Annotated in this window: 404 protein-coding genes, 6 tRNA genes and 2 pseudogenes (2 of these 412 only partly in view); 170 read left to right on the forward strand and 242 right to left on the reverse strand. The window is 43.4% G+C overall.

Going from position 1 to position 461,373, the window contains the following annotated elements; all coding sequences use genetic code 11:
- The 5 genes from malQ to msrB form a co-directional block, all read left to right on the forward strand.
- Nucleotides 1-251, forward strand: partial view of a 4-alpha-glucanotransferase gene (gene malQ / locus ACXACS_RS10005; protein ID WP_474806220.1) — the final stretch only. Its footprint begins 1,948 nt before the window's first position; the window shows 251 of its 2,199 coding nt (coding positions 1,949-2,199); its start codon lies off the left edge, out of view; the stop codon is at nucleotides 249-251.
- Nucleotides 252-408: 157 nt separating this feature from the next.
- Nucleotides 409-2,583 (forward strand): 1,4-alpha-glucan branching protein GlgB, encoded by a 2,175-nt coding sequence (glgB, locus tag ACXACS_RS10010; protein ID WP_474806222.1) that lies wholly within the window; start codon nucleotides 409-411, stop codon nucleotides 2,581-2,583.
- 48 nt (nucleotides 2,584-2,631) lie between these two features.
- Nucleotides 2,632-4,731, forward strand: a complete 2,100-nt coding sequence (glgX, locus tag ACXACS_RS10015) for a glycogen debranching protein GlgX (RefSeq protein WP_474806224.1) — start codon at nucleotides 2,632-2,634, stop codon at nucleotides 4,729-4,731.
- Between the two features lie 465 nt (nucleotides 4,732-5,196).
- Complete coding sequence (gene gndA, locus ACXACS_RS10020; RefSeq protein WP_014976813.1) at nucleotides 5,197-6,750, forward strand: NADP-dependent phosphogluconate dehydrogenase; 1,554 nt, start codon at nucleotides 5,197-5,199, stop codon at nucleotides 6,748-6,750.
- Between the two features lie 99 nt (nucleotides 6,751-6,849).
- Nucleotides 6,850-7,278, forward strand: a complete 429-nt coding sequence (gene msrB, locus ACXACS_RS10025) for a peptide-methionine (R)-S-oxide reductase MsrB (RefSeq protein ID WP_039216559.1) — start codon at nucleotides 6,850-6,852, stop codon at nucleotides 7,276-7,278.
- Nucleotides 7,279-7,430: 152 nt separating this feature from the next.
- Here msrB and ACXACS_RS10030 read toward each other — a convergent pair whose 3' ends face one another.
- Entirely contained in the window at nucleotides 7,431-8,315 is an 885-nt protein-coding gene (locus ACXACS_RS10030) for a DUF2989 domain-containing protein (RefSeq protein WP_474806227.1), read from the reverse strand.
- 192 nt (nucleotides 8,316-8,507) lie between these two features.
- On the opposite strand from ACXACS_RS10030, the gene ACXACS_RS10035 reads away from it, so the two are divergent.
- The 7 genes from ACXACS_RS10035 to ACXACS_RS10065 all read left to right on the forward strand — a co-directional run bounded on the left by ACXACS_RS10035 (nucleotide 8,508) and on the right by ACXACS_RS10065 (nucleotide 17,080).
- Nucleotides 8,508-9,953, forward strand: coding sequence for a glyceraldehyde-3-phosphate dehydrogenase (locus ACXACS_RS10035; protein WP_014979588.1), 1,446 nt, complete (start codon nucleotides 8,508-8,510; stop codon nucleotides 9,951-9,953).
- A 168-nt stretch (nucleotides 9,954-10,121) separates the two neighbouring features.
- Complete coding sequence (locus tag ACXACS_RS10040; RefSeq protein ID WP_014949839.1) at nucleotides 10,122-11,261, forward strand: M14 family metallopeptidase; 1,140 nt, start codon at nucleotides 10,122-10,124, stop codon at nucleotides 11,259-11,261.
- A gap of 109 nt (nucleotides 11,262-11,370) precedes the next feature.
- Entirely contained in the window at nucleotides 11,371-13,029 is a 1,659-nt protein-coding gene (locus tag ACXACS_RS10045; RefSeq protein WP_014949838.1) for an alanine/glycine:cation symporter family protein, read from the forward strand.
- Between the two features lie 266 nt (nucleotides 13,030-13,295).
- On the forward strand, nucleotides 13,296-13,622 hold the full coding sequence (locus ACXACS_RS10050; protein WP_014949837.1) for a zinc ribbon domain-containing protein: 327 nt from the start codon (nucleotides 13,296-13,298) through the stop codon (nucleotides 13,620-13,622).
- Complete coding sequence (locus ACXACS_RS10055) at nucleotides 13,623-13,916, forward strand: YeaC family protein (RefSeq protein ID WP_014949836.1); 294 nt, start codon at nucleotides 13,623-13,625, stop codon at nucleotides 13,914-13,916.
- Nucleotides 13,906-16,848: a DUF349 domain-containing protein gene (locus ACXACS_RS10060; protein ID WP_474806231.1), complete on the forward strand. Its 2,943-nt coding sequence runs from the start codon at nucleotides 13,906-13,908 to the stop codon at nucleotides 16,846-16,848. The genes ACXACS_RS10055 and ACXACS_RS10060 overlap by 11 nt, the downstream gene beginning before the upstream one ends.
- A 13-nt stretch (nucleotides 16,849-16,861) precedes the next feature.
- Nucleotides 16,862-17,080, forward strand: a complete 219-nt coding sequence (locus ACXACS_RS10065; RefSeq protein WP_334060561.1) for a hypothetical protein — start codon at nucleotides 16,862-16,864, stop codon at nucleotides 17,078-17,080.
- Nucleotides 17,081-17,163: 83 nt separating this feature from the next.
- On the opposite strand, the gene ACXACS_RS10070 is transcribed toward ACXACS_RS10065, so the two are convergent.
- From ACXACS_RS10070 to ACXACS_RS10125, 12 genes are all read right to left on the reverse strand, one after another.
- Complete coding sequence (locus ACXACS_RS10070) at nucleotides 17,164-17,358, reverse strand: hypothetical protein (protein WP_014949833.1); 195 nt, start codon at nucleotides 17,356-17,358, stop codon at nucleotides 17,164-17,166.
- A 38-nt stretch (nucleotides 17,359-17,396) separates the two neighbouring features.
- Nucleotides 17,397-17,573: a DUF1328 domain-containing protein gene (locus ACXACS_RS10075; protein ID WP_014949832.1), complete on the reverse strand. Its 177-nt coding sequence runs from the start codon at nucleotides 17,571-17,573 to the stop codon at nucleotides 17,397-17,399.
- A gap of 307 nt (nucleotides 17,574-17,880) precedes the next feature.
- On the reverse strand, nucleotides 17,881-18,525 hold the full coding sequence (locus ACXACS_RS10080; protein WP_474806234.1) for a phosphoribosyl-AMP cyclohydrolase: 645 nt from the start codon (nucleotides 18,523-18,525) through the stop codon (nucleotides 17,881-17,883).
- Between the two features lie 541 nt (nucleotides 18,526-19,066).
- Nucleotides 19,067-19,645, reverse strand: coding sequence for a CC0125/CC1285 family lipoprotein (locus ACXACS_RS10085; protein WP_474806236.1), 579 nt, complete (start codon nucleotides 19,643-19,645; stop codon nucleotides 19,067-19,069).
- Between the two features lie 24 nt (nucleotides 19,646-19,669).
- Entirely contained in the window at nucleotides 19,670-19,927 is a 258-nt protein-coding gene (locus ACXACS_RS10090) for a hypothetical protein (protein WP_474806238.1), read from the reverse strand.
- 93 nt (nucleotides 19,928-20,020) lie between these two features.
- The gene (locus ACXACS_RS10095; RefSeq protein WP_474806240.1) at nucleotides 20,021-20,545 is read right to left on the reverse strand and encodes a hypothetical protein; all 525 of its coding nucleotides are present in this window, start codon (nucleotides 20,543-20,545) and stop codon (nucleotides 20,021-20,023) included.
- Between the two features lie 4 nt (nucleotides 20,546-20,549).
- Complete coding sequence (locus ACXACS_RS10100) at nucleotides 20,550-20,879, reverse strand: DUF883 domain-containing protein (protein ID WP_474806242.1); 330 nt, start codon at nucleotides 20,877-20,879, stop codon at nucleotides 20,550-20,552.
- A gap of 180 nt (nucleotides 20,880-21,059) precedes the next feature.
- Nucleotides 21,060-23,153, reverse strand: coding sequence for a response regulator (locus tag ACXACS_RS10105; protein ID WP_474806244.1), 2,094 nt, complete (start codon nucleotides 23,151-23,153; stop codon nucleotides 21,060-21,062).
- A 12-nt stretch (nucleotides 23,154-23,165) separates the two neighbouring features.
- On the reverse strand, nucleotides 23,166-23,618 hold the full coding sequence (locus ACXACS_RS10110; RefSeq protein WP_039216546.1) for a response regulator: 453 nt from the start codon (nucleotides 23,616-23,618) through the stop codon (nucleotides 23,166-23,168).
- Nucleotides 23,608-25,125, reverse strand: coding sequence for a sensor histidine kinase (locus ACXACS_RS10115; RefSeq protein WP_474806246.1), 1,518 nt, complete (start codon nucleotides 25,123-25,125; stop codon nucleotides 23,608-23,610). Before ACXACS_RS10115 ends, ACXACS_RS10110 begins: the two co-directional genes overlap by 11 nt.
- Nucleotides 25,126-25,129: 4 nt before the next feature.
- Nucleotides 25,130-25,354 carry a hypothetical protein gene (locus tag ACXACS_RS10120; protein ID WP_474806248.1) on the reverse strand — a complete coding sequence of 75 codons (225 nt, stop codon included), beginning with the start codon at nucleotides 25,352-25,354 and terminating at the stop codon, nucleotides 25,130-25,132.
- Between the two features lie 15 nt (nucleotides 25,355-25,369).
- Nucleotides 25,370-26,701, reverse strand: a complete 1,332-nt coding sequence (locus ACXACS_RS10125; protein ID WP_474806250.1) for a sigma-54-dependent transcriptional regulator — start codon at nucleotides 26,699-26,701, stop codon at nucleotides 25,370-25,372.
- 485 nt (nucleotides 26,702-27,186) lie between these two features.
- On the opposite strand from ACXACS_RS10125, the gene ACXACS_RS10130 reads away from it, so the two are divergent.
- Complete coding sequence (locus ACXACS_RS10130) at nucleotides 27,187-27,792, forward strand: exopolysaccharide biosynthesis protein (protein WP_474806252.1); 606 nt, start codon at nucleotides 27,187-27,189, stop codon at nucleotides 27,790-27,792.
- A 19-nt stretch (nucleotides 27,793-27,811) separates the two neighbouring features.
- Here ACXACS_RS10130 and ACXACS_RS10135 read toward each other — a convergent pair whose 3' ends face one another.
- Nucleotides 27,812-28,723, reverse strand: a complete 912-nt coding sequence (locus tag ACXACS_RS10135) for a LysR family transcriptional regulator (RefSeq protein ID WP_474806254.1) — start codon at nucleotides 28,721-28,723, stop codon at nucleotides 27,812-27,814.
- A gap of 55 nt (nucleotides 28,724-28,778) precedes the next feature.
- A complete protein-coding gene (locus tag ACXACS_RS10140) occupies nucleotides 28,779-29,129 on the reverse strand; it encodes a rhodanese-like domain-containing protein (protein ID WP_474806255.1) in 351 nt (116 codons plus the stop codon).
- A gap of 189 nt (nucleotides 29,130-29,318) precedes the next feature.
- Between ACXACS_RS10140 and ACXACS_RS10145 the strand changes: the two genes are divergently transcribed.
- Nucleotides 29,319-29,630 (forward strand): ArsR/SmtB family transcription factor, encoded by a 312-nt coding sequence (locus ACXACS_RS10145; RefSeq protein WP_474806257.1) that lies wholly within the window; start codon nucleotides 29,319-29,321, stop codon nucleotides 29,628-29,630.
- A 103-nt stretch (nucleotides 29,631-29,733) separates the two neighbouring features.
- Here ACXACS_RS10145 and ACXACS_RS10150 read toward each other — a convergent pair whose 3' ends face one another.
- Nucleotides 29,734-30,477, reverse strand: a complete 744-nt coding sequence (locus tag ACXACS_RS10150) for a PRC-barrel domain-containing protein (RefSeq protein WP_474806259.1) — start codon at nucleotides 30,475-30,477, stop codon at nucleotides 29,734-29,736.
- Nucleotides 30,478-30,679: 202 nt separating this feature from the next.
- On the reverse strand, nucleotides 30,680-31,036 hold the full coding sequence (locus ACXACS_RS10155) for a MaoP family protein (protein WP_474806261.1): 357 nt from the start codon (nucleotides 31,034-31,036) through the stop codon (nucleotides 30,680-30,682).
- A 398-nt stretch (nucleotides 31,037-31,434) separates the two neighbouring features.
- On the opposite strand from ACXACS_RS10155, the gene ACXACS_RS10160 reads away from it, so the two are divergent.
- The 7 genes from ACXACS_RS10160 (at nucleotide 31,435) to ACXACS_RS10190 (ending at nucleotide 41,154) form a co-directional block, all read left to right on the forward strand.
- Nucleotides 31,435-31,602 (forward strand): hypothetical protein, encoded by a 168-nt coding sequence (locus ACXACS_RS10160; protein WP_474806263.1) that lies wholly within the window; start codon nucleotides 31,435-31,437, stop codon nucleotides 31,600-31,602.
- A gap of 126 nt (nucleotides 31,603-31,728) precedes the next feature.
- Entirely contained in the window at nucleotides 31,729-32,559 is an 831-nt protein-coding gene (locus ACXACS_RS10165) for a LysR family transcriptional regulator (RefSeq protein WP_474806265.1), read from the forward strand.
- 72 nt (nucleotides 32,560-32,631) lie between these two features.
- Complete coding sequence (locus tag ACXACS_RS10170) at nucleotides 32,632-32,982, forward strand: DUF2750 domain-containing protein (protein ID WP_474806266.1); 351 nt, start codon at nucleotides 32,632-32,634, stop codon at nucleotides 32,980-32,982.
- A 165-nt stretch (nucleotides 32,983-33,147) separates the two neighbouring features.
- Nucleotides 33,148-33,381, forward strand: a complete 234-nt coding sequence (locus ACXACS_RS10175) for a DUF2789 domain-containing protein (protein ID WP_014949810.1) — start codon at nucleotides 33,148-33,150, stop codon at nucleotides 33,379-33,381.
- A 69-nt stretch (nucleotides 33,382-33,450) separates the two neighbouring features.
- On the forward strand, nucleotides 33,451-34,839 hold the full coding sequence (locus tag ACXACS_RS10180) for a ribonuclease J (protein WP_474806269.1): 1,389 nt from the start codon (nucleotides 33,451-33,453) through the stop codon (nucleotides 34,837-34,839).
- Nucleotides 34,840-35,084: 245 nt separating this feature from the next.
- Entirely contained in the window at nucleotides 35,085-39,257 is a 4,173-nt protein-coding gene (locus tag ACXACS_RS10185) for an EAL domain-containing protein (RefSeq protein WP_474806270.1), read from the forward strand.
- A gap of 217 nt (nucleotides 39,258-39,474) precedes the next feature.
- Nucleotides 39,475-41,154: an AMP-binding protein gene (locus tag ACXACS_RS10190; protein ID WP_474806271.1), complete on the forward strand. Its 1,680-nt coding sequence runs from the start codon at nucleotides 39,475-39,477 to the stop codon at nucleotides 41,152-41,154.
- Nucleotides 41,155-41,370: 216 nt separating this feature from the next.
- Here the strand turns inward: ACXACS_RS10190 and ACXACS_RS10195 are convergent, their stop codons facing one another.
- The gene (locus tag ACXACS_RS10195; protein ID WP_179983719.1) at nucleotides 41,371-42,024 is read right to left on the reverse strand and encodes a dUTP diphosphatase; all 654 of its coding nucleotides are present in this window, start codon (nucleotides 42,022-42,024) and stop codon (nucleotides 41,371-41,373) included.
- Nucleotides 42,025-42,662: 638 nt separating this feature from the next.
- Between ACXACS_RS10195 and recC the strand changes: the two genes are divergently transcribed.
- Genes recC through recD form a run of 3 tightly spaced genes read left to right on the forward strand, consistent with a single transcriptional unit; the run spans nucleotide 42,663 to nucleotide 52,364 of the window.
- Entirely contained in the window at nucleotides 42,663-46,289 is a 3,627-nt protein-coding gene (recC, locus tag ACXACS_RS10200) for an exodeoxyribonuclease V subunit gamma (protein ID WP_474806272.1), read from the forward strand.
- Entirely contained in the window at nucleotides 46,286-50,143 is a 3,858-nt protein-coding gene (gene recB, locus ACXACS_RS10205; RefSeq protein WP_474806274.1) for an exodeoxyribonuclease V subunit beta, read from the forward strand. Before recC ends, recB begins: the two co-directional genes overlap by 4 nt.
- 31 nt (nucleotides 50,144-50,174) lie before the next feature.
- A complete protein-coding gene (gene recD, locus ACXACS_RS10210) occupies nucleotides 50,175-52,364 on the forward strand; it encodes an exodeoxyribonuclease V subunit alpha (protein WP_474806276.1) in 2,190 nt (729 codons plus the stop codon).
- Between the two features lie 54 nt (nucleotides 52,365-52,418).
- Here recD and ACXACS_RS10215 read toward each other — a convergent pair whose 3' ends face one another.
- On the reverse strand, nucleotides 52,419-52,814 hold the full coding sequence (locus ACXACS_RS10215; protein ID WP_474806277.1) for a hypothetical protein: 396 nt from the start codon (nucleotides 52,812-52,814) through the stop codon (nucleotides 52,419-52,421).
- 284 nt (nucleotides 52,815-53,098) lie between these two features.
- On the opposite strand from ACXACS_RS10215, the gene ACXACS_RS10220 reads away from it, so the two are divergent.
- Both ACXACS_RS10220 and ACXACS_RS10225 read left to right on the forward strand, forming a co-directional pair.
- Nucleotides 53,099-53,479 (forward strand): VOC family protein, encoded by a 381-nt coding sequence (locus ACXACS_RS10220; RefSeq protein WP_474806279.1) that lies wholly within the window; start codon nucleotides 53,099-53,101, stop codon nucleotides 53,477-53,479.
- A gap of 29 nt (nucleotides 53,480-53,508) precedes the next feature.
- Entirely contained in the window at nucleotides 53,509-53,844 is a 336-nt protein-coding gene (locus ACXACS_RS10225) for a hypothetical protein (protein ID WP_474806280.1), read from the forward strand.
- 49 nt (nucleotides 53,845-53,893) lie between these two features.
- Here ACXACS_RS10225 and ACXACS_RS10230 read toward each other — a convergent pair whose 3' ends face one another.
- The 3 genes from ACXACS_RS10230 to ACXACS_RS10240 all read right to left on the reverse strand — a co-directional run bounded on the left by ACXACS_RS10230 (nucleotide 53,894) and on the right by ACXACS_RS10240 (nucleotide 55,812).
- Nucleotides 53,894-54,526 carry a DNA-3-methyladenine glycosylase gene (locus ACXACS_RS10230; RefSeq protein ID WP_474806282.1) on the reverse strand — a complete coding sequence of 211 codons (633 nt, stop codon included), beginning with the start codon at nucleotides 54,524-54,526 and terminating at the stop codon, nucleotides 53,894-53,896.
- A gap of 18 nt (nucleotides 54,527-54,544) precedes the next feature.
- Nucleotides 54,545-54,769 carry a hypervirulence associated TUDOR domain-containing protein gene (locus ACXACS_RS10235; protein ID WP_474806284.1) on the reverse strand — a complete coding sequence of 75 codons (225 nt, stop codon included), beginning with the start codon at nucleotides 54,767-54,769 and terminating at the stop codon, nucleotides 54,545-54,547.
- Nucleotides 54,770-54,927: 158 nt separating this feature from the next.
- Nucleotides 54,928-55,812: an EamA family transporter gene (locus ACXACS_RS10240; protein WP_474806285.1), complete on the reverse strand. Its 885-nt coding sequence runs from the start codon at nucleotides 55,810-55,812 to the stop codon at nucleotides 54,928-54,930.
- A gap of 276 nt (nucleotides 55,813-56,088) precedes the next feature.
- Here ACXACS_RS10240 and ACXACS_RS10245 point away from each other — a divergent pair, with 276 nt between their 5' ends.
- Nucleotides 56,089-56,538 (forward strand): GyrI-like domain-containing protein, encoded by a 450-nt coding sequence (locus tag ACXACS_RS10245; protein WP_474806287.1) that lies wholly within the window; start codon nucleotides 56,089-56,091, stop codon nucleotides 56,536-56,538.
- 198 nt (nucleotides 56,539-56,736) lie between these two features.
- A complete protein-coding gene (locus ACXACS_RS10250; RefSeq protein WP_474806289.1) occupies nucleotides 56,737-57,591 on the forward strand; it encodes a hypothetical protein in 855 nt (284 codons plus the stop codon).
- A gap of 37 nt (nucleotides 57,592-57,628) precedes the next feature.
- On the opposite strand, the gene ACXACS_RS10255 is transcribed toward ACXACS_RS10250, so the two are convergent.
- The 5 genes from ACXACS_RS10255 to ACXACS_RS10275 all read right to left on the reverse strand — a co-directional run bounded on the left by ACXACS_RS10255 (nucleotide 57,629) and on the right by ACXACS_RS10275 (nucleotide 66,022).
- The gene (locus ACXACS_RS10255) at nucleotides 57,629-60,469 is read right to left on the reverse strand and encodes a TonB-dependent receptor domain-containing protein (protein ID WP_474806291.1); all 2,841 of its coding nucleotides are present in this window, start codon (nucleotides 60,467-60,469) and stop codon (nucleotides 57,629-57,631) included.
- Between the two features lie 603 nt (nucleotides 60,470-61,072).
- Nucleotides 61,073-62,815 carry a GGDEF domain-containing protein gene (locus ACXACS_RS10260; protein ID WP_474806293.1) on the reverse strand — a complete coding sequence of 581 codons (1,743 nt, stop codon included), beginning with the start codon at nucleotides 62,813-62,815 and terminating at the stop codon, nucleotides 61,073-61,075.
- 300 nt (nucleotides 62,816-63,115) lie between these two features.
- Nucleotides 63,116-64,156: a methionine synthase gene (locus ACXACS_RS10265; protein WP_474806294.1), complete on the reverse strand. Its 1,041-nt coding sequence runs from the start codon at nucleotides 64,154-64,156 to the stop codon at nucleotides 63,116-63,118.
- A 145-nt stretch (nucleotides 64,157-64,301) separates the two neighbouring features.
- Nucleotides 64,302-65,291 (reverse strand): DUF1852 domain-containing protein, encoded by a 990-nt coding sequence (locus tag ACXACS_RS10270; RefSeq protein WP_474806296.1) that lies wholly within the window; start codon nucleotides 65,289-65,291, stop codon nucleotides 64,302-64,304.
- Nucleotides 65,292-65,443: 152 nt separating this feature from the next.
- The gene (locus ACXACS_RS10275) at nucleotides 65,444-66,022 is read right to left on the reverse strand and encodes a GrpB family protein (RefSeq protein WP_474806298.1); all 579 of its coding nucleotides are present in this window, start codon (nucleotides 66,020-66,022) and stop codon (nucleotides 65,444-65,446) included.
- 266 nt (nucleotides 66,023-66,288) lie between these two features.
- Between ACXACS_RS10275 and ACXACS_RS10280 the strand changes: the two genes are divergently transcribed.
- Complete coding sequence (locus ACXACS_RS10280; RefSeq protein ID WP_474806300.1) at nucleotides 66,289-66,831, forward strand: hypothetical protein; 543 nt, start codon at nucleotides 66,289-66,291, stop codon at nucleotides 66,829-66,831.
- Nucleotides 66,832-67,019: 188 nt separating this feature from the next.
- Here ACXACS_RS10280 and ACXACS_RS10285 read toward each other — a convergent pair whose 3' ends face one another.
- Complete coding sequence (locus ACXACS_RS10285; protein ID WP_474806302.1) at nucleotides 67,020-67,283, reverse strand: DUF7218 family protein; 264 nt, start codon at nucleotides 67,281-67,283, stop codon at nucleotides 67,020-67,022.
- 374 nt (nucleotides 67,284-67,657) lie between these two features.
- Between ACXACS_RS10285 and ACXACS_RS10290 the strand changes: the two genes are divergently transcribed.
- Complete coding sequence (locus tag ACXACS_RS10290) at nucleotides 67,658-68,839, forward strand: pyridoxal phosphate-dependent aminotransferase (RefSeq protein WP_474806304.1); 1,182 nt, start codon at nucleotides 67,658-67,660, stop codon at nucleotides 68,837-68,839.
- Between the two features lie 196 nt (nucleotides 68,840-69,035).
- Here ACXACS_RS10290 and ACXACS_RS10295 read toward each other — a convergent pair whose 3' ends face one another.
- Complete coding sequence (locus ACXACS_RS10295) at nucleotides 69,036-70,211, reverse strand: saccharopine dehydrogenase family protein (RefSeq protein WP_474806306.1); 1,176 nt, start codon at nucleotides 70,209-70,211, stop codon at nucleotides 69,036-69,038.
- Nucleotides 70,212-70,347: 136 nt separating this feature from the next.
- Entirely contained in the window at nucleotides 70,348-71,571 is a 1,224-nt protein-coding gene (locus ACXACS_RS10300; RefSeq protein WP_474806308.1) for an aminotransferase class I/II-fold pyridoxal phosphate-dependent enzyme, read from the reverse strand.
- Between the two features lie 160 nt (nucleotides 71,572-71,731).
- On the opposite strand from ACXACS_RS10300, the gene ACXACS_RS10305 reads away from it, so the two are divergent.
- Together ACXACS_RS10305 and ACXACS_RS10310 are read left to right on the forward strand one after the other, a co-directional pair.
- Nucleotides 71,732-71,959 (forward strand): type II toxin-antitoxin system CcdA family antitoxin, encoded by a 228-nt coding sequence (locus tag ACXACS_RS10305; protein WP_474806310.1) that lies wholly within the window; start codon nucleotides 71,732-71,734, stop codon nucleotides 71,957-71,959.
- 47 nt (nucleotides 71,960-72,006) lie between these two features.
- Complete coding sequence (locus ACXACS_RS10310) at nucleotides 72,007-72,252, forward strand: hypothetical protein (RefSeq protein ID WP_474806312.1); 246 nt, start codon at nucleotides 72,007-72,009, stop codon at nucleotides 72,250-72,252.
- Nucleotides 72,253-72,323: 71 nt separating this feature from the next.
- On the opposite strand, the gene ACXACS_RS10315 is transcribed toward ACXACS_RS10310, so the two are convergent.
- Nucleotides 72,324-72,566, reverse strand: a complete 243-nt coding sequence (locus ACXACS_RS10315) for an HP1242/YdcH family protein (protein WP_474806314.1) — start codon at nucleotides 72,564-72,566, stop codon at nucleotides 72,324-72,326.
- 222 nt (nucleotides 72,567-72,788) lie between these two features.
- On the opposite strand from ACXACS_RS10315, the gene ACXACS_RS10320 reads away from it, so the two are divergent.
- Complete coding sequence (locus ACXACS_RS10320) at nucleotides 72,789-75,236, forward strand: zinc-dependent metalloprotease (RefSeq protein ID WP_474806316.1); 2,448 nt, start codon at nucleotides 72,789-72,791, stop codon at nucleotides 75,234-75,236.
- Between the two features lie 15 nt (nucleotides 75,237-75,251).
- Complete coding sequence (locus ACXACS_RS10325; protein ID WP_474806318.1) at nucleotides 75,252-75,908, forward strand: hypothetical protein; 657 nt, start codon at nucleotides 75,252-75,254, stop codon at nucleotides 75,906-75,908.
- A gap of 118 nt (nucleotides 75,909-76,026) precedes the next feature.
- Here ACXACS_RS10325 and ACXACS_RS10330 read toward each other — a convergent pair whose 3' ends face one another.
- From ACXACS_RS10330 to ACXACS_RS10345, 4 genes are all read right to left on the reverse strand, one after another.
- The gene (locus ACXACS_RS10330) at nucleotides 76,027-76,323 is read right to left on the reverse strand and encodes a type II toxin-antitoxin system RelE/ParE family toxin (protein WP_474806320.1); all 297 of its coding nucleotides are present in this window, start codon (nucleotides 76,321-76,323) and stop codon (nucleotides 76,027-76,029) included.
- Nucleotides 76,320-76,550, reverse strand: a complete 231-nt coding sequence (locus tag ACXACS_RS10335) for a type II toxin-antitoxin system ParD family antitoxin (RefSeq protein WP_474806322.1) — start codon at nucleotides 76,548-76,550, stop codon at nucleotides 76,320-76,322. Before ACXACS_RS10335 ends, ACXACS_RS10330 begins: the two co-directional genes overlap by 4 nt.
- Before the next feature lie 349 nt (nucleotides 76,551-76,899).
- The gene (locus ACXACS_RS10340) at nucleotides 76,900-78,018 is read right to left on the reverse strand and encodes a M14 family metallopeptidase (protein WP_474806324.1); all 1,119 of its coding nucleotides are present in this window, start codon (nucleotides 78,016-78,018) and stop codon (nucleotides 76,900-76,902) included.
- A 511-nt stretch (nucleotides 78,019-78,529) separates the two neighbouring features.
- The gene (locus ACXACS_RS10345) at nucleotides 78,530-79,312 is read right to left on the reverse strand and encodes a HesA/MoeB/ThiF family protein (protein WP_474806326.1); all 783 of its coding nucleotides are present in this window, start codon (nucleotides 79,310-79,312) and stop codon (nucleotides 78,530-78,532) included.
- 124 nt (nucleotides 79,313-79,436) lie between these two features.
- On the opposite strand from ACXACS_RS10345, the gene moaB reads away from it, so the two are divergent.
- From moaB to ACXACS_RS10380, 7 genes and pseudogenes are all read left to right on the forward strand, one after another.
- Nucleotides 79,437-79,943: a molybdenum cofactor biosynthesis protein B gene (gene moaB / locus ACXACS_RS10350; RefSeq protein ID WP_105930145.1), complete on the forward strand. Its 507-nt coding sequence runs from the start codon at nucleotides 79,437-79,439 to the stop codon at nucleotides 79,941-79,943.
- Complete coding sequence (gene moaC / locus ACXACS_RS10355) at nucleotides 79,940-80,419, forward strand: cyclic pyranopterin monophosphate synthase MoaC (protein WP_474806328.1); 480 nt, start codon at nucleotides 79,940-79,942, stop codon at nucleotides 80,417-80,419. The genes moaB and moaC overlap by 4 nt, the downstream gene beginning before the upstream one ends.
- Nucleotides 80,420-80,572: 153 nt before the next feature.
- The gene (locus ACXACS_RS10360) at nucleotides 80,573-80,821 is read left to right on the forward strand and encodes a MoaD/ThiS family protein (RefSeq protein ID WP_474806330.1); all 249 of its coding nucleotides are present in this window, start codon (nucleotides 80,573-80,575) and stop codon (nucleotides 80,819-80,821) included.
- Between the two features lie 2 nt (nucleotides 80,822-80,823).
- Entirely contained in the window at nucleotides 80,824-81,297 is a 474-nt protein-coding gene (locus ACXACS_RS10365) for a molybdenum cofactor biosynthesis protein MoaE (protein WP_474806332.1), read from the forward strand.
- On the forward strand, nucleotides 81,279-82,505 hold the full coding sequence (gene modA, locus ACXACS_RS10370; protein ID WP_474806334.1) for a molybdate ABC transporter substrate-binding protein: 1,227 nt from the start codon (nucleotides 81,279-81,281) through the stop codon (nucleotides 82,503-82,505). Before ACXACS_RS10365 ends, modA begins: the two co-directional genes overlap by 19 nt.
- A gap of 2 nt (nucleotides 82,506-82,507) precedes the next feature.
- Nucleotides 82,508-83,203, forward strand: coding sequence for a molybdate ABC transporter permease subunit (modB, locus tag ACXACS_RS10375; protein WP_474806336.1), 696 nt, complete (start codon nucleotides 82,508-82,510; stop codon nucleotides 83,201-83,203).
- A gap of 1 nt (nucleotide 83,204) precedes the next feature.
- A pseudogene (locus ACXACS_RS10380) lies at nucleotides 83,205-84,444 on the forward strand (ATP-binding cassette domain-containing protein).
- A gap of 2 nt (nucleotides 84,445-84,446) precedes the next feature.
- Here the strand turns inward: ACXACS_RS10380 and hemN are convergent.
- A complete protein-coding gene (hemN, locus tag ACXACS_RS10385) occupies nucleotides 84,447-85,823 on the reverse strand; it encodes an oxygen-independent coproporphyrinogen III oxidase (RefSeq protein WP_474806338.1) in 1,377 nt (458 codons plus the stop codon).
- An 80-nt stretch (nucleotides 85,824-85,903) separates the two neighbouring features.
- Here hemN and ACXACS_RS10390 point away from each other — a divergent pair, with 80 nt between their 5' ends.
- The 3 genes from ACXACS_RS10390 to ACXACS_RS10400 all read left to right on the forward strand — a co-directional run bounded on the left by ACXACS_RS10390 (nucleotide 85,904) and on the right by ACXACS_RS10400 (nucleotide 88,488).
- Complete coding sequence (locus ACXACS_RS10390; RefSeq protein ID WP_474806340.1) at nucleotides 85,904-86,692, forward strand: SGNH/GDSL hydrolase family protein; 789 nt, start codon at nucleotides 85,904-85,906, stop codon at nucleotides 86,690-86,692.
- Nucleotides 86,693-86,799: 107 nt separating this feature from the next.
- Nucleotides 86,800-87,468, forward strand: coding sequence for a DsbA family oxidoreductase (locus ACXACS_RS10395; protein WP_474806342.1), 669 nt, complete (start codon nucleotides 86,800-86,802; stop codon nucleotides 87,466-87,468).
- A 27-nt stretch (nucleotides 87,469-87,495) separates the two neighbouring features.
- Nucleotides 87,496-88,488 (forward strand): XdhC family protein, encoded by a 993-nt coding sequence (locus tag ACXACS_RS10400; protein ID WP_474806343.1) that lies wholly within the window; start codon nucleotides 87,496-87,498, stop codon nucleotides 88,486-88,488.
- Here the strand turns inward: ACXACS_RS10400 and ACXACS_RS10405 are convergent.
- Nucleotides 88,485-91,097 carry a TonB-dependent receptor gene (locus tag ACXACS_RS10405; protein WP_474806345.1) on the reverse strand — a complete coding sequence of 871 codons (2,613 nt, stop codon included), beginning with the start codon at nucleotides 91,095-91,097 and terminating at the stop codon, nucleotides 88,485-88,487. The two genes, ACXACS_RS10400 and ACXACS_RS10405, sit on opposite strands and share 4 nt — an antisense overlap.
- Nucleotides 91,098-91,433: 336 nt before the next feature.
- On the opposite strand from ACXACS_RS10405, the gene ACXACS_RS10410 reads away from it, so the two are divergent.
- The 4 genes from ACXACS_RS10410 to ACXACS_RS10425 all read left to right on the forward strand — a co-directional run bounded on the left by ACXACS_RS10410 (nucleotide 91,434) and on the right by ACXACS_RS10425 (nucleotide 95,478).
- Complete coding sequence (locus ACXACS_RS10410) at nucleotides 91,434-92,120, forward strand: histidine phosphatase family protein (protein ID WP_474806347.1); 687 nt, start codon at nucleotides 91,434-91,436, stop codon at nucleotides 92,118-92,120.
- Nucleotides 92,121-92,131: 11 nt separating this feature from the next.
- A complete protein-coding gene (locus tag ACXACS_RS10415; RefSeq protein WP_474806349.1) occupies nucleotides 92,132-93,361 on the forward strand; it encodes an acyl-CoA dehydrogenase family protein in 1,230 nt (409 codons plus the stop codon).
- 9 nt (nucleotides 93,362-93,370) lie between these two features.
- Nucleotides 93,371-94,429, forward strand: a complete 1,059-nt coding sequence (locus tag ACXACS_RS10420) for a phosphotransferase family protein (RefSeq protein ID WP_474806351.1) — start codon at nucleotides 93,371-93,373, stop codon at nucleotides 94,427-94,429.
- A 74-nt stretch (nucleotides 94,430-94,503) separates the two neighbouring features.
- Nucleotides 94,504-95,478: an NADPH:quinone oxidoreductase family protein gene (locus ACXACS_RS10425; protein WP_474806354.1), complete on the forward strand. Its 975-nt coding sequence runs from the start codon at nucleotides 94,504-94,506 to the stop codon at nucleotides 95,476-95,478.
- Nucleotides 95,479-95,566: 88 nt separating this feature from the next.
- Here ACXACS_RS10425 and ACXACS_RS10430 read toward each other — a convergent pair whose 3' ends face one another.
- The 5 genes from ACXACS_RS10430 to ACXACS_RS10450 form a co-directional block, all read right to left on the reverse strand.
- Nucleotides 95,567-96,331, reverse strand: coding sequence for a DUF6174 domain-containing protein (locus ACXACS_RS10430; RefSeq protein ID WP_474806356.1), 765 nt, complete (start codon nucleotides 96,329-96,331; stop codon nucleotides 95,567-95,569).
- Nucleotides 96,332-96,692: 361 nt separating this feature from the next.
- Nucleotides 96,693-97,451: an SDR family oxidoreductase gene (locus ACXACS_RS10435; RefSeq protein WP_474806358.1), complete on the reverse strand. Its 759-nt coding sequence runs from the start codon at nucleotides 97,449-97,451 to the stop codon at nucleotides 96,693-96,695.
- A 138-nt stretch (nucleotides 97,452-97,589) separates the two neighbouring features.
- On the reverse strand, nucleotides 97,590-98,855 hold the full coding sequence (locus ACXACS_RS10440; RefSeq protein ID WP_474806360.1) for a GGDEF domain-containing protein: 1,266 nt from the start codon (nucleotides 98,853-98,855) through the stop codon (nucleotides 97,590-97,592).
- Between the two features lie 90 nt (nucleotides 98,856-98,945).
- Nucleotides 98,946-99,428, reverse strand: a complete 483-nt coding sequence (locus ACXACS_RS10445) for a YchJ family protein (protein WP_474806361.1) — start codon at nucleotides 99,426-99,428, stop codon at nucleotides 98,946-98,948.
- 295 nt (nucleotides 99,429-99,723) lie between these two features.
- Entirely contained in the window at nucleotides 99,724-100,134 is a 411-nt protein-coding gene (locus tag ACXACS_RS10450) for a hypothetical protein (RefSeq protein ID WP_014949757.1), read from the reverse strand.
- A 327-nt stretch (nucleotides 100,135-100,461) separates the two neighbouring features.
- Between ACXACS_RS10450 and ACXACS_RS10455 the strand changes: the two genes are divergently transcribed.
- The gene (locus ACXACS_RS10455) at nucleotides 100,462-100,860 is read left to right on the forward strand and encodes a YqaA family protein (protein ID WP_474809247.1); all 399 of its coding nucleotides are present in this window, start codon (nucleotides 100,462-100,464) and stop codon (nucleotides 100,858-100,860) included.
- Between the two features lie 21 nt (nucleotides 100,861-100,881).
- Here ACXACS_RS10455 and ACXACS_RS10460 read toward each other — a convergent pair whose 3' ends face one another.
- The 5 genes from ACXACS_RS10460 to ACXACS_RS10480 form a co-directional block, all read right to left on the reverse strand.
- Nucleotides 100,882-101,541: a protein-methionine-sulfoxide reductase heme-binding subunit MsrQ gene (locus ACXACS_RS10460; RefSeq protein WP_474806363.1), complete on the reverse strand. Its 660-nt coding sequence runs from the start codon at nucleotides 101,539-101,541 to the stop codon at nucleotides 100,882-100,884.
- 97 nt (nucleotides 101,542-101,638) lie between these two features.
- Nucleotides 101,639-102,646 carry a protein-methionine-sulfoxide reductase catalytic subunit MsrP gene (gene msrP, locus ACXACS_RS10465; protein WP_474806365.1) on the reverse strand — a complete coding sequence of 336 codons (1,008 nt, stop codon included), beginning with the start codon at nucleotides 102,644-102,646 and terminating at the stop codon, nucleotides 101,639-101,641.
- Between the two features lie 154 nt (nucleotides 102,647-102,800).
- Complete coding sequence (locus ACXACS_RS10470) at nucleotides 102,801-104,144, reverse strand: anti-phage deoxyguanosine triphosphatase (RefSeq protein WP_474806367.1); 1,344 nt, start codon at nucleotides 104,142-104,144, stop codon at nucleotides 102,801-102,803.
- 77 nt (nucleotides 104,145-104,221) lie between these two features.
- Nucleotides 104,222-104,821, reverse strand: coding sequence for a 5'-deoxynucleotidase (gene yfbR, locus ACXACS_RS10475; protein ID WP_012519109.1), 600 nt, complete (start codon nucleotides 104,819-104,821; stop codon nucleotides 104,222-104,224).
- A gap of 1 nt (nucleotide 104,822) precedes the next feature.
- Entirely contained in the window at nucleotides 104,823-106,043 is a 1,221-nt protein-coding gene (locus tag ACXACS_RS10480) for a pyridoxal phosphate-dependent aminotransferase (RefSeq protein WP_474806368.1), read from the reverse strand.
- A 272-nt stretch (nucleotides 106,044-106,315) separates the two neighbouring features.
- Between ACXACS_RS10480 and ACXACS_RS10485 the strand changes: the two genes are divergently transcribed.
- Together ACXACS_RS10485 and ACXACS_RS10490 are read left to right on the forward strand one after the other, a co-directional pair.
- Nucleotides 106,316-107,110, forward strand: a complete 795-nt coding sequence (locus tag ACXACS_RS10485) for a DUF2189 domain-containing protein (RefSeq protein WP_474806370.1) — start codon at nucleotides 106,316-106,318, stop codon at nucleotides 107,108-107,110.
- Between the two features lie 416 nt (nucleotides 107,111-107,526).
- Entirely contained in the window at nucleotides 107,527-107,856 is a 330-nt protein-coding gene (locus tag ACXACS_RS10490) for a hypothetical protein (protein WP_474806371.1), read from the forward strand.
- A gap of 125 nt (nucleotides 107,857-107,981) precedes the next feature.
- Here ACXACS_RS10490 and ACXACS_RS10495 read toward each other — a convergent pair whose 3' ends face one another.
- The 5 genes from ACXACS_RS10495 to ACXACS_RS10515 all read right to left on the reverse strand — a co-directional run bounded on the left by ACXACS_RS10495 (nucleotide 107,982) and on the right by ACXACS_RS10515 (nucleotide 117,277).
- Nucleotides 107,982-111,161 carry an efflux RND transporter permease subunit gene (locus ACXACS_RS10495; RefSeq protein ID WP_474806373.1) on the reverse strand — a complete coding sequence of 1,060 codons (3,180 nt, stop codon included), beginning with the start codon at nucleotides 111,159-111,161 and terminating at the stop codon, nucleotides 107,982-107,984.
- Nucleotides 111,158-114,541, reverse strand: coding sequence for an efflux RND transporter permease subunit (locus ACXACS_RS10500; RefSeq protein WP_474806375.1), 3,384 nt, complete (start codon nucleotides 114,539-114,541; stop codon nucleotides 111,158-111,160). The genes ACXACS_RS10495 and ACXACS_RS10500 overlap by 4 nt, the downstream gene beginning before the upstream one ends.
- Nucleotides 114,542-114,566: 25 nt before the next feature.
- The gene (locus ACXACS_RS10505) at nucleotides 114,567-115,700 is read right to left on the reverse strand and encodes an efflux RND transporter periplasmic adaptor subunit (RefSeq protein WP_474806376.1); all 1,134 of its coding nucleotides are present in this window, start codon (nucleotides 115,698-115,700) and stop codon (nucleotides 114,567-114,569) included.
- A gap of 214 nt (nucleotides 115,701-115,914) precedes the next feature.
- Nucleotides 115,915-116,307: an OsmC family protein gene (locus tag ACXACS_RS10510; RefSeq protein ID WP_474806377.1), complete on the reverse strand. Its 393-nt coding sequence runs from the start codon at nucleotides 116,305-116,307 to the stop codon at nucleotides 115,915-115,917.
- A gap of 85 nt (nucleotides 116,308-116,392) precedes the next feature.
- Nucleotides 116,393-117,277: a CvfB family protein gene (locus ACXACS_RS10515; protein WP_474806378.1), complete on the reverse strand. Its 885-nt coding sequence runs from the start codon at nucleotides 117,275-117,277 to the stop codon at nucleotides 116,393-116,395.
- Nucleotides 117,278-117,342: 65 nt separating this feature from the next.
- On the opposite strand from ACXACS_RS10515, the gene ACXACS_RS10520 reads away from it, so the two are divergent.
- The 4 genes from ACXACS_RS10520 (at nucleotide 117,343) to ACXACS_RS10535 (ending at nucleotide 120,755) form a co-directional block, all read left to right on the forward strand.
- Entirely contained in the window at nucleotides 117,343-118,080 is a 738-nt protein-coding gene (locus tag ACXACS_RS10520; protein WP_474806380.1) for a 5-oxoprolinase subunit PxpA, read from the forward strand.
- 127 nt (nucleotides 118,081-118,207) lie between these two features.
- Nucleotides 118,208-118,948, forward strand: a complete 741-nt coding sequence (locus ACXACS_RS10525) for a 5-oxoprolinase subunit B family protein (protein WP_474806383.1) — start codon at nucleotides 118,208-118,210, stop codon at nucleotides 118,946-118,948.
- Nucleotides 118,945-119,892, forward strand: a complete 948-nt coding sequence (locus ACXACS_RS10530) for a 5-oxoprolinase subunit C family protein (protein ID WP_474806385.1) — start codon at nucleotides 118,945-118,947, stop codon at nucleotides 119,890-119,892. Before ACXACS_RS10525 ends, ACXACS_RS10530 begins: the two co-directional genes overlap by 4 nt.
- Nucleotides 119,889-120,755, forward strand: coding sequence for a D-amino acid aminotransferase (locus ACXACS_RS10535; protein ID WP_474806386.1), 867 nt, complete (start codon nucleotides 119,889-119,891; stop codon nucleotides 120,753-120,755). The genes ACXACS_RS10530 and ACXACS_RS10535 overlap by 4 nt, the downstream gene beginning before the upstream one ends.
- A 51-nt stretch (nucleotides 120,756-120,806) precedes the next feature.
- Here the strand turns inward: ACXACS_RS10535 and fur are convergent, their stop codons facing one another.
- Nucleotides 120,807-121,235 (reverse strand): ferric iron uptake transcriptional regulator, encoded by a 429-nt coding sequence (gene fur / locus ACXACS_RS10540; RefSeq protein WP_179983643.1) that lies wholly within the window; start codon nucleotides 121,233-121,235, stop codon nucleotides 120,807-120,809.
- A gap of 312 nt (nucleotides 121,236-121,547) precedes the next feature.
- On the opposite strand from fur, the gene ACXACS_RS10545 reads away from it, so the two are divergent.
- The gene (locus ACXACS_RS10545) at nucleotides 121,548-123,554 is read left to right on the forward strand and encodes a methyl-accepting chemotaxis protein (RefSeq protein WP_474806388.1); all 2,007 of its coding nucleotides are present in this window, start codon (nucleotides 121,548-121,550) and stop codon (nucleotides 123,552-123,554) included.
- Nucleotides 123,555-123,700: 146 nt separating this feature from the next.
- Here the strand turns inward: ACXACS_RS10545 and fldA are convergent, their stop codons facing one another.
- The 5 genes from fldA to ACXACS_RS10570 form a co-directional block, all read right to left on the reverse strand.
- Nucleotides 123,701-124,225, reverse strand: coding sequence for a flavodoxin FldA (fldA, locus tag ACXACS_RS10550; RefSeq protein WP_014949739.1), 525 nt, complete (start codon nucleotides 124,223-124,225; stop codon nucleotides 123,701-123,703).
- Nucleotides 124,226-124,251: 26 nt separating this feature from the next.
- Nucleotides 124,252-124,470, reverse strand: coding sequence for a DUF2788 domain-containing protein (locus tag ACXACS_RS10555; protein WP_012519093.1), 219 nt, complete (start codon nucleotides 124,468-124,470; stop codon nucleotides 124,252-124,254).
- A 124-nt stretch (nucleotides 124,471-124,594) separates the two neighbouring features.
- Nucleotides 124,595-125,374, reverse strand: coding sequence for an alpha/beta fold hydrolase (locus tag ACXACS_RS10560; protein ID WP_474806389.1), 780 nt, complete (start codon nucleotides 125,372-125,374; stop codon nucleotides 124,595-124,597).
- Between the two features lie 103 nt (nucleotides 125,375-125,477).
- Entirely contained in the window at nucleotides 125,478-125,876 is a 399-nt protein-coding gene (locus ACXACS_RS10565; RefSeq protein WP_474806390.1) for an H-NS histone family protein, read from the reverse strand.
- Nucleotides 125,877-125,998: 122 nt separating this feature from the next.
- Entirely contained in the window at nucleotides 125,999-127,648 is a 1,650-nt protein-coding gene (locus tag ACXACS_RS10570; protein ID WP_474806392.1) for an electron transfer flavoprotein-ubiquinone oxidoreductase, read from the reverse strand.
- Between the two features lie 370 nt (nucleotides 127,649-128,018).
- Here ACXACS_RS10570 and ACXACS_RS10575 point away from each other — a divergent pair, with 370 nt between their 5' ends.
- Nucleotides 128,019-128,771, forward strand: coding sequence for an electron transfer flavoprotein subunit beta/FixA family protein (locus ACXACS_RS10575; protein WP_039216447.1), 753 nt, complete (start codon nucleotides 128,019-128,021; stop codon nucleotides 128,769-128,771).
- Complete coding sequence (locus ACXACS_RS10580; protein ID WP_474806394.1) at nucleotides 128,768-129,694, forward strand: electron transfer flavoprotein subunit alpha/FixB family protein; 927 nt, start codon at nucleotides 128,768-128,770, stop codon at nucleotides 129,692-129,694. The genes ACXACS_RS10575 and ACXACS_RS10580 overlap by 4 nt, the downstream gene beginning before the upstream one ends.
- A 103-nt stretch (nucleotides 129,695-129,797) precedes the next feature.
- Here the strand turns inward: ACXACS_RS10580 and ACXACS_RS10585 are convergent, their stop codons facing one another.
- Complete coding sequence (locus tag ACXACS_RS10585; RefSeq protein WP_474806396.1) at nucleotides 129,798-130,106, reverse strand: isoamylase early set domain-containing protein; 309 nt, start codon at nucleotides 130,104-130,106, stop codon at nucleotides 129,798-129,800.
- A gap of 381 nt (nucleotides 130,107-130,487) precedes the next feature.
- On the opposite strand from ACXACS_RS10585, the gene ACXACS_RS10590 reads away from it, so the two are divergent.
- From ACXACS_RS10590 to ACXACS_RS10605, 4 genes are all read left to right on the forward strand, one after another.
- Nucleotides 130,488-131,720: an efflux RND transporter periplasmic adaptor subunit gene (locus tag ACXACS_RS10590; RefSeq protein ID WP_474806398.1), complete on the forward strand. Its 1,233-nt coding sequence runs from the start codon at nucleotides 130,488-130,490 to the stop codon at nucleotides 131,718-131,720.
- Entirely contained in the window at nucleotides 131,720-134,854 is a 3,135-nt protein-coding gene (locus tag ACXACS_RS10595) for an efflux RND transporter permease subunit (RefSeq protein WP_474806399.1), read from the forward strand. The genes ACXACS_RS10590 and ACXACS_RS10595 overlap by 1 nt, the downstream gene beginning before the upstream one ends.
- Nucleotides 134,855-134,902: 48 nt before the next feature.
- Entirely contained in the window at nucleotides 134,903-137,065 is a 2,163-nt protein-coding gene (locus ACXACS_RS10600; protein ID WP_474806401.1) for a prolyl oligopeptidase family serine peptidase, read from the forward strand.
- A 153-nt stretch (nucleotides 137,066-137,218) separates the two neighbouring features.
- Nucleotides 137,219-137,575 carry a hypothetical protein gene (locus ACXACS_RS10605; protein ID WP_474806403.1) on the forward strand — a complete coding sequence of 119 codons (357 nt, stop codon included), beginning with the start codon at nucleotides 137,219-137,221 and terminating at the stop codon, nucleotides 137,573-137,575.
- A 90-nt stretch (nucleotides 137,576-137,665) separates the two neighbouring features.
- Here the strand turns inward: ACXACS_RS10605 and ACXACS_RS10610 are convergent, their stop codons facing one another.
- Together ACXACS_RS10610 and ACXACS_RS10615 are read right to left on the reverse strand one after the other, a co-directional pair.
- Complete coding sequence (locus ACXACS_RS10610) at nucleotides 137,666-139,960, reverse strand: TonB-dependent receptor (RefSeq protein WP_474806405.1); 2,295 nt, start codon at nucleotides 139,958-139,960, stop codon at nucleotides 137,666-137,668.
- Between the two features lie 260 nt (nucleotides 139,961-140,220).
- Nucleotides 140,221-141,210, reverse strand: coding sequence for a GlxA family transcriptional regulator (locus ACXACS_RS10615; protein WP_474806406.1), 990 nt, complete (start codon nucleotides 141,208-141,210; stop codon nucleotides 140,221-140,223).
- 142 nt (nucleotides 141,211-141,352) lie between these two features.
- On the opposite strand from ACXACS_RS10615, the gene ACXACS_RS10620 reads away from it, so the two are divergent.
- From ACXACS_RS10620 to ACXACS_RS10650, 7 genes are all read left to right on the forward strand, one after another.
- A complete protein-coding gene (locus ACXACS_RS10620; RefSeq protein WP_474806408.1) occupies nucleotides 141,353-143,155 on the forward strand; it encodes an acyl-CoA dehydrogenase in 1,803 nt (600 codons plus the stop codon).
- Nucleotides 143,156-143,230: 75 nt separating this feature from the next.
- A complete protein-coding gene (locus ACXACS_RS10625; RefSeq protein WP_474806410.1) occupies nucleotides 143,231-143,998 on the forward strand; it encodes an SDR family NAD(P)-dependent oxidoreductase in 768 nt (255 codons plus the stop codon).
- Between the two features lie 150 nt (nucleotides 143,999-144,148).
- Complete coding sequence (locus tag ACXACS_RS10630) at nucleotides 144,149-144,910, forward strand: SDR family oxidoreductase (protein ID WP_474806411.1); 762 nt, start codon at nucleotides 144,149-144,151, stop codon at nucleotides 144,908-144,910.
- Between the two features lie 25 nt (nucleotides 144,911-144,935).
- On the forward strand, nucleotides 144,936-145,394 hold the full coding sequence (locus tag ACXACS_RS10635; protein WP_118494392.1) for a YaiI/YqxD family protein: 459 nt from the start codon (nucleotides 144,936-144,938) through the stop codon (nucleotides 145,392-145,394).
- Between the two features lie 348 nt (nucleotides 145,395-145,742).
- Entirely contained in the window at nucleotides 145,743-147,620 is a 1,878-nt protein-coding gene (locus ACXACS_RS10640) for a hypothetical protein (RefSeq protein ID WP_474806413.1), read from the forward strand.
- Between the two features lie 23 nt (nucleotides 147,621-147,643).
- A complete protein-coding gene (locus ACXACS_RS10645; RefSeq protein WP_474806415.1) occupies nucleotides 147,644-148,225 on the forward strand; it encodes a cohesin domain-containing protein in 582 nt (193 codons plus the stop codon).
- A gap of 347 nt (nucleotides 148,226-148,572) precedes the next feature.
- Nucleotides 148,573-149,685: an IS4 family transposase gene (locus ACXACS_RS10650; RefSeq protein WP_474806416.1), complete on the forward strand. Its 1,113-nt coding sequence runs from the start codon at nucleotides 148,573-148,575 to the stop codon at nucleotides 149,683-149,685.
- Between the two features lie 132 nt (nucleotides 149,686-149,817).
- On the opposite strand, the gene ACXACS_RS10655 is transcribed toward ACXACS_RS10650, so the two are convergent.
- From ACXACS_RS10655 to ACXACS_RS10665, 3 genes and pseudogenes are all read right to left on the reverse strand, one after another.
- A complete protein-coding gene (locus ACXACS_RS10655; protein WP_474806418.1) occupies nucleotides 149,818-151,983 on the reverse strand; it encodes a S46 family peptidase in 2,166 nt (721 codons plus the stop codon).
- A 309-nt stretch (nucleotides 151,984-152,292) separates the two neighbouring features.
- On the reverse strand, nucleotides 152,293-153,483 hold the full coding sequence (locus ACXACS_RS10660; RefSeq protein ID WP_474806420.1) for an amino acid aminotransferase: 1,191 nt from the start codon (nucleotides 153,481-153,483) through the stop codon (nucleotides 152,293-152,295).
- Nucleotides 153,484-153,630: 147 nt separating this feature from the next.
- Nucleotides 153,631-154,412 (reverse strand): annotated as a pseudogene (locus ACXACS_RS10665) (NRDE family protein).
- A gap of 312 nt (nucleotides 154,413-154,724) precedes the next feature.
- Here ACXACS_RS10665 and ACXACS_RS10670 point away from each other — a divergent pair.
- Nucleotides 154,725-155,360, forward strand: a complete 636-nt coding sequence (locus ACXACS_RS10670; RefSeq protein ID WP_474806422.1) for a 1-acyl-sn-glycerol-3-phosphate acyltransferase — start codon at nucleotides 154,725-154,727, stop codon at nucleotides 155,358-155,360.
- Nucleotides 155,361-155,456: 96 nt separating this feature from the next.
- Nucleotides 155,457-156,698 carry a cystathionine gamma-synthase family protein gene (locus ACXACS_RS10675; protein ID WP_474806424.1) on the forward strand — a complete coding sequence of 414 codons (1,242 nt, stop codon included), beginning with the start codon at nucleotides 155,457-155,459 and terminating at the stop codon, nucleotides 156,696-156,698.
- Between the two features lie 107 nt (nucleotides 156,699-156,805).
- On the opposite strand, the gene ACXACS_RS10680 is transcribed toward ACXACS_RS10675, so the two are convergent.
- Complete coding sequence (locus ACXACS_RS10680) at nucleotides 156,806-159,271, reverse strand: CHRD domain-containing protein (RefSeq protein ID WP_474806426.1); 2,466 nt, start codon at nucleotides 159,269-159,271, stop codon at nucleotides 156,806-156,808.
- A 240-nt stretch (nucleotides 159,272-159,511) separates the two neighbouring features.
- Here ACXACS_RS10680 and ACXACS_RS10685 point away from each other — a divergent pair, with 240 nt between their 5' ends.
- A complete protein-coding gene (locus ACXACS_RS10685; RefSeq protein WP_474806428.1) occupies nucleotides 159,512-160,114 on the forward strand; it encodes an FMN-dependent NADH-azoreductase in 603 nt (200 codons plus the stop codon).
- A 167-nt stretch (nucleotides 160,115-160,281) separates the two neighbouring features.
- Here ACXACS_RS10685 and ACXACS_RS10690 read toward each other — a convergent pair whose 3' ends face one another.
- Nucleotides 160,282-160,836, reverse strand: a complete 555-nt coding sequence (locus ACXACS_RS10690) for a glutathione peroxidase (protein ID WP_474806430.1) — start codon at nucleotides 160,834-160,836, stop codon at nucleotides 160,282-160,284.
- A gap of 179 nt (nucleotides 160,837-161,015) precedes the next feature.
- Between ACXACS_RS10690 and ACXACS_RS10695 the strand changes: the two genes are divergently transcribed.
- A complete protein-coding gene (locus ACXACS_RS10695; protein ID WP_474806432.1) occupies nucleotides 161,016-163,511 on the forward strand; it encodes a S9 family peptidase in 2,496 nt (831 codons plus the stop codon).
- A gap of 208 nt (nucleotides 163,512-163,719) precedes the next feature.
- Here the strand turns inward: ACXACS_RS10695 and rrtA are convergent, their stop codons facing one another.
- Nucleotides 163,720-164,304, reverse strand: coding sequence for a rhombosortase (gene rrtA, locus ACXACS_RS10700; protein WP_474806433.1), 585 nt, complete (start codon nucleotides 164,302-164,304; stop codon nucleotides 163,720-163,722).
- A gap of 112 nt (nucleotides 164,305-164,416) precedes the next feature.
- Here rrtA and ACXACS_RS10705 point away from each other — a divergent pair, with 112 nt between their 5' ends.
- Nucleotides 164,417-165,181, forward strand: a complete 765-nt coding sequence (locus tag ACXACS_RS10705; protein ID WP_474806434.1) for an enoyl-CoA hydratase — start codon at nucleotides 164,417-164,419, stop codon at nucleotides 165,179-165,181.
- A 14-nt stretch (nucleotides 165,182-165,195) separates the two neighbouring features.
- Nucleotides 165,196-166,953, forward strand: coding sequence for a gamma-glutamyltransferase (gene ggt / locus ACXACS_RS10710; RefSeq protein ID WP_474806436.1), 1,758 nt, complete (start codon nucleotides 165,196-165,198; stop codon nucleotides 166,951-166,953).
- A 138-nt stretch (nucleotides 166,954-167,091) separates the two neighbouring features.
- On the opposite strand, the gene ACXACS_RS10715 is transcribed toward ggt, so the two are convergent.
- The 19 genes from ACXACS_RS10715 to ACXACS_RS10805 all read right to left on the reverse strand — a co-directional run bounded on the left by ACXACS_RS10715 (nucleotide 167,092) and on the right by ACXACS_RS10805 (nucleotide 176,731).
- Complete coding sequence (locus ACXACS_RS10715; RefSeq protein WP_136782720.1) at nucleotides 167,092-167,277, reverse strand: DUF4177 domain-containing protein; 186 nt, start codon at nucleotides 167,275-167,277, stop codon at nucleotides 167,092-167,094.
- Nucleotides 167,278-167,316: 39 nt separating this feature from the next.
- Nucleotides 167,317-168,108, reverse strand: a complete 792-nt coding sequence (locus ACXACS_RS10720; RefSeq protein ID WP_474806439.1) for a PhzF family phenazine biosynthesis protein — start codon at nucleotides 168,106-168,108, stop codon at nucleotides 167,317-167,319.
- Nucleotides 168,098-168,475 (reverse strand): DUF3703 domain-containing protein, encoded by a 378-nt coding sequence (locus ACXACS_RS10725; RefSeq protein ID WP_474806441.1) that lies wholly within the window; start codon nucleotides 168,473-168,475, stop codon nucleotides 168,098-168,100. The genes ACXACS_RS10720 and ACXACS_RS10725 overlap by 11 nt, the downstream gene beginning before the upstream one ends.
- A 14-nt stretch (nucleotides 168,476-168,489) precedes the next feature.
- Complete coding sequence (locus ACXACS_RS10730) at nucleotides 168,490-168,858, reverse strand: MmcQ/YjbR family DNA-binding protein (protein WP_474806443.1); 369 nt, start codon at nucleotides 168,856-168,858, stop codon at nucleotides 168,490-168,492.
- 444 nt (nucleotides 168,859-169,302) lie between these two features.
- Nucleotides 169,303-169,617 (reverse strand): hypothetical protein, encoded by a 315-nt coding sequence (locus ACXACS_RS10735; protein ID WP_474806445.1) that lies wholly within the window; start codon nucleotides 169,615-169,617, stop codon nucleotides 169,303-169,305.
- A 110-nt stretch (nucleotides 169,618-169,727) separates the two neighbouring features.
- On the reverse strand, nucleotides 169,728-170,042 hold the full coding sequence (locus ACXACS_RS10740; protein ID WP_474806447.1) for a hypothetical protein: 315 nt from the start codon (nucleotides 170,040-170,042) through the stop codon (nucleotides 169,728-169,730).
- 87 nt (nucleotides 170,043-170,129) lie between these two features.
- Complete coding sequence (locus ACXACS_RS10745) at nucleotides 170,130-170,360, reverse strand: hypothetical protein (RefSeq protein WP_474806449.1); 231 nt, start codon at nucleotides 170,358-170,360, stop codon at nucleotides 170,130-170,132.
- 235 nt (nucleotides 170,361-170,595) lie between these two features.
- A complete protein-coding gene (locus tag ACXACS_RS10750; protein ID WP_474806451.1) occupies nucleotides 170,596-170,892 on the reverse strand; it encodes a hypothetical protein in 297 nt (98 codons plus the stop codon).
- A 780-nt stretch (nucleotides 170,893-171,672) separates the two neighbouring features.
- Nucleotides 171,673-171,909, reverse strand: a complete 237-nt coding sequence (locus tag ACXACS_RS10755; protein ID WP_474806453.1) for a hypothetical protein — start codon at nucleotides 171,907-171,909, stop codon at nucleotides 171,673-171,675.
- 230 nt (nucleotides 171,910-172,139) lie between these two features.
- Nucleotides 172,140-172,589 (reverse strand): hypothetical protein, encoded by a 450-nt coding sequence (locus tag ACXACS_RS10760; protein WP_474806455.1) that lies wholly within the window; start codon nucleotides 172,587-172,589, stop codon nucleotides 172,140-172,142.
- 3 nt (nucleotides 172,590-172,592) lie between these two features.
- Nucleotides 172,593-173,009: a hypothetical protein gene (locus ACXACS_RS10765; protein WP_474806457.1), complete on the reverse strand. Its 417-nt coding sequence runs from the start codon at nucleotides 173,007-173,009 to the stop codon at nucleotides 172,593-172,595.
- Between the two features lie 27 nt (nucleotides 173,010-173,036).
- Nucleotides 173,037-173,390, reverse strand: coding sequence for a hypothetical protein (locus ACXACS_RS10770; protein WP_474806459.1), 354 nt, complete (start codon nucleotides 173,388-173,390; stop codon nucleotides 173,037-173,039).
- Between the two features lie 135 nt (nucleotides 173,391-173,525).
- Nucleotides 173,526-173,891 carry a DUF7674 family protein gene (locus ACXACS_RS10775; RefSeq protein ID WP_474806461.1) on the reverse strand — a complete coding sequence of 122 codons (366 nt, stop codon included), beginning with the start codon at nucleotides 173,889-173,891 and terminating at the stop codon, nucleotides 173,526-173,528.
- 110 nt (nucleotides 173,892-174,001) lie between these two features.
- The gene (locus ACXACS_RS10780; protein ID WP_474806463.1) at nucleotides 174,002-174,349 is read right to left on the reverse strand and encodes a DUF6404 family protein; all 348 of its coding nucleotides are present in this window, start codon (nucleotides 174,347-174,349) and stop codon (nucleotides 174,002-174,004) included.
- 127 nt (nucleotides 174,350-174,476) lie between these two features.
- A complete protein-coding gene (locus ACXACS_RS10785; protein ID WP_474806465.1) occupies nucleotides 174,477-174,833 on the reverse strand; it encodes a DUF2750 domain-containing protein in 357 nt (118 codons plus the stop codon).
- Between the two features lie 118 nt (nucleotides 174,834-174,951).
- Nucleotides 174,952-175,248: a type II toxin-antitoxin system RelE/ParE family toxin gene (locus ACXACS_RS10790; protein WP_474806467.1), complete on the reverse strand. Its 297-nt coding sequence runs from the start codon at nucleotides 175,246-175,248 to the stop codon at nucleotides 174,952-174,954.
- Nucleotides 175,249-175,251: 3 nt separating this feature from the next.
- Nucleotides 175,252-175,470 (reverse strand): addiction module protein, encoded by a 219-nt coding sequence (locus ACXACS_RS10795; protein WP_163111832.1) that lies wholly within the window; start codon nucleotides 175,468-175,470, stop codon nucleotides 175,252-175,254.
- Nucleotides 175,471-175,658: 188 nt separating this feature from the next.
- Nucleotides 175,659-176,297, reverse strand: coding sequence for a LysE family translocator (locus ACXACS_RS10800; protein ID WP_474806470.1), 639 nt, complete (start codon nucleotides 176,295-176,297; stop codon nucleotides 175,659-175,661).
- A 134-nt stretch (nucleotides 176,298-176,431) separates the two neighbouring features.
- Entirely contained in the window at nucleotides 176,432-176,731 is a 300-nt protein-coding gene (locus tag ACXACS_RS10805) for a hypothetical protein (protein WP_474806472.1), read from the reverse strand.
- A 357-nt stretch (nucleotides 176,732-177,088) separates the two neighbouring features.
- Here ACXACS_RS10805 and ACXACS_RS10810 point away from each other — a divergent pair, with 357 nt between their 5' ends.
- From ACXACS_RS10810 to ACXACS_RS10820, 3 genes are all read left to right on the forward strand, one after another.
- Nucleotides 177,089-178,039 carry an IS110 family RNA-guided transposase gene (locus ACXACS_RS10810; RefSeq protein ID WP_474806474.1) on the forward strand — a complete coding sequence of 317 codons (951 nt, stop codon included), beginning with the start codon at nucleotides 177,089-177,091 and terminating at the stop codon, nucleotides 178,037-178,039.
- 90 nt (nucleotides 178,040-178,129) lie between these two features.
- Nucleotides 178,130-178,414 carry a type II toxin-antitoxin system TacA family antitoxin gene (locus ACXACS_RS10815; protein ID WP_013783738.1) on the forward strand — a complete coding sequence of 95 codons (285 nt, stop codon included), beginning with the start codon at nucleotides 178,130-178,132 and terminating at the stop codon, nucleotides 178,412-178,414.
- Nucleotides 178,411-178,692 carry a type II toxin-antitoxin system RelE/ParE family toxin gene (locus ACXACS_RS10820; protein WP_474806477.1) on the forward strand — a complete coding sequence of 94 codons (282 nt, stop codon included), beginning with the start codon at nucleotides 178,411-178,413 and terminating at the stop codon, nucleotides 178,690-178,692. Before ACXACS_RS10815 ends, ACXACS_RS10820 begins: the two co-directional genes overlap by 4 nt.
- A 96-nt stretch (nucleotides 178,693-178,788) precedes the next feature.
- Here the strand turns inward: ACXACS_RS10820 and ACXACS_RS10825 are convergent, their stop codons facing one another.
- From ACXACS_RS10825 to ACXACS_RS10850, 6 genes are all read right to left on the reverse strand, one after another.
- Nucleotides 178,789-179,085 (reverse strand): hypothetical protein, encoded by a 297-nt coding sequence (locus ACXACS_RS10825; RefSeq protein WP_474806479.1) that lies wholly within the window; start codon nucleotides 179,083-179,085, stop codon nucleotides 178,789-178,791.
- Between the two features lie 139 nt (nucleotides 179,086-179,224).
- On the reverse strand, nucleotides 179,225-179,590 hold the full coding sequence (locus ACXACS_RS10830; RefSeq protein ID WP_474806481.1) for a hypothetical protein: 366 nt from the start codon (nucleotides 179,588-179,590) through the stop codon (nucleotides 179,225-179,227).
- Nucleotides 179,591-179,707: 117 nt separating this feature from the next.
- A complete protein-coding gene (locus ACXACS_RS10835) occupies nucleotides 179,708-180,139 on the reverse strand; it encodes a hypothetical protein (RefSeq protein ID WP_474806482.1) in 432 nt (143 codons plus the stop codon).
- Nucleotides 180,140-180,155: 16 nt separating this feature from the next.
- Nucleotides 180,156-180,404, reverse strand: coding sequence for a hypothetical protein (locus tag ACXACS_RS10840; protein ID WP_474806484.1), 249 nt, complete (start codon nucleotides 180,402-180,404; stop codon nucleotides 180,156-180,158).
- Nucleotides 180,405-181,086: 682 nt separating this feature from the next.
- The gene (locus ACXACS_RS10845) at nucleotides 181,087-182,073 is read right to left on the reverse strand and encodes a hypothetical protein (protein WP_474806486.1); all 987 of its coding nucleotides are present in this window, start codon (nucleotides 182,071-182,073) and stop codon (nucleotides 181,087-181,089) included.
- 106 nt (nucleotides 182,074-182,179) lie between these two features.
- The gene (locus ACXACS_RS10850; RefSeq protein WP_474806488.1) at nucleotides 182,180-182,488 is read right to left on the reverse strand and encodes a hypothetical protein; all 309 of its coding nucleotides are present in this window, start codon (nucleotides 182,486-182,488) and stop codon (nucleotides 182,180-182,182) included.
- A 427-nt stretch (nucleotides 182,489-182,915) separates the two neighbouring features.
- On the opposite strand from ACXACS_RS10850, the gene ACXACS_RS10855 reads away from it, so the two are divergent.
- Nucleotides 182,916-183,866: an IS110 family RNA-guided transposase gene (locus ACXACS_RS10855; RefSeq protein WP_474806474.1), complete on the forward strand. Its 951-nt coding sequence runs from the start codon at nucleotides 182,916-182,918 to the stop codon at nucleotides 183,864-183,866.
- Between the two features lie 27 nt (nucleotides 183,867-183,893).
- On the opposite strand, the gene ACXACS_RS10860 is transcribed toward ACXACS_RS10855, so the two are convergent.
- The 3 genes from ACXACS_RS10860 to ACXACS_RS10870 all read right to left on the reverse strand — a co-directional run bounded on the left by ACXACS_RS10860 (nucleotide 183,894) and on the right by ACXACS_RS10870 (nucleotide 185,681).
- Complete coding sequence (locus ACXACS_RS10860) at nucleotides 183,894-184,283, reverse strand: hypothetical protein (protein WP_474806489.1); 390 nt, start codon at nucleotides 184,281-184,283, stop codon at nucleotides 183,894-183,896.
- Between the two features lie 281 nt (nucleotides 184,284-184,564).
- Nucleotides 184,565-184,984 (reverse strand): hypothetical protein, encoded by a 420-nt coding sequence (locus tag ACXACS_RS10865; protein ID WP_474806491.1) that lies wholly within the window; start codon nucleotides 184,982-184,984, stop codon nucleotides 184,565-184,567.
- 325 nt (nucleotides 184,985-185,309) lie between these two features.
- On the reverse strand, nucleotides 185,310-185,681 hold the full coding sequence (locus tag ACXACS_RS10870) for a hypothetical protein (protein ID WP_474806493.1): 372 nt from the start codon (nucleotides 185,679-185,681) through the stop codon (nucleotides 185,310-185,312).
- 507 nt (nucleotides 185,682-186,188) lie between these two features.
- On the opposite strand from ACXACS_RS10870, the gene ACXACS_RS10875 reads away from it, so the two are divergent.
- Nucleotides 186,189-187,139 carry an IS110 family RNA-guided transposase gene (locus ACXACS_RS10875; protein ID WP_474806474.1) on the forward strand — a complete coding sequence of 317 codons (951 nt, stop codon included), beginning with the start codon at nucleotides 186,189-186,191 and terminating at the stop codon, nucleotides 187,137-187,139.
- A 27-nt stretch (nucleotides 187,140-187,166) separates the two neighbouring features.
- On the opposite strand, the gene ACXACS_RS10880 is transcribed toward ACXACS_RS10875, so the two are convergent.
- The 10 genes from ACXACS_RS10880 to ACXACS_RS10925 form a co-directional block, all read right to left on the reverse strand.
- Nucleotides 187,167-187,574, reverse strand: a complete 408-nt coding sequence (locus ACXACS_RS10880; protein WP_474806495.1) for a GNAT family N-acetyltransferase — start codon at nucleotides 187,572-187,574, stop codon at nucleotides 187,167-187,169.
- Between the two features lie 677 nt (nucleotides 187,575-188,251).
- The gene (locus tag ACXACS_RS10885) at nucleotides 188,252-188,680 is read right to left on the reverse strand and encodes a hypothetical protein (protein ID WP_474806497.1); all 429 of its coding nucleotides are present in this window, start codon (nucleotides 188,678-188,680) and stop codon (nucleotides 188,252-188,254) included.
- A 24-nt stretch (nucleotides 188,681-188,704) separates the two neighbouring features.
- A complete protein-coding gene (locus ACXACS_RS10890) occupies nucleotides 188,705-189,328 on the reverse strand; it encodes a hypothetical protein (RefSeq protein WP_474806498.1) in 624 nt (207 codons plus the stop codon).
- Nucleotides 189,329-189,469: 141 nt separating this feature from the next.
- Complete coding sequence (locus ACXACS_RS10895) at nucleotides 189,470-190,174, reverse strand: hypothetical protein (RefSeq protein ID WP_474806500.1); 705 nt, start codon at nucleotides 190,172-190,174, stop codon at nucleotides 189,470-189,472.
- A 151-nt stretch (nucleotides 190,175-190,325) separates the two neighbouring features.
- Nucleotides 190,326-190,610, reverse strand: a complete 285-nt coding sequence (locus tag ACXACS_RS10900) for a hypothetical protein (protein ID WP_474806502.1) — start codon at nucleotides 190,608-190,610, stop codon at nucleotides 190,326-190,328.
- A 952-nt stretch (nucleotides 190,611-191,562) separates the two neighbouring features.
- Entirely contained in the window at nucleotides 191,563-192,069 is a 507-nt protein-coding gene (locus ACXACS_RS10905) for a hypothetical protein (protein WP_474806503.1), read from the reverse strand.
- Between the two features lie 174 nt (nucleotides 192,070-192,243).
- Nucleotides 192,244-192,831: a hypothetical protein gene (locus tag ACXACS_RS10910; RefSeq protein ID WP_474806505.1), complete on the reverse strand. Its 588-nt coding sequence runs from the start codon at nucleotides 192,829-192,831 to the stop codon at nucleotides 192,244-192,246.
- A 304-nt stretch (nucleotides 192,832-193,135) separates the two neighbouring features.
- Nucleotides 193,136-193,615, reverse strand: a complete 480-nt coding sequence (locus ACXACS_RS10915; RefSeq protein ID WP_474806507.1) for a hypothetical protein — start codon at nucleotides 193,613-193,615, stop codon at nucleotides 193,136-193,138.
- 181 nt (nucleotides 193,616-193,796) lie between these two features.
- The gene (locus ACXACS_RS10920; RefSeq protein ID WP_474806508.1) at nucleotides 193,797-194,021 is read right to left on the reverse strand and encodes a hypothetical protein; all 225 of its coding nucleotides are present in this window, start codon (nucleotides 194,019-194,021) and stop codon (nucleotides 193,797-193,799) included.
- Between the two features lie 167 nt (nucleotides 194,022-194,188).
- Complete coding sequence (locus ACXACS_RS10925) at nucleotides 194,189-194,476, reverse strand: hypothetical protein (protein WP_334020815.1); 288 nt, start codon at nucleotides 194,474-194,476, stop codon at nucleotides 194,189-194,191.
- Nucleotides 194,477-195,233: 757 nt separating this feature from the next.
- Here ACXACS_RS10925 and ACXACS_RS10930 point away from each other — a divergent pair.
- Nucleotides 195,234-196,184: an IS110 family RNA-guided transposase gene (locus tag ACXACS_RS10930; RefSeq protein WP_474806474.1), complete on the forward strand. Its 951-nt coding sequence runs from the start codon at nucleotides 195,234-195,236 to the stop codon at nucleotides 196,182-196,184.
- Nucleotides 196,185-196,211: 27 nt separating this feature from the next.
- Here ACXACS_RS10930 and ACXACS_RS10935 read toward each other — a convergent pair whose 3' ends face one another.
- The 8 genes from ACXACS_RS10935 to cysK all read right to left on the reverse strand — a co-directional run bounded on the left by ACXACS_RS10935 (nucleotide 196,212) and on the right by cysK (nucleotide 202,801).
- Nucleotides 196,212-196,655, reverse strand: a complete 444-nt coding sequence (locus ACXACS_RS10935; protein WP_474806511.1) for a hypothetical protein — start codon at nucleotides 196,653-196,655, stop codon at nucleotides 196,212-196,214.
- Between the two features lie 907 nt (nucleotides 196,656-197,562).
- On the reverse strand, nucleotides 197,563-197,925 hold the full coding sequence (locus tag ACXACS_RS10940; protein WP_474806512.1) for a hypothetical protein: 363 nt from the start codon (nucleotides 197,923-197,925) through the stop codon (nucleotides 197,563-197,565).
- A gap of 638 nt (nucleotides 197,926-198,563) precedes the next feature.
- Entirely contained in the window at nucleotides 198,564-198,866 is a 303-nt protein-coding gene (locus tag ACXACS_RS10945) for a hypothetical protein (protein WP_034325342.1), read from the reverse strand.
- A 543-nt stretch (nucleotides 198,867-199,409) separates the two neighbouring features.
- Nucleotides 199,410-199,817 carry a hypothetical protein gene (locus tag ACXACS_RS10950; RefSeq protein WP_474806514.1) on the reverse strand — a complete coding sequence of 136 codons (408 nt, stop codon included), beginning with the start codon at nucleotides 199,815-199,817 and terminating at the stop codon, nucleotides 199,410-199,412.
- 167 nt (nucleotides 199,818-199,984) lie between these two features.
- Complete coding sequence (locus ACXACS_RS10955; protein ID WP_474806516.1) at nucleotides 199,985-200,446, reverse strand: hypothetical protein; 462 nt, start codon at nucleotides 200,444-200,446, stop codon at nucleotides 199,985-199,987.
- Nucleotides 200,447-200,559: 113 nt separating this feature from the next.
- A complete protein-coding gene (locus ACXACS_RS10960; RefSeq protein WP_474806518.1) occupies nucleotides 200,560-200,973 on the reverse strand; it encodes a hypothetical protein in 414 nt (137 codons plus the stop codon).
- 173 nt (nucleotides 200,974-201,146) lie between these two features.
- Nucleotides 201,147-201,605 (reverse strand): nuclear transport factor 2 family protein, encoded by a 459-nt coding sequence (locus ACXACS_RS10965; protein WP_474806519.1) that lies wholly within the window; start codon nucleotides 201,603-201,605, stop codon nucleotides 201,147-201,149.
- A 230-nt stretch (nucleotides 201,606-201,835) separates the two neighbouring features.
- On the reverse strand, nucleotides 201,836-202,801 hold the full coding sequence (gene cysK / locus ACXACS_RS10970; protein WP_014949690.1) for a cysteine synthase A: 966 nt from the start codon (nucleotides 202,799-202,801) through the stop codon (nucleotides 201,836-201,838).
- Between the two features lie 271 nt (nucleotides 202,802-203,072).
- Here cysK and ACXACS_RS10975 point away from each other — a divergent pair, with 271 nt between their 5' ends.
- The 3 genes from ACXACS_RS10975 to ACXACS_RS10985 all read left to right on the forward strand — a co-directional run bounded on the left by ACXACS_RS10975 (nucleotide 203,073) and on the right by ACXACS_RS10985 (nucleotide 206,006).
- Complete coding sequence (locus tag ACXACS_RS10975) at nucleotides 203,073-203,909, forward strand: AAA family ATPase (protein ID WP_474806521.1); 837 nt, start codon at nucleotides 203,073-203,075, stop codon at nucleotides 203,907-203,909.
- Nucleotides 203,909-205,090, forward strand: coding sequence for a vWA domain-containing protein (locus tag ACXACS_RS10980; RefSeq protein WP_474806523.1), 1,182 nt, complete (start codon nucleotides 203,909-203,911; stop codon nucleotides 205,088-205,090). The genes ACXACS_RS10975 and ACXACS_RS10980 overlap by 1 nt, the downstream gene beginning before the upstream one ends.
- A gap of 139 nt (nucleotides 205,091-205,229) precedes the next feature.
- A complete protein-coding gene (locus ACXACS_RS10985; RefSeq protein ID WP_474806525.1) occupies nucleotides 205,230-206,006 on the forward strand; it encodes a nucleotidyltransferase family protein in 777 nt (258 codons plus the stop codon).
- Nucleotides 206,007-206,051: 45 nt separating this feature from the next.
- On the opposite strand, the gene ACXACS_RS10990 is transcribed toward ACXACS_RS10985, so the two are convergent.
- The 9 genes from ACXACS_RS10990 to cmoA all read right to left on the reverse strand — a co-directional run bounded on the left by ACXACS_RS10990 (nucleotide 206,052) and on the right by cmoA (nucleotide 216,263).
- Complete coding sequence (locus ACXACS_RS10990) at nucleotides 206,052-207,425, reverse strand: MATE family efflux transporter (RefSeq protein WP_474806527.1); 1,374 nt, start codon at nucleotides 207,423-207,425, stop codon at nucleotides 206,052-206,054.
- Nucleotides 207,426-207,578: 153 nt separating this feature from the next.
- Nucleotides 207,579-208,793: a molybdopterin molybdotransferase MoeA gene (moeA, locus tag ACXACS_RS10995; protein WP_474806529.1), complete on the reverse strand. Its 1,215-nt coding sequence runs from the start codon at nucleotides 208,791-208,793 to the stop codon at nucleotides 207,579-207,581.
- Between the two features lie 148 nt (nucleotides 208,794-208,941).
- Nucleotides 208,942-209,613 (reverse strand): phosphoglycolate phosphatase, encoded by a 672-nt coding sequence (locus tag ACXACS_RS11000; RefSeq protein ID WP_474806531.1) that lies wholly within the window; start codon nucleotides 209,611-209,613, stop codon nucleotides 208,942-208,944.
- Between the two features lie 93 nt (nucleotides 209,614-209,706).
- On the reverse strand, nucleotides 209,707-211,461 hold the full coding sequence (locus ACXACS_RS11005; RefSeq protein WP_474806533.1) for a sugar phosphorylase: 1,755 nt from the start codon (nucleotides 211,459-211,461) through the stop codon (nucleotides 209,707-209,709).
- A gap of 5 nt (nucleotides 211,462-211,466) precedes the next feature.
- A complete protein-coding gene (locus ACXACS_RS11010) occupies nucleotides 211,467-212,690 on the reverse strand; it encodes a glycosyltransferase family protein (RefSeq protein ID WP_474806535.1) in 1,224 nt (407 codons plus the stop codon).
- A gap of 12 nt (nucleotides 212,691-212,702) precedes the next feature.
- The gene (locus ACXACS_RS11015; RefSeq protein ID WP_474806537.1) at nucleotides 212,703-213,512 is read right to left on the reverse strand and encodes an HAD-IIB family hydrolase; all 810 of its coding nucleotides are present in this window, start codon (nucleotides 213,510-213,512) and stop codon (nucleotides 212,703-212,705) included.
- Nucleotides 213,509-214,381, reverse strand: coding sequence for a kinase (locus ACXACS_RS11020; protein ID WP_474806539.1), 873 nt, complete (start codon nucleotides 214,379-214,381; stop codon nucleotides 213,509-213,511). Before ACXACS_RS11020 ends, ACXACS_RS11015 begins: the two co-directional genes overlap by 4 nt.
- A 94-nt stretch (nucleotides 214,382-214,475) precedes the next feature.
- Nucleotides 214,476-215,474: a tRNA 5-methoxyuridine(34)/uridine 5-oxyacetic acid(34) synthase CmoB gene (cmoB, locus tag ACXACS_RS11025; protein ID WP_474806541.1), complete on the reverse strand. Its 999-nt coding sequence runs from the start codon at nucleotides 215,472-215,474 to the stop codon at nucleotides 214,476-214,478.
- A 57-nt stretch (nucleotides 215,475-215,531) separates the two neighbouring features.
- Nucleotides 215,532-216,263, reverse strand: coding sequence for a carboxy-S-adenosyl-L-methionine synthase CmoA (cmoA, locus tag ACXACS_RS11030; RefSeq protein ID WP_474806543.1), 732 nt, complete (start codon nucleotides 216,261-216,263; stop codon nucleotides 215,532-215,534).
- A 174-nt stretch (nucleotides 216,264-216,437) separates the two neighbouring features.
- Here cmoA and ACXACS_RS11035 point away from each other — a divergent pair, with 174 nt between their 5' ends.
- Nucleotides 216,438-217,073: a response regulator transcription factor gene (locus tag ACXACS_RS11035; RefSeq protein WP_179983573.1), complete on the forward strand. Its 636-nt coding sequence runs from the start codon at nucleotides 216,438-216,440 to the stop codon at nucleotides 217,071-217,073.
- A gap of 49 nt (nucleotides 217,074-217,122) precedes the next feature.
- Here the strand turns inward: ACXACS_RS11035 and ACXACS_RS11040 are convergent, their stop codons facing one another.
- The 5 genes from ACXACS_RS11040 to purM all read right to left on the reverse strand — a co-directional run bounded on the left by ACXACS_RS11040 (nucleotide 217,123) and on the right by purM (nucleotide 223,051).
- A complete protein-coding gene (locus ACXACS_RS11040; protein WP_474806545.1) occupies nucleotides 217,123-217,821 on the reverse strand; it encodes a CAP domain-containing protein in 699 nt (232 codons plus the stop codon).
- Entirely contained in the window at nucleotides 217,805-220,267 is a 2,463-nt protein-coding gene (gene fadE / locus ACXACS_RS11045; protein ID WP_474806547.1) for an acyl-CoA dehydrogenase FadE, read from the reverse strand. Before fadE ends, ACXACS_RS11040 begins: the two co-directional genes overlap by 17 nt.
- A 384-nt stretch (nucleotides 220,268-220,651) precedes the next feature.
- On the reverse strand, nucleotides 220,652-221,404 hold the full coding sequence (locus ACXACS_RS11050; protein ID WP_474806549.1) for a DUF3108 domain-containing protein: 753 nt from the start codon (nucleotides 221,402-221,404) through the stop codon (nucleotides 220,652-220,654).
- Nucleotides 221,364-222,014: a phosphoribosylglycinamide formyltransferase gene (gene purN, locus ACXACS_RS11055; RefSeq protein ID WP_474806551.1), complete on the reverse strand. Its 651-nt coding sequence runs from the start codon at nucleotides 222,012-222,014 to the stop codon at nucleotides 221,364-221,366. Before purN ends, ACXACS_RS11050 begins: the two co-directional genes overlap by 41 nt.
- Nucleotides 222,011-223,051: a phosphoribosylformylglycinamidine cyclo-ligase gene (gene purM / locus ACXACS_RS11060; RefSeq protein WP_474806552.1), complete on the reverse strand. Its 1,041-nt coding sequence runs from the start codon at nucleotides 223,049-223,051 to the stop codon at nucleotides 222,011-222,013. The genes purN and purM overlap by 4 nt, the downstream gene beginning before the upstream one ends.
- Before the next feature lie 314 nt (nucleotides 223,052-223,365).
- Between purM and ACXACS_RS11065 the strand changes: the two genes are divergently transcribed.
- A complete protein-coding gene (locus ACXACS_RS11065; RefSeq protein ID WP_474806554.1) occupies nucleotides 223,366-224,763 on the forward strand; it encodes a DUF2066 domain-containing protein in 1,398 nt (465 codons plus the stop codon).
- Between the two features lie 6 nt (nucleotides 224,764-224,769).
- Nucleotides 224,770-225,507, forward strand: coding sequence for a DnaA regulatory inactivator Hda (gene hda / locus ACXACS_RS11070; protein WP_474806556.1), 738 nt, complete (start codon nucleotides 224,770-224,772; stop codon nucleotides 225,505-225,507).
- Nucleotides 225,508-225,645: 138 nt separating this feature from the next.
- Here the strand turns inward: hda and ACXACS_RS11075 are convergent, their stop codons facing one another.
- From ACXACS_RS11075 to arsC, 3 genes are all read right to left on the reverse strand, one after another.
- Entirely contained in the window at nucleotides 225,646-226,068 is a 423-nt protein-coding gene (locus ACXACS_RS11075) for a DUF2069 domain-containing protein (protein WP_474806558.1), read from the reverse strand.
- Between the two features lie 74 nt (nucleotides 226,069-226,142).
- A complete protein-coding gene (gene wrbA, locus ACXACS_RS11080) occupies nucleotides 226,143-226,751 on the reverse strand; it encodes an NAD(P)H:quinone oxidoreductase (RefSeq protein WP_474806559.1) in 609 nt (202 codons plus the stop codon).
- Nucleotides 226,751-227,104: an arsenate reductase (glutaredoxin) gene (arsC, locus tag ACXACS_RS11085; protein ID WP_474806561.1), complete on the reverse strand. Its 354-nt coding sequence runs from the start codon at nucleotides 227,102-227,104 to the stop codon at nucleotides 226,751-226,753. Before arsC ends, wrbA begins: the two co-directional genes overlap by 1 nt.
- A 215-nt stretch (nucleotides 227,105-227,319) precedes the next feature.
- On the opposite strand from arsC, the gene ACXACS_RS11090 reads away from it, so the two are divergent.
- The gene (locus ACXACS_RS11090; RefSeq protein ID WP_474806563.1) at nucleotides 227,320-227,835 is read left to right on the forward strand and encodes a TlpA family protein disulfide reductase; all 516 of its coding nucleotides are present in this window, start codon (nucleotides 227,320-227,322) and stop codon (nucleotides 227,833-227,835) included.
- Between the two features lie 53 nt (nucleotides 227,836-227,888).
- On the opposite strand, the gene bepA is transcribed toward ACXACS_RS11090, so the two are convergent.
- Nucleotides 227,889-229,352 (reverse strand): beta-barrel assembly-enhancing protease, encoded by a 1,464-nt coding sequence (bepA, locus tag ACXACS_RS11095; RefSeq protein WP_474806564.1) that lies wholly within the window; start codon nucleotides 229,350-229,352, stop codon nucleotides 227,889-227,891.
- A 412-nt stretch (nucleotides 229,353-229,764) separates the two neighbouring features.
- On the opposite strand from bepA, the gene ACXACS_RS11100 reads away from it, so the two are divergent.
- The gene (locus tag ACXACS_RS11100) at nucleotides 229,765-230,838 is read left to right on the forward strand and encodes an AI-2E family transporter (protein WP_474806566.1); all 1,074 of its coding nucleotides are present in this window, start codon (nucleotides 229,765-229,767) and stop codon (nucleotides 230,836-230,838) included.
- A 67-nt stretch (nucleotides 230,839-230,905) separates the two neighbouring features.
- Here the strand turns inward: ACXACS_RS11100 and bcp are convergent, their stop codons facing one another.
- On the reverse strand, nucleotides 230,906-231,370 hold the full coding sequence (gene bcp, locus ACXACS_RS11105; RefSeq protein ID WP_474806568.1) for a thioredoxin-dependent thiol peroxidase: 465 nt from the start codon (nucleotides 231,368-231,370) through the stop codon (nucleotides 230,906-230,908).
- Complete coding sequence (locus tag ACXACS_RS11110; protein ID WP_474806570.1) at nucleotides 231,348-231,911, reverse strand: glycine cleavage system transcriptional repressor; 564 nt, start codon at nucleotides 231,909-231,911, stop codon at nucleotides 231,348-231,350. The genes bcp and ACXACS_RS11110 overlap by 23 nt, the downstream gene beginning before the upstream one ends.
- Before the next feature lie 178 nt (nucleotides 231,912-232,089).
- Between ACXACS_RS11110 and dapA the strand changes: the two genes are divergently transcribed.
- The 5 genes from dapA to ACXACS_RS11135 all read left to right on the forward strand — a co-directional run bounded on the left by dapA (nucleotide 232,090) and on the right by ACXACS_RS11135 (nucleotide 238,471).
- Complete coding sequence (gene dapA / locus ACXACS_RS11115; RefSeq protein ID WP_269916984.1) at nucleotides 232,090-232,974, forward strand: 4-hydroxy-tetrahydrodipicolinate synthase; 885 nt, start codon at nucleotides 232,090-232,092, stop codon at nucleotides 232,972-232,974.
- 12 nt (nucleotides 232,975-232,986) lie between these two features.
- Nucleotides 232,987-234,090: an outer membrane protein assembly factor BamC gene (bamC, locus tag ACXACS_RS11120; RefSeq protein WP_474806572.1), complete on the forward strand. Its 1,104-nt coding sequence runs from the start codon at nucleotides 232,987-232,989 to the stop codon at nucleotides 234,088-234,090.
- Nucleotides 234,091-234,102: 12 nt separating this feature from the next.
- Nucleotides 234,103-234,816 carry a phosphoribosylaminoimidazolesuccinocarboxamide synthase gene (gene purC, locus ACXACS_RS11125; RefSeq protein WP_179983555.1) on the forward strand — a complete coding sequence of 238 codons (714 nt, stop codon included), beginning with the start codon at nucleotides 234,103-234,105 and terminating at the stop codon, nucleotides 234,814-234,816.
- Between the two features lie 179 nt (nucleotides 234,817-234,995).
- Nucleotides 234,996-235,862: a DMT family transporter gene (locus tag ACXACS_RS11130; RefSeq protein ID WP_474806574.1), complete on the forward strand. Its 867-nt coding sequence runs from the start codon at nucleotides 234,996-234,998 to the stop codon at nucleotides 235,860-235,862.
- 254 nt (nucleotides 235,863-236,116) lie between these two features.
- On the forward strand, nucleotides 236,117-238,471 hold the full coding sequence (locus tag ACXACS_RS11135) for a sensor domain-containing phosphodiesterase (RefSeq protein WP_474806576.1): 2,355 nt from the start codon (nucleotides 236,117-236,119) through the stop codon (nucleotides 238,469-238,471).
- Between the two features lie 22 nt (nucleotides 238,472-238,493).
- Here ACXACS_RS11135 and ACXACS_RS11140 read toward each other — a convergent pair whose 3' ends face one another.
- Nucleotides 238,494-239,591: an NADH:flavin oxidoreductase gene (locus ACXACS_RS11140; protein ID WP_474806578.1), complete on the reverse strand. Its 1,098-nt coding sequence runs from the start codon at nucleotides 239,589-239,591 to the stop codon at nucleotides 238,494-238,496.
- A gap of 388 nt (nucleotides 239,592-239,979) precedes the next feature.
- Between ACXACS_RS11140 and ACXACS_RS11145 the strand changes: the two genes are divergently transcribed.
- Nucleotides 239,980-240,222, forward strand: coding sequence for a DUF2164 domain-containing protein (locus ACXACS_RS11145; RefSeq protein WP_474806580.1), 243 nt, complete (start codon nucleotides 239,980-239,982; stop codon nucleotides 240,220-240,222).
- 92 nt (nucleotides 240,223-240,314) lie between these two features.
- Here the strand turns inward: ACXACS_RS11145 and ACXACS_RS11150 are convergent, their stop codons facing one another.
- From ACXACS_RS11150 to ubiG, 5 genes are all read right to left on the reverse strand, one after another.
- Nucleotides 240,315-241,052, reverse strand: coding sequence for an SDR family oxidoreductase (locus tag ACXACS_RS11150; protein ID WP_474806582.1), 738 nt, complete (start codon nucleotides 241,050-241,052; stop codon nucleotides 240,315-240,317).
- Nucleotides 241,053-241,166: 114 nt separating this feature from the next.
- Entirely contained in the window at nucleotides 241,167-241,439 is a 273-nt protein-coding gene (gene yfaE, locus ACXACS_RS11155; RefSeq protein WP_474806584.1) for a class I ribonucleotide reductase maintenance protein YfaE, read from the reverse strand.
- Nucleotides 241,440-241,451: 12 nt separating this feature from the next.
- Nucleotides 241,452-242,582 (reverse strand): class Ia ribonucleoside-diphosphate reductase subunit beta, encoded by a 1,131-nt coding sequence (gene nrdB / locus ACXACS_RS11160; RefSeq protein ID WP_269916991.1) that lies wholly within the window; start codon nucleotides 242,580-242,582, stop codon nucleotides 241,452-241,454.
- Between the two features lie 126 nt (nucleotides 242,583-242,708).
- A complete protein-coding gene (nrdA, locus tag ACXACS_RS11165; protein ID WP_474806586.1) occupies nucleotides 242,709-245,030 on the reverse strand; it encodes a class 1a ribonucleoside-diphosphate reductase subunit alpha in 2,322 nt (773 codons plus the stop codon).
- A 547-nt stretch (nucleotides 245,031-245,577) separates the two neighbouring features.
- On the reverse strand, nucleotides 245,578-246,282 hold the full coding sequence (gene ubiG, locus ACXACS_RS11170; protein ID WP_474806587.1) for a bifunctional 2-polyprenyl-6-hydroxyphenol methylase/3-demethylubiquinol 3-O-methyltransferase UbiG: 705 nt from the start codon (nucleotides 246,280-246,282) through the stop codon (nucleotides 245,578-245,580).
- Nucleotides 246,283-246,584: 302 nt separating this feature from the next.
- Here ubiG and gyrA point away from each other — a divergent pair, with 302 nt between their 5' ends.
- From gyrA to pyrF, 10 genes are all read left to right on the forward strand, one after another.
- Entirely contained in the window at nucleotides 246,585-249,299 is a 2,715-nt protein-coding gene (gyrA, locus tag ACXACS_RS11175; protein ID WP_474806589.1) for a DNA topoisomerase (ATP-hydrolyzing) subunit A, read from the forward strand.
- A gap of 144 nt (nucleotides 249,300-249,443) precedes the next feature.
- Nucleotides 249,444-250,529 carry a 3-phosphoserine/phosphohydroxythreonine transaminase gene (gene serC / locus ACXACS_RS11180; protein ID WP_474806591.1) on the forward strand — a complete coding sequence of 362 codons (1,086 nt, stop codon included), beginning with the start codon at nucleotides 249,444-249,446 and terminating at the stop codon, nucleotides 250,527-250,529.
- A gap of 1 nt (nucleotide 250,530) precedes the next feature.
- Nucleotides 250,531-251,814, forward strand: coding sequence for a 3-phosphoshikimate 1-carboxyvinyltransferase (aroA, locus tag ACXACS_RS11185; RefSeq protein ID WP_474809249.1), 1,284 nt, complete (start codon nucleotides 250,531-250,533; stop codon nucleotides 251,812-251,814).
- A gap of 184 nt (nucleotides 251,815-251,998) precedes the next feature.
- Complete coding sequence (gene cmk / locus ACXACS_RS11190) at nucleotides 251,999-252,670, forward strand: (d)CMP kinase (RefSeq protein WP_014976668.1); 672 nt, start codon at nucleotides 251,999-252,001, stop codon at nucleotides 252,668-252,670.
- Between the two features lie 118 nt (nucleotides 252,671-252,788).
- The gene (rpsA, locus tag ACXACS_RS11195; protein ID WP_474806593.1) at nucleotides 252,789-254,459 is read left to right on the forward strand and encodes a 30S ribosomal protein S1; all 1,671 of its coding nucleotides are present in this window, start codon (nucleotides 252,789-252,791) and stop codon (nucleotides 254,457-254,459) included.
- A 76-nt stretch (nucleotides 254,460-254,535) separates the two neighbouring features.
- The gene (gene ihfB, locus ACXACS_RS11200) at nucleotides 254,536-254,823 is read left to right on the forward strand and encodes an integration host factor subunit beta (protein ID WP_014949641.1); all 288 of its coding nucleotides are present in this window, start codon (nucleotides 254,536-254,538) and stop codon (nucleotides 254,821-254,823) included.
- A 354-nt stretch (nucleotides 254,824-255,177) separates the two neighbouring features.
- Nucleotides 255,178-257,367, forward strand: a complete 2,190-nt coding sequence (locus tag ACXACS_RS11205; RefSeq protein WP_474809250.1) for a PilZ domain-containing protein — start codon at nucleotides 255,178-255,180, stop codon at nucleotides 257,365-257,367.
- 162 nt (nucleotides 257,368-257,529) lie between these two features.
- Nucleotides 257,530-257,790 carry a LapA family protein gene (locus ACXACS_RS11210; RefSeq protein ID WP_474806596.1) on the forward strand — a complete coding sequence of 87 codons (261 nt, stop codon included), beginning with the start codon at nucleotides 257,530-257,532 and terminating at the stop codon, nucleotides 257,788-257,790.
- On the forward strand, nucleotides 257,790-258,959 hold the full coding sequence (gene lapB / locus ACXACS_RS11215; RefSeq protein ID WP_474806598.1) for a lipopolysaccharide assembly protein LapB: 1,170 nt from the start codon (nucleotides 257,790-257,792) through the stop codon (nucleotides 258,957-258,959). Before ACXACS_RS11210 ends, lapB begins: the two co-directional genes overlap by 1 nt.
- Nucleotides 258,960-258,965: 6 nt before the next feature.
- Nucleotides 258,966-259,664 carry an orotidine-5'-phosphate decarboxylase gene (gene pyrF, locus ACXACS_RS11220; RefSeq protein ID WP_474806600.1) on the forward strand — a complete coding sequence of 233 codons (699 nt, stop codon included), beginning with the start codon at nucleotides 258,966-258,968 and terminating at the stop codon, nucleotides 259,662-259,664.
- A gap of 123 nt (nucleotides 259,665-259,787) precedes the next feature.
- Here the strand turns inward: pyrF and ald are convergent, their stop codons facing one another.
- Complete coding sequence (gene ald, locus ACXACS_RS11225) at nucleotides 259,788-260,921, reverse strand: alanine dehydrogenase (RefSeq protein WP_474806602.1); 1,134 nt, start codon at nucleotides 260,919-260,921, stop codon at nucleotides 259,788-259,790.
- Nucleotides 260,922-261,106: 185 nt separating this feature from the next.
- Here ald and lrp point away from each other — a divergent pair, with 185 nt between their 5' ends.
- The 10 genes from lrp to ACXACS_RS11275 all read left to right on the forward strand — a co-directional run bounded on the left by lrp (nucleotide 261,107) and on the right by ACXACS_RS11275 (nucleotide 274,911).
- Nucleotides 261,107-261,592 (forward strand): leucine-responsive transcriptional regulator Lrp, encoded by a 486-nt coding sequence (gene lrp, locus ACXACS_RS11230; RefSeq protein ID WP_474806603.1) that lies wholly within the window; start codon nucleotides 261,107-261,109, stop codon nucleotides 261,590-261,592.
- Nucleotides 261,593-261,881: 289 nt separating this feature from the next.
- Nucleotides 261,882-264,692 (forward strand): DNA translocase FtsK, encoded by a 2,811-nt coding sequence (locus ACXACS_RS11235; protein ID WP_474806605.1) that lies wholly within the window; start codon nucleotides 261,882-261,884, stop codon nucleotides 264,690-264,692.
- 16 nt (nucleotides 264,693-264,708) lie between these two features.
- Nucleotides 264,709-265,548, forward strand: coding sequence for an outer membrane lipoprotein periplasmic chaperone LolA (lolA, locus tag ACXACS_RS11240; protein WP_474806607.1), 840 nt, complete (start codon nucleotides 264,709-264,711; stop codon nucleotides 265,546-265,548).
- Complete coding sequence (locus ACXACS_RS11245) at nucleotides 265,535-266,842, forward strand: replication-associated recombination protein A (RefSeq protein ID WP_474806609.1); 1,308 nt, start codon at nucleotides 265,535-265,537, stop codon at nucleotides 266,840-266,842. Before lolA ends, ACXACS_RS11245 begins: the two co-directional genes overlap by 14 nt.
- A gap of 73 nt (nucleotides 266,843-266,915) precedes the next feature.
- A complete protein-coding gene (crcB, locus tag ACXACS_RS11250; RefSeq protein WP_014949631.1) occupies nucleotides 266,916-267,299 on the forward strand; it encodes a fluoride efflux transporter CrcB in 384 nt (127 codons plus the stop codon).
- Nucleotides 267,300-267,309: 10 nt separating this feature from the next.
- Nucleotides 267,310-268,611: a serine--tRNA ligase gene (serS, locus tag ACXACS_RS11255; protein WP_474806611.1), complete on the forward strand. Its 1,302-nt coding sequence runs from the start codon at nucleotides 267,310-267,312 to the stop codon at nucleotides 268,609-268,611.
- Between the two features lie 499 nt (nucleotides 268,612-269,110).
- Nucleotides 269,111-272,044 carry a TonB-dependent receptor domain-containing protein gene (locus ACXACS_RS11260; RefSeq protein WP_474809251.1) on the forward strand — a complete coding sequence of 978 codons (2,934 nt, stop codon included), beginning with the start codon at nucleotides 269,111-269,113 and terminating at the stop codon, nucleotides 272,042-272,044.
- 64 nt (nucleotides 272,045-272,108) lie between these two features.
- Nucleotides 272,109-273,797: an alpha/beta hydrolase family protein gene (locus ACXACS_RS11265; RefSeq protein ID WP_474806613.1), complete on the forward strand. Its 1,689-nt coding sequence runs from the start codon at nucleotides 272,109-272,111 to the stop codon at nucleotides 273,795-273,797.
- A gap of 83 nt (nucleotides 273,798-273,880) precedes the next feature.
- Nucleotides 273,881-274,072 carry an alpha/beta hydrolase family protein gene (locus ACXACS_RS11270; protein WP_474809253.1) on the forward strand — a complete coding sequence of 64 codons (192 nt, stop codon included), beginning with the start codon at nucleotides 273,881-273,883 and terminating at the stop codon, nucleotides 274,070-274,072.
- A 134-nt stretch (nucleotides 274,073-274,206) separates the two neighbouring features.
- Complete coding sequence (locus tag ACXACS_RS11275; RefSeq protein ID WP_474806615.1) at nucleotides 274,207-274,911, forward strand: SOS response-associated peptidase family protein; 705 nt, start codon at nucleotides 274,207-274,209, stop codon at nucleotides 274,909-274,911.
- 87 nt (nucleotides 274,912-274,998) lie between these two features.
- Here ACXACS_RS11275 and ACXACS_RS11280 read toward each other — a convergent pair whose 3' ends face one another.
- Complete coding sequence (locus tag ACXACS_RS11280; protein ID WP_474806617.1) at nucleotides 274,999-275,436, reverse strand: host attachment protein; 438 nt, start codon at nucleotides 275,434-275,436, stop codon at nucleotides 274,999-275,001.
- A 364-nt stretch (nucleotides 275,437-275,800) separates the two neighbouring features.
- On the opposite strand from ACXACS_RS11280, the gene ACXACS_RS11285 reads away from it, so the two are divergent.
- A complete protein-coding gene (locus ACXACS_RS11285; RefSeq protein WP_474806619.1) occupies nucleotides 275,801-276,577 on the forward strand; it encodes a hypothetical protein in 777 nt (258 codons plus the stop codon).
- Between the two features lie 44 nt (nucleotides 276,578-276,621).
- On the opposite strand, the gene ACXACS_RS11290 is transcribed toward ACXACS_RS11285, so the two are convergent.
- From ACXACS_RS11290 to ACXACS_RS11310, 5 genes are read right to left on the reverse strand one after another with little or no spacing between them, the layout of a single operon-like run.
- Entirely contained in the window at nucleotides 276,622-276,969 is a 348-nt protein-coding gene (locus ACXACS_RS11290; RefSeq protein WP_370135783.1) for a TusE/DsrC/DsvC family sulfur relay protein, read from the reverse strand.
- Nucleotides 276,966-277,310, reverse strand: a complete 345-nt coding sequence (locus ACXACS_RS11295) for a hypothetical protein (RefSeq protein WP_474806621.1) — start codon at nucleotides 277,308-277,310, stop codon at nucleotides 276,966-276,968. Before ACXACS_RS11295 ends, ACXACS_RS11290 begins: the two co-directional genes overlap by 4 nt.
- Nucleotides 277,310-277,678: a DsrE family protein gene (locus ACXACS_RS11300; protein ID WP_474806623.1), complete on the reverse strand. Its 369-nt coding sequence runs from the start codon at nucleotides 277,676-277,678 to the stop codon at nucleotides 277,310-277,312. Before ACXACS_RS11300 ends, ACXACS_RS11295 begins: the two co-directional genes overlap by 1 nt.
- On the reverse strand, nucleotides 277,678-278,067 hold the full coding sequence (tusD, locus tag ACXACS_RS11305) for a sulfurtransferase complex subunit TusD (RefSeq protein ID WP_474806625.1): 390 nt from the start codon (nucleotides 278,065-278,067) through the stop codon (nucleotides 277,678-277,680). The genes ACXACS_RS11300 and tusD overlap by 1 nt, the downstream gene beginning before the upstream one ends.
- A gap of 56 nt (nucleotides 278,068-278,123) precedes the next feature.
- A complete protein-coding gene (locus ACXACS_RS11310; RefSeq protein ID WP_014949619.1) occupies nucleotides 278,124-278,789 on the reverse strand; it encodes a Bax inhibitor-1/YccA family protein in 666 nt (221 codons plus the stop codon).
- A 239-nt stretch (nucleotides 278,790-279,028) separates the two neighbouring features.
- Here ACXACS_RS11310 and ACXACS_RS11315 point away from each other — a divergent pair.
- Nucleotides 279,029-279,120: transfer RNA gene (locus ACXACS_RS11315), tRNA-Ser, on the forward strand.
- A 142-nt stretch (nucleotides 279,121-279,262) separates the two neighbouring features.
- On the forward strand, nucleotides 279,263-280,729 hold the full coding sequence (locus ACXACS_RS11320; RefSeq protein WP_474806627.1) for a DUF3360 family protein: 1,467 nt from the start codon (nucleotides 279,263-279,265) through the stop codon (nucleotides 280,727-280,729).
- Nucleotides 280,730-280,886: 157 nt separating this feature from the next.
- On the opposite strand, the gene ACXACS_RS11325 is transcribed toward ACXACS_RS11320, so the two are convergent.
- Complete coding sequence (locus ACXACS_RS11325; protein WP_474806629.1) at nucleotides 280,887-281,792, reverse strand: LysR family transcriptional regulator; 906 nt, start codon at nucleotides 281,790-281,792, stop codon at nucleotides 280,887-280,889.
- A 210-nt stretch (nucleotides 281,793-282,002) separates the two neighbouring features.
- Between ACXACS_RS11325 and ACXACS_RS11330 the strand changes: the two genes are divergently transcribed.
- The 21 genes from ACXACS_RS11330 to ACXACS_RS11430 all read left to right on the forward strand — a co-directional run bounded on the left by ACXACS_RS11330 (nucleotide 282,003) and on the right by ACXACS_RS11430 (nucleotide 299,213).
- Entirely contained in the window at nucleotides 282,003-282,452 is a 450-nt protein-coding gene (locus ACXACS_RS11330) for a DoxX family protein (protein ID WP_474806631.1), read from the forward strand.
- 90 nt (nucleotides 282,453-282,542) lie between these two features.
- Complete coding sequence (locus tag ACXACS_RS11335; RefSeq protein WP_474806633.1) at nucleotides 282,543-283,427, forward strand: DODA-type extradiol aromatic ring-opening family dioxygenase; 885 nt, start codon at nucleotides 282,543-282,545, stop codon at nucleotides 283,425-283,427.
- A gap of 181 nt (nucleotides 283,428-283,608) precedes the next feature.
- A tRNA-Ser gene (locus ACXACS_RS11340) sits at nucleotides 283,609-283,700 on the forward strand.
- 400 nt (nucleotides 283,701-284,100) lie between these two features.
- Nucleotides 284,101-284,192 (forward strand) — tRNA-Ser (locus ACXACS_RS11345).
- 249 nt (nucleotides 284,193-284,441) lie between these two features.
- Entirely contained in the window at nucleotides 284,442-286,556 is a 2,115-nt protein-coding gene (gene ovoA, locus ACXACS_RS11350) for a 5-histidylcysteine sulfoxide synthase (protein ID WP_474806635.1), read from the forward strand.
- 350 nt (nucleotides 286,557-286,906) lie between these two features.
- On the forward strand, nucleotides 286,907-288,316 hold the full coding sequence (locus tag ACXACS_RS11355; protein WP_474806637.1) for an aminotransferase class I/II-fold pyridoxal phosphate-dependent enzyme: 1,410 nt from the start codon (nucleotides 286,907-286,909) through the stop codon (nucleotides 288,314-288,316).
- Nucleotides 288,317-288,553: 237 nt separating this feature from the next.
- The gene (locus ACXACS_RS11360) at nucleotides 288,554-289,273 is read left to right on the forward strand and encodes a pirin family protein (protein WP_474806639.1); all 720 of its coding nucleotides are present in this window, start codon (nucleotides 288,554-288,556) and stop codon (nucleotides 289,271-289,273) included.
- A gap of 180 nt (nucleotides 289,274-289,453) precedes the next feature.
- Nucleotides 289,454-290,098: a UvrY/SirA/GacA family response regulator transcription factor gene (gene uvrY, locus ACXACS_RS11365; RefSeq protein WP_269917018.1), complete on the forward strand. Its 645-nt coding sequence runs from the start codon at nucleotides 289,454-289,456 to the stop codon at nucleotides 290,096-290,098.
- Nucleotides 290,099-290,129: 31 nt separating this feature from the next.
- A complete protein-coding gene (gene uvrC / locus ACXACS_RS11370) occupies nucleotides 290,130-291,947 on the forward strand; it encodes an excinuclease ABC subunit UvrC (protein ID WP_474806641.1) in 1,818 nt (605 codons plus the stop codon).
- A 122-nt stretch (nucleotides 291,948-292,069) separates the two neighbouring features.
- Entirely contained in the window at nucleotides 292,070-292,642 is a 573-nt protein-coding gene (pgsA, locus tag ACXACS_RS11375) for a CDP-diacylglycerol--glycerol-3-phosphate 3-phosphatidyltransferase (protein WP_014979382.1), read from the forward strand.
- A 169-nt stretch (nucleotides 292,643-292,811) separates the two neighbouring features.
- Nucleotides 292,812-292,887, forward strand: a tRNA-Gly gene (locus ACXACS_RS11380).
- Between the two features lie 41 nt (nucleotides 292,888-292,928).
- Nucleotides 292,929-293,002, forward strand: a tRNA-Cys gene (locus ACXACS_RS11385).
- A 59-nt stretch (nucleotides 293,003-293,061) separates the two neighbouring features.
- Nucleotides 293,062-293,147 (forward strand) — tRNA-Leu (locus tag ACXACS_RS11390).
- 117 nt (nucleotides 293,148-293,264) lie between these two features.
- Nucleotides 293,265-293,957, forward strand: coding sequence for a tRNA-uridine aminocarboxypropyltransferase (locus ACXACS_RS11395; RefSeq protein WP_474809255.1), 693 nt, complete (start codon nucleotides 293,265-293,267; stop codon nucleotides 293,955-293,957).
- A 74-nt stretch (nucleotides 293,958-294,031) separates the two neighbouring features.
- Nucleotides 294,032-294,529: a thiol peroxidase gene (gene tpx, locus ACXACS_RS11400; protein WP_474806643.1), complete on the forward strand. Its 498-nt coding sequence runs from the start codon at nucleotides 294,032-294,034 to the stop codon at nucleotides 294,527-294,529.
- 121 nt (nucleotides 294,530-294,650) lie between these two features.
- Nucleotides 294,651-295,481 (forward strand): sulfurtransferase, encoded by an 831-nt coding sequence (locus tag ACXACS_RS11405; RefSeq protein WP_474806644.1) that lies wholly within the window; start codon nucleotides 294,651-294,653, stop codon nucleotides 295,479-295,481.
- Between the two features lie 124 nt (nucleotides 295,482-295,605).
- Nucleotides 295,606-296,331 (forward strand): Sir2 family NAD+-dependent deacetylase, encoded by a 726-nt coding sequence (cobB, locus tag ACXACS_RS11410; protein WP_474806646.1) that lies wholly within the window; start codon nucleotides 295,606-295,608, stop codon nucleotides 296,329-296,331.
- 12 nt (nucleotides 296,332-296,343) lie between these two features.
- Complete coding sequence (locus ACXACS_RS11415; protein ID WP_474806648.1) at nucleotides 296,344-296,970, forward strand: LysE family translocator; 627 nt, start codon at nucleotides 296,344-296,346, stop codon at nucleotides 296,968-296,970.
- 83 nt (nucleotides 296,971-297,053) lie between these two features.
- Entirely contained in the window at nucleotides 297,054-297,785 is a 732-nt protein-coding gene (locus ACXACS_RS11420) for a YciC family protein (protein ID WP_474806650.1), read from the forward strand.
- Nucleotides 297,778-298,569 (forward strand): glucosaminidase domain-containing protein, encoded by a 792-nt coding sequence (locus ACXACS_RS11425; RefSeq protein ID WP_474806652.1) that lies wholly within the window; start codon nucleotides 297,778-297,780, stop codon nucleotides 298,567-298,569. The genes ACXACS_RS11420 and ACXACS_RS11425 overlap by 8 nt, the downstream gene beginning before the upstream one ends.
- Nucleotides 298,566-299,213 (forward strand): DUF2987 domain-containing protein, encoded by a 648-nt coding sequence (locus ACXACS_RS11430; protein ID WP_474806654.1) that lies wholly within the window; start codon nucleotides 298,566-298,568, stop codon nucleotides 299,211-299,213. Before ACXACS_RS11425 ends, ACXACS_RS11430 begins: the two co-directional genes overlap by 4 nt.
- Nucleotides 299,214-299,236: 23 nt before the next feature.
- On the opposite strand, the gene ACXACS_RS11435 is transcribed toward ACXACS_RS11430, so the two are convergent.
- From ACXACS_RS11435 to ccoN, 13 genes are all read right to left on the reverse strand, one after another.
- Complete coding sequence (locus tag ACXACS_RS11435; protein WP_474806656.1) at nucleotides 299,237-300,262, reverse strand: patatin-like phospholipase family protein; 1,026 nt, start codon at nucleotides 300,260-300,262, stop codon at nucleotides 299,237-299,239.
- Nucleotides 300,263-301,216 (reverse strand): tRNA 2-thiocytidine(32) synthetase TtcA, encoded by a 954-nt coding sequence (gene ttcA / locus ACXACS_RS11440; RefSeq protein WP_474806658.1) that lies wholly within the window; start codon nucleotides 301,214-301,216, stop codon nucleotides 300,263-300,265. It lies immediately after the preceding gene.
- 234 nt (nucleotides 301,217-301,450) lie between these two features.
- Nucleotides 301,451-302,374 (reverse strand): universal stress protein UspE, encoded by a 924-nt coding sequence (gene uspE / locus ACXACS_RS11445; protein WP_474806660.1) that lies wholly within the window; start codon nucleotides 302,372-302,374, stop codon nucleotides 301,451-301,453.
- 286 nt (nucleotides 302,375-302,660) lie between these two features.
- Complete coding sequence (fnr, locus tag ACXACS_RS11450; protein WP_474806662.1) at nucleotides 302,661-303,401, reverse strand: fumarate/nitrate reduction transcriptional regulator Fnr; 741 nt, start codon at nucleotides 303,399-303,401, stop codon at nucleotides 302,661-302,663.
- A gap of 45 nt (nucleotides 303,402-303,446) precedes the next feature.
- Complete coding sequence (locus tag ACXACS_RS11455) at nucleotides 303,447-304,106, reverse strand: sulfite exporter TauE/SafE family protein (RefSeq protein ID WP_474806664.1); 660 nt, start codon at nucleotides 304,104-304,106, stop codon at nucleotides 303,447-303,449.
- A complete protein-coding gene (gene ccoS / locus ACXACS_RS11460; RefSeq protein ID WP_474806666.1) occupies nucleotides 304,093-304,323 on the reverse strand; it encodes a cbb3-type cytochrome oxidase assembly protein CcoS in 231 nt (76 codons plus the stop codon). The genes ACXACS_RS11455 and ccoS overlap by 14 nt, the downstream gene beginning before the upstream one ends.
- 1 nt (nucleotide 304,324) lies before the next feature.
- The gene (locus ACXACS_RS11465; protein WP_474806668.1) at nucleotides 304,325-306,775 is read right to left on the reverse strand and encodes a heavy metal translocating P-type ATPase; all 2,451 of its coding nucleotides are present in this window, start codon (nucleotides 306,773-306,775) and stop codon (nucleotides 304,325-304,327) included.
- Nucleotides 306,775-307,254, reverse strand: coding sequence for a FixH family protein (locus tag ACXACS_RS11470; RefSeq protein WP_474806670.1), 480 nt, complete (start codon nucleotides 307,252-307,254; stop codon nucleotides 306,775-306,777). The genes ACXACS_RS11465 and ACXACS_RS11470 overlap by 1 nt, the downstream gene beginning before the upstream one ends.
- A gap of 18 nt (nucleotides 307,255-307,272) precedes the next feature.
- The gene (locus tag ACXACS_RS11475) at nucleotides 307,273-307,431 is read right to left on the reverse strand and encodes a hypothetical protein (protein ID WP_474806672.1); all 159 of its coding nucleotides are present in this window, start codon (nucleotides 307,429-307,431) and stop codon (nucleotides 307,273-307,275) included.
- A 53-nt stretch (nucleotides 307,432-307,484) separates the two neighbouring features.
- Nucleotides 307,485-308,438: a cytochrome-c oxidase, cbb3-type subunit III gene (gene ccoP / locus ACXACS_RS11480; protein WP_136781593.1), complete on the reverse strand. Its 954-nt coding sequence runs from the start codon at nucleotides 308,436-308,438 to the stop codon at nucleotides 307,485-307,487.
- A gap of 16 nt (nucleotides 308,439-308,454) precedes the next feature.
- Nucleotides 308,455-308,616 (reverse strand): cbb3-type cytochrome oxidase subunit 3, encoded by a 162-nt coding sequence (locus ACXACS_RS11485; RefSeq protein WP_012518547.1) that lies wholly within the window; start codon nucleotides 308,614-308,616, stop codon nucleotides 308,455-308,457.
- 1 nt (nucleotide 308,617) lies between these two features.
- Nucleotides 308,618-309,223 carry a cytochrome-c oxidase, cbb3-type subunit II gene (gene ccoO / locus ACXACS_RS11490; protein WP_071951601.1) on the reverse strand — a complete coding sequence of 202 codons (606 nt, stop codon included), beginning with the start codon at nucleotides 309,221-309,223 and terminating at the stop codon, nucleotides 308,618-308,620.
- Between the two features lie 15 nt (nucleotides 309,224-309,238).
- Nucleotides 309,239-310,672 (reverse strand): cytochrome-c oxidase, cbb3-type subunit I, encoded by a 1,434-nt coding sequence (gene ccoN / locus ACXACS_RS11495; protein WP_014949589.1) that lies wholly within the window; start codon nucleotides 310,670-310,672, stop codon nucleotides 309,239-309,241.
- Between the two features lie 229 nt (nucleotides 310,673-310,901).
- On the opposite strand from ccoN, the gene ACXACS_RS11500 reads away from it, so the two are divergent.
- Nucleotides 310,902-311,381, forward strand: a complete 480-nt coding sequence (locus ACXACS_RS11500) for a hypothetical protein (protein WP_474806676.1) — start codon at nucleotides 310,902-310,904, stop codon at nucleotides 311,379-311,381.
- A 157-nt stretch (nucleotides 311,382-311,538) separates the two neighbouring features.
- Here ACXACS_RS11500 and bfr (ACXACS_RS11505) read toward each other — a convergent pair whose 3' ends face one another.
- From bfr (ACXACS_RS11505) to ACXACS_RS11515, 3 genes are all read right to left on the reverse strand, one after another.
- On the reverse strand, nucleotides 311,539-312,006 hold the full coding sequence (gene bfr / locus ACXACS_RS11505) for a bacterioferritin (RefSeq protein WP_014979359.1): 468 nt from the start codon (nucleotides 312,004-312,006) through the stop codon (nucleotides 311,539-311,541).
- A complete protein-coding gene (bfr, locus tag ACXACS_RS11510; RefSeq protein WP_474806678.1) occupies nucleotides 312,006-312,482 on the reverse strand; it encodes a bacterioferritin in 477 nt (158 codons plus the stop codon). The genes bfr (ACXACS_RS11505) and bfr (ACXACS_RS11510) overlap by 1 nt, the downstream gene beginning before the upstream one ends.
- 134 nt (nucleotides 312,483-312,616) lie before the next feature.
- Nucleotides 312,617-314,188 (reverse strand): cation:proton antiporter domain-containing protein, encoded by a 1,572-nt coding sequence (locus tag ACXACS_RS11515; protein ID WP_474806680.1) that lies wholly within the window; start codon nucleotides 314,186-314,188, stop codon nucleotides 312,617-312,619.
- 331 nt (nucleotides 314,189-314,519) lie between these two features.
- Here ACXACS_RS11515 and ACXACS_RS11520 point away from each other — a divergent pair, with 331 nt between their 5' ends.
- Nucleotides 314,520-316,151 carry an FMN-binding glutamate synthase family protein gene (locus tag ACXACS_RS11520; protein ID WP_474806682.1) on the forward strand — a complete coding sequence of 544 codons (1,632 nt, stop codon included), beginning with the start codon at nucleotides 314,520-314,522 and terminating at the stop codon, nucleotides 316,149-316,151.
- 78 nt (nucleotides 316,152-316,229) lie between these two features.
- Here the strand turns inward: ACXACS_RS11520 and ACXACS_RS11525 are convergent, their stop codons facing one another.
- Nucleotides 316,230-316,706, reverse strand: coding sequence for a c-type cytochrome (locus tag ACXACS_RS11525; RefSeq protein ID WP_474806684.1), 477 nt, complete (start codon nucleotides 316,704-316,706; stop codon nucleotides 316,230-316,232).
- Between the two features lie 203 nt (nucleotides 316,707-316,909).
- Here ACXACS_RS11525 and ACXACS_RS11530 point away from each other — a divergent pair, with 203 nt between their 5' ends.
- Nucleotides 316,910-317,332: a universal stress protein gene (locus ACXACS_RS11530; protein WP_014949582.1), complete on the forward strand. Its 423-nt coding sequence runs from the start codon at nucleotides 316,910-316,912 to the stop codon at nucleotides 317,330-317,332.
- Nucleotides 317,333-317,457: 125 nt separating this feature from the next.
- Entirely contained in the window at nucleotides 317,458-317,814 is a 357-nt protein-coding gene (locus ACXACS_RS11535; RefSeq protein ID WP_474806686.1) for a diacylglycerol kinase, read from the forward strand.
- 38 nt (nucleotides 317,815-317,852) lie between these two features.
- Here ACXACS_RS11535 and ACXACS_RS11540 read toward each other — a convergent pair whose 3' ends face one another.
- The 6 genes from ACXACS_RS11540 to ACXACS_RS11565 form a co-directional block, all read right to left on the reverse strand.
- On the reverse strand, nucleotides 317,853-318,203 hold the full coding sequence (locus ACXACS_RS11540) for a hypothetical protein (protein WP_474806688.1): 351 nt from the start codon (nucleotides 318,201-318,203) through the stop codon (nucleotides 317,853-317,855).
- A gap of 204 nt (nucleotides 318,204-318,407) precedes the next feature.
- A complete protein-coding gene (locus ACXACS_RS11545; RefSeq protein ID WP_474806690.1) occupies nucleotides 318,408-319,622 on the reverse strand; it encodes a tyrosine-type recombinase/integrase in 1,215 nt (404 codons plus the stop codon).
- Between the two features lie 1,805 nt (nucleotides 319,623-321,427).
- Entirely contained in the window at nucleotides 321,428-322,783 is a 1,356-nt protein-coding gene (locus ACXACS_RS11550) for a DUF2254 domain-containing protein (protein ID WP_474806692.1), read from the reverse strand.
- Between the two features lie 437 nt (nucleotides 322,784-323,220).
- On the reverse strand, nucleotides 323,221-323,373 hold the full coding sequence (locus ACXACS_RS11555; RefSeq protein ID WP_474806695.1) for a DUF2256 domain-containing protein: 153 nt from the start codon (nucleotides 323,371-323,373) through the stop codon (nucleotides 323,221-323,223).
- Nucleotides 323,360-324,898 (reverse strand): cryptochrome/photolyase family protein, encoded by a 1,539-nt coding sequence (locus tag ACXACS_RS11560; RefSeq protein WP_474806696.1) that lies wholly within the window; start codon nucleotides 324,896-324,898, stop codon nucleotides 323,360-323,362. Before ACXACS_RS11560 ends, ACXACS_RS11555 begins: the two co-directional genes overlap by 14 nt.
- Before the next feature lie 3 nt (nucleotides 324,899-324,901).
- A complete protein-coding gene (locus ACXACS_RS11565) occupies nucleotides 324,902-326,326 on the reverse strand; it encodes a cryptochrome/photolyase family protein (RefSeq protein ID WP_474806698.1) in 1,425 nt (474 codons plus the stop codon).
- A 112-nt stretch (nucleotides 326,327-326,438) separates the two neighbouring features.
- On the opposite strand from ACXACS_RS11565, the gene ACXACS_RS11570 reads away from it, so the two are divergent.
- Together ACXACS_RS11570 and ACXACS_RS11575 are read left to right on the forward strand one after the other, a co-directional pair.
- Complete coding sequence (locus ACXACS_RS11570) at nucleotides 326,439-327,746, forward strand: DASH family cryptochrome (RefSeq protein ID WP_474806700.1); 1,308 nt, start codon at nucleotides 326,439-326,441, stop codon at nucleotides 327,744-327,746.
- Between the two features lie 12 nt (nucleotides 327,747-327,758).
- Nucleotides 327,759-329,432 carry a cryptochrome/deoxyribodipyrimidine photo-lyase family protein gene (locus tag ACXACS_RS11575; protein WP_474806702.1) on the forward strand — a complete coding sequence of 558 codons (1,674 nt, stop codon included), beginning with the start codon at nucleotides 327,759-327,761 and terminating at the stop codon, nucleotides 329,430-329,432.
- On the opposite strand, the gene ACXACS_RS11580 is transcribed toward ACXACS_RS11575, so the two are convergent.
- Entirely contained in the window at nucleotides 329,429-329,716 is a 288-nt protein-coding gene (locus ACXACS_RS11580) for a hypothetical protein (protein WP_474806703.1), read from the reverse strand. The two genes, ACXACS_RS11575 and ACXACS_RS11580, sit on opposite strands and share 4 nt — an antisense overlap.
- A 207-nt stretch (nucleotides 329,717-329,923) precedes the next feature.
- On the opposite strand from ACXACS_RS11580, the gene fabA reads away from it, so the two are divergent.
- Nucleotides 329,924-330,442, forward strand: coding sequence for a bifunctional 3-hydroxydecanoyl-ACP dehydratase/trans-2-decenoyl-ACP isomerase (fabA, locus tag ACXACS_RS11585; protein ID WP_025255307.1), 519 nt, complete (start codon nucleotides 329,924-329,926; stop codon nucleotides 330,440-330,442).
- A gap of 99 nt (nucleotides 330,443-330,541) precedes the next feature.
- On the opposite strand, the gene rmf is transcribed toward fabA, so the two are convergent.
- From rmf to ACXACS_RS11725, 28 genes are all read right to left on the reverse strand, one after another.
- Nucleotides 330,542-330,718 (reverse strand): ribosome modulation factor, encoded by a 177-nt coding sequence (rmf, locus tag ACXACS_RS11590; protein ID WP_039220169.1) that lies wholly within the window; start codon nucleotides 330,716-330,718, stop codon nucleotides 330,542-330,544.
- Between the two features lie 303 nt (nucleotides 330,719-331,021).
- Nucleotides 331,022-332,779, reverse strand: a complete 1,758-nt coding sequence (locus tag ACXACS_RS11595) for a DUF3466 family protein (RefSeq protein ID WP_474806706.1) — start codon at nucleotides 332,777-332,779, stop codon at nucleotides 331,022-331,024.
- Between the two features lie 12 nt (nucleotides 332,780-332,791).
- Nucleotides 332,792-334,732: an ATP-binding cassette ATPase Uup gene (gene uup / locus ACXACS_RS11600; RefSeq protein ID WP_474806708.1), complete on the reverse strand. Its 1,941-nt coding sequence runs from the start codon at nucleotides 334,730-334,732 to the stop codon at nucleotides 332,792-332,794.
- On the reverse strand, nucleotides 334,729-334,962 hold the full coding sequence (locus ACXACS_RS11605) for a glutaredoxin family protein (RefSeq protein ID WP_474806710.1): 234 nt from the start codon (nucleotides 334,960-334,962) through the stop codon (nucleotides 334,729-334,731). Before ACXACS_RS11605 ends, uup begins: the two co-directional genes overlap by 4 nt.
- Nucleotides 334,959-337,055 (reverse strand): bifunctional 23S rRNA (guanine(2069)-N(7))-methyltransferase RlmK/23S rRNA (guanine(2445)-N(2))-methyltransferase RlmL, encoded by a 2,097-nt coding sequence (gene rlmKL / locus ACXACS_RS11610; RefSeq protein ID WP_474806712.1) that lies wholly within the window; start codon nucleotides 337,053-337,055, stop codon nucleotides 334,959-334,961. The genes ACXACS_RS11605 and rlmKL overlap by 4 nt, the downstream gene beginning before the upstream one ends.
- An 84-nt stretch (nucleotides 337,056-337,139) precedes the next feature.
- A complete protein-coding gene (pyrD, locus tag ACXACS_RS11615) occupies nucleotides 337,140-338,147 on the reverse strand; it encodes a quinone-dependent dihydroorotate dehydrogenase (protein ID WP_474809257.1) in 1,008 nt (335 codons plus the stop codon).
- Nucleotides 338,148-338,311: 164 nt separating this feature from the next.
- Complete coding sequence (locus ACXACS_RS11620) at nucleotides 338,312-343,150, reverse strand: NAD-glutamate dehydrogenase (protein WP_474806714.1); 4,839 nt, start codon at nucleotides 343,148-343,150, stop codon at nucleotides 338,312-338,314.
- Nucleotides 343,151-343,346: 196 nt separating this feature from the next.
- Nucleotides 343,347-345,665, reverse strand: coding sequence for an efflux RND transporter permease subunit (locus tag ACXACS_RS11625; protein WP_474806716.1), 2,319 nt, complete (start codon nucleotides 345,663-345,665; stop codon nucleotides 343,347-343,349).
- Nucleotides 345,666-345,680: 15 nt separating this feature from the next.
- Nucleotides 345,681-346,727, reverse strand: a complete 1,047-nt coding sequence (locus ACXACS_RS11630) for a WD40/YVTN/BNR-like repeat-containing protein (protein ID WP_474806718.1) — start codon at nucleotides 346,725-346,727, stop codon at nucleotides 345,681-345,683.
- 79 nt (nucleotides 346,728-346,806) lie between these two features.
- Nucleotides 346,807-348,174, reverse strand: a complete 1,368-nt coding sequence (locus ACXACS_RS11635) for a DUF1329 domain-containing protein (protein WP_474806720.1) — start codon at nucleotides 348,172-348,174, stop codon at nucleotides 346,807-346,809.
- Nucleotides 348,175-348,185: 11 nt separating this feature from the next.
- Nucleotides 348,186-350,246, reverse strand: a complete 2,061-nt coding sequence (locus ACXACS_RS11640) for a DUF1302 domain-containing protein (protein ID WP_474806722.1) — start codon at nucleotides 350,244-350,246, stop codon at nucleotides 348,186-348,188.
- 342 nt (nucleotides 350,247-350,588) lie between these two features.
- Nucleotides 350,589-350,831 (reverse strand): DUF2835 family protein, encoded by a 243-nt coding sequence (locus ACXACS_RS11645; RefSeq protein ID WP_474806723.1) that lies wholly within the window; start codon nucleotides 350,829-350,831, stop codon nucleotides 350,589-350,591.
- Nucleotides 350,818-353,427, reverse strand: a complete 2,610-nt coding sequence (pepN, locus tag ACXACS_RS11650) for an aminopeptidase N (protein WP_474806725.1) — start codon at nucleotides 353,425-353,427, stop codon at nucleotides 350,818-350,820. Before pepN ends, ACXACS_RS11645 begins: the two co-directional genes overlap by 14 nt.
- Before the next feature lie 47 nt (nucleotides 353,428-353,474).
- The gene (gene nhaC / locus ACXACS_RS11655) at nucleotides 353,475-354,950 is read right to left on the reverse strand and encodes a Na+/H+ antiporter NhaC (protein WP_474806726.1); all 1,476 of its coding nucleotides are present in this window, start codon (nucleotides 354,948-354,950) and stop codon (nucleotides 353,475-353,477) included.
- 73 nt (nucleotides 354,951-355,023) lie between these two features.
- On the reverse strand, nucleotides 355,024-356,358 hold the full coding sequence (locus ACXACS_RS11660) for a sodium-dependent transporter (RefSeq protein WP_474806728.1): 1,335 nt from the start codon (nucleotides 356,356-356,358) through the stop codon (nucleotides 355,024-355,026).
- 86 nt (nucleotides 356,359-356,444) lie between these two features.
- Nucleotides 356,445-358,487: a carboxy terminal-processing peptidase gene (gene prc, locus ACXACS_RS11665; RefSeq protein ID WP_474806730.1), complete on the reverse strand. Its 2,043-nt coding sequence runs from the start codon at nucleotides 358,485-358,487 to the stop codon at nucleotides 356,445-356,447.
- A gap of 3 nt (nucleotides 358,488-358,490) precedes the next feature.
- Nucleotides 358,491-359,159 (reverse strand): RNA chaperone ProQ, encoded by a 669-nt coding sequence (gene proQ / locus ACXACS_RS11670; protein ID WP_474806732.1) that lies wholly within the window; start codon nucleotides 359,157-359,159, stop codon nucleotides 358,491-358,493.
- Nucleotides 359,160-359,175: 16 nt separating this feature from the next.
- On the reverse strand, nucleotides 359,176-359,466 hold the full coding sequence (locus tag ACXACS_RS11675) for a hypothetical protein (RefSeq protein ID WP_118494789.1): 291 nt from the start codon (nucleotides 359,464-359,466) through the stop codon (nucleotides 359,176-359,178).
- A 2-nt stretch (nucleotides 359,467-359,468) separates the two neighbouring features.
- Nucleotides 359,469-359,924, reverse strand: a complete 456-nt coding sequence (locus tag ACXACS_RS11680) for a GAF domain-containing protein (RefSeq protein ID WP_474806734.1) — start codon at nucleotides 359,922-359,924, stop codon at nucleotides 359,469-359,471.
- 12 nt (nucleotides 359,925-359,936) lie between these two features.
- The gene (locus ACXACS_RS11685) at nucleotides 359,937-360,653 is read right to left on the reverse strand and encodes an SIMPL domain-containing protein (protein ID WP_474806736.1); all 717 of its coding nucleotides are present in this window, start codon (nucleotides 360,651-360,653) and stop codon (nucleotides 359,937-359,939) included.
- 331 nt (nucleotides 360,654-360,984) lie between these two features.
- Nucleotides 360,985-362,106 carry a pyridoxal-phosphate-dependent aminotransferase family protein gene (locus ACXACS_RS11690; RefSeq protein ID WP_474806738.1) on the reverse strand — a complete coding sequence of 374 codons (1,122 nt, stop codon included), beginning with the start codon at nucleotides 362,104-362,106 and terminating at the stop codon, nucleotides 360,985-360,987.
- Between the two features lie 513 nt (nucleotides 362,107-362,619).
- Complete coding sequence (locus ACXACS_RS11695) at nucleotides 362,620-363,144, reverse strand: gamma carbonic anhydrase family protein (RefSeq protein WP_474806740.1); 525 nt, start codon at nucleotides 363,142-363,144, stop codon at nucleotides 362,620-362,622.
- Nucleotides 363,145-363,155: 11 nt separating this feature from the next.
- Nucleotides 363,156-364,016, reverse strand: a complete 861-nt coding sequence (tesB, locus tag ACXACS_RS11700) for an acyl-CoA thioesterase II (RefSeq protein ID WP_474806742.1) — start codon at nucleotides 364,014-364,016, stop codon at nucleotides 363,156-363,158.
- Nucleotides 364,003-365,886 (reverse strand): protein kinase domain-containing protein, encoded by a 1,884-nt coding sequence (locus ACXACS_RS11705; protein WP_474806743.1) that lies wholly within the window; start codon nucleotides 365,884-365,886, stop codon nucleotides 364,003-364,005. Before ACXACS_RS11705 ends, tesB begins: the two co-directional genes overlap by 14 nt.
- A gap of 110 nt (nucleotides 365,887-365,996) precedes the next feature.
- The gene (locus ACXACS_RS11710) at nucleotides 365,997-366,914 is read right to left on the reverse strand and encodes a 23S rRNA (adenine(2030)-N(6))-methyltransferase RlmJ (RefSeq protein ID WP_474806745.1); all 918 of its coding nucleotides are present in this window, start codon (nucleotides 366,912-366,914) and stop codon (nucleotides 365,997-365,999) included.
- A gap of 145 nt (nucleotides 366,915-367,059) precedes the next feature.
- Complete coding sequence (locus ACXACS_RS11715; protein WP_474806747.1) at nucleotides 367,060-368,766, reverse strand: dihydrolipoyllysine-residue acetyltransferase; 1,707 nt, start codon at nucleotides 368,764-368,766, stop codon at nucleotides 367,060-367,062.
- 16 nt (nucleotides 368,767-368,782) lie between these two features.
- Nucleotides 368,783-369,760, reverse strand: coding sequence for an alpha-ketoacid dehydrogenase subunit beta (locus tag ACXACS_RS11720; protein WP_061095031.1), 978 nt, complete (start codon nucleotides 369,758-369,760; stop codon nucleotides 368,783-368,785).
- Nucleotides 369,760-370,947 carry a thiamine pyrophosphate-dependent dehydrogenase E1 component subunit alpha gene (locus ACXACS_RS11725; protein WP_474806749.1) on the reverse strand — a complete coding sequence of 396 codons (1,188 nt, stop codon included), beginning with the start codon at nucleotides 370,945-370,947 and terminating at the stop codon, nucleotides 369,760-369,762. The genes ACXACS_RS11720 and ACXACS_RS11725 overlap by 1 nt, the downstream gene beginning before the upstream one ends.
- Before the next feature lie 516 nt (nucleotides 370,948-371,463).
- Between ACXACS_RS11725 and ACXACS_RS11730 the strand changes: the two genes are divergently transcribed.
- On the forward strand, nucleotides 371,464-375,435 hold the full coding sequence (locus ACXACS_RS11730; RefSeq protein ID WP_474806751.1) for a S8 family serine peptidase: 3,972 nt from the start codon (nucleotides 371,464-371,466) through the stop codon (nucleotides 375,433-375,435).
- Between the two features lie 43 nt (nucleotides 375,436-375,478).
- Here ACXACS_RS11730 and rmuC read toward each other — a convergent pair whose 3' ends face one another.
- Both rmuC and ACXACS_RS11740 read right to left on the reverse strand, forming a co-directional pair.
- Nucleotides 375,479-376,768 (reverse strand): DNA recombination protein RmuC, encoded by a 1,290-nt coding sequence (rmuC, locus tag ACXACS_RS11735; protein ID WP_474806753.1) that lies wholly within the window; start codon nucleotides 376,766-376,768, stop codon nucleotides 375,479-375,481.
- Nucleotides 376,769-377,040: 272 nt separating this feature from the next.
- The gene (locus ACXACS_RS11740; RefSeq protein ID WP_118494812.1) at nucleotides 377,041-378,570 is read right to left on the reverse strand and encodes a fumarate hydratase; all 1,530 of its coding nucleotides are present in this window, start codon (nucleotides 378,568-378,570) and stop codon (nucleotides 377,041-377,043) included.
- 267 nt (nucleotides 378,571-378,837) lie between these two features.
- Between ACXACS_RS11740 and pabB the strand changes: the two genes are divergently transcribed.
- From pabB to ACXACS_RS11755, 3 genes are all read left to right on the forward strand, one after another.
- Nucleotides 378,838-380,274, forward strand: coding sequence for an aminodeoxychorismate synthase component I (gene pabB, locus ACXACS_RS11745; protein WP_474806755.1), 1,437 nt, complete (start codon nucleotides 378,838-378,840; stop codon nucleotides 380,272-380,274).
- Between the two features lie 103 nt (nucleotides 380,275-380,377).
- Entirely contained in the window at nucleotides 380,378-380,950 is a 573-nt protein-coding gene (locus ACXACS_RS11750; protein WP_179983451.1) for a CoA pyrophosphatase, read from the forward strand.
- A gap of 153 nt (nucleotides 380,951-381,103) precedes the next feature.
- Nucleotides 381,104-382,477, forward strand: coding sequence for an L-serine ammonia-lyase (locus ACXACS_RS11755; RefSeq protein WP_474806757.1), 1,374 nt, complete (start codon nucleotides 381,104-381,106; stop codon nucleotides 382,475-382,477).
- Between the two features lie 83 nt (nucleotides 382,478-382,560).
- On the opposite strand, the gene cysB is transcribed toward ACXACS_RS11755, so the two are convergent.
- Nucleotides 382,561-383,535: an HTH-type transcriptional regulator CysB gene (cysB, locus tag ACXACS_RS11760; RefSeq protein WP_118494818.1), complete on the reverse strand. Its 975-nt coding sequence runs from the start codon at nucleotides 383,533-383,535 to the stop codon at nucleotides 382,561-382,563.
- Between the two features lie 210 nt (nucleotides 383,536-383,745).
- Between cysB and ACXACS_RS11765 the strand changes: the two genes are divergently transcribed.
- Nucleotides 383,746-384,450, forward strand: a complete 705-nt coding sequence (locus ACXACS_RS11765) for a sensor histidine kinase (RefSeq protein ID WP_474806760.1) — start codon at nucleotides 383,746-383,748, stop codon at nucleotides 384,448-384,450.
- Nucleotides 384,451-384,544: 94 nt separating this feature from the next.
- Complete coding sequence (locus ACXACS_RS11770) at nucleotides 384,545-385,303, forward strand: hypothetical protein (protein WP_474806762.1); 759 nt, start codon at nucleotides 384,545-384,547, stop codon at nucleotides 385,301-385,303.
- A gap of 28 nt (nucleotides 385,304-385,331) precedes the next feature.
- Here the strand turns inward: ACXACS_RS11770 and ACXACS_RS11775 are convergent, their stop codons facing one another.
- A complete protein-coding gene (locus ACXACS_RS11775; RefSeq protein ID WP_474806764.1) occupies nucleotides 385,332-386,225 on the reverse strand; it encodes a LysR family transcriptional regulator in 894 nt (297 codons plus the stop codon).
- Nucleotides 386,226-386,345: 120 nt separating this feature from the next.
- Between ACXACS_RS11775 and ACXACS_RS11780 the strand changes: the two genes are divergently transcribed.
- The 5 genes from ACXACS_RS11780 (at nucleotide 386,346) to ACXACS_RS11800 (ending at nucleotide 390,790) form a co-directional block, all read left to right on the forward strand.
- Complete coding sequence (locus tag ACXACS_RS11780; RefSeq protein ID WP_474806766.1) at nucleotides 386,346-387,053, forward strand: CoA transferase subunit A; 708 nt, start codon at nucleotides 386,346-386,348, stop codon at nucleotides 387,051-387,053.
- Nucleotides 387,053-387,706 carry a CoA transferase subunit B gene (locus ACXACS_RS11785; RefSeq protein WP_269917095.1) on the forward strand — a complete coding sequence of 218 codons (654 nt, stop codon included), beginning with the start codon at nucleotides 387,053-387,055 and terminating at the stop codon, nucleotides 387,704-387,706. The genes ACXACS_RS11780 and ACXACS_RS11785 overlap by 1 nt, the downstream gene beginning before the upstream one ends.
- A gap of 287 nt (nucleotides 387,707-387,993) precedes the next feature.
- Nucleotides 387,994-389,319: a DEAD/DEAH box helicase gene (locus tag ACXACS_RS11790; protein ID WP_474806768.1), complete on the forward strand. Its 1,326-nt coding sequence runs from the start codon at nucleotides 387,994-387,996 to the stop codon at nucleotides 389,317-389,319.
- A gap of 363 nt (nucleotides 389,320-389,682) precedes the next feature.
- The gene (locus ACXACS_RS11795) at nucleotides 389,683-390,099 is read left to right on the forward strand and encodes a hypothetical protein (RefSeq protein WP_474806770.1); all 417 of its coding nucleotides are present in this window, start codon (nucleotides 389,683-389,685) and stop codon (nucleotides 390,097-390,099) included.
- Nucleotides 390,100-390,394: 295 nt separating this feature from the next.
- Nucleotides 390,395-390,790, forward strand: coding sequence for a hypothetical protein (locus ACXACS_RS11800; protein WP_474806772.1), 396 nt, complete (start codon nucleotides 390,395-390,397; stop codon nucleotides 390,788-390,790).
- 202 nt (nucleotides 390,791-390,992) lie between these two features.
- Here ACXACS_RS11800 and ACXACS_RS11805 read toward each other — a convergent pair whose 3' ends face one another.
- From ACXACS_RS11805 to ACXACS_RS11815, 3 genes are all read right to left on the reverse strand, one after another.
- Nucleotides 390,993-391,235, reverse strand: a complete 243-nt coding sequence (locus ACXACS_RS11805; RefSeq protein WP_474806774.1) for an EF-hand domain-containing protein — start codon at nucleotides 391,233-391,235, stop codon at nucleotides 390,993-390,995.
- A gap of 58 nt (nucleotides 391,236-391,293) precedes the next feature.
- Nucleotides 391,294-392,289 (reverse strand): oxygen-dependent tRNA uridine(34) hydroxylase TrhO, encoded by a 996-nt coding sequence (gene trhO, locus ACXACS_RS11810; RefSeq protein ID WP_474806776.1) that lies wholly within the window; start codon nucleotides 392,287-392,289, stop codon nucleotides 391,294-391,296.
- 78 nt (nucleotides 392,290-392,367) lie between these two features.
- Nucleotides 392,368-392,940 (reverse strand): VC2046/SO_2500 family protein, encoded by a 573-nt coding sequence (locus ACXACS_RS11815; RefSeq protein WP_474806778.1) that lies wholly within the window; start codon nucleotides 392,938-392,940, stop codon nucleotides 392,368-392,370.
- A gap of 121 nt (nucleotides 392,941-393,061) precedes the next feature.
- On the opposite strand from ACXACS_RS11815, the gene ACXACS_RS11820 reads away from it, so the two are divergent.
- The 3 genes from ACXACS_RS11820 to ACXACS_RS11830 all read left to right on the forward strand — a co-directional run bounded on the left by ACXACS_RS11820 (nucleotide 393,062) and on the right by ACXACS_RS11830 (nucleotide 397,076).
- Nucleotides 393,062-394,702 (forward strand): response regulator, encoded by a 1,641-nt coding sequence (locus ACXACS_RS11820; RefSeq protein ID WP_474806780.1) that lies wholly within the window; start codon nucleotides 393,062-393,064, stop codon nucleotides 394,700-394,702.
- A 271-nt stretch (nucleotides 394,703-394,973) separates the two neighbouring features.
- On the forward strand, nucleotides 394,974-396,215 hold the full coding sequence (locus ACXACS_RS11825) for a putative DNA modification/repair radical SAM protein (protein WP_474806782.1): 1,242 nt from the start codon (nucleotides 394,974-394,976) through the stop codon (nucleotides 396,213-396,215).
- 51 nt (nucleotides 396,216-396,266) lie between these two features.
- Nucleotides 396,267-397,076: a TIGR03915 family putative DNA repair protein gene (locus tag ACXACS_RS11830; RefSeq protein WP_474806784.1), complete on the forward strand. Its 810-nt coding sequence runs from the start codon at nucleotides 396,267-396,269 to the stop codon at nucleotides 397,074-397,076.
- Between the two features lie 142 nt (nucleotides 397,077-397,218).
- On the opposite strand, the gene ACXACS_RS11835 is transcribed toward ACXACS_RS11830, so the two are convergent.
- The gene (locus ACXACS_RS11835) at nucleotides 397,219-398,061 is read right to left on the reverse strand and encodes a DUF6279 family lipoprotein (RefSeq protein ID WP_474806786.1); all 843 of its coding nucleotides are present in this window, start codon (nucleotides 398,059-398,061) and stop codon (nucleotides 397,219-397,221) included.
- A gap of 214 nt (nucleotides 398,062-398,275) precedes the next feature.
- Here ACXACS_RS11835 and ACXACS_RS11840 point away from each other — a divergent pair, with 214 nt between their 5' ends.
- Nucleotides 398,276-399,280 carry an ATP-dependent 6-phosphofructokinase gene (locus tag ACXACS_RS11840; RefSeq protein WP_474806788.1) on the forward strand — a complete coding sequence of 335 codons (1,005 nt, stop codon included), beginning with the start codon at nucleotides 398,276-398,278 and terminating at the stop codon, nucleotides 399,278-399,280.
- A 120-nt stretch (nucleotides 399,281-399,400) separates the two neighbouring features.
- On the opposite strand, the gene ACXACS_RS11845 is transcribed toward ACXACS_RS11840, so the two are convergent.
- The 4 genes from ACXACS_RS11845 to ACXACS_RS11860 all read right to left on the reverse strand — a co-directional run bounded on the left by ACXACS_RS11845 (nucleotide 399,401) and on the right by ACXACS_RS11860 (nucleotide 402,653).
- Nucleotides 399,401-400,228 (reverse strand): LytR/AlgR family response regulator transcription factor, encoded by an 828-nt coding sequence (locus ACXACS_RS11845; RefSeq protein WP_179983431.1) that lies wholly within the window; start codon nucleotides 400,226-400,228, stop codon nucleotides 399,401-399,403.
- Nucleotide 400,229: 1 nt separating this feature from the next.
- Entirely contained in the window at nucleotides 400,230-401,303 is a 1,074-nt protein-coding gene (locus tag ACXACS_RS11850) for a sensor histidine kinase (RefSeq protein ID WP_474806790.1), read from the reverse strand.
- 140 nt (nucleotides 401,304-401,443) lie between these two features.
- Nucleotides 401,444-401,905 (reverse strand): Mpo1 family 2-hydroxy fatty acid dioxygenase, encoded by a 462-nt coding sequence (locus ACXACS_RS11855; RefSeq protein WP_474806791.1) that lies wholly within the window; start codon nucleotides 401,903-401,905, stop codon nucleotides 401,444-401,446.
- Nucleotides 401,906-401,969: 64 nt separating this feature from the next.
- Nucleotides 401,970-402,653, reverse strand: a complete 684-nt coding sequence (locus ACXACS_RS11860) for a PilZ domain-containing protein (RefSeq protein ID WP_474806793.1) — start codon at nucleotides 402,651-402,653, stop codon at nucleotides 401,970-401,972.
- Between the two features lie 189 nt (nucleotides 402,654-402,842).
- Here ACXACS_RS11860 and ACXACS_RS11865 point away from each other — a divergent pair, with 189 nt between their 5' ends.
- Nucleotides 402,843-404,666 (forward strand): M61 family metallopeptidase, encoded by a 1,824-nt coding sequence (locus ACXACS_RS11865; protein ID WP_474806794.1) that lies wholly within the window; start codon nucleotides 402,843-402,845, stop codon nucleotides 404,664-404,666.
- A 113-nt stretch (nucleotides 404,667-404,779) separates the two neighbouring features.
- Here the strand turns inward: ACXACS_RS11865 and ACXACS_RS11870 are convergent, their stop codons facing one another.
- The 3 genes from ACXACS_RS11870 to yejK all read right to left on the reverse strand — a co-directional run bounded on the left by ACXACS_RS11870 (nucleotide 404,780) and on the right by yejK (nucleotide 407,831).
- Complete coding sequence (locus ACXACS_RS11870) at nucleotides 404,780-405,643, reverse strand: M23 family metallopeptidase (RefSeq protein WP_474809258.1); 864 nt, start codon at nucleotides 405,641-405,643, stop codon at nucleotides 404,780-404,782.
- Between the two features lie 139 nt (nucleotides 405,644-405,782).
- Nucleotides 405,783-406,658, reverse strand: a complete 876-nt coding sequence (locus tag ACXACS_RS11875; RefSeq protein ID WP_474806796.1) for a 6-carboxytetrahydropterin synthase — start codon at nucleotides 406,656-406,658, stop codon at nucleotides 405,783-405,785.
- A gap of 66 nt (nucleotides 406,659-406,724) precedes the next feature.
- Nucleotides 406,725-407,831, reverse strand: a complete 1,107-nt coding sequence (gene yejK / locus ACXACS_RS11880) for a nucleoid-associated protein YejK (protein WP_474806798.1) — start codon at nucleotides 407,829-407,831, stop codon at nucleotides 406,725-406,727.
- Nucleotides 407,832-407,991: 160 nt separating this feature from the next.
- On the opposite strand from yejK, the gene ACXACS_RS11885 reads away from it, so the two are divergent.
- Entirely contained in the window at nucleotides 407,992-408,210 is a 219-nt protein-coding gene (locus ACXACS_RS11885; protein ID WP_179983423.1) for a YejL family protein, read from the forward strand.
- A gap of 8 nt (nucleotides 408,211-408,218) precedes the next feature.
- Nucleotides 408,219-409,745, forward strand: a complete 1,527-nt coding sequence (locus tag ACXACS_RS11890) for a DUF3413 domain-containing protein (protein ID WP_474806800.1) — start codon at nucleotides 408,219-408,221, stop codon at nucleotides 409,743-409,745.
- A gap of 107 nt (nucleotides 409,746-409,852) precedes the next feature.
- Here the strand turns inward: ACXACS_RS11890 and gmhB are convergent, their stop codons facing one another.
- From gmhB to ACXACS_RS11910, 4 genes are all read right to left on the reverse strand, one after another.
- The gene (gene gmhB / locus ACXACS_RS11895) at nucleotides 409,853-410,407 is read right to left on the reverse strand and encodes a D-glycero-beta-D-manno-heptose 1,7-bisphosphate 7-phosphatase (RefSeq protein WP_474806802.1); all 555 of its coding nucleotides are present in this window, start codon (nucleotides 410,405-410,407) and stop codon (nucleotides 409,853-409,855) included.
- A complete protein-coding gene (locus ACXACS_RS11900; RefSeq protein WP_474806804.1) occupies nucleotides 410,394-411,284 on the reverse strand; it encodes a putative RNA methyltransferase in 891 nt (296 codons plus the stop codon). Before ACXACS_RS11900 ends, gmhB begins: the two co-directional genes overlap by 14 nt.
- A gap of 215 nt (nucleotides 411,285-411,499) precedes the next feature.
- A complete protein-coding gene (locus ACXACS_RS11905; RefSeq protein WP_474809259.1) occupies nucleotides 411,500-412,630 on the reverse strand; it encodes an enoyl-CoA hydratase/isomerase family protein in 1,131 nt (376 codons plus the stop codon).
- Nucleotides 412,631-412,691: 61 nt separating this feature from the next.
- Nucleotides 412,692-413,846 carry an acyl-CoA dehydrogenase family protein gene (locus tag ACXACS_RS11910; RefSeq protein WP_474806806.1) on the reverse strand — a complete coding sequence of 385 codons (1,155 nt, stop codon included), beginning with the start codon at nucleotides 413,844-413,846 and terminating at the stop codon, nucleotides 412,692-412,694.
- A 238-nt stretch (nucleotides 413,847-414,084) separates the two neighbouring features.
- On the opposite strand from ACXACS_RS11910, the gene ACXACS_RS11915 reads away from it, so the two are divergent.
- Nucleotides 414,085-415,686 (forward strand): response regulator, encoded by a 1,602-nt coding sequence (locus tag ACXACS_RS11915; RefSeq protein ID WP_474806808.1) that lies wholly within the window; start codon nucleotides 414,085-414,087, stop codon nucleotides 415,684-415,686.
- Nucleotides 415,687-415,741: 55 nt separating this feature from the next.
- On the opposite strand, the gene ACXACS_RS11920 is transcribed toward ACXACS_RS11915, so the two are convergent.
- Nucleotides 415,742-416,611 carry an NAD(P)-dependent oxidoreductase gene (locus ACXACS_RS11920; protein ID WP_474806810.1) on the reverse strand — a complete coding sequence of 290 codons (870 nt, stop codon included), beginning with the start codon at nucleotides 416,609-416,611 and terminating at the stop codon, nucleotides 415,742-415,744.
- Nucleotides 416,612-416,699: 88 nt separating this feature from the next.
- Between ACXACS_RS11920 and ACXACS_RS11925 the strand changes: the two genes are divergently transcribed.
- Both ACXACS_RS11925 and ACXACS_RS11930 read left to right on the forward strand, forming a co-directional pair.
- Nucleotides 416,700-417,182 (forward strand): glutathione peroxidase, encoded by a 483-nt coding sequence (locus ACXACS_RS11925; protein WP_474806812.1) that lies wholly within the window; start codon nucleotides 416,700-416,702, stop codon nucleotides 417,180-417,182.
- Nucleotides 417,183-417,382: 200 nt separating this feature from the next.
- Nucleotides 417,383-418,378, forward strand: a complete 996-nt coding sequence (locus ACXACS_RS11930; protein WP_474806814.1) for a 2-hydroxyacid dehydrogenase — start codon at nucleotides 417,383-417,385, stop codon at nucleotides 418,376-418,378.
- Nucleotides 418,379-418,422: 44 nt separating this feature from the next.
- Here the strand turns inward: ACXACS_RS11930 and ACXACS_RS11935 are convergent, their stop codons facing one another.
- Together ACXACS_RS11935 and ACXACS_RS11940 are read right to left on the reverse strand one after the other, a co-directional pair.
- Nucleotides 418,423-419,175 carry a methyltransferase gene (locus ACXACS_RS11935; protein WP_474806815.1) on the reverse strand — a complete coding sequence of 251 codons (753 nt, stop codon included), beginning with the start codon at nucleotides 419,173-419,175 and terminating at the stop codon, nucleotides 418,423-418,425.
- A gap of 15 nt (nucleotides 419,176-419,190) precedes the next feature.
- A complete protein-coding gene (locus tag ACXACS_RS11940; protein ID WP_474806817.1) occupies nucleotides 419,191-419,952 on the reverse strand; it encodes a Nif3-like dinuclear metal center hexameric protein in 762 nt (253 codons plus the stop codon).
- Between the two features lie 250 nt (nucleotides 419,953-420,202).
- Here ACXACS_RS11940 and ACXACS_RS11945 point away from each other — a divergent pair, with 250 nt between their 5' ends.
- On the forward strand, nucleotides 420,203-420,538 hold the full coding sequence (locus ACXACS_RS11945) for a hypothetical protein (protein WP_474806819.1): 336 nt from the start codon (nucleotides 420,203-420,205) through the stop codon (nucleotides 420,536-420,538).
- Nucleotides 420,539-420,634: 96 nt separating this feature from the next.
- Here ACXACS_RS11945 and ACXACS_RS11950 read toward each other — a convergent pair whose 3' ends face one another.
- From ACXACS_RS11950 to ACXACS_RS11965, 4 genes are all read right to left on the reverse strand, one after another.
- Nucleotides 420,635-421,258 (reverse strand): TetR/AcrR family transcriptional regulator, encoded by a 624-nt coding sequence (locus ACXACS_RS11950; RefSeq protein ID WP_474806821.1) that lies wholly within the window; start codon nucleotides 421,256-421,258, stop codon nucleotides 420,635-420,637.
- Nucleotides 421,259-421,364: 106 nt separating this feature from the next.
- Nucleotides 421,365-422,405: a protease SohB gene (gene sohB / locus ACXACS_RS11955; RefSeq protein ID WP_474806823.1), complete on the reverse strand. Its 1,041-nt coding sequence runs from the start codon at nucleotides 422,403-422,405 to the stop codon at nucleotides 421,365-421,367.
- Nucleotides 422,406-422,524: 119 nt separating this feature from the next.
- On the reverse strand, nucleotides 422,525-425,050 hold the full coding sequence (locus ACXACS_RS11960; protein ID WP_474806825.1) for an acylase: 2,526 nt from the start codon (nucleotides 425,048-425,050) through the stop codon (nucleotides 422,525-422,527).
- A 240-nt stretch (nucleotides 425,051-425,290) separates the two neighbouring features.
- On the reverse strand, nucleotides 425,291-427,888 hold the full coding sequence (locus tag ACXACS_RS11965) for a VolA/Pla-1 family phospholipase (protein WP_474806827.1): 2,598 nt from the start codon (nucleotides 427,886-427,888) through the stop codon (nucleotides 425,291-425,293).
- 320 nt (nucleotides 427,889-428,208) lie between these two features.
- Here ACXACS_RS11965 and ACXACS_RS11970 point away from each other — a divergent pair, with 320 nt between their 5' ends.
- Nucleotides 428,209-428,952 carry a YciK family oxidoreductase gene (locus ACXACS_RS11970; protein ID WP_474806829.1) on the forward strand — a complete coding sequence of 248 codons (744 nt, stop codon included), beginning with the start codon at nucleotides 428,209-428,211 and terminating at the stop codon, nucleotides 428,950-428,952.
- A 96-nt stretch (nucleotides 428,953-429,048) separates the two neighbouring features.
- On the opposite strand, the gene glnS is transcribed toward ACXACS_RS11970, so the two are convergent.
- A complete protein-coding gene (glnS, locus tag ACXACS_RS11975) occupies nucleotides 429,049-430,716 on the reverse strand; it encodes a glutamine--tRNA ligase (protein WP_474806831.1) in 1,668 nt (555 codons plus the stop codon).
- A gap of 298 nt (nucleotides 430,717-431,014) precedes the next feature.
- Between glnS and ACXACS_RS11980 the strand changes: the two genes are divergently transcribed.
- Nucleotides 431,015-432,037 carry a LacI family DNA-binding transcriptional regulator gene (locus ACXACS_RS11980; protein WP_474806833.1) on the forward strand — a complete coding sequence of 341 codons (1,023 nt, stop codon included), beginning with the start codon at nucleotides 431,015-431,017 and terminating at the stop codon, nucleotides 432,035-432,037.
- A 111-nt stretch (nucleotides 432,038-432,148) separates the two neighbouring features.
- On the opposite strand, the gene ACXACS_RS11985 is transcribed toward ACXACS_RS11980, so the two are convergent.
- The 16 genes from ACXACS_RS11985 to ACXACS_RS12060 form a co-directional block, all read right to left on the reverse strand.
- Nucleotides 432,149-433,849, reverse strand: coding sequence for an alpha-amylase family glycosyl hydrolase (locus ACXACS_RS11985; RefSeq protein WP_474806835.1), 1,701 nt, complete (start codon nucleotides 433,847-433,849; stop codon nucleotides 432,149-432,151).
- A gap of 1 nt (nucleotide 433,850) precedes the next feature.
- Complete coding sequence (locus ACXACS_RS11990; RefSeq protein WP_474806837.1) at nucleotides 433,851-435,332, reverse strand: MFS transporter; 1,482 nt, start codon at nucleotides 435,330-435,332, stop codon at nucleotides 433,851-433,853.
- Between the two features lie 38 nt (nucleotides 435,333-435,370).
- Complete coding sequence (locus ACXACS_RS11995; RefSeq protein WP_474806839.1) at nucleotides 435,371-437,269, reverse strand: glycoside hydrolase family 13 protein; 1,899 nt, start codon at nucleotides 437,267-437,269, stop codon at nucleotides 435,371-435,373.
- Between the two features lie 176 nt (nucleotides 437,270-437,445).
- Nucleotides 437,446-439,389, reverse strand: coding sequence for an alpha-amylase family protein (locus ACXACS_RS12000; protein WP_474806841.1), 1,944 nt, complete (start codon nucleotides 439,387-439,389; stop codon nucleotides 437,446-437,448).
- 135 nt (nucleotides 439,390-439,524) lie between these two features.
- Entirely contained in the window at nucleotides 439,525-440,436 is a 912-nt protein-coding gene (locus ACXACS_RS12005) for a PEP-CTERM/exosortase system-associated acyltransferase (RefSeq protein ID WP_474806843.1), read from the reverse strand.
- A 102-nt stretch (nucleotides 440,437-440,538) separates the two neighbouring features.
- Complete coding sequence (locus ACXACS_RS12010; protein WP_474806845.1) at nucleotides 440,539-441,048, reverse strand: RNA methyltransferase; 510 nt, start codon at nucleotides 441,046-441,048, stop codon at nucleotides 440,539-440,541.
- Nucleotides 441,049-441,744: 696 nt separating this feature from the next.
- Nucleotides 441,745-442,605, reverse strand: coding sequence for a patatin-like phospholipase family protein (locus tag ACXACS_RS12015; RefSeq protein ID WP_474806847.1), 861 nt, complete (start codon nucleotides 442,603-442,605; stop codon nucleotides 441,745-441,747).
- Nucleotides 442,606-442,772: 167 nt separating this feature from the next.
- A complete protein-coding gene (locus ACXACS_RS12020) occupies nucleotides 442,773-447,104 on the reverse strand; it encodes an alpha-1,6-glucosidase domain-containing protein (protein WP_474809261.1) in 4,332 nt (1,443 codons plus the stop codon).
- An 83-nt stretch (nucleotides 447,105-447,187) separates the two neighbouring features.
- On the reverse strand, nucleotides 447,188-450,238 hold the full coding sequence (locus tag ACXACS_RS12025; protein WP_474806849.1) for a TonB-dependent receptor: 3,051 nt from the start codon (nucleotides 450,236-450,238) through the stop codon (nucleotides 447,188-447,190).
- Between the two features lie 298 nt (nucleotides 450,239-450,536).
- Nucleotides 450,537-452,057: a tryptophan halogenase family protein gene (locus ACXACS_RS12030; RefSeq protein ID WP_474809263.1), complete on the reverse strand. Its 1,521-nt coding sequence runs from the start codon at nucleotides 452,055-452,057 to the stop codon at nucleotides 450,537-450,539.
- A gap of 127 nt (nucleotides 452,058-452,184) precedes the next feature.
- Nucleotides 452,185-455,001: a TonB-dependent receptor gene (locus ACXACS_RS12035; RefSeq protein WP_474806851.1), complete on the reverse strand. Its 2,817-nt coding sequence runs from the start codon at nucleotides 454,999-455,001 to the stop codon at nucleotides 452,185-452,187.
- Between the two features lie 472 nt (nucleotides 455,002-455,473).
- Nucleotides 455,474-456,382 carry a sialate O-acetylesterase gene (locus tag ACXACS_RS12040; protein WP_474806853.1) on the reverse strand — a complete coding sequence of 303 codons (909 nt, stop codon included), beginning with the start codon at nucleotides 456,380-456,382 and terminating at the stop codon, nucleotides 455,474-455,476.
- A 164-nt stretch (nucleotides 456,383-456,546) separates the two neighbouring features.
- On the reverse strand, nucleotides 456,547-457,419 hold the full coding sequence (gene sucD, locus ACXACS_RS12045) for a succinate--CoA ligase subunit alpha (RefSeq protein ID WP_025255209.1): 873 nt from the start codon (nucleotides 457,417-457,419) through the stop codon (nucleotides 456,547-456,549).
- Nucleotides 457,419-458,585: an ADP-forming succinate--CoA ligase subunit beta gene (gene sucC, locus ACXACS_RS12050; protein ID WP_025255208.1), complete on the reverse strand. Its 1,167-nt coding sequence runs from the start codon at nucleotides 458,583-458,585 to the stop codon at nucleotides 457,419-457,421. The genes sucD and sucC overlap by 1 nt, the downstream gene beginning before the upstream one ends.
- Nucleotides 458,586-458,737: 152 nt before the next feature.
- Nucleotides 458,738-460,249, reverse strand: a complete 1,512-nt coding sequence (gene odhB, locus ACXACS_RS12055; protein WP_474806856.1) for a 2-oxoglutarate dehydrogenase complex dihydrolipoyllysine-residue succinyltransferase — start codon at nucleotides 460,247-460,249, stop codon at nucleotides 458,738-458,740.
- Nucleotides 460,250-460,258: 9 nt separating this feature from the next.
- Nucleotides 460,259-461,373, reverse strand: the end of a protein-coding gene (locus tag ACXACS_RS12060) for a 2-oxoglutarate dehydrogenase E1 component (RefSeq protein WP_474806858.1). Its footprint extends 1,705 nt past the window's final position; the window shows 1,115 of its 2,820 coding nt (coding positions 1,706-2,820); its start codon lies off the right edge, out of view; its stop codon occupies nucleotides 460,259-460,261.

Raw genomic sequence — 461,373 nt, forward strand, 5'->3', positions numbered from 1 at the left:
CGGGAATGAATCGCGATTTAAATAACGGTATGCAGGTGCATATGGCAGGGGGGTCAAGTGCGCTATTAAGCCTTCAGTTAGAAGACTGGTTAGAAATGGATAAGCCGGTGAACATTCCTGGTACATTCGATGAATACCCAAATTGGCGCAGAAAGTTAACTGAGAATATTGAGTCGATGTTTGATAGACATGATATAAATGAGTTAGCGTCTAAACTTACTCATGCTAGAAAACAAGCAAGCCAAGGTTAATTGTCATTATCAAAGAATTGATAACAGACAGTTGCCTAGGCAACTTAAACGAGTAAGATAAAGTACCATGACGGTACTGGATAGAGCTTAAATGTTAAAACGCATTTAAGCTCACAATTCAACCCGCTGTAATGCGGGTTTTTACTAGGAGTAGCGAATGCAATTAGCGCAGCAGTTTGAACAGGTATTATGTTCTCAACCGTTTTCCCACTTAGGTATAGTGTCAAATGAGCAAAGTTCTATACTTCGTGTTTGGAACCCAAACGCAAGTGAGATAACGATTAAATGGGGCAATCCTGCGCTAAAGGAAACAACCGTTACTTCCAGTAATGGTTTGTTCGAGACACCACTGCCAGAAAAGTATCAAGGCGAAATTTATCGCGTTCTCGCTAAAGGCGAAAACGCTTATATCGATCCTTATCAATTTACCGACCAGGCTTATCACGCTGTACATTACATCGACAGCTCGCCTGCGAACTTATATGAGCAAGCTGGCGCGCAACTGATTACACTGGCTTCACCAGAAGGTGAAGCTGTAAGTGGTGTAAGGTTCTGCGTATTCGCCCCTAATGCCAGTACGGTGTCACTTATTGGCGATTTCAATCAATGGGATGGCCGTTTACATCCTATGGAAAAAACGTCTATGGGTTACTGGGTACTGTTCGTTCCAGAACTCAGCGATGGAGAGCGCTACAAGTATCAGCTTAAAGATGCGCACGGCCATGACCTGCCGCACAAAGCTGACCCCCTAGGTTTCAGCGCAGAGCAATACCCATCGCACGCGTCGAAAATTTATGACCACAACATCTACAAGTGGAATGATAGCGCTTGGATGGAAAAGCGAAAGGGCAATAAATACAACCGCCCGATGAGCATTTATGAAGTACATCTAGGGTCTTGGAAGCGCCCCGGCATTGAAACGGACGCGCGCTACCTTACTTATAAAGCGTTGGCCGATGACTTAATAAGCTACGTCAGCGATATGGGTTACACTCACGTTGAATTGTTGCCTATTTCCGAGTTTCCTTTCGACGGTTCGTGGGGCTATCAGCCCGTAGGAATGTTCGCACCAACCAGCAGATTCGGAAACCCAGATGAATTTAAATACTTTGTTGATAAGGCTCACCAAGCAGGTATAGGCGTAATTATCGATTGGGTACCTGCGCATTTTCCGGAAGACGGCCATGGCTTGGCGCGATTTGATGGTTCTTGTGTTTATGAATATGAAGATCCGAGGAAAGGTTGGCATCCGGATTGGAATTCTTGCATTTACGATTTCGGCAAAGACACAGTTCGTCAATTTTTAGTTGCAAACGCATTGTTTTGGCTAGACAAATTTCACGTTGATGGACTCAGGGTTGATGCAGTGGCATCCATGCTTTATCTCGACTATTCACGCAATGACGGAGAGTGGATCCCGAATGTGGATGGTGGCAACGAAAACTATGAAGCTATAAGTTTACTCAAATGGATGAATGAAGAAGTGTACAAGCACTTCCCCGACGCTATGACCATTGCGGAAGAGTCAACGTCATTTCCAAAGGTTTCTCGACCTGTTTTTGACGGTGGCTTAGGCTTTGGCTTTAAGTGGAACATGGGGTGGATGCATGACTCTTTGCATTACATTGCTAAAGACCCAGCGTATCGCAACTATCATCATGGTGATATCACGTTTAGCATGGTCTACGCATTTGATGAAAACTTTGTGCTGCCTATTTCACACGATGAAGTTGTGCATGGCAAAGGCAGTATGCTGCACAAAATGCCAGGCGATGAATGGCAGCAAGCTGCTAATCTGCGTTGCTATGCCGGTTTTATGTATGGCCACCCCGGTAAAAAACTTAACTTTATGGGCAATGAACTTGCACAGGCCCGTGAGTGGAACCATGACAGCAGCCTAGACTGGCATCTGCTCGATTATGATAAACACAAGGGTGTTCAAACACTTTATAAAGCGCTCAATAACCTTTATACATCAACACCAGCGCTATACGAGCAAGATCACGAACCTAGTGGTTTCGCATGGCTAGATCACAGTAACGCAGACCAAAGCATAGTATCATTTGTGCGTACGTCAAAAGATGCAAAGCAGAAAGTGTATGTGGTGTCTAATTTTACGCCCGTGCCACGTGAAAACTTTAGAATAGGCGTAGATGATGCATGTACGTTATCGCTTGCACTTAATACCGATGACAGTGCGTACTGGGGGAGCAACTATGACGTTGTATCTACTGTAAATACGAAACCTCAGCCTTGGAATGAGCGCTCCCATTCTGCTGAGATTACTTTACCGCCGCTAGCCACCGTATTTTATGTAGCCAATGTAGATTGATACTTCTAGGGCGCGTAAGCCCTAGTATATGAATAAATTGAGAACGCCGTGAACGATATTTCAGAGATAGTGCAAATTGTTGAAAGTGGAGTGGGTAATGCACATCCACTGGGCGCCACACTGACTCACGATGGATGTAATTTTGCCGTTTATGCCCCTGATGCTAAAGCGGTCGTATTGTGCTTTTTCAATTGCGATACTGAAGAGGCAATAAGTGAACATCCACTGCCAGAAAAAACTGGCGATGTTTGGCACGGTCATTTTAGCGGTGTAAACGCGGGTCAATACTATGGGTATCGTGTAGAGCGTGGAGAAGGTGGTTTACATGCTGTCCCTACTGACAAATTGCTTATAGACCCGTACGCTAGAAAAATCAGCCGTGCAATAAAGTGGGATGCAAGGCAATACAAGCACGATTCTCAGTTTATGATCCCAAAGTGCATAGTCATAGATCATAATGACTATGCAACTAATCATGTTAGTTCGCCCAATATACCTAAACACAAGCGCGTGGTGTATGAAGCTCACGTAAAAGGGTTAACAAAACTTCACCCTGATGTACCAAAAGAACACAGGGGGAAGTTTATTGGTGCAGCTCACCCCAGCGTCATTAAACACATTAAAGCATTAGGCGTAACGACAGTTCAATTTATGCCTTTGTGTTCATTTATGCCAGAGCCTTTTATCACCGATAAGGGTTTAACAAACTATTGGGGATATAACCCAGTTAACTTCTTTGCGCCCGAACCTCGCTATGGTGTTTCTGATGCGCTCGCTGAACTTAAGTCTATGGTTGACGCTTATCACAGTGCAGGCCTAGAAGTGATCGTTGATGTGGTATTTAACCACACAGCAGAGGCCGGTGTTGGCGGTCCAATTCTATCCTATAAGGGTTTTTGCCCTTACCAAGCTTATTTGCTAGAACAAACGAAAAACGGAGAGTTAGTTTATTCCAACCACTCTGGCTGTGGTAACACAGTGAATACTGCCCAGCCATTTATGATGGGACTTATCTTGGATGCCATGCGTCATTGGGTATCCGTAATTGGCGTTGACGGTTTTCGCTTCGATTTGGCAGTTTGTTTAGGAAGAGAGCCGCAGGAATACAATAAGAAATCAGGGTTGCTAAGAGCCATCAGTAGCGACCCAGTTTTAAAAGACAAGGTGCTGCTCGCTGAGCCTTGGGATATTGGGCCAAACGGTTACCAAGTCGGCAACTTCCCGTCACCATGGTTAGAGGTAAACGACAAATACCGCGATACAGTGCGCGCGTTTTGGCGGGGAGATGGTGGTGTAACAGCAGACTTTGCTACTCGCTTGATGGGCTCACGAGATATTTTTCATAAAGGCCGGCGACATATTAGTACGTCAGTCAATAATGTGACTTATCACGACGGCTTCACGCTGCACGATATGGTGACCTACGCCGAACGTCACAATCTCGATAACTTAGAAGAAAATCGAGATGGCCATGGACACAACCTGTCTGCCAATTATGGTATTGAAGGGGAAACGAATGACGAGCAGATACTCGCTATGCGAGAGCGTCAAAAGCGTAATCTGTTCGCTACTTTGATTTTTTCCCAAGGTACGCCCCATATACTCGGTGGTGATGAGTTAAGTCGTACCCAAAATGGCAACAATAATGCCTACTGCCAGGATAATCCGATTAGCTGGATGAATTGGGAGCTGAACAAGCGTAAACAGGACTTTTTGAGTTTTTGCCAGTACGTGGTGCGCTTGCGTCAATCATCATCGCTGCTTAGCGAGTTGAAGCTGCATGACGACACTTTTACATTATCGAGAAACGTTAAAGAGATTAATTGGTACAAACCGGATGGGTCGGACAAAGCGTCTGAAGATTGGAATGTACACCACAACAAAGCGTTTGGTGTTGAAATAAAGGGTTGTGCCATGAGCCAGAGAGAGCCCGACCAAAAGCCCGAGCACTGGTTCTTGTGTGTAAACGCTAGCGATAGCGACGTGCGTTTTCACTTGCCAACTGTGATGCCGAAAGGCGGGTGGACCATGCATTTAGACACGCGCTATAGTTCACTAGAAGAGCAACCTTCTATTTGTATTCAAAAGGTGTTTTTACAAGCCAGTAAATCTCTAACGCTGTTTAGTTTTTCCCAATTTTCCGAATAGAAATTGCCGACTTTCGGGATAAAAGTTGTGGTTGAATGTTCAGAAAGGTTTAAAACGACAACGCGGTATATAGGGTTCTAATTACCTGCCACATGCCGCTTGCCTTATCAAAGCTCACAGCGATCGCTAGCGGGCACGAACCTAATTACTCAGCGCTAGGCGAAATACAGCCAGCGAGATAAATCTAATTGGATAAAAGCAGCGCTCAGCCACCGGCTAACAGCATGCTAAGTAGGAGAATGCTGCCGTGTCTTTACAGTTGTACGAATTTTGTTCGTCATGGTGAGGCGTGTGTTATTCGGTATTAAATAAAAACAAATTTCTCGTTCAAACTGGCCTTAAAAACCTGATAATGTTTACCGCTGGTGACATTTACACCAGCGCGTACTAATTTGTTAGCTTAGACTGTTCTTTATTCTTTCAGGTGGTATCATTCGCAGCCATCTGAAATGTGAGGGTGTTCCTATGCAAAAGAAAGGTGGTAATTCGCACGAAGACAAGTCGTGTGATATTGGTTTTATCGGTTTAGGGGTGATGGGTAGTAACCTAACCATGAACCTAGTGGACCATGGCTATCGTGTCGCGTGTTTCGATTTAGACCAAAATAAAGTTGAGTCTATTCTAGCCAAAGACGCAAGCGAAAGAGCTGAAAATACTGAGCCTCGTGTTGAAGGCTGCAGTTCTTACACCGAGCTTTTAAGCAAGTTAAAAGCCCCGCATCTTATTATTATCTCTGTGCCTGCTGGCGATCCTGTTGACCACGTTTGCAATCATCTTATTGACGCCGGAATTCACGCTGACGATATCGTGGTTGATACTGGCAACAGTTTGTGGACAGACTCTGTAGCACGTGAAGAGCAGTACAAAGGTAAATTTATCTTCTTCTCTACCGCCGTGTCAGGTGGTGAAGTAGGCGCTCGTTTCGGGCCATCTCTTATGCCTTCAGGTAACCCTTATGCATGGACACGCATTGAGCCTGTTCTTAAAGCTATTGCTGCAAAGGTTGACCCAGAAACAGGTAAACCATTAGAAAGCCATACGCCAGGTCAGCCTGTGTTAGAAGGCGAACCATGTGCGACCTACATCGGTCCGGTTGGAGCCGGGCACTATGTAAAAATGGTGCATAACGGCATTGAATACGCAGACATGCAGCTTATCTGCGAAACTTACCATGTTATGCGCGAAGCACTACACATGGCGCCTGCTGAAATAGCAGAAGTGTTTCGTCGCTGGAACGAAGGCAAGCTGAATAGCTACCTGATGGAAATCAGTGCTGAAGTCCTTGAACAAATGGACCCTGAAACGCAACAGCCACTGGTTGACGTTATATTAGACAGAGCGGGCCAAAAAGGTACTGGGCTTTGGACTGCTGTCAGTGCGCTACAAGTAGGTAGTCCTGCACAGACTATTACTTCAGCAGTATTCGCTCGCAGTATCTCTAGTTTGAAAGACGAGCGTGTAGCTGCGAGCAAGGTTCTTGCAGGGCCTGATGCGCCATCATTCAGCGATGATGAGAAAATGTCGATCATCAACAAGCTAGAGCAAGCGCTTTATTGCTCTAAAATCTGTGCATACGCACAGGGCTTCCAGTTAATGGCAATGGCTGGCAAAGAACACGGCTGGACACTGGAGTTTGGTGAAATAGCTAAAATATGGCGTGCAGGCTGTATTATTCGCGCCGTATTTCTTCAGTCTATTTCTCAGGCCTACGAGAATAACGAAGACTTAGCCAACTTGCTTATGGACCCATTCTTTGCGGAACAAATTACGCAGTACCAATCTGATTGGCGCGAGTCTATCGCCCAAGCTACACTGGCTGGCGTGCCTTGCCCTGCCATGATGTCGGCGCTAAGCTATTACGATTCATATCGAACAGCTGTGTTACCTGCTAATTTGCTGCAAGGCCAGCGCGATTATTTTGGCGCACATACTTATCAGCGTGTAGATAAGCCAGCAGGTAAAAAGTATCACATCGAGTGGAGTGATCCTGCACGTCCGCAAACCGCTATCAAAAAATAGTATGAACTAAATAGTGTTACACGCGCTCATAATTGAGCGTAAACTATCGAAAGGTGTATTTGTTTTCAAATACACCTTTTTTGTTTTAAGAGGTAAGTTATGTCGACAGATGAAAAAGCAAACGCATCAATAGCTAAAAAAGACTGGAAAACTGAGCTCACTGACGAGGAATATTATGTATGCCGCGAAGCGGGTACTGAGCGACCTTTCACTGGAGTATTGCTAGACGAGCAGCGAGATGGATTGTACGTGTGTAAGTGCTGCGAAGCGCCACTTTTCCCCTCAGATACTAAATTTGATGCTGGTTGTGGATGGCCTTCTTTCTATAAGCAGCTTGATGACGGTAATGTAGATTACAGAGAAGACTTGAGTCACGGTATGCGTAGGGTTGAGATTTTTTGTAAGCAGTGTGGCTCCCACTTAGGCCATGTATTTCCAGATGGTCCTGCGCCAACGGGTCAACGCTACTGCGTAAATTCGCTATCTATGACCTTTAAAGGCGAAGATGATACACAAATTAAAGGTTAAAAAGCCCTAAGTGAGCGCTTGATTAAGGTAAACATCTGATTAAATTTTGACCTCATGTGAAAAGTAGAGAGATCCAATCATAAAAAACCGCCCATAAACGGCGGTTTTTTTAATTATTTACCAATGAAATTGTGTAATTGAGTTTCAAAAAATTAGAGCTTATCCAGTTTCAGTGAATCTGCGTTGAAGGTCGCGCTATTCAAATTACTGACTATTTCATCAACAATGTTATCTAGAATGCCTACTGGAAGAGCATAGCGTTGTCCAAGTTGAACACGCTGAGTGTCGTTAATTCTCTCATCGAAGGCTTCAGCCACACCATACCAAACATAGGCAAGGCGATAGTTGTCCATATCCATTCCCATTGAAGCAAGCGAGTAGAAAATGCTGACGTCAATGTCGTCGCTGTCTGTATATAAACTTAGCGCGCGATATAAGGTTTCAATAGTACGCTTTTGGTCTGTTTTAATCTGAACAGAGGCCAGTGCGACCAGTAGCTTTGGGTCGCTTACGCGGTTGCTGGCAGCGTAGCGCTCGAAGCGATGAAAAGCCTCTTTGTCGTTATATCGTGTCCAATGATAGTAAGAAAGGTAAGGATCAAGGGAGTCTTTCGTCTCGCGGCTTAGGCGTTTAATTTCACGCTGAGCAGTAATAACGCCTTTTAGCCGTGTCGCTTCCTTGCCTTTGCGTTTAACGTGTTCGATATGCTGCACTTCTTCAACGCAAGTGAGATACTCTTCGAAGTTCAGAAGGAGCGGGTACTTGTAAGCGTCGTCTTTTGAATCTTGATTGTAGTAACGCAAGCGAATAATCTCAGCTCGCTCGCCGCGACAACGGGCATCCAAACTCAAATCTAAGCAAATCTCGCTGTGAGATTCACAAATTTCACTGATAGTAGGTTCAAAAAGATCGCCACAACCCGTCAGTGTTGTCGCTGCTGCCAGCCACACCGTCGTTACATAACCTTTTGTTGGAAACTTACTAAATAAACTCTCTGTTATACGAGTTTTCATAGAGGTTTTGAAACTTATCAACAATTTGGTCTTCCTTGCTTGTTTATTTAAGATACTGCTCGTCACCGTCAGGCGAAAACTCACCTAGTGTACCCTAAAAATAATAAAAAGCTGACGCGTAATTAGGATTAGTTGTACGTGTTTGTGCCACAAAAAAATTGGCCGCGCATACAACAATGACAACACCGTTAAATTAATATCGATGAAGGCAGAAGCATGAATCAACAGTTTGAGCAGGAATTACAAAGCAGCTGGCAAGAGCGTCAGGAATACGCAGAAATGATGTTGCCCCTTATTGGTAAATTGTATCGCAATAAGGCAGTTGAAATTTCGGTTTATGGACGCTCGCTACTGAACGCCAGTGCTATTGATGTTATTAAAGCGCACCGTAAAGTGCGTCTGCACGAAGGTATTAAGCTACGCCTACGCGAAAGCTATCCAATCTTAGAAGCTTTGAGCAACATGAAGCTTGCTCCTGCACAAATTGATATTGGTAAATTGGCTTTTGATTTTCACTACGGTTCTGCGGTCGACAACAACGACCTTACGGCCTACCTTAACGAAAAACTAAACGACGTTGCCGATAAAGAGGACGATCAGAAACCTCAGGACGTTGTACTATATGGTTTTGGCCGTATAGGTCGTTTACTTGCTCGCTTGCTTATTGAACGCCAAGGTAAAAACAATAAGCTTCGCTTACGTGCCATTGTGGTTCGTGGCGGGCGCGATGGCGACCTAGAAAAACGCGCAAGCTTACTGCGCCGCGATTCAGTGCATGGGCCATTCAACGGCAGCATCACAGTTGACCACGAGCGTAACGCGCTAAAAGCAAACGGTTCATACATTCAAGTCATTTATGCCAACAGTCCAGATGAAGTGGATTACACGCAATATGGTATCGATAACGCTATCATCGTAGACAACACGGGTATTTGGCGTGACCGCGATGGCCTTGGCCTACACCTTAAAGCTAAGGGTGCAGCGAAAGCTATCCTTACCGCCCCGGGCAAAGGTGACATCAAGAACATCGTACACGGTGTAAATGACGAAGAAGTAACACCAGAAGATACAATTGTATCTGCTGCTAGCTGCACGACTAACGCAATAACGCCGGTACTAAAAGCGCTAGACGAAGAATATGGCATTGAAAACGGTCACGTTGAAACCGTTCACTCTTACACTAACGACCAAAACCTTATCGATAACTACCACAAAGGTGATCGACGTGGACGTAGTGCGCCACTTAATATGGTTATTACCGAAACGGGCGCTGCGAAAGCCGTTGCCAAAGCGTACCCGAAACTGGCAGGTAAACTTACCGGTAATGCTATCCGCGTACCTACACCTAATGTGTCACTAGCGATTTTGAACCTAAATCTTAAAACACCGGTGGATCGCATTGCAGTTAACGAGTTCTTGCGCGATACCGCGTTGTTCTCAAAGCTTCAACACCAGATTGACTACACGGCGAGTAAAGAGATTGTGTCAACAGACTTAGTCGGCTCTCGCGCTGCGTCTGTGGTTGACTCTCAGGCGACCATCGCCGCAGATAACCGCCTGACACTATACGTGTGGTATGACAACGAGTTTGGTTACAGCTGTCAGGTACTGCGTGTAGTTCGTGATATGGCAGGGCTTAGTTTCCCTACGTTGCCGCTTTAAGCAACACGCAATTTAATTAACTGTATAAAAAACCGACCTAAGTGGTCGGTTTTTTGATGGTGTAAACATTTTGTATACTTTCGATAGTACAAAACCCGCTGTGTGCGTGGAATTTGTGTTTACGTCTATGCTAAATTAGCGCTCAAATAATGAGGAAAACGACAGTCTATGCATATTTCCAGTCAATTCGACAGCGGTAACATTGAAGTTGTTAGCGCACAATCACCAGACGATATCCGTCTAACCATTCCCAACGACAACCAATCTGAATTTGCTCAGTGGTTCCACTTCCGTTTAGTAGGCGAAACCTTTGTGACGCATACCATGACCATAGGTAATCTGGCTAAGTCAGCGTATCCTGAAGGTTGGAAGGGATATAACGTTCTTGCATCTTACGACCGTCAAACTTGGTTTAGAATTCCTAGCGAATTTGACGGTGACAATCTTACGTTCTCACTAACGCTAGAACAGCCAAGCGTATACTTCGCGTATTTCATTCCTTTTAGCTACGAACGTCACCTTGATCTTGTGCACGACGCGCAGATGTCACTACTGTGCGAGCACAAATTCCTAGGCCTTACCCTTGATGGCCGTGATATGTCTATGCTGGTTATCGGTGAAGAAACACCAGAAAAGAAAAAAGTCTGGATCACGGCACGTCAACACCCTGGCGAAACCATGGCCGAGTGGTGTGCCGAAGGTATTATTTACCGTCTGCTCGACGAGCAAGATGGTTTGGCGCGACAGTTGCTTGATAATGCTGTTTTCTACATTGTGCCAAACATGAACCCAGACGGCAGCGCACGCGGTCATCTGCGTACCAACGCTGTAGGAACCAATCTAAACCGTGAGTGGGCAACGCCTTCGCAAGAAAAAAGCCCAGAAGTACTTTACGTACTGAATGCAATGAGCGAAATTGGTGTAGACATGTATCTTGATTTGCACGGTGATGAGGCATTGCCGTACAACTTTGTCGCAGGAAGTGAGGGTAACCCTAGCTACAATGACACCATCAAAATGCTTGAAAATACGTTTAAAGATGCGCTGTTGAACGCTACGCCAGAGTTTCAAGATGAATTTGGTTACGATAAAGATGAGCCAGGCAAGGCTAATTTAACCGTAGCGTCAAATGCGGTGGGCGAGAAATTTAAATGTATGGCATATACGGTGGAAATGCCATTTAAAGACAATGCAGATGTACCGGACGATATCTACGGTTGGTCGGTACAACGTAGCCGTCAATTAGGTGAAGATTTACTTATTGGTGTGAATGCAGTTGTTAAAAAGCTAAAAGCATCAGAGCAATAAAACAAGAATAAGGAAGCGAAAGCTTCCGCAAAAAAGGCCTCGACAAAAAGAGGCCTTTTAATTATTAAAATAAAACAACAATTAAACATAATAAAAAAGGGGAATAACGTTGGAAGGGTTATATGGTTTTCTAACTATGCTCGATGGTTTCTTAGGGGGCGCGTTCTGGTTTCCTTATGTACTGTTAGGCGTAGGTCTTTTCTTTACGGTTTATCTTAAGTTTCCGCAAATTCGTTTCTTTAAACACGCCTGGCAGGTTGTTACCGGTAAGTTTGATAAAGAAAGCGATCCAGGTGACACCACGCACTTTCGTGCACTTACAACCGCACTGTCTGGTACCGTAGGTACAGGTAACATCTCAGGTGTTGCATTCGCTATTTTCCTTGGTGGCCCCGCTGCACTATTTTGGATGTGGGTAACCGCCTTTTTAGGTATGACTACAAAATTCGTTGAAGTTACTCTGTCGCACAAATATCGCGTAAAGACAGAAGACGGCACCATGGCCGGTGGCCCTATGTATTACATGGACCGTCGCCTAAACATGAAGTGGTTAGCGGTTGCATTTGCTGTTGCTACGGTAGTCAGCTCATTTGGTACCGGAAACCTTCCTCAAAGTAATGGTATCGCGCAAAGTATCGAAGCAACGTTTGGCTTCGAGCCTTGGATGGTAGGTAGTGTACTGGGTATTCTTCTAGCCTTGGTCATTCTTGGTGGTATCCAACGCATTGCCGCGTTTACAGCGCGTGTTGTTCCAGTTATGGCTGTTATCTACCTTATCGGTGCGCTAGCGGTTATTTTCGCTAATCTAGACAACATTGGGCCTTCGTTTGCCGCAGTTATCGGTGATGCGTTTACTGGTTCAGCTGCCGCAGGTGGTTTCTTGGGGGCTTCATTAGCTTATGCGTTTAACCGTGGGGTTAACCGAGGCTTGTTTTCAAACGAAGCGGGTCAAGGCTCTGCACCTATCGCTCACGCAGCGGCAAAAACGAAAGAGCCTGCTTCAGAAGGTATGGTGTCACTGCTTGAACCCTTTATCGACACTATTCTAATTTGTACCGTAACGGGTTTGGTTATTTTGTCGTCGGGCGTGTGGAAAGAAAAACACGAAAACGTCTTCGATCGTTCAGACATGTACTTTGTTGCAGGTCAATACGACGACTCGAATCAGGATGACGTAAACAAACTATATGGTTACTTGAATGAAATTGAAGGTAACAATGTACAGCCTTATACTGGCTCAATTACCGTTGTTAACGGCACGGCGGTAAGCGATGGTTTTACACTGCTTAACGCTAGGTCTGTAGCAGAAGACGTGAAGTATGCAGTAGGTAGTGAAGACTTGTTTACTGGCACGCTTAAGATTGTCGACGGAAAGCCGGTTAAAGAGAACCTTGAAGTAAGCGGTAAGTCACTGGTTCACTCGGCAGCGCTCACCACCATTGCCTTTACTCGCGGTTTCTTTGGCGATTTCGGTCAATATATCGTGTCTATTGGGCTTATGCTGTTTGCGTTCTCAACCGCCATCGCTTGGTCATATTATGGTGATCGCGCTATGACATATTTGTTCGGTCCTCGCTCCGTAATGCCGTATCGCGTCATCTACGTCGCCGGTTTCGTTTGGGCTGCATTCTCTGACACTACATTAGTTTGGGCACTTTCAGCTGTGGCTATCGTGGTAATGACCTTACCAAACTTGTTCGGCATCATGTTGCTTTGTAAAGAGATGAAAGAAACGGTTAACGACTACTGGTCTCGACATAAAAAATAAGGTGAGTATTGCCTAAAGCATTGCCCCTTCTTGAGTTTCACTGAAGGGAAATGCAACTTGGCTATCAGGTAAAAATGCGTAGCGGTGAACTTTGTATAAAAGTTAACACCCTGCGCATTTTTGTTTTATAGCGATAAGGTTAATCCACAGAATCGACTTCATTGTTGTGATGAACTTAAGTATGATACCCATCCGCGTATAAATGCGTCTTCGCTCAATAGCGAGTTGCGCATTTCCATTTCGCACCCAATAAACAGGAGCAACATATGGCATTAGTTGACTGTCCTTCGTGTAACAAAAAAACGTCTGACAAAGCGAAGACGTGTCCTCACTGTGACTTTAAAATCGGTGATGCGACCTCTGAAGATATAGAACGCAAACAAAGCTTACAAAGATTTAAAAAGTTAGCCAGTATCCAGAACCAATCCCTTCTTGCTATGCTGATATTCGTTGCGAGTTTTGGCTTCATGTATTGGGGCGGAACACGCCCAGGTGATTTGCAACATAATTTAGCTATTTTGGGCGCAGTGGTTGGCTTTGTTTGGTACTTAGTAAACCGCGCGCGTATTGTTTACATAAAGCGTTTTTCCTAAATGAATATAGAAGCACTTTTAGCCAGCATGACGCCGGAGATTTACGAGCGTCTGCGTCAGGCTGTTGAAACAGGTAAGTGGCCAGATGGCACGCCTTTAAACGAAGAGCAAAAAGCAAGCAGTATGCAGGCTGTTATGCTGTATCAAGCAAAAATAGAAAAGTCCTCTGAGCATATGACAGTAGGTGAAAGCGGCGAAATCGTACATAAAAGTAAAGCCGACTTTAAACGCTCGTTACGCGATGAGCAGGATGATAATAATACAATAGCGCGGTTTAAACAGGATGATATTTAGTCGTATATTTGCGCCTTCACACCAAAGCCCAAAGCCTGAAAAACGGATGCAGGCAATCGAGAGTCTTTCTCCCGAAAAGGCACAGGAAAAAACAATTCTTCACGAACTGGCATTTAATGACGAAGATGCAAATGTCAGTTTAGCAGCACTCGAAAAGCTTAATAGCTTTGTGCTGTGGCTTAAAATGTCACAAATTGCCAAGCAGTCTCGCGTTAAAAAAGCGGCGGAGAAAAAGGTAAACGCCGCTTTGTTAGGCGAGGGGGATGTCACACTCTCCCGCCAAGAGATATTCTCTTTTTTAACTGAAACAGCCAACGCCGATTTGGTAGTGCAGTTAGTACCGCAAATGTTGAAGAAAGAGCCTATGCTCTTACAAGATGATGCGCTAGCTAACGCGCTAATCGAAAAAGTAGCGAAGCCATCTTTCACCCAGTTTGTTTTTTTAGAAGGCGCAAGTCCCCAACTGCAGACTCAACTAGTCAACGCACATTCAGACGTATCAGATTTGCAAAAGCTTGCTAAGAAAGTGTCAGATGAAGCACTTTTTACGCAAATTAATGCGCGGATCGATGCTATCAAAGAGGCTGCAAAGCGCCCAGTGGAGCTTAAAAAGCAGCTCACTCTGGGACTTTCAAAATATCAGGCTTTACTCGACAAATCAGATGTAGAAACCATTGATGAAAAGCGCAATGAGCTTGAGAGCGAATTGACAGGGCTGTTTGCTCAAATTGACTTACTCACTTCAGAAGAACGCGCTGATTATGAAGAAAAGCGCGCGCGTATAGGTGAGCAGCTCGAGCGATATTTAAGCCGTATCCGCCCAGCATGGGAAGAGAAGCAACAAGCGTCGCAACGTGCTAATACCAAAGCTTTGTGCGAACAGCAGCTTACTTATGCCAAGGAGCAGGTAGCTTGGTTGTACAATAACAGGCTTTGTGAAGCGACGCTTGCTGATGTTGCTACGGTTAATGAAAGCGTGCGCGGTGTTGAAGCAACGCTCGAACAGCTAGCACGTCTCGATGATGAATCTGCAACTGATAAGCGAATTACACAGATTAAGCGCTCTGTCGACGAACTAAACGAGCAGCTTGATCGCTTTTCTATGCAGCAGCAATACGGCCAAAAGCTACTGATAAAACTTCAGTCGCTCGAAGACATTGCCGCTAAGATCGTTTCGGCAAGCGATAGCGAGTCGGACAAAGATACCCGGGATGTGAGCGTTGAAGAAGCTAGCGCATTGACTGAGGATTTGAGTCAGGTAAATGGTGGCGGCGCATTACAAAGCAGTAGTGTAGTGGCTCTTAAAACGGAGTTTGACGAAGCACGTCAAGCGTATAAAGCGCTTAGTCGCGAAATCGATGCCATTCCGAAGGCGTTGTCTAAACGTTTCAACGCAGCGACAAGCAGTGTAAATGCCAAAGAGCGTGCTCAAAAATCCAAAGAAAATGAGCAAGTAAAACACATTAGAAAGCACATTAGCGTTATCGATAACTTAATTGCTCAGGGTAAATTCCGCGTTGCTATTTCAAAATTTGCAAAGCTTCAGGAAAGTTATGCTGCGCTTCCTGGTTCAGCGAAAAAGTATGTAGAGAAGCGTTTTGAAAAAACCGCTGGTGATGTGTCGCGCTTAGAAGGATGGCAGGATTACCTTGCGGCGCCGCGCAAACCCGCTCTTTTAGAAGAAGCAAAAGCGTTAGCCAGTGCTGATGCAGAAAATATTAAGCAAAGAAGCGAAGCTATTAAGTATCTGCGCAAGCAATGGTTATCATTAACGCCTTCATCGTCTAGTAACGAAGAAAGCAGCGAAGACGCGTTATTACAGCAGCAATTCGATGATGCACTTGAAAAGGCCTTCGAGCCTTGTAGAGCGCATTACGCGAAGTTAGATGCACAGCGGGCTGCTGCCCGTGAACAGCGCATGTCGATTATCGCTACCGTTAAGGCAATGGACATTAACACGCCAGAAGCCGAGTTAGTGAAGGTTTTTGATAGAGCGTCTAAACAGTGGCATGCTGCAGGTCAGGTTGAACGTGAAATTTATGAACAGCTGAAGCAAGAATGGAAGGCGGTATCATCGCCCATCCAGGCTAAAGTGACTCAGTGGCAAAGCGATAATCAAGCTCAAAAGCGTGCGTTAGTCACTCAAGCTTGTCAACTTGCTACGGAAGAAGATGTCGCTGGCGCTGCCGACAAAGCTCAGCAATTGCAAAGCCAGTGGAAGCAAGTAGGCCATGCAGGTAAACGTGAAGAGAGTAAGTTGTGGGCAGAATTTAAAGCTGCCAATGACACCGTATTTGAACGTTTAAAAGCCGAGCGGAAAGTACAAAATAATGCATTTAACGCGTTAGTAGATTCGCTACTCAAGCAAGTGGAAGCTGTTGACATCAACAGCGATGATGTCACGTTTAGTCAATCAATAGGTGACGTTCGCGCTCAGTTAACCGACTTGCCTAAAGCGCAACGTACGAAAGTAGATAAAAAGATTGATTCACTTGAAAGTAAGCGTGCGGCGCAAGCGAAAAATGCACAATCTCAAGCCCGATTGGCGCGAGCTCAGGCTCTGATTTCTTTACTACAGCTAAGTGTAGGTGAGGGAAGTGGTGACGAGCAGGCTCTAGCGGAAACGTTAGGGAAGCGTTGGGCGAACGTATTATGTCAGTCTACTGGAAATGAAACAACTCAGCACGACAGACAATGGTTAACGGTAGCATTAGAAGTCGCAACTGGTATGCCAAGCCCGGATGCAGATGCATCTATACGCTCTAGTGTACAGCTACAAATGATGACGTCTAAGTTGGAACAAGGAGAGGCGGCGACCGCCCCCGACATTCTTGCCGACTGGTTATCCTACGACTCTATAGATAAAGCGGACAATAATCTGCTTCAACGTGTTGTGGCAGTAATTCATGCTCACCCAGAAATTGTTGCTTAAACGGAAAGCCTAAATGGAAAACAGTGTTGAGTTTCAATTTGAAACAGAAATGTCTGCCTATCGCTTTTTGAATACCGTGAAGCATATTGACGCAGAAGGGTTAAGAGTGAAGTTCGGGCGTACCGACCATCACGTAAGCGTACAGTATCGTTATGGTGTAGGGGAGTTTGATTCCACGCTTTCTACACTGGATGATCTTGCTCGTGAATTAGGCGGTGAAGAAGTGTCTTAACTAACCAGTTAGGTCAAACTACGTCGACTGTAAATACAAAAAGGGCCAGACAATTGTCTGACCCTTTTTTGATAAAAACGTGATTAACAGTCTTTATCTTCAGCGTCTACGCCTTCTTTCACATCTTCACAAGCGTCTTCAACGGCATTACCTGCATCGGTAACAATTTCGTCTAGCTCTTCGCCTGCGTCTTCCGCTTCACCGTCACCGCAAGCTGCTAGTGATAGTGCAAATGCTGATGCTACTAGTACCTTTGATAAGTTTTTAAATGAAAACATATCCTTACTCCTTTTTCCTATTAAAATACTTCTAACTCTTAGGCTCTTGGTGCTCTACCACGTAACGCATTTGCGATAAGTGAGATTACGAGCAACGCGATAAACACAAAGAAAAGAAACTGTGCGATACCTGTTGCTGCACCTGCGATGCCTCCAAAACCAAAAACTGCTGCAATAATGGCGATGATAAAAAATGTGATTGCCCAACCTAACATAACTAGATCCTCGTATTGCTTCCGTTACTTTCACAATAACTAATGCTATCTTTGTGCCTGTTTTTTAAGTGCATGAATTATATAGATTAAGTTTGTTTTAGATTGAAATTTTGAAACGTAATTCTCAGTGGCAGGAGTCACGATTACACAAGCGAATGCATTTTTTACATGATAGAGCAGAAGCTCTTTTCTCATCATTTAATTCAAGATGAAAAAAGAGGCAAAGCGAAAGGGAAAAACGCTTTGCCTATAAAAGGGAGGAGGTGACGCCCCACATAATCTGAGAAGATTGGGGGCTGAGCGTTACCTAGTTACCATTTGGGTTGTAAGGTAACGAAGATTGGTGAGCGACAATACGCAGGTCGCCATCACTGTCTTTCACATAGGCAAAGGTGTACTCTACTTTTGTTTCTCCGCCCTTAGTGTCAGTAAAGAAGTAGTTACCCATCGCCACCGCCATCCGACAACTGTTATTAATAATTCCTACATTGTCGAATTTCACGTTTGTATAAGGCTTAATCGCAAAACCCTTATCTTCCTGATAAGCGTCATTTCCACCGACAAAGTAAGAAAGCGCTGCATCAAAGCTTGAACGGAACTGATCATTTGCTGCAAGGGTTGGTTTAAACAGTACACTACTTAAATCATATCCGTACATGTCCTGGATAAAATCAGCCGCCTCGCCAGAGTAGTCACCGTCGTTACTAAACACTGCGCCAATACGTACAATGCCTTCACCCCACATCTTTTGTGCTGCTACAACTTCACGCTCTGTAATACATTCATCCGAATACAGTAATGCATTGTCTAGCGCCTTAGCCTTCAATACACCAACGTTCGAAGTGGCGGTCTCATTCATTTGCGGTTTGGCCACTGCACTGCAGCCTGTTACTAGCATAATCGAAGCTGCAAGAAGCGTTGTTTTTGTCATTAACGAGTTTAACTTTTTCATCGCGTGACTCCTCAGTCATTTGCAAAATAAATACGTGTTATTACCTAATTAAATTGCTGGGAGCAGAAGCTGTATAACGTTGTAAAAAGCGTTCTACAAATCTGCTCTGCAGTTCATAGGTTTAATGATAGCTAGATTGGGTGACGGAGACTTTTGTACAACATTAATAGAAGATTAATGGGTCATTAAGAATAAAGATGTTTAGACATGTATCGGTTCTGAACGAATGAATGTCTCATCTATCATGTTGATTAGTGTGTTTTAATGTTGCTTTACTTCACCGATATTACGTAATTTATACGCAAGCTTATTCGTTTACTTATATACGAAGGACTGGATTTTGCAGGCCCTTAGTCTGCTTTATAGGATGCATTTCAGGGAATGGGTGGTAGCTATGAATTTAAGGTAGTGGGCTTTAGGGCGTTCCACAGACTTGCTCGTGCAATTAAGCTATGCTTTTCAGTAACACTGATTGCGTACCGAAAAGCATTTTGTCAGAACACTGATGATGCAGTGTATAGATGTACAGAATGACGTTCAGCTAATTTGTATTCTTTGGCTCTAGAGGCTGTGACAGCACTTCTAAGACAGTAAAGGCGTTTTTACCTAAACGAGTTTTATCATTCGCCATTTTTACATCAATAGTAAAGTAGATGTCGTTAATCTGAGTATTTACTACATCGTTTGAGCTCGGGGCGGCCATTGGTTGAGCAACTTCCTCACAGCCTGACATAGTGCATTGCCTATCTGTTTGAAATATTGCTGGCTCATTTTTGCCAGCCGTTACTTCCCGCGCAATAACAGGCTTTTTATCAATATTTGTATTAATCACCTCTAGATAAGTAAAGCCTTGCTCTTGTGCGACTTCTGCGGCGCGATATAGAGCGTACTGCTGTACTTTGTCGGCCGGAGTTTTATCAGTCGCTTTAAAAAGAACCTGATACTGATTTGCAGATATTTTTTCGCTCGAATAACCATACGAGGCTTTAGAGTTCGCTGATTTGTATGGGGTAGGGGCAGCTACTGGTGTCGATGAACACCCTGCTATCGCAAAGCTTAGTGCCGCACCTGCGGTGGCAAGAAGTACGCGGCCACTTTTAATTTTACTTTTGATGTTCATCTCACAAATTCCTTAATACTGTGATTACTGAAACAAAGAGAACAGCGCGGTTCTACCTAAAACCATTAACGCTCGGTTACGCTTTGCTTTAGGCTTAGCATCTACTGCACCTTTATATGCACCAACAGAAGCTATGCCAAGTAGGGTCTCTGGCTTACCCATCATTAACGAACATTGCCTTTTTGCTTGTGTAAGTGCAACATCTGCGTGATGTTTTTGAGAAAAATAGGCATGTTCTTTTTGCGCAATATCTTTTATATTCGCTTTCAAAAAGATGTTCATAGTACTCACCTCATTATTGTTGACAGGGCACTGTCCATGGATTTGATCAAATGAACTTAATCAAAAGGGTTAATGCGCCTTTAAATCTATGCCTTACCCAAAGACCCTACGCCATGTTTGAATTAATCTGCTTAAACTTAGATAGTTGAACGCATTCTGAGCAAGCTTAAAGAAACCGAACGCCGCAAGACTATTAAGTGCTAATAACACAAGTGGTACCACAACGTAGTGCACGCCAACATTGTGAAGTATAGCGCCTATAGCAATATTTAAAATAAGCCAACAAACTGTACCAACCGCAAATGCTGCGAGGCATGCAAAAACAGTGACGAAAAAACTCTTTTTGACAAGCATGAGTTCACTATTAGTTAGCTCAAGAAATGCAAAGCCTTGTTCTTTTCTCTGAGAGAATGCTTCTTTAAATGCGTTGAATACATCGGAGAAAGACGGGTCGGGGTATTGTTGCTGGGTTGACTGCTCGTCAGGTGACTTTTCTTTGGGTGTACTTTCTCCTGTAGCGTTTTCATGGAACTTCGCCTGCGCCGAAGGCGGCGTCAGGCGAAATGGATTTTCATTGCACGTGCGAAACCGTGCTTTGTGAAAATCTAGCGCTTTCATGAATCTACTTCTTACGTAGAAGCGACGTTACTAGCATACCTGCCGCAAAAGCGATACCTGCAGTTTGAACAGGATTTTCAATCGCAAATTTGCGTACTTTTGATGCCTGCCATTTCTGCTCTGCTAAACGCTTTCTTTCAGACATGTTTTCAGCAGATGATGAGGCTGTGCGACGAATATTTTCTTCCGCCACGCCCGCACTATCGGCAAGCTTGTCTACTGACGCATGAAGGGTGTCTTTTAGTTGATCCGTTACTGGGTGACTCGGTTCAGCCACACCGTTAGCACTACTAGTTTTAACGGTTTGTGGTTTTGCTGAAGCTTGTGTAGCCATAATACTCTCCTTAATATTTTGGGTTCACAATAACTATTGCAACGGCTGTACCAATAGAATAAATCCTTTATTTACAGTTGGATAGGTTTTTAAGTTATTTGAGAGGGTGAAAGGTTTGCAAGAGAAATGCGTTATCCTTGCAAACCCCTGTAATATTTTCTTAGTCGCTAAAACGAAAGCTTAGCTTCCACCTACGACAGATGCGAGGTCATCTTTTGAAACCGGCTTAAGCAGCGCGCTATCTATTCCTATCGATTCCATTGCATCTTCTTCGGCCTCGTGTCCACTAACTATGGTAAGCAATGCATTAGGCAATTTTTCTTTAAGTTCGCCAGCCAAGTCATAACCATTGTAATCGGGTAACGTCAAATCCATTAACACGTGATCAAAGTCATTGTCTTGTGCGGTGCTAAGCGCATCAACACCACAGTACTCGGTGGTGACTTCATGACCTAAATGAACTAAAAACAACTGCAATAGCTCTGCAGCATCTTCATCATCTTCAATTACTAAAATACGTTTACTAGAAGGGCTTCCGTCACCTTTTTTCTGAGGGGGGTCTTCAGCTGCAATGTCTATATTCGTATTGGATTCAAATCCATCGCTTGATGGCATGTTTTCCTCTGGTGCGTAAGGTTTCTGTATCGGCATGTCAGCAACCTGTGCTTCCACATTGGTAAAAGTAACGTGATCGCCAGGAGGAAGGTATTGTGAGAGAAGTTGAGCGAGTGCAAAGCGGTCTATTGGTTTACCTATAACGTCATTAAAACCTTCGCGTATTAGCGACTCTCTTAATCCTTTACGACTGGCTGCGGTGACCGCAATAACGGGAATATCTTTACCATGGCGACGAATAGCGTGTAACGCTTCAATGCCATTCATCACAGGCATGTGAATATCCATGAGAACGAGGTCAAATGGTTGATTGTGTTCATCGGCCTGTAATACAGCTTCCAGTGCCTTAACACCGTTTTCCGCGTAACTAATATCTGCCTGAGACTGACTTACAAGGTGGCCGGTAAGGCGCCGAATTTCTCTTAAGTCATCGACAATCAGCACTCTGCCGGTAACATTTAAATCAATACTGCTAGATTCGACGGTTTGTATCTGACCGAGTTCTAGGTCGACGTGAGGTTGCTTGGAAATATCGCCAGGGTCAATATCGAATGTGAACGTACTACCTTCTCCAAGTCGAGATGACACGTCTATATCGCCGCCAAGCTTGGTGACAAGCTCTTTACAAATAGCTAAACCTAAACCAGCACCACCGTGATTAGCGCGCATTACATCTTCAATTTGCTCGAAAGGTTGGAAGATGTTGATCAACTTGTCTGGTGGCATACCTATGCCAGTATCGTCTACGGAAAATCTAAGTAGCTGAGGTTTTTCACTATCTGTTGGGTTTTCATCAAGGGTTATAGTAAGTGTAATACTGCCCTTATCGGTGAACTTAACCGCATTAGAAATGAGGTTAAGCAGCACTTGGCGAAGTCGGGTGGGATCTGTCTTAATAAATTCAGGGATTTTGGTGTTAGACACCACATTCAAACTTAGCCCTTTATCTTTGGCGTTCAAGCGCATTAAGGAGTGAATATCGGTAAGAAAAGCAGATAAGTTTACATCTTTAATGTTTAATTCTAGCTTCTCAGCCATTATGCGCGACATATCAAGTAAATCATTGAGCAAGCTCAATAAGTGTTTGCCGTTTGAATGAATTATCGATAGCTCTTGCTGAAACGGGCTATTCCTTGCGTCATCAATGAGAAGTTCTGTATAGCCCAAAATAGAGGTGAGAGGCGTGCGCAATTCATGGCCAAGGTGGGCTAGGAACTTGTCTTTTGCTTTGTTTTTTTGTTCAACCTTATTGCGCTCAATTCGCTCGTTTTCTATATCGCGACGAACCATGGCATAACGGATAGTACGCATAAAACGTGGCGATTCTATTTCGGACTTTTGAAGATAATCTGCGGCTCCCGCGCGCATCACCATTTCATCTACAGTAGCGTCTGACTGACCTGTTAAAATAACCACTGGCAGACTAAATTGGTTCGATTTAAGAACACCCAGAACGTCTATGGCATTCTCAGCGCCCAACAAATAGTCAAGCAAGCATAAATCAAAGTCTTCCGTCTTAAGCGCTTCTATGGCGTCAAGACTGTTTGTCACCCAAGTTAATTCAAACTTAGGTGACTCACATTGTTCTAGATAGTCAGAAGTTAAGAAGTAATCATCTTCATCATCTTCAACCAATAGAATTTTAATAACCTCTGACATCTAGTACCTCTTTTACTCGTGTGGTAACTCTACGAACTCGATCCAATAACGACCTAAAGCACGCATTAATTCAACTAATCCTTCAAAATTAACGGGTTTAGTAATGTAAGAAGCGCAACCGAGGTCGTAACCGCGGAGCATGTCTTCTTCTTCTTTCGACGTCGTTAAGATAACAACCGGAATACTGCGTAGTTTTGGGTCGTTTTTAAGTTCTTGAAGTGCTTCGCGACCATCTTTTCTTGGCATGTTTAAGTCAAGCAATATAAGGCTAGGGCGAGGCGCCGATGCTGGATCAGAATATTTCCCCTCATGACGAAGAAACTCTAACAATTCCACACCGTCTTCAACGCAAAACAAATTGTTGAGGACGCGACTTTCTTGCAGCGCGTCAACGGTTAATAGGCGATCATCCTCATCATCATCGGCCATCAAGATATTTATTGGCTGGGTTTGTTTACGCGTCATTGTGTGTCTCTCCATTATTGTTGTTAGAACCAAACGGCTCGCTATCTACCGGCACTATAATTGTAAAAGTTGCCCCGTGTCCTGGTGCGCTCATAGCAGTAATTTGGCCATTATGCCTTTCTACTATGCGTCGGCATACCGCAAGCCCTATACCCGTACCTTTATATTCGCTTCTACCATGAAGGCGTTGGAACGGAGCGAATATTTTCTCCGCGAACGACTGGTCAAAGCCAATGCCGTTGTCGGTAATTGCAATTTTTATCCAGTTATACTCTTCGGACATAAGTATATCCTGAGTATCTTCTTCGCTGGCTTCTTGTAAATTGACTTTGACAACAGGTGTTACACCTTCAGTTTGAAATTTAAGCGCGTTAGAGATTAAATTTAGAAATAATTGTTCAAGCTGTGTCTTATCCCCTCGAATGGAAGGCATATTTTCGCTTACATCTATCTGTGCTGATTTTTCATCAATGGCGATCTCTAAATCGCCTAGAACGCTCTGTATAACTTTATTTAAGTCTACATCATCAAAGTCTTTTCCCCGGGTTGATACACGAGAAAAGGCAAGAAGATCAGATATGAGCATCGACATGCGCTCTGCTGCGTTTAGCATTCGCGCTAAATAATCCTTGCCTCTCTCATCAATAACATCCTTGTATCCTGACTCTAGTCGGTTTCCAAATGCCCGAATTTTGCGAAGGGGTTCTTGTAAATCGTGTGAAGCGACAAATGCAAAATCTTCCAACTCTCGATTACTTCGTGCTAATTCATCAGAGTAAATACTAAGCTCTTGTGTCCGTTCATCTATGCGATTTTCTAAGTCCTCATTGACAGATTCAAGATCGGCCTGATACTTCTCGTGCTCTCGCGAGTTAATTTTCAATAAAAGGAAAACTGCAATAACGAGTAGTAGGGTAGTAGCTGATGAGATGATTAATGTGTTTACTGAGTCTCTTCGCAAGCTCATCAAATTTGCTAAATGCGTACCCTGCATACCACGCTCAGATGCATCAATTTCACGAAATAGCTCTTCGAATCGCCTGTAAAGGTCAATACCTTTATCGCTTTCAACTAGGTTAACGGCCTCTTTCTGCTTACCTTCCTTTATAAGTTCTACTACTTGAATAACTTCGTTGACCTTTGCCTTAGTTAGCTTTAGCAATTCCTCAATTCTTACAGATTGTTCGTCTATATCTGACGAAAAAGAGCTCACTTCTACCTCGTCCATTAACTCACCGATAACGCCAAGTGTTTCAGTATAGTCAGTTAAATATTCTTCATCGTCTGTGAGCATATAGCCGCGTTGACCAGATTCCACTCGCAGCACCGCTACATGAAGCCTATTCACTGCATTGATTACACGATTAGTTGTAAATAGTCGCGCCTCAAGTGCTGAGAGGTCGTTAAGAGTACTTACTACATAAAACGAGTTTGCAGTCATAACGACAATGATGACTACAACCAAAATTATCCAGCTGTAAATTGAAGACAGAACTTTAGAGATCATTTAATTATTCCGCATCGTTCTTACCCAGTTCTGACGTCATTTCAGAAAGGGTCTCGCTGCAGTCTTTTGCACTGCTTATTATTTTATCTAACGCCGCTAATGCTTTTTCGGGCGCAACATCACCATTTAGTGCCATTTTTACTAGCTCCGCCTGCATAGATATTCTATTTAAAGGCTTGCGAGCATCATGTACGAAAACACTTAGACGTGAGAATTCCTCGCTCGTCATATCGAGCCCCCCTTATTATTCATCTTTGCTTAGATCGCCATAGGCATGAAGGCGGTTGTACAGCGTTTTAGTACTTATCCCTAACATTTCTGCGGCCGTGGTTTTATTGCCACTTACTTTTTCTAACGTGGCGTAGATAAGCTCTTTTTCTACATCTTCAATCGTTCTTCCAGCTTGAAGGGCTGGTGTCGTACTCTGCTTCTGTGCAAAAGGAGATTCAATAGTTTTAGGTAGTTCAATCTCACTCTTCTCAGGGTCACTCATAATTGCTGCACGGTGAACGAAGTGTCTTAACTCACGAACGTTTCCTGGCCAATCATAGGCTTGAAGCGTTTCAAGTTGATTATCTTCCCATTTAAAATTAGAACCGTTATCTTTGTTAAATTCTGCAATAAAGGTTTTCGCTAGCAGCGGAATATCTTCTTTTCGTTCACGTAATGGTGGGATAGTGATTGGGAAAACGGCTAATCTAAAATAGATATCTTCGCGCAACACTTTGCTTTGCGCTATTTCTTCCATTGTTCTGTTTGTTGCAGATACTACGCGACAATTTACAGGTATAGATTTTGTGCCACCTACGCGAAGCACTACTTTATTTTCAAGTACGCGCAAAAGGTTGGGCTGCATATCGATGGGCATTTCTGTGATTTCATCTAAGAAAAGGGTGCCACCTTCCGCTTGTTCAAAAACACCTTCTTTACGACCTACCGCACCGGTGAAGGCACCTTTTTCATGGCCAAACAGTTCACTACCAATCAATTCTTTAGAAAAGGCACCACAGTTTGTGGCGATATAAGGGCCTTCACTTTCAGAAGCTCGGTGAATTGCAGCAGCAACCACTTCTTTACCAACACCACTTTCGCCTAACAGCATGACGTTAGCACTTGTCTTGCTGACCCTTGAAATGAGTTTGTATAACTCTTTCATCACGGGTGACTCGCCAATAAGCAAATCGAAGTGTTTTTCAATTGTTTCTTCTTTAGGTGTTTTGTCTTTTTGTTTTTTACTTAAAACAGCCTCAATTTCTTCGCGCTGTATTGGCTTTACAAGGTAGTCCACGGTAGGGCCACATAAGCCTTTAATCACGCTTTTAACCGAAGGGTGGCCGGTAATTAAGGTAACACGAGGGCGCTTGGGAAGCGCATCAAGTTCATTAAATAGATGAGCGCCACTACCATCAGGCAGCATAAAATCTAACAGTACGTGATCGAATGTTTCTTTCTCAAGCCAATCACGGGCTTCAGCTAATGTAGCAGCGGTTAGAACGTCGTGGCCTAAAAATTCAATAATAGTACAAGCTACTTCTGTAAACTCGGCGTCATCATCAACTAAAAGTACGGTTAGCACGTGGATGTCCCTCTCTATTACTTTCCATTTAAAATATGGAATAAAATCAATGTTATAGTTTTATCATAAACAGCAAGGAAAAATAACTAGATACCAAGTTATCATCGCTTATTTCCAAGCAAAATATTGTATAGGTCGTGTAACACTACATTAGCGTTCAAAAAAGTTGCATAAAATATTGAGACTCAATAATGCGAACGACCGTTTAAAACCTCAAATCGTTATTTGACTTAAAGGATTTTCGGATTGTTCAATGAATATTAGGCGTTACCTATTTACACACCAGTGCAAAAAGTATTCCCGATGACTTATAGCAAATATTCAAATAGGGCGATGGCACATTTTTCGCACAAAATGGTAGGGGAGCGCCCCTATTATTGGTGAAAGGGTTGGATAAATATTGCCGAAAATTTGCGTATCTAAGCTCCGCATTAGCTCCCTGAAATTAGAGGATAACAGCTAGATTTACGTCAAAGGATTTGAAAATGTGGGCAAAAACAGCTGAAAGATCAATGACCTTAACCGAGCTGCTGACAAAAATGCAGCCTCGCGCTAGTCAAGATTTGTTTTATTTTGCAGATTTTTGGGAAGTGATGGAGAAGCGAGGCTTTGGTCCGATGCTAGCGCTTCCGTCCTTTATTGCGTGTACACCTATAGGCGCTATTCCAGGTGTACCTTCGTTAACCGGTGTGACTATTTTACTTATTGCATTGCAAATTTTACTTGGTAGCAGACATCCATGGTTACCTCAAAAAGTAATGGATATTCATTGCGATGCCGATCAGTTGCGCCATATAGTTGAAAAAGTAAAACCCTACGCGGCCAGTGTTGATCGCTTTCTCGTTCCCCGTTGTTTTTTTATGAGGCAGCCCGTGTTCCGCTCTCTAATTGCATTGAATTGTGTTGGCTGCGGCTTGGTAATGGTTCCGTTAGAGCTTATTCCCTTTATGGGTCTTATTCCCGCCTTGGCGGTATTCATAATGGCGGTTGGTATGGCTACAGACGACGGCGCAGTAGCCTTGGTAGGTGTAACAATTTCGCTGTTTGGTTTTGTGTTAGGCTTTCAGCACCTGCCTGCAGTGGTGAGCTAATACGCGAGCTACTTATACATCAATCAAGCATAAACTCAGAGGTAGGCAAGTTCATTGTTTGGTACCTCAGTTCTCCCATAAATGCGCGTGCCGCTGGGCCTAACGTGTCTCCATCTTCGAAAGAAAGATAGAGAAGGGCCTTTCTCAACGCCGCATTGTTATCCAAAGGAAGCGGTACTAGCGTACCATTTTCTAATTCATCCTTGATAATGGCTATAGGTAGCCATGCAAATCCTAATCCTTGAGCGATGATATCTAAAGATGTTCTCACGTGACTCACTGTCCAGCGCTGTTCTGCACCCAGCCAACCCACATCCGCCTTGCGCTCTGCAGATGAGTCGCGAACGACAATCTGACGATGAGTTTTAAGATCTTCTAAGGTAAGAGTTCTATTTAATTGATGCAATGGATGTTTAGCATGAGCCACCGCGGCGAACTCAATTTCACATAAGTCTTCGCTAAAACCATTCGGAAAGACAAAGGGAGAAATGCCCAAATCTACTTTTCCGCTACTTAATAACGCGTTAGCTCCGCTAAGGACGGTTTCCTCTATTTCTATACGTAAGAGAGGAAACTCTGCAGAGACTTTGGCAAGCACGTTATACAATAACTCAGAAGGGAAAATAATATCCACAGCTATACGTAGTGTTGTTTCTGTTCCTACTTTTAAGCTACTTGCTACCGCTTCAAGCTTGTGAGCTTCGTTAAGCAAAAACGAAGCGCGGCGATACATGAGCTCACCCTGCGGAGAAAGCTGTACTTTACGGCCAATATTTTCAAATAGTGTTACACCAATGGCATTCTCAAGTTTTTGAACAGCGTGATGAACACTAGATTGACTTTTATGTACTTCTGCAGCTGCTTGATTGAAACCACCAGCATCAACAACGGCTTTAAACATACGCCATTGTTCGAGTGTAGATTTAAGCATACGACGCCCTTAACCCGCTTTATGGGCTACTTATAGCATAGAGTGATTATACAAGTCACTTTTCAAGAGCGAGGTTAATAGATGATACAGGACACGTTACTACTGATACGTTCTCGTATCCCATAAGCATTAATTGCTCAGCGGCTAATTTGGCACGAACGCCAGATGCACAATGAATGTAAAGCGGTGTAGAGGCATCTTTGAATTTCTCCAGTGCTTTCATCTCGAGCACGCCTCGTGGAATGTTTTGGGCAGAGGGGACTGGCTGGCTAGCTGCTTCATTGCTTTCCCTGACATCGATGAGAGCGCCATTATTGTGCACTAGCTCTTCTGAAGCTTTTTCTGCAGTGACGCATCGAATATCGAAACTGATGTTCTCAATCCGAGTTTTAATATCTATTAGCATAATACTTCCAATTGATAACGACTTTATGTAATTAAGATAAGGTTAATCTAATGTAAGGACCGAATCTCACTAAAACAATATGAATTACCGGAATTCGTCGCATAAAATGGCAAGTCGGCAAAATGTCTTATACTTTAGTATAATTAATAGCTAAATTATTGCCAGAAATGTTAAAGAAAGGAAGTGCTTATGTCTGAAGATATGGTAATAGGTTCAGAGGATATAATGGAACATGCGGTGGAAGCTGAGATCTTCCTTAAGCAATTTGCGAATAAAACACGTCTTATGGTGCTTTGTTCATTGTTAAAAGAGGAAAAGTCGGTAACCGAGCTTTTGGAAGTAGTCAATGTTTCACAGCCCGTGATTTCTCAACACCTTGCGCTATTGCGAGAGTCGAAAATGGTAGCTACGAGAAGGGAAGGGCAAACAATTTACTATCGACTAGCGGATGAACGTGTCAAACGACTTATTGCGCTTATGGACGAATTCTTCTGCAAGTAACTTTTTCGTATCCATTATCACAACGATAATGTCCGTGCCAACACGGACATTATATCGTTTAACATTTATTCAAATTCTAATCTTAGACGATCTATCCAGTTGTTTACTCGCTATCCAGTTGCTTTCTCAAAAGGGCAATGTAGTCCTCTTCTGCAATCCTATCACTATCAACCTCTGGTCTATTGACCAATTCGTCATGACTCAGGTTGACCGCAACACAGTGTGCCGCCCAATCGATATTTTCAATGTCTCTCGGTAATAGCGCAAGATGTTTACCGCCTGGAAGCCAGTTATTGGTATCAACCACTAACATGACGATTTTCCAACTTCGCGTGTCGATTATAAAATTGCTTATGTGTCCAACGTTGTCGGTAGTCGTAGCAACCTCATAGCCTCCCACTTCGCCAACAGCCCTCAAATGATTACTCGTTTTTTCAGGGTGAAGTGTTTCGGATTCTTCTGCTTGCTGTAATTCAACAAGCTCATTGGGATGTGCAAATTCTCCCCATGCCCCTGGCCCAATCCAGTAGTAGCCGTAACCAAAGTACTTGAAGAGGTTTTCTTCATACTCTCTAGAAACGGGCTTATGTTCATCAATTGACGGACTATTCTTTAACTTTTCAACAGTCATATTTACGTGAACAGTGTCATTACTGCTATCTAGCTCTGTCACAGCGATAGGAGAAATAACAACTTTTCTGCTAAGAGGAAGCCACGTATTTGTATCTGCAACCAAATAACGTACGGTAAACGTTTCATCGTCAAAGAGAATATCGCGAACACCGCCTACCTTGTCATCAACGGCGTGAATAGAAAAGTGAGTAAGCTGTTTTGAACTAATGATCATCGTTGCGCCTCCTTTGCTAGGGCTCTTTGTATAGAGTGACAGTTACCATTAGTTTATGTCACTCTTTAATACTCTAAGTGTAGACAGTCCTTAACCTTTCTTCATTTTCTTCTTGCATAGCCTTGATTGAGATCATTTATCATCTAAAACAAAAAAAGCTCGCCTGAGCGAGCTTTATAATGTGAACTGGTATGATTTTAACTTAAGCTACATCAAATTCTTCTTCAGAGTAATCATCATCGTATTCTGATTGATTGCTAGCGCTGCTGTGGAGGGTATAAAAGTGTTTTTTCCCTCTTGCCAGCCTGACATATTTTGCCCACGCTTTTTCAAGGTTATTCACTGCTTCAACTTTGCCATTGATGAATTCAACGAAATGTTGCTCATCTTCACTTTCTGGCGAAAGTTCACCGCTTTCAAGGCCTAATAAGGTCTTGCCATAGTTAGTTAAAAGATCTGCTTCAGTGATACTGAAGTCACCTGATTTACGAAAGCCATAGGGAAACTTTTGACGGTCAATGTATGGTTTTGGAGATAGTCGAATAGCTAAACTTTTCATGTTGTACCCAACGTATTGTTTTGTTCAGCGCACTTTTAAAATAAATAAAAATGAAGATAAAACAAAAGATTTTTCTCTTATCAATAAAAAATTTTTTAACGGGTTAAAAAGTGACGGAGACTCAGAGGAATATTCTTGCAAATGGGCTATTTTGGAAACTGTTTGCAAAAGGTTTGTATTCTTTAAACTTATGAAAAATAAGAGTATATCCGGATTTTTTAAAGGGTTGCTTTTGTGGGCGTATTGTCACAAAAATGACATATGGAATAGCAAAACACGCATGTGAGAATACAGCAAAGATATCATCAAAAATTCTTGTCGCTACGATGATTAAAATTCGTTTTCTATTTTTCGGCTTAGGATGATAATTAAAAAGTGTTAACAACCCAGAGAAGTCAATGAGTAAAGACTATCGTTACCAGCGTGATGAATGGGACTCGGTAGAAGAGGAAGATCTTCACGCAAAGAAAACAAATTCTAAACGTCATAGCTCTGTAAAAGTAAAACAGAAGCGTGACTTGCAACGTCGTGAAAAGCAACGACGTTTGCATCAAGAAGAGTATTAATTAAGCGAGTTGATGAATTTTTAATTAAGCGCACCGGTTAAAGAGGTGCGCTTCTGTGCATTTGTATTTACTTACCGTATTATCTATGTCAGTTTAGAGTCATATCAATTCGGTTGTAAATTAAGCATGGATATACGCTTTCTCACCACTTTTATAGAGGTGACAAAAACACGTCACTTCGGTAAAGCCGCTGAAAATCTCTACCTTACTCAATCTGCCGTTAGTGCCAGAATAAAGTTACTTGAAGAGTATTTTCACACGACGCTTTTTATTAGGCAGCGCAACAGTATCCAACTTACGCAGTCCGGAGAAAAGTTGCTTCCCTACGCTAAGCAATTATGCGCCACGCTCAACGAAGCCAAACAAGAGCTGCAAATACAGTCATCTGAGTATGTAGTTTGTGGAGCTACACAGCTCGCCAGTGAATTGCTATTGCCTACAATGCTAAGCCATCTTCACAACTCATTTCCTGATTGGTCTGTAAAGGCAGAAGTCTTGACCCTAGATACTCTTTCCCGCCAACTGCACGAAAGAGTTACAGACCTCGCTTTTTCTACAGAGCCACTCAAATCTGAGGAAGTAAATAGCACAGTTTTGATGGAACATGAAATTGCACTCTATCGTGTTGGAAAGAATTCGGATGCTGTTAATGCCGCTGATTTTGTAGCAATTGACTGGGGTACTAAGGCTAGGGACTGGCTTCTTACCGCCTACCCGCAGCTTCGCGATGCAAAATTAAGGACAAATTCGTTAAATCTTGCTCTTAACAACTTACTTAGCGAAGGTGGGGTAGCCGTGCTACCCACTAATATAGAAAGACAGATACCAGCCAATGTTAACGTGACTAAAATTGCGACCCTTGAAAACGTATCATTGAAATTATACATACACAGTATGAAGCAAATACGGCGTGTTGGCCTTGACGAGATTATAGACAGCGTATCTACAGTAAGTTAAATGCAACCAATAGGTTTTGCGCGAGTGCCACTATATATGGCACATAAATGACAGAATTAAAAAGAGAGTACTATGTCCCAAATACATCCTTTACTAGAAAAAAACGCATTTCAGCGCTTAGAAGCTAGCTTGGAGACGATTAAATCCGAAAAAAAATTGTTTATCCTTAAAGATGAACACGGTTGTGTCATGCTGACTACTGACGAAGAAGATGGTGTGCCGGTTTGGCCAGACGCTGAACTTGCGCTTTTGTGGGCCACAGAAGATTGGGCACACTGTGAAGCAATGGAACTCACTACAGAAGAATTTTTAACTAAGTGGGTTCCAGGTATGACGCAAGACGAACTCATGGTTATTGTTTGTCCAGTTCCAGCTGAAGAAGGTGAGGTAATTTCACCACAAGAGTTTGCTGAGTACCTTTAATGTATTATTCAGGGCGCTGCAAGTTCAAAAGTTCCGGGTGATCTTAAGCACAGAGCTTGGGGTAGTCATTTAATAACTAGATAGAAACAATTGAGCGGTAGTGTAATCAACACGCCACTCGTTGTCTCTACAGCTCTTGTTATTAGATAACCCAAGGGAGGCGTTATGTTTACTGAACAACCCACAATGAACAGCTTATTTAGTCAACTCGGTCTAGGAAGTTCAGATGAAGAGATCGCAGAGTTTTTCGAAACTCATAGAGGGCTAAATAAAAGCCAGCACTTACACGAGGCGCCGTACTGGAATGAAAGCCAGTCCGCATTTCTCAAAGATGCTATCGTAGAAGATGCTGCATGGGCTGAGGTTATTGATCAGCTCAATGCAGAACTACACGAATAATACTATTTAGCAGGCATCTACCGCATTCGTGGCTTATTTCTAATTTTTTGAAAAAAGGCAGTATACGCTTTGTTACACCCAAACATTGATGATTTGTGGTTTGTCCCCTTAGGGGGGACAGGCGAAATTGGTATGAATCTGAATTTATACGGACACAATGGTCAATGGCTGATGGTAGATTGTGGAGTATCATTTGATGAACCCCTCGTCCCGGCGTACAAAAGCGACGATTCGGTTGGTGGCAGCACTTCGCCTAAGGGTGCTACGCATCGAGTAGTAGCGCCTGACCCAACTTTTATAGCGAAGCAGAAAGATTCATTGGCCGGCATTGTGATCACTCATGCTCACGAGGATCATGTGGGCGCTATCCCTTACCTTTGGGAGCGATTTCAAGCGCCGATTTACACTACCTCATTTACTGCTGAGGTACTAAGACGCAAGCTTGCTCGGAGCAAGCTTGCGAATCGAATCCCCATTGTTGAAGTAGACGCTGGTGACACTCGGCAAATAGGCCCTTTCAGCGTGAATTGGTTGGCTATTACACATTCTTTACCTGAGCCCTTCGCACTTAAAATTGAGACACCCGCAGGCACTGTTTTACACACGGCTGATTGGAAAATCGACGCTAACCCCATCACTGGATTGCCCTTTGATGTAGACCTTTACAAGCAGTTAGGTAATGAAAATATCCTTGCGTTAGTAGGCGACTCTACCAATGCACCTAAGCCTGGGTTTTCTATATCTGAACGAAATTGTTATGACGGCTTACTCAGTACTATTTCCCCGCTTAAGGGCAGGGTGGTTGTGGGGTGCTTCGGCAGTAACATTGCAAGACTTGTTTCATTGGCTAGGGTTGCTAAAAAAACTAAGCGCTACATGGCGCTTTATGGACGTTCACTGTTAAACATGTACGGCATTGCAAAACATCAGGGTATCTGGCCCGATGATTTACCGATAACCGACCCTCAACACTTGGGTTATTTGCCCCCTCATGAAGTTTTAGCAGTAGCAACGGGAAGTCAGGGCGAGAAAAATACAGCCTTGGCCCGCATGGCTCGCGACAACCATCCACATTTAAGTTTAGACAAAGGCGATACTGTTATATTTTCATCCATAATTATCCCTGGTAACGAAGAGAGTGTAGGGCGTCTGAGTAAGGCGTTGTCGGCAAAAGGCGTTGCGGTGATTCATAGCGAGGACAGTTCCTTGCCTATTCATGCCAGTGGCCACCCTTGCGCAGAAGAGCTAAAACTTATGTATCACTGGGTAAAACCTAAAATTGCTATACCGGTGCATGGTGAGCATGAGCATTTACAGGCACATGCAGATATTGCTAAGGCGTGCGGGGTAAAGAAACACTACGTGGGACAAAATGGCGATTTATATCGGTTATCTCCTCAGCCCAGCATTCGCCGCCAAGTTGTTCCAGTGGGGCGGGTGCCAGTTCAACAAGACTAAACTTTTCGAAAAAAGTAGGGTAGTAAGAAAAAGTATTTGCATAATTTAATCATTCTTTAATCCTTTTAAGACTTACTTTTTGCGTTATTAAACTTCTTGTCGCTAGTGTAATTAGTTTATTAATATCAATGCGATACCAGTATCTTAAGGAAGTGTAAAAACCTTCTTTTGAAACTGCCCATGTTTCGAACATTCTGGTACACTTAATTGCATAATAAAAATTTAAATTATGCGAACAACTTGTGATGAAGTTTTTATCCTACCTGGTTCTTTTGGTTTTTACTTTTTGTACTCATGCAGAAGCTTCTCCACGGCTTACCAACCCAGTTTTCCAATCGCTCTCGACAAAAAATGGTCTGCCACAAGATGTCGTTAACGACATTGCAATAAGTGATGATGGGTTTGTATGGATTGCCACAGAAGGTGGGTTAGTGCGCTGGGACGGCGTTAGAACAAAACGGATAACAGATTCATCTAACACGCTACTTGATTCGTCAGTTTACAGATTAGCGCTGCAAGGCTCTGAAGGACTTTGGTTTAGCATTTTCGGAAAAGGCAATTACTATCTAGATTTTTCTACGCAAAAAATCGTTCAAATAGAGCCTACGAGTTACTACGATATTGAAGGTGTGGTTCAACACGCCCAGACATTTCATTGGTACACCAAAAACAAATTGGTCATTGCGCTTCACGAAGAAGTTCAGCTTTTCGATACTGAAAAAAATAAATTAACGAGTATTGCTAAGCTACCTACCGAGCTTTTAGAAAATAACCATATCATTCGCGCTGCTATTACTATCGACGACATTTTGTTGATAGCAACATCCAAAGGCGCTTATATAAAAAATATACACGATACAGAACAGCCGCTGGTTAGCCTAGATTACTTAGGTGAAACGCCACAGAATATTGACAATATTAACGCAAAATTTCTGCTGTTGGATAAGCAAAATAGAGTATGGATTTCTACGGTGCTTGGCGTATTCGTCACACAGAAAGAAGACTTTTTAGCGCAAGTGAATGGCGTTAAAAGGAATGTATTTGAGCAGGTAGTTCCTGATAGGAATGTGTGGACTATGGTTCAGCACAAAGACAATGCGTTCTGGCTGGGAACTAATAAAGGCCTGTATCAACTAGTCAAATCTTCAAAAGGTTGGGAGAGCGAACACATTTTAGAGCCTAACAACGGGTTCACTGAAATCTCAAATAAAAAAATTTCAGCAATAGCGAAAGATGAAGCTGATAACTTGTGGATGAGTTCCGTCTACGCAGGCGCGTTATATTTTGGCGTTAAAAGTGCTGACATGTTTACTATTCAGAACGAGCGAGCGGGAGCAGACAGCACATTAACCAGTCATATAGTGTGGACCTTCGCGGAAACCGAGCCCAATAAAGTATGGATAGGTACTGACAATGGGCTAAATCATTATGACTTCACAACAAAAACATCTGACAAATTTCTTTATTCTGACAACAAAGTTTATGGTAAGGGAGCGGTAGATAAACTTATTCCGCTGCAAAACGGAAAGTTATTCGTAAGTACTTATGACGGCATCCGACTCTTCAACCCGAAAACAAAGGAATTGTCTCGCCCAGAAGTACTTAGTGGAGGAGATAATGCTGTCTTTGATACTTATGTCCCCGGCATGGTTCTATCTAATAACGATGTTTTATACTTTATTGGATATGAGGGCTTTTTTAAGTATGACGTAAATAATAAAGCAATCTCTCCACTTAATTTAGACTCACGAGTTTTCAACATCAATTTTTCTTATGGCTTTATAGGGCAGTCTTCCTATCACAATAATAGGTTGTTCTTGGCTACCAAAGGAGGCTTATGGTTAATAGACCCTGAGACTTCGCAGCATGAACTTGTTTATCGTTTCCCTGAGTCGCAGCGCGGAAACGAGCGCTCAATATCATCTTGGGTCATTGACGATATGGGCGTACTATGGCTTGCCTATAGTGGGGTCGGTTTAATTGGCGTCGATGCCGATACATTCGAACCCCTATACAATTTAAACGACACCAATATTCTGTTATCAAACATAGTTTATGGGCTTCAAAAAGATGAGTTTGGGAACATCTGGTTTAGCTCCCATAAAGGCCTTCACCGGTACGATCCTTCCACTGCACAAATCAAGAATTTTATATACGGTCGTGAGTTAAGTGTTTCTGAATTTAATCAAGGTGCTTCATTGAAGCTTAATGACGGAAGGCTCGCCTATGGCTCAACAAGTGGTGCCGTAGTATTTTCGGCCTCCCAGCTTGAAAGTTTAGATACAGAGAGGAGTTTACTTAGCAAACAAACGGCTATAACTGAAGTTGCCGTAGACAATCGCGTTCTTAGCCAGCCCTTAAAAAACTTAAGTGGTCACCATTTTAATCTAGATTATGAAGACTATGGATTAACCATTCACTTTTCTTCGCTCGCGATGTCTGGAATAGGTAAAGTTAAATATTACTATAAGCTTCTCAATGGTGATCGGGTAGTAACAGAAGGTGTTACCGACGATGCGAAAATAACCTTTACTAATATTGAGCCTGGAGATTATGTATTCACCGTGGCGCCGACGCCAGGTAGCTTCGAATTTAACGTATTGCCCGCAGAAATAACGCTCTCCATGCCTTATGCTCCACTTCGTTCACCACTGGCTTACTCCTTATATGGCACGCTTGTTGTTGGCCTTTTAGTGGCTTATTTACTCTCTAGACAACGTCATTTGTTTAGGCTTCAGAAGGCGCAACAACAGGTTACCTTATTTAGCGATGCGTTTAGACAAACTCGGGACTGGGTACTCATTTTTGATAAAAATAAGCGTTTAGTTGCCGCGAATCCCGCCTTCGAGCAAGTGTTTGGATTTAATAGCAGGGAGCCACTACCTAAACAGTTATCTCGTCTATACCTGCGTTATCCCAACCTTAATCGTCACCTTTCGGGCAAGTTGCCGGAAATGCAAGGCGGTGATTTTTGGAAAGATGAAACCGTTATTGATGGTGCTGACGGTAAGCGTTACGACGTTTTGATAGATATAACAGCGGTAAGTGGCGAAACTAATGACGCAGAACACTATCTGATTGTTATATCTGACATAACCGAGCAAAAAAATGCAGAACGCAAGCTGCTTAAAATTGCCACCTACGACAGCCTTACTGGTTTGGTCAACAGGACGTTATTACTCGATAGACTTGAGCACGCCATAGGGCTTGCGCGTCATCATGGGCATCGTGTAGCTGTGATGTTTGTCGACCTAGACAGATTTAAAGGCATTAATGATAGCCTAGGTCACGATTATGGTGACAAACTTTTGCGCATTGTTGCTAATAGAATGCGAAACCTGGTGGCAGAGTCGGGTACGGTTGCGCGTCTTGGTGGCGATGAGTTCGTGATTGTTATTGAAGAGGTGGGCGCCGACGATGATTTAAGTTCATTTGTAGCGCAAATTATTGAATCGGTAGAAACACCTATTTCATTGGCTGAAGAAGTGCTTCGTGTATCTTGTAGTATTGGCGTTGCTTTTTACCCAGAAGATGCGTCTGAACCTGCCGAGCTTATCAAGCAAGCTGATGTTGCTATGTACAGCGCTAAAAAAGATGCGTTGAGCGGTTTTACTTATTTTACAAGTGATATGAATGAGCGAGCAAAAACACGCTTGCAGATAGAAAATAAAGTAAAACGCGCTTATTCAGATGACTGCTTCTTTAATCACTACCAGCCCATCATAGATGCAAGAACTAATAAAACAATTGGGGTAGAACTACTGCTTCGAGGAAGATTAGACGAGGAGCCGCTATTCCCCGACCAGTTCATTCCTGTTTTAGAAGAGCTTAAATACATCATTGAAGTGACCCGGCAAGCAATGCGCCGCGCGGCTCAAGATTTGTCTTTGTGGTATGAAAAAGGCTTTGACGGTTATGTGTCAATAAACCTATCTGCCCTGCACTTTAAAACTGAGTTCGACTTAAGCGGGGTACTAAGCCTGTTGAGCGAGTTTGGTTTACCAAAAGAGGCATTTAGATTTGAGATCACGGAAGGCGTATTGATGGACGATAGCGATAATGCTTTACGTCAGATTGAGCGGTTCGTAAAAGAAGGCTTTGTTTTAGCGTTAGACGACTTCGGAACTGGATACTCATCGCTAAGCTATTTAAAACGCTACCCGTTATCGGTACTAAAAATTGATAAAAGCTTCGTTAATGAGATGGCACCGGGTAATGCCAACGAAGCCTTAGTAACAACGACTATCGCGCTTGCAACGAACTTAAAGATGAGTTGTGTTGCAGAAGGCGTTGAGACGCAGGCACAGGTTGACGAGCTTATTGGAAAGGCCTGTTACTTCCATCAAGGCTATTTTTACGCAAAGCCATGCACGGCAGATGAAATAGTGCCCATTCTGTTTAAAAACTGGGCTGAGTGACCGTATCTAGTTTCGGCTTTTAGCGTTAAACAATCATAAAGAGTGAAAAGCCGAATGTATAAAAAAACTAAATTTAGCGCTCAAATTGTTGTTATTCATCGCAAATAATGTAAACGCTTGTTTAAAAAGCTTGTTTTTCAATAAAAAATAAGGCTTATTAGAAGTCTGTGAAATCATTGTAAAAATGAGCTACATTATAACAACATATGAGTGACTTATGCCGCTAGACATGACAGTAAACGCAAATACCACGGAAGTAATTACATCGCCATTAAGTATGTTGTACCACTGGGAAAAAAACCGTGGCAACGACGTGTTTCTTACGCAGCCAATTAACGGTGAATATCACGACTACACTTGGAAACAAGTTGCGGAGCAAGCCCGAAAGGTGGCGGCACGTTTACGTGAGCTAGATTTCCCACAAGGCAGCCGTATTGGTATCTTTTCTAAAAACTGTGCAGAGTGGTTTATTGTCGACCTGGGCATAATGATGGCAGGTCACGTGTCGGTACCTATTTTCTCTACAGCCGGCCCTGATACGGTTCAGTATGTGCTGAAACACGCTGATGTACAGTTGCTGTTTGTAGGAAAGCTTGATAATACTGCTGAACAGGTAGCTTCAATTCCTTCAGAGTATCTTACTGTTGCCTTCCCTTATCCAAACATTGCTACCAAACAGCAGTGGAAAGAGTTCATGGATATAGCGCCAATTTCTGATTTGCCTGTACCTGACATGAACGACATGATGACAATTATCTACACATCAGGTAGTACGGGGCAGCCTAAAGGGGTAGTCCATAGCTATAATACGGCTTGTTGGGCAGCGCGACGTTCACTGGATCAGTTAGGCATCAACGAAAACGATCGCACTATGAGTTATCTGCCCCTTGCACATATTACAGAGCGCGTGCTTGTAGAACTTTCAAGCTACTATAGCGGTGGAAAAATTCATTTTGTGGAAGACTTAGCGACCTTCCAACGAGATGTAGGTCATTGCCAGCCTACGCTGTTTATTTCTGTGCCTCGCCTATGGACGAAGTTCCAAATGGGCGTATTAGCGAAAATGCCACAGAAAAAGCTAGATACCTTGCTCAAAATACCCTTCTTAAACAAAATCGTAGCCAAGAAAATTCGAAATGGCTTGGGTATAAATAATGCGCGCTTATGGGCGAGCGGTTCTGCACCATTGGCGCCAGCTGTTATCGAATGGTTTGCGAAAATCGGTATCTACATTTCCGAAGGGTGGGGGATGACTGAAAACAGTGCCTACGGTACTGGCAGTGTACCTTTCAGACATGACAAAATTGGTTGTATCGGTAAGCCTTATGATGGTGTCGATATTCGCACTTCTGAGGAAGGCGAAATTCAGGTCAAGTCGCCGTGCAACATGCTGGAATATTATCTAGAGCCTGATAAAACCGCTGAAGTTTTCACCGAAGACGGTTACTTGCGCACTGGCGACAAAGGCGTCATAGATAACGATGGCTACGTCAAAATTACCGGACGTTTGAAGGACATCTTTAAAACGGCGAAGGGTAAATATGTAACGCCTGCACCCATTGAAGCTAAATTTATGGAAAACCCTGTCGTTGAACAGGTGTGTGTAACGGGGACTAACTTACCTCAACCGGTTGCGCTTTTGGTATTAAGCGAAGAAGCGCAGAAGAAAGATAAAGCAAGCATTGAAGCGAGCCTTAAGAAAACCTTTGAAGCTATTAACGCTAAATTAGAGAGCCATCAGGTAATGGATCGCGTTGTAGTAATGAAAAACGAATGGAGTATTGAGAACGATTTACTTACCCCAACGCTAAAGGTTAAGCGCCACGTGCTAGAAGAGCGATTTGTTGACATTATACAAGGTAACTACAGCGATAAATTGGTATGGGTTGACGCGTAAGTTGCCTGTTTAGCTATATTTTTCTGACTAGATTAAAAAAGCTCTGTCCTTAGACAGAGCTTTTTTGTAGTAGCTTATAAAAACAGTCAGGCGTTAAACAGGCTATTCCTTTCGCCCCTCAAGTCTTCACACAGCACTGTCTACTATGCGCACCCAATCCCAAAATCTAAGCCCAATACGCTATTAGAATGAGGCTTTATCGGGCCTTAGCGAAGTTTAAGAAGGGTAGCGTGCGCGTAAACCTTCGTACACCAAATCGCTAAACTCAGGCTTAGTTAAATCAAGAGCGTCCATCACTTCCACCAAATGCTCATTGTCTTCACGACCTTCCCATACTTTTACATATGTTCCTTCTTTATAACCGTTGTCTTGGCGGAAGAAGTTAAGAACATTTTTGCCAACATATTGCCGATACAACTCGTCAGCCGACATTTCGCATTGGCTAACGATAAACATAAATAGTGGAACGCTAAAGCGCTTAGCGGCGCATAGGCCTGTCATTAATTCTAAATTATCAAGAAGGGACTGATTAGATGCGTCGTAGTCTTTACCATCGAAGGTCACTTGAGTGTTGCCACTTGCCAGCTCAGCCGCAATACTTTTGGCAGACTCACTGATATCACCTTTATATTCAATAATGCAGGCGCTCAGCGCAAAATGCCAAATGTCCACGAGCTCCATTTGAAGCTGAGGCAAGTCTTTTTTCTGTGCTTTCCACCATTTCCAGCCGTGATGTTCAATGGCTTCAACAGACTCAACCATAGCTGCACGCAAGTATCCATATCCTGCATTTAGCCAGTCTGGGTTTACTTTGGCGTTCATTTTATCTTGAAGAGAAAGCATGGTGGCGAGTTGTTGGGCGGTTAACATTGTTGCTCCTGACCGTGAATGTGTAATGCATCTTTTAAAGGCGAAATTGTACTTGAATGACGATGAAGGAGAAACTGCTAAATTTTAGCCAATAATAGTGAAGCATCTTCTTTACTAAGTGCTTGCTTGTGGTGCACTTGCACCAGAGTAAAACCATGACTGATTAGTTGTATTTTTAAAATTGCTTTAAGCATATGAATTATAAGAATTAAAAAGTTGGCATTCTACGTGCAAAACCTAAAGCGTTAACAGTGCTGCCCAGTAGCGCTAACGTGAATGAGTGCCAGGCAACGCTTATTCACGTTGTTACTGAGTAGACCGTAAACCTTACCCATACAGATTTTTCGTGTCCTGAGGTCTGTATGGGTTTTTTTGTCTAAAAGACGCTACCCTTACTTTTCTCGTACATCCGATACCTAGCTTTCTCCTATTACTTGTCACTGAGTTGTTTGGATACGGTTGTTTATACCAATGCTTTAGTCCTTATTTTTATCTTCATAAGACATTTGCTTATCTATTTTTTTTGAGAAATAACTTAACTACTTGGCCTAATGCGATACACTTAATTGATAAGTTCGACGATGCGTGCATAGTCTTTATACAGAACCTAATTGCACGTTTTACAAAGGATTTTTCGATTGCTTGCGTTATATCCCTCTAACAAATTAGAACACTTGAGTTTTCTTCTTACCACGCTTTTACGTCAGCAACCCTTGGGGGTATTTACGCCAGAAACTATTCTGGTTGAAAGCCCGGGTATGCAGCATTGGGTTAGTATGCAACTAGCCACTGAGCACGGCGTGGCGATGAATATTGACTACCCGCTGCCTGTACGCTTTATGTGGAATACGGCACGCTCTGTACTAGGGCAGGGTAAAGTACCCAAGCAATCTCCTTATCGCCGTGAAGTACTGACTTGGCGCATTGACAATATTCTTCAAGATGACTCACTGATGAACGGTGAAGCTTTTGAGCAAGTAAATAGATATTGGAAAAATGCTGGTAGTGAACAAGAGCAGGGCCTTCAGCGTCTTCAACTTGCTACTGCGTTGGCTGACGTGTACGAACAATACCTTTTATACCGCCCCGACTGGCTGTTTAAGTGGGAAGCGAATGAACGGGCTGTATTCGATGATATGGAATTATGGCAAAGCGAAATTTGGCGTATTCTTGCCAAAGAGGAACCGTTGCATCCTGCCCGTTTGCATCAAATGACTATAGAAGCGTTAGGGGCGTTAGAGGCAGGCGATATACCAAATGATCCCGTCAGTCATTTACCTAAGCGCGTTATTGTTTTTGCCATTAACACCATGGCGCCGCAACTAATAGCATTTTTTGACGCCCTCGCACAGCATATTGATATTCATATATTCCACCTAAACCCCAGCGTAAATTATTGGGGGGAAGCGAAAAGTAGTAGCGAACAAGCCAAGCTATTACGCCTGGAAGGGCTTAAAAAATGGATGGAAGAAGACCAGTCCAACCCATTACTTGGCAACTTAGGTAAGCAGGGCAGAGAGCTATTTAATCTTCTTACCGAACTAGACACGTTTGAGATAAGCGCTTTTGATTCGCCAGAATTTGACGAAGAGGTTGGAAACGGTGAGATAGAGCCTACCCGCGGTCTGCTGGACTATATCCACAGAGATATTTTACAAGCCGCTCAACCTGCGCCATTCACTAGCGAACTAAAACAAAATGATGATAGCGTTACCATCATGTGCACCCATTCCGCGCTTCGCGAAGTGCAAGTGTTGCACGACCAGCTGCTCCATTGGTTATCCCAAGATAAAACGCGTACCCCTTCAGATATTCTTGTGATGTGCCCGGCGATTGAAAACTATGCGCCATTTGTTGATGCCGTATTTCACAGGGTTGGTACTAAAACCTTAGCTGGCACCGGGCAAGTTAGACTCCCCTGTACCATTGCAGATAGAAGCCCTATGGACGCAGAGCCTCTTATTGCGGCGTTTATGGCGCTTTTGCAGCTACCTGATAGCCGCTTTGGCGTATCGGATATTATGGATTACCTGCAGCTGGATTCTGTACAAAAAAGATTTTCAGTGTCCCAAGACGACATAGAGCAAATGGTGGTGTGGCTAAAACAAGCCCATATCCATTGGGGTCTTAATAGTACTCATAAAACCGCCGTATCAGAGGGCGTTAAATTAGATGAAACGTATAGCTGGTGGTGGGGCATTCGTAGGCTGCTAATGGGCATGTTGGCGCAAGACGCCGAAGTGGTTGTGAGTGACCTACTTACTATTCCAGACGTTGAAGGGCAAAGTGCGCTAACCCTGGGTAAACTTATCGATATAGTGGCAATGCTCGGGGAATTCGCACAAGAGTTAACCGCTCCAAGAACACCAGAGCAGTGGTCTAAAGCGTTAATCGACCTTCGCGATGCGTGCTTTATGCCTATAAAAGAGCAGCAGCAAAGCTGGGATCTTATTGCTAACGTTGCAGCCGATCTTGCAGCACGATGCGAAGAAGCAGATTACCAGCATGAATTATCCTTGCGCCAAGTCCGCGACCTTTTACTGAATCGATTCTCATCACCAGACGCAGGTAACCACTTCATGACCGGTCAGGTCACGGTATGTTCAATGTTGCCAATGCGAAGTATACCGTTTAAAAAAGTGTGTATTCTTGGCCTAAACGACAGTGAGTTCCCAAGAAAATCAAGCCCGTTAGGCCTAGACTTAATGGCAGGTGCGAACCGCAGGGTTGGTGATCGTTCAAGGCGTTTAGAAGACAGATATTTATTCCTTGAAGCCATTATTTCAACGCGGGAAAGCCTGTACTTAAGCTACCAAGGCAACGATGTAACCAATAACAGTGAGCGCCAGCCTAGCTTGGTACTGGCTGAGTTTATGGACATGCTTGAAAATAGCTACGCTCTGGCCTTGTCTAGATATCGAGTACATGCGCCGCTTCACCCCTTTAGTGAAGAGGGATTTACTGGCCAATTGCCAAGCTACGAAACCGGTTGGCTTAGACTGGCCGATGCGCTACAGCATACAAAGTCACAGTCTGATAAGACAAGTGTTGATAGCAAGGGTTCTGACCAACTAGCGATGCCTGAAGAGTCATCCAATACGCTTTCAACACAGGTACTTCGACTATCAAATAGCCAAATCGCAAGAGCCTTTAAAGACCCTCTAGAGCACTTTTCTATACAAAGGCTAGGTGTAAACTTATCACAGTCTTTTACGCTACTGGAAAACAGCGAGCCATTTGAAACCAATGCCTTGCTGCGCTACCAGGTGCTTGATGCCATCTTCTCATCACCTGAACGCAAAATGTCACAAGAACACGACTCAGTGTCATACGGTGAACAGGTAATCACTTTTGCGTCACTTAGGGGCGATATCCCCAATAACCCCGTTGCCAGAGATGAAGTTGAAATGTGGAAAGAAGGGGCGTTGGCATTAAGTCAGGCTATGGGGCCCCACGATGCTGAACCTGTAAAGGCGCAGTTCCAAGGTAAATTCATTACCTTTACCACAGCTGCCCTCATTAGTAGCGACGCGTTAGTAGAGCTTTGTGCCGGTAAAATAGACGCCCACCGCGCACTGAGCTTTTTCATCTCTCAATTGATATTTTCATGCAGTGATGACGCAACAAAATACAGCAGTTATCCGTTGGATATTTATTCGTGTTCATGGGAAAAGGGCGAAACGGTATTGAAAAAGCAGCGTTTCCCTTCTTATGACAAAGAAACTGCGGTGCGGTTACTCTTGTTTATAGAACAGCTTTACATGGCTGTTTATACGGCGCCAACGCCAGTGCATTTAAGCTTGTTTGGTACCTTTATGCCCGGCACAAGAAACTCAGAGACTAAGCCCGTAGTTGAAAGCATAAAACCGGATATGTTTGACGATATACTGCATGCACTGCTGCATAGTACAGATGTTACAAGTGAAACCGATAAAGCCATTCTTGAGCAAATTCAACAGGTAATTGACGAAGTCTGCCCGTTTGCTGAGAAAGACAGCGACACAACTAGCGAAATAGTAAATGACAGAAACGAAAAAGCGAAACAGGTAGTTGGTCAATCTGCCGCACTTTTTGACACCATTGAACTACAGCGTGCGCTAACCGATTGGCAGCAAAGTAACGGGCAGTACAGTGCGGATATGGCAAGCAATCCTTACCTCATCTGGCTATTCCCGCAAGGTGTAAGCTGGAACGATGTCCCGCACTTGTGTGGCTTCGTACTTTTTTCCATGGTCAATAATGCGTCTCAGGAGGAGAAGTTATGAGCCAGAATTCTGTATCCTCTGAAAATTACGAGTACGAGCGAGCCCATATCGAAGCGCAATTGCTTGACGTAGTGGCCATGCCGCTAAAGGGTCGGCACCTTATTGAAGCGAGCGCTGGTACAGGCAAAACCTTTAACATTACGCGTTTGTACCTACGCTTGCTGTTAGAAAAAAAGCTTAACGTTAAAGAAATATTGGTGATGACCTTCACCAAAGCCGCTACCGAAGAGATTAAGGGGCGGATTGCGGCTACGCTAAGAGAGGCATTGCTTATTTGGCAGCAAGCCAAAGACAACGGCAACGAAATAGACGCTAGCTGCGACCCGGTTTATCAGAGCTTGTTTAATAGCTGCGATCCTGATGAGAGTTTAGCCCTGTTAAAAGCAGCGCAGCTGGAGCTCGATGAGGCGTCGGTGTTCACTATCCACGGTTTTTGTCAGCATGTTATTACTCAACTGGCGTTCAACAGTGGCTTTGCTATGTCGCTCAACTTAGGCAACGATACTAGCGATTTATATCTTCAGGCTGCCGAAGATTTCATTCGAAAAATAAGTAAAAGCGAGGACGATTTCAGGCTGTTGGCAGAGTCTGGTTGGCACACACCTGAAAACCTGCTGCGTGAATTTAACGCCAGCATAAAAAGTACTCTGACCCCATTAATGCTAACTGAGGACGACATTGAAGCTGCCTTTAACAAGCAGTTGGATGACGCGCCAAACACCTCTTTGTCCTATGTGAAATCTTTACTGCAAAGTGTGGAAGAAAACGAAGGTTTAATCGTAGAGCAGCTTATTAAAACGCCGGCGCATAAAAAAGAAAGACCCCAAGAATTGGCTGCGCTTAAAGCGTGGTTAAGTTCTTGCGTAAGTGAGCAGCAGTATTATCTCGCACCGCCAGAAGCAGAGGCTTTTGTTAAGGGGAATCGATATGCTCGGAATTCTTCAGGCGTAAAGGAAATTTTAACGCCAATTAAGGAATTTGCTGGCGCGCTTAAAAAAGCCTTTGTCGAGAAAGATAAAGCACTCGGTAAAGTACCTGTTTTCAAGTTGGTTATCGAAGCTATTGCCTTTATTAAAGAGCGAGTTGAAAAGCAGAAAAAGCAGCTGGGTGTTATCGACTTTGATGACCTTATTCGCATGTTAGCTGATGAGGTTATAAAACCAAACAATACCCTTGTGCCAGAACTTCGCAAGAAGTTTCCAGTCGCGCTCATCGATGAGTTTCAGGACACCGATGCTAAGCAATACGCTATTCTAGATTCGGTATATCCTAATTTAGCTGAAGCTGATGAAAGTGCGCTGCTAATGATAGGGGACCCGAAACAGGCTATTTATCGCTTTCGTGGAGGCGATATTTTTACCTATTTAAAAGCGGGTAGGCAGGCTGATTACCGCTGGGTGATGAACACCAACTGGCGTTCAGTGGAAGGTATGGTAAGGGCCTACAATCGACTATTCTATGGTGCGCCAGTGGCATCAGGCGCGCCCACTGATGTATTTGGCTTTGGCATTAACTACAACCCTGTTGAATTTACCCCTAAAGCCGCTGCGGCTAAGACCCCCTTGGTAGACCCTGCTGAAGAGCATAGTGTACCGAAACGCAGTGCAATGAATTACGTGAGCATGTGTTTAGAGGAGAAAGAAAACACTAACATTATGCGGCGTAAAATGGCGCAGTGGATTGCACAAGAAATTTATCGCTTGTTGAATGAAGCGCATTTTAAAGCGGCGGACGGTCACACTACACCAGTAAAACCTCAAGATATCGCCATTCTGGTCAAAGACAGGACCGAAGCAGGCGCTATCAAAAATGTATTACAGCAAAAAGGGCTGGCCTGCGTTTATTTAAGCGATCGCAGTAATCTATTTGCCAGTGCTGAGGCGAAAGACGTGCTTAGGCTGCTTAATGGCATTTGGCATGCGAATGACACCAGTAAAGTAGCGTCCAGTTTGGCATCTCCGCTTTGGGGCTATAGCGCAAACACCCTTATCGAACTGCTTTATCACGAAGATGATGCTCAGTGGGATGCCGCTATCGATAACGTACTGTCGCTGCGCGAGATGTGGCTTCAAAAAGGCTGTATGAGCGTACTGCTGCACTTAATGCAAGACAGCTATCAGCCCCATGCCGGCAGTGTGGAGCGGGCGTTAACCAACTATCAGCATTTAGCGGAAGTACTGGAAAAAGCCAGCACTACACACCAGCGCCCTGAGCAACTACTGGACTGGTTAAATAAGCAAATCCAAAAGCCGGAAAGTGACGAAGAGCTAACGCTACGCCTTGAGAGTGATAGTCAGCTTATTCGTCTTATAACTCAGCATGGGTCAAAAGGCCTTGAGTATCCCATCGTTTTTGTACCCTATGCCACGGGCTATAAAGACGCGTCAAAAAATGGAAAGGCAACATCGCAAATCTTTACCTATTACGACGAAGACAAGCAAGACTTGCAGATGCAGCTGGGACAAACGCCACAAGCCATAGCTCGGGTTCAACGTGAAAGCGAAGCGGAAGATATGCGCTTGGCCTATGTGGCAGTAACCCGTGCAGCACACCGCTGCTACATGGGGGTTGTTCCTCTTGCCAACAATGAAAAAAGCGCACTGGCTCGAGCCTTAGGCGTAAGTGGGGATAGCGGCAACAACGATTGGCCAAGTGTATTAAGCAGGGTCGCCGCAGAAGATGCGTCTCATGCAAGCCACATCGATGGCGACGATTTCGAAGAAGTGTATTCAGGCTTTGAGCAAGAAGACGAGCTGCCACAGCTTAGCGCGTTGCAATTTACCGGCACGGCGAGCGAAGAATGGCGGCTGTATTCATTTTCCGCGATGAGCCGTTTAACTACGGTGAGTGCGAGCGCAAACACAACACCAGTAGAAGCTTCAGGTCAAGTACTTCCAAGTGTGCCCGTACTTCAAACCATTCGTGACGAAGAGGTGTATGCGACGGATTCACTTGTGGGGGGAGAAGAGCTGTTGGGCTCAAGTGATGCAGATCCTTCTTTAAGCACTATAACTACAATCAGTAAAAGTGACTTGCGTTTTACGTTGGAAAAAGGTGCAAGCGCAGGTAACTTACTTCACGATATTCTTGAGAACAGTGATTTTAGTGCGCCCGAATGGGAAGAAACTGGCAAAGAACTCGTTAAACGCTTTGGCCTAGATGAAAAGCGCACGCCGCTACTTTACGAGTGGCTGGAAGAAACGTTACAGACGCCTTTGTATCCTAATATGCAGTTAAGCATGAGTGACTTACCGTTAGCGCAAACCCTGCGCGAAGCAGAGTTCTACTTTCCCATGAACGATACGCAATGGGGACAGCTTCGTGATGTTCTCGCTCGCCACCGCCAATCTGTAGCTGACGCCATTGGCGGTAAGGCCGAGGCCGCGCCTCAGCTAATTACAACGAAATTACAGGGAATGATGCACGGTTTCATCGACTTGATTTTTGAATATGATGGTCAGTTTTTTGTGGCGGATTACAAATCAACCTGGCTGGGAGATACCTTAGATAGCTACTTACCCGTTGCGCTGTTTCACAATAATCAGCACCACCTTTACGATCTTCAATACTTAATTTACTGCTTGGCGTTACATCGCTATTTAAAAAATACCCTGCCTGATTACGACCCTGATGTTCATTTCGGCGGTGTGTATTACCTATACCTACGCGGCATGCACCCAGAGAACGAACGGGGTGAAGGGGTATTCTATACCGATATTCCTTCGTCTTTGCTCACGCAAATAGATTTGATATTTGAAAGCGGTGCCAATAGTCAGCAAAGCGACAATTTGAAAAGTGCGGGCACTACTCAACAGCCTTCAGAACAGCAGCAATTTAGTTTCGATGACGAATAGTGGCATCAAGGACAATATAGTTAGGAAAATAATGAACAACAATCAACATTCTGTATCGTCGTTTTTCGATAACTTGTTTGGCATCGAAGCTATCGACAAATTTGTCGCAAAAGAATTTGGCTTTATTGATGAACTCGCACAAGAAGAGAGGTTTATCTGGGCTGGAGTACTGGCGTATTTGTCATATATGCAGCGTAATGGGCATAGCTGTATCTATCTTAAAGAAGTAGCTGGAACAACCCTGTTTAAGGAAGACGACACCGGGCATACCGTTGGTTCGATGACCGAAGCGCAAGAAAGCGAAAGTGCATCATCTATTCACAATCCCCAAGGGGGCATATATCAACAAGAGCCAGAAAAACAAGAGCCAGAACAAGCCCTTAAGACAGGTTTAGTACTACCTCAACTTACGCCTTTACTAAAAATTGTAAAAAGCGCTCTGGAGAACGAACAAGTTGTTCAGCTATTTGTTTATGAAAACGGCAGGCTGTATAGCCGTCGCTATTATGAGTTTGAACAAGAGGTAGCGCGAGACATAGTGAAGCGAGCGGCGCTTACGCAGTTAACAGAAGACGCAAATGATAAAGTAAAGCAGCTGTGGCCCACTATATTCCCTACCGAAACTACAGATAAACAAGATTGGCAGCAAATTGCTGTTGCTAAAAGCTTGATGCAGGGGTTTTGTGTCATAAACGGTGGGCCTGGAACGGGTAAAACCTATACCGTGTTACGTCTATTACTGGCGCTACAGGCGTGTGACAAAGACCTAAATATTGTATTGGCTGCCCCCACCGGTAAAGCGCAGCAACGTATGACCGAGTCTATCGTTAACAGTATTGAAGGGCTTCGCGGCAAGGTGGACGATGCAGCACTTGATAATGTGCCTACTGATGCTGTAACGCTGCATAGATTGTTAGGATTGCGAGAATACGGTGTATCGACCAAGTACAATCAGCACAATCAATTAGCCGCTGATGTGCTTATCGTCGATGAGGCAAGTATGGTCGACTTAGCGTTAATGACGCGCATTGTTCGCGCATTGCCAGACCATGCACGTCTCTATTTTATCGGTGATGCCGACCAGCTTCCAGCCGTTGAGCTTGGCAATGTGTTAGAACAGCTGGTTAGTAACACAACACGCTTTGACGTAGAAGAGAATGCATCGCCGAGCGACGAAAGTAGCTTACACATTGATAGCGACCCACTTTCATTGGGGGGCGTACCCTCGTTAATGCGCCAGAATATCGCTACGCTGTGCCCTCATCTTCCTATGTTACCTGTTAATGAGCAAGCCAAAAGCTACGTGGCAACACTGCAGGCACCGCAGCGTTTCAAAGGCCAAGTAGCAAAAGTAGCAACGGCAATCCAGAAAGGGGATGCTGGTGGAGCGATCGCTGCCATCGCCGAAGAAAGCGATGAAAGTAGTAAAACCGCAAACCTAGCGGCTTATACAAAAACACGTTTAAAAGAAGGCGTGCATTTATGGTCAGAAGATAAAGTTGGCAGTCGTGATTTACATGAGTTGGCTAAAGAAAGTTTCTTTCCCATATTTGATGCCGATAGTGCTGAAGAAGCGCTTAACCGCCTAAACTATGTTAGGTGGCTCACACCGGTTCGCAAGGGTGCAATGGGAGTAGAGGGCCTAAATAGCTTGGTGTTCGATGCCATCAAGCACAAAATTAAAAAGCGAGAAGGGCACTTCTATCAAGGTCAGCCCATTATGATTGTAAAGAATCATCATCCACAGCGGTTATCTAACGGTGAAGTAGGCGTAATCTGGCCTGATAGCACGGGTAAACTGTATGCATGGTTTTACCAAGACGCCAAAGGTGCAGACCAACAAACCTCGTCAGGTACGGTCGAGAATGCTACTGGCGTACAAAACCAAATGCAAAAACAAGCGCTACGCAGCATATCGTTATCTAGAGTGCCGCAGTTTGAAACCGTATATGCCATGACCATTCACAAGTCCCAGGGCTCTGAATTTAACCACGTTGTACTTATACTGCCTAAGCCCGATAGTGAGAAAGCCGCCAACCTATTTCATCGGGGGCTAGTGTATACCGGCTTAACCCGAGCCAAAGATGGTTGTTTGATCATTTCAGACAATACGACATTTAGCCACATGGTTCAGCGAGTAGATAAGCGCTATTCAGGGTTGTCAGAAGCAATCAGCCTGCACTTAAAGAGCACATCAAACGCCACCGCAGAAATCGAGTAGATGAAAATGTACTCTGACCCCCAAATTGTGGGGTCAGAGTACATTTCTGCGCTGTTATTTTACAGGCGTAAAAAGACATAGGCCGTGTTTGTTGATTTCGATAGGGGTCTTGCTAATTAGGTAAATGCGGGTTGGGGCGGTTACGCGCAAAATGCCGCCTTCAGCGTTTAAAAACTGTGAAGGAAAAAGCACAGAAATGTCGTCATTTTCTAGGCGGTTAGTTTCGGCTTTTATGGAGAAGTGCGACAAGCCGAAGTGATCTAGCCAACCCAATATATTATTGGGTGTCGCAACAAAATGATCGTGCTTTAAAAAGCTGCTGTGTAATGTAATGTTCGCACCGAAAACAGGTTTGTTTTCTATCGCCATCTGCGTATTCGGCTTTATATGCAGCCGATATAGCCCATGTGACTCCGGCACAATATCATCATTTGCATCTGTATTATTCACTAGCGTTAGCATACAAAGTTTCACGAGGTAATTCTGATGACTTTATTGTGGAGGAGTTACGTTTTTCCTGCGTTGATGTGGATCAAGCGGAAGCAATGCTAGTCTAAAGCGTTTACAACTGCGCCAATATAGAGGTATGAACAAGTGATTGTTCACAAGACAGCAGACTCAATGAGGTTTTCTAAGGTATTATTAGCTTTGGCTTGTGACGACCTAGCGGTAGCTTGAGGTAATCGCGACTATGCTAACGCAGTTTAGATATCTTACATAAGGAGCAAGCGCTCATGGAATTGAATCAAGTTACACTGCCTGTTACCAATATGACTGAAGCGGTTGAGTTTTATCTTACACTTGGGTTCATCCAAATTGTTGATACACCACATTACGCAAGGTTTACTTGCCCTGAAGGCAGCTCTACGTTTTCACTCTCTTTAGAAAGCGAAAGCGTACAAAATCACAGCGTGATTTACTTTGAGCATGAAGCTTTAGACGAGCTATATACATCGCTCGTAGAAAAGGGGATTCATTTTGAGCAACCGCCTACTGAACAACGCTATCTGTGGAAAGAAGCTATTTTAAAAGACCCATCTGGCAATAAAATAAAGCTTTATTGGGCGGGGGAAAACAGAGTAAACCCGCCTTGGAAAGTAGAAATTAAGCGGTAACCGTTAAAATTAAAAACCCGAGATAACCAGTGACAAAAAACCAAATAAGCGTGTACTTTCGCTTAACAAAGTTAGATGCCATGCAGGCCTATACGCTAAAAAGAGAAATTAATGGCGCTTATTTTATCAAGCGCGAAGGAAATGCTGATGATCAAGAGATTGATGTTTTTGTCGGCATGGTACCTTTAAAAGAAACGCTGTTCGACGAACTCAACGACTATGTTATACGCCAGCAAATTCAGTACGATGACTGTGATATTTTTGTAGAAGCCAAAGATGCTACTGGAGATATCGCCGTACCAAGGGTAGTAAACAAACTGTTGAAGTATATAGACTGTAAGCTTACATATGCCCTAACTAACTAGGCTTGAGTAAAGATAGTGCGAAGTGCGGTATTAAGCCTTTTCATACACTCTATTTCAGTGTGAAGCGCCAAGGTAGGCTTGTATCATCCCGTGTGGCATGCGCTTCGCTTTTATCGTCTTTTCTATCTTCGTTTTTATCTTCTCTGGCGTAATCTATGCCTATGCGGGGTGCGCTGGTAATACTTTTGGCGGCGTTAAATTCGGCGTTGCTCTCAAACCAGATAGTATTGTTGTTTACTACGGGTTCGCCATTTAGCGCTGGTGTTAACGCTAAAGCTTGCGATAGCTTCGCTGGGCCAGAGCACAAGTTACGCACGGCAACGTTTGACCCTCGTCGTTTCTGCATTATATCTAAGCCCACGGTAGGACTGATTGCTCGGATAAGCACAGAATCAGTATAGCCCACCTCGTTAGTGACAATATTGAACATGCTGTGGTAACCGTAAACCTTATAGATGTAGGCTATGCCGCCCTTTTTCTTAAGCGTTGTTACAGATGAAGGCCGGCGCAATAAGTGCTTTTGCATGGCGAGATCCCGTTCACCGCAATAAGCTTCAGTTTCTGTGATCATTCCACCGGTGAGTTTACCACCGACCCTACTAAAGAGAAAATTGCCAACGAGCAACCTCGCTATATTGACCACATCACTGTCAGTGAAAAAAGAAAGCTGTATCTTTTTCAAAGTAGATTGAAAAGTAAGTTAAGACGACTTTTTGATTTCGCTGTGAGATTTTAAAACCTTACTGCCGTCGTCTTGTTCAATAAGATAGGCTGGGTCACTATCGCTCGCTTCACGCTTTACCGATGAACCTTTAATAGTGCGTGTAACATCGCTAGTGAATTTCTCTCTTATATTGCCTGTGGCACTGCCATTACCCCATTCCCATTCAACTTCTGTATTTACCGCGTAGTGCTTCATCATCATTCCCTGTTGCGTTAGTTTTACTACTTACACAGTGTTAAACGGTGAAAATAGCCGCTTAGTTCATAAAGCAATACAGCGGAAAGGCGAAAGGTAAAAACAAAGCCAGGTAAGGTACAGGTAACTATGGTAAAAAGAGCTAATAAACAAAGCTTGAAACCCTAAGAAAGCGTTTCAAGCTGCTTTTGTTTGGGCACTTGTTTTTGAGTAGCAGAACTTCCAGCGGTAGCTATGACCACTAACGCTACTGCAAGCCACTGAGTCAGTGTAAGGGTTTCATCAATAATGATAAACGCTGCTACCGCTGCAACAGCAGGTTCTACACTCATCATTATGCTGAAAGTTTGTTTGGGCATATTGCGCATGGCACTCATTTCTAAGGTGTAGGGAATAGCGGATGAAAAAATTCCTACGGCGCAGCCTATGAGGACCGCCTCTGAAGATAGCAAAGCACTACCTTGACTCGCTATACCAATGGGTACCACACAAATGGCGGCTACTAGCATACCTAAGGTAACCGTAACGCCGCCAGAACCTTCATTGCCTGTTTTGTTACCAAATACAATATAGCCTGCCCAAAAAGCTCCCGCGGTTAGCGCTAGCATTACGCCGATAGGATCTAGGCTTTCTGCTGATGCACCGAAAATATCCGGTAGCAGTAAACAAACGCCAACAACGGCCAAAATGGCCCACGCAAAATCACGTTTTTTTCTTGCGCTAAAAAAGGCCACCGCCAATGGTCCTGTGAATTCAAGCGCAACGCCTATACCTAAAGGAATACGCGCAATGGCAAGGTAGAAGATGATATTCATTGCCCCTAAACAGGCGCCATAAATAATGACGTTTCGCCATCCTTTCGCACTTAAGCTTGCTTTCCAAGGTTTAAAAATTACTGTTAACACCAGGGCTGCGAAGAATGCGCGCAGGGCGCTTGTACCTTCAGGCCCCACGATAGGAAAGAGTTGTTTGGCAAATGATGCACCCGATTGGATAGTTATCATGGCCAAAAGCACTGCGAGTATGGCAAGTAAAAAACGTCGATTCACAATGTATTGCAGTTTCAAAGAGTTAAAACAGGATTATATTTGTTCTGAAGTCGAAATGCTCGTTGATAAGCGGGAAAATTCGAAAAACTAGGTTTTATAACAGCTTAAACTACAGCTTTACCAAGACGTTTATACTTCTTGAAAAACAACTTATTTCACTTTCCGCGTGATAAACGAGTTGTTTATTTTCGACAAAGTAAAGTAGTGGCGTAATATACGTTTATTATGCAAGTAACATCATTGTATTACCTAAGCAAATTATCAAGGAATATTGATATGGAAATAAGACACCTTTCTGCTCCATTATACATAAGCGGTTTTTCGGTGGTAACGAATAACGAAGCTGAGTTTTCTCACGACGGAAAAATTCCCGCACTATGGCAACGCTTTGACAACACCATACCTGTGGATTATGTGGGCGGTGAGCGCGTGTATGGGGTGTACTTTAACTATGAAAGTGATCATGCTGGCAATTTTTCAGTGTTAGCAGGCTATGATGGTGAGAAAGAGCCAGAAAATATTGAAGTCGAAAACATCACTATTCCACCAGGGATGTATCTTGTTTTCACGAAGCAAGGAGAAATGCCGCAAATCGCTATTGATGCATGGACCGATGTTTGGAAATACTTTACCCAAGAAAACGCGAAGTATGAAAGGACGTTCACGGTAGATTTCGAGCACTATGTAAACGGCAATCACATTGATGTATATATAGCGATAAAGTAATGCTTTTTAGCGAACTTGTAATAATCGGCATGAAATTGGAAGTAGAAAACTAGTTGCTATCGCTAGCGTGCTCTATACTGGAATGTAGATTACGGCGTGAAGTCGTCGATATCCACTTAATTTCAATCATTTTAAATACACGAGGTTTGTGTCTAATTACTAAATAATCAGTTGATGTTCCTCTTTTAAGGAAAGCAATTGCATAAGCTTACCCAATTACACATAGACATCGCTCGAAATGCCACGGACGATTTCAATTTATTTCACGACCCTATGCGTTGTCAGTGCATTTCGGGTAACCCCTTTCAAGGCACCATAGCGCTGGGGTTTCAACTTGGCCTTTATGTAGAAACTCAAATTAATCAAAGTGCCCCTGCCATCGAGCAAAGACAATATTCAGTTTACGAGTTTACTTTCGTTAACCCAGCGAAAGTGGGAGACGAACTCAATCTAGTATTAAAACGCGCCCGTGTTACTCAAACGGAAAAGGGTGATCAAGAATCGCAGCGTTTAATTTTAAAAGCCTCGGGCAAAACTTGCTTAATGGGCTTTTATCGTCAGTCCGACTACCAGTCGATTACTTCCTCGTTATTGAAATATAGCAAAGACCAAGTTTCAAAAAAGGCTGACCGAACGCTGTTAGATGAAGGCGTTTTTTTAAAACGAAAGTGGATGATTGTTGGCAACGTTAAAAATTATCTATTAAGCGCTTTCGCTGACCAAGCACAGTATGTAGATGAGTTTGCGAATAAGGTCCATTTCCCCAAATTTTACCCGCTTTCTTTGATGTCATCGGCGATGTTAGAAAGGGCGCAGGCCCTTGATTACGACTTAATCAAAAACCCCATGATCTATGTTTCGCAAAACATGTGCATCGACAACCAGCAGTTAGCACAACTTAAAAGCAACGACTGTCTAAATATATTGGTTACGCCTGTTGATACAGATCCCAACCATCTTACCTGCGCAGGGTGGGTGAGTAGTGAATCTCCGCTGTTCTGTGCAGAGGTAAAGCTGATGCCGTTGTCTGATATGCTTAAAAAACCGGCGTAAAAACGCCGGTTTTTTGGTTTACGTACTAAATCGTAAATTACATTTTGTACGCTACGGTTACATAGCCAAAACGCCCAATGTTGTCGTATGCAGCGTCAGTTGAGCCAGTACCTGTTGTACCTGTAGGTAGCGCGCGGTTAAACAGGTTATCAATACCCACAGTTAGGCTTACACCATTCTTAAAGTTGTAACCGGCAGTTACATCAGTTACTGCGTATGAAGGCAGTTCCATACGGTTACTTGGGTTAGGGTTACGTGCTAGCTCTTGATTGTCGTAAATGCTTGCGCGCTCAATATAGCGCGTTTTCCAGCTTGCTTCCCAATCGCCACGGCTGTAGTTAACCGTGAATACACCTTGCCAGTCAGACTCACCAGCAGTGCCAGCGTTTTGATAAAATAGCTCTGGGTTGTCTTGGAATGGAAACTCTTTACGATCTTTAAGGTAAGTTGCAATTAGGCTTGTACGGAACGCACCTTCAAGTGCATCAAAGTCATAGCCTAATTCGAAATCTACACCTTTTGCTTCTTGACCCGCAATGTTTAGCGCGTAGCTGCGAATTTGGGTAATTTCGCCTGATTCTGAATCACGGTCGATAAGACCACAGTACGGATTATCGATGCCTGTTTCAGAGTCAACGCAACGGTCCAGAATAGTTTGACCATCAATGTTGGTGATCGCGTCAGTAAGTTCAATTTCCCAGTAATCGACTGTCGCCGTAAAGCCTTCAAACCAAGCTGGGGTATAAACTAAACCTAGGGTTTTAGAGATAGACTGTTCTGCTTGAAGGTCGATGTTACCACCGTTTACGCCTTCCAACGTTGCCGCATCATAGTCAGAGTTGAAGTCTGCCGGAACGCCAAGTGCTGCGCAGTTAGCAATACGTTGGTCGGCATTAGCTAGGTTTTCTAGGTTATCTGTACGGCATGGATCGTCAACATTGAAGAACGTCTGGCTGGCTTCACCGTAAAGCTCGCTAATGTTCGGTGCGCGAAGGGCAGATGACTTAGTTGCTCTAACACGTAAGTCTTCAAAAACCTGCCAATCTAAACCAAGCTTCCAGCTTTTCGCGTTGCCAATAGATGAGTAATTAGCAATGCGCGCCGCTGTGTCGAACGTAAGCATATCTACGCCTGGTAAACCTTCAAGAAGCGGGATAGTAACTTCAGTAAATACCTCAGAGACGTCGTATTCGCCCTTGTCTTCGCCTAGCGCATTGAAGAAGGTGCCTGCAGCGTTGTCTGGCTCATCAATTTCACTTTTTTCTTTGCGGTATTCAACACCTGCTGCGAAACCTACATAGCCTGCTGGCAGCTCGTAGATACCTGAATTTGCGATTGTTGCACCTGCGTTGTACTGCTCAATTTTGCTAGTACCTACAGACGTGGTATTTACATAGTCGATAGCTGCTTGTGAGGCTTGACCGTATCCCATAATATTTAGAGGTACACAGCCATCTTCGCTACCTGATGCACAAACAATGTTACCATTGTCATCTTCGACGGCATCTATTGCGTTGTAGAAGTTTTGCAAAATCAGGTTATTGCGGTTTTCACGCTCCAGCTCTGTTTTACCGTAGTTTACAAACGCTTCGTAGTTCCATTCATCATTGATATAGCCTTCTACACCTAACACGTAGCGATAGGTTTCACGCTCATCAGCTTCCGTACGAACACCTAAATCGGTCATCATGCGGTTTAGTACAATGCTATCAAGACCGTTTGCGTCCATGTACTCAGCAACACTGTCATCCAAGAATGCATTGTTGCGCGTTATAGTTGTTTCGTCGCTGTAGAAAAAGAACGCTGGTTGCGCCATAGAAATAGCACGTGTGCGTGCGTATTTAGCTTGCGCATATACCGTAGTGTCGTCATTAAGTTCGTAGTTACCTTTAACGTTTAGGTTAGTACGGTCAAATTCTGGCTGTAGCTGTGTGAACTGGCGAAGGTTGAAAGAGTCACAGTTTGCGCAGAAAACACCATCTACTTGGTCGCCAATGTAAATGTCTTTAATTGAACCGTCGGCGTTGAAGGTTTTAGTGCCATCGCCGAATACACCCGCATTGTTTATTACGTAGTAACCCGCGTTAGCGGTGTAAATATCATCCGGGTAGGCCGTTGAATCTAATTGATCTTCACTGCGCTCGTAACCCATGATGCTTTCAAAGCTCATGTTGCGATAGGGTGTAGCAGTCCAAGGGTTGTCTAAAGCATCTAGTGACTCTTGAGAGCTGTATTCAGCGGCAAAAGCAATATTGCCGCGATCGTTGTCAAAGTTAAAACCATAAGACGCTTGGTACTTATCATTTTTATAGCCATTTTCCTGCGCAAAGCCTTGTGTTGCGCTGATATCAAACCCTTCAATATTCTTTTTAAGAATGAAGTTAACTACACCGGTCACAGCGTCGGCACCGTATACGGCAGATGCACCGCCGGTTACGATTTCTACGCGCTCAATCCATGACGTTGGAATAGTGTTGGTATCGACAGCAGCAGTACCCGCTGATGAAGACACGTGGCGCTTACCGTCAACCAAAACAAGCGTGCGGTCGGTGCCCATACCGCGAAGGTCTAGAATGTTTAAACCCGCAGTACCGATGAATTGACTTGAGTTACCTAGCGAGAACGTATTCGCCAATGAAGGCAGTTCGTTAAGCACCTCTCCAATGTTCATCGCGCCAGAGTTAAGTAGTGACTCGCCAGAAATAGCGGTAACAGGCGAAGGTGCGATTGCGCCCTGACGAGAAATACGTGAACCTGTAACTTGAATTTTTTCAACATCAGCGCTAGCTGTCGTTGAATCTTGCGCTATTACGTTGCCAGATGTCAGAGCGACACTACCAGCCAATGCTAACCGAACAGCAGTTGCAATGTTTTTCATGGATTGTTCCTAATGAATTAGAATGTATATGCTTGTTGTTAAATAAGGCCCAAAATTGTAGGCAAGCCTTACCATGTCGATTTGTATTCGGATTTATACTTATGTCTAAGAGGGCGCGCATTCTAATGAGCAGGAACAAGCGAAATCAATTTTTTTCGATGAAACAACGCACTCCCTTTAGGTGGTTAACATTTAATTAATTTCTGATTAAATAGTAGGGTTTCGCTATGTATTGCGGGTATTGTTTTAAACGTGAGCAGATCTAGTTTATTTCATAACCAGTTGTTCAAATTGTGGTGTGAATGAGCGCTTATTGACCTAATTTCACCTTGAGCTCACTCCAATAAAAATACAGATATTGCAACCGAAATTTGGGGGATCTGGTTTGGCAGGTCAACTATTGGTCATATGAAAATTAGTTTTGCATTTCAGCGTAATAATTTGTGCTTTTATCGACGCGCTGAGAGTGTTAATTAAATTGTTGCGAATAGGTTAATTGTGGGCGGCTTCTTCTTAATTTTGACCACTCACTACCACCCTAATTACACGCGAGGGAAATGTGTTGCTCACCGTCGTGCTATTAATTGAGGATAAACAATCAAACTAAATATTAACTCGGTTTTTGCCCGAGTTTTTCGATTGGTAAAGTGCTTTATCTGCGTTTTCAAACAAAGCTTCAAAGTCGTAAGAGACCTTAGGAGCGCTAGCTACGCCAAAGCTAGCTGTAAGTTTGAAGTGTTGTGAACTTGATTGGTTCGTGAGCTCTATTTGTTTCCGGCAGCGCTGGGCAACTGTCATAGCTTGTTCTAAATCACAGTTAGGTAAAATAATGCCAAATTCTTCACCACCCAAGCGCCCGATGTAGTCATCTGGCCTGCAACCTTTTAATGCAGCATTAACCGCACTCAGAAGCGCTTGATCGCCTACCTGGTGTCCATAGGTGTCGTTTATTTTTTTAAAATCATCTAAGTCAAAAATAATTAGACTAACAGGCCTTGCATGCTGATCAGCATAATTTATAAGCTCAGCTGATATTTTCGTAAAGTATGTGCGGTTGGCTATACCCGTAAGTCCATCTCTTTGCGAGATTTTTTCAAGTGCAATGTAATGGCTTCGTTTTTTGTACAGCCAAAAAGCTATTACTAAAAACGCCATAAATAGCACAAGATAAATAAGCCTGCGTATATTGCTTTCCTCCTGCGCTAGCTGTGCCTTGGCTTTTAACAGGGAGTTTTCCGCATCGAGTAGAGTAATTTTGTTCGATTTTATTAAACTATCTTGTTGTGCTTTATGAATGCTTAACATTTTATTGCTCATACTAGATAAATTAAGCGATCGCGCTTTTGCATAGTCTTTATGTAACTGCAGCGCCTTTTCATAATTTTGCTGTTTTTCTGCGATTTGATATAAGACTTCATAAGCATCTATGTCAGAGATGACTGCATAACCCGTATCTTCTTCCTCGCCTAGTACTTTGTAAGCGTATTCTTGTGCTTTCTCATACTCTTCGCGTAAAAAATAGATTTTGCTTAATAATGCGTAATACTCTTCTAACAATGGTGGATATTTAGTACTTTCAACTTCATTTAGATGCGAATTTAACACCGCTAATGAAGCTTCAATTTCGTTTTTGTTGTACAGATAAGTAGCGTAGTGTGTGTAAATAGCAATAAGCGCTATCTTTTCTTCTGCATTTTCACAGTAGTTTAGCGCCTTAGTAAAACTGTCTTCAGAGAGTGAACCATTCTGTGTAGAGACTAAAGCAACGATAAGCTGCATGTGTAAAAAGCATGTGAATCGGGGAGAGTGTTGCCCGCTAATCAACGAGTTTCCATAACTAATCACCGTTTCTTTCTCGTCAATAGAGTTGTAAAAGTTGATTATCGCATTGTGGGCTTGTTCCTTAACTAAGGGATCAGTGACCTTGTCTAAATTCTCAGTTAAAAAATCCATAGCAGAGAATGCCTCAGCCCAATTTTGGGTTGCAGCATTGAGCGCAGCAAGCGCTGCGTATGATTGAAACTGATAGCGAAACGAATAATCACCGTTTGCAATGTGTTGATACGCTTCTGAGGCACCCAATAGGTCTCCAGCTACTAGCTCCATATAAGCTGCAGTAAAATCATAAAGCTCCTTATCATCTTCGCTTAAGCTTGATTTATCTAAGCTTTGAAACAGCTCTTTCGATTTCTGGGGGTTTGAACTTCGTATCTCATAGGCTTCTTCTAAAATGCTATTACCACTCTCAGCTGCAAACGAAAGAGAAGAGGAAATTGAAAAAAGTACTGTTAAGATGCTAAAGGTTACTAATTTAACTTGGCTTTTTATTAATAGTTTTAACGTCATTATCGCTTTGAACAGTGGAGTTAGCTACAACATGTAATCTACGACTCCCTTTCTGTCAAAATTGACGTTACATAAATGCGTCTTCTGATATCGGGAGCGAGGCTATTGTTTTAGTTTAGACAAAAAATGAATAAATGCTTCTGATGCCTAATAAAAATTATATAAACGTTAACCGATTAGACATTGGTCTGCAAAAAAACGGGGGAGCAGTGTTTAGCTAGCTTATGAAAGTAAAGGGGAGCAAGTTTGGCTTTTTACAAACTTGCTTTAAAGATATGAAGGAAATTAATAAAACTAGCGTTAAGCAGAGCGCTTAAGGGTTAATTCTCGTCTTACTATCGCAGCACCAGCGCTAAGGGCTTCAAGTTTCCCTCTTGCAACATCTCGTGAAAGGGGAGCCATACCACAATTAGTACAAGGGTAGAGCTTATCTGCGTCTACGTACTTCAATGCTTCACGCAAAGTAGCGGCGACTTCTTCTGGCGTTTCTATGGTATCAGTGGCAACATCAATGGCACCTACCATCACTTTCTTTCCTTTTAGCAAGGAAATGAGTTCAATGGGTACGTGGGAGTTGTGGCATTCCAATGACACCATATCGATGTTCGACTTCGCTAGCTTAGGGAAGCTTTCTTCATATTGACGCCATTCTGAGCCTAGCGTTTTCTTCCAGTCGGTATTTGCTTTAATGCCGTAACCGTAGCAAATGTGTACCGCAGTTTCACATTTTAGCCCTTCAATAGCGCGCTCTAGCGCAGCAATTCCCCATTCGTTCACTTCATCAAAGAATACGTTAAACGAGGGCTCGTCGAACTGAATAATATCAACGCCAGCAGCCTCTAGTTCTTTCGCTTCTTGGTTTAGAATCTTGGCGAATTCCCACGCGAGCTTTTCGCGGCTTTTATAGTGATCATCATACAGGGTATCAACCATAGTCATTGGACCTGGTAACGCCCACTTAATAGGTTGATCAGTTTGGCTTCGTAAAAACGTGGCATCTTCAACGAATACCGATTTTGGTCGTTTAACTGCTTGCGTTACAACAGGTACGCTCGCGTCGTAACGATTGCGAATTCGTACAGTTTTACGATTCTCAAAATCAACACCGTCGAGGTGTTCAATAAACGTGGTTACAAAGTGTTGTCGGGTTTGCTCACCGTCACAAACAATATCAATGCCAGATGCAGCTTGCTCTTGAAGCGTAACGCGAAGCGCATCTTTTCTACCTTCTTCTAAGGCATTATCTTTTAGTTTCCATGGCGACCATAACGTTTCAGGCTCAGCAAGCCATGAAGGTTTTGGAAGACTGCCAGCAATAGAGGTGGGGAGTAATTTTTTCATGTGATTCGTATTCTTTAAGTCAGTATTTATTGTGAATGCCTGTGGGGCAGGCCGTAGCGCCCCACTAAAATTTAAAGACTCACCTTAGCGAGCCGATGATTGCAATTGGCAACGAGCAAGTTACCAATAACCAGTATCAGAGGATTTATCTAGCGTAACTTGCTGTAAATTGCTGTAGCTTATGTTGATAAGGCTTAATAAAGTTCTCTTCCACGAACTTGCCTTGCTCTACGGCGAGGTGACTGCGTTCGTCGCGGTCGTACACAATGCGTGTTAACGAGTGATCGCTATTTTTCAAATTTGGTTTGTAGCTTAAACCTGCTTGCGCGTTAGCGTTATAAATTTCAGGACGATAGATTTTCTGAAACGTTTCCATTGTCGCGATAGTGCTTATAAGCTCTAAGTTTGTGTAGTCGTTTAGTAAGTCGCCAAAGAAGTAAAAGGCGAAGGGGGCGGCACTGTTAGGCGGCATAAAATAGCGAACGTTTAAGCCCATCTTTTTGAAATACTGCTCGGTCAACGAGGACTCGTTAGGTTGATATTCAACGCCTAAGACAGGGTGTTGGTTTTCCGTTCTGCGATAGGTTTTGTTGTCAGAAACACTTAAGCAAATAACAGGGAGTTTTGAAAAATGCGCTTTATAGGCTTCAGAGTTAACGAAATACTGAAACAGTTTACCGTGTAGATCGCCAAAATCGTTGGGCACGCTGAACGATGATTGGCCTCGATTATGATTAGAAAGACGAACGCTAAAATCATAATCTCGAACATAAGACGAGAAATTATTGCCCACAATACCTTGGGTGCGCTTCCCCGTTTTTTTATCGATAATGTTAGTTTGCAAAATCTCAATCGTAGGGAAGGTTTTGCCGTTACCCTCTACATCAATATCTACCGATACTATTTCTAGTTCAACAGCATAGCGATCGCCACGCTCATTGTCCCAGCTAGCGAGGGCATTAAACCGATTGTTAATCATACCTAACGCATCGCGTAAGTTTTCTTTTCGGCGCTCGCCTCGCGCTAAATTAGCAAAGTTAGTGGTAATGCGCGTGTTGTCTGAAGGGCGATAATCTTCATTAAACTGAACGCTGTTAATAGTAAAAGAGAAATTTGTATCCACGTTATTGTTCATGAGAATGCGCTTCTATTCCTAAGATTAAAACGAGTAATGTAAATGCTGTAAAAAGCTATGGATAAATTTATACGCGGTTTTATCTATGAATAAAAATGACTTAATTTCATTTTTATATGAAATTATCTCATGCTATGTTCGGAAGAGAGGAGTTACGTGGTTTTATCCTCCCAACGCCTAGCACTAATCATGATTAGGTCACAGACCGGATCTTTCAGTTGTGAATATAAGTCTCTATCGTTAGGAATTCGAGAGGCGAGGGTTTGCTTGAAGAACGCGTAAGACTTTGCGGTATCGTCATCAATTCTAAGATAATCTCTGAATAGAAGAGCATACTTAAAGTTTTTTGCGCCTACTTTTCGTATATGAATATTCGCTTTAAACGACCATTGGTCTGTGACCCCTTGCAGGTAAATTTTACGCCAGTCCGCAAGGCATGATTCGTCAGGCGGTAAATGATCTTGACTCATGTGAGCGTTAGGCAAGTTTAATTGACTTATTCGCTGGTTTATCGTGTCGCAAATAGCAGGAGATATTTCACTAACCCCAATTTGAATATCGATACGATCTTTCGCTGGCATGTTATGAATAGAAGTAGAGCCAATATGGTCAATACAAACGCAAATATCGCCTAGCGCAGTTAATAAACAGCGCTTAGCAATTTCAAACTGCTCAAGCCACACTTTTTTATAAGGCACAATTTCAACTTTATCTCGCTCTTGGTGTTTCATAGTGCAACCTTTCTGCGTTAATTAACAAACTCGGCTCGTTTTTCATTCAAGAAGAAAAAGGTAGCAACTTAAACCATTTCGCTAGTATCAATAACGGCTTTAATGCAAAAAAAACGCACTGGGTTAACAAATACTTACATTGAATAAATTAGATGCCTTGACTTACTTAATTTACAACTTAATACTTGAAACCAGTCATTTAATACTAGAAGTTATTAAGTCTAGTTTTTTTATTTTTGTCTGATAGGACCGCAAGGAGGCACCCAGTGAATCTCATCAAACGTATCAATTTTGTTTCGCCCTCGCGCTTTTCATTACTTTTAGCTTCTGGGTTATTTATTAGCTGTATGGCTAATGCAACACCACAAACTAGCGACAAAGAAGAGTTCGTTGAACCCAAAGATATAGAAGTCGTTGAAGTAAAAGGTAAAGTTAATAAAAATAGTGGTTTTTTCCTACGTAAAATCCAGCGAACGGAGCTGGATTTTTACAGACGATTTAACGCATTAGCGGACAACAAAAAGTTCAAAGTAAGATGTAGAAAAGAATCATCCGTAAACAGCCGAATTAAAAAGACTGTCTGCTATCCCCAGTATGCGCTTGATCGGATGTACAAGGAAACTCAGCAGGCACTTAGGCAAAACATGCCTAGACCGACGATGAAAGATATCGAAGACTTAACAGTTAGCGACAGAGAAGAGTCTTTTGCCTATATGGAAACAGTCATTAAGAAAGATCCTGAACTAACTAAGTTATTAATAAATATGCGCAAAGCCCAACTTGAATACGAAGAGTGGAAGTCGCAATAGTTGCGCAATTGTATCGTTCTTTTAATTGTATCTGCTAAATTTTGTGCCACAGATACTTTCGCTGTGCCCCGAAAGTTCGGCCAATCCCTCGGACTTTTAATTAGGGTTCAATAATAACTGTGCGCTGACACTTAATAATGGCCGTATATGCGTTCCTTTAACGCTGCGTTGTAACGGCCAAAGCCCCCTCAGTGATTACGCAGCGCATCAATTAACTCGTCTTTACTCATGTTTGAACGTCCATCAATGCCCACTTCTTTGGCTTTTTGATAGAGCTCATCTTTAGTGCGATCTTCGTACTTATTTGCTTTGCCGCCGTCTTTTGACGGAGTTTGTTTACTATTGGCTTGTGCATTGGCAATGCGCGCTGACTTTTCTTTGCTATAGCCTTCCTCGCGAAGGGCTTCATAGGTATCGTCGTTCTTAATTTGGTTACCGTGGTCCTTAGCCATTTTAAAACTCCTGTTGTGAATGGTGAGAGAAGCTGTGGTGTTTATAGTATTTCATACTTGGTATTCGCCTAGATGGTTTAGGTTAGGTGAGCGACTTGGTGATTCAATCCAAAGAACAATGGGTTTAGTCAGTAATAGTATTGCTGCTAATACGAGAAAAAATGTCATTCATCGCAAACGCCTAAATGGGTAAAAAGGCGCTGCACCGCAATGTAACCCATTAACACATTAAAACTACTTACATTGTCAGTTTTAGTGCGTTTCGTGCACGGGAAAAGTGCAATTGTGTCAATGGTTTAGCGCCTTTAGGCTATTGCGAGTTTAAAGCTGAGCCTTTAGTCTAAAGACATTGTAGATGGAAGGCTGAGCGAAATATGAATAAAAACGTACAACAAACCACGATAAATTCTTCACGTCGTAATTGGTTAAAATCGGTAGGTTTAGGGGCTGGTGCGGTGGCACTAACCACGAGTGTCGACAGTATAATGGACGACCTGCATGCGGCGGGAATGCCCACTGAACATTTTCCGTCGGCTACACCTAACGTGAACGATGGTCTTATTCGCTTATCGTCAAATGAGAACGCCTTTGGACCTTCGAAAAAGGCCGCTAAGGCAATGCAAAGCGAGCTTTTAAACCTTGCACGCTATACCGATGCTACGGTTGAAGTTTTAGCGCAAAAAATTGCTAAGCAAGAGGGCGTTTCTGCCGATCAAATCGTTATCACAAACGGCTCTTCACCTATTCTTTTCGGCTATGCCGACTGGATCACGAAAAATGGTAATAAGCTAGTAACGTCTATGGCAACCTATGAAGGTGTGCCGAGAGGCGCTGAGTTCATGGGGGCAGAGGTGACTTACGTTCCACTTGCTGCAGACATGACTTTCGACCTAGATGCCATTGAAGCAGCAGTAACTGAAGATACAACCGCCGTTTATGTATGTAATCCAAACAATCCAACCGGCAGCATGGTAGATGCGGCCAAACTGACCGCTTTTGCGAAACGTGTGTCGAAAAAAGCACAGGTATTTATTGATGAAGCTTACATTGAAATGTCTGACGCTTACCCGGCCAACGTTCAGTCGAAGCTTATTTCAGAAGGGCACAATGTAGTAATTTGCCGGACATTTTCTAAAATTCACGCCATGGCAGGCCAGCGTTTAGGTTACGCCATTATGCCAGCTGAGCAAGCTAAAACCCTGGGCGGAATGTTGCGCATGGGTGGCGTAAACTACTTGGCACTTGTTGCGGGTATGGCTAGCATGGATGACCACGCGAACCTAAACACCATGCGCTCACGGATTAAGACTGAACGTGACAAGTTAGTAAAAGTCGCCAAAGAATTAAAGCAGCCCTATGCACCGAATCCACAAGGGAATTTCATTTACATGGATACGGGTATGCCGCACGACAAGTTTGCGCAGAAGATGAGAGCTCAGGGTATAAAGGTAGTAGGGCGTACCTGGCCCGGTTACGATTCATGGTCGCGAATAAGTGTGGGTACGCCAGCAGAGACCGATGCCTGCGTTAAAGCATTAAAAGCAGTACTTGCTTAGAAAAAAACAATAATAACACCTAGCGAAGAAAGAAAAGGCTGAACACTATTTGCGTTCAGCCTTTTTCATATTCGTTGTGCGAAAATGCACGCTAGTTTTTTATAGGTTAGACTAAGTTTAAACTTTACTTTAGGCCTTGCTTTAGCTCTTACTTAAGCCTCTATTTTTGGCCTTATTTCAGCCCTTATTTGGGCCGTTATTTTTCGATAGCAAACGTTAAGCCTGCTTTCTCTTCTAGGCGGCTTATTAGCTTATTACCAAGAGCTGCTGCTGGTGTGAAAAAGCCGCCAGATAGGTTTACGTCTTTACACAGGCAAAGCGCCGATTCTGAAATCATCTTGCTAGTAGAACCATAGCCAGGATCTTTATCACCTTTAACCGAAACGGCTAGCATGTCGCCATTGGTGGCGGTACCTACAAACATTACATCGTAAAAACCGTTCTCACGCTCTTCTTTACTTGGGCCTTCTCCAGGTTTAGGGCCATCATCGCTAGCTAGCGACTTATCTTTAGCGACGTGGTTTGCCATGGCTTCACCTTTCTCGCCAGGGCCGGTCATCATCATTTCATCGTACTGAAAGTTCTTACCGTAAGCATAGCCTGCTAGGTAGTTAGAGCGGTGAACGTTCTTAGTATTAATTGCCGCCATAATAAATGGCGCTACCCACGTACCTAACTGTTCGTCAAAATAAGGTTTGTTGCCATCTGGCTGTTGTTGGTTAGTCGAACCATCGGTTAGCGAAAGAGGGTTGATAAGCGCTGCCATTACTGACTTGTCTTTATGCGCTGCAGCCATGGTTGCTTTTAGGCTAGCAGCTGTACCACCAGAGAAGGTGCCCTGCATTTTGCGAACGCGACCTTTTACATATTCGATTACTTCGCCGGTCTGTTTCTTCGCATGTTCTTGTAAATAGTGAACACCTAAATCGAAGGGCACAGAATCGAAGCCACAAGAGAACACAATGTTTGCACCGGTTTCCTTAGCTTTTGCTTCGTACTTGTTGATCATTTGGTGCATCCACGCTGGTTCACCACATAAATCTGTATAGCCTGTACCATTATCAACACATGCAGAAAGTAACTTTTCGCCGTAAATTTGATAAGGCCCTACGGTAGTCAGTACAACGGCTGTGCGCTTTGTCATGGCATCAAGTGCATCGGCATCATCGCCGTCGGCTACAATACTAGCAACGCTATCGCTAATGCCTAGTTCTTGTTTTACGTCATTAAGTTTAGCTCCGTTACGACCTGCCACTGCCCATTTAACATTGCTGTCACTGCCATACTGCGCCTGAAAATACTCAGCCACTAGTTTGCCTGTAAAACCTGTAGCACCGAAGATAACTACATCAAATTCGCGTTCGTTACTCATTGTTTTGTCCTGTTTTATTCCGTTTCGACACGTGTCATCAATATGCACTTCCCAATATACGCACAAGCACCCATATCTATCATTTTTTTAGGTAATATTTGTCTATTCACGAAATTAAACAGAGGATAAAAAGCAACTAGCGCAATGATTCAACAAAAGTAGCTAGTCGAGCCAGTCCCTCGTTCAAGCGCTCTATACTGGTAGCGAAAGAAAGCCTTACATAATGATCAGCATTGTGCTCGCCAAAATCATTGCCTGGTGTCAGCGCCACATGATACTGAGAAAGCAGGGCATCACAGAATTCGATAGCACTTAAGCCTGTATGCTTAATGTTGATGTAAGCGTAAAACGCGCCGTCGGGTTGAGCATCCAAGTTAAGCCCCATATTTTGAAGTGCATTAAAAACAAAAGATGCACGCTCTGCAAGCGTATTGCGGTTTTGCTCACACTGCGCCAACGCTTCAGGGGTAAAGCACGCAAGTGCGGCTTTTTGAGAAAGGGTAGAAGGGCAAATAAACAAATTCTGCGCGAGCTTTTCGACTATTGGGGTCATAGTCTCAGGCACTACGCACCAGCCGAGACGCCAACCCGTCATACCGAAATATTTTGAAAAGCTGTTTATAACTACCACAGTGTCCTGCAGTTCTGCGTTGGCAAGCACAGTTTGGAGTGTTGCGCCTTTGTTCTCATTTGATTGAAACGCGCCAGCATCCACTTGAACATCCAATGAAAGCGCTAGGTCTAAATAAATTTCATCAACTATTAAAAAGCCACCTTTGGCTTTGCAGTATTGTCCAATCTTAATCAGCTCGTCTGTATCTATTGCCGTGCCTGTAGGGTTGGCAGGTGTGGCGATAAGCACGCCTTTCGTATTGTGTTTCCAATTATCGGCAACACTTTCGGCGGTTAGCTGAAAGTTATCCTCACTACGTGTTGGTACTAGCGTTACTTCTGCGCCAAACGCGTTTAAAAATCGTCGATTGCACGGGTAAGATGGGTCGCCCAATATCACGTTGTCGCCAGGCTCTACTAAAGCGGCGCTTGCTAAAAGTAGCGCGCCTGAAGCACCAGCGGTAACTACGACTCGTGATGGGCTTACTTTTACATAATGTTTAGTTTCATAAAAACTAGCGATTGATTGACGTAGTTCTGGAATACCCAATGCGGAGGTATAGGGAAAATCTGGGGTGTCCAAGCTTTCTTTCATTGCCGCAAGTACGGGCGCGGGGGCGCCGAAATCAGGCTCGCCTAGATTAAGCCTAATAACATCTTTACCTTGCAGTTCCAGTGCGGTGGCTTTTTCGCCATAGGCCATGGCAAGAAACGGAGAAATAGCGGTAGCGCGAGAGGCAAACTTCAAAATAAAACCCTTCATAGTTTGAGCTGGTTGAATCGATAACGCAATTAGGGCTTACTCTTGACTGTGATTCAAGTAAATCTTTGAAAAAGGAAAGGGGCTGCGTTTGCTATGCGCACAACTTTTGCGCATAATATTTTTAGTAGATTAGCTTGAGGTAGTTATGCGTCAAAAAGTTTCTTGTAATACATCGATAAATAGTGACCTTCTCAATGAGGCAAAGTCTCTCGATATAAAGCTTTCTGAGGTTTTTGAAGCCGCTTTAATTAGGGCAGTAAACGAGAAAAAAAAAGCAGAATGGTTCAAGCAGAATGATGGCGCCCTTAAAGCTCATAATGACAAAGTAATTAAGAATGGAACGTTTTCGGAGTCAATCGGTCAGCTATCGTGATAAGTCAGTTTTCAGTATGTAGATATTCATCCTCTATAGTTATCGTCTTGACTAACACAGTTTTTAACGAAGTGGAAAGCTTGTTAGTAGCGCCATTAAAGATACTGGATGGACAACCATACGTGAAAGACTTACAAATACCCTGTGAGGTGAATGGCGTCCTTTACTACATCGACTTACTTGATATTGCTACTGTTTCAAAGCGCGGCTTGAAGCACCTAGCCGAACAGCCTCTTAAAAATATGAGAAACGAAATTAAAGCTGGCATTGATTTACTTATCGATGGTTTTTAGAGATTGGTTCTAAAATGCTCGACTAAACGAATCACCCATTAAACCAGCAGCTTCGCATACTATATGGATGTCTACTTAACGTTTATCAACACCTGATAAAGCTCATCTTTCAACTCGGCGCGGTCGTGTTTCAACTGGTGTAATGTTTCATCGCTTGCGGGTGAGCCAAGCTCTTCAAGGTTTCTAATTTCATCATCTAAACTGTGATAGCGTTTTGCTTTTTCGGCAAAGTCAGTGCAAGTCGCATTTAAACGGTTAATCGTATCCTCGTGTTCTGGAAAGTCGCTTAGTAGTGAGTGGTTTTCGCCTAACATAATCGTTCTCCTGATTGTCTTGTTTCATAACAGCAAAGCTAGATTATCAATACTTTTATCAAGATATAATGCTCCGAGTACAGCAATCAGTTTCAAAAAATTATTGATAATGGCGGTCAATGTTAGAGTCGGGCGAGGAGTAGCGTTAAAACGACGAATTACCATGGGCAAAGCCCACCACATAGGGTAGGCTAGAAATTCACAATAATAAGGACTAACTGCATGCTGCAATTGAACATTTTTCACAAAGCCGCGCGACAGGTTAATGCATTAGGTAAATCAACTATTGCGTTTTCGGTATTGTTTGTCGTGTCTGCCTCTTCAGCTTGGGCAGCGTTACCAAGCATTGGTGAATTCACCAGCGACATGACCAAAAAAGATGGTTTAATTCCTGTTTACTATGACGATGAAAGCGACAAAGTTTACTTGGCCGTGCCTACAAGCGATGCTGAATATTTGTTCCAAAGCAGCTTGCCGTATGGTGTAGGTTCAAACGATATTGGCCTTGATCGCGGACAACTTGGCGATACGCGTTTGGTCAGCTTTGAAAAATTTGGTAACAAGGTTTTATTAAAGCAGCACAATACCAAATACCGCGCGACCCACGGCAGCGACGCCGAAAAGCAGAGTATTGATGAAGCTTTCGCAGATTCGGTCATTGCTGGTTTTACGTTGGTAGCTAAAAGCGATAACACTAGCCTTATCGACTATACGCCTTTTCTGTTAAGTGATATTCACGGTATCGGCAACCGTATGGCACGCACCAAGCAAGGTAGCTTCAGCGTAGATAAAATGCGAAGTGGCGTGTACTTACCAAAAACCAAAGGCTTTGAAAAGAATACTGAATTAGAGGCTCTAGTCACTTTTGCTGGCAAAAAGCCGGGCGAATACGTGCAGCAAGTTACGCCCGACCCAGAAAGTGTGACGGTTCACTTGCATCACTCGTTTGTGGCACTGCCTGACGACAACTACACACCCAGAGAATACCACCCATATTCTGGCTACTGGAAATTCAGCTACTTTGATTATTCAACCCCTATTAGTGAACCTACCGAACAGCGATTTATTACCCGCCACCGTTTAAACAAGAAAACCCCGCATGCGGCGAAGAGCGAAGCTGTTGAGCCTATTGTGTACTACCTTGACCCTGGTATCCCCGAGCCAGTAATGACAGCGCTTAAAGAAGGTGCGAGCTGGTGGAATCAAGCCTATGAAGCTGCAGGCTACAAGGACGCGTTTCAGGTAAAAGTACTGCCTGAAGGTGCAGACCCCATGGACGTGCGCTACAACGTCATTAACTGGGTGCACCGCGCAACGCGCGGTTGGTCATACGGTTCGTCGGTTGTCGACCCACGTACAGGTGAAATTATTAAAGGTCACGTTACACTTGGTTCGCTGCGTGTAAGACAAGATTATCTAATCGCCCTTGGCCTCACCAGCCCGTTTAAAGAAGGCAACACCGACACTACTGCTCAGCAAGAAATGGCTTTGGATCGCATTAGGCAGCTGTCTGCTCACGAAGTAGGGCATACGTTAGGCATAGCACACAATTTTGCCGCAAGTGAAAACAACCGTGCGTCGGTGATGGATTATCCTCATCCCAAAATTAGCATTAAAAATGGCAAAATTAGCTTAGAAGGTGCCTATGAGAAAGGTATAGGCGCATGGGATATACACGCCGTAGCGTATGGTTACCAAGACTTTGCCAGCGACGTAGAAGAAGCCGAAGCTTTGGCAAAAATTATCGTAAAAGGTCGCAACGAGGGCTTAAGCTTTAAATCAGACCCAGATACCCGCAGCAGTCGCCATGCATCGGCAAACGGCCATATGTGGGAAAACGGCAGCAACCCGCTAGATGCCTTTGATCAAATTTCACAAGTGCGCGAACAGGCACTAGCCAATTTAGGTTTGGACACCTTAAGCCCAAACAGTAGTTTATCGTCTCTTGAAAATGCTTTAGTACCTATTTACTTGCTACATCGCTATCAGCTAGAAGCTGTAGCAAAGCAAGTGGGCGGCTTGGTGTATGAATATGAACGTAAAGGTGACTATACCCAAGCGCAGGGCCAGCAGTTTGTAGCACCCGCGGTGCAGCAACGCGCAATGCAGCAGTTGATTACCGCCACTACTGCCGATTACTTAACTATTCCTGAGTCGGTCCTCGCGCTCATTCCACCCACAGCATACGGTGACGACATTACTCGCGAGCACTTTAAGGGCAAAATGGGCTTAATGTTAGACCCTGTTTCTGCCGCTGCTTCGGCATCCAACTTTGCTTTTGAGTTGTTATTACACCCAGAGCGCTTGAACCGCCTAGAGTGGCAAACAAGAAGCACTAACGATAGACGCAAAAAAGTGGGCGTTTCAATGCTAGTGAAGCAAATACTTAGCGTACATTGGTATAAAAACAAGTCGCAAAGCCCGCTAGCCAAGCGCTTACAGTTAGTGGCGTTAAATGCAGTGATGAAAGCAGTAACTAACGACAAGCTAGCACCCGAAGTAAGATTGGAAGCTGAACTCGCCTTGCTTGAATTTAGCGAATGGTTAGACGATGAAGCAGACAACAATCAGTATGAAATACTGAAAGAGCAGTTTGATACCTATTGGGCGAGTAAGGCATGGCCAAGTAGCTTTGAGGTAGAGCCACTGCCGCCAGGATCGCCGATTTAAGGAAGCTGATAATTAATGTTAGGGACAACGCGTTTAGAGCAAAACCATAGCCCGAGTAATAAGCAAGTGCCGCAAGGAACCTTTGCGGCCTTGATCACTCCTTTACTCGCTGTACTACTTCTAATAATAGTTCCATTAGCAGAAAGTCTGTATGGCGGTGTGCTGTGGGACTTGAACTACCATTCCCCCAGGTTCATGTCACAGGTCGGCGACGCGTTAGCCTTAGTTAAACTTATAGCGCTTTGTGCAGGTGTTTACCTGCTCTTTACGCAGCACGGTACATTGAGATATCTTGTTAAAAGTAAATGGTTAACTGTTGCTTTGAGCAGTGTTTTAGCAATAGTGGCACTCATTCAGATTGCGATAGGTCTATTAGGTGTTCTGATTGATGCAACACTAGGAGCTAACCGAGACTACTTTCATAAAGAATTTGCAATAGAAAATAACACTATTTACGTGTTTACCGCAGATCCAGGTGCAATGGGTACGGCCTACCATTATTTCTATTTAAAATGCCCACTACCTTTAAACCGCTATGAATTAAAGTTTATTGAAAAAACAAATTGGGTACGGGAGCTAGAGCTTAAAGCTTCTGATAATGGTTTTGACGTATTTAATCAGCGTGGTGAGTTTAAATTTCGAGTTAGTCTTAGTGAAGTAGGGTGTGGTTAGTTACCTTGAAAATAGGGTAACTGTCAGATCAAGTCTGAGCTGGTACGATTTAGTGAGTAGTTTGTTTCTCTACTTGATTTGGCACTTTCGTCACAATACTTGGTCCTTCCTGTGTGTTTCAATCAGATAGATGCATAGCGTATTTCATTTGTTGATGAAGCACCCTAATGACGAAAATGCCGTCATCGACTTTTTTATAGAAGACCATGTGCCTATGAACGGGGAATTGTAAGTAATTCTTTCTAATGTCCTCCGCTGAAGTACCTACATTCGGGGTTTCCGCCAGAACAACTAGAGCTTCATGTAGGGCAACAAGATAGGCTTCAGCTTGAGTTACGCCGTGAACATTGGCTGAATAATCGTAAATGCGGGAGATATCTTCCTCTGCTTTGTTAGAGAGGATGTATTCGTTCATTCAGAGGCTCGAGTTTTCTTAGCTTGAATAATATCCAAAACATTCCTGTCACTTTTCCCACTCAACTCACCTTCTATGAGGGCTAAGCTAATTGCCTCACGCTCACTCTGATTGCGACGTACTAGATCGCGAATATAATCACTAGCATTAGCAAATTTGCCAGTTTTTACTTGCTCATCAATCCACGTACGCATTTCGTCAGGAAGTGACACGTTTAAAGTTGCCATTGTCTATTTCCGAATGTTCACCATTCAGAAATTATGGCAAATATTGACAAAGATTGCCAATGGGGCAGTGAGGGTTTGGTTTAACCGGTGTCCCCGAAGCACTTCGCTAAACGACCAATTTGGAGTCGCTCGAAACACTACGCTTTATAAAAATTCGTCCTTTTGCTTTGCAAACAGAAGTCCTACGAGTCCATAGGTACCTTAAGGTACAACGCCGCCGTTCAATACAATAAATTGAACGGCAGGGCGCACTTTGAAGAATAAGTGCGTAATTTTCGAGAGACTATCTACGTACCCTAATCAACCATTTTGTAATAAAGTTTTAATCCATCAACGTGCATACAAAAATCTACAGCTCCTTATAATTCGTAAACACCTTATACAACTGCGTTCCGCTTAATACCGAAGCTGACGGAAAGTGAAGAATAGGAATTAAATCGCAAGGCGCTTCTAAGGTCCTGCTGCCGTTGTCGGTATCCAGATCGTCAATATTTAAAATCTGCGCTAGCGGTTCGCCTTTTTTCACGGTTTGGCCTGGTTTTGCTATGTACTCCACCATGCCACCCCAGTTAGTAAATAGGGTTTTATAGTCTTTTAAATACACGCCTAAACGCTGCATTGCTTTCGGTTTAATATCGCATTCGTGCAGCACGCCTTTGGCGTTTAGGTAGCTAAGAATACTGGTGGCGTCTATATTGCCTTCGTTAAAGTCGATCACTTCTTGGCTACCCATTTCTAGCGTGAAAGCCTCTACGTTAAAGCTAATCTCGCGCTCTAAATTAGTTTTTATGCTTTCTTGCAGTGTCCACCACGGGCAGAAGGTGGCTTCGTCGAGTGCACCTGCAAATACGTTTGGAATAAAAATACAGTGGGGGATGTTAAATAGCTTGGCGCTGTCTTTGGCATATTCGGGAATATAAACGTGACGGGTAGACACAGGGCCGTTATGAAGATCTAGTACAAAGTCGGCGTTCACCGCCATTTGTTGTAGTTTCAGGTTTAACTGTTGCGCCAAGCCTAACCCCCAGGGTTCGGCCAGTTTGTTGTCGATAGCATTAGAAATGTGCGCACGAAAACGTTGTTTTATGCCTTCAATAGACTCTTCGCGGGTTACCGTTTTGGCGAAATGCTCAACTGCCTCTTTATCGAAAAAATAGCCGCGGTTCCAGTTTGTGCCGTTCACAGGGTCAAACCGGCCTAATGTGTACTCACCGGCTTTAATGTTAGTACCAATGGGATTACAGTTGGGTACTAAGATAATTTCGCCGCAAATATCCATGTTTTTCAAGCGCTGAATAAGATGATAGATAACTACATTACCTTGCACTTCAGCACCGTGAATAGAGCTTTGAATATACACGGTGGGGCCAGGGCGCGCGCCCTTCATTCGATAAATTGGCACATTCATGTTACGGCCAGACGCGTTTTGCGCCACTACCATGTGTTTTTTTACTACTTGGGTTGTCATTTAAATCAACCTATTTTCTGTCTATTTTTCTAACGAAAACGCGGCAATCATATCGATAAGCGTATTTGCAAGGGCCCAAGCGTTTTCAGACGATTGCTCAAAATACATAAATCGTAACATTTTGATGATTGTTCAGTGAAACTATTTCCAAATAGCGCCGTCTCAAAAACTATCTATTTTCAGAATGAAACTGTAATGAAACTAACAAAAATAATTCCCTTAACTTTACTGCTGGTTATGGCTTCTGGGTGTACGTCGAAACAGTTGTATAACGCAGCGCAACAAAACCGGTTACAAAGCTGTAGTGAATTGCAGGGAGCGCAACGAGATGAGTGCGAGGCACGGTATCAAAAAGATTATGAAACGTACGAACGTGAACGCCAAGAAGTCTTAAACGATAAAAAGTGATTTTGCGAATGTTAAAGGGCAGGTCTCTATACCGAAATGGTTAGCAACGATTACGTTTAATAGTTACCTGCCATCTTAAATTTTATGGTTTGTTTAATTGCATTCAGCAAGCACAAAGCTCGCAGTCCACGCCTTTTGGTAGCTTCCAATTTCGCCATTCATGCGAAAGCGCATCAAAGGTCATTAACGTGTTTTTTGGGATATTATCGAAATCCATCAATACTTGCATAGCTAGCATGGCTTGGTAAGTACCAACAATATTTACTACAGGCGAGAATATACCTGCCTCTACACAGCTTAAATCAGGCGATTCAAAAAGCGTCCGCAAGCATGCATAGCAACGGCTCTCACCGGGTATAGCTACAAAAAGCTGGCCTTCAAAGCGAATGGCTGCGCCCGACACCAGTGGAGTATTTAGTTTAAAACACAATAGGTTTATTAAATCTCGCGAGTCTGTATTGTCCGTGCAATCTAGCACAACGTCAGCACGCTCTATGGCCTGTTTTAACGCTGGTGACAGCTGAGTAGTGCCCTTAGTTCTGCCGGGCGCCGCAAACGGTTCTGCCATTACGGTAATGTCGCAGTCGCTGTTGATTGCACTAAGCCGCGCTTTAGCTGCCTCTACTTTACTTGTGCCAACATCTTGTTCGCTAAACAAGGTTTGCCTTGGCAGGTTGGTGGCCTCGACTGTGTCGTGGTCGATAAGCGTAAGAGAGCCCATGCCACTGGCGCAAAGGTTAGTGGCGGCCGCGGTGCCAAGCCCGCCAATACCAATAATACAAATATTGGCGTTTAGCAGCGCTTCTTGACCGTCTAGGTCCACTTTGGGAAGCACAATGTGGCGGTTATAACGCATAGCCTGCTGATTAGTTAGGCTTTTAGACATAGTTTATGGCAACTTAGTTGTTGAATTCATGGCATGCACCCTTATAAAGTGATTACCAAATAGTATTTTGGCTGGTACTTTATCAAAAACCGCCAAAATGTCGCATATCAAATTAGGATTTCATATGTCAGCTGTCAGCCAACCCCTTAATATTGCCGTACTCACTATTTCAGATACGCGCACCCTCGAAAACGACAAGTCGGGAGACTACTTGAAAGAGGCGCTTACCTCGGTTGGCCATAAGCTTTACGATCGCGATTTGGTGAAAGACGATATTTATCAGCAGCGCGCCGTGGTGTCGAAATGGATTGCCGACAAGAACATTCACGCGGTATTAATTACCGGTGGTACAGGTTTTACCCACCGTGACTCAACGCCAGAGGCCATCAGTGTATTGTTCGACAAAGAAGTCGACGGCTTTGGCGAGTTATTCCGTCAAATTAGCTATGAAGAGATTGGTACATCAACCATTCAGTCTCGCGCGGTTGCGGGTTTTGCTAATAATACGGTTATTTTCTGCTTACCAGGCTCAACAGGCGCGTGTCGTACTGCGTGGGAAAAGATTATCTCTAGCCAACTTGATGCCGACTTCAGACCGTGTAACTTCGTAAAGCATTTGGTGGAAGCATGAGTACGTTTAGCCATCTAAATGCTGGCGGCGAAGCCAACATGGTAGACGTTAGTGACAAAGATGTTACCAAGCGAGAAGCCACAGCAGAAGGCTTCTTGTACGTAAGCGAAAGCGTTATTCGCCAAATCTCTGAAGCAAAAATTGCAAAAGGAGATGTATTCGCTGTTGCCCGAGTAGCGGGTATTCAAGGGGCGAAACGCTGTGCTGATCTTATTCCTCTTTGTCACCCACTGGCACTGTCGAAGGTAGATATTAATTTTGACATTGAAGGTGAAAAAAACCGTATCAAAGCCACTTGCTATTGCAAGCTAAGCGGTAAAACCGGCGTTGAAATGGAAGCGCTCACTGGTGTAAATGTGGCGCTGTTAACCTTGTTTGATATGTGCAAAGCCATCGACCCTGGCATGCATATGGAAGGGGTACGGGTACTGGAGAAAAAAGGCGGTAAGACAGGCCACTGGCAGTCTGACACCTAGTTCACACAAAGTAGCGATCTTTAAAGCAACGTACATAAAGTGCATGCCCGCCTAATGAGTAACCTACTCTAGGTTCAATGCATTTCCGAGGCTTGAAAAGATTAATCAGCGAGCGCACAAAGCGACCTTAACAAAGTAAATAACAGGCAAAGCATGCAGGTAACGGTAAAAACATTCGCACAAACCCGAGAGATTACGGGAGAGGACAATATCGCGCTTAATTTAAATGATAACAGCACGATTGAAGCCGTAATATCTCAGCTTAAGACGCGCAGTGACAAGTGGGCATTAGCCCTAGAGGGCAGTGTACTAACTGCCTGCAACCAAGAGCTCTGCGACCTGCAAACCGTACTTAGCGACGGAGATGAGCTGGCGCTATTCCCACCTGTGACGGGGGGCTAGCTATGTTTGCGCTAGTTCAAGTAGAAGATTTCGACCAAGGCGAGCTTTACGCTAGGCTAAAACAGTCGGCAGACGAAAAGGCGTGCGGCAATACAGGCGCGATTGTTACTTTTACTGGGCTAGTGCGTGATTACAACAATTCTGGCGATATAGACGGTATCGAATTAGAGCATTACCCGGGCATGACTGAAAAAGCGTTGATGCTGCTACTTGAACAAGCAGTAGAGCGTTTTGAACTTAATAGCGCTGGCGCACTGCACAGAGTAGGGCGCATATACAATAACGAACAAATTGTATGGGTTGGGGCCGCTGCTCCTCATCGCCAGGCGGCTTTTGACGCGGCCAGCTATTTGATGGACATGCTTAAGCAATCTGTTCCCCTTTGGAAGAAAGAGTTCAAGGGCGATAAATCTGAATGGGTTGCCGCAAAAGCGTCTGACGATAAAGCGGCACTTAAGTGGATGCAAAAAAAGTAATGTTTTTCTCTTTTGCAATGCGACTTTCAAGCTTGGTTAGCTTGGCCATGCTTATTTTGGTAAGTGTTATTGCAAGCGCAAGCCCAAGTGTAGCCACAGGCATTACGACTTCTGCCAGTTCTGTTGCACAGGCGAGCAGTTTTGAAGCGGCAAATAATACTGTAAATGAAGGGAGCGTTATTAATGCCGATAAACAAAACCAGTCAGTAAATTTCAAGCGCGACGAAAAAATTAACGTAGCCGTTGCGGCAAACTTTGCAAAACCGCTTAAGAGTATTGCCGAGCAGTTTACTGAGCTAACCGGCATAGAAGTCGCGGTAACCGTATCTTCAAGCGGTACTTTGTATGCGCAAGTTCAACATGGAGCTAGCTTCGACGTTTTTCTATCTGCAGATCGCGCTAGGCCGCAAGCGTTGGTTGATAACAACGTAGTTCACCACGGCAATCTGGTGGATTACGCTAAAGGCAAGCTGGCGTTTGTCTATGCTGGCGACCTATCAAGTGAGGCATTCAGTGATATATCTAGTAAGACATCTAGCGAAAGAAATTGCAGACTAATCGCGGGCTCATCTACTGGAGAGACGACTGCACAAATAAACGTTCAGCTTACCGATTGCTTGTCTAAGCAGCTTGTTCAATTAATGGAAAATCCACGAAACAAGATAGCTATCGCAAATCCTAAACTGGCTCCCTATGGTGACGCAGCAAAGCAGACGCTGCAGAACTTGTCTCTATGGCGACAGTTTTTACCCCACAGAGTGATGGGTAAGAACGTGCTACAAACTTTACAGTTTTATACCACAGGCAGCGTGAAAGGGACGTTCGTAGCCTACTCATTAGCTTTAGATTTGCCTTCAAATTTCGCAACTACCGGTAACACCAAGGTTGCTGATACCACCACTGTTATCGTTCCAGTACCAGAAACCTTGTATCAACCCATTGTTCAGTCGTTGGTGGTTAACAGTAAAACAGCAGCTTCACTATCACCGAATCTGTTCGAACCACTTCCAATCAAAAAAGCGACAGCGCCAGTTAACGAGTCTACTCACAAAGACGATGTTGAAACAACCAGGGCATTTGATTTGGCTGACGCTGATGGTGTGTCATCGCCCAGCCTGTTCGTACAGTATTTAATGTCGCAAGGGGTGCAGCTCAGCTTAATTGAATGGGGCTATGAACCCATCATTGCATCGGGCGTTGGTAAATAATTATGCTCACAGAATTTTTCGGAGCATCGTCACTAGAGGCCATACTACTAACCCTGAAGCTGGCCTTTATCACGAGTGGTTTGCTGTTGTTAATCGCACTTCCGCTAGCGTGGTTTTTAGCAAACTGGCAGAGCAAAGCTAAGCCCTTGGTTATGTCTGTGCTTGCATTGCCTTTAGTGTTACCACCAACTGTGCTGGGGTTCTATCTCCTTATTGCTTTTTCACCGCAAAGTGCATTGGGGCAGGGGTGGCAAAGCCTAACAGGGAGCAATTTAGCATTTAGCTTTGAAGGTTTGGTATTGGGCTCTGTTATCTACTCACTTCCATTTGCCTTACAGCCACTGTACAGCGGCTTTTCACAATTGGATAACCGTTATTTAGATGTGGCAAAAACACTAGGCTTTTCGGCCTCCGAAGCTTTTTTGAAAATTGTGCTGCCTTTAAGCAAAGCGCCCATCGTGGTGGCATTAGGCTTAAGCTTTGCCCATACCATAGGCGAGTTTGGCGTGGTGCTAATGATAGGCGGCAATATCCCTGGGGAAACTCAGGTGCTGTCTATCGCGTTATATGAACAGGTAGAAGCGTTGGAATATAACAGCGCACACAACCTTGCGTTGGCCCTTCTGATATTCTCATTCGTGATGCTCGCGGCGCTCTATCGTTTTAACGGTATCACCCGAAGTGATGAGGCGCGTTAATATGCAAATATCAGCACGACTTTCTAATCGCATTAACGCAAAAATCTCACTTCAGCCTCAAAGCCGCTTTATTGGTGTTACTGGTCCATCAGGTGCAGGAAAAAGCAGCTTGTTTCGCGCCCTAGCTGGCGTAGAAAAAAACGCAACAGTTCAAACACCGTGGGCTGATAAAAAAGTCGGTATCGTATTTCAGCAGCCCATGTTATTTCCCCATACCGATGTACGTGGCAACTTGGCCTTAGCACAACGCCACGCAAGCTTGTATGCGCTGGCTATTGAAGAGAGTTTGCGCGGATGTTGCAGCGAGCATCTGATCGATAAACCGGTTAAGCACTTTCTGGTGGAGAAGCTCAGCGGGTAGCGATCGCGAGAGCCTTGGTAAATGGCCCTGATGTGTTATTGCTAGATGAATCATTAAGTGCAATCGATATTTTTACCCGCCGTAAAATTTATCAATTTTTAAATAATCTATGTATGACAGGGCAGCTTACCTGCTTTGTTATTTCTCACGATTTAGACGACCTTGCCTTGTTCAGTGACGAACTAATTTATATTGATAAAGGCCGCACCGAGCTTTGTGGAAAAACGCGCGATGTGTTGACTCATGTATTCGAAAAAGAAGGGGGGGGACGCCGTCTAGCGTACTTGAAGGAGTTAAAGTTACTGAGCAATGCGAAGCACACGACATCAACCGGTCACAAAACGCCGTTGTCAGCTATAAACACGGTAGCGAAACGCAACAAAGTCAAAGTGTTTTGCCCTTACAAGGCAATGAGCAGTGCCAGTCGGAAAACGGAATTGAGCGCGTTAAGGTAGCGGGGCAAGAGATATTCGTCACTGCAGAATCGGTCTCCTATTTGCCTAAGCAAAGCGGTGACCAAGTATCTGTTCGTTTTGCAGTTAAAGCTTGTGATGTAAGTATCGATACCAATACTGCTGACTTTGGCAACACCAGCACAATCAGTATTTTAAATGCGTTGCCATGTGTTATATCTAGCATCGAACCCGTGGTGAATCCACTCAGTCCCCTGAACGAGCCAGAAAATAACGCCGATACAAAACTCACAGATACAAAGCTAACCCCTAAAAAGCTAGCGACCGTAAACAGCGCGAAAATGTTGTTAAAACTTGATGTACTAAACAGTAACCAAACCCTTTATGCCAGTATTAGCTGTATCTCTTTATCGCGTCTTAAGCTTGATGTTGGGATGCAAGTAATTGCGCGTTTCAAATTACCTTAATTTTAGATGGCCTTGGAGTAGCTACTCAGCGTTTCGCTTCTATTCAAGTAGGCGTCGAATCGCGCACAAATTGCACGTATATAAATTCGCGCCGACTCTGGCACTCGAATATACTCGGATGTAATTTCAATAAGCCCATCTTGCTTCATCTCTGCAAGATTATCTAAAGCTGAAGCAAAATATTCATCGAATTTTATGTGGTGTTTGCTTTCAATAGCTTGTTTATCAACTACTAGATTGCACATCAGGCTAGAAATTACGTCTCTGCGTATAAGGTCGTCTACGGTAAGCGAAAGTCCTACCTTTGAGCAGGGTAGGTAATTGTCTAATCGACTATAGTATTCCTTTAGATCTTTAGCATTCTGAGCGTATGCATTACCTATGGTGCTAATGGCTGACACGCCGAACCCTATAAGGTCTGCATCGCCACGTAAGGTATACCCTTGAAAGTTACGGTGAAGCTCACCTTTATTCTTGGCAATGGCTAAAGAGTCCTTGCTTAGGGCAAAATGGTCAAGACCAATCATTTCGTAACCTATGCTCGTAAAGCTTTTAACGGCAAGGTCGTATAACGACGCTTTTTCTTCACTGCTTGGCAGTGTTTCTTCAGCAAATTTGCGCTGCGCGGCAAACCGTTCAGGCAGGTGTGCGTAGCTAAAAAGCGAGATGCGGTCTGGCATCATGGCTTTCGTAGCGGCAATGGTTGAAGAAAAAGTATCTAGTGATTGGTTTGGTAGACCGTATATTAAATCCAAATTGACTGAGTCAAAACCAAGCGAGCGTGCTTCAAACACTAAGTCGGCAATGTGCGATGTGCTTTGCACGCGATTAATCGTTTTCTGTACGTTATAGTCGGTGTCTTGCAAGCCAAAGCTGATACGCGTGTAACCTAAACATTTTAAATTTTGAAGGTAGCATTTATCTATGTTTCTAGGGTCTAATTCAATAGATAGCTCGGCCCCTGCCTCAAACGTGAAATGTTTTTTAAGCAGATACATTAAAGAGGTATGTTGAGTCTCACTTAGGAAACTCGGAGAGCCGCCTCCTAAATGGAGTGAAACCACGCGCCTACCTTCTGTTAAATAACGTTTAGACAGAATTTCTTTTTCTATGTAGTCTAAATATTCGTCTGCTTTTTCGTTGTGACGGGTTACCATTTTGTTGCAACCGCAGTAATAACATAGTGTTTTGCAAAACGGAATGTGCACGTATAGGCTCACCGCAGGAGCTTTAGAAATGTTTAATGCTTGCGGCAACGGGTCGATTTGCAATGGCTCAAACTTAAGTGCAGTGGGATAAGACGTATAACGAGGAGTATTAAGCGCATATTTGGTAATTGTCGATACGGCTTGGTGTTGTACAGTGATAGCGTGAGTCATATGTTTGCACTTGTCTTTAAATGAATAGGCGTGAATTGAGCTTCATGGTTTAAGCTTATGTGATTGCTAAGGTATATGATTTGATCTACTTCAAGGTTTTGGCGTTAAACCTAGCTATTGTTTTACTTTCCCCTGTCGTTTTAATGCAGGCGCTGTGGGTGCGAAAAAAGACCACTGTGCTGCCAGAACCTGAAGGAGAGCGTGTACTAGCTTCAGTAGAAGGTTCGTTGTTACCCCTCACTAATCTACTAGTGGTGGGTGATTCTGCTGCGGCTGGCGTAGGCGCTTTAACTCAACAGGGCGCACTAACTGGTTTATTGTATTCTAGCCTTAGTCAAATTGGCCCAGCCCGCGTATCGCTGCATGCCAAAACGGGGTTTAAAAGCGAAGATGTGATTAGTCTTCTGCGAGATCTCCCCTGCGAAAACTTCTCGTCTGCGCTTATTTCTATAGGTGTTAACGATGTCACTAAATTTGTGTCACTAAAGCGATGGCAGCAAAATATTGATGCCATCAGTACACTTTTAACGCACAAATTTGGTTGCAAAAGAATACTGTTTACAGCATTACCGCCTATTCATTGTTTTCCTGCGCTACCACAGCCCCTACGGGCACTGTTAGGCTGGCGAGCATTACTGTTAAACCAAGCATTGGTTAAATCCGTAACAGCATGTTCTAACGCAGAAATATTGTATGTTACCGCGCTTAACTTAGGTGGTACTGTTGCCGATATTCAGCGAAGCGGCTTAATGGCTGAAGATGGCTTTCATCCGTCTTCTAAGGGCTACGAGATTTGGGCGCGCCAAGCTTTAGATAAACTCACGCCCATTCATCATGCCGATATAAACGGTTCAAAAAAGGCGTTTTAAAACTGACAGGTGACAACGAAAATAATTGCTAAATGGGGTTGAAGTTTCTTTTTGTAACCTTATCTAAGCCCTTATAAATTCATGACTTCAATAAAGCGAGTCCTATCATGGCAGCTAGTGAGCAAGGTACACAAGATGTACAGAAAGTAACGGTTAATATGGTATCTGATGTGGTGTGCCCATGGTGTATCGTGGGGTATCAGCGGTTGCAAGAAGCGATTAAAACCCTTGATAACATTGAAGTAGATATCAAGTTCCATCCGTTTGAGCTAAATCCGAATATGCCTGCTGAAGGACAAAACCTTCGTGAACACATTATGGAAAAATACGGCATTAGCGAGCAGCAAAGTGTGGAGAACCGAGCACGACTTGTACAAGCAGGTGAAGAGTTGGGTTTTGCATTTAATTTCACTGACGACTCCCGTATGCAGAATACTTTTAAAGCCCATCAGCTTATTCACTTTGCAGCACAAAACGACCTTGAAGAAGAAATGAAGCTCAGCTTGTTTAACGCCTACTTCACTGAGGGTAAAGACGTGAACGATCTTGGTGTTCTAGTAGAACTGGCCGAGGCTGTAGGTCTTAATAAATCTGATGCAGCACAAGTGCTCAAAAGTGAAAAATACGCGCAAGTAGTGCGTGAAGAAGAAACCCTTTGGATGCAGCGCGGTATTCAAAGCGTACCTACGTTTGTGATTGGTAATCAGGGTGTGGCTGGTGCGCAGGAGCCTTCAACATTGGCTGCATTTATTGCTAAAGCAGCATCGCAGCGATAAGCAGGTCAGACGGGATCAGAGGTAGTTATGAGTAATCACGTTAACCATTTGCTTGCGCAGTGGCTTCCACTTAAGGACAAACACAAATGGGTGTTAGGTTTTATTTTTAAAACGGAAGGCTCATGCTATCGCAAAGCAGGCGCCATGATGCTGTTTAGTGATGCAGGGCATCAGCTAGGAATATTAAGCGGCGGCTGCTTAGAAAGTGACATCGTTAAAAAAGCCCAGCGCGTAATGACTGACGGCGTTAGCCGTACTGCAGTTTATGACGATGAAGATGAAGAAGATATTGCGTTTAAGCTAGGTGTTGGATGCGGCGGTGTAGTGCATCTAGCACTCGTGCCAGTTAATGAAAATAATAGTTATCTATCTTTGGATGTGGTTAGTAAAACCTTATCAAGCGGAAAGGCGTGTGAGTGGCACTGCGCGGTAGACGGTACCTTGGGTGAGTGTACGGAATTGGAAGACCATACTGCTACACCTAGAAAGGCCGAGCTAGATACTGTTAATGGTAAGCGTACATTGTCGGTTTTAATGCTGCCACCTATCCACCTACTTGTTGTAGGAGGTGGGTACGACGCTACCTTTATGACCAAACTGGCTAGTTTACAGGGTTATTTAGTAAGCCTTTGGGATCCAAGGCCCGCACAAGCAAGACTTGAACACTTTCCCGAGGTAAATTACTTGATTGAAGACCCGTCTACTGAAGGCTTACGTCTTCACATGGGCGAACATAATATTCAAGCGGCGGTGCTTATGTCCCATCACCGCGAAATAGATGCAAAGGCGCTGCAGGTGCTAAGCAAGCAATCGTTAACCTATACGGCAATGCTCGGGCCACTGCACCGCAAACAAGAAATTATGGATTTAGCAGGGCTTGGTAATACCGATTTTACGCAGTATTTCGCGAGCCCTGCTGGCTTTGATATAGGCGGTGAACTACCTGAGCATATTGCACTTTCTGTTATTGCACAGTGTCATGCTGTGTTTCATACAAAACCTACGCATTTGAATCGTTAGAAAGACTTTCTAAAAGTAACGCCAAAGCTTCTAGGTGCACCCGGGTAGGCCATAATTTTTCCGGTTTGTACTGGCACATCAAATCCGCTTCGGGCAACGTACTCTTCGTCGAATACGTTGCGCGACCATGCAATAACTTCACTATTCCATTGTGGAATAGTGAAACTTACGCGAACGTTAAATAACGAAAAGTCGTCAGCGTACTTGTACGGGTCGTTCGCATCGTCAAGGAATACATCCCCCGTGTATTGGTAGTCAATACTGGCGGAGGCAGGATAATCTCCAACTTCGAAATAGTGATTCAGTATAAGTGACAGTGAATTCTGTGGTTCGAAGCCCACGCGGTCTCCGTCTCTTGCGCAGAAAGGATCGCTAGGGTTCGCACGGCCCGGGTCGTCGATGCCCGTGTGCCACGTGTACGCTACCCAACAGGTGCCACGTTCAAACTCATCAAAGTTCGCTAGCGTGCGCGATGCAACGGCATGTAATTCGGTGCTCTCTGTTACCAACCACGTTGCTTCAAGCTCTACACCTTTGACTATGATATCGCCCGCATTTTGCAAGTTGAAACCTGTTCCGGTAAAGGTCGTCGCCTGAAAGTCGCTAATTTGTGTGTAGTGCGCCGCGGCATTTACGCGAACGCCGTATTCTTCAAAATCGTGTTTAATGCCTATTTCGGCACTTCTTGATTTTTCAGCATCAAAAAGCGGGCTAAGCGAAGGTAAAATTCTGTCGGTATTCGTGCCGCCTGCTTTGTAACCTGTGGCAAAACTGGCGTAGGTTAACGTGTTGTCGTTGGGGTGATAAGCCAGTTTCACTGTGCCGGTTAACTGGGAATCATCAAGCTGCTCGTTTAAATCAGGGCGAGGCATAACCGCTGCCGAGCCTAAGAAAAAGTACCCCCAGCCTGCCTGCTGAAAAGGTGCGATGGCATTGAGTGATTCAGCTGACGGTGCTTGGCCCACAGTCAAGGCTGCAGCGATGCCTTGTAAACCTTGTACTGCACGCCCGATATTAGGCCATTGCGCAGGATTTTGACTTAGCCCATCAATACCGGGGCCTCGTTCGTCATAAGCTCCGTCAATAGATTTTTCTTCACGGGTATAGCGTAAGCCTGTGGTTAGCGTAAATTTGCGGTTTAGCAGCCAATCGAACTGAGAAAATACAGCAATGCTGTCTTGTTCTTGATTAGCCGAGTGTACAAAAGCAGTACCGGACGGCGCTGGTGCTGCAGCAGGCGCAATAAAGCCTGATGTAAATGCAGATAGCTCGTTGATGGCATCAGCCAAAGGCAGTAGATCGGGCGCGGCGGCATTAAAGAACGCACTAAAATCATCTTGCGTGGTAGTATCAAAGATTAGATCTAAGTTTTGGCTGTAGTAATAAGCGCCTATTAATCCACGCACATTCTCGCTGGTGTAATGCAATCTAACTTCTTGAGAAAACGACTGTTGCCTGGCGTCGTTAGTGGCAGTAAGAAGGTCCGCATCAGAAAAGTCGGTATCTACCGTATCTAAGCTATCAAACGCGCGGTACGCGCTTATGCTCACTAAATCCCATGCCTTGTTTAAAGCCACATCTACTTGAACTGATAGTCCTTTGTCTTCCATTTTTGAAAGGGGAGTTTGCGACAGCGAGGTTCTATAGTCGTAAAAGCTATCGCGCCCATAAATAGTTGCGTTGAATGGCGGTTGAAGCAGCAGCGCATCAGTGCCGAATTTACCCGCTATGTCATTGGCCTGAATGTTATTTTGAAACGTCAGTGCGCCGCAGCACCGTTCGTCTAGCTCGCCGTAATCGGCAATCAATCTTACGCTAATGTTTTCTGTCGGTGTATAAAGCAGCTGCGCTTTTACCGCAGACCGATTACGGTTGTTTAGGGTTTGCCCGCTGGCCTCATCGGTAATAAAGCCATCGCCATGGGAACTAAATCCAGATACTCGCATGGCAAGAATATCGTCGATAAGTGAAAACGACGATCCTGCACTCAAGCGAACCAAGTTGTCATTGCCAACAATAGCCTCAGCAAAGCCATTACGTTCGCCGTGTGAAGGCGCCACGGTTGATACCGTCATCGCGCCAGCGGCGGTATTCTTACCAAATAAGGTACCTTGGGGCCCGCGTAATACCTCGATAGATTTAATATCAACTAGATCGCTAATTAGTGCATTTTGTCTGGAGCGGTAAACACCATCAACATACAGACCTACCGATGACTCGAAGCCAAAGTTTTGAGAAGAAGTACCGATACCGCGAATAGAAAAGCCTGAATTAGTCACACTTTGGTTTTGAAACGCGCCAAATGCAGGTACGTAGTTTTGTAAGTCGAACATGTCACGACTAACGGTTTCTACCATATCTTGACCACTTAGGGCTGTGACAGCCACCGGAACGTCCTGCAGATTTTGTGATGTCTTCTGAGCCTGAACTATTATGTGTTCGAGTTTCTTATTCGCAACTTGCGTTTGTGTGCCATCGTCGGCGCTAGCGTGGGCACTAACAGAGCTAGCAGAAAATATAAGCGTAGTTAAAAGGTAATAAGTGATAGGGTTTACTGTTGCTCTTAAATTTACAGGATGGCAGGGAAAGGCGTATGTAAATGACTTCATTTTAGTTCTTTTTATCGTTTAGAAGCTAAGCGCCTCCAGCGAAACTTATCACGACAAAGTCGCGTCCATGTGCGCGCAGTCCTTTACATTTTCTCGTCTTTACTCCAATAAGACGTTTTGCTTGCCTATTAAGTAGACAAATTAAGTGAGCATATTCCACGCAATTGCGGCGAATAAGTCAAGTTTTGTTCAAAACGTTTGCCTAACGATCACAAAAGGCCTGTTCATAGTTTCACATGATGCATACTCATTCAAAATATTAATTAAACTTATACTGCTGTTTTACTTAGTATGTGATTTGAATTGGTTAACATATTCATAACATCAGGCAGCGGTATGACAGACATCTATTTAGTACGCCATGGCCAAGCATCTTTTGGGCAAGCGAACTATGACAAACTTAGTGAGTTAGGTGGGCAACAAGCTATCTGGCTTGGTGATTATTTTAAGCATCGAAACATTCAGTTCGATTCGGTATTTTCTGGCGATATGGTTCGCCATCACGAAACTAAAGAGGGCATTGCGAAAGGTATAGCATCTAGCGAATACTCATTGCCTGATGCAACAGTGCATAGCGCGCTTAATGAATTTAATTTTCAAGCGGTAGCTAAAGCGTATCTAACAAGATTTCCTGAAGCAAAAGTACCAGAAGGGGCATCGCCCTCTGAATATTATCGCCTGCTTAAAAAAGCAATGATTGCCTGGTCTGAAGATCAACTTGCTCACGAGTTGCTAGATGAAACTTGGAAGCAATTTGAAGACCGAGTTCACTCTATGCTTGCTCATCTTAAAACGACAGATGCTAAAAGAGTGCTGGTCGTTAGTTCTGGTGGTGCTATTGCCATGATGCTCAAACACATCCTTGGCTACGATTCTAAAACCGTTGTGAATATGAACTTACAAATTCGCAATGCCAGTTTTTCGCAATGCTTCGCTAATGCGCGAGGTGTTCACCTAAATAACTTCAACAGCGTACCTCACCTGGATGTGATTGACAGGTTACACGCCATTACCTACAGCTAAATGGGGCAGTTATGAACTTTGAATATAATGAAAAGACCCAAGCGCTTTTAGAAAAGCTAAAAGCGTTTATGAAAGAAGAAGTGTATCCGATTGAGAAAGAGTACATTCACGCCGTAGAAAATGGCTCAGCCGGTGACGGTGAAGGTCGTTGGAAAACCCCGCAAATGATGCACACGCTAAAGCAACGTGCCAAAGAAGCGGGGCTTTGGAATTTGTTTTTACCTGAAGAATACAAGCCTTACGGTGCAGGTCTAACAAATGCTGAGTACGCGCCGCTTTGCGAAGAAATGGGCCGTGTATTATTCAGTGCGGAGATATTCAATTGTAGCGCTCCAGATACAGGCAACATGGAAGTGTTAGCCAAATACGGTAACGAAAAGCATAAGAAACAGTGGTTAGAGCCATTGTTAAACGGAGAAATACGCTCCGCCTTCGCTATGACTGAGCCTGCAGTAGCGTCTAGCGATGCAACCAACATAGAAACATCTATTAAACGTGATGGTGACGAGTATGTAATAAATGGTCGTAAATGGTATACCAGCGGCGCTATGAACGAAAACTGCAAGATAATGGTGGTAATGGGCAAAACTGATTTTGATGCCCCTCGCCACCAACAGCAGTCTCAAATTTTGGTACCAATGGATACAAAAGGCGTAACTATTGTGCGCCCCATGGCAGCGATGGGCTACTACGATGAGCCAGTAGGCCACGCTGAGGTCTTGTTTGAAGACGTACGCGTACCGGCTGAGAACTTATTGTTAGGAGAAGGCCGTGGGTTTGAAATTGCCCAAGGTCGTTTAGGGCCCGGTCGTATTCATCACTGCATGCGTCTTATTGGCTGTGCACAGCGGGCTTTAGACATGGCATGTGAGCGTGTTGAGCAGCGTGTCGCCTTTGGTAAGCCCTTATCAAAACAGCAGTCGATAAGAGAAAACATAGCGCAAATGCACTGCGATATTGAACAAGCTCGTTTGCTTACATTGAAGGCGGCAGACAAAATGGATCGCTACGGCAATAAGGTATCGAGAGACTTGATTGCTGCTATCAAAATTGTAGCGCCCACAATGGCATGTAAAGTTATAGATCAAGCCATTCAAATGCATGGTGCTGCCGGAACCAGTCAAGACTTTGTGCTATCAGCGATGTATGCGTATGCGCGCACCATTAAGCTGGCCGACGGCCCAGATGAAGTTCATATGATGCAGCTTGGACGCAATTTAATTGCTGAAAAAAACGCGTAAGGAGTAAGTGTGTCAAACGACAAAGCTAATGCGCCACATGCAATAGACTTAACGGTGCTTAATGAATACTTATCTACTGCGTGCCCAAGTGTTGGCCACGTTAAAAGCGCTGATAAATTTGCAGGTGGACAATCGAACCCTACGTTTAAGCTAACCACGGATAACGGCGTTTATGTATTACGTCGCCAACCGCCGGGTAAGTTATTGAAGTCTGCGCATGCAGTAGACAGAGAGTTCCGCGTTATTAACGCCTTGCAGCGCTCAGAAGTGCCAGTGCCTAAAGCGTACCATTTATGTGAAGATACTAGCATTATCGGCAGTATGTTTTACATTATGGCGTTTGTGGAGGGGGATATTTTCTGGAACAGCGCGTTACCGGAAGTAGAGTCTTCTGCAACACGCGGTGCAATGTACGATGAAATGAATCGAGTTCTTGCTGCGCTTCACAGCGTTGATATTGAATATGCTGGCTTAAGTGATTACGGCAAGCCTGGCAGCTACTTTGAGCGACAATTGAGTAGGTGGACAAAGCAGTACAGAGCATCTGAACTTGAGCATATCGAAGAGATTGAGCGTCTTATTCAGTATCTTGAAACTAATTTGCCTGAAGACGATGGCCAGGTGTCCTTAGTTCACGGCGATTTTCGCTTAGACAATATGATGTTCGATATGTCTAATACAGATAAACCGCAGGTGGTTGCAGTATTAGACTGGGAGCTTTCAACCTTGGGTCATCCTTACGCCGATTTGGCTTACCAGTGTATGCAACTGCGTTTGCCTTCTGACATTGCACACGCCGCTGGTCTAGGTGGGCTTGATAGAAAGCAGTTAGGAATACCTTCAGAAAAAGAGTATATCGATGCCTATTGCAAACGCAGGGGAATTGGCGCGATCAATAATTGGACATTCTATTTAGCGTTTAGCTTTTTCCGTCTAGCGGCTATCTTACAAGGTGTAGTGAAGCGCGCTCACGATGGCAATGCATCAAGTGAAAAGGCAATGCAGTTAGGCGCAATGGTGCGACCGCTCGCTCAAATTGCAAACCAAACCATACACCAAAGCGAATAAACGCCACACAACATATTTAATGACTTGCCATGCTATTTACGGTGGGCACGTCGAACAAGTTAACTGGAGACAGTATGAAAGCAATTGTATGCGAATCTTTCGGGCCACTTGATGAACTTCAATTCAAGGACGTTGCAGACCCGGAGGTTAAAAAAGGGCATGTAGTCGTAAACGTGGAAGCGGCTGGGGTGAATTTTCCCGATGGGTTGTTGGTGCAAGGTCTGTATCAAATGCAGCCAGACTTCCCGTTTGTGCCAGGTAACGAAGTGGCGGGTACTATAAGCGAAGTAGGTGAGGGAGTAAGCCATTTAAAAGAAGGGCAGCGAGTTATCGCGCTCTCTAACTTAGGTGGATATGCAGAAAAAGCGCTAATCCCAGCCACGCATGTCATGCCGTTACCCGATCCCATTCACGTAAACGAAGGGGCAGCCCTTGTAACTGCCCATGCAACAGCCCATCACGCTTTGAAACAACGGGCAAAGCTGCAGCCTGGTGAAACTTTGGTTGTAACGGGTGCTGCTGGTGGTACAGGCTTAGCAGCTGTGCAGATAGGCAAAATAATGGGCGCTAAAGTTATTGCGGTTTGCTCAACTGAAGAAAAGCTGGCGCTTGCCAAAGAGCATGGCGCTGATGTTTTAATTAACTACAAAGAAAAAGACCTAAAAGAGACGCTGAAAGAAGTGACTGGCGGCAAAGGTGTTGACGTAGTTTATGAATGCGTTGGTGGCGATACCTTCCACGCATGTAGTCGCAGTATGGCATGGGAAGGGCGTTTACTTGTGGTTGGCTTTGCAGGCGGTGAAATTCCTAAATTTCCAGTCAATCTTGCCCTAGTCAAAGGTTATTCGGTCATGGGCGTATTTTGGGGCTCATTCACTCAGCACGATCCAAAAGGCTTTGCTGAGAACATGCAAGAGTTGCTTACTTGGTACGTGCAAGGCAAAGTTAAAGTAGTAGTTGATGAAGCGTTGCCATTAGAACAGGCCACAAAAGCCATGGCGAAGGTTATGAACCGAGAGGTGAAAGGCAAAATGGTGCTTGTGCCCTGATCCTACACGTCTGATAAAAAGACAACTTAACGAGAAAAGCCTGACCCTCCTATGGTTCAGGCTTTTTTCGTGAATCTTTGAGCAATAGTTATTCAGGAACTAGCTCTACGTTGAACTCTCTGGTCAACACATGGCACAAGTCTTTACCAATGCCTAAATTATCTACCTGATAGTCTTGATAACCCTGTTTTTGTACTGTGAGGGTGTAAAAACCAGGACGTTCGTCAAGCATTGCAATCAAACCGTCATCTGCACAATCCGTATCATCAACCATAACAGTTTCAGAATATGCGCCTTCCATTGTAGTAGCCGTAACGCCACATGCAATCGGCATTTGCGTTGTTTGATCTGTTACCGAAAGCAAGAGGCCATCTTCTACCGTTGCTGTACAGGCCACATCGCCCTCGGCAACAAGGTTACTAATTGTTAGGGTATATTCGTCGTCAGCTGTTTGCTCGTTGATATCAACGCTAATTTCGGTCGGGTAGCCGAGTTCAGGGTCGTATTTTACCGTTAGCGATTCTGCGCGGCTTTCTTCTAATGCAATAAGTTGAAACAAGCTATCAATGCTTTCTGTAGTTTCATCATCTAAGGGTAAGGCAATATTGCCTTCAATAATAGTTTGAGAGGTGACCTGACTACCTTCTACCAAGACTAAGCGAGGTAGCGTGGTTTCTTCGGTGCAAAAACATGAAACTTGATATTCAAACTGATAAGTGTCGATGTTCGCGTTTTCCCACTTTGCGCGATTAGCGTTGAGGTCGTCGAGTGCATCGTTTGAATCGCTACCACCACAACCTAACAAAAGCGTAGTAGCAGAAATCATCGCAGCAATACGTAAAATATTAGTCATAACCTTCCTTGTTTTTTATTTTTCATAATTAGCCACGATAATATGTTTCGCAGCAATGTTGTGACAATTAGAAATAAAAAAGCGGCTTTGCACTTCTCGTAATACAAAACCGCTTTGAAATTTATATTAGTGTAATTGATGTAAAAGTAAACAGTTTCACTCAGGAACGTTGCGACGCTGCGTTATTCCTCAAGCCACATGCGGGCGCTTCTTCCTGGCAGATGCAATTTATGTACTGAGTTGTTTTTTACCTAAAGTTCTAAGACAGCTTTGGTGGAGTAAGAATATAAACGACCTAAGATGTGGAAGGTATAGCAGCACACAAAAACGACGCCCCGTGAAAGGGGCGTATTTTTAGATATTAGAGAGACATGTCGCCTAAAATAATATTTTCCGCGAAATTTGCGTATGCATCGCCAATTTGTTTGGCTGTGTCATCAGGGAAAGTATGAAAATCTTCACTTTCTAGCGCTTCTGCTATCGCGTTCGCTACGACTTCAGGTCCCGGAGCATCATCAAAGCCCGCATTTTTACCCATGTCAGTGCCAATAGGACCTGGGTGGATACTAATGACTGCTACCCCTTTTTCAGATAGCTTCTCACGTAACCCTTGGGTCAACGAATAGGTTGCTGCTTTAGATGCGCAGTACGTTGATATGTCGCCAAACGTTTTCACTGATGCAATTGAATTAAGTTGAACAATGGCACCTTTGTTTGCAACCAATGTCGATTCAAATGCTTGTGCAACGTGAAGTAAGCCAAACACATTTACTTCAAACTCACTACGAAGTGCGTCTTCAGCATTCTCGCTTAACGGTGATTCATGCTTCATAATCCCCGCGTTATTGATAACAATGTGAGTATCAGTTGCTTTGTCAGCGAGGCTTTTTACTGACGCTTTGTCAGTAACGTCGACTTGCAGGGTTTCCACTTTATCTGCGTATTTGTCATGAAGATGGGTAGTTGATTCAGTATCGCGTACTGCCAGATAGACCTTGCTTACGCCTTTATCGAAAAGGGCTTGTACAGTGGCTTCTCCAATCCCACGGTTTGCACCTGTAATAAGCGCTGTCTTACCTTGTAAGTCCATAATGTTCAATCTCCATTTAGTTACAGTCATAGGTTCCTTCCTAAAAATAGAGGTAAAAGATCACATATTTAGCTAAGTGGAATCAGGTATGGACCCACTAAAGTCAAGGTTATTAGCTTTACTTGGTGGTTGAATTATAAAATTGAAAGCCGATTAAGCCTTCACATTTTAAACACGAGTAAAACTAGTTATAGTCGATGTTTTCATAGTATTTTTGCCGTTAAATTTCGCGGCGTATAGCGCTTCGTCAGCGATGGATAATATATCATGTGCTGGGTCTTCAGTTACTTCGATGCCAGATAAGATGTTTACTATCCCAAATGAGCAAGTTGTACTAAATGTTTGCTCTTTTGAAACAAATTTTGTAGACGAAATTTCTTGGCGAATTCTCTCTACAATATTATCAGCATTAAGAGAAGCGTGCTCACTGGTAAACAAGATTACAAATTCATCGCCGCCCAAACGGGCGATACAGTCACTCGGACTCAGATGTTTTTTCACAATCTGAGTGATGTTCTTCAACAATACATCACCACTGGAATGACCGTAGCTATCATTGATATTCTTAAAATTATCAACATCAAATATGCATACGGCTAATCGATTTTTAGCGCTATTTTTAATCTGACAAATAGCCTCATTGAGCTTTACTTCCATAAAGCTACGAGAAAGTGCCTGAGTTAAATGATCGTGCATCAATTGATTGTTGAGCGTACGTCTTTCTTTATAAAGCCCATCAATGTGAAGCACTAGAACCCATGCAATGGAGCTGGTAACTATAAAAGAGCCAAGCCATGTGAGCGGTGGAAGGTCGATAATTTCGATACCGGTTAAGGTATCGCCAATACCGGTTACAAGCCATAGAGTGTTCGCTAGAAGTAACAGTAGTATAGGACCACTGTCCTCAAGTCTTGAGCGCTGCCGGACGAAGACTCGAACGAGTATATATATGCAGTATGACCCCAATACTAAGATCCAAAGACCCCAGATTTCGAAAAGTAGACCGTACTTTAGCCCAGTATAGTATTTAGACGTAGCATAAAAGGCGTTGTCTAAAAAATAGGGGCTAGGTATAGCAGTTAAAAGAGAAAATATTCCGCAAACGACATAACACCATTTCAATAAGTACGGAGCTTTGTACTTATAAAAAGCAAGATAAAAATGCAGGCTGGTGACTAGGGTGAACATAGCCCCAATAATAGTAAGTCTATTTGAAACACTAAGGGCAAAAAGATTCTCTCCTGCATTGATCAGTACACCAAAAGCCCCGAAGAAAATTGAGCTTATGAAAGCCGAAAGAGCAAATAGAAAATAGTACTTAACGGGCTCTTGGTGGTGGAAAGTTAAGCGATAATAAAGCAAAGCGAAGAAAAAGCTCATCAGCAAGCAGATGCTAGATGTCACAAAAAGCGGAAGCGACAATGTGTTGATCATGTTATAGCTATTTTCCTCAACGTGCTCATCATCTCGTTTTAGTGTAGAGCAATTATCTTACTAGAGTAACTTTTTCAATGTACTAAAACATTAATGGTTTTTAAGGCTGCAGCATTGTTTGAATTTCTTGCTGCTACCACAAACGCATGGGAGATTTCTTCCGTACTTAATTTTTCCGCAGTCATCGTGTAAAACACCGTCGTGATAACGCCACTTACCGTCTTCAATATTGAAATTTGACGTTTCGTGAAGCTGATACATGCTTTTATTTTCAAAGTAGTAAGCAGTGAATTCAACGATGGCAGTATTGGACTTGGAGTTAGCCGCTAGAGTGGGGTGTACTTTTAGCGCAAACCACGTCGCACCTTGCGCACTTTGAGCCAAATCTTCTACGGAAAGATCTTGCTGTTTTTCTTTGGTGTAGGTTTCCAGAATGTATTGATAATGCGCTGTAGCGTAGGCTGAAAATCGTGAGCGCATAAGTTGTTCAGCAGTATTAGGGTATTTAACGCCCTTAATAAAAGGTTCGCAGCATTCGTTGAAGGGCTTTGAAGAGCAACAGTAACAGCGCATAAGACAACTCGCAATTTAAGAGTATTACAAAGCGCTACAGTATAAATATAAGTGGCGTGAGCCCCAACTTTTTTAAACGTAAATGTTGTCGATGCTCGATGTTTCCATGGCGGTCTATACCAAAAAAGCTATGCCCAAAAAGCTATGCCCAAAAAGCTATGCCTAAAAAGCTATGTCAAAGAGCTCATGCAAAAGCGAGTAGGACAATAAATGTATATACTTTACTTATGTGTCTATATTTCGACAAAAGCAAGATTTCGGCAAAAGCGGAATTTAGGCATAAAGAGGCGACACTTTACCAAGGGCCTAATGCAACGTTTTGCTCGTCATTAATGCTGTTAACGCGCACATTCACCAGACTGACCGAGTAAAGTTCACATAGCTTTCTGATCATCTCACTATCCGTTGGCTGCAAATCCAAATCAATGTTTTCTACATAAAGCGTTTTACACTGGCCACCCGTAATAAGCTTACTGATCCATTCTGGCATTTTTTCTTTTTCAGGCTTTTGAATACGGATAGCGTGATCTACGGTTTTCGAAAATGACACTGTATTTGAAAGCAGATAGTTCCAACCTTTGTCGTTACTTCCTTTTCCATTACCTTGTTTTTCGCTAGGAAACCCTTCTATAGGCAAAGGTAGTTGAACAACATTTGAAACCGAAGCGCGCAAAGCATTGAATCGTGAAACTGAAGATGTGTTCATAGTAAAACCCTTTATGTATTTGCTCTGAAGTTCAAATAGAAACTTCTGGAAAACGATTATTTATAAATACTGATTAGATATACAGCATGTATGCGTATACAGTATTTAAAAAAGAGGTCGTTGGCAAGCATTTAATTGTGCTTTTTTTGCGCAGCTTGAGGGTTTTTCAGTAACTATCTAAAAGATAATGGTTTTTTTATGCTGTTGTGTTCTGAAGCAAGTATTCAGTTGCGGATTGAGGTAAGATGCGCGCGAATCTTATGTAGAACACTACTGTATAAAACTGGAGGGTTATTGAGCGCGTTAATACACTTGGGCTACTTGGGCATGTTCTTATCCGCATTGTTGGCTGCTACTATTTTGCCCTTTAGTTCTGAAATTGTGCTTAGTGCTTTATACAGTAGCGGCTTAAGCTGGATATCGTTGCTTGTTGTTGCTTCAGTAGGAAATGTACTGGGCTCTGTGGTTAATTATGTATTGGGCTTCAAATTCGGAAGAGAAATAGCAACGCAAAAATTAAGAGTAAGTGAAGCTGCGTTCACCCGCGCAAGTAGTACATTTACGAAGTGGGGTAAGTGGAGCTTGTTTTTATGTTGGGTACCTATTATTGGCGACCCTATTACGCTAGTGGCAGGTGTGTTTAGAAGTCCGCTTTGGTTTTTTATTCTTGCGGTAACTCTTAGCAAAACAGCGCGTTATGCTGCGCTGCTTTACGTACTTGTTTAAAAGGTTTTCGGCTTAGTTTTCTCACGCCACTGTGTTTTTGTCTCTCGACTTTTTTTGGCTTGTCTTTTGGTGCGTCACATACCACTGCTTCATTCTTGGGCTCATTAATATCAGTCCAATCATCCAATACCAAACTGGCTCTTGCCAAAACGTTTTCTGTGACCAGCTGAAATGCAGCAGTGCAAGGGGCAGTATCAAGTAAATGCTGTTATGAAGCTTTTGCCATTTTCTTCCCATCTTGCGCTGGATGCGTTTAAACGACGTTGCAGTAAGAGCAAAAAGAAGAAGTAGTGCCGCCATGCCAACGAGTATGTAGGGCCTGCTTACTATCTCGCTAGCCACCAGTGCCATATCAAGCTGGAGTTCAAACACAATGTAAGTGAGTAGGTGTGCAAAGGCGTACACAAAGGTGTATACGCCAATCATACGTCTGAATTGGATCGGTTCCGGGCTTGGTAGCCATTTAGCAAGTGGGCTAAGAGTAAGCGTTAGTAAAAGAAAGTGAATTGCCCAAGTTCCAGTCTCATTAATGAGCGTGTTTACGGGGTCTGGTCCAAGCTGGTCGTTGATCCCGGCAAAGAACAACCAAGCGACGTAGCCTAATGCGAAAAGGTGAATAAGGCCCTTCAAACTGCGACGCTGCCAAATAGATAATCGAAATGGTTTTTTTCTTAACGGCATTAAATGAACAACTTAATAATAATGTTTAATAGCTTCGGTTATAAGATATTGGTTAGAAGGGCTAGCTATTTGCTCGTAGCCCTATAAAAAGTAGCAGCTAGTAGTAACGGGATAAATCCATACCTTTGTATAATGGCGCGACTTCGGTATAACCGTTGAACATTTGAGTATCGATGCGATTTCTGGCGAGTAGCCCACCTGTGGTTATTCTGCGCTCGCTGGCTTGGCTCCACCTTGGGTGTGACACGTTTGGATTCACGTTGGCGTAAAAGCCATACTCGTTAGCGGCCAGACGATTCCATGTGGTAGGCGGCCTCTTGTCGGTAAGGCGAATTCTCACAATAGACTTAATGCTCTTAAAACCATATTTCCACGGTACAACAAGCCTAATAGGCGCGCCATTTTGAGGTGGCAAGGTCTTCCCGTAAAGCCCAACCGACATAAGCGTTAAAGGGTGCATAGCTTCATCAAGTCGCAGTCCTTCCACATAAGGGTAATCAATACCACCACCGGTAAAGCGACTTCGTTGGCCAGGCATTTGCTCAGGGTCGTATAGGGTTTCAAATGCTACATATTTGGCTGACATCAACGGATCGGCTTGTTTTAACAACGCCCCCAACTCAAACCCAACCCAAGGAACCACCATCGACCATGCTTCAACGCAGCGCAAACGGTAAATGCGCTCTTCTAAGGGAAAACGTTTGGTTAAGGCATCGTGATCAAGCTCAATGGGCTTTTTTACCATACCGTCAATTTTCAACGTCCATGGATTAGATTGAAATTCAGTCGCATTTTTGGCTGGCGCATCTTTCGAAGTGCCAAACTCGTAAAAATTGTTGTAGCTGGTGACTTTATCTTCAGGCGTTCGGGTTTCCGCTATTTGATACTTAGGGGGCTGACTAAACTCCAGCGCTTTTCCCTTAAACGCTGCCTTCTCTTCCTCATCTTCCCAAAACCAACCGGCAGCACTTGCCGATTTTGCAAGTAATGTAGACGCACCCACAAAGCCCATTGATTTGAGCAATGATCGACGACTCTTGTAAACGCCTTCATTGGTTACGTCGTTGTCAGTTAATTTTACTGAGGGTTTAAATGGTTTTGGCATTACGTCACCTAAGTTATGGTAAGACTACGAGAACTGGCCGTTACTTCAACCGATACATTTAGCTACGTTAATGTAACGAGTAAGTTCAACATAATAAAAAAGACCGAGAGTACGGTCTTTTCATTTCAATTAGTTTTGGGCAAATTAAACAATCTTACATATGCAAACTATCTTGAATGCCGCCTTGTTTTGGTGAAAAGATATTGCTGTATAAGCGAGAGGCGAATTCGTCGGTCATGCCAGATATATAGTCGGCGAGAACGCGCATTCCATTGTCGTTCTCACAGGCCTTACGCCAGCGCTCTTGGGTGTTTTCAGGTAGAAGGCGGTCGGGATCCGATGCAAAAGCCTCAAAAAGTTCCATAACTACCAGCTGCCCTTTGTATTCAAGAAGCTGAACATCGGGGCGGCGGATTACTTTGTTAAACACAAAGCGTTTAAAAAGCTCTAGGGCTTGTGCAAATTGTTCGGGCATCACGGCGTTAAACGCAAGTAATGGATGAGCGAAACCCTCCACGCCTTTTATTTCAATGGCTGTGATAAAGCTATTAACCAGTGCACCTATAGCATTTTTCCGTTCGTGATGTGCAGCACTAAATAGCTTATTGGTAAGCACTTCTATATTGTCTGACAGCCAGGGGACATCTAGTGCTTTTAGCGGGGTGGTTACATCCTCGACAAAATGATGCTTGTCTACCATATCCATTACAATGGCATCTTCCAAGTCGTGAATGCCATAGGCGATATCGTCAGAAAGCTCCATAATTGAGCAGTCGAACGATTTAAACTGCGTTTTGCTGTGGGCATTCGGTTTTGCAGTAAACTGCATAAACGCATCTTTATCTTCATTACTAAATGGCGCAAGTAGCCAGTCGAATAGGGGCTCGTCGCAGCGAAACAGTCCCTTCGGTGGATGCCAGTCGTGGGCTTTAACCTGACGAAGTGAAGCAGGGCGCTCGGGCGTAGGCCCTTTACTATGAAGGGCATCAATAAAGTTTGGGTATTTAACCAAGCCTAACACGCTTCTTCTGCATAAATTCATGCCGTGTTCGGCCGTGTATGGCTCTAGCTGAGTTATGATCCTAAATGTTTGGCCATTTCCTTCAAACCCGCCGTATTGGTGCATCATATAATTGAGCGCGATTTCACCGCCATGGCCGAAAGGTGGGTGACCGATATCGTGAGCCAAACACAGGGTTTCGATTAACGTTGGGTCAAGAGCCAACGTATTGGCAATATCTGGAAATTTCACCCAAAGCTGCGCCGTTATTCCCGTGCCAATTTGGGCGGCTTCTAAAGAGTGTGTAAGTCGCGTGCGATAGAAATCGCTTAGCCCCACACCGAGCACTTGGGTCTTTGCCTGCAACCTGCGAAAAGCAGCGCTGTGAAGAACGCGTGCCTTATCTCTCTGATACGGATTGCGGTGATCGCCGTCTCGTGTTTCGCTTCGGGGTAAACGACGCTCGTGTAATGCTAATTCCCATTCGCTTGTTGCCAAAAAAACCTCGCTGCCATGATGTGTTTGGTACTTCTGCTACATCAGTATAGTAATTTGGGGGCGGTTAATCGCCTTGCTTACATATCGTCTTGCGTAATTTCATCAAGACTTAAAGAAAAGCTTGGTACGTAACGCGTTAAGAAGTAGTCCACCTCTTCAGAATGATACTCTTTAAGGGTTTTATCTAATCGTTTCTTAGCCAGCTTAAACTCTTGGTTACCAGCAGCTAATTCTTCAAGCGTTTTTAGGTAAGCGCAAAGTACGTCTGCTGCTTTCACAATAAAGGCTTCTTCTTCACTATGGTAGTGATGATCAATCAGTGCCGCATAGTCTTCTCGAAACGCTTCAGGCGCCATCTCAATGAGCTTGTTCTCTGCAATCTTCTCAATTTTTTTATATTCTTCTTTAATCGCAGGGTTAAAGTATTTTACTGGGGTAGGGAGGTCGCCGGTAAGTACCTCCGACACGTCGTGAAAAATCGCCATGGTTGCAATGCGATCTGGATTTAGTGTACCGCCAAAAAATTTATTTTTAATCAAGGCTAGCGCGTGGGCGACCATAGCCACCTGCAAACTGTGCTCTTGCACATTTTCTGTACGCACATTGTGCATTAGCGGCCAACGATTAATAAGCTTTAAGCGCGCCAGGTGCGCAAAAAAGTGGCTCTTATCACTCACGTTACGCCCCTTGCTTATACGTTCTAAAGAAGTTGCCAATACGATGCAGTGCAGGTACCAATACATCGCTATGAGGTAAAAATACTAAACGGAAGTAAGTCCCCTCGGTTAGGTTAAAGGCGCGCCCGTGTACCAACAGAATTTTTTCAGAACTTAATAAATCCAGCACCATTTGTTCATCGTTTTGAATGTTGAATTTCTTCTCATCTACTTTGGCGAAACAATACATGGCTCCTTTAGGCTTAACGCAAGAAATACCGTCGATGCCGTTTAGCATATCTGTGGTTACGTCGCGCTGAATGCGTAGTCGGCCATTCTCATTGACTAGGTCGTTAATACTCTGATAACCACCAAGCGCAGTTTGAATGGCACTTTGACACGGTACGTTTGCGCACATTCGCATTGAAGACAATATATTGAGTCCATCGATATAATCGGTAGCAAGACGTTTATTCCCGCTGACAACTAACCAACCAGAGCGAAAGCCTGCCACGCGATAGTTTTTGCTTAAACCACCAAAAGTAACAAAAAAGACGTCATCAGCGAGTGACGCAATACTGGTGTGCTGGGCTTCATCGTATAGAATTTTGTCGTAAATCTCGTCGCTAAATACGACTAAGCCGTGCTCGCGGGCGACTTCTACTACCTCTTGCAATAGGGCTTTGTCGTAAACTGCACCAGTAGGGTTATTGGGGTTGATAAGTACAATCGCGCGTGTTTTGCTGGTGATTTTACTTTTTATGTCGTCAATATCGGGGAACCAGCCAGCTTGCTCATCGCAGCGATAATGTACCGGTGAGCCTGATGACAAACTCACTGCGGCCGTCCAAAGCGGGTAGTCAGGGCTTGGAATGAGCACTTCATCACCATGATTAAGTAGCGCCTGCATTGCCATCATGATTAGCTCAGATACACCATTACCTATATAAACATCGTCAACACGAATGTCTTTAATATTACGCTGTTGGTAATACTGCATCACGGCCACGCGGGCAGCATAAATTCCTGTCGAGTCTGAATATCCTTGAGACGTAGGCAGGTTATGAATAACGTCTTTTACGATATCGTCCGGGGCTTCAAATCCAAATGGGGCGGGGTTACCGATATTCAGCTTTAATATACGGTGTCCTTCGTCTTCCATTTTGCGTGCTTGCGCAGCGATTGGGCCTCTAATGTCGTAACAAACGTTATCTAATTTATGTGAGCGAGATACAGTTTTCATGGTCTATCTGGTTGATTTACATACCCTGAGATTATCGCAATACAAAGTCATATGCGATGGCCTTTTTGCAGTATTTCTGCTTTAAGCACGACTTTTTTCATCAAGTGGCTAATTATTGAACACATAACGAGATAAATGATCCGCTTGTCACTTAAGTATAAAATTTATGTTAATGACTTGTGAACTTTTCATTCTGCGCCTATCGTAGTAGTAAGGCGTGTATAAAAAACGCGTTAGTAACAAACAGGCTAACAAGCAGAGGTGATAAGAATATGTCCCACCATTTCAAAGAAACACCAGAGAATGCGATCACGCAAAGTGGTATAGCACGCGTTATTCCCTGTAAAGAATTAGACGTCGGCGACCCAATAAAGTGGTTGTCATTGGCAATACGAGACGCCATGCGCGCACCGGGACTCACCTTATTTTATGGCGTACTTTTCGCGGTTATCCCGTGGTTCATTATGTATTTAGTTGAAATGACGGGTTGGCACTTGGTCATTCTACCCGCCATTGTTTGCTTTATGTTGGTAGGGCCATTTTTAGCGGCGGGCCTTTACGATGTAAGCTGGGAGATGGAGAAAGGTCATAAGCCTTCACTTCGTCATTCGCTGCGCGCAATGCGAAGAAACGCATTTAACGAGTGGGGCTTTGCCATACTGCTTATGGTAATGATGATATTTTGGTTGCGTGTGGCATCGCTGATTCATGCACTTTATCCACCTTATATAGAGAACGACTTGGAAAGCTTGTTACCGTTTTTAGCGTTAGGCACTATCGTTGGAGCGGGTTTTACCCTGGCAATGCTATTTATTACGGCGTTTACCCAACCGATTTTAATGGAACGTAAGGTAGATCTTGCAACTGCAGTGCTTACCAGTGTGAATGCGGTATGGTTAAATAAGGTACCCATGCTCATTTGGGGGGCTATCATTTTCACTACAGTAGCAATTGGTTACGTGACCGGTTTCGTGGGTTTCATCGTGCTCATGCCGATTATCGGCTATGCATCGTGGCATGCTTACATTGATGCAATTGAGACTAAGCGAGAGCGTAAATACGAATAGTTCACTCCAATTTATGTAATTAAATTACGTAAAGTGGCTTTAATTTGTACAATAAGTAAGCGTTAATATCTTTAATTTTGTTAAAATTACACTTTTAGAGCCCCGAAAGGGGCTTTTTTATACTTAAGTCTTATACTTCTTTCTTCCTACAAGTGCTATCGCTAGATATATTAGTAATATGCAATTTATATTATTCCAATTAATTCAAGGGGTTAGTGCCGTAACAACAGCGTAACAACTTGATTTACCAAGCATTTACCCAGGTTACACAATCATTCAACAGAAAAATTTTTATTCTTGATGCATAAATAAAGGGCGTTGAGCGAATTGTTGCTTCATTCAACTTTGTTCAACTTAACTAGAGAGTTTGCCACAAACTTGCACAGCACCCTTAACCACACATTGAGGATTTTAAAATGAAATTATCTAACTTACTTAAAGTTCTTGCAGCTACAGCGACTGTCGCTTTTAGCATCAATGCAAATGCAGCAGCAGAGTCAAAAGACATTCGCTTCGTTGGTGAAACCCAGTTCGCAGGGTTTTGTAAAGCGATAATCAACGACGATGTAAGAGTTCTTCGTTCTAGCCTTTCACGTAACGTGGGTCGTATTGGCGCTAGCCAACGTGAAGTATTGCGTATGGTAACGTCTGAAGAAGGCCTAACATGTAATGGAAGTAGCCTTATTAAGTTTTCTGAAGAGCGTCACGCAGATGCGGTACACGAATACTTAACGTCGCGTAGCTAAGGCCTTGCTTGCGGTTACTACAAATCCAGAAAAAGCGGGCTAGCTTACACTTTTCGTCAATCACGTGACGTAAATGTTGAAAACTAGACCCGCTTTTTGTCTTTTTGCTCGTGCAAATATGCGTCTTAATTAACGATTTTTATATACGTGGCTACACGCGCTTTACTGGTTTTAAATAGACGTTGGGTTTTAAACCTAAGTTTTAGCAGCAGCACGTAAGCAAGAGGTACTAAAAATAAGCTGGTTAGCGTAGAGAATACCAGCCCGCCAATGATTGCTATGGCCATCGGAGAGTAGGGAGGGCCGTCGCCACCAATTCGAGTACTTCCCATAGCGAGTGGAATAAGCCCCAAGACCGTTGTGGCTACTGTCATCAGAATAGGCCTTATACGCGTTAAACATCCTTCAATTACTGCGTCATACAGCGACAAGCCTTCGTTAATTAACTGATTGATTCTGTCTACCAATACAATGCCATTGTTAACCACAATGCCCATCAATATCAGCATGCCGATCATCCCCATAATAGACATAGAGGTACCTGTTACCATGAATGCCCAAAACACACCGGTGAAAGAAAACAGTAACGATGTGATCACAGACGTTGGAAGTATCAGCGATTCAAACAGTGCAGCCATCACAACGTATATCATACAAAGTGCTAGTAACATGTTCATTTGCATGACCGCATTGGCTTCATCCTGGCGAGAGAAGCTGCCGTCTAACGTCCATTTATATCCTGTCGGCAATTCAATATTAGCTAACGCGTTCTCGATACGCTCTCGGGCTTGTTCTGTGGTGGTTTCCCCTTCTAGGTTTGCGCCAATAGCGAGCGCGGTCTGACGATAGTTTCGATTAATTTGCGATAGCTGTGGCACCACAGAGAAATCTGCAATCATATTCAGCGTTACCGATTGACCCTGCGTAAACCCAATATTGATGTTCTTAAGTTTGTTTAGCGAGGCTTGAATATCGCTACCGAATTTAAGCTGTACTGCTACTTCTCCGGCGTCACCATAGCGGAATGTCCGTAAATTACTGCCCCGTAGTGCTGTAGAGATAAGTTTAGCTACGTCGTTAACTTGAATACCTAAGCGGTTCGCCTTCTCTCTGTCTATGCGGATTTGTACCTCATCTCGGGTAGAGCCAGTGTCGGCTTTCACATCTTCCAATCCTTCTATAGTTGAAAGAATAGGAACTATTTGCTCTGAAATAGTGAGCAAAGTTTCTGACGATTCACCCAATAGCGTAACTCTTACGCCACCACCGTTGCCGCTATCCCATTGAAACGAGGGACGGGCACGCACAAAAGAGGGCATGTCTTTACGTATATCCTCTTTAATTTTACCCACACTTACGGGCAGTTCGTCATTAAGCGTTATACCGCTTACAGCATGTCCGGCAGTAAAATAGGTATACACCTGTTTAATGTGAAAGCGTTCTTGGTTCTCATACAGGTAAGCTTCCATTCTATCGACAGTTTTTTCCACCTCATCAAGCGTAAAATTCTGCGTTACGTGATAGTTAAGCCAAATACGCTCTTGGTTATTATTGCCCTCATCATCTGAAGTAACCACCTGCATGGGCACAATGGTCGACGCAAGCAGCAATAGAGCAATAACACAGGTTATTCCCTGGTGTTTTAACATCCAGTTAAGTGCACGACCATAGCCTTTTATGTAAGACGGTGTTTTAGGCGTTTTTACAACTGGGATCTTTACCTTGGTCGTCAGTAAGGGAATAAGGGTTTTAGCAATGAAAAGCGACGCGAAAAGAGATATACAGATAGCTACAGCAACGTGCTCTAAGAAGATAGTTACGTCTATTTTTACTCCAATAATATTGGGTAAAAATACAATGGCCGTGGTAGCTGTACCAGCAATAACGGCAAGGCTAACTTTATTGACCCCAACTTGGGTTGCACGTTTTATGTCACTTTCTTGTTGGCGTTCTTGGAATACGCTTTCGGTGATCACAACGGCGTTGTCTACTAGCATACCTACAGCTAGCATGAGGCCCATCAACGATAAAATATTAAGGGTATAACCCAAAAGATACATTACGCCTAAGGCTATACAGATAGAAAACGGCACCGACAACACCACAATCAAGGTGGTGGTAAGCTGGCGCAAGAACAAGTACAGCACAATAACTGAAAGCAACGCACCTAAAAGACCTGCGTTTAGCAAATCGCTCAGCGACGAAGTCACGCTTTTCGCGGTGTCGTCCATTACAAATAAACTAATGCCTGTAAACTCAGGGTCTTCTTTGGCTTTTTCGATAACTTTCATTACCGCGTCGGAAACTTCTACAAGATTGCTGCCCGATTCGCGAAATACGTTAAAGCCCACCGCGAAGGTGCGATCTAGGTGTCGCCCTTCGTTGCGCTGAGGAAGCTCGTAGGTCACGCTGGCAACATCAGATAAACGCACGCTTCGAGTAACCCACATGTTTTTGAAGTCGTTTACATCGGTAAATTCGCCAGTGGGGTTAACCAGAACTTTTTCACCGTTGTTGTACATATAGCCCGCGGTTAGCGAGAAGTTTGCGTTTTGAAGCTGCTGCTCTAAGCGTGTACCGTCGATTTGGTAGGCTGCCATTTTCTTGGGATCTAAGCGAATAGTAATTTGGCGTTTCATGGTGCCGTATAGTTCAACTTTCGATACACCCGGGACACGCTCTAGCGGACGCTTAAGGTTACGCTCTAAGAGGTCATAAGCGTTCGATAAGTCGCGGTCGCTCGATACGCGCAGCTGGAATATAGGCATATCGTTGGTGTTAAATTTATACACCATGATCCGCTCTATATCGTCAGGGAGTTCGTGGCGAATAGCGTCAATCTTCTCCCGCGCTTCAATACTTTTGGCTTTAAGGTTTTCATCCCAGTCGAACTCCACAATGACCTCAGCCATATTGTCATATGAACGTGCCCTTAAGCGCTTTATCCCCGACATGGTAGCAACGGCTTCTTCAACCGGACGAGTGATCATGGTCTCAATTTCAACGGGTGTCGCATCAGGATAGGGGATCTGCACTACCATTTCTGGAATATCAATACCGGGGAACTTTTCAAGGGGTAGTAAGCGTCCAGATACAATGCCGAACAGCAGCATAGATAAAAACAGCATACCTATGGTAACGGGCTTGTTTAGCGCAAAGCGTGCAAGCCCAGCGCCTATACCTGCAATTTTTGAAAGGTGCGGCTGTGAAGCTATATCTGTCTTGCGTTGACTTGGCTCACGTGTTTGGCGCTTTTCAGTATGGGTTTCAGAACTGTTATTAGCGTTGTGAGAAGGTGTACTCATAGTACACCTCCTTTCGACATTGCTCCTTCGTCACAAAAGCCCGCATTAGTATTAACAGACGTTTTCTGCGCAACGTTTTTCTTAACGTCGAACAGGCTGTAAAGCACTGGCAGTAAAATTAGCGTAAGCAAGCTTGCAAACAGAAGGCCGTAAATAACGGTGATGGCCATGGGCGTGCGAATTTCAGCTCCCTCGCCAAAACCAAATGCCATCGGCAATAGACCCAACACAGTAGTGAGTGTAGTCATCACAATAGGGCGTAGGCGGGTCTTTGCAGCCTCTAGAATAGCGGTCTCTTTCTCTACGCCTTGACGGCGTAACTGATTTATACGGTCAACTAATACAATAGCGTTATTCACAACAATACCGCACAGCATGATTAAACCGATAAATACCACCACGTTTAGCGGCGTATTGGTAATCCACAGGCCATATACTGAGCCCGCACCGGCTAGCGGTACTGCGAATAGAATAAGCAGTGGGTGCAGCAACGACTCAAATTGTGACGCCATAACCAAATACACCATAAACACCGCAAGTGCCAAGGCAAACTGTAGCGAACGGAAGCTGCTTTGCATGTCTTCACTTTGCCCGGTTACTGTTGCACTTAAAGATAGAGGAAGTTGGGTTTCATCAATGACTTTATTAGCAACGGCAACGGCTTCATCAAGCTTACCCTTGGCTAAGTTTGCCGATACCAATGCTACACGTTGCTGTCCAACGCGGGTAATTTCGCTAGGGCCTACACTCATGTACACGTCTGCCACGGCACTTAAAGGAATAGGTTGCGCAGAGCCTGGGTTAACAACAATGGCGCGTATGCTTGCAATATCATCACGTTGGTTCTCTTGGGTTCTTACCAGCACATCTACCTTTCTGTCTTCCACGCTATACTGTGTAGCGACGCGGCCGCCCACTTTGGCCGCAATAAGTTGAGAAACGGTTGATGCATCAAGCTCAAGGCGAGCAAGTTTGGCGTGATGGAAGGCTATTTTAAGCTCTGGGTTTCCGTCACGAATGCTGGTCGTTACGTCTGCAAAATTACTGTAACTGGCAAGTTTTGTCGAAATGGCGTCGCCATATTGTTGTAACTGATTTAGGTCGTAACCCGCAATTTCAATTTGAATAGGCGAAGCAAAGCTAAATAGCTCTGGCTCTGAAAACGTTGCCTGAACCTGAGGTTTGAAGGCTAGGTAATCACGAAGGGCACGCTTCACATCGTCCATATCGCCAGCTGTCGCCGAAGGCTGCATGACAATGTTTAAGCGGCCCCAATGATCGCCTCCTTGATTAGGCGCTGCGCTTATTAGACTACCCGTACCAGACATGGCATAGGTGCGAAGCACCTTGGTTTCGCCGCCATCATTGTTATTTACTGCAACCGCAGCAAGCTCGCTGATAATAGCGTCGGTACGCGCTAATGGCGAGCCCGCAGGGAGGGTCACTTCTACCGAAAATTCTCCTTGTGACAGGGTAGGAATAAGTTCCATACCTAGTTTTGGTACAAGCATTATCGCGCCAGCAGCAAGAATAAAAGCAATAGCTAACACCAGCGCTTTGGCTTTAAGGCTTACGCGCAGCAGTTTTTCATAAGCAGAAGCGAGAAGGTCAAACCCTTTGTTAAATACCCAGATAAGTGGTTTAAACGCAACACTTAATAACTTGCTGACGATATGCCATGCACCTATCACCAAGGTAACCAAGGCTGCAGGTAAAAATACAAAGATAAGCCTGAATACCCAACGAACTGGCAGGGTAAAGTAATACATAACTTTGCCAAACGTCGACGTAGGAGGAGTAGGTGCTGGTGTAGTGAACACATCTTCATGGTCGAGCTGTTGCTTTTTCTTCTTGTGCGCCATCGCAGGGATTAGTGTAAGCGCGACAACAAGCGACGCGGCCAAAGCAAACGACACGGTCAACGCTTGGTCTTTAAACAGCTGACCTGCAATACCTTCTACAAATATTAGCGGCACAAACACGGCCATAGTGGTGAGTGTCGAAGCCACAATTGCGCCAGACACTTCTTTTGTTCCTTCGCTAGCGGCAGATGCTTCAGCTTCTGTAGCTTCTGCCGTTGTCTTTTCATTGGCTGTAGCGTTATCACTTCCAACCATTTTTAACTTCTTATGACGATCGATATTTTCAAGCACAACAATGCTGTTATCTACCAATAGTCCAACAGCCAGCGCGATACCACCTAAGCTCATCATGTTTAAGCTTATGTCGTTGGCATACATCAAATTGAAGGTAGCAATTACTGACACCGGAATGGAAACCGATATAATTACAGTGGCCCAGAAGTCTTTAAGAAAAAGGTACAGCACCAACATGGCTAAAATACCGCCCATCACTGCCGCTGACTTCACGTTGTCTATAGCTTGCTTGATGAACACGCTTTGGTCATAAATTTCGCTAAGCGTGTAGTTAGAAGGCAAGTTGTTGTTGACCTCATTTAACCGGCTTGCCACTTTTTGTGCTACGTCAACTGCGTTAGCGTCGCCTTCTTTATAGATGGCAATCTCAATGCCTTCACTACCATTAAAGCGAGTTACCACATCACGGTCTTTGTACGCATTTTCTACCGTAGCCACATCTTTAAGTTGAATGTTTCTGCCTTCAAAACGTCCAATAAAGAGGTTTTCAATATCACTGAGCGTTTCAAATTGATTCAAAGTTCTGACTAAAAACGCCTGGGCTGCGTTATCAATTCGACCGCCCGCCGCGTTAATATTTTCAGCTTTCACCCGGTCGATAATTCTAGTAATAGGAATCGACAGTTGACTGGCTTTTTGCTGGTCAATAAGTATATGGATTTCGTTTTCTAAACCACCGCCAACACGCACGGCAGCTACGCCTTCTACCGATTCAAGCGCACGTTTAACCTGCTGTTCGCCATATAAACGTAAGCGCTTCATTTGCGCCACGCTTAGCGTTGATGTGTCGCTTTGAGTGGTGAGGCCCAGTTTAATAACAGGGTCTAAACTTGGGTTAAACCGAAGGAGTCTTGGCTTTTCAATATCAAGGGGAAGCTGTAATACATCAAGTTTCTCGCGCACTTCTAAGCTCGCGAAATCCATGTCAGTACCCCATGCAAATGAAAGCACCACGTCAGACTGGCCAGCTCGCGATGTGGACGTGACTTTACGTACACCTTTTACTACGCCGATGGCTTCTTCAATAGGTTTTGAAACCAATTGTTCTACTTCGCCTGGCGCGGCACCGTCGTAGTCGGTGCGAATAGTGAGAGTAGGGTAAGATAAGTCTGGCAGTAAGTTAACAGACAGTCTGCCTAACGACACCATACCAAATAGCAATACCGCAAAAGTGAACATACTAACGGCAACAGGGCGCTTTACAGCAATATCTACAATACGCATTGTGTGAATTCCTTGTTAGGCCGAATTAGCTGTTTACAACTTCAACGGGAGCGCTGTCTTTCAAATTCTGGTGGCCTGCAGTCACTACTTCTTCATTGCCGCTTAAACCATTGGTAACTTCGATTACTTCGTTGTTTTCAAAGCCAGTAGCAATATCAACTTTCTTAACTTTGCCGTTATCTACAACGAATACGCTGTGGCTGTTATCGATAGTAACCAGCGCTCTGCGGGGCAACAATGTGGCGTTAGCATGGGTAGCATATTCAAGTGATACATCGGTAAACATGCCGGCTTTGAGCTGATTGTCTTCGTTTGGTACTTTTAAGGTTACTTTGAACGTGCCGGTGGTCGCATCGATGACTGGGCTTATGCGCTCAACGCTCGCCGTGATACTTCTATCGCCTAAAGCCGTCACGGTAAGCATTGCACCTTGTCCAATCACTACGTTAGGTAGCTCATTTTCAGGCAGGTAAACAATGCCTTGAAGATTGCGCTGCTGAACAATATGGAACATTCTCTCCCGTTGGAACGATTCAGTTAGGTTGCCTACTTTTGCGTTTCTTTCTGCAATGTATCCATCAATCGGCGCCGTGATCGTAGCTTCTTTCAAATCAAGCTCAGCTAAGCGTACAGACGCTTTAGCTGATTCAAATTGCGAGGTAAGTTTGTCGTAAGTGTCATCGCTGATAAGCTTTTTCGAATAAACTTTATTAACCTTTTCTAGTTCGCTTTCAATGCCGGCTAAATCAGCCAGAGCTTTTGATAAGTTAAGCTCGTAGCGGCGTTTATCTAGCTGCGCAAGAACTTGGCCCTTCTCAACGTAATCACCTTCTTCTACGAAGATTTCTTCGATAATTCCAGATGCTCTCGCAACCACAAATGCTTCTTCACGTGCTTCTAAAATAGCGGTTGTATCGTAAGTAGACGTAATGTCTCCGGTAACAATGGTTTGGGTTTCAACAGGGATAGCAAAAACGGTTTCTTCAACTTCGGTGGCGTTAGCTTGGTCGTTAATCGCATCAGCATCGGAACAGGCTGACATCGAGAGAGTAAGGGCGATGATCCCGCTTCCAACTAGCAGTTTGAGCGATGTTGGTGAAAACGGAATTGAAGATTGTACTGATGAAAGAATGGTGTTGCTGTGTGTTGTAGATTCCATGGTCAATAACCCTAACGTAATTATCGTTATATAATAATGACCGTATACAGCAGCTAATGTGCCAAAGACGTTAACATATGTTAAATTGTAGACGTTTCAATGTGTTACAAGTGAGAAATGAAGTTTAAATAAAAAAAGCCAACCTAATTGGTTGGCTTTTTACGCTAATGCTTAGCGAGAATTGCTAATAAGCGGTGAGTTCTATAATAGTCTATTAAACCAAAGTATAGCTTGTGGTGATCTCAACATTACCCGTTAACATCAGCATGACAGAGCAGTATTTTTCTGCCGACAACTGCACAGAACGGGCAAGGGCCTTTTCGCTAATGCCTTCACCTGACACCGTGTAATGTGCGTGAATTTTAGTAAATACTCGAGGTGGCTCTTCAGCACGCTCAGCTTCCAACTCACAATTACAGGCTTCAATGTTAAAGCGGCCTTTTTTAAGAATGTCTACCACGTCAATACTTGAACACGCACCAACCGCTAATAATACTGACTCCATTGGTGACACGGCCTTGCCGCTTCCGTCCATTACTGTTTTGTAGCCGCTGTCTGTTGTACCTGTAAAAGTTAAATCTTGATCCCAAGAAACACGTGCTTTCATTGTTTGTCCTAATGTCATAAGAATAAAAAAAAGAAGCTGCAAAACAGGCTAATTTAGCGCTTCAATGCAGCTGTGACATGTGTGTTTATTTGTTAAGGCGGACTGCATCTGGGCTAAGCGAGATTTTCTTTTGCTTATATAACGCGCCTAACGCTTTTTTATACGCCGCTTTACTTACGTTAAAATGAGAGTAGATGGCTTCTGGCGCACTCTTATCTGTTAGCGTTGAAATGCCGCCGTGGGCTTCTAAATCATCCAAAATGGCTTGCTGAAGTGCATCACGGCCACCTTTATCTATGCGCTGCAGGGCAACATCCACTTTGCCATCTTCGCGAATCGTTTTAATTACACCTTCAGTAGCTTGCCCGACTTTAAGCGGCTTAAAGGCATCGCTGTGGAAAATCAGCCCTAAGCTTTTTTCATTGATAACCACCTTAAAACCTAAATCAGTTTTCGCATAAACTAAGCATTGTACCGTGTCGCCCTCGTTGAGATAGGCGCTAGTTTCCTTTAAAAAATAATGAAGCTTGGTAGCACCTAAAATGCGCTGAGTTTTATCATCAAAAAAGGTGTGAACTACGTAGTACATACCTGGATTTACAGGTTGGGCTTGGTAGTCGTTAGGCATTAAAAGATCGTTTTCTAAGCCCCAATCGAAGAATGCCCCAAAATTAGTGGCAGACACCGCTTTAAGTACCTTGGTTTCGCCCACTTGAATAAGTGGTTTCTTCATGGTGGCATAAAGGTCACCGCGCTGATCCGTAGCCACAAATACTTCAACCTGTTGCCCTTCGGTTAACGGCGTCTCTACTTCGTCAATCGCAAGTGTAACGGTTTGCTGCTCATCTGCATCATCTATTTCTATTACGCTGTCGTTCTCGTCATTGTTTTCGACAAGTGGCGCTAAAGCATAGCCAAAAGGGTAATGGGCTACCACGCGTAATATATTAATTTTTCCAATATTTATCATCAGCACTGACTTTTTAAAAAGAACAGGTAACATGATACTGGAATGAACGTAAGAGCTAAACCATTATGAAGTTAAATTGCGATTTAGGTGAAAGTTTTGGCGCGTGGTCAATGCCAGTGGAATCGGCCATAATGGCGGAAATCGATCAGGCGAACATTGCGTGCGGTTTTCACGCTGGCGATCCATTAGTCATGAAGCAGGCTATTTTGTTAGCCAAAAAGCATGATGTAGCCATTGGTGCACATCCGGCTTATCCCGATCTACAAGGCTTTGGCCGCAGAAGTATGGCGATTGCCGCTGACGAACTTAAGGCTATGATTCAATATCAGATCAGTGCCTTAAGCGGTATGGCGAAGATTTGTGGTGCTAAAGTCAGCTATGTGAAGCCCCATGGTGCGTTGTATAACGACATGATGAAAGATACTGCTATCATGCGAACAGTAATGCAAAGCATAAGTGAAATAAACGAACAGTCTTCACACGCTCCCCTAGCGTTAATGGTGCAGGCTACGTCGCAAAATGCGGCGCTTAAAGAAGCAGCGCAAAATTGGGGGCTGCCTTTGTATTTTGAAGCGTTTTCTGACAGACGGTATACCGATGAAGGCTTACTGCAATCCCGAACTATAGAAGGTGCCGTGTTGAACGAAAGCGACGCTCTGCTTCAAGCTAAACAGCTTATTTCATCGGGAACGGTAAGTACGTCATCGGGAAATACAATTGCAGTAGAAGCTGACTCTTTATGTGTACATGGCGATACTAAAGGGGCGGTAAGTATTGCGAGTAAAATCAGAACATTTCTATAAACCTGCCATATAAAAAACACAATTTAAAAGAACAATACATAAGGCTATTAACCTTTGTTGTGCCAAGCGTCGAATACCTAAAGCGCAACACAACTCGTAATGGCCAGTGAAACAACAAGGACAGTAGATGCAAGCTTTCGGTCGTATTAAACGAATAGTTACAGCAAGTGCAGACGCCATCATCTTGTATTTTGACGGCGCAAATTTGGATGATGCGAATAATGCCTGCCACAACATGCTGGCAGCGATAGATAGCAAAAAGGGAAGCAATTCGTGGGCTTGGCTGCGTGAATGTGTGCCTTCTTACGACAGTTTGTTAATTGTTTTCGATATGGCACTAATTGACAGCCACGGTGTGTACCGAGCCTTACGCAGTTTAGACGCTGAAGGCATAATTCAGCACACGGAATCTATACAAGCTAACAGAAACGAAAGTAGCGCAGTGATTGAAATCCCTGTGTGGTATGGCGCGCCAAATGCCAGTGATTTGAGTGTAGTGAGTAAGAAAACGTCGCTGTCTATTGAAGAAGTTATCGAATTGCACACTAGCACAACTTATAAAGTATACGCAGTGGGATTCTCTCCAGGCTTCGCCTATATGGGGGATATTCCAGAAGCGCTCGGTTGTGCGCGGCTTGGTACACCACGTAAACGCGTTCCCAAAGGCGCGGTCGCAATCGCTGACAGGCAAACCGCTGTCTACCCCAGTGAATCACCGGGGGGATGGAATTTATTAGGGCTTACGGCATTTGACATGCTTGTTCATAACGATGAACACAGTGAGTTGCGGTTAAAAGCGGGTGACGTTGTCAGGTTTGTTTCGGTTACTGAACAGGAATACAAAGCAGGATTGCAGGTTGAACTATGAAAATTGAAGTGCTCAGTAAAGGGTTATTTAGCCTTATTATTGATAGCGGAAGAGTAGGGCGACAACGGGATGGTTTTTGTGAATCAGGCCCTATGGACAGTAATGCCTATGATTGGGCTAATTTTCTCGCCTTTAACCTTGATGGTACGCCCTGCATAGAGGCCATTGGTGAAATGCAATTACGGGTTGATGAAGATTGTATTATTGCGGTAACTGGCAGGGAGCCCTTACTCGACGTAGATGGAAATGCTAAAGCAACATACCAGAGCCAACATGTACCGGCAGGCGCAACGATTACGTTCGGCAGCGCTCTACTTGGTAGCAAAGCCTATTTAGCGGTTGGTGGAAATTGGCAGGTTCCGAAAGCGGTGGGTAGTGCTTGTACGGTGGTTCGCGAACAGTTAGGCGGGCTAGATAACAAGGGAAGCGTGTTAAAAGAAGGAGACTGCATTGAGGTTTTAGCTAACATTAGAAACCAAGACAGCGCTAAACTGCGCACGCTTCCACAGCAACATATCGATGACTATGGATTCTTGGAGTCTATTCGGGTTATTCCCGGGTATCAGTTTTCGAGCTTTAGCGCTGTTGCTTTACGCACGTTTGAAACAAGCAGCTATACGGTTTCATCAGCTATCGATCGCATGGGCTTTAGGTTGACCGGCGAATCAGTTACCGCCGATATAGAAAACATGCGCTCAGAGGCAATTCATTTAGGCGCAATTCAAGTTCCCGGGGACGGCCAGCCAATTGTGATGATGCGCGATAGGCAAACACTGGGAGGCTACCCTAAACTTGGCTGTGTAAGCCCCTGTGATATAAGTCGCTTGGCCCAAGCTGTGCCAAGTGAAAAAGTGAATTTCGTATTTCAAAACGAAGAAGAAGCAAGGGCGGATTGGCTACTAATGATAAGTAGGCGTCGTCGATTACAAGGAGAAATATTATGACAATTGCGTTTTTAAATGGTGAGTATATGCCTCTTTCTGAGGCCAAGATTTCTCCGATGGACAGAGGCTTTCTTTTTGGCGACGGTATTTATGAAGTCATACCTACTTATTCAGGCAAAGCGGTAGGGTTTAAAGGGCACACGTCTCGCATGTCGCAAGGCCTTAAAGCTATAGAAATCGCTAACCCGTATACGGTAGAAGAATGGCAAACCATTTTGTCTAGCTTGGTTGAGAAAAATAAAGCATTTATTGAAAGCGGAAACATAGGTGTTTATTTCCATGTGAGTCGAGGCACCGATACAAAGCGTTTTCATGCATACCCCAAGAATATAGCACCAACCGTATTTGGGTTCGCCTTTGAAATAGCGCCACCTCAGCCTAAAGCCAAGGCTGATGCTAAGCCTTTCAAAGTTGCGCTTCAGCAAGATAAAAGATGGCAACGCTGCCATATCAAATCTACTTCTCTTTTAGGCAACGTAATGCACTATCAAGCGGGTGTTGACGCAGGTGTTAATGAAACTATTTTGTACAACGGCGAAGGTATGATAACTGAGGCAAGCTCATGTAACGTCTTTATGGTGAAAAATGGGTGTATTTTTACGCCTCCATTAAACCATGAACTGCTCCCTGGTATTACTCGTGCCATTGCCATTGAGGCATTCAAACAAGCAGGGCTGGTGGTGACGGAAACTTGGTTTAGTAAAGGCGAATTGCTAGAGGCTGATGAGGTTTGGTTAACGTCGTCAAGCAAAGAGGTTGCCCCAGTAGTTGAAGTAGAGGGCAGGCAGATAGGCTCAGGAGAGGTAGGCGATGTATGGGAAAAGGCAATCAACGCCTACCATGCATACAAATTCAAAGCCTAATAAATTGAAAAAGCCCGCTCAAGCGGGCTTCTTACTAATTAATATTCCAACTTATTCAGGAGCGTTGTCGCAGTTACCGTCTGTACATTCGCCATATAGGTAAAGGCTGTGATGGGTAAGCTTCATTTTATGCTGCTTAGCAATCATCTCTTGGCGTTCTTCGATAATTTCGTCTTCAAACTCGATCACTTTGCCACACTTAAGGCATACAAGGTGGTCGTGGTGATCTTTATGACTGATTTCAAATACTGACTTTCCACCTTCAAAGTGGTGGCGGTTAAGAATACCTGCATCATCAAATTGGTTTAATACGCGGTATACAGTAGCAAGACCGATTTCTTCACCCTGTTCGATAAGGATTTTATAGACGTCTTCAGCGCTGATATGTTGGTTTTCTGGCTCTTGCAGAATTTGTAAAATTTTAAGGCGAGGCAGAGTGACTTTAAGCCCTGCTTTTTTCAATTCTTTATTTTGATCCATTACAGCCTACTAAGAACGAGTGAATAAGTATTTGGTGGTTATTATAGGTAAGTTGAAACAATTTAAAAGCAAAACCGTGGAATCTTTGTCTTCTCGCCGAAAAATTACCCAAGACACTTATTGCAAAAAATATTGTACTTAAGTGTGGGCTTTGAGCTGTGTGGCCTGACCAGAATGTAAGTGTACGATTTATCTAACAAATAAGTAAAATAAATAGAACTTTTAATGCATTGATTTAACATCCTGTTAAACTAAACTTAAAGAGTTGCGTTCATTTGATAGTTTTTTGCACGTATTTAAGTGGAAGTGTTCATGCGGTTAACAATTATAAATAAAATCACTTTAGGCTTCGGCTTATTTGGCTGCCTGCTATTGCTCACGAGTATCCTTTCCTATTTCGGTTTAAGCGGTATTAAGGACTCCGCACAAGACGTTGTAGAGCAAAAAATGCCAGTACAGACCAGTATGGTAAAAGTAAAAACTGAAATATTGTCTTTATCGGTAATAACGGCCAATGGTTATCACGTAGAAAGTAGAGAAGAATTAGAAAAAAATAAGCAAACATTTGATTCGCTGTCATCCACCTTTTCTAACGATTTGTCGCGACTGAAATCTCTCATGCCAGAAAACTCGATAGCTAAAAATGCTGTTGAAGTAAGTTCGAGCTATGTGAGCGACAGTAATGAAATGTACATTGCAATTGATGAAAGAATGAATATTGAAAACGCGCTTGCTACGCAGCTTGAAAAAGTACTTATGGCGGCAGACGAAGCAAGCGCATTGATGCTGGACCTTTCTTATTTGGAAAGTAATGACCCTGGTCTAGATACGCTTATTGGCGCTGGCACCGCCATTGATAATAAGTTGCTTACCATGAACGACTCTTTCATTGAGTTAGCTGAATCTATCGATGAAACCCAAAGTGCAAATATCATTGAAGACCTTGAATACCAGCTAAGCAATTTACAGGTAGATAAGGATTATGTGAACCGTTTGGCTACAAGCGTGGATGATGGGGGCACAATAGAGGCGTTTAATGAACAATACGAGTTACTAATAGACGCCGTAAACGGTTCAAACGGGTTAATAGCGTTGCAACGACAAAAACTTGCTGAAGTAGACAAAGCGGCGCAAGCACAAAAACAAGCAAAGCAAGCATTAGAAACCGCGCTTGCTGATATAAATACGCTGTTTGATACCGTTCAAGCGCAATCCCTCGAAGGGCAAAACGCTATACTCGAATCGGTACAGGAAAATTTAGTTCGCAATACTGTTGTTGCAATTTTAGGACTTACGGCTGCCATTTTTTTAGCGGTAATAGTAACGCGCAGCATTTCAAAGCCACTTAAGCATATAAACAAAGGGCTAAATCAGTTAAGCCATGGGGATTTGAGTACTAAACTACCCGAAGAGGGCAACGATGAATTTTCTGCTCTTTCAGCCAAAGTTAACAGCTTGACCGATAGCCTGCGAGAACTGGTGGGTAATATCTTAGAGCAGGAAAAGCGCTTAATTGAAATCACAAAGGAAAGTGTTGAGCTTGGTAACAAGAGCTTGTCTGAAGTGGACAAACAGCGAGAGCAAGTCACTGTTACCTCCACTAACACTAAGAATGTTCAAGACAAAAGTCGTAGTAATCTTGCGCAAATCAATGAAGCGATGGAGGCATTACGCACTATCACAAGACAAAGTACTGACATTGGGCTGCTGGTTCAAAGAAGTAGTGAGCAAGTTAGCAATCAAGCCGATCAGGCTGAGTCTTCAGCCCAGGTTATTGCGCGCTTAGATGATAACTCTAGAAGTATTGGCAGTATTTTGGACGTTATCAAAACCATCGCAGAGCAAACTAATTTGTTAGCGCTAAACGCCGCTATTGAGGCTGCTCGGGCAGGCGAGCAGGGCAGGGGATTTGCAGTAGTTGCCGATGAAGTGCGAACATTAGCCAATCGTACGCACGATTCCACGGAAGAAATCGAACAAATGATTGGCAACTTACAAAAAGATGCAGCGCAGGCTGTAAAAGCTATTAATGCAGGTCGAGAGCAAGCGCAAACAGGGGTAGAAATAACCCAACAGGTTTCTCAACAAGTAGAAAGCATTAGAGAAATTATTGAGCGTCTGAGCGACATTAACGAACATATTGTTGAAGATACAGAGCAGCAAGATGTGTTGCTCGGTGATGTGGCCACAAGTTTAAACCGCATTGTAGCGCTGGCAGATTCAAGTGCACAAAGCACAAGGCAGTCGAACGAATCGACAATGATGCTAGACGCGCAAACAGAGAGTTTAAGAAAGGCGGTAGAGCGGTTTCAGCTTTAGTTAGTTCAATCGGCTAAGCTAATAATTCAACGAGTACTCCTAAATAACAAAAAACCGCTCAATGAGAGCGGTTTTTTCAATTGCTAACTAGTTTATATATACTTTATAGCTTTTTGATAGCCAATTTATGGCTGACTCAGCTATGTCTAAGCCAATTCTGCCAAGCAAAGCTCGTCGTGAATTTGCTTACACCAGGCTTTAACGCGAGAGTCTGTTAGCTCTGGTTGACGGTCTTCGTCGATGCCAAGACCCACAAAGTGATTGTCGTCTGCCATGCCTTTAGATGCTTCAAAGTCATAGCCTTCCGTAGACCATTGACCTACTAAAATAGCGCCTTTGGCTTCTACAATGTCGCGTACCATGCCCATTGCGTCTAGGAAGTATTCCGCATAGTCTTCTTGGTCGCCACAACCAAAAATAGCAACTAGCTTGTCGTTAAAGTCTATCTGCTCTAATTCAGGAAAGAAGTCATCCCAGTCACATTGTGCTTCACCGTAGTACCACGTAGGGATACCGAAGATAAGCAAATCAAACTCAGCGATGTCTTCTTTACTGCTCTTGGCAATATCTTTTACATCAATTAGCTGTTTACCCAATTCCTTCTGGATCATTTTCGCAACATGTTCGGTATTACCCGTGTCACTTCCGAAAAATAGGCCAACGCTTGCCATATCTAACCTCTATTAATCGTTACTAATTAAACGCCTGTGCTTAGCCAAAACCATTCAATAATGCCTTTCGCAAGAAATCCCAATGCGCCTAAACCTAGCACACCGTACGTTACCACTCTTCCAATAAGAGGAACATCGTTCTTACGTAATACATCGTGTACAGCAAAACCCATCAATCCAAAAAGAATGGACAAGCCGCCATACAGCATAATGGACTCAATGAGTTCGTAATTTTCTGCAAGCATAGTGTTGTTACTTAAAAATTTCTGGCGCAACTATATCACAGTATATACGCCTGTAAGAGCCTAAAACGTTCAAAAATATGTAATAATAGTCATTCTCATCCTGTTGAATGAGAAATATTCCACTTTATGACGATTTGTTGAGCGTTCTCTCTACAATTCCGTTAAATGCAGCTGGCTTTTCAGCGTGTAACCAATGCCCCGTACCTTCAATAATATGCGCTTTCGCATTTGGAAAGTAGCGAGCTATCGCATCGCGATAGGCCGGTGTAATGTAGTCGGACTCGCTGCCCTTAATAAATAAGGTTACGCCATCGAACGTTTGATTTGTTTGTTCCCAATCAATAATGTGCGAGTAACTTTTGATTAGCCCGTTCACATTGAAGCGCCACTTCCATGCTCCGTTTTCATCTTGATACAGGCTTTTTAACAGAAACTGTCTGACGCCCATTTCTTTAACGTGGGCAGCCATTTGTTTTTCAGCGTCCTTTCTACTTTCAATGGTATCCAAAGAAACAGAATTCAACCCATCAAAAACAGCTTGGTGGCTGTGGTCATAAATTACTGGGGCAATATCAGCTACGATTAAATGTGTGATATTTTCGTTGTGATTTAAGGCCAGCTTCATTGCAACCTTTCCACCAAGGGAATGACCCAATACAGCGGTTTTTTCAATATTTAATGATTGCATAATGTCGTAAATTGCATCTGCGGCAGCTGACATAGAAAAACTATCAGTCCACGGAGACTCACCGTGATCCGGAAGGTCTACACTTATAATATTAAAAGCTGATTCAAAGTGCCGTTTAACAACGGCTAAATTATCCGCATTGCCAAAAAGACCATGGATTAAAATTAACCATGGTGATGATGAATCTCGCTTAGAAAGTTTATAATTTAACTTCACGACTTATTTACCCATGAATAATTGTCTGATAGACATAGTTTGAGTCTTAAAAACAAAATAAGGCCTGTAAATACAGACCTTATTAGCAGGTTAAATAGTAATATTAATTAATAGCGTAATCGTTGAGTGATTTGCCGCTATCTAGTGCATCTTTATAAACGCGAGGCATACGACCAATGCCCGTCCACAAGTGCTCTTCGCCATCGCTATCGACAAGTTTGTATTTAACGGGGCGCTTCTTACCTACGTTTTTATTTGTGCCGGTATCCAAAGCTTGTAAATCTTCTACGTTAAGCCCAGCTTCTTCCATTTGCTGTTTAATAGCAGCAAGTTTTTCTAATTTTTCTTTTTTTAGTTGTTCTTGTTCTAGTAATTTTTCTTTTCTTTTTTCTATTATACCGTTAAGTTTTTCCTGAACTTGTTCAAGTTCTTCTATGCTTAATTCCTTAACAGCACCTTGTAAACGTCTTCCATGGGTTAAAATATCTAAAAATTCGCTCATTAATTAACCTTAATACGTTGTACTAAATTTCTATAAGATAATAATTAAAAGTAGCACAAAAAAAAAGCGAGCTAGGCTCGCTTTTAAAAAATATCAGTTAAATAACCAAATAATGCTTTAAATTACATATTTGGGTAATTCGGACCTCCAGCACCCTCTGGTACAACCCACTTAATATTCTGACTAGGGTCTTTGATGTCGCAAGTTTTACAGTGAACACAGTTTTGCGCATTAATTTGGAAGCGTTTTTCACCTTCTTCTTCAATAACCTCATAAACGCCAGCAGGGCAATAGCGTTGTGCAGGTTCTGCGAATTTGGGTAAATTGACCTGTAAAGGAATAGACGGGTCTTTTAATTTTAAATGACACGGCTGGTCTTCTTCGTGGTTTGTATTAGATAAAAACACGGAAGATAACTTATCAAAGCTAAGCACACCGTCCGGCTTCGGATATGAAATCTCAGTAGCATCTTTAGCTTCTTTCAGCTGCGCGTAATCTTTGTGTTCGTCTTTTATAGTGAAGAACAAATTACCGTTGAAGAAATTTTGTTCTACTGTATTAAATGCACCGCCCCAGAAATTACCTAGCTTATGAATAGCCGGGCCGAAGTTACGAGAACGGAATAGCTCATCATACAACCAAGACGATTTAAACTTATCTGTAAAGCTCGTTAGCTCTTTTACTGGCGCTTCTGCATTTTCTGAAATCGCTTCAAAAATGCTTTCAGCGGCTAACATACCTGACTTCATTGCTGTGTGGTTACCCTTAATTTTGGCAAAATTTAGGGTACCTGCTTCACAACCTACCAATAGGCCACCTGGGAAAGTCATCTTAGGTAACGAGTTAAACCCCCCTTTGGCAATTGCACGTGCGCCATAAGATACACGTTTACCGCCTTCAAGGTACTGCTTAAAAACAGGGTGGTGTTTTAAGCGTTGAAATTCGTCAAACGGGCTCAGATAAGGGTTGTCGTAGTTAAGGTCAACGATTAAGCCTACAAACACCTGATTATCTTCGGCGTGATATAAATAGCTGCCGCCTGTGGCGTCATCAAGTGGCCAGCCTGCGCTATGAACCACTAGGCCTGGCTGGTGTTTCGCTGGATCTATATCCCAAATCTCTTTAAAGCCGATAGCATAATGCTGAGGAGAGCTGTCTTCATCTAAATTGAAGTGAGAAATGAGCTCTTTACCCAAATGACCACGACAGCCCTCGGCAAACACAGTGTATTTAGCACGAAGCTCCATTCCCGGCATGTAACCGTCTTTTGGCTCGCCGTCTTCACCAACACCCATGTCGCCGGTAAGCACGCCGCCAACGCTACCGTCTTCGTTATAAATAACTTCAGAAGCTGCAAAACCGGGGAATACCTCAACGCCTAGCTGTTCAGCTTGTTCTGCTAGCCAACGGCTAACGTTCCCCATAGATACGATATAGTTACCGTCATTGTGCATAGTTTTGGGCGTAATGCCGTTTGGTAACTTCTTCGCTGACGTTTCATTATTAAGCAAATAGATGTGGTCTTCGGTTACCGGCGTGTTAAGTGGCGCACCTTTTTCTTGCCAATCGGGAAATAGTTCGTTTAACGAACGGGGCTCAAATACCGCGCCTGAGAGAATATGTGCACCTACCTCGGAGCCCTTTTCGACCACACAAACCATAAGTTCTTGGTCTTTTTCATTTGCAAGCTGCATCAGTTTACAAGCAGTTGATAATCCAGCTGGGCCGGCACCGACGATGACTACGTCAAACTCCATCGATTCTCGTTCCACGGGAGGCTCCTTATGTTTGTATTTTTATAGTGCACTATTGATGAAACAAATAATGCTTTGTGTCAAAAACATGTAAATTAATTGTCGTTTTGCAAGGTAATGCAGGTTGACGTTTACGTCAACAGTAAGTACATTGCAAAGCAGTTTACGTTAACGTTAACTGGCAGCGTATTATACCTGCTCGTAAACGTGGTGTTAACGTCGTTTTAAGGCTAGCCTTTAAAAAACGTACGTTCCACAGTTTCTTTTTTAACGTATAAGCATTGTTAAAGTTTCAAAAAGCGTGGTGAAGTAATACGTTTTTAATTATTAATAGTTAATTATTAATGAAACGTAATTAGCACTGACGAACTCAACAATTGAGGTAAATATGAAAATACTCGTACCGGTCAAACGCGCGATCGACTACAACGTTAAGGTAAGAGTGAAGGCTGATGAATCAGGCGTAGATCTTACAAACGCGAAAATGGCGATTAATCCTTTTTGCGAAATTGCTGTTGAAGAAGCCGTTCGATTAAAGGAAAAAGGCGTGGCCACTGAAATCGTTGTTGTTTCAATTGGTGACAAAAGCTGCCAAGAACAAATACGTACAGCACTAGCCCTAGGCGCTGATCGTGGTATCCAAATTGATACCGACCAAAATCTTGATTCACTTCAAGTGGCAAAGCTTTTAGCGAAAGTGGTTGAAGAAGAACAACCTCAACTTGTTATTCTTGGAAAGCAGAGCATTGACTCTGACAACAACCAAACTGGTCAAATGCTGGCAGCGCTAACAGGTATGCCTCAAGGTACCTTCGCATCAGAGGTGGTTGTAGATGGCGAGAAGGTGAATGTAACACGTGAAATTGACGGTGGCCTTCAAACGGTTGCACTTTCGCTTCCAGCTGTTGTAACGACAGATCTTCGTTTGAACGAACCGCGTTATGCATCGCTTCCAAATATTATGAAAGCAAAGCGTAAACCGTTAGATGTTAAAGCTGCGGCAGATTTTGGTGTTGCGCTAGAATCAAACGTTAAGGTACTGAAAGTTACGCCTCCGCCTCAGCGTGAGGGTGGTATTAAAGTAGCAGACGTTGCTGAGTTGGTAGACAAGTTAAAGAATGAAGCAAAGGTGATCTCATGAGCGTACTCGTATATGCAGAACACGACAATGCAAGCTTAAAGACGGAAACGCATAAGCTTGTTAACGCCGCACAAAAAATGGGTGGCGATATCCATATATTAGTAGCGGGTGAAGGTTGCCAAGCACTTGCTGAAGCTGCATCGCAAATCGACGGCGTTGCAAAAGTGCTTGTTGCTGATAATGCTGCTTATAAAAATCAGCTTGCAGAAAATACGGCTGACCTAGTGGTAGAGCTTGCAGGCGACTACAGCCACATTGTTGCTGCCGCGACCACAACAGGCAAAAACTTTATGCCTCGTGTAGCTGCACTGCTAGACGTAGCGCAAATTTCAGACATCATTGGTGTAGAGAGCGAAGATACTTTTGTTCGTCCTATTTATGCAGGTAACGCGATTGCTACCGTTCAATCAACTGATGCAAAAAAGGTGATTACGGTTCGTGCAGCATCATTTGATGCAGCTACAACTGGTGGTAGCGCTGAATTAACCACAATTGATGTGGTCAAAGGCAGTGAGAAGTCTGATTTCGTTTCAGCAGAGCTTACCGAATCTGAGCGTCCTGAACTTACTGCTGCAGAAGTCGTTATTTCAGGTGGCCGCGGTATGCAAAATGGTGATAACTTCAAGCTTCTTGAAGGTATTGCTGACAAACTTGGTGCTGCTATTGGTGCATCGCGTGCAGCGGTAGATGCTGGCTTTGTTCCAAATGATATGCAGGTTGGCCAAACAGGTAAAATTGTTGCGCCTCAACTTTATATTGCAGTAGGCATCTCGGGCGCTATTCAGCACCTTGCAGGTATGAAGGACTCTAAAGTTATTGTTGCTATCAACAAAGATGAAGAAGCGCCAATTTTCCAAGTTGCTGACTATGGTTTAGTGGGCGACTTGTTTGAAGTACTTCCAGAGCTGGAAGGCTCTCTTTAATTGGAGTCTTGAAGCTAAATAAGACAAAGGCTGCAGTTTTGCAGCCTTTTTTTACTGTACATATTTGCGCCAAGCAAAATTTGCATGATATTGGGTTAACAACTCAAACACGCACAACCGAATTATCTTCGATGCTAACAGGTGAGGGGATATAAGCGTCGGCTTCCCAGTCGTTTTCCCATTTTTCGCCATCGATAAGGTAACGAAACTGATATTCGTTATCCTTTTCCAAATCCACGGTTAATGTGAAATCGCCACTTTTAAGCTTTTTCATCGTCAGTGGCTGCGTTTTCCAATCAGTGAAATCTCCACATAGTGCAGCTTCTTTCGCATCTATTGCTGCTTCCGCATTCAGTCGAAATGTCACTTTGCACAGAGGTTTTGATTTAAGGTATTGTTTCTTAAGACTCATAATGTGTTTTCCCTTCAACGTAGCGAAATCATTCCCGAGGCTATTTCCTATTAAAGACTTAGCTTAAACAACAGCCGTCGGTTAACTCATAATCAATGAGTGTTTAAATAATCAACGAAAACCTGATAATTATCAATCTTACTTTGTATTCTTTTAAGAATTTTCTATATTAGGGCTTCAGATTTTTGCGTGTATATTAAAAACGATAAACAGACACAAAATTTAACAATCTTAACTGAGCATACAAAACGCAAAGTCAGTACACTAGTGTTGAAACAATAATAATAGAATTTAGTGGGTAATCAGGTGGTAAGTGATTAGCACAGTAGTTTACTGTTGAAGCTTCACTAACTCGGATGCCTTCTCTTCCAGGGATAGTAAATGAAAAACTCCATGTTAATGAAAAGTGGTCTTCCATTAGTCATCGTGCTAGTCGCCTTTATCGCCGCGACGGTTATGATCAAGTCACGTAAGCCGCCAGAGCAGGTGCCCGTGGAAATCCCCGCTTTTCTTGTTGATGCTAAGGAAGTAACAGCAGAACCCGTAAATTTTGTTGTTAAATCTCAAGGCAATGTGGTGCCACAAAATAAAACATCGTTAAGTGCACAGGTCAGTGGTCAGGTTATAAGCCTGTCGAAAGTTTTTGTTGCTGGTGGAACTTTTAAAAAAGGCGATGTACTTGCCACGTTAGAACAAGATGATTACCGCACAGACCTCAAACTAGCTGAAGCTGAATTAGCACAGGCGCAAGCGGCACTTCAAGAAGAAATAGCTCGCGGTAAAGTGGCCGAGCAAGAATGGCGTTCGGTAAGCAGCGTAGCGCCGCCCGAGTTAGGCTTAAGAAAGCCTCAATTGGCAAAAGAACAGGCTAATGTAAAAGCGGCAGAAGCTAAATTAGAGCGCGCTAAACGGAACCTAGCAAGAACCCAAATTACTGCGCCGTACAATGGAATTGTGGTTGAAAGAAATATAGACCTTGGTCAGTTTGTGGCGATGGGGTCTGTACTTGGCACCATTTACTCCACCGATACCGCTGAAGTTAGGTTACCTATTACCGACAGCGATTTGATGTTTATTAATATTGCGGGGCAGTCAAGCGATGGTGCGCCAGTATCCTTAACAGCCTCGGTTGGCGGTGTGAAAACTACGTGGGAAGGTTCGCTGGTGCGTTCAGAGGGCATCTTGGATACAGGTAGCAGAGTAGTGTACGCCATTGTCGAAGTGAAAGACCCTTATAACTTGAAGTCTTCACACAAAGCCCCACTGCGTTTTGGGCAATTTGTTGAAGCAGAAATTACCTCACGTCAAGACGAAGAACTTTTAGTATTACCTCGCAGCATTTTGCGTTTAGACAACACCGTGCTGACGGTGAACGACAATCGCGAAATTGAAATTAAACCCGTCGAAGTAGCCCGTACTACAGCAAAAGATGTGTTTATTCGCTCAGGTATTGCGGAAGGTAGTTTGGTAGTAACCAGTGCGGTGCCAAACCCATACGACGGCATGAAAGTACGCCTGCCAGGTGACGAGCCGGTACTTGCTGACACAGCGGAAGCAGACACTACCGATAGCGCAGACATCGTGGAAAGCGAATCATCGGAAGGTGACAACTAATGAGTCGCATCGATACCAACAAAGGCTTAATTGCTTGGTTTGCGCGTAATAATGTAGCGGCAAACTTATTAATGATCTTGCTTATCGTTGGCGGGCTGTTCAGTGCGTTCAGTATACAAAAGCAGGTATTCCCAAGCTTTGAAATAGATGTTATCAGCGTCCGCGTACCTTATTTAGGTGCTGCACCTCAGGAAGTAGAAGAAGGTGTGCTGCTTAAAATTGAAGAGGCCATAAAAGATTTAGAAGGCATCAAACAGCTAAACTCAACGGCCGTAGAAGGCATGGGTACGGTAAGTATTCAAGTTGAGGAAGACTACGATGTTCAGTCTCTACTTGATGAAGTAAAGGTTCAAGTTGATGCCATTCCAAGTTTTCCTGCAGATACTGAAAAGCCCGTTATTTATCGTCAAAAAATTCAACAGGATGTGATATGGCTATCGGTTTACGGAGACGCATCTGAAAGAGAGTTAAAAGAGTTTGCTAAAGACTTACGCGACGACATTGCTAACTTGCCGGGTATATCAAGTGTTCAGGTTGTAGGTGCAAGAGATTATGAAATTTCTGTAGAACTTTCTGAAGTTGATTTGCAAAAGTACAACCTGACGTTTGCTGATGTGGTGGCGCGTTTAAGCCAAACCAGTGTCGACTTACCAGGTGGTTCAATCCGCACCGAAAATGGTGACATACTGCTAAGAACAAAAGGGCAGGCTTATACCGGTTGGGACTTCTCCCAGATAGTATTAGTTACAAATTCAAACGGTACCCGCGTTACTCTGGGTGATGTTGCCTATATCAACGATGGCTTTATTGAAAACAATCAATACGCGCTGTTTGATGATAAACCAGCGGTTAGCTTGCGCGTGCAGGCTGTAGGCGATCAAAATGCCCTAGAGATCTCTGAGCAGGTTAATAATTACGTTGACAGTAAAAAATCTGAGTTTCCTGCGCATATTACTGCGGATACGTGGGGCGATAGCTCATTCTATCTAGCCGACCGACTTAACATGATGCTTGAGAACATGTTCTTCGGTGCGCTGCTGGTATTTTTAGTTCTTTCTTTGTTTTTGAAAATTAAGCTCGCATTCTGGGTTATTGTTGGCTTGCCGGTCTGCTTCCTTGGCACCTTGCTGGTAATGCCGTTAGATATGGTTGGTGTTTCCATCAACATGCTGAGCCTGTTCGCATTCATTCTTGTACTAGGGATTGTGGTAGATGACGCAATTATCATGGGTGAATCAGCTTATTCAGAAATAGACAAAAAAGGGCACAGTGCTGATAACGTTATTGCGGGCGTTAAAAAAGTTGCTATGCCGGCAACTTTTGGTGTCTTAACCACCATTGCCGCTTTTTCACCCATGCTTATGGTATCTGGGCCGTTCGGCATAATTTGGAAAACCATCGGTATGGTGGTTATTGTTTGTCTTATTTTCTCGCTTATTGAATCGAAGTTAATCCTGCCGGCGCACTTAGTGCACATGAAGCTCAAGCCTTATGATCCGGAAAAAGCCAACGCGTTCCAAAAGTTCCGAGACTTCTTCAGTGAAGGAATAAAGACATTTATTAATAATAAGTACGCGCCGTTTTTAGCAAAAGCAATACGTAATCGCTATACGACAGTGGCCGTGTTTTTGGCGATGCTGATCCTTACCGTGGGGCTATTCGGTGGTGGCATCGTGCGCTTTGTATTCTTCCCGAATATTCCAAGTGACTTCATGATGGCCAGCTTTGAATTAGAGCCCGGTTCGTCATTAGAGCAGCGAGACAAGGTACTCACTACACTTCGCGAAGCTATGCACCGCATGGATGACAAGGTCGCAGAAGAGTCGGGCGAAAATGTCATTAAGCACGCGATTGCTTTTGACAATGGTAACTTAGGTGGTGAAATATTTGCTGAGCTTACGAAAGGTGAAACCCGCACGCTTACAGACTTTGAGATTCAGGATATGTGGCGTCAAGAGGTCCCTGAAATCCCTGGCGTGAAGTCATTTAATATTAGCTCTCCGGGCGGTCCTGGCGGCGGTGCTGACCTTAGCTTTGAATTTAGCTCCAGCGATATTAAAGCATTGCGCGCTATTAGTGACGATATAAAAGAAGCTTTAGATAAGTACGAGGGCGTTACCGATATCAATGATACTTTCTCTGGCGGTAGCGAAGAAATTCAGCTAGCGCTGAAACCTCAGGCCGATGCGTTAGGCATTTCGCTTCGCGATCTAGGTCAGCAAGTTCGCTTTGGTTTTTACGGTGCAGAAGTGCAGCGTATTCAGCGCGACGATGAAGAAATAAAAGTTATGGTGCGCTACCCGAAAGCGGAACGTAGCTCTATAGAGCACCTTGAAAATATGCGTATTCGTGCGCCAAGTGGTCAAGAGATCCCGTTCGAGCAGGTGGCTACATTCACCGTAGGGCAAGGGTTCGATTCAATCATTCGTGTAGATGGAAAACGTTCAGTCACCGTAACGGGTGTCGTGGATAAAGCATTGCTTGACCCATCAGAAGTGACTAACGATGTCATTGAAAACTTGATGCCAGACTTACTGGCGCGCTACCCAAATGTTGAGTTTCAGCTTCAAGGAAATTCAAAGGAGCAGGCTGATGCTATGTTTAGTTTAATGCAGGGGCTCTTGTTTGCGTTATTTGCTATTTATGCCTTACTCGCTATACCGCTTAAATCTTACAGCCAACCCTTAATTATCATGTCGGTGATCCCTTTTGGTATTGTGGGCGCCATAGTCGGTCATTTGGTATTGGGCATGGCGGTAAGCGTTTTGTCTGTCTGCGGCATCATCGCTTTGTCGGGTGTTGTGGTGAACGATAGCTTGATTATGGTTGACTTTGTGAATCGCGCGCGTAAAGAAGGCATGTCGCTTATGGATGCGGCTATTAGCGCTGGTACGCAGCGTTTTAGAGCTATCATCTTGACGTCACTAACAACCTTTATGGGTCTTATGCCGATAGTATTTGAACGCAGCCTACAGGCTCAGGTTGTTATTCCAATGGCGGTTTCTCTGGCTTTCGGTATTTTGTTTGCCACAGTAATCACCTTGCTGCTGGTTCCTGCTCTGTACTTAATTTTAAACGACATTAAAAATGTGTTTAAAGGTCGAAAACACGCAGAACTTACGACAGAAAGCTAAATAGATAATGCCGGGTAACACCGGCATTTTTCTTTTGAGGAATAAAACATGAAGAAAAATCTAATTTACGCTGCGGTGGTTGCAGCATCTGCAGGCTTAACCTTGGCCTGTACAAGTTCAAATACCCCTGAAACTAATTTGGCTGAAACTGAAACCCAAAGCCTTGCTATGCCGAAAGTTCCTGGCTACCCATCAACCAAAACCGTTGCGCAGCAAGATAATTATCACGGCACTATGGTAAACGACCCCTATCGTTGGTTAGAAGACGAAAAGAGTGAAGAAGTTAAAGCTTGGGTCGATTCGCAAAACACTTTGGCTCGTCCTTATCTAGCTAATTTACCCTCTAGAGAGCTTTATAAAGAGCGTTTAACCGCGCTGTGGGATTATGAAAAGTATTCGACACCTTATATGGTGAACGGCAAGCTGTTTTATTCTTATAACGACGGCCTTCAAAATCAGTATGTACTTTATATGGCCGACGGCGTGAACGGTGAACCTGAAGTACTAATCGATCCGAATACGTTGAGTGATGACGGCACCGTGTCAATGGCGTCGACTGAGCTCAGCCCTAAAGCGTCTTATCTTGCCTACATGCTGTCTGATGGCGGAACCGACTGGAAAACTATCCACATTCGTAACACCAACAGTAAAACAGACTTAACCGATACCATTGAAGGCATTAAGTTTTCAAATATTGCATGGCTTCCCGATGAAAGTGGTTTTTTCTATTCTCGTTACCCAAAAAATGAGGCGGGTAAATACGATGATAGCCAAACTGTATCTATCTATTTTCACGCGATAGGTACAGAGCAAAGTGCAGATAAAAAGGTCTTTGCATTTGAAAATAAACCCACTTGGAACCCGTACCCATCAGTTGTGCAAGACGGAAATACTTTGCTTATATCCGTTTTCGAGGGGTACCAGGCTAACGGTGTCTACGCTAAATCTCTTGAAAAAGAAAACAGTGAGCTTGTTGCCGTTTTCGACCAATGGGATGGGCGATACGATCTAATTGGCGAACACAAAGATGCGCTATTTTTTAAGTCTACTGCAGGCGCGCCAACAGGTAAGGTTATTAAGGTTGATTTCGATGGTGGCGTTAAAGCAACGGAAACCGTAATTGAAAGTACACCAGATACCTTGTCCAGCGTGTCACTTTTAGGTGAAAAGCTATTTGCTCAGTATCTAAAAGACGTTAAAGGGCAGGTGAGTGTCTTTGATTTAAGTGGCAAAAAAGTCGATGAGATTGCGTTTTCCGATATCGGGAGCGTGAGCGGTTTCTATGGCGGTAAAAATGCAGGTACCACTTTTTATAAACTTACTGGGTTTACTAACCCGGGTCAGGTCTATGCCTATGACGTTGAAAGTGGTGAGTCATCACTATTTAAAACTATCAACACGGGTATTAACTACGACGACTATGAAACCAAGCAGGTGTTTTATACCAGTAAAGACGGCACTAAAGTTCCCATGTTTATTGTGCACAAGAAAGGCTTGAAGCTAGATGGAAATAATAAAACGTTACTGTACGGGTATGGTGGTTTTAATATTTCACTGCTGCCCCGCTATTCAGTATCACGCATGGTATGGGTAGAGCAGGGCAATGTACTGGCCATAGCTAACTTACGTGGTGGTGGTGAGTATGGGCAACAATGGCACAAGGCTGGGACTAAGTTAGATAAGCAAAACGTATTTGATGACTTTATCGCAGCGGGCGAGTATTTGGTTGAAAGTGGCTATACCAACCCAGACATAATGGGTATTCAAGGTGGCTCTAACGGCGGGTTACTTGTGGGCGCAACACTAACCCAGCGACCTGACCTCTTTTCTGCAGCACTACCTGCAGTGGGCGTGTTAGATATGCTTCGCTACCACACGCCAAGTGCAAATGCGCGAGCATGGTCTTCCGATTACGGCCTAAGTGAAAACAAAGACGAGTTTGATGCGCTTTATGCTTATTCGCCACTTCACAACACTAAACCTGGCACTTGCTATCCGGCTACATTAATCACGACAGGTGATCACGATGACAGAGTAGTACCGTGGCATAGCTATAAGTTCGCGGCGCAATTACAGGCAGATCAAGGATGTGATAATCCAGTACTGCTTCGTGTAGAAACCCGTGCGGGTCACGGCGCAGGCACGCCAACGTGGATGCGAATTGAGGGGTATGCAGACCAGTGGGCGTTTTTAGAATCGGCGCTTAATTAACTTCTCATTATTTCGAAAGAAAACAAGCCGCTGTAAAAAGCGGCTTTTTTGTTTGCATTTTAAACAAATGACCATATACTGTATAAATATCAGTATGGTTTATTTTGAGTCTTATTCGGTTGGGCTACTTCGAACAACCTTTAGGAGAAAATTATGCAAACAGGCATTAAAGCGGTTGATCAACTTATTTCAAAACACGGCATTATGGCTGATTTAGGTGCAGACACGTTTCAACGCCGTACTCGCCTCACCGGTGGTGATGAGCGCGCAAACGCACTGCCTTTTTGTATGTATCAAAAAGTGGCACATGCCCCTTTATCAAAGCAATTTACCGTGCACCATTTTTATATGCCGGGAAATAAAGGAAAGTTAGCGAGCTTTTTGTTTGATGAAAAAGGACAATTAATAGAACAGGTCTACTATCAAAAAGTCGCCCGCTGGGTACAGGTGTGCAGAAAGCTACAGCAGTTAGTGCAAATGCCTACGTCTGATGTTCATATGGCGGCGTAAAAGACATAAAAAAGCGGTGCCGTTTTTCAACGCCACCGCTTTTGATAATCCAAATAGCTACGATAAATGAAAGTAGCTACTTATCGTTGCTTAATAGTAAGTGTACTTGAACTCAACACCCCAAACGCGCGGCTCATTTACGATACCTGTAAGGTTGTTGAAGTCGATTGCACCTTTAACATTGTCTTCGTCAGTAATGTTACGACCAAATAGCGCTACCGTGTAGTTGTGCGCAAAGTTTTCGTAACCAATACGTAAGCCGCCTTCAAAGTTGTCGTCAGTAGTGAACTCAACCGCTTCGTATAGGAAGATGTTTGTTTCACCTTGGAACGCCCAATCAGTAAATACGAAGAACTCGCCATCATCACCCATAGGGATGGTGTAACGTGCAGTGAAGTTAAAGATAGACTCTGGCGCCTGAGGGAATGGATTGCCATCTATAGAGGCTACAAAACCGTCTGGACGAGGGTCTGTTACTGTACAGTTACCGGTAAAGCCGCTTGCAGCGCTAGTACCACAAGGTGCAACCGTTAGAGAGTCATCTTTGATCTCAGTGTGGTTATAGCTGTAGCCAGCAGTGAAAGTTAGTTCATCAGTCGCTAGCCACTGCGCGTCTACTTCAAAACCGTATGCTTCACCTTTGTCAGCATTTACAAGGGCAGTAAAGTTGTTGCCACCACCAATTGCTGAGAACTGCATGTCATCTACCGTGTAGTAGAATGCTGCAGCGTTTAGGCGTAGTGAGTCATCGAATAAGTCCGACTTAATACCAAGTTCAAATGAGTTGATCGTTTCTGCATCTGCAACGGAAGGCGAACCTTCGAATGCAACGTCACGTCCTTGAATTGTTTGAGCACGGAAGCCGTTAGCGTAGCGAGCAAAAACAGACATATCATCAGTAACGCGATAGTTTGCACTTAATTCAAAGCTAGTTTGACCGTCATCTACGTCAATGTCTTCATAGTCTTGAACTTGAGCTGCGCCAATTACTAACGCAAAGCCGTCAACGTTTTGATCGCCAACTACTAAGCTTTTAGAGTCGTGGGTATAACGAATACCGCCCGTAACGTTTAGTTTTTCGTTAACTTGATAAGACGTCTGACCGAATACTGCCCACGTTTGGTTTTCGTGGAATACGGTTGTTGCACCAAAGAATCCGTCGATGCTGGTAACGTTAAACGATGCGTCATAGTAGAACGCACCTAACTGCCAGTTCAAAGCATCGCGCGTGTTGCTTGAAAATCTAAATTCTTGGGTGTATTGCTCTAGGTCATTTAGGTTATCTTGCGTTACCGCAGAGAAAGGAATAAAGCCAGGGCCTGTTTCTTCAGCAACACCGTCGAAATTAGTATCGATGAAGTAGCCACCATCAACGTCGCCTAGGCTTGAACCCTCAGCAGTCTCAATCGCTGAGATTGACGTGAAGGTAACCTCATCCATGTCGTACTCTAGTTTAAGTGAAGCACCAAAACCGTCGTATTCTTGTGGGTTGTTATCAATACCATCGCCTTCTAGATCACCATCGTAGTATACGGTTTCGCGATCATAGTTTTCGTTTAGCTCGTTGCTACCTTTGGTAAATACATTAGCGCGGAAAATAGAGGCTGTGCCTTCAAGCTCACGACCGTGTACATTTAGAAGGGCAGAGAAGTCAGCTGATGGTTCCCAAAGAAGCTGTAGACGATAAGCTTTTTCGTCGTAGCCACCGATTGCATCGTTTTCGCCTGTAAAGGCATTATCAATGTAGTCGTCGCGTTCTTGTGATAGCAATGATAAACGCGCAGAAAGCTCGTCAGTAAGACCACCGCTAATTGCGCCTTCAAAATTCATAGTACCGTAAGAGCCAAAGCCAGCTTTCGCGTAACCTTCTACATCTTGTGTAGGCTTTACGGTATCAAATTTAATGATACCTGCTGTGGTGTTTCGACCGAAAAGAGTACCTTGTGGACCGCGAAGTACTTCAACTTGCTGTACGTCGAAAAGCGGGAAGCTTTTAAGTACTACGTTTTCCATTACCACTTCATCCATGATAATAGATACAGGCTGTGATGCAGCTAGGTCAAAATCGGTATTACCTAAACCACGAATGTAGAAGCGTGGTGCAACGCGTCCGTTTGAAGACTCGGCATAAAGGCCTGGAACGCGAACCGCTAAAGCAAGAATATCTTCACCGCCTGAGAAAAGGCTTTCGAATTTTTCACCGCTCAATGTCGCAACAGAAATAGGTACTTCCTGTATTGATTGAGTACGCTTTTGCGCAGTTACGGTAATCTGTTCAAGTGAGGCTTCTTTTTTTTCTGTCGATGCGGCCTCTTGTGCAAGAACTGAAGAGCTGAACGCAGCACTAACGGCTAACGCTAGCGTGGCGATTTTGTGTGTTCTCATGTTTCCACCAAGATGATTTATAAATTATACTTTTGTAGTGTTTTTAGCACAAAAATTAACAATCTATGCTTGGCGTTGCATTTTACACAAACTTTTAAATAAAAACTTCATATTTGTGCAAAAAAAGGTGTGAGTTAGTCGAAAGTGCACAATATTAGGTACTGCTAATGTGGCCTGAAAAGTGTGATGCACGGTCTTAGAGCAATCATTAGGGAAAATGATATTTTTTGGTGTTTGTTTGCAAAGCGATTTAGGCGTCCTCACGCGCGCTTGAACTTTGTTCGATATTGAGAAGGCGACAGCCCCGTATTCTTTTTAAACAACCGGGTGAAAGAACTCAGGTCTTCATAGCCTACCGAATTGATCAATTGCTCTAGCGGCATGCTGGATGTCTCGAGTAGTTTCCTTGCATGCTCAATTCGCAGCGATTGTAAATACTGGCCGGGCGTGGTGTCGCAAGCACTTTTGAAACGTCGTATCAATGTACGTTCTGTCATATTGTGCCGCACTGCTAGATCATGAAGCGTACATTTGCTTTGTAAGTTTCGTTCCAAAAAAGATTGGACCGCTTTAATAACTTTGTCGTTGTGGAATCGTCGTTGACGACTACTTGCATACACTGTTTGGCTAGTTCTGGACACATCCAACACATGAGACTTTGCAGTATCGCTGGCAATTTGGTGACCACAGTAACGCTCTATTAAGAGGATCGACAGGTCAATCCATGCCATACCGCCGCCCGCGCAATAGACGGTGTCGTCCTCTGTCACCATTTTTTCTGGCTGCAGATTTACACTTGGAAACATGGCTTCGAATTTATCAGCATAACCCCAATGAGTCGTTGCGGTTTTATTGTTAAGTAAACCTGTCAGCGCTAATAAAAAGTTACCCGTGCAATTAGCTGCTATATCCGCTCCCATTTTTTGAAGGCGCTTTATATGAACCAGCAGCGGCTGTGTATCATTCAGTACCTCATCAATATCGCCACCGATAGTTGGAATAAGCAAAACATCGGTGTGAGATACATCTTCAATAGCAATATTCGGCTGTAGCACAACTTGATTGGAGCAAAGAATAGACTGCCCGTGATGACTCGCCAGTTGAACTTTAAATTGTGGTGCAGTGGGCAAATTGTGAATTCGCTGCCAGCTAATACCAGCAAAAGCAAACACATCAAGTGCGCCAGTAATGGCAGATGCCAAAGCTTGATCGAAACCAAGAACGGTAACAGTGAATTTAGTGCTATTCATAAAAATAATTAAATTTATAAAAGAAAATAAAACACAGTGATTGTTGGCGGTATCGGCCATTATTGTGTCATAAATGACAATAATGACATGATAACGAATATGACACAATGCGTTAACAAATATTCGTAGAGGACAGGACACCATGGCCGACCAACTTATTCCCCGCCGTGAAATGCAGTTTCAGCTGTACGAGGTATTGAACACAGCAGTACTGTGCGAAAAGCCACGTTTTGAAGAACACAATGTTGAAACCTTTAACGCCGTTATAGATATGGCGGAAAAAATGGCAGAAGAGCTGTTTCTTCCTCATAACGCAGTAGCTGACAAAAATGAGCCTACGTTTGATGGCACTAAAGTGTCGATGATCGACGAAGTGAAAGTCGCTTTCGATACGTACAGGGAATCAGGCTTTATTGCGGGTCACTTCGATTTTGAAGATGGTGGTATGCAGCTTCCCGTCACCGTGATGAACGCATGTGCAGGCTATTTCTTAGCGGCAAATCCTTCGTCTACTGCATATCCTTTTTTAACTGCGGCTGCCGCCAATGTAATTAAACACTTTGCCTCAGACGATATCAAAAGCGCATTTTTACCAAAAATGCTAGCAGGTGACTTCACTGGAACAATGGCGCTTACCGAGCCTCATGCGGGCTCGTCACTTGCTGATATTCGAACCTCTGCGAAGCCACAAGATGATGGTACGTACCGCATCAAAGGTAGCAAAATTTATATCTCTGGCGGTGAACATGAGCTTTCCGATAATATTGTTCATTTGGTACTAGCAAAAATTCCTGGCGGTCCGGCTGGTGTTAAAGGCATTTCACTATTTGCCGTACCTAAGTACCGACTTGATGCTGACGGTAACCCAGATGTACGCAATGATGTAACTCTTGCCGGCCTTATTCATAAAATGGGTTATCGAGGCACCACTTCAACTGCGCTTACGTTTGGTGAAAATGGCGATTGCCACGGCTACCTAATCGGAGAAGCCCATCAAGGTTTGCGCTATATGTTCATGATGATGAACGAAGCGCGCATTGGTGTGGGCTACGGTGCGGCAATGATTGGGTATCGCGGTTATCGCTATTCACTAGAATATGCTAAAGACCGTACACAAGGGCGCGCCGCCCCGAATTTAGCTCCTGAAGACGATCCAACCCCTATTATTAATCATGGTGATGTCCGTCGTATGCTCTTGGCGCAAAAGGCTTACTGCGAAGGCGGTATGTCCCTTTGCTTATACGGCAGCATGCTCATCGATGAGATGGAAACCGAAGTCGACAGTGAAAAACGTACCGAGCTTTCTCAGCTCCTTGACCTTTTAACCCCTGTATTTAAGGCGTGGCCATCAGAGTTTGGCCCTAAAGCTAATGACTTGGCGATTCAGATTTTAGGCGGCGCTGGCTACACCCGCGAATACCCGGTTGAGCAATGCTGGCGCGATAACCGGCTAAACCCAATTCACGAAGGCACCAACGGTATTCAGGCGTTAGACCTGCTAGGAAGAAAGCTGTGGCAGCACGACGGTAAAGGTTTGCAAGTTTTGCTAGCGCGAGTAACAAGCGACATGAAGCGCGCAGAAACGCCTAGAGCACAGGCGCTGGCAGCAAAATTAAAACCTTATTTAGACCAGCTTGGTGCACTTATACAACAAGCTGCTGCAGACCTGCGCTCTGATAAACAGTCTGTGTTGCTAACCAACGCAAGCTGCTTCTTAAACATTTTTTCAAGCTGTGTAGTGAGTTGGATTTGGCTGCGCCAAGCTAACGTCGCCGAGCAAGCGTTAAGTAAGGGTGCAGGCGATCAGGATGTTGACTTCTACGAAGGAAAACTTGCCGCAGCAGAGTATTTTTTAAATTGGGAACTACCGCTAGTAAGCCGCGACATAGAAGTACTGACGTCACGAGAAGCATCTTGCAACAACGTTAAGGCGAGCTATTTCTAAATTTATATTATCACTATGTGCGCAATTGGCATTGGAGAAAATGCAGCGTACACAAATTAAACTGGAGTACAGCTAATGAATGTAGCTGCAAATGTTGAAGGTAAACATATTCTTATTACTGGTGGCGGGTCAGGTATTGGTGCCGCGTCAGCTCGCGTTTTAAGTGCACGTGGTGCAATAGTAGGTATTGCCGATCTAAACGAAGAGAACGCCAAAACACTGGCTGAAGAAATTATTGCATCAGGTGGTAAAGCCTATGCTGTGGGGGTTGATGTTACCGACCCTGCTCAGGTCAAGGCGATGTTCGAAACGGCCCTTTCTCATCTTGAAAAGATAGATGTGATCATAAACAACGCGGGTATCGACCATTTTCCTGCGCCTCTTACCGAAGTCGACGACGCTATGTTTATGAAAAACATTCAGGTTAACTTGGCAGGCGTTTGGTATTGCATGAAAAACGCGCTGAAGCATATGACCACTACAGGTGGCGGTCATATAATCAATATCGCTTCTGTAGCAGGGCTACGCTCAGCGCCAATGATAAGTGCTTATAGTGCGTCTAAACACGGGGTAATAGGGCTGACTAAATCGGCAGCGGTGGAATACGCGCGAGCGAATATTCGTATCAACGCGGTATGCCCGAGTTTTGTTGATACGCCTATGGTTCAAGGCGTTTTATCTAAATTAGATGAATGCGGTCAAAAAGGGTTAATTGCAGCCAACCCAATGAAACGCTTGGGTAAGCCTGAAGAAATTGCAAATGCTATTGCATGGCTGTGTAGTGATGAATCGTCATTTATGACGGGGCAGTCTGTGGTACTTGACGGCGGTATGTTGGCATAAGCGCCAAGTGTGATGAAGATAAAACGATAAGCTTTTGGGGGGCGTATTTTTAAAGCCTTTAAAAGACTTATTACACGACAAATGCAGCTATCGTAGATAGGACACTGAGATACGTAGTTTGCGTAAAAATGGCAAGAGAAGGAATGTTTGATGAACAACCTATTTGATTTAACAGGAAAAGTTGCACTGGTTACAGGTGCTAGTCGCGGTATCGGCGAATCTATAGCGCGGTTGCTGGCTCAGTATGGCGCCCACGTTATTGTATCAAGCCGCAAAATTGACGGCTGTGAAGCAGTTGCTTCTTCAATTCGCGACGCAGGTGGTAAAGCCACAGCGCTGGCTTGTCACGTAGGTGAAATGGAGCAAATTACCGAAGCATTTGATGTCATTAAACGTGATTTCCGCAAGTTGGATATTCTGGTAAACAACGCGGCGGCAAACCCTTATTTTGGACATATTTTAGATACTGACTTAGGCGCTTATAACAAAACCGTAGATGTGAACATTCGTGGCTACTTCTTCATGTCGATTGAAGCAGGCAAAATGATGAAAGAGCAGGGCGGTGGCGTCATACTCAATACCGCTTCAGTAAACGGCGTAACGCCGGGCGATATGCAGGGTATCTACTCTATTACTAAAGCGGCAGTTATTAGTATGACTAAGTCGTTCGCTAAAGAATGCGGTAGCTTAAACATTCGCGTAAACGCATTACTGCCAGGTTTGACCGACACCAAGTTTGCGTCAGCGTTAACAACCAACGAGCAAATCTTGAAGCACGCGCTGAAAGTTATTCCGCTAGGCCGCGTAGCAGATCCAGACGAAATGGCGGGCACAGTTTTGTACCTAGTGTCAGATGCTTCAAGCTACACCACAGGCACGACAGTAGTAGTAGATGGTGGTATGCTAGCGTAATTAGTTTCAATTACGAGATACGACCATGCATATATGGGTTGACGCCGACGCGTGCCCTGCGGTTATCAAAGACATTCTTTTTAAGGCAGCTAGACGTACCAAGCTGCCTTTGTCTTTGGTGGCTAATCATTTTATGTCTGTCCCACCAGACAAACACATCACCTTAACGCAAGTGCCTTCTGGCTTTGATGCTGCTGACGATTACATTGTAGAGAAGTGTGAAGCGGGTGATTTGGTAATAACCAACGACATCCCATTGGCTGCTGATGTTCTGGCAAAAAACGCGTTCGCATTAAACAACCGCGGTGAGGAATACGACAAGTCGTCTATCAAGCAGATTTTAGGTATGCGAGACTTCATGGACACCATGCGTTCAAGTGGCGAACACACAGGCGGTCCAAAGGCGTTCTCCCAGCGCGACAAACAAAACTTTGCCAATGCGCTAGACCGCCTCTTAACCCAAGGCCTCCGCAACCTCAAATAAAATATTGGGGTCAGAGTACTTTTTTAAATATTGGGGTCAGAGTACTTTTTTGCAGAATGAAAAGTACTCTGACCCCATTTTTTTAGTTGGATGACGAAGTCTGGCTATAAATATTTGTACAAAATGCGTCCAAAAATTTTACACTTCATTATCTTGCCTGCTCTCCTCATATATAACTATCTGACTATGTTTGAAAAATGTTTTGTGGCATGCATCATGCTGCAGGGCATTTTGTGAGGTAACACCATATTTCAGAAGTCGTGAAGTATTTAGGTTGTTGAATGATGTAGGAAGCAGTCCTCACGTCAAATCAAAATAAATACATTAAGTAATTAAGGATAATGAAATATGTGTTATTCAAAACAATTAAAGCCCCAAAAGTATTGTAAATTTATTGCTCTACTCTTTATTGCTACTTCCCTATTGTCCACTCATTTGGCGAGTGCACAACAGGTAGATAACAAAGGTACTGAGTTTATCTTGGCGTTTACTCCTAACTTTGATAACTCCGGCTCTGTTGAAATACACTTAACAAGTGAGTTCACGACAGACGTCACATTAAATTACCCTCTGAACAGTCCTACATTTACAACCGTTGAAACAGTATCGCCGGGAAGCGTGACAGTAGTACAGATTCCAATCGACGCTATATCAACGGTTGTTGTGGATAGCGTGCAGAATAACGCGATACATGCATTTGCAGAGAATGAGTTCGTGGTGTATACGGTGAACAGGCGCACTGCGTCATCTGATGCGGCTTTGGGCTTACCTGTTGATACGATGAATACTCGGTACATTGCTTCGACCTACAATTCTGCAGCGAGAGGAGCGCAGCTCGCTATTTATGCCTCTCAAGATGACACGCTCGTAACGATAACACCCAGCAACAATATGATAGGACACGTTGCGGGCGTGCCGTTTCAGGTTTCTCTAAATAGAGGTGAGGTGTACTTTGGTCGCTCTACTGCTACTTCTGGTCCATCAGGGTCTCTTACTGGTACTTTGGTTGAGGCTACTAAACCTATCGGCATGGTAAATGGAAACGGGTGCACAAATGTTCCTACAGGTGTAAGCGCTTGTGATCACATCTATGAGGTGGCCCAGCCGGTTCAATCTTGGGGGCTTTCTGCTTCTGCAACAGGACTTCCAAATCGTCCTAATGGAACGATATACCGAATTGTAGCATCTGAAGATAACACTTCAGTTTCAATCAACAGCATCTTTCAAGGGACAATTAATACGGGAGAGTTCATTGAAACGTCTTCATTAACAGGTAATCTTTCGTTTACCGCTGACAAGCCTATTTTTGTAACTCAATACATGACAGGTCAAAGTAGTTCAGGAGCAACTCTAGGTGATCCAGCAATGGGTAACATGATTCCTTCTGAGCAGTATTTGACAGACTATACATTCTCAACGGTTGGCGAGTCACAGTTTGTACAAAACTTTATTACGATTATCGCGGCAAACGACGACGTTGGCACGTTGTTGTTAGACGGTGTTCCAGTTCCTGCTGAAAGCTTTACGCCATTTCCAGATATTCCTTTTTCATCAGCAATCGTGGAGCTTACGCAAGGAACTCACACGACTTCCTCATTGAATCCACACGGTATAACTATTGAGGGATTTAATAACTTCGACTCCTATATTTATCCGGGTGGTGCGTTGTTTGAATTTATCAATGCTCAAGGTGACCCATTCCCACCAACATGTTCTGCAAGTGTAGGTTTAGAAAGTGCGACTGGTTCAGTCAGCGATTTTGAAAACGACGAAGATGTAAATGGAAACGGTGTTTTGGATGCAGGAGAGGATTTAAATAACAATGGCGTGCTTGACGCAGACACCGGTGTTTTTTTCGTAAACACCTTATCGAGCGACAACGTTAATGTATCCGTACAAAGCTTTGCGCCAGGTGCTGACACCGTTAGTGTAAGTGTCAATGTTATTGACCCTCAGCTTCCCGCTTCTGCGACTTTAGAGGGGCAAGATGGTGCTGGTAACATTTGTTTGTTAGACATTTCCTTTGATGATGAAGAACCAATGGCGTGTGATGTGGATGGTGATGAAAATGTAGATATGGACGATCTGCTTCTTATAAGAGCGGCCAGAAATATGCCTGCATTACCAGGGGATCCTAGAGACAACGACGGAAACGGAGTCATAAACATCCTCGACTTTAGGCAATGCTCCATTCAATGCACTCAAAATCGCTGCACAGTTCTTTAATAAATTTTAGAAGGAATTAGATAATGAATTTAAAATCAAAAATCGTGAACTGCGTGTTTGTATTATCCACACTTTTTGCAACTTCAGCCAACGCAGTGTTGATAACGTTATCGCCAAGCTCTCAAGAAGTCGGGATCTTCCAGTCAGTCAGTGTTGATGTTTTTGTTTCAGATTTAAGTGATACACAGGCTCTTGGTGCTTTTGATCTAGAACTCTTGTTTGACCCAAATATCGTAACGTTTAACAGCATTACGTTTGGAAGTGGTTTGGGATTCAGTTTCCAAGATACCTTCTCTGTAAATAGTGGGACACAAGCAGTATTAGAGTCGTCTTTAGAGTTTCCGAGTGATTTATTAGCATTTCAGCTCAATGATTTCTTATTGTTTACCGTGAACTTTGTATCCACAGGGTTTGGTGAAACGTTAGTCAGTCTTCAAAACGTAATATTGGGTGATGAAAATGGACAGGAGATAACCGATGTCAGCTTCAACTCTGCCAACATTAGAGTGAGTTCTCCAAATCTTGTGAATGAGCCTTCTCATATCGCGCTTTGTTTAATTGCTTTGTCATTTTTGGCCTATCGTAGGAAAAAAATGAAAAGTTAGTCGAGTTCAAACTGCTGACAAAAGGGCAAGCTATTGAGCTTGCCTTTTTTAATAGCTTTAAACTAGAGGTCAACCACTTAGTTTCAATAGCGCTAGTACGTAGCCAAAAATTGGGGTCAGAGTTGATTTAGCGTAGAAGAAGAGATGAGGCAGAAAAGTACTCTGCCCCAAAATTAATGGGGTTAGAGTTAATTTAGTGTTTAATAAGAGGGGGGGCAGAAAAGTACTCTGACCCTGAGGTATCCCCACAAATAATATAACGATATCAGTGAGATAAAAAAAGATAGGAACATTCATGACGTTTGGTGATCAGATCAATCGCCAAACTTCACCGAGGCCAAACAGTCATGAATGCCCTATCTATTGTGAACAAAGTCGTTACGCTTGTCAGCTACAATATGCATAATACTCGTCTAAATGCGATAACGGCATGCGTTAACAGCCTGCTTAATGGAAGCGCTGCAACCGTAACCAGCATAGGTCGAGGAATTAGCACTAAAGCCTATGAAAAACATCGAATTAAACGTGCTGACCGCTTGCTCTCAAACTCGCATTTATTAAGTGAAACACCGTTTATCTATGCATCTATATGCCAACTATTTTGCAGCGGCACATCACGCCCTGTTATCTCAATTGACTGGTCAGATTTAGACGACCGCAAAGCGCACTTCCTTTTGCGCGCGGAAATATCTTTAAAAGGTAGACCCATCACACTTTATCAAGAAGTTCACTGCAACAAGACCAAAGAGAAACCCGCCACCCACAAGGCATTCTTAAAGACGTTACACGCCATGTTACCTTCAAATTGCCGACCCATTATTGTCACCGACGCAGGGTATAAATCACCCTGGTTCAGGGAAGTATTAGCGTTAGGCTGGGATATTGTCGGAGGGGTTCGAAAACCGCATTTTTACTCACTCGACAGCGGCAATACGTGGCAGTGTATTCGTCATCTTTATGCCCAAGCGACCAGTCGAGCAAAGCGTTTTGATAACAGCCAAATAGCGAGAGGTAACCCCTTTGCCTGTACGTTAGTCCTGTTCAAACAGAAAACGAAAGGACGCCACGCTTCAAATCCAGATGGTACACGCAAAGCTTCAAAGCGCTCGAAAGTCCATGCGCAAGGCGCGAAAGACCCGTGGCTGTTAGCGACATCACTAGAATCTCATCGACGTTTATCGAAACAGGTTGTTGCTATTTATCGCCAGCGCATGCAGATTGAAGAAGGCTTTAGAGACATGAAAAGTACCAAGTTCGGGCTTGGCTATGAACAGAATAAAAGCGTGAAAAAGCAACGTCTAACAATACTGATATTACTTACTACGTTAGCGTCACTGGTTGTTATCTTATTGGGTATGGTGGTCGTCTCTTCGAATAAACATCGGCGCTTCCAAGCAAATACCGAAACCAGAAGCGTGCTGTCATGCCACTATCTCGGCATGAGAGCTGTTGCTTGCTGAATACTATTCACTATGCGACAGTGGAAAGCTGTACTGAAATGGTACAGCTCCATAGTAGACGCTGCCTGGGCCGAAGGCACATGGAATTAAATTCGTGGGGATCCCTCAAACTCTGACCCCATTATTTAGTGGTTATTTTACGATGGTCATTTCTTCGATGAGGTTTGTTGCACCGTCAACGTATTCCATTACCCATAGCATGTAGCGGCTATCTACATGGATGGTACGGGTTGTTTTCGGGTCAAAGTCCCAATCTGAGTTAACGCTTTCAAATGTACCGTCAAACAACAACCCGATTAGTTCTGCTTTTGCGTTAAGCGTTGCAGAGCCTGAGTTTCCACCTGTAGAATCTAAATCCGTAAGGAAGTTAACCGGCACGCTATTGATGTCTTCAAGTTTGTACGGACCGTACTGCTTGTCTTCAATAAGCTCAAGCTGCTTTTTCGGTGAATCAAACGGTGTTTCGCCGGTATCTTTTTCCGTAATGCCTTCAAGACGAGTGAAGGGTTCGTAGATAAGGCCATCTTTTGGCAAACCGCCCATCACATTACCGTAAGTCACACGAAGCGTGCTGTTTGCATCTGGGTAAGCAAGGCTGCCTAAAGATTTTTGCCACTCAATAATCGCACTCATGTATTTAGGACGAAGTGCAGCAGCTTTACCGCTTAGCGTTTTGCTTTCATCTTCGATTGCCATTTCGGTATCGAAAAGTGCAACTGCCAGCTTAATGAATGGGTCATTGCTGTTTTCAAAATCAGCACGGCTTGCGGTTAACCATTTTAAACGTTCCTCAGTGCTTGTAAGTGAAGTATTGTCGTAAAACGCTTTTAACTTCTTCTGAAGTGTTTTTCCGTCAGTATCACCATCAATGCCTACTGCTTTATCGAAAGCCGCAACGCGGTTTTCTTCAGGCTGCTCTAGGTACATGCTGATCATCTTTTGCCACACAGCTTGATCAACAACCGCATCAAAACGGCGCTCAATGCGTTCTACGCCTTCTTTAATACGAATTTGGTCGCGCTCTTGATACCCACGCTCACGCTCGGCATCTGGCTTTTCTCTCTCAATAGCATTGCGATAGAGGTTTTGGGCAGAGGATAAAAGCTGTGCGCGACTTAGGTTGTTGTACCAGAAGTTTTGCTTATTCATTTGCATTTGTTCAGCGCTAACCGCATCAAGTGCGGCAAGTGCTTGCTTCATTTCACTCTTACCGTTTTTATCAAGCCATGTTGCCAGCTGCTCTTCACGTTCTGCGCGACGGGGAACGAGTCCAACACGTTTGGCGCCAGAAAGCTGCCCCAAGGTGTTTTTGTGAAAGTTGTTTAAGCCCGCTAGCGTTGCTTCATACTTAATGCGCGCATCACTGCCTTCTTCAGACGCATTTTCAATGGTTTTAATCCACGCATCCACCAGCTCAAGGTAGGTTGGATATAGCCAATCAAATGTGTAAGAGACTTGCGACAAACGGGCATAACGATTGGTTGAGCCCGGGTAACCCGCCGCCATTACAAAGTCGCCGTCTTCAAGGCCAGCAGCTGAAACTTTTAAGAAATGGTCTGGTTTAAATGGTACGTTGTCTTCACTGTAATCAGCTGGTTTGCCGTCTTTACCCACATAAGCACGATAGAAAGAAAAATCACCAGTGTGACGAGGCCACATCCAGTTATCTACATCACCGCCGTATTTACCGATGGAGTCAGCAGGCGCATAGGCAATACGCACGTCACGGATTTCCATTTGTTTAATAAGCTTATACTCAAGGCCTTGGAAAAACGAAGGAACAGAGCAGCGGAATCCTGCTTCAGATTCACATTCTGCAATCAAGGCTTTGCGATTTGCTTCAATGAGGTCGTAGCGCTCACGCCCTTGAACATCATCATCGATACCGCCAATAACTTTGTCGGTTACGTCAGAGAAATCCACAGTAACAAACATGCGAGTACCCGGTGCGGCGGGCAGTTCGTCACCAATTTCTTTTGCTAGAAAACCGTCTTTTAAGTAGTTGTTTTCTGGGGTGCTGTTGTATTGCACTGAACCGCGTGCGCAGTGATGATTGGTTACTGCTAAGCCTTTGTCAGACACAAAGGATGCTGAACACCCACCAAGTGATACAATTGCACCCATAGGAAAGGCGGTTAAATCGTTAATGCTGCTGGCAGGAATTGCCAAACCGGTTTCTTTTAAGTCTCCTGCAATTGAGGGGAGCTGTTCTGGGGTGAACATGCCTTCCTTAGCATCTACCTGCATAGCACTGCCTAGCAATGCGGCAGAAATACAAAATACACTTACTTTAGACATCAGTGATCCTTGTTCTTGTCGTTAATCTCATTGTGATACGTCAGTATTAATAAATACAAAGTTAACGTCTACGTTAACATCGTTATAGTGTAACGATATTGTTAAGTATGCCCTATGAAAAAGTATATAAAGCACAAGGTAAATTTGTTAGGAAGTGTGACTAACTGCAATTGAAAGCATGTATGAATACACTTGTCGCACAAGAAGCAAGGGCGAAAGGAGAAGGGAAAGGCGAATAATTCGAACGAAAACAAAAAAGGCAGAGTATCAAACTCTGCCTTTTGAAATTTTGAAACCGCTAGTTTTCAGCTAAAGCACTGATACCAATGCTTTCGCTAGTGTTTCAACGTTTTCTTGGTTGATGCCTGCAATGTTTACACGGCTAGAATCTACAAAGTAAACGCTATGCTTTTCACGTACTTCGCGTACTTGCTCTGGAGTGATACACAAGAATGAGAACATACCTTTTTGGTCGTTCACAAAGCTAAAGTCTTTTGGTGAACCATTGTCGTGAAGGTTTTGTACAAGCATTGAACGTAGTGACTTCATGCGATCGCGCATTTCGTTCACTTCAGTTACCCACTCGTTGTTAAGGGCTTCGTCAGCAAGAATAATGTCTACTAATGCACCACCGTAGCTTGGCGGCATTGAGTAGATGCCACGAGCGATAGACTGAATTTGACCCTGCGCAATTTTACGTGTTGCTGAATCTTCAGTGATAATAGCTGCTAAACCAACACGTTCGCGGTAAAGACCGAAGTTTTTAGAGCAAGACGCCGCTACAATTACTTCTGGAAGATTTTCGACCAACAAACGCACGCCATAAGCATCTTCGTCTAAACCTTCACCGAAACCAAGGTAAGCCACATCGATGAAAGGTAAGAATTCACGCTCTTTCGCTACTTCTAGTACTTCATCCCATTGTGCATTAGTAAGGTCAGCACCTGTTGGGTTGTGACAGCATCCGTGAAGAAGAACGATATCGCCTTTTTCAGTCTTGCGAAGGGTTTCCATCATAGCGTCAAAACGAATGCTGGCTGATGCTTTATCGAAGTACGGGTAGGTTTCAATTTTAAGGCCCGCAGAGCCGATAAGTGGAATATGGTTAGCCCATGTTGGGTCACTTACCCATACTTTGCCATTTTCATTACAACGCACTAGCAACTCTGAAAGAATACGCAGCGCGCCACAACCACCTGGAGCTTGAACCGCTGCAACGCGGTCAGCAAGAAGTACAGGGCTATTCTTACCTAAAAGCAAAGACAACATACCGTCGATAAAACCTTGGTTGCCTTGAGGCGTAATGTAGGTTTTGCTAGTTTCTTTGTCTAAAAGCACTTTTTGCGCTTTTGCGACACTTGAAAGAATAGGGGTATTACCTTGCTCATCTTTATAAACGCCAACACCTAAATCGATTTTATTTGGGTTGGTGTCTTCACGAAAAGCAGCTGACAGGCCAAGAATTGGATCTGGGGCGAGATGGGGTAATACTTCAAACACGATATGTCCTCACGTTACGTTGGTGTGCAATAATTAGCAGGCAGGCATTATGCCATCGATGGTAGAAAAAACGACCCCTAAAGGTTGAAAATATTTCAATTAACTTGCTTTATAAAGCGTAAACGAAAGTTTCATTTCAAAAATACCTTAAATTGAAAAAGAAAAGGCACGAGTTTCCAATGCTTTTCCTTTGTCTGAGAACCGACGTTCCTTCCAAGTGAGCGTATTGTTTTTATCACCAATACCAGAGTAAATGTACGCGTGCCGTATTTTTCGGTTTGAATGAAAATGGAAGATAACGCCTTTTCCCATTCATAACCTATCCCCGTGTCGGGTAGCTGGGCATCCTCTGCTTTGTTTTCGTGGCGTAAAATATCAAATAAATCGTCATAATTGATTGTGCTTTGATGCTGCACATAGTCATTTAAGGCAGTAACGCCTTGAGTGACTTTTGGCCATGGAGTAGCAATATCAGCATTTGACAACCCATACACACCGGTATCAATTGAGTGGGTCGAATTGTTTACGTTGTTGTAAACGCGAAGTGCAGTTACATCGCCAAATATTAAGTTATATCCGTTGTACTGGTGACGAGTTTCTTCAAGCGTAGCTAAATATGCTGACTGCTCGTCATAATCTTTTTGGGCCGGGTTTTGTTTAAGCCAATTAGCAGCTAATGCCCCGCGGGATACTGCATTTTTATTGATGTTGTGTGGGTCTCTCACATTGGTAAGTGCTGCAATTTTCCCGTTACGCGTAACACCCATCCAAGTGCCGTCAGCTTCTAAATCCTGCCCCGCAAGCAAGTGCGGGTGGCTTTCCCAAAATGTTGAAGGTGCAGTCGGTCTTGCGTAAAACTCGTCTCGATTCGCCGCAATGATAAGAGGGTAGTCATCTCGCATCTTGTTTGCGATAAATAAAATACACATAGCGTACTAGTGTCCTTTTCTTAACTTGTCCACCACACATAGCTGAATTGCTTCTGTTAACAATTGCGTTACATTTCTATTTTGATTACTCTTCGTTAATGTACGCGCAGTATGATGTGTTACGTGCAGTATAGTGTGTTACGTAATAAAGGAATATGCGGGTACAAAACAGAAAAAGAAAGCACGAAGGTAAATGAAGTATTGAAAGCAAACTGCCAATAATGCCATGTGATATAGCTCACCAGTATATAAATTGCCAAACCAAATCTTAAATAAAACCCAATATAGAACAAAAAGCAGAGCATAATAATAATGACAAAACCCTCGCATTCTAATAACCACTCTAAATTAGCCAGTAAAGTCGTCGTAGGGAGCAGTATCCCTCGTAAGTGGCCAAACTGGCTGTCGTCGTTTGCCGCATGGGTGCTCACAAAAAGAGGCTGGCAAGTAGAAGGCGAACTCATTAATCAGAAAAAAGCCATATTAGCGGTAGCACCGCATACATCAAACTGGGACTTTTTTATTGGCTTATTCGTGGTGTTTTCATTCAAGCTAAACATTAATTTTTTTGGCAAGCACACCATCTTTAAGCCACCATTAGGTGCCATTGTGAGGAGGCTAGGGGGCATTCCCATTGAAAGAAGTAAAGCCCACGGCGTGGTCACCTCTATTGCAAATAAAATTAAAGAGGCTGATCAGCTTATTCTTGCCTTAGCGCCAGAAGGTACTCGTAGCCCCATTTATCCATGGAAAATGGGGTTTATGCATATTGCACAGCAAGCTGAAATTCCTGTTCAAGTCATAGGTTTGGACTACGCTAGAAAAAGAATTGTATTGGGGCCAATTATTCAGAAAGTGACTAATATAGATGAACAAATGCAAACTATTTATACGTTTTATGATAATGTTTGCGCAAAATATCCTAAAAACTGCATTATAAAGCCATAACCATTTTTGTAAGTGGTATGTACGCACCTTTCTTACATAGACTAATACGGTGCGTATTTGGCTAGGTCGCAAACATCTATTTTCGGAGCTTCACCCGTGACAAAATTGGGATTCACAACCCGTCAGGTACATTCTGATCGCATGCTAAACACCCCGGAACATGGTGGTGTTCACAGCAGCACATCTAATTCGGTTCTTTTTGAGTTTAAAGATGCGCAAGGCATCATAGATGCGTTTCAAGGCAAGCGCGCAGCTCACGTATACTCTCGTTCTTCTTCGCCTTCGGTGGCTGCATTGCAAAATATGCTAAATGACTTAGAAGGCGGTGTAGGTACGTTATGCTACTCAACCGGTATGGCGGCCATAAGCAGTTCATTATTTGCCTTGTTAAAGGCGGGCGATCATTTAATCGTAAGCCAATACCTTTTCGGTAACACAAGAAGCTTTTTTGAAACAATTAAAGACTTCGGTGTGCAGGTTACTTACACTGATGTGACCGACATTCAACAAGTTAAAGAAGCGTATCAGCCAAACACAAAAGGTGTCTACACGGAAACCGTGGCAAACCCTGTAACTCAGGTTGCTGATCTTCATGCCATTGGTCAATTCTGTGAAGAAAAGCAAATGCTGTTTATGGTTGATAACACTATGACGCCGCCACCTGTTTTCTACGCAAAAGATGTTAAGGCATCATTGGTGTTTTGCTCATTAACCAAATATATAGCAGGTCACGGCAATGTATTAGGCGGCGCAGTAGTCGACACTGGCAACTTTGACTGGACAAAGTTTGACAACCTCAAGCCTGCTTATCAGGTTGCGGATACAGCTCAGTGGGGCATTACTCAAATCAAAAAGAAAGGCCTTCGTGATTTAGGCGCTACATTGGCACCTCAATCAGCCACGGCTATCGCTTTAGGCATGGAAACCTTAGATTTGCGTTTATCTCGAAGCCAACACAATGCTATGCAGCTAGCAACCTTTCTAGATAATCACCCTAAAGTTGCTAAAGTGTTTTATCCAGGTCTTGCCGACCATCCACAGCATTTTATGGCACGGGAATACCTTAAAGGTGGCTACGGTGCAATTTTGAGTTTTGATCTAATAGATGGTGCTGACCCTGTTGCGTTTTTAAACGAGATGGAGCTGGTAATCTGCGCTACCCACTTAGGCGATAATCGCACCCTTGCACTACCTGTGGCACCTACTATTTATTTCGAGAATACGGCAGAGGAACGTGAACTTATGGGGATTTCCGATACCATGCTACGTATTTCGGTAGGTATTGAAGATACTCAGGATCTGATTGCGGATTTCGAAGCAGCGCTAAACACGATATAGACAATGTTTTGCTAGGGTAAAGTACAGAAAAAGGGGCTTTCGCCCCTTTTTTATTTTGTTCTAATTGCCTTCAATATACTTAAAGCAATACGTGTGACCGGACCCTGTTAGTCAAAACCTAGCGTAATTTGTCCACGAATTTCACCGCTTGGGAATGCATCTGAGTGGAAGTTAGTGTAAAGACCTCCGTCTGCCATCACGCCCATTTGCTCATTGGTTAACGTAGTATTAGCTGGTACAGACCACATACCGCTGGTACCGGCAGTAAGTCCGATTAGAACATCTCCATTTACGCCCATTTCACCCTCATGAATGTGAGCCATGTTGGCTGTCATACCAGTTATAGTTACGCTTCCTGACAGTGCACCTGTTGATGTATTCAAAGTAAATGCACCAGCGCCGCTTGCTGTAGTAGTTACTGCAGGCACTTCTTGTAGGCCGTTGGCAATGATGCCGTACACTTCAATGTTGTCAGGCGTGATCTGACCTCGAATTTCGCCACCAGTATTGGCTGCTGTATGCACATTCACATAATGACCACCAGCCAGTAGTTGAGTAGCTGTAGCTTCATCTAGCGCTATGCTTCCGTCTGTCATCCAAACGCCAGCAGTGCTTTCACTTTCCACAAGTCCTACAAGTACGTCACCATTTTCACCAGCAAACCCGGTATGAATGTGCGCCATAGTCGCATTTTCAATAGTGGTTACCGCCACAAGAGAAACGTTGTTGTCCGTGGTATCGAAAAGCGCATAGCCAGACCCCATTGCCATGGTGTCAACCGCTGGCACCTCTTGGCTGCCGCTTAGTGAGAAGGTTACTACCGCAGTTGTGTCGGGTACAATTTGACCGCGCACTTCACCATTAGGGTTAGCGGTAGTGTGAACATTTAAATACCACTCACCGCTGGTAAGTGCGTCTAAGTTGCTAGGTGAAATATTAGTTTCAGCTAGAACATACGTACCATTGCCAGCATCAGTTAGTGGGAAGGCAACTGGCCCATTCATGCCGATGCCGCCATCGTGTACGTGTACACCCGTAACGTCAGTTAGGCCTGAAACGTCAACGCTTACACTAAATGCAGGCAAGTCGTCGTCAATCTCAACGACTGCTGTTGCAGTTGACATGGTATCAACAGCAGGCATTTCTTGTGAGCCACTTAAATTAACGTTGTAAGTCATGTCAGCGTTAAAAGCAGGTGGAGGTGGTGCTAGGCCATCAAGTAATGCTAATTGAGGTAAATCACCTTCCATTGCGCCGTCTAGTGCAATTGCCGTGTAAATTTCGCCATTTTCTAATGATAAGACGTCTGTTTCAATTGCCGCTGTCTTGGTACCAGTAGGCGTAACCGTCACTACGTAGTCACCTTCCGCCAAGCTTACGTAACCTGTTTCAACAAGCTCACCAGTCTCATAGGCAATATCGGTAAATGCCGGGTCAACCGCATCAATTTCACCATCTGCAGTTACGTAAATGTCTACGTTACCTGCTGAAGGTGAAGCATGTACAATGCGCACTTTAGCTTCTGTCGCGACTGAGCGAGGCATATCCACTAATACATCTAGCTCAGGTGCTGCTAGTACATTGTTCGCGATAGCGGTATAAGACATACCTACATCTAGTGTCAATTCTGCATCGTCAACAGCCACAACACTGTTGTCACTATCGGCTACAACATCAATTAAGTAATCACCCGCAGCAACAGACAGGTAATCGGTGGTGCGTGGGAACTGAATGCCGTCTACTAGCACAATCTCGTTATTGGCAATAACGTCCACCGCTGGCGCGTCGCTAATACCATGTACTACGCGAATTTCGGCACCTGCCTCTGAATCCCAAATTTTGAAACTGCTGTCACCGTCTGCTGCCAGTAATGTTACTGGTGAGTCACCTGTACCTACGTTATTAGTTGCGGCAATAAGCAAATCAGCACCGTCAGCTAAGTTAACCGTACCCGAGTCGTATACAACCGTTGTATCACCTGCCGGTGTAATGCGGATTTGATAATCGCCCGCAGGTACTTGAATCAAATCTGTTGCGTCGGTAAATTCGGCAGTAACAAGCGGCTGCTCGGCAGTGATATCTGTGTCTGGTGCTGTAACGTAAATATCAACCGTTGGGGCCATAGACGCTGCATGTACAATCTGTACTTGAGCGTTACCAGCATCAACCGCGGTTTCCATACTGGTCACAGTTAAAAGCGATAATGTTTCATCGCCAACATTACCGACGGCAAAAATATCGTAGTTCACGTCAGCTTCTAACGTTACGTCAGCTTGCAGCACTTCAGCGTTTTCACCTGGAAGAATACCTGTAACACCAATATCGTATGTACCTGTTTCCACCTCAAAACGCGATGAAGCGACTTGGTAATCAACGCTTTCAAGATCGTTGAGTATGGCGTCATTAGCAGTAATGTTTACCATTGGTGCGTCTGATGCTGCGTGAACAACTCGAACGTTTGCGTATTCTGGGGCGGGTGTGGGCTCTTGTACGACATCGTCGTCATCGTCAGAGCAGCCGATCAAAAATAGTGGTAAGATTGAACATGCAAGGAGCGCTTTGGTCCTTCTCATTTTTTGTATCCTCTTAATTGTGTTGTGGCAAACTCGATTACGCGAGGCAAATAAGAGAAGATCATCCTCCTTGCAACATTAACGTAATGTAATGTTTTCAAATAATTTACAAGGCTGTCTAGTTTTTCAAATTTCGTTCGATAAACTAGAACAGTTACCTCATTTTTTTGAGATTCTCATCCTAACTTATTCCGCTAATATGGTCGTGTACCACCTAAACAACACATATTGGAGTGCGGCATGAAAACAGTTTTAGCTATATTTTCCAGCCTTAGTGGCGAACAAGGTAATTCTTCAAAAATAGCAAACGAATATCTTTCAAAAATTGAAAGTGATGGCTCAGTACATATTAAGCGTGTTGATGTAGCCTCGCTGGCGCTACCTCACTTAACGGGAGAAGAGATGCAAGCGTGGATGACTGAAGCATCTGAGCGAAATGAATCACAGCAGGCATTGGCAAAAGTCTCTGACGATATTGTTGAAGCAGTGAAAGCGGCTGATGAAATTGTATTGGCAGTTCCAATGTACAATTTTGGTATTCCATCGAGCTTGAAAGCCTATTTCGACCGTATTGCACGAGCGGGCATAACATTTAAGTATACCGAGACAGGTCCTGTCGGTTTGCTAGAAAATAAATCAGCCACGGTTTTTGCTGCTCGCGGTGGTGTATATGCTGGGTCTGACTTCGATACACAGACGCCATACTTAAAACACTTTTTAAATTTCATAGGTATTAGCGATATAAAATTCGTTTATGCTGAAGGACTTAACATGGGCGAAGAGCAAGCAAACAAGGCTTTTGCTGAAGCAAGTGAAAAAATTAATGAACTAACCAACAACTAAACACACTAAATTAATGCAGTTAGCTAAAACGTAGGAAGTATGTTTTCAGCTAAAAGTGTGTTCCAAGTTGAGTGTGCTTGATTGCCCCGCCTGTTAGGCGGGGCTTTTTTATGCGCAGAGCTTTTACGGCTATGCTTTCAAATGAACAAGAATAAATAATTAAATACCTATTCACCTTTAATGAGTGCTTCTACATCGGCAATGAAGGCAGGATCAGTAGGTTTAGTTGAGCTTGGGTAATGAGTGATTTGTTTACCCGTGCTATCAATTAAGTATTTATTGAAATTCCAAGAGGGTGCTTTCCCGGTGGCGGTTTTTAGCATTCTATACATAGGATCTGCGTCGTCACCTTTTACCGATACTGGTTCGAACATCGGAAACTTCACGCCATAGGTTAATTCACATAGCTCTGCCGTTTTGCCCTCATCGCTGTCTTCTTGGTTGAAGTCGTGTGAAGGGAAACCTAGTACGACAAAGTCCTTATCTTTATAGTCGCTGTATAGCGCTTCTAATCCTTCAAATTGTGGCGTGTAACCGCAATAGCTGGCAGTGTTAACGACAAGTAGTGTCTTTCCCCCATATTCACTGCACAAATTTACCGTTTCTTGCGAGTTAAGCTTACGTTTCATAAATTTAAGTACGCTAGGGCACTCGTTCGCAAAGCTGGCAGATGTGAAAAAGCTGAGCGCAAGAAGCGCCGGTACAATACCTTTTGCTTTCATCGTGTTTTACCTCATCAGTTAATTTTTGTTATTTTGTTGAAGATCATCAGACCTTATTCCAAGACCATAAACGGCAATGGTTTACGTTTGGTTCACTATCACACTCGATGAACGTTAGCGCTTTAGCTATGGCTCTGCGTATAATGTTAACGATTTTTACATAACAACGACTTAAAATAATGAAAAAATACTCTTCTTTACTCATCGCGGCTAGCGTTACTTTTGCGTTGGGCGGATGTGCGAGCACCACTAACGAACCCTCTAGCCAAACAACCTCAACATCGCTTCCGGCTGCCATAGTTCAACAAACCGTTACACCAGCTGTAGCGCCCCAGAACAGCGCGCAAAAAGGTGAAATTACTTTAAAGCAAATAATGTCAGATCCTCAATGGATAGGCGCGCTACCTGAAGGTATGGGGTGGTCGGTGAATGGCGATAAAATTGTTTTTGAAAAGGGAAGACAAGATAGTGCACTGACAGATGTCTATATTGCAGAGCTTTCTAACCCAGCAAACGCCGTAAAAGCACCATTGTCCGATTTGCACAAATACCGTTTTGACGAACGCGTAGTAAGAAATGATGGTGTAATTGCTTATTCATTTGAAGACAGTGTTTATGTGCAATTTACCAACGGTGAAACCGTGCGTATCGCGCGTGGAGGGAATGCGCTGTCAACGCTTTCATTTATGACTGATGGCCGCTTAATGGCGTTAAGCGGTAACAAATTTATTGCTATAGACCTATCTAACGGCACCCGCGAAGAATTATTGAGCTGGGAGTTTAGCGACGAACCCAAAACGGTTGAGCCGCCTAAAGATTATATTGCCGAGCAGCAACAGTCGCTGGTGGAATACATCAAACTACAGCGCAAAAACAGACAAGAAAAAGACGACGCTCAAAAAGCGTTGGCCAAAGAAAACAGCAGTGTAGCACCTACGCCGTTTTACTTTGATAAGTCGCATCGACTAGCGGGTATTAGCGTATCACCTGCGGGTAACTTTGCAGTAGTCGCCACCACGGAAAGTAAGCCGACTCGTGATGACAGCGACATTATGCCGCATTATATCCAAGAAGACAGCCGTATCGCCGCGAAACCAGTACGCCAACGTGTGGCTGATGCAGAATCGGTAAATCACACACTTTGGCTGCTAAATATTAAAACTGGCGAGAAAAGCGAACTTAAATACTTCAATCTGCCTGGTTACAATGACGACGTACTTGCAGACGTAAAAGCAGAGAACGCAAAAGCGAAAGGCACAACTTATGAAGTGAACCGTTTGCCGCGCGACATTACCTTACTGCAAAGCTGGTATTGGACTAAGCCTTCGATTCGCTGGCACAAAAACGGTAACGCTGTTGCCGTAATGCTAGAAGCGTGGGACAACAAAGACCGCTGGATTGCAACGGTCGACTTAGCGAATAAAACGCTAGAAAACCAGCATAGGCTTCATGACGATGCGTGGGTAAACTACCGTTTCAACGCATTTGATTGGCTAAATGACAGCGAAACACTTTACTATCAGTCTGAGCATACTGGTTACTCTCACTTATACGTTCAAAAGCCTGGCGAGAAGCCTGTCGCGCTAACCAGCGGCCGTTTTATTGTTGACGATTTAACGCTTTCTAGCGATGACAATTATATCTACTTTAAAGCTAACATGGAGCATCCAGGGCTTTACGAAGTTTATCGAGCTGATTTAAGCGACAATACCATCGATACCATGACTGATTTGAATGGTATGACAGACTATTCACTTAGCCCTGATGGTGAACATTTGCTGCTAAGCCATAGCAAGGTGAATCAGCCACAAGAGCTTTACATTAAGCCAGCAAACGAAGCAACAGCGGCAAAGCAAATCACGCAAAGCACCAGTGCAGATTTTAATGCACTTCCATGGGCGGTGCCTAACATCGTTGCTATTGAATCGTCGCATACCGATGCACCTATTTACGCTAGGGTATATCTACCTGAAAATTACGATAAGTCAGCGCCAAATAAAGCGGTAGTGTTTAACCACGGCGCAGGCTATTTGCAAAACGCTCACATGGGGTGGTCTGGTTACTTCCGGGAATACATGTTCCATAGCATGCTAGTGCAGCAAGGCTATGTAGTACTAGATATGGACTATCGCGCTAGCGCTGGCTATGGACGTGATTGGCGAACGGCTATTTATCGCCAAATGGGTACGCCTGAAGTGCAAGATTTGCGTGATGGTGTTAACTGGCTTGTTGAAAATGCAAATGTAGATCGTGAGCGTATTGGCACATACGGCGGTTCATACGGCGGCTTCTTAACCTTTATGTCTATGTTTACCGCGCCAGATCTGTTTGCGGCAGGTGCAGCGCTTCGTCCGGTAACCGATTGGGCGCATTACAACACGCCATATACGGCAAACATACTGAATACGCCTGATATCGATCCTATTGCCTTTGAGCGTAGCTCGCCCATATATTTCGCAGGTGGACTAGAAAAGCCATTGCTTATCAATGCGCCTATGGTTGATGACAATGTGTTTTTCCACGACACCGTGCGATTGGTACAGCGCCTCATTGAGCTAGAGAAGGAAGATTTTGAAACAGCTATTTATCCGGTAGAGCCACATGGTTTCGTACAGCCAAGCTCTTGGCTTGATGAATACCGCCGTATCTACAAGCTATTCGAAGAAAACTTATAGGCAAAACCGCGAGTGCAACCCAGTGATTAAAAGCCACTGAGTTGCTCACAGCGCAATAGCTATTAAAGACGGATAAATGCTTACTAAAAAGGCCCAAACTCAACGAATTCGGGCCTTTTTTAATATCGTAATTCTCTTACTAAAGCGTATTTTATCTATTTCACGACTCAAGGTGCGCAATGAGAGTGATGCTATATTGCTCGAGTTTCTATTTTCTTTTCGCCGTAATAAACATAAGTAGAAAGATTGCGATACCGGTAAGCGCGCCGAATAAATGCGCATCTACGGCAACTTTTGCGTCAATTAGGTTTGCGACTTGTTCGCTGCTACCGTCTATTTGTTCGTAACCTACTTTTATGGCTAAGCCAATAAGCAACAACCAACCCGACTTCATTTTCTCTTTTATATCAACACAGGCGCCCCATGCGAAAATACCGTGTAACGCACCAGACAAACCTGCGTACCAAATAAGATCGGGTGAAAACAAGTAAAGCCCAACACTAGTCCCCAAGCAGCACCATACGAAAACTTTTAAGTACAACCCTATTCGATAGTGCTCGCCGTGTAGTGCCCACAACAGTGCCAGACCTGCTAAATTTAAAAGTAGGTGGTAGCCATTGGTATGCACGATATTACCGGTGACTATTCGCCAAGTTTCTAAACCTTGAATGGCATACCTGTCGTAAGCCAAATAATTGCCAGACATAGGCTCAAAGAAAAACGCGACAACGGAGCATAGCGCAATAAAAAGGGGACCCGCGCTATACTTAAGCGAAAACGGCAGTGACATCATCAGTGTTAGTTATTTTTGAATTTCGAATTTGCTGGCTATGATACAGAAATTGCCTACTGGGTGAAAACTGAAGTACACCCGAAATAAAAAAGACGACAGTAAAGGAGTGATTATGTCTTACATCATTACCGAAAATAATCAGCAGTGCTTAACCATTACGCTCAACCGGACTGACAAGAAAAATGCGTTAACACGCGATATGTACCAAGAAATGGCGAATGCCATATTAGGTGTTAAGAACGATGGCTCAACGAAAGTGGTGGTGATAAAAGGTGCTGGTGATTGTTTTACCGCAGGTAACGATATTGGCGACTTTGCGCAGCAACAAGATCACGCCCAAGTGCCTGAGACAGCAGCATTTATGCGTGCACTAGCCGCGTGTAACATACCGGTTATTGCGCAAGTTCATGGCTTGGCGGTGGGGATAGGCACAACGCTTTTACTCCACTGCGATTTTGTATACGCAACACCAGATACCCGATTTGTTCTACCGTTCATCAACTTAGGGCTTGTTCCCGAGTATGCATCAAGTTATCTTTTGCCTAAGGTTGCAGGTCATATCAAAGCGGCAGAGTGGTTAATGCTAGGCGAACCTTTTACCTCCACCGACGCTTATCAATTTGGTATTCTGACAAAAATTGTTGACGCACACGAAATAGATCAAACCGTTCAAACTACGGTAGACAAACTCGTTGCCAAGCCATCATTCTCGCTTAGACAGACTAAAGCATTATTGAAAGGTGACGGGGAACGCACGAACCAACAAATGAACGAAGAGTTTGATATATTTTTGGAAGCGTTGGGCACAACCGCAGCCCAAGAAGCGTTTGATGCGTTTCTAAAAAAACGGCCAATTAACCCCGAAAAATTTAAATAAGAGGAAGTATTATTTTGAGACGCAGTGCTTTGTTCAGAGCTTCAGTAGTTACTCTTGCATTATCTAGTTGCTTCATTTTTGGAGCTAACGCTAAACAAGCTCGCGAAGTTGGTGAGCCTGAAGCGGCTACAGGCTACATAGAGAAAAAGGCTTTTGAAGCCAAAGACTATATGGTAGTGGCAGCAAACCCCTATGCGTCATGGGCGGGGAAGAATATTCTAGAAAAAGGCGGCAGTGCGATAGATGCTGCAGTGGCTGTTCAATCAATGCTTTCTCTCGTTGAACCGCAATCATCAGGCATCGGTGGTGGTGCCTTTATCCTTTATTGGGATAATAAGAACAAAGTACTTCACACCTTTGACGGCCGTGAAACCGCGCCCAAAGCCGTCAATTCTCATTGGTTCATTGAAGGTAACAAGCCAATGCGCTGGTTAGATGCCGTAGTTGGTGGTAAGTCAGTAGGCGTGCCCGGTGCAGTAAAAGCATTAGAAATGGCTCAAAGTGAGTTTGGTAAGCTACCTTGGAATACGCTATTCGACGATACAATTAAAACAGCTGAAGATGGTTTTAAAGTATCCCCGCGTTTAGCTAAGCTGGTGGCGTTGGACTATCACCCAGGTCTTAAAACTTTTCCTGCAAGCTCTACTTACTTCTTCCCGGCAGGCCTCCCTTTAAAAGAAGGCACGGTTAAGAAAAACAAAAAGCTCGCCAAGACGTTGAGAGGTATTGCGGAAAAGGGCAGCGACTATTTATTGAAAGGCGAGGTCGCTGAAAAAATAGTAAAAGCGGTAAATAGCGCTGAAATCAACCCAGGTCAGATGACGTTAGAAGATTTAGCAAGCTACGAGCCTATAAAACGCGAACCTGTTTGTGGGCTATATCACGAAAAGCGTATCTGCGGTATGGCACCACCTAGCTCTGGTGGTGTGAACGTTTATCAGATTCTCAAAATGTTAGAAGGTTTTGATCTTAGCCAGTATGCACCGGATTCAGTGGAGTTTGCGAATTTGTACTCGCAGGCAAGTGCGCTTTCATACGCTGATCGTGAGAAGTTTATAGCAGATAGCGATTTTACTAACCTGCCGTTTGCGGCCATGATCAACACTGCCTATCTTGAACGCCGGGCTGAGAATATTGCTGTTGATAAAGAGTGGCGCCGTAAGCGCGCTGGTAACCCGTATGCCGATGCGAATGTTGCACTTGGTACATCAATGGAACTGCCTAACACCTCACACGTCTCTATCGTAGACAAAGAGGGTAATGCAGTATCAATGACCACTAGCATAGAGTTTATGTTTGGTTCTGGAATTATGGTAGAAGGCTTCTTGCTTAACAACCAGCTTACCGACTTTTCATTTTCGCCGACTAAAAACCGTTTTCCTGTACCCAACCGCGTAGAGCCTGGTAAACGCCCTAGAAGCGCGATGAGCCCTACAATGGTCTTTGACAAAGAAGGGAACCTAGAAGTTGTTGTCGGCTCGCCGGGCGGCTCTCGAATTGTAAGCTACGTCGCTCAAACTCTAATTGGAGTTTTAGACTTTGGCTTGGATATTCAGCAGGCCATCAATCTTCCTAAAATCACTAACCGAAACGACTACACGGCGTTAGAGAAGGGCACACCAATAGCTGAGCTTGAAGAGCCACTAAAAGCACTCGGCCATAACGTCAAAGTAGTGGATTTAAACAGCGGTCTTCATGGTATTCAGTTTAAATCAGGTAAATTAATTGGCGGCGCAGATCCTCGCAGAGAAGGCATTGCAGTAGGGCGCTAATATTACATTTGCCTAGTTAAAACTAAATGCAGCAATTCGTTGTTGCGTGAGTGAAAGCGGAAGGTTAGATATCTTCCGCTTTTTTGTTTGTGCTGGGGTAATGTAAATAAAATGGTCTGCTCTTTCGAGTTTCTACTCTTAACTATTCGATTTTTCAAGAAGGAGTAGTACCGAACGAACATGTGCAGAAAAAGACGACACTGGTGTTACTTGAATGACACGCCAGCCCTGATTGTTGTATTTGGTAACTTCTTCGTTAAGGGTGTCTAAATTAAGTTGGCTAGACCAAAAGTTTCGAGTTTTAAATTCAACGACTTTTTGCATTTATTTATAGTTCCTTCTACAGCTTTATTCTTTAAATTGTTAAATAGTAATATAACCTTCAAGGTAAGACACTGCTTGGCCAGAAATAAGCACGCGGTCGCCTGCTACTTCACACTTCACTGTACCACCTCGTTTAGATGCTTGATAAGCCATAAGTTTTGAACGTCCAAACACTTTTGCCCAATAGGGCGCCAGCCCAGTGTGGATTGAACCGGTAACCGGGTCTTCATCACCGCCGTTCGCAGGCCAAAAATAACGCGAAACAAAATCAAATTGCGTACCAGGCGCTGTCACTACCACATCATAAGGCGCAAGTGTTTTAAGCTGCTCGCTGTCTTGAATTACACTTAAAACGTCGTCTTCGTCGGAATAAACAGCAAAATAAGCTTGGTTATTTTTTAGAATGCTTTTGGGCTTGATAGAAAGCCCTTGTAGTAACGCTTCAGGCACATCGTTGACTGGATGGGGCATTCTATTGGGGAAGTCCATTTGAATGAATCCGTCGTCTATCTTAACGACTTTCATCGTACCCACCGATTTAGCGAATAGAGAAATATGCGGTAGTTGGTAATTTTCGCTAAAAATAACAAATGCAGACGCCAGCGTTGCGTGACCACAAAAGTCGATTTCCGTTATGGGGGAGAACCAGCGTATAGCAAATACACCGTTGTCGTCTTCTACCAAAAATGCGGTTTCTGAAAGGTTATTTTCAGCAGCGATTTCTTGCATTTTTTCATCGCTAAGCCATTTACCCGTTATAACTACAGCAGCAGGATTGCCCTTAAACCTTACATTGGTAAATGCATCGACAACGTTAATTCTAATTTTCATTCGAATGCGCTTTTTTTATGATCGTATTTAAGTTTGGTTTGATTGGCATTGCCTTAAATGGGCTAACGTTAGCGCCACCTGTATTTCCATGAGGTACTAGCCCAAAAATAGTTTTCGTTGCTGCGCCAGTTATTCTGAAAAGCTGACCAAAAAACTCGTGCAAATTACCTTGTTTCACTGCCCATAAAAGCATTTGAACGTGTACTTTAACGTGTAGCCTTGTAGAGGCTTGACCAAGAACGTGTGCATTTTCTAAGTGTGAAAAAGCACACTGTTGGCTGTTTTGGTTTTGCTTTTTATGAGCTAGCGCTATTTCAGCTTCTACATATGGGCGAATATTGCGCGTAAAGCCTTTTGCTTTGAACATGGTGTAAGCACCTTTTATTGAGGTTGATTTAAACCAAGCTCTTTTTGCATTTTCTTGGTTAACCCTAACGATACTAGTTTATATGATGCGCTTAAATAATATTCTAACGCTTCATCTTCATCGCTCTCACAATTGTACTGCTGTATCCACTTCATTCCACGACTAGCAAGATAGGGCGCAGGCCTATAGCCAGGCTTTTCTTCCAGAAAATAATAATTTTGCTCAGACGTTTTAAAGGTAAAAGCAGGGTGCCCGTCTTTACCAGTATTCCCTATAGCAAAAACTTTCCCACCTATCTTCCATACATCTGAGTTTCCCCATTGAACAACATGGGTAGTATGGGGTAGCGCTTTGCAAAAGAGATTGAATTCAACGGTTGTCATATCATTCTATTTATTGAAGAAGTTAACTAGCGGTTATTGTGCTTCATAATCCACCTTAACCTCTTGTTAGAAACACCCAATACACTAAACGCGATAAAAGTTCTGCCCAAATGCCAAACCTTGGTGTGAATAAGACAACTGCTTTCCATTTAACTTCTGCACGAGCAACTTATTTCACCATTTACATACCTTTCACTATAATTAGCTGCTGGGCATTGCATTTTTATTTGATTGCACTTAGAGCGGTTACCACTAGAGACTTTATTTCCGGTAATTGTTGAAGAAATCACGTCACCTAGAACCTCCTCAGCAGTCCAGGGCTCAACATCAAGTGCAGTGCACCCAGACAGCAACCCTAATAGTAAAATAGCAGCAAAAACGGTTTGTACTTTTCTCATAATTTGGACTTTTATAAAATCAAGACCTGGACTTGTGTTGTTTGACCTACGACTTAGTGTATTTATATTCAAAAGACACAACCGCTGCACACAATCCGCCGACAATAAAACAAAACAGGGCAGTAGATACTGTACCTGCACTAAAAAGCCACGCTATACTTCTCGCGCCATCCCAATACGCTGAAAAAATTGGGCTATTTGAATCGCCATACATAGTTCTTGGCCCAAGGAATATACTAGAAACCCAAAGTAAAATAGTCAGCAACGAAAAGATATAGCCAAGAACACTCGTGGCTCTTGCAGCGAAAAGTAGGGTAGGAAGGTTATCCGTTTTAATCTTTGAGTGTGGGTAAAACTTCATGAAAATCCTTTTAACAACATCTTAATATTACAACAAAGCAGGCGTTGAGCTTTGTTGCAGCTGCTAAGCCTTAATAGCGGCGCTGAGGAATAAATAATCCCTGTCATCATTTATATTTCGCGGTCATTCGGGCTTTTGAGTGAAGCCTCCCAAGAAACGAGTGCAGCAAGTAGAGCAGACACGATCAATATAACTATAGCAAAAACAAGAGTAATCGCTCCCAATTTGTACGCGTCTGCATGATAAGTTTCTCCTTGGCCTCCAACCGGTATACTTGGAAATGCATAATTATAAATTTCGGAAGCGAAAGCTAAAAGGGCTATACCTATAAAGAAATAACCGACATAAGCTAACAAACGCGCAAAAAATAGAATTATGCCCAAGTTCCTGGGCTTTAAATTAGAGTAAGGTATTAGTTTCATCATAAGTTTCTTCCATTAACTCGCTGTGCGCTATCGCTTTCAGTAAACGACTGAGGCAGTGCGGCACTATTATTAAATTCAGTGAAGCCGTTATTCACGAGTCTGTTTTTGCAAATAATGGATGCTAAGCAGACGAGCAGCGTTGTACATCCAGTTAACGCAGATTCCAAAGATGATAAATACAGGCAGTGAAAACGTTGAGAGTGATAATATATTGGCTTGAGATGCGTTTAGCCCAGCTAGCTCTAACAGCAAGCCAGAAAACAAAACCGAGATTATAAAAATTACTACTTTAAAGAAATTATTGTTAGTAACACCCATTATTACTCTCCTTGCGGGTTAAGCTGCGCAGACAATACTTTTCCGCTTTCAGTTCTTATTAAAAGGAATAGAAGAAAGCCGAAAGCACCAATAGAATTAAGCCAAATAAAATGTAAAAGATTAGTATCCCTTTATTGTATATAGCCATTCACAAAAAAACTGCTTTTCGACAGCCTTCACTTTCTAACAGCGCATAAGGTTCTATTAATAGGTTGCTATGCGTCCATTGCTGCCATTAAAAGAAAATAAAATGTAGCAATATCACTGCTCCCATCAAGAGCATATTCAATAATCTAAACCTTTTAAACTGTCTTATTTTTTCATCGGCTACAGTTGAAAAAAAGCCTGTTTTGAGAGATTCATTTAAATTTGCACTTGTAACAGACCATTGAGATACGCTTAAAGAGTTGCGGGATAATTTTTCCCATTCTTCTGGGTAGGTGAAAGATAAATATTTACACATATTTCTAAATTTTTTTATTTGTAGAAAAATAAGTATAGATATTAAAAATAACGGGATGAAACTTTCCATGTGATTGTAACCTCCTGTGCGCACGACTCTTAAATAAAGGGCGCATATATTAATTCTTTCTTTAATCAAAGCGAAGCACTAGAACCGCCGCTTTTGTGTCCCTTTGATACCGCGAGCGACGTGTTTTAATTGTTATATCGCAGTTTTGCCAGAGATACCAGAAGCTATAGATTGGTTTATTTTGTATTGAAAGTAGATGACGTGAAAAAAGCTGCTAAGAAATGGGTCTAGCCACAAATAATTGCCTTTTGACGCTTTGTTTATCCTGTTGATTCTATTTCTAACTTTGATAATCCATACAATATGGAAAACTGCGGATATTAGATGAAGAACCTTAGCCGTAACTAGTAACGCTGCTGGTGCAGGGAACAGAAAATAGTAAGCGAGTCCTAGTAACGAAAGTATGTGAATCGAAATTGCCGTGGATGTAAATGCCTTTGAAATGTGGCTTTTTATTGTCGAATTCAGTATTTCAGTTAACTGCCACAGGCGATAAACAACGTAAACCCCAAATGAGAAAACGCACAAAGCTAGAACCGTTACTATCGATTTTTCTTCAAACGAACTATTTATTTGTGGCATTTCTTCATCCTTGAATTAATCGTTTAAATATCAGTGTGGTCTGCTGATAGTTTTTCAAGGCTGAGAAAGTTACATAGTTTATTCTTTGTGTTGCACTTCGAAGTTGAATTCGCGACGCGACTTGTAAAATTTTGCTGGCATATAACAACCTAACGCAAGAAAGCAGTAGGTTGATTAGGTTGTTATTCAAAGAGCCAATTAATTCATAGAAAGAAGGCTACGAGGTTTAAGCTCTAAATTACTTTCTAAGCTTTCTATTTTTAAGAGAAGATCTTGATTAGCTTTGCTTGTTTGTTCAATTTGACTCTGAAGCCTGTCTACTTTGCCATGTAGAGTACTATTTGCTTGATTTTGCTGATACAGGATAAAGGACTGCAAGCTTATTACAGATGTAAAAGCAAATGCTGATAAAACTATTTTTGTACGGCTTTTCATAGAACTTCCTTATTTGAATAGAGCTTTTAGGTTACCAATGATTTTCTTATGTTTCACATTTATTCGTATAACTTTCTAATGACGAGGCCACAACGGCTAAACTCTGAAGCAACGCGGAATTGAGCAAAGCTCTAACTGTCCCGTGCCTAGTTGGTTTTATATAAAGCCAACTGTTAGCCGCCCCGAATTTATGCGTATCAGCCTGTGGAAGCAGGCCAGCTTAATTGTTGTTAGGCATGTTCGTCCACAACCTTCAGTTGCGATATGTCCATTACTCTTACATGTGTTTGGTAATAGTACTTACCGGTAGGTTTGCCGTCTGATAAAAATGCAATCTCTACCCGCTGTGCTTCACCATTAACTACTATTGCTTTATTTAAAAAATATTCTTGCGGCGGCATTCCATATTTAGCGGTTAATTGTGCAATTACTTTTGGGTGTAAAGCGACGGTTACTGCTCTCTGATCACGATAGTCTTTTTCAGTATTTAAATAGACATATTGCCCTTGGCTACCAGTTGCGACTATTTGAAGAGTGTATTGTCCAGGTACACCTTTAGGCGCTGAATCTGCAGCAGCCTTTATTATTTCCATTGTGTCTGAGAATGCAGATGTAGTATGCGAGGTTGTGGAAGTGCAACCAGCAAGTAAAAAGATAAACGCTAAAACAACATTTTTCATAATTTATTTCCTTATATTTATGCCACTGCGTCGCTGCCTTTTATTCGCTAATTGCCAGCCGTAGAAACATGCAGGAAGCATGATAATAGAGCTAAATACTGCTTTGGTGTTTAACTCTAAAATACCGAACAACAAAAATACTGACGAGAATAGTCCGAATACGACACACCAAAACTTTAGCGCCAAAGGAGATATTAAACCACCATATTTTTTAGGTTTATGAAAAAGCAGCCTGTATGAAAGCAACGCAAACCATATACCTAGAGAGCTTGAAGCTAAAATACCTATTGCTGCGGCAAAAGAAGCTTCACCTTTAACAAAAATAATTAAAACTAATCCAAAGAAGATAAGTGAGATAGATGTCGTCACGATGCCAACTATAATTTCGCTAAAACGTCCTGTATTCGCTTGATAGTCCACCAATTTTTCCTTGAACGTAACACCTTGTTATAACGATTTTTCAATAGGCTTTGAAATTTCTTGCCCACCAAATATAAAAGCTAACATAAACATTAACTCATCTATTAGCCATAAATTAGCTAATCCCGTTAGAAACAATACGATAATTAAGGCAACACCGGGTATGAAAAATGTGGGAAAACTATTTTTCCTTTGACTTGGGAAAAGAGATAAGTATAAAAAAGCTAAAACAACGCCACAAAAAGCTGATAGCAAGTAAGGCATTAAGTTAATAGGAGTTATCTCGACTTCTGAATAAAAGCCACGCATGAAAAAAAGCGTTAATGCCATTACAACTGACATTATAGTTGTTGATTTTATATTTTTCGGTGTAACAAGCATAGTGATGTTCCTTATCGTGATAGCACTAAGCTAAAGAGCGCTTTTCTTTAGAGTATAATGGCGAAGCCGTCCTGCGTGTTAGCGTCCCAACCCGCGCAGCGGGCGAACTTGATTTTTTGTTAGGTGCGTGCATTTTTAAACGACTACCCTAGGTGGTTTACCATGAGAGTCCAAGTACAATTTTCTGAGATTATCTGGTACGAGAGGCCAGCCACGTTCAATGCCTTCTTTGGTACCTTTCCAGAATAAGTGCTCTGTATAATATATATCTATGTACTCGAGTTCCGCCTTGGTTGCAGTATCTAGTTTCTCGCTCATGTACTGCAACTGTTCTAGTGCTTCTTCTAAGTCGCCTTGGTTTAACAAAATAGTTGTCAAATTTGCGAACTCTTCCATTAGAAATGTAAGCGCCCAACTCTCATGTTTTTCCATAAGAGGAACAACGTCAGGAAACTTAGTGCGGATCTCTTTTAAGAATCGTTTTATTTCTGATTTAGCCATTGATTTCCCAGTAGCTAACGCCGCAATATGGGGCGCATAAAAGCTTGGCTATACTAGCGAAGAATGAGCGCAGCCAAGCTTTTTGCGTCCCATCATTATGGCTTTGTTAGCTACAATTGCTCCCATTTGCTTAAATTGTGCTTTTTTGAGCAGCGCTGATAATAGAACGCCATAAATAAACCAAACAATACGCCCGGACAAATACTTGCTGCAAGTGCAAGCCGTCCTGATATATTTGAAGACTGCCAAGTTGTAAACCACATTAACAACCCCCAAACTATTCCAAACCAGACTGCGGTGATGAGAAAACTCTGTGAAAATGAATAGTACTGCAATGGTTTAATATTAAGCCCTAGCTTTCTAAATAATACCAAAATAGGTGAATTATAGTTTGACTTCTTTATACCGGCTTCATCCATTTCTTTGTGAGCACTTTTTAATTTATCCTGAAAAGACAAATTTTACTCCTTGTAGCTAACTTTCCAATAACGGACGCATACATGCGGGGCATAATGGCGAAGCCGCCCCGCGTGTATGCGTCCCAGCCCGCGCAGCGGGCGAACTTGATTTTTTTGTTAGGAGACATTACCCAAATGCCTCTATTTGCTTAACTAAAAGTGATGCGGGTATGTCGATGCCTGTAAGATTTTTCCCAGAAAGATTTACTCCCACTACTTTCTCATCATCCTGTAGGATAGGTAAGAAGTCCTCCTTAAATTGTGCCCAGCTAACACTTCGTGCTTCTACGTCTCCGAGCAGTTCAGGATTCAGTTTTTTAAGCCTGTCGATTCTAGATTTGGAAGACCATAGGGGCAAAGATACTTTGTTGTCACCAACAACAAACTCTAAGAGTATTTCGTTTGGGAGGCAACCAAACCAAACTATTTGAGTCGCTGCGACTTCTTCGTAAAATTTGTTTGCTTGTGTGACGCCTGCTGACATTTCCTTGTCTCCTAACTTTAAGCTAAGGGGCGCTAGCGTGTGGGCTATAATCCGAACGAAGTGAGTCAGCTCACATGGCAGCGTCCCAGTGACCGGAGGGAGTGGCTTGAGCGTCTTGTTAGCCGCGTTCGTGCCAATACCCTGGTTTTCGGTGGTTGTGCATAATAGCTACCACACTAACTTCCCTGTTTTCGATAATTTTATAAATAATAGAGTATGGGAACCTGCTTAAGACAAAGCGTCGATGAGTTTGCCCCATTTTTGTCCATGCCGATGGCAAAGAGCTAACTGAATCGATGGCTTCCTTGAGTTCTTGAGTAAATTCGTGACCCAACCCCAATGACTGTTCTTGATACCAATCAAACGACTCTTTTATTTCCCTTTTAACCTCTGGGTGAAAGGAAACAGGTAGCATTTTTTAATTAAGATCCTTTTCTATCTCTTCCCAACTAATGCTTTTTACCGCACCAGACTCTAGCTCTGCGCTGCGAGATTCTGCAAGTTTTACCCACTCGGATTCCACATCGCTATCAATCTTGGTATCCATAGCCGTTAAAAGACAGTGGGCAGCAAGTGCTTTCTCTTTAGTACTGAGTTGCTCGATATTTTCAAGCATCACTTTTAATGCATCAGACATAAAATAACTCCCATTGGGTATGATTTGATATTACCACTAAAAAAGAGAAGTGAAAGGCTGGATTTACAAGTAGCGGGTAACGCTAAGCTAACGGGCACAAATACTGCGCGACAATCGCGAAGCGGCGCAGTGTTTGTGTCCCAGTGACCGAAGGGAACGAGTTAAGCGCCTTGTTATGCCAAATGGCTTTAACCTCTTTCGCTCAGGGCTAACTTGATACCTAATGAAATAAACAAAGTTCCTAATGTTCTGTCCAACCATTTACCGATACTAGGGCGAGTATTTAGCAAGTCCTTTAGTCTAGCGCCAATTAAAACAATCGGTATTTCGATAAACGCGGCCACTACGATTATTAGTATGCCATGCAAAAGAAGTTGCGCGCTTTCTGGGCCAGAGCCCACAACAACAAATTGAGGCAAAAATGCGAGGAAAAATATGGCGACCTTGGGGTTTAACACCGACACTAGCAGGCCATGTTTTAAAATTTTGATGTCGCTCATCGCAGGCTCCGATGTTCCTGTAGCCAAGTTGGCTCCTTTAGAAAGCAAAGCCTGAATCCCTAACCAAATGAGATAGAGAGCGCCCACCCACTTTACGGCAGTAAATGCGGTAGCTGACGTAGCTAAAATAGCGGATAGTCCGATAACAGAAAAAATGACATGAATAAATGCACCACTCCAGACACCGAACATGGCAAAAAAACCTGCTCGCTTTCCACTTTTTGCTGTTTGAGCCACGATATAAGCCATATCAGGACCTGGCGAGAGATTTAATACAAGAGCAGAAATAAAAAATGCAGCCCAATGCGCCAAGCTATAATCGAACATTGATATTACTCCTATGTGAATTCCGCATAACTTTTAAATAAGGGGCAAAAATACGTAGGCTACAATACCAAGCGAAGCGCAGGGAGCCTACGTGTTTTTGTCCCTAGCGAGCGCAGCGAGTGTTAATGCGCTTGTTATGTGCGTGCAGAAACAAGCCTTCTGTTTTGCATCATTTTAAATAAAAAGTAGATGGTAATAATAGGACAAATAAACAGCGCTTTGTATGAAAAAGTGACTGGGTATGTATCTGGTAACCAGAGTCCGATAGCAATTGCAAAAAGAATCGAAGCAATGCCTAAACAGCAGAAGATCAAAAGGGAATAGAGTGCAATTTTCAGCAGAGTGGAGGGCATTGGAAAAACTGCTTTTTCAATGAGCTTATACCCTGTAATGAAGAATACAATTGTTACCAGATTTGCAAAAAATAGATCCATCTAAGCTTTCTCTTTAGCACATAACACCCGCATAACGGAAAAAAATACGTAGGCTACAATACAAAGCGAAGCGCAAGGAGCCTACGTGTTTTTGTCCCAAGGAGCGCCAGCGACTGAGTTAATGCGTTTGTATGGATAATTCTTCCTTAAATTTCCCACAACTTTTTCAAAAATGGGTAAAGTGAGGCCCAGACTTTGGCTGCAACCAAAGTTGGCTGCGTGGCAGTTCGATTATGCGATGGCTCCTCAGTTGAGAGACCGTTAACAAACATGAACACCACACAGTGCTCCAAGCAACATACTCGAATAGTCGACTGGGCCCCGAGCTCGCATTTAGCAAACCAGAGTTAGCTTATTATGAATAAATCAGCAGCGCAAAGAATTAACGTTGGCGTAGACACAGGCAAACAATTCTTGGACATCCATGTTCGTCCGTCACATGAATATTTTCAGGTCAGTAACGATAAAACAGGCATATCTGAAGCAATTAAACGGCTGAAAAAAATAAGCCCTGAACGCATTGTGATTGAATCCACCGGCCGTTACGAAGCCGCATTTATTACAGCATGTGCGAAAGCCAATTTACCGTTCAGTATGGTAAACCCGATACATGTAAAACGCTTCGCCGGCGCAATTGGCAGAAAAGCCAAAACAGATAAGCTGGATGCTGAACTTATCGCGCATTACAGTGAGGCCATACAACCTGCTCTATCATCTCTGAAGCCGGAAACAATGCGGCTTATGGCAGATTTGGTGTCACGACGGAACCAGCTTTTAGACATACAGACCAGCGAGAAGAACAGACTTCAAATTATGCCGAAAGCTACTCAGTCTAGTATTAAATCTGTACTCCTGACTATCAAAAAGCAAATAGAAAAAATGGATGATGAACTGGGCAAACTGATAGAAAGTTGTCCAGAGTACAAAGCCAAAAGCGATCTTGTGCAAAGCATGCCGGGAATAGGAAAAGTATCAGCCGCGACGCTGATTAGTTACCTGCCAGAGCTCGGACTGCTCAACAGCAAAGAAATCGCAGCCCTGGTAGGTGTTGCACCGATGAACAAAGAAAGTGGTAGGTACAAAGGCAAGCAGGCTATCCAGGGTGGGCGTAGTCAGGTTCGCACCGTACTGTTCATGGCAATGATGTCAGCGATGCAGTGTAATCCGGTTTTTAAGCGTACTTACAACCGATTAGTCGAGGCAGGCAAACCTAAGAAAGTCGCCATAATTGCCTGCGTCAGGAAGATGATTATCATCCTCAATTCGATGGTAAGAGATGGTGTCGTGTGGGAAGAAAAAGCAGCTTAAAATCAGGGTTGACGCCATAGTCGTTTGTTAGTTGCCGTAAATTCAATAGGTGTGCTAACATTTGTGTGTACATTTCATAAGGAGTTTACCATGGATACCCGTATTCAGTTTAGAGTAGATGAAGAAACTAAACGGCTAGCTCAGATAATGGCCGAAAGCCAAGGACGCACTTTAAGTGACGCTTGTAGAGAGCTTACGGAAGAACTCGCTGAACAGCAACGAAAAATAATTACTCATGATCAGTGGCTTACTGAAGAGGTTAATGCTGCGTTCAGTAAATTAGAGAGTGGGCAAAGCAAGTTTGTCAGTCATGAAGAAGCGAACTTGGACATGGAAGCTCGAAAAATGAAAATTAGGAATAAAGCCAAAAAATGATCTTATGGGAAAAAAGTTCGTTGGACGATCGTGAGGCTATTTTCGAGTTTTTATACGAATTTAACCCATTAGCAGCAGAAAAAACTGATGCAATAATTGAGAAGAAAGTTGAAAACTTGAACCAGCAACCTCGTATGGGAGTGGAGAGAGAGGGTATACCGGGAAGACTGTTAATAATTCCAGAGGTTTCAATGATTGTTTCATATTTCATAAAAGACGACATTATTCACATTCTTCGAGTTTTACACCAAAAGCAAAAATTTCCTGTAGGCAACTAACTTCCAAATATGGGGCGCAGACACGTGTGCAATAATGGCGAAGCCGCGCACGTGTTTGCGTCCCAGCGAGCGTTAGCGAGTGCCATAATTTGTTTGTTATGCACGTGCATGACACAGACCTCCATAGCTTAATGCAATAAACGAAGATGTTGTTGCAATAATTGCGACCAAAAGAACTGGCCTCCATTTGGCTCCAACCGAGTTTAGCCCCTTGGAGCTCAACAGAATGTGAAAAGGACCAAGAATTTCGATATACCAATCAAATTTTTCTTGTTTTCTTTCGTTTGAGAAAACTGCGAAAGCACTGAAAATTGTTAGCAATATCCCTAGGACTGCGATTAAAAAGGCAGCTTGTTCAAAGAAAGTATGACAATTGCTAAATTTAATCGACATTAAAAACATAAATTCCTTTTAAGAAGACTCTGTAGTGCATAACTTTTAAATAAGGGGCGCAGGCATGTGGGGCATAATGGCGAAGCCGCCCCGCGTGTTTGCGTCCCAGCCTGCGCAGCAGGCGAGCTTGATTTTTTTGTTATGTTTTGTTTTTAAAAACAACATACCGAAATATTAAAGCCTGAACCGAAGCAATTACGCCAAGTATCCAAGGGCCGTTAGTAGTGGCACTTACCAGTGTAAATGTTACTGGCAAAACCATGTAAAACAAATAGTTTGTTTTTTTGTACTTACAAGCCAGCCAGTGAACTGGAAACCCGATAATTAACCAGCCTGCTATAGATACCAGTAGGAAAACTCCAATATAGAGCGAAAAAGTTGCTATTAATCCGGGGATTTCGGAACTTTGTAAGTTATCTGCGCCGATAAGAAAGATCGCTGGCAATAGTAAACTAGATGTCAGCAAGCTCCTTACTATTGCCTTATCCCAATCACCTAAGTACACATGTTTCCCTGAAAAACATAACACCCACATAACGGGGCAGTAACGCGTGGGCTAAAATCCGAGCGAAGCGACAGAGCCCACGTGTTACTGTCCCAGCGAAGCGACTTAATGTGTTTGTTATAATTTTCTATTATAGACTTCCTCTGCGCCCTTTGGAGCGGGCAATAGAAGTTTCCCCTCTCTGATACAGAATGTATTTTGTTGTATATCCAGAGGTATTCTTGTGTCTTCAAATTGAAGGACAAAGCAGCCTTCATCATCCGGTGGAGTTATTAGCGAGAAATGAGTTCTTATGGGGTTTCCTCTACTTGGATAAACAGAATATAGGCCGTCAGATATTACTATTTCCTGATTTTTTAATATCTTTGAGAATTTATGAACTTCTTCTTCACTCATTTCTGAATTTTCAAAGCTTTCAATTGTTTCTGCCTTACTGAAAATCCAGTGTCCAATAAATTCATACTCTGTACTCTTGATAGTCTTCCCAATCGTATAGCTGCTATATAAAATTAGGCTAACCGAGATAACTGTAAGAAACGTCCTTTTCATTAAAATCACCCCTAAATTATAACATTAAGCTAAGCGGCGCAGTTGCGTGGGGCATAATGGCGAAGCCGCCCCGCGTAAATGCGTCTGAGCGACCGAAGGGAGCGGTCTTTAGCGCTTTGTTAGAAGCAGAGCCAGTTCCTTTGGTCTTTTTAAAAACTGTTGAAGCCAGCATACGATTGATTGTTAACACAAACAAGCGAAACGACTGTGCAGTAATGTTTTTGATTTGGCAGAAGCAAGCCGCCATTTGAACTGCCAAACGCATTGGCGCTTACTGACTCAAAATAAGAACTTGGTGATAAAGCGCCTAATGCGCAACCTTTGAAGTTAATGCGGCGACATTAAAACTACCAAAAGCCAAAGCGATGCAGGTAAAAACAGGTGAGGGTAGTTGCACTGGGATTTTTATAAAGCCAAACGAAGTTTAGGCTGACGCCTTATAACGCTAAGCTTTGGGGCGCTAGCACGTGGGCTAAAATCCGAGCGAAGCGAGCCAGCCCACGTGTTAGCGTCCCAGCGACCGGAGGGAGTGCCAACAGCGTTTTGTTAGGCGTACAAAGATAAGTACGCAGCTTTGCTGCCACCACTAGCCGATACGACCACTTATTTAAATTATTGAATTTAAGATAAAACAACCTTGTGCGAAATGCCAGATGTTAACGACATTGCTGGATAAAAGAGCTAGTTTAGACAACTTGTAGCGTTGAATGTTGGCGTTTCGATGTTGATGAAAAGCACGTTGCTAAAGTCATTTGAACAACTGACAAAGCTAATCGCAAAGACAACCTAGCGAAACAACCTTGGTGCTGAAATGTCACGGTTGAACCTACTTTTAAATGCTGTAAGTAAATGACGCCTAACTTTTCGATAACGGGCTCAGACATGTGGGGCATAATGGCGAAGCCGCCCCGCGTGTATGCGTCCCAGCGAACGGGTTTATTGACTTGTTAGCTGCCACTACCAACCTTTTTCCATTCAGGGTTAATATTTTGCGAAGTAGCATCGACGAACTGTGTAAGCTTGGCTCCTAAAAATAAATATTCGATAGAATGTGGTTTAAAGTCCAAGTTCCCTTTGAATCCTAATCCACTCTCTTCTATTTTTGAGTAATTATCATAAGGAACACTTCTTAGGTTTTTTAACTCGTAAAATCCATCCTTCCATTCAAACCTAAATCCTTCGAATGCCTCCAATTCTGATGTTCCTAGAATGAGCTTTTTACCATCCTTCGAAGATACGATGGTAATTTGAGGTTCTTTTTTTGTTTTATTTGCGTCGATACCGAATAGAATATATTGGTCTCTATTTTCGTTCCAAACCCGATACATAGCCCCTGATTCATTTGACGATTCAAAATCTAGTCTTTGGACCTTTAAGAACATAGTGAAATAACAATCATCATCGCAATACACCAAAAATGAATTTAGCTCGGCTTTGCCGGCTTGTGTTTCATGTTCGCTTGGATAGAGAGTTTGGGCCCCTACTGTGTGTGCAATTAGGAAAAAAATTAAGATAAACTTTTTCATAGAAACATCCTTGCTGCAAACCTGCTTATGGAAATATGCTCTATTGCAATATGTAAGACAAGCGGTTACTGGAATTGGTAGAAACATAGCAATAGCAAAAAGCCAATCTATATATGCCGCAAAAACAGTTGCAGTAAATGACGCTATACAGCCTAAAGATAGATAAACAATTAATCGATTAGGCGGAGTATCTGTTTTATGCGGATAAAGTGTCAGGTTGTTAAGTGCGAGCATCCCCCAAAAGCCTAAAAGACCAGCTAATACTATTAGGAAGGGGATCAGCGTTGCCATTTTACTCTCGAATAGCTGGTAGAGCCAAACGGGACTAAATATAACCCCAAGGGTTAGTAAAATCGCAGATGGTCCAAAAGATACAATTAAAACAACGAAATAAAGTATGCTTTTCATTCTTGCAGATAACACCTAAATATGGGGCACAAATAGGCAGGCTATAATGGCGAAGCCGCCTGCCTGTTTGTGTCCGAGCCCGCCTGCGGGCGACATTATTTTTTTGTTAGGAGACATAGCTTGATACCTCCTTGTTTTTATAGCCGACTTTGGTTGCTACGAACATAACCATAATTGAAATTAAAGCATCAAAGGCTAAATCAGTAGAAATATAACCACCGCCAGCAAACAACATAAGTACGAAAGTTGATATTAAAAAACTGCAAACATACATCACAAACGCATGCAAATATGGCTTTTTATTTACACCTGTAGCAAACCACCAGAAAACCACAAAGGTTAAAGCGCCACCTACAATATACGACGTAGCCAAGAATGAAAAAGCAGTAGTAGCGATCCCAAAACGACTAAACACTAAAACCAAATCGCCACACTCAATGCGGGCAAAAGAATTGATAAAGGGGTAAACATAAAAATCCTTTTATACTGCAACATTCCCTTGTCTCCTAACGGCCCGCATAACGGGCAAAAATACGTAGGCTATAATACTGAGCGAAGCGAAGGGAGCCTACGTGTTTTTGTCCCAGCGAGCCCGCGAGCGAGTTTATGCGTTTGTATGGATAATTCTTCCTTAAATTTCCCACAACTTTTTCAAAAATGGGTAAAGTGAGGCCCAGACTTTGGCTGCAACCAAAGTTGGCTGCGTGGCAGTTCGATTATGCGATGGCTCCTCAGTTGAGAGACCGTTAACAAACATGAACACCACACAGTGCTCCAAGCAACATACTCGAATAGTCGACTGGGCCCCGAGCTCGCATTTAGCAAACCAGAGTTAGCTTATTATGAATAAATCAGCAGCGCAAAGAATTAACGTTGGCGTAGACACAGGCAAACAATTCTTGGACATCCATGTTCGTCCGTCACATGAATATTTTCAGGTCAGTAACGATAAAACAGGCATATCTGAAGCAATTAAACGGCTGAAAAAAATAAGCCCTGAACGCATTGTGATTGAATCCACCGGCCGTTACGAAGCCGCATTTATTACAGCATGTGCGAAAGCCAATTTACCGTTCAGTATGGTAAACCCGATACATGTAAAACGCTTCGCCGGCGCAATTGGCAGAAAAGCCAAAACAGATAAGCTGGATGCTGAACTTATCGCGCATTACAGTGAGGCCATACAACCTGCTCTATCATCTCTGAAGCCGGAAACAATGCGGCTTATGGCAGATTTGGTGTCACGACGGAACCAGCTTTTAGACATACAGACCAGCGAGAAGAACAGACTTCAAATTATGCCGAAAGCTACTCAGTCTAGTATTAAATCTGTACTCCTGACTATCAAAAAGCAAATAGAAAAAATGGATGATGAACTGGGCAAACTGATAGAAAGTTGTCCAGAGTACAAAGCCAAAAGCGATCTTGTGCAAAGCATGCCGGGAATAGGAAAAGTATCAGCCGCGACGCTGATTAGTTACCTGCCAGAGCTCGGACTGCTCAACAGCAAAGAAATCGCAGCCCTGGTAGGTGTTGCACCGATGAACAAAGAAAGTGGTAGGTACAAAGGCAAGCAGGCTATCCAGGGTGGGCGTAGTCAGGTTCGCACCGTACTGTTCATGGCAATGATGTCAGCGATGCAGTGTAATCCGGTTTTTAAGCGTACTTACAACCGATTAGTCGAGGCAGGCAAACCTAAGAAAGTCGCCATAATTGCCTGCGTCAGGAAGATGATTATCATCCTCAATTCGATGGTAAGAGATGGTGTCGTGTGGGAAGAAAAAGCAGCTTAAAATCAGGGTTGACGCCATAGTCGTTTGTTAGCTATGTCTTAAAATTTCAATCCCAAATACACATGATACGGATAAAAGGCCGAACCACCCTAAAATATGCCCAAAGTCCTCGCCGAAATTATCTAGTGACGAAAAGCCTTCAATGATTTCACTGGCAGGTTTGGAAAACACGATAAGACTAATACTTAAACCTGGTTCCCATAGCAAATACCAATAAGTTGATAATCTCCAGCTAGTCCCTTCAGTTGTAGCTATGAAAAAGGTCAACACAGTGAAGAATACAATGCCAATAATCTTGGAGTTTCTCCACCTTTTAAAACTGGTCGCTAATGAATGCTGATATTCATATTTTGAGTAAAGGAATACAAAGGCAATTGGCGACAAATAGAGTAAAAAAATAGCAAATGAAAATAGCATGTTCACCAAAATAGCTAACTTTTAAATAAGGGGCGCAGACGCGTGGGCTATAATGCGAAGCAGCCCACGTGTATGCGTCCCAGCGAACGAAGTGAGTGCCTTAATTTTTTTGTTATGTGGCATTGCTAAAAACTACCTTGATATACATTTGCGCTGAATATACACCACTTTTCGTCTATAAAATGACAGACATACAATGTGTGGGGCATAATGGCGAAGCCGCCCCGCGTATAGGCGTCCCAGCGACCGGAGGGAGCGAACTTGAGCGTTTTGTTATACATTTATCTGCTAGCCCTAATTGGTGGTGGTTGTACATACTCAGAGTCTTTGTAAAACCCTTTGCAAGTTAGACAGGACCATCCATTACGTCCAGATCCCTGTAGCCTTATCATTTTTTCATTATTATCGTAACAGCTTGGACAAAATGGGCCTTCCACTTCATCGCCACTTTGAATCATATAATAAGGTTTCACCCATTTGAGTGATGCCCTTTGATTCAGTTTATCCTTGAGCTGATTCATTTCTGTTTGAAGTTCCGCGAGCTCAATTTTTGCATCTGCAAGGCTACTTATTAAATCTGCTATTTGCAGCTTTACTTCAGCCTGCTCCAGCGAAGTACCACTTTCTTTAATTAGCTTTGCAATGTCTGTAGCTGTTTTTATGCTCGCTAAAGCGGCACCAATTGACGCGATATCTGGCACGAATACTCTCCGAATGTATAACTTTAAGCTAAGGGGCGCAAATGCGTGGGGCATAATGGCGAAGCCGCCCCGCGTATAGGCGTCCCAGCGACCGGAGGGAGTGAGCTTGAGCGTTTTGTTAGAAGTGCCATGCTACCAACCCTCCAAATGTGTACCAACTTCTCTGCCTTTTTCGAGGTCATCCTTTGCAAGGTAGCCAAATCTGTTATGTTCATTTCGCATACTTAGCCTATGAAATGTAATGCAAAAAAGTAAATATACAAACCAGAAAAAGAACAATAATCCACTAAACAATAATGACTTCTCTACTAAGTCTAAGCCATCCCTAAAAAATACAATCGGAATTCCAATTAGGGCAACAAGCCAAGAAATATGTAAAAAAGAGACTTTTGCAGCGGTCTTTAAAATAGTGGAGTTGTAATAAGACATTTGCAGATCCTTCTGGCACTTCTAACATTAAGCTAAGCGGCGCAGTTGCGTGGGGCATAATGGCGAAGCCGCCCCGCGTAAATGCGTCCGAGCGACCGAAGGGAGCGGTCTTAAGCGCCTTGTTATAAGCAAAGCCAGTTCCTTTGGTCTGTTTAAAAACTGTTAAAGCCAGCATACGATTGATTGTTAACACAAACAAGCAAAACGACTGAGCAGTGATGGTTTTGATTTGACTGGAGCAAGCTGCCATTTGAACTGTCGAACGCATTGGCGCTTGTTGACGTCAAATAACAACTTGGCGACAAAGCGCCTAATGCGCAACCTTTGAATTGAACGCGGCGGATTTAAACCTGCCACAAGCTAGAGCGATGTTAATGAAAACAGGTGAGGGTAGTTTTACTGGGGTTTTTATAAAGCCAAACGCAGTTTAGGCTGACGCCTTATAACACCCGCATAAAGGGCGATAACACATGGGCTAAAATAGGAACGAAGTGACGCAGCCCATGTGTTAGCGTCCCAGCGAGCTTGCGAGCGATTTAATGCGTTTGTATGGATAATTCTTCCTTAAATTTCCCACAACTTTTTCAAAAATGGGTAAAGTGAGGCCCAGACTTTGGCTGCAACCAAAGTTGGCTGCGTGGCAGTTCGATTATGCGATGGCTCCTCAGTTGAGAGACCGTTAACAAACATGAACACCACACAGTGCTCCAAGCAACATACTCGAATAGTCGACTGGGCCCCGAGCTCGCATTTAGCAAACCAGAGTTAGCTTATTATGAATAAATCAGCAGCGCAAAGAATTAACGTTGGCGTAGACACAGGCAAACAATTCTTGGACATCCATGTTCGTCCGTCACATGAATATTTTCAGGTCAGTAACGATAAAACAGGCATATCTGAAGCAATTAAACGGCTGAAAAAAATAAGCCCTGAACGCATTGTGATTGAATCCACCGGCCGTTACGAAGCCGCATTTATTACAGCATGTGCGAAAGCCAATTTACCGTTCAGTATGGTAAACCCGATACATGTAAAACGCTTCGCCGGCGCAATTGGCAGAAAAGCCAAAACAGATAAGCTGGATGCTGAACTTATCGCGCATTACAGTGAGGCCATACAACCTGCTCTATCATCTCTGAAGCCGGAAACAATGCGGCTTATGGCAGATTTGGTGTCACGACGGAACCAGCTTTTAGACATACAGACCAGCGAGAAGAACAGACTTCAAATTATGCCGAAAGCTACTCAGTCTAGTATTAAATCTGTACTCCTGACTATCAAAAAGCAAATAGAAAAAATGGATGATGAACTGGGCAAACTGATAGAAAGTTGTCCAGAGTACAAAGCCAAAAGCGATCTTGTGCAAAGCATGCCGGGAATAGGAAAAGTATCAGCCGCGACGCTGATTAGTTACCTGCCAGAGCTCGGACTGCTCAACAGCAAAGAAATCGCAGCCCTGGTAGGTGTTGCACCGATGAACAAAGAAAGTGGTAGGTACAAAGGCAAGCAGGCTATCCAGGGTGGGCGTAGTCAGGTTCGCACCGTACTGTTCATGGCAATGATGTCAGCGATGCAGTGTAATCCGGTTTTTAAGCGTACTTACAACCGATTAGTCGAGGCAGGCAAACCTAAGAAAGTCGCCATAATTGCCTGCGTCAGGAAGATGATTATCATCCTCAATTCGATGGTAAGAGATGGTGTCGTGTGGGAAGAAAAAGCAGCTTAAAATCAGGGTTGACGCCATAGTCGTTTGTTATAAGCCGCCCCGCTCCCAAGCTAATATTGATTTCGCAACTGGTTTAAAACCCGCCCGACGATAAAACTGCGAAGCTGAGTCTGTACTTAGACTGAACTTGTTTACTGCAGACAACTCTGGCGCATCAAGTAATGCCGTTAACAATGAACTACCAATTCCCGTATTACGCAGACCATCTGAGGTAAAGAAGTCCATGATGTATGCATGAGTACAATAGTCTGTTACTACCCTTGCAAATGCAACCTGACGTCCCTTTGAATAGGCTGCAATACAAAACGAGTTTTGGATAGTGTTAACCACTGTTTCTAAGGAACGGCCTTTCGCCCAATACGACTCTTGAGACAAGAAACGATGAATTAACTCAACATTGAGCTTCGTTTTATCAGACGAGATTTCAATTTCCATAACTCAACTCTGGTAAGGCTTATAACACCCCGCTTAGGGGCAATAACACGTGGGCTAAAATTTGGAGCGAAGCGACTGAGCCCACGTGTTATTGTCCCAGGGAGCTTGCGACCGACTACAACGGTTTGTTATGCGTTACGCGGTGCAAAATACAACTGTATTTTTTGATTGCGAAATAAAAACAATGCCCAGATTATGATAATAGAAGCGCCAATTACAAAACCTAAAATACTATAGAACGACAGGAAGGCAATGATTGCTGACCAGTATATAAAAACGCCCCACAAAGCCCAACGCCGATGATTCATGGTTCCAAAACAGATTGAAAGAACAAGAATGTTAAATGCCAATAAGCTAGGAGCCATTCCCGATAGCCAGAACTCTGTGTAATCAAGTTTGTTACCATTCAGTTCATAGGTCGCGTTTGGCCAAGGAAAATAAGCAAATACCAATAAGAGCAAATTAGTTAGTGCATTTAAGCGATGCTGAAATTTGAACAGAATTGGAGTGCTTTGAACTTCAGTGAACAACGAAATCAATATTTTAATGATTCAATCCTTTGAGCTTAAAGAGACGCATAACTTTCCAATAACGGGCGCAGACATGTGGGGCATAATGGCGAAGCCGCCCCGCATGTCTGCGTCCCAGCGAACGTAGTGAGTGTGTTGATTGGGTTGTTATGCATCAAAAGCCCCAAACAACCTAGTGTAGTTTTTTACATATGTATTAGTTGTTACCAAAGGCCACAAAAACAATCCATTGGCGAAAACAGGAAAAGCGATAATGACCGCGAAATCTGCGCTAGCCTCAAAAACGCATGAAATACCAAATAACACCCCTAATAAGAAAGTAACAATAGTGTATTTCCTATACCAGCCCAGCTTTTTGTAAAGGGTTTTAAACTCAAAGTCGTTAGTAATACCATTGATGCATAAAAAAAGAACGACACTAGATGGAATAAGCAACACTATGCTAATGGGGCTGGCTTTGCTGATAGCTAAGCAAATTAGATAAACGAATCCAGTAGCCAGTGACCAATGAAACACTACGCCCTTATAAATATATTGCCTATTAAATGGGTCAGAAGGAATAGGGGTACGGTTCATAATTTCACTTTGATGCATAACGCCTCAATCAGCGGTCGCCGCAGGCGATCCGCTGGATTGACTTGTTATGCTTTTATACCACCCAAACGCTTCTATTTTAATTTGTGCCTCTACACCTTGAATATCTAAATTCATACAAGCCAAGACTTCTGCGGCAGTTAACCAAATAGATATTTTTGGGTTGCTAGTCACGAAGTCGTGTCTATCGATATGGGTGCCATTGTGCTCGGCAGTTTCTACCACGCCGTGACCAGCCCATTTTATAAATGCTTTAACTTGGTTTTTATCCATCTCATTAAGATAGTCGCTAAAACTAAAATTAACATTTTCAATTTTGTGCGCTAATTGATTTCTTAAATTGGCCAATTTGGTTAAAAAGGCACCTTGATCTTTGTAAATAGCTCCCATTTTTTCAAGAAGTACAATTTTTCCGGAACGTGGGTTAGCTTGCTCTAAAAATGCTATTTCAGTTTCAATTTCAGGTGCTCTAAAGCGAACAGTTAATAAATGAGTAGTTGCAGCCTCAAACAAAGCACTAACTTTGATGATGAATGACCAGTCGTCTTCTTTTAGCAGGCCTCGATAAAAGTCTTTTGGTAAATTTAATCGTGATTCAAAATCAGAAACATCACTAAATATATCACTCACTAAAATTAATCCTCATACCTAGTTTCGAGAGAAACATAACACCCACATAAAGGGCAGTAACACGTGGGCTAAAATCCGAGCGAAGCGACAGAGCCCACGTGTTACTGTCCCAGCGAGCCTGCGAGCGGCTTAATGTGATTGTTAAATGCCGCCTACTTTGACTTTGAAAAACTTAGTTTTTTCGCTTAAATGTTGATATGACCAAGGAGGGTTTACCACATCAATGTTAGAAACGCCCAGCGTAGCAAGCCCTTCGAGTGAATAGTACCAGCCGACAAAGTCTGCTTTCTCGGCGAACTCTTTATATTCGGAAGATTGTCCTAGTGTTGTTATTTGCTGGCCCACACCAATTTTTTCGAAGAAGTTTCGCTCACGAATTACAGCTGACTTCATATATTTTTCTAAGTTCTGCTTTGTTGATTCCCGCTCTTCCTCAGGAAGAGCATCAATAAACGATGTTATTTCTTTCTCCATTCCGGTTGTACCACCATGGAAACCAATAACTGCGTGATTCGAAATCCTGTGATGACTTGCTGCAGAAAAAACGTAGTTGGCGCATGATGAGAGACAATAATCATTGACCTCAAGCTTCAAATCATAGTCATGAACAATATTACCAAGATCCATTCCATGATTGATTTCACCGCCTTCGGAAGTTATAGACAGCCATTCAACTTTACTCTTTGCATTGTTCAGAATTGAAAGAAGTTTCTGATTTGCTGATGGCGATAATTTACCGTGATAAATTACTGTGTTTTCGTTCAAATCAACTGTTGTTTCACTAGCATGTGCTGACACGCATGACAGAGAAATAACTAAAATAAAAGACCAAAAAAGTTTAAACATGCTGCTTCCTTGTGGCATTTAACTTTCCAATAAAGGGCGCAGACATGTGGGGCATAATGGCGCAGCCGCCCCGCGTGTATGCGTCCCAGCGAACGCAGTGAGTGTGTTGATTGGCTTGTTATGTTCCACTAAATGACACCGAAACATTTATTTAGCCTTTCTGTTTTTTTATGGTTGATGCGAGCAGAGAGACTGATGCCGCATAGGTAAAAAAGAAAACACAAAATCCAACAAACAAACCAATCATTCCAAAGATGTTACTTTCCATTGAAATGTCGTAAACCAAATAAACTGCTATGGGTAGCGGCAAAACCGAAATAGGCTTATTTCTTACATAATCGTTTAACTTTTTTTGCACATAAGGTATGCCTAAAATTACAACAGGAATAATTATCAACCCTGCAAATAAGATATAGACTTTAATATCTGAACTCATATAAACATCCATATAAAAACAAGAACATAACTTTTAAATAAGGGGCGCAGGCATGTGGGGCATAATGGCGAAGCCGCCCCGCATGTATGCGTCCCAGCGAACGAAGTGAGTGAACTTGATTTTTTTGTTATGTGCTGACGCAATTTAATAGTTACCTGGGTATTACAAAAAAGAAAGATAAAACTAATAAAAGTAAGACACTTACGGAGCTACCAATAAGCTTGCTACTTGAATGCGATTTACCTTAAGCCAGCAGAGCTTTTCTAACAAAAACATGGCCTACTAACACTGAAGCTACGGCAATTAAGCTTATAGTAAGTACAAAATTGGTGAGCGAGTTAAGTGTTTCTTACATGTCTAAAATCCTTTTTACTACCAAAGCACATAACACCCGCATAAGCGGCACGAAAACGTAGCGGCGTTTAGGTTAAAATTGCGAAGCACAAAACTAAACGCCGCGTAGTTTTTGTGTCCGAGCGAGCCTGCGAGCGACTTGATGCGCTTGTTATATGCCGTTTCAAAATAACCAAGCCAACGGGCATAAAATCAATCATCGCTTCGTCCCTCAGCCCCCGTGTATAATCCGTTACTTCCGGATTGGTCTGCAACGGGTGTGCCCGGCGACGTGTTAGAAAAAGAACTTCTAACAATAAAATATGTAATGGTTGGTCCGACGATAGGGATTAGCCAATTAATTATTAAGCAAAGGGTTATGGAGCTTTGTTTTTTAAAAAACGCTCCTCTGATACCAATAGCATTAACAAATGCTAAGACCAAGTGTAGACAAGTAAAACCAACTATAAAATAGATAGTAGTCACATGAGTCCCTTAGGCATATAACACCCACATAAGGGGCAGTAACACATGGGCTAGAATCCGAGCGAAGCGACAGAGCCCATGTGTTACTGTCCCAGCGAGCCTGCGAGCGGCTTAATGTGTTTGTTATAAGCACTTACCGCAAAGGTTTAGGTTTTGCTTTCGCACTACTTGTAACCTGACTGTTGTGTAAAGAACGGTTGTATATGTCAGGTTCATCGAAAACAATAGCATGCTTTGACTCAAGGCCATCATCTTCGCCTTGAAGGTAAGTACGAATATCTTTTAAAAGTAATCGAACGTCTTTCGCTCCCTTTTGGTGTGCGAGGGAACTAGATAAATCTTCAGCTAAGTCTCTTGGAAGCCAAATGTATGCCTGAAAGGAAAGCTTGTTTAAAAGATTGTAGTCAAGTTTACCTTCTTTTCTTATCCACTCAGCTAAAAGCTCTGAAACGATTTCGCCTTTAAGTCTTATTTCCTTTTGACTTTCTATCTCAAGCATTTTTAAGTCATATTCGTGCTTTATTGATGCTTTTACTCTTTCTAAAAGCCACTTTCGGCAAAAAAATGCGATTCCACTGATAATACCGATTGTTGAAACAGAACCGATGATGCTTGATATAAATGGTGAGAATTCTTCCACGAACCTTCCTTGTGGTTATAACACTTAAATATGGGGCACAAACAGGCAGGGTACAATGGCGAAGCCGCCTGCCTGTTTGTGTCCCAGCCCGCCTGCGGGCGACATAATTTTTTTGTTAGGTACGTGTCTAAAAGAGCCATATTTGTTTTGGCTACATCGGAGACTGAGAGTCCTTCAATAAAACCACATGAGAGTTTTAATGAAACTAAGCACTGCAACTAAAAAAACACAAAGACCACAAATAGCTATAACGGCCCAATTAAAATACAGTACTGCCTGCCAACCGACAGATTTAAACCTAAAGTGCTCTCTATTCTGCTTTTCAAGCAATATCAATGAAGTAGGAATTACGGTAGTGGAATACACCGCAAAAACTATAACAAGCATACCGAAAAATCCCATAGTTACCGCAGCACCAGTATAAAGAGGCGTATCGGCAGATATATCTCTAAAAAAGTACTTACCAAGCGCGACTACAAAGATAGGAAATAGTAAGCCGATAATTTGAAAGCCTTTGACAATCATTGAAGTACCTAACATTAAGCTAAGCGGCGCAGTTGCGTGGGGCATAATGGCGAAGCCGCCCCGCGTAAATGCGTCCGAGCGACCGAAGGGAGTGGTCTTGAGCGCCTTGTTATAAGCAGAGCCAGTTCCTTTGGTCTTTTTAAAAACTGTTGAAGCCAGCATACGATTGATTGTTAACACAAACAAGCAAAACGACTGTGCGGTGATGTTTTTGATTTGACCGAATCTAGCCGCCATTTAAGCTATCGAGTGTAATGGCGCTTGCGAGGTTCAACTAATAACTTGGTGATAAAGCGCCTATTACACCACCTTTGAGTTATGAGCGGCGGATTTAAACCTACCACAAGCCAGAGCGATGCTTATGAAAACAGGAGAGGGCAGTTGCACTAGGATTTGTATAAAACCAAACGCAGTTTAGGCTGACGCCTTATAACTTTTAAATAAGGGGCGCAGGCATGTGGGGCATAATGGCGAAGCCGCCCCGCATGTTTGCGTCCCAGCCCGCGCAGCGGGCGAACTTAATTTTTTTGTTAGGTGCGAATTAAAAACAAACATACGTACTGTCATTCATTACTTTGCCATCAGGGTTTGTCCACATTAACTTGGCGTTATAAGCCAGTGGGGTTCCATCATGTATTGCTGCAAGAAGACTAATACTGTTTCCAGGTGGAAGTTTAGGTGCTGGAAGCTTTTCATCGACGTCTGACGCTATTAAAGGACTGGAATCATTTGGCGACAATAATAGTTGAAAGTTTACGTTGAGAGCATCAACCGAGCTAATATTTGTGACAACAAATTTATGGCTGCGACCTGATGAAATTAAGTCTAATTTAAGCCTAGCCGATGATTTAGCATTATCTTCTTTAACTAGTACCTCAAGCTGCTTCTTTGCCAGTTCAGAAGTGGCTTTTTGAAGTTCGTTACTTTCTTTTTGCAGCTTTCTTTGTCCATTCCAAACAACCAAGCTAATAAAAGCAGCGATACATGCGACTCCGACTGATAACATTTCATAATAGGTCATTGATACGTCCTTGTTGTTTCCTTTAGCACTAGTACCTAACTTTCCAATAACGGGCGCAGACATGTGGGGCATAATGGCGAAGCCGCCCCGCGTGTATGCGTCCCAGCGAACGAAGTGAGTGTGTTGATTGGGTTGTTAGGTTTGACCCAATAAAACCTCATTCTTGCAAAGCCGCTGTCACCTATTCTTTCGATATATCGACGGACTCATTGTACTTACGTTTTAGATATTTAACGCTAGCATTTAGTTCTTTGAGCTCCTTGCCATACTCAACCCCCATGTCCCTGATATTTTTTACTCTCTTAGATATCAGAAAGACAAAAATGGGCACAGCAATCCAAAGCAAAATGAGTATCAAATAAAATAGCGCACCGATCGCGCCAACACCTGCAAATATAGAATCCATTTAATTTTTCCTCCTTAAAACCTAACACCCGCATAAGCGGCACGAAAACGTAGCGGCGTTTAGGTTAAAATTGCGAAGCACAAAACTAAACGCCGCTACGTTTTTGTGTCCGAGCGAGCCTGCGAGCGACTTGATGCGCTTGTTATGTGCGATTGAAAAACATCCTATCATTGCTTTTCACTGTTATCTGGAACAGGGCCAAGTATGATATCCCATATGTTTTTACGCCAAAACGAGTCTGGGCCAATTGTAGTAAATGCGACAGCCCTTACTAGAGAGAACAACGAATAGCCAACAAAGAAGAGGGATAAAACATATATAACAAAAATATGTATATCCGAACCGCGACGGCTAGAGACAAGTTCTATTCCGCTACCTACATCTTTTAAAATTAGTAACGACACGATAGTAGTAATCACTAGGTAAACTAGACTTCGCTTTATTTCCTTATTCAAATTGGCCTAAACCTTTTCATTGAAGCACATAACACCCCACTAAGGGGCGATAACACATGGGCTAAAATTAGGAACGAAGTGACGCAGCCCATGTGTTAGCGTCCCAGCGAGCAGCGCGAGTGCCTTTAGTGTTTTGTTAGGTGAACGTAGCATGAAATTACCTTGTTAAGAAAAATAAAATCCAAGCAGATGGTAAGCCAGTCACACTTATATAAAAAAGAGTTCGTAATAAGTTCGAAGTATTTTTTCTAGGGATTCCAGCCATCAATATTATCCACGCAGCTATGGAGCATATACCTAAAATTAGCTTTGAGAAAAGTACAGACATAGCTCCTACTACTAACCCTGTAAGAACCCCAATTAGTAGAGTGTTAATTGTGTTGTCTTTCAATCTTAAAAGCTCAATATCTTACAGGTTCACCTAACGGCCCGCATAACGGGCAAAAATACGTAGGCTATAATACTGAGCGAAGCGAAGGGAGCCTACGTGTTTTTGTCCCAGCGAGCCCGCGAGCGAGTTTATGCGTTTGTATGGATAATTCTTCCTTAAATTTCCCACAACTTTTTCAAAAATGGGTAAAGTGAGGCCCAGACTTTGGCTGCAACCAAAGTTGGCTGCGTGGCAGTTCGATTATGCGATGGCTCCTCAGTTGAGAGACCGTTAACAAACATGAACACCACACAGTGCTCCAAGCAACATACTCGAATAGTCGACTGGGCCCCGAGCTCGCATTTAGCAAACCAGAGTTAGCTTATTATGAATAAATCAGCAGCGCAAAGAATTAACGTTGGCGTAGACACAGGCAAACAATTCTTGGACATCCATGTTCGTCCGTCACATGAATATTTTCAGGTCAGTAACGATAAAACAGGCATATCTGAAGCAATTAAACGGCTGAAAAAAATAAGCCCTGAACGCATTGTGATTGAATCCACCGGCCGTTACGAAGCCGCATTTATTACAGCATGTGCGAAAGCCAATTTACCGTTCAGTATGGTAAACCCGATACATGTAAAACGCTTCGCCGGCGCAATTGGCAGAAAAGCCAAAACAGATAAGCTGGATGCTGAACTTATCGCGCATTACAGTGAGGCCATACAACCTGCTCTATCATCTCTGAAGCCGGAAACAATGCGGCTTATGGCAGATTTGGTGTCACGACGGAACCAGCTTTTAGACATACAGACCAGCGAGAAGAACAGACTTCAAATTATGCCGAAAGCTACTCAGTCTAGTATTAAATCTGTACTCCTGACTATCAAAAAGCAAATAGAAAAAATGGATGATGAACTGGGCAAACTGATAGAAAGTTGTCCAGAGTACAAAGCCAAAAGCGATCTTGTGCAAAGCATGCCGGGAATAGGAAAAGTATCAGCCGCGACGCTGATTAGTTACCTGCCAGAGCTCGGACTGCTCAACAGCAAAGAAATCGCAGCCCTGGTAGGTGTTGCACCGATGAACAAAGAAAGTGGTAGGTACAAAGGCAAGCAGGCTATCCAGGGTGGGCGTAGTCAGGTTCGCACCGTACTGTTCATGGCAATGATGTCAGCGATGCAGTGTAATCCGGTTTTTAAGCGTACTTACAACCGATTAGTCGAGGCAGGCAAACCTAAGAAAGTCGCCATAATTGCCTGCGTCAGGAAGATGATTATCATCCTCAATTCGATGGTAAGAGATGGTGTCGTGTGGGAAGAAAAAGCAGCTTAAAATCAGGGTTGACGCCATAGTCGTTTGTTAGCTATGTCTTAAAATTTCAATCCCAAATACACATGATACGGATAAAAGGCCGAACCACCCTAAAATATGCCCAAAGTCCTCGCCGAAATTATCTAGTGACGAAAAGCCTTCAATGATTTCACTGGCAGGTTTGGAAAACACGATAAGACTAATACTTAAACCTGGTTCCCATAGCAAATACCAATAAGTTGATAATCTCCAGCTAGTCCCTTCAGTTGTAGCTATGAAAAAGGTCAACACAGTGAAGAATACAATGCCAATAATCTTGGAGTTTCTCCACCTTTTAAAACTGGTCGCTAATGAATGCTGATATTCATATTTTGAGTAAAGGAATACAAAGGCAATTGGCGACAAATAGAGTAAAAAAATAGCAAATGAAAATAGCATGTTCACCAAAATAGCTAACATTAAGCTAAGCGGCGCAGTTGCGTGGGGCATCATGGCGAAGCCGCCCCGCGTAAATGCGTCCGAGCGACCGAAGGGAGTGGTCTAAAGCGCCTTGTTATAAGCAAAGCCAGTTCCTTTGGTCTTTTTAAAAACTGTTGAAGCCAGCATACGATTGATTGTTAACACAAACAAGCAAAACGACGGTGCAGTGAAGGTTTTGATTTGGCAGAAGCTAGCCGCTATTTGAGCTATCGAGTGTAATGGCGCTTGCTGATTTAAAATAAGAGCTTGAAGGTAAAGCGCCTATTACACCACCTTTGAGTTGAAAGCGGCGGATTTAGCCCTACCACAAGCCAGAGCGATGCAAATGAAAACAGGTGAGGGTAGTTGTGCTGAATTTTTTATTAAGCCAAACGCAGTTTAGGCTGACGCCTTATAACATTAAGCTAAGCGGCGCAGTTGCGTGGGGCATAATGGCGAAGCCGCCCCGCGTAAATGCGTCCGAGCGACCGAAGGGAGTGGCTTGAGCGCCTTGTTATAAGCAAAGCCAGTTCCTTTGGTCTTTTAAAAACTGTTGAAGCCAGCATACGATTGATTGTTAACGCAGACAAGAAAAACGACTGTGCAGTGATGTTTTTGATTTGACAGAAGCTAGCTGCCATCTGAGCTACCAAGTGTAATGGCGCTTGCTGGCTGAAAATAAGAACTAGAAGGTAAAGCGCCTATTACACCACCTTTGAATTGAAAGCGGCGGATATAAACCTACCACAAGCCATAGCGATGCTAATGAAAACAGGTGAGGGTAGTTTTACTGGGATTTTTATAAAGCCAAACGCAGTTTAGGCTGACGCCTTATAACTTTTAAATAAGGGGCGCAGATATGTGGGCTAAAATCCGAGCGGAGCGAGTCAGCCCACATATTTGCGTCCCAGGCCGCGAAGCGGGTGACTTGATTTTTTTGTTATGTTCGCCCTTTTACTTCCTTTGTTTTTTCTTCAAAAACAAACGTTAATGCTTCTGAAATAACGCCTATAGACGTTAATGTTTTTAATGCTAAATCTTTGTCTAAAGAAAAATTTTGCCTAAGATTTTTACTAAAGAGTTTAATCTGCATATTAACGTTCCCTTTGTTAAATTCCTTAATAAATTCTCTGCAGGAAGAGGAAGAAGTGTCCTCCGATGTTTTACATTCCTTAGCTATGCTTGCAAGCTTATCTGAGGTACTAGCTAATTTTTCCAATTCTGCGATATCTTGAGCAGCCTTAACTGGCGTGGAAGTAATTAATAATAGTAAAGGTAACAGCGATATAAAGAGCTTATTCATCAAATTATCCTTGAAGAACATAACTTTCCAATAACGGGCGCAGACATGTGGGGCATAATGGCGAAGCCGCCCCACGTGTATGCGTCCCAGCGAACGCAGTGAGAGTGTTGATTGGGTTGTTAGCTATGCCTTAAAACTTCAACCCCAAGTACATATGATACATATAACAGACCGAACCACCCTAGAATATGTCCAAAGTCCTCGCCGAAATAATCTAGTGAAGAGAAGCCTTCTATGATCTCACTGGCAGGCTTGGAGAATACGATGAGGCTTATACTTAAACCCGGTTCCCATAGCAAATACCAATAAGTTGATAATCTCCAGCTTGTACCTTCAGTAGTAACTATGAAAAAAGTCAACACAGCGAAGACTACAATGCCAATTATTTTGGAATTTCTCCACCTTTTAAAACTGTCCGCTAATGAATGCTGATATTCATATTTAGAGTATAGGAATACAAAGGCTATTGGTGACAAATAGAGTAAAAAAATAGCGATTGAAAATAGCATGTTCACTAAAATAGCTAACTTTAAAATAAGGGGCGCAGGCATGTGGGGCATAATGGCGAAGCCGCCCCGCATGTATGCGTCCCAGCCCGCGCAGCGGGCGTACTTAATTTTTTTGTTATGTGCCAAGCCTCAATCTCCTTCTGAATTTACATTAGGTGAATTTGGATTATTTGCCATATAACCTTTCTCTGAAACACCGGGCTTAATTCCTTTAAGTATTCCATACGCCACTATTGGGCCAAAAATTGGAGCGAACAAAGCGAATACTTTATAGCGTTCTAATTCATTTATTTTCTTTGATGCGTACCTATTATTTTTAATTTTCTGAAGTTTCGAAACCATCTTGGATATCTGTGATGCAACAATAACTGCAAAAACAAAATGAACTAGAAGTACAGCTAATAAAACGATTATAGTTTTGGTTTCACTCATGGTACATAACGCAAAGCTTTGGGGCGCTAGCACGTGGGCTAAAATCCGAACGAAGTGAGTCAGCCCACGTGTTAGCGTCCCAGCGACCGAAGGGAGTGCCAACAGCGTTTTGTTAGGCGTACAAAGGAACATACGCAGCTTTGCTGCCACCACTAGCCGATACGGCCACTTATTTAAATTATTGAATTTAAGATAAAACAACCCTGTGCGAAATGCCAGAGGTTAACGGCAATGCTGGATAAAAGAGCGAGTTTAAAAGACCGGTGATGTTAAATGTTGGCGTTGCGGTGTTAATGAAAAGCGCGTTGCTAAAGCCGTTGATACTACCAAAAAAGCAAGCCGTAAGGACAACCTAGCAGAACAGCCTTGATGCGGGAATGTCACGGCTGAAGCCACTTTTTTATACTGTAAGTAAATGACGCCTAACTTTTAAATAAGGGGCGCAGGCATGTGGGGCATAATGGCGAAGCCGCCCCGCATGTATGCGTCCCAGCGAACGAAGTGAGTGGCTTAATTTTTTTGTTATGTTGCCAGACATTGAGGCTAATAGAAGTTATATAGCTCATTGAACCTTTCTAGTGACTCCTCTTCATTTTGCCCGAGAAGAGATTCGTTAAAACTGATATTTTCAGGTACGCCGGCAGTTGAAAAATTCACCCTAACAAACTCTGCAAAATGGCTTATGCCGTAGCTTAGATCCTGAAAGCCAAGAGTTTTGTTCTCTGAAATTGGCTTAAAAGAGTTCGCATGAATAAACAAGGAACTGAGAGTTGGGCCATTCTTATGATATTGAGCATTTATTTGTACGAGCTTAATTTCAACACCTTTTAGATGAGGCATTTTCTCTAATACAAAGGAGATTGATCTCTTTTCAATCGCACCTTTATCTAGTGACGCTAGTGTATCCCAAACATACTCTTCTGTTCCTTGGGCCGATGAAAGGAAGAGCATAAGAAAACATGCAAGCACTCTCGAATTCAACTTTTCAAACCTCCAATGTTTATTGCAACATAATGCCCAACTTTGGGGCACAAATACATGGGCTATAATTAGGAACGAAGTGACGTAGCCCATGTGTTTGTGTCCCAGCGAACGTAGTGAGTGCCAACAGTTGTTTGTTAGGCCTTTGGCTCACCTTTTTTACCCAATGCTAGTGGATTTTTGATAAAGGCAAATATAAGCAATCCGGCTAATACTATACTTTTAGCAACTTCAATACTAAAAGAAATGGGATTACTATCGTAACTAATAGTACCCAAGCGCCTTGCGTAAGTTGTCCCTTCCATAAATACTTCATGGAGGTCGGAGGCAGGCAGATAAAACAAAATGATGCACCAAACTCGAATTATAAAATGAATAATTTTGGAGTCTGTCTTCGTTAAAATATTAGGCACCTTTTTCACTGGGTTTTCTGCTGATCTTTGTACGTTTGTAGCTTCGGGATTACCTACACCTCTTTCAGCTAGTTCTGATTGTATTTCAGCAAATCTTTCAGGAAATTGGAGTTTATCAACTGACTCTTTTGCTTCATTAAGTTCGGCTACTGAGTAACTTGAATAATCTGGCTTTAAATCTGACATAGTTAACTGAGGCCTAACTTTTAAATAAGGGGCGCAGGCATGTGGGGCATAATGGCGAAGCCGCCCCGCATGTATGCGTCCCAGCGAACGCAGTGAGTGACTTAATTTTTTTGTTATATGCCATTTACACTCGCTGGTTGCTTTGCGATTTTAAAACAGCTTATGGCAAGTACAATAAGTATAGAAGCATATGGTTGATGCTTATAAATACCGATTGCGCCACCAATAAATAGAATAAGCCCGAATACTCTTAAGCCATTAGGAGATAACTTAGTTTGTTTTACCCGACCTAATAACAGCGCAACTCCCATGATGATGCACGGTATGCCGGATAGCAGGCCGACGAGCCCTAATATAGGGTTATTAGTGATGATCCATAGAATCGAACACAGACAACCAAGTGCACATAAAACAATAGACACTGTCACTTTAACTAACGGGTGAACTTCCTTTGAAAGGCCGTTTTCAAAATGCTGATTCATAATGGCATATAACAATTTAGTGTACGGAAAAAATCCTTTATGCAAAGTGGAAAATATCCGTATATCAGTTTTGTGTTGTTTTAAATTATCACCTTAAAACAACACATTAAACCAAAAATAAATGTATCCGAGCTCAAAAGCCGGAAAACATCCTTTTTATTTTTACTTATCGTAAAATTGGCAAGGGCTGTATATAAAAACAGTACCTGCTTTACTTGTTATAAGTAAGCATCGGGGTGAATTTTGTTTACCTTCCATTCACCATCTTCTTTAATCAAATCAAGGCTTCGAAGGTCTTCTACCTTGTCGCCATTGTAGTTCCCGCTTAAAAACACCGTAATGGTCGACTTTTCTGAAAATTCGTTTCTGCCAATCTTACCTGCACTTTGCGGGGTTACGGTCACAGTGTCGTACATTAAATTAAGCAGATGTCGTTGAACGTTACTATTGGTGTGGTATCGCGTTAGTATGCGCGACATTTTTTCACTGGATAGACGTATTGCTGTATCAAGATTATCGTCTTCGTAAACACTTTTTAGGAACATAACTGTGGTATATTCAGGTGTGCTTTCGTCAAGCATGCCATACCGCCCAATTCCTTCTTTTTTCTCACCACAAGCCGATAAAATCAAAACTGTAAAAAGCCCTAGTAGGGCGTACCACATACGCGTTTTCATTTGGGTTACCTTATTATAAAGAGGTGCGTTTCTTATTGATAGTTTCATATCTTAACTAAGTCAATGTAACGACTGCCAAGAAGTTTGCTAAGCGGATTATTCACAAAAACCTGTATGAAAGCAAAGTGACGGTAACATCTTACAAATTGTTGTTATAAAGAGGTTTTATTTGAAGCATAAAAAAACGAGGCACCGGGCCTCGTTTTAGCATTATTGAAATTGAAGGGCAGTTATTGCACTTCTTCTTGCTCGTCGAATGCACCAGCAAATAGTGGGCTACTTAGGTAACGTTCTGTACCACTTGCTAGAAGTACCACAACCACTTTGTCTTTATTTTCTGGGCGTTCAGCAAAACGCTTAGCGGCAACAACAGCAGCACCAGAAGAAATACCCGCAAGAATACCCTCGTCGGTCATTAGCTTGCGCGCCATGTCCATACATTCTTCGTTGGTTACTTGCTCAACTTCGTCAATTAGGTCTAAGTCCAGGTTACCTGGAATGAAACCTGCGCCAATACCCTGAATCTTGTGTGGGCCAGGGGTTAGTTCTTCACCCGCAAGCGCTTGGGTAATTACTGGTGAGTCTGTTGGCTCAACAGCAATTGAAGTGATCGCTTTACCCTTTGTGTTCTTAAGGTAGCGGCTTACACCCGTTATAGTACCACCCGTACCTACACCTGCTACGAATGCATCAACTTTACCGTCGGTATCTTCCCAAATCTCTGGGCCCGTCGTTTTTTCGTGAATAGCTGGGTTAGCAGGGTTGTCGAATTGTTGAAGCAATACGTATTTGTCTGGATCTGATGCCACAATTTCTTGTGCAGCGGCAACGGCACCTTTCATGCCCTTAGGCGCTTCGGTAAGTACAAGGTTTGCGCCCAATGCTTTTAGAAGCTTACGACGCTCAAGACTCATGCTGCTAGGCATGGTTAGCGTTAGCTTGTAACCACGAGAGGCAGCAACAAACGCTAAAGCAATACCTGTGTTACCACTGGTAGGCTCTACAATTTCTTTACCTTCGGTAAGGACACCGCGTTTTTCAGCATCCCAAATCATGTTAGCGCCAATACGGCACTTAACGCTGAAGCTTGGGTTACGCGATTCAATTTTTGCGTATACATTACCTGATGTTACGCGATTTAGCTTAACTAGTGGCGTGCGGCCAATAGATAGGGAATTGTCGTCAAATACGTTCATTATAAATCCTTACCTCGTTCCTTATTTTATAGGAAACCCCGTCTGTCGTTATCTGTACGACCTTTTTAGTAGTTAATAATTCAACGCGTGTGATAGTTAATAATTCACAGCCTGAATTAGGGGATTTCGTCATACCCCTATATCATTGGTCCCAATCAGTAAAATGCAAAGTGCTTTTTAGCTATATGTTATATCTATGGGCAATCATGAGAAGGCCTTGATATTATAGTTAAAATTGCAAAGACGAAAAATTATACGGAGTACAACAATAATGGCTTTCAGTGGCACGTCTAATTATATTGCAACCAAAGACTTACAGCTGGCGGTTAACGCTGCCAACACGCTAGAGCGTCCGCTTCTAATTAAGGGCGAGCCAGGTACCGGTAAAACTATGCTGGCTGAAGAGTTGGCAGAGAGTTTAGGTACAGAATTAATTCAGTGGCACATTAAATCAACCACCAAAGCGCAACAGGGTTTGTACGAATATGATGCAGTATCACGGCTTCGCGACTCTCAACTTGGCGACGATCGCGTTCACGATATAAGCAACTACATAGTAAAAGGTAAGTTGTGGGAAGCATTTAGCGCAGAAAAACGGCCAGTGCTGTTGATTGACGAAATCGACAAAGCAGACATTGAGTTCCCCAACGACCTGCTGCTAGAACTCGATAAGATGGAGTTCTTCGTATACGAAACACAAGAACGCGTAGTAGCAAAGCAGCGTCCTATTGTTATTATTACGTCTAACAACGAAAAAGAACTACCTGATGCTTTCTTGCGCCGCTGCTTCTTCCACTACATTCAGTTTCCGAACCCAGATGAAATGCAAGAAATCGTCAATGTGCATTTTCCTGATCTAAAGAAAAAGCTGCTTGATGAAGCGCTGAAAGCATTCTTTGAAATTCGCGATGTTCCAGGGCTTAAGAAAAAGCCTTCGACGTCTGAACTTATCGACTGGCTTAAGCTTTTAGTTGCTGAAGATATTCCACCAGAGGCACTGCATTCAAAAGACGGTAAAGCAGCAATACCGCCATTATACGGCGCATTGCTTAAAAATGAGCAAGACATTCATTTGTTTGAAAAATTGGTCTTTATGGCGCGTCGCTAATGCTTATTCAGTTTTTTTATACGCTGCGAAAATATCAGGTCAAAACCACGTTGCGCGAGTTGCTTGATTTGCTTAAAGCGTTAGAGCATCACGTGGTGTACGCCGACATCGAAGCTTTCTACAGCTTGTCTCGTACCATTATGGTGAAAGACGAAACCCAGTACGATAAGTTCGATAGGGCGTTTGCTGAGTATTTCGAAGGGGTAGAGTCTATCGACTTGTTCGGTAAAGACATTCCTGAAGAATGGCTTCGCAAGGAAATTGAAAAAAATCTAAGCCCTGAAGAGCGCGAGGCACTGCGTAAAGCGGGCGGCCTCGATGAACTGATGGAAACCTTGAAGAAGCGCTTAGAAGAACAAGAAAAGCGCCACCAGGGTGGAAACAAATGGGTTGGCACGGGCGGCACCTCGCCCTTTGGCGCTTATGGCGACAATCCAGAGGGCGTGCGAATTGGGCAAAAAGGGAATAGAAAGTTCTCAGCGGCTAAAGTGTGGGATAAGCGCGAGTTCAAAAACTTAAGTTCAGATGTTGAGCTGGGTACGCGTAACATTAAAGTGGCGCTAAGAAAGCTGCGCAAATTTGCTCGCACGGGGGCCAGCGAGCACCTAGATGTGCCTACGACGATAGGCGAAACCGCAAAGAAAGGTGGCTTGCTAGATATTCATATGGCGCCAGAACGTCATAATGCGGTAAAGGTATTGATGTTTTTTGATGTGGGGGGCTCTATGGACCCTCACGTTAAGAGCACCCAAGAGCTTTTTTCAGCAGTGCAGACCGAGTTTAAGTACCTTGAGTACTTTTACTTTCACAACTGCGTGTATGAAGAAGTGTGGAAAGATAACCTTCGTCGCAATAAAGAGCGCATTCCTATTTGGGATATCATTCACCGCTACGGGAAAGACTATAAAGTTATTTTTGTAGGTGATGCAACCATGGGGCCGTATGAAATTACCTACCCAGGGGGCAGTGTAGAGCATTGGAATGAAGAGCCAGGTAGTGTATGGATGCAACGTTTGCTGAACCACTTTAACAATGCTGTGTGGCTTAATCCGCAAGCTGAGAATTATTGGCCGTATTATTCGTCTATTAAAATTATCCGCGAAATAATGGAAGACAGAATGTACGGGCTTACTCTTGAAGGGTTAACGGAAGCGATAAAAGGGCTTAGCAGAAGCCGTTGAGTCATTTAAGGGAAAAAGGCTTTTTTGCACACGCGAATACAGCGCTGGCTCTTGCTTTGCTAACTACAATCGGGTCAGATTGCGACGTTAATGATTTTGCGTTTGTCTTGATAAAGCGCGTTGACTAAAAGGTGTTACATTGAGTTCGGATGTTTATCGCTTAGCTTTCGTTTTACTTGCTGGCGGGCAAAGTTCCCGCTATAACGGCAACAAACTCTTATCAGAGCATCCGATTACAAAATTGCCGCTTGTTGAGCACAGTGCTAACGAGGTTACTCACGCTCGCGATAAAATAGTGTCGATCAGTAAACATCCAGTTACGGTTGTTACAGGCAAATGGCACGACAGCGTGAGTTCGCAGTTAGCTGAAGCTTTTTCTGGTCTACCTGTATCGCATATTGAGGTGATAAACAATAAGCAGTGGGAAGAGGGGATAGCGTCAAGCATTCGCAGCGGGCTTTCACATTTACTACGCCCGGCATTACAACGTAAAACGTCGCTTTCACCAGCTTCGCTTCCAAAACCACCTCTACAAACATCGTCGTTACCTGAAGGAGCATCTTCTAGCACCAATCCTTCACATGTTCTTTTTACCCTTGCTGACTTACCAAGCCTGAATACTCAGGACCTTATCCGCCTTATTGATGATTCTAAAGCTTATCCAAACCATATAGTGTGTAGTGAGTGGCAGAAGCATGGGGATAAGTACGGGGAGCATAATAGTCGGTTGACAGTGCCTGCCATTTTCCCAGAGGCAATGTTTAGCGAATTATTAGCGCTACAGGGAGATACTGGCGCTAAGCCAATTATTAAAAAGTATGCGAAGTTAGGGAAAGTAAAGGCTGTGTCTATACCCAATGCACAATTTGATATAGACACCCCGCAAGATTGGGAAAAACTTAAACAGCGAAATTAGCCCTTTTTCTATCGCGTTTTAGGCAGTCTTCGCTAACAATTCTATTTAAGCATTCGCTAAGCGATGAGCTGCACTTGGCCTTTGAATATAAAGAAGTCGCGCTCCAAGCATCACGGCTGCTGCACTTAAGCCTACGATGAATCCTATCCAGAACCCCGCTGCCGCCATCGGCTCAGCCGTGACCCAGTCTGTTCTTCCTAAAACTACACCCGTAGGGAGACCTATTAACCAGTACGACACAAAGGTAATGATAAACATCGCCGTAGTGTCTTTGTATCCGCGTAATGCATTGGCAGAGATAACCTGAACAGCGTCTGACAGCTGAAACAGTGCAGCGTATATAAGTAGCGCATTAGCTAACGTGTAAACTGCATGGTCGCTGGTGTATAGCCCAATAATGAAACCTTTAGCCAACAGAGTGAAGCTCGCTGTACACGCAGAGGTGAAAAAGCCGATAAGAATAGCGGTACGGGCTGCTATTTTGGCCTGACGCTGATTTCTTTGCCCAATGCGATACCCAATACGGATCGCGGCAGCCATCCCAATACTCATGGGAAACATAAACATAAGCGCCGAGAAATTCAGGGCTACTTGGTGGGCCGCTACCGTGGTAGCGCCAAATGGTGCTAATAACAATGCAACTAGCGAAAACAGCGTTACTTCGAACAAAATCGTCATGGCGATGGGTAAACCCATCTTAAAGGTTCGGTTTATGGTTACCATGTTTGGCTTGTACAGCTGGCTGAACAAATTGTATTTTTGCAGGGCAGGGGCAAAGCGCACATAGACAAAGGTTGCAATCAGCATAGTGTAAATAACAATGCAAGTAGCAATACCACAACCGGCGCCGCCCATGGCAGGCAGTGGGCCAACACCGTAAATAAATAGGTAGTTTCCAACAATATTAGCCATCAAGCCAATTACGGTAATGATCATAGTCGGCTTGGTTTTACCTAAGCCTTCACAATAGTTTCTAAGCCATTGGTACAAAGCAAAACCTGGCATGGCAAATAGAACGTAAAGCACATAGTCTACCGTGATGCTGTGCAGTTCAGGCGCCATAGGAAAAAGCGCTACCATATTTTCAGTGAAGGGAATTAACCCTGCTATTACCAATCCCACGAAGAAGATCAGGTAGCCGGCTTGCTGACTGGCATCAGCAATGCTGCTAATACTTTTGTTGCCTTGTAACCGCGAAATAATAGGGGGAAGCGCAAGGGCTATACCTTGTATAAAGCACAAAAGTGGTACGGTTATGCTAAACCCTAGGGCCACTGCTGCCATGTCCGTAGCGCTATAACGCCCCGCCATAATGGTATCGCTTACGCCCATTAGCATCTGTGTAATTTGCGCAACTAGCAATGGCCAGGCTAGTTTTAAAATATCTCTTCCTTCTACAAGAAAGCGTTTCTTATTCACGGTAATGTGTCTCTATATAAGTCGCCAAGAGCGGCGAGGATAATGGCTAATTGTTTCGCGTAGTGCTTTGATAATTGTTTCTTGGTAAATACAGAAGCAAAACCGAATCGCGAAAAAAGTGATCTAACGTAAAGCGTTTAAACTACAGCCATTTTAAAAATGAAGCGGCATAACGGGAACAGTGTCGCCAATGTTTAACTCACTTATATCCTCATGCACTACCATAAGGCAGTTGGCAGAGGTGATTGACGTCATCACGCCAGAACTTTGTGATTTAAACGGCGTGACTTCCCATTCTCCTTGGTTGTTTCTCACCATAGTTGCACGTTGGAAATCTCGTCGACCCGCACGGCGCTTTAGCGATGTGGTAATAGTCGCGTTCACAAAAAACGGCTCGTAGCTTTGTGCTTGGCCTTGCATTTTCTTGATAACGGGCACAACCAATAACTTGGCGGTGACAAATGAAGATACAGGGTTGCCCGGTAAACCACAAAACAAGGTGTTATTAATTTTGCCTAAAGCGAAAGGTTTGCCCGGTTTAACCGCGACTTTCCAAAAATCGATAGTGCCTAGTTCAGCGATGATATCTTTTACGTAGTCTGCGTCACCAACTGAAACACCACCGCTACTTACCATCACGTCTACACGCTCGCTTGCTTCAATAAATAGCGTACGTAAGGAAGCTTCGTCATCTTCCACAATACCGAAATCTACAAGTTCTACGTTTTCATTGCGTAATATACTGCTCACGCCAACGCGGTTCGACTCGAAAATTTGTGTTGGTTTAAGGGCGTCACCAGGGGCGGCAAGTTCAGAGCCGGTTGCTACCACACCAACGCGAAGCTTTCGGTAAACTGCTACGGTGCTTTTTCCTTGAGAGGAAAGCAACATAAGATGCTCGGCGTGAAGGCGGGTGCCTTTACTAATTAGCGTATCGCCACAGGCAATGTCATTGGCTTTCTTGCGAATATTCTCTTTCGCAGAAGGAACTTTGTTTATGACTACAGCCTTGTCGCGGGTTTCAGTATTTTCTACCATCACGACGGCATTGGCATTATCCGGAATGGGCGCGCCGGTCATGATTTTAAACGCTTTACCATTTTCAAGCGGCTCGTCAGCGCTCATACCTGCGGTAATAACACCTTGAACTTCAAGCTCAGCACCATTAGAAAGGTCTTCAACGTTAACGGCGTAGCCGTCCATCGCCGAGTTGTCCCAAGGTGGAACATCAATATGAGCGATAACATCTTCTGCTAAGATGCGGTTGTTGGCGTCAAAAATACTCACATGTTCAATGTCGCTTATCGTTTCTGCAGCGTTAAGCGCTTTAGTAAGGGCTTCTTCAAGTGAAAGCCATTTAGATGACATACCAACAACTCCAATTAATTATTTAACAGGCGGATATTACAGAAAAAACATCCTTATACCAAAGGTTAAAGCGTGAAATAAAAGAAAGTAGCTAGCAATGCGTGTAAAGCGCAGTCACGAATTCTACCCAAGTGACATCTATAGAGTTTTATTGATGCAGTGTCAGGATTTCACTAAAGCTGTCGAACACCCAGTCAGGTTGATAGGTAGAAATACTTTCGCCGTAATTGTAGCCATAGGTAAGGCCAATACTTTTTATGTTGGCGGCCTTTGCAGCAAGAATATCATTCTTGGAATCGCCTACCATTACACACCGTGAAGGTGAAATGTTAAGCTGTTCACAGGCGTTTAAGAGAGGCAGGGCTGATGGCTTTTTCTGCGGTAAACTGTCACCGCCGATAGTAAGTGAAAACAGAGACAACAACGAGAACGAAGACAAGATAGGCGCAATAAACTCTGAAGGCTTGTTAGTTATCAATACTAGCGTATAACCACGCTGTTTTAACGCATGTAGCGTGTCAAAAACACCATCGTAAAGCACAGTACTTTTAGTTTCTAACGTTCGATAATAGAAAAGAAATTTTTCTAACGCAGTATCAACTTCCAATTGCTCAAGGTTGTGGTTTATTTTCGTATCTCCACTTAACCCGCGTTCCACTAAAACCCGGGCGCCATTTCCCACCCAGTGTCGTATAACGTGCTCGTCATAAGTTGGCAGTTGATAATCACTTAGCATCTTATTAAGGGCAGTAGCCAAATCTGGCACGGAATCGACCAGCGTTCCGTCTAAGTCGAAAAGAAAGGTATTAATTTCTTGCATTACAAACTTGATTAACTAACGAATGTGATAATCATAACACCGCAGTTTCCGTACCGCGGTAGATTTATTAGCCACCTAAATTTTGTAAACTATTTACTCAAAATCTTGGTTGCTGATCCAAAGTACTTGATAAGGCTTCATTTGTAAGAAACCGCTGGATAGTGCTATTTCATCACGGGTGATAAGGTCAATCCAGTTATCGGTACCGATAAGGTTAATGTCAGACAGTAGAATAGTTTGTTCTTCATCTGAAATATTACTAATACAGAAAATACTTTGTTTTCTGTCCAGGCTTTGACGCCAATAGCCAAACAGTTGATTGTTTAATTGTAGCGTAAACTGCGTGGCGTTGGGGTGGAATGCAGGCTGTGCTTTACGTATGCGTATAAGCTGCGAGATTCGCGTTAGTACTTTATGGTGTTGAGAGAAAGGCGAGTCTAACAAGGCCTCTAATTCGCTAAAGTCCCAGCGCTTTCTATTTATAGAGCGATTTTGGCCGGTATTAGCAACCTTCTCATAATCGTTAGATGTACCAAGTAAACTGTGGATGTAAATACCGGGTATGCCTTCCATTCCTAACATTATAGCGTGGGCGCAGATAAAGCGGTCAACCTGATATTTGTCCGGACCTTTTATAGTACCTTGCAGAGCGTCGAATAGCGTTATATTTATTTCATAAGGCTTTTGTTGCCCGTGCTCAGATGCGCGCCACGATACTTTTCCACCAAAATGCTGCATGGCATGCACTAAGTCAGATATTTCTTCTTCAGAAAGCAAGCCTTCTGCTGGGCGAAGTCCAATGCCATCGTGGGATGCAATAAAGTTGAAATAAGCCGTGCCGTTTTGCGCCGGCGGCATACTCATCATCCAGCTTTTCAAGTACGAGCAATCACCCGTCACTAGGGTGTTTACAAGTAACGGGGGAAGTGAAAAGTTGTAAATAGCGTGAGCTTCGTTTGCATTACCAAAATACGTCAAATTTTCCCTGTTAGGAATATTGGTCTCGGTAATGATTATGATGGATGGGTCTACATGCTCAATAAGGGTTCTTATTAAGCGAATAACCTCGTGGGTTTGGAATAAGTTGATACAGTTTGTACCTACAATTTTCCAAAGAAACGCAACGGCATCCAAACGGAAAATCTTTGCGCCTTTGTCGATGTAAAGCTTAATAATATCAATAAAGGCCAACAGTACCTTCGGGTTTCTAAAGTCAAAGTCAACTTGGTCATGACTAAAGGTACACCAAACGTGTTTAGTACCGTTCGCAGTTTCCGTTTCGCGAAGTAATGGCGACACGCGAGGGCGCGTCACCATAGATAAGTCATCGCTCGGGTCGGCGGTGAAGAAAAAGTCAGATCCCGGACCTTCACCTTTGATAAAGTTATCGAACCACACGCTTCTTGCAGAACAATGATTGATTACTAAATCTGTCATCAGTCCGTAATCAGCGGCTATGGCTTCAATATCGTCCCACGAGCCTAAAGATTCGTTCACGGTGGAATAATCGATAACCGAGAACCCATCGTCTGAACTGTACGGAAAAAATGGCAAGATATGCACATTGTTCACCGTATTCTTACAGTAGCGATGCAGAAACTTGTTCAATGTAACCAGCGGGCGCTCGTCGTCGTCAATAACGCTATCACCATAGGTAATCATGACGATGTCGTCCTCATCCCAATAATTGTGATGTGACTTAGGTGACGCAATGTCCGTTTGCTGCTGAATGCCTATTGTATTCATTAGTTCAGTCGCTAGCGTCTCATAAGAGACGTCTAGCGCTACATCAGCATAAATGCTTTCTAAATGGTGCTTTACTTTGTCATGGAGATGATCCCATGCCATATTACTTACTCCATATATTCTGCAGTATCGGCTTCAACCGCTTCTAATAATCGTTCTAAAATATCTGGCACCGCACTGGTTACGCGGTTCCAGCTTGGTATAAACGGTGTTTCCATCGGGTTTTCTAAGAAATTTTGCCCCGCTTTCATAATATTGCTGGCGAACATTTCTACCGCTTTTTCTTCGCTATGAATGTCTAAGTTCAGTCCATTCATTACCGCGTCATTGTGATAAGTTTCTATAAAGTCTAGCGCAATTCTGAAATAGGTCGCTTTAATCGAACGGAACATTTCATTGCTAAATGTGTAGCCTTGCGTAGCGAGCTTTCTGAAAATTGCCTTTGTAATGTCGATAGACATTTTAGACAGACCGCCTTGGTCATTATTAAGCGAAAGGTCTTGGTGTTTATGGTCATAAATATCGCATATATCTGCTTGGCACAGACGATTGTGTGAATAGTTGCGGTGCATTTCCGACAACACGCCAATCTCTAAGCCCCAGTCACTTGGTATACGAATATCGTTTAATACATCTCTTCTAAACGAAAATTCGCCTGCAAGTGGGTAGCGGAAGCTGTCCATAAACTCTAGGTACTCGTTATCACCCATAATGCGTTTTAGTGCGCGAAGTAGGGGAGTAACCAGAAGACGTGAAACACGACCATTAATTTTGCCGTTCGCTACACGTGCGTAATACCCCTTACAAAATTCATAGTTGAACATAGGGTTAGCGACAGGGTAAATAAGCTTGGCAAGCAAGTCTTTGTTGTAAGTAACAATGTCGCAATCGTGTAATGCTACAGATTCTGCTCTGTTAGAGGCTAATACATAGCCCATGCAGTACCAAACATTACGGCCTTTACCTAACTCTTTAGGTGCTAGACCTTGTGCTTGAAGTTCTTCGTCAAGCGCTTTAAGACGCGGACCATCGTTCCAAAGTACTCTGTGATGCTGAGGTAGCTTTCCAAAGAACTTGAGCGCGTGTTTGTACTGTTCTTCATTGGCTCGGTCTAAGCCAATAACAATTTCTGATAAATAGGGAACGCCAGTGAGTTCGTTGACAATATGCGGAAGTGCATCACCTTCTAGTTCTGAAAACAGCGAAGGAAGAATAAGTGCCATAGGGCGCTTTTGTGCAAACTGTAATAGCTCTGTTTCTAACTCTTCGGTAGGACGACGAGCCAAGTTATGTAACGTAGTAACCACACCATTTTGATAAAAATCAGCCATGTGTCCTCCTGATCATAGGGATAATAATTGGGTAAGCATTTCGTTCCAGCCTTCAGGGCCGGTTAGGGTGCTGGTATAGACCTCTTCTTTTTTTACAGCTGGCGGAGGATTTACCGGTGATAAAATGCGAATTGGGACGTGCGCTGCTTCAAGCATTGCAACATCATTTTTACCATCGCCAAGGGCAATAGTCTTTACTTTAGTGGTATGTTGCTTTTGATATTCACTAGCCAGCCATTTTAGCGCTTGGCCTTTATCGCAATTACCTGAAATATGAATAAAACGGCCGCCCTCTAGTGGAAAGGCACCGCGATCTTTTACAACCTTTAAAAATCGCTGTTTCTCTTCGTCACTGCCCAACCATAAAACGGGTTCGCCGAACTGACGCTTAGCTGCAAGTGATGCAGAACGCTCGTCTAGGCCTGTACATTCTTGAATTTCTGCGTTCGACATTTTTGAGAATTGCTTGTATTTTCCCTCAAATTCGCTGCCAATTTTTTCCAATAATTTAATCCAGTAATTTTTATTGGATATAAACGCTTTACACCAATAGCCATCTATCCAAACCGTGCCACTAGGCTTTTGTTTAAAAAAGCCATGGGGGATGAAAATAGCAGCACCATTTTCAATAATAAACGGCCCATTTAAGCCAATTCGTTCACGTAATGGCTGTAATTCAGCAAAGGTTTTACTGGTGGTGGGAATAACGGGAATGTCTTGTGCTTCTAATGCCGTTAAAGCCGGTTTCGCCGCCTCAAAAGAGTAGGTATGGTGGTCTAACAGCGTGCCGTCCATATCGGTGAAAACAAGCGTTTTCGTCATCGTTTTACGTCCTGTTTAGTTATCGTTCTTGTTTCATCAAGATAAAACACGGTATCGCACTTTTCAGGCAAATGCGCTAATGCGTGTTCAGTGATGCGCTGATAGTGTTGCACAAAGTTTGCCACTTCTTCATCAGACATGACGCCGTCGCTATCAATGGAAGCTTTTTGGGCAAGTTTGTGTTCTTGTTCTAACCGCCATTGATAAACACAATCGAAACTGGGTGCTTTAAGCATGATGCGATAGTCAATTTTATCGAAGAGTGTTTGGTAATCACCCGCTAATTCAGTATTAACGAACGAACGCCAAATGCTTAGTGGATCTTCAACTTCTTCAAGGTGATTCACGGGTCGTTTTAATTCGTTCGACGCCTGAGGAGGCGCACCTACACACCATCCTTCTAGTATGATGAAATCAGGTGAAGATTCTATGACAGGCCACTGCTCTTGCGGGAATGGGTTATCTGTTGCCTTGTTAAAACGAGGTAGGGATGTTCGCGTTCCCTTGGCTAAACTACGAAGCGTATTTAAAGCTAAAGTTACGTCATGTGTACCCGGTACACCGCGTGTTGCGAGTAGCGGATGCACTTTAATTGCTAGCGCGTTTCGCTGAGATTGGTCGTAGTAAAAGTCATCAATAGACAGTGAAACAACTTGTTTATTATGTACTGATGAGAGGAAAGATTCGATAAAACTGGTCAGAGTAGATTTACCTGAGCCCTGACTTCCATTTATACCAACAATAAAGGGTTTTGTTGCACCTTCTTGGTGCTTTAGCAGCTGCTTACATAATGGTGTGAACCATTTTTGTGCAGTTTCTGCATAGCTACTTGGCAATTGGTGCGTCGTTAAAAAGCTATGTATATCCATGTTGTCACCTTAATCAATGCAGAATTCGCACGTTCTTCTTGATTAAGATAACAACATTTGTGCCAATCGGGTAACTTGGTAGGCACCCGAAGAGTTACTTCTTATTTGCTACGATTACGGCCCGTTGTGGTGCAGGATAACCTTCAATGGTGCGAGTAATATCTTCTTGATCGAGAAAATCTTTCAAAGATTGTGATTCCATCCATGACGTTGCACGTTGTTCGTCTAGGGTAGTGTGGTTAACATCCACAACGCGGATATTTTCAAATCCCAGGCGCCCTAGCCATACAGAAAGAGCGGCGGTACTGGGTAAAAACCAAACATTTCGCATTTGCGCATAGCGCTCACCGGCCATTAGTACAGTGTTTTCGTCACCATCAACAACAAGGGTCTCAAGTATTAACTCTCCACCTTTCCTTAGCTGATCTTTAAGCTGCTGTAGAAAGGCAATAGGATCTTTGCGATGATAAAGCACACCCATTGAAAATACAGTGTCAAAGGCTTTCAATGGCTGCATCTCTTCAATGCCCAATGGCAAAAAGTGGATGTTGTCACAGGGTGTTGTGGAATTACTGATAAATTGCTTAATGGCGTGAAACTGGATAAGAAACAATTGAGTAGGATCTATACCCACTACTTTTTCGGCCCCTTCACCAAGCATACGCCACATGTGATAGCCACTACCACAACCTACGTCTAAAACGTTTCGGCCTTCTAAAGAGGTAATGTGAGGCGCTACACGGTCCCATTTCCAGTCTGAACGCCACTCGGTATCTATGTGAATGCCATGCAGGTGGAAAGGGCCCTTACGCCATGGCATAAATTGTTTTAGCAAACCTTCTATTTGCTTTTGCGTATATTCGTCAACGTCGTCTTTTGTGCCTATCGAAACGCTCGATGAAAGGTCAACATGGCTTGGAGAGGTCGATGGCAGTTTTCCAAGCATCCGGCACCATTTATCAAATTCGCCGTGCTTTGCGTTTCGCTGCCAGTCGTCCATTTGAGCTGGAAGGGTTTGCAGCCAATGCGAAAGAGGGCTGTCTATCAACGATTTGTAGCAATCGTTAAACCAAGTCTGTTCTAGTTTACTCATAGTCTTCTTTATATGTATTGAAATCGAAATAACACGAAGCTTGAAATGCGCTAGTGCCTAACTTTTAATGGCGACCATGGACGTAAAGTTATAGCACTTGTACCACATCACTACATCTGTAAACCCTACTTTTTTCAGGCGCGTTTCATGTTCACTGAAGGTGTCGGTTAACATGACTTTCTCTAGCGCTGCGCGTTTTTGACTTACTTCTAGCTCGCTGTATCCATTGTCGCGTTTAAATTGGTGGTGTAAGTCTACAAGTAATTCGTTTCCATTGAGGGTAGGGTGACGAATTTTTTCTGACAATACTAAAAAACCGCCTGGGTTTAACCCATCGTAAATGCGCTTTAATAGTGCTTCGCGGTCAGCTGGTGGAATAAACTGTAAAGTAAAGTTCATTACAACCATGGACGCGTTACTTATCTCAATATCTTGTGCAAAGCCATGCTGGATAGAAATAGGATTTGGAAGTGAAAACGTTTGAACAACACGCTTACAGCGTTCAACCATGGCTTCAGATGCATCTACACCTATGATTTTACATGTTTCGCTAGGCAGCGCCCTAGCTACAGATAGACTCGCAGCACCTAAACTACAGCCAAGGTCGTAAACCACAGAATTTGAAGTGACTGCAGTTTTAGCCAATTCACCTATGGTGTGAACAATCGTTTCGTACCCGGGGACTGAACGCTGAATCATATCAGGAAACACATCAACGACAGACTCATCAAATTTAAAGTCATCTACTTTATTGAGTGCCTTTGCATAAATATTGTCGTGTTTCTTCACTGTGAATCTTCTATTAGCCAATTTGGGGCGCAATTTTACCGTCTGATACGTAAATGCCAATGGAAAACGCTAAATTTGTTAGTTTTTTACAGGATTTTTGGGTTTTAGGTCTTTTCGTTACTGGTCTAAAGTATTAATCTATAGTCATAATACAAAAAGGAAGCAGTAACGCTAATGACGAGAATTCTAGTAGCAGACGATCACCCATTGTTTCGCGAGGCATTGAGCGGCGCGTTGGAACCTTACTTTGAAAATGCACAAATAATTCAAGCCGGAAGTTTGGACGATGCATTAGCAAAACTTAACGAATTCGACGGCGTTGAACTAGTGCTTCTTGATCTTAACATGCCAGGCGGTGAATATTTTAACGGCCTTATCACATTACGCGAACAGTATCCAAACATCCCTATCGGTGTAGTCTCAGGTAGCGATACGGTAGAAGTGGTAGCACAAGTGATGAGCTTAGGCGCACAGGGTTTCATCCCTAAAGTATCGCAAACGCGAGAAATTGCACAAGCTATCGTAGATATCATCGGCGGTAAGAAATGGCTTCCAGAAGGTATGGAAGAAGAGCTTGAAAAAGTTGATGATGAATTGAAAGTGTTACTTCAGCGCTTCCGTGAGCTAACGCCAAAACAAATTCAGGTGCTTTCGTACTTAAGAGCCGGTTTGATGAATAAGCAAATTGCTCATGAAATGAATGTTACTGAAGCAACTATCAAAGCACATATCAGTGCCATACTGCGTAAACTAGAGATTAATACACGTACGCAGGCTGTGTTATTAATGGATAAGCTTCAGCTTAGCTAAGCGCACTTCACTTTAAAAAAACCGGATGATTCATCCGGTTTTTTTGTCTCTAAAATTTTGTCTTTAAAGTAATGTTGCCGTTCTTGGTCACTATGTCTAAACCTTTATCAGGTACATGATCAAACTTCTTTTGGCGTTTCAAGAGTAACGTCGCTGATGAGTTATCGTCTTCTAAAGAAGTCGCATTGTCCGCTAACTTAGTAACATAAATCGCCCAATATTCAACATGCGGTGTTGAATAGTCTTTATGAAACGCGATACCGATTTGGTCTTGTTCTTCATAAAACGGAAGTTCGCCTAATAAGTGCTGTCGATGAGAGGTGGATTTTTTTAACGCATACCAAACATCATCAGCCGTAGTGTACCCGCCCGCTAACGCTTCAACTTGGTTGCTCATAGCCTTACCATAATAGTCAGGTAGAGAGAGCCCCGCATCTCGAATGCGAGTGTTAGGGCTACCACCTAAAAAATGTGAAACTAGGCCTCTATCGGCCATATCTTTGACTTTAACTTCAGCTAATTCAACGAGTGTAGGGTTGCACTGCAACAGATTGCGTTTTTGACCTTTATCGTTAGCAATAAGTAAAGACAAAGCTTGTGCTTGCTCAGTACTACCGCAGGTTGCTGGGTTGGCGAAGCTAGTACTTTGTGCAGTCAGAGCAATCAGCGTAGCTATAATGATTTTTTGACAAAAAAGGCCGCTTTCGCGGCCTTTTTTTCTAGGGTTTGAACTAAGCAGCTTTACCACCTCGTTTCTTAGTAGCTGACGTTGAGTTAACTTTAGCTACTAACTCTTCGTGATCGAAATCATCAACGTTGATGGTGCGAAGTCGTCCTGCTTCCGTCTTGCGTAGCAAGTTCGCTTCTTCTTCGTTAATAACATCTTCAGCTAATGCCTCATCAGCCAGTACGTCTAATCGAGTGAACGGTAGCTTGGCTTTCTTGTGCTTACAAATGCGCTCGAAGATAGGTTCACTTGCTAATACATCGTCAAGTGTTTGTTCTAGGTCGCCAAACAAACTGCCTTCCTCACGAGTTAGATACTGGCCATAGCCTAAACGGCTACGGGCAGTTGAAGGCGTTTGAAGCATTTGCGCAATAGCGTGCTCTGTTTTATCAGAAGGCTTGCCAATACGACGACCAAAAGGAATAACCATAACGCGAAGTGCTGCCGCAATTGCACGATTAGGGAAGTTCGCTAAGAAGTCATCAATTGCAGTTTCAATGTCGTGCAACGTGGTTTGCATCGCCCAATGAAGAAGCGGAAGATCTTCTTTCAAACGACCTTCTTCGTCAAAGCGCTTCAAAGTAGTGCTACCCATGTAAAGGCCACTTAAAATGTCACCTAAACGCGCAGACAAACGCTCGCGACGCTTAAGGTCACCGCCAAGTACGCCCATAGAAACATCAGTAAGAAGTGCTAGGTTAGCGCTATAGCCTTGAAGCAATTTATAGTAATGCGCTGTTTCATCAGTAAATGGCGCACTGCTAAACGCACCATTGGTTAACGAGAACCAAATACTGCGCACTGTGTTAGCAACTGCAAAACCGATATGACCGAATACTGCCTTATCAAACGCTTGAAGGGCCTCTTTCTTGTCTTCGATAGATGCAGCTTCAATTTCCTTAAGCACATAAGGGTGACAACGCATTGCGCCTTGACCAAATATCATCATGTTACGAGTAAGGATGTTCGCACCTTCAACCGTAATTGATACAGGTACGCCTTGATAGCCGCGGCCCAAGTAGTTATTTGGCCCAAGCATTACGCCTTTACCACCGTGAACATCCATCGAGTCGTTGATGACTTGACGCATTTTCTCAGTTAAATGGTACTTACAGATTGCCGAGATAACAGAAGGTTTCTCGCCTAGGTCAACACCCACTGTTGAAAAGCGCGTTACGCCATCCATTAAGTAAGCATTACCACCAATACGCGCAAGCATTTCTTCAACACCTTCCATATGACCTACCGGCATACGGAACTGACGACGAATACGTGCATATGCACCGGTTGCAAGTGAAACAGATTTTGCGCCACCAGCAGCAGAAGAAGGCAGGGTAATACAACGTCCTACTGATAAACATTCTACAAGCATGCGCCATCCGCGACCCGCCATCGCTGGACCACCGATAATGTAATCGATAGGTACAAAGATTTCTTCACCCTTGATAGGGCCATTTTGGAATGGCGTATTAAGAGGGAAATGACGACGGCCAATTTCTAGACCTTTAGTGTCGCGAGGGATAAGCGCACAGGTAATACCCGGCTCTTTATTATCGCCAAGAAGGCCTTCAGGATCTTGAAGTTTGAAAGCAAGGCCGATTACTGTAGCCACAGGTGCAAGAGTGATATAGCGCTTGTTAAAAGTAAGGCGCATACCCAGTACTTCTTCACCGTTCCATTCGCCTTTACAAACAACACCAACATCTGGAATTGCGCCAGCATCTGAACCTGCTTCAGGACCAGTTAATGCGAAACACGGAATTTCTTCACCCTCTGCAAGGCGAGGTAAATAGTGATCTTGCTGCTCTTTAGTACCATAGTGCTGCAGTAGTTCACCCGGGCCTAGTGAATTTGGTACACCAACTGTGCTTGATAGCACCGCACTTACACCGGCCAGCTTTTGTAGGACACGTGATTGCGCGTAGGCTGAAAATTCAAGACCGCCATATTCTTTCTTGATGATCATGGCGAAGAATTTGTGTTCTTTTAAGAACTGCCAGATTTCAGGAGGTAGGTCTGCATCTTTGTGGTTTATTTGCCATTCATCGACCATAGAACAAACTTTGTCACAAGGGCCATCTAGGAACGCTTGCTCTTCTGCGGTTAAGCGGCCTTTAGGAATGCGATGAAGCTTGTCCCAGTCTGGCTTACCGCTAAAGATATCGCCGTCCCACCAAACGGTACCCGCATCAATAGCTTCTTGTTCTGTGCTCGACATTTCCGGCATAACCTTGCGATAGAAGGCTAGCAACTTTTTAGAGATGTGCTGTTGTCTGATATTAGCAAGTGTGAACGGCAGTGTTAAAGCAAGGAACACTACCCAGCCTAGCAGGCCGATATCACCGAAAAGGGTGCCTAAAATCATAACACCTGCGCCCATGGCAACAGCCGTTACCAAGCTGGTACGCTGATAGCTAGCAATCGCTAGTGTCAGAACGACCAGTAAAAACCATATAAAATCTGCCATACTTCACTCCTGAAAGGCGTTAAACGTTACGCTTGTCATATTCTCGATGCTGTAAAAACGCTTCAAAAAAAGTCGTTAGCGATCGAGGTCTGACCAGCATGCTGTAAACCTATTATTTAATAGGGCAAAGATCAAGATTTTTACATGAATATTCTATTAACAACGACATAAATAATAGGGTAGTGGACCTCACTACTTATAAGTATAGACGTTACTTATATAACGTGATTGGAAACGTGAATTACGTTATCTATATGGTGCTTACCGCAGTTAGGTTACGTCGCAATTTGTTAATAAAAAAAGCACGCCTAAATCTAATTTAAAGCGTGCTTTTTTAATATTTAAATAAGTTGTTACAAAGAGAGCTGGAGCGCTTTAGCTCACTTACAGTGTTTCAAACGACTTTAGCTTGATATCGCCTTGCTCATCGCCTTCTTTAAACTGCTGAAGTCTGACTAGCGTATAGTTAAGCGAAGGTGCGAACCATGCAAAAGTTTCACGTTTCTTAGAGTCACGAATAAGCTTCACTTTTACCGTTTCTATTTTTCCGAAAGGTAACGATAACACTTCTTCATCTACAACTTGAACGCCGTAGTGGCGTAGCTCGCCGCGGTAGTTAACAAAGTTATAGTCTAGAGACGTTTTACCTTCGGCTAGCTGCTTGGCCAAATCTATTCGATAAATTTGATTATCAAATTCACCGTTCCATTCAAAGGTCTCGCCATTTTCGACTTTAATCTTCCCTTGACCTTGTTGACTAAACGTAACTTTGAGCTCTTTATCCGGCCCAGTTCCCGAGCGGTTATAGTAATACTCAGAAGGTACAACCGTATCTTCGCTTACCGTGAAGATCGAGTGCTCGCTACGCTTATCTGATAAGAAAAACTTCGAGACCTTGGAGGTGTAAATTAATGAATATTGTTGGTTGCCTAACTTTGAAAGCTCAATATTCGCCTCGCCTACATCGTCACCCCATTTGTAAGCGGTATACGTAGCCTTGTAAGGCTGAAGCGGAAGCTCAGCTTTCTCTGCACTGGACGTTGTTTGCGCGTTTCCGGAGAGGGATATCGCAAACAGTGCACCAACAGCAAAAGGCTTAATCGCTTGCATAACCAGATTCTGGTAGTTCTTGCTCATCTAAAACTGCCTTATTGTTTCGCATCGTTAATCGACCAGCACTAAACCATGATAGTACTAGCGGATAGATGCGGCGTTCTTGTTCTTGAACACGCTCAGCCAAGTCGCTAGCTGTATCTTCATCAAATACAGGCACACGACTTTGAATGATAACCGGACCACCATCAAGCTCCGGTGTAACAAAGTGCACACTTACACCGTGCTCTTTATCTCCATTGTCGATGGCTCGCTGATGCGTATTCAAACCTTTGTACTTCGGCAACAAAGATGGATGAATGTTCACTAATTTTCCAGCAAAGCTATCGACGAACTCTGGAGTTAAGATGCGCATAAAGCCAGCAAGTACAACACAGTCAGCGCCAAAAGCATCAATTTGTGCTTTAAGTGCTTCGTCATAAGACTCGCGAGTATCAAAATTAGTGTGATCGAGGCACACGGCTTCGATCCCTGCTTCTTTAGCGCGCTCAAGACCATAAGCGCTAGGGCGATTGCTAATTACGCCGCTGATTTTAGCGTTAAGACGCCCGCCTTTTATTTCATCAATAATGGCCTGCAAGTTACTGCCATTACCAGAAATAAGTACGCATATTTTAGTTACACTACTACTCACGCGTTGATCTCTACTTGCTCTTCGCCGTCTTTTGCAGCGATGTCACCAATAACCCACGCATTTTCACCCTGTTGCTTAAGGATGTTTAGGGCTGCATCGGTATCGCTTTCGTCAACAACGATAACTAAGCCAACACCACAGTTGAAGGTGCGGTACATTTCATGACGCGTTACGTTACCGTTTTCTTGAAGCCAAGAGAAGATAGCAGGCCATTCCCACGAACTTTCATCAATTACCACTTTCGCATCTTCAGGAAGTACGCGAGGGATGTTTTCCCAGAAGCCGCCACCTGTTATGTGTGAAATTGCACTAACTTGAACCTCTTCAAGCAAAGCCAATACCGACTTAACGTAAATGCGAGTAGGCTCAAGCAACTGGTCAATGATTGGCTTACCGTTTAGGTCTGCATTTACATCAGCGCCGCTTACTTCGATAATTTTTCTTACTAACGAGTAACCGTTTGAGTGAGGGCCCGAGGAACCTAACGCAATGAGCTTTTGGCCTGGCTTAACGTTCGTGCCGTCAATAACGTTATCGGCCTCAACTACACCAACGCAGAAGCCCGCAATGTCATAATCGCCATCGTGATACATACCAGGCATTTCAGCGGTTTCACCGCCTATAAGTGCACATCCTGCCTGTTCACACCCTGCACCAATACCAGTAACAACTGAAGCCGCAACGTCAACATCAAGCTTACCTGTTGCGTAATAGTCTAGGAAAAATAGCGGTTCAGCACCTTGCACTATTAGGTCGTTAACACACATTGCTACAAGGTCAATGCCTACACCGTCATGACGATTCGCATCCATTGCCACTCTTAGTTTAGTACCTACGCCGTCAGTACCTGAAACAAGTAGCGGCTTTTTGTATTTTGTAGGTAGTTCGCAAAGTGCACCAAAACCACCCAAATTACCTTTTACTTCTGGTCTGTGGGTTTTCTTGGTAACTGATTTGATGCGTTCAACAAGTTGATTGCCTGCATCGATATCTACGCCTGCATCTTTGTAACTTAAAGAGGTTTTATTTTCGCTCACGGTTGGGCCCTGAAACTAAGAGGTAGAAAACCGCGGATTCTACCAGCAAGTCGGCACAAGTCCAATTTGTGACGGCTATTTTATGCGCTTTTTGATCTTTTTTATTTTAAGGGTGAAATTAAATTGAATATAAAAGACAATAGAGCGCTATCTTTTGGTGAATATCTTGCTAAATCTTGGCAAATAAAATGTCTTGCTCGGATATTAAGCGTAAACAACGTGAATGTCGGGGCTGCTTTCAAGCTTTATATGAAAAGTGTTTTGCTCATGAAAGGGTAGGCAAGGAATTGATTTTTAGAGTGTATGGAGTGTTAATGTTGACGGCAGTAATGGGTAACACCAACAAGGCAAATAAGCAGAGAGTAGGTTTGAAACGAATACTGAGTGTCTCCCTTGTTGCAATGCTAAATTACAGTGCAGTCACGCACGCTGCTCAGCGCGTTGTTGTTAATGAAGCGCAAATTCAAGTTGAGGATCAAACACAGCGCACTCAGCAAGCAGCGCTCAAAAAAGCGTTAAAGCAAGTATTTATTAAAATGTCAGGCAGCGAGAGTGTACTCGATAATGCGGGTGTGAGAGCGGCATTAACATCGCCTCAGTCGTTATTACGCTCATATCGCTTTGCGTTTGATAACAACAGAACCTATTACATTGCTGAATTCGACCAAGCGAAACTCAATGAAATTTTGCAGCGAGAACTGCTTCCGCTTTGGGGTGACAGACGCCCTGAGACTATAGTGTGGCTGGCTCAAGAGGACGAAAACGAAACTCGTGCCATTCTTGAAGAATCACTCGATACTGAACTACAGCGTGCACTTAAACAAACTGCTAAAGAACGCGGCGTACCTCTCAGCCTTCCTCTAATGGACTTAACAGACAGCGTTAATATATCTACCTACGATGTGTGGGGACGATTTGCAGAGCCGCTTCGTAAGGCTTCTTTGCGTTATAGCGTTGATAACATTATCGGTGCCAGGGTATATCGCAATGACCCAAATGCAATACCAGATTTACCCGAAAACGTTGTGCCGTCTGGTACCGTTGAGTCTATAGATAACGTGCTTAATGATGAAGCACAGACTAAGCGTTACGATGACCAACTAAACGACTCAGCTGACGCTGAATCGAACCCGTTACTAGGAAATAGTGAAAGCTTAGTAAACGAGAACGATGCTCTTACTGGTCAGCCTAGTGAAAACGTCGAAGAAACATCGCCTGCAGGACAACTCGCAAATACAATTGAACCATTTACTATGGACGAATTTGCGAATTACGCGAAAAGAGCAGATGAAGGCGACTTTGCGCTGGATTGGATTTTTATTGGCGGTGGTAAAGTAAGCTACGGCAGCATCTATGGAGACTCACCGGAAGAATTGGGTAATGCACTGGTAGACGCGTATTCAAATTATTTGTCATCGCTTTATGCGGTTGTGGGTATTGAGAAGTCTGAACGAGAGGTGATAAAAGTCTCAATCGCCAACGTTGGTTCCATTGCAAGCTATGCCAGTGCCACAGACTATTTGAACAGCTTAAGTGTGATTGAAAACGCGATCCTCGTAGAGCAATCAGGTACCGTGGCCACTTATTCTTTAACGTTAATAGGCACGGTTGACGATTTACTCAACAGCTTCAAGTTAGAAAATAAACTACGCCCAGTAACCGACGCCTATGGACAAACCGTTAACGAAAATAGTTTCTATTGGAGCAATTAAATTAGCATGCAGCTGCCTTTGCCAGTAACGTTACCTGTAGATGAAAACTTCGATAGTTTCGTTTCTACGGGTAACGAAGAAGTGGTTTCAGTGCTTGAGCAGATTTCAAAAGCGCTACCGCTTTGGCGAGATGACTCGAAATTGAGCGCTTTAGCGTCATTGCAACTTCCATTACTCACCTTATTAGGCAGCAGTGCGGTTGGCAAAAGTCATTTGCTATTTGCCACCTGTCATCAGTTAGCAGGCCGATCTGTCAATCACCTGTACTTAAATCTTAATGACTTTAAAGCTTGGTCTTTAGATATCTTTGAAGGGTTGGAAAACCTGTCGCTGATAGCGCTAGATAACATACACGCCATAGCGGGTGATAAACGCTGGGAAGAAGCGCTGTTTGATTTGTTTAATCGCGTTATGGAAGCTAAACAAGCGATGGTGATTTGCACCAGCCATTTAGGCCCATCAAACCCGGCTTTCGTGCTACCTGATTTACGTTCCCGTTTAGCATGGGGCGTTATTTATCACGTGAATCAGCTTGATGATAGCGGCCGTGAGGAGGCGGTACGCCTGCGCGCTGAAGAGCGGGGCCTTAAGCTTTCAAATCAAGCACTACAGTTCCTTTTGCACCATAGTGAACGCGATTTAAAAAGCCTCATGTCTTTGCTAGCCCGCCTAGACACCCGCTCACTCCAAGAACAAAAACGCCTGTCGGTGGGCATGGTTAAGCGCGAGCTTAACCTAAATTAACAAAGCGCGAGCTTAACTTAAATTAGCCAAGCGCGAGCTTAACCTAAATTAGCAAAGCGTGAGCTTAACCTAAATTAGCTAAAGCGTGAGCTTAACCTGAATTAGCCAAACGTGAGTTTAACCTGGATTAGCTAAGCGTTACTGTTGTCCTTGCTCAAAACGTGCTTTTTCTTCTTTCATTTCTTCTTTTAGCTTTTTAAGGCCTAACCCTAATTCGCGACCACGTTTTCTGGCAAAAGCGCTACATCCAACAAACATGCCGGTGCACAAAACTATTTCTACTACTGCATACCAGCGCTCAGCAGGCACGGCGTAGGCAACGGTACACCCGTGTATAAGGTAAAATAAAACAACAAAATTCGCCCAGGCGTGAGTATATGGCTTGCCTTTCAATACACCCCAATAGGGTAACAACAAGGGTAAAATATAAAACAGGGCAATAAATACTGGGGAGTAAGTATGCTCTTTAGTAAATGTAAATTGCCAAAGTGTTATCCATATGATTAGCCCAGTGTGGCTGATAAGTGCTAGATAGCGAAAGAAACGCGTATCTGGTGCCATGTTTATTCTCCGAAGAAATCAGGTTTTAATATTTATCTAAACGTTGTCTCTATTCGCGTTTGTCGTATCGCGAATCAATCGTTATCTGCTAGTCTTTTTGCAAACGTAGCCAGGCGCTTACCTTGAGCAAAACACAGCGCTTTTTCATCTGCGCTCAATTGTTGTGGAGCACTTAAACTGTGGTGCGCGACATGTGTTACGCCATAGGGGCTACCACCCATGTTTGTGTTGTGCAATTCTGGCTCGCTGTAAGGAATACCGCAAATTACCATGCCGTGATGGATAAGCGGTATCATCATAGACAACAGCGTGGACTCTTGGCCGCCATGCATGGACGATGACGATGTGAACACGCAGGCCGGCTTGTCAATCAATGCACCCTTCAGCCATTGGCTGCTTGTCGAGTCTAAAAAGTGTTTAACCGGCGCGGCCATATTGCCAAAGCGAGTAGGGCTACCAAGGGCCAACGCGCTACATTGCTCAAGTTCCTGAAGTGTAACCTCAGGGACTGTACTAGAAGCATCATTTGAGACATCTTCAGAAGTGCTGCTCGATTCGTTAATACTTTTAACTGTGCGCACTATAACCGGCACATTTTGTGACGAAATACCCTGGGCAATAGCATCAGCTAAACGCTTGGTGCTGCCATGTCGGCTGTAATAAAGTACAAGAACGGGTTGCACTACAAAATGTCCAATACCGATTCAGGCGGTCGACCGATACGTGCGTTCTCGCCTTTAATAATAATTGGGCGTTCGATTAGCTTAGGCGTCTGAGCCATGGCGTCAAAAAGTGCTTCATCAGACAATGCATCGTCCCCTAAATTAGCGTCTTTGTACTCTGTCTCTTTTGTACGCATCATATCCCTAACCGATTCAAGGTTAAGTTTTTTAAATATCGCTTTAAGCGCTTGTGCATCTAGGGGATGTTTTAAATATTCAACCACTACTGGCGCTTCGCCTTTTTCTTCAAGTAGCGCAAGCGTTTGTCTGCTCTTAGAACAGCGCGGATTATGAATAATAGTAATATCTGACATATAAGCCCCTTTTTAAGGTTGTTACTTTTGGCGCGAACTATTGCGTTTTTACTTCTTAATATCAAGCAGTTTACGCTTAGTTGTTAATAAAGTGCGCAATATACCTCTACATCGTGCCTAATCAGCAAAATGCTTAGAATAGTATTTCAAAATCTGTTAGAGAAGGGAGGAAGAATCTGGCACTATGACAAAAACAAATGTAATTAGAGGGTTGCATGTCGTTCTCACCATTAAACAGCAATGTGGGTAAAACTAATCCGTTTGTTCTTATCATCCTTTTTATTACAGCAGCTTTAGCCGGTTTCTTAACCTATCAGAGTCTTCAAAATGACTTTGAAACCTTGGATGGTCAAGCATATAGCTGGAACGGTCTTAAAGGACAATGGGTAATTGTGAACTACTTTGCGCCTTGGTGTGCACCATGCCTTCGCGAAATGCCTGAATTAGCGTTATTTCATCAGTCTTTGCCGAGTGATACCCAGCTGTTTGCAATTAATTACGACCCCAAAACAAAGGCTGAATTGAAGGCGATGACAAAGAAGCACGACATTGCTGTGCCAGTTATTGTTAGCTCTTCCGATACTAAGCTACCCATGGCAAAGCCTCCATATTTACCTGCCACTTTCATTGTAGGCCCAGATGGAAACATCAAAGAGACGATAATGGGTGAAGTGACAGCTGACGGCTTGCGTCAGCGCCTTAAACAACTAAAAAGCGCTGAGCGAGATTAAGTCAACAGTGTATAGACGCCCGTAACGCTGCACACTAACGCACTATAAACGCACTATAGCCGTTCCAAGCGTTCTTCCTGATCTCGGAACTGCTTTATACGCGCCCTAATTCGTTGCTTTGCAAGGTGGTTGTCGCCTGCAAAATTGTAGGCATATTGAAGTTCATCCACTGCGCGATTGTATGCGCCATAAAGGGCATAGACTTCCGCTTTGCTTTGATGCATTTGCGAGAACTGCTTAGCTTTTTGATACGCTTCACTCATTAATTGGTGGGCTATTTGATAATCCTTCCTAACCAGTAGAAAATCTTTAAGCAACGAAATAGCGTCGTCGTACTTCTGTGCACTGATGTAGGCGTTCGCCTGATTTAGCGCAAGAACCTGATTTCTCGGATTGTGATTAACGTGAGGCGTTAGCATTTCTACCGCTTTTAACGGTTGCCCCAAAGAGATGTAAATGTCAGTCATTGCATCGAGATAGAAAAGGTTATCGCTATCGCCGGCAATAAGCTTATCCATTATTTTTTTTGCTTTATCAATGTGTTCGTTTCGCATGTAGGCGAGAGCTAAACCGTAAAGGGATGCTTCTTTACTTCGCTGAACATCTTGGTCTACCGCTGCTTCAAAATACTCCATTGCGTAATCTGCTTTAAACGAATACCGCGCCTTTATTCGTGCTTTCGCTAATTCAAACTGTTTGTTGATAGGAAGGTAACGTCTAGGGTAATCCCCAGCGCGGTTCCTCGCGTCAGCAATACGGGTTTCAGTTAGGGGGTGAGTTAGAAGTCGTGCAGGCGGTCTAGAAACCATACGGTATTCTTCCGCCATTGTAGAAAAGAAAGACGCAGCAGCGTTTGGATCGAAACCTGCTCTTGCAAGCATAGCAATACCGATTCGGTCTGCTTCTTGTTCATTTGTCCGCGTATAGTCAATTTGAAGTTGTGCCGATGCTGCAGAACCTGCCTGCATGGCTGCAATGCCAGCTTCAGGGTTAGCCATAGCTATGAGTACGCCACCAATAAGCGAAGCCAATGCTAATGGCGATGAGCGCCGTTGGGCTTGCATGCGTCGCGCAATATGGCGTTGGGTAACGTGAGAGATTTCGTGAGCAAGCACTGAAGCCAGCTCGCTTTCGTTTTTAGCTCTACGCATTAAGCCCGTATGTACGCCGATATGACCACCGAAAAATGCGAATGCATTTATGGCATCGTTGTTAACCCAGAAAAACTCGAAGGGGAACTTTGCGTTGTCGGCATGGACGACTAAACGGTTGCCAACATCTTGCAAATACTCATCCAATACTGGGTCTGAGATAACCGGGCTTTGTCCGCGCATTTGGCGCATGACTGCATCGCCAACAATCATTTCCTTATCAAGTGATATAGCATCTGAAGCAACCACACCTATTTCAGGTAGTGCATTTTTATTGCTGTAATTGGCATCTTGTGCAACAGCCGTTAGGCTCGATGTGAGCACGAAGGAAAGGGCAACCAAGAATGCTGAAAAATGTTTTCTCATGAACCTACAATTATTATACATATTTAATACTGCATAACGCTTAGAGCACTAAGTTGCTAAACAGTTTCAAAATTTATTATTTTCTTATGTCTACTTTTCCAGTAGACGAAGTTTAAAATTCATAGTTGTCTTAATGACAAGAGTTAGACAATTACTTGACCGAGTTTCCAGCAATTGACTACTCTCACAATACGCTTCTGACTACTCTAGCCTCACGCTGGGCAAATATTACGACAAGTTGCTCTGCATTGTTTAACAACTATTTAAACTCTCACTCTACACGCTAATAGTTATACTGTAAAAACATCATACCAGTTTGATTTTGAAAGATTCTTAACTACTACTTATTGCTAATTGCTAGTGCTATCAACTATGATGCGTGTCCTATTCTTGGTTATTTCTAGGCGTTTCTATGATTAGCGTTTTTGGTCGATGGTACCGACGCAAATTTTCTGACCCTGACGCGGCAATGCTGCTCATTTTGATTCTTTTAACCACCACAGTATTGCTGTTGTGGGGCGAACTAATTATGCCTGTGCTGGTTGCTGCGGTCATAGCTTATCTGCTTGACTGGCCGGTAAGTCGTTTGGTGGGTGTGGGAGTTAGCCGTACTCTGGCATGTGGCGTGGTAATGCTCGCATTTATCACTATCACAATTTTAACCTTAATTGGATTGGTTCCAATTATCTCAAAACAGAGCGTGAACCTTATTCAAGAAACGCCGTTAATTTGGCAAAAGGCCCAGGAATGGATCTTAACGCTACCTGATAAATACCCAGATTACGTACAGGTGTATCAAATCCATCAGATGATGGAAGGGTTAAATGAAAAGCTGGTAGAAGTAGGAGAAACCCTGATTTCCGCTTCGTTCAGTAATATCGCCAATTTAGCCGCACTGCTAGTCTATATGGTGCTGGTACCTTTGATGGTATTTTTCATGTTGAAGGACAAGCTTTTCTTTCTAGACAGCATTTCTCGGTTATTGCCAAAAGAGCGCCGCTTAATTACCCAAGTGGGCCACGAAATGAATTCTCAAATCGCTAACTATATTCGCGGCAAGGTGATTGAGATTATTATAGTAGGCGTAGTGAGCTGTGTGACTTTTGTTCTTATGGACTTGCGCTACGCCATTTTGCTTGGCGTTTTAGTCGGCTTTTCTGTACTCATTCCCTATATCGGTGCTGCAGTGGTCACAATACCTGTGGCAGTTGTTGCAATGTTTCAATGGGGAATATCGCCAGAGTTTTGGTATCTAATGATTGCCTACGGCATTATTCAAGCATTAGATGGTAATTTATTGGTTCCGTTATTATTCTCTGAAGCGGTTAGTCTTCACCCGCTTTATATAATTGTTGCTGTTTTAGTCTTTGGTGGTCTTTGGGGCTTTTGGGGTGTGTTTTTCGCCATACCACTTGCTACATTGGTAAAAGCTGTGGTTACTGCATGGTCAAGTAATCCTGTTGCAATTCCCGAAGAGGCAAAGTAGCTAACGCTAAGTATAAAAAAGCCCCGATAACTGCTCGTTATCGGGGCTTTTTTGATATTACGGAAATTTAGCTGTTCAGGTAATCTAGAACAACTGTGTGGTGTTCTTTTGTTTTGAATTTATTGAAAACATGCTCAATTACACCGTTCTCGTTTATCAAGAAAGTTTGACGGTGAATGCCATCATACTCCTTACCCATAAACTTTTTAGGTCCCCACACACCAAATGCGTCGGCGACAGCGTGGTCTTCATCAGAAAGCAGGGTGAAATTAAGGTTTTCTTTTTCTATAAACTTAGGCAGTCGCTTAACCGCATCTGGGCTCACGCCTAGTACAACCACGTTTTTCGCGGTCAGTTCATCATTAACATCACGTAGTCCCTGTGCTTGCGTCGTACAGCCTGGCGTCATTGCCTTAGGGTAAAAATACAGGAGTACTTTTTTACCTGCGTAATCAGTTAAAGATACGGATTCGTCATTTTGGTTCTGCAATGAGAATTGTGGAGCTTTATCACCAGCTTGTAACGTTTTCATTGGGATCCTTCTTATGTTTGTCTACTACTTTGCCTGTCACGTTTAACGATTCGAACAGGGACATTAGATCAGATTCTAAAACATCGATATTTTCATCTGAAGTAAGCGAAACAATAAATTTGCATCGCATGTTGTCTTTACCAGTGGCTTTGTCTTTGTAAGTGCGCTGTCTAAACGCACTAATCATGGCATCTCGCTCTGCGAAAAAGCCGGTAACGGCTTTAATCAGGCCCGTTTCGTCTTCGCCACTAAATTCAACATTAAAGAGGTGCGCGAGATTTTGCTTTTCATGGTGGCTTGTTCGCTTCATCATCGACAGCAAATCAAGGCGCTGAAATAACGCTGGTAGTATGCACTCAGCTTTTGTAATAGCAGTCTGCGTTCCCTCAATGATCATAGTCAACGAGAACTCTTTGCCATATATAGCTTGCCTGCTATCTAAAATATTGCACTGAGCTTCTGATACCGTTGTTGCAATTTCGCTTAGGATGCCAGTGTTGTCTGTACCTAAAATGGTAACGATAAGTTGTTGTTTCGACATCTACTTCACTTCAATGGTAATAATGTCGGGATGTTAGCACAGAGTTTTTTTAGAAGTCAGCGCCTTTTTCCCGCCTTTGAATAAGATATTGTCAAATTCTTGTCATTTTACATGCGCTATTACTTGTGTTTAAGCACTGACATAATTACCATGTGCGCTCACATTTTGCGGAGAGATTATGTTTACTGGTAGTTACGTAGCACTCGTCACGCCGATGCTCGAAAACGGCGATATCGATTACAAGTCTTTAGAGAAACTTGTGAAGTTTCATGTAGAGCAGGGCACTCATGGTATTGTGTCTGTTGGCACTACAGGTGAGTCAGCAACGCTACCGTTTGATGAACATATCAACGTGGTTAAAGAAACAGTAGCAATGGCATCAGGTGCTATCCCTGTTATTGCTGGAAGTGGTGCAAACTCTACTGCCGAAGCGATTTTTCTTACCGAGCAATTAGGTGCTACAGGTATAGATGGTTTCTTAAGCGTGGTGCCTTACTACAATAAGCCGCAACAGGCGGGTATGATTGCCCACTTCAACGCCATTGCCGATGCTAGCGACTTGCCTGTGATCCTATACAATGTTCCGGGCCGAACCGTAGCTGATATGCTTCCTGAAACCGTTGCAGAATTATCTACCCACAAAAATATTGTTGGTCTTAAAGATGCAACTGGTGATATTGCTCGATTAAAAGAAACCCAGCCTCTTGTTCCGGAAGACTTTGTTATTTTAAGTGGCGACGATGGCACAAGTGCTGAATTCATGTGCGAGGGCGGGCATGGTGTCATTTCAGTTACCGCTAATATAGTACCTAAAGCTATTGCACAAATGTGCGAGACTGCCCTCAATAAAGATTTCGATAAATGTCGAGAGATCGATGAAACAATCAAGCTATTGCACAGTGAGCTTTTCATTGAACCAAACCCTGTAATGCCTAAGTGGGCGTTATACAAAATGGGAATGATGAAAAGTGCTGTTATGCGATTACCTATGGTTTTACCGGAACTATCAAGCCAAAAACGTATCGAAGAACTACTAAAAAAATACGCATTGATTTCTGGTTAATAAGGAATACAGATGAAAAGAACGCTGGCTATAGCAAGTTCAGTAGCAATGGTTGCACTTGCAGGTTGTTCAAGCCAAATAGATAGAAAGACCGCTTCTGGTAGCTACGAGTACTTAAAAACTAAAGAACAAAAGACGTTAGAAGTACCTCCTGGCTTAGATGCACCTACCTTTTCGAGAGACTTTGCTTTACCAGAGGTAGGCAAAGAAGCAGACCCGTCGCTAGTAGGTAAGAACTTGATGGTTCGTTCTCCTGCGCTGGTTCTTCCTTTAGTTACTGGTTCTCACGTGGAAGAAGGTAAGAGCTCAGCAACGATTTGGTTCGACCAAGTTGATGATAGCCAACCGCTAAGCCAAGCAATCTGGAACTCATTATTAAGTTTCTTAGATGAGCAGGGAATAGGTGTAGATAGCTTCAGCCCGGAAGATAAAGTTTTGATTACTGACTGGATGGTCATGACTAAGGAAATTGATGGTCCTTGGTATAGCTTTATTGACGAAGAGAGCGAGATAGGTCGCCGTTTCGAATTCAACCTAGACGTTAAACCTCACGGTCGTAGCGCTGCATTAACGGTTGATTTAAAAGACTACATGCAAACCGTAGGCAACGACGTAGTTGCAGAGGTCTCTTCTTTGGAAGAGCGTCGCGAAGAAGTTGAAGTATTAAACCAGGTTATCGGTCATTACGAATATCAAATTCAGCTTGCTGAAACGCGAAGAATTGCGAAGATTCGTCAAGGTATTAATACGGAAATGGGCTTTAACGATGACGGTGACCCAGCATACATCGTAGAAGCGCAATATGACGTTGCTTGGCCGAGAATGCTTTTGGTCCTTCGTAAACTTGGGTTTGATGTTAAAGATTTAGATAAATCAAATGGCCTGCTTTTTGTCGCTTATAATGGCGATCAGGGGAGCTGGTGGGATGGTTTATTCTCAAGCGATGCCGAATTACTTAAAAAGGGTGATTATCGTTTGAAAGTTGCAAAAGCGGGTGCAAATCGCACATCTGTTACCTTCATGAATAATGAAAGTATACCGTTTGAAGCAAATCAGGTTTCCGACCTTTACAGTGCATTTGCTGAGGTCATGTCAGAAGATAACCTTGATATATAACTGAGACTGAGAATGGAAAAACGCGACGAGCTTTACCGAGGTAAAGCAAAAACTGTTTATTACACTGATGATAGCGATAAACTAATTCTTCACTTTCGAAATGACACTTCAGCGTTCGATGGCGAAAAAATAGAGCAGCTTGATCGCAAGGGTGAAGTAAACAACAAGTTTAACCACTTTATAATGACTAAGCTTGAAGAAGCGGGCATTGCAACACAAGTTGAAGCTTTGGTTTCTGATACTGAGTCTTTGGTTAAAAAGCTCGACATGATCCCTGTCGAGTGTGTGGTGAGAAACTTGTCTGCTGGCTCTTTAGTGCGCAGACTAGGTGTTGAAGAAGGTAAAGAGCTTAACCCACCTATTTTCGAGTTTTTCCTTAAAAACGATGCGCTTCATGACCCAATGGTAAATGACTATCACATTCTATCATTCGGTTGGGCAACCGAAGCTCAGATTGCTGAAATGAAGGCGCTTACCTTTAAAGTTAACAATGTACTTAAAGCATTGTTTGACGAAGCAGGTATGCTTCTAGTTGACTACAAACTTGAGTTTGGTGTCGATAAAGATGGCAACATCGTGTTAGGCGATGAGTTTACGCCTGACGGCTGTCGCTTATGGGATAAAGAAACTCGTAAGAAAATGGACAAGGACCGTTTCAGACAGGGACTTGGATCGGTTGTAGAAACTTATATTGAAGTTGCTGAGCGTTTAGGCCTGTCTCTTTAGATACAGACCTGCTAGCACTTTAAAGAAAAGAGGACCTTACGGTCCTCTTTTTCGTTTGATGGTTATAACTTACTTCTAGTATTAGGTCATTTAAAAAAAGTTTTTGACGTTATTATTCTCGTTATACTTTTTTGAAGAATGTATTTCTAGAGATAAAGGTGAGCGCAAAGGAGCGGACATTGTTTAGAACACTTTCTTTAGTCACGGTGGCAATGGTTGCGTTTGCCGCAAATTCGCTGCTGTGCAGAATGGCGCTGGCGAATACAGATATTGACCCCGCTAGCTTTACCGCGTTGCGCTTAACAAGTGGTGCTCTTGCACTTACGTTCTTGTCGCTCTTTTCTTTGCGAAAAGTACCAGGGGACTCAGGCCTTTGGGTTAACCTAAAAAGTAATGCAACCTTCCTCGGTGGCGCTTCACTATTTTTGTATGCACTTTGTTTTTCATACGCCTACATTTCTATGGCTACTGGCACAGGGGCATTGTTGTTATTCGGCGCAGTACAATTGACTATGATCAGCTTTGGCCTTGCAAGAGGAGAACGGTTTAAGCGTTTTCAATGGCTAGGTTTCCTCCTTGCATTTGCCGGTCTGGTAATTTTGTTGCTACCGAGTGCATCAGCGCCACCGCTTTTAGCTGGCATAATCATGGTCACCGCAGGTATTGCATGGGGTGTATATTCGCTATTAGGCAAAAAGAGCAAGTCCGCACTTTTTGCTACATCGGGCAACTTTATATACGCATCTATTTTATGTATTCCATTAGTTGGTTTTTTACTATCACTGAATAGTACTGAATTAGTATTCGACAGTACTGGCGCCTTATTAGCACTGGTTTCTGGCATTATGGCGTCAGGATGTGGTTATGCAATTTGGTACAGCGTGCTGCCACTTATTAAATCAACTACTGCTGCCACTGTTCAGTTAAGCGTTCCAGTAATCGCAACTTTGATGGGATGGGCTATACTTGGTGAGCAACTTAGCATTCAGGTTGTTATCGCTTCTATCATGACGCTGGGTGGCATCTATTTGGTGATAAAAAGATAGCTTGCTACACGGAAAATAGTGCGTTGCACTTTTAACTACCTCAAATTTTATTGTAAGCATTTTTCAACAGGTTGTTAACGCTCACATGTTTTTGGGTAAAACGTAACGAGAGATACTTATCTTTTTAGACTAAAGCAAAATGTTATATTGCTATCCGTAATGCTAAAGTTCAGCGATAAACAATGCGTATGTCGTTGTTCCCGAGTGGCTAAATAAAAAGGCGGTAATGGTGGGTAAGTTTATTGGAGCATAGAGTGTCAATATCTGGAGCATTAACTAACGAAGTCGAGAGGGTATCTGTCCTCAAAAGGTTAGCGCTTTTAGATACTCAAAACGAAGCGCGTTTTGATCGGATCACGAGTTTGGCAAGTAGTGTACTTAATTGCCGATTCGCAACGATAACGCTAGTTGATAGCGATAGACAGTGGTTTAAATCCTCAGTCAATCTTGAGATAAAAGAGTCCGCTCGCGATATTGCCTTTTGCAGCCACACTATTTGTGAAACAGACCCATTAATTATCCCTGACACCAAAAAAGATCCGCGCTTTACAGATAATCCATTTGTTTTGGGCGAGCCCCATATTCGCTTCTACGCGGGAATAAAGCTTGTTGTAGATGGTTACGCTGTGGGTACTCTATGTGTACTTGATACGCAGCCACGTGACTTTAATGAAAGCCAGCTTTTTCAGCTAGAAAAGCTAGCTGAGCTCGCAAACGCAGAGATTTGTAGGAAAGAAGATGCTGAGCTATCAAAGCAAATTACTGAGTACCAAAATCAACTCGAGCAAACGCAAAAGCTTACGCGGGTTAGAAGTACTATTCTCGAAAAAGTAGTAAATGCGGAATCACTTCACAGTGTACTTTTCGATATTGTTGATGCCATTGAAGGAGAGTATCCGAATAAGCTCTGTAGTATTCTGCTGCTGCAAGATGGCAAGTTAAGAAAAGGTGCAGCGCCGTCCTTACCCTATTTTTATAACGATGCTATAGACGGACTTGAAATTGGGCATGGTGTAGGCTCTTGTGGCAATGCAGCAGCCACTAACAACCCAACTGTTGTGGAAGATATTAGTACACACCCTTTTTGGGATGGCTATCAAGAATTGGCTGCACAGGCGGGGGTAGCGTCCTGCTGGTCTCAACCTATTAGAGGGTCAAACGGGAACGTAATTGGCACCTTCGCAATCTATCATAGTTATAAAGCGGTACCCACGCCCGAAGAAATCATTCTCATAGAGCAGTTTGCACATATCGCGAGTATAGCGATAGAGAGAGAATTGGCTAACGACCTTATTTGGAAACAAGCCAACTTCGATACGCTTACTGGTCTACCGAATAGGAACCTTATGCTGGATCACCTCGACTTAGCGATTAAGACAGCTAAAAGAGAAAATGACAAGGTTGCTGTTCTTTTTCTAGATCTCGACAACTTTAAAGATATAAACGATACCCTCGGACACGATGTAGGCGATGAGCTTTTAAAAGAGTGTGCTAAGCGATTTACGCAAAACGTACGCGCTAATGATACCGTTTGTAGGCTAGGTGGTGATGAATTTGTTATCATTTTAAATAGCATCAATAGCTTAAGTTCAGTAGACGCCATAATACAGAAGCTGCTTGAAGTGATTGCAGAGCCGTTTGTTATCGATATTGATCGCGTACATACAAGTGGTAGTGTGGGGGTAACTCTATATCCAGATGATGCTAGTAATACGAAAGACTTGTTGAAGTACGCAGACCAAGCCATGTACCAAGCGAAAGCGTCGGGGAAAAATAGTTACAAATTTTATACCTTAGACTTGCATGAAGCTGCGGTAAAGCGACTGTCTCTTTTAAATGACCTCCGCTATGCCGTTAAAAACAATGAACTTTTCGTTGAATATCAGCCTATAACGACACTTAGTAATGGTCAGATTTTAAAGGCGGAAGCTTTGCTTCGATGGCAGCATCCTCAAAAAGGTCGAATTCCGCCGGATGAATTTATTCCTTTAGCAGAAGAGTCTGGTTTAATTATCGAAATTAGCGACTGGGTTTTTGATGAAGTGTGTAGGAATGTAAAGCATTGGCAGTCACATTATCGCCGTGATCTTCAAATAAGTATAAACACATCACCTTGCCAATATTTTCATCAAGAATCGAATATTACGAACTGGCTTAACAAATTGCTCGAGATAAATGTTTCAGCGAAATCGATTTTACTTGAGGTCACAGAAAACCTGTTAATGAAGGCCGACGAAGAGGTTTCTAAAAAGTTGTTCCAGTTTAGGCAAGCAGGTGTTGGTATAGCCCTTGATGATTTTGGTACGGGGTATTCTTCTATTTCTTATCTGAAAAAGTTTCCTACCGATTTTATAAAAATCGACAAAAGCTTTGTTAAAACGATGACAGACGTAAGTAACGATAAAGTGCTGTGTGAAGCTATTATCATTATGGCTAAAAAGCTTGGAATAAAAGTGGTAGCAGAGGGTATTGAAACTCAAGAGCAGTTTGAAATTCTCAAAGCAATGGGGTGCGATTATGGTCAAGGGTATTACATAGCAAGGCCCATGAGTAAGGTTAACTTCGAATCCCTTCTAAGAGCAACTAGCACTGTATGCAGTGCTAGTTGAAATGCTCAATTAGCTCATCGAATTAGGACAAGGTAGCTAGAGCCTTTCCAGAGTACTGTTCTAGTTCCTGAGTTCGGTTTTCTTTAATCTTATTGGCCCAGTTGGGGTCTTGTAACAAGGCTCTTCCAACCGCGACTAAATCAAATTCACCGGCATCAAGGCGCTCGAGTAAATCGTCAACAGCACGCGTGCTTGAATCTTGGCCTTTGAAGGCACCGAAGAAGTCATCATTAAGCCCTACTGAACCAACGGTAATGGTAGGTTTTCCAGTAATCTTTTTAGTCCAGCCTGCAAGGTTTAACTCACTTTCTTCAAATTCACTCTCCCAGTAGCGGCGCTGTGAACAATGAAAAATATCTACGCCAGCATTACTGAGTGGAAGCAAGAACTTCTCTAGTTCCTGTGGCGTGTGTGCTAAACGGGCGGTGTAGTCTTGCTGTTTCCATTGTGAGTAGCGCAGCACAATAGGAAAATCGGGACCAGTTGCTGCGCGAATAGCTTTGATTATTTCCACCGCAAAGCGACCACGATTCTCCATACTACCGCCCCAGCTATCAGTACGCTGATTAGTGCCTTCCCAGAAGAACTGGTCGATTAGATATCCATGTGCTCCGTGAATTTCTATCCCATCCATGCCAATTGCTTTGGCATCAGCCGCTGCTTGAGCAAAAGCGGATATTACAGACTCAATGTGTTCAACCGTCATGGGTTCAGCGCCCTGTTTTCCAGGTTTGAAGAGTCCCGACGGCCCCGCACTTGGCAGCTCAGGGTAGGGCGCTTTGTCTGCGACCCGTGCCATACCCACATGCCACAACTGTGGCATGATTTTACCGTCTACACTATGAACCTCGTCTACCACATTTTTCCATGCGGCCAAGGCCTCGTCGCCGTGGAATTGGGGAATGTTCGCATCCATGGTAGCGACTTTGTCGTTTACGGTAGTACCCTCGGTAATGATTAAACCAGTACCACCTTGAGCGCGGCGTTTATAGTAACCGGCAACATCGCTGGTAGGTATGCCGTTAGGTGAGAACTGGCGAGTCATGGGCGCCATAACGATGCGATTATTTAACGATAGGTTGCCTTGTGAATAAGGCTTAAACAGTGCGTTTGCTGCCATTTTTTATCTCTACGTTTTTAGATTGTTTTCAGATAGTACTGGCAAGGTAGGTTAAGTCAATTTTCAAATCTTGATAGTAAGACATAAGTAAAAGTGAAGTGCGATGTTCACTTAGGCGGGCGTTCTCATTAACTGGCTCAATGATAAGTTAGGAGCACAGTCACACAGGCATGGTCATGAATGTCACTGTATAAACGTATACAACGTAGGGCATTTTTTAATTAGACCGTTATGGCTACCGGTAACAAGTGGTTAGCAAACACGTTAATATGCAAAATTATAAGCATGATAACGTTTAAGTGTCTTCAAACAGTTTGTCTTAACAAAAATGCTATTAGCCAAAGACAGTAAAGTTGACGTTATTACAAATAACAAAAGAGGGATGAAAATGAACGAAATCACATTTACCCGTGAGGAAAAAGACGCATTGGTCGCTAAACTACAACGATACTGTGATGATGAGTTAAATATGGAATTAGGCCAATTTGACGCAGAGTTTCTTCTCGATTTTATCAGTAAGGAAATGGGCGCAACCTTTTATAACAAAGGCATAAGTGATGCTAGAGCGGTTGTAGCATCGCGCTTACAAGTTATTGATGAAGAACTATATGCCATCGAAAAGGTAATTTAACTAAATACAGTCATTTAAAGCCTGCACTCAGCAGGCTTTCATATTAAATGGCAGATGGTTGGTCCACCTCATTAAGTAATGAATGATCGGTACTAGAGTTCCTGATTGGTAGGTCTGATGATCATTTCGTTGATATCTACATCGCCAGGCTGCTCAATGGCAAAAGTTACAGCACGGGCAATTGCATCTGCGTCGATAGCATCGTCGTACATATCTTCTGCCATTTGCTTCGAGTCTTTGTGAGATATGTGGTCAGTAAGCTCTGTCGCCACTGCACCTGGTGAAATATTCGTTGAGCGAATTTGACCGTTTGACTCTTTGCGAATACCTTCGCTTATTGCCTTAACTGCAAATTTAGTGGCGCAATAAACCGTAGCTCCTGGGAAAACCACATGACCCGCCACAGAGGATAGATTGATAATATGTCCGCTTTGTTGTTCGCGCATGCGCCCTAAAACCGCTGCTACACCGTACATAACGCCTTTAATGTTTACATCTATCATCTGGTCCCACTCATCAACCTTCATCTCGTCAAGCGGAGCGAGGGGCATAAGGCCAGCATTATTGACTAGCACGTCAATGCGGTCGTAGGTATCTATTGCAGCTTTTGCAAGTGCCTCAACCTCTTCCTTTTTCGTGACATCGACCGTTTTATAGGTTGCGTGTCCACCTGAAGATTCAATTTCATCTACAAGTTTTTTAAGACGGTCTTCACGGCGAGCGCCTAACACTAATTTAGCACCTTTTTCCGCTAGCATTTTCGCAGTAGCTTCCCCAAGGCCACTACTTGCACCTGTGATGATGACTACTTTTCCAGAAACTTCATTCATAACATTATCCTTACGTTTGATTAGTTGTAAGTTGCTACGTCTAAGTATTGAAGTGGATTACATTAATTCGTATAAATGCTGTGAGAATGCTGATGAGAGCGGTGAATGAAGAGGCTACAGGGGGACTTTTATTTTTAGCGGGCATTTAGCCACGCAGCAACAAGGAAGAATTTCATCATCATCAATAAAGGCGAGGGGATCGGTGGTGTACTCAACTTCGCCTTCAATAAGCTTAGTTCGACACGCACCGCAAAAGCCCTCACGGCAGTGGTAGTGAATATTGACGCCTGCTGATTCGAGGGCGCTTAAGATAGTGGTATCAGAGGGGGAAATAATCGCCCCCACATCGACAACGTCGATGCGGAGTGATTTATCGTTACTGCTCATTAAGCTGTAGGTTTACAGCTCAAAATCAGCAAAGTCGTCTTCGCTTACTGCAGAATCTATTTGTCCAACTAGGTAAGAGCTGATTTCAGATTCTTGTGGGGCTACTTGTACATTGTCTGAATTTAGATAGTTATTCATCCAAGGTAGTGGGTTGCTGCTAATCTCAAATGGTGTATCTAGACCTATGGCAGACATACGTTGATTCGCAATGTACTCAACGTACTGGCAAAGAATTTCTTTGTTAAGGCCAATCATAGAGCCGTTTTGGAACAGATAGTCAGCCCATTGCTTTTCTTGCTCAACCGCATTCATGAAGATAGCGCGGGCTTCTTCTTTACATTCTTCTGCTATTTGCGCCATTTCAGGATCATCTTTACCCTTGGCCCACAAGTTTAGAATGTGCTGGGTTGAAGATAAGTGAAGGTTCTCATCACGGGCAATCAATCGAATGATTTTCGAGTTACCTTCCATTAATTTGCGTTCTGCGAAAGCGAACGTACAAGCAAAAGACACGTAGAAGCGGATCGCTTCAAGCGCATTTACCGAGTTCATACACAGATAAAGCTTCTTTTTAAGCTCGTACATATTAATTGTGTACGCAGTACCATTAACGGTATGAACGCCTTCACCTTGTGTTTGCCAAAGTTGAGTGGCAAAAATGAGGTCGTCATAATACTTCGAGATATCAGCGGCACGGCGCTTAATCTCGTCGTTTACTACGATATCTTCAAATATTTCACTCGGGTCTGAGAACAAGTTACGCAAGATATGGGTATATGAGCGCGAGTGAATAGTCTCAAAGAAAGACCATGTCTCAACCCATGTTTCTAACTCGGGTAGCGAGATAATAGGCAAGAACGCAATATTTGGGCTACGACCTTGTACCGAATCTAAAAGGGTTTGGTACTTAAGGTTTGATATGAAGATATGCTTTTCTGGGTCGGTCAATTTTTGAAAATCGACACGATCGCGAGAAACGTCTACTTCTTCAGGGCGCCAAAAAAAGCTAATTTGTTTCTCAATAAGCTTTTCGAAAATGGCATGCTTTTGCTGATCATAGCGTGCAACGTTTACGGGATTACCGAAAAACATCGGCTCGATCAATGGATTAGTACTTTGCTGATTAAACGTAGTGTATTTCATGATGGCCTAACTAAAAACTTAATGATTAACGCGTATTATTGTTTGTGTTCTTGCTGCGAAACGTTAATGGCAGGCGTTACCGTAAAATCCATTTACGAACCTGCCATTTTTGCAAAAGGGCGTGTTTTAGATTTTACACGCACCGCCTGCACAATCATCATCTTCCTCTACCACGACTTCTTCTTGACGTGGCATAGGCTCGTTTGCTTTAGCGTCTAACGCCGAGGTGTCTGAAGCACCGTCACGAGTGTTATGATAATAAAGTGTCTTAACACCAAGCTTGTAAGTTGTAAGAAGGTCTTTAAGCAGAAGCTTCATTGGGACTTTGTTACCTTCATAACGACTTGGGTCGTAATTAGTGTTTGCAGAGATAGTTTGGTCGATAAACTTCTGCATGATACCCACAAGTTGCAGGTAGCCATCGTTTGAAGGAATATCCCAAAGTAGCTCGTATTGGTCTCTTAGCGTTTCGTACTCAGGTACAACTTGCTTAAGAACACCATCTTTACTCGACTTAATGCTGATGAAACCACGTGGCGGCTCAATACCGTTGGTCGCATTAGAGATCTGTGAAGATGTCTCTGAAGGCATTAATGCAGACAGCGTAGAGTTGCGCAGTCCGTGTGTTTTGATTTCTTCGCGAAGTGCATCCCAATCGTAATGAAGCGGTTCGTTACATACGCTATCAAGGTCTTTCTTGTAGCTGTCAATTGGCATGATGCCTTGCGAATAAGTCGTTTCGTTAAACTTAGGACACGCACCTTTCTCTTTAGCCAGGTTGTTCGACGCTTTCAGTAGGTAATACTGCATTGCTTCAAACGTGCGGTGGACTAAACCGTTTGCGCTATGATCTGAATATTTAACGCCGTTCTTAGCAAGGTAGTAAGCGAAGTTGATAACACCCACACCTAGAGTACGACGGCCCATAGTTGCGTTGTACGCAGCAGGGACAGGGTAGTCTTGGTAATCAAGTAGATTATCAAGAGCGCGTACTGCTAGATCGGCGAGTTCTTCAAACTCATCAACTGACTCAATCGCACCTAAGTTAAATGCAGACAGCGTGCAAAGGGCAATTTCACCATTTTCGTCGTTTACATGCTGAAGCGGCTTAGTCGGTAGCGCAATTTCAAGACACAAGTTGCTTTGACGAACTGGCGCAACTTCTGGGTTGAACGGGCTATGCGTATTGCAGTGGTCAACATTTTGAAGGTATATACGACCTGTGCTTGCACGCTCTTGCATGAACAAGCTAAACAGTTCCATCGCTTTGATTTGCTTCTTACGGATGCTGTCGTCGTTCTCGTATTTAACGTATAGCTCTTCGAACTTGTCTTGATCAGCAAAGAACGCATCATAAAGACCTGGAACGTCAGATGGACTAAATAATGAAATGTAGCTATCTTTCATCATGCGCTGATACATGAGTTTGTTGAACTGAACACCGTAGTCTAAGTGACGTACACGGTTTTCTTCTACACCGCGGTTATTCTTAAGCACTAGTAGAGATTCTACTTCCATATGCCAGATAGGGTAGAACAACGTAGCCGCACCGCCACGAACGCCACCTTGTGAACAGCTTTTCACTGCAGTCTGGAAGTATTTGTAGAATGGAATACAGCCAGTGTGGAATGCTTCACCACCACGAATAGGGCTGCCTAGTGCACGAATGCGACCTGCATTCACACCAATGCCCGCGCGTTGGCTAACGTATTTAACTATCGCGCTTGCCGTTGCGTTAATTGAGTCTAGGCTGTCGCCTGTTTCAATAAGTACGCACGAGCTGAACTGACGCGTAGGCGTTCGTACGCCTGCCATAATTGGGGTAGGTAACGATAGCTTAAACGTTGAAGCAGCATCGTAGAAACGACGGATATAATCCATACGCGTCGCTTTGTCGTAATTTGCGAAAAGACATGCTGCTACGAGAATATAAAGGAACTGTGCACTTTCATAAATTTCGCCAGTAACACGGTTTTGAACTAAGTACTTGCCTTCAAGTTGTTTAACTGCAGCATAGCTGAAGTTCATATCGCGCCAATGGTCGATGTAGGTTTCCATTTCTGCGAATTCTTCAGGCGTGTAGTCTTCAAGTAAATGCTTGTCGTACTTTCCTAAATCTACCATTTTTCCAACGTGTTCAAGTAACGCTGGCGGCTCAAATTGTCCGTACGCTTTTTTACGAAGATGGAAAATAGCCAGGCGCGCGGCCAAGTATTGGTAGTCTGGCGCATCAGTAGAGATCAGGTCAGCCGCTGACTTAATCAGTGTTTCGTGGATCTCGCTGGTATTAATGCCGTCATAGAACTGAATTTGCGCTTTTATTTCAACTTGTGAAACAGAAACGTTGTTTAATCCTTTAGCTGCCCATGTAACGACTTTGTGGATTTTTTCTAAGTCGATGGACTCTTTTTCACCGTTTCGTTTGGTGACGAATAAGTTGTTGTTCATGTTACTGGCCGTTTGTCTGTTAGCGCTTGATGCGTGGGCTATCTGTTGCCCATTTTCGTTTTAATTTTAAATGCGTATGTTGTTAACGTTGTTGGCTCACGCCAGTTAAAAACACACACAAAAAGCGGCCTAAACTAATACCAAGAAGTATTGTAGTAGAGACTGCTCGTTAAATTCTTTACTGCTTTTTTGTTTTCAGCGAGATTATTGTTTCAAACTATCAGTGGTGTCCCAGAGACAGTTTGTCATTAGTTGAGATCCCGAAAAATTATTGGTGGGATCCCGTGCTGAATTAAACACAAGATAGTGAGGTTTTGTCTTGATTGCAACCCAATATCTGGTGGTATTTCAAGCACTCAATCTGGCATGAAATTTATGTTAGTAACAACTAACTTTTTAGCGTTCTACAAGCGTAAAATATCTGGAATGCAAGCGTTTTAAACAAAATCTTAAGTATAAAAATTAATTTATTCTTAGAATTCAATTTTTATACAGACACGATATATGGTGTTTAAAATATCGCCGCAGCCCAACATATAGTGTTAAATTAACTTTGCGCTACTGTATATAGTAAGTAGTTCACGTCAACATTATTAGACGAAAGATAAAAGCCCTGAGAAATCGGGTCCATATGCAAACCTGTCATGTCGCGAGGAAGCAAACCTGCTTGATCCGTCATCGCCATAAGTTCGGAAGGCTTTATAAATTTACCGTGATCGTGCGTACCTTTAGGTACTAATTTCAGAATGTATTCTGCGCCAAGGATCCCCATCAAATATGACTTCAGGTTTCTGTTCAGTGTAGAGAAGAAAACATGGCCGCCAGGTTTTACTAACTTCGCGCAGGCCATAACAACAGAGGCAGGGTCGGGCACGTGCTCTAACATCTCCATACAGGTAACTACATCGAACTGACCTGCGTTTGCTTCGGCAAATGCTTCAGCCGTTGAGCAGACGTAGTCAACTTTAACCCCAGACTCTAAACCGTGAAGTTTGGCCACTTCTAACGAAGCCTCTGCCATATCTAGCCCTGTAACTATTGCTCCAGCACGGGCCATAGATTCAGCGAGAATGCCGCCACCACAACCTATGTCCACGACTTTCTTATCAAATAACCCTTGGCTATGTTGATTAATGAAGTCTAGGCGCAGTGGGTTAATAAGGTGTAGTGGCTTGAATTCGCCTTCTGGATCCCACCATCGAGACGCAAGTTCAGAGAATTTATTGATTTCTTGTTGATCGACGTTCGTCATTAGTAAAACAATCCTTAACCTATCTCTTTTTAAGATATCGTAAATTCAGGTTGTGTTTCACTGTTTTTAAACAGAAATAGCTAAATTATACGAAGGGATGAACGAAAAATAATCGCTTGCCTTTTAGTTGATTAATAAGCGTAATTAAGCGCTACATAATTCTGTCATCAAGTGGTACACTCGAAGCACGATTATGACCCACATAATAACAACAGTGCGCTCCCAAGCCTTGCTTTCACAATGATGTGAAGTTAAGCGCTGGATAACGCAGAACAAACCAAAATAAAGGGATTAAGCAGTTTATGTCTGATAACGCTAAAGAAATCCTCCCCGTTAATATTGAGGAAGAGTTAAAGAACTCCTACCTTGATTACGCGATGAGCGTTATTGTCGGGCGAGCCTTGCCTGACGTAAGAGATGGCTTGAAGCCAGTGCACCGTCGTGTGCTGTTCGCAATGAACGAACTGAAAAACGACTTTAACAAGCCATACAAAAAATCTGCCCGTGTGGTAGGTGACGTAATTGGTAAATATCACCCTCACGGTGACTCTGCGGTTTACGACACTATCGTTCGTATGGCCCAACCGTTTTCACTGCGCTACATGCTGGTTGACGGTCAAGGTAACTTTGGTTCTGTAGACGGTGACTCTGCCGCTGCGATGCGTTATACCGAAGTTCGCATGGCGAAAATTGCGCACGAATTACTTGCCGATTTAGATAAAGAAACCGTTGATTTTGTACCTAACTACGACGGTACTGAATTTATCCCTGAAGTATTGCCAACTAAGGTGCCTAACCTTCTAGTTAACGGTTCGTCAGGTATTGCAGTTGGTATGGCGACAAACATACCGCCGCATAACCTTACCGAAGTCATCAACGGTTGTGTTGCTTTAATTCAAGACCCATCGATCACCATTGATGATCTGATGACCCATATTCCTGGTCCTGACTTCCCAACGGCGGCGATGATCAGCGGTCGTAAAGGTATTGAAGATGCGTACCGCACTGGTCGCGGTAAAATTTATCTTCGTGCTAAAGCCGAAATCGAGACAGACAACAGTGGTAAAGAAACCATTGTTGTTAATGAAATCCCTTACCAAGTTAATAAAGCACGTCTTATTGAAAAGATCGCTGAACTGGTAAAAGAGAAGCGTATTGAAGGCGTTTCGGCACTGCGTGATGAGTCTGATAAAGACGGCATGCGCATTGTTATTGAAGTTAAACGTAACGAATCTGCCGAAGTTCTGCTTAACCATTTATATGCTAATACCCAGCTCCAAACGGTATTCGGTATTAATATGGTTGCGCTAGACAATGGTCAGCCTAAAGTATTTAACCTTAAAGAGACGCTTGAAGCCTTTATTCTTCACCGCCGTGAAGTGGTAACACGTCGTACGGTATTTGAATTACGTAAAGCTCGTGACCGTGCCCATATCCTTGAAGGTTTGGCAATCGCACTTGCTAATATCGACCCGATTATCGAGTTGATTAAAGCGTCGCAAAGCCCAGCAGATGCGAAGAAATCTCTTGTTGCACAAGGTTGGGACTTAGGCGACGTTTCTCAAATGCTTGAGCGCGCAGGCGATGACGCAGCGCGTCCAGACTGGTTAATGCCTGAATTTGGTATTCGCGACGGCAAGTACTACCTAACAGAACAGCAGGCGCAAGCGATTCTTGACCTACGCTTACATAAGCTAACGGGTCTTGAGCACGAGAAGATCCTTGAAGAATACAAGCAACTTCTAGAGCTAATCGCAGAACTTCTTCACATCCTTAATAGCCCAGAGCGCTTGATGGAAGTGATTCAAGAAGAACTTGAAAAAGTCCGCGATGAATTTGGTGATGAGCGTCGTACTGAAATTACCGCTGCAAGTCACGATATCGATATTGAAGATCTAATCGAGCAAGAAGACGTTGTTGTAACGCTTTCTCGCGAAGGTTATGTGAAGTACCAGAAGCTTACAGATTACGAAGCACAACGTCGTGGTGGTCGTGGTAAGTCAGCAACTAAGATGAAAGATGAAGACTTCATCGAGAAGCTTCTTGTTGCCAATACCCACGATCACATACTGTGCTTCTCAACCCGAGGTCGCTTGTACTGGTTGAAAGTGTATCAATTACCGTTCGCTAGCCGAAATGCACGCGGACGCCCGATTGTGAACATACTGCCGCTAGAAGATAATGAACGTATTACTGCTATTCTTCCTATTAAAGAATTCGAAGAAGGCAAGTTTGTACTGATGGCAACGGCAAACGGTACAGTGAAAAAGACTGACTTAAGCCTATATTCTCGCCCTCGTTCAAGCGGTATTATCGCTGTTAACCTAAATGAAGGTGATGAGCTAATTGGTGTTGATATTACCCATGGTGATGACGACATCATGTTGTTCTCTGATGCCGGTAAAGTAGTTCGCTTTAACGAGAAGCTTCGCGACAGCGAAACCGGTGAAGTTAAGCGTGACCCAGAGACTGGGGAAGAGTTACTAGCTCTTCGTCCTATGGGAAGAACGGCAACAGGGGTTCGCGGTATTCGTCTTCAAGATGGGCAAAAAGTGGTGTCACTTATTGTTCCTAAAGGAGACGGCCCAATCCTAACAGCGACAGAGAATGGTTTCGGTAAGCGTACACCGCTAGAGGACTACCCAGCTAAGAGCCGTGCAACACAAGGTGTTGTATCAATTAAGGTGTCTGAGCGTAATGGTAAAGTAGTTGGCGCGGTTCAAGTAGACGAAACCAATGAAATTATGCTTATTAGTGACCAAGGCACACTGGTTCGTACCCGTGTAGGCGAGGTGTCAGTAGTAGGCCGTAACACGCAGGGCGTTCGCTTAATACGTACAGTAGAAGGCGAGCACGTTGTAGGGTTACAACGTATTGAAGAAGTGGCAGAGTTGCAGGAACTCGATGAGGACGGTAACCCAATCATTTCGGACGATGCGCCAGAACAAGCAGAAACTGCTGTTCAAGAGCAAGAAAACACCGCAGAAGACGGTGATAGCTCAACGACAGAAGAGTAGGGATAGCGCGCAAGCTTAAGCCATGCGCATTATCAGTGTTCTTTCAAACAAGCGGCTTTTGCCGCTTGTTTACCTAATAAGCTCGCAAAATGTTTGAGATAAAGCGGGTTGAACGGTACTTATCTACAGGTGTTGAAAAACGCAATGAAAGAGGTTTTTAACTTTAGTGCTGGGCCGGCCATGCTTCCCAAAGAAGTGATGGAAAAGGCACAATCAGAATTTACAAATTGGCGCGATTTAGGCTGCTCTGTTATGGAAGTCAGTCATCGTGGTAAAGACTTCATTGAGATAGCCGCAAAAGCAGAGCAGGATTTGCGTGACTTGCTATCTGTGCCATCTAACTACCATGTGCTTTTCACGCACGGTGGTGGACGTGGTCAATTTGCTGCTGTTCCCCTTAATTTGTCATCCACTGAGGATACCAGCCTTCACTTAGTGAGCGGATCTTGGTCAAAAGGCGCGGTAAGTGAAGCAAACAAATACAATAACGCGGTAGTGGTGGGCAATGTCACAGAAAAGGACGGGCTTCACTATATCGCTAAGCCTGCTCTGAGTGATATCGATCAGTCTGCGGCCTATTACCATTTTTGCCCGAACGAAACGGTAGACGGTATTGCTTACGATTGGTTACCGGAGTCAGGAAATGTTCCGCTTGTTTCTGATATGTCCTCGACGATATTGTCACAACCGCTAGACGTGGCAAAACACGGTGTTATTTACGCCGGCGCACAAAAGAATATCGGCCCAAGCGGTTTGTCTGTGGTTATTGTTCGCGAAGACCTAGTTGGCAAAGCACGTAAAGAAACGCCCTCTATTTTCGATTATGCCTTAGCGGCAAAATCTGATTCTATGTACAACACACCGCCAACGTTCTCATGGTACTTGGCAGGGCTTGTATTTGAATGGCTTAAAGACATGGGCGGCGTTGACGCTATGGCTAAACGCAATGCTGAAAAGGCGGCGTTATTGTATTCAGCTATCGACAGTTCTGACTTTTATTCAAGTAAAGTTCACCCTGACAACCGTTCAAAAATGAACGTGCCGTTTCATTTAGCTAATGCTGAACTTGACGGATTGTTCCTTAAACAGTCACAAGAAGCAGGGTTACTTGCTCTTAAAGGGCATCGTTCGGTAGGGGGCATGCGTGCCAGTATTTATAATGCAATGCCGGTAGAGGGCATTGTTGCGCTAGTTGAATTTATGCGCGAATTTGAAAGAGTGAATGGATAAAATGGAGCAGTTAACATTAGACCCGATTGCAAAAGTATCGGGAGAGGTCAATGTACCTGGCTCAAAAAGTCTGTCTAACCGCGCACTGTTGCTTGCTGCGTTAGCACAAGGTGAGACTGAATTAACTAACTTGCTTGATAGCGAAGATATCGAGCATATGCTCAACGCACTTACTAAGTTAGGTATTAGCTATCGCTTAAGCGAAGATAAAACTCAATGCGTTGTGCAAGGTAATGGTGGCGCATTTGAGGTGGCTGAGCCACTTGAGCTTTTCTTAGGTAATGCCGGTACAGCAATGCGACCTTTATGTGCAGCACTTGCCGCAAGTAACGTGGATACCGTGTTAACGGGTGAACCGCGAATGGAAGAGCGACCAATAGGCGATTTAGTGGATGCACTACGCGAAGCAGATGCTGACGTTTCCTATCTTAAAAATGAAGGCTACCCGCCGCTTCAAATTAAAGGCAAGACGTTAAACGGTGGCGAAATGTCGGTTGATGGCAGCGTGTCTAGCCAATTTCTAACGGCGCTTTTAATGGCAGCACCCCTGTTTTCAGGAGATGTGACTATTCGTATCAAAGGCGAATTAGTGTCTAAGCCTTATATCGATATCACGCTAGACACCATGGCTAAATTTGGCGTCAGTGTAGAGAATGACAACTACCAGAAGTTTACGGTTTCTGCTGACGCTAAGTACGTTGCGCCAGGTAAATTTATGGTAGAAGGCGATGCTTCTTCTGCATCTTACTTCCTTGCAGCCGGCGCTATTAAAGGCGGAACGGTACGCGTAACCGGAATTGGGCAGAAAAGCATTCAAGGTGATATCCGCTTTGCTGACGTGCTTGAGGCCATGGGTGCAAAGGTAGTGTGGAATGATGAGTATGTTGAAATAACCGGTGCGCCACTTAAAGGTGTGAACATGGATATGAACCATATTCCGGATGCCGCCATGACCATTGCCACTACAGCGTTGTTTGCTGAAGGTCCTACGACCATGACTAACATCTATAACTGGCGTGTTAAAGAAACAGACCGACTTGCGGCTATGGCAACCGAACTTCAAAAGCTAGGTGCGAAAGTAGAAGAAGGTCACGACTATATAAAAGTATGGCCAACTGATTCGCTAAAACATGCTGAAATAGATACGTATAACGACCACCGTATTGCAATGTGCTTTTCACTAGTTGCATTAAGCGATACGCCGGTGACAATAAACGACCCAGGTTGTACACGCAAAACCTTCCCAGACTATTTTACCCGCTTTAAAACTTTATATAGCGCGTAAAAGCCTTGTAAAAATGAGTCAGAGGTCAATGAAGGGCTATGTAGGTTAACCCTTTAGTTGCTTCGTTGATCTGAATCAGATTTATCCTAATGTACAATGCCGACTCTAAGAGGCGGCATTGCTTATCTCTCACTAAAGCGTATAATTGCGCGCGATTTTTAGTAATTTAAACGATGGAGCAGGTATGCATTCCACACCCGTAGTCACGGTTGACGGTCCTAGTGGTGCAGGCAAAGGTACGTTAAGTAGCTTGCTAGCAAAAAAATTAGGGTGGCACTTTCTAGATAGCGGCGCAATTTACCGCGTATTAGCAGTTGCTGCACTTCACCACGACCTTCCGTGTGATGATGAAGAATGTGTTGTTCCTCTAGCAACCGGTCTTGATGTTAGTTTCGAGACGAATGGCGATACCACTCGCATTATCTTAGAAGGCGAAGACGTTACTGACGATATTCGTACTGAAGAGGTTGGCGCTGTGGCATCAAAAGTTGCAGCATTACCTCGTGTTCGCGAAGCGCTACTTCGCAGACAGCGTGCTTTCCAACAAGATCCAGGTCTTGTTGCCGATGGTCGCGACATGGGGACCGTGGTATTTCCTGATGCGCCTGTAAAGATTTTCCTTACAGCAAGCGCAGAGGCCCGCGCAGAACGCCGCTATAGCCAGTTGAAAGCAAAGGGCATGGATGTTAATATTGCGCGCCTTTTAACCGATATCAAGGCAAGAGACGAGCGCGATACACAGCGTGCAGTGGCTCCTTTGGTACCGGCACAAGATGCAGTAATTATAGATTCAACGGACTTGGATATTGACCAAGTCTTTGAAAAAGCGATGGATATTATTTCCTCACGCCTTTAATGACGAGAGCTGAACGCATCCAAAGCAGTGTTGCTACAGGAAGTGGCGACTAATTTTAATAACCCCGCGTTATCCGGATAAGAAGCGTGGATATCAACTTAAAAGTTATTTGAGACTTATGACTGAAAATTTTGCACAACTTTTTGAAGAAAGCTTACAAGAACTAGAAACACGTCCTGGTTCAATTGTAAAAGGTACTGTTGTTTCTATCGACAAAGACATCGTTCTTGTTGATGCAGGCTTGAAATCAGAAAGTGCTATCCCAGCTGACCAATTTAAAAATGCTGAAGGCGAACTAGAAATCGCTATCGGTGACCAAGTAGACGTTGCACTAGATGCAGTTGAAGATGGTTTCGGTGAAACTATCCTTTCTCGTGAAAAAGCGAAGCGTCACGAAGCTTGGGTTGAGCTGGAAAAAGCTTACGAAGATAAAGCTACAATTAAAGGCGTTATCAACGGTAAAGTTAAAGGCGGTTTCACTGTTGAAGTTAACAGTGTACGCGCGTTCCTTCCTGGTTCACTAGTAGACGTACGTCCGGTACGTGACACTACGCACCTTGAAGGCAAAGAGCTTGAGTTTAAAGTTATCAAGCTAGACGCTAAGCGTAACAACGTTGTTGTTTCTCGTCGTGCAGTTATCGAAGCAGAAAGCAGCGCAGAGCGCGAAACGCTTCTTGCTAACCTTGAAGAAGGTCATGAAATCAAGGGTATCGTTAAGAACCTTACCGATTACGGTGCGTTCGTTGACCTTGGTGGCGTAGACGGTCTTCTACACATCACTGATATGGCTTGGAAGCGCGTTAAGCACCCAAGTGAAATCGTGAATGTTGGTGACGAAATCAACGTTAAAGTACTTAAGTTCGACAAAGAGAAGCAGCGCGTTTCTCTTGGTATGAAGCAAATGGGCAACGATCCATGGCAAGAAATTGCGTCTCGTTACCCAGAAGGTACTAAGATCAACGGTCAGGTTACTAACCTTACTGACTACGGCTGCTTCGTTGAAATCGAAGACGGCGTTGAAGGTCTTGTACACGTTTCTGAAATGGACTGGACTAACAAGAACATCCACCCATCTAAAGTTGTTAACCTAGGTGACACTGTAGATGTGATGGTTCTTGAAATTGACGAAGAGCGTCGTCGTATTTCTCTAGGTCTTAAGCAGTGCATTGCTAACCCTTGGGAAACATTTGCTGAGTCACACGAAAAAGGTGACAAAGTGTCTGGTAAGATCAAGTCAATCACTGACTTCGGTATCTTCATCGGTCTTGACGGCGGCATCGACGGTCTAGTTCACCTTTCTGACATCAGCTGGAACAAGTCTGGTGAAGACGCGGTTCGCGACTACAAGAAAGGCGACGAAATCTCTGCAGTTGTACTACAAGTCGACCCAGAGCGTGAGCGTATCTCTCTTGGCGTTAAGCAAATCGAAGAAGATCCTTTCAACAAGTATCTGACAGATAACAAGAAAGGTGCTATCGTTACTGGTACAGTAACAGCAGTTGATGCGAAAGGCGTTACTGTAAACCTAGCTGAAGAAGTTGACGGCTACATCCGCGTTGCAGATCTTGCTGTAGAGCGTGTTGAAGACGCAACAGAAGCGGCTAACGTTGGTGATAGCATCGAAGCGAAGTTCATGGGCGTTGACCGTAAGAACCGCACTGTTAACCTATCTGTTAAAGCGAAAGATCAGGCTGACGAAAAAGAAGCTATTGATAAAGTTAACCAGCAAGAAGATGTTGGTTTCGCTAACGCGATGGCAGAAGCATTTAAAGCTGCTAAAGGCGAATAATGCTTTTGTGGGTGTGCATCTGCACACCCAATTCGCGATAGCTGTTTAAACAATAATATTGACAACGAGGTTAAACATGACCAAGTCTGAATTAATTGAACGGCTCGCGGATCAAGCGCGTCATATTCCGGCGAAAGAACTCGAACTGGCTATTAAAGAACTTCTAGAGCAAATGGCGCAAACTCTTCAAAAGGGTGAGCGTATTGAGATTAGAGGTTTTGGTAGTTTCTCTCTTCACTATCGCGCTCCACGCGTAGGTAGAAACCCTAAAACGGGTGAAACGGTGAAACTAGACGGTAAATATGTACCGCACTTTAAGCCTGGTAAAGAGCTTCGCGAAAGGGTAGACGCCTCAATCGCATAATGCATTTTAAAAGCCGCTGTAAAGCGGCTTTTTTGTGTCTGACTATATTCTTTGTGCAGGCTTTACTCGTTTTTACTCTAATTCCCCCCTAATTTTACGAATATCTCCATATACATTTGTTTAATTTTTAATGCCTATTGACCCCGACTTAAATAGGGTTATATATTATTCTGATAATAATAAACGGTATACATAGATGTAATGTCAGCCGGCGACGAACAAGCAATAATAAAACAATACCAGCCGCTCATTCGCGCGTTAATCCCATACGAACAACAAAATAGATTGTTAGAGGGAATTAATAAGTTTTCGAAGCGCCTGCCTAGTAGTGTCCGAAAGGTCGTGAAAGAAGAGGTGGTTCGGTTGACATCGTTGACTGATGCGCCTGCTGATAATTCTGCTTTTGCCCAATTCCCCGTCATGAAATTTAAGCACTTCGGTGTGCAAATGCGCCTCGATAAAGTTGGCGCGCAGATCCTTAAAAACGAAACGTCACTCTATCAAGACAGGTACACCGTAGGTGTGTTTGAGTCAGTAATGAACTCAGACTTTTACCAAAATCAAATAAAAAAAGAACAGTTCAAAAAAATTGTCGATGCATTTAACGTTGAAAGCCAGTCGTTTACCGATATCGACTTTGGTGATGACATTGCTATTCGGCCCAACTTTACTATTTCTTCCCCCGAATTCGAGAAAGGCCGTCATTGCTCAATAAGCTCTATGTCACATAATGGAATTACTTTAGAGACGAAAAGGCCACCTAATGCATCCACCGGCGATGTAATCACTTTCACCATTCCCGAAGTTAAAGGCCTGACCAAAGAACCCACTGAAATTACCCTTGAACTAGAGTCTGTAAAATACAATAAACATTTAGGGAAATACGAAACGTCATTTAATTTTCCTGATGACGTCGATAAGGGGTTTTTAGCAATGCTCAAACGTTATGTTGCGGTAACTGCCTATAAGCAACCGCTGCAGAGAGATTTAGAAATAGAGCGTGCTATGCAGGAGCTCGAGCGCGACCGAATACTTGAAAATAGCCCGTGGCTTCCTGTTTTTCTTGCACCTGAAAAGCAATCTCTCAAACCTATGATAGCCCTTTTTACTAAGGCGAATGTCGAGCACAATGATGCGGACAAACTACTGACAAGTTTGCAAGATAAGCCTATTTTCTCTACGTTAGTTGATGAGTTGCGAAAGTACAACGAAGCTTATGTATTTCATGGCAATATTAAAACCAAAAGTGGTAACGTACAGATAACCGCTACACACAGGCAACTACTTGCGCTTAAGCAACTTAACGCGCTTGTATATTTGCTTGCAAAAAGTGGTGACTTTATATGTACCCACTGTCGCCTAGATAGCGTGACCCGTGAAGATAAACAAAAAGCCTTTGCTATTCACGATATTGCGAGTAAAGAATTTGAGCAGCTTGCCCAGATCTCCCATGTTTTATACTGCAAAGATGTATCAGCCTACCTCTCAAACTTAACGCTTTCTGCTAAATGCGATTTCAAGCCTTTGTCTAAAACGTTGAAAGCTAGCGGTGACAACTGGCGCATAGATTATGTCATGGAAGAAGATTTAGATAGACGGAGTGAAACTCGCTACGTTATCGATAAACCCGCTTCCATCAAAGTAGGCTTGCTTACCTCTCTTGATGCGCGAGTGGCCGATTTAAGCGCCAGCGGTATGAAATTGACAGTTGCGCCGCACAGCGATCTGCAAAAAGAGATACGAGTTTCTGTGCCGGAACTAAAAATTAAAGGCGAAAAATATAAGGTTGTGCATTACCAAGCTGAAACTGGCGTGGTCAGGCTATGCCTCGTAGAAGACACGCGCAAAGCTAAAGTGAGCTCTAACGTCGACCACATGGTTGAAGAGAATACGGCTTATTTTAAAGTGAGAGATATTGCTCGTATTCAGCGATCAACACATCGTTACATTTGGGAGCTTGCCGTAAGGCATATGCCGTCGCTATCGGTACTTTGCGTAATGAATAGGTTTACACTCGACAGGCTAAAAACCGTCTATCAAAGCGATGCATCTGACGATCTTTATCCCTTTTCACGTACACAAAATATCATCCCGCTTCATGGTTTCTTTGCAGACAAAGGTCAGGCAAAGCCTAAATCCCAAATATTAGAAGCCATGTTTAAAGAAACCTCTGAACAAGCTTTAGTTGTGCATTGCGTGAGAAAAAGCGACAGCCGTTTGGTGTATATCAAAGAACGGGATTTCTTGTTCTCTAAGCTTCGTACACAAATCAAAACTCAGTTAGATGAAGAAAAAATTCAGCTAAGTGCTACTGATGTTACCGCAATACGCTGCCACGGGGCTATAACACCGTTGACCAAAAAGCGGCTAGCGCAGCTTTCGAAGTTAGATAAAGCTATGTATGACAAGCTTGAAACCATGCAGGCAGGTTATACGCACTGCATATTCATCACGAATATGTCTGCGCTTCACCATGATTTAGTGGTGGAAAACCTTATAGCAAAACCTCAGCGCCATGAAATTGAAGGTGAAGGTGCAGCTTAATACTTTTTCTGCATTCCCACGCTTTGCTAGGAAACTTGCCTGCGCCTTCTGAGTAGACAATTATCTATGTGTATTGGTATAACAGCATTTCCGACACGCTTTTAGTGTTATCTCTTTTCGCATTTTGCTATTCTTGTAAATAAATCAATAAAAAAGGGTTGAGTGTTGAAAGGGATCATAGCGTTTCTCATTATCTTAGTGCTACTTGCCATTGCATTTGTGATTGGCTCTCAAAATGAAGCACAAGTAACAGTTAATTATCTCATTGCTCAGGCGAATCTTCGCTTATCAACATTGATTGCGATTACACTTTCAATAGGCGTGGGTATCGGCATTTTAATCATGTTAATGAGTTGGCTGAAACTTCGTGTTCAGTTAATGTCTGCGCAATCTAAAATACAGAGTTTGGAACAAGACCACTAATGCTCGAACTGCTGTTTCTCCTTTTACCTGTTGCGGCAGGGTATGGTTGGATAATGGGGCGCAATAGTGTCCGTCAAGCGCAGCGAAAACAGTCAAGTATCCTATCTAAGCATTATTACAAAGGGCTAAACTTTTTACTTTCAGATCAGCCCGATAAGGCCGTTGATACGTTAATCAAAATGATTAACGTGAATAGTGATACGGTTGAAACCCATATTGCCATGGGCAGCTTTTTCCGTCACCGCGGTGAAATAGATCGGGCTATTAAAGTTCACCAAAACTTGGTTAGTCGCGACGAACTACAACCAGCGCAAAGAGAAAATGCGCTTCGGGAACTCGGTCACGACTATACGCAAGCCGGCTTTTTAGAGCGCGCGGAAAACGCATTTCTTCAGCTTTTAAACAGTGAAAAACATTACCTAGTTGCTCAGCAGCAGCTGTTTAGCATCTATCAAACCACGAAAGAATGGGAAAGAGCGATAGAGTTAGCAGAGCGTATGGTGCAATGTCATGGCGATAACGATGAACTGTGCGAACGTCTTGCCCATTTTTATTGTGAGCAAGCAGCGGTTGAGTTAAAGAACGAAAGCCAAGGAGCAGCGTTAACACTGTTACAGAAAGCGGTAAATGCAGATGAACATGCAGTTAGACCTTGGCTGATGTTAGGTGATATAGCGCTTAATCAAAAACGCTTTACTGACGCAAATGCCTATTTTACCCAAGTTGCAGAGCGCGATATCAATTGGTTTAGCGAAGCCGTGCCTAGCCTTGAAAAAATCGCGGAAGAAACCGATGACTGGGAAAGTTTTCAGAAAAACTTAGAAGCGCATTGGCAAGAGTGTGCAACGTCTTATTTAGCCATGGTTGATGTGCTAATGAAGCGCGGTGAAACAGCCCAAGCCGCAGAATATCTATTAGAACAGCTTCGTAAACGCCCGACCATGCGCGGATTTAAAACCCTTATGGGGCTTTATATAGATCAGCTTTCAGATAAAACTACGGCTGATAGTTTACGCTTACTTAAAGAATTGGTGGAAAAGCAAATGTTGCAGCGCCCTAAATATCGCTGTGGCAGCTGTGGCTTTTCCGGTCGAAAATTATATTGGTTATGCCCTAGCTGTAAAAAGTGGGGTGTAGTAAAACCTATTAAAGGGCTAGACGGAGAATAAAAGAACATGCATGACCCACGCGTTATTGTTGCATTAGACTATGACAATAAAGACACTGCATTGGCGTTTGTTGATAAATTAGATTCAAGCTTATGCAAGCTAAAAGTGGGCAAGGAGATGTTCACCTTATTCGGGCCGGAATTCGTAAAAGCGCTAATTGCTAAAGGCTTTGACGTTTTCTTGGATCTCAAATTCCACGACATTCCAAATACTGTAGCGAAAGCGTGTAAAGCAGCGGCGGAGCTAGGTGTATGGATGGTAAACGTACATGCATCCGGCGGCCTACCTATGATGCAAGCGGCTAAAGAGGCGATTGCAACAAGCAGTAACCCACACACTAAGCTTATTGCGGTCACCGTACTTACCAGCATGGACGAAGCGCAACTGGCTGACGTGGTAAGCGGCGTAACACCAGAGCAACAAGTACTGCGCTTGGCAGCACTAACAGAAAAAGCAGGTTTAGACGGCATCGTTTGTTCAGCGCAGGAAGCCAGCGCGTTGCGCGAAAAACACAGCGATGACTTTCTATTAGTTACGCCAGGTATTCGCCCTGTAGGCGCTGACGCTGGCGACCAGAAACGTGTTATGACGCCACCTGATGCAATGAAAGCAGGCGTAAGCTATTTAGTTATGGGGCGACCTATCACGAAAGCAGAAGACCCTATTGCAGTATTGAAGTCCGTAAACGAATCAATAAACGGTTAGACTTAATGCAAATACAAAAAAGCTCGGATGTGGCGTTCACATACCGAGCTTTTTTCTTTAAGCCATTTTTAAGGCTCTTTATTCACGAGAGTGATCTAGAGCCATTAAAATAATCGAAAAACCTTATTCGCCTTTAAGCGCTACTTCAGCTGGCGTATAGGTTAAACCGAGCTCTTCACCTAGTGCATCAACTACCGCTTTATAGGTTACTTTACCTTCGTGAACGTTCAAGCCGTTCAGCAAATGCTTGTCTTCTAACATAGCTTTCGCTGGGCCTTTGTTTGCCAGAGCCAAACCAAATGGCAAGGTCGCATTGTTAAGCGCCATAGTAGAAGTGCGCGCAACGCCGCCTGGCATGTTTGCTACACAGTAGTGAACCACGTCGTCTACAACGTAAACTGGGTCTTGGTGCGTAGTAGCTTTAGACGTTTCAAAACAACCACCTTGGTCAATAGCAACATCTACAAGCACAGAGCCCGGCTTCATCGCTTTAATTTGTTCACGGGTAAGTAGCTTTGGTGCTGCTGCGCCAGGAATAAGGACTGCGCCAACAACAAGGTCTGCTTTAGAAGAGTAATGCTCGATAGCATCAACCGTAGAGTAAACCGTCTTAACTTGACCATTAAAGATATCGTCAAGCTGGCGAAGACGCGGAAGTGAACGGTCTAGAATGGTGACATCAGCACCAAGACCTAGTGCCATTTTCGCAGCGTTAGTTCCTACAACGCCACCACCAATTACCAATACTTTGCCTGGCGCTACACCGGGTACACCACCAAGAAGGGTACCGCTGCCGCCGTGTGCTTTTTCAAGGTAGTGCGCGCCAGCTTGAACAGACATGCGGCCCGCTACTTCACTCATTGGTGCAAGCAATGGAAGACCACCGCGGTCGTCAGTTACTGTTTCATAAGCAATACACGTAGCGCCTGACTCAACTAACAACTTAGTTTGCGTAGGATCTGGGGCTAAGTGAAGGTAAGTATAAAGCGTTTGGCCTTTACGAAGCATTTTACATTCGTTTGGTTGAGGCTCTTTCACTTTTACAATCATTTCCGCTTCAGCAAATACTTGCTCAGCAGTAGGTGCAATCGCAGCACCGGCGTCTACATACATTTCGTCAGTGAAACCGATTGCATCACCGGCATTAGTTTCAACAAGAACACTATGACCATGAGTAACAAATTCTTTTACTGCTGCTGGCGTCAAGCCAACACGATATTCGTGGTTCTTAATTTCTTTTGGTACACCAACTAACATGTATCGTCCTCAATTTTATAACGAGCTTCTATGTGGCTCTGGTTGAACTTTGTTTCGTAGCAATCGGTCTTGAAAGCCCGTAAACCTATTTGGCGAGTATACGTCATAAAAAAACGAACTATCTGCTGAATAATGAAGATATGTGGCATATAATCCTTTAAAAGATAGCTTGTGAGGTATTTTATATGTTGGTAAAGACGCCTAAACACCTTGACCGGATAGACAGGAATATACTGGTACAACTGCAGAAAAACGGGCGTATATCTAATGTCGAACTTGCTAAAGAGGTGGGCTTAAGTCCAAGCCCTTGCTTAGAGAGAGTCAAGAGATTAGAGACTCAGGGCTATATAAAGGGCTACCACGCGTTAGTTGACCCAGAAAAGCTTGGCGCTGCTATGCTCGTGTTTGTTGAGATTACATTAACCAAAACATCGGTAGATATCTTTGCAGAGTTTTCTGCTGCGGTAAAACTGCATGACGATATTCAAGAGTGTCACTTGGTATCCGGTGATTTCGACTTCTTATTAAAAGCCCGTGTAGCGGATATGGGCAGTTATAGAAAGCTGTTGGGTGATACCTTATTGCGTTTACCGGGTGTAAGTGAGTCGCGCACCTATGTTGTGATGGAAGAAGTAAAAAGCACATCATCGCTGCGCATTAATTTGAAGTAATGAAAGCATGGCTCAATAGTGTGTTTTTATGGTAGGCTGTGCAAAAATACAGTATTTGTGTGCAACGAAGGGAATGTTGCGGTCACAAGCAATAGGGTAGGGGAGCATCCCAATAGCTTTTTTAATAGGCTCAGCTACTTACCAACATTACTCAAATAATAATTATTTAGGGATTGCAAAGAGTTCGCTAAGCTCTTTGTAGCGTTTAACGCAAAGATAGTACGTATAGGCTAAGACCGTTAGTCGATATAAAACTACATGCGATAGAAATTGAAGGTTCTTTAGGGTTATGGCGCGATTAACAGGAGTTCAGCGAGTGTGGGAAGCAGGCATGATTATCGCCTGTGTTTTCGCCTTCTTCTTATTGCTGGCACTAGTATCTTTTCATCCAGGTGATCCAGGTTGGAGTCAGGCTGGATTACAATTAGACATTCACAATTGGGTTGGCGCCACTGGTGCATGGGTTGCTGACTTATTGCTATTTTCATTTGGTTTTCTTGCTTATTTGCTCCCATTTGGCTCTGCATTTTTAGGGTGGTTCCTTTTCCAGCACATTAAAGAGCTGGACGAATTCGACTATCTCACCATTGGTTTGCGAATTATCGGTGGGTTATTAATGGCCCTTGGCGCAACGGGCATCGCCAGTATCAATTTTGATGATATCTACAACTTTTCAGCCGGCGGCTTTGTAGGTGATGTGATTAGTTCAGCGCTTATACCGTACTTTAATACCGCTGGTACTATCCTATTGTTACTTTGCTTTTTCTGTACTGGCTTTACGCTTTTAACAGGTATAAGTTGGCTTACTATTATCGATAGGCTAGGGGAAGGAACGCTGTGGTTGGGGCGTAAAACCCTGTCTGCACCACAAAGTTTATTGGCACTTGAAATGCCACGTCTGGCGCTGACCAATAAATCTTCAAACCAAGAAAGCACCGACACTGCCGAGCTGGATATTACCAGCATGCGAGCTGAACCCTTAGCTTCTTCCGCACAAGCCCAGGAACAGCCACAGCAACGGCAAACGCCTACGCAGAGAGCTACTCCGACTCGCAATGAACCCTCTTTCGGTATTGATGAGCTTGATGATGAGCCACCGTTTTATACTTATGATGGCGGTGATAACGCGCAAGCTGAGGGTAAGTCGACACAAGATAGCGAAAACTTACGAAGCGATGAAGCGCTTTCAAATGCGGGCGAAAGTGAACCTGAGACGAAGAAGTCAGCATTTTCATTATCAAGTATGCGCAATGCGGTAACGGGTAGCTTTAAAGATAAATCTGGCTTGGGTAAATCTAACCAAGATGAGCCAGTGTCGCCGGAAAGTGAAAGTATTCAAAGTGAGCCTCAGATTCAGCAAAGCCCGCATATTAATTTTGATGAGCTAGAAGAGTTTGACGAAGACTTACCCTATGAAACAGGAAGTAAGCCCGCGCCTTCGGTAAGTGTTAGCGAAACACCTGCGCCAGCAGCACAGGCACAAACGCCGCAATCACAAACAGAACAGGCACAAACAGCGAGCCAAGAAAGCAATCAAGCATTCACGCCTGCAGCACTTGGTGCTAAGCCGGTTAAAGCGAAATCGGGTGAGGTTGACCCTGATTTACCACCTATGCCTTCGTTTGATTTGCTTGAACGCGCAGACAAACATGAAAATCCGCTTACGCCGGAAGAGATTGAAGGTATTTCTCGCCTTGTTGAAGAAAAGCTGGCTGATTTCAATATTGAAGCGACTGTAGTGGGTGTGTACCCAGGGCCAGTAATTACGCGTTTTGAGCTTGATTTAGCGCCTGGCGTTAAAGTGAGCAAAATTACAGGGTTATCAAAAGACTTAGCCCGTGCAATGTCAGCTATTTCAGTTCGTGTAGTAGAGGTTATTCCAGGTAAGTCGGTTATTGGGTTAGAACTTCCCAACAAAAAACGTGAGATGGTGCGTTTGAGTGAAGTAATTAGCTGCGATACCTTCCAGTCTAACAAATCGCCATTAACCATGGTTTTAGGTGCAGATATCTCTGGTCAGCCGGTAGTGGTTGATTTAGCTAAAATGCCTCACCTTCTTGTTGCTGGTACTACAGGTTCAGGTAAATCTGTGGGTGTGAACGTGATGATCTTGAGTTTGCTTTATAAAAGCACGCCAGAAGACGTTCGCATGATCATGATAGACCCTAAAATGCTTGAGCTTTCAGTATATGAAGGCATACCGCACTTACTTTCTGAGGTCGTGACCGATATGAAAGAGGCCGCCAATGCACTTCGTTGGTGTGTAGGTGAAATGGAACGTCGTTATCGCTTAATGAGTGCCCTTGGTGTGCGTAACCTCAAAGGTTATAACGCTAAGGTAGAAGAAGCCATTGCTAACGGTACGCCAATTAAAGATCCGCTTTGGAAGAATGAAGAAAGTATGGATGCCGAAGCGCCAGACTTAGCAAAACTTCCAGCTATTGTTGTGGTAGTGGACGAATTCGCCGACATGATGATGATTGTGGGCAAAAAAGTTGAAGAGCTTATTGCACGGATCGCACAGAAAGCACGTGCTGCGGGCATCCATCTTATCCTTGCCACACAGCGTCCGTCTGTAGATGTTATTACAGGTCTGATTAAGGCCAACATTCCAACTCGCTGTGCATTCCAAGTATCAAGTAAAATAGACTCAAGAACAATCCTAGACCAACAAGGCGCAGAAACCCTGCTAGGTATGGGTGATATGCTTTATCTTCCACCGGGAAGCCCAGTACCTACCCGTGTTCACGGCGCGTTTGTAGACGATCACGAAGTACATGCGGTAGTGGCCGACTGGCAGAAGCGCGGTGAGCCAGAGTATATAGACGAAATCCTTAATGGCGAAGCAACGGCGGAAGTCTTACTGCCAGGTGAGCAGCCTGAGGGTGAAGACCAAGAATTCGATGCCTTCTATGATGAGGCTGTCGCATTTGTTACCGAAACTCGTCGTGCCAGTGTCTCAAGTGTGCAGCGTAAATTCAGAATAGGTTACAACCGCGCGGCACGCTTGGTTGAACAAATGGAAATGAGTGGTGTCGTAAGTGCACAGGGGCATAACGGAAACCGTGAGGTGCTTGCACCGCCGCCCCACAAAGAATAACGAATGGATTGAATAAATGAATAAAGCAGTTTCGGTTTATTTTGTGAGTGCAGTTTTTGTGAGTGCAATGGCAACGGCAGGTACAGCAATGACTGCTGCTAACGCTGCGGTAGAATTAGATACTACAGGTTCAACTATTGGCAAGAACAATGCTGACGAAGTTGTCAGTGCTCACGACACTATTCAGGCTAATACCACAGTAAACACCAGTCAGCCTAAAGCTTCATCGCTTATCAATGATTCTGCAAGTACGTCGCTGCAGGCATTGTTAAGCAATATGAAACAGTTTCGTGCAAGCTTTGCGCAAACAGTATTGGACGCCCAGCAAAATGTGGTGCACGAGGCTCAGGGTACGTTAACCATGACCCGCCCCAATAAGCTTCGCTGGGAAACCACGTTTCCGGATGAAACCCTGTTGGTTGCAGATGGCGAAGCGGTTTGGAATGTAGATACCTTTGTAGAGCAGGTGACAGTCCTATCTCAAGACAATGCGATTAAAGATAACCCTATTGTTTTGCTTACATCGACAGATGAAGCAACGTGGTCAAAGTTCTCTATCAGTCAATTAAATAGCGGTTCATCGGCTGTAACACCTGAAAATGGCGCGGCAGACAACATCAATGGTGTTATCGTCTCAAAAAGCTACCAAATTACGCCTAAAGAACAGGGTGGCCAAATCGCAACGCTTACATTAACTTTTAATCAAGATAATGAGCTCGCTTCGCTTAATATGCTCGATGCGCAACAGCAAATCAGCACCTTAGTGTTCAATAATATTGAAACGCGTTTCCCAGTGCCAGCCGATACCTTCTCAGTTGATATTCCAGATAGCTTCATAGTTGATGACCAGCGTTAATCAAGAATTTGCTCCGCTAGCGGCGCGCATGCGCCCAGTTACCATTGAACAGTACAGCGGTCAGGAACATTTACTTGGCGAAGGTAAACCACTTCGTAAAATGCTAGAGGCGGGCCACTGCCATTCTATGATCTTGTGGGGGCCGCCCGGCACAGGCAAAACCACACTTGCTGAACTCATCGCACAATACACGAACGCGTCTGTGTTGCGTATTTCTGCGGTTACCTCTGGGGTAAAAGATATCCGAGCCGCAATGGATACGGCTGAAGAAAACGCCCGCTATAACCAGCGAACCTTATTGTTTGTTGACGAAGTACACAGGTTTAACAAAAGCCAACAGGATGCTTTTCTTCCATTTGTTGAGTCGGGTGTGGTTACCTTTATAGGCGCAACAACAGAGAACCCGTCGTTTGAATTAAACAAAGCGCTGTTATCTCGTGTACGTGTTTATGTGCTAAAAACACTCGAGCAGCACGCGTTATCAGAATTAGTCGATAGAGCATTAAGTGATACCGAAAAAGGTCTTGGTGACAGAGCCCTTGGTATTGAAGATATAGCAAAAAACGCCCTTATAGATTTAAGCGGTGGCGATGCCCGGCGCCTTCTTACTTATTTAGAACTGGCCGCAGACTTCACAAGTGCTAGCGAAATCACCGTTAGCGATGTTGAGCATGCGGTAGGTGAGAAAGTAGCAAGCTATGACAATAAAGGCGACACCTTCTACGACCTGATTTCAGCCTTTCATAAATCAGTGAGGGGGTCAGATCCTGACGCTGCACTTTACTGGTATGCAAGAATTCTGGATGGCGGTGGCGATGCACTTTACGTGGGAAGGCGATTACTGGCTATCGCGTCTGAAGATATTGGTAACGCCGACCCCAGGGCTATGCAGCTATGTATAAACGCATGGGATACATTTCATCGCGTAGGACCTGCAGAGGGCGAGCGTGCTATTGCACAAGCCGCCGTTTACTGTGCCTTAGCTGCAAAAAGTAATGCGGTTTACATGGCGTTTAATGAAGCCAAAGCATTGGCGCGAAAGACCTCTGATGCACCGGTTCCTATGCATTTACGCAATGCACCTACATCGCTTATGAAAGAACTGGGTCATGGAGACGGTTATCGCTATGCACACAACGAGCCGAATGCCTTCGCAGCTGGCGAAACATACTTACCAGATAGCCTTGCCGGTACTCGCTTGTATAATCCTAACGAGCGCGGTTTAGAGAAAGCTTTGAAAGCCAAGCGTGAATTTCTCGATTCACTTAATGCGAGAAGTAACAATAAAAGGTAAAGTTGCAGACAAGTAACTCAACTAGTTCAGATTATATGAATTAGTTAATAAAAAAATGCGCTAGGGAGTTTTCGTGCCTCAAGGGTTAGCTTTGTATTGTTTTATTGCCGCTGGCGGTGCGACCGGCGCCTGTTTACGCTATTTTGTTACCACAAGTGTTGATTCCTTATTTGGAAAACACATGCCGTTTGGTACACTAACGGTGAATGTGGTCGGGTCGTTTGCGCTCGCATTACTGTACGGTTTTATCGAACGTCATGATTTAAGCGACTCTCCTTACCGAGCGCTTATCGGTGTAGGGCTATTAGGTGCCTTTACCACATTCTCAACATTTTCCGTTGAAACCTTAACTTTATTAGAAAACGGGTTGTGGCTTAAAGCCGCAGCGAATGTATTTCTTAACGTTGGCGCTTGCCTAATAGCAGGTTGGCTAGCCATTCAATTGATGAAAGGATAATTAGAAACACATGTTAGATCCAAAGTGTTTGCGAAGCGATATAGAACAAACAGCTAAGCGATTAGCTGCCCGTGGTTTTAACCTCGATGTAGCAGCTTTCAGTTCGCTTGAAGAAAAAAGAAAAACACTTCAGTCCAGAACACAGGATCTGCAAAACGAGCGCAACGTACGAAGTAAATCCATTGGTAAAGCTAAGGCGCAGGGTGAGGACATCGCACCGCTTTTAGCTGAAGTGGGTAAACTGGGTGATGAGCTTGACGCCGCTAAAGCAGAGCTTAGCGAACTGTTAGAAGAAATAAACACCCTTACGCAGGGCATTCCTAACTTGCCGCATGAGTCTGTACCAGAAGGTAAAGATGAAGACGACAACGTGGAAATTTCTCGTTGGGGCGAGCCTCGCACGTTTGATTTTGAAGTAAAAGATCACGTAGATGTCGCTGAAGGCTTAAACAACGGCTTAGACTTCGCTACTGCAAGCAAGCTTACAGGAAGCCGCTTCGTCGTCATGCGTGGCGATATGGCCCGCCTAAACCGTGCACTTGCTCAGTTTATGCTTGATACCCATACACAAGAACACGGCTACCAAGAAATGTACGTGCCTTACTTGGTTAATGCTGATAGCTTGTACGGCACAGGCCAATTGCCTAAGTTTGGAGAAGATTTATTCCATACTAAGCCAGCAACCGAAGAAGGGCAGGGGCTAAGTCTTATTCCAACGGCAGAAGTACCGCTAACGAATATTGCGCGCGATGAGATCTTAGACGCGAAAACACTGCCTGTTAAGATGACGGCACACACACCGTGTTTCCGCTCTGAAGCCGGTTCTTACGGTCGTGATACCCGTGGTCTAATTCGTCAGCATCAATTCGACAAGGTAGAACTAGTACAGCTAGTTAAGCCAGAAGATAGCTTCGACGCGCTAGAAGCGCTTACTGGTCATGCGGAAATTATTCTGCAAAAGCTAGAGCTACCTTACCGCAAAGTGTTGCTATGTACCGGTGACATGGGCTTTGGTGCATGTAAAACCTATGATCTTGAAGTATGGCTACCTGCACAGAATACTTACCGTGAAATTTCATCATGTTCTAACATGCTGGACTTCCAAGCGAGACGTATGCAGGCAAGATTCCGTAACCCTGAAACGAATAAAACTGAACTGCTTCATACACTGAATGGTTCTGGTTTAGCGGTAGGGCGTACGCTTGTAGCTATACTGGAGAATAACCAGCAAGCAGACGGAAGCGTAACCATTCCAAAGGCACTCGTTCCTTACATGGCAGGCCAGGAAGTGATTAAGGCGACTAGTGCGTAAATAAACTCTACCAGTAGATAATCCATGGCAATTTCAAGCCACTCTATTATCTATAAGCATCAAAAAATCCGGTACCGTAAGAGGTATCGGATTTTATAATTCTCCCTCCTACTTCTGAATCTCATACTTATTGCTAAGTAAGTTTGTATGCTGTTTAAGTAAACTCTTGGCATGTAATAAAATCCATATATAAACAACACCTTATAGCTCAAAAAGTAAGCAATAAAAGTTGTTTCTAAATGTAAATGGATAGCGCTTTTTGGTCATAAATCACATATATTTCATGCGCTAAAGTCATAATTGACACTTACAATTATATCTTATACTTTTGGCTAACGTTGCGCTTGACGTAACAAAACTGAAATGTAAGTTCACCTCAATCACAATAATGAAAATAGGTCGTATTTACATTTAATTAAAAAAAGAAAGCTTCATGGATAAATGGACTTACCTTTCGGTAGCTCTATTTGTTCAGAAAGCCGAATTCCAGGGAACAAATATGGAAAACCGAAACACACTTAACCGATTATCTCAGGGGATAATCATAGCGCTGGGCTTAGGCGCAACGCCTTATGTCGCCGCTCAAGATTCTGCGGAACAAGACGCTGAAACAGTAGAACAGATTTCAGTAGTCGGCTCTCGTATTCGTACGGATTCTTTTGCTAATGACACACCTATCGACATCATTTCTGTTGAAGATGCTGAAGGCGAAGGTCTAAAGACATTGGGCGAACTACTTCGTACAAGTACTGCAGCAGCAGGTTCAAGCCAGATCACTGCAGCGCTTACAGTTGGTTATGTAACTGATGGCGGTACTGGTGCAGAAACTGTTGGTCTTCGTGGCTTAGGTGCAAACCGTACACTTATTCTATTAAACGGCCGTCGTGCAGGACCTGCGGGTACACGTGGTGCAGTTTCTTCATTCGATTTGAACAGTCTGCCACTTTCAGCTATCGAGCGTGTTGAAATCCTTAAGGACGGTGCATCAGCTCTGTATGGTTCAGACGCGGTAGCCGGTGTAATTAACATCATCACCAAAAAAGGCGACGAGAAGACAGTAAACGTTGATATCAGCCAGCCAATGGAATCGGGTGGTGAAGACCGTCGAATCAATATTTCTTTTGGTGAAGAATATGCTGAAGGCTCGTTCCGCGTAACCGCTGACTACCGCAAGGTATCTATGCTACGCCGTGGAGACCGAGACTACTTCAACTGTACTGAACGTTTACAGTTTGCTGAAGACGGTTCACGTACCGATCCTATCGACCCTCGTACAGGTGAATACCACTGTGCCGAAACCGGTTACGGTTTGTGGTTGTACGGTGATGTATCTTCAGCATACGGCGGTAGCTTACAAGCAGCGTATGACTACGATAACTTCTTTGCGAACAATGGTTTTGAAAGCATTAACGATGCAAACGTTGGCTTTACAACGCCAGAAGGCTGGTACCCTGTTTCATTTAACGATGACTATGCCAGTGAAGGTTGGTGGGATCAGAACCACCCATTCTTAGGCTCGCAAACTGTTGTGCCAGAAACTCAAAACGCGTCAATTTATGCTACTGGCGAATACAATCTTACTGATGATGTAGTTGTTTACGGTGAATTTATTCACAGCCGTCGTACAACAAAGACTGATGACTATCGTCAGTTCTGGACTGCGGATGTTGGTACGCTATCTACTGATGTTTTAGATGGCTTTGATGGTGATGGTTTTGTATTCCCTGTTGCGTTAACAGACCACTTTAGCTCAGAAATTCAAGTTGATTATACCCGTGGTGTTGTTGGTGCTACCGGCGATATTGGCTTCTGGACTTGGGATCTATCTTACCAGTACAGCTACAACGATGGTAAGTACGAACAAGATATTATCTATAACGATGCTATGTTGATGGCACAGTTCAATGCTGCTGATGGCGTTAGTTGTTCTGGTGAAGTAACCGACTTTAGCGGTAATACCTGTGTTGACATTCCATGGACTGACCCGGAATTCCTTTACGGTAACAGAACACCAGCACAAGAAGCGTTCTTGTTTGGCCGTGATAGCGGGCAAACAACTTACGACCAACAAACCCTTGAAGGTTATGTAACTGGCGACTTGTTCACTTTACCAGCTGGTGAAGTAGGTGCCGCATTCGGTTTCCAAATCCAAAAAGATGAAATCGAGGATACACCTGGAGAGAATACTCTGAACGGCAACTCTTGGGGCCTATCTGGAGCAGGTATCACTGCTGGTGACCAGTTAACTAAAGCAATTTACGCAGAAGTGAAAATTCCAGTTTTAGAAGATGTTACTGGCTTCGAAAGCCTGGATTTAACTGCTTCTGGTCGTTGGAACGATGTTGATACTTATGGTTCAGACACAACGTTTAAACTAGGCTTGAACTGGTCAATCATCGACGGTGTGAGCGTTCGTGCAAGCCGCGGTACGTCTTTCCGTGCTCCAGCACTATACGAGCTATACCTTGCAGAACAGACAGGTTTCGCTGGTCAGCTAGCTATCGACCCGTGTCTTGACTATGTAAACCAATTCGAGTCAGGTGCAATTAACGATACAGTATTTGCTAACTGTCAATCTGAGGGTATTCCTGCGGATTACGAGCAAGGTGGAAGTTCAGCATTACTTGTTACTAGCGGTGGTGTAGGTCGTCTTGAAGCAGAAACTTCAGTTGCAGAAGGCATCGGTCTTGTTCTTACAAGCCCTGAAGATACGTACGCTTTCTCAATTGACTATTTCAATATTGAAATTTCAAACGAGATTGACAACTTGGGCGGTGCAGACATCGTAAACCGTTGTTATAACTCTATCGATTTTGCTAACGAGCCACTATGTGATTTATTTACACGTAGAGACGGTTCAGATGCAAACGATTTTGGTATCGACCAAGTTAACGGTGGTTACGTAAACATTTCATACCAACGCGTACGTGGTGTTGACTACAACTTCACTTATGATGAGGAATTCGATTGGGGTAATGTTCGTTTCCGCGTAGAACACACTATGCAGATTGAAAAGTATGGCCTGTTGTTTGAAGACTCTCCATATAATAATGAAGTTGGTGAAAACGGTATTCCTAAACACGTAGGTGTGGCTCGTCTAACCTATGGTAGAGACGACTGGAGCATTACGTGGACTGCTAGCTACTTCGACTCTACTAATGATTACGAGTACTACAGTAGCGAAACAAATACTACTACGCTAAATGGCGAAACAGTGACGTTTATTGATGAAACAAAATGGACGACATATCACGCATTGTCGGGCTCATTTGTTTACGAAGACTTCGATGTTACTGTGGGTGTAGCAAACATGTTTGACCAAGAGCCACCTCGTTTATCTAGAAGTGGTTTTGAGTTAGGTAACTCTGCTTTATTCTCTCAGTACGACTTTATCGGTCGAAGAGTATTTGCTAACGTTAAATATAACTTCTAAAAATTTGACTTGAAGTAGTAAGCCTCCGTTAATCGGAGGCTTTTTTCATGGAGAAAATTAAAAAATGAAAGCGCGTTTGAAACTACTGAAAACGGTCATTTTGGGAAGCCTTGCTTTTACGTTTTCAGCGAATGCTGATGTAAATACGCCAGTTTTAGAGAGCTTTGCAAAGCATTCTCAATATTTGGATATAAAGATTTCCCCAGATGGTAAATATCTTGCTTCTACTTCGAGAGATGATGATGGCATTGTCTTCCTTACAGTACTTGATATCGAGAAGCAAAAAATTGAGTCGGTTACTAAAGGGCGAGGTAAAGAATCAGTTGGTACCTTTAACTGGTTAAATGATGAGCGTTTGTTATTAGGCATGGAACGCGAAGTGGGCTCTCTAGAGGAACCTGTTCCTACAGGTGAGCTGATAGCAATGAATGCAGATGGTAGTGATAACGTAATACTTACTGGCTACCGTTCTAAAAGTGGTGACACTCGCTATTCTCAGGTTGTTGACTTTTTGCCTGACGATCCAGACGCTATAGTGGTTTTTAGTGTTCAAGGGTCGACAAAAGAACCCTTTTTAGACCTTTATAAAATGAAGGTTAGCAATGGACGAAAAGCATCGTTGGGTAGAATGCCGCTGCGTATGTATAAATCCACAGGAGATAGCTTACGAATCATAACCAACAGCAACGGTGAAGCTTTGGCAATGACGAGCTCAGATCCTAACGAAGATAATAAAGTAACGCTAATGGTTCGAAGTTCAGTAGACGACGATTGGCGAGTGGCATTTGAGTCGGAATCCTTTGGTTCGTTTTTCAATCCGTTCGTATTTTTAGCTGACGATAAAACGTTAGTGGGGATCAGTACTATTGAAACTGATACAGCTGCTGTTGCAACCTATAACATTGATACTAAAACCCATACGGTTTTAGCGGCCCATGACAAAGTTGATGTATTACCTATCTTGCACGAAGTTAGAGGGCAAGTGCAAGAAGTCATAGGCGCAGAATATGAATATAAAGACCTTGGTGCAACTTACTTTAGCGAAGTAAAGAACGCAGGTGAACAACGAATTTTAGCTAGTTTACGTCAAGCGTTTAAGGACAGTGTAGTGTCTATCACATCTTCGACGTATGACGGCTCGAAGATGGTTGTAGAAGTTGGCGGGATTAATCAACCCACGGCTTTTTATTTGTTTAATAAAAATAAAAAGCAGTTAAAAAAACTCACTGATACGAAACCATGGTTAAACGATTTTGATATGCCCCAATCTAAAATTGTTACCTATAAGGCAAGAGATGGTCAGGAATTATCGGGTATTCTTACGTTACCTGTCGGTAAATCCAAAAACCTTCCTTTAATAATGCACCCACACGGTGGTCCTCACGGTATAAAAGATACGCTAACAGAAATGCGAGGAGATGCTAAAGTCTTGGCTGCTCACGGTTATGCAGTGTTTCAACCTAATTTCAGAGGTTCAGGAGGCTATGGCTTAGAATTTCTGAAAGCAGGTTTCAAGTCTTGGGGAACACTAATGATTGACGATATGACCGATGGCGTTAATTATCTTGTTGAGCAAGGAATTGTTGATAAGGATAGAATGTGTGTCTACGGCGCTTCGTATGGCGGTTATGCAGCGCTGCAAAGTGTCATTAGAGAGCCTGACTTATATAAGTGTACTGTAGGTTTTGTAGGTGTATATGACTTAGCGCTCATGAAAAAGCCGGTGATATTCCAGAGTCTCAAAGTGGTATAAACTACTTAAATCGCGTACTGCCTGATGACGATAGCCAGTCTCCGGTTAAAAACGTCGATAAAGTTAAGGTACCTGTATTCATTATTCAAGGCGAGGAAGATGTTCGTGTACCAAAAGAGCATGCTTTTGCCCTACGCGATGAGCTAGAAAAGCAAAATAAACCGTACGAGTGGATGATGAAGTCTGGCGAAGCTCACGGTTTTTATAAAGAAGAAAACAACGTTGAGCGTTGGACTGAGATGATTGAGTTTTTTGATAAATACACAGCTCAATAAATAGTGTTTAAAGTTTGTTCTTTATTTAAAAAGGAGATGGTGAATGCCATTTCCTTTTTTTGTTAGCTAAGTTATCTTTGCGATATGTTCTATCAACAATCTAACTTTCCAAGCCATCTTAGCAAAGAGGCCCCATGTGCGGATTTATACAACGTATTACTGACTCACCAGACGTTATAGCGCTACTTGAAGAAGTCGGGCTTACACAAACCATTCCACTTTTCATCAACGAATCTTCTACAAGCAATGTCATTAACTTTTATCCTGCATTTGGAAAAGCACCTGAACGACAAATTACGAATTTGATTGTTTCTGGTGATAGCACCATAGATGCGACATGGTGGTTTGATGCTAAGCCCGTAGGCGATAAGTTAGAAGTTGGGAATAGAACAACATTCAATGCCCGTAACTTAGATAGCCCTTACTGGGGAAAGTTTATTCGAGAACGACGCGCGATAGTCGTAGCGACGGCAGTAGGGGAGTCAAATCCAATTGGAAAAGGTAAAGCACATTATCTAATGAAGCCCACCAGCGGAGCATTGCTTATTGGCGCGGTATACCGGCGGTTTAGTAACGGATTATATTCTTGTGCAGTGGTGACGCGTCCGCCAATAGATGGCTTTAGTCAGTATCACGAGAAATCCATTCCATGCTTTCTTCCTCACGATAGTCACGCTATTAATGCATGGCTAACCGCTGACAAACAAGGCTCATTAAATAATGAGGTAGAGTATATTTTGAATACCCCTCGTATTTATACCGACCTTGAAGTTACGCGAGTAAAGACGTTTAAGAGTGCCGAGGCAATGGGTGAAGTTAATATGTTAAAGGCTGACTAAAACTTTTTAATCAAATCGCGCATACAAATAAAATAAAGGCGGCCTTAATCACAGCCGCCTCTAATCTTAGATTTACAGGAAAACGTTTTATTTAAGGTAGGAAAGTAAGGTTTCCTCGTCCGCGCCTAAAACATTCTTTTTCACCTCTTTATCGACAACGTCCGAACATTGAGATGACATTCCGCCTCGCAATTTTCCAAGAAACCCCGGCCCGCTAATAATATCTATTGAGCCTAGCGCACCTCGTTTACGCTCACCATCCAGCCACTCTGCGATGTCGCTGGCAAATCGTTCATCTTCGAGTTCTGCGGCATTTTTTCGGTTCATGCTATCAACGCCCGGCACTTGCGAAGCGGGAGCCGATTGTCTACCGGGTTTATCCGTATAAATATCTTGGTCACTCGCGCCGCTAAACTCATTGTGCCATTTCTTTACTTCAACAAGCGCACTTCCGTGGTTGGTATAGGTGTAAGCTGTGGCGTCGTCGTGGTTAGCCACAATTACGTAGTGTTTCTGAACTGTCATACAGCCTCCTATGTCCTTTTATGTAAAACATTCACGTTTATGGTGTTTTCTAATGGCAAGTATGAAAAATGTGCCTAAAACCCGAAATAAAACGCTAATGTAAAAGGGGTGTTGCAATATCAACACCAAAGCTAAGAAAAATAACAACGGGGTGGCGCTTGTGATAGCTACTTTGAATCAGTCTTCAAACCGTGCAAAGAGCTCTGGTCGAATAATAATTATGACGAAGCAAATTAATGCCTAATCTATAAGGTTAGTATAAATTATTAAATCGTAATGTATTGTTTCTTAGAAATAATATTGAATGAAGGGGGGGCGCAGTCTACATTAATTGCTACAAGAATTAAGAAATAAGGACTTTTCAATGAAACAAATCGGAATATTAGCGGCGTGTCTATTCTTACCCGTAATAGCGAATGCTACGACTATGATTGAACCCGGGCAGCCGAACTCCTTTAAAAGCCCTGAAACGACTTCTTTTGCCTCACTTTCACAATCATCATCTAGAACATCAGCCGCATGCTATGTTGTCTCTCAATACTACAATGGAGTAAAGGGGCAAAAAGTAGTTAGCAATCAAATTGAAAGCAGTATTATAGAACACGTTAACGGTAAAAATTTGGATCTTAATGATTTAGGTAAAGGTGAGGAATTGACTGGTCTAGAGATTGAAATCGATGGGCATTCAGTAGACCTTAATGTTTATCGTGATTTAAGTGAAGAGTCTAGCATTGCTATTGTTGGTGACGCTGAAGATAGCTTAGTTTTTAGACTTGGTTTTTTATCGGAACTCTCTACAAATCATAAATATAATTTAAATTCGGTAACACTAAGCCTAGAGAGAGGAACGTCTAAAATTGATGGGATGACCCATGCTCTAGCATTTATAAATGGTAAAATAGATGAATTAACTAATACCATTACTGACGACGAGCAGTGCCGAAGAGAACTTGCTAAAAACCAGGCAAAAAACCAATATTGGGGGGCTTATGTCGGTCCTGGTCTAGACTCTTCAAATATTTTAGAGCCCCTTTCTCCAGGTATTTGCAAAAGAACAGTGAGTATGCGTACTTGCTATGCGAGTATGGGCCAGACTCCTTGTACAGAGACAGTGTACTCTTTTCCGGAACGGTGCGATTGACGGAAGACAGAACTAATGTATGCCTGGCCTTTTCAACACCAGCTTTATAAGCACTTAGCAGGTTTGGGCAACCCAGCCAGTTTGGTGGCTTGCTTAGCCGGGCCTTTTTTAAAGAGTCGCTGCAGGTAGCGGCTATTACCTTTTTCTGGCCCAAACTTATTGGCCATGGCTTTCACCAAAGCACGAATTGCTGGGCTGGTTTCGTATTCTTCATAGAATGCGCGCACAAAACGCACCACTTCCCAATGCGCCTCGGTTAGCTCAATGTTCTCTTCTTGCGCCAGTAGCTCAACCATACCTTCGTCCCAAAGGGTATAGTCAAGTAAATACCCGGCTTTGTCAGTAGGGATCGCTTGACCTTTATAATTGAAGCTATAGGTTTCTTGTGTCATGAAAGGGGTATCCAGTGCTGATTTTTCGCTGATATTGCAGCAAGTTCTTTGTAGGAAATTGGGTTAAAATGTTCAGGCAGATTTGCGCCCCTAGTAGCCGCATCTGTACTCAAGAACGACAAGCTTAGCGTTGACTTGTCTTTTACCGTGCCTTTTGTCGTACTCTCTAGCGTGCTTTTTAACGTATTGGCCAACTGCTCAAAAAACGCGGTGTTTAACGTAGGGGCATAAACGCCATCACCAACGAATACTACATATGCAGAGGTCGCTTGCTGAAAGGTGGCTTCAATAAGCTGTTTGTATTCAGTGCTCAAATTTGGCGTTGAAATAGTAATAAGCATTAGAATGTCACCACATGATCTACGCTTCGGATAAGCGCGACTTTTTCTTCTGGGGTTATCCACTCACAGTCTAACTCATCAACTAAGCTGGTATTAGCAAGAACCTGGTCAATGTCGTAGGTATCTGCACTCACTTTACACACAAAGCATTCTTCTATATCGAAAAATGGCATGCTAGCTAAACGTTTGGTGTGATTTTTCAGCTCTTTGGTAGACGCTGCCTTAACAAGCTGCAATACACCTTGGTTTTCAAAAAGCACTTTAACATCGTGCCCATAGTTTGTTGCAGCAAGCGCAAAATCTAAACCATCTTGGCTTTTTGCATTGGAAAAAGGGCTTTGCGTAAACCTAATAAGTAAATGCGCCATTAGAATTGTACCAGCCTGTTGCAATCATGGAGCGCAGCGAAGAACTCGCCTAAGCCAGCTTGCTCGAAAGGCGCGGTTAAGTTGGCCTGAGACAAACCATTTTCGTTCGCCTCTACCTCACTCACAATGCCTCGCTTAACGGCAGCGGTAATGCATACGAGTAACTTTACTTTGTGTTCAGTTGCCAGAGTCTTCCAGCTATCTAGTGCGTAGAGTTCGTCGCCCGTCTTTAGCATTAAGTTATTAGTGTGGTGTACACCTTCGCTATAAAAGAAAACGTTGTTTATTACATCACCATTATCAATAACACCTTGCGCAAAGGCGAGGGCGCGCAACGCTGTATCGCCTTGAAACGGTGATGATGTGATAAGTACTGAATATTCTGCCATACAAATAAAAACACCCCGGTTAAGGGGTGTTTATCTTTTCAACCTTTAACGCTAAATTAATCGTCGCCGCCAAACGCACCTAGAAGGTGAAGGATAGACGTGAACAAGTTGTATATGTTCAAGTATAGCGAAACTGTTGCACGAATGTAGTTTGTTTCACCACCGTGGATGATACGACTTGTATCAAACAAAATGAAACCAGACATAATAAACACAATCGCTGCACTAATCGCTAAGCTTACCGCAGGCACTGCGAAGAAGATGTTCGCAATAGCGGCTACAAGCACTACAACTAAACCAACAACCAAGAAGCCGCCCATAAACGAGAAGTCTTTCTTTGTAGTAAGGGCATAGCCAGATAGCGCAAAGAACACAAGGGCTGTCGCACCTAGTGCTTCCATGATTAGGCCGGGACCTGCTACACCTAGGTAGAAATTAAGCGTGTAACCTAAAGACGCGCCCATTAAACCGGTGAAAGCAAACACCCAGTAGATGCCAGATGCAGAATCTGCTTTTTTCTGGACTACAAAAAGAGTAATAAATGCGCCGATAGTCATAACAAGAGACATCATAGGAGAAATGCCTACCGCCATTGCTATACCAGCACAAACCGCACTAAACGCTAGTGTCATCGCAAGCAGCATATAGGTGTTGCGTAGAACCTTGTTCGTCTGCAATACCGATGGTTGAGATGCACTTGAATACATCGAACGTTGATCCATTGTTTCCTCCAATAGGACTTATGATATGACCAAAATGGTACACAATTATTTAGTGTATGTTGTATGGGTTTTAGTTCCCATTTTCAAGTAGTTTCAGATGAAAATGGTGTCAGGTGAATATAAAAACATCTTTTATACGTGCTAAACAACGTATTTGGTTGAAATCTGGGCACTTAACCAAATTTTTTAATTTTTCGCTTTACAGTCATAAAAATATCATTAAGATACGCAGCACTTCAGGAGAGTTGGCAGAGCCCGGTTTAATGCACCTGACTTGAAATCAGACGTGGGGTCAAACCCACCGGGGGTTCGAATCCCTCACTCTCCGCCATATTAGGAAAACCCGCACATTGTTGCGGGTTTTTTTATGCCTGTTTACCACGTTAAACTTTCGTATAAGACCACAGTCGCATTGTTACATTCCATTCACATGTTTAGGCTTGCGTTTTCTTCGCGCAATCTAAAGGTGTTATGTGTCACAAGAAAGTTCTTCTTATCAAAATCTTCACAAACCAAGTAGTAGCTTTGAATCACGAGACGACTATTTAAATCACGAATTACAAATACTTTCTCCTAAACGCTGGCGGTTAAACCTGCCCGGTAAAGACTACCGCGTTGAATGGGAAGACTTTGTACCCGGGATGGCTGCAACCATAGGTAAAATAGTTATGGTTGCCGCTGTAGTTGGTGCATTTGCAGCGCCACTTGGGTTATCCCCTGAGTTTGTTATTGAAAACGTACGCTTCGAGTTACTTATCGCCGCCGTATTGTTCGTTGTTTTGATTTCAGGTTTTCTTAACCCGTCTGCTAATTTGGCGGGAACCCATGGTCCGCTTTTGCCACTGGTGCCTCTTATCGTTGCTTCTGGTGGTCACCCCATGGCACTCGGGCTGCTTATCGGTTTGTTTGGTTTCATATTAGGCATAACCAAGGGCGGTAGCATACTGGCAAAGCTTACCAGTAACGGTGTTTGCGGTGGGTTATTGTTATATTTGGGCTTTATAGGTATTACAGGTCAGGTTAAGAAGCTATTTGCTTGGGCAGAGAGTTTCGATATGGCCTATCTAGCTTTTGTAGTGATCATCGCCACTATTCTTATGTACGCATGGCTAGAGCATATTAAAAAGCGCTGGTTGGCTATTCCGCTTGGTGCGGTAATGGCAGCAGTAATAGCTTTTGCTTTCGGTGCGCCGTTTGAGTTTACGACATCGCCCGGTATGCCTAATTTAAACCCTGCTTATTGGTGGGGCGAAGACACTGGTTGGAAACTAGGCTTACCAGACTGGTCGCACTTCATTGCGGTGTTGCCTTTTGCTGTACTTGCTGTGTCGATGTGGTCGCCGGACTTTTTGGGGCATCAGGTGTTTCAAAAGCTCAGTTACCCGAAGAAAAGTGAAAAGGCTCACATGAACATCGATGACACCATGATTGCTGCTTCAAGCCGTCAGGCGGTAGGAAGCTTATTAGGTGGGGGTAACATCTCATCATCGTGGGGAACCTATATTATCCCAGCATCTATTGCGCGCAGACCAATTCCAGGTGGTGCATTAGTTACCGGTCTATTATGTGTTGTCGCCGCGCTATGGGGTTACCCTATGGACTTAGCTATTTGGCCTCCAGTACTCTGTGTTGCTTTGATTGTTGGCGTGTTTCTTCCGTTAATGGAAGCGGGTATGCAAATGACGCGAGAAGGTAAAACAACGCAATCTGCGGCACTGGTCGTTATTTCATCTGTACTAGTTAACCCTGTATTTGGGTGGTCTTTTACTATGCTATTAGATAATTTAGGTGTAGTTGGGTGTAAAGACAGAGCTGGCGATTTAGGTAAAGCAGGCCGCTGGGTAATTCCTGGTATTACTTTCTTGGTGCTGTGTACGGTTATGGCATTAATCGGTATGTTCCCTGGTGTACCAGCAATAATGGAAAGCTTTAGAATGTAGTGTTGAAAGTATACGGCGTGGGAACTTTCTTCCACGCCGTTTGATGTCCTTCGTAACTCTCTCTTGCCTCTTCTGTTGTCTTTATCCCTTGCGTGCTAGGTAACTTAACCCTAAGGATGCTTGCAGGGTTACGCGTACCTTTTTTTTAGTTTACGCTCTATTCGTCCCAGTGGGGTGTATCTCCAAAGTAGTTTGACAAGAAGTCGATGAAAACCCTGAGTTTATTAGAGATAAGCTTTCTGTGCGGGTAAACGGCGTACAACGAAATTGCTTGCGGTACGAATTCATTTAGTATGGAAACGAGCTCACCGTTTTTAAGCGCTTCACCAACAATAAATGTAGGTTGAAGTACGTATCCTTCACCTTGTTTAGCAACATTAGCTAGCACTTCTCCATTATTAGCAGTTAGTTTAGGCATCACTTTCTGGGCGTTTGCCTTTAACGCTGTAATCAGCATTGACTTATCGTTTTCATAATTCACGTAAGAATATTCAAGATAGTGCTCCGGCTTTAATTCGTTGGGGTGTAGTGGCGTACCGTATTTTTTCAGATAGGCAGGAGAAGCGCATAAAGCAAGTTTAATAGTTGTTATCTTTTTGGCCACCAGCGTTGAGTTGGCAAGGTGGCCAGCACGTATTGCGATATCAAACCCTTCGTCTATCACATCAATTTTTCGGTCATTAAGCTGCAAGTTTATCGATACGTTAGGGTGTGCTTGTTGAAACGCGCTGAGAGCGTCGGCTAAGTGCAGTGTTGAAAAGGTAACTGGAGCACTGACATATAAAACTCCCTTAGCTTGTGTACTTAGCAAACCTAGCTGACTTTCCATGTCGCTTACACTTTCAAGGATATGATTAGCATGTTGCAAGCATTGTTGGCCCGCCTCGGTTAAATGGATTTTTCTTGTAGTGCGGTTAAATAAGCGTGCATCAAGCTGCTTTTCTAACTCTGCAATGTATTTACTTACCAGTTGGTTTGACGTGTCGAGCTTTTCTGCAGCTTTAGTGAAGCTGCCCTCGTTTGCAACAACGGTAAAGGTCTTCAACAGAGATAATTTGTCCACTTTTAACCCGTATTATTTAATTAACAACATTGTGTTGGTAATAATTCAATAATTGCCATCTTTATTCAATAGCTGTTGGTAACTATTCTAAGCACATACGGTTAGCGCAGTCGCTACTAAGAGATTGTACAAGCAGCGCGCTCTAATTTTTAAGTTAAGACATTTTCGAACATGAGACTTTTCGTCACCAAAGGTTTTAAGGATATGGCAATGAATAAACAATTTTTGAAAAGCATTTTTACATCTAACAACAGTGTTTCTAGCTTAGTTTTACGCGTTCCGGTTGGCATTATTTTGAGTGCTCACGGTGCGCAAAAGCTTTTCGCATGGTTCGGCGGATATGGCTTGGAAGGTACCGGGCAGTGGATGGAAAGCATAGGCTTAGCACCTGGTTTTTTAATGGCACTACTAGCTGGAAGCGCAGAGTTTTTCGGTGGTCTAGCACTTATAGTTGGGTTGCTTACTCGTCCTGCTGCTTTGGTGAGCGCCTTTACTATGGTGATTGCTATTTTTAGCGTGCATGCACCTAATGGGTTATTTATGAGCAACAACGGTTACGAATTTGCTCTTGCGCTTCTAGCTGCAACGACTGCATTGACTATTCAAGGTGGCGGAAAATTATCTATCGATACCCTTATTAGCAATAAGCTGAATAAGTAGAACAACCGAACTAGGATATTGAAGCCAGCTTGTTATAGCTGGCTTTCTGATAAGCCAAGTCCTTAATTGCAGTTAACAATGAGCGATGCTATGCAACAGCGACCCCAGTCAGATATTCACCCCACAGCGCGGATCACAACAGCCTATATCTCTCATGGAGGTGGCCCGCTTCCGCTTCTTGAAATGCTTTCAAAAGGTGAGGAGGATGCACCAGCTTATCACGCGGAAATGATTAACGTGTTGAAAGGATTATCAATAGAACTTCCAAAGCCAGATTTAATTATCGTGATAAGTGCCCACTGGGAAGAAGCAGAAGTCTGTGTGACCACACACCCGCGCCCATCATTAATTTATGATTATTATGGCTTTCCACCAGCAGCGTACTCTATTAAATACCCTGCCGAAGGAGAAAAAGGTTTTGCGTCGTCAATAGTTACAAATCTGAAAGAGCAGGGTATAACGGCGCGGGGTGATAATGAGCGAGGTTTCGATCACGGTATGTTTATCCCATTGAGTATAATGTATCCCAAGGCTGATGTACCCTGTATTCAAGTGTCGATAACGTCTGATTTATATGCCACCAAACATATTGAATTAGGGAAAGCGCTGAGAAAAGCAGTCGAAACTGCTACGACGGCTAATTCATCGCAAAAACACATTCTGATTTTAGGCTCGGGTTCTTCTTTTCATAATATGCAGGTCTTTTTTGACAAAGCCAGCGATACAATGCAAAAAGCCACCCGATTTAATAATTGGCTACAAACAACAATGCAAAGCAAGGCATACAGTGAAAATGAGCGCAGAGCTAGATTAGTCGATTGGGCCGAAGCCCCAGACGCACGATATGCCCATCCCAGAGAAGAGCACCTGTTACCACTGCATGTTTGCTACGGAGCAAATTTCAAAGCAGCTGACAAAGCCATTTCTTTAACACTGCTTAGTAAACCAGCAAGTATGTTTGTTTGGCACTACTAATTTCACGTTAGCAGCTATTTTATTGGGTTTCGCATTACGAAATGTAGTATGAAATACAGCCATGCTGAGCGTTCTTTTACCAATTATTAAGCACTTTGTTTATCAATTGTTCGCTTAGGCCGGAATCTTACAATTAGTGCTTTACAGGCCCTCAGAAATCATTAAGATACGCACCACTTAAGGAGAGTTGGCAGAGCCCGGTTTAATGCACCTGACTTGAAATCAGACGTGGGGTCAAACCCACCGGGGGTTCGAATCCCTCACTCTCCGCCACATTACGAAAACCCGCACATTGCTGCGGGTTTTTTTATGGGCTAAATTTACTCGCTTTAATACACGGCTATAGCCAAGAACTGAACCTACGCATAACAACACTCTTCAAAGGTAAGCAAACACTGTTATTATGGACATCATGATCTATCGATGTGCATAGAGAACTAGTGGGAGTTTTTAAGCAATAACTTCAATAGCTTTAAAAAACTTCTTAGCATGCTCTACATTCATTTATACTAGGTTAATGCTGCAAGTGTTTCGAAATAATGAGAACGCGGAGCATCATATATAAAGATGGTTATTATTCTTGCGAAAAGGTGAATATTTCACCAGTTGATTGATTTAATTGAAATTAATGCTTTACAGGGCGACGTAAATCATTAAGATAAGCACCACTTCAGGAGAGTTGGCAGAGCCCGGTTTAATGCACCTGACTTGAAATCAGACGTGGGGTCAAACCCACCGGGGGTTCGAATCCCTCACTCTCCGCCATATTAGGAAAACCCGCACATTGTTGCGGGTTTTTTTATGGGTGAAATATTTTCTGATCTCATCCTGTCTGTATCTTGTAATTACAAAACATTTCATAAAAACCAAGTTATGTCGCGCTTTATTCACAGAAGCTTGATATATATAAAAAGGTTTACAATCAACTGAAATCATTACGGCATATAAAAGCGGTGCACGTGTATCGCTGGTCCTACGCAGTTGGTAGTAATAACAAGAATTCAAGAGGACATTATGCAGGCAATGCCCACACTTAATCTTTGGGAAGGCACGGTTGAACAAAAAAGACAGGAAATAAAGGCGTATTTCCTCGACTCATTCAACACATATGAATCACTTTTCTCTTGCCTAGTGAATGATGAGGTCTTTAACGAGCGACCTGAAAAGCTGCGTCATCCGTTAATTTTTTATTTCGGCCATACCGCCACATTTTTTATCAATAAGCTAGTGCTTTCAAAGGCTATCAACGAGCGGATTAACCCTAAGTTTGAATCGCTCTTTGCTATTGGTGTTGATGAGATGAGTTGGGATGACCTCAACGATGAAAACTACGATTGGCCGCAGGTTGAAGAGGTGCGTCAATATCGAAATCAAGTTCGCACCTTGGTATGCGACCTTATAGATACCATACCGTTTAGCATGCCTATCGACTGGGACAGCCCAATGTGGCCTTTAGTGATGGGAATAGAACACGAACGCATTCATTTAGAAACCTCGTCGGTACTTATTAGGCAATTACCTATTTCGTCTGTGCGACCTAGTTCAGAATGGCCTGTTTGCCCTACAATGCTCACTAAGCCTGAAGAACTTGATCATAACGCATTAATTACGGTTCCAGCGCAAACGGTAAGAAATAACAAAACTTGGGATAATTCCTATTACGGCTGGGACAATGAATATGGAACTCAGCAAGAATCTGTAAGCGAGTTTAGTGCATCTAAGTTTCTGGTAAGCAATGGTGAGTATTTAGCTTTCGTTAAAGACGGCGGTTATCACAATGCGAAGTACTGGGAAGCTGAAGGCAATAAATGGCGAGAATATACCCAAGCCCAGCACCCTGTGTTTTGGGTTAAAAAAGGCGATGACTATGCCTATCGCAGTATGCTTGAAGAACACTCACTTCCTTTAGATTGGCCGGTAGACGTTAATTATCACGAAGCAAAAGCCTTTTGTAATTACTTAAGTGAGAAGAACGGCGCGCTTATTCGCCTGCCTACTGAGAATGAATGGCAAGCGCTACGCGAGCATGCTGGTGTAACACAAGCCGTATATGCTGATGGTTTCAACATTGCTTTACAAAAATATGCTTCGAGTGAGCCAGTTGATGTTAATCAGTCTGGCGAGTTTTTCGATGTAGTAGGGAATGTATGGCAGTGGACTGAAACGCCAATCTATCCGTTTGAAGGGTTTAAAGTGCATCCACTGTACGACGACTTCACTACGCCAACGTATGATAATAAGCATAACCTCATTAAAGGCGGTAGCTGGGTATCTACAGGCAACGAGGCAATGAAAGACAGTCGCTACGCATTTAGGCGTCATTTCTTTCAGCATGCCGGGTTCAGATATGTTCAAGGAAAGCGAGTTATAGCAGTGAACGATTTTGATTACGAAAGCGATACGCAAGTGTCGCAATACAGCGAGTTTCACTATGGCGACGAATACTATGGTGTGCCTAATTTCGCCAAAGCCAGTGCTCAGTTTTGTATAGACAATATGCAGGGGCGTCAGCACAGCAAAGCATTAGACTTAGGCTGTGCAGTGGGCCGTTCAACATTTGAACTTGCTAAGCACTTCGACCATGTTGATGGCATTGATTTTTCTGCTCGCTTCATAAAAACCGCATTTGATATGCAAGAGCGTGGAGAGATCCGCTATAACCTAATAGAAGAAGGTGAACTAACGTCATTTAAGGCAAGAAAACTTTCTGCTTTAGGTTTAGAAGAGAGTGCCGAAAAGGTCGCTTTTGCTCAGGGCGATGCGTGTAACTTAAAGCCTCAGTATACGGGCTACGACCTTATCTTTATGGGGAATTTAATCGATAGGGTCTATAGCCCTAAAAAAGTTCTGGCTGATATGGCAAAACGTTTAAACAAAGGCGGTTTGCTTATAGTTGCCAGCCCCTTTACTTGGCTGGAGGAATACACGGAGAGAAGCGAGTGGCTAGGGGGCTATAAAGATGAAAACGGTGAAACACTGAGCTCTACGCAAGCACTAGAAGATGCGCTAGGTAGCGGCTTTAAGCGCGTCGGCAAGCCCACAGAACTTCCGTTTGTCATTCGAGAAACCAAACGCAAATATCAGCACACGCTTTCCGAGTTCAACGTATTTGAAAAGGTAAGTGATTAAAGGCTAGATAGAAGACGCTTATGCCATGCTTTGGGCCTCGTTTTGGGGCCGCGCTTTGGGTTATAACACTAGACAAAGCGTGGCTTGATATCTGAAGTTGCTTATTATTTAAATAAATACCTGATTAAATAATGTTTGAGAACACATTGTGCTTGTTACAGTGCCAAGAGGCTCCGTAGCTCGAGTCAACATGGCAACACAACAGAACAAAATTAGTAGAGCAAGCAAAACGGCAAAATACTGCTTAGAATCATAAGTAGAGAGTAAGTAGAAATTAAGTAGAGAGTAAGTCGAGGGTGTACGAAGAGCAAAATCAACTCCCAGTGTTCAGTGCATTTGAGCATGAGTTTATGCCTCACAAAGATGTGTGGCAGGCCCCAGCTCATCTAAAACGCGATCAAACTCGGCTTAAGTATTCAGCAATATTGCGTAGCTTTTATAGCAAGGTTTCTCAACAAACATCGGCCATAGATCCTCAGCAAGAGCCTATTGCTATGTGGATAGCTGATATGGATATACCGCCTTGTGATGACATTATAAGTGCAGTTACAAAAAACCTTCGTTCAACATATGGATATCAGTCTCTTGATATTGGTGAGGCAGTGGCTAAACGTTTTGAGCGCAGTTCACCGAAATACAGCCGTTTTAATGTTAACAGCACTGATGTAGTTGATGTGGCCAGTATTATTGGCGCAATAGACGTAGCGCTTCGAACATTTTGTAAAGCTGGACAAAAGGTGATGGTGTTAACACCTACCTATTCACCCATAACCGAAACGGTGAAAAACAACAATTTAGAACCTGTATATATACCGGTAGGGCAGCCAGTCTGTACCATTAAAGAAAAATATACGGATGTAGCTTGGTCACACTCTAGTAATCATCAGGGTATTGATGATTCCTTTAACGGCATAGACCTTAACGCTTTAGACAAATCTGCAGTAGCATTTGTTATCTGTCATCCCAACAACCCTACTGGCACAGTATTAAGCGCTTCAGCACAGCGTAAAATCGTGGATTTTTGCGCATACCACAATATTTTGTTGATCACTGACGAAGTACACAGTGAATTTGCCTTTAACTCACATAACGAGCCGACTCTTATCCCTATCTTTGGCAGTGAACTTGATTGCGAAGATGCAAATGAAGCTGAAATAAGTGAGCAAAATAAAACAATAGGTAAAAACATTAGGCACACACCGCGAATTATCCACCTCAATAGTGCCTCTAAAGCCTTCAACTTAGCCAGTATTCCCGGCGCGTCGTATGCGATTATAAAAGACAAAAAGATAAGGGAAAGATTTGCCCAGGCCATCAATGAACGACACCTTAATGCAACTAACTTAGGAAAAGTTGCATTAATTGCCGCCTACGTGAATGGCAGCACCTGGCTAGACGCGGTTAAAGGTGCGTTAGCCTTTAATAGAAAGCTAGTTGTTCGCTTCTTCAAGCACTACGGCATCAACGTAAGCTATACTATGGGAAGCGCTGGCTACTTTCTCTGGCTAGATCTCGCCTCATTTCCCTCGAAGATCTCACAACCCATGGCTTCTGTGGCGACGGTAAAAGATTCGGTGGGAAAGGAGTCTGATCAGATTCTTCGTTATTCACCTGTTGCAAACGTAGAACAGTGCCTAGAGCGGGGCGTAGTAGGTAACGACGGAGCCCCCTGTGGCGCGCCGAATCATATAAGGCTTAATTTGGCCTGCCATCCTGCGGTTATAGAGACCGCACTGCAGCGTTTGTGCTTCACGTGGTAACTGTTCGCTACCGTTTAGTTTGAATTACACGCCAATAAGTTTCTAATCGACCTTTTGCATGACCGATGACAGCATTCTAAATAATAGAATAACTAACCCTATTATCCCGTATTTTATTCCTACTAAAAAGAATTAAACTAATCTTATTGCAAATGAACTCAACCAAGATCTCAGCGGCAGTATAGCTCGTGGCTAATTAAGGGATTTTGTAAGAGCAGAAAAGTTTAAGGAGTTAAAGTGATGTACCTGAGAAAAGCGAACGAGAGAGGAAAAGTTAATTTTGGCTGGCTAGAAAGCCGACACAGTTTTTCATTTGGGCACTATTATGATGCGAAGCACATGGGCTTTTCAGCGTTAAGGGTGATTAATGATGATATTGTTCAGGCAGGTAGAGGTTTTGAGACGCACGGCCATAGAGATATGGAAATCATTTCATATGTAGTGAGCGGTGCTTTGAAACACGAAGACAACACGGGTAATGAATACGTGGTACCTGCGGGTGATATACAAGTGATGAGTGCGGGTCGCGGTATTATGCACTCAGAGTTTAACCCCTCAAGTGAAGAACCTGTGAACTTTCTCCAAATTTGGATTGTGCCAAATGAAAAAGGGGGAACCCCAGGTTATACCCAGAAAACTTTCGGTAGTAGTGCTGGTGGTAATGAAAAGCTGGAGTTGCTCGTAAGTGGCGACGGAAGAGATGGTTCGTTAAAGATTAAGCAGAATGCGTCAATAAGTCGCTTGACCCTGAAAGCTCAAGAAGCGTGGCAACGAAATGCTGAAGGGCAAAAAGGGTATCTTCATATAATCTCAGGTAAGGCCAAAGCGTCGGTGAAAAGTGCACCTGAAGCCGTTGAATTGGTACCTGGCGATGCTATTGGAATTTACGAGGAAGATAGTATTTCGCTTACTGCATCTCAAGATTTGGTTGCCCTTTGGTTTGATTTACCAATTTAACTAGCTAAAAGTAATCTAGATCAATAATTTAGTTTCAATTTGTGTATCTCTACTTCACGAATCTTTATCTCGTGGTATGATGACTGTGATAAGGTTTTAGGCTGTTAATAGTTATCATTAACGAAAATTGACAGTCTTAAACCTAGTTGTTTAGAAAACTGAAGTCAGTGAGATACTAGAGTGATAAAAATAATCCTAGCAGATGACCACGATTTGGTCAGAAGAGGGATACGCCGGATTCTGGAAGACGTAGAAGATTTTACTGTTATTGATGAAGCGAGTAACGGTGAAGATGCGGTACAAATGTGCCGAAAAAATGCGCCAGATGTGGTACTCATGGACGTGAACATGCCCGGTATTGGCGGACTAGAAGCGACAAAGAGAATTGTTCGCATGTCAGAAAATACGCGGGTGATATGTGTTTCAATGCACAAAGAAAGCCCGATACCTATGCAGGTAATGGAAGCGGGTGCGTTTGGATTTCTTACCAAAGACGCAAAGCCTGATGAGGTCATTCTTGCCATTCATAAAGTGGCGGCGGGGCAAATGTATCTCGACAATGAAATGGCCAATAGCATTGCGATAAGTAAGTTATTGCCAAGTTCGGATAATCCATTTGATGAGCTATCGAGTAGAGAACTTACAATAGCCATGAGATTAACCGAAGGTCATAAAGTGCCAGATATTGCTCGAGAACTTAGCATCAATTCAAAAACGGTTAATACCTACCGTTATCGCATGTTCCAAAAATTAGGCGTGACGTCTGACGTAGAGTTAACACACTTAGCCTACCGTCATAAGCTAATCAGTCCTAATACCTTTTAAGCGTCACTAGACGCATAACGTCAAAGTGATTATGTCTGCATTTGATTCAGCAGCATTTCTTAAGAATTTAACCTCTCAACCTGGCGTGTACCGTATGTACAACAGCCAGGACGAGGTTATTTACGTAGGAAAAGCCAAAAACCTTAAAAAGCGAGTATCAAGTTACTTTCGTACGAACCTTGATAACGCTAAAACCCGTTCGTTGGTCAGCCAGATTGCGAACATGGATGTCACCGTTGTAAACAGTGAAACCGAAGCGTTTCTACTAGAGAACAACTTCATTAAGAAGTATAAGCCGCGTTACAACGTGGTAATGCGTGACGACAAATCTTACCCTTTTATCTTTTTATCAGATCACGAACATCCTCGGCTTTCTTTCCATCGCGGCCCTCAAAAGAAAAAGGGTGAATATTTCGGGCCATATCCGAGTGCTTGGTCGGTTCGAGAAAGCTTACGCTCTATGCAGCGTATATTTCCTGTTCGTCAATGCGAAGACAGCTATTACCGTGCGCGCAGCAGACCTTGCCTTCAGTATCAGATGCAACGGTGCAGCGCGCCTTGCGTTGAAGGCTATGTGAGCGATGAAGAATATAAAGAGCAGGTCAACTTTGCTCGCCTGTTCTTAAAAGGGAAAAACCAGCAAGTCATTGGCGGGCTGGTGGACAAAATGGAAAAAGCCAGCGAAGCATTAAACTTTGAGGCCGCCGCGCGCTATCGCGATCAGATAAACGCCTTAAGGAAAGTACAAGAGCGACAATGGGTTGCCGGTACCCAAGACGAAATGGATGTGTTTGGTTTTGCGTTCAAAGGCAATATGGCCTGTATTCAAGTTATGTTTATTCGCGAAGGGCAACTGCTAGGCAGCAAAGCATATTTCCCTAAAGTACCCAATACGGCAGACGAGCAAGAAGTTTTCGAATCTTTCTTCCTACAATTTTATTTAGCTGGCAACAAAGTCATTCCTAAACAAATTGTGTTGAGCAACACACTTAGTGACGAAGATGCTATTGCAGACGTACTTGCCAGTGAAGCAGGGCACAAGGTGCATTTCTTTAAAGGGGCGAGGGAAGAGAAGCGCAAGTATCTACAGCTGGCCCAATCAAATGCACAAACCGCATTAGATGCCCAATATAGCCAGCAAAAGTCTGTGTTTGCACGCTATCTAGACCTAGAAGCGGCACTGGAAGTTGATACGCCTATTCAGCGCATGGAATGCTTTGATATTTCTCACACCTCTGGTCAACAAACAGTGGCGTCCTGCGTGGTATTCAATCGAGAAGGGCCACATAAAAGTGACTACCGTCGCTATAACATTGAAGGCATTACGCCTGGAGATGATTATGCGGCTATGGCGCAAGCATTAAAGCGGCGTTACAAGTCGGTTAAAGAAGTGCAAAAAATTCCAGACCTTCTATTAATAGATGGTGGTAAAGGGCAACTTGCCCAAGCTGAGGCTTTTTTTGAAGACTGGCCTCATGATAAAAAGCCCATGCTTTTAGGTGTAGCAAAGGGCACTACCCGTAAGCCGGGTTTAGAAACTTTGATTTTGGCGGGCAGTCATCAAGTGCTTCCCATGGATAGCCATTCGCCTGGACTTCATCTTATTCAGCATATTCGCGATGAATCACACCGATTCGCTATCACTGGGCACCGCAACCGTCGTCAGAAAGTAAAAACGACCTCGAGCCTTGAAAGTATTCCTGGTATTGGCGCTAAGCGCAGACAAACGTTGTTAAAGTTTATGGGAGGCTTACAAGGTCTTAAAAAGGCCAGTAAAGATGAAATAGCAAGTGTACCAGGCATTAGCCCAGAACTGGCGGATACTATTTACGACCACCTTCATCAATAAATGACTGAGTAACAAGCAATGCATTGCAAATTAAGGTAATGTGTTGTGGAAATGAAAGAAGCTTAGCTAAAAGCTACTGCGCTAAAACGCCCATAGAGGCATAACACCGAGACGTACTTTTTATGTGGACTGTTCCAAACTGTATTACTTTATTTCGAGTAATCCTTATACCTGTTTTTGTGGTTGTTTATTTTCTTGATTGGCGCTGGGCGCACGAAGCAGGGGCCTTTATCTTTTGGCTGGCGGCCATCACAGACTGGTTTGACGGGTATTTAGCACGAAAACTTCAGCAATCTACGCCCTTTGGTGCCTTCTTAGACCCGGTGGCAGATAAACTTATCGTAGGTGCCGCGCTTCTTATGATCACACATAGTTATGCAAACCTTTGGATCACTTTGCCATCCATTGCGCTTTTGGTGCGTGAAATTTATGTATCGGCATTACGAGAATGGATGGGTTCAAATGGAGTAAGAGACGCAGTTAAAGTGTCTTTTATAGGTAAAGCTAAAACCACTGCTCAAATGTTAGCCTTAATTGGATTACTTTCAGGGTTAGAAACTTTTATGGGCGTAACAATTTATTGGGTTTCTTTGGGTTATATCCTTTTATATTTCTCTGCAGTGCTGTCAATTTGGTCAATGTTTGTTTATACAAAAGCGGCGTGGCCACACCTTCGAAGTGGCGCAGTAAAGTAGAATTGATCGCGGTTTAATCAAAGTGAATAAAAAAATAGCAAACGATCATAAAAAACCGCATTTATCTCAATTTAAACGCTTTTTTGTGTTGACAGTTTTGAATGGGTAGGTAGAATGCACCCCACATTTCGAGAGGACATCAACCAAACGAAATGGTCGATTAAGACATGCGGGAATAGCTCAGTTGGTAGAGCACGACCTTGCCAAGGTCGGGGTCGCGAGTTCGAATCTCGTTTCCCGCTCCAATCTCTTGAAGATAAGTTTTAATCACGCGCCAGACGCATCTGGCGGAATGGCAGAATGGCTATGCAGCGGATTGCAAATCCGTCTATCTCGGTTCGACTCCGGGTTCCGCCTCCAAACGCTGCAACGCAGCATCAGGTTCTACGCCTGACACCTTTGCTGAAAAGCAACCCGATGCCCGGGTGGTGAAATTGGTAGACACAAGGGATTTAAAATCCCTCGCTGGTAACAGCGTGCCGGTTAAGTCCGGCCCCGGGCACCATTTACTTCCACATTTTCATTCAATACAAAACTTTGTCAATCTCGCTCTTTTACTGCGTTTTACTATGGTAAAATCCGTAAAAATCTTTGGCAAAGACGTACTATCTTGAATTCTGTTATGTCACTTCGTTTAGACGAGCTATCTCGTGCTGAACGTCCATTTCACGCGCGTGGTAGCAAGGTAATTCGCTGTGATGCGTGTTTGCTTCCAACGCAAAACTGTATTTGTGAATTTAAGCCTGAAGCTGGCACAGACGTGGCGGTTTTGTTCTTAATGTACAAAGGCGAATACTATAAACCTACCAATACAGGTCGTTTGATTGCAGATGTGGTTAAAGACAACCATGCGTTTTTGTGGAAACGAACGGAACCTGATGAAGCGTTGCTGAAACTGCTAAGCGACGACAAATACTTTCCTATTGTGGTATTTCCACACGAATATGCTGCAGCTGAACGCTGTATTGACGCTCCACCATTGAATACTGGAAAAACGTTACTATTTATTTTCTTGGATGGAACCTGGCGTGAAGCAAAGAAGATGTTTGTAAAAAGTCCTTATCTGCATAATTTTCCTGTGTTGGGCGTTAGCATGGAAGTGGCTTCAGACTATCTGTTAAGAGAGTCTACCCATGATTTCCAACATTGCACCGCAGAAGTAGGTATTAGCGTTTTGGCACTAGCTGAGCAGCAGCAAGGGGCACAAACGTTAGCGCACTATTTTAGCGTGTTCAGGCGGGAATACTTAAAAGGTAAGCCCCATTTACAGCATAAGCTCGCGTTTGCAGAGTCGCAGGTTAAAGATAACATCTAAAAAGTGTCACTTTTATTTGCGAAAGTATTGTTTTACATCCACTATTTTATATTAATGAAAAACGGAGAAAGCGAATGGCATCAGTTACTTTTCAAGGCAACACAGTTACAACTAAGGGCCAGCTACCAGAAGTAGGTACAGCGGCACCAGACTTTACCTTAGTAAAGGCGGATTTGGGCGAAGTAACGCTGTCAGAACTTGCAGGTAAAAACGTTGTATTGAATATCTTTCCTTCAATCGACACAGGCACTTGCGCAATGTCAGTGCGTAAATTTAACGAAGAAGCTGCTAAATTAGATAATACAACTGTTATTTGTGTGTCAGCCGACCTGCCGTTTGCTGCGGGCCGTTTCTGTGGCGCAGAAGGCATTGAAAATGTACTTACAGGTTCTACCTTCCGTTCAACCTTCGGCGATGATTACGGTGTAACCTTCGAATCAGCACCGCTAACAGGTTTACTGTCGCGCTCGGTTGTTGTTATCGATACTGAAGGTAAAGTGGTTTATACAGAGCAAGTAGCAGAAACTACAGAAGAACCAAATTACGAGTCTGCTATTGCTGCATTAAGCTAAGAAAGCCGCTTAGTCACTAAGTGAAATAGTACATAGTTAATGTGAATCAATACCAACCGATTCGTTTTTATCGCGGTATTACAAGGCGCTCACTCATGTGAGCGCTTTCCAGGAGGATGTAATGGCATCAGTATTGCTGTCAGTCGGCGAGTTAGCCAATGCAATGCAACAAAAACCGGTTACGCTTGTAAGAGCGTTGATGGATGATCCTGTGTCAAAAACGCCGGATACACGAACGGCAATGGTATTGCCTGCATCAGTGGATTTTGATCTAGATAGCGAAGGCAGCGACCACACTACAGGTTTACCTCACAGTATGCCCTCAGCTGATGACCTTGCTATTTATCTTGGCAATCAGGGTATTACAGCAAATACACCCATAGCGGTTTACGACACTCGAGGTATGTATTCTGCGCCTAGGGTATGGTGGATGCTAAAGGCACTGGGACATAACGATGTATATATATTAAATGGTGGCCAACCTGCGTGGGAGGGGGCTGGGCTTCCCATTTCAGAACAGCAGCAATATGGAAAATTAACCTATCAAGCTACACCTCGACCTGGGTGGTTTGCAAACTCTAGCGCCGTGCTACAAGCTATAAATACTGAAGCGCAACTGCTTGATGCGAGAAGTAGTCCACGATTTAACGGCGAAGTCTCAGAGCCCCGAGAAGGGGTGCGCTCAGGGCATATGCCTGGCGCGTTCAATGTTCCTTTCGATACGCTAATAAAAGAAGGCCATTTCTTACCTATAGATGAGCTAAATGCTGTTTTTGCAAAAGCAAAAGTCGATTTGCGTAAACCTATTATCTGCACCTGCGGTTCAGGCGTTACCGCTTGTATTATTGGTGTTGCAGCTCTTATGTGTGGTGCTACGCAAGTTTCGGTATATGATGGATCATGGTCTGAGTGGGGCGCTAATACCCAGTATCCGGTAGTCAAAGGCGTGTAAAAGCATAAAAGCCGTGAAATACTAAAATCATTTATGTGCGATGTATGCCTAAGTAGCATATGATCGTAAGCTTCATTGAAAAACCGAATAACTCGCTTTACAGCAACAGAGTAAGTACAACCCAATGTCAGCTAATCAATCCTTACCCAATATTGTTATTCTCACCGGTGCGGGCATTTCCGCTGAGTCTGGGTTAAAAACGTTTCGCGATAATAACGGCCTTTGGGAAAATCACAGCGTTGAAGAAGTCGCTACACCCGAAGCGTTCGAGCAAAACCCTAGTTTGGTTTATCGCTTTTATAATGCGCGCCGGGCACAGCTTCAACAGAATGATGTTTTGCCTAACGCAGCACATACGGCGCTGGCTAAACTAGAGAAAGCCTTCGGTCAAAAACTAACGTTGGTGACGCAAAACGTTGATGATTTACATGAGCGTGGTGGCAGCGAATCGGTTTATCATATGCATGGTAAGCTATTGTCGGCACGCTGTGCTATTAGCCAGCAAACTTTTGATTGGCGTGAGAGTTTTGATCACACCACTAAATGTCCGTGCTGTAAAAGAGTAACCCTTCGACCGGATATCGTTTGGTTTGGCGAAATGCCTATGTATATGGAAGAAATTTACGATGCACTCTCACAGGCCGATATGTTTATAGCTATTGGTACATCGGGTAATGTGTATCCCGCTGCTGGCTTTGTTCAAATTGCTAAAGAAAATGGCGCTCACACAATAGAAGCGAATTTAGAGCCAGGTGTATCCAATGCCTTGTTCGACGAATCACTTACAGGTCCTGCCTCGCGCATAGTTCCGCAGTGGGTTGATGAATTGATTTCAAAATATGCGCTGTAGGAGGCGCAAAACATGCAGTATATGAATGAATTTCTTACCATTGCACTGGTACACCTTGTGGCTGTTGCCAGCCCAGGTCCTGACTTTGCAGTGGTGGTTCGAAACAGCGTGGCTTATGGCAGACGTATCGCCATATATACCAGTATCGGTATTGGGCTAGCAATCTTATTGCATGTTGCTTACTCGCTAGTAGGGCTAAGTGTTGTAATTGCGACTACGCCTTGGCTTTTTACCACTTTTAGCTACGCTGCCGCTGCTTATTTACTTTATCTTGCTTTCGGTGCACTTAGAAGCGGCCCTGTAAAGCAGGAGCAAGACGTAGATACGGAAAAAAAGGTATCTCAAATCTCGGCAAAACGTGCCGTTTGGATGGGTTTTCTGACAAACGGACTTAATCCTAAAGCAACGCTGTTTTTCCTTTCACTTTTTACCGCTATCATCAGTATCGATACGCCATTTAGCGTAAAGCTTGGTTATGGTATCTATTTAGCATTTGCCACCGGGCTTTGGTTTTGTTTCCTTTCCTACCTTTTAAGTACAAGTAAAGTTGCCGAGCTTATTGGTAAAAAAGGCTATTGGTTGGATAGGGCGATGGGCGTGCTTTTAGTTGGGTTAGCCGCTAAGTTAGTGTTGGGTTAACTTTTGTTTATTACACAAGCAGGCATTTATTTTTGTGAATTGGTATAATCGCGCCGATTTTTCTAAAAGTATAAGAGAGTTGTGTGAAAGACGTAAACCCAGACCGCCTGAACAATACGTTGTCTAAACAGTATCAATTCGATACTAAAGGTCTCTTGCGCCGCGCTGCCGGTTTAACAAAAGCTAATTTTTCATCATTGTTTCAAGGTAGCCTTGTTTTATTCTTGACCTTTGTGGTGCTTGGGGTAATTGCCCAACAGTACATTACCATCAATGATGACGGTAGCTATGTATTCGAGCACCAGTCTATTATCCAGATTGTGGCAATCTGCATTGTGGCGCCGTTACTTACGGGCTTATACATGATGGGGGTTTTTGTAGCGCGAGGCGTAAAAGCATCGGTATTTACGGTATTTCAGTTTTTCCCCCTTATATTTCTGGTAGCGTTAACCCAGTTAGTTAGCAGTATCCTTGTACAGTTAGGCATGATGCTGCTTATCTTACCTGGCGTGTATTTCTACCTAGCGTCGTCCTTTTCTCTAATGTTAGTGGCCGACAGAAAACTAACTCCAATTAGCGCAATTATTCTTTCATGCCGAGTATTCAACGTGTACTGGGCCCAAATTGCCAGTATCTTCGGCGTTTTCTTCTTACTGTTTGTGTCGGTACCGCTGACGTTCGGGTTTTCCCTTATTTGGGTGTTACCTTTTTATTTTAGTATGATGGGGTTGCTCTATCAGGAATTGATTGGCGAGCAAGGAGTAAGCACGGACGCATCTGTAGATGATGTGAATGAGTCGAGCTTCGATGCATAAACGTGAAACCTTTAAAATTGTCCTTATAACGCTTGGTGTTCTGGCGGTTATCGTCATTAATGCCATTATTTTTACCAAGGACGAACCGGATATTTTAGATATACCGCAAACGGTGGAGGCGAAAAAGCCGGTACCTGATTTCTCTATTTATAGTGACGTAAAAGAGAAGAAAGAGGCGTTTTTTAACTATCTACGCCCGGAGGTAGAGAAGCAAAACGCTTACTTACTTACCTTGAGACATTATGTACAAACCTTGTATAGAAAAGCATTAGCCAACGAATCGCTTTCTGAAGACGATATGGCTAGGCTTGAATGGCTTGAAGAAGAGTATCGGGTAAAGTCTACACAGCCTTTAAAGACCAAACTATTGGCCTTACTGCAGAAAATTGATGTTTTACCTGTAGAGCTGGTACTTGTTCAGGCTGCGAATGAATCTGCATGGGGAACAAGCCGATTTGCAAGAAAGGGCTACAACTTTTTCGGTCTGTGGTGTTTTTCAAAAGGGTGCGGCTTCGTCCCGAATCGTCGAAATTCCGGCGCATCACACGAAGTGGCAAAGTTTGATAGTCTGTCGCGAGCGACGTACACCTATATGCGTAACCTCAATAGGCACGATGCCTACGCTGATTTAAGAGAGAGCCGCAGTCGACTTCGAGCTAACCAATTACCTATTACTGGTGTTGCATTGGCAGAAGGGCTAATGAACTATTCCGAGCGAGGAGCCGCTTATGTTGAAGAGCTTCAAACAATGATCCTATTTAACGAGGAGTTTTTATCCGAATGATACGCGCTGCATTATTTCTTGCTTCATCTCTTTTTGTCGGTTTTGGTAGTACATCTGTAGCTGCTGAAACGATAGATGTAGAGTACAGCCGTTTCTACAGCCATGTTAAAAAGCTAGATAACGAAGATACCCAAGCGCTTCAGTTTGCGTTTGGTTTTGTCCGAGTAGGAGAAGGGCGTTTATGCGAGGTTAACGGTGCATCTATCGTTACCGATAAGAAAACAATGCCACTAGACGTTACTGATGAAGGACGTTTTACCGTACCCACAGAAAAAGCACTGAAACTGGCTAATGCACTGGTACGTATCGACTTAAACGAACGTGCGAACGTTTGTGATATGTCGGTGCAGCTTGAAACCAAGCCAGAATACCTTAAACAGTATTACAAGAAAGAAGAACTCACTTTTTTGTATGAACAGTATGAAGCTTTTTTCAATGAAATGGGAAGCTTTTTGTCTTTTATGATGCCGTCGGTGAAGGGCTTGATGATTCAGTTCGAAGACAAAAATTTAGATTTCGTTACGCCGCAGGGTGTACAAATTAACAATGGTGTTCTGCAGTTAGAGCAAAAGTGGATAAATGAGGCGAAAGGCTTAACGCTGCCACAAGCGCCGCTGCGTGTAACAGCTATGGCGTCAAGTTAATCTACCTTTTGAACAATTAGGTATCAGGTTAGTAACTGATACCTAATTTGCTCTGCAATTCGCGCTATGGTCTCTTCGCCTTTTGCGCAAAGTTCTTCTGCCCTATGGAACTCCATAATACCTACATCAGTCAGCTGAGGTTCAATTAGTATATCTGGCGGGTCGCCAGCTAAACGAGACCGAGTAACACGAGCTTGCAGTATTTCAAGTGAGCTGCTCATTACGCTCATAATTCCTGGCGGGTTGCGCTTATTCACCTTTGCAGGCACTTCAGTAAATTCTTCTTCTACTTTTTCAATAACATCAGAGGCTATGCTTTCTTCGGTATTCACATCTTCAGAAGCATTGACTTGAAGCTGCTCTTCATTTTCGTCTGACGTTTTGTCATCTTTACTGTCTGGAGAAAACCATTGGCGCAATACGTTTTGGCTTTTAGTAAAAAAGTCTTCGGTTTTACGTTGGTTTTCTTCGTGGTCTTGCCTTAACTTTTCCAACCGAAGCGGGCGAAAATCGGCGTTAAGATTAACCGCAATCACAAAATCAGCCCCTAATTGGCGACACAAGTTCACCGGTACAGGGTTCACAACAGCGCCATCCACTAGCCAGCGATCGCCATGAGCAACGGGGGCAAAGAGCGCTGGAATAGCGCATGACGCTTGAATGGTATCGCCAATAGGTCCTGAATTAAATACCACTTCACGTCCGGTATATAGGTCAGTTGCCACAGCCGCAAAAGGTTTAAGCATATCTTCATAGGTAGATTCACAAAACTCGCTAGCAAGTTTGTCGAAAACTTTTTGTCCGCTGGCAATACCGCCACGTCTTAATCCAACACCCATAAGAGCAAGTACCTGCCAGTCGCTAAGTGAACAGGCCCATTCTTTTAAACCTTCTAGCTTACCACTTGCGTAGGCAGCACCAACGTAGGCGCCAATAGAGCAACCAGCAACAACGTCGATTTTAACGCCAAGCTTTTCCAATGCTTCAATTATACCAATGTGTGTCCAGCCCCTTGCGGCACCGGCACCTAACGCCAGTCCAATTTTCATTTACTTTGGTTCCATAATATTTACTACTTCGATAGCATTGTCTTCATCACTGAGATCTGCGCTATTTTCTGTAGCAAAAGAAGGTTCATCAAATCCTATATCACCATCTGCAACGGGGCCATCTTGAGTGACGATAGATTTAAAATCATAAAGATTACTATCTACAAGATGTGAAGGGGCCACGTTTTGAAGCGCACGGAACATTGATTCAATACGACCTGGGAAGCGGCGGTTCCAGTCTTGAAGCATTGCTTTTATGTTCTGGCGCTGAAGATTTTCTTGTGAACCACACAGGTTACAAGGAATAATTGGGAACTCAGCGGCTTGAGAATATTTTTCAATGTCTTTTTCGCTGCAGTAGGCCAGTGGACGAATGACAATATGCTCGCCGTTATCGCTAACCAGTTTTGGCGGCATAGATTTCAGCTTACCACCGTGAAACATATTCAGGAAAAACGTTTCTAGCATGTCGTCACGGTGGTGACCTAATGCAATTTTCGTCGCGCCTAGTTCTTTCGCTGTGCGATATAAAATACCACGGCGCAAACGAGAGCAAAGTGAACAGGTCGTTTTCCCTTCAGGAATCTTGTCTTTAACAATAGAGTAGGTGTCTTCTTCTACAATCTTGTAATCGACGCCAATGCTGTCTAAATACTCGGGCAAGATATGTTCAGGAAAACCGGGTTGCTTCTGGTCAAGATTTACCGCAATAATATCAAAATGAATAGGCGCAATCTTCTTTAAAAACAATAAAATATCAAGCATGGTATAGCTGTCTTTACCGCCCGATAAACACACCATAACCTTGTCGTTGTTTTCAATCATACCGAAATCGCCAATGGCCTTACCCACGTTGCGACGAAGTCGTTTCTGAAGTTTGTTGAAGTTGTACTTTTGCTTACTTTGCGCGGCGTTTAACGTCGGCGCATCAGCACTGCTTGTGCCTAAACTCATAATTAACTAGCTTGGTTTGTGATAAAGGCGCCATTATACATTAAAGCGCCTTTTCGAGACTATGGCTGTGTTGTTAAATTTATCGAGAAGCGTTAAGTACTGATTTAAGCGTGTATGATTAACTCTCGGAATTAACCGCTAAATGCGCAGTTTTTTTCATGAAAAACGCCCATCGCCGATTCGCCATTTGTCGCCACCAAGTGTCTTGGTATTTAAGCGCAATTAAGTCGTTAACTACACGGTTATCGGTGATTCAAACCCATCTGGCTTAATCGCAAGTACGTCACAATTTAGTTCATCAATAACGTGCTCGGCAGTATTGCCAATAAGCGCCGCCGAAATACCAACCCGTCCCACGGTGCCTATTACAACTAACTCGGCATCGAGTGTTTTAGCCACTTGCGGGATAACTTTTTCAGGCAAGCCTTCTTTCACCACACATTTATTTTCTGGAATACCATATTTCAGCGCGTGACTACGCATTTCTTTCATGTGATGATTTTTTACCGCATCGTGATACGTATCAGGGTCAAACTCTGGTACTTCAATGGCGATGTTAAGTGGAGTTGTAGGGTAGCTATTCACCAAATTAACGTTACCTTTCAGCAAAGAGGCATAATCGTTAGCGATTATCGTAAGCTTGTCGTTTAGTGCAGCATGCTCATCATCTTCACTGCCTACGTTTACTGCAGCTATAATTTCACCGCCTTCTGGCCAGTCGTGTTCTTTAACGAGCAGGACAGGGCGTGGGCACTTGCGCATTAGATGCCAGTCTGTAGGGGTAAAGATTACTGAGGCAAGGTCGTCATGTTTTTTAGTAGCTTTTACTACTAAGTCGATTTGGTTATTAAGGGCGTAATAAATAATCGATTCATAAGCACGGTTGTTCCACTCAACCACAATATCGGTCTCTGAAAAGCCTTGTTCTTTTAGCTGGGCAGATAACCATTTGGCGTGCTCTTTTGTAACGGCATCGCGCATTGATTCACGTTCGTCGGGGCTAAGCATGGTTGTCATATCGTAAGACAAATCATATACCACCATCATAGCGGTAACCGTGGCGCCGGTTTTTGACGCAAGTTCATAGGCACGGCTTAGGGCAGGCTGGTTGTCGCGCTCCGCGTCCACCACGGCAAGAATTCGTTTACACTCAATCATAACGTCTCCTCAACTACAAAGCTTTGTATGGCTGTCGACATCGAAATTGTTTCAAAACAGTTTATATAAACCAGTTACATTAACTATAAACCACATTTTGAAAAACGTAAGTTGTTTTGGATCAAGCGTTAACAGTTCGTTGATAAGTAAAAAGGCTTCATTGAACAACAAAGGTGCTTTACATGCTCAATGGATATGGTGTGACTTATGAGGGGATACAGTGAAATTATAAAGCTTAAAACTAAAAAGCGCGCATGAAGCGCGCTCAAGATAACAGAAGAATAAATTAACCGTTACAGACTACGCTAGGGCCATTTAACGCCTCCAACTTGGTATTTAACCGATCAAAATCCAAAATAGAGATCAATTTACCGTCTACTTTGATAATGTTTTCTTTCTGAAAACGGCTTAATAGACGACTAATGGTTTCTATCGTTAAGCCTAAGTAGTTGCCGATTTCGTTTCGGGTCATAGTTAGGTGAAATTCTCTGTGCGAGAAGCCGCGCTCTTCAAAGCGCTGAGATAGGTGCGATATAAAATATAGCAAACGCTCTTCGGCAGTACGCTTGTTTAAAAGCATGATCATGTCGTGATCTTGTTTAATTTCTGCGCTCATAAAGCTCATGATCTGATGGCGTAGCTTAGGAAATTGAACCGACATTTCATCAAGGGTTTCATATGGCAGTTCACATACCATGGCGGTTTCTAGCGCTGAGGTGTAACTTTGATGCTTACTTTCGCGCAGGGCATCGAATCCAATAATATCACCAGGGAAGTGGAAGCCAGTGATTTGCTCTTCACCATCTTGATTAGTTACAAATGACTTAAAAGAACCCGTTCTTACGGCAAAAAGCGAATGAAATTTATCGCCAGTTTGAATGAGCGTATCACCTTTGTGAAGCGGCTTTTTGCGCTCAATTATATCGTCAAGAGACTCGATTTCTGTTTTGTTCAGCGCCACCGGTAAACACAAGTGACTGAAGCTACAGTTTTGACAGTGAATAGAAAATTGGCTTCCTTTGCTCATAATACATGCTCTTTTGAAGATTACCCAATAATGATACACCCATTTTTAAACGATTGCGCCATGAATAAGATAAGCTGCATAAATGGCCATTATTACGGCAATTATTTGTCTAACGTTATTGTTTTGAAAACTGCTAACAATATACTGACTGCCTGCACTTGCTGCGAGTAGCGTTGGCAAAGTACCTAAACCGAAGAAAAACATGATGGCAGCGCCCTGCAATGCATTCCCCGACGCTAAAGACCAAGTAAGTGTTGAATACACTAATCCACAAGGCAGCCAGCCCCAAATAAACCCATAAGGAATAGCACTAAAAGGGGTTTTAAAAGGTAAAAAACGCTTAGATAACGGCTGCAGTTTAGAAAATAAACCTTTGCCTGCGTTTTCTAACACCGTTAACCCTGTCCACCATTTGCCTAAATAACAGGCCAACAACAGCAACATAATACCGCTGAGTAAAGACAGGGCATAGTTGGCCAGAGGAATATAGTCTGCTGCAATTTTGCCAAGTGCGCCGGTCAGTGCGCCAGCAATGGTGTAGCTAGCTATGCGCCCCATGTTATAGGCTAGGGCGTAAGGCACTGCTGAAGCACCTTTTGGTGACACCATTCTTAGCGCTGCCACTATACCGCCGCACATACCCACGCAGTGAACACCGCCCGCTAAGCCGATAAGAAAAGCTGAGAAGTAATTAATCCCCTCCATGCTGCCCTTGGTTTTTCTCTACTTTAGTATTCTGAAGTTGCTTGCGTTGTTCAGCGAGCTTTTTTTCTTCTGGCGGAAGGTCATCGTCAAACAGTATGCTGTAACCTTGACGGTCTAAATCTTCAAACTGATTAGTTTTAACCGCCCAGAAGAATATTACGATAGCGACGGCTACTATAATGATGGCGATTGGAATTAAAACGTAAATAATGCTCATACTATTTGCCCAGAAGTCGCGTAGAGTTTGTCACTACTATGATACTGCTTAATGACATGCCAACAACCGCCATCCACGGCGAAAGTAGGCCAGATACGGCGAAAGGTAAGATCAAAACGTTGTAACCTACCGACCAACCAATATTTTGTCTTATTTTTTGCTTCACTTGATGCGCAGTTCGGATGAGTTCTGGCACAGAAAGCAACTGATCGCCAAGCAAAATCACGTCGGCTGCAGTTTTCGCAACATCTGTGGCATTACCTACCGCTATCGCTACATCAGCACTTGCAAGAACAGGGGCGTCATTAATACCATCGCCCATCATCATAACCTTTGAGCCAGATTGCTGCATAGCTTGAACCGCTTCATATTTCTGCTCTGGGGTAAGGCCCCCTTTAGCGGCAGATATTGGTAAAGATTTAGTAAGAGAGTCAACGTTTTGCTGTGTATCGCCGCTTAGTACAGCGAGGGTATGACTTTTTGCCAATATATCGAGGGTTTCTTGGGTATCGTCACGCAGTGAGTCACGAACTTCAAAAGCCGCCATAATACGGCCTTTGACAGTAAGAAATACGTTAGCCGAGGGATAGCGCTCGATAAATGATTGCTGTGATTCGTGAACACTGAACGCTGCTGAGCCCATGGAGAATAGCGTGTCATTAATTTCACCGCTAATTCCGCCTCCTGGCGTGACCGTGAAATTTGTCACTTTGTGTACGGTGTTGCCGCTTGACGTTTTATCACCGATAAAGGCCTTATCACCGCTAAAGGCTTTTTTGTCGCTAAAGGCTTTAGCAATAGGGTGCTCAGAGCGAGATTCTAGTGCGCGGGCAATTGATAGCGCACTGTCGCTGTCTACGCCGTCAGCGTACCAAGCGTTTGAAATAGTGAACTTACCTTGTGTAAGCGTACCGGTTTTGTCGAGCGCGATAGTGTCAATGCCAGTGATTTGCTCAAGAGCATCGGCTCGCTTTAGCAAAATACCTTTTTTGTTTAATTTCGCCATAGCACAGGTTAGCGCTGATGGCGTGGCTAATCCTAAGGCGCAAGGGCAGGTTGCTACCAGCACGGAAATGGTGATCCAAAATGCATCATCACTGCCGTTATAGGCCCAAAACGCGTAGGTTAATACTGAAATTAGCAGTACTGCCGTAACAAAATATCGAGAAAAATTATCAGCTAACTGCGCAGCCTTAGGTTTGCTCGCCATCGCGCTTGCTTGAAGCCTCACAATTTGATTTACCAGCGCATTTTTAAGAGTCTGCGTAACCGTAATGGTAAGGCTGCCGTCCTGACATACGGTACCGCCATATACAGTGCTGTTATCTGACTTTCGTACTGGGTTAAATTCACCCGTTAGCATAGACTCATCAACCGCAGCGTTACCTTCTGTTACCAGCCCATCAATGGGAATTGTCTCACCGGGCTTAACTAGTACTACATCGTTCACTTTTAATTGCTTTGCTAAGCATTCAGTAACACTGCCATCTGGCATTAATTTAGTCGCTGAAACAGGTACATACTGCATCATATTGGCAGAAATCTGAGCTGCTCTGTGACGACTACGGTGTTCTAAGAATCTGCTGAGCAATAGCAAGAAAATGAACATACAAATGGATTCAAAATACACTTCACCTTGCTCTAATACAGTAGAGCGAATACCGGCTATGTAGGTACCGAATATGGCGAGCGTAACGGGCACATCCATATTAACCGTTTTAGCGCTTAGCGCTTTGGCGGCGCCCACATAAAAGGTACTGCCTGAGTACAGTACTACAGGTGTAGTTAGCGTAAGGGCAACCCAGTAAAAATACTGTCGGGTCTCTAATTCAATAGCGCCAAACCAATCAAAATACAGCCCAGTCATCAGCATCATAACCTGCATGGTCATAATGCCTGCTAGGCCAAGCTTTTTCAGAAAGGTTTTTTGCTCGCGTTTATAGCTGGCTTCGTGTTCATCTGGGTGAAATGGCGACCCAATATAACCAATGCGTTTTAGCGTAGATAGAATTTGGCTAAGCTTAATTTGAAAAGGTGACCAAGTAACTAAAGCCCGACGCTCTTGAACATTTACAGCTACTTGCTTGATACCTTCAACTTTCGATAATTGCTTTTCAATAAGCCAGCCACAGGCAGCGCATGTAATACCCTCAAGGGTTAGCTGAATTTGCTTATCTTGCCCTTCTTCAAACACGAACTCTTCCTGAAGGGAAGGGTCGTCGTACACCTTGAGTTTATCTAAGGTTTCCAAAATCCCATCGTCAGACTTTTGGGCAGGTTCTGTTCTAAACTGGTAATAGTCTTCTAAACCATTATTAACAATAGCTTCTGCCACGGCTAAGCAGCCAGGGCAACACATGTCGCGTTGTTGCCCCAATATGACAGTAGTGAACTTCCCATCGTCTGCGGCTGCCACAGGAAGCCCACAATGGTAACAATCGTGATTGGCCATTATGGATTGAACTTCATTTTTCCAGAATGGGGTAGATAGACGGTGTTTTGAATTTTCCAGCTATCATCAATAGGTGTGAGCGATATGCGCCATTTACCGTCTAGGTTTTCTTCAATAAAACCGCGATAAATACCGTTGGCATCTCGACTTAGTAAAACGCTGACATCACGCTCTTCAAGCGTTACGTGATAAAAGCTCAATTTAACGGCATTACCTTCTTGAGGAATGCCCGAGTGAAATTGCAGCGCTATGCTGCCATCTTCAATGGTTAAATCGGTAGTAATATTTAAACGGCGGGCGATTGCCTCTTTGTCTAGACGTGCATTAATTGCTTTACCTTCTTTGTAGTAATCGTCTACAACAAGGCTATCTTCAGTAGAAATAGCAAGGTTTAACAACACGCCACCCATGATCAGGGTAATAATAGGAACCGCAATTAAAAACCAGGGCCAGAATTCTTTATACCAGGGTCTATTCATCGAAATCTTTTCTCGTATTTACTTCACTAGCAAGGTCGCTAACAACATATCTATTATTACTCGTGAACAAATGTATTCGAACTGCATAATAACAATAAATATGGTGTAGGTAATTTGCATCGACAGCGCTGTAAATTTGTACGTAATGACACTGTCTATATGGCTGTATTTTCTCATAAAAAAAGCCCCGTAGTAACGAGGCTTTTTAAGATATTTAATGATTTAAATCATTAATCATTTGAAAGGCTGTATACATACGCTGCAACAACGTGAATTTTGTCATCACCCAAGGTTTTCTTGAATGAAGGCATTACACCGTTACGACCGTAAGTTAGCGTTTCTGTTACTGCTCTGTGGCTGCCGCCGTAAAGCCAGATGTTGTCGGTAAGGTTTGGTGCACCAAGTGCTTGGTTACCTTTACCGTCCATACCGTGACAAGCCGCACACGCTGCGAAACGTGCTTTACCTGCTTCTGCAAGCTGAGGGTCCACATCGCGACCGCTTAAACTAAGTACGTAGTTAACCACTTCTTCGATACCGTCTTCACCCATAGCATCTAGCCATGCTGGCATAGCTGCTTTACGACCAAGCGTAAGAGTTTCAACGATTTTCGCACCTGAACCACCGTACAACCAGTCGTTGTCCGTTAGGTTAGGGAAGCCGCCATTTTGACCACGTGCATCTGAACCGTGACACTGAGAGCAATTCTGTAGGAATAAACGCTGACCTACTTTGTTTGCTTCTGGGTCTTTCGCCAGTTCTTCAACGGGAACTTGTGCATACGCTTCGAAGATCGGGTCGAACTTCTCGGCAGCGAAATCTAGTTCACGGTCATATTCTACTAGGTAGCCTTGCTCTTTAGCGTCAATACGCGCTTGAGCAGACTCTTCTAGCGACTGGATATTTTGGTTAGAACTCTTCCAACCCCAAATACCTTCATACGCACCTAGGCCAGGATAAAGCGCTAGGTATATAAAGCCCCAAACGATGGTCATGTAGAACATAATTGTCCACCAGCGAGGTAGTTGGTTATTTAACTCCTCAATTCCATCAAATTCGTGACCCATTGACTCACCTTCAGCGACGCCAGTCTTGTTAGACAGGCACCAGCGAAGAAGGAAGTAGCAACCAATGATCAACCCTAGGGTTATCACTGAAATCCAAATTGTCCAAAACATACTCATGAGTTCGAGACTCCTGCTAATCTTCTTTTGATTTTTCTTTTTCTTCGTCTGCAAACGGTAAGTTTGCTGCTTCATCGAATTTCTTCTTGTTGCGGCCGCTAAACGCCCACCACACGACGCCGATGAAGCTTACAAAGACGATGACAGTAAAAATGCTGCCTACAATTCCCTGGTCCATATTATTTCAAATGTGTGCCAAGAGACTGTAGATAAGCAATAAGGGCTTGCATTTCCGTTTTACCCTGTACTGCCGCTTTCGCACCCGCAATATCTTCGTCGGTATACGGAACACCAAATCCACGGAATACTTCCATTTTTTCAGCTGTTAACTCGCCATTAAGCGTGTTTTCCGCAAGCCAAGGGAAACCTGGCATGTTCGACTCTGGTACTACGTTACGAGGATTAAGCAGGTGAACTCGGTGCCATTCGTCGCTGTAACGACCACCAACACGTGCTAGGTCAGGACCAGTACGCTTAGAACCCCAAAGGAAAGGGTGCTCCCATACTGACTCACCGGCAACGCTGTAGTGACCATAACGCTCTGTTTCTGCGCGGAATGGACGAATCATCTGGCTGTGACACCCTACACAACCTTCACGGATGTAGATGTCACGACCTTCAAGTTCAAGCGCTGTATATGGACGTAGGCCTGTTACTGGTTCCATTACTTGCTGTTGAAACATCAACGGCGTAATTTGAACCATGGCACCGAAGCTGATAGCGATAAGGATTAATACCGTTAACAGACCGACGTTTTTTTCAATTAACTCATGTGCGTTTTTCATTATTCGTCTCCTTTACTACGCTGGCTGAGTCGCTGGATCTGCAGCGATACTGCCTTTAGGTGCACGAACGGTTTTCCATGTGTTGTATGCCATTACAAGCATACCTGCTACCACGAAACAACCACCAATGAAACGAACCACATAGAAAGGCTTAGACGCTTCTAATGACTCAACAAAGCTATAGGTTAACGTACCGTCAGCATTTACTGCACGCCACATTAGACCCTGTAGTACACCAGACATCCACATTGCTACGATGTATAGAACAACACCGATAGTTGCGAACCAGAAGTGTACGTTAACTAGCTTGGTGCTATACATAGCGCGCTGACCGAATAGCACTGGAATTAAGTGGTAAATTGAACCAATTGAAACCATTGCAACCCAACCTAGAGCACCAGAGTGTACGTGACCAATTGTCCAGTCAGTGTAGTGAGACAGTGCATTAACGGTCTTGATTGCCATCATTGGTCCTTCGAAGGTAGACATACCGTAGAAAGACAATGAAACAATAAGGAAACGCAATACTGGGTCGGTGCGAAGTTTATGCCACGCGCCAGATAGCGTCATAATACCGTTAATCATACCACCCCAAGATGGAACGAATAGGATAATAGACATCACCATACCTAGTGACTGAGTCCAGTCTGGTAGGGCAGTGTAGTGAAGGTGGTGAGGACCAGCCCAGATATACAGAGAGATAAGTGCCCAGAAGTGAACAATTGAAAGTCTGTATGAATAAACCGGGCGACCAGCTTGCTTAGGAACGAAGTAGTACATCATACCAAGGAAGCCCGCAGTTAGGAAAAAGCCTACCGCGTTATGGCCGTACCACCACTGCATCATAGCGTCGACTGCGCCTGCATACAGTGAATACGATTTAGTGAAAGATACCGGAATAGCCATGCTGTTACCAATATGAAGAATTGCAACAGTTAACATGAACGCGCCTAAGAACCAGTTTGCAACATAAATGTGCGAAACTTTACGGATTACTAGGGTTCCGAAGAAGTTAATGATATAAGCGACCCAAACCAGTGCCAAAAGGATATCAATTGGCCATTCTAGTTCAGCGTATTCTTTCGAGCTAGTTAAACCCATAGGCAGGGTGATAACAGCTAAAACGATTACGGCTTGCCAACCCCAAAAGGTAAATGCGGCAAGTTTGTCACTGAACAGTCTTACCTGGCAGGTACGCTGAACGATGTAGTACGACGTTGCAAATAGCGCACAGCCGCCGAAGGCAAAAATAACGGCATTAGTGTGCAACGGACGCAAACGTGAGAATGTTAGCCATGGTGTGTCAAAGTTAAGCATAGGTGCAAATAATTGCGCGGCAATAAATACCCCTAGGCCCATACCAATGATACCCCAGACTATGGTCATGATGGTAAATTGCCTAACTACTTTATAATTGTAGTCAGGTTGTGCTTGGCTTATTTCACTCATTTTAATGAATCTTCCACTTCAAATGAACTATGGTCTCCAACTGCCGGAATAGTACGGTCGAGACGTGTATCAGCTAAGGAATAACGCTTCACACCGAGCTCGGAAAGAGTAATAATTATTGTCTCCAAGCCAGTTGGTACGCGGATGATAAGGTTTTTAATTACAAAAAGATACCATAAACTACGTAAGCTTGATCTCCATCAATGAAGAAATACACAAAATTTAAGAAATGCTAAATAACGATAACAATAAACGATCAAAAATTTTACATTCACAGCTTCCGTTAGTGGCTATTATTGTTGTAGCTGTGTGTGTATACCTTGCACATAAATTCCAGTCATCGGCGCTAAAAGACACGAGCGTTGTTAATGGAATAGGAAATAGCTGCAACTTTGTCAATGAAACTTGCGAATTCTTAATTGATGAAAAGCTTGCGATAGCATCCTTTTCAACCATGCCAGAACCCGAAGAATCGGTTACAGTTAAACTGATAATTCCCGAAGGGAAGAATATTGAGAGCGCGTGGATTGAAGGCGTAAATATGTATATGGGCAAAATTCCCGTGCTGTTAGATACTGACGGTGAAGGAAAGTGGTCAGGCTGGTTTATGTTGGGTAGTTGTAGTGAACCCGTGATGAAGTGGCAGTTGCGACTGAATGTAGAAGGTATGGATAGCCCTAGCTATCTGTATTTTGTCACCCAACAGTAATTAAAAAATTGTCACTTATATAAACCGAAAGTCTGCAACCAAAGCTGTGAAGCTAATAGCGTGTTACAAGACATATGTAAAAAAGGCCGCCTAATTCGAAGATTAGGCGGCCTATTTATTAAATAGTAACTGAACGCCGAAGCGTTAGGCATATACCTTACATCTGCGACTGCAAATAGTTTTGAAGTCCTAGGCGTTTAATAAGACCTAGCTGCTGTTCTAACCAGTGTGCGTGATCCATCTCTGTATCGTCTAACAGCACAATAAGCATATCACGGGTCACATAGTCCTTTTCAGTTTCACAAAGCGCGATAACTTCACGCAACTTTGCGTCAACTTCATATTCCACACGCAAATCGCTCTCGAGCATTTCAGGTACGTCTTTACCTACTTTAAAGCCTGTACGCTTTGTCATGTCAGGCGTACCCTCTAAAAACAGCATGCGTTCAATTAGCTTAGTGGCGTGACCGCGTTCATCGTCAAATTCGTGATCGATGCGTTCATATAGCTTGTTCAAACCCCAATCAAGATACATCTGAGAGTGAATAAAATACTGATCCATGGCGGCTAACTCGTAGGAGAGTAGTTCATTTAAGCCATTGATTATTGCCTGGTTACCCTTCATTAGTCATCTCCCATTACTTGCGCTTGTAGGTAGTTTTCGATACCCATCGCATCAATTTGGTATTCTTGCGTTTCAATCCAATCCAAGTGCTCTTCTTCATATTCAAGAAGTTCTTCAAGGAGGTCACGAGAAACATAATCTTGTTTCTCTTCGCATAGCGCGATAGCTTCACGAAGTAGTGGAAGCTGTTCTTTTTGAAAACGCGCATCACATGACAGCATTTCAACGGTATCTTCACCGATATATAGCTTGCCTAATGCTTGGAGGTTAGGAAGGCCTTCAAGAAATAAAATGCGCTCGATGAGATCGTCCGCTTGTTTCATGTCTTTGATAGACTTCTTATAATTCTTTTCGTTAAGTTCAGAAAAACCCCAGTTTTTGAACATACGAGCGTGCAGAAAGTATTGATTTATCGAAGTAAGTTCACTTGTCAGTACTTCGTTCAATTTCGCAACGACTTGTTTATCACCTTGCATTGTGTAAACCCTATTAACGTATTTGCGTGAAGTTTAGTCTAAATGAGTGGGCTTGTCAAAAAAGTCTTTTTAAAACAGTTGTTTACAAACGATAACGTTTCTCAATTCATCCATTGTTCGCATTTAGAACAGCATTACCGTTGCGCGTGCGCGTAAGCAAGACTTTCTTCCGCGAAACCAAGCCCTGCTTCAGTAAAGAAGTTAAACACTTTATCAACGCCGTTCTCTAAAAGATGAGATACTTCATCTTCATAGCGGGCTATAGCGGCAACTTTGCCAGTGTAACCTGCGTTTTTGAGTTGTCGCGTAATGTTGATTGAATCTTGAATAGAAGGTAAAGCAAGAAGGACAAGCTCTACTTGCTTGATATCTAGATTATCCCATAAATCTACGTCTTCACCGTCGCCGCAAATTACATTAAAGCCTTCATCTGCCATTTCTTTTACTTTTACGCGATCGGCATCCATTCCCCACACGTTAACACCGGTTAATTTGGATAGTGCATTAAAAGCACCGCGTCCAACACGTCCCATGCCTAACACTAAGAATTCTGCATTATGGAGTGTCGGATAAATATCTTCTTTTAAACGTTCTTCTTTCTCGAAACGTTTAATGGTGTGCTTATGCTTGTGATATCGAGAATGTGAATTACGATAAAGCACGCTGGTAATCACAAATGAGATGGAAACGGCCAAAGCAATAACCACTAGCCAGGTGTTTTCTAACAGCCCTAGGGAAACTGCCAGTGCACCGACAATAAGCCCAAACTCGCTATAGTTTGAAAGCACTAAACTGCTTAAATACGCAGTTCGCCCCCGAAGGCGCAGGGAAGTAAATAAGCCAAAAAACAGTGCAGCTTTTAACGGTATAAACAGACAGAACACGAGCGAAAGTACAATCATACTAAGGTCTGGAAGGGCGGTAAGACCGATAGTAAGGAAGAAACCAATTAGGAAAAGATCTTTAAAGCTAAGTAGTGACTTAGCAAGTTCAGACGCTTTCTCGTGTTGCGCCAGCATAATACCAAAGATAAGTGCGCCTAAATCGCCTTTGATATTCACCAGTTCAAATAAGTGATAGCCACCGAGCGCGAGAATAAAACCGGTAAGCGGGAGCAATTCACCGTGCCCGGATTTATTAATCATTTTATTGATAATAGGCATTGCAGGGAACAACGCAAGTAGCGCCAGTGCCCAAACCGAAGGAAGCTTTCCCGTTGCTGCAACAAGAAAGATGACAGCAAAAACGTCCTGCATAACTAAAATGCCTATGGCAAGGCGGCCGTGGCGGGTTTTACTTTCGCCACTTTCTTCTAATACTTTAACAACACATACGGTACTGCTAAAGCTAAGTGCAAATGCGATAAGCGCTGCGCTTTTCCAAGTAAGACCGTCAACGAAATTGGCGGCAACTGCGCCAATCACATAAACGCAACAAGTTATTACACCTACCCATATTAGCGTATGGGAAATGCTACCTGCCCAAACTTCACGACGGCTCAAATCACGGATGTTGAGTTTTAATCCGATGGTAAAGAGCATAATAGTAATGCCTAAGTTGGCAATTTGGGTTAAATCGTCTGTGAGTGTATAGCCTGCAAAATTTAATAAGAAGCCCGCTACCAAATAGCCAACTAAAGGAGGAATGCCAATAAGTTTAACTGTTAAGCCGCAGACAAATGCGAAAAGAAGAAATGCATACTCCATGAATTACCTTTCAAAACGTTGAACGTAAAATCCGTTACCCTTAACAGGTCACATTATCTATACCCCACTATTTACAAATAGTGGGTAAACTCACTAATTTAATGCTTGTAGACTAGCATGTAATGACTTGTTTTCGCAGCTAAAAAAATACCGGATAGTAATGATAAGGTAACGCGTAACCTATAATATTGAGAAGCTGGCTGTAAAAATTTAAACGTTAAAACAGTTACTTACCTTTAAAGTGAATCTAGTTTTTGGTTTGCAGTGTATTGAACAGGGTTATAGGCATATTATCTAGCTTGAATATGGCCGAATTAAAGAAGGACTCTTAATGCGTTTAACTATTTTAACCATACTCACCTTACTGGTCGCCTTTAATGTGGTAATTGGCTTGCTATGGGCACCGGTGTGGTGGTTTTTACTTTTATCTGTCACGTTATTGATTTTTGGTCTTTACGACGCCTTCCAAACACAACATGCCATTTTGAAAAACTTCCCACTCATAGGCAGAGTACGGTGGACAGTAGAAGGTTTAAGACCTTACATCCAGCAATACATCATAGAGACAGATACTGGCGGTACGCCTATTTCCCGCATGTTTCGCTCTATTGTCTATCAACGAGCAAAAAATAGTAGAGAAACGGTACCTTTCGGCACTCAACTAGATACTTATAAAGATGGTTATGAATGGATTGGTCACTCTCTATCTGCTAGAGAAGTAGAGGATATGGATGAAGACCCTCGCGTTTTGGTAGGAGGCCCCCATTGTAAGAAACCATATCGCGCTAGTGTGCTCAATATCAGCGCCATGAGCTTTGGTAGTTTATCGAAAAATGCTATTTTGGCGCTCAATAAAGGTGCTGCGAAAGGTAAGTTCTACCATAACACGGGCGAGGGCGGGTTGACCCCGTATCATCTTGAAAACGGGGGCGATATTGTTTGGCAAATCGGTACGGGCTACTTTGGCTGCCGAACTAAGGACGGCGGTTTCGACCCTGATTTATTCAAAGAAAAAGCCAATCTTGAAAACGTAAAAATGATAGAAATAAAGCTGAGCCAAGGCGCTAAGCCTGGGCATGGCGGTATTCTTCCTGCATATAAAAATACCCCAGAAATAGCCGAGATCAGAGGCGTTGAGCCTGGTACGCAAGTCGATTCTCCACCTAGACACAAAGCTTTCTCGACGCCGTTAGAAATGGTTGATTTTATTAGCCAGCTTAGAGAATTAAGTGGGTACAAACCGGTGGGAATTAAACTCGCCCTTGGGAGGAAAAGCGAGTTCATCGCTATGTGCAAGGCCATGGTAGAAAAGGGTGTTACACCGGACTTTATTACGGTTGATGGCGGCGAAGGCGGAACGGGAGCTGCACCCCTTGAATATACCAATTCTATTGGCTTTCCACTTCGTGAAGCACTCGCTTTTGTAGACGATTGTCTTACAGGTTTTGGTCTACGTGACAAAATAAAAATAATTGCTTCAGGCAAGATCATTACCGCCTTTCAGTTAGCCAAAAATTTGAGCTTGGGAGCAGACATCTGTAACAGCGCCAGGGGGATGATGCTGGCACTGGGTTGTGTACAATCGTTATCCTGCAATACAAATAAATGCCCCACCGGTGTGGCCACTCAGGACCCTAAGTTAGCAAAAGGTTTAAACGTTGAAGATAAGTATGAACGCGTGTACCGTTTTCATAAAAAGACTATTCATGCGTTGATGGATATCTTATCGTCAACCGGCCATGTTAAAACCAGTGAACTGAATCGTACCCATATTTTTAGACGGGTTGATCAATGCAATGTTGCCCGTTATGACGAAATTTTCCCGCTGGTTAAAACGGGAAGCTTTCTCACTGACGATGTACCCGATAGGTTTAAACTTCATTTAAAAGAAGCAAACGCTCAAAGCTTTATGCCCTGTAGTTTATTGGCAGAAATAGAGAAAGAAACGAAAGCAGTATCTTAAAAAAGCTAAGCCATGACTCCTAATCAAATACCGATTGTGGAGTCACGCTTAACGATTTTTAATGTCTAAAACTGCGAGTTAATCTTTAGATTGCTCGCTTGGAATACGCAGTTGATAGAGTCGGTAATCACTAGTCCTGTAGGGGGTTACTTTATATTTAGGCTGAAGATACGCCACTAAATCTATTAGTTCAGAAACGGTTAGCTCGTCGTTTACAACTCGCATTAATGACACACCGTCTTCGCTGGTGAAACTGGCAGGCTGTCGAGGAGTAAGTTTGTGTGATGGGTTAATAATACTTGTCACCAACTCTGCATAAGTTTTAATTCTTCCACTGCTGCCTCCCAACGGAATAGGCTTCGCGACTAGGTATTGCGCATTGTCGGACTCTTTTTCTCCTGCAATTCTGTGACAGTCTTGGCACTGATACTTTTTAAATGCCAAATAGCCTTTTTCCATATTGCCTTCGGGCAAGCTAAAGCCGCGAGGTGACTGCGCGCCCTGGTCACAGGCGAAAAGGAGAAGCGTTGTTATAACAACTATTGCCGTTTTCATACTCATATCCCTCATTATTTTACGGTAAAGATACGTAATGTTCGCTAGAACTAATGTGCATACGTTGATTATGAATGAGGCTACAGACTAATCATTGACCTAGCTCAAAGAATAATTAATTGTATAGCACTACTATTTAACGGAATTAGTTAACGGTATGGTAGAAAAGCACTGCTACCAAACAAAAATTGAGGACAGCCACAATGCAAGGTTACGAAACAATTTTAGTACCTATAGATATTTATTCTGACTACGAATTAGTGGTGGAGAAAGCCATTGCTATAGCGGGCAACAGTCACAAAATTCACCTCCTGTATGTTGCTTATCCACAAACCAATGTAGAGCCTTACGGACTATTTTTAGAACGGGATTTTTCAGAAGAAGTAAGAGAGCAGGCATTAAGGCAATTAAAAGACGTTGCCGCAAAACATGATATACCTTACAGCCACATCAATGTAGAGATAGGTTCTCCTGCTGATGAGATTCACCATATGGCCGAAAAGATTAATGCAGATCTCATTGTTGTCGGCACCCATGGCCAGAGCGGTCTTCGTTTGCTACTTGGGTCAACGGCCAATGCAGTACTACATGGTGTCAAAACAGACGTGCTAGCTGTTAAAGTATAAATTAATGCGGCGATTAGCGTCGAAATTGCTTTAAATATTCATGATAAATACCTTCGCCGTCATGTAGATGTAACGAAGGTCAATTAGGTTTTGTAAGGCTGTAACTAATCTTAAAATTACTTATCATGATAACGAAACGGACAGGTATTTTACGCGTACTCTATGCCACTTACTATTCACTTAAAGGGCTTCGAGCAGCCTTTTTAAGTGAAGCTGCGATCAGACAAGAAGTTTTCGCAATATTGATAATGACACCTGTAGCGTTTTTCATCGACGTCACGCATGTAGAACGTATATTGCTGGTGATATCTTTACTCATTGTGCTTATCACTGAGCTACTCAACACCGCTATTGAGAAACTATGTGATCATGTCAGTACAGACATCCATTTATTAATAGGGCGTGCTAAAGATATCGGCTCGGCAGCAGTGTTCATTAGCCTAGTGATGGCCGGCTTTACGTGGATTAGCATTCTTTGGTAGTGCAATTTGCGATTTATAGGCGGAAAAAAAGCCCTAATTTATAGGGCTTTGATTTTCTGGTCACAACATTCAGATACTAAGGTTCTAATTGTGCTGTCTAAGTTTTTAATGTGCGAATAATGCAATGAAGTTTCACCACCGTTATTAATATCTTTTATCGTAAAAACAACATCATCGCCTCGTGAAGTTACGCATATCCTCACGTAATCATCAGATTTAGCTAATGGCACGTGGAGATATAACGGCTCATTGTTTGAGTTTAAATAATCTAGTGCTGCTTCTTGTGACTTGAAAGGGTCTTGCTTCTCGGGTTGGACATTCCATGACGCCGAGGGAACCACCATTTCCGCGAGTAATTTTCCATGCTTTGTATCAATACCGCTACTCATATATCACTCCTTTTACTTAAATGATTGCCAACTTAGAAAACCGATTCATTAATATAGGCTTAGGGCAAATTTACCTTTTGATACGCGAGTAATACAGTTTCAGATTGGTAAAAGAATGAAGAGAGTAGGTGAGTTAGACATTGTTACTGATTTCGTTGGTTATGCGTAACCATATATTAATTAAGTTACTGTATTTAATAAGCTTTATCTTTTCCGTTTTGCCGACAATTTTGCCATTCCACCACGCTTTACGTTAGCCTGTTTTGTATAATGCCCAGGCATTTCCGGTGATTGCCAACCTCCAGCCAGTTGAAGCTCGGGTAAAGATGCACCATCTTCGGCTAGAGAAACTGCACCACCAACACGACCACTATGTGGTGTAATGTTTTCGCTTATACCTGCACGATGAGCGATGCGTTGCCAAATTCTGTATACGCTCGAGTAGTTTAGTACGTTAGCCTTATGGCTTGGTATGTTTTCGTCAAAAGGTAAAAGTGCAGTTTTATGGTTCGTTAGTCGCCTAAACAATATGCCTTTGTGCAATCCGCGTAAATCAGAAGGAAGTCTTTGTGTTTTAGATTTTGGGTCTATATTTGCTTCATTGATATATTCTTGCACCATTGAAATAGTACTAGAAGAAACGTAACGATATTGGCCCTGACCAGTCTGATCGCTCTTTGATGAAACAACAAGTAAAGTATTGTTTCGTGCTGATATATCCTCAACACATACACGCACTAACTCATCGGCACGTAGTAAGGCATCAAACATCAAATTAATAATCGCGAGGTCGCGCAGTTCTAACAATGAATCTGGAATTATTGCATTGTTAATCTGTTCGACCATATCGATAGTGAGAGGAACCGCTTGTTTATGTGAAAGCCTAAACTTTCTATTTTCAATTAACGACAGCCGTATAAAGTCTCTTAAATACGCTGACCTAATAATGGGATTAGGCAACTTGGCCACGCCAAGAAATTTACTAAGTGCGGATAGCCGACGCTTGATGGTTCTGTAGGCTAGGGGAGAACGACACAATTCTTCTACATAATGTTTTATACAAGTTTCATTGTGTTCAAAATCGTTTTTGAAACCATCGAAACCGTGCTGCCTGCAGAAAATTGCAAATTCATTATAGTCACTTAGATAAGCACGCTGCGTGTTATAAGGAAGCTTGGTAAAAATATCCTGATAATATTGCTGATAGTAATTTTCAAAACTCTTGTCATTAGACGTTACCTCAAGGGATGTTGTTTCTCGAGTCTCATTAGCATTAGCTGAAAACTGCACGGTAGGATCGGACTCGGTAAAATAACTATCGCCAGTATTAGCAACTACAGTTGAGTTTGAGGGATAACTTGCTTTATCAGTGTTCCTTTTAACTTTCATCGGAGAATTATTAGTAACGCCTTTGGTCATTCTGCGCCCAGATAAGTGCAAATTGTTTGGTTTAGAAGACATTAAATAACCCGATAGCCACGATATGTGTGTATTATGCTAGATTGTAAGAAAGACTGTAAAGTACTGATATTTAAAATAATTCACGCATGATAACTGTAATTATCATGCGTGAACATTAGCTCCGATTACACTGAAACGCATATCTTGCTTAACCCACCTTTAGCAATCAATGTGACACTCTACCACACTACTGTATATACAGACAGTCATAACTTCAATATGTGCAAGCAACGCAAAAACTAAAAAACTCTGACGCTATAGTGGCTTTAACGGCGTTTATAAGCCGATATTGTTCGATTTATCCCCATTTATCAATCGTGCGCTACGTGAAATCTGCAAGGCAACACCCCTAAATCTGCTTCAGATTTTACGTAGCATCGCCTATATATTAAGCACTAAAACGCTTGAATATATAGCTTCTAAATCTGTATTCCCAGTTTATATTTCACCCAGGTAAATTATGCCTGACGAAGTGGTGGTACTGGACGATGGTGGCGACTAGTGAGAACAAAGGTATTTGATTTTTCACTCTTTCGAAAAGGAATAGGCGATAGTTTTTGTAAGTCCGTTCTTCTACCTTTGTGCTTAAGTTAAACGTGACAGCTAAACTAAGCGCTTTATATTTTAAACACTAATTAGATCGAAACTCCACGAACGTTATTTTTAGTCGTATGCAACAGCAAGCACTAAATTAGAATTTTTAATTAAATGACACTAGTTCCAATCCTAAATAGATACGCTTTGGTAAGCCCAATTTTATTATTCGCAACGACTTTTATAAGCTCCTTAATTTATCTAATAACTATATCGATGAATGCACGGAAAAGTATTCCAGCGACTCAGCAACCTCTAGTTATTTAAAAACCGCAGATACCAATTATCACCGTTTTAATTACCTGGAAAGAGTTCTGTTAAACGGATAGATTTAAACAGCGTTAAATAGTAAAGGTGGTGTTTTATAAAAAGGAAGCAAATTTAAAAAGACAGTCTCATAAGACTTATAAAAGAATCGCAGATTTAAAGCTAACACCTTTAAAAACTGTGATGATTACTATCGTTAAAATGCCTAGTATTTATTCTGCTTAAATACGGTACAAATAGATTACTCGTAAAAATTTAGTTCACAGGGTAGCGTCAAGCTTCGTGCGTCTTTCTTATTTCTATTTTAACACTCTATTTAACATAATATACATTATGCGTAATTACATATATGGACGATTAGGGCGATGAAGTAGCTCTATTTGGATGCTTTGTTGGCTGTGATTACTCACAGACTTTTTTGCGTGGCTGCTGTGTTGACCCAGTGTTAGGTTTTAGGCTTGTTCGTGAATATCGCACTTATGTCGGTGCTTTTAATTAAAACTTACAGAGATGCTTTGATTTGGGACTGATAAATTGAGTCGTAAAATAAAATCGTGCGCTACGTGAAATCTGATGTACTACACCTCACAAAATATAATTTCATTCACGTAGCGTTACGTTAAAACTTTTAGCGATTTAGCCTAAGAACTACGATTAATTTAATAATTATGATTACATTGAGAGCTAAATTGGTTTCTACTCAAGGTTTGCAAATATAGAAATTCAGAATACATAAAATGAATACGTAATTAGAAAGCTTCAAACCAATTTCCATTTAAGGTTGAGCGTTTTTCTGTGCTTTTCCAAATACTTAGTTTGTTGTTTTAATAAAGGTAATACTCAACAATAAATTCAAAAAACCGCATTAGCTTTCAGTTACAAGCTTAAATGCGGGTTTAGCCTCATTCCTTATAAGCTTGTTCAATTCGCTTTATATCTCCATCGTAATTTAATGCTAGTTTCGCGCGTTCATAACTCTGTTTAGCTAATTTATTCGCTGCGTTTTTGAAGTCTTTATCCAGCTCTATGTCGCTGTTATCGAAACAGGCTTTTATAGTGTTAAGCGATTTTTGAATTCGTATCGCTACTTCAATATTAGCTGCACCATCTCTAGCAATACTTGTATAAGCGTCATCGAATAAATCGCCCACACTTATTTTAGATAAAGAAACCCGGTTATACTTGATGTTGCTTTTAGTATGGCTCTGTTTATTGTCGTTTTTGCTAACTTGCTGAGAATTATGATTGGCGCTAGGCTCGTCATTATTATTCTCACCACCATGTTCCTTTTGCACCGGTGTGTGCCACAGTAACATTAGCCTGGTGATACTACTGATGGCATTTATCGCTGTACCGTGGTCATTAACCGATGGTGACAATGCACGAGATGCAATTTCAGCTAGAACAATAAATCCAAATCTGGGGTCAGCTTCAAACGATCGCGCTTCGCCTATGGTAAAAGCGCCGACAATCTCATCTTTTTTGATATCTTTGTTTGTATACGCCAACGGGCGCTCTGGCGTAACAAATTCACCAGGGAGTAAGGTTACATTGATAAAGCAGTCTTCGCTTTTTGCAAGGGATTGAAGCTTTGCGATATCGATTAGCTGGATATACCCTACTTTTTCGGTGAAAATAGCGTAACTCCCCTGCTCTTTTATTTGCTCTTGGGGTACAGCACCCAAACATGGGCTATCTATTCTATTTTTTATCGCCCGTGTAGTAGCGGCTTCCACTTTTAAAAGCGTAGATCCCACACGGCCTAACCGAGCGACGCTATCTACCCATCGAATGAAAGTTAAAATCACTATCGCAAATGCCAGACACGTTAAGCAAAATAAAATGAAAAGTCCGGCTTCATTAAAGAAAGCCTGAGTCATTGCAGTAAGTGCTACTGCGCTATAAATAAATGCACCAATAAAGACCGATAATGCATTTTGCGATACATCGTCAGAGATAATAAGGCTTAATGAACGAGGCGTAGATGATCGACTCGCTGATGCATAGGCATTAACCATAGTACCTGCTGAGAATGTGGCAATAACCATCATGCTCGATGCCATTATTGAAAGCAGTGTTTCTACAGATTCCGGTTTAATTTCAGGGATATGTTCGGCAAGTGAAGTGCCGTCGGCCAATTTGGCGAGGAACACTGCAAAAATAGAAAGAAGGCAAAACCCGAGAGGTTTCACCCAAAGCTTTTCTTTTAGGCTATAAATAAGGAATCTGAGTCTATCTACGGTTATCGGGGCTTCCACGTTGCTCTCTTATTAGTTAACTTTTCACTAATAAGTACGAAAGTTATTAGATTTCTGATTTATCTTACATTCATAAGATGGGAGCTGTACGTAAAACCATGTTTAAACCATATGTAAAAACAAAGGTCACTTGCGTGTTTACCATGACATTTATCATTTTAACCCCATTTTACTAAAAAATGCGGCGACTACCGAAAGGTCGTAAACTAAGAAGTAAGTTGCTTCAACTATTAGTGCCCTGTTATCCAAATCGGCGGCTAATGTTCCTTCGAGTAAGAGCATTAGCTGCGGCGGCTGGAATAATTGCATTGAAACCTATGCGGCTGCGCTTAGGTTTCTGGTGTAGAGGATAATTTCGTGCTCTGATTTGATTTGATATAACCATGGCAAATTAAGAAGCGCTAGTATTCTTAATTTACCCGTTTATTCCCGCTAGGTTAACCCAAATTGGTTTGGGCTTTCTTTTTGGTTGAAGCACAGCGCTTTGAGCAGTAACGTACGTTTTCCCAGTTTTTCTCCCATTTCTTGCGCCAAGTAAACGGCCTATCACAGACCGGGCACATTTTGGTCGGTAAGTCAGACTTCTTCATTTTTGGTTAGCTTTGATAAAAATATCGTGGCGTCCTGTTTCATGGTTTCTATATTTTCTTCTTTCATCCGCCCATAGGTTTTATAAATCATAGCCATACGGTGATTGTTACTTAACTTTTCTTTGTGCTTATCTATAAAATGCCAGTAAAGGTAGTTAAAGGGACAAGCTTTTGGTCCTGTTTTCTTCGAAACCTGGTAGCCACAGTTTTTGCAGTAGTTACTCATTTTATTGATATAGCTACCGCTAGCGACGTAAGGTTTACTTGCTAAGTTTCCTCCGTCGCTGTACAAGATCATTCCCGCTACATTGGGCAGCTCAACCCATTCATAAGCATCAGCGTAAACAAGTAAATACCACGCTTGTACTTCTTCGGGGCTCAGTTCGGTTAATAAGCTGAAGTTGCCAATCACCATTAGCCGCTGTATATGGTGTGCATAGGCATTTTGTTGGGTCTCTTTGATACATTGACGCATACAGTTCATATTGGTTTGCGCATCCCAAAAGAACGAAGGCAACGAGCGAGCGTTATTGAAATAATTGTCGGTTTTCAAATTCGGCATAAAGTGCCAATAAAAGCCTCTCACATATTCGCGCCAGCCCAGTATCTGTCGAATAAACCCTTCGGCAGAATTAAGAGGTACTTGCCCAGCATGGTACGCTTGCTCGGCGGCTTGAATGGCTTCTTTCGGGGTTAATAACCCGCAGTTTAGGTAGAACGCGATATGAGAATGATAAAGCCAAGGCTTTCCCTCGACCATGGCGTCTTGATACTGACCGAAATTTGGCAGCCTTTCTTCAATGAAGGTATTCAAAACGGTAAGGGCGTCTTCTCGTGTTACCGCAAAGTGGAAGCTATCAATATCGCCAAAATGTTCGCTGAATTCGTTTTTTACTAACTTGATAACATCTGAAGTGATATCGTCAATGTCGAATGTGGTGTGCTTAGGCACTTTTTCGGTTTCTGGCATAGATTCACGATTTTGGGCATCGTAATTCCACTTACCACCTATAGGGTTTTTCCCATCCATGAGCACGTTGTGTTTACGGCGCATTTCACGGTAAAAAAACTCCATGCGAAGCTGTTTTTTACCTTCCGCCCAGTCAGTAAACTCTTGGGGCGTGGATAGAAATCGATTGTCATCGCAGATCGTAACGGGTATGCCAAGCACGTGTTCCCATTGTTCCATACTCTTTAACAAGCGGTATTCACCAGGCATGGTCACTTTTACTTCATCAAAATCCTTTTCGCTTAATGCGTGTTTAACTTGGGCAAGTAAGTCGCCTTTGTTAGCGCTATCGGTATAGTGAACGTAGTTAACGTTATAGTTTTTATCACGCAAACGTTTAGCAAAATGGCGCATAGCGCTAAATAAAAACGCAATTTTTTTCTTATGATGTTTTACGTAAGTGGCTTCTTCACGAACCTCCGCCATTAAAATGGTGTCTTTGCTTTTTACAGCATCGGTAATAGCCGGTAAGGTTTCGGTAAGCTGATCGCCTAAAACTAAAATAAGTGCTGCCATACCCTACTCTTTTATTTGTTGGAATGCGTCTAAAGCACGCTGCCGTGATGCTTTTAAATCAACTAGCGGCTTAGGATATTCTTTACCAAGTTCAATCCCTGCATCTTTTAGTATTGCACTAGGTGCTTCCCATGGCTTGTGTATGTACTTATCCGATAGCTTGTTCAATTCTGGGCAATACTTGCGCACATAGTTGCCCTTTTTATCAAACTTCTCTCCTTGTAATATTGGGTTGAAGATCCTGAAGTAAGGTGCAGCGTCTGCACCAGAACCCGCGACCCACTGCCAACTAGCACTGTTACTGGCAAGGTCAGCATCTAACAGCGTATCCCAAAACCACCGCTCTCCTTCATGCCAGCTTAGCAATAAGTTTTTAACCAGAAACGAGCCAACAATCATGCGCACGCGGTTATGCATATAGCCTGTTTGCCATAGTTCTCGCATACCGGCGTCAACAATAGGAATCCCCGTTTTTCCTGTTTGCCACGCTTCAAGTGCCTTCGCATCTGTACGCCAGGGAAATTTATCGAACTTATCGTTGAAGTTTTTATTTGGAAGCGTTGGAAAATGAAATAGCAAGTAGTAGCTAAACTCACGCCACCCTAACTCGCTCAAATAGGTTTCAATGCTTTTGTCTTCACTATTACCAAATTTATCTTTTATCGCATACCACACTTGGTTGGGTGAAACCTCGCCAAAATGCAGGTGGGGTGATAAGCGCGATGTGCCGCGAGCTGAAGGGATGTCTCGTCCGTCTTTATATTTACGCGCAGAATTTTCAATAAAATCTGCTAGATTATCAGCAGCTCCGTCTTCGCCTGGCGACCATTCTTTCGAAATAGTCTCGTCCCAGTTGATAGTAGGCAGTAAGTTTAGCGACGCTAATTCAATACCTTCATTTTCTACGTCTGCATAAGTTATCCGTGCTGGTGGTGCTTTGGGGTATCGCGGCTCTTCTACTTGTAAACAACCTTTCTTGTAATAAGGAGTAAATACGCGATAAGGCGTGCCGTCCTTTTTGAGCACTTTCATTGGCTCCCATAAAAGACTTCCATTGCAGCTGTGCGCTTCGTAATCACTATCAATGAGAAATTGCTTAATCTCTTTGTCGCGGTTTATCTGCCATGGTTCATAGCACCGGTTCCAAAAGATAGCTTTTGCGTCAAAGGATTTCATTAATGTTGAAATGATATCCTTTGGGTTGCCTTTAAAAATTTGTAGGTGGCCATTAAGGCGCTGATTCAGAGAAGCTAAAGAATGATGAAGCCACCATTTACTGGCACCTCCAGGGACTCTTCCGTCAGGGGTTGTATCATCATAAATATAGATGGGGACTATTTTGCCCATATCACAAGCTGCATTTAATGCCGGATTGTCTTTTACGCGTAGGTCCTGTCTGAACCACATGATACTAACGGGAACGGTCACTTTTTTTCCTCAGGCGTTGCGCCAAATTTAAATATTATTCGTATCTAATGTCTTACGTAGAAAAGCGGATTCAAGATCCGTCAAATTATCAAAAATAACGCTTAAAATTAGTATGATAAATCAGCATTCCAACGATAAGCCTGAATCTAGTGATAACAGAGGACTATTCTGGTTCAGGCACGACCTACGGCTGCACGATAATGCGGCTATTTCCGCGTTATGCGAAAAGGTCGACCAAGTTACGTTCGTCTATATATTAGATGATAAGAACTTTACGCCCAACGCGTTTGGGCTTAATCCAATGGGCGAGCACAGACGTACTTTTCTGCTTCAGACATTGTCAGATTTAAAACGCCAATTAGCAAAGTTAGGACACGATTTACTTGTTGCGAAAGGCAGTGCCGCTCAGTGTCTAGTTGAGTTGTTAAAGTCGGGGCAGTACACTCACCTTGGAGTGAGTCAATATTGTGGTTATGATGAAACCGCAGAATTAAATACAGTAAAACGTTTCTTTGACTCACTAACCGTTGTCGAACGCTCGACGTTTGGTCTTTTTGACGCTCAAACATTCCCGTTTAGTATTGAACAGATGCCCGATGTTTTTAGTCCGTTTCGACGCAAAGTAGAGAAACATTGCAAACCGTTAGCGGTTCATCCTACACCAGAGTGCTTACCTAGCCCTTTCACACCAACATTCGACGCGTCTTTTCTATCCAGTATTGACCTCGATTTACCGAAACCGTCTGAATCGTCATTCGTTGGTGGTGAAACCGCAGCGCTATCTCACCTAAACACGTATCTATTTGACTGGCATGCTGCGGCATCCTACAAGGAAACACGTAATGCACTAGATACATGGAAAGACAGTACAAAACTGTCTGCCTGGTTAGCAAATGGTTCACTTTCTGCGCGCGAAGTGATGAGGCAAGTACATAACTTTGAAGAGACCGTTGAAAAAAATGATTCCACTTATTGGATTTATTTCGAACTCTTGTGGCGAGAATTTTTTCACTGGCTGCAGTGTAAGTATGGCGCTAAATGGTTTCGCTTTAGTGGCATTCAAGGTAAAACACCTACTACTTCACATTGTCCTGAGACCTTTGCGAAGTGGTGTGAAGGCAATACCGGATACCCTATTGTAGACGCGTGTATGCGACAACTTGCAAAGACAGGCTATATGTCGAACCGCGGTAGGCAGCTTGTCGCTAGCTGCTTTGTACACGAACTTCGACAAGACTGGCGATATGGTGCAGCGTGGTTTGAACATCAATTAGTAGATTTTGATGTTGGAAGTAACTGGGGAAATTGGCTTTATCTTGCGGGTGTCGGTAGTGATCCTCGTGGGCATAGGCAATTCAACCTGCAAAAGCAAACTGAAATTTACGATCCGGCAGGCGAATTTCGTAATAAATGGCTGTAGTTATTTAACTGTATGGCGTCAGATAACTTAAAAAAAGCTAACTCAAATAACTCAAAAGAGACAGTCACGGTTATATGGTTAAAGCGAGACCTTCGCTTACGTGATCACGAGCCTTTTTATCGCGCTATTGAGGCAGGAGAAAAGCTGCTCCCACTATTTTGCTGGGAGCCCTCGCTTATTGCAGACCCGCATATGGACATTCGCCATTGGCGATTTATGCAGCAGAGTATCGATGACATTAATAGCCAATTACCCGCTCATGCACGTGTTTTGACCTTGCACTGTGAAGTAATAGATGCACTTGAACTTATTGCTCAAAATTACAACATTGGTGCGGTTAGGAGTTACCAAGAAATTGGTCTTTCAGTTACGCATAACCGCGATGTTAATGTTGCTAAACACCTGATACATAAATCTATTATGCTCGCCGAATATCAGTATGGTGCAGTAATGCGTGGTCTGCCTCATAGAGAACAATGGCAGCAAAACTGGGAGCTCCATTTCGAAACCGCCACCTATGATTTTGATATAGAAACAGCTAAATGGGTTAACTGGCGAGAGTTTTCAGATATTTTAAAAGCGTCGAAATCCATTGATGAGATAGCTGAACTTAAACCGTCACCGCTTAGTTTGCCCATGGCGTGTACGAATTGTATTAATGATAAAGCATTAAAGGCTGAACAGAGTGAAATTGAAGTCACACCCGATATAGTTTCTATGCAACCTGGTGGTGAAAAGCGTGCTTGGCAGGTTTTAAAAGACTTTTTCAGCTCCCGTGGACAGTATTATCACCAACATATTTCAAAACCTGAGTATGCACGACGCGCATGTTCGCGACTAAGCCCTTATCTCGCATGGGGCAATATTTCTATCAAGCAGGTGTATCAAAGCGTTCAGCTGGAAAAACAAGCCAAGAAGGCTTTACCAACACCACAGCGCAAACAGTGGAGTCGCGCCCTATCCGCTTTAACATCTAGGCTGCATTGGCACTGCCACTTTATTCAAAATTTTGAGAGTGAAGCCAGTATAGAGTGGCGCCCAATGAACCGTGCTTATGAGCACTTCCCTTTTATAGACGGGCCGGAAGCTGAGCGACGTTTCTATTTCTGGAGCATTGGCCGTACAGGCTATCCTTTGATAGACGCCTGCATGCGAGCGCTACGACAGACCGGATATATAAACTTTCGGATGCGGGCAATGGTAACGAGTTTTTTATGCCACCATTTAAACGTACACTGGCTGAAAGCCGCACATTACCTTGCAACTCAGTTTTTAGACTTTGAGCCGGGGATCCACTACCCCCAAATACAAATGCAGGCAAGTGTGACGGGTATCCATACCGTAAGGCTGTACAACCCGGTAACACAGTCACAAAAGTTAGACCCTGATGGCGTATTTATTAAGAAGTGGGTGCCAGAGCTGGCTAAACTACCTAATGAAGCCGTTCATGCGCCCTACGACCTACCGCCATTAGAAGCGCAAATGCTTGGTTTTGAGGTTAAACAAGATTATGTGCTGCCCATTATTGATATTACAGAGAATAACCGTATAACAGCGAGACGTTTATGGGACTATCGCGAGCGCGATGATGTGGTAAAAGAAGCGCAGCGTATTGTCAGGCGCCATACCATGCAAAATAGTCCAAGCCGAATGTGGCTCAAATCGCAAATTGAAAAAACAGCCTAACGGTTGTTCTTCCTCAGCCACTCGTTTAAGAGTTTAATTTGACCGCATTTATAGGCCGCATACATTAGACGCATAGCGTTAGACATGGCTTCGCTGTCGGTCCAACCCGTTTTTTCGCGAATTTCGTCATAACATGCTTTCGCTTCTGGGCTGACGTACCCTCTCACTAGCTTCTTGCCGGCGTCCTTTTGTCTTTCTCTAAAACGTCGTTGTTTATCAGCGTTCGCTTTCGCTCTATCTGCAGGGCTTTTTCTACTGGTTTTTTTTGTTGTTTGTTCTGTCATAGTTTTCACACACAAATACTATATTGTGGAGCGTAGTTTAATCGCTGTTTATAAATTGCACGCATGGGGCGATATTTGTACGGATTAAATTTATAGTTAGTATAGTAGCACGCGTTTTTCTTCAGAAAAATGACTGTTCAGAGTTGTTTAGCGTACAAGTGTTCGCTAAATTAAGAATGTAACTTAAATAACAACAATGAGTTGGGAATGTCAGAGAAGAAAAGTAGCTTTAACAAAGAAGATTTATTGGCGTGTAGCCGTGGTGAAATGTTTGGTCCGGGTAACAGTCAACTGCCTGCACCAAATATGTTAATGATGGACCGCGTTGTCTCTATTACTGAAGACGGCGGTGAACATGGCAAAGGCGAGATTATCGCTGAGTTAGATATTAACCCAGATTTATGGTTTTTTGACTGCCACTTTCCAGGTGACCCAGTCATGCCAGGCTGCCTTGGCCTAGACGCAATGTGGCAACTTGTTGGCTTTTTCCTTGGCTGGAGCGGCGGGCCTGGTAAAGGGCGTGCGCTAGGTGTTGGTGAAGTGAAGTTTACCGGTCAAATTCTACCAACAGCAAAAAAAGTTACCTATAAAATTACGATGAAGCGCGTAATTAAACGTAAACTTTTCATGGGTATGGCTGATGGTTCGGTTGAAGTCGACGGGCGAGAAATTTATGTCGCGAAAGATTTGAAAGTGGGCTTGTTCCAAGATACTTCGAATTTTTAATCGCTGTTTAATCGACGCTAAATACTAAATCGATAAACACAAAAAAGCCCCTTTCTAGGGGCTTTCCTTTTTGCATAATCAGTTCATAAAAGAGAAGTGTTATTTAACGCTTAAACCTAAATGTCTATCCTCTACTGCCTCACGCCATCCACCTAACCACTGTGAACGTGCATCGTTTTGCTGAAATGGACAATTTTCCTTTGAACGACCGCTAATACCAGCTTGATAGCCTTTAGAATGAGCGCGAGTCATTTTATCTCTTTTTTGTCTTTTCATTGATTAGCCTCTTTTGTTTGTTGGACGTACAACAAATCATTTTCTCGAGCGCTCTACATCATATCGGTTGATAGTGCCGGAAAAGTGATTGCGTACATTACTGTGATAGTGCAATTAACAAAATGGTTCAAGAAAAATATAAAATTAAAACGCTTGACAATCGTTAAATAAATGAAGTTTCTATGAAATTTATATTACATTTTTTATGCATAAATATGTCTGTTTTTGCATTTTTTGGGCATAAAAAAAGCCACACGAATGTGGCTTTATTAAACTCATCATAAATTTAAATGACGAGGTTATTTATTTTTTAAAACGTCTGCGCACAAAAGCAGCGGCAAACAAACCAAAGAACGCGAACCAGCCAGTAGATGCGCCGCTGCGCTCAAAAGGCTGTTCGTCTTCAGGTACTTCACAATCGTCAATGGAACCATTAGCTATTGGAGATAGCTTAACCGCAACAACAGAATCAACCAGGTCTGTTTCACCGCTTGAGTTTATGATGTCGACGCCGGTTACATATTTACTGTTTATTTTAATACGCGCATTAGCGATAATTTCGTTGTCGTCGTTGATATCAACCGCTTCGATTAATTCGTAAGTGTTGTCACACGAGACTAAATCATTGAGATCCAAAAACTCTTCAGTATCAATGTTATACATAAATGCAGCGGTTTCACGTAGCGTGTCGCTTGTCGCATCGACATCTGCCTTACCCACCACGATGTTGTTATTGTTAATTGCGTTCGCAGTAACACCGGCACTTACGAAAAAGCCATCAGGGTATTTTTGTTCTTGAGTATCTAAGTTGTAAACAAAAAGGCGAGAACGAGCGATATCGCTTTGTGAGCGAAGCACAGCACCAGTTACCCAGTTCTCATCGTTTATTGCAATTGCTTGGCTAATAAGGTTTTCTTCGCGAGGGAGAAGTTCAATAGTCTCGCCATCTCTGAATACAGTTGCAACGCGCTCACTTTCAGTCAAGCCAGATTGGTTAGGTCGAGTAATCGTAACGCGATCGCCAGTTAGCCCTTCGCCCACCGCAATACCTTGTTCATTAATATCATAAGCGTAGGTAAAGTAGTGTGCTGTATCGTCTTCATCCGGCTCGAACAGTAATGGGTAAGTGTCAGTGCTAATCACGTCTCCATTAACGTCAACTTGCCATATGGTGGCGTTAACTTCTGACAATAAAACGAAGCCAGGCAAATAGTTCGTAGAAGTATTCAAGAAATAACTAGAAATGCGTGGTACTGCAAAGTCACCATTGTAAATGGTGAAAAGACAACGCCCTTCAGACTGATCGCCACGCAGTTCGTCGTCAGTACAAGTTTCAATAGCTTCATCTACTTCGTCTTGAAAACTGACCGTACTGAAGCCTGCTACTTGTAAATTTGCATTAATTGCACGGGCCGAAGAGAAGCCGCCGGCTGTGGTGTCTACAGCTGGTAGTGCTTTAGACTCACCTGATGCTTGTATAAAACCTTGCTGCGCCGATTCTGCATAAGTGTAATTAATGGTATCGCCATCTTCATTTTCGTATGGGTCTAAAACGACTAAACCTGACGAATCACCTACTACAAAGTTGCCGTTTAAGCTGTCTCTGCCTATCGCTTCAACCGAACGGGTGTAATCATCAAATTTTTCAGTGACTTCGTCTAAGCCTGGCACCAAAGAAATATCCTGGGTGTCAGTTAAGAAGGTTCTGTAAGGCGCTAATTTCTGACCAGTGGTCGCAGTACTAGACGAGAGTAGATAGTTAACGATTGTCGTGTAATCTGAATCAGTGAATACACCTTGACGTGCATCATCTTCGTTTTCTAAATCTTCACCGTTAACATCGAAGAAAGTGGTATCTTCTTCTAACTGCTCCACATCTACAGGTGGGTTATATTCAAGTTGCACTACAGACAGCATTTTGCCTGAATTATCAATTGAACGAGCAAAATTGTTTCTAGCGGTATCCTGTAAAGGAAGAGGCGTCACTGAATAGGTCGCGGCAAATGCCGAAACACTTCCTGTTGCCAACAGAACGGCGGCGGCAAGCTGAGTTCGTTTCATTTAAAATCCTATTTACTGCTGATTATCTTCCAGCATACTTTCTAGTTCATCCCAGCGCGCATATTTCTGGGAAAGTAATTCTTCTTTATCTGCCAGTTCGGCTAACGCCTTGGCAGTAACGTCACTGTCTTGTTTGAAAAAGTCTGGGTCGTTGACTTTTTCTTGCATAGCCTCAAGTTCTTCCTCAAGTGTTTCTAGTTCTTTCGGTAAGGACTCAAGTTCACGCTGGTCTTTGTATGATAGCTTTTTCGTCTTACGGGGAGAAGACTTAGCACTAGGACTGTCTGAAGCTGAATTAGTTTCATTCTTTACCTTGGCTTTCTCTTCCTTTTCGATTTGCTGACGTTTTTCCTGTTGCTCTTTATACCAGTTTTCTACGTCAGTGAAACCCCCAATAAATTCGCGAAGCAGACCGTTACCTTCAAAAACTACGCTACTGTTGGCAACGTTATCAACGAATTCCCTGTCGTGGCTCACTAAAAGCACGGTGCCAGTATACTCGTTAAGTAAGGTTTCAAGCATTTCTAAGGTTTCAACGTCTAAGTCGTTGGTTGGTTCATCGAGAACCAAAACGTTGCTTGGTTTTAGCATGAGCTTGGCCAACATAAGGCGGTTTTTCTCACCACCTGACAGTGACTTCACCGGCGCATTTACACGCTCTGGCGTAAATAAGTAGTCTTGCAAATAACTTATCACGTGGCGCGGGTGTCCGTTTACCGTAAGGTCGCGCTTACCATCGCCTACCGCGTCTATCACAGACTTTTCTAAATCCAAGCCGTAGCGATGTTGGTCAAAGTATGCCACTTCAAGGTTGGTGCCTTGTTTGCAGTTGCCGTTGTCGGGTTGCAATTCGCCCAACAATAGTTTGATTAGTGTGCTTTTACCGCTACCGTTAGGGCCAATAAGGGCAAGCTTGTCACCACGCAAAACATTCAGGTTTAACCCTTTAACAATGGGTTTGCCTTCAATGCTGTAGCTTAAATCTTTTACTTCAAACACCATTTTTCCAGAGCGAGCGCCCTGATGTTGGTTAACCACGGCATTGCCCTGCACCGCTCGGCGCGCTTTACGCTCTTCGCGGAGCTTTTTCAGCGCTCTTACTCGGCCTTCGTTGCGGGTACGGCGCGCCTTAATGCCCTGTCGTATCCACACTTCTTCTTGCGCTAGCTTTTTATCGAATTCAGCGTTTTGTGACGCTTCAACGTCTAAATCGTGCTGTTTTTTCTCAAGATAGGTTTCGTAATTACCCGGGTAGCTAGTTACAGAGCCGCGATCTAGGTCAATAATACGTGTGGCCATGGCGCGTATAAAAGCACGGTCGTGGCTGACAAACACAATAGCACCCTGATAGTTGCTCAAGCTCGATTCAAGCCAGCGGATCATCTCAATATCAAGGTGGTTAGTAGGTTCGTCTAACAGTAATAAATCTGGTTGGCGCACTAACGCACGGGCTAGAGCTGCTTTTCTGCGCCAGCCCCCAGATAGCGTTGATAACGATATCTCAGGGTCAAGCTTAAGCATGGTAAGCGTTTGTTCTATTTGCTGCTCGAACTGCCACGCGTCTCTGGCCTCTAACTGTTCTTGTAACCGTTGAAGCTTATTTAGGTTAGCTTCACTAGGGTCTTCACCCACAATGCGAGTTTGATGGAAATAGGCTTTTAGCGTTTCACCTACGTCAGATAACCCCTCAGCAACATAGTCAAACAGAGTTACATCTGTCGTTTGAGGTGGGTCCTGCTCTAAGCGCGCAATAACCGTATTATTCTCAATAATACGCTGTCCATCGTCTGCAATGATATCGCCTGCGATAACTTTCATAAGGGTAGATTTACCGCTACCGTTGCGACCAACCAAGCACACACGCTCTTTAGGCTGAACAACTAACTCAACGCCGTCTAAAAGCGGTGGATTTCCATAGATAACAGTGATGTTTTTTAACTGCAAAATGCTCACTGAAGAAACTCCTCTAAATCGGCGGCACTAAAGGGCCATCCAATTTCTTTTAAATTATCGGCCCGCTTCAACACTGGAATACGAGCGCCATACAAGTGATAAAGCTCGGTACTTGTACGAATGTTAACTTTTTCAATAATAAGCGATGAAAACATGGACGTTTGCTGAAGCTCAACATCGGCTAAGTCGCACAGACTACATTGGGGCCCGGTGTAGAAATAAATTTTCATGAACGTAGAATCCAGCACTGGTGTATCTTGCCCTTACGGGCAAAATCTTCGGGTATGGTTTCGTGGGTGATATTTTCAATGTTCAAGCCAAGGTCACTGATGGCTGATTCGTCTAACTTAAAACCACGTTTATTGTTAGAAAAAATGATGGTTCCCTGCTCTTTTAAGCAGGCTTTAGCGTCGGTAAGCATTTTTACATGGTCGCGCTGAACGTCCCACGTGTTCTGCATTCGCTTTGAATTTGAAAATGACGGCGGGTCGATAAATATTAGGTCATATTTACCTTTATGCGTACCTAGCCATGTGGTGCAATCGGCTTGAATAAAGGCATGGGGACCACTTAATTTATTAAGCGCTATATTTTTCTTCGCCCATTCCAAGTAGGTATTCGACATGTCTACCGTGGTAACTGACTTGGCGCCGCCCATAGCTGCAAATACAGATACGCTGCCCGTGTAAGAAAACAAATTCAACACGTCTTTGTCTTTTGACAAAGCTCTTACTTTTTGACGGGTATTACGGTGGTCTAAGAAAAGACCCGTGTCCAAGTAATCAGTCAGGTTTACCAAAAAGCGAGCATCATTTTCGAACACTTCCATCATTTCGCCAGACTGATTAATTTTTTCGTATTGCTTAGTCCCTTTTTGCTGGCTACGCACTTTAAGCGCAATGTGCTTAGGTGAGACCCCGGTAACTGCTGGTAAGTGTAACAATACCTCTTGCAGGCGTTTACGGGCTTTATCTTCTGACACGGTTTTTGGTGGCGCGTACTCTTGGACGACCAGCCAATCGCCATACCTATCTACCGCCACGTTGTAATCGGGTAAATCAGCGTCGTAAATTCGGTAGCAATTCGTGTTTGCACTTTTGATCCAGCCTTTCATACGCTTGAGGTTTTTCTTCAAACGATTAGCAAACTCATGATTGCCGGCGTCTTCACTAAATTGAACCGTGTTTTGTTCATCAAGCACATAGTTAGCTAAACGGCACTCTAATTTACCATTGTTCATGGCGTAGTCTTTAGTGGCGCGAAGCTTTAATACACGTAGCAAGTCACGGTTACTACTTAAAAGCGACACGTGCCAGCCTTTCCAGGCTTCTTTAAAGCGCTTACCCCAATCGCTAAATAGCGGTATTAACGAAGTAAGTTCACCCAAACGCTCTCCGTATGGCGGGTTAGACACAACATAGCCTGGCGTGCCGACTGGCGGCGATGACGTGGTAGCATCTTGCTGAGAAAACGAAATATCGTTAAATACACCAGCAAAATCAGCGTTGGCTTTGGCAATGGCTACCATTTTACGGCTGAAGTCACCCGCATAAATACCGCCACAGCTTGGCTTTTGAACTGAAATGGCATGCTCTACCAAATCATCCCAAACCTTAGCTTCATGGCCAAGCCATTTAGTAAAGCCCCAGTATGAACGCTTTATACCAGGCGCAATATTTCGAGCAATGTAGGCAGCTTCTATTGCAATAGTGCCTGAGCCACACATTAAATCTACCAAAGGCGCTTCGGTATTCTCTGCCCAACCACTGCGCATAAGCATTGCGCTGGCGATATGCTCTTTTAGCGGTGCGTCACCGGTTTCTTGCCGATATGCGCGTTGGTGTAAACTTGCTCCAGCTAGGTCTATACCCAAAATTACATTGTCGCGGTGCAGTCTGGCATACACAGAGATATCAGGGCTTTTTCGCTCTACTGACGGGCGAGGTAAACCTTGTTCTACGAATGAGTCTACTATGGCGTCCTTAACACGAACGGCGCCAAACTGGGTGTTCTTGATAGCAAAGTTAGTTCCAATAAACTGTACAGATAATGTATGACGTGAATCCATCTGCATTTGCCAGTCAATGCCCATCGCCGTGTTGTAAAGCGCATCTGCATCGCCTGCTTTACCGGACGCTAGCACCCAAATTACGCGATTAGCCAAGCGTGACCATAGGCAAAGTTTATAAGCGTCTTCTTTTGACCCTTCAAACTGAATGGTACCAGGCCCCTGTTTAATTTGTGCATCAGGGCAAAGGCTTAGTACTTCTTGTTTCAATAGTTCGTCAAGACCGCGACTGGTCGTAACCAGGATAGTATTCATTCATGTACCTGTTTTTGATGTACGCGCTTAACGTAAAGCGCGTACACGAGAGATTGGTTTCGGGTGTACTTTGTTTCGGCTGTATTATAACGCGTTTACGATGCGTTTAACGAGAGATGGGCCTTGATAAATAAAGGCCGAGTAGACTTGCACTAATGATGCGCCTGAATCTAAGCGCGCTTGCGCCGCTTCAGGAGAGTCGATGCCCCCTACGCCGATAATAGGTATAGCGCGGTCAAGTGCCTTATTTAATTTACGGGTTACTTCCAAACTCATATCGGTCATAACAGAACCGCTAAGGCCACCCATTTCATCAGCGTGCTCTAGTCCAGTAACCGAATCTCGTGAAAGCGTGGTATTGGTAGCAATCACGCCATCCATTTTGCTATTGATTAACGAAGCAGCAATACTTTCAATTTCAACATCACTTAAATCAGGCGCTATTTTAATGAACAATGGCACGTACTTTCCGTGGGTTTGCGTGAGTGTTTCTTGTGCGGCTTTTAAGCCTACTAACAATTTATCAAGCGCTTCACCGTACTGCAGGTTTCTAAGCCCTGGTGTGTTAGGTGATGAGATATTGATAGTGACATAGCTTGCGTAAGGATAAACCTTATTTAAGCAAATCAGATAATCGTCGAGTGCATTCGCTTCTTCGGTGTCTTTGTTTTTGCCAATGTTAATGCCTATGGGCCCTTTAAACTGGGCTTTTTTTACTTGCTCGACAAGATGATCAACACCTTTGTTATTGAACCCCATGCGATTAATAATGGCTTGCTTTTCAGGGATTCTAAACAAGCGAGGCTTAGGATTTCCCGGCTGCGGACGCGGCGTAACTGTACCAATTTCTACAAAGCCAAAGCCCATGCTTGAAAACGCATCAATACAATCACCGTTCTTATCGAGACCTGCCGCTAACCCTACCGGATTATCAAACGTCATGCCGGCAACAGTGACGGGCTTTTTAAGCGTTGGTGTGCTGTACATCCATTTCAGCGGTGTATGTTGTGTCTTGTTTAACCAGTTAATGGTGAAATCGTGACTTTTTTCAGGTTCACACTGAAGTAAGAGTTTTTGCACTAGAGATTGCATGGTTGTATTTAACGCTCGCTTATTAAGGGTCTGTTGGTCGTTACTACGCCTCACGTTTACAGATTATCTGCTAACAAAAAACGCTGTAAAGCTAGTTAATAATAACCAATCGGCCAATAAAAAGCCCTGATAAACAGGGCTTAAATCATTAAGGTGCGTGTATTCTAATGGTTAGACTTCACGCTTAAAAGCATCAATTCGCGTAAAGCGACAGAAAATTTCGCAAATTCGTGCGTTGTGCTGGTCTTAAACTCTGACATCATGTGATACCAACGTTTAAGAAGCGCCTGATTACTTTCAATCCATTCATCTAGAATTTGGTCAGCGTTGCTCACATCTTCGCGAGAGGCTAACAGGTTTGCTGCGATTGAGCGCTGCTGCCAATCAAGTTCCTCACGATATGAAGCGCGAGCCAATGCCTGCCAGTGGTTGCTTACCGCCTGATTGTTAATTTGGTCTAAGAACCAGTGAAGTTCTAAACGCGAACCCAATTGGTAGTAAAGCTTAGCAACAACATCAGTGTCGTGCTTATCAGCCTCTACAATTTGTGCCAAGTCAAAGCTTGAGAACATGTTTGAGAAACTCGCTACCTGATAAGCAATATCCTGAGGTACGCCCTCATCAATATATTTCTGCGTTGCTGCTTCTAATTGGGCATATTCACTTTCAACCAAATAATGCTGTAAGTTTTTCGACAAGATATCGAATGTGCCGCGATAGCTTGTAATGGCCTCTTCTATAGACTGCGCTTTATTGCCATGGCGAATGTACCAACGTGCGGCACGACGCATAATTCTGCGCGCTTCATCAAGCATTTTCAGCTGAAGTGTTGCAGGAATAACGTTGTCTAGTTCTTCAATGCGCTCCCACAGCGTATCCATGTTGAAAATGCCGTGCACAATCGCGTAAGCATCTGCAATTTCGTCTACGCTTGCACCAGTTTCTTCCTGCATTCTAAATACGAAGTTAAGGCCCATATCGTTAACCATATTATTGGTTAATTTAGTGGCGATAATTTCGCTTCTAAGCGGGTGCTGCTGCATGTGTGCTGCAAATTTTTCGCGAAGTACCTTCGGGAAAGCTTCAACTAACAGCTTACCATGGTAAGGATTGTCAGTGATTTCTGGAATATTGAGCGCATCTTTAAGCACCATTTTACCGTAGGCAATTAACACGCTAAGTTCAGGGCGAGTTAGGCCTTGGTCAGTTGCTACGCGATCGGAGATCTCGTCATCGCTCGGTATGAACTCTAACTCACGATTTAATTGCCCTTCTCGCTCTAGGCCGTGAATAAAGCGAAGCTGTTCTTTAAGTTGCTTCACACCCGCTAACTCAGTAATAGAGATTGACTGGGTTTGACGGTAACAGTCTTTCAATACAATCGTGCTGACATCGTCAGTCATATCGTAAAGAAGCTTATTACGCTGCTTAAGGGTTAGCTCACCATCGTTGACCAGGCTGTTAAGCAAAATCTTAATGTTAACTTCGTTATCAGAACAATCCACACCACCGACGTTATCGATAAAGTCGGTGTTAACGCGCCCGCCATTAGAGGCATACTCGATACGGCCTAATTGGGTCAAACCTAGGTTGCCGCCCTCGCCCACAATTTTAGCTTGAACGTCGCGGCCATTAACGCGCAAGTCATCGTTCGCACGATCGCCCACTTCAGAGTGAGATTCTTTCTTACTCTTAATATAGGTACCGATACCGCCGTTCCATAGTAGATCAACCGGCATTTTAAGAATGTTGTGAATAAGCTCGTTAGGCGTCATCGTTAGCTGACGCGTACCCAACCACTTTTTCATTTCAGGTGTCAGCTTGATTGACTTAGATGCACGGCTGAATACACCACCACCTTTAGAAATCAGCTTACTGTCATAGTCTTCCCAGCTTAGGCTTGGATTCTCAAACAGGCGTTGACGCTCTTTATAACTTGCTGCTGCATCTGGGCTTGGGTCGAAGAAAATATGTAAGTGGTTGAATGCCGCAATTAAGCGCGTGTGCTTTGATAGCAACATACCGTTACCAAATACGTCGCCAGCCATATCGCCTACACCCACAGCGGTAAAATCGGTAGTCTGGCAATCGATACCAATTTCTCTGAAATGACGCTTCACAGACTCCCAGCCGCCGCGCGCAGTAATACCCATTTTCTTATGGTCGTAGCCAATGCTTCCGCCAGATGCGAATGCATCACCTAGCCAGAAACCAAACTCTTCAGCTATACCATTCGCTATATCAGAGAAAGTTGCGGTCCCTTTATCTGCAGCGACAACCAAATACGGGTCGTCATCATCAAGGCGTACTACATCTTTCGGTGGTACTATTTCGCCATTAACAATGTTGTCGGTAATATCCAGCAAGCTTGTAATGAAAGTGCGGTAACAGGCTTGCCCTTCTGCTTGAATAGCCGCACGGCCTTCACCTACTGGCAAGTTTTTACAAACAAAGCCACCTTTCGCACCAACAGGGACAATAACTGTGTTTTTAACCTGCTGTGCTTTAACCAGACCTAAAACTTCGGTTCTGAAATCTTCTTGACGGTCAGACCAGCGAAGGCCACCACGGGCAACTTTACCGCCACGCAGATGCACACCTTCAACGCGAGGGCTGTACACAAAAATTTCAAACTTAGGCAACGGAAGCGGCATTTCTGGAATAAGCTCTGGCATCATCTTAAATGACACGTAAGACTTTTCGTTTCCTGCATCGTCTGGCTGATAGAAGTTGGTTCGTAGCGTTGCCGACATCATATCCAAATAACGGCGGATAATACGGTCGTCATCAAGGTTACTTACGTTATCTAGCTGTGCCTTGATGGTCTCAAGTACCGCGTCTTCTTTCTTCTGATTACGCTTATTCTTGGGGTCAAAACGTTGGTCAAAGAAGTCTACCAATAAACGGGCAATATCTGGGTAGTTAGAAAGGGTATTTGCAATATAGTCACGGCTAAATGAGCTACCAGTTTGGCGCATATATTTAGCATAGGCACGCAGAACCGTCACCTTTCGACCCGTCATATTGGCGCCCAAAATAAGGCGATTAAACGCGTCATCTTCAAGTGTTTTATACCACACCTTCGCAAAAGCGTCTTGGAAAAGGGTTTGCGCCGTTTCCATATCAAAGTGCTGGCCGCTTTTGTGCAGCATGGTGAAGTCCATTACCCAATTTCGCTCACCTTGGGAACACGTGATTTTATATGGGCTTTCGTCGATTACGCGTAACCCAAAGTTCTCCAGCATGGGGAGTACGTCAGACAGGTGAATGGGCTCTGCACGGTGGAAAAGCTTAAGCTTAACGACTTGGCTTTCAGCGTCTTCTTCTTGTGGGCGGTAGAACAACATATCTAAGGTGTGATTGTCGTCAAGCATCTCTAGTTTGCCAATATCTACCAGCGCTGCTGATGGCAGGTTGTGCTCCATGTAACTACGAGAAAACGCATTGTTGTATTTGCGCTCAAGCGCCTTGCCAGACGCTTCGCCGTGAGCCGCTGAAATTGCTGACGCTAGTCTGTCGTTCCAGGTTTTGGTCAACTCAATAATGTTTTGCTCTATTTCCTTCACATCGAATTCCGCGTTGTTGTCGTTGACTCTAGCAATGTAATGCGTACGGGCATATACAGACTCTGAAAAGAAGGTGGTAAATTCGACTTCTTCAGTAGCGCCTAATGACGCTTTAAGTAGCTCTTGAGTCTCTTTACGCAACTGAGTGTTATAGCGCTCTCTTGGTACGAATACCATGCACGAGAAGAAGCGGCCAAACGTGTCTTTGCGAATAAACAAACGAGATATACCACGCTCTTGCATTTGAAAAATGCCCATCACAATTTGTGCGAGTTCTTCTGCTGGTGTTTGCAGTAATTCATCACGAGGATAGGTTTCTATAATGTTCGCAAAAGCTTTGTATGCGTGTGTGCCTGGCTCGAAGCCGGATAATTCACAAATTCGCTTAATCTTCTCTCGTAAAATGGGTAGCTGAGTTACGCTGTTGTTATAAAACGATGCTGAATAAAGCCCTAGAAAGCGATGCTCACCTACTACCTGCCCGTCTTTATTAAATACCTTCACACCAACATAGTCCATATAGGCTGGGCGATGCACACGAGCACGAGAATTTGTTTTGGTCAGTATCAACGGGTTTTTGCTTAACGCTTCAGCTCTTGCTGATGCAGGCAATCTCGATAACAGACGTTCGCGGTCATTTATTGAATTTTTAAGAAGACCTAAGCTGGTGTCGTTTTTCGGTATCCATCTATGATCGCCTTCAATTGCTTTAACTTCATAATAGCGATATCCCATCATGGTAAAGTTATGGTCACCTAACCACTCAAGGTATGCCTTAGTCTGTTTTTTTGCATCTGCGGAAACAGGCCAATTGTATTTCGCGTTATTTTTAATAACGTCTTGTAAAGTACTGGTCATGCCCTGCCAGTCTTCAACAGCTAAAGAGACTTCATCAACTACCGAGTAAAGCTCTTTAGTTAAAGCATCGATATCTTTTTTCGATGTCTGTCTGTCGATTTCAATGAAAATGACAGTCTCTTTTTTAGCACCGTCTAGGGTTTGACCTGGTTCTGCAAAGGTTTCGACCTTGTTCGATTTGTCGCGTTTAACGCCGATCGGGCTATGAAGAAATAAATGCGCGGTAATGTTTAACCGATTCAGTAGCATACGCACAGAGTCAACTAAGAACGGCATGTCTGACACAATAATCTCTACTATCGTGTGGCTTGAGTGCCAACCGTGTTTAGCTATTTCTGGGTTGAAAACACGAACGTAAGGTGAAGCGTATTCAAATTTTGCCAAACCATTCCATAAACTAAGTGTTGCGCCATACAGGTCGCTGTCGTTGCGATTTTCTAGGTCGTCGCTTGATATGTTTTTATACAACAGACGTCCGAATTGCTGCACAAGAGACTTCTGCTTGGTATCTACTTTTTTATCAATAAGTGCAAATACATTGTCTAGCAGTACTGAGTGTCGCTGTGAGGTGACTGTCATTTGTTAACCTTTTTTGAATGTCGAAATACCAATTGAATTTGGTATAAGTGCCGAGTACCTAACTATTTTCTCTAATAAATGACGCTAATGAAAGCCCATTTTTAACCTTATATTAACAGCATAGATAACTATGCAGAAAACACCCAAAAAAAAGGGCCTAAAGGCCCTTTTTTATGCGTAGCTATGCAAAAATAATTTATGCATCAGGGTCGTTCTTATTCCACCACAGGAACCTAGCCAAGGCAGGCAGTACAATTATTGCCCCAAGCATGTTCACAACGAACATAAATGTTAGCAAAATGCCCATATCCATTTGGAACTTAAGTGAAGAGAATACCCAAGTGCTTACGCCTATAGCTAGCGTTATACCGGTAAATAGCACAGCACTTCCTCGCTCTTTTAAAGCAGCGAAATAAGCTTCTTGAACGGTAGCACCTTTCTTCAGCATTAAGCTTTTGGTAGAAAGAATATAAATACCATAGTCCACTCCGATTCCCACGCCAAGTGCGATAACTGGTAACGTAGAAACGGTGAGGCCAATTTGAAGGTAAGTCATTAGTGCTTGAGCCAATACAGACACCACATATAGCGGTATTACAACGACTAACGTAGCACGAATTGATCGGAAGCTAATTAAGCAAAGCGCGATAACAGCACCAAATACATAAAGCATCATTGGATCTTGCGCCGCGCTTACTGCTTCATTGGTTGCAGCCATTACGCCGACAGGTCCAGAAGCAAGGCTGAACTTCATATCGTCAGTTTGGTACGCATCGCGATACGACTTAACTGCATCAACAACGCGAGAGATGGTTTCTGCCTTGTGATCTTCCATAAACAGGATAATAGGCATAACTGAGCAATCGCCATTAAGCAGCCCAGACGAGGTAGGTACGCGAGAGATAGCCTGAACTAGCGTCTGTTGATTACGTGGAAGAACTTGCCATTTTACGTTCCCTTCGTTGTAACCGGCATTAACAATTTTGGCTACTGACGCAAGTGACACCGCAGACTGTACGCCTTGAACGTTTTCCATTTTCCACTGGAAGTCATCCATGGCTTTCATCACACTGTGCGAAGTACAAGCTTCCGGCGTCGTCTCTACAAGTATAGAGATATAATCCACCGTTACTTCGTATTTGTCAGTGATCAAAAAGGTATCTTCATTGTAGCGAGAAGTTTCATGTAGCGCCGGTGCACCCGCGTGTAAGTCCCCTATTTTCATATTTTGCGCTTGGAAATGACCGAGCACGAACAAAATAGCGGTGACAATTAAAATAAACGCAGCTGGCTTTTTACGTGAACACGCTGCAATTACTTCCCAGAATTTAGAGTTTGCGTTTTCTTTACCAGCAAATTTCTCTACATACTTCTGGTCTAGCTTTAAGAAACTCATAAGAACAGGAAGTAATAAAAGATTGGTAAGTATAATTACCGCAACACCCATACTTGCTGTTATTGCTAGCTCGCGAATAATACCAATATCAATAACCAGTAGCGTCATGAAGCCTACAGTATCAGATAACAAGGCGATTCCGCCGGGTACTAAAAGGTGTCTAAATGCCGCCATTGAAGCCCGTTTCGCGCCAATGCCCGTCACTGCTTGCTTTTCTACCGCGTTAATCATTTGAACGCCGTGGCTTACACCGATAGCAAATACAAGGAAAGGTACAAGAATTGACATAGGATCCATGCCAAAACCAATGGAAGTCAAAAGCCCAAGCTGCCAAATAACGGCAATAATTGAACAAACCAATGGCAATACGGTAAGCATAAGGCTTCGTGAAAAGAAGTACACCATAACGGCTGTAATTGCGATAGCAATAGCGAAAAACAGTAGTACATCTTTAGCGCCATCGGCCACATCACCAATCATTTTCGCAAATCCAATAATATGGATAGAGGTATTTTCGTTTTCGTACTGGCCGCGCAGCTGTTCTTCAAGCTCTGCTGCTAACGCAAGGGTATCGAGCGGCTTACCAGTTTGAGGGTCAATGTCTAGCAACTGTGCAGTTACCATTGCGCAACTGTAGTCACTTGAAACCTGTCTACCAACGATGTTCGCTTTTTCCACGTTCGCAGCCACAAGCTCCAGAGCCTCTGGCCTTGATGAGTCGAAGTCTGCTGGTATAACTGGTCCGCCTGCGAAACCACCTTCTACGATTTCAGTGAAGCGTGTGGAGGGAGAGAAAAGTGAAATTACTAACGAACGGTTTACGCCATTGATAAAGAAAAGCTGGTCGTGAACGTTCTTTAACGTATCGAAGAAATTTTGGTTATAAATATTATCGTTTTTATCACATACTGAAACTAAGATGTTGTTGGCCCCACCAAAATCTTGGCGGTGCTCAATATACGTTTTCATGTACTCGTGATTAAGCGGAATATTTTTTTCGAAACCTGCGTCTAGACGCATTTGTGAGGCTTGGTAACCAAGAAAAACCGTTGCAATGGCAAACAGTGCCACCACAACTTTGCGGTTACCAAACACTAATTTTTCAAGAAAATGGGTCATTGTTTTTATACTGCCCTATTTTAAATTCAACGTTTTAATGCCATTTGCAGTAACAGCAATGCTGGTACCGTTAAACTCGGTGGCGTTTAAAATCGCCGCTTTATCTTTTATTTGTGACACGGAAATGCCGTCATCGCTCTGACAATTGGATGGGTTAGCATAAGGGTCACGCATACTGGTAGGAAGCGGACGTTGTGCACTTACCATCATGCCGTTGTTGCCTAAAGCGTAAACCTTTGACTCTGATCCAACTAGGATTGAATTAAGGGTGCTAGTTGAACAAGTTTGCACGTATTCCCATTCCCCTTGATCCCTGTTTACGAAAATATTCCCACGAAGACCTACGGCAAGCACCGTGTTTTCATCCAGCGGCTTGATGTCGAAGAAAGACCCTGTGTAGTCGACGTAATAACGTTCCCAAGATTCACCCATATTGGTGCTTTTGGCTAACAAACCTGCCTCACCAGCCATGTACAGCGTATCACCATCAAGAGTTACACGATTTAAGTGAGGTAAAATAGATTCTAACTCTTGCTGATAAAAATCTTCGTCTTCCTTGCGAATTTCTTCGAGGTATTCTTGGTCCATTGGGTCAAGAAGACTGGCGTGGCGTTCTGCAGACCACGTCTTTCCACCGTCAAGCGTTCGATAAAACAAGCCATAGGCACCGGTGGCGATACCTTGCTGTTCGTCAAAAAATAATACATCTAAGAACGGGCGTTGAAGGTCGGGTTGATAATTTTGTATTTCCCATGTTTCGCCCCTATCTGAAGAATGAAGAATGACAGCATCGTGACCTACTGCCCATATTTTTTCGCCCACAACAGTAGTTGCAGTAAGCGTTGATTGAGTTGGCACCGCTTTTTGATTAAAAGTTTTGCCATCTTCCGACACTAATACGTGACCGCGTTCACCGACAATAACGACAAATGAATCAGCGTCTATGTCCAAAAGAACTGATTGCTCAACCAAAGGTGCCATGAATGCTTCTTCGGCAAGTGCAGCTGGAGAGTAATTAGCTGCGAATGTGGCGGCAATGCACGCTGCAATGGTTTTTTTCATAATTAACCATTCCCCCTATTTATAATTGTCTGTATACAAAAACGGCTGGCAATTGCCAACCGTTTGTTGTGTAAGGTGATTAGCGCTTACCTTCTCGTCGTAACGCCTGAGGCGTGAATTCCACATCTCGAGGGCGTACGGTGAAGTCGTACATTTGCTCTTCGTTATCTAGACCAATGGCCAAATAACGACGAGAGTTTAAGTCGTAGTACGCATCGAGCGTCGACCATTGTGTTGGAACTTCATAGTAGTTAACACCATAAGCTACACCAACGCGGTACAGTTCGCCACGATTATCATACATATCAGCGACTTGAATTTGCCAGCTATCTTCATCAATGAAGAATACGCGTTTTTGATAAATGTGACGGAAACCTTCTTTCAACGTAGCTTCAACTACCCAAACACGGTGCTTTTCCCAACGTGTTAGGTCTGGATTAACGTGATTTGGCTTCAAGATATCATCATACGAAGCACTGTCTGAATGAAGCGCATAGTTATTGTAAGCAACAAACATTTCCTGCTTACCAACAAGTTTCCAGTCATAACGGTTTGGAGAACCGTTAAACATATCGAAGTCATCAGTCGTACGTAGGCCGTCAGCAGCAGTTCCCGGCGTATCGTAAGCAATGTTAGGTGCTAAGCGAACACGACGCTGACCAGTGTTATACGTCCAAGCTTTACGCGGCTCTTTCACCTGATCTACGGTCTCGTGAACAAGTAACGCCGTACCTGCTAGACGGGCTGGTTTAGTGACTTTTTGCTTAAACATAAACAGAATATTTTCATCTGTTAGCTTTTCAGGTGTAGCACCTTCCTCAGCATATTTAATTAGCAACTGCTCATCAAAACCGATTACGTTGTAATCACCACCGGTAGTAACTGCTGCTTGTCCACCGTTACGCTGAACCGCTGCTCCGCGATAACGAAGAATGTGGTTCCAAATTGCTTCGAGACCGTTTTGTGGTATTGGAAATGGGATACCCAAAACTGCACCTTTAAGACCATTACCATCGTCGAGAAGCTCAGCGCTGGTAGCGTTTACCTTAGTCGCATCGTAAACAGCCTGTGGGTTTGACGCAGAACGTCGCGTTGGATAAACCGGCATACGGAAAGTTTCTGGGTAAGCCTCGAAAAGCTTCTTCTGGCCTTCAGATAAAAATTCCGCGTATTCTTTATAGTTCTGTGCTGTTATCTCGAACAACACCTTGTCTTCTGGGTAAGGGTCTGGGTGGTGGTCACCCACACTGTACCCAGCTGGTGCAGACGTAATACCGCCAGTCCACGCAGGGATACTGCCATCAGCATTACCCGCTTTTTCTGCGCCAAGCGGCGTAAGTTCGTTACCCAATTTGTTTGCGTCTGCATTAGACACTTTAGCCATAGCGCTTGCACCAGATAAAGCCAGTGACAAAGCGGCAGCAATAATTCCTACTTTTCTAATCATAAAAACCACTCTTAGATTGCGTATTTGATGTTAAATGAAATGAAGTCTCTGTCAGATAGCGCATTAGTTGTACCAATGCCGCCCCAGAATGCACTGTAAGACGCCGTTGCAGACCATTTGCTTAAATAATCGAACGTGAAAGAAAGTGCAGCAGACTTAACATCTTCTGTGAAAAGGAATAATGGATCTGGCGTAGTACCCTCAACGTCATGAGAGAAAGTACCGCGAACTCGAAGGTTCATGCCAGCGAATATTGAGTTGTAGTCAGCAACCGCCAATAAGCGATAGCCCCATGCATCGTCAGTAGCAAACGGATTAGTCTCAGGACCGTCTGAAAGGCCTTGGTGTAGACCTTCACGAGCGTTACCGTTAATTGGTTCAAGCGAAGGTGTTCGAGCAGTACCCGGTGCATTTAAACGAATTACGTCTGGGTCTGGCATATCAACAACGTTTACATAACCTACTTCACCTAGAAGTACGAAGTTGTCAGAGCCAAATTTAGGGCCGAATACATGTGACGCGGTAAATTGCATTTGCCATGTATCAGAGAAAAGGAAACCTTCTGCGGTTTCACCTGGACCTACAGCACGGCCAATGTTATTTAGCTGAGAGATTCCTTCAAGATCTGGACGTAAACCTGCGTTAGCTAACTGCTCAGGCATACCCATGTAAAGCAACTCAACATCATCTATTTGAAGTGGCTCATCTACACGATAAGCAAATTCACCCGCTAGAGCCGTAGTACCAATGTTGGTGTTGAAGCTCATACCGTAAAGTTTGATGTCTTCTGGATAGTAGAATTCAGACTGCGTGAACGCACCCAACTCTGTAATGTTATCTCGAGTAACCGTGTTAGTGGCTAGGAACGCTAGGTCTGCGCCAATACCTTCGGCAGTAAAGTCTGATGTTTTACCAGAAATAAGCGGACGCTGGCTGTGATAGTTAATGTGATAGAAACTAAATTCTGTTTCATTCAAATTCTCAGCAAACCACGTTAAGCGCAAGCCATACTGGCCTTGGTCGTCTGCATCGTTATGCGCCTCATCAGAGAAACCACGAATGGCAACTTTTGTCGGGTAAGCAAGATAGGCTTGAGAGATATCTGCAGCATCAGCACCTGAGCGTAATAAATCACCGTAACCATTTAAAGCAGTTAATAAGTGATCTAAGTCAATATCAGGGTTACCACTAAAACCTAACTGAATATTCTGGCGTTGACCGCCCTCGCCTGCAAAGTCGTTACCGGCGAAGTAGCTGCCTGACACAGGAAGCCAGCTGCGTTGCCACTCATACTGATAGTAACCTGAAATGCTCACCGTATCGGTTAAGCCTAAAGACGCGTAAACCATACCTACCGGTAGGAATACTTCTTTTAGCTCGGCACCTGGTGCACGAGCACGCGTTACATCCACAGGGTTGGTCGTGTTGATACCATGTTGGATGAACGTACTTTCACCCCAACTGATTACTTGGCGGCCAACACGAAGAGTTAGTGGCTTGTCTCCAATCCACCAGTCGCCATAGAAGAAAGCATCATATAAACGAACATCTGTACATAAAAGGTCTTCCGCCTCTGGGTCTTGACAAAGATCGTATTGGTTGCCGGTTATTGGGTTAGAGTAAGGACGGTCACCATCCATTTGCTCGAAATCATAGAACCAGAATCCCCGAGCGAAGAAACCATAGTCGCCGAAGTTAATATCTAATTCATGTGAGCCTGAAACTTGCGTTGCGAACGCATCGCCCGGATCGTGGGCTAGGTTACCGAGGTCACCATTCGTTGAATACGCACCATCAGCCAAACCCCATACATCGCTGCTTGGGTATAAAGGATTGAAAGCTGCGTGATAACCGCTCCAGTCAAACTGAGGATGGTTACTGTTACCAATAAGGTCGTAATCTCTTGCCTCTGTTCGAATACTTGTAGCTAATGTAAATGTTGAATCTAAAGAAATATTTACATCACCTACTTGCCAGTTTGCAGCGTGTGCTGGTACTGCAGCAGCACCTAGCAGAGAGAGAATTCCCGCTGCTACCGGTGATATCTTAAAAGCGCTAGGCCCATTTTTCATATTTTTATACTCCCAAGTCGATGTGACTTAATGCGTGACATCATGACCAACCATAACGATTAACAAAATCATTACATCATTTTGCCATAACCGCAAGAACTAATCCTACCAGTTAACAAAATTTACAACATTAGTCGTATCAAATAGTTATTGCTTTATTGTGAGTATAAAAGGCATTTATAAACTTGCAGGAAAATTGTACAAGTTTTAAGAGGATTTATCTTATTTACCGCTAAGTAGCATTTTTAAGCGTGAGGCGCACTACTGAAGACCGTGAACTAAAGACGCGGAGGTAATTAAAGTATTGTGTAAATTATAGCTTTGAAAAAACAAAAAAAGGCCCTATCCGAGCCTCTCAAAAGATTTAATCTTTTTATTAGCGTCAATGACCATTCTGAAACGGCCTTTGATACCGTCCGATGTGACAAATTGGCGAAGCCGATTGGTGGGTACCTGAACACTAAGACCAGATTCACTCAACATGACTACATCTGGCATAGACGGGACATACAGCACCTCACATTGTTTGTAAGGTGCGTTTATTGAAAAATAAAAGACGGAGTCTGGTGCGTTAATGCTTTTCATAAGCAAGACTTTTACTTACTTTTTCAAACAAGTCTTTACTTAGGCCCTTATGGTTAAGTAAGCGTCCAAGCTGCTGCTTCATATGAACTTGGTGTTCACTAGCGAAACCTTGCCATTGGGTTAACGGTGTTACAATACGAGCGGCAACTTGCGGGTTGACTGCATCAAGTTCTAGCAAATAGTCAGTTACAAACTTATAACCGCTACCATCTGCGGCATGGAACCTTTCGCTATTATAGAACGCAAAACTACCGATAACAGAGCGGACACGGTTTGGATTGCTCATTGCAAACTGCGGGTGCTCACACAGCATAGTTATAGTAGCAAAGATATCTTCGCGATTTTGCGTTGCATGAAGCGCAAACCATTTGTCTAGAACCAGAGGGTCGTGGTTCCACGTTTGTTCAAAACTAGCCATCAAGCTATCGAACGTAGTTGAACTGCAGTGTTGCGCACTTCTCAGTGCCCCTAGTGTATCGGTCATGTTATCTGCATTTTCAAATTGCGACACGACAAGGTCTTCGTATTGAGATAAGCGTGCTAAATGCGCAAGCACGACATTTTTACAACGGCGCTGATTAATTGCATCTTGCGTGTAGCTATAGGCGCTGTGTTCAATGTTGTTAAACACCGCTAATAATTCTTGCTCTAGCGCGCGGGAAAACTGCTCACAAAATGCCTTTCGTGCTTTTAATAGCGCGGACACAGTGATATTGCTACGACTTTGACACAAGGTCTCAAAAGAAGGAATAACTAGGCATTCGCCAAGCAGTTCCAGATTATTCTGCTCTTGAGCTATTGCTTGTTTAACGCCGTTCCAAATAGCGTTACTGATGGCAGAGCCCGGAGATTCTTCTAACTGCTTTATACAGCGGTCATACAATGCTTGCATTGCGTCCCAGCGATTGAACGGATCTTTCGCGTGTTTGAAAATAGTAAGTAATGATTCTGTATCTAGCGGATTTTCTACTTTCGCTGGTGCCGAAAAGTTACCTAATACTACCGGTGTTAAATCAGTACTTTTAGCATTTACGGTTAAACGCAAAGAGGCATCTTTTAAGATAACCATACCATCATCAATGAGCGATTCGTTGTCAGTATAGGTATTGCCCTCTTTATCGATGATCTCAATATTCACTGGGATATAAAGGGGAAGCTTTTCACTTTGGTCTGAGGTGGCGGGTGTGTGTTGCGTCAAAGTAAAGGTATGCTTGACGGTGTCGTTGTCGGTAGCTTCCGTACTGTGCTTAACAGAAATCACAGGCGTACCAGATTGACTGTACCAGCGCGTAAACTGAGTTAAATCTAAATCAGTCGCTGACTGCATGGCTGAAATAAAGTCATCACACGTGACCGCTTGACCATCGTGCCTTCTGAAGTACTCATCCATGCCTCGTCTGAATCCATCAGGACCAAGCAAGGTGTGGAACATGCGAATGACCTCTGCGCCCTTGTCATAAACCGTCACCGTGTAGAAGTTATTCATTTCAATCACTTCTTCAGGACGAATTGGGTGGCTCATTGCGCTGGCATCTTCAGCAAACTGATGCTCGCGCATTACGCGAACATGCTTTATACGGTTACTTAGCGCCGAGGTCATATCAGCACTAAACTGTTGGTCTCTGAATACAGTAAGCCCTTCTTTAAGGCTGAGCTGGAACCAATCGCGACAAGTAACCCGGTTGCCCGTCCAATTGTGGAAATATTCATGTGCGATAACAGATTCGACATTGAAAAAGTCATCATCGGTAGCGCTTTTTTGATCAGCTAAAACAAACTTGCTGTTAAAGACGTTTAAGCCTTTGTTTTCCATCGCTCCCATGTTGAAGAAGTCGACGGCAACAATCATGTAAATATCTAAATCGTACTCTAGCCCGAAAACATCTTCGTCCCATTTCATCGCTCGTTTAAGGGATTCTAAAGCGAAGACGCCCTGAGACTTTTTGCCTTTATCGACATACAACTCTAGCGCAACGTCTTTACCGCTTGTCGTTGTGTAGCTATCGGTTAGTAAATCGAAATCACCGGCCACCAATGCAAAAAGGTAACAAGGTTTAGGGTGCGGGTCGTGCCATTTCACAAAATGGGTGTTTTCATCGATATCCCCTTTGTCTACAGGGTTACCGTTCGCAAGTAACATAGGTACTGATTTATCGGCAACGACAGTAACCGTGTAAACGGACAAAACGTCAGGGCGGTCCATGAAATAAGTAATTCGGCGAAACCCTTCCGCTTCACACTGCGTGCAATAGGCGCCGCCCGATAAATACAAGCCTTCAAGGGCTTTATTTTGTTCAGGCGCAATGGTGTTAGTAATTTCTAAGACAAATTCATCGAGATGAGTGGCAACGCTTAACGACGTATCCGAAACCGAATATTCGTCACCAGATAAAGCATTACCGTTAATTGCAATAGCGTAAAGCGATAAGTTATCGCCATCAAGGATTAAAGGGCTATCATGATTGCCATTGCGTGAGACAGATAATGTACTGACAACCTTAGTCTGCGTTGGATGTAGCGTAATATGTAGGTCAACTGTCGCTATTGAAAAAGCGGGCGGCTGATAATCCGCCCGGCGTTTAGCTTGAACTGACATAGATCCTCCTAAAAGAAAGCCTACGTGGGTTTATTTGGAACGTTTGGTTAAACCGTTTCTTTACTGTTAACTTCAACGTGTGGTGGTGTAATACGTAGAATCTTAATACCTAAATACGCGTACACAACAGCAAGGATCGGGTTGATTACGTTAAAGAATGCATAGAATACGTAATCAAATGGGTTTACCAATAAAACACTGTGCATGTAGGCTCCACAAGTGTTCCAAGGAATAAGCGGAGATGTAAGTGTACCGCCGTCTTCAAGACTACGAGAAAGGTTAAGTTGGTCTAACCCTCGCTTTTTAAATTCTTCTTTGTACATGCGCCCTGGCATAACGATAGAAATATACTGATCGGCCGTTACAAGGTTAGTTCCAAAACACGTAAGAATGGTTCGACTTACCATATCACCGGCTGACTTAGCGCCAATTAATATGGCAGACACGGCACGTTTTAACAAACCTACACGCTCAAGTACGGCTCCGAACGACATAGCACAAATAATAAGCCAAATAGTGTTTAGCATAGAAGACATGCCGCCGCGAGACAGCAAGCTATTTAAATTTTCGTCTGGCGTAGAAAAGCTCACGCCATCAAATAGCGCTGTCCACACAACTTTTAGCGCGCCAATGTTTGCTGAGTCATCGCTACTTGCCATGGATGTAACCACATCCCACTGAAACACAACTGCCCAAACGCCCCCTAACAAAGCGCCAATAAAAACCGCAGGGAAAGCCGGCATCTTCTTAATTGCTAAAGTAAGTAGAACCACAAGAGGAATTAGCAAATGCCACCCCAAGTCAAAAGAGTCATTAAGCAAAAGCTGCATTTGTTCTATACGCTCTGCTTTAGCCTCACCTACTTCGCTAAAGCCAAGGACAGTGAATAATACAAGGGCAATGACAAAACTTGGAATGGTCGTCCACAGCATGTAGCGAATGTGCTCAAATAAATCAGTGCCTGCAACAGCGGGAGCCAGGTTAGTGGTCTCAGATAATGGCGAAATTTTGTCGCCAAAGTACGCACCAGACACCACAGCGCCAGCTGTGATAGCAGCAGACATTTCCATACCCGCTGATACGCCCATTAATGCCACACCTACCGTCGCTGCGGTAGTCCAAGAACTACCAATACTCATAGCAACTACTGCACAGATTAGACATGCAGCGGCGTAGAAAAACGAAGGGTTAAGAAGCTCTAATCCAAAATAAATAAGTGTAGGCACGGTGCCGGCAAGCATCCATGTACCAATGAGTGAGCCTACGGCTAACAATATGAGGCAGGCACCCAGAGACATGGAAATACCATCAACGATCCCCTTTTCAATGGTTTTCCAGCTGTACCCGTTTTTCATGCCAATAATAGCAGCTAAGCCCATTGCCAAAAGTAATGCAATTTGGTTTGGACCATATGAAGAATTATCCGCAAACAGGTAAACCGCACTTCCCATCATGACCACTAGCGCAAGAATAGGAAGTATTGCATCAAGTAGTGACGGCGTCTTTATCTCTTTATTCGTCATTGTCGTTTTTAAAAACCTTTTTTATTGTATTTATAACGCGTTAAACGTGCTTTTTGCTGCAACTTATGGCGCTTTAGAACACAGAGCGATAAAACATCAGCGCAATGATAACCGGACACACAAAGCGTACGTACCAAGGCCAAATTTTCCAGAAAATACTGTGTTCAGCAAACTCATCACCTTGCTTGAGTTCTTCCAGTATGGCATCTCTGCGCCACACCCAACCCGCGAAAATGCACAAGGCGAGTCCTAGCAACGGTTGGCTATACTCGGTAGTTAATGCGATAACAAAGCCGAACAAGGTTTCGAAATTCAAAATAATGATGCAGCTTAAAACAAAGATGATCGATGCCATCAATAGCACGGCCTTCTTGCGTTTAAGACCTTTGCTTTCTACCATAAACGCAACGGGCACTTCTAACATTGAAATTGAAGACGTGACTGCCGCAATCGCCATTAGCGCGAAAAAGGTAAAGGCAACGAAAAGCCCTACAGTACCAATGGTATCAAACAGTGCTGGCAGTACTTTAAAAATGAGCGTGTCACCTTGGATTAACGCGCCTTCTGGCGTGAAGATTTCGACGCCGTTGTTCAGCGCAACGTACATAGCTGGAATAATAAGCATACCAGCTATCACGGCTACACCTATATCGACTAGCGCAACGGAAGCGCCAATGCTTGGTAGGTTCTCATTTTTACTAAGGTATGAGCCGTAGACCAGCATAGTACCTACACCTAAAGACATTGAGAAAAACGCTTGCCCCATTGCATTAATTAGTAATTCCGGGTCTAGAACACGGGAGAAGTCAGGCACTAAATACGCTGACCATCCTTCTACGGCACCAGGCTGAAGGCTCACGTAGACTATCAATGCAAGAATGAGAATAACTAAAGTAGGCATAAGTCGTACTGACCACTTCTCAATACCTGACTTTACACCGCCAACAACAATAAATGCGGTTAAGCCCATGAATAAAAAGCAGAATATAACGTTACGCGTAACTGATGAGGTGAGCAGCCATTCGCTTGCACTGGTTAATCCAACCATACTGACGGCAGCATCGGCAAAATAAACTAGCATCCATCCACCAACAATAGCGTAGAAGGCAAGAATGAGTGAAACGGTTACACAGCCCCAAATTCCGGTTAGCCTTCCGGCAAAATTACCTGAAATTTTACCTAAAGCGTCAACCATATTCGAACGTGAACTACGTCCAATGATGAGTTCAGCCATGAGAACCGGGTAAGCGAGAACGAAGGCAAGGAGTAAGTATACAAGAACAAACGCAGCCCCTCCGTTACTCGCTACTTTTGTGGGGAAACCCCAAATATTGCCGAGTCCAACTGCTGAGCCTGCCGCTGCTAGCACGAACCCTATTCGAGAGGAAAATTCGCCTCTGATAGCCATGTTATTTCCCTTTATTATTGTTTTATTAGTTTATTTATAGACACAAAAAAAGGGCTGGCCCTAGACCAGCCCTTTTTTCTAATCACTTAGTTTCTTGTGATAGCGTAACGGCCTGTTTCAATCATATCGAATGTAATGTTGGCGGCTTCATCCAAGAATGGGTCTAATTCTTCCATATCTTCCGGTAAGTCGTCCAATGATGTGACAGTTTCCATTCCCATTCGCTGTAAACGTTCGTTAGCACGTGCGAGAGACTTCTCTTCCGCCTCTTTCTTGTCTGCTTCGCGCACAGACTTCACCAGTGAAATAAAGTTCTTATCTTTGTTTTCTTTATATTCTTCAATATCATCATAAATATAAGAAAACTCTGGGTTTTGCAGAATGCGCTTGTTGTGTTTGGCTGTTAATACGTCCAAAGCAGCAGTGCCATCAGCAAACGTTGTGTAGTTAGCACGATTTATACTATCCCATGGCAGGGCGTTTTCTGCCTGTGCTTCGCCCCACTCTGATGGCTCTACAGCAGATGGATAAAGGATGTCAGGAATAACCCCCTTATGCTGAGTACTTCCACCGTCGATACGATAGAACTTAGCGATAGTGAACTGAACACTGCCAAGTGGATTATCGTAAAGGTCATAAATCTTGCCTAAACCGCGGTGTTGTTGAACTGTACCTTTACCAAAAGTTTGTTCGCCAACAATGAGTGCGCGGTTATAGTCCTGCATAGCCGCTGCAAAAATTTCTGATGCTGATGCGCTATAACGATCAACTAATACCGTCAGTGGACCATCGTAGGCAACCTCACCATCAGTATCACGATTTACGCTTACTTTGCTTTGACCATAGCGAATTTGAACTACTGGGCCTTTTTCTATAAATAAGCCGGTTAACAATGTGGCTTCAGTAAGTGAGCCACCACCGTTACCACGTAAATCAACAATCACGCCTTTTACGTTTTGTGCTTTCAAGCTTTCTATTTCTTTTGCAACATCCATACTTAGGTTGTTGTAAAAGCTTGGAATGGTGATTACACCTAATGGTTCACCTGCGTGAGGACCTGTTTCAGGTACATATACTTCAGACTTTGCGGCGCGATCTTCAAGTTTAATTTTATCGCGAGTTAGACTAACCACCGAGGTTGTTTTGGACTCAGAGGCGCCTTTTTCAACTTGTAATCGGACAGTACTTCCTTTCGGGCCTTTGATAAGCTCAACGACCTCGTCTAGTCGCCATCCAATTACGTCTACAAATTCTTCATCGTCTTGCGCTACGCCAACAATCTTATCTTCAGGCTTTATTGCGCCCGATTCGTCTGCTGGCCCGCCTGGCACTACACTTTTTATAACTGTGTAGTCGTCTTCGCTTTGTAATACCGCACCAATACCTTCAAACGACAAGTTCATGTCCATTTGGAAACGTTCAGCGTTTCGCGGAGACAAATAACTAGTGTGAGCTTCTATAGTGCGAGCAAACGCATTCATGGCAGTTTGGAACACGTCTTCGCTTTTCGCTTGTTTAGTACGTTTAATTGCTCGCGTGTAACGTTTGGTAAGCAGCTCTTTTGCTTCTTCCCACGTTTTATCTGCAAGTATCAAATTCAACGCATCATACTTAACGCGTTGACGCCAGATTTCATCAAGCTCAGCTTTATTTGCAGGCCAGTCTGCGTCTTCTCTATCGTAAAAGAATTTATCGCCTTCTTTTTCGAAATCAAATGGCCCTTTTTCTAACAATGATAATGCAAACTCATAACGTTCAACGCGACGCTTCGCACTTACGTTATACATATCATAGGCAACTGAAAGGTTACCTTTACTCAGCGCATCATCGAACAGGGTGCGGTATTTTTCAAAACCTACCACGTCAGACAATAACAATACTTGCTTATTGTGATCTAATGAATCGATAAAGCGCTGATAAACTCGAGCAGAAAGCGCGTCATCCAACGATATTTCCTTGTAATGCGCCCTTGTAAAAAGTGCGCTTACTCGTTTTGCGGCAACACTGTGTTGAGATTCCTGCTGTAAAATAGGAAGCTCGTCTACCTCTGGTGTTGACGTAACGGCGCCAGCTCCTACCCCTACGGTAAGAAAAGCACTGGCGATGGAAATTCGAAGGATGTCTCTCATATTTTACGACCTCTTGGAGCGTGCCAAACGTAAAGCGTCTGCGTTTACTTTAACTACCATGCCTGAGTCTAATTGAACGTGGATGCCATCTTTAGCAACTTCGGTAATTACTGCTGGCATAGGTGCTTTACCTAATTTAACGGTAACTTGCGTACCTTGCTGTAAATCGCTGTCGGTCAATTTCGCAGGTGGTGTAGTGTTTGGTCTGTTATTTTTCGGTTTAGTTCCGCGCTTAGTATCAGCATGGTCCGAATTTGCAGATTTTTCACCTTTTGGACGATTAAATTGACGTTTGTCTTTACGCTTAGGCTGCTGTGCAAGCTTAGCTTTGCGCTTTTCAGCGGCTTTAGCTTTGCTTTCTTCAAGCTGCTGTTGCGCGTGATCAGCATGTTCTTTTTCAATCGCATCGCCTTCAACGCCGTCTAAATCTACACGGTTCGCACCTTCCTTGATGCTATAAAGATAGCGCCAGCTGTTGGTGTAATGACGTAGTGTAGAGCGAAGAAGCGTCTTGCTAACGCGTTCCTCTTCTTCTAAACGAGTGGCTAGATCTTGAAAAATACCGATCTTAAGTGGGCGGGCCTCGCCTTCAATGCTAAAACATTTCGGAAAGGTCTCTGCAAGGAAAGCTATCACTTCCTTACTGTTAGTAAACTTCTCTGGTGATTCCATTAACTTTCTAAATTATTCAGGAGATTTCATCGTTACTTGCATCATCCCAAGTTGCCAGCGTGTGGTCAACCCAATCAAGCAATTCGTCGTCATCTATTTCTAATAAATGCTTATCTTGTTGCCAAGATTCCCATGCGTAGTGCAAAATTTGCTCTAAACGCTGTGTTTCGATATCTTCTTCTGCATTGTCATAAACCGCGTGAAGAATGAAGTTTAAACGTTCAGATGCCTCATCTGGGTCATCATGAAAGTCTTCCATATCTTCAAATGTGGATAAAACAACGTGTATGTCGACACTGGATTTCATAATTATTTCTGCGAATCCATGAGAATTTGAGCAATTTCAACGAGCCCTTTTTCGTCTTCTTCACTAAAACGTTCAAACACAGGGCTGTCGATATCCAGTACGCCGATGAGCTTATCATTGAGTACAAGTGGAACAACAATCTCAGAGTTAGACGCGGCATCACAAGCAATGTGTCCTGCAAACTGATGAACATCGGCTATACGCTGAACGGTTCTGGTACTTGCACTTGTACCGCAAACGCCCTTTCCTAGGGGAATACGAATGCAAGCGGGCTGACCTTGGAATGGACCAAGTACCAATTGCTCTTCTTTACAAAGATAGAAGCCTGCCCAATTTACCTCTTCGAGGTTATTGAAAAGCAGTGCACTGATGTTGGCCATATTAGCAATGAGATCATGCTCGCCAGAAACCAAGCTCTTTGCTTGGGCGACTAACTGGCTGTACTGTTGTTCTTTCAAACGAATTTCCTGCTATTGAACAATATTAAAAGACACATTAATCCGCGCTTCTATACGCTCTTGACCCGGTAAAGACATAGACATGTCTTTGGCAAAAGCTTCAGCACGCATTACTGGAATCGGCATATTGCCACCAGATTCTGAGATTGCAACTACTTCACCTACTTCCACCTCTAATTCTTTCGCTAATAAGTGGGCGCGTTGCTTTGCGTCTTTCACTGCAGCAATTAGAGCTTTCTGGTATGCATCGCCTTCACCAATAGTGATAAAGTTAAACTGTTGGATACGGTCAACACCACGCTTTAGCACGCCATCTAGCACTTTATCGTAGGTTTCAAGATCGGTTGAGGTAACTGTGATATCACGAGATAGAGTGAAACCTTCTTGCTGTCGCCCTTGCGGTGTATTGGTATAACGAGGTTGCAAGCGCACTTGCATACTTTGAATATGCTTTTCATCTATGCCTTGATTAAGGAGAAACTTAACGATAGAACGCAAGTCTGCATCTAGTCGCGTATTGAGTTTGCCTACCGTCGCGCCCTCTTCTTCAACAACCAACTTCACTGAGTAAGCATTTGGTGTCACTTCTACAGCACCTACGCCTTGAACATTTATTACTGCATCTTGTGCAGCTTGAGCAGAAACCACTGGGGCGGACAATGCGATTACTGCTGAAGCCCAAAGCGCTCTTGTGAACATGTTTGGTTTAGTATGCATAAATAATTTCATAATGATTCCTTTTCAGAAGACATGTTTATTCACTTTGTTATTGAGAATAAATGTACATGGCTGAATAGTGTATGAATGTATTTGATGCAGGAAATATTAGCACTGAACCGCAAGTTAGAGAGTTACAACTTCGTCGAGCAGCGTTATTTATAAGTTAAGCCTCGTGTTAACAATAGTAAACAGGGGCAACTAGTTGAGATTATTTCAAAAGATGAAGCTCAAAAAGCCAACATGTTTAACAACTTAAAAGCTTCGCATGTTGGCGTTTATTAGGCATTAGGTAAAAGTAAATATTTGGGGTTTGGTCACCCTGGCTTGTTTCAAAAAGCTGCTATTTCAATACGCTTCGCAACGCTGCTAAACAGTGGTCTATGTTGCGTGGCTTACACGCATAACCCATCAGCCCAATACGCCATACTTTTCCTGCATGATCACCCAGCCCTGCCCCTATTTCTAGATTAAAATCTTCAAGTAGTTGCTTCCGAACGACTGCATCATCTACACCGTCTGGTATTTTGACAACATTTAGCTGAGGCAAGCGGTAAGCACTGTCTACGGTTAGCTCTAAACCAATGTCACTTAAACCTTGTGCAAGTTTTTCGTGGCCTGCGGCATGTCGCTTCCACGCATTTTCTAACCCTTCTTCTTTTAATATTAGAAGCGATTCGTACATCGCATACATGCTATTAACGGGAGCAGTATGATGGTACGCACGTTTTGCGCCTTGGCCCCAGTAACCGACAATTAAATTCATGTCTAAGAACCAGCTTTGCACTTTTGTTTTTCTGTTTTGAATGACGTGAACTGCTTTATCACTAAAAGAAACGGGTGAAATACCTGGCACGCAACTTAAGCATTTTTGTGAGCCTGAATAAATAGCATCGATACCCCATCCATCTACATCTAACTCAATGCCCCCTAACGAAGTAACCGCGTCGACGATACTTAAACAATCATATTTTTGAGCTAGTTCACACAGTGCTTTGGCTTCATTGCGTACACCCGTTGATGTTTCTGCATGAACAAAGGCAAGAATTTTTATATCGGGGTTGGTTTTTAAAGCATCTTCAACAGCGTTAAGGTCGGTTTGCTCACCCCACGCATTTTTAATGGTGATAGCTTCACCACCGCATCGCTCAACATTTTCGACCATGCGGTTGCCAAAAACGCCGTTAATGCATACAAGTACTTTATCGCCAGGCTCTACCAGATTAACAAAACACGCTTCCATACCCGCGGAGCCAGGGGCAGAAATGGGCATAGTGAGAGCATTTTCGGTTTTAAATGCATATTGTAATAGCTGTTTCGTTTGATCCATTAACTCAATGAATAGAGGATCCAAATGACCTAAAGTAGGTCTAGCCATGGCATTTAGTATTCTTGGATTAACGTCGGATGGTCCTGGACCCATCAAGGTACGCTCAGGCGGTATAAAAGTAGAAAAAGATTGCATAATCCATCCTTATTTTTGTGAGAGCCAATGATTATAGTTATTGTCTTGCCTTCTAAGCATGACCAATGCCGTCATACTACAAGTTTGGTTAAAAGGAACAACCGTCTGTTTTGAACATAAATAAGATGAATGAGCGCCGCACTACACATTCACCTTTATGTATATGCAGAAATCGAAAGGCTATAAAGATGGGAAAGTTACGGCCGAGTGAATAAGTGCGTCAAATTGAGTCAAAATTTTTACCACATCCGACCAGCATTTAGTTCATTGATATATTTAAGGTTATTTCTATACTTAGGTTAGTAATCAGGGTGTAAGATAAAATTCACACAATTGCTGTTTATATTTTGAGCTAATTTAAACTATACTCATTGTCCGTTTAAAGTTTTTTATTTAAACTCTCCCTGTAAAAGTTAGCGCACGGCTCAGCAATGAGCCATTCCCCTAGGCCCGGAACGTTTGTTCTGGGCATTTTTTATGGGGAAAGAAAAAATTAAATGGCGAGTAGGATGATTACTCATCAATCTGTTGCAAAGATGTCATGTAAGTCTTTGCGTTGCTGACATAGTGGTCTGCTGAGGCCTTTAACTTTGGCTCTACGTTTTCATCAAAAGTTCTGATAACTTTGCCTGGTGCTCCTACAACTAAGCTGTAGTCTGGGATTTCCATGTTTTCAGTGATTAGTGTATTAGCGCCAATAATACAGAACTTTCCAATTTTCGCACCGTTTAGCACCACGGCGTTAATACCTATCAACGAGTAATCGCCAATTTCACAGCCGTGAAGCATAACTTTATGACCTACTGTCACTCCTTTGCCAAGGACCAAAGGAATTCCCGCATCAGTATGTAACACGCTGCCGTCTTGGATATTTGTATTCTCACCCACCGATATTTTGTCCATGTCGCCACGGATTACCGCGTTAAACCAAACACTGGCACCCTCTTTAAGTTCTGTGTTTCCAATAACGTGAGCCCCCGGTGCAATGAAAGCGCTCTGGTGAACTTGCGGTGTTGCTGAACCTAACTTATAACGCATTCGCTTATTCCCTATTCGTCTACTTTTCTCATTAACCCTTCTTGCATGGTTGATGCAATAAGTTCGCCTTTTTGATTAAAAATCTGACCGCGAACTAAGCCCCTAGACCCACCACTAAATGGGCTTTCCATTGCATATAACATCCATTCATTCATGCTAATTGGGCGATGAAACCACATTGCATGATCAATGGTTGCAATGCGAAGTGACTTATCAGTTACAGCAACACCATGAGGTTGTAATGAGGTACTTAAAAAATGATAGTCTGATGCGTAAGCAAGTGCAGCTTGGTGCACGGCAAGTTGCGCATCCATGGTATCTCTTGCTTTTAACCAAATATAGCGGGTAGGTTCACGCTTAGCTGAATGATATGAATTTGCTGCATCTACGGTGCGAATATCAACCGGTTTGTGGTAGCTTAACGCTTCCTGCATAGGGCGCGCTATTTTGTTGAAGTTCGCTTCGTAAAACTCTATGTCAGATTGCACTTCTTCAGGCGGAGGGACATCGGGCATGGTGGGATTCTGATGCTCCATGCCTTCTTGTGGCACTTGGAAAGATGCAGTCATGTAGAATATGTTTCTGCCATCTTGTATCGCTTTGACGCGACGAGCCGAGAAACTTCTTCCGTCTCGTACTATTTCTACGTCGTATACAACTGGTTTTTTAGCATCGCCCGGTAAAAGGAAGTAGGTATGGAATGAATGGGCCACTCTGTCTGGTGATACGGTCTCATAAGCAGCTGCCAGAGCTTGTCCCAAAACTTGCCCGCCAAATAAAGCTCTAAAGCCTAAATCCCAGCTTTGACCTCGATAGATGCCAGCTTCCACTGTTTCAAGTTCAAATAGTGATGATAGTTTAATCTCGGACATGTTGTACGTTCTCTTCTATAACTGCTTTGGGGTTTCGCGGGTAATATTTTTCAGGCAATTTTGCTTTATGCTCAAAAAAGCGCGTATCTTTATAGGGTAACTTCATAAACCCTGAAATGCCTAGCCCTTTTATGTTAGGAATTTGTTGCACTAACTGCGCCAGTAAAGCTTTAAAGCGCTCTTCTTGGCTATGGTCAAGCAAGGTATAATAGTTGTGTATCTTCAGGTGTTTAGGTAATGCTTCAAATATAATACATCCTGTGTGATGAATTGTGTTTAACTGTACGATAGTTTCGATGATATCTTTCGGCAGCTTAAGTAATTCATCAGGATCATCGCCGTCTTCAAAGTAAGAGTGAGTTCGGCTCTCGTCTTTTTGTGCAGAAACACGTGACAACTCATAAGGAATGGAAAGGTCATTACCAGGCAAAAAATCTTCATCTTCGCTGTCGCGCTCAATATGAAGCGTATTCTTCGCATTAAACATACAACATTTAAATACCGCTGGTTTGTGTATGGCTCTCGCTAAATTGATCACGTTATTCACCGCTAAATCAAAGGCAGTTTTGAGGGTTTCATCATACAAGTTAAGGCTGGAATCTACATAAATACCGTCTGGCTCCCAACGCACCGCCATACCGCCTACTACTGGGTAGCGTCCTAGCCTACTAATGGCGGATACAAATGCTTTTTCAGTATCTCCCATACCTTGCAGGTAGTTTTTGTAGTAGCGGTCAAATTGCGCATCGTCTATGTAGCGTAACTCTTCTACGTCTTTATCATCTAAAGAGTCAGATAGCAGCGCCTGTTGGCGTAAATAAGACTTCCGCGAACTGTAAACGACGGTTTCAATATCAGCATTTAGAGTATGGGTGAGCCAAGTGGGTATTAACGGCGTGCATTGCGTAGGTTTGTCTTGGGTGAAAACCATGTTTTTTAAAACGTGAAGGTGGTTAAACAAATAATCGCCTCCCTGTCTTCTTTTAACAGGGTCATCACTAAGCATATATTCCAAAATATTAGCAAGCATTTTGGGTAACCCGAGGGATGATGGCGTAATAACTTTACTTCCATAGCGACAAGATTGCCCTGATGCTAGCGCATATAGGGTGCTAGCTAATCCCTGCTCATCAAAGCGCGGGCTTGAAAGCGCACCGTTTAACTGCTCTTCGCCGATAAAGTAAACGTCGCCAAGCCGTGCGTTCGTCTGATGAAGTTCGCCGGACATCAAATCCATGACGTTGTTACCCACATATTGCCCAGCGATATCGGTCTGAGCGAAGACCGAAGACCCCCAGTCTATTAAGCCTATAGATTCATTAGTGGCATCCCAGACCAAATTTGAGGGTTTAATATCGCCGTGGACAATAGGCTTAATTTCGCCATTCTCGCTGTATTGGCGAAAACTCGACAAAAGCTCGCCCACTTGAACGGCTATTTTCACGATAATACGGGGCGACAAAGGGCCTGTTTTCAAGCTTACTTTTTCTAAATCTTCACCAGGCGCTCTGCCCATCACTAATATTGATTGCTTACGTATCTGCTGATATTCAATAAAACGCGGCACAAACTCGTGGTTAACGTGAGAAAGCATAAAAGCTTCTTCTTCTAAGCGGTCTTGGACATGCTGCGGCAAGGTTATACGCGAGAACTTAAATACCCGTGATTCTCCACTCGGCGCATTCCCTGCAAATGCAAAACCAAATGCGCCTTTTCCTAAAAGTTCAATATCGCTATACCCCAACCCAGCAAGTTGAGACATACAGAGATTTACCCAGTCTTTCAGTTTTTTTGCATCCGCATGGGATAGCAAGTAAATCGACTGTTCATCTGGTATGTAAAAGTGTTTTAAACCTTTAAGCTGAGACATTTCATTGTTTCACGGTTATGGAATTATTGATGTACTATTCACCCAGTAATTAGCCAATTAACTATTTGCTTGCCGTTAATTGGCACCTAGTTGACTATCAATACCATTAATTAGGAATCTTCATTTACCCAAGTAACCTGCGCCGTGGCATGAAAACCCGTTTCATTTTCACCTAGCATGTCAACAACGCTTGTTAATGCACTGTCTAGGTTCGTATCTAGCTGCCATGGCGGGTTCAGTACAAACACACCAGAACCATACATGCCTGCGTCAGACGTATTTTCTGCAACACATATCTCAGCTTTGAAGCAGGGTCTGCCAAGTTCTGCGAGTTTGTCGCACATAGCCTCACTTGCACCGCTTTTAGCGCCAGCCCTTTCTGATAGCATTGGGTACCACACGACAATTTGTGCCTGCTGCCAACGTTTCAACACCTGTGCAACGCCTTTAACAAGGTCGCTATACTCATTCGCTCTTTCGTATGGAGGGTCAATTAAAATAGCGCCGCGATTGGGCTTCGGTGGCGTGAGTGCTCGAAGCCCTTCGTAGCCATCCCGTTTGTGTGTATGGCTATGTCCGGTACGAAGTCGCGACACGTTTTTCTCTAATTTTTGAAACTCGCCAGGATGAAGCTCCATTAAATGTAAAGTATCAATACCGCGTTTAGCCTTAGCGCTTATTGCAGGAGAGCCTGGATATTGCTGTTGCGCTAAGAAAGGTTCACATAATGACAGGTAGTCATTAAGTAAGCTTGGCAAATTTTCCGTGCTCTTGTTTTTTGGAGCCAGGTTTTCTGGAGCTGCAGTTCCATCACCTTGCCCGAAAAGACGAGAAATACCTGATTCGTACTCTTTGTTCTTTGACGATAGGTCGTCGGTTAAATCATATGTGCCAGCACCGGCATGCGTGTCAAAAAGCGTAAAGGGCTTGTCTTTCTTTTTTAAGGCGTTGATAACACCAATCCAACAAAGATGTTTGATGACGTCGGCGTGATTGCCAGCATGAAAGGCGTGTTGATAACTAAGCACAAAACCTCAGTAAAATATTTGTTTGTTTATAGGAAACTATAATAACGCCATCCCGCGATGAGGTACACAAAACAAAAAAAGGCCAATACGTTGATATTGGCCTCCTTACTATTACGCTACAGCATATAAAAATGCACTAAATAGATCATTTAAGGTGCATTAGCATTTTTTCTGGCTGGGTAAGATAACTCATCCATAAATTATTGAAGCGCACCATAGTTGCACCATCAATAATTCGGTGATCACCCGACCAATTAACTGCCATGATATGTTGTGCGCTAACATTACCCTCATCGTCAAAGCGAGGAAGCTTTTGAGTCTTACCTAACGCCACAATAGCGGCTTCCGGCTTGTTAATTACCGGCGTAGCAGTGATACCGCCGATAGCCCCAATGTTTGAGATGCTGATAGTACCACCTTTTAAATGCTCGCCGGCTACGCGCCCTGCCCTCGCTTGCTCGATAATATCTTGCATTTGAACGGCAATATCCAGTAGTGAAAGATCTTGTACCCTTTTAATATTAGGCACAAGAAGTCCAATTTTGGAATCTACCGCAAAGCCAATATTGTGATCAGAATAGTAGCTAATCTCAGTGGCATCCTCATTGAGTTGACTGTTAATTACAGGAAACTCGTTAAGTGCCAGCGACAACGCTTTAACGAAAAATGGCATAAAGCTTAATTTAACATTGTTCGCCTCAAACTCAGGCTTAAGCAAGCTACGTAACGACATTAGGTTGTCCATCACTAACTCATCGCTTACAGTGAAGTGAGGAATTGTGTAGACCGACGCGGACATCTGCTTGGCCATGGCGGCCTGAATACCGCGCACTTTTTCCGTCTTAACGGTGCCTTTAACTACACTGTGTGCACTATTTTTATCGCCTTTTTGTGTGGTGGGCTCGTTTGACGAAGCATCTGACGTATCTTGTGCCGACGCACCAACATTTGTTTGTTGTAAATTGATTACGTCAGACTTAAGAATACGCCCTTTTTTACCAGAGCCTTTAACTGTAGACAGGTCGATATTCTTTTCTCTAGCAACACGTCTTACCGCAGGGCTCGCTAGCACTTTACCTTCAATAGCAATAGGTGGCTCAAACTCACCCTCACTGAATTTCGATTGTGGGCTGTCATCTAAGTTTTGTGGTACAGCATTTGATGAACTCGTGCTTGACAGTTTAGATGTATCATCTGAGTTGTCAGACGTGTCACTTGTTACCGCAGATTCGCCGATAACTTCTAGTGCGAACAAGGCACTATGTACTTTGGCGATGTCACCTTGGGCGTAATAAAGCCGATGCACGGTTCCCGCATTTTTGGCAGGAATTTCAACCACTGCTTTATCAGTCATCACTTCAACAACAGCTTGATCTTCTTCGATGTCGTCGCCCTCGGCCACATTCCATTTCACAATTTCACACTCAACGATACCTTCACCAATATCTGGCAGTATAAAGTCTTCAATGTGCTTGCCATTGGAATCACTAGAAGGTGATAAACCTCCTTGGGCGGCAGGTGTGTATTCAGGCCCTTCAGCGCTATCGTTTTCTTTTATACGCTGCGTATTTGCCTCAGTGCTTGTGTCGCTATTTGCTCCTGCATCGTACGCATCATCCGGCGTCATTGAAAATAGTGGCTCATGAACCTTAGCAATATCGCCAACCGCATAATGCAACTTGTTAACCACCCCAGCATGCATAGCTGGAATTTGAACGGTGGCTTTGTCGGTCATTACTTCAGCTACGGGCTGATCTTCTTCAATGTGTTCACCTTCTGAAACCAACCATTCTAAAAGTTCACATTCAACAATACCTTCACCTATATCCGGTAAGATAAATTCAATTGTCATATCATTGTCTCCCGGTTTAATAATGAAGCGTACGCTTAATAGCTTCGTACGTTTTGGTTTCGTCTGGCATGTATTCTTTTTCATGAGCCAATGGATATGGCGTATCTAAACCACAAACCCTAGCAATCGGCGCCTCAAGATATAGAAAACAGCGCTCTTGAATGCTTGCTGCTATTTCACTTGCAAAGCCACCTGTTAACGGAGCTTCATGGTTTATCAGTAGACGACCAGTTTTCATGACAGATTGCATCACTGTTTCAACATCCCACGGAAGTATGCTGCGCAAGTCGATAATTTCACAGGACACACCATCTTCAAGGGCCATTTCTGCAGCTTTTTGCAAGATTTCTATCTGTGCCCCCCAACCTAGAAGCGTAATATCGCTACCTTCCTGCACAATATCCGCTTTACCTAGCGGTAGCTCGTAATCTTCTTCTGGTACTTCTGATACGGAGGCACGGTAAAGTCGCTTAGGCTCCATAAACAATACGGGGTTTTTATCGCGAATTGACGCAAGTAATAAACCTTTTGCTTGGTACGGATCACGAGGGATAACAATCTTAAGACCTGGGCAATGTGCAAAGAAAGCTTCAGGTGACTGGCTATGGTAATGTCCGCCTGCGATCCCACCGCCGTATGGAGTGCGGATAGTTAATGTACCTACATCAAACTGTCCACCTGAACGATAACGCCACTTCGCTGTTTCGTTTACTATTTGATCAAAAGCTGGAAAGATGTAATCACCGAACTGAATTTCTGCAACAGGAACCGAGCCTTGCGAGGCTAAACCATTGGCAAAGCCAATAATGCCTTGCTCAGTGAGTGGCGTGTTGAAGCAACGGGCTTTGCCAAATTTTTCTTGAAGATGGCTCGTTGCCCGAAATACACCACCAAAGTGACCCACATCTTCACCAAAGACCATTACTTTCTCATCTTCGGTCATGGCAGTGATGAGTGCATTATTAATTGCTTGTAGTAAGTTCATCTTGGCCATTATTTCACTCTCCCTGCGGTTTTAGGGTACATCTTTGGGTATTTCTTTATGTGTGCTTTTAGTTCGTTAAGTTGTTCTTTTAGGTGCCATGGCGCTGTATCGTAAACGTCTTCTACTATATCGTCGATAGCACATACGTCTGTTTTCTCACAACTCTTCATCGCAGCTAATACATCTTGTCTTGCTTTATCAACACGTTTTTGATTTTCAGCTGCATCAAACCACCCTTTGCTTTCTAGCCATTTTTCCATACGAGCGATAGGGTCTTTTGCACGCCATTTGTCTTCTTCTTCACGAGAGCGATAGCCTGTTGGATCGTCCGACGTTGAGTGTGCAGCTAAGCGGTACGTCATGGCTTCAATGAGCACAGGGCACTTTTCTTCAATGGCGATTCGGCGGGCTTCTTTTGTAGCGGCATAAATAGCTAACACATCGTTACCGTCAACACGGATAGTTTTGATACCGTAGCCTAAGCCGCGAGACGCAATACCATCACCTGCAAATTGCTCTTCTGCGGGCGTTGATATGGCGTAACCATTGTTACGACAAAAGAAAATTACGGGGCAATTCAGTACAGCTGCCATATTTAAGCCAGCATGGAAATCGCCCTCTGAAGCTGCACCTTCACCAAAGTAGCAAATGGTCACCACGTCTTTACCCGACATTTTTTGTCCGTAAGCGTAACCAGAAGCTTGAGGGATTTGTGTGCCTAAAGGCGAGGAAATGGTCATGAAGTTAAGGGGCTTGTCACCGTAATGGATAGGCATTTGACGACCTTTGTTAGGGTCGTCCTTATTGCTAAACATTTGGTTCATGAATTGTTCGGTCGTATAACCACGGTAGGCCAGAGCGCCTTGTTCACGATATTGCGACATAATCATGTCATCGTCTGATAACGCAGCAGCACTTGCTACTGATGCGGCTTCTTCACCTGTACTCGCAAGATAGAAACTGATACGCCCCTGACGTTGTGCACCTACCATGCGTTCGTCCAACACGCGGATATAATGCATGGTATTAAAAATTTTTAATGCTTCATCTTGGTCAAGTTCAGGCTCTACCGCTTTTTCGATAATCTCGCCTTCTGATGACAAAATTTGAAGCATTGGGATATCAACAACCCCTTTTGTAATGATTTCGACCTGATTTGTTGTTTTTACTTCGGCCAAATGATTTCTGTCTTTCACGTTTGTTCCCCTTAAATATGAGGGTTAATAGCGACTTTTATAGTTTGGGATATGCTAGATGAGGAATTGCAGGAGTGTCTTACTTATTCGAAGGTAATAATTCAGATGGATGAAATCACTATACTCAATTAGTCTAAATTAAAAGGATAATCGTCCTAATAAAGTAAAGCTCATGTAAATTTTATGAAAACAGCGTAGGATAATCCTCATAGTAAAATTGTATAATTGAGCGGAACACAAAGTTCGCTGATGGTTTTTTATGTAATTTTATTTCAATTTTATTCGACGAACTATTACTTCAGCAGCCAATTATTCTAGTTTTATTTCAAATTTAACTGACACCCAAATGTAACAAAATATGTAATTTGTGTATTTCTGAAATACACATTACATAACCCGCGAAATTGTGCTAACAATAAATGTGTCATGACGGCAAATAGCGATAAAAAAGGGCATTAAGCCTTTAAAGCAAATAAAGACCGTCAGGCCCAGGGAACTATTCACACGAGAATAATTATGAAAAAAACAATTATCAGTACGGTAGTTGCAACTGCACTAGCAGGTTCTGCTTTTGGCGCGTTTGCTCTATCAAATCAAATCTCCGGCCACAGCGTTGAACAACAAAACGCAATTGAGGCTTCTTTCGATAAAAAGAATATTCTTGCAAATGCTATTCAAACAAGTAGTGATAGCGTTCGCGTTATCGTTCAGTTAAACGACGTACCTATGGCGCAATTTAGCGCTGTGAACCCGAGTGTTAGCAGTATGTCTGCGCACAAAGGGCAAAAGGTTAACTTTGAGTCAAACGCAGCGAAGGAATATAAATCGTTCCTTGAAACTCAACAGCAATCTGTTATCCAATCAATTAAAGCGTTTGATAAATCATTTAAAGCTGACCTGTCTTACACAGCGGCTTTTAACGGCTTCGCTGGTATTGTATCAAAAAGCGCGCTTGATAAGCTTTCGAGCCTATCTACAGTTAAAGCGGTATACCCAGACGTTATTCACCACGCACAAATGGATGCCAGCTTAGACTTAATCGGTGCGGTTGAAACTTGGGAACAGTTTGGCGGTAAAGAAAGTGCCGGTGCGGGTGTCAAAGTAGCTATCATCGATAGTGGTATTCGCCCACAGAACCCCCTATTTAGCGGAGAGAACTTCGAAGCGCCAGCCGCAGATACCCTACCTACTGACGATTACTGTTCGGAAGTCCCTGATTTTTGTAACAACAAGCTAATTGTTGCTCGTGCAGCGGATATCGTAGAAGGTTTCTCAGTTGTTGAGGAAGAGTATGAGAGCCCACTAGGTTTTAACGGCCACGGTACTCACGTTGCAGGGACTGCAGTGGGTAACTACGGTGTAATGGCTGAGCGCGACGGTGCAGAAGCTGAAATTTCTGGTGTTGCACCGGCTGCGTATCTTATGGTGTACAAAGGCTTGTACGCAACTCCAGCAAACCCAGCATCTTCAAGCGGTGCATCTTCAATGTTACTGTCAATGCTTGAAGCTGCACTGACAGACGGCGCTGATGTTGTTAATAACTCTTGGGGCGGCGGCGCTGGCGGTAACCCTAACGGCTCTGTATACGAAGATGTACTTGAAGCCATGCACGATGCTGGTGTAGTTACCGTATTTGCAGCAGGTAACGATGGTCCAGGTGAAGGTACAATTGGTTGCCCGGGTTGTTCTGAAGACGTTATCACGGTTGCAAACACAACAACGGGTCGCTTGTTTGCAAACGAAGTGACTATCGAAGGTGATACCACAATTGGTTCAATCCCTGCGCTTTATTCAGTGGGTAACCCTGCAATTGTTTTCGATAGCCCAATTACGGCACCGGTTGTTTATGCTGGTGAAGTTAATGCGGAAAATGTGGAAGGTTGTGATGCATTCGACGCTGGCGCGTTTGAGGGTGCAATTGCACTTATCAGCCGTGGCACTTGTGGTTTCGTAACAAAAATTGAAAACGCAGAAGCGGCTGGCGCTGAAGCTGTGCTCATCCACAACGTAGATGGTCGCGGAGAAGCGCCAATCTTAATGGGCGGCCTAAGCGAAGCGCAAACTATTCCTTCACTAATGCTCCCAGCTACGCCAGGACAAGCACTTGCAACTCTTGCAGTTGAAACAGACGAGTCGCTAAATGTAACCATTGGTAGTGAAATTGTTCGAGTGGTCTCAGATAGCCTTGCTGACATCATGAATGAAAGCAGTTCTCGTGGACCAAACGGCGACCCTACATTCCTTAAGCCAAATATTGCGGCACCTGGTACACGTATTTTCTCTGGTGAATCTCCAGATGCTCCAGGACATGAAGGCGAATCTTTCTCGTTTAAAAATGGTACGTCTATGGCGTCACCACACGTAGCAGGCGCAGCGGCTCTACTTAAACAAATGCACCCAGACTGGACTGCACAGCAAATTAAGAGTGCGCTTGTAACGTCTTCTATCCGAGACGTACTTAAAGAAGATGCTGCTACACAAGCAGACAACTTTGACATGGGTGCAGGTCGTTTAGATCTACCTCGTGCTACAACTGTTGAGCTTACATACAGTGATTTAAGCTTGGTAGATGGTAGCTGCTACTTGAACTGTGAAATGTCTATCACGGTTACTAATACTAGCGACGAAGAAGTAACTGTCGATGCAACCGCTATGTTTAACGACGCTGCTATTGTAGCAACCGTTACACCACAAATGGCTACTCTGCCAGCAGGTGCTTCTGCTGAAATTATGGTTGCGGTAGACGTTACAACAGCCTCTACAGGCTCATGGTCGTTCGGTGGTATTAACTGGGCAGATACAGACGACACAACGACGGATTACTTTATTCCTGTTGCGGTTTACCCTATTAGCACAGATAGACCAGAATTGTTTAGTAGTGATGTTAGTACTAGTTTGGCTGAAGAAGAAGAATTAGTAAGAGTAACTGCATCAGCAACTAACCAGAATGTGACAGGTATGATTGGTGTTACTGGTTCAATCGATCACAAGTTCGAAATTGACCCTTCTAGTATCGCAGCGGTTAAGAATGGTGACCAACAGCCGGTATCTTACGACGCCGATAAAGGTGAAATCTATTGGGAAGGTGCATTGAATACCTCGTCGTATTCACTTGATTCTGACACTTCGATTGGAGCGCTAACAGGCGGTTACCTGCCAATGGCTGCATTAGGTGTACAGCCTCTTACGTGTTCTGGTTCGTGTGATGACACGTCTATCACGCTAACTGGCCTTCCTGAAATGACTTACCTTGGCAAGACCTACACGTCAATGCAGGTTTCTTCAAATGGTTACATTTCTCTTGGTACATCGTCAGGCAACGTAACGACCCCTTCACCCGCTGTTATGCCAGACAGCAATGAACCAAACAACGTACTAGCTCCTTTTTGGACTGACCTTGATTTACTAGGTACTGATGCTGGTGATGAAGGTACAGGTAACTTATATGCAGCTAACTTGAACGGTCCTAATGGCTCATTGTTGGTAATTGAATGGGAAAATGCTCAATTGTGGGGTATTCCTGATACTAGCTTTAATTTCCAAATTTGGTATGACTTTGCTTTTGATAGTATCCACTTTGTTTATGGTGAAATGGATAGCCCTCAATACGCAACTGTCGCAGGTTTTGAAAATAATACAGGTACTGCTGGCTTTACATTGGGTGCTCTAACTACGGCAGGCTCTCAAGGAACGCTTCCTGTAGCTGGTGATGAGTTTATTTTAGCATCATCACCAGGCGATGAAATTGAGTTCAGCTATAATGGTACTGTTCTTCCTTCAGGCGAATACATGGATGACATGCTAACTGTTGATGAAGATGCGTCGGTAACGGCTAACATCCTTGCTAACGAGATGGATAGCACGATCATTAACACGTTTACAATGGAATCACTTTCAGGTGATTTCCGAACGTTTACGCCAATTACTATCGATAAAGAGCCACTTGACCCGTCAACTGTTACAGTTACTACTGAAGCAGCAAACGGTTCAGTGACAGTTAACGATGATGGTACGGTAACCTACACACCAAATACAGACTTCTTTGGTGAAGACTCATTTACCTACACAGTCCAAGTTGAAGGTACAACTACTGATGAAGGTGAAGTTGTAGAAGGTGATGTTATTGGTGAAGGTACGGTAACTGTACAAGTTGCTGGGGTTCAAGATGCACCGGTACTTTCAATTTCTGCACCATCAAGTGTTGATGAAGGCGAGTCATTTACCGTAACAGCTTCAGCAACTGACGCAGACGGCGATGACGTTACGATCGCTATCAATGGTGTTGAAATGACATCATTCACTGGTACTGCACCAAGTCATGAGCAATCGACAACTGTGACGGTAGAAGTAACAGCAACAGACGGTATCGATACAACTGCAGAAACCGTAACTATTGCAGTTAACGATAAGTCTGGTGGTTCTATGGGCTGGATTGCATTACTTCTTGCACCAGCGGTATACCTGCGTAGACGCATGAAACGTTCATAACGTTTACTAAAAATGTAAAAAAAGGCCGCAATCGCGGCCTTTTTTAATCGTCTTTCGAAAGTTGCTGTAGATGCTGTGACATCCGCTTACTTGGCTGAACCCCAAGTTCACGGAACTTTTCAATTTGTCTAACGATGTTCCCTCGCCCGTTAGTTAGTTTATTCATTGCTTGCTCATAACTTGCCTGAGCGGTATCCATAGACTTTCCTACTTTTTCCATATCAGTAACAAAACCTACAAACTTGTCGTATAACTTAGCGGCTTGTTCAGCAATAAGCTGTGCATTTTGATTTTGGTACTCGTATTGCCAAATATTATTAATGGTTCTAAGCGCGACAAGTAAGTTTGTAGGGCTTACCAGCATAATATTGTGGTTTAGCGCCATGGTGACCAAGTCGGGCTCTTCTTCTACAGCAATTAAAAAAGCGGGTTCTATGGGAATAAAAAGTAAAACGTAGTCTAACGTCTTTAATCCTTTTAAGTTCTGGTAGTCTTTTGCGCCAAGACCTTTAATATGCCCTTTAATTGAAGCTACGTGCTGACTTAAAAACTGCGCTTTTTCCGTTTCATCATCACAATTGAAATAGCGCTCATAAGCTGCAAGGCTTACTTTTGAATCTATGATGACGTCTTTATCATTTGGTAAATGCACTACTACATCAGGCTGGAAACGCTTGCCTTGTTCAGATGTCGCAGACATTTGAGTTTCGAATTCGTGTCCTTCCCGTAAACCAGATTCCTTAAGAATGCGTTCAAGAACGACTTCACCCCAGTTACCCTGCTTCTTGTTATCACCTTTTAGTGCATTGGTAAGTGCAGCTGCTTCTTCTGTTATTTTTTGATTTAAAGCTTTTAAGCCTAATATTTCTGTTTTAAGTGACGCTCGCTCCTGGCCTTCGCGTATATGCTGCTCTGAAATTTGACGTTTAAAGCCATCTAATTCATTTTTAAACGGTGCCAGCACAGCCTCAATATTGTGCTTAGTTTGTTGTGTATAGCGCTGCTGTTTCTCTTCAAAAATTCGGTTTGCTAAGTTCTCAAACTGGGTTTGCAACCGTTGTTCAGAAGCATTCATAGCCGCTAACTTGTCTTCATGCGCCGCATGCAGCGCCTGAATTCTGGCCTGGTGGGCCTCGTTTTGTGCCTGAAGTTTTGCGTTAGCCACCCTCTCGCTGCTCAATTCATTTTGCAACGTGTCACAATACTGTGAAGATTGAAAAAGCTTTGCCGAGATATTTTGGCTGCGGATGAAAGAATAGAGAGCTAATAGACAAACACTAATAAAAGCAATTAAGAAAGCGACGGGTTCGCTTGAGATAAGGTTGGTAATCATAGTGCACATTCATACTGTTATTTTGTACAGCACTATAAACAAAATAATGAAAATATACCAATTTGTATAGGGTTAAAACAGGTGAATCAAGTGAGTGTTAGCTTCTCGCCCGAGGCCATGTAATCTCAATTAGAAACAAAAAACGGGCGACTGCGCGCCCGTTTCATTTAATTAATCGAAGCTTTTATACTTGTTTTGGTAAGCGAAATAATCTCACTTCGTGATGATTTTCGCGTTAGCCAAGTTATTTGTAAAAGCTTCACCGTAACTCACTATTTAGAAAGTGAAGCGTCAAGCTCTTCTATTTTAGCTTTCCAAATAGCAGGGCCATTCTTATGTGCATTGGCACCCGTGCTGTCTACAGCAACGGTTACCGGCATGTCTTCTACGTCAAACTCGTAGATTGCTTCCATACCTAAATCTTCAAATGCCACAACACGTGAGTTCTTTATCGCTTTCGATACCAGATAAGCTGCTCCGCCTACTGCCATAAGATATACAGCTTTGTGTTTTGCAATGGAGTCAACCGTTGCTGGGCCACGCTCTGCTTTACCAATCATGCCGATAAGACCTGTTTGTTCAAGCATCATGTCTGTGAACTTATCCATACGCGTCGCTGTTGTAGGGCCGGCCGGACCCACTACTTCGTCACCTACAGCGTCAACAGGACCCACGTAATAGATAAAGCGATTAGTTAGGTCAACGCCTTCTGGAAGGCCTTCACCATTTTCCATCATGGTTTGAATGCGTTTATGTGCGGCATCACGGCCAGTAAGCATTTTACCTGATAGTAATACCGTTTCGCCTACTTTCCACTCTTGAATGTCTTCTTTGGTCACTTCATCAAGGTTCACGCGGCGGGTGTTTTCACTCACTTCCCACGTTACTTCTGGCCAATCTTCAAGCTTAGGCGGCGTAAGTTCTGCTGGACCTGACCCATCTAGATAAAAGTGTGCGTGACGTGTAGCGGCACAGTTAGGGATCATAGCCACTGGCTTAGATGCAGCATGAGTAGGCAGAGACTTAATTTTAACGTCAACAACGGTCGTCAAACCGCCTAAGCCCTGTGCGCCAATACCCAGTTTGTTAACTCGGTCAAAAATTTCTAAGCGAAGTTTTTCATCAGTAGTTTGAGGGCCACGTTCAATAAGCTCTTGAATATCTACTGGGTCCATAAGGCTTTCTTTAGCAAGTACTGCAGCTTTTTCAGCGGTACCGCCAATGCCTATACCCAACATACCAGGAGGACACCATCCCGCCCCCATTGTAGGCAATGTTTTAACAACCCAATCAGCAATATCATCGCTTGGGTTTAGCATAACCATTTTAGATTTATTCTCTGAACCGCCACCTTTTGCTGCGATCATTACTTCAATCTTTTCACCCGCAACCATGTCGATGTGAACTACAGATGGCGTGTTATCTTTCGTGTTTTTGCGCGCACCAGCTGGATCAGCAACGATAGATGCACGAAGCGGGTTGTCAGGATTAAGATAAGCGCGGCGTGTACCTTCATCAACCATTTCTTGAACGGTCATGTCAGTTTTGTCCCATGTTACGCCCATACCCACTTTAACGAAGCAGGTTACAATCCCGGTGTCTTGACACAATGGGCGCTTTCCTTCGGCCGACATACGCGAGTTGATAAGAATTTGGGCCATTGCATCTTTCGCGGCTTGGCTCTTCTCTTTGTTGTACGCTTCTTCTACGGCCTTAACATAGTCGAGTGGGTGATAGTAAGAAATAAACTGCAGGGCATCTTCAATGCTGTCAATGAAGTCTTGTTGACGGATAACGGTCATGACATCCTCTTTTTATTTGGCTTTCGTGGTCTTAGCTAGCTAAAAAAGCGTATACTAGCGCATCTAAAGACATCGCACCATGCAAAACCATGTGCTTGGGGCTAATTCCAGATATTTTTACGCGCTATATTAGTTATACGCATTAGAAAGCGTTGTAATAGCGACAATAAAAACACTTGTTTGCAAGTGTCAGTTACAAATTGGCGGTCGTTCTTTTCTGCTTTTAAGCACTCGACGGCCTAGTTGAAAAGAAGTACAGAAAAACCTATGCCACACGCAGATACTATCAATGTTCATGTCACCCGTTTTACTCAACAGGAGTTAGTCAACGAATTTGCGCTAGACTGCGATAACACTGCAGTTTTCAATAAATTATTTGAACAAATATCTGCACAGCCCTACGCTATTTTATTCGACACTTCCGGCTCTTCTAAGAGCGATGGCCGGTTTAATATAATGGCCTTTTCACCTACCGCTGTCATTGAGGCGAAAGGTGAACAAACAGAACTAATCGATTTACACACCTCTTCACGCCAGCGTCTTAACATGCGGCCTTTCGAGGCGGTTCAAGCGCATTTGCATGCCAGGGTCGAATCTATCGAAGTAAAGGCTACTTTTGACACTACCCACTTACCTTTCATTGTTGGTGTAGCAGGAATGGCTGGATATGACACCGGTCGATTCTATGAAACATTACCCAGTATGGCTCAAAGCGACTACAGTACACCTGATTTCACCGTTGGCTTGTACTTGTACTCACTTATTGAAGACACCCAAACCGGATATATCTATTTTTGCAGCACAGATAATCGTCCGTTGTCGCAAGTATTTAAGTCGTTAAAGCAAGTAGCAACATCTAAGGATTTTAAGCTCACATCGCCCTTTGAATCTAATCTATCGAAAGACGCCTACGAAACATGTTTAGGTAAAATTAACGCTTATCTTCGTGCAGGCGACTGCTATCAGGTAAATATGGCACAGCGATTTAGTGCGGAGTTTGAAGGAAGCATGTGGCAGGCATATTGCGAGTTACGTAATCAGAATCAAGCTCCCTTTTCTGCCTATTACAACCTGCCACAAGGCTGTATAGCGTCTATTTCACCTGAACGTTTTTTACGTGTGAAAAACAAGGTTGTAGAAACTAAGCCCATTAAGGGCACTCGCCCTCGCTTTGACGATATTGAAAAAGATAAAGCCAGTGCACAGAGTTTGCTTAACGCCGAAAAAGATCGTGCCGAAAACCTTATGATTGTGGACCTGCTTCGTAACGATGTTTCAAAACACTGCAAGCCCCACACAGTAAAAGTACCCGCACTCTTTGCACTTGAAAGTTATGAAGCCGTGCACCACCTAGTTAGTACCGTAACAGGCGAATTAAACGACGCGTCGTCGCCTTTAGCGCTTTTAGCATCTGCCTTCCCAGGCGGTTCAATTACCGGTGCACCTAAGATACGCGCTATGGAAGTGATTGATGAACTAGAACCCCATCGTCGCCATATATATTGTGGCAGCGTGTTTTATATGGGGTACCGAGAAGATATGGATTCAAGTATCTGTATTCGCACGGTGTTAGCTGAGAACAATAGATTACATTGCTGGGCAGGCGGTGGTATCGTGCTAGACTCTGTACCAAGTGAAGAATACCAGGAAACACTTGATAAGGTATCAAAAATACTGCCCGTGCTAGCAATGATGAATCAGTAACAGAACAGTTTTATGCGCTCTAACGGCAAGCTTAATATCTGGCTTTTGACGTGCCCTGGTTTGTAACTTGCGTTGGATTGTGACTTATAAATAATTAGTATCTATGAAGAAAAGCGAATTTCTATCACAATTTCATCACTTAAGGCTGACTCACACTGAGCCTGACTTTCCTTTAAAGAAAACAGGACGGCCCGCGGCGGTTTTAATACCTTTGATAGACTATGGCAACTCTCTACAGCTTCTGTTAACTGAACGTGCACATCATCTGAAACACCACCCCGGCCAAATCAGCTTTCCGGGTGGAGCGGTGGATGAAACCGACAATTCTTTTTTTGCCGCTGCGCTTCGCGAAGCAGAAGAAGAAGTTGGCCTTCCGTCTACTCACGTAGATGTTATTGGCATGCTGCCAAAATATAGAACAATCAGTGGCTATGAAATAGCCCCTGTTGTAGGCTTTGTAAACCCTGACTTCACACCGGTTATCGATAAGAATGAAGTAGAGAGCGCTTTCGAAGTCCCGCTTGCTCATGTGTTAGATAGAAAGAACCACCTAGTCCATAATACTCACCGAAATAACAAAACTTTTCCTATATACTTTATTCCTTGGCAGCACCGTATGATTTGGGGCGCAACAGCTGCTATGCTACGAAACCTTTCGCACCATATTCACCCCTGATATCGAAAATTAGGCAGCCTTGTCTAAGGCCCTATAAATTAAACTTTACAGTCTATTAGCAAAACTAATCTCTCTATTAGCATTTCTGTATTGAGCTTTTTGCGTAGCGCATGCATGATCTTAATATTACTTAGTTTTAATTTATGAATGTTTATGATCAGTGTATTCGATATGTTCAGTGTGGGTATTGGCCCATCAAGTTCGCACACAGTAGGACCGATGAAAGCAGGTGCCGAGTTCGTTTCTGAACTTGCACAAGATACTGCGCTTTTCGATTCAGTGGATAGCGTAAAGGTTGAGCTGTTTGGTTCACTGGGTCAAACTGGCATCGGACACGGTACCGGGAAAGCTGTCATCCTAGGTTTATTAGGCGAAATTCCCGACGTAGTGGATGTTGACACTATTGACAGCAAACTCGAGGATATTCGTAATTCCGAACTACTTTGTCTCAATGGCCAGAAGCAGGTCCACTTCCCGAATAAAAATGCGATTGTCTTTCATCGCCGTAAGACACTGCCAAAACATGCTAATGCACTGACGTTTTACGCTTACTCAAAAGGTGAGCTGGTTAAAGAGCAAACCTATTACAGCATAGGTGGCGGCTTTATTATCAAAGACGAAGATTTTGACGCAACTAAAGCGCATGCCGCCAGCCTTCAAGCTTCGGTGCCCTTCCCTTTTAAAACCGCTGAAGAATTACTTGCGCTGTGTAAGAACAACGGTTTAAGTATTAGCTCTTTAATGCTGCGTAACGAAACGACTTTTAGACCGAAACATGAAGTAAAGCAACAGTTACATCATATTTGGTTAGTAATGAAAGCTTGTATTCAACGCGGTATTGAGAGCGAAGGAATACTGCCTGGAGGCCTAAAGGTGGTACGTCGCGCACCTGGACTTTATCGTCGCCTTCAAACCGAGCATACGAACGATCCTATGCAAACTATGGATTGGGTGAACCTTTTTGCTTTGGCAGTAAACGAAGAAAATGCTGCGGGAGGGCGTGTTGTAACCGCGCCTACAAACGGTGCCGCAGGTATTATCCCCGCCGTACTTCAATACGTAGATAAATTTATTCGACCTGTTGATGAAGAAGTAGCAAGCCGCTTTCTTCTTACCGCCGGAGCCATTGGCATACTTTACAAAGAGAACGCATCTATCTCTGGCGCTGAAGTAGGTTGCCAAGGAGAAGTGGGTGTTGCATGCTCAATGGCTGCAGGCGCCCTTGCCGAGATAATGGGCGGAACAGCGGCATCCGTAGAAAATGCTGCTGAAATCGGCATGGAACACAACCTTGGATTAACCTGTGATCCTGTAGGTGGCCTGGTGCAAGTTCCATGTATTGAGCGTAATGCTATGGGTGCAATAAAAGCAATAAATGCTTCTCGCCTTGCGCTACGCGGTACAGGTGAGCAAAAAGTGTCACTAGATAAAGTCATTAAAACGATGCGTGATACGGGTAACGATATGAAGACAAAATACAAAGAAACAGCGCGAGGCGGTCTCGCGGTAAATATCATCGAGTGTTAATCGTTAGCCCACTATGAACAAAGATTAGAAAACAAAAAAGGGGCGACAGCCCCTTTTTTCATTCGTCTTGTTTTTTCACAACGTCACTTAACTGGTAACGTCACGCCTTTGAACATTTTTTCAACTTCTTCATTATTTTTAAGCATCATGGCTTTTTCCACCTTATCTTTGGTAAGGTGAGGCGCAAATCGCTCAATGAAGTCGTACATGTAACTTCTAAGGAATGACCCTTTTCTAAAACCAATCTTTGTGGTGCTGTAATCGAATAAGTGACTCGCGTCTATTTTTACTAAGTCATCGTCTAATTCTTCGCTCACGGCCATTGAGGCTATCACACCAATACCTACCCCTAAGCGCACATAAGTTTTAATCACGTCGGCATCTGTAGCCGTGAAAACAATTTTTGGTGTTAACCCTGCTCTTTCAAAAGCCTGATCTAATTCCGAGCGCCCTGTAAACCCAAACACATATGTCACTAACGGATACTTTGCAATGTCTGAAATATCTATTGTGCCCTTTTTAGAAAGCGGGTGATCTTTGTTTACAATTACGCTGCGATTCCAGTGATAACACGGCAGCATAACTAAATCGTTGTATAAGTGAAGCGCTTCAGTGGCGATAGCAAAGTCAGCTTCGCCTTTAGCGGCTAGGTCGCTAATTTGAGAAGGCGTACCTTGGTGCATGTGTAACGACACCTTGGGGTACTTTGTCATAAAACCTTGGATCACGTCTGGTAACGCATAGCGTGCCTGAGTGTGCGTGGTAGCGATATTAAGCTTGCCTTGGTCGGGAAGTGTATGTTCTCTTGCAACGGCTTTGATGCTTTCTACTTTCGCAAGAATCTCACGAGCAATGTTGATTACATCATTACCCGCGTCGGTTACGTGAGTAAGGTGCTTTCCGCTACGGCCAAAAATTTGAACGCCTAATTCGTCCTCTAGCATACGCACTTGCTTGCTAATACCTGGCTGTGAGGTATACAAACTTTCTGCCGTTGCAGACACATTCAAATTATTATTGAGAACTTCTACGATATACCGTAGTTGCTGTAGCTTCATATTTTACACCGTATTATGGGATCGACTGACACTTTACTCCCTCCGTTATAACCAAAACTACGGTTTTTTACTAGTTGCTATTACAAAATTAGCATTATAAAGTTGAATTTAATTCATTTTTTTACAAATTTACGCGTATTTTGCCCTTCATTTTCTATTCTCTTCTACAGTATGTTTAGGGTCAAAAAGTCGCACGGCGTTTAATAGATAATGAGCAGTAGTAAACAAGTTACATCTTCAATCGATTTTTCATCTGTATTAGCTGCTGCTGTACACGATATGAAGAATTCACTATTTCTTTTAATTCAATCTATTGAAACATTAAGCGATTCACTTTCACCGCAAAACACTGAAGCAAGAGAACAAGTAGCAAGCGTGCATTATGAAGCATCAAGGCTAAACACGAATCTTGTTCAGATACTCTCTTTATATCGAGCAGAATTAGAAAGCCTGCCTATTACTGTTGATGAATGTTTTGTCAAAGATTTAGTTGAGGATGTTGTCGGCTCCAACGCACTCTACGTATCTCAAAAAAATATAGAAATTACTGTCGATGCTGAAGAGGACCTCAGTTGGTATTTAGACAGTGAGTTAATTTATTTGCTCTTAAACGATGTGATTATAAATGCAATGCGCTATGGCACATCGAAGATACTTGTTTCAGCCCGTATTGATGAAGATGAGTTTATGACTTTAAGGGTTGAAGATGATGGGAGTGGATACCCCGAAGCAATGTTGTCTAAAAGCCACGACGCGCTATGTGACTTTGAATTAAGCCAAGGTAGAACAGGCCTTGGACTGTTCTTTGCTAAACTCATTGCAAGCGCGCATTCTCAAGGCGACAGAATAGGAACGATTACCCTTTATAACGGTGGAAGCCTAGGCGGGAGTGTATTTGAAGTAAAAATACCGTAAGATTGTCCGATAACAATAGATAATTCAAAAAGTAACGCTCGTGGTTGATACAAAACAGACGTTATAAGATGTAAAAACAAACGGAAACACACGCATGTACGTGATTATTATTATTTTAATTGTTGTTTTGCTAATCGCAGCTATTTTCATTAATGCAATTCAACAACATCGTCAAAAGCAAGACGCCGAGCGTCGCACCGAGTTAGCCAAACAGCGCACTATTGTTGATGAAACCGAGAACATTATAGCTGCAAGTGTAAATATGCCGGTTTCTTCACGGATCATGGGTATTCTTCACAATCGCATTCTTAATGCACTCAAAACCATGAATGAATTATCAAGCACCGCAGAATTAAAACAACGGATAGCGAGTAGCGAGCAAGCTACAGCAGCGGCGCTCTCAGACAAGTCGACTGGCGTTTCAGAGTTTTCGTTGCCTGATAACGATAAAATGATAATTCAGTACATTCAAGCAGTTAAGAAACTGCGCATTGTGCTTCGCTCTGAACATAGCAAAGGGCAAATTGATTCAAAAGTATTTATGGATGAAGATAAGCAATTGGAACGTTTGCAGGTCAAAGTAAACGTAGAGACGCTTATTAAGCGGGGCCGCGCAGCACTGCAAACCAATATGTTGGGTTCAGCAAGACAATATTTTGAAAAAGCCAAAACAGCGCTGGAAAATCAGAACCCACAGGATGAATACTCTGCATCTAAACTTTCCACACTTAACGAGTGGCTTAACGAAATTCAAAGCAATCTTAAGAGCGTGAACGAAAAAGACCGCGCTAAAAAGCAAGAAGAGGAAAGAGACGAACTGGACGAGCTATTTGCTCCTAAAAAGAAATGGTAGTCCCTACTCTCATCAATTACGTTGCGTGTTATGTCGTTTGTGCATAATGCGCAATGGCCAAGTCCCACAAAGACTGAGCTGGTAACGACAAGCCCTTTCTTGCGTTTTTGATTATTCCTATATTTTTCACTAAAGGTTCATCAGCAATACTTTGTGCTACAAGACCAAGCCCCTCCATTTGATCTTTACAAATAGCAGGCATAATAGATATGCCTAAGCCATTTTGTATAAGCTTCCCAAGGGTAGATAGCTGACCTGTCTCTGCAATAATATTCAACTCGCCGAACTGCTGAAGCTTAGACTGCGTCCAGTGACGTACCGCAGAACCACGGTTCATCATCACCAAAGGGAACTGGAGACAATCCTTCCAATTAAGTGATTTGCCCAAGCTAGACAATAAGCCTTTATTTCCTACCACAACAAATTCATCGGTAAAAAGGCTGTTAAATACAAGGCCGTCTTTGCGTTCTGGCTCGAATGAAAAGCCTATTTCACTGCGCCCGGTAGTTACTTCGTGAATAACCTGTTCCATAACAACGTCTACTATTCTTAGGTTTACGTTAGGAATGCGCTGGTGAAACATTGATAATATGTTGGGTAAGTGTGACTCAGCAAACGAAGGCATAGCACAAACAGTGAGTTGGCCTTTAGCCATAGCAAATAGGTTTTGCATGTCTGAAAAAGTGTTGTCCCAGTCATGAAGTAAACGCAGCGCGTTTGGAAACAATACCTCTCCTTCAGGCGTCAAGCTTACGTTACGTGTATTACGCTGAAACAACTTTCCGCCTAATTGCTCTTCCATTTTTTTTATCGCAGAAGACAAAGCCGGCTGGGTCAAGTGCAGGCTCACTGCAGCTTCGGCAAACGTTGAAGACTTGGCCACTTCAACAAATGCCTTTACTTGACGGTATGAGACATCCATAAATTCAGTCCTCTACAACTTATTAATAAATAATATTTATTAATTAGAAGATTAATTCGATTTTACATATCTTGCAACAATGCTGATACTTATTTTTAACAATAGTGTTGGAGATAAGAAATGGCAGGGTTTAACAAAGTTGTGTCCTCGTACGATGAAGCCATGAAAGGCCTTGAAGACGGGATGACGGTTATTGCTGGAGGCTTCGGCCTTTGTGGAATTCCAGAAGGCCTAATTAGTCAAATTAAGACGTTGGGAGTGTCAGGCCTTACGGTAGTGTCTAACAATTGTGGTGTGGATGGTTTTGGGTTAGGCCTATTGTTAGAAGATAAACAAATATCAAAAATGGTGTCTTCCTATGTCGGTGAAAATGCATTGTTTGAGAAACAATTGCTTAATGGCGAGTTAGAAGTTGAACTTACCCCACAAGGCACGTTAGCTGAAAAAATGCGAGCTGGTGGTGCAGGAATTCCCGCGTTCTACACTGCTACAGGTTATGGCACGCCGGTCGGCGAAGGGAAAGAAGTTAAAGAATTTGATGGACGCCCTTATATTCTTGAGCATGCCATTACTGGCGACTTTGCAATTGTAAAAGCTTGGAAAGCAGATACCTACGGTAATTGTGTTTATCGCCACACTGCACAGAACTTTAACCCTATGGCGGCAACCGCCGGCAAAATCACTGTTGTAGAAGCAGAAGAAATTGTAGAGCCTGGCGAGCTAAACCCTAGCGAGATTCACACCCCAGGAATTTATGTAAACCGCGTTATTAAAGGGTCATTTGAGAAACGTATAGAACGCCGTGTAGTTAGTAAGGAGACCGTATAATGCTTAGTAGAGAACAGATTGCAATGCGCGTAGCCCAAGAATTCAAAGATGGCGATTACGTGAATTTAGGCATAGGTATCCCTACCCTTGCGGCTAATTATGTCCCTGATGATATCAGCGTTATGCTGCAGTCGGAAAACGGCCTTTTAGGTATGGGCCGTTACCCTACTGAAAGTGAAGTCGACGCCGACATGATAAACGCAGGTAAAGAGACGGTGACAGCTATAACCGGCGCTTCGATATTCAACAGTGCTGAAAGCTTTGCCATGATCCGTGGCGGACACGTAGATTTTACGGTTCTTGGTGCTTTTGAAGTTGATGTATCGGGCAATATTGCCTCGTGGATGATACCGGGCAAACTGGTTAAAGGTATGGGCGGCGCCATGGACCTTGTTGCTGGCGCGAAAAACATAATTGTTACCATGACTCATACCGATAAACGCGGTAACCCTAAGTTACTAAGCGAATGTACATTACCGTTAACCGGCGTGAACTGTATCACACGCATAATTACAGACTTAGCAGTTCTGAGCGTCGAGGACGGCGCCTTCGTTCTTCAAGAACGTGCACCAGGGGTGAGCGTGGATGAAATCAAAGAGAAAACAGGTGGAAACCTTGTGGTACCTGAAAACGTACCTGAGATGCAGTTTTAATAAGTTCAACAAGTAAACATGACACGCTTGCATACAACATTATACGTTTACGTTTAATTAGCCCGCGCTTACTAAGTAGCACATACTGTGTTCAAGGTAAGCGCGACTCGTAAGGCAACACGCTAATTCGTTTAGTTTAAGACTATCCAGCCCCACAACAACCGTTGTTTGTTCGTTATCAGTGCCATACACCCGAGTTTATAGCGTGAGGCGCAATAAGCCTTTTAATACACTGTGCATTAAGAGATAATGTGCATGAACGTTATTTTTAAAAAGGCTCACCTTTCTTGCTAGTTACTGATTTACCTGTCCATCATAAAATTATTTCAAAGCTCGAAACGAAAAACATTTCGACGCTAACCGAAATTCAAGAGCGTACTATGCTTCCTGCCATACAGGGTAAGGATATTATCGCGTCTTCAAAAACAGGGTCAGGTAAAACCTTCGCCTTTTTAGTACCTGCTTTAAACCGGCTAATGTCACAAAAAGCGTTAAGCAGACAAGACCCTCGGGCGCTTATTCTTGCGCCAACTCGTGAACTCGCCAAGCAAGTGTTCATTGAAGCCAAGTCAATGTGTACGGGCTTAAACCTTACTTGCTCGCTTATTGTGGGCGGCGAAAACTACAACGACCAAGTTAAAGCGCTTCGCCGTAATCCTCATATCATCGTGGGTACAGCAGGTCGTGTTGCCGATCACCTTTTAGACAAAAGCGTGTATCTGAACGGTCTAGAACTACTAATTTTTGATGAAGCCGACCGCATGTTGGATTTAGGCTTCTCTGCTCAGCTTAAAATGATCAACGACTATGCTGATCACAGAAAACGCCAAACTATGCTGTTTTCTGCCACGCTCGATAATATTGAGCTTAAGCATATGACAACGCAGTTGACCCAAGGTGCTGTTCGCGTTGCTGTAGGAGACTCAACGGCAGAGCATGGCGACATTGAGCAGAAGTGCTTCTTTGCAGACAACGTTGATAACAAAGATCAAATCTTACAGTTTGAGCTGGCCAATCGTACCTACAACCAAGCTATCGTATTTACTGCTACCCGTGAAGATACCGATAGAATTGCAGCATTGCTTAACGAAGAGAATTTAGAAGCTATTGCTCTTCGTGGTGATATGCTACAAAGCCAACGCGCAGCAGTAATGAGTGCATTTGCTCGTGGGCAGCACAGTATTTTGGTTACCACCGACCTCGCCTCCCGTGGTCTGGACCTGTCAAAAGTTGGCTTGGTAGTTAACTTCGACCTACCGAAAAACGCCGATGAGTATATTCACCGTATCGGCCGTACTGGCCGTGCTGGGCAAAAAGGCGAAGCTTTCTCGTTAATTGGCCCACGTGACTGGAACAGTTTTGAAGGGCTTAAGAATCACCTTCAATATGCATTAGAATGCTCACCGCACGACGAATTCTCAGCCTCGTTCAAGGGTTTCAAACCAAAGAAAAAAGTATCGAAAAAAGCCAACGCGCAAAACGGCAAAAAGCGTGTGGCTAAACCAGTTAAAAGAAACGCGAAAAAGCGCGTTGATACCATGTTGGGTGAAGATATCGGAATGGTTCCTGTTAAACGCAAACCAAGAAATACTCAGCAGGACGACGACGAGTAAAACACGTTTAATAGTTAATACTAATCCGCCGCTAATTATCATAGCTAGCGTTAATAGCGGCGGTCATCGCTTCATTTATTTCTAACAAACATCCTCTTACATACAGTCTCTTACATACTTCCTCTAGTATCGCTTGGTGATACATGCTTTGCTTTGCATATATAGCGAGAAATTATCCTCTAGCGTTATTCGTTACTCTAATTACCTTTAAAGCTTCTTTAGCCTTTCTTTTAAACGGATTTTATAAACATGAAAGCATTAAAACTCTTCTCAATATTACTCGTTGCTGTACTCATTGTTTCCGTACTTTTTATGGAAAGATAATTGCGAGTGTATTATTGCCTCAATACATTGAATGGGCGCATGAAACAGACAAGAAAGGCTTGGATAAGTAAGCCACTAAATGAACAAGAGTTGGCGCTAGCAGCTGAAATAGGCATTAAACACCCCGAAAAAGTAAGAGTCGTCTATGTGGATGAAGTGCCATTCCCTTATGAAAGTTTCGCCCTTAAGGTTTTTGGTGAAGCCGTTGGACTTGTTGGAGAAGGCATAATAAATAACGCACAAGTTTTTGGCTATTCAATTTACTCGCGTAAAGACTTTGAACTTAATAGACCAAAACTAACCCATGAGTTGGTACACGTATTACAAATTGAGAGAGCTAACTTAGACGAGGTTGTCACCCAACATTTCTTCGATATGGCTGAGTACGGCTACGACCAAGCACCACTAGAAGTCGAAGCTGCCAAAGCTAATAAAAAATACAGTACTGAATGGTAGCTCTTACTAGCTGGCTTACTTTTCTACCTTCGTCCAATATATACGCTCGCCTCTTAAGGATTAAAGCTCTGTTATAGACAAACACCAGACCTTTAAGGGTTAGGATATAAACTTTCGATTTGTGCCAGAAGCTGCCGTTCAATCATCTGTAATTAAACGGTAGAAGAGTACGCAAGCGTACCTATCAGACATTCGATATGTCTTTCTCGTTAAGGCACAGAATATGGTTTTTCTATGGAGATAGGTGTTAAAATAAAGTCTCAGCAAAAAGTTGTTGAGCGTATAGGGATATCGAATGAAATTATTTTTAACTTTTCTTCTTTTAATAATTAATAGTTTTGCTTACGGTGATAGTTTTTCTTGCCCTTATGGTAAGCAAGGTGCTTGTTTAGATTATAGTGACAAAGTTTGCTCTGCATTCTCTAAGTGTGTTGACCAAAATGCCACGTGTTTCAATCAAAGTGCATGTGGTTATGGGGGCTTCGTTTGTAAGTCTGATTTGGAATCACTCGCTAATGATTATGATAGCCTTGCTAGTAGATGTACGAGGGTAGCAAGTGACTATGATGATTTAGTAAATAAATATAACGACCTTGTAAATGATTACAACAACCAACTTGAAAAACATAACTCATACAAAAATTGTATTGAATACTCTCACAGTCTAGACGATGCCAAGTTGTGCTATTAGAGGCGTCTAGCAAGAACTTAGTATAAGACATATCAACCTAAGTTTTTCAAACTCATACCAGCACAAAATTCAAGCATAAAAAAACGGGTGCTTTACAAAACACCCGTTTTATCGTTTTCTTTTTGCGGTAACTATAAGCTTTTAAGACACACTCAATAGAGCGTACAGAAAACTTAGTGATGGTTTGCGTTACTAAGTAAACTTAGTACTCCCACCACCCTTCTTGCCACCACTCCAAAAACTCTTCAAAGTCGATGTAACCATCGTCGTTACTATCGATAAGCTTAAAGCCTTCCTGTACGTGGCTAGCTTTAGTCTTTGGTGAAATTACGGTTAGAAGCTCGATGAACTCAGGTAAATCGATTTGGCCATTGCCATCACGATCGAAAAAGCTGAAGTCCTTTCTAATTTCTTCAATTTTAGATTCTGAAAGTTGAGTGTCCACTCGCATTCCTTATTTCAACTGCAATAAACACGAGTGTAACGCCCTTCTTTCTGACTGTCTACGCCTGATTTTCTTTTGCTTTAAGTGCGCGTAAACGTTGAGCTTCTGCTTTTTCCTTACGCTTTTGTTCCATGGTCAAACGCGCTTCAGTACCTACGTGTTCCTGCTGACGCTCTTTCGCTAACTGAACCTGCTTTTCGCGCTCTCTAAAGCGAGCAATTTGTTCGTCAGTATGTGTGCCGTAGCAATGAGGGCAGCTTACGCCAGGCTCATATTTATCGCTCTGTTTGTCTTCTGCGGTAATAGGAAGTCGACACGCGTAGCACTGTTCGTAATGACTCTTTTCAAGGTCGTGGTTTACTGCAACGCGATTATCGAATACAAAACAATCGCCTTCCCACATAGACTCTTCTTTTGGTACATCTTCAAGATACTGTAAAATGCCGCCTTCTAAGTGGTAAACCTCTTCAAACCCCTGCTCTTTCAAATAGGCTGTCGATTTTTCACAGCGAATGCCGCCGGTACAGAACATGGCTACTTTCTTGTTTTTTGTCGGGTCGAGTTCTTTTTCTACGTATTCCGGGAATTCACGAAACGTGTCGGTTTTAGGGTCGATGGCGTTCTTGAAAGTACCAATTTCTATTTCATAACCGTTTCGGGTGTCGATTACGGTTACATCTGGGTCGCTTATCAGTGCATTCCAGTCTTTAGGCTTAACGTATGTACCTACGGTTTGGCGAGGGTCGATACCTTCAACGCCCATGGTCACTATTTCTTTTTTAAGTTTCACCTTAGTGCGATAGAACGGCTGTTCGTCGTGAAGTGATTCTTTGTAAGAGATAGGATTGATACGCTCATCGCTATTCAGATAAGCGAGCAATGCGTCGATACCCTCGCGAGTACCTGAAACAGTGCCATTAATGCCTTCGTGGGCAAGAAGAAGTGTACCTTTGATACCATTTGCTTCCATAGCTTCTAGAAGCGGCTGGCGGATTTCTTTAAAGTTTTCAAGCGCAACAAATTTATACATTGCGCATACAATATATTTAGACATATTTTAACCTTTGCTGATTGGAGCGTAAGACCAGTGCAAAAATGCGGCGCGGAATATAACAAAACTGAGCGTTAAAAACTAGGCGATATTTTCAAATGAAGAAAAGTCTGGCGTTGTAGCTTGGTGCTTATCTTTCCCATATTTCTCGTCATCGGCGTCGCCTTGAGAAGATATAACATCGTAAAGTAACGTATTATCTTCTTTTATGGCGTTGTCATACTGCTTTTTCAATCGTTTCTGGGTAGCTAGGCTGCAGTTGTCTACAACGTCATCGGGGATGCGCTTTGCGTCATCGGTTTGAGCTAACGGCGCGGGTTTCATACTAAGAAAAAGGCGTGCACTTTCATAGTCAGTAGCGATTAAATTTGAGTGCACATGCATGTCTGTCCACTCATTTTCGCTGACCGACAATGACGGTCGCCTATAGTGATTTAACGCCGCAAGTTGCGCTTCTATACTATTTTGGGTCTTAGCGTTTGACGTTGCCGCTTCAATTTCAAACGGCTCAGCTACGCTATGTTGCTGCATTGCAAGGTATAACGAGAACAATGCCCCCTGCGATGACGCTCGAGCAAGTACACCACTTCGCTCCCAGTAAATACTGGGGTCTAGTGTTGTTTGTTCATTTGCTGAGGCTAAATCTGGCGACATATGTACACAATGCTGTTGTTGTATACGTATGTTGTCGGCAAGATAATGTTTTTCTTAAGCTTATTTTCTAAAGTTAGATATACTTCTACTAACTGATAGCGGGTTTATTCACGGATTCGAAATGCAATTTGGCAACAAACAAGTACTGATTGTTGAGGACCAACGTCCTTTCCTTCTTCTTTTGAAAGGGCTAATGCATTCAATGGGGGCGTCTGATGTCGTCACTAAATCTTCTGCTGAACAGGCGGTATCGCTGTGTAAAAAGCACAAATTTGATATTGTCATTTGTGACTTACACTTGGGCGCTGATACCAAAAATGGCTATGAACTCATAGAAGAGCTGCGCACGCGAAGGCTTATTAACCCCACCTCAGTATTTATTCTTATCAGTGCTGATAGTGCTCGACCGGTTGTGCTTGGCAGTATTGAACGCCGCCCAGACGATTTTCTAATAAAGCCCTTCTCACAAGTACAGTTAAAGTCTCGCATTGTTCGTGCATGGCAAAAACGACAATTTCTTCAGCAAGCGTTCAACTTAATAGAGCAAGATGAATACAATAGCGCCGTAGATCATATTGAGACTCTTTTAGAAAACCCCCAGCACTACAAAGGACACTGCGAACAACTGCTAGTTGAACTCTATTGGCGCATCTCTCAACCTCAAAAAGCTCTAGATGTATTAAAAGAGTATATCGAAGGTAGACCTGTACTATGGGCACAAATAGCAATAGGTAGAACCTACTTGCTGTTGAACGATTATGAAAAAGCGATATCCATTGCCAAGAAAACGTTAAAACGCAACCGATTCAATGCTGATGCTCATGATATTCTTGCGCAGGCACACCACGCCTTGGAAGCGGGTGAAAAAGCCCTTGATGCGATTAAGGAAGCTATCAAGCTGTCGCCCTTTTCATTACCTCGTCATTTTAAGGCTTGTGAAATTGGTCGGGAAAATGACGATTTAGTACTAGCAGCCAACTCTAGCCAAGCAATTTGGAACCTATCAAAACGCACTGTACATAAAGCAAGTTTACATTGGTGCACAATGATACGTAGTTTACTTGATGTCGCTGAATCTGCTGATGACAAAAGCCAGCGCAATAAGTATCAGCAAGAAGCCTTACTCACATTACAGCGGGGTAAGTTTGATGAGCACCTGTATAAAATCGACAGGGAGTTCGATGTAGAAATTTTTGGCAATATTGTAAATGCAAGGATAAGCGCGATTGATGGGAAGCTGATTGATGCAAAGCGTCATCTCAATACATCGCAAATACAGCTTGATGACAAATACGCAGAAGTACCTACAGCGTTCATTCCAGATAGTATTAACGTTATGTATAAACTGGGAGAGTTCGACGACGCGCTGCAGCTGAATTCTCTACTTTCATCGAGAGGTGAAGAACTCGACCAAAATAGTTCTTACATGCTAAAGACACAAGCGCAAAAAGCACAAAAAAGCCTTGCTAGTTATCAGCAGTTTAACCGTGAAGGCATTCAACACTACCAGCAACAAGACTTTGAACGTGCTAAAGCCTCGTTTGCCCTAGCTCAGGGTTTCGCACCTGTTAATACAGGTGTTGCACTTAACCTGCTTCAATGTCTTCTTCAAATAGCCATAAAAGAAGATAAGGCAGAAATGAAGTTAATAAACGAATGTAAGCGTTTATTTAAGCTTATTGATGACATGACGCTCAAAGCACCGTACAAAGAAAAGTACGAAAATATTCGAGATGAACTTTCTAAGTATATTGGCTTTTGAAATCCAGTGACATATTAGTTCTTTTAAAAGCAAACCTACCTTTATTACCACTGGTAATTCATGCCCACAAACCCATGCATCTATGCCATATCCTGCTAAGGCTAATATTAAATCTTACCCTTCTGTCGCCGTGATCAATTGTACTGTATATATATACATGCTATAACGCAATACCACGTAGCCTATGCCCAAAAAAATTCCCGTATCCATGATTTGGTGAAAAATACTAGGCTGCTTGAATGTAATTGGTTAAAGGAAGTAAACATCGGCGATGTATGACAGACTGATACAAAAACTTGAAATTCTTTCCGATGCGGCCAAGTACGACGCGTCTTGCGCGAGTGGTTCAGCAGGTAAACGACAAGCTGGAAAAACCGAAAAGACCGGTATAGGTTCGCTTACCGGTGGCTCGGGAATATGCCATAGCTTCACACCTGATGGAAGGTGTGTTTCGCTGCTTAAGATCCTTATGACAAACTACTGTATTTATGATTGCCATTATTGCATTAATAGGGTTTCAAGCAATGTTCAACGGGCGCGGTTCACCGTTAAAGAAACGGTAGATTTAACCCTAAATTTTTATAAGCGCAATTACATTGAGGGTTTGTTTCTAAGCTCTGGAATTGTGGGCTCGCCCGATATCACCATGGAAAGCATGGTACGTATTGCAAAGTCGCTACGTCTTGATCACGGATTTAAGGGATATATCCACCTTAAAACTATCCCGAACGCGTCGCCAGAATTACAAGCAGAAGCAGGGCTTTATGCTGACAGACTTAGTATTAATGTGGAAATGCCTACACAGTCTTCGTTAAACAAGTATGCACCAGAGAAAGATCTTGGCGATATTCACGGTTCGATGAATACGTTAAAAGAAAAAATTGCAGAACATAAAGTTGACAAGACATATTCGGGTAAGCGCCCTCCCCGTTTCGCCCCAGGCGGGCAGTCTACGCAAATGATTATAGGTGCCGATGGGTCAAACGATAAAACCATTTTAGGTACAAGCGTAAAGCTCTACAGCGATCAAAAACTTCGTCGCGTGTATTACTCTGCATTTTCCCCTATTCCTGATGCTTCGGAAGTTTTACCGCTGAAACCTGCGCCATTGATACGAGAGCACCGGCTGTATCAAGCAGATTGGCTCTTGCGTTTCTATGGTTTTGGCTTAGATGAAATCTTACAAGACGACATGTTAGATATGGACTATGACCCGAAGCTTGCATGGGCACTACGTAACCGTCATCTGTTTCCTATCGATTTAAACAAAGCTGACAAGCAGATGCTGCTGCGCGTTCCCGGTCTTGGAGCGCGAACGGTACAAAAGATTTTATCTATAAGGCGTAATACAAAGCTTAACTGGATCGACCTTACTAAAATGCGGCTACCTCTTAAAAAGTTGAAGCCTTTTATCAGTGTTGGAGATTACTTCCCTGATATCCATTTACTCGACAGTAATAATTTCGAGCTTCAGTTTAAACAGCCTAAACAGTTTGAGTTGTTTAGCGCTTGAGTGGGTTGTTAATGCTGCTAGGTTCAGCCGTAGTCTAAAAGGTAGCTTTATATGAAGACCATTACCATTACTTCAGTACCTGGCTTTGATGAATGGCGGGAAGCCTCGCGAGAGTGCATTGCTGAGCGTATCTCCCCTGAACATATTATTTGGCAGAGCGCTCATTCAGTACAAGACGATCTGTTCGGTAGTGGTGCTGAGCCATACGAAAGCAAAAGGCCGCGAAGCAACCTTAGTATTCCTAAATCTACGGTAATGCTTTTAAAGTACGCCCTGTGCCATAACGATGATAACCGATTTGCGCTTTGTTACCGGATATTGTGGCGTGTCGTTTATGAAAATAAGCAACTCATTCAAATGAAAACTGACGACGATGTTATCCAGCTTTTCGCCATGGCGAAAGCAGTAAAACGTGATGCGTACAAAATGAGTGCCTTCCTGAGGTTCAGAGAAATAAACCTAGAGGGGCAAGAGCATTATGTCGCCTGGTATGAACCCGAGCATTTCAGTTTAGAGGTAAAGCTTAACTTCTTCCAAACCCGATTTAAGAATATGCGGTGGTCTATTTTAACGCCCTATCGTGCAGCTCATTGGGATACCGAAACCCTAGTAATAGAAGATAATCCCGATTCAAGCGTTGTGCCCGATGATGACCGCATTGAAAAATACTGGCTCACCTATTACGCCAACATATTTAATCCTGCACGCATCAAAACAGGTGCGATGTTAAATCAGATGCCTAAGAAATATTGGAAAAATATGCCAGAGACATCGCTAATAGACGATATGATCAAGCAATCAGACGCCCGTGCTAGAAAGATGATCAGCGATGGCAATAAGCTCAGTGGTAACAAAAATTAGCCAATATAAACGAACTAATATTACGGGGCTAAGGCTAATACAACTGAGCTGATACAACAGAGCTTAGCCCGTTAACTGTGGGCCAAGCTTAGATTATACGTTGGTTTAACTGTGGTCTATCGTTGGCGCTGTAAGAACCAACTTAGTCTCTAAAGTTCTCTACAGTATCAATCAGGTCATCTATATTTTCGATAAGGGTCTTTCGTTGCTTGTCAGTTAGGGTGGAAAAAAGCTCGGATATCAACGTAGCACTAACGGTCATATTATGGGCGCTACTTTGCTTGTAAATGTCACTTTTATAGGTATCTGGGTTTTGCATTAGGTCAACCAGTTCCGCCTCGAAATTATCGTTAAACTTACGAGTTACAAATAGCTTTCGTGCCGCATTTTGTATGGTTCTGCGATAGGTTAGCCACTCCCCCCCTGTGGAAATGAATTGCGTAGAGTACGTGGCCACTATTTGCTTTTGTTCGCTAGTTAGCTTTCCTATGCGTTCACTTATAGTCTCCTCTATGCGCTCAATACGATCTTCTAACCGCTCTTCTTCAGACTTTTCTAGCGACTCTTTGCGCTCCTCTTCTTCCTCTTTGTTATCTTTCTCAAGCGCGGCAAAAAGCGTAACGACTTGCTCGTCGTCGAGCGTTTTTGCTATTTCAGCTAATTCAGGGCTAACTTCATCACGCACTCTTTCCCAATGCGTTCTTGCGTTTGCGAGATGCTCAAAGACAGTATCTGAATCTAAGCGCCCTTCTTTAATTTGACGTTTAATATCGGTGAGTTGAGCCTGGTAACGTTTAAGCTCAGAGGTTTTGTGCCAGCGTAGCCAGTTTTGAAGATAGTCATCAAATTTTTCTTCTTGTGCATCTTTAAGCTCAATATAATCGTCCATGTACCAGTAAACCCACCAATCCAAGTTATTGTAGGCCAGTTTGGAACTGCATGAAGCAAGAAAGATCACAGAAATAAATACTAACAGTACACGCATAACTCATCCTTTTTTGTTAACTACGTTATTTGCTGTAAATTCGCTTATTTATAACTTCAATTAAATAGCAGACGTAAATAGTGAAGCGCTTACGACATTGTGCTGCTTTATTCTTTTCAGTTACTTAAAATCTTTACAACACACATGCGCACTTTACGTATTCACACCTTAACGTTACCTTAACTGTAATGCAGGTACAAAGAAGGACTTTAATGTGTCAAAACGTGTCGCAATTTTAACCTCTGGTGGCGACGCACCAGGTATGAACGCATGTATACGTGCTGCTATTATTGCGTGCCAGAAAGCTAATCATACGCTGATTGGCTATAAGCATGGTTATAATGGACTGTTGCAACAAGAGTATATTCCCCTATCGCTTGACACTACTCACAACTTGATCCAACAAGGCGGTACCATTTTGCACAGTGCAAGGTGCAAAGAGCTTAAGAGCCATGAAGGAATTAAAAAAGCAGCTAACAATTTGATGAAGGCAGAAGTTGATACGCTTATTGTGATTGGCGGCGACGGGTCATTTCGTGGTGCAGCGGAATTAGGGAAAGAATGGGACGGCCAAATTTTAGGAATTCCCGGCACGATAGATAACGACATTAACGGCACAGACGCAACCATCGGCTATTTTACCGCTATAGACACTGCGATGAGTTCTATCGATAAAGTTCGAGATACTGCAGATGCATTCGAACGTATTTTTCTTATAGAAGTCATGGGTCGAAACGCAGGCTTTTTAGCATTGAATGCTGCTCTCTCTTCTGCGGCTGACTATGTCGTGGTACCGGAATTTTTCGAATCTGCTGACAAAGAAATAGAAAAGCTTGTTGCCCAAATAAAAGCCCAGCGTGCGTTAAAAGGGCCAGTTAGTTTCATCGTCGTTGTTGCTGAAAACGTATGGCCAAATGGCTTACTTGGCCTTACTGAGGCATTACAGAGCCACGATATTTGTGACGTCAGGCCGGTAACCTTAGGCCATGTTCAGCGTGGTGGTTCGCCTGTTGCCCAAGACAGGTTGCTCGCAACGACGCTCGGAGAATTCGCTATAAGTCTAGTCGGTAGCGACATTACTAACATTATGGTGGGTGAAGTAAATCAACGCCCTGTTACTGTCCCCCTTCATAAAACGTGGGAAAATACCAAACCTCTAAACCAGGCCCGTGTTGACGCTATGCGTACGCTTATGAACGAGCGATACAGTGATAAATAAATCGATGGTTAGAGGCTGTAACTAAACAATTAGAAACTTAATAGTTACTCTACAGCACAAACAAAAAAGGCGTTGTCTATTTTTAAACAACGCCTTGTAGATTTTACCGCTTAAGCTAGATTACATTTTCATAGCCGCTTTGACTTTATCACGATGACTGCGACTCACCTTAAGTTCTGTATCGTTTTGAAGTATTAAGTGGTACTCGCCACTGATATGACTGACTAGCTTTTTAACAAAACGAATATTTGCTATGGCGGAACGGTGCACGCGAACGAAAAATTGCGGGTTTAGTTCTTGTTCAAGCTCTTTCATGGTTTTACGCATTATATGCATGCCATCAAGCGCGTGTACGCACATATAATCCCCTGCTGCATCAATCCATTGAATGTCTTGTACATTTACACGGGTTACTTCTGAACCATCCTTAATTGCTAAAACATCAGGGTAAGGGTTGGTCTCAACCGGCTCTCCGCTAGCTAATTTACGTAGAATTTCCTCGCAATCATCACCGGTTAGTTCAGCCACTAGGCTCACCAACTTTTGAGACTGCTCATCTTGATGTTGTGTTGAGAAGTATTCACGAACCTTATCTAACGCGGCGCCAAGACGCTCATCGTCCGCTGGCTTTAACAGATAGTCTAGCGCGTGTATGTCAAAAGCTTTAATCGCATAGTTGTCGTAGGCAGTTACGAAAACAATCATTGGAATTGGCTGCTTTAATTCACGAAGCTTGTGAATAACTTGAAAGCCATTTAAACCCGGCATTTGAATGTCTAAAAACACTAAGTCTGGACGATGCTGAGAAATACTGCTCACCGCTTCAAGACCGTTCTGACATTCTGCAAGAACCTGTACATCATCATGACGTTCCAACCTAGCACGAAGGCCTCTGCGTGCTAAAGGTTCGTCGTCCACTACAATGGTTTTAATCACTTGCTTTGTCATGTTATACGTCCTTAACTTCATACGGTATACGAATTCTAACCCGCACACCGGAAGGCTGATTGTGTTCTATAGAGAATGCAAAATTACGATGATAAAGGGACTGCAAACGCTCTTTTATATTGGCTAAGCCCACACCGTTTTCACGGCTAAGGTTGCCATCTTTGATATCTGCACCTGGGCCGTTATCAGCGACGTCCATCAATAAATCATTACCAAACGTACGTGCCGTTATGGAAATACGACCACCATTTTCCATCTTAGATATGGCATGCTTTATTGAATTTTCAATAATTGGCTGCAAGATCATACTAGGTACGAGAGCACATTCGCAGCCTTCATCAATATCCCACTGTACATCCAACCTATCATCAAAACGCACTTTTTCTATTTCAAGATAAAGCCTTAACGCCTTAGTCTCTTGACCTAATGGGACGCGTTTTATCGGGTCATTGTCTAGCGAGTAGCGAAGGAAATCACTTAAGCGCGAAACCATTGCCTCCGCTGTATCATTTTCTTTCAAGAGAATAAGGGTAGAAATAGCGTTCAGCGTATTAAAAAGAAAATGCGGATTAAGCTGGTAGCGAAGCATTTTGATGTGCGCCTGGTGGGCCATGGTGCTGGCTTTTAGCGCATTTTGCTTCTCTTTTTGCAGCATCTGAAAGTTTTTAATGCCGAAGTAAACGCCACTCCAACAGCCAACCATTATCAGTGAGTTAATGGTGTTGGTGAAATACATATACCATTCGTCTGGCCGATAACCGTGTTTATATATTTCCCAGTAGTTAATATTTTTTACTACTGCCCACAATAACGCTATTAGATAACACGACACTATCACTATTGTGATCATGTTTAGCGGCGATTGTTTCCTTGCCCAACGATAAACGTATCGCAGTGGAATGGTTAACAACCACCCTGCATAGGCGTTTAGCATGATTATAAAAACCCAAATGGGCCTTACATCATGAAGAAACGAACCGATGTAATAAATTATCGCAAACCCTGCCCAGCCGGCGCTGTGCAACGTCCAAAATAACCGTTCATTACTTTCTATTACACGCTGAAAGCGACTCACAATATTACCAATTTAAAAACTAATATGAAGATTATACGCCAGCCCAGCTGTGACCCAAGCGGCTTGGTCGTACACCTTATGCCTCTGGTCGCAGGGCAAATGTTTGAAATTAAGTATTTTTCAAGAGAACATCGCTTATATTAGTAGCTTATATTCATTCTCTTAAGCCAGTGAACCCACCACCAGGCGGGGCCAACTAACAGAAAGCGCATATCCTCGAAGAACGATGGTTTTTTACCTTCTATATGATGCCCAATAAACTGCAATACCCACATGACAACAAACAAAACTAAGGAGAATAACCATACTGAGATATTAAAGTGCTCTAACGCATTAACGGCGCCAAAGCATAATATGGTGAGCAGTGTCATTGCTGCACCTATTGGCCCAGACAACATGAAGTAATAATAAAGCACGGGGAGTGCAATAATGTGTGCCCAGGTTATATCAAACTGGGCAATAAAATCCGGTACCGGCAAGCTCCAAAGCAAGCCAATAGAAACGAAGTAAATACTTGGTACGGCGATAGCGTGAATGATAACGTTCGTTTTGTTTTGATGGCTTTCGCCATACTGCATTAAAAGCCGCTCAATGCTTCTCATACCTGCCCCCTAGCCTGTTTTTAATAATTATCTAAATCGCCCCTAAAACATCTTTAACAAACAATTAGGTCAACAATGTATGTCGGGACAACAGCGTTTTTATTAGTTTTTCATCACAGGTAAAGGCGAGCCCATAATAAACCATATCGCTTTCATGCTTATGGTTTTTAACCCTTGCTGTAAGAGCTACTTCTTTACCGTCTAACGAATAGTTTAGCCGAACTTCGGCTTCATCAAGCATTACAGGCCAATTTGGCTTAACCTGAAGTGCAACTTTGCATCCTTTCTCACTTAAATCAATGATTATACCTGTCACATTTTCATCGTCTGGATACACTTCAGACTCCAATGTTACAGATACACCCAATTGCGCGCGCTTTACCGCACGAAGCCCTATACTTTCGATGCGTTTTGGAAACGTTGTGATAAGTAAACCTGAAGGCTTAGCGAGCAACTTTAACACTTTTACTTTAAAGGCAATAACTTGGCCAGTATCGCCTTCGAGTACGGAACGAACGACAACCTCGTTACCTACAGTGAGTGCATCGCGAACGGTAATCCACTTAGCCGCGGTGGGGATATGAAAAAGCAAGCACTCATCTGTAAGCATGCCTACGTAGTCTGTTTTTACACGCTTCGGCGCAGCAGGCATCGCAATTTGTAAGTCGACGACATCGCCAGGTACTAGCGTTCGCAACGATTCCAAATTATCTTCGCTCAGTAAGTCGCTTTGAATTTTGTCAGCCATTTGTACTTGTTATTGCTGGATTTAATGTAAGTTCGTCCAATTTACGCATCAAATCAAAACTTATCAACACTATGATGGTAAACCGACTTCTATAAGCGTAAAAATCTACAGGGTGGTTCCTAATCTATTGGGATTAACCTAATAGGTTGATATAGTTAAGGTATAGTATTTTTACCCTTTTGGACGTCTATGCCTTCTGCTCTTCACTATACGTTAACTATTTCAAATTGGCGTGCACACCAATTCACTGTTGCGCTACACATTCCTGAACATAACGATTCATCGCTAACACTTACTCTTCCAAGCTGGATCCCAGGAAGCTACATGGTTCGCGACTTTGCGAAAAGCATAGTTAGGTTAAGTGCTACGGCAAGTGCCAGCCACATAGAGAATGCTAGCGGCGAAAAGACCAATCGTATTCCCGTAACTAAGCTCGATAAACAATCGTGGCGTGTTGAAACTGATGGGAAGCCATGCACAGTAAACTACACGGTTTATGCCAATGACTTGTCAATTCGCTCTGCCTTCATGAACGATCAGTACGCATTTATAAATGGTACGAGTGCGTTTTTACGCGTTTCCGGTTTTGAGCAATCAGCCTGCGAACTAGACATTGAACTCGATGATAGTGACCCATCTACCGCAAATTGGAAGGCTTACACCTCTATGCCAATTCGCAGAGAAAGTACGAGTTCGAAGCGCTGGCATTATGCCGAAAAGAATTACGATGAACTCATCGACCACCCTATTTACGTTGGTATTGCAGACACCCACAGCTTCGACGTAGACGGTATTACTTTTACGTTGCTTTTCTCTGGAAACAACAATATCGATTACCCGCGCATAGCTAGAGACCTCACACCTATTTGCAAGCATCACTTGGATTTGTTTGGTGCTCCACAACCCATAAATAATTATCTGTTTATGACTTTGCTTGCCGATAACGGCTTTGGTGGTTTAGAGCATAAGCACTCAACCGCCCTTCTTTATCCACGTTTTGATTTGCCACAGATTGGTGAAGGTGAAAACAAAACTGACAGCTACATAACTTTCTTAAGCTTGTGTAGCCATGAATTCTTTCATACATGGCATGTGAAGCGCATCAAACCTGAGGTGATGGTTAAACCTGATTTATCTCAGGAAACCTACACCAATCAGCTTTGGATTTATGAAGGCTTTACAAGCTTTTACGATGACGTAACCCTAGCAAGAGCTGGTGTTATTGAGCCTCAAAAATACCTAGATATTGTGGCTCAAAATATCAGTCGACTGTTACAAAACGCTGGGCGCTTCAAACAAAGTGCAGCTGAAAGTAGCTTTGACGCTTGGACAAAGTTTTACAAGCAGGATGCGAGCGCTACCAACAACATCGTCAGTTATTACACTAAGGGCGGCATTATTGCCCTTGGTCTAGATTTGCTGCTTCGCGAAAGATCAAACAACAAAGTAAGCTTAGACAACGTAATGCAACTGCTGTGGAAGCACTATGGTATTGACGAGTGTGGCACACCCGATAACGTGATTCAGTCGTTGTGCGATACCCATTTTAGCATTGATGTTTCAGACTATTTAGACCGTGTTGTTTATGGCACAGACGATGTTGAATTAGCTTCACTGGTTTCTTGTATGGGCGTTAACTTCAGCACCCGTGCACGTGTGTCACCTGAAGATAAAGGCGGGTTATCACAGAATCCTCCAATCAAGAACCAGCTTGGCGCTACGTTAAAAGCCGCAACGTTTGGACTTTCGGTAGTTCAGGTATTTGAAGGTCTTGCCGCGATAAAGGCAGGTATTCTTCTTAACGATGTGATAATTGCTCTAGACGGCCATATTGTTAATGCTCAAAAGCTACAACGCTTATTGGATAACGCGCAGACATCGACGGTAGACATAACGCTTATCCGCGATGGGCGACTTTTAACGTTGCCTCTTGAAGTCACTCGGGCTAGACAAGAAATGGCATACTTTGAAATTACCGATGAAGAGAAATTTAATCAGTGGTTAGGTAAATAAGGCAACGCAAAATTACTTAAAAGATCACTAAAAAAAAGACTAAAAAGGCGCCTTCGGGTTCTACCTGAAAGCGCCTTTTCTTTACTGCTTTAACCACCGATATCTATAGGGATTTACTGTTCGGGGGAACCAGAGATTACCGTCTGCGGATCTAATCGAGTTTTCCCTAAGTTAATGCGCCAGTCTAAATGCGGGCCGGTGGAGCGGCCAGTTGATCCAATCGTACCGATTTGTTCACCTTGCTTAACGGTATCACCCACCTCAACTGTAAAACTATCCATATGTAAAAACGTTGAAAAAACACGCATACCGTGATCTAGAATTAAGGTGTTACCTGAATAATAGAGATCATCTGCCATGGTAACCACACCATCCACAGGCGCATATACGGGAGTGCCTGTTTTGTTAGCGATATCTACGCCGTAATGCGGCCATTTCGGCACACCATTTAATATGCGTTGGCTGCCATACACACCCGATATTCTACCTTTAGCTGGCCACTCAAAACGGGTGAACAACGCGTCTAAATCGCTATTTCCGCTGCGCGCTTTGCCAACGTTGACGTTATCTCGCTTTATCCGTGCAGTTACCTCAGCAGGCGGCGTAACCATTTTCTGCTCTAAACCATCAATGCGCTGAATATTGTACTCGCGCTTTTCAAGGGTAATGTCGCGCTTCCACGTTTTACCATTATCTAGCGTAACTATTAAACGTTGCTGAAGAGGTGCTTCTCTTTCAAAACCCACAACAAATTTGCCGTCCTTGTTTGTCTGCACTGGCTCGCCATTAAGAGTGACCGTAGCGTCTACTGGTGCCTGACCACGTAACAAGGCGCCTTGGGTAAATTTACCATTTAGCGAAACTTCAATCGGGTTTTTATCTTGGGCTGGGTCAGACGATATTTCAGTATCATCATTCGTAGCGATTGCCGCAGTCGCAACAGGGCTTATGATAGGGCTTGTGATAACAACACCCATTGCAAAAATACACGTTAATGCACTTGTCCCCCTTTTACCCAACGCTTTTTTTATCACGCTGATTATGGGGTTAGTTAACGCGTCTTTAGTATGTGTGGTAGCCATATTATGCCCTGTCCTTTACTGCTTTCTGCCAACGCTAGCCTTTAACCGTAGCGCCTTTACCCACGCCTTCATAGGCAATTACTTGGCAAACTCCATCAGGCGTGCGCTTCTTTTGTTCTTCAAGAAGATACTGAGCTAAACACTCAACCGTCGAGTCGGTCTCGATGACTTCACAATCTGATTTAGGAATAAGTAGTTCAAAATAACCCTGTGAAGATTCATAAGCAAAACAGTAGTAGTCTTCAGCATTTGATACTTCACCTTTAAGCTTTCTGTCGCTATAGGCTATTTCATCTTCACGGGTTGCTATATAAATGTCTGCCCAACGGTCTGCCCAATATTGCTGACTTTCCGTGCTCACTTTACCGTCAAGGATAATATCAATGCGAGAACGGTGTCCATGAGCTATGCGCTGACAGTTACCATCGTGCTTCTTAAGTCCATGAGTGTAGTGATAGAACGGTGAGTTGATAATTTCTTCGCGCAAATGCAGCGTTATGTTTTCAACGTTTTCAGGAAGGTGCGTTGCTAGCACTTCTTTTAAGTAAACGCCGACAGACTCCATGTTTATTTCATCTGAATAAACGAATGCATAGGCTTCCGCTGGACAATGTAACATGATGCTACGCCCATCGGTGCAGGTAAAGCGGGTCTCTACCTGTTCAGTAACGTCATCGTGAATAACCTCTGAACCGCTATATTCCGCGGGTACTAAAAGCTTATGATCGACATATTCGTCAATAAGTCGCTTTAGGTTCTTTTTCACGTGACCGAAGTCTTGGACCATGCTCTCTTCATTAAGCTCACCGTCCAAAATCACATCGACAATCCAGCTTTCACCTACCATGCCGCGCTTTGGGCAAAGGTAAGAGAAGTCCATTACTGTCAAATCATTTACAAATAATTGCATAACACCCTTGAATCGAGTTGATATTCTATTAACTAGTATACGTTTTTTATCTACGCTTCGCAGCGACTAGTCCATTGAAGATTGGCGATTAAGCTGATCTTTTAAATTAGGTGGAATTCCACGAATAGTTAGTGTATCGGTAGCCGGGTCATAAAACACTCTGTCGCCCATTAGCTTACGTTCAAAACTTAGCGATACCCCGCCACCCTGACCGGTAAACTTTGCAAGCTGTTTTAACGCTGCTGGATCGGGCTGAATTTCTTTCTCAAGTGGTGCTTCCATAGACTGAGTAAAGGCAGAAAAGTTGCTGCTGGTTTCCTCGTTTTGAGGAAGTCGGTTTGCCAGTTCATCCACCGACAGACTTTCACCCGCATCAATCTTTTCTTTGAAGTACGACTTAACTTCTTCTCTATGTTGATGCTGCTCTTGCGGATCTAAAGACTCACTAGCTAGGTACGCATCCACCGTAGAAATTAACTGCTTGTTCTGTTGCTTAACATCAACTAACTCTTCACAGCCCACAAACTGCATGAAGAAATCAGATACCTTGCGACCCATTCTACCTTTTATGAAGCTAACGTAACGCTGCTGCTCTGGCTGGATGTCCCACTGGGTTAAATCAAAACGCACGGCCAGCTGCATTTTAGCTAAATCTAAATGTTCCCGGGCAGACAGGTCTAATGAATTAGTCACCTCAACATGTGAACGAGTATTGAGTAACGCTATCATTAAATACTGGGTGGCTAGATATTCATATTGGCAGAATATAAGAAAGCCAGTTTCTACCGTACCTGTATCAGCTAAAGTACGTACTAAGCGGTTTGTCGCCGATACAGAAAACCCGTGAAACGCGTCTTCTACGTTGTCACCCGCTGCTTTTTGAATATCCATGTACTGCCTGAGGCCTTCGGCGAACTCAGCCACATTTTCGGTGCTTTTTTGTGTAGTTGCTTCACCTTCTTCGTTTTCCACTTTTGCTTCGCGAGTAACTTCTGTTACGAAATGCCCTACGCCTTTTCCGGGTTTAGCATTGAAGCTATGGTTTATTTGATGGGCTAAAAGCTCAATTTCCGGCGTTACTGCCAAGCAGTTATCACGGGGAATTGCTTCAATTTTCTCTTCTTTGTTTACAATCAAGCGATGTACAACAAAGTGATGAATCAGTGCACTCATAGAGTATCTGGTGTCCTGTTGCTTAAAAAGTGTCAGAAATATTCAAAGAATTGCGGGATTTTAGAATGAATGATTGTACTCACTCAAACAACGATTATAATCATTTTACGTTTAAAACCATTCTTTTTATCAAAGATAATCATAAAAAAGAGGCGTAGCAATGCCCCAACAGAGCCGCTATAGCAACGACGAATTCGAAACGCTAATGAATAACGTTATTCTAACCCTAGAAGAAGGCGGTGCAAACCGCGATCTTTCACTTATGGTGTTAGGCAACGTCATTACACATATTTTAAATACTCAGGTTGCTCCTGAAAATCGCGAAGCCATGGCAGCACAGTTTGCCGATGTACTTAAGAAAAGCGTAACAAAAAGCTAAGGGATTGCATGATACTTGCCGAATCACCTCGTCGCCAGCGCGTTACTAAACTGGTAAATTGGGGGCACTGGTTTGCCCTGGCGAATATTATCATCGCCATTGTTATTGCCTCGATTTTTGTTTTCTCATCACCTATGCCAGGCACAGGTGTCGGCACCGTGTACCTTTTAGCCAATTGGTTTGGCCATATTGGGTTTATGACCTTTTTTGGCTTTGTCATTTTTGTTCTCCCACTTTGTTATTTGGTTAATAACCCGAGAGTGATAAAAGCTAGCGCATCCATTATTGCTGCGGTGGGCTTAGCACTTTTAGCGTTTGATGCTTTATTGTTCAACCGCACAGGGTTTCATATTAGCTTTCATGCTGCAGACTTACTGCGCAGCGAAGCACAATCTACAATGGCTATAGAGAGTTGGCAGCAGTGGGCCTTCTTGTTCCTTCTGTTCATTGTTTGGCTTGGTTTCCAGCTAGTTTTAGCTAATGCGATATGGAAGCGTGTTGAGCGCTTCACGCGCTATAAAGTGGGCATACCTGTTACAACATTTTTCGTGAGTTGTTTTGTAACCAGTCATGCTATTCATGTGTGGGCTGATGCCAAGCTTTATCAACCTATTATTGCCCAAGACAACATGTTTCCGCTTTCCTACCCTGCTACAGCTAAAACCACCATGTCGCGCTACGGTTTGCTTGACTTAGCGGCCTATGAAGAGCGAAAGCAGCTGCAATTCAACCCTGATATTCACAATATCACTTATCCTGCTGAACCAGTTTATTGCTCTATTGAGACCAACAGAAATCTTACCGTAGTCGTTCAGGTAGATAATGATAACGCTGTTGACTTAAGTGGTATTGAAGGCGTGTCGTTAAATACCCTTGCCAATTATTATTCCACGGCCAGCAGTGTTGAAGGTTTAATGACGGCAACCTTATTTGGTGTACCGGAAATTTATCAGGATGCCTTGTCTCAAAAGCGCCCTGTGCTATTGGCCTTACCTTTAGGTTCGGGTATGCCGGTATCGATACATAGCGATGTCGCACTCCCCCTTCCTCAATTGTCTGGCTATTTACAGCCTTTAAGTAATAACCATGAAGGGCTGCACATTACCTTTATGAAAGGTTCGGATATCAGAGGCTATGTTGAAAATACTATTGATAGAAAACATGATGTATTAATAGCAACAGGCTTTGGCAGTGAAAACGGTAAGGGTACGCTTTACAGCACGCTAGATATCAAAGGTAAATTAGCGAGCACTGAAGATTTGGCTCCCACTATATTAAATGCCTTGGGTTGTAACGCACCGTCAACTTTCTATTCAACTGGGCAAAACTTATTGGCACCATCGCGCCCTTGGTTAGTAAGTACATCAGGCGAGCGAATCGTAGTATTTCATGGAAATAAACGGACAGACGTTCTAAGTAATGGTAGCTATGAAATCAGCGATTTAACTTCCGGCAAACGCAGTAAAGACGCTTTGAACATTGACTTGCTCAGTCAAGCCATAAAGCATTTATCCCGCTTTTCCACACAAAACTAGTCAGAACTAGCGCTTCTTTGTCGCAGCGATAGGCCAATCTATCGCTGCAACCCATTTTACTTTTTTCTATTAGTAATAAAGACTTAAGAGGTTACGCATAACTATTTTTATATTTCAGATAAGCTAGCAACGCGAGATACACGGTGAGAAGAGCTAAGCTTACTCAACTGCTCATCTGTTATAAGTTTATGTGACAAATAGAAGCTTTCCGTTAGACCCGCAGCATTAGCAGCCTCTATATCTCGCCAGCTATCGCCAATGAGTATGCTGTTCACTAAGTCGATATCAAGTTCTTTAGCAGCTTGGTGCAACATGCCTGGCAATGGTTTTCTGCACTGGCACTCGATAGCAAACTTTTTCACGCTACCCTGGGTGTGGTGAGGGCAATAGTAAACAGGAATATGTTTTACATCGTGAGAAGCGAAATCTTTTTGTACCCGCTCCATTAACCTATGAAAATCTTTTTCAGTGTAATAGCCTCGCGCTATTCCACTTTGATTTGTGACGATTACAGGTAGGTAACCCTCATTTTGAAACTTGCGCACAACGTCGAAGATACCTTTTACAAATTCAAAATTTTCATATTTACCTACGTAACCGTGGTCAACGTTAATAACACCGTCTCGGTCTAAAAACAGCGCTTTTTGTTTATGGCTGGACATTTACTTTCTCATCACTAACAGCCGCGCCCTTTTTCCAAATTTGAATATGAAAGTCTGCGGTTACTTTTTCTAACGACGCTACAATAGACACAATTTTACCGTGTGGTAACTTCCAATAAAAAGGCGTCATCTTTATAAGCGCTATCTTGTGATCTTCACTTTCAAAATTGATGGGAAATGAAAAACACTCGTCATGGATGCGAGTGAATCCGCTTCTAGGTCCATCATCAATTTGATGTTTTCTAGGTGTGTCGTAGACTTGCTGTTTAAGCTCAAACAGATGGTTAGGCGCAGGGTCTACAGTTAAAAGTAGCCCTTCACTTTTCAATATCCTTTCATACTCGTCGTTGCTTCCAGGCGCAAAGACCTGTATCACCAAATCTTGAGTAGACTTTTCAAGGGGTAGTTCAAAGCTGCTTGCTACAACAAACTGAGCATGTTTATAAGCCTTAGCGGCTAACTCCACGGCTATTTTAGATATATCACTGCCCGCAGCCTCAATAGAGAAACCTTTAAGCGAAAGTCCCTGAACCATTGCATCTAAATAACTTCCTTCGCCGCAACCAGCGTCGTAAATAGAGATACTTTGTTTAGATGCGTACTCTGCCAATCCTTTCTCTTTGCACGACTCAGCAATTAAGCCCCCTACCAGCTCGATTAACCTGTCTTTTAGCGGTTGATAGGTGTTTAATTGATGAAACTCTCTTCGGGCTTTCACCATGTCCTTATCGTCACCCGGAAGTTTCGACTTCTTAAACTGAACCGGTAATAAGTTAACATAGCCAGATTTTGCTTTATCGAAGCTATGATTGTTTTCACAGCGGATTGGCGTTGAATTTAATGAAATAGGTGATTTACAAAGTGGGCAGTGCCACATGACAGGATCTTTATTATTGTGGATTTGCAGTAAAGGATATCAAAACCGACACCTTTACGGCAATAACAGCGCAAAATAACGGTAAAGGTGCAAAGGTAGAAAGGTACAAAGGAAATTAAGCCCAACGTTATCAGTGATGATTACGCTGGGCACGCTGACTAAATTTATGCCTATTTTTTACAAATACCTTTGCTACATTCAATTAAAAGAGTATTTTATAACCCTGATAAGGGGTGCTTATCTTCGGGCCATGGAGAGGTAAAGAAATGCTCTACCACATCGTGAGGAACATCTTCTACGCTTTCGAATTTCCATTTAGGAGACATATCTTTGTCAATCAACAGAGCCCTAACGCCCTCCTGAAACTCACCACTTTCACCGCAGCGACATGACATATTAACTTCCATTTTAAAGCAATCAGCGAGAGTCATAGTTGCCCCTCTTTTACACTGCTCATAAACTAAATGCATAGTTATCGGAGAGCCTTTCGCCAGTGTGCTCTGTGCTCGAGACAACCATTTATCTTGGCTCACATCGGCGCTAAGAATTGCATTAACTACGTCAGTGACATTGTCAGCTGCACACAAGTCATCAATAAGTGCCATGTTAGGCTCTACATTGCTGCTAGGCACAGAATCCGGAGCCTTTAAAGATTCAAGGATAGACGTTACAGACTCATTTAGACGTTTACTTTCTATCTCATCCCAAGAATAGTTCGAAAGCTTTTGTATCAACGTCTCTTTTTCTGAGCTTGCTACTAACGCATCCGCTAGACCCACAAAACGGGCGTCGGAAGCATTCATCTGCCCGCCTGTTAAGCCTAAGAACAATCCTGATTTTCCCGGTAGACGGGGAAGGAAATAACTCCCACCTACATCAGGGTATAATCCGATAGTAATTTCAGGCATAGCTAATCGCGACGTTTCGGTTACAACGCGATGGCTAGCACCACATAGCAGCCCCATACCGCCGCCCATCACAATGCCGCTTCCCCACACTACAATGGGTTTGCTGTAGTTGTGAATGGTGTAATCCAAAGTATATTCGGTTTCAAAAAACGTTTCCAAGAACGATGGAATTTGTCCTTGTGCTTCCACCATCGACTTGTACATAGATACGATGTCGCCACCAGCGCAAAACGCTTTATCACCAGCAGCATCAATGACTACAGCTATAACATCACTACGCGACTGCCACTGTTGAAGTGCTTTTAGCATGATTTCTGCCATCGCTAAGTCCAGCGCGTTCAGTGCTTTTGGCTTATTAAGCGTTAAACGTCCTATCGTAAAGTCACCGTTAGATGTTTTTAACTCGTCTACAATGACTACTGACTCCGCCTCTGTCATATTCACTTTCTCCATTGATTGTGCCTTGAAACGCATTTTTTCTAACTAAGCTGCAACCGCGTTAAAGAACGCTTCGCTCATCAGAAAGTAGGCGACGCCCAATAATCACACGCATAATTTCGTTGGTACCTTCAAGTATCTGATGAACACGAACATCTCTAAAGTGACGCTCTAGTGGATACTCTTTAATATAACCGTATCCGCCGTGTAATTGGAGCGCATCGTTACACACATTAAAACCTACGTCTGTTGCAAAACGTTTAGCCATAGCGCAGTAAGTCGTTTTATCCGCGTCATTGTTGTCCAATTTGCACGCTGCCATACGTACCATCTGTCTAGCTGCAACTAACTCAGTCGCCATATCAGCTAACTTAAACTGTAAAGCTTGGAAGCCTGCAATAGGTTTACCAAACTGCTCGCGCTCATTCATATAATCACGGGCTACGTTTAGCGCTTGCTGTGCTGTGCCTACTGAACAAGTAGCAATATTTATTCTGCCGCCATCAAGCCCTTGCATGGCCATTTTAAAGCCTTGACCTTCTTCACCTAGCATCCAGCTATCATCGAGCTTTACATTATCAAAAGTAATCATACGAGTGGGCTGGGCATTCCACCCCATTTTCTCTTCTGCTTTTCCGTATTCAATGCCCTCTGCATTAGCTGGAACTGCAAATGCAGATACGCCTTTAGGGCCATCCTCGCCAGTACGGGCCATGACTACGAGAACATCTGTACTTCCTGCTCCAGAGATGAACACTTTAGAGCCATTTAGTACATATCCATCGTCAGTTTTAGCTGCTCTAGTCTTTAGTGAAGCAGCATCAGATCCAGCGCCAGGCTCTGTTAAGCAATAAGAGGCAAGTTTGTCACCTGTGACTAATTGTTCACACCACATATCCTTAACTTCACTGGTACCCCATGTCGCTATCATCCACGTGGCCATGTTGTGAATAGTTAACATGGCTGTAGTTGTAGTACACCCCATTGAAAGCTGTTCGAAGATAATTGAAGAATCGAGCCTTGACAGCCCAAGGCCACCCGCACTTTCAGGGGCATACAAGCCACAAAATCCTAACTCACCGGCTTTCTTAATTGCCTCTACGGGGAAATGGTGCTCTCTATCCCACATCGCAGCATTGGGTGCCAATTCTTGTTGCGCAAATTGGCGGGCGGTTTCTTCAAAGGCTAATTGGTCATCGGTTAATTCAAAGTTCATTAGACATACCTTCAACTGAGTTGCTTTCTACACACAATAACCAATACCTACCCCTTACGTAAACGTAAAGGTAAATATTTATTTAAATATATGGATGTATAACGTAAATATTTTGTGACGAAATAATGATTTTTATTCTGAGACGAATACTGGTAGTCAAAACTTATCCTTTTTAATAATGCACTTTTTCCCAGCCGCTGATAAGCTAGATTAAGTTGTTATTATTCGAATGATTGCCGTGGAATTTAGAATAGCCATAGTGGAAGACAATGCTACCGCTCGAACCGCGCTTCGAGGCCACCTCATGTCTATTGCAAATTTATCGGTGAGTAGCTTTGCATCTGGCGTTGAATTGAAAGCGGCACTTAAAAAACAGAACTTTGAACTGTTATTAATGGACTACCACCTTGGTCAGGGCAAAACTGGTGTCGAGTGGGTGCAAAATTTAAGAGAAGCCGGGTTTATTAGGCCGAGTACAGGAATCATCTTTCTTACCTCGGACCGGTCACCTCAAATAATCGGTCGGATCATGGATCTTCAACCCGACGTTTTACTCATCAAACCCTACACTATTGCCTCACTAACTCGCCAAATTAATCACTATTTAAAGTACCGTGATTTTGTTAAAAACGTTTTGCATTCGCTAGACAATAAACAATTAGAAAGGGCTATCAGTGTCGTACGCGCTAAAATTTCAGAAGGCATCCCCCCTCGCCTTGTAGCGGATATACGAAAGCTTTATGCACGGCTTCTTTATGAAAATGGCGATATTCAAAGAGCTTTGAGTATTTATGACGATGTACTCACCCGCAGCGACAAAGTGCTGTGGGCGCAATGGGGCAAAGTTAAATGCCAGTATGCGTCTGGGCAATGGCCACACTGTAAAAGCCATCTAAGTCAAATGGTAAATTCAAGCTTGGCACGGGATAAGGCATTTGAATGGCTAGCATCTATTTCCTTTGAGCAAAATTCTTACGAGCAGGTAGAAAAATACCTTAACGAAATAAAGTTCAGTGAATTGAGTTTGCCCGCCGCCAAACTTAAAACTCTTGCTTATCAAAAACAGGACAAAGTAGTTGAAGCTATAGATCTTTTGCAAAAAAAGCGTGCAATGCACCGCAGTGCAAAAGACAGCTTTAACGATTTCACCTTTGAATTGGCAGAGTTTTATTTGTTTTTGGCAGAAGAATCACCTGAAACCAACAGAGAAGAAAGCTTATCTCAGGCTAGAAAACTAGTAGGTATTGCGGGTAGAAGCCAGGGAGATCCACAAACATTACAAAAAAGGGATTACCTTTTGGCATTTTCAGCCGTGTTAGATGGCGATTTAGAAAAAGCTGCCCACCTACTAGAAGGTGACCATATCGATAATTACCTGCGTACCGAGCCATCTGTCTTGGTGATTGCTGCAAAGGTTCATCACGGGCTTGGCGATGAACGTAAGGCAGGTGAATTGTTGTTAATGGCTAAGCAGAAAAATGCTGAGCTACAGGCCATTTCAGAACAAGTGATGAACGACGAGTTAATTTTTACAGGTGGCGAACGATTGGGGCTAAACCACGAACAGGCTATTTCTATAAATGAAACTGGTACCCAACTGTTTATAGAAGGAATGTTTGATAAAGCAATGAAGCATTTCTACGATGCATTTCAGCTCTCGCCAGATACCGCAGCTTTTGGATTAAACCTGCTTCAATGCATGATTGAAGCAGATACCGGTGTATACCGTAAATTTAACATCAAGGTTTTACTTGAAAAAATCACATCATTGCCGCTGAACGAGACAAATAAGACCCGTTTAGAACAGCTTACTTTGTCCGCACAAGAGCAAGCACTTTAGTATATTTAAAGTGCTAATGCCTTTCTACATTACATCAAATTGTGCTCAAAAAAGACTATTTCAAACGAGTAAGCAAGCTGGACGTGTCCCAACGACCGCCACCAAGTTTCTGTACATCAGCATAGTATTGGTCCACAAGGGCGGTGAGCGCTAAGGTAGATCCATTTTTACGCGCTTCATCAAGCGCTATGTTTAGGTCTTTACGCATCCAATCTACAGCGAAGCCAAAATCAAAACTGTTGTTTAACATGGTGCTGGCTCTGTTTTCCATCTGCCAAGACTGCGCAGCGCCTTTGCTTATAACATCAATGACTGCGTTACAGTCTAGTCCAGCCCGCTGCCCGAAGTGAAGCGCCTCAGCTAGACCCTGTACAATGCCTGCGATACAAATCTGATTCATCATTTTTGCTAGCTGACCGCTGCCGCTTTTACCCAGCAACTGACTATGGCGAGCATAATGTGCCATTACTGGCTCTATTTGAGCGAAAACCGCTTCATCACCGCCAACCATGATAGTCAGTTGACCATTTTCAGCCCCAGCCTGCCCTCCAGAAACTGGCGCATCTAAAAATCCAATTTGTTTATCGTTACAGCTTGCGTAAAGCTCTCTGGCTACATCTGCTGATGCGGTTGTGTGATCGACCAGCACGCTACCTGCTTTCATTATTTCCAGTGCTTGTGTACCAACATCTCTTACATCATTGTCATTTCCTACGCACATAAAAACGATATCTGCGTCTTTAACGGCTTCGGCCACCGATTCACACGCACTAGCATCAGCGCTGCCATAGGCGGCTAGCCAATCCTGTGCCTTTTTCGCCGTGCGGTTATACACAGTAACAGAATAACCCGCTTTGCTAAGGTGCCCTGCCATAGGAAACCCCATTACACCCAAGCCCAAAAAACTCACTTTCAAATTACTCATACAGAATATACTCTAGATACCAAATAAATAGGTTTGCATTACCTAAGAGTAACAGACTTAACAAAAACAAAAACATAGGAATTCGAATTTGGAACTCTACACTCACCCTATTACGCTGAATAACGGCGAGCAAACTACACTTGAGCAATACAAGGGGAAAGTACTGCTTATTGTTAATACTGCCAGTAAATGCGGCTTTACACCTCAATACGAAGGGCTTGAAGCGCTTTATAAGAAACATAAAGACAGAGGGTTTGAAGTGCTAGGGTTCCCATGCGACCAATTTGGCCATCAAGAACCCGGAAGTGATAGCGATATTGCACAATTTTGCAGCCTCAATTTTGGCGTTTCATTTCCACTTTTTAAAAAGACAAATGTTAATGGGCCTGATGCAAACCCGCTTTTTGAGGCTTTAAAACAAGATGCACCCGGGCTACTGGGAACCAAACGTATTAAATGGAATTTCACAAAGTTCTTGGTCAATGCTGAAGGTAAAGTACTAAAACGCTACGCGCCTACCGTAAAGCCAGAAGCTATTGAAAAAGAAATTGTTAAACTTTTAGGGGCCTAAACCCTACCCCCTAACCTGAGTGCAGCTGAAGTGCACTGGGTCGACTAACGCTACTATTATTTTATTGATCTGTGTCTACACAGTGCAAATAGTAGCGTGCTAATTTATTGCGCATTGTTGCGCACTATATAGTGCATTAGCAGTTGGGTAGTAAAGTGAAAACTACGCCAAATGAAAATACGTACATGTGTGGAAATACTATGCAAAATAATCATATTGCCTTTTTTAGTACTCGCCCCTATGAGCAAGTGGTATTTTCACAGCTATTAGAAAACCACAATAGCGCCAATAGCCAAAGCATTAAGGGCACTTTTTTCGAACATCCACTTAACCCTTCAACTGCTACAAGCTGTAAGGGATATAGCGATGTGGTTGTCTTTGTGAACGATGAAGTAAATGCGGCGACCATCAAGGTGCTGAAAGAATGTGGTGTTAAACACATCGCGCTTCGCTGTGCAGGTTACAATAATGTAGAAGTTGGCGCTGCAGCAGAAGCTGGCATAACTGTAAGTCGTGTACCCGCATATAGCCCTGAAACGGTAGCTGAACACACGCTCGCACTCATTCTGACCTTAAACCGAAAAACCCATAAAGCCTATAATCGTGTTAGAGAAAGTAACTTTAGCCTAAACGGATTGATGGGGTTCACTCTTCACGGCAAAACGGTAGGCGTTATAGGTACAGGGAAGGTTGGTAAAGCCGTTATTCGCATACTTCTGGGGTTTGGGTGCAAAGTTCTTTGTTTTGACCCAAGTCAGGATGATGATGTGATCGCTATGGGAGCCCAATACGTTCCGCTAAACGAACTGTTAGAACAAAGCGTCATTGTGACGTTGCACTGCCCGCTCAACGACAAGAGTTATCATATTATCAATGCTGACAGCATAAATAAAATGCCTAAGGGCGTGATGCTCATCAATACCTCTCGGGGCGGATTAGTTGATGGTACCGCCATTATAAAAGGGCTTAAATCTAAACAGATAGGCTATTTGGGGTTAGATGTTTACGAAAGAGAGTCTGAACTCTTTTTCAGTGACCATTCACAGGAAATCATACAAGACGACACGTTTCAGCGTTTAACAACCTTTCCCAATGTTTTGATAACGGGGCATCAGGGCTTTTTCACTTATGAGGCATTAAATGAAATTGCGGTAACGACGCTTAAAAACATCCTTACCGGTGACAACACGCTATAAGCAACTTTTAAAATAAACCCAATACGTTAACGCTGCCTGTAAACTCAACCGGCTTGTGGCTTTTCAAGAATGAGTTGAAAGTATTTTCCTAGCCACAAATAGGGCTCCTGTTGGTGATATTGACGTTCAAGAGCAAGCAAATCGCTAAATTTGCTACTTTGATGAGTGATATCCCTCATGTAATCGTGAAAACAGCGAATGCCAGCTTTTTCCAGTATGTTAAAGCCTAACGACGCACAATACTCAACCACTCTCAATGCGCTAAGCGGCTGGTTGGGGTTAAGTCTCACCTGCTTTTTCGCCTTCATTCCTTTGGCGATATAATCAAAATTACCGTAAATGGCATTGGCAAATAAATTCGCATCTTGATTAAAGAAACTTAAGCTTAAGCGCGCTCCGGGTTTCATATTGCTATACATAAAATCTATAGCGTCAAAGGGCGCATCTAGCCACTCTAGAACCGCATGACAAATCACAAAATCGAAATCACTAAGGTCTTCTATTAGTTGTAAATATTGATGTCGTATTTTTATATTTGGCGCGTCAGAAAGTAAAGACTCCGCTTGATTAAGCACATCCTTTGACGCATCGGTGAGCACAACAGAGTGTCCTTTCGCGGCTATATGAGCCGTCATTACCCCTGTGCCCCCACCTATTTCGATGGCTCGAAGCGGCGCTTTTAAATAAGGTTCAAGAACATCACATAATAATGTATGTCGCAATTTGCCCTTGGTTGTCCCGTAAATGTTGTTTGAGAACTTCTCAGCAATACCGTCGAAGATACGATCGTTATTCATATACTACATACTTCGCTATGCAGGGTTATCGATATCAATAAACTTAACAGGCACGTCGAATTGCTGCTCAATGTGTTCGCCTAAAGACTTCACACCGTAGCGTTCGGTAGCATGATGGCCAGCCGCAAAAAAGGTAATACCCATTTCCCTCGCTGTATGCACGGTTTGCTCAGAGACTTCACCAGTAATGAATGCATCCACACCCAGCTCAACCGCTTGTTCTATAAACCCTTGACCACCGCCAGTGCACCAAGCAAGCGTTGTAATTGGTTTTGAAACAGGCCCTTCTATTAGCACATCTCGTCCTAACAGCTGCTGCAATTTATCTTGTAACGCCGCACCTTCAATTGCTTCCTCAAAATTTCCTTGCATAACAACACCCACAGGTTTTACGCCGCTGACTGCACTTACATTTTGGACATCTAGAAGAGACGCAAGCTGACGATTGTTACCAAATTCTGGGTGAACATCTAAAGGAAGATGGTAAGCAAACAAATTTAAATCGTTTGCGAGTAAAGCAGAAAGACGGCGCTTTTTCATACCGGTTACAGCCTGCGATTCACCTTTCCAAAAGTAACCATGATGCACAATAAGTGCATCGGCGTTAGCTTCTATCGCCGCATCTACTAAAGCCTGTGATGCAGTAACGCCTGTTACAATTTTCTCTATTTTGCTTGTGCCCTCTACCTGTAAGCCATTTGGGCAATAATCGCTGATTTCGCTAACCCTTAACATTCCATCAAGATAATTTTGTAGTTCTAGGCGGGTAATAGACACAAGTCCTCCGGTTGAAAGTTAGACAAATTGTTAAAAAAACGCTATAAAATACGCGAACGTTTAGTATAACACCTATAAGTCGACAAACGCTTATCGCAGGAAAACGGGAAAAAAGTGGATTGTTTAAATCACTGCCTACTTTTAATTCGTTTTATCGGTAACCTGTTGCGCTTTAATCAATCAGCTGTCACTTAATGGTATTACAAGTCAAAAACGTTCGTCATCTTAACAAAATAAAGAGCAAAAAAGCATGGCAAACTTAGACAAAGATGCAGTTATCGCGGCTTTCACTGAAGCCTATAAAAAAGCTAATGGCAAAGCGCCGACTATTGAAAGTAAGAGCGGTTGGTACAGCGTAGATGGCGGCAAAAATATGCGCTTAGCACAGCTTCAGGAAATGGCAGAATCGCTACCATCGAATTCGTCTGAAAAAACAGAAACGAAGAAAGAGAAAAGCGAGACCAAAGCAAAAGCCAAACCTGCTACGAAAAAAGCATCAGCTTCTAAAAAATCAGGTTTCTCAGTTAAGGATTTTTGGGCTGAGAAGCTAAACGCTGAAGCACCTGGCGCGACTCTTCCCCGCTAGCTTCAACACGCATTTCTCATAACGCCTATTCCACACTATGCCTAGCCTTCATTTTGGAGGCTAGCGCTTTGTTCTTGCGTTAGCTATAGAAGTGGTTTATTTACCGGCAAGTCCCTGCGCGACAAATGGCACAAGATGCTGGATGACTTCTTTTATATCTACGTGTTTATGAAAATCGGACTCAGCGATTTCTGTTAACGCCTGACTCGATGCCATCGAAAAGACAAAACTTCCCATCGCAAAATGCAGTCGCCAGAACAATTCTTCCTCAGGAAGTTCAGGTAAACAGCGTCTGATAGCGTCTACTAGAGCGCGTATACAGTCACCGTAATCATGCATCAAAAACTTACGCAAGTGCCCTTGTGTTTCGTTATATCCTCGGCCGAGCAGCTTAACAAAAGTGGCAGTCCCCTGCTCAGAGATAGCATTAAGATTTAACATGGGAGGAATAAGCGAATATAAGAGCTGCTCAACGCCTTTGGCGCCTTCAATAGGTGGTAAACCGTCTAAGCAAACCTTTACCTGTGGCATAAGCTCATCAAAGTATCGCTTAAACACCGCTTGTATTAAGTTTTTCTTGCTACCAAAATGGTAATTCACCGACGCCAGATTTACTTCTGCTCTGGCAGTGATTTCCCGCATCGAGGTTTGGGTAAACCCACTTTGAGAAAACAAGTATTCTGCCGCATCTAATATATCGTTTTTAGTATGCCGTGCCATATTCTTTTTATTATCTTTTGTCGGTTAAAAATTTAACGTCCATCTGTGCTTTTTGACGGTGGGTGCTATACGTCATGCCGTAATAAACACAGATGGTTTATAGCTATTAAAACCAATGGCGCGCTTTGTTCATGCTTTTCATAAACACACGCTCAACAACATTAGCTGCCGACATACCCAGCTTTTCCGCAACGTTTTTCTTTACAGCATATTTAACGCTGAATATTTCGCGTGCAGGGTAATGCGAAAGAATGTAATCATCGGACGTCGATATATCGTCAACCAAGCCAAGTGTTTTTGCCTTGATCCCTGGCCAGTATTCACCAGTAGCTACTTTGTCTATATCCATTTCAGGACGCTGACTTTGCACGAAGTCTTTAAAGAGCACATGAATCTCTTCAATTTCCTCTCTGAACTTAGCGCGACCTTCATCGTTATTTTCACCGAAAATCGTTAGCGTGCGCTTGAACTCTCCGGCGGTATGCTGCTCAAATTCTATATCGTTTTTCTTCAGCAACTTATTGAAGTTAGGCAATTGAGCTAGTACGCCAATGCTGCCGATATATGCAAACTGTGACGCTAACAACTTATCGGCAACACACGCCATCATATAACCACCACTTGCCGCAACTTTATCTACGGCAATGGTTAATTTCAGCCCCTTTTCTTTAATGCGCTGTAATTGCGACGCAGCAAGTCCATAGCCATGTACTACGCCACCGCCACTTTCAAGGCGTACTAAAACTTCGTCTTCTTTATTTGCTACGCATAAAATCGCAGTGATCTCTTCACGCAGGTGCTCGACCTCATTGGCATCCATAGACCCTTTAAAGTCGATAACATATAACCGAGACTTTTCAGACTCTTCACCCTGCTCTTTTACCTTGTTCTTAGCCTTGCTCTTCGCTTTGGCCTCTTTTTTCTGTTCTTTAGCTAACTTTTTTAATGCGTTTTTATCTAAAAGGACTTCTTTAGCGTAGTTTGTAATGTCCTTTAATTGCTCAGAAATAGACACGATTTCAAGTTGCCCTTTCCCCTGCTTCTGTTTACTTGCTACACCAACTATGGTTGATACAACAACAACGAAGGCGACAACTAACGTTACTGCTTTGGCAACAAACAAACCGTACTCGTACAAAAACTCCAAACTTTACTCCTAGTAAAATAAACGGGTAAGCAAGGTTGTTTACCCACAACATAAAGAGCGGCCTTACCCAATATAAGGCAAAGCCGCTGATGTAATTGCGTTATAATACCAGTCTCATCTTATTCTGACGATAGGTTAACCTGCTCTATCTTGTTTGCTTCAATCTCTTCATCAGTGAAATAGATATCCCGCAGTGTGGGTTGTGTAGAATAAAGTTGTGTTTGGTCTAAGAAGTGCTCACTGCCATATTTACGAGACTGTGAGTAAGTCAATATACCTCGGCCCTTTGGCCCTTCATCGGTGAAGTTGATAACCATAGCCCAACTTGTGCCATAGTTAATGTGATAGCCCTCAGCTTCAGCACTCATTGCCGTACTACTGTTTATTGTTTCGTAGCTATGTCTCGGCAACTGGGTTCCATTTCTACTGCTACTAACATCAAATACGTTAAAGCCACCTTCAATGTTATGTGCGCCAGCCCACGGTATTTTAACACCTGAGGCAGAACCGTCTGGTAAGCTACGTTCGACAAATTGCACTTCACCGAGCGGGGCATCAAATGCTACCCCAGCCTGTTCGATGACCTGCGTAGCTCGCGCTAATTGCTCTAAAGTAGTATCATTTTTTACTAAACCTGATGGCGTAGTCACGGGGGCATCAAGAGAGAACGGTACTTCCCACTGGGGAGCTTGGTTAAACTGAAAGGCAAATTCTCTGAATACGTGTGCACCAGTACTCGCGAGGTTCATTGTACCGTCCCAGTCCTCTAGTGCTGCACAGGCTTGTGATACATCAACACTAGCTCCATCAACATCTACTGGTGTATCACCTTGATCTGCGCATAGTTCAAGGAGAGATGGCAATATGTTCTCTGCCAAGTAGCTTCGGTTATTTAATAATAGCCCTTCAACCTCCTCAGGTGTGAAAGTACCATCACTTCCAGCTTCATTTTCAATAAACTGCTGCCCTAAACGTGAACGCAGTGTTTGCTGATATTCCACGCTACCAAACAACGGGTTGCTCACAACAATCGGTGAATTTAAATTGGTTAACCAGTAGCTGTCGTTTGAATTTTGAACTGAGTCTGTTCCCTCGTATTTCGGCGCCTCTTCATAAGGAACCGGGCCTTCAAAATCAAATTGAGAAATATTACCCGGCAATACGGTAAAACCGGCTGCCGCTTTAGTTTGAATCAGCAAGGGGTTCGTTGTTAGTTGTTCAATTGCAGTTTCAGTTAAGTTCGGTACGGTTGAATCGTCAATATAGAATACCTGGCCATCGGCTGATGCCGCCATTGTGTTATTGAAAATAACCCCATCATAATCTTTAAACGCCTGCTTAAATTCGTCCATTGACGTAGCCATATTCATGGCAAGCCAATGATCAACAATATCAAAGTTAGGCAGATTGGCGTCTTTAATGGCAAACGCATTGTTTGAGTTCCAATCGAAGTTACCAGGCACTTCAATCATTGGGCCGTAGTTCGTGTAGTATGCGGTTTTATTAAGCTTGATGGTTTGCCCGCCACCTATAGCAACGTCAATTTGAAGGGGTTTTTCATAGATAGTGCGTTTGCTTCCGTCAACTAAATGGGTAAGACCTGATGCATCATCTTCATCAAGGGTTAGCTGATACACAACGAAATGTTCAGCAGTTGAGAATGTGTGGGTCCAGGCTACGTTTTCATTGAAACCAATGTTTACTGCACCTGGTAAACCCGTAAGGGAACTACCGGTTACGTTTAGATGGCCAGGAACTTGAGCGTGGAAATTCCAAAAACGCAAGTTTCCAGTGTGAGGGAAATGAGGGTTACCTAATACCATTCCCTTCCCATTAGTGGTTTTATCGCTGCCTAACCCCCATCCGTTAGACCCCATTTCTTGAGGATTTCTGTCAGGCAGCCCCACTGTTGGCGAAATCGTAAATGTAGAGGCAACTTCACTTGATGACTCGGCAGGTGTTGGTAAATAGCTCTCACCTTGTGGCGCAGCAATAAACATTGGGCCTAAAAAGTTTGCTGCGCCGGGTAAAAGCGCCACGCCCAAGGAATATGTTAGAAGGTCAACGCTATCAATTTCTGTTACCCAAGGTTGTCCTGCACAGCTTTGATCTTGCTCTTCTACAGGCGTTTCATTTAAGTATCTGTTATACCCTGCCGTATACCCCTGAAACATTGCGCGAGAATTTGCAGACAAACGCGGTAAATTCTCTTCCGCGAGCTCTTTAATACCGAGTGTTAAAAAGCCGAAGTCGTTGATAAGGTGCTCAGAGTCGCCGCTACCAGGCACCTGGTCTGGGCCAAAAAACTTGGCCCGTTCAGAATTGTATTTCACAATTTGGTCAGCCAGTACGCAAAGGTTATCTCTTGCAAAGGCGTAACCTACGCCATACGCCATGCTCTCGAGGTTATCAGCTTTTACATGCGGAACACCGTAGGTTGTCCATGTTACGTCAGCAGACAAAGTACCATCCGGTGAAAAAGCAGGAATAGGTGTTGGAGCAGGTTCAGGTGTAGTAGCCGTGGGTGGCGCTGGTTGCTCTATATTTGAAAAATCGTTGTCGTTATCGCCACATGCAGTTAATAGACCGGCAATTGAAAGTGCAATTAGCGTACGCTTAGCAGAGAATGACTGTTGGTTGATCATCGCAAATGTTCCCTAATGATGAATGAATATGGTCAATGGCTTCTATTTCTCTTTTCCATTAACGGAGTTAATTATTGTCTCTAGAATACTCATCGGACCATTATTTACACTACATTAACATTGCAAAACATTCAAATAACATTCTGCTTTTAAAGACAAAAAAGCCGGCGACTACGCCGGCTTTAACTCGATAAAATGTAAGCAGTTGTAACTCTGCTTTGTCGACCGCATTAGAGAGGACTAGTTTGCAACAACACTCTCATCAGAAATTGGAAGTGCTAGCGCGTCAGACGCAATATAACCTGCCACTTCTTTTTGCATTTCTGTAGTTACCGCTGCACTTGATGCTGGACTTAAGCTAGAAGCATGTGCGCCGCTATTGAACTGCACAATACCGCTAATTGGGTCTGTACCAGGCCCTTGGGTAGTAGTGACTTGCTCTAGACCAATTGTCGCTGCTAACGGAAGCTGACCAGAAAGCGGTAACGCTGTGGAAACTGGAATTACCTGATCAGGTAAGTTTTCTTCGCTACCATCACCTACAACCGTCATCATGTGAACCGGTGTATTACTTCCTAGCGTTTGTGCATAGTTAGTTGGGTCACCAGCATCCATTACTGTTTGCGCGGCGAATGCAAATTCCGCAAATACTGCGTTTACTTCAGCGGCTTGCTCTGCAGTTAGATTATCTTCAAAAATAGTAACCGCCGCACTAAGCTGCTCTTCAGTTACGTCAGTTGTTTCATAAAGTTGGTTAAGCAATGCAACAAAGTCTTCTGATGCCTGTGAAAGCAACAAGCCTTTAATCAGAGGTCCGAATGAAGGGGATTCTAATAAGAATTGCGCTACGCCACCTCCTGGAGATTCAAGAGATGCTTGTCTAACAGCAAACATACCGTCAAGCGCAGCTAAATCGCCACCCATTGATGTGTTTGCTACTGCAGCAAAGTTACCACCAGTCATTGCGCCTAGCGACACACCCATAACAGACACACGTGACATATCAAACTTAACATTTTGTGCTGCGGTTGTATCTACAACTGCATTAAGTCCTAAACGCAGCCCTAGTAAATCAGATACACTTTGACGTAAGTTGTCGCGGGCAGTTGGTAAGCTAGCAAGGTTCATGTAATGCGTTGCACTTACGCTTGTAGCGTTTAAGTCATCTGTACCGTCACCATCAAGGTCGAAACCTCGACTACCGTGTAAGGGTTGGTCGATAGCTACTGACGCAATACCTGCAAGTGAGAGCGTACCTGTAATAGCAAGCATGTCTTCTTTTTGACTGGTAATACCGTGAGCCAATATAACTACTGGCCAACCAGCTTCAGGCATACTAATCGGGAAGCCTAACGCGCCCGCGATAGCTGGATCAGGAATAGTAACCTGCACATCTAGTGTTTCTGTTCCCATGTTCCCGCCTGTCGGCTGTGGATACGGGTTAAATTTGGTAATATTCCTTGCGCTATCAAGCATTTCGCCATTTATTCGAACGTCTGCAAGGCCTAGTGAAGAACACATTGCTGCATTTGGACCTGGCTCAGCACTAGCAAGTAGCTCTTGCGGTGCACCAGCTAGCACGATGCCGCTGTCACACGCCGCCTTCCAGAAATCATTTACCGGCGCTAATGGGTTTTCAGCACTTGGTACACCCAAGAAATAAGGCAATGCGATATTACCTTCATAGCGTTGTGCCGCACAAAATGGCCCTGCTTGCGCTAAAATGCCTGTTGATACGCCAACAGCAAATTCGTTCAACGCGCCCCACTGAGCCTCTAGTTGACCCGACGCTGTACCAGCAAGACCTGCACAGGTTTCGAGTAGACTAAAATCAGTTGCATCAATGGCTGCTTGTATGTTGTCTGGCAGACCTTGTTTGCCAAGTTCAACCGCGCCCGCTACAACAGTTTCGTTCACTAGGCCTAAAGCTTCCATGGCATTTGGCGCAGCAGACACATCGCTAACGGTGATCGCCGGAAGTGCAGCTGGTGCTGACGGATCGCCGCCAGCTGCAAGCTGAGCGAAGGTACCAATCATTACCTTTTTAATTGTATCAAGTGAATTTCCTACCGATTGTGTAGTAAACGCAGAGACATAGGTTAAATCTTCGCGGGCAAAGCCAGCTTGCAGAAGCGGGTTAACATAAGAATTAACCAAAGCCTGTAGGTCTAACTGAGAAGCGCTTGATAGCGGAGCGGTATTAATATCTTGTCTTACCAAATCCCAAGTTGTTGAACCCTGAACAGACTTACCTGAAGAATCTTTCAAGTCTGTTGTCATAACCAGCATGTAACCCTGACCCGGCTTAAGGGGCTTTAACGGAACAAATGTAATGGTATTGCTATCGGCGAGGCTAAGGACATAATCCACGCCAAAAGTGAGTTGATCACCTAACTTACAACCTGCCGAAGGCGTAGATACCTGCGCACAGTCTGGGTCGCTTTGATCAAGCCCTAATGTTGCTTCAAATAATAATACGCCAGATGCTAGCGTGCTTTCGTCTAACGATGCGCCTGCAGGCGTTTCAACATTGATAACAAAAGGATGCTGCGTAGACCACCCGTCCAGCACATTAAGTGCATTTTGCGGATCAGCGAAATCTGTGGGATCAGCCACTGGAATGTTCAGTGTGTAATCAAAGAAACCGTCATCGCCAGGAAGCATTAGAAGGTCATTTGGAATATTCAGATTCCCATTGGCTGGGTCAAAAAGGATCCGGGAAAATGGTGTTTGGACTTCTGTTTCGGCTTGAATGTCGGAAAGGGTTTCATCGGAGCCACCACAGCCTGCTAGACCCAGCGCAAGGGCCACACTGGAACTTAATACGAGTTTTCTCATCTCTACTCCCTACAAGCATTGTTGTTATTCTGTGTTTAAAACTTAACTCTATTAAAAGTAGCTTGGTCTACCCTGTATCTACAGGTGTAGTTGATAGTTTTAAACATGTTAGACCAGTTGTATCTTCCTCAATCTTATTGACTTTGTTTCAACTTTGCAAAGTTTTGTTAACTACTTTTGTTAACTTTTTTTACGTTTGAAGAATTTTTCATTCATTGTTTTACTTGTGGGCTAGGCTGGGTATGATCTGAGGTCATATTCTCAGTTGGGCATGAAAGCCCCACGCAAAGCGATGAAAATTAACCTTTTGAAGGAAAACGATGAACGATTACAACGCACCAGCGAATTTACTACGCGATAAAGTTATTCTTATCACCGGGGCTGGCGATGGAATTGGTGCTCAAGCTGCAAAGACATATGCTGCACACGGCGCTATTTGTATTCTATTAGGGCGCACCGTGTCGAAACTTGAAGCCGTGTATGATGATATCATCGCCGCAGGCGGTCAGGAACCTGCCATTGTTCCTTTAGACATAAAAGGTGCAACGCCTTCTCATTATCAACAGATGACACAGACCATTATTGACCAGTTTGGTCGACTAGATGGTGTCCTTCACAATGCCGGCATTCTAGGTCACCTAAGTGCATTCAAAGATATTGATGCGCAAGAGTGGCAAGACGTAATGCAGATAAACCTTAACGGCATGGTCTATATGACGCAGGCCCTTATCCCGGCATTAGAAAAAGCGGAAAATGCATCAGTTATTTTCACTACATCGAGTGTAGGAAGAAAAGGTCGCGCGTTTTGGGGGACTTATGCTGTATCGAAGTTCGCTACAGAAGGCGTAATGCAAACTCTGGCAGATGAATATCAGAATAAGACGCTGCGTTTTAACTGTATTAATCCAGGCGGCACCCGCACACATATGCGTGCACAAGCTTTTCCTGCAGAAAATCCGGATACACTTAAAACACCAGAAGATATTATGCCTATGTATCTTTACCTAATGGGTGATGAAAGTAAGGAAGTAAACGGTCAGTCTCTTGATTGCCAGCCGAAGTAATTAATTAAACATTATACTTTAATAAACAAAAACCGCTTAAGTTGGAACTTAAGCGGTTTTTTCATTTAAGCATATAGCGCGCAATCAATAATTATATTACTCGCCTATTTTCGCCCATGTGTCTCTTAGCCCTACCGTGCGGTTGAAGACGGGTTTATCGTCTGTGCTATCTTTATCTACACAGAAGTAACCAGTACGTTCAAACTGCCAGGCGCCAACGTCAGGAACACTGCTAGCGAGTCCTGCTTCTACCCAGCCTTGTTTAATTTCAAGCGAACCAGGGTTTATTGCATTGGTGAAGTCTTCTTCAGCCGCCGGATTAGGCACGTTAAACAAACGGTCATAAAGTCTAAATTCTGCTGCCTGTGCCGTTGCTGCGTCCACCCAGTGAATAACGCCTTTGACCTTACGCCCATCAGCTGGATCTTTACCCAATGTTTCTGGGTCGTAAGTACAGTAAACAGTAGTTACATTGCCGTCTTCATCTTTTTCAACGCGATTAGCTTTAACCACATAGGCGTTACGTAGACGTACTTCTTTATCTAGTACTAAGCGTTTAAACTTTTTGTTTGCCGATTCACGGAAGTCTTCTGCTTCAATATACACTTCGCGGCTAAAGCTAATGCTACGCGTACCCATGGTTTCATCATTAGGATGATTCGGTGCAGTCAGCGTTTCTGTCTGCCCTTCATCGTAATTTTCAATAACAAGCTTAATTGGGTCTAATACCGCCATCGCACGCGGTGCATTAGCATTTAAGTCATCGCGAATACAAGCTTCCAACATAGACATTTCAACCATGTTGTCCATCTTGGTCACGCCAATTCGCTTACAGAACTCAACCACAGAGCCTGGTGTATAACCACGACGGCGTAAGCCCGCTATAGTAGGCATACGGGGGTCATCCCACCCGCTCACATGGTTTTCATCGACTAGTTGAATAAGACGGCGTTTGCTTAATACCGTGTACTCAAGGTTAAGACGGGAAAACTCATACTGACGAGGCGTACAGTCAATTGAGATATTTTCGATAACCCAATCGTAAAGGCGACGATTGTCTTGGAATTCTAATGTACATAATGAATGCGTGATCCCCTCAATAGCATCCGAGATGCAGTGAGTAAAATCATACATTGGATAAACACACCATTTATCACCGGTTTGGTGATGGTGTGCATGTTTGACTCGGTAAATTACCGGATCGCGCATACACATGAACGGCGACGACATGTCGATTTTGGCGCGCAAACTACATTCGCCTTCTTTGTAATCGCCTGCCGTCATCTTGGCAAACTCACGAAGGTTAGTTTCGACGTCTGTGTCGCGATAAGGGCTATTTTGACCTGGCTCTTTAAGCGTACCACGCATCTCGCGCATGACTTCTTGCGCAGAAAAATCGACGTATGCTAAACCTTTTTCGATAAGCTCAACCGCATATGCATGTAATTGATCAAAATAATTCGATGAATAACGCGCTTCGCCATCCCACGTAAATCCAAGCCACTGAACGTCTTCTTTTATAGAATTAACGAACGTAATGTCCTCTTTTGCAGGGTTAGTATCGTCGAAACGCAAATTGCACGACCCTGTGTAGTCTTGTGCAATACCAAAATTCAAGCAAATAGACTTGGCATGACCAATATGTAAGAAGCCATTCGGCTCTGGTGGAAACCGAGTTTTAATAGCGTCGTGTAGACCACTAGCCAGGTCTTTATCAATAATCTGACGGATAAAATTGGTCGGACGGTGTTCAGTCTCGGCCATTCGCTTGTTCCCCTTATGCACGTAATATTTCAAAATCTCGCTGAGTATAACACTCTCGCAATTACTTCAACCATGTTTTATTCAAAGAAGCCTAACAAGTGATTGATTTAAGAGCGATCCACACAAAGAGTGCACTATAAAAACTACAACAAAACCCTCTGAAATGTACTTGATGAGCAATGCTTCATTAATTTTGATTAGCATTTAGGCGCATATATAGCAAAAAGCACGCGCTATTCGAAAAATATGGTAATCTAATTTAGCGACAAAATTGTCGTAGCAGCAAAACATGGTGTTTATGAAAGAAAAAGCAACCTCTTTTGATATTGCCCACTTGGCAGGGGTTTCTCAATCAACGGTTTCGCGAGCGCTAAATAACAGCCCGCTGGTTAACCAAGAAACTCGCGACCGCGTTCAGCGTATTGCCCGGGAACTTAATTACAAGGTAGATAAGAACGCCAGTAATTTAAGAAAACAAAAGAGCAGCACAATTGCCCTACTCTTGTTTGAAGACCCAACGTCTGACGACTCGATGATTAACCCTTTCTTTTTAGCAATGCTTGGTAGTATTACTCGCGCTTGTGCGCAAGCAAACTACGATCTTCTTGTATCGTTTCAGAACTTAGAAGACGACTGGCATGCGGAGTACGAAGATTCAAACAAGGCTGACGGTATTATATTGTTGGGCTACGGTGACTACACTGACTATCAGAACAAAGTTGCTCAGCTTGAATCGCAAGGTACGCATTTTGTTCGCTGGGGTGCACCTGATGAAGCGCATCCGGGTGTAAGTATCGGGTGTGATAATTATCAAGGTGGTCAAAGCATTACCTCACACCTCATCGAACTGGGTAAAACATCGTTTGCCTTTATTGGCGATAATGGCGAGCACGCACCGGAATTTAAAGCACGCTTTGACGGGTATTTTAAAACATTACAATCTCATGGCTTAGCGCAATCAAGTGTTCAGCGAAACGCCATTTCTACCGAAGATGCTGGCTCAGAAGCAGTGAGATCATTGCTGCAAGCAGGCGAACTACCCGAAGCTATCGTTTGTGCATCCGACCTTATTGCTATGGGGGTTTTACGTGCGCTGCGCCAAGCGAAAGTGAATGTTCCAGACGATGTTGCTGTGGTGGGTTATGACAATATTGCGGTGTCTGCTTACACGACACCTTCGCTTACCACAGTACAGCAAAACACGAAGCTTGCCGGTGAGCTATTGGTAAATACCCTATTGAAAGCGATAAACAATGAAGAGGTAGAGGATTACTTAATGCCAGCCGACATTATTGTACGTCAATCTTGTGGCAGCGAATAAACGACTTAAGCTTGTGCTTTATCTGAATAGCTAACTAATCAAATAAAAAGCCCCGAACGTTTAACGGTTGGGGCTTTTTTTTGACTTTCTATTAATTGTGCTTTGAGTGCTTTATTGACGGGCCAGCTGATGTTTTATTTGAGAGAGCAACGCTGGGTTGGTAGGTTTGCCCTCGCGAACCCAAACTTGAACGCCATTAGCCTTAACCGTAGCGGTTAACGCAGTGCCGTTCACGACATTTTGGGTTTGCCCAGACAATTGTTCTATCCAATTGCCTGACTGCATGAAGTTACTTACCTCATACGACTGGGGTTCATCACCCTTGTTTAGTAACACAAGCGCTGTTTGCTGCGCATCTTTAGTGTCGACAACGCGATAGAATGCGGCACGATGACCGCTAAGCTCTAGATTAACCTGCACACCGCGCTGCAAGGCGATAGTATTTTTACGCACATTGGCGATTTTCGTTAGCGCCTGTTGTATAGGATGACTCTTAGCCTGATTGATGCGTTCCTGACCAAGGTAATTACGATTACCGGCATGTTCAGCCGTACCGCGCATGAAACCTATCTCAGAGCCCATGTAAACAACCGGTATACCACGAACAGTAAACAGCCAGTTGTGCGCATTAATAAACCCTTTATCTGTTGCGTTAATGCGCGCCATATCATGGTTGTCATAAAACGTGGTTAGTTCATAGGGGTTATTATAAGGGCCGTGAGTAAGATGAAGTGCCTTTTCTAAGTCTGCAAAATCGCTTTTAAGCGGCTTTTCAAACACGCTTACCATGGCTTTTTGCATAGGAAAGTCTAGAACGCTTACGCCGCCATTTTTAGGCAACGTATGCTGCGCAATATTGTTAGCTTCGTAGTCGAACGCTTCGCCAAACATAAAAAAGTCTGGGTTTTGTTTGCGAATACGGTCAGACGCTTCACGCCAAAATGAATGCGGTACGTGCCTTATGGTATCTATTCTAAATGCATCAGCGCCTTGCGATATCCAATAAAGATAACTGTTAATTAAGTAATCCCGAACTGCTGGATTCTCGTCATCCAGATTTGAAAGCTTGACTAAATCTGGATAGTTATGAAAAAAGCTATGCAGCGGGTTGTTTTTAGGATCTAACTCTTCAGGTGCTAGGTTTTGATGGTCAGCAACTAAGTTTCCATCTTTATCGTAAAGCTCACCATAACCTGGCAAGTCTTCTTTCATCGTGAAGCTTGGTGTGCCGTGATTGGCAACGATATCAAACACTGACTTAAGGCCGTGTTCGCGCATCTTCGCGGTATAGTCACTTACGCTCAAATCGTCACTAACGAGATGCTCATCAGCTTTATAAAAGTTTGTCGCCCAATAACCGTGATAGCCAGTTTTTCCGCCATCTTTGAATGCACCGCCATATGTAATAGGCTCGTCGCCGTTAAACGCATAGTCAGGGTTATCATGAACAGGCGTCAACCATACGGCAGTGAAGCCCATATCTTTGATGTAATCAGCGTTATTTAAGATACCTTGTAAATCACCGCCCATGTAACCCACATAGGCTTTTTCACCATCGGGACCTTCAAGCGGTAGTTGCCAAGTGGGATGTTTTCCGCCTTGGTCTTCGTGGTTATTCGAAGCGTCGCCGTCGACAAAGCGATCAGTTACCACAAAGTAAACTGCCTCGCTTGCAAATGGCGTACTGGTACCTAGAATAGCCTGAGCGGTATGCTTTTCACTATTGTCTAAGGACGATGTAGCCGTGCTAGTGCAAGCAGAGCAGAATAAACCGGCTAACGTTAATGCAATTGCTGAACGTTTGAATAACATATTAAGCTCCCTGGTCCGCTTCAAGTTCTTGTTTATCCGTCTCTTTAACGAAAAAGACAGACACTGCGCCAATCAGCATAGAAACACCGGCCACGACAATTATGTACTTGGCATCGTTGTTAAATACACTGCTTAAGATCCAACCGGCAGTTAAACCTGAAACAATTTGCGGTGCAGCCACGGTGAAGTTGAATATCCCCATGTAAACACCCGTCTTGTTCGCGGGTAGTGCGCCGGCTAACATGGCGTATGGCATAGCAAGAATTGCCGCCCACGCAATACCTACCCCTATCATTGGGATAAGTAGTTTCACTGCGCCTAACGGCACAGTTACTTCAGTAATAAGCAGGTTAACGTCCACCATAGTAAGGTCTTGGAATAGTAGGAAACTTACATAGCTAAGGCCACCTAGCGCTAAAGACGAAGCGTATACAGTCTTGCGACCGAATTTATCAGCCAGCTTTGCTAAGAAAATGGAAAAAATAGCAGCGAACACAGAATATGCCGCGAAAAGTATACCTACCCAGTCACCAGCAGCACCTTTTGCCATAACAATAGTTTCTGGCACCATAGGCGCAGCGGCGATATAAGCGGGGTCAAACCATTGCTTATCTACGTTCCAAATATGTTGAGTAATCGCCGGTGTGGTGTAAACCCACATAATAAAAAGCGCAAACCAGGAGAAAAACTGAACAACAGCCAGTTGTTTCATGGTGGTTGGCATGTCTTTTACTAAAACGAAAAACTCACCTAAGCGCTGGCCAAGCGGTGCTTTAGCCTTACTTTCACTTGCAGGGGCTTCTTCGGTAAGGCCCTTGTAACGATTGTATTCGTCTGGCGCATACTCTTTCGTGCGTATAACGGTCCAAATAACCGTACCTAGTAGTACAGTCGCACCTATGTAGAATGCCCACATTACAGAAGGCGCAACCTCCCCCATTTGAGCGGTATTTTCTAGGCCTACCACATTAGTTAGAATGAATGGCAGTATAGAGCCAATTACCGCGCCAATATTGATAAGAAGCGACTGTATTGAATAACCTACGTTGCGCTGTGACGCTGGTACCATATCAGATACCAAAGAGCGGAACGGTTGGAAACACACATTAAACGATGCATCCATCAGTGCAACCATTAAAGCGCCCATAACCATAGGCGCTAAGAAGGCAACGAAGATCGGCGCATTGGGTAATAAGATCATACCTACCACCGCGGCTATCGCCCCAGCAAGTATAAACGGCCGGCGGCGGCCCAATCGATTCCACGTTCTATCTGATGCCGAGCCAACAATAGGCTGCACTATCAAGCCCATAATGGGCGCTACAAGCCAAAATAGCGATAGTGAATGAAGATCTGCACCTAGGTCAGATAGTATTCGACTAACGTTCGCGTTTTGCAGTGCAAAACCAAATTGAACACCCAGAAAGCCAAAACTGACATTCCATATTTGCCAAAAAGAAAGGCGTGGTTGAGTTGATTGCATATTTTGCTCTATTTATTGTTTTAATTTAATTGATACGGTTATTGCACAATAAACACATTAGCCGACATAGCAGGAAGGCTTATGGTTTCAGAGGCGTTAAATGTTTGACCGTCACTCACGCGCGTTATTGATACATCCGTACCCAATACCTCTGCGTACTTTGCTAAAGATACATCTACCGTTTTTTTGTTAAGGATAACCATAAGCTTCTGTGCTGAATCCTCGGCTACACGAAAATACGTGTAAACACCGTCCACGGGCGCATAATGTTTAAGCTCACCTTTGAATAGATGAGGATGAGATTGACGTAGCGCTAATAGCGTTTTTATACGCTCTTGAGCCCACTGCTCGTCATCAGAAAGGCCTTTGCCGCTAAACGCATTTTTTTCGCTATCCGATGGCCACCCGCCAGGAAAATCTGACCGGATAATACCGTGATCTTCTGTCCCTTCATTACCCATCAAAATCTCAGTTCCATAGAATACTTGAGGTATACCGCGCGTTGTTAAAAACAACGTCATTGCCATATTCCACTTGGACTTGTCGTTGTTTAATTGGGTGAAAATTCTGCTCATGTCGTGATTATCCGGAAAGATAACCAGATTATTTGGATCACCATACAAGAAATCGGTAGCTAATGTCTCATAAACTGAAATAAAACCAGAATTCCAGCTTTCATCGCTATTAAGCGCTTTAACAACGGCAGCCTGAAGAGGAAAGTCCATTACAGATGGCAAAGCACTGTCGTAATCGTCGTGGCGTTTGCTACCTGCTTGCCAATAAGCCGTAATCGCAGGGTTTACCGACCACTCTTCCCCAACAATATTGAAGTTAGGATATTCCTTCATGATACGGTTGGTCCACTGACTTAAGAACCCTTTATCAGGATATGAATAAGTGTCTACTCGTATGCCACTCAGATTTGCTGTTTCCACCCACCAAATAGCATTTTGAATCAAATAATTTGCCAAATGTGGGTTGCGCTGGTTCAGGTCAGGCATGGTTGGTACAAACCAACCGTCACTAAACCCTTTGATATCGCTCGCTATGGCATGAGGGTCGTGAAGCGATTCACGCTTATGGGTAGTACCGACAAACTGTCCATTATTGTTTATCCAATCATAAGACGGCGTATCCTTCATCCATACATGCTCGCTACCGATATGATTAAGTACCATATCCATGATTACGCCGATACCGTTTTCGTTGGCTTTTTTACTCAGCTTTACAAAAGCGTCATTAGAGCCAAAACGCGGGTCTATAGTGTAATAGTCGGTGGTTGAATAGCCATGGTAACTGTACTTTTCCATTGCATTTTCAAGCATCGGCATGGTCCATATTTGGGTGAACCCCATCTCTTTTATATAGTCGATGTTGTTAACAATGCCCTGAATATCCCCGCCATGACGTCCGCCTTTAAAGGCCCTATCTACTTTATCTTGATACCCATCAATGTTGTCATTTTCCACGCTGCCATTAGCGAATCGGTCAGGGGCAATTAGGTAAATGGCGTCTTCAGGTCCAAAGCCTTCTCTCGACGACGAACCTCTAGCACGTTTTTTCAATGAATAGTGAATGTCCCGTGAACTACCGTCTTCGTCTTTCAACGTCAGTACCAATTCTTGCGGGTTCGCCTCAGCAAGATCTAACGTTACAAAAAGATAGTTTTCACTATCAAGTGCCCTGCTTTGCTTTATTTGGACACTGCCTTTTGAAACGGAAACTTTGTCATCGGCCACGTCTTTGCCAGAAATCATCAGTTCTACTTCATCATGTTGCATACCTGCCCACCAGTTGGGCGGGTAAACGTCTAGGTTATTTTCTTGTGAAGAAAAAGCAGAAAATGCAGGAAATAAAGTAGCAAGGCTCACAACGAGTGAGAGCGAGACACTGCGTGATGGGGAAATAGCATTAGTTACGCGGTTGCGATTAAACATATAGACACCGATGTTAAAAATACGTTAAGTGCAAAATATTACCGAGATACTACATTGCATAGCCTGACTGACCAATGCTCTGCATACGTATTCACGAGATACCATGCCAATACACATGGTCTCTCGTTTAAATAAAATCTCTAGTATTCGATTTCGTTGATAGCTTTACACACTATCTAGAAGGCAAATGCTTTCGTCTCTAGCCCATCAAGTGATAACGAGGCTCTGTAGTTCACATCATCTTTTTCTAAGCTAATGCCGCCATGAGAAAGAAGTGGCTCAAGGCTAATCGTTTTGTTAGTTGCACCTAATACACTCGCTGGTACTGTAAATTCTATTTCCCCTACTGGTGCATCACTAAAGTTTGCGATAACGACAAAACCATGATCATCTTGTACGCGAGCAAATGTAAATTGCTGCTCTGAATACGCTGTATTTTCGACGCCAAGATTGAGCGCGTGTAGGCTTTGGTACTCACCCACGATGGCCGGGTTAGTAGCGGCGATAGACATAACGCGTTTGTAAAAATTATGCAGTTCTTTTTCTTCCTTGGTGGATTGACCACCATCAAATTTTCCATCATTCATAAACCGCTGATGAGCAGGAACGCCAACGTAATCGAAAATAGACGTACGCGTTGGGTTGCCAAAGCCTGTCTCTTCGCTGCCGTCTTCGCCCACATCTTGTCCAAAATATAGCAGCGTTGGAGAACTGCTTATAAGCGCACTTACCGCAAGCGCTGGCTTGCCTTTTTCAGCGCTACCAGTAAAATCGGGGCTAGCAATGCGCTGCTCATCATGGTTCTCTAAAAAGTGCAGCATGTGTGGTGCGATATCGCTAACTTCTTTGTGGACAGCGACCAGGTCACTAACCTTACTCTTTCCCTGCATAATCGCTTTTAGCGTATCGTAAAAGCCTACTTTGTCGTATAGATAGTCCATCTTGCCTTTATGCAGGTAATCGCGATATTTGTCAGGCTGGTAAACTTCTGCTAGCAAGAATGCATCAGGTGCTTTTTGCTTAATGCTGCTGTTGAGAAAAGACCAGAACTCTACTGGCACCATTTCAGCCATATCAAAACGGAATCCATCGACACCTTTGTCTATCCAATAATGGGCAATGTCTCTGAATTTGTACCACGAGTCTGGAAGATCTTTTCCTTGCCAAAACGCGGCGTGCTCTTCGATAGATTTTTGATTGTACTCGTTAGGTAGCATAGGAAAATCATAAGTGCCGTCTGGCTTCACGCCATAGTTCACCTTTACCGTTTCATACCAGTCGTTAATATCTGGCTGCGCTGCCCTTGCACCGTTTCCTGTCCACTTTGCAGGAAACTCATCGAACTTACCGTCTGACAATGGGTGGGGTTCGCCGCCTAGAGGCTGGTAGCTGTCAGCAGTGGGTACTTGAAATGCTTCACCCACAACATAATAAAAGTTGTTGTCGCGAGCATACTCCACAGACGTGTCATCGTTTGCGCCAAAATCGACTGTACCTTCTGGCGCAGAAAGCGAATGGTAATCACGGGCTACGTGATTGGGAACAATGTCGATGATAACTTTCATACCCGCAGCATGAGTTCTTTCAATCAGAGCTTCGAATTCTTCTAAGCGCTTTTGTGGGTTGTCAGCTAGGTCGGGGTTAACATTATAGTAATCTTTAACGGCGTATGGTGAACCAGCGCGGCCTTTCACTACATCTGGGTCGTCATTTGAAATTCCGAAGTCGGTATAATCATTGATTACCGCATGATGTGGCACACCGGTATACCAAATATGACTGGTGCCTAAAGACTTGATGGCTTCAAGGGCTTTAGGGGTAAAGTCGCTGAATTTGCCTACGCCATTTTGCTCAACCGTACCCCAAGGCTGGTTACTAGAATTAGTATTTCCAAATAGTCGAGTAAACACTTGGTAGACGACTGGTTTCCCTTGCCTTTCACCGTTTTCAGAATGCGTTGACATATCACCTTGTTGATTTGATGCTGAATGCCTACTTCCTTTGCCTTCGACTGTTTGATTATTTACTGATGGCGACGGACCAGTACACGCCATCAAACCGATCGACAGCATAGCAACAGATAAAGGCTTAAGAGAAAAAACCGACTTGTGATTAAGCATAGTATTCGTGACAAAAATGTAAATGATGCCAACAGGATACGCGTTAAATGTATGTTAAAAAACATGCATACGTATTCAGAAATGAAAAAGCCGTCCAAGAGGACGGCTGATATATAAAGCTGTAAAGAAGATTTCCTAAGCTGCTTGCGCTACACGCAATGGTTTTTGTATAGGACGAGCGGTATGTGTTGGTGTGTTATTAATCACTGGTAACGCGCTACGAAGTTCATTGTGAATTTGTTTATGAAATCCTTGAAGCGGCTTAGCTAAGTCCTCTAGTAATACTTGCGGCGATAGCCTGTAAGGAACTCGCTTGCCGTTAAACTCTACGGCTTCGCCAACTGGATTAAAATGAATACCAAATGCTTTCATTCTTCGTGCTAATTTTGGCTCCATCAAAACGTAAGCATGTTTAACATTGAGTTGTTGGCAAATACTGGTTGCCATTAAATACAGCGCAATGGAAAGATATGGAAAGTGCTCTACGTTAAATGGCGTACTCTTCTTTTGTTTTATCTTTTCAAGTTTTTGGGCAGGCAGGATTTTAGAGCGCATCTGGCGAACTCTGAACTCTCTTGGAATTGCCAATCGTGATATTTCGCAAATGCTTGTAGGATCACAGCTAGAGGGAAGCAATGCACCATCTTCAAAGGCGCCTGCGCACTTTTCTTCTAACGGCAGCGATAACCCTGCTTCGGTTGGCAAGACTAAGCGAATTGTACCTGCGCATTCGCCTGTTGGGCGATGTTTTATATAACAGTTAATTGCGCGATCATCATATTTATCTTTCTCAATAGCAGCAGCGTTTTTTTGCTCGAATTTCATTTCCTCGCAATAGACTTTATGGCGGGTTTTGTAGCTAACTTGTTTTTCATTTTCTTCGTTCGCTACAACGAGTTCATAACGGCTAAAAAAGAAATTGGAAATACTTTCTTCAAGTGACAATCGGCGTGGAAATGCTTTAAGCAGTTGTCGAGGTAACTGGTTTAACTTATTAGTTACAGCACTATTTAGCGCACGAGCAGCGCTCATTGTTGTTGTTTTCAACGCAAAAGTCCCCTAATTTTATGTTAATTATTAGGCTTGTGGGTAACTTCCTGTTCGCAGCAGTAGCCTTTGGTATATTGTTTTAAATTAATATTTGAAATGCTATTTTATCTTTGTCTTATTATTGGTATCTCGGCTTTGTCTGATAAGCGCATCCCCACTTACAAAATCAGACTTAGATAGGCGGTCGTACAGTAAAACATTAGCTGTTGCCGCCAAATTCATACATGAATACGTGGGTACATAAACGACATGGTCGCACCACGACAGAGTGTCTTCGCCTACACTTCCATCTTCAGGACCTAAGATATAAAAGGCATTTTCCGGGTGTTCGAACCTTGGTAAAGGCTCTGCACCCTCAACAAGCTCAACCGCAACTACAGACGCCCCTTCTGGGACAACATCCCGTAAATTATCAACGCCAACCGTTGGAATAACCTTGTGAAACGCTTTCGTATCTGCATTAAAGTCTTTAGCGAAACGGTAACGCTGCCCCGTATAAAATACACTAGCGACACCGTAGCACCCCGCAGCACGCAAAATAGAAGCTACATTGACGGGATTTTTTGGGTTAACTAGCCCAATCGAAATTTTTTGTTTTGCTATTTGCACTTTTTATTAGCTTTTTATTATTTGAGTTTGATACTGCCACGACTTAGAAGAAGCTACTACGCGTAACCACGAAAATTAGCCATAAGTATAAGAACGAATACATAAAGTCTACAGCGACCTCATCGTAATCGATGCGTTGTTGCAGGTAGCCAGTTTTTCGTTAACGCCTTAGCTTAACCCTACAAGTCAGGCCATTTAGATGCGCTACATGCCATTTTCTCTTCTACAACTATACGCTTTTCTTATTCTACTAAGCGTTTCACGAGTCTGTAATTAACGTATTAAAGAAAATAACTAATCTCGTTCAGGGTACAGCAAATTGCAGACCAACAGTGTGAAAATTTTGCAAGTTTGGTGCAAAGTTTACATTTTTAACTACAAAGAGAAGGTAAACACGCTTTTAATCAGTTACTTATGATTAGGTTTAGGGGTTAGGCGCGTTTACTTTGTTGTGGGAGTTAGTAGCTAGATTGCCAGATCAGTTGTCTAATTAGGGCCAGGAACTGATAAGAAGTAGAGGTGATAAATAAAGTACAAACGATAGGCCCGATCGTGTGTTGCCATTTTGAAACACGATATCCCTCTGAAAATATTGACTTTATTTACGAACAAAAAAAAGCCTGGATAATATCCAAGCTCTTAACGGCAACTGTTGCTAAATTCATACAGGGCTTATATCCCGTGACGACGAATTTACTACGCTATTTGGTAATTTAGACCATCCACATTAGAGGTAAGACTTTTGAGGTGACGTCTGGCCATACGCCTACCCTGGCCATAACCTCTCAATAGCTTTTTTTTATCCATAGTAAGTCGTTTAACGCAGAAAGCTTCATCCGGCGCTATCACTCGAATGGTGCAGTCGCTCGGTGGGTTCTTAAGAAAATCGAGAGTTTCATTGTAAATTGCTGAACGCTTAAGCATTTTTTCTAAGATTGCAGGCTGGTTTCCATACATCTTTTGCATCAACCAAGTTGATTTTACTTCAGGTTTGGTAAATCCAAGAGGTTGTGAAAGTATTACGGTAATATCCCTTGCGCCCATGTTATAAGCCCTAATTGCAGGTATTGCATCTGCAACTCCGCCATCTAAATAACGCGTACCGTTAATGATTATTTCATCCCGATAAGCGGTGGGTAATGCACAAGATGCTACCATCAATTCGTCTACATTGTTTTTTGTAGCTTGAATGTACTCACATTCACCTGACTCAGCATTCGTAATTCCCACGTACAAGGGCATACTGCTCTTTTCACCTGGAGCAGGAATGTTCATTGATTGCTTTGAATGATGCCATAACCAATGAACATCTGTCATATGACCCCCTTTTATGAATCGAAGCGGACTGAAGAACTCTCGCTTCGTTGCATATTGGGTGATAATAGTTTTACTCAAGCCTTGCATTTTGGAAATGTAAGTCGACAAATTTGTCGCCCCAGCGGACACCCCTAGTGTAAAATCAAAGGGGTAGTAGTCTTGCTCCATGAATTTATCTAGTACGCCAGCCGCAAATATTCCACGCATAGCGCCGCCTTCAACAACTAATGCACTTTTCATCTGTTCTCTCCCTGTAGATACATTCACAACCTTCTGGTACGACCACTGTCGGTAACAACTATCCTACAAGAGAATCAAGAGATATGCCAAGAAGAAAAAACCGCGAACAAGGTCGCGGCTTTTAAATTGTTAACACTGAGACGTTAAATAAATTTTCTGATGAGCATTTATTTCATCGTAACAGTCAACATGGGTGCATTACCATCGGGCCCGGCAACCTTAAACTCATACAGGCCAGATTCAGCGATTTCAATCATCAAATTGTTATTGCTTGCGCCTAAAATTTTAGGCTCACCTGGCATCACGATATTACTCGCTGCATCATTAGGATTACCAAGGTTTACCGTTGACCAATCTTCAGAGGCAACTTTAAATTCGATGCTACCTGCACTTAACTCGATGTCGGCGGCGTATACACCCTCTCCTTGATATTCAAACATATCTACTGCGCCCCAACCGTTCATACCACCGCGGATATAAACTTGGGTGTCTCCCCAAAATGCTTCTTTAAATACACCAATGGTAGGGGCATCTAAGTCAGTCACGTTGAACACAAACACATAGCGATCAGCAGTTTCAATGTTTAGAACAAGGTTATCGTTAGTCGCAGCCAACCCAAGGGTTTGACCTGGCGCTAAGTTACGGTCGGCATCGTCGGCAGACAAAGCACCAAAGTTCACTGTGCTCCAGTCTTCAGACGCAACTTTAAACTCGTAAGTGCCAGGCTCAATATCTCGAGCAAAAGTATAGATACGACCACCTTGGTAAGAGAACTCATTGTCTGTACCCCACCCGTTCATTGCACCACGAAGGTACACAGGGGTTCCAACGTAGGGTTCTTCGTTTTCAACCATTAATATAGGCGCTTCGCTGTCTGATGCATCGATGGTAAACAGGTATGTCGCACTGATATCAGGTGTAAACGACAAATTAGTATTAGTGCGAGCAAGTACTTTCTCTTCACCTGCTACCACCAACCCTTCTTCACCTTCAGCAGCACCAAAGTTCACAGTGCTCCAATCTTCAGAAGCGAACTTAAACCCGTAAGTTACACCCCCTTCAAGCGCAGCAGTAGCCGTATATACACCGTCACCTTGATAAGTAAATGCGTCATCCGTTGACCAGCCATTCATGTCTCCGCGAAGGTAAGCAGTGGTATCGCCGTAAGGTACTACGTCAGGTGCGCCAGACGTGGCAAACGCTGATAGACCATAACCTTGAGCGCCAGACTGTGGCTTAACGAACACGGCAATAGTAAGTGCAGGTACAGTAAAGGTACCGTTACCGTCTTCACCCTCAACAAAAGTAGCACCACGTACCGCGGCATCAACCGAATTCATTTGTGTAGCGTGAAGTAAAAAGCCGGTTGCTGTATTTACAGTGATAGATTTCTCTTCGTAACCCGTGTTAACGAGTACCATCACCGCATCGTTCATCATATCTAAGTCTTGACGAGGTACTTCGCTGTTAGATGATACACCATCGTCGATACTCATAGCGATAAGACCACGCTGTTGGCGTGCGCCGATATTGTGAAACCCAATACGGTCGATAATCTCTTCTGCAGTGGTTAACCTAAACAATGGGCTCGTCATTCGAATGTTGAGCAATTCTGCAAACACATCAGAGGCAAACATAATATCAGCCATAGACGCTGCTCGATTCGGGTTATAAATAAACTCCCCCATTTCTTCCCAACGGGCTTCATTGTCTTGTGCTAACGGTAACCCTACATTCCAATTATTAGTCTCGTATGTGAAATCTACATAGTTAAACCAGTCACCCGAGTCGTAGGTGTTTCGGTCCATTGATTTAGAGCGAAGCATGTCGCCGCCTATTTGTAGAAATGGAATACCCTGAGACACAAGGTTGATGCCCATAGCCACATTTTGTGCGCGCACTCGCTGCTCTAGCGTGATGTCCTGTGGAAGCGTGTAATTTAATTGGTCCCACAAGGTTTCATTATCGTGTTTAGACACATAGTTAATGATGTCTGCGGGATCTTCTGCATAGCCGCCCAAGTTACTCGTTGCACCGGCACTTCCTGAAGAGGTTTCCAATACATAGTCTTTAAGCGTACCAATCATGCCCATTTTTACACGGTCTTGCGCACTTAACAGTCCATCATCTTCAGGTCTGAAAATGGCACCCTGGCGAATAGCTTCACGAATGCGATCGTTATAAGTCCCAATTTCAGTACCGGCCATATTGAGTTGGCTGGCTTGCTCGTAACCGCGGTCTATTTTGGTCCAACCCTCGCCATAAAAGTAGTTGTCTTCATCAATAGCTTGAACAGCATCACGAAGGCGTACCATGGTATCTTTGGTTGCCTGACTCATGATGTCAAAACGGAAAGAATCGTACTTGTAGTGTTCAGCCCACAAAAGCAATGAGTCTTCCATGAATTTTTCCATCATCACATTGCGTGGCTCTGTGTCATCGCAGCAGGTTTCGCGCACTATCGCCCCAGTGTCCACTTCATAACGGTGGTAATACCCAGGTACAGCTTTATCTAGAACAGACTTACTGAAAACACCAGATGCATTGGTATGGTTGTAAACCACATCAAGTGCAACACGCAGGCCCATTTCATGAAGCGCTTGGATCATAGCGCGCATTTCTACAATACGCTCAACACCTTCTGCACTAGATGCATAGCTACCTTCAGGTGCATTAAAGTGATGAGGGTCGTACCCCCAGTTGAACGTATCTAAATTGCGTAAGTCATTAGTCAACTGCTGAGCTTTACCCGCTTGTGACAACGGGTCGTAAGCGTTGTATACGTCAATCAACAATGCGTCCGCGCTTTCTTCTTCACATACCGCAGCACTGCTATTTAAGCGACAAAGTTTTCCCACGGTATCGTACAAGTCAACAGTGTTGGTTGGGTCTTCGTCAATGGTTGCAATGTCATTGGCCGGAAGGATATGGAAATAGGTTAGCCCTGCATCTACCAACTTTTTAAGGTGCTCAACCGGTGCCGTTCCCTCTTCGGTAAAGGCAAGGTATTTCCCACGATTTTCTTCGGAAGTAGACATATCGCGTACGCTGAAATCACGTATGTGACCTTCGTAAATAACCGCGTCTTCATAATTTTCTACCGTAGGAATGGTGTGAGTATCCCACCCCTCAGGTTTTAAATCTTCATCGGCAAGGTTTACAAAGCGTGAGAAACGACCGTTTGTGCTAAGCGACACAGAATATGGGTCTGTTACAAGCAGGGTTTCTACGTTACCTGTAATAGGGTGATATACCGAAACTTCATAGCGATAAAGCTGACGGTCTAGCGACATATCGCTTTCATAGCGCCATACGCCTGACACGTCATCACGTACCATATCTATACGCTCACTTAACGTTTTATCATCGTTATAAAGCAAAAGGTCGACATTCGAAGCGGTAGGCGCCCACAGCGCAGCGGTAATACCTTGGTCTGTATAAACCCCGCCAAGTTGTGCCTCGTCGGCATCATCTTCACCCATGGTGTAAAGTGCATCAATTGCGTTTGCCAATTGAATACCGGTTGCTGCTACAAGTGCACCGTCTGCATCATATCCTCCAACGACCGCTTGTGTCGTCAGTACAGTTTTCGCATCTTCAACCGACCAGTCTCCTTCCCACGCCTGCATCGAAGATAAATGCGGTGCGCGAGCAGACTGCTCTTCGGTAAGTGTAGTACTCATTAGCGCTACTTCAGTACCATTAATACCCTCTTCTAGGGTGCTCTCTAAATCAGCCTGCGCTGAATAGTGAAGTTTCACTTCTGATACAGTTTCGGGAACATCCCATAAAATGGTGTTCGCATCTAGCCAATGGGCACCAAAGCCTTCTATATCAACCGGCTGTGGCCCAAGCGACATGATCGGGAATTCAAAAATCGTTGGCTCGCCCGAAAGAGTAAAGTTCATTCGCACAAAAGTTTCATCGTCTTGTACTAATGAACCTTGGAAGTCACCGCCCCCTAATTCTTTACCGGCATCATCAGTACCTTTGTGAATGATGAAGTTATGACAGCTGCCGTAACCTTCTTTAAGGTCTAATATCCAATAGGCCCCATAGTTCGGATCGATGCCGCTATGAATACGGCCGTTTGCCCAATCCGTGTCTGCATCAGCATAAGCATCACACTGGTCATTGTTCCAAGTATGTAGTCGCCAACCTTCATAGGCGGCGTCGTTACTTGAGTTATCCGCATCCACTGCAGCGCGGTTATAGTAAAGCACAGCTTGATTAGATGAGGGGGTGAATACAGGTGCCGGTAAACTTGGATCCGCGCCCGCTTCACAGGCATCGTTTGCTTCGTTAGGGACTAACGGTGCGTCACATTGAATAGGAGGCGGCGGCTCGCAGGCCGTTCCTGCTGCATTAGGTACATTGGGTACTTCACAGGTAAGCAAATCGTTTGTGCCTGACTCTACGCCAGATCCGCCGCAACCTGTAAGTGTATAAGCGCCTACTAAAAGTAACGCTGCGCGCACTACTTTCTTTTTAGTAAACATAAAACTCTCCTGAATATATTTGCTATTTCTGGCAACCGAACGTTTATGTGCATCGTCAAATAAATTACCTAAGATGTTGTTTTTCATAGTTGATATGTCATCCCTAGGTAATATTGGGTGCCAAAGTACTGAATAGTGCCGGTTTGCTCTTCTGATGCGAAATAGCTTTTGGTTGGCTCATCCGTTAGATTGTTTACTTGGAACAGAACGCTCCAATTATCGTTAATTTCATAAGACGCTTGGTAATCAATGACCAGTTCGTCATCAAAGTTAACAACCTGATCGTTAACTGCTACTTGCTGAGATACGAAGGCATCGCGATAGCGACTAGACAGGCGGGTTTCAAACCCTTCGTATTCCCAGAAAACGGTTAATGTTGCTACATTTTCAGAAAGCCCTGGTAAATTAGCGGCGTAAACGCCATCGCCGAGGGTGCGCTGAATTTCACTTTCCGTATAAGAGTAGCTTGCGCTAACCCCTAAACCTGACCATAACCCAGGTAACATGCTGTAAATTTGCGTGTAGGCGACTTCTAGTCCTCTAATGTAGCCACCTTCTGCGTTATTTACCGCAGTGCTATAGCTACCATTTTCTGTTGGCACTGTCATAAAGATAGGATCGCCGTTTTCATCCCTTGCTAGTTCGGCTTCTTGCCCGGTAAATTCTGGGGTTAAATAGACTGGAACACTTACGTTGTCTGGAATGACTATGCCGTTTGCTTCAAAATCATAGGGCTCTATTTCAATGTCTTCTACAAACGACTCAATGTCCTTGTAGAAACCAGCGATAACCAAAGCACCTTCTGTATCTGAAAAGTAATATTCCCATGACACATCGTACTGTGTAGCGTAAAACGGCTCTAAGTAAGGGCTATTACGGGCATTACCACTGACCTTCGCTGTTGGGTTTGAAAGCGTGATTTCGCCTGAATCTCTGTCTTGGAAAGCAGTAACCGTTTCAATAGTGGTAGACGCATTCGCCGCAAAACGGTTAATTGGTGCTCTCCCCATAACCTTTGCAGCTGCCACTCGAAGTTGAGTATCATCAGTAAGTTTAAAGTTCAGGTTAATAGACGGCAGTACATCCGAATACTCGTGGCTAATTAACGCTGGACGATAGAAGTTATTGATGAGCCCTACATCGTCTGTAATATTTTGCGCGCCTGCAGTAGGGTCGCTTACCTCAACCGACGTCCCCGTTTCTAAGTCTTGAATTAGCTGGGTAGCACGCTGTAGTGTAGTTGAGCTTTGTTTACTTTTAACGTATCTAACACCGATATTACCCGTAACAGGAATACTGCCAATTTCAGTGTTGATGTTTGCCATTAAGTAAGCCGAGTTTACGGTTTCAAATACATCACCGCTTTCTTGTAGTGTCCACGCTGTAGCGGGGCCTGTTCCTGGGCCATTAATAACGCCAGCAGCTCCAGGCCCCCATGTTTGAACAGGCTGCGGTCTACCTTCTGGGAACCAGGCATTGAGCGCACTGTTTAAATCGACTGATAAATAGCTTGGGAAATATCCAAAATCACCGCTCCAATCAACTTGTTCAACCATATCTGAAGTTAAACGAAGTGGCGGTTCACTGACTGAAAAGGCACTGTCATTACCGTATTCAAAGACAGAGCGATCGTTGTTGTACTCCCGATCTGAATAACGATAGCCAAATTCAAAACCAGATATGATTGGTACGTCTACGTAATACTGGAAGTCGACACGGTATGCATCTAGCTCATCTTTGTTTTCAAATGGATAGATACCGTACTTGCTCACCATGACCCGGTCTAAATCGGTAAAGGCATCAATTTGGTTAAAACCAATATCAGGCAGATTTAACCCGTTCAATAAATAAGATATTTGAACGTTTTCATCAAATACTGGATTCGCAACTGTCGCATCTTCGCCTACAAGCGACCATAACAAGCCGTTTCTAAAATCACTTTCAGCACTTGAACGAGATACGTCAAACTGAACCGATAAATCTGGAGATATTTCCCAGCTAGCATTAACACCTAAGTTAGTAACACTGTCGAAGTCTTGATTGTCGTCGTTTACCAGTTCAACTCGGGTGAAGCTATTGTCTGTGCGAGAAAAAGTACCGCCAACGACGCTGTTGTTAACTACAACCGGGTTAGTAATACCCGCGTTAATACCGCCTAACTTAACGCGAAATCCCCGAGCAAATGCTTCAGAATCAAATTTTGAAATGAAGGCATCAGCTTTTAAGGTGAACGTATCGATAGGCGCCCATTCAAACGCCGCAACGTAGCCATCGCGCGTTTCTTCACCGCCTTTGTGCTGCATCTCAAAACCTTCTGAGATTAGCTCACAGTTTGGACAATCTGCCGGGCCATCGGTATCCCCTTCCAGGCCATCAACATCTACCTGACCGTTATAAGCTAACCCGATGAACTGCGTAGAAACGCTTGGCTGGAATAGACGAGCATAGCCTAATGATACACCCAGGGTGTCGTCTAGGAACTTGCCTTGATAAGAAAAGCTTAGTCTATGACCGTATTCCGTAGCATCGCTTATTTCGGATGCTCTATCGTTATACATTCCACGCATGTTAGCGCTGAACTTATGTTGCTCTTCAATGGCAAGTGGTGATGCTGTTTTTAGTTCTACCGTACCCGCAATACCGCCTTCAATTAGCGATGCCTTGGGAGATTTATAAACCGCTGCCTCGCTAATAAGCTCAGACGGATATTGGTCAAATTCAATAGCGCGACTTCCGCTCGTGGATACCTGCTCTCTACCGTTTAACGTAGAAAAAACAAAGTCGCCTGATAAACCGCGAATATTGATTTGCGCTGCTTGTCCGCCGGTACGCACTGCCGAAATACCTGGCAAACGAGTCAAAGCATCGGCCATAGATACGTCGGGAAGACCGCCAAGGTCATCTGCAGATATTTGCTCAGAAACTGTGTCAGAGAAACGTTTTTGATTTAGTGATTGAATTAAGCTGGTACTAAAACCACGTACTTCGATACGCTCTAAGGTATCTTCTTGCGGTCGTTCAACTTCATCTACGGGTGTGTCTGGTGACTCTTGAGCATAGAGCGGCAGCGCACTAAACGCGACCCCACTAGTGATCAAGGCCGCCATTATAGTGCTGGGTTTGAATGTTTTCATTGGTGTCCCATCCTTGTTTATTATCGACATTTTTAGGAATACCACACCCAAAAATGCCTCTTATGGTTCAACACCAAATACTACTGGTTTGTATAAAAAGGGAGCAATGCTATGCATACGTATTCATTTACATATGCGCAACATATATTTAATGAATCATGGTTTTTTAGCAATTTAGTTAACGCTTTATTATCAGAAATAAAAAAGCGGCCATATGGCCGCTTAATAGAGTGCGTCTTTATTTACCTCGCTAATGCGTTAAAAATACGTTAAATAACATAGAAAATCTTCGAATAACCTACTTCATTGAACGCTTGTACTTCGCAACCATCCCGTTTATGTAATCGTCATGTGAAGGCAATTTAGCAATAGGCTCTCTTTTAAGTTCTAGCAACTTTGTTAACATTTGATTTAATTGTGCATCGGATACGCTATTTACTAAGCCATGGTAATCCTTTGGCATTACACCCTGTCCGTATAAAACTTGAAGCCAAGAACTTTCAAGGAAAAGATCGTTTTGCTCCCTTTGAAGAACACCATTTTCTTTAAAAAGTTCAATCTTGTGGGCTAAAGAGTCAGGCAGCGTGATGTTGCGCATATCGTTGAAAAAGGCGCTGTCCGTTCTTTCATTTACTACATAGTGTAATACCAAAAAGTCTCTGATTTGTTCGAATTCGAGTTCTGATTGTTTGTTGTATTCGTCAATTAGGCTCTTTGTCACACCATTGTGCGGAAACAGCTGAATTAAACGCACAATTGCTGATTGAATTAGATGAATGCTAGTTGATTCAAGAGGCTCTAGAAATCCGCTTGATAGGCCTACCGCCACCACGTTTTTATACCATTGCTTTCGCCTTCTACCAGTTGTAAATTTTATCAGCTTTGGATCGCCTAGCGGTTTCGTATCTAGGTTTGATAATAAAGTGTCCCAGGCTTGGTCATCACTTATATAGCGAGAGCTATAAACGTGACCGTTACCATTTCTATGTTGTAATGGAATTCGCCACTGCCACCCTGCATCGTGTGCTATGGAGCGCGTGTACGGTGCGGTGTGTTCGTGCCTTTCTGACGGAACAGCCAGCGCACTGTCACAGGGTAATAAGTGAGACCAGTCGTCATAACCCGCCCCTAAAGCACCTTCAATCAACAAGCCTTTAAAACCGGTGCAATCTATAAATAAATCGCCATCAATGACTTCTCCATTTTCCAGGTGCAGCGCTTGTATATATCCGCTGTCATTACAACGTTGTACTCTTGATATCTTACCCTCTACACGCACTACGCCCATTTGTTCACTTAGCTTTCGCAAATACTGCGCATACAGACTGGCGTCAAAATGGTATGCAAACGGAAGTTCTAAAACGGGGTCTTTTGCATTAATTTGGGCGAATTTTCCCGCTTCAGCAGCGAGATAATTAAGATCATAATCCCACAAATCGTTTTTTAAACCTTGTTGGCGAGCCTTCACCCAATAATGATGGAAATGACAAAATGCCATGCTTCTGCCAGGCGCTCCAAAGGTGTGGTAGTAACTTTCTCCTCTAGTCTTCCAGTTCTCAAAACGAATGGCGAGTTTAACCGTAGCTTTAGTGTCGTGAATGAACTGAGCTTCGTCTATTCCCAATACTTGATTTACGAGTCGAATTGGAGGAATGGTTGCTTCCCCAACACCAACCGTTCCTATGGCTTCAGATTCCACAAGCGTAATTTGAATAGCTTGTCCAAGCAGCTTCTTTAAAAGTGAAGCAGCTAACCAACCGGCGGTACCGCCTCCTGCTATTACGACGCGATTTATAGGTTTTTTATGAGGGGTAAGCATAAACGTCTCGAATTTATCAGCTACTATTAACGATTTTTCTTTATACAAAAAAGAAAAGCCACCGTTTGCTTTCTTTTAGCATAAGCTAAAACAAAAAGCAGCAGGTGGCTTTACACACACGAAGTGATTAGAACTTGTAGTTAAAACCTAACAAGTAGTTTGTTCCGTAAGTCTGGAACTGTGTAATTTGGCGACCGTCAGCAGCAGATGCTTGAATGTCGTCCTCGTCAGTCAAGTTCTGTGCTTGAAGCGTTACACGTAAACCTTCTAGATAATCGATACCAGATTCACCGAAGTCATAACCAATCTGCGCATCAACAAGCGTTCCACCTTGCTTAGTTGCATCAACTAACGCAAGACTTAAACCGCGCTCTTCTGTCAAGTATTGATCGCGCTTTGTTGCCGCTAAACGGAACTCGAAACCGTTGCTTTCGTAGAAGAAAGTCATGCTGTAAGACTCTTCTGAAAGGCCTGGAATTCTTGTTTCACTTTGACCCGGCGCTGCATCAACTTCACCGTCCATGAAAGTAGCACTTGCAAATAAGCCAAAACCTTCTAGCGATTCATGTACAAGGTCAAATGGTAGCGAGCCCTGTAATTCGTAGCCACGTACAAAGCCTTCAAAACCGTCTAACACACTGCCTACTTGACCTTCGAACAATACAGGCGCTTGGCCTTCAGAACCTTGATGAAGGTCTGGAATATAGAAGTCAGTAAAGTCAGCAACTAGTGATGTACTGCGGTGCCAGTTTTTAATATCTTTATAGAAGAAAGATACTGCAACGTAACCGGTATCAGCGAAATAGTTTTCATAAGCCAAATCAAACTGGTTCGCTTCAAGAGGACGAAGCTCCGGGTTACCAGCACTACCACTCCAAGGACCGTTTTCAATGTCTGTACTTTCAATTTGGTTATCGTTGAATGAGAAGGTCACCTGTGTATTCGGGCGCATATCGTCCATACGCGGACGAGAAATGACTTTACTTAAACCTAGGCGTACAAACTGTCCTTCTGCAACTTCAGCCGATAGATTCAAAGTTGGAAGCACATCTGTGTAGTCAGCACCGCCGCTAATTGGATTAGCAATAGTGTAACCGTCGGTATCTGATGTAGTTGAGAAACCTGTAGACTGCTGGTCTGCGTTTACAACTTGAACACCTACATTACCGCGGACCCAGATATCACCGAACTCCATTTCCAAATCTAATTTGGTGTAAAGCGTAATGAGTTCTTCGTCTACCGTGTAGGTATCACCTAGGCGATCATTTTGAACACGGCTGGCATCACTTTCGATGTAATATCCGCTTTCATATAAGCCTAACGAGTCATACGCTAAAATACCTTCGATACCGATGAAATCTAGATTTGTTACACCTAATACATCTGGGATTGCTGCATCGCTTGGATATGTAGGAGCCGTTAAATAAGCACCGTTGTTATCTTTAGATTTTGAACGGTCAGAATAAACAACACCTGCCGAAAGACCTGTAACCACACCCCAATCTACATAACCTTTAAGGTCGAAGCGCAATGTATCAAGCTCTTCTTCGAAAACAGGTTGGTTTACGAAGCCGTCTTGACCATCAGACTCTAATAGAGGTGGTGCACCCCATGCTTGTGGACCGGCTAATGTGATAAGTGCTGGGTCAGTTAAGTCAACTGGCGCAATAGTTGGGTGGTCTGAGAACATAACACCGGTAGAGGTCATTTCCCAACTGCGAGCAGTAAGAGGGCGACCTTCTGTGCCTGCACGACCAACACCTGAGTAACTTTCTACGTCAATGATTTCTTTTTCTACTTTACCTGTAGAGTAATCAACTTCCAGTGTCCAAGAATCGTTAATCTGATACTCAGCATTAATACCAATAGTGGTTAGATCAGCTTCCTGTCGGCGAGCATCGTTTCGCACAACACTGTAGAAACCGTCAGAGTATCCACTGGTAACAAGACCGTCTTCAACACCAGTGATGGTATAAGCACTTGTACCCCACTCTGCACCACCTTCTTCAAGACCACGACGAACGTCATCTTCAACGAAATCGATGTAAAGCGCATCAAGTTGAATATTTAACTTATCTGTCGGTGCCCACTCGACAACAGCTGCAAAAGAGTCACGTTCAAGCATTGCAGAACGTTGGAAAGAGTCATGTCCACCAAGTACAACCGTATCTTCTGGTACCTCTACAGGGTCAAGAGCACGGCGCTCATTATCAAAATTGATACCAGCATAACCCCAGCCACGGAACTGTTGCTCTTGACGAGGTGATTCCATTGTTGCAACTGTTAATGCTAAACCAATTGTATCGTCTGCGAATTGGTCAACAAAGTTTACAGAGACGCGGTGTCCATCATTATCGAAATCAGGATTCGGAGAATCTTCAGCGTTCTTCTCGAAAGTACCGTTTACGGTAAAAGTGCTTTCTGCTGTAAGAGGCTTAACGGTTTGAAGGTCAATTGAGCCACCGATGTTTTGCGTGGTCATGCCCGCTTCCGGTGTTTTGTATACCAGAATATTTGAAATAATTTCCGTAGGATAAAGGTCAAACTCAACCCCACGGTTGTCACCCATACCCAAAAGCTCACGGCCGTTTAAAGACGTTCCAACGTAATTTTCGTTAAAACCACGGACCGAGATACCACTTGTACGACCGTTGCGACGCTCACCAGTAACACCTGGTAGACGTGCAATTGACTCTGCAATACTTGTGTCAGGAAGTTTACCGATATCCTCAGCTGAAAGCGCTTCAACAATAGACGTGTTATCCATTTTAATTGCTTGAGCACGTTGTAGGCTGCCGCGTATACCGCTTACTTGAATTACTTCTAGATTAGCTTCATCAACAGCATCAGTGTTTGCTTCTTGAGCTAGTGCAGGTGCACTACCAAACGCCATACCGCCTGAAATAAGCGCAGCTTTGATTAGGTTGGGTTTAAATTGTTTCATAAAACGGGTGTCCCATACGGTTATAGTTGTTGTCTTTTTGTTGTTCTTATGACAAATAAATGACAATACATCTCACGGGGACAATGCTATAGATGCCCTAGGTTTTGCACAATTGCCTGCATACGTATTCAATAAAATTTATGCAACACAGTTTTAACAAGTCACTAGGAAATAGTGATGTAATTTTACAACATATAACGTACTCAACCGTCCGTATGTAAAATTTTTATGAAATTAAATTTCATGCATACTGCGTATTTATGCTTAAAAAAAGAGATGAAAGCGGCGTCGATACTAAGTTTAATAAAGGATAGAAAGGAAATTGAACGCGTGAATTCGTAGCTTATAGTAATAGCCAAATCATAAAAAACTTATTCTACAGTTTCGTGTAAAGGGCAGAAATGCTCAAACAAGAAAGCCTCTTAAAAACGAGGCTTTCTAGTGGTAGTAGCTAATAACGGCCTACAAATTTTTAATCAACACCGAATCCACATTTCTCTGCGGCTTGCTTATAAGCTGAGGCAAAGTCTTTCCCCATTTGTATAAAACTTTCACTGGTATAGTGCCAAGGGTCATCGCCATATGAGTATGTATCAGAATTAGACATGTAAGTAGCGCAACTGTCTGACTCAACAAAAAGCTGCTGCGCTAAATGCACCCTTTCTATATACGGCATAATATCTTCTTCGCCCATTTCGGAATCGGTGATTTTGCCTATAACCACAGGTAAATCATCAGTTCTTAACGCTGCACGGAATAACTGCATTAAGGAAGTAAGATTATTTAAATATGCATTGGCCGATGCTTCGCTTGCATGGGCATCTGCCTCGCCTTGCATCCAAATAATGCCCATAGGTTTAAGCGTATCTGGTTCACCATCCCCGTCGATGTCAGTGAAGGAATAGGCATTGTTAATCGTTTCTAGAGCAAAATCGTACTGATTGAGACCATTGCCCTCAGTAAAATTCGGGTACCAGTTGCTGTAACCTGTGTTAAGCGCAAGGCCAGTTCCACCAACCGCATACTTTATAATGGCAATTTTTTTATTTGGATACTGCTGCTGTATTGCTTTGGCAAAGGTTAATTCAGCTCCGAATCGTTCAGAAAGCGAATTGGTTTTGCCATCCGAATTAAAACCTGTACCGTGACCGGGTTTTAACTTATCCCACTTCCCTACACCGCCGTCATTTTGATTATCAAAAACCCCATTTCCATGAAAAATCATCACGTCTTGTTCTTTTGCTAAATCGTTTGGCAGTTCAGACACGTATCCATAGCCATCCATATTGGATTGCCCTGCCATAAAAAAAGTCAGGTATTCATCAGCCATAGCTGAGCATGACAACAAGGAAGCGAAACAAGCTAACGCAGTTTTTTTCATAAGAAATATCTTCATGTTATTCGGTTGGTAGAAATAGAGTACGTATAAACGCTATCTTAACAAGGTGAATACGTTTGCAAGCAATTTAAAGCAACACACGTTTTAATACAGGTATAAAAAAGCCCGCTTAAAGCGGGCTTTCAAACATATTAATAAGCGTTAGCTTACCAACCTGTAGTTTCGCGAAGCGCCTTGCCGATTTCAGCAAGTGAACGTACAGTCTTAACGCCTGCGTCTTCTAGTGCTTTAAATTTCTCATCAGCTGTACCTTTACCGCCTGCGATGATTGCACCAGCGTGACCCATACGCTTGCCCGGAGGAGCAGTAACACCAGCAATGTAAGAAACAACTGGCTTAGTTACGTTCTCTTTAATGAACGCAGCCGCTTCTTCTTCTGCAGTACCGCCGATCTCACCGATCATTACGATAGCTTCAGTTTGAGGATCGTCTTGAAACATCTGAAGGATGTCGATGAAGTTAGAACCAGGAATTGGGTCACCACCGATACCAACACAAGTAGACTGGCCGAAACCTTCGTCAGTAGTTTGCTTAACCGCTTCGTAGGTTAGTGTACCTGAGCGAGAAACAATACCTACTTTACCAGGCTTGTGGATGTGACCAGGCATGATACCAATTTTACACTCTCCAGGAGTGATTACACCTGGGCAGTTTGGACCAATCATGCGAACGCCTTTGGCTTCAACGTACTCTTTAACGTAAAGCATATCTAGCGTTGGGATACCTTCAGTGATACATACGATTAGCTCGATACCCGCGTCTGCAGCTTCAACAATTGAATCTTTACAGAAAGGCGCTGGTACGTAGATAACTGTCGCAGTTGCGCCAGTTGCTTCTACCGCTTCACGTACAGTATTGAATACTGGAAGACCTAGGTGCTCAGTACCGCCTTTGCCTGGTGTTACACCACCAACCATTTGCGTACCGTAAGCAATTGCTTGCTCAGAGTGGAAAGTACCCTGACCGCCAGTGAAACCCTGACAAATTACTTTAGTATCTTTATTAATTAATACAGACATTATTTGCCCTCCGCTGCAGCAACAACTTTCTGCGCTGCATCAGTTAGCGATTCAGCAGCAATGATATCTAGACCAGAGTTCGCTAGAACGTCACGGCCAAGCTCTGCATTGGTACCTTCAAGACGTACAACTACAGGTACTTCTACGCCAACTTCTTTAACCGCACCGATAATACCTTCTGCAATCATGTCACAGCGTACGATACCACCGAAGATGTTAACCAATACCGCTTTAACATTGTCATCAGAAAGAATGATTTTAAATGCTTCAGCTACACGCTCTTTAGTCGCGCCGCCACCAACATCTAGGAAGTTAGCTGGCTTACCGCCGTGTAGGTTTACGATGTCCATAGTACCCATTGCTAGGCCTGCACCGTTAACCATACAACCTACGTTACCGTCTAGTGCAACATAGTTAAGCTCCCACTGAGCTGCATGAGCTTCACGCGCGTCTTCTTGTGAAGGATCTTGCATGTCTTTAAGCTTAGGCTGACGATATAGCGCGTTTCCATCGATACCTACTTTTGCGTCTAGGCAGTGTAGGTTACCGTCAGTTTTAATTACTAGCGGGTTAATCTCGATAAGCGCAACGTCAAGCTCTTCAAACATCTTAGCTAGGCCAAGGAAAATTTGAGTAAATTGCTTAATTTGAACGCCAGAAAGACCAAGAGCAAACGCCATCTCGCGTGCTTGGTAAGGCTGAGGACCTACAATTGGGTCGATTTCAGCTTTAAGGATCTTCTCTGGCGTTTCTTCTGCAACAGTTTCAATCTCAACGCCACCTTCAGTAGATGCCATAAATACAACGCGACGGGTTGTACGGTCAACTACTGCACCAAGGTAAAGCTCGTTTGCGATATCTGTGCAAGATTCAACTAGGATTTTGCTCACAGGCTGACCGTTTTCGTCAGTCTGGAAAGTCACCAAATTTTTGCCTAGCCAGTTTTCAGCGAAAGCGCGAATGTCGTCTTTGTTTTTAACTAGCTTTACACCGCCAGCTTTACCGCGACCGCCCGCGTGTACCTGACACTTAACTACCCACTCTTCACCGCCGATGCGGTCAGCCGCTTCTACAGCACCTTGAGCAGTGTCTGCTGCGTATCCTTCAGAAACAGGCAAGCCGTATTCTTTGAATAGCTGCTTACCTTGGTATTCATGCAAATTCATGGTGTTTCTATCCGATTTTTAGTAAGACAAAAGCCGCAAATGCGACTTGATTAGTTTGACTGATATTATAGGGCAAATATCAGCGTTGCGTTAGGCGCCAAGCTAGCATACACAAGCTAAACGCCTAACCACAATTCCGTGAGACGAAAGTCTTATACGTCTAGAAGTAGACGTGTTGGATCTTCAAGCATCTCTTTAACGGTTACCAAGAACCCTACTGATTCTTTACCATCGATAATACGGTGGTCATAAGAAAGCGCTAGGTACATCATTGGTAGAATTTCTACTTTACCATTAACAGCCATTGGGCGGTCTTGGATTTTGTGCATACCAAGAATTGCGCTTTGTGGCGGGTTAATGATTGGTGTAGACATTAGTGAACCAAACACACCACCGTTGGTAATTGTGAAGTTACCACCTTGTAGTTCAGCCAATGACAGCTTACCGTCACGACCTTTAAGTGCTAGTTCTTTAATTCCTTTTTCAACACCAGCCATGCCTAGTGTATCAGTATCTTTAAGTACTGGAGTCACAAGGCCGCGTGGTGTAGAAACAGCAATAGATACGTCGAAGTAGTTGTGATAAACAATGTCATCACCGTCGATAGACGCGTTAACTTCAGGGAAGCGTTTAAGTGCTTCAGTTACTGCTTTAACGTAGAAAGACATGAAGCCAAGACGAATGCCGTGACGCTTCTCGAAGCTTTCTTGATACTGTTTACGAAGGTCCATAATTGGCTTCATGTTTACTTCGTTAAACGTTGTAAGCATTGCCGTTGAGTTCTTCGCTTCAAGAAGGCGGTTAGCAATCGTCTTACGAAGACGTGTCATAGGAACACGCTTCTCGGTACGGTTACCCGTTGGTAGTTCTGCCGGTGCAGACTCAGCAGCAGGTGCAGCCTTCGCAGCGCTATCGCCGCCTTTAAGGTACTTTTCTACGTCTTCTTTTGTGATACGGCCATTTTTACCTGTGCCCTTCACCTTAGCTGCGTCTACGCCTTTTTCAGCAAGTAAACGGCGTACTGACGGGCTAAGCGCATCGCTGCTGTCGCCATCATCACTATCAGCACTTTCGCTTGATGCTGGTGCAGAAGCGCCGCTTGCAGCACCTTCTACAAATTTAGCAATAACTTCTTCAGCTGTAACAGTCGCGCCTTCTTCTGCGATGATTTCAGCAAGTGAACCGTCTGCAGGAGCAACAACTTCTAGTACTACTTTGTCAGTTTCGATATCAACCAAGTTTTGGTCGCGAGAAACCGCTTCACCTACAGCCACATGCCATGTAGCGATAGTAGCGTCAGCAACTGACTCAGGAAGAACAGGTACTTTAACATCTGACGTTTTACCAGATGCAGCCGGTGCTGATTCAGAGTTAGACTCTTCTTTAGATTCACTGTCAGCTTTCGGCTCAGATGGAGCAGCAGCGCCACCCTTCTCTAATTTAGCAATCACTTGCTCGCCTAAAACTGTTGCACCCTCTTCGTTTAGGATCTCACCAATTGTACCGTCCGCTGGCGCCACAACTTCTAAAACTACTTTATCAGTTTCAATATCAACCAGGTTCTGGTCTCGTTTAACTGCGTCACCGGCCTTTACGTGCCAGGTTGCAATGGTGGCATCGGCAACTGACTCAGGTAGAACCGGAACTTTTATCTCAATTGTCATTACTGTTCCTTATTTAATTGTGAGTGCGTTTTCAACCAGGGCTTTCTGTTGCTGGTTGTGAACGGATACATAACCTACTGCAGGTGACGAGGATGCATCACGACCTGCATATGTTAATTTTGCACCATCTGGAATGGCTTGCCAGAAATGGTGTTGGCTACAGTACCAAGCGCCTTGGTTTTGAGGCTCTTCTTGACACCAAACCCAATCTTTTACATGGCTGTATTGTGCCACAACTTTAGCGCATTCTTCTTGTGGGAATGGGTAAAGTTGCTCCAAACGAACGATTGCGACGTCTGTTTGCTCATTTTTACGGCGTTGGTCTAACAAATCGTAGTAAACCTTACCTGAACACATAACAACGCGCTTGACGTTCTTAGGATCGATATCGTCAATTTCACCAATGACGTTATGGAATTTACCTTCCGCAAGTTCTTCTAACGAAGATACAGCCATTGGATGACGTAATAGTGACTTAGGCGACATCACGATAAGTGGCTTACGCATTGGGCGAACAACCTGGCGACGAAGCATGTTATATACTTGCGCTGGAGTTGAAGGTACACATACCTGCCAGTTGTGATCAGCACACATTTGTAAGAAACGTTCTAGACGTGCAGAGCTATGCTCTGGGCCTTGGCCCTCATACCCATGTGGAAGCAATACTGTTAGACCGCACAGACGGCCCCACTTAGCTTCACCTGAACTTAAGAATTGGTCGAATACTACCTGCGCACCGTTTGCGAAGTCACCGAATTGCGCTTCCCAAATGGTTAGGCACGTCGGCTCTGCAGTGGCATAACCATATTCAAATGCCATTACCGCTTCTTCTGAAAGTACAGAATCATAAATTTCGATTTCGCCCTGTCCTTCGCGAATATGCTGTAGAGGCATATATGTCGACGCATCTTTTTGATTATGCAGTACCGCGTGGCGGTGGAAGAAAGTACCACGACCTGAGTCCTGACCAGTAATGCGAATGTCTTCGCCTGCGTCTACAATTGTGGCATAAGCTAAGTTTTCTGCCATACCCCAATCAAGCTTTTTCTCTCCAGCTACCATAGCTTTACGATCTTGGTAAAGCTTGTTAACACGAGACTGAAGCTTGTGATCTTCAGGAATAG

The organism is Alteromonas sp. AWM4_230 (assembly GCF_056158305.1).

Excerpts from the sequence above, each read along its gene's own strand:
- ACXACS_RS10860 (WP_474806489.1), bottom strand. The coding sequence starts at position 184,283 with ATGCTATTTTCATTTGCTATTTTTTTACTCTATTTGTCGCCAATTGCC.
- ACXACS_RS10585 (WP_474806396.1), bottom strand. The coding sequence starts at position 130,106 with ATGAGTCTTAAGAAACAATACCTTAAATCAAAACCTCTGTGCAAAGTG.
- ACXACS_RS11770 (WP_474806762.1), top strand. The coding sequence starts at position 384,545 with ATGTACGTGATTATTATTATTTTAATTGTTGTTTTGCTAATCGCAGCT.
- fnr (WP_474806662.1), bottom strand. The coding sequence starts at position 303,401 with ATGAGCAAAGGAAGCCAATTTTCTATTCACTGTCAAAACTGTAGCTTC.
- ihfB (WP_014949641.1), top strand. The coding sequence starts at position 254,536 with ATGACCAAGTCTGAATTAATTGAACGGCTCGCGGATCAAGCGCGTCAT.
- ACXACS_RS10415 (WP_474806349.1), top strand. The coding sequence starts at position 92,132 with ATGAACTTTGAATATAATGAAAAGACCCAAGCGCTTTTAGAAAAGCTA.
- ACXACS_RS11860 (WP_474806793.1), bottom strand. The coding sequence starts at position 402,653 with ATGGCTGACAAAATTCAAAGCGACTTACTGAGCGAAGATAATTTGGAA.
- ACXACS_RS10935 (WP_474806511.1), bottom strand. The coding sequence starts at position 196,655 with ATGATGCCCCACGCAACTGCGCCGCTTAGCTTAATGTTAGCTATTTTG.
- fadE (WP_474806547.1), bottom strand. The coding sequence starts at position 220,267 with ATGGCAGATTTTATATGGTTTTTACTGGTCGTTCTGACACTAGCGATT.
- ACXACS_RS10735 (WP_474806445.1), bottom strand. The coding sequence starts at position 169,617 with ATGAAGTTTTACCCACACTCAAAGATTAAAACGGATAACCTTCCTACC.
- ACXACS_RS11075 (WP_474806558.1), bottom strand. The coding sequence starts at position 226,068 with ATGGCACCAGATACGCGTTTCTTTCGCTATCTAGCACTTATCAGCCAC.
- ACXACS_RS10730 (WP_474806443.1), bottom strand. The coding sequence starts at position 168,858 with ATGACAACCGTTGAATTCAATCTCTTTTGCAAAGCGCTACCCCATACT.
- ACXACS_RS11705 (WP_474806743.1), bottom strand. The coding sequence starts at position 365,886 with ATGTCTCAGCTTAAAGGTTTAAAACACTTTTACATACCAGATGAACAG.
- ACXACS_RS10195 (WP_179983719.1), bottom strand. The coding sequence starts at position 42,024 with ATGTTAACCGCCCAACAACTCGCCACCATGCTTTCTCTTCAAGATAAA.
- ACXACS_RS11525 (WP_474806684.1), bottom strand. The coding sequence starts at position 316,706 with ATGAAAACGGCAATAGTTGTTATAACAACGCTTCTCCTTTTCGCCTGT.
- ACXACS_RS10170 (WP_474806266.1), top strand. The coding sequence starts at position 32,632 with ATGTCCCAAATACATCCTTTACTAGAAAAAAACGCATTTCAGCGCTTA.
- ACXACS_RS11635 (WP_474806720.1), bottom strand. The coding sequence starts at position 348,174 with ATGATTAGAAAAGTAGGAATTATTGCTGCCGCTTTGTCACTGGCTTTA.
- ACXACS_RS10800 (WP_474806470.1), bottom strand. The coding sequence starts at position 176,297 with ATGTTCGATTATAGCTTGGCGCATTGGGCTGCATTTTTTATTTCTGCT.
- nhaC (WP_474806726.1), bottom strand. The coding sequence starts at position 354,950 with ATGACGAATAAAGAGATAAAGACGCCGTCACTACTTGATGCAATACTT.
- ACXACS_RS11910 (WP_474806806.1), bottom strand. The coding sequence starts at position 413,846 with ATGAACTTTGAATTAACCGATGACCAATTAGCCTTTGAAGAAACCGCC.
- ACXACS_RS11930 (WP_474806814.1), top strand. The coding sequence starts at position 417,383 with ATGCAAAATAATCATATTGCCTTTTTTAGTACTCGCCCCTATGAGCAA.
- ACXACS_RS10305 (WP_474806310.1), top strand. The coding sequence starts at position 71,732 with ATGCGTCAAAAAGTTTCTTGTAATACATCGATAAATAGTGACCTTCTC.
- ccoP (WP_136781593.1), bottom strand. The coding sequence starts at position 308,438 with ATGAGTATGTTTTGGACAATTTGGATTTCAGTGATAACCCTAGGGTTG.
- dapA (WP_269916984.1), top strand. The coding sequence starts at position 232,090 with ATGTTTACTGGTAGTTACGTAGCACTCGTCACGCCGATGCTCGAAAAC.
- gmhB (WP_474806802.1), bottom strand. The coding sequence starts at position 410,407 with ATGTCCAGCCATAAACAAAAAGCGCTGTTTTTAGACCGAGACGGTGTT.
- arsC (WP_474806561.1), bottom strand. The coding sequence starts at position 227,104 with ATGTCAGATATTACTATTATTCATAATCCGCGCTGTTCTAAGAGCAGA.
- ACXACS_RS11000 (WP_474806531.1), bottom strand. The coding sequence starts at position 209,613 with ATGCAAGAAATTAATACCTTTCTTTTCGACTTAGACGGAACGCTGGTC.
- ACXACS_RS10445 (WP_474806361.1), bottom strand. The coding sequence starts at position 99,428 with ATGCGCTGTTACTGTTGCTCTTCAAAGCCCTTCAACGAATGCTGCGAA.
- ACXACS_RS11560 (WP_474806696.1), bottom strand. The coding sequence starts at position 324,898 with ATGGCAGCACTTATTTTAGTTTTAGGCGATCAGCTTACCGAAACCTTA.
- bfr (WP_474806678.1), bottom strand. The coding sequence starts at position 312,482 with ATGCAAGGTGATAAACAAGTCGTTGCGAAATTGAACGAAGTACTGACA.
- ACXACS_RS10745 (WP_474806449.1), bottom strand. The coding sequence starts at position 170,360 with ATGGGTGTTACTAACAATAATTTCTTTAAAGTAGTAATTTTTATAATC.
- moaB (WP_105930145.1), top strand. The coding sequence starts at position 79,437 with ATGTCAGCTGTCAGCCAACCCCTTAATATTGCCGTACTCACTATTTCA.
- ACXACS_RS10650 (WP_474806416.1), top strand. The coding sequence starts at position 148,573 with ATGAATGCCCTATCTATTGTGAACAAAGTCGTTACGCTTGTCAGCTAC.
- ACXACS_RS10755 (WP_474806453.1), bottom strand. The coding sequence starts at position 171,909 with ATGAAAAGCCGTACAAAAATAGTTTTATCAGCATTTGCTTTTACATCT.
- ACXACS_RS11970 (WP_474806829.1), top strand. The coding sequence starts at position 428,209 with ATGAACGATTACAACGCACCAGCGAATTTACTACGCGATAAAGTTATT.
- ACXACS_RS11935 (WP_474806815.1), bottom strand. The coding sequence starts at position 419,175 with ATGAATAACGATCGTATCTTCGACGGTATTGCTGAGAAGTTCTCAAAC.
- ACXACS_RS10875 (WP_474806474.1), top strand. The coding sequence starts at position 186,189 with ATGAATAAATCAGCAGCGCAAAGAATTAACGTTGGCGTAGACACAGGC.
- ccoO (WP_071951601.1), bottom strand. The coding sequence starts at position 309,223 with ATGAAAAACGCACATGAGTTAATTGAAAAAAACGTCGGTCTGTTAACG.
- lrp (WP_474806603.1), top strand. The coding sequence starts at position 261,107 with ATGTTGGTAAAGACGCCTAAACACCTTGACCGGATAGACAGGAATATA.
- ACXACS_RS11990 (WP_474806837.1), bottom strand. The coding sequence starts at position 435,332 with ATGCAATCAACTCAACCACGCCTTTCTTTTTGGCAAATATGGAATGTC.
- ACXACS_RS10050 (WP_014949837.1), top strand. The coding sequence starts at position 13,296 with ATGGCATTAGTTGACTGTCCTTCGTGTAACAAAAAAACGTCTGACAAA.
- ACXACS_RS11905 (WP_474809259.1), bottom strand. The coding sequence starts at position 412,630 with ATGACAGAGGCGGAGTCAGTAGTCATTGTAGACGAGTTAAAAACATCT.
- ACXACS_RS11640 (WP_474806722.1), bottom strand. The coding sequence starts at position 350,246 with ATGAAAAATGGGCCTAGCGCTTTTAAGATATCACCGGTAGCAGCGGGA.
- ubiG (WP_474806587.1), bottom strand. The coding sequence starts at position 246,282 with ATGACGAACGTCGATCAACAAGAAATCAATAAATTCTCTGAACTTGCG.
- modB (WP_474806336.1), top strand. The coding sequence starts at position 82,508 with ATGCTCACAGAATTTTTCGGAGCATCGTCACTAGAGGCCATACTACTA.
- ACXACS_RS10315 (WP_474806314.1), bottom strand. The coding sequence starts at position 72,566 with ATGTTAGGCGAAAACCACTCACTACTAAGCGACTTTCCAGAACACGAG.
- ACXACS_RS10055 (WP_014949836.1), top strand. The coding sequence starts at position 13,623 with ATGAATATAGAAGCACTTTTAGCCAGCATGACGCCGGAGATTTACGAG.
- trhO (WP_474806776.1), bottom strand. The coding sequence starts at position 392,289 with ATGTCTAAATATATTGTATGCGCAATGTATAAATTTGTTGCGCTTGAA.
- ACXACS_RS10750 (WP_474806451.1), bottom strand. The coding sequence starts at position 170,892 with ATGGAAAGTTTCATCCCGTTATTTTTAATATCTATACTTATTTTTCTA.
- nrdB (WP_269916991.1), bottom strand. The coding sequence starts at position 242,582 with ATGAAATACACTACGTTTAATCAGCAAAGTACTAATCCATTGATCGAG.
- ACXACS_RS11355 (WP_474806637.1), top strand. The coding sequence starts at position 286,907 with ATGCCTCACAAAGATGTGTGGCAGGCCCCAGCTCATCTAAAACGCGAT.
- ACXACS_RS11150 (WP_474806582.1), bottom strand. The coding sequence starts at position 241,052 with ATGAATGAAGTTTCTGGAAAAGTAGTCATCATCACAGGTGCAAGTAGT.
- lapB (WP_474806598.1), top strand. The coding sequence starts at position 257,790 with ATGCTCGAACTGCTGTTTCTCCTTTTACCTGTTGCGGCAGGGTATGGT.
- ACXACS_RS11835 (WP_474806786.1), bottom strand. The coding sequence starts at position 398,061 with ATGCGTGTACTGTTAGTATTTATTTCTGTGATCTTTCTTGCTTCATGC.
- ACXACS_RS11470 (WP_474806670.1), bottom strand. The coding sequence starts at position 307,254 with ATGAATAGACCCTGGTATAAAGAATTCTGGCCCTGGTTTTTAATTGCG.
- ACXACS_RS10075 (WP_014949832.1), bottom strand. The coding sequence starts at position 17,573 with ATGTTAGGTTGGGCAATCACATTTTTTATCATCGCCATTATTGCAGCA.
- tesB (WP_474806742.1), bottom strand. The coding sequence starts at position 364,016 with ATGTCCGAGATTAAACTATCATCACTATTTGAACTTGAAACAGTGGAA.
- ACXACS_RS11570 (WP_474806700.1), top strand. The coding sequence starts at position 326,439 with ATGATAAATCAGCATTCCAACGATAAGCCTGAATCTAGTGATAACAGA.
- ACXACS_RS11415 (WP_474806648.1), top strand. The coding sequence starts at position 296,344 with ATGCAGTATATGAATGAATTTCTTACCATTGCACTGGTACACCTTGTG.
- moeA (WP_474806529.1), bottom strand. The coding sequence starts at position 208,793 with ATGTCATCTAAATGGCTTTCACTTGAAGAAGCCCTTACTAAAGCGCTT.
- uspE (WP_474806660.1), bottom strand. The coding sequence starts at position 302,374 with ATGATTGAGTGTAAACGAATTCTTGCCGTGGTGGACGCGGAGCGCGAC.
- ovoA (WP_474806635.1), top strand. The coding sequence starts at position 284,442 with ATGCAGGCAATGCCCACACTTAATCTTTGGGAAGGCACGGTTGAACAA.
- ACXACS_RS10265 (WP_474806294.1), bottom strand. The coding sequence starts at position 64,156 with ATGAAAAAATTACTCCCCACCTCTATTGCTGGCAGTCTTCCAAAACCT.
- ACXACS_RS11010 (WP_474806535.1), bottom strand. The coding sequence starts at position 212,690 with ATGGCTGATTTTTATCAAAATGGTGTGGTTACTACGTTACATAACTTG.
- ACXACS_RS10515 (WP_474806378.1), bottom strand. The coding sequence starts at position 117,277 with ATGATAAATATTGGAAAAATTAATATATTACGCGTGGTAGCCCATTAC.
- ACXACS_RS10070 (WP_014949833.1), bottom strand. The coding sequence starts at position 17,358 with ATGTTTTCATTTAAAAACTTATCAAAGGTACTAGTAGCATCAGCATTT.
- ACXACS_RS10605 (WP_474806403.1), top strand. The coding sequence starts at position 137,219 with ATGCAAACAGGCATTAAAGCGGTTGATCAACTTATTTCAAAACACGGC.
- ACXACS_RS10695 (WP_474806432.1), top strand. The coding sequence starts at position 161,016 with ATGAAAAAATACTCTTCTTTACTCATCGCGGCTAGCGTTACTTTTGCG.
- hda (WP_474806556.1), top strand. The coding sequence starts at position 224,770 with ATGCAGCTGCCTTTGCCAGTAACGTTACCTGTAGATGAAAACTTCGAT.
- nrdA (WP_474806586.1), bottom strand. The coding sequence starts at position 245,030 with ATGAACAACAACTTATTCGTCACCAAACGAAACGGTGAAAAAGAGTCC.
- ACXACS_RS10360 (WP_474806330.1), top strand. The coding sequence starts at position 80,573 with ATGCAGGTAACGGTAAAAACATTCGCACAAACCCGAGAGATTACGGGA.
- ACXACS_RS10220 (WP_474806279.1), top strand. The coding sequence starts at position 53,099 with ATGGAATTGAATCAAGTTACACTGCCTGTTACCAATATGACTGAAGCG.
- ACXACS_RS10810 (WP_474806474.1), top strand. The coding sequence starts at position 177,089 with ATGAATAAATCAGCAGCGCAAAGAATTAACGTTGGCGTAGACACAGGC.
- ACXACS_RS10815 (WP_013783738.1), top strand. The coding sequence starts at position 178,130 with ATGGATACCCGTATTCAGTTTAGAGTAGATGAAGAAACTAAACGGCTA.
- ACXACS_RS10090 (WP_474806238.1), bottom strand. The coding sequence starts at position 19,927 with ATGAACATCTTTTTGAAAGCGAATATAAAAGATATTGCGCAAAAAGAA.
- ACXACS_RS10575 (WP_039216447.1), top strand. The coding sequence starts at position 128,019 with ATGAAAATACTCGTACCGGTCAAACGCGCGATCGACTACAACGTTAAG.
- ACXACS_RS10770 (WP_474806459.1), bottom strand. The coding sequence starts at position 173,390 with ATGCTTGTTACACCGAAAAATATAAAATCAACAACTATAATGTCAGTT.
- ACXACS_RS10345 (WP_474806326.1), bottom strand. The coding sequence starts at position 79,312 with ATGTCTAAAAGCCTAACTAATCAGCAGGCTATGCGTTATAACCGCCAC.
- ACXACS_RS10060 (WP_474806231.1), top strand. The coding sequence starts at position 13,906 with ATGATATTTAGTCGTATATTTGCGCCTTCACACCAAAGCCCAAAGCCT.
- sucC (WP_025255208.1), bottom strand. The coding sequence starts at position 458,585 with ATGAATTTGCATGAATACCAAGGTAAGCAGCTATTCAAAGAATACGGC.
- pabB (WP_474806755.1), top strand. The coding sequence starts at position 378,838 with ATGCCACACGCAGATACTATCAATGTTCATGTCACCCGTTTTACTCAA.
- cmoB (WP_474806541.1), bottom strand. The coding sequence starts at position 215,474 with ATGAGTAAACTAGAACAGACTTGGTTTAACGATTGCTACAAATCGTTG.
- ACXACS_RS10720 (WP_474806439.1), bottom strand. The coding sequence starts at position 168,108 with ATGAAAATTAGAATTAACGTTGTCGATGCATTTACCAATGTAAGGTTT.
- ACXACS_RS10595 (WP_474806399.1), top strand. The coding sequence starts at position 131,720 with ATGAGTCGCATCGATACCAACAAAGGCTTAATTGCTTGGTTTGCGCGT.
- ACXACS_RS10530 (WP_474806385.1), top strand. The coding sequence starts at position 118,945 with ATGAAAATTGAAGTGCTCAGTAAAGGGTTATTTAGCCTTATTATTGAT.
- ACXACS_RS10840 (WP_474806484.1), bottom strand. The coding sequence starts at position 180,404 with ATGCGTTTGGCAGTTCAAATGGCGGCTTGCTTCTGCCAAATCAAAAAC.
- ACXACS_RS10820 (WP_474806477.1), top strand. The coding sequence starts at position 178,411 with ATGATCTTATGGGAAAAAAGTTCGTTGGACGATCGTGAGGCTATTTTC.
- ACXACS_RS10260 (WP_474806293.1), bottom strand. The coding sequence starts at position 62,815 with ATGACGTTAAAACTATTAATAAAAAGCCAAGTTAAATTAGTAACCTTT.
- ACXACS_RS10435 (WP_474806358.1), bottom strand. The coding sequence starts at position 97,451 with ATGACTGTAACTAAATGGAGATTGAACATTATGGACTTACAAGGTAAG.
- ACXACS_RS10535 (WP_474806386.1), top strand. The coding sequence starts at position 119,889 with ATGACAATTGCGTTTTTAAATGGTGAGTATATGCCTCTTTCTGAGGCC.
- uvrC (WP_474806641.1), top strand. The coding sequence starts at position 290,130 with ATGTCTGCATTTGATTCAGCAGCATTTCTTAAGAATTTAACCTCTCAA.
- ACXACS_RS10290 (WP_474806304.1), top strand. The coding sequence starts at position 67,658 with ATGAATAAAAACGTACAACAAACCACGATAAATTCTTCACGTCGTAAT.
- tusD (WP_474806625.1), bottom strand. The coding sequence starts at position 278,067 with ATGGCAGAATATTCAGTACTTATCACATCATCACCGTTTCAAGGCGAT.
- ACXACS_RS10600 (WP_474806401.1), top strand. The coding sequence starts at position 134,903 with ATGAAGAAAAATCTAATTTACGCTGCGGTGGTTGCAGCATCTGCAGGC.
- ACXACS_RS10400 (WP_474806343.1), top strand. The coding sequence starts at position 87,496 with ATGAGTAATCACGTTAACCATTTGCTTGCGCAGTGGCTTCCACTTAAG.
- ACXACS_RS10335 (WP_474806322.1), bottom strand. The coding sequence starts at position 76,550 with ATGGCAACTTTAAACGTGTCACTTCCTGACGAAATGCGTACGTGGATT.
- ACXACS_RS10405 (WP_474806345.1), bottom strand. The coding sequence starts at position 91,097 with ATGAAGTCATTTACATACGCCTTTCCCTGCCATCCTGTAAATTTAAGA.
- ACXACS_RS10590 (WP_474806398.1), top strand. The coding sequence starts at position 130,488 with ATGAAAAACTCCATGTTAATGAAAAGTGGTCTTCCATTAGTCATCGTG.
- ACXACS_RS11575 (WP_474806702.1), top strand. The coding sequence starts at position 327,759 with ATGGCGTCAGATAACTTAAAAAAAGCTAACTCAAATAACTCAAAAGAG.
- ACXACS_RS12030 (WP_474809263.1), bottom strand. The coding sequence starts at position 452,057 with ATGCTTACCCCTCATAAAAAACCTATAAATCGCGTCGTAATAGCAGGA.
- ACXACS_RS11920 (WP_474806810.1), bottom strand. The coding sequence starts at position 416,611 with ATGAGTAATTTGAAAGTGAGTTTTTTGGGCTTGGGTGTAATGGGGTTT.
- prc (WP_474806730.1), bottom strand. The coding sequence starts at position 358,487 with ATGAGAGACATCCTTCGAATTTCCATCGCCAGTGCTTTTCTTACCGTA.
- ACXACS_RS11545 (WP_474806690.1), bottom strand. The coding sequence starts at position 319,622 with ATGACCAAAGGCGTTACTAATAATTCTCCGATGAAAGTTAAAAGGAAC.
- ACXACS_RS10320 (WP_474806316.1), top strand. The coding sequence starts at position 72,789 with ATGCTGCAATTGAACATTTTTCACAAAGCCGCGCGACAGGTTAATGCA.
- ACXACS_RS10100 (WP_474806242.1), bottom strand. The coding sequence starts at position 20,879 with ATGGCTACACAAGCTTCAGCAAAACCACAAACCGTTAAAACTAGTAGT.
- ACXACS_RS10145 (WP_474806257.1), top strand. The coding sequence starts at position 29,319 with ATGTCTGAAGATATGGTAATAGGTTCAGAGGATATAATGGAACATGCG.
- proQ (WP_474806732.1), bottom strand. The coding sequence starts at position 359,159 with ATGGAATCACCAGAGAAGTTTACTAACAGTAAGGAAGTGATAGCTTTC.
- ACXACS_RS10635 (WP_118494392.1), top strand. The coding sequence starts at position 144,936 with ATGCATATATGGGTTGACGCCGACGCGTGCCCTGCGGTTATCAAAGAC.
- ACXACS_RS10505 (WP_474806376.1), bottom strand. The coding sequence starts at position 115,700 with ATGGAATCTACAACACACAGCAACACCATTCTTTCATCAGTACAATCT.
- ACXACS_RS11775 (WP_474806764.1), bottom strand. The coding sequence starts at position 386,225 with ATGGATGTCTCATACCGTCAAGTAAAGGCATTTGTTGAAGTGGCCAAG.
- ACXACS_RS10525 (WP_474806383.1), top strand. The coding sequence starts at position 118,208 with ATGCAAGCTTTCGGTCGTATTAAACGAATAGTTACAGCAAGTGCAGAC.
- ccoN (WP_014949589.1), bottom strand. The coding sequence starts at position 310,672 with ATGAGTGAAATAAGCCAAGCACAACCTGACTACAATTATAAAGTAGTT.
- ACXACS_RS11715 (WP_474806747.1), bottom strand. The coding sequence starts at position 368,766 with ATGACAATTGAATTTATCTTACCGGATATAGGTGAAGGTATTGTTGAA.
- ACXACS_RS10760 (WP_474806455.1), bottom strand. The coding sequence starts at position 172,589 with ATGAAAAATGTTGTTTTAGCGTTTATCTTTTTACTTGCTGGTTGCACT.
- bepA (WP_474806564.1), bottom strand. The coding sequence starts at position 229,352 with ATGAGAAAACATTTTTCAGCATTCTTGGTTGCCCTTTCCTTCGTGCTC.
- ACXACS_RS10885 (WP_474806497.1), bottom strand. The coding sequence starts at position 188,680 with ATGAACCGTACCCCTATTCCTTCTGACCCATTTAATAGGCAATATATT.
- sucD (WP_025255209.1), bottom strand. The coding sequence starts at position 457,419 with ATGTCTGTATTAATTAATAAAGATACTAAAGTAATTTGTCAGGGTTTC.
- ACXACS_RS10910 (WP_474806505.1), bottom strand. The coding sequence starts at position 192,831 with ATGGCGGCTAGATTCGGTCAAATCAAAAACATCACCGCACAGTCGTTT.
- ACXACS_RS11455 (WP_474806664.1), bottom strand. The coding sequence starts at position 304,106 with ATGGAGGGGATTAATTACTTCTCAGCTTTTCTTATCGGCTTAGCGGGC.
- fldA (WP_014949739.1), bottom strand. The coding sequence starts at position 124,225 with ATGGCAAGCGTTGGCCTATTTTTCGGAAGTGACACGGGTAATACCGAA.
- ACXACS_RS11035 (WP_179983573.1), top strand. The coding sequence starts at position 216,438 with ATGACGAGAATTCTAGTAGCAGACGATCACCCATTGTTTCGCGAGGCA.
- ACXACS_RS12015 (WP_474806847.1), bottom strand. The coding sequence starts at position 442,605 with ATGAAAAGTGCATTAGTTGTTGAAGGCGGCGCTATGCGTGGAATATTT.
- ACXACS_RS11965 (WP_474806827.1), bottom strand. The coding sequence starts at position 427,888 with ATGAGAAAACTCGTATTAAGTTCCAGTGTGGCCCTTGCGCTGGGTCTA.
- ACXACS_RS10835 (WP_474806482.1), bottom strand. The coding sequence starts at position 180,139 with ATGAAAAGGACGTTTCTTACAGTTATCTCGGTTAGCCTAATTTTATAT.
- ACXACS_RS10790 (WP_474806467.1), bottom strand. The coding sequence starts at position 175,248 with ATGCTACCTGTTTCCTTTCACCCAGAGGTTAAAAGGGAAATAAAAGAG.
- ACXACS_RS10510 (WP_474806377.1), bottom strand. The coding sequence starts at position 116,307 with ATGAAAGCACGTGTTTCTTGGGATCAAGATTTAACTTTTACAGGTACA.
- cobB (WP_474806646.1), top strand. The coding sequence starts at position 295,606 with ATGTCAGCTAATCAATCCTTACCCAATATTGTTATTCTCACCGGTGCG.
- ACXACS_RS11625 (WP_474806716.1), bottom strand. The coding sequence starts at position 345,665 with ATGACCCATTTTCTTGAAAAATTAGTGTTTGGTAACCGCAAAGTTGTG.
- ACXACS_RS11555 (WP_474806695.1), bottom strand. The coding sequence starts at position 323,373 with ATGAAGAAGTCTGACTTACCGACCAAAATGTGCCCGGTCTGTGATAGG.
- ACXACS_RS11845 (WP_179983431.1), bottom strand. The coding sequence starts at position 400,228 with ATGACAAAGCAAGTGATTAAAACCATTGTAGTGGACGACGAACCTTTA.
- ACXACS_RS11535 (WP_474806686.1), top strand. The coding sequence starts at position 317,458 with ATGATAACGAAACGGACAGGTATTTTACGCGTACTCTATGCCACTTAC.
- ACXACS_RS11140 (WP_474806578.1), bottom strand. The coding sequence starts at position 239,591 with ATGGCAGCAAACGCACTGTTTAAGCCTTATTCACAAGGCAACCTATCG.
- bamC (WP_474806572.1), top strand. The coding sequence starts at position 232,987 with ATGAAAAGAACGCTGGCTATAGCAAGTTCAGTAGCAATGGTTGCACTT.
- ACXACS_RS11950 (WP_474806821.1), bottom strand. The coding sequence starts at position 421,258 with ATGGCACGGCATACTAAAAACGATATATTAGATGCGGCAGAATACTTG.
- ACXACS_RS11335 (WP_474806633.1), top strand. The coding sequence starts at position 282,543 with ATGCAACAGCGACCCCAGTCAGATATTCACCCCACAGCGCGGATCACA.
- ACXACS_RS10845 (WP_474806486.1), bottom strand. The coding sequence starts at position 182,073 with ATGAAAAGCATACTTTATTTCGTTGTTTTAATTGTATCTTTTGGACCA.
- pgsA (WP_014979382.1), top strand. The coding sequence starts at position 292,070 with ATGTGGACTGTTCCAAACTGTATTACTTTATTTCGAGTAATCCTTATA.
- ACXACS_RS10690 (WP_474806430.1), bottom strand. The coding sequence starts at position 160,836 with ATGAAAGCAAAAGGTATTGTACCGGCGCTTCTTGCGCTCAGCTTTTTC.
- gndA (WP_014976813.1), top strand. The coding sequence starts at position 5,197 with ATGCAAAAGAAAGGTGGTAATTCGCACGAAGACAAGTCGTGTGATATT.
- ACXACS_RS11870 (WP_474809258.1), bottom strand. The coding sequence starts at position 405,643 with ATGGGTGTTGTTATCACAAGCCCTATCATAAGCCCTGTTGCGACTGCG.
- ACXACS_RS10975 (WP_474806521.1), top strand. The coding sequence starts at position 203,073 with ATGGCTTTCAGTGGCACGTCTAATTATATTGCAACCAAAGACTTACAG.
- ACXACS_RS10805 (WP_474806472.1), bottom strand. The coding sequence starts at position 176,731 with ATGGATCTATTTTTTGCAAATCTGGTAACAATTGTATTCTTCATTACA.
- ACXACS_RS11985 (WP_474806835.1), bottom strand. The coding sequence starts at position 433,849 with ATGTTATTCAAACGTTCAGCAATTGCATTAACGTTAGCCGGTTTATTC.
- cysK (WP_014949690.1), bottom strand. The coding sequence starts at position 202,801 with ATGAACGTATTTGACGACAATTCCCTATCTATTGGCCGCACGCCACTA.
- ACXACS_RS10705 (WP_474806434.1), top strand. The coding sequence starts at position 164,417 with ATGTCTTACATCATTACCGAAAATAATCAGCAGTGCTTAACCATTACG.
- ACXACS_RS10245 (WP_474806287.1), top strand. The coding sequence starts at position 56,089 with ATGGAAATAAGACACCTTTCTGCTCCATTATACATAAGCGGTTTTTCG.
- ACXACS_RS10480 (WP_474806368.1), bottom strand. The coding sequence starts at position 106,043 with ATGAAAACTGTATCTCGCTCACATAAATTAGATAACGTTTGTTACGAC.
- ACXACS_RS10410 (WP_474806347.1), top strand. The coding sequence starts at position 91,434 with ATGACAGACATCTATTTAGTACGCCATGGCCAAGCATCTTTTGGGCAA.
- ACXACS_RS11825 (WP_474806782.1), top strand. The coding sequence starts at position 394,974 with ATGTATGACAGACTGATACAAAAACTTGAAATTCTTTCCGATGCGGCC.
- ACXACS_RS11330 (WP_474806631.1), top strand. The coding sequence starts at position 282,003 with ATGAATAAACAATTTTTGAAAAGCATTTTTACATCTAACAACAGTGTT.
- ACXACS_RS11865 (WP_474806794.1), top strand. The coding sequence starts at position 402,843 with ATGCCTTCTGCTCTTCACTATACGTTAACTATTTCAAATTGGCGTGCA.
- ACXACS_RS11245 (WP_474806609.1), top strand. The coding sequence starts at position 265,535 with ATGACCAGCGTTAATCAAGAATTTGCTCCGCTAGCGGCGCGCATGCGC.
- fabA (WP_025255307.1), top strand. The coding sequence starts at position 329,924 with ATGTCAGAGAAGAAAAGTAGCTTTAACAAAGAAGATTTATTGGCGTGT.
- ACXACS_RS11755 (WP_474806757.1), top strand. The coding sequence starts at position 381,104 with ATGATCAGTGTATTCGATATGTTCAGTGTGGGTATTGGCCCATCAAGT.
- ACXACS_RS11425 (WP_474806652.1), top strand. The coding sequence starts at position 297,778 with ATGCATAAACGTGAAACCTTTAAAATTGTCCTTATAACGCTTGGTGTT.
- ACXACS_RS10040 (WP_014949839.1), top strand. The coding sequence starts at position 10,122 with ATGCATATTTCCAGTCAATTCGACAGCGGTAACATTGAAGTTGTTAGC.
- ACXACS_RS11695 (WP_474806740.1), bottom strand. The coding sequence starts at position 363,144 with ATGCGTTATAAGTTAGGTTCAGCAACACCGCAAGTTCACCAGAGCGCT.
- ACXACS_RS11295 (WP_474806621.1), bottom strand. The coding sequence starts at position 277,310 with ATGCTTATTACTATTTCAACGCCAAATTTGAGCACTGAATACAAACAG.
- recD (WP_474806276.1), top strand. The coding sequence starts at position 50,175 with ATGAACAACAATCAACATTCTGTATCGTCGTTTTTCGATAACTTGTTT.
- ACXACS_RS10655 (WP_474806418.1), bottom strand. The coding sequence starts at position 151,983 with ATGTCTAAAGTAAGTGTATTTTGTATTTCTGCCGCATTGCTAGGCAGT.
- ACXACS_RS10095 (WP_474806240.1), bottom strand. The coding sequence starts at position 20,545 with ATGAAAGCGCTAGATTTTCACAAAGCACGGTTTCGCACGTGCAATGAA.
- ACXACS_RS10630 (WP_474806411.1), top strand. The coding sequence starts at position 144,149 with ATGAACAACCTATTTGATTTAACAGGAAAAGTTGCACTGGTTACAGGT.
- ACXACS_RS12025 (WP_474806849.1), bottom strand. The coding sequence starts at position 450,238 with ATGAAAACATTCAAACCCAGCACTATAATGGCGGCCTTGATCACTAGT.
- cmk (WP_014976668.1), top strand. The coding sequence starts at position 251,999 with ATGCATTCCACACCCGTAGTCACGGTTGACGGTCCTAGTGGTGCAGGC.
- ACXACS_RS11660 (WP_474806728.1), bottom strand. The coding sequence starts at position 356,358 with ATGGCTATCAGAGGCGAATTTTCCTCTCGAATAGGGTTCGTGCTAGCA.
- ACXACS_RS11785 (WP_269917095.1), top strand. The coding sequence starts at position 387,053 with ATGCTTAGTAGAGAACAGATTGCAATGCGCGTAGCCCAAGAATTCAAA.
- gyrA (WP_474806589.1), top strand. The coding sequence starts at position 246,585 with ATGTCTGATAACGCTAAAGAAATCCTCCCCGTTAATATTGAGGAAGAG.
- hemN (WP_474806338.1), bottom strand. The coding sequence starts at position 85,823 with ATGACTCACGCTATCACTGTACAACACCAAGCCGTATCGACAATTACC.
- ACXACS_RS10105 (WP_474806244.1), bottom strand. The coding sequence starts at position 23,153 with ATGTCAGAGGTTATTAAAATTCTATTGGTTGAAGATGATGAAGATGAT.
- ald (WP_474806602.1), bottom strand. The coding sequence starts at position 260,921 with ATGTTAGTTGGTGTACCAAAAGAAATTAAGAACCACGAATATCGTGTT.
- ACXACS_RS10715 (WP_136782720.1), bottom strand. The coding sequence starts at position 167,277 with ATGCAAAAAGTCGTTGAATTTAAAACTCGAAACTTTTGGTCTAGCCAA.
- msrP (WP_474806365.1), bottom strand. The coding sequence starts at position 102,646 with ATGCCAAAACCATTTAAACCCTCAGTAAAATTAACTGACAACGACGTA.
- ACXACS_RS11980 (WP_474806833.1), top strand. The coding sequence starts at position 431,015 with ATGAAAGAAAAAGCAACCTCTTTTGATATTGCCCACTTGGCAGGGGTT.
- aroA (WP_474809249.1), top strand. The coding sequence starts at position 250,531 with ATGGAGCAGTTAACATTAGACCCGATTGCAAAAGTATCGGGAGAGGTC.
- pyrF (WP_474806600.1), top strand. The coding sequence starts at position 258,966 with ATGCATGACCCACGCGTTATTGTTGCATTAGACTATGACAATAAAGAC.
- ACXACS_RS10185 (WP_474806270.1), top strand. The coding sequence starts at position 35,085 with ATGAAGTTTTTATCCTACCTGGTTCTTTTGGTTTTTACTTTTTGTACT.
- ACXACS_RS12020 (WP_474809261.1), bottom strand. The coding sequence starts at position 447,104 with ATGTTTACTAAAAAGAAAGTAGTGCGCGCAGCGTTACTTTTAGTAGGC.
- ACXACS_RS11465 (WP_474806668.1), bottom strand. The coding sequence starts at position 306,775 with ATGGCCAATCACGATTGTTACCATTGTGGGCTTCCTGTGGCAGCCGCA.
- ACXACS_RS10135 (WP_474806254.1), bottom strand. The coding sequence starts at position 28,723 with ATGCTTAAATCTACACTCGAACAATGGCGTATGTTTAAAGCCGTTGTT.
- ACXACS_RS11290 (WP_370135783.1), bottom strand. The coding sequence starts at position 276,969 with ATGACACAAGAAACCTATAGCTTCAATTATAAAGGTCAAGCGATCCCT.
- ACXACS_RS10825 (WP_474806479.1), bottom strand. The coding sequence starts at position 179,085 with ATGTCGATTAAATTTAGCAATTGTCATACTTTCTTTGAACAAGCTGCC.
- ACXACS_RS10900 (WP_474806502.1), bottom strand. The coding sequence starts at position 190,610 with ATGAGTTCAGATATTAAAGTCTATATCTTATTTGCAGGGTTGATAATT.
- ACXACS_RS10425 (WP_474806354.1), top strand. The coding sequence starts at position 94,504 with ATGAAAGCAATTGTATGCGAATCTTTCGGGCCACTTGATGAACTTCAA.
- ACXACS_RS11235 (WP_474806605.1), top strand. The coding sequence starts at position 261,882 with ATGGCGCGATTAACAGGAGTTCAGCGAGTGTGGGAAGCAGGCATGATT.
- ACXACS_RS10495 (WP_474806373.1), bottom strand. The coding sequence starts at position 111,161 with ATGAGTACACCTTCTCACAACGCTAATAACAGTTCTGAAACCCATACT.
- bcp (WP_474806568.1), bottom strand. The coding sequence starts at position 231,370 with ATGAAAACGTTACAAGCTGGTGATAAAGCTCCACAATTCTCATTGCAG.
- ACXACS_RS11885 (WP_179983423.1), top strand. The coding sequence starts at position 407,992 with ATGCCCCAACAGAGCCGCTATAGCAACGACGAATTCGAAACGCTAATG.
- ACXACS_RS10580 (WP_474806394.1), top strand. The coding sequence starts at position 128,768 with ATGAGCGTACTCGTATATGCAGAACACGACAATGCAAGCTTAAAGACG.
- rlmKL (WP_474806712.1), bottom strand. The coding sequence starts at position 337,055 with ATGAATACTATCCTGGTTACGACCAGTCGCGGTCTTGACGAACTATTG.
- ACXACS_RS11730 (WP_474806751.1), top strand. The coding sequence starts at position 371,464 with ATGAAAAAAACAATTATCAGTACGGTAGTTGCAACTGCACTAGCAGGT.
- ACXACS_RS10640 (WP_474806413.1), top strand. The coding sequence starts at position 145,743 with ATGTGTTATTCAAAACAATTAAAGCCCCAAAAGTATTGTAAATTTATT.
- ACXACS_RS11520 (WP_474806682.1), top strand. The coding sequence starts at position 314,520 with ATGCGTTTAACTATTTTAACCATACTCACCTTACTGGTCGCCTTTAAT.
- ACXACS_RS10955 (WP_474806516.1), bottom strand. The coding sequence starts at position 200,446 with ATGTCAGATTTAAAGCCAGATTATTCAAGTTACTCAGTAGCCGAACTT.
- ACXACS_RS10785 (WP_474806465.1), bottom strand. The coding sequence starts at position 174,833 with ATGTCAGCAGGCGTCACACAAGCAAACAAATTTTACGAAGAAGTCGCA.
- serC (WP_474806591.1), top strand. The coding sequence starts at position 249,444 with ATGAAAGAGGTTTTTAACTTTAGTGCTGGGCCGGCCATGCTTCCCAAA.
- ACXACS_RS10430 (WP_474806356.1), bottom strand. The coding sequence starts at position 96,331 with ATGACTAATATTTTACGTATTGCTGCGATGATTTCTGCTACTACGCTT.
- ACXACS_RS10460 (WP_474806363.1), bottom strand. The coding sequence starts at position 101,541 with ATGCCGTTAAGAAAAAAACCATTTCGATTATCTATTTGGCAGCGTCGC.
- ACXACS_RS10615 (WP_474806406.1), bottom strand. The coding sequence starts at position 141,210 with ATGAATAGCACTAAATTCACTGTTACCGTTCTTGGTTTCGATCAAGCT.
- ACXACS_RS10490 (WP_474806371.1), top strand. The coding sequence starts at position 107,527 with ATGAAATTATCTAACTTACTTAAAGTTCTTGCAGCTACAGCGACTGTC.
- ACXACS_RS10065 (WP_334060561.1), top strand. The coding sequence starts at position 16,862 with ATGGAAAACAGTGTTGAGTTTCAATTTGAAACAGAAATGTCTGCCTAT.
- pepN (WP_474806725.1), bottom strand. The coding sequence starts at position 353,427 with ATGTCAGTTCAAGCTAAACGCCGGGCGGATTATCAGCCGCCCGCTTTT.
- ACXACS_RS11475 (WP_474806672.1), bottom strand. The coding sequence starts at position 307,431 with ATGAGAAAATACAGCCATATAGACAGTGTCATTACGTACAAATTTACA.
- ACXACS_RS10340 (WP_474806324.1), bottom strand. The coding sequence starts at position 78,018 with ATGACAACCCAAGTAGTAAAAAAACACATGGTAGTGGCGCAAAACGCG.
- ACXACS_RS11830 (WP_474806784.1), top strand. The coding sequence starts at position 396,267 with ATGAAGACCATTACCATTACTTCAGTACCTGGCTTTGATGAATGGCGG.
- ACXACS_RS10080 (WP_474806234.1), bottom strand. The coding sequence starts at position 18,525 with ATGAAAAAGTTAAACTCGTTAATGACAAAAACAACGCTTCTTGCAGCT.
- ACXACS_RS11300 (WP_474806623.1), bottom strand. The coding sequence starts at position 277,678 with ATGGCGCATTTACTTATTAGGTTTACGCAAAGCCCTTTTTCCAATGCA.
- bfr (WP_014979359.1), bottom strand. The coding sequence starts at position 312,006 with ATGAAGGGTAACCAGGCAATAATCAATGGCTTAAATGAACTACTCTCC.
- ACXACS_RS10115 (WP_474806246.1), bottom strand. The coding sequence starts at position 25,125 with ATGATCTCTAAAGTTCTGTCTTCAATTTACAGCTGGATAATTTTGGTT.
- msrB (WP_039216559.1), top strand. The coding sequence starts at position 6,850 with ATGTCGACAGATGAAAAAGCAAACGCATCAATAGCTAAAAAAGACTGG.
- ACXACS_RS11720 (WP_061095031.1), bottom strand. The coding sequence starts at position 369,760 with ATGGCCAAGATGAACTTACTACAAGCAATTAATAATGCACTCATCACT.
- yfaE (WP_474806584.1), bottom strand. The coding sequence starts at position 241,439 with ATGAGCAGTAACGATAAATCACTCCGCATCGACGTTGTCGATGTGGGG.
- ACXACS_RS11015 (WP_474806537.1), bottom strand. The coding sequence starts at position 213,512 with ATGACGAAAACGCTTGTTTTCACCGATATGGACGGCACGCTGTTAGAC.
- ACXACS_RS11100 (WP_474806566.1), top strand. The coding sequence starts at position 229,765 with ATGATTAGCGTTTTTGGTCGATGGTACCGACGCAAATTTTCTGACCCT.
- ACXACS_RS11260 (WP_474809251.1), top strand. The coding sequence starts at position 269,111 with ATGGAAAACCGAAACACACTTAACCGATTATCTCAGGGGATAATCATA.
- ACXACS_RS10150 (WP_474806259.1), bottom strand. The coding sequence starts at position 30,477 with ATGATCATTAGTTCAAAACAGCTTACTCACTTTTCTATTCACGCCGTT.
- yejK (WP_474806798.1), bottom strand. The coding sequence starts at position 407,831 with ATGAGTGCACTGATTCATCACTTTGTTGTACATCGCTTGATTGTAAAC.
- ACXACS_RS11540 (WP_474806688.1), bottom strand. The coding sequence starts at position 318,203 with ATGAGTAGCGGTATTGATACAAAGCATGGAAAATTACTCGCGGAAATG.
- ACXACS_RS10855 (WP_474806474.1), top strand. The coding sequence starts at position 182,916 with ATGAATAAATCAGCAGCGCAAAGAATTAACGTTGGCGTAGACACAGGC.
- purC (WP_179983555.1), top strand. The coding sequence starts at position 234,103 with ATGGAAAAACGCGACGAGCTTTACCGAGGTAAAGCAAAAACTGTTTAT.
- ACXACS_RS11110 (WP_474806570.1), bottom strand. The coding sequence starts at position 231,911 with ATGTCGAAACAACAACTTATCGTTACCATTTTAGGTACAGACAACACT.
- ACXACS_RS11750 (WP_179983451.1), top strand. The coding sequence starts at position 380,378 with ATGAAGAAAAGCGAATTTCTATCACAATTTCATCACTTAAGGCTGACT.
- ACXACS_RS11430 (WP_474806654.1), top strand. The coding sequence starts at position 298,566 with ATGATACGCGCTGCATTATTTCTTGCTTCATCTCTTTTTGTCGGTTTT.
- ACXACS_RS12040 (WP_474806853.1), bottom strand. The coding sequence starts at position 456,382 with ATGAAAAAAACTGCGTTAGCTTGTTTCGCTTCCTTGTTGTCATGCTCA.
- ACXACS_RS10725 (WP_474806441.1), bottom strand. The coding sequence starts at position 168,475 with ATGTTCAAAGCAAAAGGCTTTACGCGCAATATTCGCCCATATGTAGAA.
- ACXACS_RS11265 (WP_474806613.1), top strand. The coding sequence starts at position 272,109 with ATGAAAGCGCGTTTGAAACTACTGAAAACGGTCATTTTGGGAAGCCTT.
- rpsA (WP_474806593.1), top strand. The coding sequence starts at position 252,789 with ATGACTGAAAATTTTGCACAACTTTTTGAAGAAAGCTTACAAGAACTA.
- ACXACS_RS11740 (WP_118494812.1), bottom strand. The coding sequence starts at position 378,570 with ATGACCGTTATCCGTCAACAAGACTTCATTGACAGCATTGAAGATGCC.
- ACXACS_RS11890 (WP_474806800.1), top strand. The coding sequence starts at position 408,219 with ATGATACTTGCCGAATCACCTCGTCGCCAGCGCGTTACTAAACTGGTA.
- ACXACS_RS11090 (WP_474806563.1), top strand. The coding sequence starts at position 227,320 with ATGTCGTTCTCACCATTAAACAGCAATGTGGGTAAAACTAATCCGTTT.
- ACXACS_RS11795 (WP_474806770.1), top strand. The coding sequence starts at position 389,683 with ATGAAACAGACAAGAAAGGCTTGGATAAGTAAGCCACTAAATGAACAA.
- ACXACS_RS10395 (WP_474806342.1), top strand. The coding sequence starts at position 86,800 with ATGGCAGCTAGTGAGCAAGGTACACAAGATGTACAGAAAGTAACGGTT.
- ACXACS_RS10365 (WP_474806332.1), top strand. The coding sequence starts at position 80,824 with ATGTTTGCGCTAGTTCAAGTAGAAGATTTCGACCAAGGCGAGCTTTAC.
- ACXACS_RS11820 (WP_474806780.1), top strand. The coding sequence starts at position 393,062 with ATGCAATTTGGCAACAAACAAGTACTGATTGTTGAGGACCAACGTCCT.
- ACXACS_RS11435 (WP_474806656.1), bottom strand. The coding sequence starts at position 300,262 with ATGAAAATTGGACTGGCGTTAGGTGCCGGTGCCGCAAGGGGCTGGACA.
- ACXACS_RS12000 (WP_474806841.1), bottom strand. The coding sequence starts at position 439,389 with ATGCTTAATCACAAGTCGGTTTTTTCTCTTAAGCCTTTATCTGTTGCT.
- ACXACS_RS10625 (WP_474806410.1), top strand. The coding sequence starts at position 143,231 with ATGAATGTAGCTGCAAATGTTGAAGGTAAACATATTCTTATTACTGGT.
- rrtA (WP_474806433.1), bottom strand. The coding sequence starts at position 164,304 with ATGATGTCACTGCCGTTTTCGCTTAAGTATAGCGCGGGTCCCCTTTTT.
- ACXACS_RS11945 (WP_474806819.1), top strand. The coding sequence starts at position 420,203 with ATGGCAAACTTAGACAAAGATGCAGTTATCGCGGCTTTCACTGAAGCC.
- ACXACS_RS11405 (WP_474806644.1), top strand. The coding sequence starts at position 294,651 with ATGGCATCAGTATTGCTGTCAGTCGGCGAGTTAGCCAATGCAATGCAA.
- ACXACS_RS11605 (WP_474806710.1), bottom strand. The coding sequence starts at position 334,962 with ATGAAAATTTATTTCTACACCGGGCCCCAATGTAGTCTGTGCGACTTA.
- ACXACS_RS11765 (WP_474806760.1), top strand. The coding sequence starts at position 383,746 with ATGAGCAGTAGTAAACAAGTTACATCTTCAATCGATTTTTCATCTGTA.
- moaC (WP_474806328.1), top strand. The coding sequence starts at position 79,940 with ATGAGTACGTTTAGCCATCTAAATGCTGGCGGCGAAGCCAACATGGTA.
- ACXACS_RS11275 (WP_474806615.1), top strand. The coding sequence starts at position 274,207 with ATGTGCGGATTTATACAACGTATTACTGACTCACCAGACGTTATAGCG.
- ACXACS_RS10620 (WP_474806408.1), top strand. The coding sequence starts at position 141,353 with ATGGCCGACCAACTTATTCCCCGCCGTGAAATGCAGTTTCAGCTGTAC.
- ACXACS_RS10270 (WP_474806296.1), bottom strand. The coding sequence starts at position 65,291 with ATGAACAATAACGTGGATACAAATTTCTCTTTTACTATTAACAGCGTT.
- ACXACS_RS11800 (WP_474806772.1), top strand. The coding sequence starts at position 390,395 with ATGAAATTATTTTTAACTTTTCTTCTTTTAATAATTAATAGTTTTGCT.
- ACXACS_RS11855 (WP_474806791.1), bottom strand. The coding sequence starts at position 401,905 with ATGAGAAGCATTGAGCGGCTTTTAATGCAGTATGGCGAAAGCCATCAA.
- ACXACS_RS10795 (WP_163111832.1), bottom strand. The coding sequence starts at position 175,470 with ATGTCTGATGCATTAAAAGTGATGCTTGAAAATATCGAGCAACTCAGT.
- ACXACS_RS11020 (WP_474806539.1), bottom strand. The coding sequence starts at position 214,381 with ATGGATATACATAGCTTTTTAACGACGCACCAATTGCCAAGTAGCTAT.
- ACXACS_RS10130 (WP_474806252.1), top strand. The coding sequence starts at position 27,187 with ATGTGGGCAAAAACAGCTGAAAGATCAATGACCTTAACCGAGCTGCTG.
- ACXACS_RS10680 (WP_474806426.1), bottom strand. The coding sequence starts at position 159,271 with ATGAGAAGGACCAAAGCGCTCCTTGCATGTTCAATCTTACCACTATTT.
- ACXACS_RS10120 (WP_474806248.1), bottom strand. The coding sequence starts at position 25,354 with ATGACGAGCGAGGAATTCTCACGTCTAAGTGTTTTCGTACATGATGCT.
- ACXACS_RS11960 (WP_474806825.1), bottom strand. The coding sequence starts at position 425,050 with ATGATCAACCAACAGTCATTCTCTGCTAAGCGTACGCTAATTGCACTT.
- ACXACS_RS11690 (WP_474806738.1), bottom strand. The coding sequence starts at position 362,106 with ATGCAATCTTTTTCTACTTTTATACCGCCTGAGCGTACCTTGATGGGT.
- ACXACS_RS11675 (WP_118494789.1), bottom strand. The coding sequence starts at position 359,466 with ATGAAATCCAGTGTCGACATACACGTTGTTTTATCCACATTTGAAGAT.
- ACXACS_RS10645 (WP_474806415.1), top strand. The coding sequence starts at position 147,644 with ATGAATTTAAAATCAAAAATCGTGAACTGCGTGTTTGTATTATCCACA.
- ACXACS_RS10930 (WP_474806474.1), top strand. The coding sequence starts at position 195,234 with ATGAATAAATCAGCAGCGCAAAGAATTAACGTTGGCGTAGACACAGGC.
- ACXACS_RS10325 (WP_474806318.1), top strand. The coding sequence starts at position 75,252 with ATGTTAGGGACAACGCGTTTAGAGCAAAACCATAGCCCGAGTAATAAG.
- ACXACS_RS11900 (WP_474806804.1), bottom strand. The coding sequence starts at position 411,284 with ATGTGGCACTGCCCACTTTGTAAATCACCTATTTCATTAAATTCAACG.
- glgB (WP_474806222.1), top strand. The coding sequence starts at position 409 with ATGCAATTAGCGCAGCAGTTTGAACAGGTATTATGTTCTCAACCGTTT.
- cysB (WP_118494818.1), bottom strand. The coding sequence starts at position 383,535 with ATGAAGCTACAGCAACTACGGTATATCGTAGAAGTTCTCAATAATAAT.
- ACXACS_RS11645 (WP_474806723.1), bottom strand. The coding sequence starts at position 350,831 with ATGAAAAGCATTAACGCACCAGACTCCGTCTTTTATTTTTCAATAAAC.
- ACXACS_RS10555 (WP_012519093.1), bottom strand. The coding sequence starts at position 124,470 with ATGCTTGCAGAAAATTACGAACTCATTGAGTCCATTATGCTGTATGGC.
- fur (WP_179983643.1), bottom strand. The coding sequence starts at position 121,235 with ATGGATCAAAATAAAGAATTGAAAAAAGCAGGGCTTAAAGTCACTCTG.
- ACXACS_RS11580 (WP_474806703.1), bottom strand. The coding sequence starts at position 329,716 with ATGACAGAACAAACAACAAAAAAAACCAGTAGAAAAAGCCCTGCAGAT.
- ACXACS_RS11285 (WP_474806619.1), top strand. The coding sequence starts at position 275,801 with ATGAAACAAATCGGAATATTAGCGGCGTGTCTATTCTTACCCGTAATA.
- ACXACS_RS10965 (WP_474806519.1), bottom strand. The coding sequence starts at position 201,605 with ATGAAAACGCGTATGTGGTACGCCCTACTAGGGCTTTTTACAGTTTTG.
- ACXACS_RS10295 (WP_474806306.1), bottom strand. The coding sequence starts at position 70,211 with ATGAGTAACGAACGCGAATTTGATGTAGTTATCTTCGGTGCTACAGGT.
- ACXACS_RS10740 (WP_474806447.1), bottom strand. The coding sequence starts at position 170,042 with ATGATGAAACTAATACCTTACTCTAATTTAAAGCCCAGGAACTTGGGC.
- ACXACS_RS10945 (WP_034325342.1), bottom strand. The coding sequence starts at position 198,866 with ATGAGTGAAACCAAAACTATAATCGTTTTATTAGCTGTACTTCTAGTT.
- pyrD (WP_474809257.1), bottom strand. The coding sequence starts at position 338,147 with ATGCAATCTCTAGTGCAAAAACTCTTACTTCAGTGTGAACCTGAAAAA.
- rmf (WP_039220169.1), bottom strand. The coding sequence starts at position 330,718 with ATGAAAAGACAAAAAAGAGATAAAATGACTCGCGCTCATTCTAAAGGC.
- ACXACS_RS11310 (WP_014949619.1), bottom strand. The coding sequence starts at position 278,789 with ATGGATCAACGTTCGATGTATTCAAGTGCATCTCAACCATCGGTATTG.
- ACXACS_RS10940 (WP_474806512.1), bottom strand. The coding sequence starts at position 197,925 with ATGAATAAGCTCTTTATATCGCTGTTACCTTTACTATTATTAATTACT.
- tpx (WP_474806643.1), top strand. The coding sequence starts at position 294,032 with ATGGCATCAGTTACTTTTCAAGGCAACACAGTTACAACTAAGGGCCAG.
- ACXACS_RS10165 (WP_474806265.1), top strand. The coding sequence starts at position 31,729 with ATGGATATACGCTTTCTCACCACTTTTATAGAGGTGACAAAAACACGT.
- ACXACS_RS10035 (WP_014979588.1), top strand. The coding sequence starts at position 8,508 with ATGAATCAACAGTTTGAGCAGGAATTACAAAGCAGCTGGCAAGAGCGT.
- ACXACS_RS10175 (WP_014949810.1), top strand. The coding sequence starts at position 33,148 with ATGTTTACTGAACAACCCACAATGAACAGCTTATTTAGTCAACTCGGT.
- ACXACS_RS10330 (WP_474806320.1), bottom strand. The coding sequence starts at position 76,323 with ATGAACGAATACATCCTCTCTAACAAAGCAGAGGAAGATATCTCCCGC.
- ACXACS_RS11485 (WP_012518547.1), bottom strand. The coding sequence starts at position 308,616 with ATGGACCAGGGAATTGTAGGCAGCATTTTTACTGTCATCGTCTTTGTA.
- serS (WP_474806611.1), top strand. The coding sequence starts at position 267,310 with ATGTTAGATCCAAAGTGTTTGCGAAGCGATATAGAACAAACAGCTAAG.
- ACXACS_RS11620 (WP_474806714.1), bottom strand. The coding sequence starts at position 343,150 with ATGACAGTCACCTCACAGCGACACTCAGTACTGCTAGACAATGTATTT.
- ACXACS_RS11685 (WP_474806736.1), bottom strand. The coding sequence starts at position 360,653 with ATGAAATTATTTATGCATACTAAACCAAACATGTTCACAAGAGCGCTT.
- rmuC (WP_474806753.1), bottom strand. The coding sequence starts at position 376,768 with ATGATTACCAACCTTATCTCAAGCGAACCCGTCGCTTTCTTAATTGCT.
- ACXACS_RS11630 (WP_474806718.1), bottom strand. The coding sequence starts at position 346,727 with ATGAAAAAAACCATTGCAGCGTGCATTGCCGCCACATTCGCAGCTAAT.
- ACXACS_RS10895 (WP_474806500.1), bottom strand. The coding sequence starts at position 190,174 with ATGTTTAAACTTTTTTGGTCTTTTATTTTAGTTATTTCTCTGTCATGC.
- ACXACS_RS11065 (WP_474806554.1), top strand. The coding sequence starts at position 223,366 with ATGTTGACGGCAGTAATGGGTAACACCAACAAGGCAAATAAGCAGAGA.
- ACXACS_RS10670 (WP_474806422.1), top strand. The coding sequence starts at position 154,725 with ATGACAAAACCCTCGCATTCTAATAACCACTCTAAATTAGCCAGTAAA.
- ACXACS_RS10520 (WP_474806380.1), top strand. The coding sequence starts at position 117,343 with ATGAAGTTAAATTGCGATTTAGGTGAAAGTTTTGGCGCGTGGTCAATG.
- ACXACS_RS10190 (WP_474806271.1), top strand. The coding sequence starts at position 39,475 with ATGCCGCTAGACATGACAGTAAACGCAAATACCACGGAAGTAATTACA.
- ACXACS_RS12035 (WP_474806851.1), bottom strand. The coding sequence starts at position 455,001 with ATGAAACAATTTAAACCCAACCTAATCAAAGCTGCGCTTATTTCAGGC.
- ACXACS_RS10565 (WP_474806390.1), bottom strand. The coding sequence starts at position 125,876 with ATGAGCGAATTTTTAGATATTTTAACCCATGGAAGACGTTTACAAGGT.
- ACXACS_RS11995 (WP_474806839.1), bottom strand. The coding sequence starts at position 437,269 with ATGTTTAATCGCAACCGCGTAACTAATGCTATTTCCCCATCACGCAGT.
- ACXACS_RS10950 (WP_474806514.1), bottom strand. The coding sequence starts at position 199,817 with ATGCTCTTCCTTTCATCGGCCCAAGGAACAGAAGAGTATGTTTGGGAT.
- glnS (WP_474806831.1), bottom strand. The coding sequence starts at position 430,716 with ATGGCCGAGACTGAACACCGTCCGACCAATTTTATCCGTCAGATTATT.
- ACXACS_RS10155 (WP_474806261.1), bottom strand. The coding sequence starts at position 31,036 with ATGAAAAGTTTAGCTATTCGACTATCTCCAAAACCATACATTGACCGT.
- lolA (WP_474806607.1), top strand. The coding sequence starts at position 264,709 with ATGAATAAAGCAGTTTCGGTTTATTTTGTGAGTGCAGTTTTTGTGAGT.
- ACXACS_RS11875 (WP_474806796.1), bottom strand. The coding sequence starts at position 406,658 with ATGCAATTATTTGTAAATGATTTGACAGTAATGGACTTCTCTTACCTT.
- ACXACS_RS10545 (WP_474806388.1), top strand. The coding sequence starts at position 121,548 with ATGCGGTTAACAATTATAAATAAAATCACTTTAGGCTTCGGCTTATTT.
- ACXACS_RS10870 (WP_474806493.1), bottom strand. The coding sequence starts at position 185,681 with ATGCGTTCGACAGTTCAAATGGCAGCTTGCTCCAGTCAAATCAAAACC.
- ACXACS_RS11005 (WP_474806533.1), bottom strand. The coding sequence starts at position 211,461 with ATGGCATGGGATCATCTCCATGACAAAGTAAAGCACCATTTAGAAAGC.
- ACXACS_RS10440 (WP_474806360.1), bottom strand. The coding sequence starts at position 98,855 with ATGATCAACACATTGTCGCTTCCGCTTTTTGTGACATCTAGCATCTGC.
- ACXACS_RS10160 (WP_474806263.1), top strand. The coding sequence starts at position 31,435 with ATGAGTAAAGACTATCGTTACCAGCGTGATGAATGGGACTCGGTAGAA.
- ACXACS_RS10285 (WP_474806302.1), bottom strand. The coding sequence starts at position 67,283 with ATGGCTAAGGACCACGGTAACCAAATTAAGAACGACGATACCTATGAA.
- ACXACS_RS10610 (WP_474806405.1), bottom strand. The coding sequence starts at position 139,960 with ATGAGAACACACAAAATCGCCACGCTAGCGTTAGCCGTTAGTGCTGCG.
- ACXACS_RS10880 (WP_474806495.1), bottom strand. The coding sequence starts at position 187,574 with ATGGAAATTGAAATCTCGTCTGATAAAACGAAGCTCAATGTTGAGTTA.
- ACXACS_RS10775 (WP_474806461.1), bottom strand. The coding sequence starts at position 173,891 with ATGGCTAAATCAGAAATAAAACGATTCTTAAAAGAGATCCGCACTAAG.
- ACXACS_RS10140 (WP_474806255.1), bottom strand. The coding sequence starts at position 29,129 with ATGCTAATAGATATTAAAACTCGGATTGAGAACATCAGTTTCGATATT.
- ttcA (WP_474806658.1), bottom strand. The coding sequence starts at position 301,216 with ATGAGTTTAGGCACAAGCAGTGCTGATGCGCCGACGTTAAACGCCGCG.
- ACXACS_RS10085 (WP_474806236.1), bottom strand. The coding sequence starts at position 19,645 with ATGAACATCAAAAGTAAAATTAAAAGTGGCCGCGTACTTCTTGCCACC.
- ACXACS_RS10275 (WP_474806298.1), bottom strand. The coding sequence starts at position 66,022 with ATGAAACACCAAGAGCGAGATAAAGTTGAAATTGTGCCTTATAAAAAA.
- ACXACS_RS11050 (WP_474806549.1), bottom strand. The coding sequence starts at position 221,404 with ATGAGCAAGAACTACCAGAATCTGGTTATGCAAGCGATTAAGCCTTTT.
- ACXACS_RS10450 (WP_014949757.1), bottom strand. The coding sequence starts at position 100,134 with ATGAACACATCTTCAGTTTCACGATTCAATGCTTTGCGCGCTTCGGTT.
- ACXACS_RS10255 (WP_474806291.1), bottom strand. The coding sequence starts at position 60,469 with ATGAAAAACATTGCAACTGCTGTTCGGTTAGCATTGGCTGGTAGTGTC.
- ACXACS_RS10915 (WP_474806507.1), bottom strand. The coding sequence starts at position 193,615 with ATGACCTATTATGAAATGTTATCAGTCGGAGTCGCATGTATCGCTGCT.
- ACXACS_RS11780 (WP_474806766.1), top strand. The coding sequence starts at position 386,346 with ATGGCAGGGTTTAACAAAGTTGTGTCCTCGTACGATGAAGCCATGAAA.
- ACXACS_RS10485 (WP_474806370.1), top strand. The coding sequence starts at position 106,316 with ATGTCCCACCATTTCAAAGAAACACCAGAGAATGCGATCACGCAAAGT.
- ACXACS_RS10455 (WP_474809247.1), top strand. The coding sequence starts at position 100,462 with ATGTTCTTATCCGCATTGTTGGCTGCTACTATTTTGCCCTTTAGTTCT.
- ACXACS_RS11515 (WP_474806680.1), bottom strand. The coding sequence starts at position 314,188 with ATGGAGTATGCATTTCTTCTTTTCGCATTTGTCTGCGGCTTAACAGTT.
- ACXACS_RS10110 (WP_039216546.1), bottom strand. The coding sequence starts at position 23,618 with ATGACGCGTAAACAAACCCAGCCAATAAATATCTTGATGGCCGATGAT.
- ccoS (WP_474806666.1), bottom strand. The coding sequence starts at position 304,323 with ATGAGCATTATTTACGTTTTAATTCCAATCGCCATCATTATAGTAGCC.
- ACXACS_RS11595 (WP_474806706.1), bottom strand. The coding sequence starts at position 332,779 with ATGAAACGAACTCAGCTTGCCGCCGCCGTTCTGTTGGCAACAGGAAGT.
- ACXACS_RS11145 (WP_474806580.1), top strand. The coding sequence starts at position 239,980 with ATGAACGAAATCACATTTACCCGTGAGGAAAAAGACGCATTGGTCGCT.
- ACXACS_RS10500 (WP_474806375.1), bottom strand. The coding sequence starts at position 114,541 with ATGCGTATTGTAGATATTGCTGTAAAGCGCCCTGTTGCCGTTAGTATG.
- ACXACS_RS11530 (WP_014949582.1), top strand. The coding sequence starts at position 316,910 with ATGCAAGGTTACGAAACAATTTTAGTACCTATAGATATTTATTCTGAC.
- odhB (WP_474806856.1), bottom strand. The coding sequence starts at position 460,249 with ATGACAATTGAGATAAAAGTTCCGGTTCTACCTGAGTCAGTTGCCGAT.
- ACXACS_RS11280 (WP_474806617.1), bottom strand. The coding sequence starts at position 275,436 with ATGACAGTTCAGAAACACTACGTAATTGTGGCTAACCACGACGACGCC.
- ACXACS_RS10685 (WP_474806428.1), top strand. The coding sequence starts at position 159,512 with ATGAAAACAGTTTTAGCTATATTTTCCAGCCTTAGTGGCGAACAAGGT.
- ACXACS_RS11815 (WP_474806778.1), bottom strand. The coding sequence starts at position 392,940 with ATGTCGCCAGATTTAGCCTCAGCAAATGAACAAACAACACTAGACCCC.
- ACXACS_RS10235 (WP_474806284.1), bottom strand. The coding sequence starts at position 54,769 with ATGATGATGAAGCACTACGCGGTAAATACAGAAGTTGAATGGGAATGG.
- recB (WP_474806274.1), top strand. The coding sequence starts at position 46,286 with ATGAGCCAGAATTCTGTATCCTCTGAAAATTACGAGTACGAGCGAGCC.
- ACXACS_RS11395 (WP_474809255.1), top strand. The coding sequence starts at position 293,265 with ATGTCACTTCGTTTAGACGAGCTATCTCGTGCTGAACGTCCATTTCAC.
- ACXACS_RS11500 (WP_474806676.1), top strand. The coding sequence starts at position 310,902 with ATGCTAAATAACGATAACAATAAACGATCAAAAATTTTACATTCACAG.
- ACXACS_RS10980 (WP_474806523.1), top strand. The coding sequence starts at position 203,909 with ATGCTTATTCAGTTTTTTTATACGCTGCGAAAATATCAGGTCAAAACC.
- ACXACS_RS10920 (WP_474806508.1), bottom strand. The coding sequence starts at position 194,021 with ATGGATTCTATATTTGCAGGTGTTGGCGCGATCGGTGCGCTATTTTAT.